General features: G+C 48.8%; 485 protein-coding genes, 12 tRNA genes, 4 pseudogenes, 5 riboswitches and 1 other annotated feature (2 of these 507 cut by a window edge). Of the genes and pseudogenes, 119 read left to right on the forward strand and 382 right to left on the reverse strand.

What is annotated here, in order from left to right:
* From B9A14_RS09360 to B9A14_RS17990, 8 genes are all read left to right on the forward strand, one after another.
* Nucleotides 1-599, forward strand: the 3' portion of a protein-coding gene (locus tag B9A14_RS09360) for an SIS domain-containing protein (RefSeq protein WP_084665443.1). It extends 142 nt beyond the left edge of the window; 599 of the gene's 741 nt are visible here — the last part of the coding sequence; its start codon lies beyond the left edge, outside the window; the stop codon is at nt 597-599.
* A 27-nt stretch (nt 600-626) separates the two neighbouring features.
* Complete coding sequence (gene nagA, locus B9A14_RS09365) at nt 627-1796, forward strand: N-acetylglucosamine-6-phosphate deacetylase (protein WP_084665444.1); 1170 nt, start codon at nt 627-629, stop codon at nt 1794-1796.
* A 28-nt stretch (nt 1797-1824) separates the two neighbouring features.
* Entirely contained in the window at nt 1825-2562 is a 738-nt protein-coding gene (gene nagB, locus B9A14_RS09370) for a glucosamine-6-phosphate deaminase (RefSeq protein WP_084665445.1), read from the forward strand.
* 38 nt (nt 2563-2600) lie between these two features.
* Nucleotides 2601-3668 (forward strand): SIS domain-containing protein, encoded by a 1068-nt coding sequence (locus tag B9A14_RS09375; protein WP_172839125.1) that lies wholly within the window; start codon nt 2601-2603, stop codon nt 3666-3668.
* 14 nt (nt 3669-3682) lie between these two features.
* Nucleotides 3683-4780, forward strand: coding sequence for an ABC transporter ATP-binding protein (locus B9A14_RS09380; RefSeq protein WP_084665447.1), 1098 nt, complete (start codon nt 3683-3685; stop codon nt 4778-4780).
* Nucleotides 4781-4819: 39 nt separating this feature from the next.
* Nucleotides 4820-5812 carry an ROK family protein gene (locus tag B9A14_RS09385; RefSeq protein WP_084665448.1) on the forward strand — a complete coding sequence of 331 codons (993 nt, stop codon included), beginning with the start codon at nt 4820-4822 and terminating at the stop codon, nt 5810-5812.
* Nucleotides 5800-6648, forward strand: a complete 849-nt coding sequence (locus tag B9A14_RS09390) for a class II fructose-bisphosphate aldolase (RefSeq protein ID WP_084665449.1) — start codon at nt 5800-5802, stop codon at nt 6646-6648. Before B9A14_RS09385 ends, B9A14_RS09390 begins: the two co-directional genes overlap by 13 nt.
* A 170-nt stretch (nt 6649-6818) precedes the next feature.
* On the forward strand, nt 6819-6941 hold the full coding sequence (locus B9A14_RS17990; protein ID WP_269456734.1) for a hypothetical protein: 123 nt from the start codon (nt 6819-6821) through the stop codon (nt 6939-6941).
* 180 nt (nt 6942-7121) lie between these two features.
* On the opposite strand, the gene B9A14_RS09395 is transcribed toward B9A14_RS17990, so the two are convergent.
* Nucleotides 7122-8366, reverse strand: coding sequence for an ISL3 family transposase (locus B9A14_RS09395; protein ID WP_172839126.1), 1245 nt, complete (start codon nt 8364-8366; stop codon nt 7122-7124).
* Nucleotides 8367-8853: 487 nt separating this feature from the next.
* Between B9A14_RS09395 and B9A14_RS09400 the strand changes: the two genes are divergently transcribed.
* The 40 genes from B9A14_RS09400 to B9A14_RS09585 all read left to right on the forward strand — a co-directional run bounded on the left by B9A14_RS09400 (nt 8854) and on the right by B9A14_RS09585 (nt 50117).
* Nucleotides 8854-9216, forward strand: coding sequence for a DUF3870 domain-containing protein (locus B9A14_RS09400; RefSeq protein WP_084665451.1), 363 nt, complete (start codon nt 8854-8856; stop codon nt 9214-9216).
* A 169-nt stretch (nt 9217-9385) separates the two neighbouring features.
* A complete protein-coding gene (gene scpC / locus B9A14_RS09405) occupies nt 9386-10921 on the forward strand; it encodes a succinyl-CoA:acetate CoA-transferase ScpC (RefSeq protein ID WP_084665452.1) in 1536 nt (511 codons plus the stop codon).
* A 2-nt stretch (nt 10922-10923) separates the two neighbouring features.
* Nucleotides 10924-12603 (forward strand): acyl-CoA mutase large subunit family protein, encoded by a 1680-nt coding sequence (locus tag B9A14_RS09410; protein WP_084665453.1) that lies wholly within the window; start codon nt 10924-10926, stop codon nt 12601-12603.
* Between the two features lie 28 nt (nt 12604-12631).
* Nucleotides 12632-13051: a cobalamin B12-binding domain-containing protein gene (locus B9A14_RS09415; RefSeq protein WP_172839127.1), complete on the forward strand. Its 420-nt coding sequence runs from the start codon at nt 12632-12634 to the stop codon at nt 13049-13051.
* Nucleotides 13052-13136: 85 nt separating this feature from the next.
* Nucleotides 13137-14138, forward strand: a complete 1002-nt coding sequence (gene meaB / locus B9A14_RS09420) for a methylmalonyl Co-A mutase-associated GTPase MeaB (protein WP_084665454.1) — start codon at nt 13137-13139, stop codon at nt 14136-14138.
* Complete coding sequence (gene mce / locus B9A14_RS09425) at nt 14119-14529, forward strand: methylmalonyl-CoA epimerase (protein ID WP_084665455.1); 411 nt, start codon at nt 14119-14121, stop codon at nt 14527-14529. Before meaB ends, mce begins: the two co-directional genes overlap by 20 nt.
* 12 nt (nt 14530-14541) lie before the next feature.
* Entirely contained in the window at nt 14542-16092 is a 1551-nt protein-coding gene (locus B9A14_RS09430; protein WP_084665456.1) for an acyl-CoA carboxylase subunit beta, read from the forward strand.
* A gap of 9 nt (nt 16093-16101) precedes the next feature.
* The gene (locus B9A14_RS09435; protein WP_084665457.1) at nt 16102-16452 is read left to right on the forward strand and encodes a hypothetical protein; all 351 of its coding nucleotides are present in this window, start codon (nt 16102-16104) and stop codon (nt 16450-16452) included.
* A complete protein-coding gene (locus B9A14_RS09440; protein ID WP_084665458.1) occupies nt 16449-16871 on the forward strand; it encodes a biotin/lipoyl-containing protein in 423 nt (140 codons plus the stop codon). The genes B9A14_RS09435 and B9A14_RS09440 overlap by 4 nt, the downstream gene beginning before the upstream one ends.
* An 87-nt stretch (nt 16872-16958) precedes the next feature.
* Nucleotides 16959-18164, forward strand: a complete 1206-nt coding sequence (locus tag B9A14_RS09445) for a CaiB/BaiF CoA transferase family protein (protein WP_084665459.1) — start codon at nt 16959-16961, stop codon at nt 18162-18164.
* Between the two features lie 67 nt (nt 18165-18231).
* Complete coding sequence (locus tag B9A14_RS09450; RefSeq protein ID WP_084665460.1) at nt 18232-19596, forward strand: SLC13 family permease; 1365 nt, start codon at nt 18232-18234, stop codon at nt 19594-19596.
* Between the two features lie 91 nt (nt 19597-19687).
* Entirely contained in the window at nt 19688-20803 is a 1116-nt protein-coding gene (locus B9A14_RS09455) for a sodium ion-translocating decarboxylase subunit beta (protein ID WP_084665461.1), read from the forward strand.
* 62 nt (nt 20804-20865) lie between these two features.
* Nucleotides 20866-21000 carry a hypothetical protein gene (locus B9A14_RS17995; RefSeq protein WP_269456735.1) on the forward strand — a complete coding sequence of 45 codons (135 nt, stop codon included), beginning with the start codon at nt 20866-20868 and terminating at the stop codon, nt 20998-21000.
* Between the two features lie 156 nt (nt 21001-21156).
* Nucleotides 21157-21666 (forward strand): pantetheine-phosphate adenylyltransferase, encoded by a 510-nt coding sequence (coaD, locus tag B9A14_RS09460; protein WP_084665462.1) that lies wholly within the window; start codon nt 21157-21159, stop codon nt 21664-21666.
* Between the two features lie 121 nt (nt 21667-21787).
* The gene (locus tag B9A14_RS09465) at nt 21788-22426 is read left to right on the forward strand and encodes a flavodoxin family protein (protein ID WP_084665463.1); all 639 of its coding nucleotides are present in this window, start codon (nt 21788-21790) and stop codon (nt 22424-22426) included.
* Between the two features lie 98 nt (nt 22427-22524).
* Nucleotides 22525-23445: an MBL fold metallo-hydrolase gene (locus tag B9A14_RS09470; RefSeq protein ID WP_084665464.1), complete on the forward strand. Its 921-nt coding sequence runs from the start codon at nt 22525-22527 to the stop codon at nt 23443-23445.
* Nucleotides 23446-23502: 57 nt separating this feature from the next.
* Entirely contained in the window at nt 23503-24024 is a 522-nt protein-coding gene (cobO, locus tag B9A14_RS09475; RefSeq protein ID WP_084665465.1) for a cob(I)yrinic acid a,c-diamide adenosyltransferase, read from the forward strand.
* Between the two features lie 77 nt (nt 24025-24101).
* Nucleotides 24102-26081: a methyl-accepting chemotaxis protein gene (locus tag B9A14_RS09480; RefSeq protein ID WP_084665466.1), complete on the forward strand. Its 1980-nt coding sequence runs from the start codon at nt 24102-24104 to the stop codon at nt 26079-26081.
* A gap of 24 nt (nt 26082-26105) precedes the next feature.
* Nucleotides 26106-27512 carry a sodium:solute symporter family protein gene (locus tag B9A14_RS09485; protein ID WP_084665467.1) on the forward strand — a complete coding sequence of 469 codons (1407 nt, stop codon included), beginning with the start codon at nt 26106-26108 and terminating at the stop codon, nt 27510-27512.
* A gap of 358 nt (nt 27513-27870) precedes the next feature.
* Nucleotides 27871-29586 (forward strand): succinate dehydrogenase/fumarate reductase flavoprotein subunit, encoded by a 1716-nt coding sequence (locus B9A14_RS09490; protein ID WP_084665468.1) that lies wholly within the window; start codon nt 27871-27873, stop codon nt 29584-29586.
* A gap of 90 nt (nt 29587-29676) precedes the next feature.
* Nucleotides 29677-30102, forward strand: coding sequence for a succinate dehydrogenase, cytochrome b556 subunit (gene sdhC, locus B9A14_RS09495; RefSeq protein WP_084665469.1), 426 nt, complete (start codon nt 29677-29679; stop codon nt 30100-30102).
* A gap of 69 nt (nt 30103-30171) precedes the next feature.
* Nucleotides 30172-30540 carry a succinate dehydrogenase/fumarate reductase transmembrane subunit gene (locus B9A14_RS09500; RefSeq protein ID WP_084665470.1) on the forward strand — a complete coding sequence of 123 codons (369 nt, stop codon included), beginning with the start codon at nt 30172-30174 and terminating at the stop codon, nt 30538-30540.
* Entirely contained in the window at nt 30540-31355 is an 816-nt protein-coding gene (locus tag B9A14_RS09505) for a succinate dehydrogenase/fumarate reductase iron-sulfur subunit (protein ID WP_084665471.1), read from the forward strand. The genes B9A14_RS09500 and B9A14_RS09505 overlap by 1 nt, the downstream gene beginning before the upstream one ends.
* Nucleotides 31356-31480: 125 nt before the next feature.
* On the forward strand, nt 31481-32323 hold the full coding sequence (locus tag B9A14_RS09510) for a fumarate hydratase (RefSeq protein ID WP_084665472.1): 843 nt from the start codon (nt 31481-31483) through the stop codon (nt 32321-32323).
* Between the two features lie 15 nt (nt 32324-32338).
* Nucleotides 32339-32893, forward strand: a complete 555-nt coding sequence (locus B9A14_RS09515) for a Fe-S-containing hydro-lyase (RefSeq protein ID WP_084665473.1) — start codon at nt 32339-32341, stop codon at nt 32891-32893.
* Nucleotides 32894-32958: 65 nt separating this feature from the next.
* Nucleotides 32959-34182 (forward strand): NAD(P)-dependent malic enzyme, encoded by a 1224-nt coding sequence (locus B9A14_RS09520; RefSeq protein ID WP_084665474.1) that lies wholly within the window; start codon nt 32959-32961, stop codon nt 34180-34182.
* Between the two features lie 338 nt (nt 34183-34520).
* A complete protein-coding gene (gene guaB / locus B9A14_RS09525; RefSeq protein ID WP_084665475.1) occupies nt 34521-35975 on the forward strand; it encodes an IMP dehydrogenase in 1455 nt (484 codons plus the stop codon).
* Between the two features lie 50 nt (nt 35976-36025).
* Nucleotides 36026-37123 (forward strand): DUF362 domain-containing protein, encoded by a 1098-nt coding sequence (locus B9A14_RS09530; protein ID WP_084665476.1) that lies wholly within the window; start codon nt 36026-36028, stop codon nt 37121-37123.
* 29 nt (nt 37124-37152) lie between these two features.
* Nucleotides 37153-37596, forward strand: a complete 444-nt coding sequence (locus B9A14_RS09535) for a PPC domain-containing DNA-binding protein (RefSeq protein WP_084665477.1) — start codon at nt 37153-37155, stop codon at nt 37594-37596.
* Between the two features lie 26 nt (nt 37597-37622).
* The gene (locus B9A14_RS09540; RefSeq protein ID WP_084665478.1) at nt 37623-38102 is read left to right on the forward strand and encodes a bifunctional nuclease family protein; all 480 of its coding nucleotides are present in this window, start codon (nt 37623-37625) and stop codon (nt 38100-38102) included.
* Nucleotides 38103-38239: 137 nt separating this feature from the next.
* A complete protein-coding gene (miaB, locus tag B9A14_RS09545; RefSeq protein WP_084665479.1) occupies nt 38240-39598 on the forward strand; it encodes a tRNA (N6-isopentenyl adenosine(37)-C2)-methylthiotransferase MiaB in 1359 nt (452 codons plus the stop codon).
* Complete coding sequence (gene mutS / locus B9A14_RS09550; protein WP_084665480.1) at nt 39595-42303, forward strand: DNA mismatch repair protein MutS; 2709 nt, start codon at nt 39595-39597, stop codon at nt 42301-42303. The genes miaB and mutS overlap by 4 nt, the downstream gene beginning before the upstream one ends.
* Nucleotides 42304-42313: 10 nt before the next feature.
* Nucleotides 42314-44116 carry a DNA mismatch repair endonuclease MutL gene (gene mutL, locus B9A14_RS09555; protein WP_084665481.1) on the forward strand — a complete coding sequence of 601 codons (1803 nt, stop codon included), beginning with the start codon at nt 42314-42316 and terminating at the stop codon, nt 44114-44116.
* Nucleotides 44097-45074, forward strand: a complete 978-nt coding sequence (gene miaA, locus B9A14_RS09560; protein ID WP_231967681.1) for a tRNA (adenosine(37)-N6)-dimethylallyltransferase MiaA — start codon at nt 44097-44099, stop codon at nt 45072-45074. The genes mutL and miaA overlap by 20 nt, the downstream gene beginning before the upstream one ends.
* Nucleotides 45075-45117: 43 nt before the next feature.
* On the forward strand, nt 45118-45369 hold the full coding sequence (hfq, locus tag B9A14_RS09565) for an RNA chaperone Hfq (protein ID WP_084665482.1): 252 nt from the start codon (nt 45118-45120) through the stop codon (nt 45367-45369).
* Between the two features lie 145 nt (nt 45370-45514).
* Nucleotides 45515-45901, forward strand: coding sequence for a DUF1540 domain-containing protein (locus tag B9A14_RS09570; protein WP_084665483.1), 387 nt, complete (start codon nt 45515-45517; stop codon nt 45899-45901).
* Between the two features lie 57 nt (nt 45902-45958).
* Nucleotides 45959-46933, forward strand: a complete 975-nt coding sequence (locus B9A14_RS09575; RefSeq protein ID WP_231967683.1) for an AAA family ATPase — start codon at nt 45959-45961, stop codon at nt 46931-46933.
* A gap of 35 nt (nt 46934-46968) precedes the next feature.
* Nucleotides 46969-48246 carry a methionine gamma-lyase family protein gene (locus B9A14_RS09580; RefSeq protein WP_231967684.1) on the forward strand — a complete coding sequence of 426 codons (1278 nt, stop codon included), beginning with the start codon at nt 46969-46971 and terminating at the stop codon, nt 48244-48246.
* A gap of 534 nt (nt 48247-48780) precedes the next feature.
* On the forward strand, nt 48781-48936 hold the full coding sequence (locus B9A14_RS17185) for a hypothetical protein (RefSeq protein WP_157109901.1): 156 nt from the start codon (nt 48781-48783) through the stop codon (nt 48934-48936).
* Nucleotides 48937-49142: 206 nt separating this feature from the next.
* Nucleotides 49143-50117 (forward strand): hypothetical protein, encoded by a 975-nt coding sequence (locus tag B9A14_RS09585; protein WP_084665485.1) that lies wholly within the window; start codon nt 49143-49145, stop codon nt 50115-50117.
* Here the strand turns inward: B9A14_RS09585 and B9A14_RS18290 are convergent.
* Nucleotides 50081-50281 (reverse strand): hypothetical protein, encoded by a 201-nt coding sequence (locus B9A14_RS18290; RefSeq protein WP_422938451.1) that lies wholly within the window; start codon nt 50279-50281, stop codon nt 50081-50083. The genes B9A14_RS09585 and B9A14_RS18290 overlap by 37 nt on opposite strands.
* A gap of 260 nt (nt 50282-50541) precedes the next feature.
* On the opposite strand from B9A14_RS18290, the gene B9A14_RS09595 reads away from it, so the two are divergent.
* Nucleotides 50542-50617, forward strand: a tRNA-Glu gene (locus B9A14_RS09595).
* 201 nt (nt 50618-50818) lie between these two features.
* Here B9A14_RS09595 and B9A14_RS09600 read toward each other — a convergent pair.
* The 5 genes from B9A14_RS09600 to B9A14_RS09620 form a co-directional block, all read right to left on the reverse strand.
* Nucleotides 50819-52231, reverse strand: a complete 1413-nt coding sequence (locus B9A14_RS09600; protein ID WP_157109902.1) for a sensor domain-containing diguanylate cyclase — start codon at nt 52229-52231, stop codon at nt 50819-50821.
* A 13-nt stretch (nt 52232-52244) separates the two neighbouring features.
* Entirely contained in the window at nt 52245-53648 is a 1404-nt protein-coding gene (locus B9A14_RS09605) for a DUF7125 family protein (RefSeq protein ID WP_084665486.1), read from the reverse strand.
* Nucleotides 53649-53670: 22 nt separating this feature from the next.
* On the reverse strand, nt 53671-54018 hold the full coding sequence (locus B9A14_RS09610; protein WP_231967685.1) for a hypothetical protein: 348 nt from the start codon (nt 54016-54018) through the stop codon (nt 53671-53673).
* Nucleotides 54019-54282: 264 nt separating this feature from the next.
* Complete coding sequence (locus B9A14_RS09615) at nt 54283-55137, reverse strand: deoxyribonuclease IV (RefSeq protein ID WP_084665487.1); 855 nt, start codon at nt 55135-55137, stop codon at nt 54283-54285.
* 107 nt (nt 55138-55244) lie between these two features.
* Nucleotides 55245-55520: a heavy-metal-associated domain-containing protein gene (locus tag B9A14_RS09620; protein ID WP_084665488.1), complete on the reverse strand. Its 276-nt coding sequence runs from the start codon at nt 55518-55520 to the stop codon at nt 55245-55247.
* 120 nt (nt 55521-55640) lie between these two features.
* Here B9A14_RS09620 and B9A14_RS09625 point away from each other — a divergent pair, with 120 nt between their 5' ends.
* Entirely contained in the window at nt 55641-56711 is a 1071-nt protein-coding gene (locus B9A14_RS09625) for a hypothetical protein (protein WP_157109903.1), read from the forward strand.
* A 42-nt stretch (nt 56712-56753) separates the two neighbouring features.
* On the opposite strand, the gene B9A14_RS09630 is transcribed toward B9A14_RS09625, so the two are convergent.
* On the reverse strand, nt 56754-57386 hold the full coding sequence (locus B9A14_RS09630) for a hypothetical protein (RefSeq protein ID WP_084665490.1): 633 nt from the start codon (nt 57384-57386) through the stop codon (nt 56754-56756).
* A 263-nt stretch (nt 57387-57649) separates the two neighbouring features.
* Between B9A14_RS09630 and B9A14_RS09635 the strand changes: the two genes are divergently transcribed.
* Nucleotides 57650-57723 (forward strand) — tRNA-Gln (locus B9A14_RS09635).
* 127 nt (nt 57724-57850) lie between these two features.
* Here the strand turns inward: B9A14_RS09635 and B9A14_RS09640 are convergent.
* Together B9A14_RS09640 and B9A14_RS09645 are read right to left on the reverse strand one after the other, a co-directional pair.
* Nucleotides 57851-58324, reverse strand: a complete 474-nt coding sequence (locus tag B9A14_RS09640; protein ID WP_084665491.1) for a site-specific integrase — start codon at nt 58322-58324, stop codon at nt 57851-57853.
* A 95-nt stretch (nt 58325-58419) separates the two neighbouring features.
* On the reverse strand, nt 58420-58563 hold the full coding sequence (locus B9A14_RS09645) for a hypothetical protein (RefSeq protein ID WP_172839128.1): 144 nt from the start codon (nt 58561-58563) through the stop codon (nt 58420-58422).
* A gap of 190 nt (nt 58564-58753) precedes the next feature.
* On the opposite strand from B9A14_RS09645, the gene B9A14_RS09650 reads away from it, so the two are divergent.
* Genes B9A14_RS09650 through ytvI form a run of 3 tightly spaced genes read left to right on the forward strand, consistent with a single transcriptional unit; the run spans nt 58754 to nt 62616 of the window.
* The gene (locus B9A14_RS09650) at nt 58754-59785 is read left to right on the forward strand and encodes a lysylphosphatidylglycerol synthase transmembrane domain-containing protein (protein WP_084665493.1); all 1032 of its coding nucleotides are present in this window, start codon (nt 58754-58756) and stop codon (nt 59783-59785) included.
* Nucleotides 59782-61467 (forward strand): phosphatidylglycerol lysyltransferase domain-containing protein, encoded by a 1686-nt coding sequence (locus B9A14_RS09655; RefSeq protein ID WP_084665494.1) that lies wholly within the window; start codon nt 59782-59784, stop codon nt 61465-61467. Before B9A14_RS09650 ends, B9A14_RS09655 begins: the two co-directional genes overlap by 4 nt.
* Before the next feature lie 42 nt (nt 61468-61509).
* Entirely contained in the window at nt 61510-62616 is a 1107-nt protein-coding gene (gene ytvI, locus B9A14_RS09660) for a sporulation integral membrane protein YtvI (RefSeq protein ID WP_084665495.1), read from the forward strand.
* Here ytvI and B9A14_RS09665 read toward each other — a convergent pair.
* Nucleotides 62613-63857: an LCP family protein gene (locus tag B9A14_RS09665; RefSeq protein WP_084665496.1), complete on the reverse strand. Its 1245-nt coding sequence runs from the start codon at nt 63855-63857 to the stop codon at nt 62613-62615. The two genes, ytvI and B9A14_RS09665, sit on opposite strands and share 4 nt — an antisense overlap.
* A gap of 201 nt (nt 63858-64058) precedes the next feature.
* Between B9A14_RS09665 and B9A14_RS09670 the strand changes: the two genes are divergently transcribed.
* Entirely contained in the window at nt 64059-64280 is a 222-nt protein-coding gene (locus B9A14_RS09670; protein ID WP_084667105.1) for a Sec-independent protein translocase subunit TatA/TatB, read from the forward strand.
* A gap of 24 nt (nt 64281-64304) precedes the next feature.
* Here B9A14_RS09670 and B9A14_RS09675 read toward each other — a convergent pair whose 3' ends face one another.
* On the reverse strand, nt 64305-65030 hold the full coding sequence (locus tag B9A14_RS09675) for a polysaccharide deacetylase family protein (protein WP_084665497.1): 726 nt from the start codon (nt 65028-65030) through the stop codon (nt 64305-64307).
* A gap of 147 nt (nt 65031-65177) precedes the next feature.
* Here B9A14_RS09675 and B9A14_RS17190 point away from each other — a divergent pair, with 147 nt between their 5' ends.
* The 4 genes from B9A14_RS17190 (at nt 65178) to B9A14_RS09690 (ending at nt 67218) form a co-directional block, all read left to right on the forward strand.
* Nucleotides 65178-65327 carry a hypothetical protein gene (locus B9A14_RS17190; RefSeq protein ID WP_157109905.1) on the forward strand — a complete coding sequence of 50 codons (150 nt, stop codon included), beginning with the start codon at nt 65178-65180 and terminating at the stop codon, nt 65325-65327.
* Between the two features lie 43 nt (nt 65328-65370).
* Complete coding sequence (locus tag B9A14_RS09680; RefSeq protein WP_084665498.1) at nt 65371-65613, forward strand: hypothetical protein; 243 nt, start codon at nt 65371-65373, stop codon at nt 65611-65613.
* Nucleotides 65610-65987, forward strand: a complete 378-nt coding sequence (locus tag B9A14_RS09685; RefSeq protein ID WP_084665499.1) for a type II toxin-antitoxin system PemK/MazF family toxin — start codon at nt 65610-65612, stop codon at nt 65985-65987. The genes B9A14_RS09680 and B9A14_RS09685 overlap by 4 nt, the downstream gene beginning before the upstream one ends.
* A 400-nt stretch (nt 65988-66387) precedes the next feature.
* On the forward strand, nt 66388-67218 hold the full coding sequence (locus tag B9A14_RS09690) for an SPL family radical SAM protein (RefSeq protein WP_084665500.1): 831 nt from the start codon (nt 66388-66390) through the stop codon (nt 67216-67218).
* Nucleotides 67219-67306: 88 nt separating this feature from the next.
* Here B9A14_RS09690 and gltX read toward each other — a convergent pair whose 3' ends face one another.
* The 7 genes from gltX to B9A14_RS09725 form a co-directional block, all read right to left on the reverse strand.
* A complete protein-coding gene (gene gltX, locus B9A14_RS09695; RefSeq protein ID WP_084665501.1) occupies nt 67307-68758 on the reverse strand; it encodes a glutamate--tRNA ligase in 1452 nt (483 codons plus the stop codon).
* 50 nt (nt 68759-68808) lie between these two features.
* Nucleotides 68809-69957 carry a glycosyltransferase family 4 protein gene (locus tag B9A14_RS09700; protein WP_157109906.1) on the reverse strand — a complete coding sequence of 383 codons (1149 nt, stop codon included), beginning with the start codon at nt 69955-69957 and terminating at the stop codon, nt 68809-68811.
* A 16-nt stretch (nt 69958-69973) separates the two neighbouring features.
* Nucleotides 69974-72253: a vitamin B12-dependent ribonucleotide reductase gene (locus B9A14_RS09705; RefSeq protein ID WP_084665503.1), complete on the reverse strand. Its 2280-nt coding sequence runs from the start codon at nt 72251-72253 to the stop codon at nt 69974-69976.
* 49 nt (nt 72254-72302) lie between these two features.
* Entirely contained in the window at nt 72303-73007 is a 705-nt protein-coding gene (locus tag B9A14_RS09710; RefSeq protein WP_084665504.1) for a two-component system sensor histidine kinase NtrB, read from the reverse strand.
* 61 nt (nt 73008-73068) lie between these two features.
* The gene (locus B9A14_RS09715) at nt 73069-74787 is read right to left on the reverse strand and encodes an ABC-ATPase domain-containing protein (protein ID WP_084665505.1); all 1719 of its coding nucleotides are present in this window, start codon (nt 74785-74787) and stop codon (nt 73069-73071) included.
* Nucleotides 74788-74824: 37 nt separating this feature from the next.
* On the reverse strand, nt 74825-75016 hold the full coding sequence (locus B9A14_RS09720; protein ID WP_084665506.1) for a hypothetical protein: 192 nt from the start codon (nt 75014-75016) through the stop codon (nt 74825-74827).
* Nucleotides 75017-75109: 93 nt separating this feature from the next.
* Nucleotides 75110-76042, reverse strand: coding sequence for a D-alanine--D-alanine ligase (locus B9A14_RS09725; RefSeq protein WP_084665507.1), 933 nt, complete (start codon nt 76040-76042; stop codon nt 75110-75112).
* Between the two features lie 195 nt (nt 76043-76237).
* Here B9A14_RS09725 and B9A14_RS09730 point away from each other — a divergent pair.
* Nucleotides 76238-76314 (forward strand) — tRNA-Trp (locus B9A14_RS09730).
* 73 nt (nt 76315-76387) lie between these two features.
* Nucleotides 76388-77335: a tyrosine-type recombinase/integrase gene (locus B9A14_RS09735; protein WP_084665508.1), complete on the forward strand. Its 948-nt coding sequence runs from the start codon at nt 76388-76390 to the stop codon at nt 77333-77335.
* Between the two features lie 58 nt (nt 77336-77393).
* Here B9A14_RS09735 and B9A14_RS09740 read toward each other — a convergent pair whose 3' ends face one another.
* The 8 genes from B9A14_RS09740 to B9A14_RS09770 form a co-directional block, all read right to left on the reverse strand.
* On the reverse strand, nt 77394-77678 hold the full coding sequence (locus B9A14_RS09740; protein WP_084665509.1) for a hypothetical protein: 285 nt from the start codon (nt 77676-77678) through the stop codon (nt 77394-77396).
* Nucleotides 77679-77688: 10 nt separating this feature from the next.
* A complete protein-coding gene (locus B9A14_RS09745) occupies nt 77689-78384 on the reverse strand; it encodes an N-acetylmuramoyl-L-alanine amidase (RefSeq protein WP_084665510.1) in 696 nt (231 codons plus the stop codon).
* Nucleotides 78365-79048: an HNH endonuclease gene (locus B9A14_RS09750; RefSeq protein WP_084665511.1), complete on the reverse strand. Its 684-nt coding sequence runs from the start codon at nt 79046-79048 to the stop codon at nt 78365-78367. Before B9A14_RS09750 ends, B9A14_RS09745 begins: the two co-directional genes overlap by 20 nt.
* Complete coding sequence (locus B9A14_RS09755; RefSeq protein WP_084665512.1) at nt 79020-79454, reverse strand: phage holin family protein; 435 nt, start codon at nt 79452-79454, stop codon at nt 79020-79022. The genes B9A14_RS09750 and B9A14_RS09755 overlap by 29 nt, the downstream gene beginning before the upstream one ends.
* 16 nt (nt 79455-79470) lie before the next feature.
* Nucleotides 79471-80196 (reverse strand): trypsin-like peptidase domain-containing protein, encoded by a 726-nt coding sequence (locus tag B9A14_RS09760; RefSeq protein ID WP_084665513.1) that lies wholly within the window; start codon nt 80194-80196, stop codon nt 79471-79473.
* A gap of 115 nt (nt 80197-80311) precedes the next feature.
* On the reverse strand, nt 80312-80824 hold the full coding sequence (locus B9A14_RS17195) for a hypothetical protein (protein ID WP_084665606.1): 513 nt from the start codon (nt 80822-80824) through the stop codon (nt 80312-80314).
* Nucleotides 80811-81458, reverse strand: coding sequence for a hypothetical protein (locus tag B9A14_RS09765; protein WP_084665514.1), 648 nt, complete (start codon nt 81456-81458; stop codon nt 80811-80813). Before B9A14_RS09765 ends, B9A14_RS17195 begins: the two co-directional genes overlap by 14 nt.
* Nucleotides 81459-83330 (reverse strand): hypothetical protein, encoded by a 1872-nt coding sequence (locus tag B9A14_RS09770; protein WP_172839129.1) that lies wholly within the window; start codon nt 83328-83330, stop codon nt 81459-81461.
* 89 nt (nt 83331-83419) lie between these two features.
* Between B9A14_RS09770 and B9A14_RS09775 the strand changes: the two genes are divergently transcribed.
* Nucleotides 83420-83704: a hypothetical protein gene (locus B9A14_RS09775; protein ID WP_084665516.1), complete on the forward strand. Its 285-nt coding sequence runs from the start codon at nt 83420-83422 to the stop codon at nt 83702-83704.
* Here the strand turns inward: B9A14_RS09775 and B9A14_RS17200 are convergent.
* Genes B9A14_RS17200 through B9A14_RS09785 form a run of 3 tightly spaced genes read right to left on the reverse strand, consistent with a single transcriptional unit; the run spans nt 83688 to nt 87355 of the window.
* Entirely contained in the window at nt 83688-83861 is a 174-nt protein-coding gene (locus B9A14_RS17200; RefSeq protein ID WP_157109909.1) for a hypothetical protein, read from the reverse strand. The genes B9A14_RS09775 and B9A14_RS17200 overlap by 17 nt on opposite strands.
* 40 nt (nt 83862-83901) lie before the next feature.
* Nucleotides 83902-84252: a DUF6711 family protein gene (locus B9A14_RS09780; RefSeq protein WP_084665517.1), complete on the reverse strand. Its 351-nt coding sequence runs from the start codon at nt 84250-84252 to the stop codon at nt 83902-83904.
* 1 nt (nt 84253) lies between these two features.
* Nucleotides 84254-87355 (reverse strand): tape measure protein, encoded by a 3102-nt coding sequence (locus B9A14_RS09785; protein WP_084665518.1) that lies wholly within the window; start codon nt 87353-87355, stop codon nt 84254-84256.
* Between the two features lie 76 nt (nt 87356-87431).
* Here B9A14_RS09785 and B9A14_RS09790 point away from each other — a divergent pair, with 76 nt between their 5' ends.
* Complete coding sequence (locus B9A14_RS09790; RefSeq protein WP_231967686.1) at nt 87432-88115, forward strand: stalk domain-containing protein; 684 nt, start codon at nt 87432-87434, stop codon at nt 88113-88115.
* Between the two features lie 4 nt (nt 88116-88119).
* Here B9A14_RS09790 and B9A14_RS09795 read toward each other — a convergent pair whose 3' ends face one another.
* From B9A14_RS09795 to B9A14_RS09860, 17 genes are all read right to left on the reverse strand, one after another.
* Nucleotides 88120-88467 carry a hypothetical protein gene (locus B9A14_RS09795; RefSeq protein WP_084665520.1) on the reverse strand — a complete coding sequence of 116 codons (348 nt, stop codon included), beginning with the start codon at nt 88465-88467 and terminating at the stop codon, nt 88120-88122.
* 2 nt (nt 88468-88469) lie between these two features.
* The gene (locus B9A14_RS09800) at nt 88470-88808 is read right to left on the reverse strand and encodes a hypothetical protein (RefSeq protein WP_084665521.1); all 339 of its coding nucleotides are present in this window, start codon (nt 88806-88808) and stop codon (nt 88470-88472) included.
* A 10-nt stretch (nt 88809-88818) separates the two neighbouring features.
* Complete coding sequence (locus B9A14_RS09805) at nt 88819-89433, reverse strand: phage tail protein (RefSeq protein WP_084665522.1); 615 nt, start codon at nt 89431-89433, stop codon at nt 88819-88821.
* Nucleotides 89434-89447: 14 nt separating this feature from the next.
* Nucleotides 89448-89834, reverse strand: coding sequence for a phage tail tube protein (locus B9A14_RS09810; RefSeq protein WP_084665523.1), 387 nt, complete (start codon nt 89832-89834; stop codon nt 89448-89450).
* Between the two features lies 1 nt (nt 89835).
* The gene (locus B9A14_RS09815) at nt 89836-90213 is read right to left on the reverse strand and encodes a minor capsid protein (RefSeq protein WP_084665524.1); all 378 of its coding nucleotides are present in this window, start codon (nt 90211-90213) and stop codon (nt 89836-89838) included.
* A 4-nt stretch (nt 90214-90217) separates the two neighbouring features.
* A complete protein-coding gene (locus tag B9A14_RS09820; protein ID WP_084665525.1) occupies nt 90218-90574 on the reverse strand; it encodes a hypothetical protein in 357 nt (118 codons plus the stop codon).
* Nucleotides 90574-90867 carry a hypothetical protein gene (locus tag B9A14_RS09825; protein ID WP_084665526.1) on the reverse strand — a complete coding sequence of 98 codons (294 nt, stop codon included), beginning with the start codon at nt 90865-90867 and terminating at the stop codon, nt 90574-90576. The genes B9A14_RS09820 and B9A14_RS09825 overlap by 1 nt, the downstream gene beginning before the upstream one ends.
* Nucleotides 90864-91334 (reverse strand): DnaT-like ssDNA-binding protein, encoded by a 471-nt coding sequence (locus B9A14_RS09830; RefSeq protein WP_084665527.1) that lies wholly within the window; start codon nt 91332-91334, stop codon nt 90864-90866. Before B9A14_RS09830 ends, B9A14_RS09825 begins: the two co-directional genes overlap by 4 nt.
* Before the next feature lie 11 nt (nt 91335-91345).
* On the reverse strand, nt 91346-91513 hold the full coding sequence (locus B9A14_RS17205; RefSeq protein WP_157109910.1) for a hypothetical protein: 168 nt from the start codon (nt 91511-91513) through the stop codon (nt 91346-91348).
* 54 nt (nt 91514-91567) lie between these two features.
* Complete coding sequence (locus B9A14_RS09835; protein ID WP_084665528.1) at nt 91568-91846, reverse strand: hypothetical protein; 279 nt, start codon at nt 91844-91846, stop codon at nt 91568-91570.
* 14 nt (nt 91847-91860) lie between these two features.
* Entirely contained in the window at nt 91861-92790 is a 930-nt protein-coding gene (locus B9A14_RS09840) for an SU10 major capsid protein (protein WP_084665529.1), read from the reverse strand.
* Nucleotides 92791-92805: 15 nt separating this feature from the next.
* Nucleotides 92806-93399: a capsid assembly scaffolding protein Gp46 family protein gene (locus B9A14_RS09845; RefSeq protein ID WP_084665530.1), complete on the reverse strand. Its 594-nt coding sequence runs from the start codon at nt 93397-93399 to the stop codon at nt 92806-92808.
* A gap of 23 nt (nt 93400-93422) precedes the next feature.
* Nucleotides 93423-93560 (reverse strand): hypothetical protein, encoded by a 138-nt coding sequence (locus B9A14_RS17210; protein ID WP_157109911.1) that lies wholly within the window; start codon nt 93558-93560, stop codon nt 93423-93425.
* Nucleotides 93561-93604: 44 nt separating this feature from the next.
* A complete protein-coding gene (locus B9A14_RS09850; protein ID WP_084665531.1) occupies nt 93605-93829 on the reverse strand; it encodes a hypothetical protein in 225 nt (74 codons plus the stop codon).
* Entirely contained in the window at nt 93829-94164 is a 336-nt protein-coding gene (locus tag B9A14_RS09855) for a hypothetical protein (RefSeq protein ID WP_084665532.1), read from the reverse strand. Before B9A14_RS09855 ends, B9A14_RS09850 begins: the two co-directional genes overlap by 1 nt.
* 196 nt (nt 94165-94360) lie before the next feature.
* A complete protein-coding gene (locus B9A14_RS17215) occupies nt 94361-94537 on the reverse strand; it encodes a hypothetical protein (RefSeq protein ID WP_157109912.1) in 177 nt (58 codons plus the stop codon).
* Nucleotides 94527-95231: a hypothetical protein gene (locus B9A14_RS09860; RefSeq protein WP_084665533.1), complete on the reverse strand. Its 705-nt coding sequence runs from the start codon at nt 95229-95231 to the stop codon at nt 94527-94529. The genes B9A14_RS17215 and B9A14_RS09860 overlap by 11 nt, the downstream gene beginning before the upstream one ends.
* 247 nt (nt 95232-95478) lie before the next feature.
* Between B9A14_RS09860 and B9A14_RS09865 the strand changes: the two genes are divergently transcribed.
* The gene (locus B9A14_RS09865) at nt 95479-95763 is read left to right on the forward strand and encodes a hypothetical protein (protein WP_084665534.1); all 285 of its coding nucleotides are present in this window, start codon (nt 95479-95481) and stop codon (nt 95761-95763) included.
* Nucleotides 95760-96536: an IS21-like element helper ATPase IstB gene (istB, locus tag B9A14_RS09870; protein WP_084665535.1), complete on the forward strand. Its 777-nt coding sequence runs from the start codon at nt 95760-95762 to the stop codon at nt 96534-96536. The genes B9A14_RS09865 and istB overlap by 4 nt, the downstream gene beginning before the upstream one ends.
* A 186-nt stretch (nt 96537-96722) precedes the next feature.
* On the opposite strand, the gene B9A14_RS09875 is transcribed toward istB, so the two are convergent.
* The 23 genes from B9A14_RS09875 to B9A14_RS09975 all read right to left on the reverse strand — a co-directional run bounded on the left by B9A14_RS09875 (nt 96723) and on the right by B9A14_RS09975 (nt 110438).
* Complete coding sequence (locus B9A14_RS09875; protein ID WP_084665536.1) at nt 96723-97673, reverse strand: phage minor capsid protein; 951 nt, start codon at nt 97671-97673, stop codon at nt 96723-96725.
* A complete protein-coding gene (locus B9A14_RS09880; protein ID WP_084665537.1) occupies nt 97673-99097 on the reverse strand; it encodes a phage portal protein in 1425 nt (474 codons plus the stop codon). Before B9A14_RS09880 ends, B9A14_RS09875 begins: the two co-directional genes overlap by 1 nt.
* Nucleotides 99098-99103: 6 nt before the next feature.
* Nucleotides 99104-100330 carry a PBSX family phage terminase large subunit gene (locus B9A14_RS09885; protein WP_084665538.1) on the reverse strand — a complete coding sequence of 409 codons (1227 nt, stop codon included), beginning with the start codon at nt 100328-100330 and terminating at the stop codon, nt 99104-99106.
* Complete coding sequence (locus B9A14_RS09890) at nt 100327-100827, reverse strand: hypothetical protein (RefSeq protein ID WP_157109913.1); 501 nt, start codon at nt 100825-100827, stop codon at nt 100327-100329. Before B9A14_RS09890 ends, B9A14_RS09885 begins: the two co-directional genes overlap by 4 nt.
* Nucleotides 100828-101180: 353 nt before the next feature.
* Nucleotides 101181-101582, reverse strand: a complete 402-nt coding sequence (locus tag B9A14_RS09900; RefSeq protein WP_231967687.1) for a hypothetical protein — start codon at nt 101580-101582, stop codon at nt 101181-101183.
* Nucleotides 101583-101619: 37 nt separating this feature from the next.
* Entirely contained in the window at nt 101620-101745 is a 126-nt protein-coding gene (locus tag B9A14_RS18000; RefSeq protein ID WP_269456736.1) for a hypothetical protein, read from the reverse strand.
* Nucleotides 101746-101869: 124 nt separating this feature from the next.
* Nucleotides 101870-102103 carry a hypothetical protein gene (locus B9A14_RS09910; protein WP_084665543.1) on the reverse strand — a complete coding sequence of 78 codons (234 nt, stop codon included), beginning with the start codon at nt 102101-102103 and terminating at the stop codon, nt 101870-101872.
* A 130-nt stretch (nt 102104-102233) separates the two neighbouring features.
* Nucleotides 102234-102866 (reverse strand): ATP-grasp domain-containing protein, encoded by a 633-nt coding sequence (locus B9A14_RS09915; protein ID WP_157109915.1) that lies wholly within the window; start codon nt 102864-102866, stop codon nt 102234-102236.
* Between the two features lie 109 nt (nt 102867-102975).
* Complete coding sequence (locus B9A14_RS09920; RefSeq protein ID WP_172839130.1) at nt 102976-103413, reverse strand: RusA family crossover junction endodeoxyribonuclease; 438 nt, start codon at nt 103411-103413, stop codon at nt 102976-102978.
* Entirely contained in the window at nt 103356-103664 is a 309-nt protein-coding gene (locus B9A14_RS17455) for a hypothetical protein (RefSeq protein WP_172839131.1), read from the reverse strand. The genes B9A14_RS09920 and B9A14_RS17455 overlap by 58 nt, the downstream gene beginning before the upstream one ends.
* Entirely contained in the window at nt 103661-103885 is a 225-nt protein-coding gene (locus tag B9A14_RS09925; protein ID WP_084665546.1) for a hypothetical protein, read from the reverse strand. The genes B9A14_RS17455 and B9A14_RS09925 overlap by 4 nt, the downstream gene beginning before the upstream one ends.
* 12 nt (nt 103886-103897) lie before the next feature.
* Nucleotides 103898-104290 (reverse strand): hypothetical protein, encoded by a 393-nt coding sequence (locus B9A14_RS09930; protein ID WP_084665547.1) that lies wholly within the window; start codon nt 104288-104290, stop codon nt 103898-103900.
* Nucleotides 104290-104838, reverse strand: a complete 549-nt coding sequence (locus B9A14_RS09935) for a replicative helicase loader/inhibitor (protein ID WP_084665548.1) — start codon at nt 104836-104838, stop codon at nt 104290-104292. The genes B9A14_RS09930 and B9A14_RS09935 overlap by 1 nt, the downstream gene beginning before the upstream one ends.
* On the reverse strand, nt 104835-105758 hold the full coding sequence (locus B9A14_RS09940) for a helix-turn-helix domain-containing protein (protein WP_084665549.1): 924 nt from the start codon (nt 105756-105758) through the stop codon (nt 104835-104837). The genes B9A14_RS09935 and B9A14_RS09940 overlap by 4 nt, the downstream gene beginning before the upstream one ends.
* 115 nt (nt 105759-105873) lie before the next feature.
* The gene (locus tag B9A14_RS09945) at nt 105874-106251 is read right to left on the reverse strand and encodes a hypothetical protein (RefSeq protein WP_084665550.1); all 378 of its coding nucleotides are present in this window, start codon (nt 106249-106251) and stop codon (nt 105874-105876) included.
* Nucleotides 106252-106263: 12 nt separating this feature from the next.
* Entirely contained in the window at nt 106264-106608 is a 345-nt protein-coding gene (locus B9A14_RS09950) for a hypothetical protein (RefSeq protein ID WP_084665551.1), read from the reverse strand.
* A 189-nt stretch (nt 106609-106797) separates the two neighbouring features.
* Complete coding sequence (locus B9A14_RS09955; protein WP_084665552.1) at nt 106798-107124, reverse strand: hypothetical protein; 327 nt, start codon at nt 107122-107124, stop codon at nt 106798-106800.
* Between the two features lie 246 nt (nt 107125-107370).
* Nucleotides 107371-108228, reverse strand: coding sequence for a hypothetical protein (locus tag B9A14_RS17585; protein ID WP_197686504.1), 858 nt, complete (start codon nt 108226-108228; stop codon nt 107371-107373).
* A 12-nt stretch (nt 108229-108240) separates the two neighbouring features.
* Nucleotides 108241-109179, reverse strand: a complete 939-nt coding sequence (locus B9A14_RS09965; RefSeq protein ID WP_084665553.1) for a YqaJ viral recombinase family protein — start codon at nt 109177-109179, stop codon at nt 108241-108243.
* 60 nt (nt 109180-109239) lie between these two features.
* Nucleotides 109240-109389 carry a hypothetical protein gene (locus B9A14_RS17220; RefSeq protein WP_157109916.1) on the reverse strand — a complete coding sequence of 50 codons (150 nt, stop codon included), beginning with the start codon at nt 109387-109389 and terminating at the stop codon, nt 109240-109242.
* A 56-nt stretch (nt 109390-109445) separates the two neighbouring features.
* A complete protein-coding gene (locus B9A14_RS17225; RefSeq protein WP_157109917.1) occupies nt 109446-109610 on the reverse strand; it encodes a hypothetical protein in 165 nt (54 codons plus the stop codon).
* 122 nt (nt 109611-109732) lie between these two features.
* Nucleotides 109733-110041 carry a hypothetical protein gene (locus B9A14_RS09970; protein WP_084665554.1) on the reverse strand — a complete coding sequence of 103 codons (309 nt, stop codon included), beginning with the start codon at nt 110039-110041 and terminating at the stop codon, nt 109733-109735.
* Nucleotides 110042-110198: 157 nt separating this feature from the next.
* Entirely contained in the window at nt 110199-110438 is a 240-nt protein-coding gene (locus tag B9A14_RS09975) for a helix-turn-helix transcriptional regulator (protein WP_084665555.1), read from the reverse strand.
* Nucleotides 110439-110606: 168 nt separating this feature from the next.
* Between B9A14_RS09975 and B9A14_RS09980 the strand changes: the two genes are divergently transcribed.
* Together B9A14_RS09980 and B9A14_RS09990 are read left to right on the forward strand one after the other, a co-directional pair.
* Nucleotides 110607-111056 (forward strand): helix-turn-helix domain-containing protein, encoded by a 450-nt coding sequence (locus B9A14_RS09980; RefSeq protein ID WP_231967688.1) that lies wholly within the window; start codon nt 110607-110609, stop codon nt 111054-111056.
* 256 nt (nt 111057-111312) lie between these two features.
* Nucleotides 111313-111525, forward strand: coding sequence for a hypothetical protein (locus B9A14_RS09990; RefSeq protein ID WP_084665557.1), 213 nt, complete (start codon nt 111313-111315; stop codon nt 111523-111525).
* Here B9A14_RS09990 and B9A14_RS09995 read toward each other — a convergent pair whose 3' ends face one another.
* Nucleotides 111526-111807: a hypothetical protein gene (locus B9A14_RS09995; RefSeq protein WP_084665558.1), complete on the reverse strand. Its 282-nt coding sequence runs from the start codon at nt 111805-111807 to the stop codon at nt 111526-111528.
* Between the two features lie 29 nt (nt 111808-111836).
* On the opposite strand from B9A14_RS09995, the gene B9A14_RS10000 reads away from it, so the two are divergent.
* The 3 genes from B9A14_RS10000 to B9A14_RS10010 all read left to right on the forward strand — a co-directional run bounded on the left by B9A14_RS10000 (nt 111837) and on the right by B9A14_RS10010 (nt 112610).
* A complete protein-coding gene (locus tag B9A14_RS10000; RefSeq protein ID WP_084665559.1) occupies nt 111837-112031 on the forward strand; it encodes a YjzC family protein in 195 nt (64 codons plus the stop codon).
* A 5-nt stretch (nt 112032-112036) separates the two neighbouring features.
* Complete coding sequence (locus B9A14_RS10005) at nt 112037-112468, forward strand: ImmA/IrrE family metallo-endopeptidase (RefSeq protein ID WP_084665560.1); 432 nt, start codon at nt 112037-112039, stop codon at nt 112466-112468.
* Between the two features lie 65 nt (nt 112469-112533).
* A tRNA-Trp gene (locus B9A14_RS10010) sits at nt 112534-112610 on the forward strand.
* A gap of 103 nt (nt 112611-112713) precedes the next feature.
* Here B9A14_RS10010 and B9A14_RS17230 read toward each other — a convergent pair.
* The 16 genes from B9A14_RS17230 to B9A14_RS10085 form a co-directional block, all read right to left on the reverse strand.
* Nucleotides 112714-112857 (reverse strand): hypothetical protein, encoded by a 144-nt coding sequence (locus B9A14_RS17230; protein ID WP_157109918.1) that lies wholly within the window; start codon nt 112855-112857, stop codon nt 112714-112716.
* A 13-nt stretch (nt 112858-112870) separates the two neighbouring features.
* Nucleotides 112871-113764 (reverse strand): Hpt domain-containing protein, encoded by an 894-nt coding sequence (locus B9A14_RS10015; RefSeq protein ID WP_084665561.1) that lies wholly within the window; start codon nt 113762-113764, stop codon nt 112871-112873.
* 125 nt (nt 113765-113889) lie between these two features.
* Nucleotides 113890-115323 (reverse strand): chemotaxis protein CheA, encoded by a 1434-nt coding sequence (locus B9A14_RS10020; protein ID WP_084665562.1) that lies wholly within the window; start codon nt 115321-115323, stop codon nt 113890-113892.
* A 23-nt stretch (nt 115324-115346) separates the two neighbouring features.
* On the reverse strand, nt 115347-115721 hold the full coding sequence (locus B9A14_RS10025) for a response regulator (protein WP_084665563.1): 375 nt from the start codon (nt 115719-115721) through the stop codon (nt 115347-115349).
* 36 nt (nt 115722-115757) lie between these two features.
* Entirely contained in the window at nt 115758-116561 is an 804-nt protein-coding gene (locus B9A14_RS10030; RefSeq protein WP_084665564.1) for a CheR family methyltransferase, read from the reverse strand.
* An 18-nt stretch (nt 116562-116579) separates the two neighbouring features.
* The gene (locus B9A14_RS10035; protein WP_084665565.1) at nt 116580-117173 is read right to left on the reverse strand and encodes a HEAT repeat domain-containing protein; all 594 of its coding nucleotides are present in this window, start codon (nt 117171-117173) and stop codon (nt 116580-116582) included.
* 3 nt (nt 117174-117176) lie between these two features.
* Nucleotides 117177-118226 carry a protein-glutamate methylesterase/protein-glutamine glutaminase gene (locus B9A14_RS10040; RefSeq protein ID WP_084665566.1) on the reverse strand — a complete coding sequence of 350 codons (1050 nt, stop codon included), beginning with the start codon at nt 118224-118226 and terminating at the stop codon, nt 117177-117179.
* Nucleotides 118144-119730 (reverse strand): chemotaxis protein CheW, encoded by a 1587-nt coding sequence (locus tag B9A14_RS10045; RefSeq protein WP_084665567.1) that lies wholly within the window; start codon nt 119728-119730, stop codon nt 118144-118146. Before B9A14_RS10045 ends, B9A14_RS10040 begins: the two co-directional genes overlap by 83 nt.
* A 30-nt stretch (nt 119731-119760) precedes the next feature.
* Entirely contained in the window at nt 119761-121704 is a 1944-nt protein-coding gene (locus B9A14_RS10050) for a methyl-accepting chemotaxis protein (RefSeq protein WP_084665568.1), read from the reverse strand.
* 136 nt (nt 121705-121840) lie between these two features.
* Nucleotides 121841-121928: riboswitch (cyclic di-GMP riboswitch) on the reverse strand.
* Nucleotides 121929-122123: 195 nt separating this feature from the next.
* The gene (locus B9A14_RS10055) at nt 122124-123896 is read right to left on the reverse strand and encodes a FapA family protein (RefSeq protein ID WP_084665569.1); all 1773 of its coding nucleotides are present in this window, start codon (nt 123894-123896) and stop codon (nt 122124-122126) included.
* Between the two features lie 100 nt (nt 123897-123996).
* A riboswitch (cyclic di-GMP riboswitch) is annotated at nt 123997-124083 on the reverse strand.
* Nucleotides 124084-124232: 149 nt separating this feature from the next.
* The gene (locus B9A14_RS10060; protein ID WP_084665570.1) at nt 124233-125915 is read right to left on the reverse strand and encodes a bifunctional diguanylate cyclase/phosphodiesterase; all 1683 of its coding nucleotides are present in this window, start codon (nt 125913-125915) and stop codon (nt 124233-124235) included.
* Nucleotides 125887-126696 (reverse strand): GGDEF domain-containing protein, encoded by an 810-nt coding sequence (locus tag B9A14_RS10065; RefSeq protein WP_084665571.1) that lies wholly within the window; start codon nt 126694-126696, stop codon nt 125887-125889. Before B9A14_RS10065 ends, B9A14_RS10060 begins: the two co-directional genes overlap by 29 nt.
* Nucleotides 126693-127208: a PP2C family serine/threonine-protein phosphatase gene (locus B9A14_RS10070; protein ID WP_172839132.1), complete on the reverse strand. Its 516-nt coding sequence runs from the start codon at nt 127206-127208 to the stop codon at nt 126693-126695. Before B9A14_RS10070 ends, B9A14_RS10065 begins: the two co-directional genes overlap by 4 nt.
* A 95-nt stretch (nt 127209-127303) precedes the next feature.
* Complete coding sequence (locus tag B9A14_RS10075) at nt 127304-127765, reverse strand: anti-sigma regulatory factor (protein WP_084665573.1); 462 nt, start codon at nt 127763-127765, stop codon at nt 127304-127306.
* 13 nt (nt 127766-127778) lie between these two features.
* The gene (locus B9A14_RS10080) at nt 127779-128132 is read right to left on the reverse strand and encodes an STAS domain-containing protein (RefSeq protein WP_231967692.1); all 354 of its coding nucleotides are present in this window, start codon (nt 128130-128132) and stop codon (nt 127779-127781) included.
* Nucleotide 128133: 1 nt separating this feature from the next.
* Nucleotides 128134-128886, reverse strand: a complete 753-nt coding sequence (locus B9A14_RS10085) for an STAS domain-containing protein (protein WP_084665575.1) — start codon at nt 128884-128886, stop codon at nt 128134-128136.
* A gap of 242 nt (nt 128887-129128) precedes the next feature.
* Nucleotides 129129-129215, forward strand: a riboswitch (cyclic di-GMP riboswitch).
* 166 nt (nt 129216-129381) lie between these two features.
* Between B9A14_RS10085 and B9A14_RS17745 the strand changes: the two genes are divergently transcribed.
* The 6 genes from B9A14_RS17745 (at nt 129382) to B9A14_RS10115 (ending at nt 134793) form a co-directional block, all read left to right on the forward strand.
* Nucleotides 129382-130734, forward strand: coding sequence for an HD domain-containing protein (locus tag B9A14_RS17745; RefSeq protein ID WP_231967695.1), 1353 nt, complete (start codon nt 129382-129384; stop codon nt 130732-130734).
* 483 nt (nt 130735-131217) lie between these two features.
* Nucleotides 131218-131580: a helix-turn-helix domain-containing protein gene (locus B9A14_RS10095; RefSeq protein ID WP_084665576.1), complete on the forward strand. Its 363-nt coding sequence runs from the start codon at nt 131218-131220 to the stop codon at nt 131578-131580.
* Nucleotides 131581-131728: 148 nt separating this feature from the next.
* Nucleotides 131729-132529, forward strand: a complete 801-nt coding sequence (locus tag B9A14_RS10100) for a flagellar motor protein (protein WP_084665577.1) — start codon at nt 131729-131731, stop codon at nt 132527-132529.
* Nucleotides 132519-133307, forward strand: a complete 789-nt coding sequence (locus B9A14_RS10105) for a flagellar motor protein MotB (RefSeq protein WP_084665578.1) — start codon at nt 132519-132521, stop codon at nt 133305-133307. The genes B9A14_RS10100 and B9A14_RS10105 overlap by 11 nt, the downstream gene beginning before the upstream one ends.
* A gap of 42 nt (nt 133308-133349) precedes the next feature.
* Nucleotides 133350-133979, forward strand: a complete 630-nt coding sequence (locus B9A14_RS10110) for a DNA-3-methyladenine glycosylase (RefSeq protein WP_084665579.1) — start codon at nt 133350-133352, stop codon at nt 133977-133979.
* 34 nt (nt 133980-134013) lie between these two features.
* A complete protein-coding gene (locus tag B9A14_RS10115; protein ID WP_084665580.1) occupies nt 134014-134793 on the forward strand; it encodes a hypothetical protein in 780 nt (259 codons plus the stop codon).
* Here the strand turns inward: B9A14_RS10115 and B9A14_RS10120 are convergent.
* The 6 genes from B9A14_RS10120 to fusA all read right to left on the reverse strand — a co-directional run bounded on the left by B9A14_RS10120 (nt 134780) and on the right by fusA (nt 146542).
* Nucleotides 134780-135994 (reverse strand): DNA recombination protein RmuC, encoded by a 1215-nt coding sequence (locus tag B9A14_RS10120; RefSeq protein WP_084665581.1) that lies wholly within the window; start codon nt 135992-135994, stop codon nt 134780-134782. The two genes, B9A14_RS10115 and B9A14_RS10120, sit on opposite strands and share 14 nt — an antisense overlap.
* Nucleotides 135995-136007: 13 nt before the next feature.
* Nucleotides 136008-136901 (reverse strand): CBS domain-containing protein, encoded by an 894-nt coding sequence (locus B9A14_RS10125; protein WP_084665582.1) that lies wholly within the window; start codon nt 136899-136901, stop codon nt 136008-136010.
* Nucleotides 136901-137266, reverse strand: a complete 366-nt coding sequence (locus B9A14_RS10130; RefSeq protein WP_084665583.1) for a hypothetical protein — start codon at nt 137264-137266, stop codon at nt 136901-136903. The genes B9A14_RS10125 and B9A14_RS10130 overlap by 1 nt, the downstream gene beginning before the upstream one ends.
* A gap of 106 nt (nt 137267-137372) precedes the next feature.
* Nucleotides 137373-141038, reverse strand: a complete 3666-nt coding sequence (gene addA / locus B9A14_RS10135; RefSeq protein WP_084665584.1) for a helicase-exonuclease AddAB subunit AddA — start codon at nt 141036-141038, stop codon at nt 137373-137375.
* A gap of 6 nt (nt 141039-141044) precedes the next feature.
* Nucleotides 141045-144503 (reverse strand): helicase-exonuclease AddAB subunit AddB, encoded by a 3459-nt coding sequence (gene addB / locus B9A14_RS10140; protein WP_084665585.1) that lies wholly within the window; start codon nt 144501-144503, stop codon nt 141045-141047.
* A complete protein-coding gene (gene fusA / locus B9A14_RS10145; protein ID WP_084665586.1) occupies nt 144500-146542 on the reverse strand; it encodes an elongation factor G in 2043 nt (680 codons plus the stop codon). Before fusA ends, addB begins: the two co-directional genes overlap by 4 nt.
* Nucleotides 146543-146673: 131 nt before the next feature.
* On the opposite strand from fusA, the gene B9A14_RS10150 reads away from it, so the two are divergent.
* The gene (locus B9A14_RS10150) at nt 146674-148215 is read left to right on the forward strand and encodes a putative polysaccharide biosynthesis protein (RefSeq protein WP_084665587.1); all 1542 of its coding nucleotides are present in this window, start codon (nt 146674-146676) and stop codon (nt 148213-148215) included.
* Here the strand turns inward: B9A14_RS10150 and surE are convergent.
* The 4 genes from surE to B9A14_RS10170 all read right to left on the reverse strand — a co-directional run bounded on the left by surE (nt 148123) and on the right by B9A14_RS10170 (nt 151400).
* The gene (gene surE / locus B9A14_RS10155; protein ID WP_084665588.1) at nt 148123-148977 is read right to left on the reverse strand and encodes a 5'/3'-nucleotidase SurE; all 855 of its coding nucleotides are present in this window, start codon (nt 148975-148977) and stop codon (nt 148123-148125) included. The two genes, B9A14_RS10150 and surE, sit on opposite strands and share 93 nt — an antisense overlap.
* A gap of 13 nt (nt 148978-148990) precedes the next feature.
* On the reverse strand, nt 148991-149878 hold the full coding sequence (locus tag B9A14_RS10160; RefSeq protein ID WP_084665589.1) for a tetratricopeptide repeat protein: 888 nt from the start codon (nt 149876-149878) through the stop codon (nt 148991-148993).
* Between the two features lie 109 nt (nt 149879-149987).
* Entirely contained in the window at nt 149988-150440 is a 453-nt protein-coding gene (locus B9A14_RS10165; protein ID WP_084665590.1) for a Fur family transcriptional regulator, read from the reverse strand.
* 6 nt (nt 150441-150446) lie between these two features.
* Nucleotides 150447-151400, reverse strand: a complete 954-nt coding sequence (locus tag B9A14_RS10170; protein ID WP_084665591.1) for a hypothetical protein — start codon at nt 151398-151400, stop codon at nt 150447-150449.
* A gap of 162 nt (nt 151401-151562) precedes the next feature.
* Here B9A14_RS10170 and B9A14_RS10175 point away from each other — a divergent pair, with 162 nt between their 5' ends.
* Entirely contained in the window at nt 151563-151913 is a 351-nt protein-coding gene (locus B9A14_RS10175) for a TIGR04086 family membrane protein (RefSeq protein WP_084665592.1), read from the forward strand.
* 2 nt (nt 151914-151915) lie between these two features.
* Here the strand turns inward: B9A14_RS10175 and B9A14_RS10180 are convergent, their stop codons facing one another.
* From B9A14_RS10180 to B9A14_RS18005, 7 genes are all read right to left on the reverse strand, one after another.
* On the reverse strand, nt 151916-152734 hold the full coding sequence (locus B9A14_RS10180; protein WP_084665593.1) for a hypothetical protein: 819 nt from the start codon (nt 152732-152734) through the stop codon (nt 151916-151918).
* Between the two features lie 199 nt (nt 152735-152933).
* Nucleotides 152934-155702, reverse strand: coding sequence for a helicase C-terminal domain-containing protein (locus B9A14_RS10185; protein ID WP_084665594.1), 2769 nt, complete (start codon nt 155700-155702; stop codon nt 152934-152936).
* Between the two features lie 27 nt (nt 155703-155729).
* Entirely contained in the window at nt 155730-156737 is a 1008-nt protein-coding gene (gene thiL, locus B9A14_RS10190) for a thiamine-phosphate kinase (protein WP_084665595.1), read from the reverse strand.
* 103 nt (nt 156738-156840) lie between these two features.
* Entirely contained in the window at nt 156841-157116 is a 276-nt protein-coding gene (locus B9A14_RS10195) for a hypothetical protein (protein ID WP_084665596.1), read from the reverse strand.
* Between the two features lie 59 nt (nt 157117-157175).
* Nucleotides 157176-158102: a quinate 5-dehydrogenase gene (locus B9A14_RS10200; protein WP_172839133.1), complete on the reverse strand. Its 927-nt coding sequence runs from the start codon at nt 158100-158102 to the stop codon at nt 157176-157178.
* Nucleotides 158103-158191: 89 nt separating this feature from the next.
* Nucleotides 158192-158812: a DUF3786 domain-containing protein gene (locus B9A14_RS10205; RefSeq protein ID WP_084665598.1), complete on the reverse strand. Its 621-nt coding sequence runs from the start codon at nt 158810-158812 to the stop codon at nt 158192-158194.
* Between the two features lie 42 nt (nt 158813-158854).
* The gene (locus B9A14_RS18005) at nt 158855-158980 is read right to left on the reverse strand and encodes a hypothetical protein (protein ID WP_269456737.1); all 126 of its coding nucleotides are present in this window, start codon (nt 158978-158980) and stop codon (nt 158855-158857) included.
* Nucleotides 158981-159197: 217 nt separating this feature from the next.
* On the opposite strand from B9A14_RS18005, the gene B9A14_RS10210 reads away from it, so the two are divergent.
* The 3 genes from B9A14_RS10210 (at nt 159198) to B9A14_RS10220 (ending at nt 160665) form a co-directional block, all read left to right on the forward strand.
* Complete coding sequence (locus B9A14_RS10210; RefSeq protein ID WP_084665599.1) at nt 159198-160442, forward strand: ISL3 family transposase; 1245 nt, start codon at nt 159198-159200, stop codon at nt 160440-160442.
* Nucleotides 160443-160502: 60 nt separating this feature from the next.
* Nucleotides 160503-160579: transfer RNA gene (locus tag B9A14_RS10215), tRNA-Arg, on the forward strand.
* Nucleotides 160580-160589: 10 nt separating this feature from the next.
* Nucleotides 160590-160665 (forward strand) — tRNA-Lys (locus tag B9A14_RS10220).
* 669 nt (nt 160666-161334) lie between these two features.
* Here the strand turns inward: B9A14_RS10220 and B9A14_RS10225 are convergent.
* Nucleotides 161335-162105, reverse strand: coding sequence for a DUF5343 domain-containing protein (locus B9A14_RS10225; RefSeq protein WP_084665600.1), 771 nt, complete (start codon nt 162103-162105; stop codon nt 161335-161337).
* 173 nt (nt 162106-162278) lie between these two features.
* On the opposite strand from B9A14_RS10225, the gene B9A14_RS10230 reads away from it, so the two are divergent.
* Complete coding sequence (locus B9A14_RS10230) at nt 162279-162485, forward strand: hypothetical protein (RefSeq protein ID WP_084665601.1); 207 nt, start codon at nt 162279-162281, stop codon at nt 162483-162485.
* A 66-nt stretch (nt 162486-162551) separates the two neighbouring features.
* On the opposite strand, the gene B9A14_RS10235 is transcribed toward B9A14_RS10230, so the two are convergent.
* From B9A14_RS10235 to B9A14_RS10495, 55 genes are all read right to left on the reverse strand, one after another.
* Nucleotides 162552-162689 (reverse strand): hypothetical protein, encoded by a 138-nt coding sequence (locus B9A14_RS10235; RefSeq protein ID WP_157109919.1) that lies wholly within the window; start codon nt 162687-162689, stop codon nt 162552-162554.
* Nucleotides 162690-162844: 155 nt separating this feature from the next.
* On the reverse strand, nt 162845-163480 hold the full coding sequence (locus B9A14_RS17750; protein WP_084665603.1) for an N-acetylmuramoyl-L-alanine amidase: 636 nt from the start codon (nt 163478-163480) through the stop codon (nt 162845-162847).
* Nucleotides 163458-163886, reverse strand: coding sequence for a phage holin family protein (locus B9A14_RS10245; RefSeq protein WP_084665604.1), 429 nt, complete (start codon nt 163884-163886; stop codon nt 163458-163460). The genes B9A14_RS17750 and B9A14_RS10245 overlap by 23 nt, the downstream gene beginning before the upstream one ends.
* 16 nt (nt 163887-163902) lie before the next feature.
* Nucleotides 163903-164628, reverse strand: a complete 726-nt coding sequence (locus B9A14_RS10250) for a trypsin-like peptidase domain-containing protein (protein ID WP_084665605.1) — start codon at nt 164626-164628, stop codon at nt 163903-163905.
* A gap of 439 nt (nt 164629-165067) precedes the next feature.
* Nucleotides 165068-165580 (reverse strand): hypothetical protein, encoded by a 513-nt coding sequence (locus tag B9A14_RS10255; RefSeq protein WP_084665606.1) that lies wholly within the window; start codon nt 165578-165580, stop codon nt 165068-165070.
* The gene (locus tag B9A14_RS10260; RefSeq protein ID WP_084665607.1) at nt 165567-166400 is read right to left on the reverse strand and encodes a hypothetical protein; all 834 of its coding nucleotides are present in this window, start codon (nt 166398-166400) and stop codon (nt 165567-165569) included. The genes B9A14_RS10255 and B9A14_RS10260 overlap by 14 nt, the downstream gene beginning before the upstream one ends.
* Nucleotides 166401-166976, reverse strand: coding sequence for a YmfQ family protein (locus B9A14_RS10265; RefSeq protein WP_084665608.1), 576 nt, complete (start codon nt 166974-166976; stop codon nt 166401-166403).
* Nucleotides 166977-166988: 12 nt separating this feature from the next.
* Nucleotides 166989-168563, reverse strand: a complete 1575-nt coding sequence (locus tag B9A14_RS10270) for a baseplate J/gp47 family protein (RefSeq protein WP_084665609.1) — start codon at nt 168561-168563, stop codon at nt 166989-166991.
* Entirely contained in the window at nt 168563-168970 is a 408-nt protein-coding gene (locus B9A14_RS10275) for a DUF2634 domain-containing protein (RefSeq protein WP_231967697.1), read from the reverse strand. Before B9A14_RS10275 ends, B9A14_RS10270 begins: the two co-directional genes overlap by 1 nt.
* Nucleotides 168971-169013: 43 nt before the next feature.
* The gene (locus B9A14_RS10280) at nt 169014-169430 is read right to left on the reverse strand and encodes a hypothetical protein (RefSeq protein ID WP_084665611.1); all 417 of its coding nucleotides are present in this window, start codon (nt 169428-169430) and stop codon (nt 169014-169016) included.
* The gene (locus tag B9A14_RS10285; RefSeq protein WP_084665612.1) at nt 169423-170493 is read right to left on the reverse strand and encodes an XkdQ/YqbQ family protein; all 1071 of its coding nucleotides are present in this window, start codon (nt 170491-170493) and stop codon (nt 169423-169425) included. Before B9A14_RS10285 ends, B9A14_RS10280 begins: the two co-directional genes overlap by 8 nt.
* Nucleotides 170490-171029, reverse strand: a complete 540-nt coding sequence (locus B9A14_RS10290) for a LysM peptidoglycan-binding domain-containing protein (protein WP_084665613.1) — start codon at nt 171027-171029, stop codon at nt 170490-170492. Before B9A14_RS10290 ends, B9A14_RS10285 begins: the two co-directional genes overlap by 4 nt.
* 123 nt (nt 171030-171152) lie before the next feature.
* On the reverse strand, nt 171153-171791 hold the full coding sequence (locus tag B9A14_RS10295) for a hypothetical protein (protein WP_084665614.1): 639 nt from the start codon (nt 171789-171791) through the stop codon (nt 171153-171155).
* 67 nt (nt 171792-171858) lie between these two features.
* Nucleotides 171859-173694, reverse strand: a complete 1836-nt coding sequence (locus tag B9A14_RS10300) for a tape measure protein (RefSeq protein ID WP_084665615.1) — start codon at nt 173692-173694, stop codon at nt 171859-171861.
* 177 nt (nt 173695-173871) lie between these two features.
* Nucleotides 173872-174261 (reverse strand): phage tail assembly chaperone, encoded by a 390-nt coding sequence (locus tag B9A14_RS10305; RefSeq protein WP_084665616.1) that lies wholly within the window; start codon nt 174259-174261, stop codon nt 173872-173874.
* 17 nt (nt 174262-174278) lie between these two features.
* Nucleotides 174279-174707, reverse strand: coding sequence for a phage tail tube protein (locus tag B9A14_RS10310; protein ID WP_084665617.1), 429 nt, complete (start codon nt 174705-174707; stop codon nt 174279-174281).
* A gap of 15 nt (nt 174708-174722) precedes the next feature.
* Nucleotides 174723-176192, reverse strand: a complete 1470-nt coding sequence (locus B9A14_RS10315; protein WP_084665618.1) for a phage tail sheath subtilisin-like domain-containing protein — start codon at nt 176190-176192, stop codon at nt 174723-174725.
* Entirely contained in the window at nt 176192-176377 is a 186-nt protein-coding gene (locus B9A14_RS10320) for a YqzN/YkzM domain-containing protein (protein WP_084665619.1), read from the reverse strand. Before B9A14_RS10320 ends, B9A14_RS10315 begins: the two co-directional genes overlap by 1 nt.
* Before the next feature lie 16 nt (nt 176378-176393).
* Entirely contained in the window at nt 176394-176882 is a 489-nt protein-coding gene (locus B9A14_RS10325; protein WP_157109920.1) for a hypothetical protein, read from the reverse strand.
* Nucleotides 176883-177374: an HK97-gp10 family putative phage morphogenesis protein gene (locus tag B9A14_RS10330; protein WP_084665621.1), complete on the reverse strand. Its 492-nt coding sequence runs from the start codon at nt 177372-177374 to the stop codon at nt 176883-176885.
* Complete coding sequence (locus B9A14_RS10335; RefSeq protein ID WP_084665622.1) at nt 177371-177961, reverse strand: hypothetical protein; 591 nt, start codon at nt 177959-177961, stop codon at nt 177371-177373. Before B9A14_RS10335 ends, B9A14_RS10330 begins: the two co-directional genes overlap by 4 nt.
* A gap of 7 nt (nt 177962-177968) precedes the next feature.
* Nucleotides 177969-178166, reverse strand: coding sequence for a hypothetical protein (locus B9A14_RS10340; protein ID WP_084665623.1), 198 nt, complete (start codon nt 178164-178166; stop codon nt 177969-177971).
* A 16-nt stretch (nt 178167-178182) separates the two neighbouring features.
* Nucleotides 178183-178581: a hypothetical protein gene (locus B9A14_RS10345; protein WP_084665624.1), complete on the reverse strand. Its 399-nt coding sequence runs from the start codon at nt 178579-178581 to the stop codon at nt 178183-178185.
* 74 nt (nt 178582-178655) lie between these two features.
* Entirely contained in the window at nt 178656-179816 is a 1161-nt protein-coding gene (locus tag B9A14_RS10350) for a phage major capsid protein (RefSeq protein WP_084665625.1), read from the reverse strand.
* A gap of 24 nt (nt 179817-179840) precedes the next feature.
* Nucleotides 179841-181307, reverse strand: a complete 1467-nt coding sequence (locus tag B9A14_RS10355; RefSeq protein ID WP_084665626.1) for an HK97 family phage prohead protease — start codon at nt 181305-181307, stop codon at nt 179841-179843.
* Nucleotides 181308-181311: 4 nt separating this feature from the next.
* On the reverse strand, nt 181312-183318 hold the full coding sequence (locus tag B9A14_RS10360) for a phage portal protein (RefSeq protein ID WP_084665627.1): 2007 nt from the start codon (nt 183316-183318) through the stop codon (nt 181312-181314).
* 12 nt (nt 183319-183330) lie between these two features.
* On the reverse strand, nt 183331-184629 hold the full coding sequence (locus B9A14_RS10365) for a terminase large subunit domain-containing protein (RefSeq protein ID WP_084665628.1): 1299 nt from the start codon (nt 184627-184629) through the stop codon (nt 183331-183333).
* A complete protein-coding gene (locus tag B9A14_RS10370) occupies nt 184577-185122 on the reverse strand; it encodes a hypothetical protein (protein ID WP_157109922.1) in 546 nt (181 codons plus the stop codon). Before B9A14_RS10370 ends, B9A14_RS10365 begins: the two co-directional genes overlap by 53 nt.
* 138 nt (nt 185123-185260) lie before the next feature.
* A tRNA-Trp gene (locus B9A14_RS10375) sits at nt 185261-185338 on the reverse strand.
* Between the two features lie 41 nt (nt 185339-185379).
* Nucleotides 185380-185580 (reverse strand): sigma factor-like helix-turn-helix DNA-binding protein, encoded by a 201-nt coding sequence (locus tag B9A14_RS17465; RefSeq protein ID WP_172839134.1) that lies wholly within the window; start codon nt 185578-185580, stop codon nt 185380-185382.
* Nucleotides 185581-185804: 224 nt separating this feature from the next.
* Nucleotides 185805-186269: a hypothetical protein gene (locus tag B9A14_RS10385; protein WP_084665630.1), complete on the reverse strand. Its 465-nt coding sequence runs from the start codon at nt 186267-186269 to the stop codon at nt 185805-185807.
* A 118-nt stretch (nt 186270-186387) separates the two neighbouring features.
* Nucleotides 186388-186609 (reverse strand): hypothetical protein, encoded by a 222-nt coding sequence (locus B9A14_RS10390; RefSeq protein ID WP_084665631.1) that lies wholly within the window; start codon nt 186607-186609, stop codon nt 186388-186390.
* Nucleotides 186610-186627: 18 nt separating this feature from the next.
* On the reverse strand, nt 186628-186867 hold the full coding sequence (locus tag B9A14_RS10395; RefSeq protein WP_084665632.1) for a hypothetical protein: 240 nt from the start codon (nt 186865-186867) through the stop codon (nt 186628-186630).
* On the reverse strand, nt 186867-187055 hold the full coding sequence (locus B9A14_RS17470; RefSeq protein ID WP_084665633.1) for a hypothetical protein: 189 nt from the start codon (nt 187053-187055) through the stop codon (nt 186867-186869). Before B9A14_RS17470 ends, B9A14_RS10395 begins: the two co-directional genes overlap by 1 nt.
* Nucleotides 187056-187154: 99 nt before the next feature.
* On the reverse strand, nt 187155-187346 hold the full coding sequence (locus B9A14_RS10405; RefSeq protein ID WP_084665634.1) for a zf-TFIIB domain-containing protein: 192 nt from the start codon (nt 187344-187346) through the stop codon (nt 187155-187157).
* On the reverse strand, nt 187340-187618 hold the full coding sequence (locus B9A14_RS10410; protein ID WP_084665635.1) for a hypothetical protein: 279 nt from the start codon (nt 187616-187618) through the stop codon (nt 187340-187342). Before B9A14_RS10410 ends, B9A14_RS10405 begins: the two co-directional genes overlap by 7 nt.
* Before the next feature lie 285 nt (nt 187619-187903).
* Nucleotides 187904-188032, reverse strand: coding sequence for a hypothetical protein (locus tag B9A14_RS18010; protein ID WP_269456738.1), 129 nt, complete (start codon nt 188030-188032; stop codon nt 187904-187906).
* 11 nt (nt 188033-188043) lie between these two features.
* The gene (locus tag B9A14_RS10420; protein ID WP_084665637.1) at nt 188044-188373 is read right to left on the reverse strand and encodes a hypothetical protein; all 330 of its coding nucleotides are present in this window, start codon (nt 188371-188373) and stop codon (nt 188044-188046) included.
* A 26-nt stretch (nt 188374-188399) separates the two neighbouring features.
* Nucleotides 188400-188473, reverse strand: a tRNA-OTHER gene (locus B9A14_RS17235).
* Nucleotides 188474-188475: 2 nt separating this feature from the next.
* Complete coding sequence (locus tag B9A14_RS10425) at nt 188476-188841, reverse strand: RusA family crossover junction endodeoxyribonuclease (RefSeq protein ID WP_084665638.1); 366 nt, start codon at nt 188839-188841, stop codon at nt 188476-188478.
* Nucleotides 188842-188845: 4 nt separating this feature from the next.
* On the reverse strand, nt 188846-189811 hold the full coding sequence (locus tag B9A14_RS10430; RefSeq protein ID WP_084665639.1) for an ADP-ribosylglycohydrolase family protein: 966 nt from the start codon (nt 189809-189811) through the stop codon (nt 188846-188848).
* Complete coding sequence (locus tag B9A14_RS10435) at nt 189798-190679, reverse strand: ATP-binding protein (RefSeq protein ID WP_084665640.1); 882 nt, start codon at nt 190677-190679, stop codon at nt 189798-189800. Before B9A14_RS10435 ends, B9A14_RS10430 begins: the two co-directional genes overlap by 14 nt.
* Complete coding sequence (locus tag B9A14_RS10440) at nt 190603-191607, reverse strand: hypothetical protein (RefSeq protein ID WP_084665641.1); 1005 nt, start codon at nt 191605-191607, stop codon at nt 190603-190605. The genes B9A14_RS10435 and B9A14_RS10440 overlap by 77 nt, the downstream gene beginning before the upstream one ends.
* A gap of 11 nt (nt 191608-191618) precedes the next feature.
* Entirely contained in the window at nt 191619-191750 is a 132-nt protein-coding gene (locus B9A14_RS18015; RefSeq protein WP_269456739.1) for a hypothetical protein, read from the reverse strand.
* A 171-nt stretch (nt 191751-191921) separates the two neighbouring features.
* Complete coding sequence (locus B9A14_RS10445) at nt 191922-192143, reverse strand: hypothetical protein (RefSeq protein WP_084665642.1); 222 nt, start codon at nt 192141-192143, stop codon at nt 191922-191924.
* A 139-nt stretch (nt 192144-192282) separates the two neighbouring features.
* Nucleotides 192283-192981 carry an MBL fold metallo-hydrolase gene (locus tag B9A14_RS10450; RefSeq protein ID WP_084667108.1) on the reverse strand — a complete coding sequence of 233 codons (699 nt, stop codon included), beginning with the start codon at nt 192979-192981 and terminating at the stop codon, nt 192283-192285.
* A gap of 1 nt (nt 192982) precedes the next feature.
* Nucleotides 192983-193945, reverse strand: coding sequence for a RecT family recombinase (locus B9A14_RS10455; RefSeq protein WP_197686505.1), 963 nt, complete (start codon nt 193943-193945; stop codon nt 192983-192985).
* Between the two features lies 1 nt (nt 193946).
* On the reverse strand, nt 193947-195920 hold the full coding sequence (locus B9A14_RS10460; protein ID WP_084665643.1) for an AAA family ATPase: 1974 nt from the start codon (nt 195918-195920) through the stop codon (nt 193947-193949).
* The gene (locus tag B9A14_RS10465) at nt 195895-196104 is read right to left on the reverse strand and encodes an early set domain-containing protein (protein ID WP_084665644.1); all 210 of its coding nucleotides are present in this window, start codon (nt 196102-196104) and stop codon (nt 195895-195897) included. The genes B9A14_RS10460 and B9A14_RS10465 overlap by 26 nt, the downstream gene beginning before the upstream one ends.
* Before the next feature lie 167 nt (nt 196105-196271).
* Nucleotides 196272-196673, reverse strand: coding sequence for a hypothetical protein (locus tag B9A14_RS10470; protein WP_084665645.1), 402 nt, complete (start codon nt 196671-196673; stop codon nt 196272-196274).
* Nucleotides 196670-197110, reverse strand: coding sequence for a DUF6011 domain-containing protein (locus B9A14_RS10475; RefSeq protein WP_084665646.1), 441 nt, complete (start codon nt 197108-197110; stop codon nt 196670-196672). The genes B9A14_RS10470 and B9A14_RS10475 overlap by 4 nt, the downstream gene beginning before the upstream one ends.
* Nucleotides 197111-197177: 67 nt before the next feature.
* On the reverse strand, nt 197178-197663 hold the full coding sequence (locus B9A14_RS10480) for a helix-turn-helix domain-containing protein (RefSeq protein WP_084665647.1): 486 nt from the start codon (nt 197661-197663) through the stop codon (nt 197178-197180).
* Between the two features lie 104 nt (nt 197664-197767).
* Nucleotides 197768-197962: a hypothetical protein gene (locus tag B9A14_RS10485; protein ID WP_084665648.1), complete on the reverse strand. Its 195-nt coding sequence runs from the start codon at nt 197960-197962 to the stop codon at nt 197768-197770.
* 137 nt (nt 197963-198099) lie between these two features.
* Nucleotides 198100-198279, reverse strand: a complete 180-nt coding sequence (locus B9A14_RS10490) for a hypothetical protein (protein WP_084665649.1) — start codon at nt 198277-198279, stop codon at nt 198100-198102.
* Nucleotides 198280-198292: 13 nt separating this feature from the next.
* On the reverse strand, nt 198293-198538 hold the full coding sequence (locus B9A14_RS10495) for a helix-turn-helix domain-containing protein (RefSeq protein WP_084665650.1): 246 nt from the start codon (nt 198536-198538) through the stop codon (nt 198293-198295).
* 166 nt (nt 198539-198704) lie between these two features.
* Here B9A14_RS10495 and B9A14_RS10500 point away from each other — a divergent pair, with 166 nt between their 5' ends.
* The 9 genes from B9A14_RS10500 to B9A14_RS10540 all read left to right on the forward strand — a co-directional run bounded on the left by B9A14_RS10500 (nt 198705) and on the right by B9A14_RS10540 (nt 204286).
* Nucleotides 198705-199061, forward strand: a complete 357-nt coding sequence (locus B9A14_RS10500; protein WP_084665651.1) for a helix-turn-helix domain-containing protein — start codon at nt 198705-198707, stop codon at nt 199059-199061.
* A 21-nt stretch (nt 199062-199082) separates the two neighbouring features.
* The gene (locus tag B9A14_RS10505; RefSeq protein ID WP_084665652.1) at nt 199083-199427 is read left to right on the forward strand and encodes a hypothetical protein; all 345 of its coding nucleotides are present in this window, start codon (nt 199083-199085) and stop codon (nt 199425-199427) included.
* Nucleotides 199420-199887, forward strand: a complete 468-nt coding sequence (locus tag B9A14_RS17590; protein WP_197686506.1) for a type II toxin-antitoxin system HicB family antitoxin — start codon at nt 199420-199422, stop codon at nt 199885-199887. Before B9A14_RS10505 ends, B9A14_RS17590 begins: the two co-directional genes overlap by 8 nt.
* A 6-nt stretch (nt 199888-199893) precedes the next feature.
* Nucleotides 199894-200103 carry a type II toxin-antitoxin system HicA family toxin gene (locus B9A14_RS10515; RefSeq protein WP_084665653.1) on the forward strand — a complete coding sequence of 70 codons (210 nt, stop codon included), beginning with the start codon at nt 199894-199896 and terminating at the stop codon, nt 200101-200103.
* A gap of 113 nt (nt 200104-200216) precedes the next feature.
* The gene (locus B9A14_RS10520) at nt 200217-200663 is read left to right on the forward strand and encodes an ImmA/IrrE family metallo-endopeptidase (RefSeq protein WP_084665654.1); all 447 of its coding nucleotides are present in this window, start codon (nt 200217-200219) and stop codon (nt 200661-200663) included.
* A 42-nt stretch (nt 200664-200705) separates the two neighbouring features.
* Nucleotides 200706-202031 (forward strand): SNIPE associated domain-containing protein, encoded by a 1326-nt coding sequence (locus B9A14_RS10525; RefSeq protein WP_084665655.1) that lies wholly within the window; start codon nt 200706-200708, stop codon nt 202029-202031.
* Between the two features lie 92 nt (nt 202032-202123).
* Nucleotides 202124-202462, forward strand: coding sequence for a hypothetical protein (locus tag B9A14_RS10530; protein ID WP_084665656.1), 339 nt, complete (start codon nt 202124-202126; stop codon nt 202460-202462).
* Between the two features lie 24 nt (nt 202463-202486).
* Nucleotides 202487-203095 (forward strand): DUF1515 domain-containing protein, encoded by a 609-nt coding sequence (locus tag B9A14_RS10535; RefSeq protein ID WP_084665657.1) that lies wholly within the window; start codon nt 202487-202489, stop codon nt 203093-203095.
* 30 nt (nt 203096-203125) lie between these two features.
* Entirely contained in the window at nt 203126-204286 is a 1161-nt protein-coding gene (locus B9A14_RS10540) for a site-specific integrase (RefSeq protein WP_084665658.1), read from the forward strand.
* A 512-nt stretch (nt 204287-204798) separates the two neighbouring features.
* Here the strand turns inward: B9A14_RS10540 and B9A14_RS10545 are convergent.
* Together B9A14_RS10545 and B9A14_RS17240 are read right to left on the reverse strand one after the other, a co-directional pair.
* Entirely contained in the window at nt 204799-205209 is a 411-nt protein-coding gene (locus B9A14_RS10545) for a tyrosine-type recombinase/integrase (RefSeq protein WP_084665659.1), read from the reverse strand.
* Entirely contained in the window at nt 205206-205361 is a 156-nt protein-coding gene (locus B9A14_RS17240; RefSeq protein WP_157109926.1) for a hypothetical protein, read from the reverse strand. Before B9A14_RS17240 ends, B9A14_RS10545 begins: the two co-directional genes overlap by 4 nt.
* A gap of 202 nt (nt 205362-205563) precedes the next feature.
* Between B9A14_RS17240 and B9A14_RS10550 the strand changes: the two genes are divergently transcribed.
* Together B9A14_RS10550 and B9A14_RS10555 are read left to right on the forward strand one after the other, a co-directional pair.
* The gene (locus tag B9A14_RS10550; protein ID WP_084665660.1) at nt 205564-207549 is read left to right on the forward strand and encodes a CoB--CoM heterodisulfide reductase iron-sulfur subunit A family protein; all 1986 of its coding nucleotides are present in this window, start codon (nt 205564-205566) and stop codon (nt 207547-207549) included.
* The gene (locus tag B9A14_RS10555) at nt 207540-207974 is read left to right on the forward strand and encodes a hydrogenase iron-sulfur subunit (protein WP_084665661.1); all 435 of its coding nucleotides are present in this window, start codon (nt 207540-207542) and stop codon (nt 207972-207974) included. The genes B9A14_RS10550 and B9A14_RS10555 overlap by 10 nt, the downstream gene beginning before the upstream one ends.
* Nucleotides 207975-208048: 74 nt before the next feature.
* Here the strand turns inward: B9A14_RS10555 and B9A14_RS10560 are convergent, their stop codons facing one another.
* Nucleotides 208049-208258 carry a 2-oxoisovalerate dehydrogenase gene (locus tag B9A14_RS10560; RefSeq protein WP_084667111.1) on the reverse strand — a complete coding sequence of 70 codons (210 nt, stop codon included), beginning with the start codon at nt 208256-208258 and terminating at the stop codon, nt 208049-208051.
* Between the two features lie 174 nt (nt 208259-208432).
* Here B9A14_RS10560 and B9A14_RS17245 point away from each other — a divergent pair, with 174 nt between their 5' ends.
* On the forward strand, nt 208433-208642 hold the full coding sequence (locus B9A14_RS17245) for a UPF0236 family transposase-like protein (RefSeq protein WP_157109927.1): 210 nt from the start codon (nt 208433-208435) through the stop codon (nt 208640-208642).
* A gap of 223 nt (nt 208643-208865) precedes the next feature.
* Nucleotides 208866-209231, forward strand: a complete 366-nt coding sequence (locus B9A14_RS10565) for an ArsR/SmtB family transcription factor (RefSeq protein WP_084665662.1) — start codon at nt 208866-208868, stop codon at nt 209229-209231.
* A gap of 22 nt (nt 209232-209253) precedes the next feature.
* Here B9A14_RS10565 and hflX read toward each other — a convergent pair whose 3' ends face one another.
* The 16 genes from hflX to B9A14_RS10640 form a co-directional block, all read right to left on the reverse strand.
* Nucleotides 209254-210477, reverse strand: coding sequence for a GTPase HflX (gene hflX, locus B9A14_RS10570; protein WP_084665663.1), 1224 nt, complete (start codon nt 210475-210477; stop codon nt 209254-209256).
* Nucleotides 210478-210631: 154 nt separating this feature from the next.
* Nucleotides 210632-210805, reverse strand: a complete 174-nt coding sequence (locus B9A14_RS17250) for a hypothetical protein (protein ID WP_157109928.1) — start codon at nt 210803-210805, stop codon at nt 210632-210634.
* A gap of 31 nt (nt 210806-210836) precedes the next feature.
* Nucleotides 210837-211019, reverse strand: coding sequence for a hypothetical protein (locus tag B9A14_RS10575; RefSeq protein ID WP_084665664.1), 183 nt, complete (start codon nt 211017-211019; stop codon nt 210837-210839).
* 234 nt (nt 211020-211253) lie between these two features.
* On the reverse strand, nt 211254-212552 hold the full coding sequence (nrfD, locus tag B9A14_RS10580) for an NrfD/PsrC family molybdoenzyme membrane anchor subunit (RefSeq protein WP_084665665.1): 1299 nt from the start codon (nt 212550-212552) through the stop codon (nt 211254-211256).
* A 96-nt stretch (nt 212553-212648) separates the two neighbouring features.
* The gene (locus B9A14_RS10585) at nt 212649-213335 is read right to left on the reverse strand and encodes a 4Fe-4S dicluster domain-containing protein (protein ID WP_084665666.1); all 687 of its coding nucleotides are present in this window, start codon (nt 213333-213335) and stop codon (nt 212649-212651) included.
* Entirely contained in the window at nt 213332-215896 is a 2565-nt protein-coding gene (locus B9A14_RS10590) for a molybdopterin-dependent oxidoreductase (protein ID WP_084665667.1), read from the reverse strand. The genes B9A14_RS10585 and B9A14_RS10590 overlap by 4 nt, the downstream gene beginning before the upstream one ends.
* A 311-nt stretch (nt 215897-216207) precedes the next feature.
* A complete protein-coding gene (locus B9A14_RS10595; RefSeq protein WP_084665668.1) occupies nt 216208-218439 on the reverse strand; it encodes a molybdopterin oxidoreductase family protein in 2232 nt (743 codons plus the stop codon).
* A gap of 42 nt (nt 218440-218481) precedes the next feature.
* Nucleotides 218482-220167: a sigma 54-interacting transcriptional regulator gene (locus B9A14_RS10600; RefSeq protein ID WP_157109929.1), complete on the reverse strand. Its 1686-nt coding sequence runs from the start codon at nt 220165-220167 to the stop codon at nt 218482-218484.
* 64 nt (nt 220168-220231) lie between these two features.
* Nucleotides 220232-221056: an IclR family transcriptional regulator gene (locus B9A14_RS10605; protein WP_084665669.1), complete on the reverse strand. Its 825-nt coding sequence runs from the start codon at nt 221054-221056 to the stop codon at nt 220232-220234.
* 144 nt (nt 221057-221200) lie between these two features.
* Complete coding sequence (locus tag B9A14_RS10610) at nt 221201-222784, reverse strand: FMN-binding glutamate synthase family protein (protein ID WP_084665670.1); 1584 nt, start codon at nt 222782-222784, stop codon at nt 221201-221203.
* A 165-nt stretch (nt 222785-222949) separates the two neighbouring features.
* Nucleotides 222950-223147, reverse strand: coding sequence for a hypothetical protein (locus B9A14_RS10615; RefSeq protein ID WP_084665671.1), 198 nt, complete (start codon nt 223145-223147; stop codon nt 222950-222952).
* Between the two features lie 138 nt (nt 223148-223285).
* Nucleotides 223286-223912, reverse strand: coding sequence for a phosphate propanoyltransferase (gene pduL, locus B9A14_RS10620; RefSeq protein WP_084665672.1), 627 nt, complete (start codon nt 223910-223912; stop codon nt 223286-223288).
* Nucleotides 223913-224202: 290 nt separating this feature from the next.
* The gene (gene feoB / locus B9A14_RS10625; RefSeq protein WP_084665673.1) at nt 224203-226044 is read right to left on the reverse strand and encodes a ferrous iron transport protein B; all 1842 of its coding nucleotides are present in this window, start codon (nt 226042-226044) and stop codon (nt 224203-224205) included.
* The gene (locus B9A14_RS10630; RefSeq protein WP_084665674.1) at nt 226031-226303 is read right to left on the reverse strand and encodes a FeoA family protein; all 273 of its coding nucleotides are present in this window, start codon (nt 226301-226303) and stop codon (nt 226031-226033) included. Before B9A14_RS10630 ends, feoB begins: the two co-directional genes overlap by 14 nt.
* Before the next feature lie 84 nt (nt 226304-226387).
* Nucleotides 226388-227221, reverse strand: a complete 834-nt coding sequence (locus B9A14_RS10635; RefSeq protein WP_084665675.1) for an ATP-binding protein — start codon at nt 227219-227221, stop codon at nt 226388-226390.
* A 29-nt stretch (nt 227222-227250) separates the two neighbouring features.
* On the reverse strand, nt 227251-227997 hold the full coding sequence (locus tag B9A14_RS10640) for a DnaD domain-containing protein (protein ID WP_084665676.1): 747 nt from the start codon (nt 227995-227997) through the stop codon (nt 227251-227253).
* Between the two features lie 130 nt (nt 227998-228127).
* On the opposite strand from B9A14_RS10640, the gene B9A14_RS10645 reads away from it, so the two are divergent.
* Nucleotides 228128-228946 (forward strand): Asp23/Gls24 family envelope stress response protein, encoded by an 819-nt coding sequence (locus tag B9A14_RS10645; protein ID WP_084665677.1) that lies wholly within the window; start codon nt 228128-228130, stop codon nt 228944-228946.
* 4 nt (nt 228947-228950) lie between these two features.
* Here B9A14_RS10645 and B9A14_RS10650 read toward each other — a convergent pair whose 3' ends face one another.
* From B9A14_RS10650 to B9A14_RS10730, 17 genes are all read right to left on the reverse strand, one after another.
* The gene (locus B9A14_RS10650; RefSeq protein ID WP_084665678.1) at nt 228951-230162 is read right to left on the reverse strand and encodes an aminotransferase class I/II-fold pyridoxal phosphate-dependent enzyme; all 1212 of its coding nucleotides are present in this window, start codon (nt 230160-230162) and stop codon (nt 228951-228953) included.
* Nucleotides 230159-230641, reverse strand: a complete 483-nt coding sequence (locus B9A14_RS10655) for an Lrp/AsnC family transcriptional regulator (protein ID WP_084665679.1) — start codon at nt 230639-230641, stop codon at nt 230159-230161. Before B9A14_RS10655 ends, B9A14_RS10650 begins: the two co-directional genes overlap by 4 nt.
* A 37-nt stretch (nt 230642-230678) precedes the next feature.
* Nucleotides 230679-230919: a binding site (T-box leader), on the reverse strand.
* Nucleotides 230920-230990: 71 nt separating this feature from the next.
* Complete coding sequence (locus B9A14_RS10660; protein WP_084665680.1) at nt 230991-231749, reverse strand: hypothetical protein; 759 nt, start codon at nt 231747-231749, stop codon at nt 230991-230993.
* 90 nt (nt 231750-231839) lie between these two features.
* Entirely contained in the window at nt 231840-232769 is a 930-nt protein-coding gene (locus B9A14_RS10665) for a methylenetetrahydrofolate reductase (protein WP_084665681.1), read from the reverse strand.
* The gene (locus B9A14_RS10670; RefSeq protein WP_084665682.1) at nt 232766-233437 is read right to left on the reverse strand and encodes a methylenetetrahydrofolate reductase C-terminal domain-containing protein; all 672 of its coding nucleotides are present in this window, start codon (nt 233435-233437) and stop codon (nt 232766-232768) included. Before B9A14_RS10670 ends, B9A14_RS10665 begins: the two co-directional genes overlap by 4 nt.
* Nucleotides 233438-233473: 36 nt before the next feature.
* Nucleotides 233474-233941 carry a hydrogenase iron-sulfur subunit gene (locus tag B9A14_RS10675; protein ID WP_084665683.1) on the reverse strand — a complete coding sequence of 156 codons (468 nt, stop codon included), beginning with the start codon at nt 233939-233941 and terminating at the stop codon, nt 233474-233476.
* A 9-nt stretch (nt 233942-233950) separates the two neighbouring features.
* Nucleotides 233951-238411 carry an FAD-dependent oxidoreductase gene (locus B9A14_RS10680; RefSeq protein WP_231967704.1) on the reverse strand — a complete coding sequence of 1487 codons (4461 nt, stop codon included), beginning with the start codon at nt 238409-238411 and terminating at the stop codon, nt 233951-233953.
* Nucleotides 238412-238459: 48 nt separating this feature from the next.
* Nucleotides 238460-239326, reverse strand: a complete 867-nt coding sequence (locus B9A14_RS10685) for a CoB--CoM heterodisulfide reductase iron-sulfur subunit B family protein (RefSeq protein WP_084665684.1) — start codon at nt 239324-239326, stop codon at nt 238460-238462.
* A complete protein-coding gene (locus B9A14_RS10690; protein ID WP_157109930.1) occupies nt 239326-239877 on the reverse strand; it encodes a 4Fe-4S dicluster domain-containing protein in 552 nt (183 codons plus the stop codon). The genes B9A14_RS10685 and B9A14_RS10690 overlap by 1 nt, the downstream gene beginning before the upstream one ends.
* Before the next feature lie 32 nt (nt 239878-239909).
* Nucleotides 239910-240698 (reverse strand): methyltetrahydrofolate cobalamin methyltransferase, encoded by a 789-nt coding sequence (locus B9A14_RS10695; protein WP_084665686.1) that lies wholly within the window; start codon nt 240696-240698, stop codon nt 239910-239912.
* Nucleotides 240699-240725: 27 nt separating this feature from the next.
* Entirely contained in the window at nt 240726-241697 is a 972-nt protein-coding gene (cdhD, locus tag B9A14_RS10700) for a CO dehydrogenase/acetyl-CoA synthase subunit delta (RefSeq protein ID WP_084665687.1), read from the reverse strand.
* A gap of 105 nt (nt 241698-241802) precedes the next feature.
* A complete protein-coding gene (locus B9A14_RS10705; protein ID WP_084665688.1) occupies nt 241803-242552 on the reverse strand; it encodes an ATP-binding protein in 750 nt (249 codons plus the stop codon).
* On the reverse strand, nt 242552-244465 hold the full coding sequence (locus B9A14_RS10710; RefSeq protein ID WP_084665689.1) for an ASKHA domain-containing protein: 1914 nt from the start codon (nt 244463-244465) through the stop codon (nt 242552-242554). The genes B9A14_RS10705 and B9A14_RS10710 overlap by 1 nt, the downstream gene beginning before the upstream one ends.
* 37 nt (nt 244466-244502) lie before the next feature.
* Nucleotides 244503-245840, reverse strand: a complete 1338-nt coding sequence (gene acsC, locus B9A14_RS10715; RefSeq protein WP_084665690.1) for an acetyl-CoA decarbonylase/synthase complex subunit gamma — start codon at nt 245838-245840, stop codon at nt 244503-244505.
* A gap of 96 nt (nt 245841-245936) precedes the next feature.
* Nucleotides 245937-248129, reverse strand: a complete 2193-nt coding sequence (acsB, locus tag B9A14_RS10720) for an acetyl-CoA decarbonylase/synthase complex subunit alpha/beta (RefSeq protein WP_084665691.1) — start codon at nt 248127-248129, stop codon at nt 245937-245939.
* Between the two features lie 14 nt (nt 248130-248143).
* Nucleotides 248144-250168 (reverse strand): anaerobic carbon-monoxide dehydrogenase catalytic subunit, encoded by a 2025-nt coding sequence (cooS, locus tag B9A14_RS10725; protein WP_084665692.1) that lies wholly within the window; start codon nt 250166-250168, stop codon nt 248144-248146.
* Between the two features lie 25 nt (nt 250169-250193).
* A complete protein-coding gene (locus tag B9A14_RS10730; RefSeq protein ID WP_084665693.1) occupies nt 250194-250964 on the reverse strand; it encodes an ATP-binding protein in 771 nt (256 codons plus the stop codon).
* Nucleotides 250965-251826: 862 nt separating this feature from the next.
* On the opposite strand from B9A14_RS10730, the gene ltrA reads away from it, so the two are divergent.
* Nucleotides 251827-253233: a group II intron reverse transcriptase/maturase gene (gene ltrA / locus B9A14_RS10735; RefSeq protein ID WP_084665694.1), complete on the forward strand. Its 1407-nt coding sequence runs from the start codon at nt 251827-251829 to the stop codon at nt 253231-253233.
* Between the two features lie 74 nt (nt 253234-253307).
* Here ltrA and B9A14_RS10740 read toward each other — a convergent pair whose 3' ends face one another.
* The 7 genes from B9A14_RS10740 to B9A14_RS10770 form a co-directional block, all read right to left on the reverse strand.
* Entirely contained in the window at nt 253308-253529 is a 222-nt protein-coding gene (locus B9A14_RS10740; protein ID WP_084665695.1) for a hypothetical protein, read from the reverse strand.
* Between the two features lie 12 nt (nt 253530-253541).
* On the reverse strand, nt 253542-255296 hold the full coding sequence (locus B9A14_RS10745; protein WP_084665696.1) for a hypothetical protein: 1755 nt from the start codon (nt 255294-255296) through the stop codon (nt 253542-253544).
* 250 nt (nt 255297-255546) lie between these two features.
* Nucleotides 255547-255912, reverse strand: a complete 366-nt coding sequence (locus tag B9A14_RS10750) for a Na-translocating system protein MpsC family protein (protein ID WP_084665697.1) — start codon at nt 255910-255912, stop codon at nt 255547-255549.
* Nucleotides 255913-256028: 116 nt separating this feature from the next.
* A tRNA-Thr gene (locus B9A14_RS10755) sits at nt 256029-256104 on the reverse strand.
* Between the two features lie 7 nt (nt 256105-256111).
* Nucleotides 256112-256188: transfer RNA gene (locus B9A14_RS10760), tRNA-Pro, on the reverse strand.
* Nucleotides 256189-256310: 122 nt separating this feature from the next.
* On the reverse strand, nt 256311-257219 hold the full coding sequence (locus B9A14_RS10765; protein WP_084665698.1) for a TIGR00269 family protein: 909 nt from the start codon (nt 257217-257219) through the stop codon (nt 256311-256313).
* A 3-nt stretch (nt 257220-257222) separates the two neighbouring features.
* Entirely contained in the window at nt 257223-257420 is a 198-nt protein-coding gene (locus B9A14_RS10770; RefSeq protein WP_084665699.1) for a MoaD/ThiS family protein, read from the reverse strand.
* A 145-nt stretch (nt 257421-257565) separates the two neighbouring features.
* Between B9A14_RS10770 and B9A14_RS18145 the strand changes: the two genes are divergently transcribed.
* A complete protein-coding gene (locus B9A14_RS18145; RefSeq protein WP_084665700.1) occupies nt 257566-257676 on the forward strand; it encodes an RCKP-type rubredoxin-like domain-containing protein in 111 nt (36 codons plus the stop codon).
* A 109-nt stretch (nt 257677-257785) separates the two neighbouring features.
* On the opposite strand, the gene B9A14_RS10780 is transcribed toward B9A14_RS18145, so the two are convergent.
* From B9A14_RS10780 to B9A14_RS10810, 7 genes are all read right to left on the reverse strand, one after another.
* Nucleotides 257786-258586, reverse strand: coding sequence for a HesA/MoeB/ThiF family protein (locus B9A14_RS10780; RefSeq protein ID WP_084667114.1), 801 nt, complete (start codon nt 258584-258586; stop codon nt 257786-257788).
* Between the two features lie 21 nt (nt 258587-258607).
* The gene (locus B9A14_RS10785; protein WP_084665701.1) at nt 258608-259489 is read right to left on the reverse strand and encodes a UbiA-like polyprenyltransferase; all 882 of its coding nucleotides are present in this window, start codon (nt 259487-259489) and stop codon (nt 258608-258610) included.
* Complete coding sequence (locus tag B9A14_RS10790) at nt 259434-260909, reverse strand: menaquinone biosynthesis decarboxylase (RefSeq protein ID WP_084665702.1); 1476 nt, start codon at nt 260907-260909, stop codon at nt 259434-259436. Before B9A14_RS10790 ends, B9A14_RS10785 begins: the two co-directional genes overlap by 56 nt.
* Before the next feature lie 66 nt (nt 260910-260975).
* Nucleotides 260976-261695: a demethylmenaquinone methyltransferase gene (locus B9A14_RS10795; protein WP_084665703.1), complete on the reverse strand. Its 720-nt coding sequence runs from the start codon at nt 261693-261695 to the stop codon at nt 260976-260978.
* Nucleotides 261696-261703: 8 nt separating this feature from the next.
* Nucleotides 261704-262168 (reverse strand): QueT transporter family protein, encoded by a 465-nt coding sequence (locus B9A14_RS10800; RefSeq protein WP_231967705.1) that lies wholly within the window; start codon nt 262166-262168, stop codon nt 261704-261706.
* Between the two features lie 138 nt (nt 262169-262306).
* Nucleotides 262307-262394, reverse strand: a tRNA-Leu gene (locus tag B9A14_RS10805).
* A 75-nt stretch (nt 262395-262469) separates the two neighbouring features.
* Entirely contained in the window at nt 262470-263693 is a 1224-nt protein-coding gene (locus B9A14_RS10810; protein WP_084665705.1) for an ISL3 family transposase, read from the reverse strand.
* 323 nt (nt 263694-264016) lie between these two features.
* Between B9A14_RS10810 and B9A14_RS10815 the strand changes: the two genes are divergently transcribed.
* Nucleotides 264017-264670 (forward strand): phosphatase PAP2 family protein, encoded by a 654-nt coding sequence (locus B9A14_RS10815; protein ID WP_084665706.1) that lies wholly within the window; start codon nt 264017-264019, stop codon nt 264668-264670.
* A 103-nt stretch (nt 264671-264773) separates the two neighbouring features.
* On the opposite strand, the gene B9A14_RS10820 is transcribed toward B9A14_RS10815, so the two are convergent.
* The 17 genes and pseudogenes from B9A14_RS10820 to B9A14_RS10895 form a co-directional block, all read right to left on the reverse strand.
* The gene (locus B9A14_RS10820) at nt 264774-266741 is read right to left on the reverse strand and encodes a cell division FtsA domain-containing protein (RefSeq protein WP_084665707.1); all 1968 of its coding nucleotides are present in this window, start codon (nt 266739-266741) and stop codon (nt 264774-264776) included.
* Between the two features lie 135 nt (nt 266742-266876).
* Nucleotides 266877-267092: a hypothetical protein gene (locus B9A14_RS10825; RefSeq protein ID WP_084665708.1), complete on the reverse strand. Its 216-nt coding sequence runs from the start codon at nt 267090-267092 to the stop codon at nt 266877-266879.
* A gap of 330 nt (nt 267093-267422) precedes the next feature.
* Nucleotides 267423-268701 (reverse strand): annotated as a pseudogene (locus B9A14_RS10830) (IS110 family RNA-guided transposase).
* Nucleotides 268702-268857: 156 nt separating this feature from the next.
* Nucleotides 268858-269127, reverse strand: coding sequence for a hypothetical protein (locus tag B9A14_RS17255; RefSeq protein WP_157109931.1), 270 nt, complete (start codon nt 269125-269127; stop codon nt 268858-268860).
* A 177-nt stretch (nt 269128-269304) separates the two neighbouring features.
* Nucleotides 269305-270600, reverse strand: a complete 1296-nt coding sequence (hemL, locus tag B9A14_RS10840) for a glutamate-1-semialdehyde 2,1-aminomutase (RefSeq protein ID WP_084665710.1) — start codon at nt 270598-270600, stop codon at nt 269305-269307.
* Between the two features lie 93 nt (nt 270601-270693).
* Nucleotides 270694-271158, reverse strand: coding sequence for a siroheme decarboxylase subunit beta (gene ahbB, locus B9A14_RS10845; RefSeq protein ID WP_231967706.1), 465 nt, complete (start codon nt 271156-271158; stop codon nt 270694-270696).
* Between the two features lies 1 nt (nt 271159).
* Nucleotides 271160-271639: a siroheme decarboxylase subunit alpha gene (gene ahbA / locus B9A14_RS10850; protein ID WP_231967707.1), complete on the reverse strand. Its 480-nt coding sequence runs from the start codon at nt 271637-271639 to the stop codon at nt 271160-271162.
* Nucleotides 271632-272660: a putative heme d1 biosynthesis radical SAM protein NirJ2 gene (nirJ2, locus tag B9A14_RS10855; RefSeq protein ID WP_084665713.1), complete on the reverse strand. Its 1029-nt coding sequence runs from the start codon at nt 272658-272660 to the stop codon at nt 271632-271634. Before nirJ2 ends, ahbA begins: the two co-directional genes overlap by 8 nt.
* Nucleotides 272661-272663: 3 nt before the next feature.
* The gene (gene hemB / locus B9A14_RS10860) at nt 272664-273641 is read right to left on the reverse strand and encodes a porphobilinogen synthase (RefSeq protein ID WP_084665714.1); all 978 of its coding nucleotides are present in this window, start codon (nt 273639-273641) and stop codon (nt 272664-272666) included.
* Between the two features lie 15 nt (nt 273642-273656).
* Entirely contained in the window at nt 273657-274835 is a 1179-nt protein-coding gene (locus B9A14_RS10865) for a radical SAM/SPASM domain-containing protein (protein ID WP_084665715.1), read from the reverse strand.
* Nucleotides 274836-274865: 30 nt separating this feature from the next.
* On the reverse strand, nt 274866-276437 hold the full coding sequence (gene cobA, locus B9A14_RS10870; RefSeq protein ID WP_084665716.1) for a uroporphyrinogen-III C-methyltransferase: 1572 nt from the start codon (nt 276435-276437) through the stop codon (nt 274866-274868).
* Nucleotides 276418-277362 carry a hydroxymethylbilane synthase gene (gene hemC / locus B9A14_RS10875; protein ID WP_084665717.1) on the reverse strand — a complete coding sequence of 315 codons (945 nt, stop codon included), beginning with the start codon at nt 277360-277362 and terminating at the stop codon, nt 276418-276420. The genes cobA and hemC overlap by 20 nt, the downstream gene beginning before the upstream one ends.
* A complete protein-coding gene (locus B9A14_RS18020; RefSeq protein WP_269456740.1) occupies nt 277344-277466 on the reverse strand; it encodes a hypothetical protein in 123 nt (40 codons plus the stop codon). Before B9A14_RS18020 ends, hemC begins: the two co-directional genes overlap by 19 nt.
* The gene (gene hemA / locus B9A14_RS10880; protein WP_084665718.1) at nt 277456-278772 is read right to left on the reverse strand and encodes a glutamyl-tRNA reductase; all 1317 of its coding nucleotides are present in this window, start codon (nt 278770-278772) and stop codon (nt 277456-277458) included. Before hemA ends, B9A14_RS18020 begins: the two co-directional genes overlap by 11 nt.
* Nucleotides 278754-279392, reverse strand: a complete 639-nt coding sequence (locus B9A14_RS10885) for a precorrin-2 dehydrogenase/sirohydrochlorin ferrochelatase family protein (RefSeq protein WP_157109932.1) — start codon at nt 279390-279392, stop codon at nt 278754-278756. The genes hemA and B9A14_RS10885 overlap by 19 nt, the downstream gene beginning before the upstream one ends.
* A complete protein-coding gene (locus B9A14_RS10890; protein WP_084665720.1) occupies nt 279392-280360 on the reverse strand; it encodes a polyprenyl synthetase family protein in 969 nt (322 codons plus the stop codon). The genes B9A14_RS10885 and B9A14_RS10890 overlap by 1 nt, the downstream gene beginning before the upstream one ends.
* Nucleotides 280361-280385: 25 nt before the next feature.
* Entirely contained in the window at nt 280386-282905 is a 2520-nt protein-coding gene (locus B9A14_RS10895; protein ID WP_084665721.1) for an O-antigen ligase family protein, read from the reverse strand.
* A gap of 136 nt (nt 282906-283041) precedes the next feature.
* On the opposite strand from B9A14_RS10895, the gene B9A14_RS10900 reads away from it, so the two are divergent.
* Nucleotides 283042-283239, forward strand: a complete 198-nt coding sequence (locus B9A14_RS10900) for a DUF3006 domain-containing protein (RefSeq protein ID WP_084665722.1) — start codon at nt 283042-283044, stop codon at nt 283237-283239.
* Here the strand turns inward: B9A14_RS10900 and B9A14_RS10905 are convergent.
* The 10 genes from B9A14_RS10905 to B9A14_RS10950 form a co-directional block, all read right to left on the reverse strand.
* The gene (locus B9A14_RS10905; protein WP_157109933.1) at nt 283226-284041 is read right to left on the reverse strand and encodes a M55 family metallopeptidase; all 816 of its coding nucleotides are present in this window, start codon (nt 284039-284041) and stop codon (nt 283226-283228) included. The genes B9A14_RS10900 and B9A14_RS10905 overlap by 14 nt on opposite strands.
* 103 nt (nt 284042-284144) lie before the next feature.
* Nucleotides 284145-284861 (reverse strand): LysM peptidoglycan-binding domain-containing protein, encoded by a 717-nt coding sequence (locus tag B9A14_RS10910; RefSeq protein WP_084665724.1) that lies wholly within the window; start codon nt 284859-284861, stop codon nt 284145-284147.
* 331 nt (nt 284862-285192) lie between these two features.
* Nucleotides 285193-286473: an IS110 family RNA-guided transposase gene (locus B9A14_RS10915; protein WP_084664592.1), complete on the reverse strand. Its 1281-nt coding sequence runs from the start codon at nt 286471-286473 to the stop codon at nt 285193-285195.
* A 203-nt stretch (nt 286474-286676) separates the two neighbouring features.
* A complete protein-coding gene (locus tag B9A14_RS10920; protein WP_084665725.1) occupies nt 286677-288116 on the reverse strand; it encodes an aspartate ammonia-lyase in 1440 nt (479 codons plus the stop codon).
* The gene (locus B9A14_RS10925) at nt 288116-288577 is read right to left on the reverse strand and encodes a methylglyoxal synthase (RefSeq protein WP_084665726.1); all 462 of its coding nucleotides are present in this window, start codon (nt 288575-288577) and stop codon (nt 288116-288118) included. The genes B9A14_RS10920 and B9A14_RS10925 overlap by 1 nt, the downstream gene beginning before the upstream one ends.
* Nucleotides 288532-289206, reverse strand: a complete 675-nt coding sequence (locus tag B9A14_RS10930) for a YkgJ family cysteine cluster protein (protein WP_172839135.1) — start codon at nt 289204-289206, stop codon at nt 288532-288534. Before B9A14_RS10930 ends, B9A14_RS10925 begins: the two co-directional genes overlap by 46 nt.
* A 59-nt stretch (nt 289207-289265) precedes the next feature.
* Nucleotides 289266-290486 (reverse strand): [FeFe] hydrogenase H-cluster maturation GTPase HydF, encoded by a 1221-nt coding sequence (gene hydF / locus B9A14_RS10935; RefSeq protein WP_084665728.1) that lies wholly within the window; start codon nt 290484-290486, stop codon nt 289266-289268.
* A gap of 118 nt (nt 290487-290604) precedes the next feature.
* Complete coding sequence (tatB, locus tag B9A14_RS10940) at nt 290605-290841, reverse strand: Sec-independent protein translocase protein TatB (RefSeq protein ID WP_084665729.1); 237 nt, start codon at nt 290839-290841, stop codon at nt 290605-290607.
* Nucleotides 290842-290899: 58 nt separating this feature from the next.
* Nucleotides 290900-291625, reverse strand: a complete 726-nt coding sequence (gene tatC, locus B9A14_RS10945; protein WP_231967714.1) for a twin-arginine translocase subunit TatC — start codon at nt 291623-291625, stop codon at nt 290900-290902.
* Between the two features lie 122 nt (nt 291626-291747).
* A complete protein-coding gene (locus B9A14_RS10950) occupies nt 291748-292440 on the reverse strand; it encodes a polyprenyl synthetase family protein (protein ID WP_084665731.1) in 693 nt (230 codons plus the stop codon).
* A 207-nt stretch (nt 292441-292647) separates the two neighbouring features.
* Here B9A14_RS10950 and B9A14_RS10955 point away from each other — a divergent pair, with 207 nt between their 5' ends.
* The 4 genes from B9A14_RS10955 (at nt 292648) to B9A14_RS10970 (ending at nt 295697) form a co-directional block, all read left to right on the forward strand.
* The gene (locus B9A14_RS10955) at nt 292648-293130 is read left to right on the forward strand and encodes a hypothetical protein (RefSeq protein WP_084665732.1); all 483 of its coding nucleotides are present in this window, start codon (nt 292648-292650) and stop codon (nt 293128-293130) included.
* A 2-nt stretch (nt 293131-293132) separates the two neighbouring features.
* A complete protein-coding gene (locus B9A14_RS10960) occupies nt 293133-293450 on the forward strand; it encodes a hypothetical protein (protein WP_084665733.1) in 318 nt (105 codons plus the stop codon).
* Nucleotides 293451-293602: 152 nt separating this feature from the next.
* Complete coding sequence (locus tag B9A14_RS10965; protein ID WP_084665734.1) at nt 293603-295066, forward strand: sensor histidine kinase; 1464 nt, start codon at nt 293603-293605, stop codon at nt 295064-295066.
* Nucleotides 295044-295697, forward strand: a complete 654-nt coding sequence (locus B9A14_RS10970; RefSeq protein ID WP_084665735.1) for a response regulator — start codon at nt 295044-295046, stop codon at nt 295695-295697. Before B9A14_RS10965 ends, B9A14_RS10970 begins: the two co-directional genes overlap by 23 nt.
* Before the next feature lie 96 nt (nt 295698-295793).
* Here B9A14_RS10970 and speD read toward each other — a convergent pair whose 3' ends face one another.
* The 4 genes from speD to B9A14_RS10990 all read right to left on the reverse strand — a co-directional run bounded on the left by speD (nt 295794) and on the right by B9A14_RS10990 (nt 299499).
* A complete protein-coding gene (speD, locus tag B9A14_RS10975; protein ID WP_084665736.1) occupies nt 295794-296171 on the reverse strand; it encodes an adenosylmethionine decarboxylase in 378 nt (125 codons plus the stop codon).
* A 97-nt stretch (nt 296172-296268) separates the two neighbouring features.
* On the reverse strand, nt 296269-298191 hold the full coding sequence (locus B9A14_RS10980; RefSeq protein WP_231967716.1) for an FAD-dependent oxidoreductase: 1923 nt from the start codon (nt 298189-298191) through the stop codon (nt 296269-296271).
* 51 nt (nt 298192-298242) lie between these two features.
* Nucleotides 298243-298320 (reverse strand) — tRNA-Pro (locus B9A14_RS10985).
* A gap of 81 nt (nt 298321-298401) precedes the next feature.
* A complete protein-coding gene (locus tag B9A14_RS10990; RefSeq protein ID WP_084665737.1) occupies nt 298402-299499 on the reverse strand; it encodes an ABC transporter ATP-binding protein in 1098 nt (365 codons plus the stop codon).
* Nucleotides 299500-299933: 434 nt separating this feature from the next.
* Here B9A14_RS10990 and fliD point away from each other — a divergent pair, with 434 nt between their 5' ends.
* Entirely contained in the window at nt 299934-301217 is a 1284-nt protein-coding gene (gene fliD, locus B9A14_RS10995) for a flagellar filament capping protein FliD (RefSeq protein ID WP_084665738.1), read from the forward strand.
* A gap of 230 nt (nt 301218-301447) precedes the next feature.
* On the opposite strand, the gene B9A14_RS11000 is transcribed toward fliD, so the two are convergent.
* From B9A14_RS11000 to B9A14_RS17475, 19 genes are all read right to left on the reverse strand, one after another.
* Complete coding sequence (locus B9A14_RS11000; RefSeq protein WP_084665739.1) at nt 301448-303055, reverse strand: Na/Pi cotransporter family protein; 1608 nt, start codon at nt 303053-303055, stop codon at nt 301448-301450.
* Nucleotides 303056-303098: 43 nt separating this feature from the next.
* The gene (locus B9A14_RS11005; RefSeq protein WP_084665740.1) at nt 303099-304286 is read right to left on the reverse strand and encodes an anaerobic glycerol-3-phosphate dehydrogenase subunit C; all 1188 of its coding nucleotides are present in this window, start codon (nt 304284-304286) and stop codon (nt 303099-303101) included.
* Nucleotides 304283-305509, reverse strand: a complete 1227-nt coding sequence (gene glpB / locus B9A14_RS11010) for an anaerobic glycerol-3-phosphate dehydrogenase subunit GlpB (RefSeq protein WP_084665741.1) — start codon at nt 305507-305509, stop codon at nt 304283-304285. The genes B9A14_RS11005 and glpB overlap by 4 nt, the downstream gene beginning before the upstream one ends.
* A gap of 2 nt (nt 305510-305511) precedes the next feature.
* Nucleotides 305512-305727 (reverse strand): hypothetical protein, encoded by a 216-nt coding sequence (locus B9A14_RS17260; RefSeq protein WP_157109934.1) that lies wholly within the window; start codon nt 305725-305727, stop codon nt 305512-305514.
* A 20-nt stretch (nt 305728-305747) separates the two neighbouring features.
* Nucleotides 305748-307019 carry an FAD-dependent oxidoreductase gene (locus B9A14_RS11015; RefSeq protein ID WP_084665742.1) on the reverse strand — a complete coding sequence of 424 codons (1272 nt, stop codon included), beginning with the start codon at nt 307017-307019 and terminating at the stop codon, nt 305748-305750.
* Nucleotides 307020-307103: 84 nt separating this feature from the next.
* Nucleotides 307104-307889, reverse strand: a complete 786-nt coding sequence (locus B9A14_RS11020; protein ID WP_084665743.1) for an ABC transporter permease — start codon at nt 307887-307889, stop codon at nt 307104-307106.
* Nucleotides 307889-308749: an ABC transporter permease gene (locus B9A14_RS11025; protein WP_084665744.1), complete on the reverse strand. Its 861-nt coding sequence runs from the start codon at nt 308747-308749 to the stop codon at nt 307889-307891. Before B9A14_RS11025 ends, B9A14_RS11020 begins: the two co-directional genes overlap by 1 nt.
* A gap of 90 nt (nt 308750-308839) precedes the next feature.
* On the reverse strand, nt 308840-309973 hold the full coding sequence (locus B9A14_RS11030; RefSeq protein ID WP_084665745.1) for an ABC transporter substrate-binding protein: 1134 nt from the start codon (nt 309971-309973) through the stop codon (nt 308840-308842).
* A gap of 91 nt (nt 309974-310064) precedes the next feature.
* The gene (locus B9A14_RS11035; protein WP_157109935.1) at nt 310065-310949 is read right to left on the reverse strand and encodes a sugar phosphate isomerase/epimerase family protein; all 885 of its coding nucleotides are present in this window, start codon (nt 310947-310949) and stop codon (nt 310065-310067) included.
* A 36-nt stretch (nt 310950-310985) separates the two neighbouring features.
* Nucleotides 310986-312056: an ABC transporter ATP-binding protein gene (locus B9A14_RS11040; protein ID WP_084665746.1), complete on the reverse strand. Its 1071-nt coding sequence runs from the start codon at nt 312054-312056 to the stop codon at nt 310986-310988.
* Nucleotides 312057-312062: 6 nt separating this feature from the next.
* Nucleotides 312063-312878, reverse strand: a complete 816-nt coding sequence (locus B9A14_RS11045) for a BtpA/SgcQ family protein (RefSeq protein ID WP_084665747.1) — start codon at nt 312876-312878, stop codon at nt 312063-312065.
* 98 nt (nt 312879-312976) lie between these two features.
* On the reverse strand, nt 312977-313765 hold the full coding sequence (locus tag B9A14_RS11050) for an SDR family NAD(P)-dependent oxidoreductase (RefSeq protein WP_084665748.1): 789 nt from the start codon (nt 313763-313765) through the stop codon (nt 312977-312979).
* A 25-nt stretch (nt 313766-313790) separates the two neighbouring features.
* Entirely contained in the window at nt 313791-315308 is a 1518-nt protein-coding gene (locus B9A14_RS11055; protein ID WP_084667117.1) for an FGGY-family carbohydrate kinase, read from the reverse strand.
* 14 nt (nt 315309-315322) lie between these two features.
* Nucleotides 315323-316102, reverse strand: coding sequence for a DeoR/GlpR family DNA-binding transcription regulator (locus B9A14_RS11060; RefSeq protein WP_084665749.1), 780 nt, complete (start codon nt 316100-316102; stop codon nt 315323-315325).
* A gap of 262 nt (nt 316103-316364) precedes the next feature.
* Nucleotides 316365-316889 (reverse strand): HD domain-containing phosphohydrolase, encoded by a 525-nt coding sequence (locus B9A14_RS11065; RefSeq protein WP_084665750.1) that lies wholly within the window; start codon nt 316887-316889, stop codon nt 316365-316367.
* 62 nt (nt 316890-316951) lie between these two features.
* Nucleotides 316952-318754 (reverse strand): glycoside hydrolase family 15 protein, encoded by a 1803-nt coding sequence (locus B9A14_RS11070; RefSeq protein ID WP_084665751.1) that lies wholly within the window; start codon nt 318752-318754, stop codon nt 316952-316954.
* Nucleotides 318755-318759: 5 nt separating this feature from the next.
* Nucleotides 318760-319761 (reverse strand): hypothetical protein, encoded by a 1002-nt coding sequence (locus tag B9A14_RS11075; RefSeq protein WP_084665752.1) that lies wholly within the window; start codon nt 319759-319761, stop codon nt 318760-318762.
* A 141-nt stretch (nt 319762-319902) separates the two neighbouring features.
* Nucleotides 319903-320247 (reverse strand): methyltransferase family protein, encoded by a 345-nt coding sequence (locus B9A14_RS18295; RefSeq protein WP_172839137.1) that lies wholly within the window; start codon nt 320245-320247, stop codon nt 319903-319905.
* Nucleotides 320169-320648, reverse strand: a complete 480-nt coding sequence (locus tag B9A14_RS17475; RefSeq protein ID WP_172838997.1) for a hypothetical protein — start codon at nt 320646-320648, stop codon at nt 320169-320171. Before B9A14_RS17475 ends, B9A14_RS18295 begins: the two co-directional genes overlap by 79 nt.
* A gap of 321 nt (nt 320649-320969) precedes the next feature.
* On the opposite strand from B9A14_RS17475, the gene B9A14_RS11085 reads away from it, so the two are divergent.
* Complete coding sequence (locus B9A14_RS11085; RefSeq protein ID WP_084665754.1) at nt 320970-321800, forward strand: FTR1 family iron permease; 831 nt, start codon at nt 320970-320972, stop codon at nt 321798-321800.
* Between the two features lie 118 nt (nt 321801-321918).
* On the opposite strand, the gene B9A14_RS11090 is transcribed toward B9A14_RS11085, so the two are convergent.
* From B9A14_RS11090 to B9A14_RS11255, 32 genes and pseudogenes are all read right to left on the reverse strand, one after another.
* The gene (locus B9A14_RS11090; protein ID WP_084665755.1) at nt 321919-323601 is read right to left on the reverse strand and encodes a bifunctional diguanylate cyclase/phosphohydrolase; all 1683 of its coding nucleotides are present in this window, start codon (nt 323599-323601) and stop codon (nt 321919-321921) included.
* A gap of 58 nt (nt 323602-323659) precedes the next feature.
* Entirely contained in the window at nt 323660-323791 is a 132-nt protein-coding gene (locus B9A14_RS11095; RefSeq protein ID WP_157109936.1) for a cyclic lactone autoinducer peptide, read from the reverse strand.
* On the reverse strand, nt 323788-324396 hold the full coding sequence (locus B9A14_RS11100) for an accessory gene regulator ArgB-like protein (protein WP_084665757.1): 609 nt from the start codon (nt 324394-324396) through the stop codon (nt 323788-323790). The genes B9A14_RS11095 and B9A14_RS11100 overlap by 4 nt, the downstream gene beginning before the upstream one ends.
* A 3-nt stretch (nt 324397-324399) precedes the next feature.
* The gene (locus B9A14_RS11105) at nt 324400-324867 is read right to left on the reverse strand and encodes a hypothetical protein (RefSeq protein WP_084665758.1); all 468 of its coding nucleotides are present in this window, start codon (nt 324865-324867) and stop codon (nt 324400-324402) included.
* Nucleotides 324868-325123: 256 nt separating this feature from the next.
* Nucleotides 325124-326479 carry a sugar transferase gene (locus B9A14_RS11110; protein WP_084665759.1) on the reverse strand — a complete coding sequence of 452 codons (1356 nt, stop codon included), beginning with the start codon at nt 326477-326479 and terminating at the stop codon, nt 325124-325126.
* A gap of 155 nt (nt 326480-326634) precedes the next feature.
* Nucleotides 326635-327594 (reverse strand): NAD-dependent epimerase/dehydratase family protein, encoded by a 960-nt coding sequence (locus B9A14_RS11115; protein WP_084665760.1) that lies wholly within the window; start codon nt 327592-327594, stop codon nt 326635-326637.
* 99 nt (nt 327595-327693) lie between these two features.
* Entirely contained in the window at nt 327694-328074 is a 381-nt protein-coding gene (locus tag B9A14_RS11120; RefSeq protein WP_084665761.1) for a ribonuclease toxin HepT-like protein, read from the reverse strand.
* On the reverse strand, nt 328071-328436 hold the full coding sequence (locus B9A14_RS11125) for a nucleotidyltransferase family protein (protein WP_084665762.1): 366 nt from the start codon (nt 328434-328436) through the stop codon (nt 328071-328073). Before B9A14_RS11125 ends, B9A14_RS11120 begins: the two co-directional genes overlap by 4 nt.
* 113 nt (nt 328437-328549) lie before the next feature.
* Nucleotides 328550-329689, reverse strand: coding sequence for a glycosyltransferase family 4 protein (locus B9A14_RS11130; RefSeq protein WP_157109937.1), 1140 nt, complete (start codon nt 329687-329689; stop codon nt 328550-328552).
* A 66-nt stretch (nt 329690-329755) separates the two neighbouring features.
* A complete protein-coding gene (locus tag B9A14_RS11135; protein WP_084665764.1) occupies nt 329756-330034 on the reverse strand; it encodes a type II toxin-antitoxin system RelE family toxin in 279 nt (92 codons plus the stop codon).
* Nucleotides 330027-330311 carry a type II toxin-antitoxin system Phd/YefM family antitoxin gene (locus tag B9A14_RS11140; RefSeq protein ID WP_084665765.1) on the reverse strand — a complete coding sequence of 95 codons (285 nt, stop codon included), beginning with the start codon at nt 330309-330311 and terminating at the stop codon, nt 330027-330029. The genes B9A14_RS11135 and B9A14_RS11140 overlap by 8 nt, the downstream gene beginning before the upstream one ends.
* A gap of 290 nt (nt 330312-330601) precedes the next feature.
* Complete coding sequence (locus tag B9A14_RS11145) at nt 330602-331057, reverse strand: type II toxin-antitoxin system VapC family toxin (RefSeq protein WP_084665766.1); 456 nt, start codon at nt 331055-331057, stop codon at nt 330602-330604.
* A complete protein-coding gene (locus B9A14_RS11150) occupies nt 331050-331346 on the reverse strand; it encodes a type II toxin-antitoxin system Phd/YefM family antitoxin (RefSeq protein WP_231968016.1) in 297 nt (98 codons plus the stop codon). Before B9A14_RS11150 ends, B9A14_RS11145 begins: the two co-directional genes overlap by 8 nt.
* Nucleotides 331347-331420: 74 nt before the next feature.
* Nucleotides 331421-332809: a phosphomannomutase/phosphoglucomutase gene (locus B9A14_RS11155; protein WP_084665768.1), complete on the reverse strand. Its 1389-nt coding sequence runs from the start codon at nt 332807-332809 to the stop codon at nt 331421-331423.
* Between the two features lie 7 nt (nt 332810-332816).
* Nucleotides 332817-334313: a mannose-1-phosphate guanylyltransferase gene (locus B9A14_RS11160; RefSeq protein ID WP_084665769.1), complete on the reverse strand. Its 1497-nt coding sequence runs from the start codon at nt 334311-334313 to the stop codon at nt 332817-332819.
* Between the two features lie 435 nt (nt 334314-334748).
* Nucleotides 334749-335858, reverse strand: coding sequence for a glycosyltransferase family 4 protein (locus B9A14_RS11170; RefSeq protein WP_084665771.1), 1110 nt, complete (start codon nt 335856-335858; stop codon nt 334749-334751).
* A 12-nt stretch (nt 335859-335870) separates the two neighbouring features.
* A complete protein-coding gene (locus tag B9A14_RS11175; protein WP_172839138.1) occupies nt 335871-337049 on the reverse strand; it encodes a glycosyltransferase family 4 protein in 1179 nt (392 codons plus the stop codon).
* 218 nt (nt 337050-337267) lie between these two features.
* Nucleotides 337268-337843 (reverse strand): annotated as a pseudogene (locus B9A14_RS17755) (glycosyltransferase).
* Nucleotides 337844-338934: 1091 nt separating this feature from the next.
* The gene (locus B9A14_RS11190; RefSeq protein ID WP_084665775.1) at nt 338935-342594 is read right to left on the reverse strand and encodes a glycosyltransferase; all 3660 of its coding nucleotides are present in this window, start codon (nt 342592-342594) and stop codon (nt 338935-338937) included.
* 4 nt (nt 342595-342598) lie between these two features.
* Nucleotides 342599-343882, reverse strand: a complete 1284-nt coding sequence (locus B9A14_RS11195; RefSeq protein WP_084665776.1) for an FkbM family methyltransferase — start codon at nt 343880-343882, stop codon at nt 342599-342601.
* 90 nt (nt 343883-343972) lie between these two features.
* Entirely contained in the window at nt 343973-344929 is a 957-nt protein-coding gene (locus B9A14_RS11200; protein ID WP_084665777.1) for a GDP-mannose 4,6-dehydratase, read from the reverse strand.
* The gene (gmd, locus tag B9A14_RS11205; RefSeq protein WP_084667118.1) at nt 344917-345897 is read right to left on the reverse strand and encodes a GDP-mannose 4,6-dehydratase; all 981 of its coding nucleotides are present in this window, start codon (nt 345895-345897) and stop codon (nt 344917-344919) included. Before gmd ends, B9A14_RS11200 begins: the two co-directional genes overlap by 13 nt.
* 115 nt (nt 345898-346012) lie before the next feature.
* Nucleotides 346013-346768 carry an ABC transporter ATP-binding protein gene (locus B9A14_RS11210; protein ID WP_084665778.1) on the reverse strand — a complete coding sequence of 252 codons (756 nt, stop codon included), beginning with the start codon at nt 346766-346768 and terminating at the stop codon, nt 346013-346015.
* 23 nt (nt 346769-346791) lie between these two features.
* Nucleotides 346792-347568 carry an ABC transporter permease gene (locus B9A14_RS11215; RefSeq protein WP_084667119.1) on the reverse strand — a complete coding sequence of 259 codons (777 nt, stop codon included), beginning with the start codon at nt 347566-347568 and terminating at the stop codon, nt 346792-346794.
* A gap of 487 nt (nt 347569-348055) precedes the next feature.
* Complete coding sequence (locus B9A14_RS11220) at nt 348056-348475, reverse strand: nucleotidyltransferase domain-containing protein (protein ID WP_084665779.1); 420 nt, start codon at nt 348473-348475, stop codon at nt 348056-348058.
* A complete protein-coding gene (gene hepT / locus B9A14_RS11225; RefSeq protein WP_172839139.1) occupies nt 348462-348929 on the reverse strand; it encodes a type VII toxin-antitoxin system HepT family RNase toxin in 468 nt (155 codons plus the stop codon). Before hepT ends, B9A14_RS11220 begins: the two co-directional genes overlap by 14 nt.
* A gap of 835 nt (nt 348930-349764) precedes the next feature.
* Nucleotides 349765-349878: pseudogene (locus B9A14_RS18300) on the reverse strand (SEC-C metal-binding domain-containing protein); the annotation flags it as partial.
* 365 nt (nt 349879-350243) lie between these two features.
* A complete protein-coding gene (locus tag B9A14_RS11235; RefSeq protein WP_084665781.1) occupies nt 350244-351233 on the reverse strand; it encodes a hypothetical protein in 990 nt (329 codons plus the stop codon).
* The gene (gene recA, locus B9A14_RS11240; RefSeq protein WP_084665782.1) at nt 351217-352272 is read right to left on the reverse strand and encodes a recombinase RecA; all 1056 of its coding nucleotides are present in this window, start codon (nt 352270-352272) and stop codon (nt 351217-351219) included. The genes B9A14_RS11235 and recA overlap by 17 nt, the downstream gene beginning before the upstream one ends.
* A gap of 28 nt (nt 352273-352300) precedes the next feature.
* The gene (locus tag B9A14_RS11245) at nt 352301-352891 is read right to left on the reverse strand and encodes a hypothetical protein (RefSeq protein WP_084665783.1); all 591 of its coding nucleotides are present in this window, start codon (nt 352889-352891) and stop codon (nt 352301-352303) included.
* A gap of 2 nt (nt 352892-352893) precedes the next feature.
* Complete coding sequence (locus B9A14_RS11250) at nt 352894-353412, reverse strand: hypothetical protein (protein ID WP_084665784.1); 519 nt, start codon at nt 353410-353412, stop codon at nt 352894-352896.
* Nucleotides 353413-353893: 481 nt separating this feature from the next.
* Nucleotides 353894-354412 (reverse strand): hypothetical protein, encoded by a 519-nt coding sequence (locus B9A14_RS11255; protein WP_084665785.1) that lies wholly within the window; start codon nt 354410-354412, stop codon nt 353894-353896.
* 354 nt (nt 354413-354766) lie between these two features.
* On the opposite strand from B9A14_RS11255, the gene nadE reads away from it, so the two are divergent.
* From nadE to mqnC, 5 genes are all read left to right on the forward strand, one after another.
* Nucleotides 354767-355489, forward strand: a complete 723-nt coding sequence (gene nadE, locus B9A14_RS11260) for an NAD(+) synthase (protein WP_084665786.1) — start codon at nt 354767-354769, stop codon at nt 355487-355489.
* Nucleotides 355490-355555: 66 nt separating this feature from the next.
* Complete coding sequence (locus B9A14_RS11265; protein ID WP_084665787.1) at nt 355556-356419, forward strand: MTAP family purine nucleoside phosphorylase; 864 nt, start codon at nt 355556-355558, stop codon at nt 356417-356419.
* A 31-nt stretch (nt 356420-356450) separates the two neighbouring features.
* Nucleotides 356451-357548: an aminofutalosine synthase MqnE gene (gene mqnE / locus B9A14_RS11270; RefSeq protein ID WP_084665788.1), complete on the forward strand. Its 1098-nt coding sequence runs from the start codon at nt 356451-356453 to the stop codon at nt 357546-357548.
* A 36-nt stretch (nt 357549-357584) separates the two neighbouring features.
* Nucleotides 357585-358448, forward strand: a complete 864-nt coding sequence (locus tag B9A14_RS11275) for a menaquinone biosynthetic enzyme MqnA/MqnD family protein (protein WP_084665789.1) — start codon at nt 357585-357587, stop codon at nt 358446-358448.
* 18 nt (nt 358449-358466) lie between these two features.
* Nucleotides 358467-359525: a cyclic dehypoxanthinyl futalosine synthase gene (gene mqnC / locus B9A14_RS11280; protein ID WP_084665790.1), complete on the forward strand. Its 1059-nt coding sequence runs from the start codon at nt 358467-358469 to the stop codon at nt 359523-359525.
* Between the two features lie 41 nt (nt 359526-359566).
* On the opposite strand, the gene B9A14_RS11285 is transcribed toward mqnC, so the two are convergent.
* From B9A14_RS11285 to cobK, 7 genes are all read right to left on the reverse strand, one after another.
* A complete protein-coding gene (locus B9A14_RS11285) occupies nt 359567-359851 on the reverse strand; it encodes a putative Se/S carrier protein (RefSeq protein ID WP_084665791.1) in 285 nt (94 codons plus the stop codon).
* On the reverse strand, nt 359803-360999 hold the full coding sequence (locus B9A14_RS11290) for an aminotransferase class V-fold PLP-dependent enzyme (protein ID WP_084665792.1): 1197 nt from the start codon (nt 360997-360999) through the stop codon (nt 359803-359805). The genes B9A14_RS11285 and B9A14_RS11290 overlap by 49 nt, the downstream gene beginning before the upstream one ends.
* 128 nt (nt 361000-361127) lie before the next feature.
* Nucleotides 361128-362003, reverse strand: a complete 876-nt coding sequence (locus B9A14_RS11295; protein WP_084665793.1) for an energy-coupling factor ABC transporter ATP-binding protein — start codon at nt 362001-362003, stop codon at nt 361128-361130.
* Between the two features lie 4 nt (nt 362004-362007).
* Entirely contained in the window at nt 362008-362787 is a 780-nt protein-coding gene (gene cbiQ, locus B9A14_RS11300) for a cobalt ECF transporter T component CbiQ (RefSeq protein ID WP_084665794.1), read from the reverse strand.
* Nucleotides 362774-363073, reverse strand: a complete 300-nt coding sequence (locus B9A14_RS11305) for an energy-coupling factor ABC transporter substrate-binding protein (protein WP_084665795.1) — start codon at nt 363071-363073, stop codon at nt 362774-362776. Before B9A14_RS11305 ends, cbiQ begins: the two co-directional genes overlap by 14 nt.
* A gap of 1 nt (nt 363074) precedes the next feature.
* The gene (locus tag B9A14_RS11310; protein ID WP_231967719.1) at nt 363075-363833 is read right to left on the reverse strand and encodes an energy-coupling factor ABC transporter permease; all 759 of its coding nucleotides are present in this window, start codon (nt 363831-363833) and stop codon (nt 363075-363077) included.
* Nucleotides 363834-363878: 45 nt separating this feature from the next.
* Nucleotides 363879-364670, reverse strand: a complete 792-nt coding sequence (gene cobK, locus B9A14_RS11315; protein WP_084665796.1) for a precorrin-6A reductase — start codon at nt 364668-364670, stop codon at nt 363879-363881.
* Nucleotides 364671-365008: 338 nt separating this feature from the next.
* A riboswitch (cobalamin riboswitch) is annotated at nt 365009-365201 on the reverse strand.
* Nucleotides 365202-365301: 100 nt separating this feature from the next.
* Between cobK and B9A14_RS11320 the strand changes: the two genes are divergently transcribed.
* Nucleotides 365302-365745, forward strand: coding sequence for a hypothetical protein (locus tag B9A14_RS11320; RefSeq protein WP_084665797.1), 444 nt, complete (start codon nt 365302-365304; stop codon nt 365743-365745).
* A 40-nt stretch (nt 365746-365785) separates the two neighbouring features.
* Here B9A14_RS11320 and B9A14_RS11325 read toward each other — a convergent pair whose 3' ends face one another.
* Genes B9A14_RS11325 through B9A14_RS11340 form a run of 4 tightly spaced genes read right to left on the reverse strand, consistent with a single transcriptional unit; the run spans nt 365786 to nt 370326 of the window.
* On the reverse strand, nt 365786-367006 hold the full coding sequence (locus tag B9A14_RS11325) for an aspartate kinase (protein WP_084665798.1): 1221 nt from the start codon (nt 367004-367006) through the stop codon (nt 365786-365788).
* A 57-nt stretch (nt 367007-367063) separates the two neighbouring features.
* Nucleotides 367064-367954 carry a homoserine kinase gene (gene thrB / locus B9A14_RS11330; protein WP_084665799.1) on the reverse strand — a complete coding sequence of 297 codons (891 nt, stop codon included), beginning with the start codon at nt 367952-367954 and terminating at the stop codon, nt 367064-367066.
* 30 nt (nt 367955-367984) lie between these two features.
* Nucleotides 367985-369031 carry a threonine synthase gene (gene thrC, locus B9A14_RS11335; RefSeq protein ID WP_084665800.1) on the reverse strand — a complete coding sequence of 349 codons (1047 nt, stop codon included), beginning with the start codon at nt 369029-369031 and terminating at the stop codon, nt 367985-367987.
* Nucleotides 369028-370326 carry a homoserine dehydrogenase gene (locus B9A14_RS11340; protein ID WP_084665801.1) on the reverse strand — a complete coding sequence of 433 codons (1299 nt, stop codon included), beginning with the start codon at nt 370324-370326 and terminating at the stop codon, nt 369028-369030. Before B9A14_RS11340 ends, thrC begins: the two co-directional genes overlap by 4 nt.
* Before the next feature lie 166 nt (nt 370327-370492).
* Here B9A14_RS11340 and B9A14_RS11345 point away from each other — a divergent pair, with 166 nt between their 5' ends.
* Nucleotides 370493-370714 (forward strand): Rpn family recombination-promoting nuclease/putative transposase, encoded by a 222-nt coding sequence (locus B9A14_RS11345; RefSeq protein ID WP_084665802.1) that lies wholly within the window; start codon nt 370493-370495, stop codon nt 370712-370714.
* Nucleotides 370715-370725: 11 nt separating this feature from the next.
* Complete coding sequence (locus B9A14_RS11350) at nt 370726-370908, forward strand: hypothetical protein (protein WP_084665803.1); 183 nt, start codon at nt 370726-370728, stop codon at nt 370906-370908.
* 262 nt (nt 370909-371170) lie between these two features.
* Here B9A14_RS11350 and B9A14_RS11355 read toward each other — a convergent pair whose 3' ends face one another.
* The 12 genes from B9A14_RS11355 to B9A14_RS11410 all read right to left on the reverse strand — a co-directional run bounded on the left by B9A14_RS11355 (nt 371171) and on the right by B9A14_RS11410 (nt 384812).
* Nucleotides 371171-372097, reverse strand: coding sequence for a DUF4351 domain-containing protein (locus tag B9A14_RS11355; RefSeq protein WP_084665804.1), 927 nt, complete (start codon nt 372095-372097; stop codon nt 371171-371173).
* 191 nt (nt 372098-372288) lie between these two features.
* Nucleotides 372289-373236 (reverse strand): aminopeptidase, encoded by a 948-nt coding sequence (locus tag B9A14_RS11360; protein ID WP_157109939.1) that lies wholly within the window; start codon nt 373234-373236, stop codon nt 372289-372291.
* Between the two features lie 15 nt (nt 373237-373251).
* Nucleotides 373252-373923: an AroM family protein gene (locus B9A14_RS11365; protein ID WP_084665805.1), complete on the reverse strand. Its 672-nt coding sequence runs from the start codon at nt 373921-373923 to the stop codon at nt 373252-373254.
* Complete coding sequence (locus B9A14_RS11370) at nt 373908-374753, reverse strand: DeoR/GlpR family DNA-binding transcription regulator (protein ID WP_197686508.1); 846 nt, start codon at nt 374751-374753, stop codon at nt 373908-373910. Before B9A14_RS11370 ends, B9A14_RS11365 begins: the two co-directional genes overlap by 16 nt.
* The gene (locus B9A14_RS11375) at nt 374722-375693 is read right to left on the reverse strand and encodes a DUF1177 domain-containing protein (protein WP_084665806.1); all 972 of its coding nucleotides are present in this window, start codon (nt 375691-375693) and stop codon (nt 374722-374724) included. The genes B9A14_RS11370 and B9A14_RS11375 overlap by 32 nt, the downstream gene beginning before the upstream one ends.
* On the reverse strand, nt 375683-376816 hold the full coding sequence (locus B9A14_RS11380) for an S-methyl thiohydantoin desulfurase family protein (protein WP_084665807.1): 1134 nt from the start codon (nt 376814-376816) through the stop codon (nt 375683-375685). The genes B9A14_RS11375 and B9A14_RS11380 overlap by 11 nt, the downstream gene beginning before the upstream one ends.
* Before the next feature lie 18 nt (nt 376817-376834).
* Nucleotides 376835-378436, reverse strand: coding sequence for an OPT/YSL family transporter (locus B9A14_RS11385; RefSeq protein ID WP_084665808.1), 1602 nt, complete (start codon nt 378434-378436; stop codon nt 376835-376837).
* A 22-nt stretch (nt 378437-378458) separates the two neighbouring features.
* Complete coding sequence (locus B9A14_RS11390; RefSeq protein ID WP_084667122.1) at nt 378459-379094, reverse strand: aspartate/glutamate racemase family protein; 636 nt, start codon at nt 379092-379094, stop codon at nt 378459-378461.
* A 116-nt stretch (nt 379095-379210) separates the two neighbouring features.
* Nucleotides 379211-380881, reverse strand: a complete 1671-nt coding sequence (locus tag B9A14_RS11395) for a PucR family transcriptional regulator (RefSeq protein WP_084665809.1) — start codon at nt 380879-380881, stop codon at nt 379211-379213.
* A gap of 65 nt (nt 380882-380946) precedes the next feature.
* The gene (locus B9A14_RS11400) at nt 380947-382314 is read right to left on the reverse strand and encodes a PFL family protein (protein WP_277995810.1); all 1368 of its coding nucleotides are present in this window, start codon (nt 382312-382314) and stop codon (nt 380947-380949) included.
* A 38-nt stretch (nt 382315-382352) separates the two neighbouring features.
* The gene (gene metX, locus B9A14_RS11405; RefSeq protein ID WP_157109940.1) at nt 382353-383477 is read right to left on the reverse strand and encodes a homoserine O-acetyltransferase MetX; all 1125 of its coding nucleotides are present in this window, start codon (nt 383475-383477) and stop codon (nt 382353-382355) included.
* 51 nt (nt 383478-383528) lie between these two features.
* Nucleotides 383529-384812, reverse strand: a complete 1284-nt coding sequence (locus tag B9A14_RS11410; protein WP_084667123.1) for a homocysteine synthase — start codon at nt 384810-384812, stop codon at nt 383529-383531.
* An 82-nt stretch (nt 384813-384894) separates the two neighbouring features.
* Nucleotides 384895-385025, reverse strand: a riboswitch (SAM riboswitch).
* 159 nt (nt 385026-385184) lie between these two features.
* Between B9A14_RS11410 and B9A14_RS11415 the strand changes: the two genes are divergently transcribed.
* Both B9A14_RS11415 and B9A14_RS11420 read left to right on the forward strand, forming a co-directional pair.
* On the forward strand, nt 385185-385424 hold the full coding sequence (locus tag B9A14_RS11415; protein WP_084665812.1) for a DUF6364 family protein: 240 nt from the start codon (nt 385185-385187) through the stop codon (nt 385422-385424).
* Entirely contained in the window at nt 385414-385848 is a 435-nt protein-coding gene (locus B9A14_RS11420) for a PIN domain-containing protein (RefSeq protein ID WP_084665813.1), read from the forward strand. Before B9A14_RS11415 ends, B9A14_RS11420 begins: the two co-directional genes overlap by 11 nt.
* Before the next feature lie 266 nt (nt 385849-386114).
* On the opposite strand, the gene B9A14_RS11425 is transcribed toward B9A14_RS11420, so the two are convergent.
* The 30 genes from B9A14_RS11425 to B9A14_RS11575 all read right to left on the reverse strand — a co-directional run bounded on the left by B9A14_RS11425 (nt 386115) and on the right by B9A14_RS11575 (nt 415904).
* The gene (locus B9A14_RS11425; RefSeq protein WP_157109941.1) at nt 386115-386402 is read right to left on the reverse strand and encodes a nucleotidyltransferase family protein; all 288 of its coding nucleotides are present in this window, start codon (nt 386400-386402) and stop codon (nt 386115-386117) included.
* 159 nt (nt 386403-386561) lie between these two features.
* Nucleotides 386562-386795, reverse strand: coding sequence for a hypothetical protein (locus tag B9A14_RS11430; protein ID WP_084665814.1), 234 nt, complete (start codon nt 386793-386795; stop codon nt 386562-386564).
* 300 nt (nt 386796-387095) lie between these two features.
* A complete protein-coding gene (spoIVA, locus tag B9A14_RS11440; RefSeq protein ID WP_084665816.1) occupies nt 387096-388571 on the reverse strand; it encodes a stage IV sporulation protein A in 1476 nt (491 codons plus the stop codon).
* Between the two features lie 81 nt (nt 388572-388652).
* Nucleotides 388653-389669: an NAD(P)H-dependent glycerol-3-phosphate dehydrogenase gene (locus tag B9A14_RS11445; RefSeq protein WP_084665817.1), complete on the reverse strand. Its 1017-nt coding sequence runs from the start codon at nt 389667-389669 to the stop codon at nt 388653-388655.
* A 1-nt stretch (nt 389670) separates the two neighbouring features.
* On the reverse strand, nt 389671-390255 hold the full coding sequence (gene plsY / locus B9A14_RS11450; protein WP_084665818.1) for a glycerol-3-phosphate 1-O-acyltransferase PlsY: 585 nt from the start codon (nt 390253-390255) through the stop codon (nt 389671-389673).
* On the reverse strand, nt 390252-391556 hold the full coding sequence (der, locus tag B9A14_RS11455; RefSeq protein WP_084665819.1) for a ribosome biogenesis GTPase Der: 1305 nt from the start codon (nt 391554-391556) through the stop codon (nt 390252-390254). Before der ends, plsY begins: the two co-directional genes overlap by 4 nt.
* On the reverse strand, nt 391549-392904 hold the full coding sequence (locus B9A14_RS11460; RefSeq protein ID WP_172839141.1) for a DUF512 domain-containing protein: 1356 nt from the start codon (nt 392902-392904) through the stop codon (nt 391549-391551). Before B9A14_RS11460 ends, der begins: the two co-directional genes overlap by 8 nt.
* 13 nt (nt 392905-392917) lie before the next feature.
* Complete coding sequence (locus B9A14_RS11465; protein ID WP_157109942.1) at nt 392918-393898, reverse strand: DUF3189 family protein; 981 nt, start codon at nt 393896-393898, stop codon at nt 392918-392920.
* Nucleotides 393885-394052 carry a capping complex subunit for YIEGIA gene (locus tag B9A14_RS11470; RefSeq protein WP_422938475.1) on the reverse strand — a complete coding sequence of 56 codons (168 nt, stop codon included), beginning with the start codon at nt 394050-394052 and terminating at the stop codon, nt 393885-393887. The genes B9A14_RS11465 and B9A14_RS11470 overlap by 14 nt, the downstream gene beginning before the upstream one ends.
* Before the next feature lie 365 nt (nt 394053-394417).
* Entirely contained in the window at nt 394418-395698 is a 1281-nt protein-coding gene (locus B9A14_RS11475; RefSeq protein WP_084663962.1) for an IS110 family RNA-guided transposase, read from the reverse strand.
* Between the two features lie 122 nt (nt 395699-395820).
* Nucleotides 395821-396711 (reverse strand): YIEGIA family protein, encoded by an 891-nt coding sequence (locus B9A14_RS11480; protein ID WP_084665823.1) that lies wholly within the window; start codon nt 396709-396711, stop codon nt 395821-395823.
* Between the two features lie 2 nt (nt 396712-396713).
* On the reverse strand, nt 396714-397970 hold the full coding sequence (gene spoIIP, locus B9A14_RS11485; RefSeq protein ID WP_084665824.1) for a stage II sporulation protein P: 1257 nt from the start codon (nt 397968-397970) through the stop codon (nt 396714-396716).
* A complete protein-coding gene (locus B9A14_RS11490) occupies nt 397963-398697 on the reverse strand; it encodes a DUF1614 domain-containing protein (RefSeq protein ID WP_084665825.1) in 735 nt (244 codons plus the stop codon). The genes spoIIP and B9A14_RS11490 overlap by 8 nt, the downstream gene beginning before the upstream one ends.
* Nucleotides 398698-398769: 72 nt before the next feature.
* Complete coding sequence (locus B9A14_RS11495) at nt 398770-400929, reverse strand: bifunctional 4-hydroxy-3-methylbut-2-enyl diphosphate reductase/30S ribosomal protein S1 (RefSeq protein WP_084665826.1); 2160 nt, start codon at nt 400927-400929, stop codon at nt 398770-398772.
* A 79-nt stretch (nt 400930-401008) separates the two neighbouring features.
* Nucleotides 401009-401620: a lysophospholipid acyltransferase family protein gene (locus B9A14_RS11500; RefSeq protein WP_231967720.1), complete on the reverse strand. Its 612-nt coding sequence runs from the start codon at nt 401618-401620 to the stop codon at nt 401009-401011.
* Complete coding sequence (cmk, locus tag B9A14_RS11505) at nt 401620-402288, reverse strand: (d)CMP kinase (RefSeq protein ID WP_084665827.1); 669 nt, start codon at nt 402286-402288, stop codon at nt 401620-401622. The genes B9A14_RS11500 and cmk overlap by 1 nt, the downstream gene beginning before the upstream one ends.
* Nucleotides 402285-403568: a 3-phosphoshikimate 1-carboxyvinyltransferase gene (gene aroA, locus B9A14_RS11510; protein ID WP_084665828.1), complete on the reverse strand. Its 1284-nt coding sequence runs from the start codon at nt 403566-403568 to the stop codon at nt 402285-402287. The genes cmk and aroA overlap by 4 nt, the downstream gene beginning before the upstream one ends.
* A 63-nt stretch (nt 403569-403631) precedes the next feature.
* Nucleotides 403632-404876: an ISL3 family transposase gene (locus tag B9A14_RS11515; RefSeq protein ID WP_084665599.1), complete on the reverse strand. Its 1245-nt coding sequence runs from the start codon at nt 404874-404876 to the stop codon at nt 403632-403634.
* Between the two features lie 166 nt (nt 404877-405042).
* Nucleotides 405043-406143: a prephenate dehydrogenase gene (locus B9A14_RS11520; protein ID WP_084665829.1), complete on the reverse strand. Its 1101-nt coding sequence runs from the start codon at nt 406141-406143 to the stop codon at nt 405043-405045.
* Nucleotides 406136-406999 (reverse strand): prephenate dehydratase, encoded by an 864-nt coding sequence (pheA, locus tag B9A14_RS11525; protein WP_084665830.1) that lies wholly within the window; start codon nt 406997-406999, stop codon nt 406136-406138. The genes B9A14_RS11520 and pheA overlap by 8 nt, the downstream gene beginning before the upstream one ends.
* Nucleotides 406996-408024 (reverse strand): 3-deoxy-7-phosphoheptulonate synthase, encoded by a 1029-nt coding sequence (gene aroF, locus B9A14_RS11530; RefSeq protein ID WP_084665831.1) that lies wholly within the window; start codon nt 408022-408024, stop codon nt 406996-406998. Before aroF ends, pheA begins: the two co-directional genes overlap by 4 nt.
* A gap of 268 nt (nt 408025-408292) precedes the next feature.
* Nucleotides 408293-409099: a tryptophan synthase subunit alpha gene (trpA, locus tag B9A14_RS11535; protein ID WP_231967722.1), complete on the reverse strand. Its 807-nt coding sequence runs from the start codon at nt 409097-409099 to the stop codon at nt 408293-408295.
* Nucleotides 409096-410289, reverse strand: coding sequence for a tryptophan synthase subunit beta (trpB, locus tag B9A14_RS11540; RefSeq protein WP_084665832.1), 1194 nt, complete (start codon nt 410287-410289; stop codon nt 409096-409098). Before trpB ends, trpA begins: the two co-directional genes overlap by 4 nt.
* A 32-nt stretch (nt 410290-410321) precedes the next feature.
* Entirely contained in the window at nt 410322-410966 is a 645-nt protein-coding gene (locus tag B9A14_RS11545) for a phosphoribosylanthranilate isomerase (RefSeq protein ID WP_084665833.1), read from the reverse strand.
* A complete protein-coding gene (gene trpC, locus B9A14_RS11550; RefSeq protein WP_084665834.1) occupies nt 410953-411753 on the reverse strand; it encodes an indole-3-glycerol phosphate synthase TrpC in 801 nt (266 codons plus the stop codon). The genes B9A14_RS11545 and trpC overlap by 14 nt, the downstream gene beginning before the upstream one ends.
* Nucleotides 411753-412769 carry an anthranilate phosphoribosyltransferase gene (gene trpD, locus B9A14_RS11555; protein WP_084665835.1) on the reverse strand — a complete coding sequence of 339 codons (1017 nt, stop codon included), beginning with the start codon at nt 412767-412769 and terminating at the stop codon, nt 411753-411755. The genes trpC and trpD overlap by 1 nt, the downstream gene beginning before the upstream one ends.
* A 51-nt stretch (nt 412770-412820) precedes the next feature.
* On the reverse strand, nt 412821-413387 hold the full coding sequence (pabA, locus tag B9A14_RS11560) for an aminodeoxychorismate/anthranilate synthase component II (RefSeq protein WP_084665836.1): 567 nt from the start codon (nt 413385-413387) through the stop codon (nt 412821-412823).
* Nucleotides 413368-414900, reverse strand: coding sequence for an anthranilate synthase component I (trpE, locus tag B9A14_RS11565; protein WP_084665837.1), 1533 nt, complete (start codon nt 414898-414900; stop codon nt 413368-413370). Before trpE ends, pabA begins: the two co-directional genes overlap by 20 nt.
* 150 nt (nt 414901-415050) lie before the next feature.
* A complete protein-coding gene (aroH, locus tag B9A14_RS11570; RefSeq protein ID WP_084665838.1) occupies nt 415051-415410 on the reverse strand; it encodes a chorismate mutase in 360 nt (119 codons plus the stop codon).
* Nucleotides 415411-415490: 80 nt separating this feature from the next.
* Nucleotides 415491-415904 carry a HutP family protein gene (locus B9A14_RS11575; protein WP_084665839.1) on the reverse strand — a complete coding sequence of 138 codons (414 nt, stop codon included), beginning with the start codon at nt 415902-415904 and terminating at the stop codon, nt 415491-415493.
* A gap of 124 nt (nt 415905-416028) precedes the next feature.
* Between B9A14_RS11575 and B9A14_RS11580 the strand changes: the two genes are divergently transcribed.
* Nucleotides 416029-416565: a hydrolase gene (locus B9A14_RS11580; protein ID WP_157109944.1), complete on the forward strand. Its 537-nt coding sequence runs from the start codon at nt 416029-416031 to the stop codon at nt 416563-416565.
* Nucleotides 416566-416666: 101 nt separating this feature from the next.
* Here the strand turns inward: B9A14_RS11580 and ilvC are convergent, their stop codons facing one another.
* From ilvC to B9A14_RS11595, 3 genes are all read right to left on the reverse strand, one after another.
* On the reverse strand, nt 416667-417665 hold the full coding sequence (ilvC, locus tag B9A14_RS11585; protein WP_084667127.1) for a ketol-acid reductoisomerase: 999 nt from the start codon (nt 417663-417665) through the stop codon (nt 416667-416669).
* Between the two features lie 123 nt (nt 417666-417788).
* Complete coding sequence (gene cobO, locus B9A14_RS11590) at nt 417789-418319, reverse strand: cob(I)yrinic acid a,c-diamide adenosyltransferase (RefSeq protein WP_084667128.1); 531 nt, start codon at nt 418317-418319, stop codon at nt 417789-417791.
* Nucleotides 418320-418436: 117 nt separating this feature from the next.
* Entirely contained in the window at nt 418437-419165 is a 729-nt protein-coding gene (locus tag B9A14_RS11595) for a pseudouridine synthase (RefSeq protein WP_084665841.1), read from the reverse strand.
* A gap of 235 nt (nt 419166-419400) precedes the next feature.
* Here B9A14_RS11595 and B9A14_RS11600 point away from each other — a divergent pair, with 235 nt between their 5' ends.
* Entirely contained in the window at nt 419401-419931 is a 531-nt protein-coding gene (locus B9A14_RS11600) for a methylated-DNA--[protein]-cysteine S-methyltransferase (RefSeq protein WP_084665842.1), read from the forward strand.
* A gap of 15 nt (nt 419932-419946) precedes the next feature.
* On the opposite strand, the gene B9A14_RS17480 is transcribed toward B9A14_RS11600, so the two are convergent.
* The 34 genes and pseudogenes from B9A14_RS17480 to B9A14_RS11770 form a co-directional block, all read right to left on the reverse strand.
* On the reverse strand, nt 419947-420192 hold the full coding sequence (locus tag B9A14_RS17480; RefSeq protein ID WP_172839142.1) for a MoaD/ThiS family protein: 246 nt from the start codon (nt 420190-420192) through the stop codon (nt 419947-419949).
* Between the two features lie 70 nt (nt 420193-420262).
* Entirely contained in the window at nt 420263-421984 is a 1722-nt protein-coding gene (locus B9A14_RS11610) for an aldehyde ferredoxin oxidoreductase family protein (protein WP_084665844.1), read from the reverse strand.
* 787 nt (nt 421985-422771) lie between these two features.
* Nucleotides 422772-423134 carry a hypothetical protein gene (locus tag B9A14_RS11615; RefSeq protein ID WP_084665845.1) on the reverse strand — a complete coding sequence of 121 codons (363 nt, stop codon included), beginning with the start codon at nt 423132-423134 and terminating at the stop codon, nt 422772-422774.
* Between the two features lie 76 nt (nt 423135-423210).
* Entirely contained in the window at nt 423211-424188 is a 978-nt protein-coding gene (locus tag B9A14_RS11620) for a radical SAM protein (protein ID WP_084665846.1), read from the reverse strand.
* A 72-nt stretch (nt 424189-424260) separates the two neighbouring features.
* Entirely contained in the window at nt 424261-425289 is a 1029-nt protein-coding gene (locus tag B9A14_RS11625; protein WP_157109945.1) for a radical SAM protein, read from the reverse strand.
* Nucleotides 425290-425328: 39 nt separating this feature from the next.
* A complete protein-coding gene (locus B9A14_RS11630; protein WP_084665848.1) occupies nt 425329-426366 on the reverse strand; it encodes a geranylgeranyl reductase family protein in 1038 nt (345 codons plus the stop codon).
* A complete protein-coding gene (locus B9A14_RS11635; protein ID WP_084665849.1) occupies nt 426367-427953 on the reverse strand; it encodes a lipoyl protein ligase domain-containing protein in 1587 nt (528 codons plus the stop codon). It lies immediately after the preceding gene.
* Nucleotides 427954-427955: 2 nt separating this feature from the next.
* The gene (locus B9A14_RS11640; protein WP_084665850.1) at nt 427956-430748 is read right to left on the reverse strand and encodes a hydrogenase iron-sulfur subunit; all 2793 of its coding nucleotides are present in this window, start codon (nt 430746-430748) and stop codon (nt 427956-427958) included.
* Between the two features lie 5 nt (nt 430749-430753).
* A complete protein-coding gene (locus B9A14_RS11645) occupies nt 430754-431611 on the reverse strand; it encodes a CoB--CoM heterodisulfide reductase iron-sulfur subunit B family protein (RefSeq protein WP_084665851.1) in 858 nt (285 codons plus the stop codon).
* The gene (locus tag B9A14_RS11650; RefSeq protein ID WP_172839143.1) at nt 431608-432039 is read right to left on the reverse strand and encodes a 4Fe-4S dicluster domain-containing protein; all 432 of its coding nucleotides are present in this window, start codon (nt 432037-432039) and stop codon (nt 431608-431610) included. The genes B9A14_RS11645 and B9A14_RS11650 overlap by 4 nt, the downstream gene beginning before the upstream one ends.
* Nucleotides 432040-432085: 46 nt before the next feature.
* Nucleotides 432086-432502, reverse strand: a complete 417-nt coding sequence (gene gcvH / locus B9A14_RS11655; protein ID WP_084665853.1) for a glycine cleavage system protein GcvH — start codon at nt 432500-432502, stop codon at nt 432086-432088.
* A 33-nt stretch (nt 432503-432535) separates the two neighbouring features.
* Nucleotides 432536-432838 (reverse strand): DUF6506 family protein, encoded by a 303-nt coding sequence (locus tag B9A14_RS11660; RefSeq protein ID WP_084665854.1) that lies wholly within the window; start codon nt 432836-432838, stop codon nt 432536-432538.
* A gap of 20 nt (nt 432839-432858) precedes the next feature.
* On the reverse strand, nt 432859-433206 hold the full coding sequence (locus tag B9A14_RS11665) for a carboxymuconolactone decarboxylase family protein (protein WP_172839144.1): 348 nt from the start codon (nt 433204-433206) through the stop codon (nt 432859-432861).
* 40 nt (nt 433207-433246) lie between these two features.
* A complete protein-coding gene (locus B9A14_RS11670) occupies nt 433247-434365 on the reverse strand; it encodes a dihydrolipoamide acetyltransferase family protein (protein ID WP_231967726.1) in 1119 nt (372 codons plus the stop codon).
* On the reverse strand, nt 434313-435377 hold the full coding sequence (locus tag B9A14_RS11675) for an ATP-NAD kinase family protein (protein ID WP_084665856.1): 1065 nt from the start codon (nt 435375-435377) through the stop codon (nt 434313-434315). The genes B9A14_RS11670 and B9A14_RS11675 overlap by 53 nt, the downstream gene beginning before the upstream one ends.
* A gap of 22 nt (nt 435378-435399) precedes the next feature.
* A complete protein-coding gene (locus tag B9A14_RS11680; RefSeq protein WP_084665857.1) occupies nt 435400-436374 on the reverse strand; it encodes an alpha-ketoacid dehydrogenase subunit beta in 975 nt (324 codons plus the stop codon).
* A gap of 20 nt (nt 436375-436394) precedes the next feature.
* Nucleotides 436395-437354 (reverse strand): thiamine pyrophosphate-dependent dehydrogenase E1 component subunit alpha, encoded by a 960-nt coding sequence (locus B9A14_RS11685; protein ID WP_084665858.1) that lies wholly within the window; start codon nt 437352-437354, stop codon nt 436395-436397.
* Between the two features lie 189 nt (nt 437355-437543).
* Complete coding sequence (locus B9A14_RS11690) at nt 437544-439514, reverse strand: sigma-54-dependent Fis family transcriptional regulator (RefSeq protein ID WP_084665859.1); 1971 nt, start codon at nt 439512-439514, stop codon at nt 437544-437546.
* Between the two features lie 159 nt (nt 439515-439673).
* The gene (locus B9A14_RS11695) at nt 439674-441137 is read right to left on the reverse strand and encodes a rhamnulokinase (RefSeq protein WP_084665860.1); all 1464 of its coding nucleotides are present in this window, start codon (nt 441135-441137) and stop codon (nt 439674-439676) included.
* Nucleotides 441138-441178: 41 nt separating this feature from the next.
* Nucleotides 441179-441775, reverse strand: coding sequence for an aldolase (locus B9A14_RS11700; RefSeq protein ID WP_084665861.1), 597 nt, complete (start codon nt 441773-441775; stop codon nt 441179-441181).
* A complete protein-coding gene (locus B9A14_RS11705) occupies nt 441759-443540 on the reverse strand; it encodes an aldehyde ferredoxin oxidoreductase family protein (protein ID WP_231967727.1) in 1782 nt (593 codons plus the stop codon). The genes B9A14_RS11700 and B9A14_RS11705 overlap by 17 nt, the downstream gene beginning before the upstream one ends.
* Nucleotides 443541-443584: 44 nt before the next feature.
* Complete coding sequence (locus B9A14_RS11710) at nt 443585-443824, reverse strand: MoaD/ThiS family protein (RefSeq protein ID WP_084665863.1); 240 nt, start codon at nt 443822-443824, stop codon at nt 443585-443587.
* A 99-nt stretch (nt 443825-443923) separates the two neighbouring features.
* The gene (locus tag B9A14_RS11715; RefSeq protein WP_084665864.1) at nt 443924-444934 is read right to left on the reverse strand and encodes an ABC transporter substrate-binding protein; all 1011 of its coding nucleotides are present in this window, start codon (nt 444932-444934) and stop codon (nt 443924-443926) included.
* A gap of 141 nt (nt 444935-445075) precedes the next feature.
* Nucleotides 445076-446065: an ABC transporter permease gene (locus B9A14_RS11720; protein ID WP_084665865.1), complete on the reverse strand. Its 990-nt coding sequence runs from the start codon at nt 446063-446065 to the stop codon at nt 445076-445078.
* 45 nt (nt 446066-446110) lie between these two features.
* Entirely contained in the window at nt 446111-447592 is a 1482-nt protein-coding gene (locus tag B9A14_RS11725; RefSeq protein ID WP_084667130.1) for a sugar ABC transporter ATP-binding protein, read from the reverse strand.
* 80 nt (nt 447593-447672) lie between these two features.
* On the reverse strand, nt 447673-449475 hold the full coding sequence (locus tag B9A14_RS11730) for an L-fucose isomerase (protein WP_084665866.1): 1803 nt from the start codon (nt 449473-449475) through the stop codon (nt 447673-447675).
* 51 nt (nt 449476-449526) lie between these two features.
* The gene (gene rbsD, locus B9A14_RS11735; RefSeq protein WP_084665867.1) at nt 449527-449955 is read right to left on the reverse strand and encodes a D-ribose pyranase; all 429 of its coding nucleotides are present in this window, start codon (nt 449953-449955) and stop codon (nt 449527-449529) included.
* A 28-nt stretch (nt 449956-449983) separates the two neighbouring features.
* The gene (locus tag B9A14_RS11740) at nt 449984-451654 is read right to left on the reverse strand and encodes a ribulokinase (RefSeq protein ID WP_084665868.1); all 1671 of its coding nucleotides are present in this window, start codon (nt 451652-451654) and stop codon (nt 449984-449986) included.
* 15 nt (nt 451655-451669) lie between these two features.
* Nucleotides 451670-452713, reverse strand: coding sequence for a LacI family DNA-binding transcriptional regulator (locus tag B9A14_RS11745; RefSeq protein WP_084665869.1), 1044 nt, complete (start codon nt 452711-452713; stop codon nt 451670-451672).
* Between the two features lie 538 nt (nt 452714-453251).
* Nucleotides 453252-453476: pseudogene (locus B9A14_RS18305) on the reverse strand (homoserine dehydrogenase); the annotation flags it as partial.
* 97 nt (nt 453477-453573) lie between these two features.
* Nucleotides 453574-453825 carry a DUF2283 domain-containing protein gene (locus B9A14_RS11755; RefSeq protein ID WP_084665871.1) on the reverse strand — a complete coding sequence of 84 codons (252 nt, stop codon included), beginning with the start codon at nt 453823-453825 and terminating at the stop codon, nt 453574-453576.
* A complete protein-coding gene (locus tag B9A14_RS11760; protein ID WP_084665872.1) occupies nt 453810-454130 on the reverse strand; it encodes a hypothetical protein in 321 nt (106 codons plus the stop codon). Before B9A14_RS11760 ends, B9A14_RS11755 begins: the two co-directional genes overlap by 16 nt.
* A 29-nt stretch (nt 454131-454159) precedes the next feature.
* A complete protein-coding gene (locus tag B9A14_RS11765) occupies nt 454160-454528 on the reverse strand; it encodes a hypothetical protein (RefSeq protein WP_084665873.1) in 369 nt (122 codons plus the stop codon).
* A 14-nt stretch (nt 454529-454542) separates the two neighbouring features.
* Entirely contained in the window at nt 454543-454788 is a 246-nt protein-coding gene (locus B9A14_RS11770; RefSeq protein WP_157109946.1) for a hypothetical protein, read from the reverse strand.
* A 91-nt stretch (nt 454789-454879) separates the two neighbouring features.
* Here B9A14_RS11770 and B9A14_RS11775 point away from each other — a divergent pair, with 91 nt between their 5' ends.
* Nucleotides 454880-455070: the beginning of an RpnC/YadD family protein gene (locus tag B9A14_RS11775; RefSeq protein WP_231967728.1), read on the forward strand. Its footprint extends 382 nt past the window's final position; 191 of the gene's 573 nt are visible here — the first part of the coding sequence; its start codon is at nt 454880-454882; its stop codon lies beyond the right edge, outside the window.

The raw sequence follows: 455070 nt of genomic DNA on the forward strand, positions 1-455070 counted from the left end.
GCGGCCACTCCCATATACTAGCTGAAGAAATATTTTACCGGGCAGGCGGGCTAGCCTGCGTCAACCCTATACTGGACAGCGGAATTATGTTACACGAAGGTGCCGTAAAAGCTTCACAACTAGAAAGGCTCAAAGGTTACGGCAAGATAGTGCTTTCCCGCTACCATTTGCAGCCTGGGGAAATCATCATAGTCGTCTCCCATTCCGGCAGAAACCCAGTCCCTATAGAAGTAGCCTTAGAGGCCAAAGGGCTGGGCCTCAAAGTAATAGCCATTACGGCTTTAGCTTATTACCACCAGCACATAAAATCCCGCCATTCTAGCGGTAAGCACCTAGCCGAGGTAGCTGATCTAGTCATAGATAACTGCGGGGAAATAGGAGACGCAAGCCTAAGTTTGCCTGGTAGCGAGATCAAAATTGGGCCCTTATCCACTATCTTAGGGGCAGCCATAATAAATGCCATAATAGTCGAAGCAGCTCAAGAGCTTCACCAGAAGGGGATAACGCCGCCCATATTTTTAAGCGGGAACCTGGACGGCTCTAAAGAACATAACCTTAAGCTAATCCAAAGATACAAAGGGCGCATATGGCAACTCTAGCTTTAGCCTAAAAAAGGGAGAGGGAAGATGAAAAAGGTACTAATAACAGCGGGCCGGGTATACACACCCCACCAAACTATAGAAGAAGGGGCGGTATTAATAGAAGGCGAGAAAATAAAAGCCGTAGGGGAAGTAAAAGAGCTGCCCCCAGAAATAAAAGAGGGAGCAGAAGAAATAGAAGCAAGAGAAGACATAGTAGCGCCGGGGTTCATAGACCTACACATACATGGCGGAGGGGGAGCGGAAGTAATGGACAGCACCCCTGAAGCCCTAGAAAAACTAGCCCTCTTTTTAGCCCGGCATGGCACCACAGGATTTCTTCCCACCATACTAGCTGCCCCACCCCTCAAGATGCTAAAAGCCATAGAAGCTGCTCTAAGTGCCCTAGAACGAGGGATAAGAGGGGCTAAAGTTTTGGGCCTTAACCTAGAAGGTCCCTTTCTAAACCCCCGGCAAAGAGGGGCCCAAAGAGAAGACGGGTTACGTTTACCTGACGCGGGGCTTTTGCGGGAACTTATAACTTGTGGCAAGGGCTTTATAAAAATAATGACCCTAGCGCCTGAACTAAAAGGAGCCCTAAAGCTTATAGAACTGCTAGCCAGGGAAAGCATAACACCTGCTGCAGGCCACACAGAAGCAAGCTTTAAAGAAATAGAAGAAGCAGCCCAAAGGGGACTAAAACACATAACCCACACCTTCAACGCCATGCGAGGCCTACACCACCGCGAACCCGGGGCAGCGGGGGCAGCTCTAACCTTAGATACCTTAAGCGCCGAACTCATAGCTGATGGGGTACACGTACACCCAGCCATAATGAAACTAATGCTAAAGGCCAAGGGGGAAGAAAAGATAGCCCTAATCACTGACGCCATGCGGGCCGCGGGTCTGCCCGAAGGGGAATACGACCTAGGGGGGCAGAAGGTGAGGGTAAGGGGAGGGGAGGCCCGGCTAGCCGATGGCACCTTAGCCGGTAGCCTTCTTACCCTAGAGAAAGCAGTAAAAAACATGATCCAAAGGATAGGGCTAACCCCTAATGAAGCCCTAAGCCTAGCCACCACCACACCCGCAAGCATAATAAACCTTAGCCAGCACAAAGGGAGACTAGCGCCGGGTTTTGATGCTGACCTAATAATCTTGAACCCCAACTGGGAAGTAAAACTCACCATGATAAAAGGGGAGATAATATACCATACCTGAAAAGAAGCCTAAGGAGGGAAGATAAAGAGTGCATCCTGAGCTAATAATAGCAGAAGACTACCAAGACCTAAGTAGGAAGGCAGCCTTAAGAGTAGCAGAACAAATAAAGAAAAAACCCACCACCGTACTAGGACTAGCCACAGGCAAAACCCCCTTAGGGCTATACCGCGAACTAATAAGGCTACACCAAGAAGAAGGGCTTGATTTTTCCCGGGTAAAAACCTTCAACCTAGACGAATACTATGGTATTTCTTCCGAAGACAAGCGGAGCTTTCACTACTACATGTGGGAAAACCTTTTTAAACACCTAAACATACCCCGGGGAAACATACATCTTCCTGATGGGGGAGCCCAAGACATAGAGGAAGAATGCCGAAGATACGAAGAAGCCATAAGGGAAGCAGGGGGTATAGACCTGCAAGTTTTAGGGATAGGTAGTAACGGCCACATAGGTTTTAACGAACCGGGTACCGAATGGGGGAGCCTAACCCATCTGGCCCAGCTTACCCCGGAGACCATAAAAGACAACGAAGAAGAAGGAGGGGAAGGTATACCGGGATTTGCCCTTACCATGGGCATAAAGACCATAATGAGGGCTAACCGGATACTTCTTTTAGCCTATGGGGAGAGCAAAGCTAACATAATAGCTAGGGCTTTAAAAGGTCCGGTAGATAAAAGTGTACCTGCCTCTATACTCCAGCTCCATCCAGGGCTAGTGGTAATTGTAGATAAAGAGGCGGCTAAGTTTTTGGGAAGCCTTACTTGAATTTAAATCCTAGAAGAAGCTTAAGGAGGGTAAAAACCTTGCTTCCAGGAACAAATACATTAAAGGAAATATTAAGCCAGCCTGAGATCTGGGAAAAAACTATTGCCCAAGTATTAGACTGCTCTTTTGACATTACTGCTTTTTTTAAGGAGAGCCCTGTAAGCGAAATAATCCTTACCGGTTGCGGTTCTTCTTATTACTTAAGTTTATCAGCTGCGCATACTTTAAGCCATGTATTAGGTATACCGTGTAGAGGGATTCCTGCTTCAGAGCTTATCTATTATCCTCACTTATTTTTCTCTAGAAGTCGACTAAGGGGAGGAAATATTATAGTTATAGGTATTTCGCGTTCGGGATCTACAACAGAAACCTGGATGGCTCTTAAGAGAGCTAAAGGAGATTATAACGCTCGAACCATGGCTGTAACCTGTAAAGCTTCTTCAGAAATAGAGAGGGTCGCTGATTATTACCTAGGTTTACCCTTTAGTGACGAAAAAAGCGTAGTTATGACTAGATCTTTTACCTCTATGCTTCTGGCGCTAGAGCTTATGGGGGGTATACTAGGCGAAAACTCTAATATGGTAGACCAACTCAAACGCTTACCTGATCTTTTAAGAAGTGTTTTAAAGGGTAATACCGAGCTAGTCGAATATTTAGCTAGAAATGGGGATATAACAAGAATTATTATCTTAGGAAATGGTCCTGCTTATGGAGTTGCCTGCGAAGCAGCCTTGAAAATGACAGAGATGGTTTTAGAACTATCTCAAGCCTATCATCTCTTAGAGTTTAGACACGGCCCCCGGGCTATTACTGATCCTAAGACTGCGATAATCTGTATCCCTTCAGATGCGGCCGAGGAGGAGGAAGAAATACTCCTTAGCGAGTTAAAAGAGTTGGGAGCCAAGATAATAACTGTTGGTAAGCTATGGCCTAGAGCTGATTTTAGCCTGGGTATTCCTGTTAAAGAGCTTGAAGAAACAGTACGGCTTCCCTTAGTAATGGTGCCACTTCAGTTGCTGGCTTATAAGAGAGCCATGGCAAGAGGTCTAGATCCTGACAACCCAAGATACTTAACTCAAGTAGTAAAATTACAACATGCGCAGTAGGAGGAAGGATATTAATGGCTTCTGTAACTCTAAGGAACGTCTGGAAGAAATTTGGGCAAGTGATAGCCGTAAGGGACTTTAACCTAGAAATAAAGGACGGCGAATTTATAGTCTTAGTAGGGCCTTCAGGCTGCGGCAAGACCACCACTTTACGCATGGTAGCAGGATTAGAAGATATCACCCAAGGAGAGATATACATTGGCGACCGGCTAGTAAACGACGTACCGCCCAAAGACCGGGACATAGCCATGGTCTTTCAGAACTACGCACTTTACCCCCACATGAACGTATATGACAACATGGCCTTTGGGCTAAAAATGAGGAAAGTGCCCAAACAAGAGATAAAAAGAAGAGTAGAGGAAGCGGCTAAACTTTTAGGGATAGAACATTTACTTACCAGGAAACCCAAGGAGCTATCTGGTGGGCAGAGGCAGCGGGTAGCCTTGGGGAGGGCCATAGTGCGGGAACCCAAAGTATTTTTAATGGACGAACCTCTATCCAACCTAGACGCAAAGCTTCGGGTACAGATGCGGGCGGAGCTAACGAAACTACAGCAGAAACTAGGGGTAACGACCATTTATGTCACTCACGACCAAGTAGAGGCCATGACCATGGGTCACCGGATAGTAGTAATGAGGGACGGTATTATTCAACAGATAGACACACCATTAGGGTTATATGAGAGGCCGGCCAATTTATTTGTAGCGGGGTTTATAGGCTCACCGCCCATGAATTTTTTGCCGGTTATGCTGGAGGAGGAGCAGGGGGTTTTAAGAGTTAAGGGAGAGGGTTTTAGCTTTCCGCTTGCGGAAGATATGGGGAGGAGGCTTAAGGCTCCTAGGAAGGAAGTAGTTTTGGGCTTACGGCCAGAGGATATAACGGTGGAGCACAGGTTAAGGGAAGCACATCCTGAGTGGGTATACAGGGTGAAGGTGGAAGTAGTGGAGCCTTTAGGGGCGGAGGGGCTAGTATACTTTAGCCTAGGGGGGCAGCAAGTAGTGGCCAGGCTTTCGGGTTCTAGCCTGCCTAAGGTAGGGGAGGAAGTGGCGCTGGTATTCAACTTAAACCGTGCCCATTTCTTTGATAAGGAATCGGGAAAGGCGGTGGCTTAAAACCTTAAAGCTCAAAAAAGAAATGGGGGTAAGCTAGATATGAGCAAAATTGTTGTTGGAGTAGACCTGGGTGGCACTAACATAGCAGGTGTCCTAATAGATGAGAAAGGCGAGCTTAAAGGTTCAAAGGTTTGGCCAACAGAAGCAGAATATGGTCCAGAGCATATACTTCGGAGGATAATAGAATTAATCAGGACTTTGTTGGAGGAGAATGGTTTTACTCTCAATCAATTGCAAGGGGTAGGTGTAGGAGTACCAGGTTTGGTAAATACTCGGGAAGGTAGGTCTATAATATCTCATAATTTACCTGGTTGGAAAGATATTGCAGTAGCTCAGAAGATACACGAAGAAATTAATGCTCCGGTATTTATAGAAAATGATGTGCGCATGGCTGCTTGGGGAGAGAAGTTATTAGGTGCTGGACAAGATAAAGAAGATATAGTTTGCCTTACCCTTGGTACGGGTATTGGGTCTGGTATTTTTATCCAGGGAAAAATGTTTAAAGGAAGAAAGGAAAGCGCAGGAGAAATAGGCCATATGACAGTAGAGAAGGACGGACTACGCTGTAACTGTGGCAATTATGGATGTTTGGAATTATATGCTTCAGGGCGAGGCATTGCCCGCAGGGCAAAAGAAGCCTTGGCTAACCATACTTCAAGTTTAATTTTGAAACTAGTAAACGGAGATATTAACCAAATTACAGCTGCTACAGTCTGCACAGCAGCTAAGCAAGGTGACGAATTAGCCTTAAAAGTTATTAAAGAGACAGCTCTATATTTAGGTATAGGGTTAGCCAATGTGGCTAATCTCTTAAATCCCCAGCGCATTATATTAGGCGGAGGAGTTATGCAGGCAGGTGAACTCCTTTTAGAGCCTACTCGAGAAGTCGTTTATTCTCGAGCCCTTCCTCTAAACCGGGAAGTAGAAATAGTACCCGCGAAGTTGGGTGAATGGGCAGGAGCCATAGGTGGTGCAATGCTTGCTAAAATGCAGTTTATAGAAGGGAGAAGTAGTTTAGAGTGGGTCTGGTAAATCCACGAGAATTATTACAAGATGCCAGGCGCAGGGGATATGCGTTGGGCGCCTTTAATATCCATAACGTAGAGACTATCCAAGCGGTGGTAGAGGCAGCCCAGGAAGTTGGGACACCGGTGATTCTACAAGCTACTCCTAATACTATAAAACATCTAGGTATAGATTTTCTAGTGACTCTAGCCCAAGCAGCAGCTAGAAAAGTTAGTATACCCGTAGCTTTACATTTAGACCATGCTTCAGAGATAGATATTATTAAAGAGTGTATTGGAGCTGGCTTTACTTCTGTTATGTTTGATGGGTCACTTCTGCCAGGGGAATTGAATCTTAACTTAACTCGCCAGGTAGTGGAAATAGCCCATTCCTATGGTGTGGCAGTTGAGGCAGAGCTGGGTCGAATAGGAGGAGAAGAGGAAATGAGGGTTAGGGAAGAAAGTTTTACGGATCCCGACGAGGCAGCTCATTTTGTCGCTGTCACCAAGGTGGACTTTCTAGCTATAGCTATTGGTACAGTACATGGTGTTTACCGTGGAGAGCCGCGTTTAGATTTTGCACGTCTGAAAGCCATTGCCCAAAAAGTAGATATTCCTCTGGTGCTGCATGGTGCTTCTGGCGTTCCAGAGGAAGCTATTTTTCAGTGTATAAGGCTAGGGATAAGTAAAATCAATATTGCTACAGAACTAAAACTAGCCTTTACTCAAGCCTTGCGAGAAGCTCTTTGTAGTAGTCCTCAGGAGAGCGATCCCCGGCAATACATGGGTTTGGCCCGGCAAAAAGTTAAAGAACTAGTAAAAAGTAAACTACAACTTTTTAAGTTATCCACCAATATAACTTAAGGGGGAAAATAAAAGTCGGCAATCGAAGCAAGGTGCTTAGTGTCTACTAAGGAGCCTATCGGTAGCTTGTTAGGTCCTGAGCAAAAGTCCTACTCGTGGGACTTTTGGGAACGAGTAGGAGTCAAACCAGGTGGGGATTAAAAAGTCGCGCGAGGAAAGAGGCGGAAGGTTTGCCTTACAAAGAACCTGGTAATTGGTGTCGGGCTTCTGTCTCTTTAGCTCCTGGGGATAGCGAATTAGCTCAAAAACTAGCCGAAGTGGTGAGTCTGATGAGCTACAGGCAGCTGTTTTAACAGAGGGTGTTTTTACCAAATGCTGTATGCTTCTGCTATACCAATTACTAACATACCATACATAAATACCCATAATAATAACCCTGGGATACCCACCCTTTTCAATACCTGTTTTACTTTACTAAAGTACTGTGAACGAAACTCTGGCCTATCTACAACATGGAGCCAAATTATACGGCTCTATGTCAATAGTTGTGGGATCAGATTTTGGGGGCAACATCCTAGGAAGATTTTTTTGATGAAATGAATGCGATTTCTGAAGCCGAAACTTAAGCGTTTAAGCATTTTGCTTAAGGTATTTTTACCTTCTATATAGCCATTAGTGTACCGGCGACCTTGCTGGGTATATCTTACCAGGTTTAATATTTCTGACCTCCAAGACTTGATAGTACGGGCCCATATCCGTCCCTCTGCATTTTCAGCGCATTCTGCATTTATAAACCAACGGCTCAAAGCAGCTTCTGCCTCTTCTACCCGGTCCATCCTTAGAATTTGCCTTAAGTCTTCCTTTAGCTGGTATAATTCATAGAGGGACGGGTATTTATCTTTAATTTTTTCTAATGCCTCTTGCTGTCTGGGAGTAAGTCTCTCTTTAGCTTTAATCAGAGGAAACCGGGGTATCTTCTCTTTGCTCGCTTCTTGCTCTATCCTTCTTGCCTCATCTAAACGACGGTTAGCATCCTGGATCACATGAAAAGGGTCTACTATTATCTTGGCTGAAGGAAATATTGCTTTGATTAACTTACGCCAAGAGTCTTTCATGTCAATTACTACCGCCTCTACTTTGACCCCAGCTTTCTTGAGCTCTTCTAGGTAAGCCTTTATAGTTGCCGTTCTCACATCCTCTAAAATAGTCAAAGGCCTCTTGTCCGGTTCCAACCTCCCTACCATGCATACAAAATCGTTCCCAGTAAAGGATAGCTCATCTAAGGTTAACACTATAGGTTCTTGAGTATCATCAAAAGGAAGATTAGGCTGGACATACTTGTCCACTAATCTTATAACCCTAGTGGGGGTAAGGTTTAACATTTGAGCCGCATAAGTAAAGCTCATCCTCTGGGCATAATAAACTACTGTCTGCACCCCTAATTTTGTAAATCTGGCCCAGGGGCTGGTACCCGGAGGACGAAGGGTATAAGTCTTGCCACAACGGTAACACTTATACCGTACGGGAACCCACAATAGAATGACCCATCTACTGTATAAGAAGGCATGGCGAATTCTTCTTTCTTTCGGCTTCTGGTTCTCCTTTAAGAAGCCATGCCTGTGTAATTTGCCTTCGTTGCATACAGGACATACCTCTGGAGGGTCTACGGTTACCTTTAACACAATATCTCCTGGGTCTTGGGGTTCTTCTAAAATGGGCTGTAGTATTTTCTCAAAATTCTCTTGCTCTTCGAGGGTGAACGTGCTAATCTTGTGCATGGGGGCACTCCTCTCTTGAAAGGGTTTTGGATTGCTAATATTCATTTGGATGTGCCCCCGTCCTTTTCCTCCTACAACCAAAATCTACCTTCCCACTCGCTTAATCCCATCTACCCCTATCCCACACTTTTTATTATAGAGCCAAATTATACTTGACAACGAAATTGGACAATGCTATTCTATAATTGAAATGTGAAGATGGTAGCAGATGATATTTTAAAAATTTAAGGAAAGCTAACGCGAGAACTTTAAGAGTGCCAAAAGAAAAAAGAAAGCCATTTTGTTTGCAGGTGAGTAAGGAGGGTCTTACTCACAAAGCGCAAGCAAGACCTGGCTTAGAGAGTAAGGTTATTGCTCTAAGTACAGGTCTTTTGTGTTATTAGAGTATCAGAGTATTCGTATACAGTGAGGAGAAGCAAATATAGCAAATATAGAGAGGTGAGGTGAGTATTGAGTATTATAGTGTAATTAATTAGTTTAGAGGGGGGTGGCACCCACGAGTGAGAATCAAGAGGAAACCCTCCTAATAACAGGTTATGCTAAGTTGCCTTCTACTATTACAGCTTATAGACTTTACGAAGTCGTAGCAATAGCCGTGGAAGTTAACCCCAGAGATGGAAAAATAGTGGATGTAGATTGTACTTTAGCTACCAGTGTAGCAAGAAAAATTGTAAGAGAAATAGCATGGGGTTATAAGCTAAGTGACGGTATCGAAGAATTAGTACAAAGGATCGAACGGCGTTATTGGGGTAGTGCACGTAAGGCAATTATTATGGCTTTTAAAGTTATTTATGAAAAATTTGTAGCCTACAAACAGGGAAGGTCCTTTGAACAAACAGAAAAAAAATAAAAACAGAGAGAGTAAGAAACCGATTAAAAAATATAAAAAGGCCATTTTGTTTGCAAGTGAGTAAGCTGACCTTACTCACAAAAGCGCAAGCAAGACCTGGCTCAGGGAATTGATATGAGTTCGTGAGCCAGGTTTTTGTTTTGTATAGGAAAGGACTGGGGGGAGGTACATGGAGGAGAATCGCATTCGACGGCCGGAACTACTCAAAAAAGTCATGTCAGCGGCTGAAGCAGCAGAATTAGTCAAAGATGGTATGACCATCGGGACCAGCGGTTTTACTCCTGCGGGCTATCCGAAAGCTGTACCTTTGGCTTTGGCAGAGAGGGGTAAGAAAGAAAAGATAAAGATTACTCTTTGGACTGGAGCCTCTGTGGGAGACGAATTAGATGGCGCTTTAACTCGGGCAGGAGTGGTGGCTAAGAGATTGCCGTATCAGACCAATAACTCTATACGTGATGCCATCAATAAACGGGAAGTAGAATATATCGATATACATTTAAGCCAGGTAGCTCAACAGGCTCGCTACGGTTTTTTAGGGTACTTAGATATGGCTATAGTAGAAGCGGTAGCTATAACGCCAGAAGGTCACTTAATCCCTAGCACTTCTGTAGGCAATACCCCCACCTTTGTAAAACTAGCAGAAAAAGTTATTGTGGAGATTAATACTAGCCAGCCTCTGGAACTGGAAGGTATGCACGACATCTATATTCCTGCCGACCCTCCCAAACGCCAACCTATTCCCTTGACGAGAGTTGACGACCGTATTGGCACTCCGTATATTCCATGTGACCCGGATAAAATTGTGGCTATTGTCTTCACTGATATTCAGGATAACGTTCGCCCTTTGGCCCCCGTGGATGCCATCAGCAAGCAGATGGCGGAGAACCTTATTGAGTTTTTTAAACAAGAAATTAGAGCCGGGCGCTTACCTAGTAACCTCTTACCTCTACAGTCAGGTGTAGGTAGTGTAGCTAATGCAGTTCTGGCAGGTTTAGCCCAATCAGACTTTACTAATCTCGAATTCTATTCTGAGGTTATCCAAGATTCTGTGTTCGATCTCCTTGATTTGGGTAAAATGCGTTTTGTTTCCGGCACTTCCATCACTCCTTCTGAAACTGGGTTGAAGCGTTTCTATGAAAACATAAAGAGTTACCGCCAGAAAATCATCCTACGGCCTCAGGAGATTAGCAATAATCCAGAAGTAATTCGCCGTTTAGGGATTATTGCCATGAACACGGCTATTGAAGTGGACATCTATGGTAATGTTAATTCCACCCATATTATGGGTACCCGCATGATGAACGGCATTGGGGGTTCGGGCGATTTTTCCCGCTCTGCTTATTTATCCATTTTTGCGACACCTTCTACAGCGAAGAATGGAGCCATTTCCTGCATCGTACCTATGGTTTCCCATGTTGATCATACTGAGCATGAGGTCCATGTAATTGTTACAGAATGGGGAGTGGCAGATCTGCGCAACAAGTGTCCGGTAGAGCGGGCCCAGGAAATAATTAACAAGTGTGCCCATCCCAACTACAGACCTTGGCTTAAGGAGTATCTCGATAAGGCTCTTAAAAAAGGTGGACATACGCCTCATTATTTACCGGAGGCTTTGTCCTGGCATATCCGATTTGAAACAAGCGGTCATATGATACCGACACTCAAGGAGGAAGCAGCATTGATGAAGGAGGAAAGGGTGGGTTAAACATGCTAAAGGAAGAAGCCATACAAGCTATACGTGCGGCCAAGGAAGCCTGGGAAAGGCAAAAGGTGCAGAAGACTTTAGCTAAGCAGCCTGAACGACACGAGGAGTTTATCACCGGCTCCGGGTATCCAGTAGAGCGCCTGTATACGCCGGTAGAGATAGAGGATTTCGATTACCTGAGGGATTTGGGCTTTCCGGGTGAATATCCTTTTACCCGTGGGGTCCAGCCTACTATGTACCGGGGCCGCCTATGGACCATGCGCCAGTATGCGGGTTTTGGTACAGCAGAAGAATCTAATCAACGCTACAAGTTTTTGCTTTCTCAAGGTCAGACAGGGTTGAGTGTCGCTTTTGATCTTCCCACCCAGATAGGTTACGACTCGGATCACCCTATGGCTGAAGGGGAAGTGGGGAAAGTAGGGGTAGCCATTGACTCCTTGGCCGATATGGAGGTTCTCTTTAACGAGATACCCCTAGACAAAGTAAGCACCTCCATGACCATCAACGCTCCGGCAGCCATTCTATTATGCATGTACATGGCTGTAGCCGAAAAACAAGGGGTACCCTTCAATAAACTGCGCGGCACTATTCAAAACGACATTCTAAAGGAATATGCTGCCCGGGGTACCTACATCTTTCCGCCTGAACCCTCCATGAGGTTGATCACAGATATTTTCGCTTTCTGCTCCAAAGAACTTCCTGAATGGAACACTATCAGCATTAGCGGCTATCATATTCGGGAAGCAGGTTCTACTGCAGCACAGGAGATAGCCTTCACTTTGGCTGACGGTATCGCTTATGTAGAAGCCGCCCTTAGAGCAGGCTTACAGGTAGACGAATTTGCCCCACGGCTCTCTTTCTTCTTCAATGCCCATAATGACTTCTTCGAGGAGATAGCCAAATTCCGCGCTGCTCGCCGCCTGTGGGCAAAGATTATGAAAGAACGTTTTGGGGCCAAAGACCCGCGCTCCATGATGCTACGTTTCCACACCCAGACAGCTGGCTGCACCTTAACAGCACAGCAACCTATGAATAACATTGTGCGAGTGGCCATTCAGGCTCTGGCGGCCGTACTGGGCGGCACCCAGTCCCTGCACACCAATTCATACGACGAGGCCTTGGCCCTACCTTGTGAAGAGGCGGTACGTATAGCCCTGCGCACACAGCAGATTATCGCCTATGAGAGCGGCGTAGCCGATACTATAGATCCCCTGGGGGGCTCCTATTATATTGAGGCCCTCACTAACCGCCTAGAGAAAGAAGCCCAAGATTACATCGCTAAAATCGACGCTATGGGAGGAGCGGTAAAAGCCATCGAACAGGGTTACATCCAGCGTGAAATCCAGGACAGTGCCTACCGTTATCAGAAAGAAATAGAAAGCGGTAGGCGGACTGTAGTAGGCGTCAACAAATTCCAGATGGAAGAAGAACCGCCTAAAAACCTCCTGAAGGTGGATCCTGCAGTAGGTGAAGCTCAGAAAAAGAGGCTTAAAGAGCTCAAAGCCCAGCGGGATAACCGCCAGGTGACCCGCTGCCTGGAAGAACTGCGACGGGTGGCCTCTAGCAAGGAAAATGTTATACCCGCCATATATGAAGCAGTCAAAGCCTATGCTACTTTAGGCGAGATCTGCGATGTTTTGCGGGACGTCTTTGGTGAATACCGACCGCCGGACATTGTTTAAAGCCTGCGACACAAGGGGGGAAGATATAATGAAGAAAATACGAGTACTCATTGCCAAACCGGGGCTAGACGGCCATGACCGCGGGGCCAAGGTTATAGCTCGGGCACTGCGGGATGCCGGCATGGAAGTAATCTATACAGGCATACGGCAAACACCAGAACAAATAGTAGCGGCAGCCATCCAAGAAGACGTAGATGTAGTAGGATTGAGCCTTCTCTCAGGGGCCCATCTGCATCTATTCCCTAAAGTAGTCAAACTCTTACGCGAACAAGTAGGAGATAAGGTGTTAGTGATCGGAGGTGGGATCATACCCGAGGAAGATATTCCAGTATTACAAGAACAGGGTGTAGCAGCCATCTTTGGCCCAGGTACACCTACCAACGTTATCGTGGATTTCATCAAGGGAAAGGTGGGGGCTAGGGCGGAGGAAGAGATAGAAAAGGCTTAAGATTGATGTAGTTTGTTGGCTGGTGGGGAGAGGTAAAGGAGTCTATCAAGACCGCTGGCGCAGTTAACAAAGGAGATGGATAGTAGTGATTGAGGAACTGCTGCAGGAATTCGGGCAGGGAAGCAAAAGGGCAGTCGCCAGGATCATCAGCCTTATAGAAAATGAAGATCCGACAGGTAGAGAACTTCTAAAAATACTTTACAAGCAGAGCGGCAAGAGCTACATCGTAGGCATAACTGGGCCAGCCGGCAGCGGCAAGAGCACTCTAACAGATTCTTTAGTAAAGCTCATGCGGCGTCGGGAGTACAAGGTCGGGGTGGTGGCGGTGGACCCCAGCAGCCCCTTCACCGGCGGTGCCCTCCTAGGGGACAGGGTGCGTATGAGTGACCTAGCCCTGGATCCGGGGGTGTTCATCCGGAGCATGGCCACTAGAGGTCACCTGGGGGGTCTTTCTTGGGCGGTACGGGATGCCGTGGTGGTCCTGGACGCCTTCGGTTGTGACTATATTTTGGTAGAGACGGTGGGAGCTGGACAATCCCAGGTGGATATAGTAGGAGTAGCGGAAACCATCGTTTTGGTAACCGTTCCTGGATTGGGAGACGATATTCAGGCGGCCAAGGCCGGCATTATGGAGATCGGCGACATCTTTGTGGTGAACAAGGCCGACCGTGGTGATGCTGACCAGGTGGCGCGTTATCTTCAGACTGCCTTAGAGCAGGGAGCCAAAACAGAAGGGTGGTTACCGCCGGTCTTAAAGACCATAGCCTGGCGAGGAGAAGGAGTAGAAGAGTTGTTGCAAGCCATTGAACAACATCGCTCATTTCTGGAGCAGTCAGGCCGCCTGGAACCTTTACGCAAGTTGCGGGTAAAAGAGGAGGTCATGGAGCGGGCGGAAAGGCTGATTTTAGCCCGGTTAAAGAGAGAGGTCAGGATGGAAGAATTGATAGAACAGGTTTACAGCCGCCAATTGGACCCTTGTAGCGCGGCGGAGATGCTGGTGGAAGAGATACTTCCGCAGGGAGAACCTGCAGAGAGAAAAGTGATACTAAAGGGGAGGGTATGTGCTAATGAAAGTATTAAATGTTGATCATATTGGCATAGCGGTACCTAACCTACAAGAAGCCCTAAAATTTTACGAAGAGGTGCTAGGCCTCAAGTGCGAAGGAGTAGAGGAAGTAGCGGAGCAAAAGGTACGGGTAGCCTTTTTGCCAGTGGGGGACAGCGAAATTGAACTGCTGGAATCCACTGATCCTGAGGGGCCAGTGGCCAAATTCATAGAGAGCCGGGGGCCAGGTATTCAGCATATAGCTTTAAGGGTTGATGATATCGAAAAAGCCCTGGCTGAACTGAAAGAAAAAGGTATTCGGTTGATCGATGAAAAACCTCGCTATGGTGCGGGTGGAGCAAAAATAGCTTTTATACATCCCAAAGCTACTAACGGGGTGTTACTAGAGATTTCCCAGCGCGAAAAGAAGTGAGGTTGGAGATTCATGGCTATGGAGGAGCTTCTACAAGAACTAGAACAACGCTTAACCAAGGTTAAAGCTGGTGGTGGCGAAAAACGCATCGCCAAACAGCATGAGCAGGGCAAGAAGACGGCCCGGGAGCGCATCGAGACCCTTCTGGATCCAGGTAGTTTCCACGAGGTAGACGCCTTTGTGACACACCGCTGTACCCTTTTTGGTATGGACAAGACCGAGGCGCCTGGTGAAGGCGTGGTTACTGGTGTGGGTACTATCGACGGCCGGCCAGTAGCTATATTTGCCCAGGATTTCACCGTACTGGGCGGCTCTTTAGGGGAAATGCACGCCAAGAAGATATGTAAAATTATGGACCTCGCCATGAAAGTAGGCATACCCATAATCGGTTTGAATGACTCCGGTGGGGCTCGTATTCAAGAAGGGGTAGACGCTTTAAGCGGTTACGGTCAGATTTTCTACCGTAATACCTTAGCTTCGGGTGTAGTACCTCAGATCGCGGCCATAATGGGGCCCTGCGCTGGAGGTGCGGTCTACTCGCCGGCGCTTATGGATTTTATCTTTATGGTCCAAGGTACCAGCGAAATGTTTATCACTGGGCCGCAGGTCATCAAAGCAGTAACTGGAGAAGAAGTAAGCGGTCAGCAATTGGGTGGAGCTCTGACTCATAACCAGGTGAGCGGGGTAGCCCATTTCGCAGCTGAGGACGAAGAACATTGCTTTATGCTCATCCGTACCCTCTTAAGCTATCTTCCCAGTAATAACATGGAAGATCCACCTATCCAAGATACCGGGGATGATCCAGCCCGGGAAGAAGAAGAACTGCTTAATATTGTGCCGGCCGATCCTAACAAAGCTTATGATATGCGGGAGATTATCGTGCGGGCTGTGGACCAGGGTACCTTTTTTGAAGTCCAGCCCCTTTATGCGCCCAATATCATTACTGCCTTTGCTCGCTTAAATGGCCGAGCCATAGGTATCATAGCCAACCAGCCCAGGGTCATGGCCGGTTGCTTAGATATCAACTGTTCCGACAAGGCGGCCCGCTTCATACGCTTCTGCGATGCTTTTAATATACCCATTGTCAACTTTGTGGATGTTCCAGGTTTCTTGCCGGGGACCAACCAGGAGTATGGAGGCATTATACGACATGGGGCCAAAATGCTCCATGCTTATTCTGAGGCTACCGTACCCAAGATAACCTTAATAATACGCAAGGCATATGGTGGGGCCTATTTAGCCATGTGCAGCCGGGACCTAGGGGCGGATATAGTATATGCGTGGCCGTGCGCGGAGATAGCGGTGATGGGGCCGGAAGGCGCGGCCAATATAATCTTCCGTAAGGAAATTGAAGCGGCGGCAGATCCGCAAAAAGCTCGGCAGGAAAAAATAGAAGAATACCGTCGGCTCTTTGCCAACCCCTATGTAGCTGCCGAACGTGGTTACATTGATGCTGTTATCGATCCTCGCCAGACCAGAGGATATCTGATCCAAGCCCTGGAACTTCTAACAACTAAACGGGAGAGCCGGCCGGCGAAGAAGCACGGGAACATCCCCCTGTGAGGTGGTAACATGCCCTATGCAGGATTGCTTACCTTGGCTGCTCTAGTGGTCATGGGCATCCTTGTTGGAATGTGGAGCCAGCGGCGGGAACGCCAAAAAGGAGAGCAGGTGGAAGGGGGAGAAGAAGAACAAAAATTTGCACCCGCTGGAGAGGGTACAGTTGGAGGGAGCAGAACGGTTCCAAGTTTAGATCCCCAAATTGCAGCTGTAATAGCGGCTGCTGTAACAGCGGCTTCTGAAACTAGCGCTTTTACAGTTTGGACTCGCCCCGTGACTGCATCCAACCCCTGGGTCTTAAGCGGACGCCAGGAACTCCAAGCTACTCTACCACTTAACCTGAGATGGAGGTCAGTAAGATGAGGAAAACGTACATCATCCATGTAAACGGCCAGCGTTTCGAAGTAACTGTAGAAGAAAAGAAGGAGGGAGGAGGTGGCCTTCAGGCGGTAACAATTCCGGTTGTAACTGGAAGTTCTTCTTCGGCAACCCCTAGTCCTACGGTACCTGTTTCGCCGGCGGTCTCTGGTACAGCAGCTTCATCTCCTTCTACTCCTACGGCGGCTAGTGGTAATGTTATTACTGCTCCTCTACCCGGGAAAGTAGTGGCTGTAAAGGTAAAGGCGGGAACCCCAGTAAAGAAGGGACAAGTCCTATTGGTACTGGAGGCCATGAAGATGGAAAACGAAATTGTGGCTCCTGCTGATGGTACAGTACAAGAGGTCTATGTGAGTGAAGGTGCGAGTGTCAACGTGGGCGAACCCCTGCTGTCCTTAAGTTAAAGAGACTAGGCGTTGCCCCTAACGACGCAGGCGAATGAAACGAAGGATAAAGGGCGGTAATTAGATCCTCAAAAGGAGAGAGGATTCATGGAAAAAGCCTTGCTTGGTGTAAGGGTCATAGATCTCACCCGTGTACTTGCAGGGCCCTTCTGCACTATGATTTTAGGGGATCTAGGAGCCGATGTAATCAAGATTGAGGCGCCGGAGGGAGACGAATCTAGGAACTATGGTCCCTTTGTCAAGGGTGAGAGCGCCTATTTTATGAGTATCAACCGCAACAAGCGGAGCGTGGTACTCAATCTTAAGGAACCTAAAGGAGTAGAGATATTCAAGAAGCTAGTTCAGAAGGCGGACGTACTGGTAGAGAACTTTCGGCCAGGCACCACAGCTAAACTTGGCATTAGCTATGAAGACCTTCAGCCGCTTAATCCACGGCTAATCTATGCTTCCTGTTCTGGTTTTGGCCAGACCGGTCCCTACCGGCTGCGTCCGGCTTACGATATTATCATACAAGCGATGGGGGGGATCATGAGCATAACTGGCCATCCAGGGGGAGAGCCCACGAGGGTAGGGGCATCCATAGCGGATATAACAGCAGCTCTTTTTACTGTTATTGGAATTTTAGCTGCTTTAGCGGAGCGGGAACGGAGTGGAAGAGGGCAATATATAGACATAAGCATGTTAGATTGTCAAGTAGCGATTCTAGAAAATGCCATTGTACGTTACAGCACAGGAGGTGAAGTACCGAAACCTATAGGAAACCGACATCCGTCCATTACACCCTTTACAGCTTTAAGAACCCAGGATGGATATGTGATCATCGCTGTAGGAAATGATAACTTGTGGCGTAGGTTCTGCCAGGCTATCAAACGTGAAGATCTTATTGACGATCCACGGTTTAAAACCAATCCTTTACGCACGCAAAACTGGGAAGAACTCTATGCTATTTTACGTTCTGTATTCAGCCAGTATACCACTGCTGAGGCGCTAGCTATTATTGAAGCTGCTGGAGTACCCTGTGGTCCGTTACAGGATATAAGCCAGGTCTTCCACGATCCCCAAATACGTCACCGAGATATGATAGTCCCGGTAGAACACCCAGTGGCGGGGGTCGTATGGATGGCTGGCACACCCCTTAAGCTTTCCAGAACACCAGGAAATATAACTAAGCCGGCTCCTACATTAGGGCAGCACACATACGAGGTACTCCAGGAGATTGGCTATAGCGAAGCTGAACTTCAAGAACTAGAGGCGCAAGGGGTGATCACGCCAGCACAGAAGAAATCTAAATAATTTACGATTAACAGGATATTCATAGCAAGATAAGATACCAGATATTTCAAAAAGGAGGGTGTTTTAGGTGACCATAGCAGCTTTGTTATCTTTGGTAGCCCTAGCGATAGTTATTATTGTCAGTTGTTTTCGGGAGGAGTGGAATCCGGGGCTGCTTGCTATTGCCGCTGCCCTTATTGTAGGTGCAGGTTGGGGTGGATTAAAGGGCGGTGATATATTAAAATACTGGCCTACATCTTTGTTCATGATACTGTTAGGCGTAACCTTCATGTTTAGTTTGGCGCAGGAAAATGGAACCTTAGAGAAGCTGACTGCCTACGCCGTACGCCTGGCTAGAGGTAACACTGCTTTGATTCCGTGGATTATCTTTGTGATAGTGGTTATTCTTACCACCATCGGTCCTGGCAATATCGCTGCGACGGCCTTAGTGGCTCCTTTAGCTATGGCCATTGCTGGTCGCATCGGAATAAGTGCGTTTTTAATGACGCTTCTGGTAGTCGGTGCAGCTAACGCTGCTTGCTTTTCACCCTTTGCCCCGACTGGTATTATTTCCATGGGGCTTATTTCCAAAATGGCTCCCCAGCTAGGTATCAATCCCCAGGATATACTAGGAATAGAGTGGAAGGTTTACTGGAACTCCATGGTAGCCCAGGGCATCACCAATATCGGAGGTTTCCTGCTTCTAGGCGGGCTTGCCTGGATGCGAAGGCAGCGGGGCGCTTCTTTAAACATCGATGAGATTGCTCCACGACCCGAACCTTTTAACCGTCAGCAGTGGATTACACTTATTGCTATTATTCTCTTCATTGTTCTAGTTTTAGCACCTGGGTTTCCAGGGGCCAAAGCTGTTTTACCCAAATGGGCCCTCAACATGTTCTCAGATGTTGGCGCTATAGCTTTTATACTGTCGGGTATTTTGATCCTGTGCAACGTAGCTAGTGTTAAGGAAGCAGTGAAACGCGTCCCATGGTTCGTCCTACTTCTAGTATGCGGGGTTACAGTCCTTATTGAGGTTATGGACAAAACAGGAGGCTTAAACGTACTAGTTAATTTAATTGGTGCTATTTCTACGCCTCTTACTGTGCATTTCTGGGTTGCTTTGATAGATGGAGTTATTTCTGCTTATTCTAGCTCTTCTGGTGTTGTCATGCCCATGTTCTTACCCCTTGTTCCTGGTTTGCTGCAAAAGCTTGGTTTGATGGGTATACCTGAGCAGGTACACCATGCAGTAGCCTTGATTTCTAGCGTTAACGTTGGTGCTCATCTAGTAGATACCTCACCGTTATCTACTTTAGGGGCTCTTTGTATAGCCTGTGCTGGTGAACACGAAAATAAGGCTAAATTGTTCCGTAATCTTCTGATTTGGGGTTTGTCCATGTCAGTAGTGGGCGGTATTGTCTGCCTGTTATTCTTTGGTATTTTAGGTCTATAGCTTAGAAAAAGAAGGAGTTAGACGGGGCGGGCGGACCGCCCCGCAAGACTTAAAAATATAGCAGTTCATCTAAAGAGATTGAGGTGATACTATGCAAGAGCTTTTGATGGGCATAACTGGACTTACGCCCCAGCAAGTTATCATGTTTGTGATTGGCGGTATACTGATCTACCTTGCTATAGCTAAAGACTATGAACCCTTGCTGCTGTTACCCATAGGCTTTGGCGCCATTCTAACCAACATTCCTTTTTCTTCAGCAGTAGGTGAGGAAGGGTTTCTGACCGTTCTACTTCATGGAGGTATTCTAAACGAGCTGTTTCCTATTTTAATCTTCATAGCTGTAGGAGCCATGTGCGATTTTACCCCTCTTTTGCGTAATCCCCTCATGATGGTCTTTGGGGCGGCAGCCCAATTTGGTATTTTTGCTACGATAGTAATAGCAGCTCTTTTAGGATTTGACCTAAAGGAGGCAGCTTCCATAGGTATTATAGGAGCGGCGGACGGGCCTACCACTATTTATGTGGCCACCAAATTTGCTCAGCACCTCTTGGGTCCCCTTTCTGTAGCTGCCTATTCCTACATGTCCCTGGTGCCCATCATTCAGCCGCCGGTGATAAAGCTTTTAACTACCAAGAAAGAACGTATGATCCGTATGCCCTATCGAGAAGGGAAACCGGTGTCTAAAACAGTCCGGATTTTATTTCCCATTGTTGTTACCGTTGTGGCTGGGATCATCGCTCCCATCTCAGTAGCCCTTATTGGCTCCCTCATGTTTGGTAATCTTTTACGGGAAGCTGGGGTAGTGGAGCGGCTGGCTAAAGCAGCTGAAAACGAGTTAGCCAACCTAGTGACCTTGCTCTTAGGTATAACTATTGGCTCTACTATGGAAGCTAGCGCTTTCTTAAACCTAAAAACCCTCATGGTTATGGGTTTAGGGTTAGTAGCCTTTATTTTTGATACTGCTGGTGGAGTGCTTTTAGCCAAGTTTCTTAACCTTTTCTTAAAAGAGAAGATCAATCCCGCTATAGGTGCGTGTGGTATTTCTGCTTTTCCTATGTCTGCTAGAGTAATATCTAAGCTAGTATTAAAGGATGATCCTCATAATTTTGTTATCATGCATGCTATAGGAGCTAACACATCTGGGCAGATTGGGTCCATTATAGCTGGTGGATTGGTTTTGGCCTTAGTGCCTGCACTGCTGGGATAGAATTAAAGGGCACTGGCAATTTGTACACGCTTTAGGGATGGAACTAGGGGGGAGCGACATAAATGGGAACTGTGGCACTTGCACTGGAACTTATGGGTATAGCTCTGCCTACTATGTTTGGGGTTATCCTCATCTTCATAGCTTTAATCAATTTGCTAACTCGGCTTTTCCCTGCGAGAGAAGAGCCGGAGAAGTAAAAAAGAGAAGTAAAAAAATCAGAAGAAATAATGAATAAATCTTGGCTGTTGTGGTTAGAGTATCTAGCTTCGGGATAAGATAGCTGGGAGGAAGTCTAAAGAGGAAGGCTTCCTCCGGCTATACTTATCCAAAAAGCCCTGGGGAGCTGGAGGACAATGCGGATAGCGATATACCCGGGGGTTTTTGATCCCATAACCCTAGGTCATTTAGATGTAATTCAACGGTCATGCAAATTATTTGATAAAGTAATCGTAGCCGTGGCTCAGGATCCTTCCAAAGAACGCCTTTTCACCCTAGGTGAACGGGTCGAATTAGTGCGAACCTCCATTAAAGATCTTCCCCGGGTAGAGGTCAAAACCTTTGATGGAATGTTGGTTGAATTTGCACGGCAGCAAGGGGCCTGTGCTATTGTTCGCGGGTTGCGAGTGGTTTCGGACTTTGAACAGGAGTTTCAAATGTCGATGATGAACAAGAAACTGGCAGGAGAATTAGAAACTATATTTCTTATGGCGGCTACAGAATATTGCTTCTTAAGTTCCCGGGTGGTACGACAGGTAGCTTCTGTAGGAGGATGTGTTAAGGGGCTGGTTCCTCCCGTGGTGGAATCAGCACTTAAGGCCAAGTTTAATAGGCTAAAGCACATACGGGCGGCCATAAAATCATAAAAAAATATAACCATAGTATAAACTACCGGAAAGTTTGACAGAGTAAGAAGCCGGCGGCTGTAGGTGGTATGGCCAGAAGGTACTGACCAGGAGCAACAATATTAAAAAGGAGTAGTGGGGTATGAAGATTTTGGCTATCAATGGTAGCCATCGCAGAGGACGTAATACCGCTAAGATGTTAGAGACGGTTTTGGAAGAGGCACGTAGCCTGGGAGCGGAGACAGAGCTCTTGGAGTTGAGCGATTATAATATAAAACCTTGCCGTGCCTGCAACCATTGCTTACGGGTAATAGAGTGTTCTATCCAGGATGATGACATTAAACTGATCACGGATAAGATGTTAGCAGCCGATGCCATTGTATTGGGTTCTCCGGTATATATTTCTAATGTAACGGGACTAATGAAAAATTTCATGGACCGGACCCGTTGGTTGCATATGTGCCGCAACACTCTTCATGGTAAGGTGGGTGCAGCAGTTACCCATGCGGGGCTAAGAAATGGTGGACAGGAATTAACCCAAATAATAATGGAACGTTATTTGGCCAGCCATGGCATGATAGTAGTAGATAGCCGAGACCAAGAGGGTAGGATCTATAACCATGGGCCCATGGGCACTCTATTTGAACGGCTGGAAGATGGCAGGGTAATATGGAAAAAAGATGTAGAAGAAGATTCTCTGGCCCTACATGAGTGCCGTACGTTGGGAAGGAACATTGTAAGACAACTGCAGCTCTTGAAGGCTGCGCGTCAAGAGGTCTGAGGTTAGATTTTTGCCGCAGGAGACCGCGTGGCGTTAATTTATTTCTCGAGCACCCTTAATGGGAGAGCAGTAAAGAATCAACGACAGGATGAACGGTTATGGCGGAGTTGGTGAGCACTTTTTCCGACGGCGAGCTCTACCTTATTGAATTGCCCCTAAAGCGGGAGGGTTTCCGGAAATTCATTGGCTCTTGGCTGCTAAAGAGCGAGGATGGGCAATTTCTAATAGATGTGGGACCAGCCGTTGCTTTGCCACAACTACTAGCTGCCCTCCAGGATTTGAGCGTTTCCCAATTAGATTATATTCTTCTGACTCATATTCATCTGGACCATGCTGGTGGTGTAGGGGAGTTATTGCAGTATTTCCCTGAGGCCCTTGTGCTTACCCATCCCAAGGCCCGGCAGCACTTGCAAAATCCTACTAGTCTATGGGAGGCCAGTGTTAGGGTTTTAGGTGATTTGGCATACTTCTATGGGCCGATTAAACCGGTACCTACCCAAAACTTTGTCGACCAAGTACCTCAAATAAATACTATAGAAACCCCTGGCCATGCTCCCCACCATTTAAGCTTCCTCTGGCGAAATTTTTTGTTTGTAGGGGAGGCAGCAGGGGTTTATTTAGATTTAGGACAAGGTTTTTATCTACGACCGGCTACCCCTCCTAAATTTTTCCTAGAAACTGCAATCGGCTCTTTGGATGCTCTTTTGAAGTTAGTGGACGATGGGACTAGCATTTGTTTTGGTCACTTTGGTTGGGCACCGGGAGCCAAGAGGATTCTTAAGCTCGCTCGCCAGCAGTTATACCGCTGGAGAGAAATTATCACCGCTGCTTGTAGGGGCTTCCAGCGTCAAGAAGAGAAGGAGCTATTAGTTGTTCTTATGGATGAATTGACGACAAGAGATCCCTTATTGGAGAGCTTTTATCGGTTAGATCCCGCTATTCAGCAGAGGGAAAGATATTTCTTAGAGAATAGCCTTAGGGGGTATTTGGAGTACTTAAGGTCTCGGTTGTTTTGTTAATGGGTTAGATACCACGGGACTGCATCAAATACTTAAGGTATAGGAGGGGGAACTCAGATGAGGAAGGGATTGACTTTAGTCTATACTGGCAATGGTAAAGGGAAAACTACAGCCGCTTTGGGGTTGGCCTTGAGGGCTATAGGGCATGGGCAAAGGGTTTTTATGATTCAATTTATGAAAGGGAGCGCAGAATATGGAGAAATTCAAGCGGCCCAATATCTCCCTCATTTTACCCTGGTGCAAAAGGGCCTTCCTACTTTTGTGAAAAAAGGAGACCCTGGCCGGGAAGATTTGAGACTGGCCAGGGAAGGGTTAGAATTGGCCAGGCAGGTGATCCAGGCCGGAGAGCATGAACTTGTTATTCTTGATGAAGTTAATGTGGCGGTTGATTATGGACTATTAAAAGCGGAGGATGTTTTAGAATTAATAGAGATTAAGCCTGAAGGAGTTACCTTAGTCCTCACTGGCCGTTATGCCTCGGATAAAATTATGGAAAAAGCGGATATGGTTAGCGAAGTTAAAGATATTAAACACCACTACCGACAAGGGATACCCTCTCAACCAGGTATCGAGTACTAGAAGTATAACTTTGGGGTCTTTGTTTGAGGTAAACAGGGTGAGGGAAATAGGTGGCGTAAAGGAGGTTTATAACACGGGTGAAGCTAAGATTTACCCAGACCATGTTCGGGCGCTTGCTGATATGGTTTTTAGTTGTATCCTTTGTACCCCTCGTAGGGGTTAGCTTTATTAATTATTATATTACCCGCAGTCAAATTGTTGCCCAATGTAAACAGAATATGATACATAGTGTTACCTTGACTTCAGGAGCAATCGAAGCTTGGTTAAATGAGAAAATTGTCTGCTTACAAGAGTTAGGTAAAAATCCAGTCTTCCAATCAGGCGATAAAGAACAGATTATGGCTTTTTTAAAAAGCATGAAACAGGCTGTCCCTGAAGCAGAACTCATTTTATGGGCCGGTAGCGATGGACAATCGGTTAATTCTATGGGTGCCACTCCTAGTATAAAAGATCGCGAATACTTTCAGGAGGCCATTCAAGGTAAGATAAGCGTATCTAACCTTTTAATTGCCAAAACAACAGGTAACAAGATCATTATAATAGCGATACCAGTTAGAGTACCTGGTGGTAATTCGGTGCTGGCTATGTCAATTAGGACTGATGTCTTAACTGATATGGTAGCCCGCACTAAGTATGGGAACAAGGGATACGCCTATATGATCGATCGAACCGGTGTGGTCATGGCCCATCCTGATGAGAAGATGGTCATGAACGAGAACTTGACCCAGAGCAATTCCGAAAGCCTAAAATCTATTGCTGAGAAGATGGTGCAGGGTGAAGAAGGGATAGGTGAGTACACCTGGGAAGGTGTAGAGAAACTAGTGGCCTATGCGCCGGTGAAGATAAGCGGTTGGTCTATAGCCCTGGCAGCCGAGACCAGCGAGGTTTATGGGCCGGTGTACAACATGGTGCATTTTAGTCAACGTGCTGCTCTTCTTATGGCCCTCCTAGCTGTATTGTTAGCCTTCGCGGTGAGTCGGCAGTTCTCTGGGCCTATCTTGAAGATAGCCGAGCAGGCCAATACACTGGCCACAGGCGACTTGAGGGTGGCTATTGCTACTAGCTTTTCTGGGGAACTCGGTATTTTAGGCCGTGCACTAAAGAAGATGATCGATAATAGTAAAACTATCTTGACTTATATTAACCAAGCTGCAGAGGACCTAGAGGTAGCCATCCAGGAAATTTCTCAGGCTGCTACCGATACAGCTAGGGCAACGGAGCAGGTAACAGAAAATATAAATCAAATTTCAGCAGGTGCCCAGGAAATGGTTAAGAGCACCAGCCATATAAGCAGTGCAGCAGAAGAAACAGCCGAACAGATAGCTGCTCTGGCAAGAAATGTGGAACGGATAGCTGGGCAGACAGGGCAAACCCTTCAACGTACTGAGGAGGGCAAAAATATAATGCAGGCCCTGGACCAGAAGAATGAGGAGACCCTAAGAAAAGCGGGTATGGTTCAGGAAGCCATGGCGCGCCTAGCAGACCAAGCCCAAAGAATAAGAGGCATAACGGATATTATCACTGGTATAGCAGAACAAACTAATTTGCTAGCTTTAAATGCGGCTATTGAGGCAGCCAGAGCCGGCGAGGCTGGCCGAGGCTTTGCTGTGGTAGCCGAAGAAGTAAGAAAGTTAGCTGAAGCCTCTAGCCAACAGGCTGCGGAAATAGCCAGGGTTGTGGTAGAAGTAACTGGGGATGTGGAAAGAGCTGTCCAGGCAACGCAGGAAGCTACTCGCCTGGTGAAGGAACAAGCGTGTATAGCTGAAGAGGCGCTACGTTATTTTGAAAGTATCGCAAGGGGGTCACAGGAGGTAGCCGAGCTGTTACAGGAAGTGGAAGGCCAGGCCAAGACCGTAATGGAACAAGCCCAGAAAGTAAGTTCGGCCATAAATGATATCGTAGCCACGTCTGAAGAAAGCGCAGCCTCCACAGAAGAAATAGCGGCTTCAGCTCAGCAGATGAGCGCTGCAGCTCAAAATATAAGTGCTAGGACAAAGGATTTAGTTAAGCTTATGGAAAAACTCAAAGAACAAAGCCAAAGGTTTATTCTTACATAAGAATATGGAGATACTCTTCTGGCCATGGGATACGATCTTACAGCAAAGCATGTGGTTGCTGCTGTTTTGACTTTGATCGGTGTTGCCTTGGTAGGAAAGTATGCAGGAAGACACATCCGGGGCTCGGCGGACTTTTTGGTAGGGGGACATAAAGCAAACGCCCTTATTGTGGCTGGTACCATTGTGGGCACCCTAGTGGGAGGTGCCTCCACTATTGGTACTGCCCAGATGGCTTACCTTTACGGTTTTGCCGCCTGGTGGTTTACTCTAGGGGCAGGCATCGGTTGTCTATTTTTGGCTCTTTTTTTTGTAAAACCGCTCTATCAAGGCCAGAAAGACACAGTACCAGAGATATTGATGGCTGAATTTGGCCCCGTTTCTGGTACTGTATCTACCATATTTGTTTCTTTGGGCATATTTTTGAATATTGTAGCCCAGGTCCTTTCGGCTATTGCCCTGTTAACCACCATGTTTAAAATCTCGCCCTTACCTGCTGCTTTTTTGTCTCTTTTACTTATGGCCTTCTATGTTGCTTTTGGGGGTATATGGGGAACAGGCCTGGTAGGTATAGTTAAGCTATTTCTTATATATATAGCCATGCTCAGTGCGGGGCTTATGGCTTGGATGTGGGGCGGAGGTTGGGCCGGATACCAGGCCTCGTTTCCAGCTTATCCATATTTTAGCTTTTTCGGCCGGGGTTTCTGGCAGGATTTTGCCAGCGGTTTTTCCCTGATCATCGGCGTTTTGTCTACCCAAACCTATATTCAGGCTGTGGTTGCAGGAAAGAGCCTAAACCACGCTAGGTTAGGGGCGATACTAAGTGCGATGCTTATCCCACCTATTGGTTTAGCAGGTATTTTTGTTGGTCTATATATGAGAATACATTTTCCCGCTATCGATTCTGCAGCGGCTTTTCCTCTTTTCATCTTAACCCATATAAATCCGTGGCTAGGTGGGGTTATTCTGGCTACGCTCTTGATAGCGGTAGTAGGTACAGGAGCTGGTCTGACGCTGGGTATCAGTACCATTCTGGTAAAGGATATCTATAAGCTTTACTTAGATAAAAAAGCCAGCGATGTTACCCTTTTAAAGGCTTGTAGATTTATGATTTTGGTTATCTTGGCCCTTACACTTTTATTTATCACTGGCAATATCAAATCGCTGGTACTTAAATGGAGCTTCATGTCCATGGGATTAAGAGGGGTAACAGTTTTTCTACCCCTATGTGTGGCACTTTTTGCTAAGGGCAAAGTGGATAGGAAAGCAGCAGTTATATCTATGGTTTTGGCCCCCCTATCTATGTTGGCAGGGAAATTCTTTTTACGGGTTGATTTAGATCCCCTTTTCTTGGGGGTATTAGTAAGCTTTCTTATTATTAGCTGTGGTTATGTAATACACCGTATATCCTACCTTTCTAAAAGGAACACCTAAAAGGAACACTGCTAGCTTGAGGCAGGAGTTGTCTCTTGTTATCGCATAGACTATAGTTTCTAATTCGTTTTAGTGAATAGGATAACATGATTTTTAGAATTTTTTTGGGTAAACATAGGAGGATTTTGCACTAATAAGGCGAATAATATATATCCAAATCTTGATTAGGATGGCAAAAAGGAAGAAGCCACTTTACTTGTGAGAGGATAAATGGGCTTTATCCTCTAGTAAAACAGGTAAAGCCTGGCGTAGAGGATCTGATTAGTTCATGGTCCTGTATGCCAGGTTTTTTATTTACAGTAAGAACGCTAGAAGGGTGGGTTAAGCTTAAGTTAAGAGGAGGTCGCCAACACATCTTATGGAAATTCTTACCCACGATCTCATCATCCTTGGCGCAGGACTTGCTGGGCTTAGGGCAGCCATTGAAGCAGCCAGGGTAAGCCAGGGCCAACTCGACATAGCAATAGTAGCTAAGACTCAGCTTGTACGGCCCCATTCTGTCTGCGCCGAAGGTGGTACAGGAGCAGTAATAAGGCCCGAGGAGGGAGATAGCCCAGAACTTCACGCCTGGGATACAGTAAAGGGGAGTGATTTCTTAGCCGACCAGGATGCTGTAGAGTTGTTTGTCCAGACCATTCCCCAAGAAATCCTGCAGCTTGAACACTGGGGTATACCCTGGTCTAGGCGAAAGGATGGAAGGATCGACCAGCGCCCCTTTGGCGGCCATAGCTTCCCGCGGGCGGTTTTCGCCGCAGATAAGACAGGTTTCTTTGAAGTCCACACCCTCTATGACACATTACTTAAATACCCTAGGGTTACCAAATATGAAGAATGCATGGCCACCTCACTACTAGTGGAGGAAGGCAAGTACTGTGGTCTTACCGCCATAGATCTAAAGAGCGGAGAGTTTTTAGCCTTTCGTTCTAAAGCCCTAATCATTGCCACAGGCGGGGCCTGCCGGATATATGGCTTTACCACTTACAGCCACACCGTAACTGGGGACGGCATGGCCATAGCCTACCGAGCGGGACTACCCTTAAAAGACATGGAATTTGTTCAATTTCACCCTACGGGGCTTGTCCCTTCGGGCATTCTCATTACAGAAGCGGCCCGTGGGGAAGGAGGATACCTCATCAACAACCTAGGTGAACGGTTTATGCAAAGGTATGCCGAGAAGATGATGGAGCTTGCCCCACGGGATATTGTGTCCCGTTCAGAGATGTTAGAGATCGAGGCGGGCAGGGGCTTTCCAGGACCCCAAGGATTAGACTACGTACACTTAGATTTAAGGCACTTGGGTCGAGAGAAAATAAACGAAAGGCTTCCCCTCATAAGGGAAGTAGCCATAAAATTTGCTGGGCTAGACCCTGTAGACAAACCTATTCCTGTAAGGCCAGTAGCCCACTATTCCATGGGGGGCATCCACGTAAATAAGGAAGGCGCCACACCAATAGAAGGTATCTGGGCAGCAGGTGAAGTAGCCTGCGTATCCATCCATGGAGCAAACCGGCTAGGCACTAACTCTACAGCCGAATGCCTGGTCTGGGGAGCTATTACTGGTAAGAAAGCGGCTTTACATGCTATGAAGGTATCATCCTTACCTGAAGTACCCAAAGAAAAAGCCCGTACTGAAGAACACCGGGTCATGGAAGAAATATTCCAGCGCAAGGGTACCGAAGACCTCTACACTATAAGGAAAGAACTCCGTGAAACCATGGATACGCATGTAGGAGTATTTCGCACTAAACAAGGATTAGAAAAGGCGTTAACACAGATAAAAGAACTAAAAGAACGGCTAAAAAAGTGCAGTCTGAAAGACCAGAGCAGAATATACAACACTGATCTAGTATCTTATCTCGAAATGGAAAACATGGTTGAACTAGCTGAAGTCATAGTCGCAGGCGCCCTAGCCAGAGAAGAATCCCGGGGAGGCCATGCAAGGCGCGACTTTCCCCAGAGGGATGACCAGAACTGGCTAAAACACACCCTAGCTTACCATACCCCTTCAGGTCCAAGACTAGAATACATCCCCGTAAACATAACCATCTGGAAACCTACCGAGAGAAAATACTAAAGAAAACCCAAGGAGCCCTAAGCTCATGAAAATGAGTAAAGTTCCAAAACAGAAAAAAGCCCACAAAACGTAAACGAGAAGGTGAAGATTATGCAACGTTACCATAACCGTCTGGGGATAAAAGGATGGATTTATGGAGGCCGCTATAGCCTAGAACGTTACCTTTACACCCTGCACCGTATAACCGGCCTAGGCCTCATCCTCTACCTCTTTTTGCATATCTACGTAACTGCGGCACGTCTTTATGGAGCCAGTGCCTGGGAGAAGACCATGGCTCTCCTTTCAGGGCCAGCCTTTAAACTGGGCGAATATATACTCATGGCAGGGGCCATATTCCATGCGGCCAATGGCCTGCGCCTTATTATCATCGAACTAGGGATGTGTATAGGCAAACCCCAGCGCCAGGAATATCCCTATGTTTCTTCTATAAAAAGACAACGCCCTCTTATGATTTTACTTATGCTTATCACGATCCTCCTTCTACTAATAAGCGGACTCGACTTCTTTATAATTTAACGAAGCTACTCTTACCGAGCCCCAAGATAATCTTTAAGCCCCAAAATTGAGAGTAGGAGGCAAAAAACCTTGCGGGAAGCACATTACTGGCTACTCTCCCTTATAGCTGCCGCCTGCCTTCTAATTCTTTTAGGCTTACACCTTTTCCTTATGCATCTTAACACCCTGGCAGCTTACCTAGGCCTAGCTCCTCAGGATCCACTGGAGTACACCGCGGTTATGGCTAGGGGGAAAAGCTTAGGTTGGGTAGTAGGTTACCTAGCCCTGCTGGGTTTAGCTCTCTATCATGGTCTCTACGGGTTACGTTCTATACTTAGTGAGATTATATATCCTAGGATAGACCACCTGCTCACTCTAACTATAACGGCCTTGGGCCTTATAGCCTTTACCTTAGGAACTTACGTCGTCATTATCACCTACATTATGGAGGGAATATAATGTCTACCTTTAAAATCCAGAGGTACAATCCTGAAAAAGGCGCTAAACCCTACATGCAGACCTATCAAGTACCTATAAAGCCTGGCATGAGCGTTTTAGACTGCCTTTTTTACATTAAAGAAAACCTTGATGCTACTTTAAGCTTTCGAGCTTCCTGCCGTATGGGTATTTGTGGTTCATGCGCCATGTACATCAACGGCCTACCGAGGCTGGCCTGCGAAACCCAAGTTAGGTCTTTACACACAGACACCATAGAGATAAAACCTCTGCCCAACTACGAGATTATAAAGGACCTAGTAGTAGACCTAACACCTTTATTCTATAAACACCAGAAAGTAAAACCGTGGATCATTACCTCTGATCCCTTGGAGCTCGACCGTCCTACCAAGGAATACTATCAATCTCCGGCCCAGCTTGAGAGCTACTTACAATTCGCCTACTGCTTAAAATGCGGTATATGCCTTTCTGCCTGTCCAACAGTAGCCACCGACGAGGAATTTTTAGGGCCACAAGCCCTGGCCCAAGCCTTCCGGTACAGCTCCGACAACAGGGATAACGGCTTTAAGGAACGTATCTCCGTAGTGGATACCCTACATGGCCTCTGGCGTTGCCATATGGCTGGCGCCTGCGCCGAAGTTTGCCCCAAAGGAGTAGACCCTGCCCTAGCTATACAACTTATGAAACGCCAGGCTATTTTCGGTCAGAAAAAAGAGCAGACCAGGCTATTAGAAGCTCCACTGGAAGCAACCACTAAACCCGGTATACCTAAAGCCCCAGAACCCACTGTAAAAAAGAAGACTGTAAAAAAGAAGTAAAAACCTAAAGATAAACAAGGTAAAATCGAGAGGAAGACGAATTAGAAAGAAGGGATTAAAATAAGGAAAAACCCTAAGGCAAACTTTTAAAAGAAAAAGCCACTAACTAAAGAGGGTGATAATCAATGAAAGAGATACACGTAAGCCAGATAGCCGACACAGTAGAGCGCCTCTGTATAGAAGCTTGCACCGTTTTAAGCGAAGACTGGTGGCAGGCTATGGACAAGGCAATAGCTAAAGAAGAGTCACCTTTGGGCCGAGAGATTTTGGAGCTTCTTAAGGAGAACGCTAGGCTGGCAGCTTCTACTAGTGAGGCCATTTGCCAGGACACGGGTATAGCCGTAGTCTTTCTAGAGATAGGGCAAGATGTACACATAACCGGGGGAAGCCTATATGAAGCCATAAACGAAGGAGTACGTAAGGGGTACACCCGTGGCTACCTCCGGAAGTCAGTGGTGAAAGACCCCTTAATCCGGCAAAATACAGGTGACAACACCCCTGCCATAATCCACACAGAAATAGTTCCTGGCTCTAATCTAAAAATAACTGTAGCCCCCAAGGGCATCGGCTCCGAAAACACCTCAGCCCTAAAAATGCTAAAGCCGGCCGACGGCAAAGAAGGTATTATCCGCTATGTACTAGAAGTAGTAGAACAAGCAGGGCCTAACCCTTGCCCGCCTATAATAGTAGGGATAGGGTTGGGAGGCAACTTTGAAAAAGCAGCCCTCTTAGCTAAAAAGGCCTTATTACGCCCTTTAGGGGAAAGACATCCTGCTCCCCATATATCTGAACTAGAAGAGGAACTCCTAAAGCGCATCAACGCTACAGGCATTGGCCCCCAAGGGCTAGGCGGCCGTATCACTGCTTTAGATGTACACATAGAGACCTATCCTACCCATATAGGGGGATTGCCGGTAGCTGTAAACATCCAATGCCATGCTGCCCGGCATGCGGAAGCTATCCTTTAGCGAGGTGAACCTGGCATGAAAAGGATTACCACGCCTCTTAACCCTGAGATTATACAAGAACTTAAAGCTGGGGAAAGGGTAAGCCTAAGTGGCGTAATCTATACAGCCCGGGACGCGGCCCACAAAAGACTAGTGGAGGCCTATCTGGCAGGAGAGAAGCTGCCTATAAACTTAGAAAACCAAATTATCTACTACGTAGGACCCTGCCCAGCTAAACCGGGGAAAGTGATCGGTTCAGCGGGTCCCACCACCAGCGGCCGGATGGACCCCTATACCCCTCTCTTAATCCGGGAACTGGGCCTAAAGGGCATGATAGGTAAGGGCAGCCGCAGCCAGGAAGTTATTGAAGCCATGGAAGAAAAAGGGGCAGTATATTTCTTAGCTATAGGGGGTGCCGGAGCCCTTCTCGCGCAAAAAATTAAAAAAGCCGAGGTAGTGGCTTACGAAGACTTAGGCCCAGAAGCCATCTACCGGCTAGAAGTGGAAGATTTTCCCCTGATAGTCGGTATCGACTGCCGTGGTAACAACGCTTATCTTGAGGGGAAGGCACGATACAGACTAGACACCTAAAAACAAGGAAGGGAAAGGATTGCTCCTTCAAAATTATTTTCGAGATTTTAGGAGGGAATACATAAATGGACCTTCGCACTAAAGCCCTAACCCTGCACAAGGAAAACAAAGGGAAAATCGCCATCCAGAGCAAAGTAGCGGTCAAAAACCGGGAAGACCTAAGCCTGGCCTACACCCCCGGAGTGGCCGAACCCTGCAAAGAGATCCACCAGAACAAAGAACTCGTATGGGAATACACCTCCCGGGGCAACCTCATAGCCGTAGTCACCGATGGAAGCGCTGTACTAGGCCTAGGAGACATAGGCCCAGAAGCCGCTTTACCTGTCATGGAAGGAAAATGCGTGCTCTTTAAAACCTTTGCTGGCGTAGACGCCTTCCCCTTGTGTCTTGCCACCAAAGACGTAGACAAAATAGTAGAGACCGTAAAGCTAATTTCCCCCACCATAGGTGGAGTTAACCTGGAAGACATATCCGCCCCCCGCTGTTTCGCCATAGAAGAGCGCCTTAAAAAAGAGACGGACATACCCATCTTCCACGACGACCAGCACGGTACAGCCATAGTAGTAGCTGCTGCCTTAATCAATGCCCTTAAAGTAGTAGAAAAAAAGATGGCTGAGGTAAAGGTTGTCATCAATGGTGCCGGCGCAGCCGGCATTGCGGTGACCAAGCTTCTTTTAGACATGGGAGCAGGGGATATAATTCTTTGCGACAGCAAGGGGGCCCTTTATAGAGGCCGACTAGAAGGGATGAACCCTTACAAAGAAGAGATAGCCCATAAGACTAACCGGGAAGGAGCCAAGACTTTGCCTGAAGCCCTAAAGGGCGCCGATGTTTTCATAGGATTATCGGTAGGTGGAGCGGTAACCCAGGATATGGTAAGGAGCATGGCCAAAGACGCTATAGTGCTGGCCATGGCCAATCCTGTTCCTGAGATATATCCTGAGGAAGCCAAGTTAGCGGGGGCCAAGGTAGTGGGGACTGGCCGTTCGGACTTTCCCAATCAGATAAACAACGTTTTAGCTTTTCCTGGGGTTTTAAGGGGGGCGCTAGATGTACGGGCACGGGACATAAATGAGAAGATGAAGATAGCTGCGGCCCATGCCCTGGCAGCCCTGGTGGACGAAGAGAGGTTGGGTCCTGATTTTATCATCACGGATGTATTTGATTCCAGGGTAGCTCCTGCTGTAGCTGCGGCGGTGGCTCGCGCGGCCATGGAGAGCGGGGTAGCACGGGTAAAGAGGGACCCCAAGGAAGTGGAAGAGAATACTAGGAAGATTGTAGGAGTTTAGTAGGACGGGAGGGGAAGATGGAAGAACAACAGACATAGGAACAGCAAATAGCTAGGTCCTCGGGTTACCCGAGGATTTTTATTAGCCCTTCGAGGCAGGAGTTTTTCTTTTTCAAGGCGAATTCCCTAGAAAGGATTTGAGATGCGGTTGGAGTAGAGTATGCGAGCTATTTAGGCGTTATTAAACTAATTGGGGGTTTATGGTATTTTGTTCGAAAAAGGGAGATGAAGTGGAGATGAAGTAGAGATGAAGTGGAGGTACAGGTTGCCTTGTCTTCCTTCCCAGAGTGATCTATAATAGGCAATAACTATTTTAGGCTTTGGGGAGGAGGGGATGGTTTGTCAGAAGATAAGATTATCGGAGAGGGCCTTACCTTTGATGATGTCCTTTTGGTACCAGCTTTTTCGGCTGTACTCCCGCGGGAAGTGGATGTGAGCTCTTACTTCACCCGCGGGGTTAGACTCAATATTCCCATCGCTAGCGCTGGCATGGATACAGTAACGGAAGCCAGGATGGCTATTGCCATGGCCCGGGAAGGCGGGATCGGGGTTATTCATAAGAACATGTCCATTGAACGCCAGGCCAAAGAAGTGGACCGGGTTAAGAGATCCGAACATGGGGTTATAACTGACCCTATTTCCTTAAGCCCAGACCATACCATTGGCGAAGCAGTAAAGATTATGGAGCATTATCATATATCTGGTGTTCCTATTACTGAAAAGGGTAAATTAGTAGGTATTATCACTAATCGCGATATCCGGTTTGAAGAGGATTATAGCCGGCCTATAAGGGAAGTGATGACCAAAGAGAATCTGGTTACGGCACCAGTGGGGACAACCTTAGAACAGGCTAAAGAGATTTTGCGACGTTATAAGATCGAAAAATTGCCCCTGGTGGATGAAAACTTCAATCTCAAGGGGCTTATTACCATAAAGGATATTGAGAAGGCCCGCAAATACCCCAATTCGGCCAAGGATAGCAAGGGTAGGCTTCTGGTAGCTGCGGCCGTAGGGGTAAGTAAAGAAACCATGGAACGGGTAGAAGCTTTGGTGGCCGCCGGTGTAGATGTGATAGTGGTGGATACAGCCCATGGTCATTCCGAGAATGTGCTACGTACGGTGGCAGCCATAAAGCAAAAATACCCTGACTTACAAGTGGTAGGGGGAAATGTGGCTACAAAAGAAGGGGCTTTGGCCCTCATTGAAGCTGGGGTGGACGCCGTGAAGGTGGGCGTAGGGCCTGGTTCCATATGTACTACCAGAGTTATAGCGGGTATAGGTGTTCCCCAGCTTACAGCCATTTTAGATTGCGCCCAGGTGGCGCGGAAGAAAGGGGTACCCATTATCGCCGATGGTGGGATTAAGTACTCGGGTGATATTACTAAAGCCTTAGCTGCTGGGGCAAGCACAGTAATGATCGGTAGCCTTTTGGCTGGTACCGAAGAAAGCCCTGGCGAGATCGAAATTTACCAAGGCAGGAGTTTTAAAACCTACCGTGGCATGGGTTCTCTAGGAGCTATGAAGGAGGGTAGTAAGGATCGGTATTTCCAAGAGGAAGCGGATAAACTGGTGCCGGAAGGTATCGAGGGCCGGGTTCCCTATAAGGGCCCGGTAGCTGAAACTCTTTTCCAGCTTGTTGGGGGACTTAAAGCGGGTATGGGGTATTTAGGGACCCGCTCCATCCCTGAACTGCAGGAAAAGGCGCGTTTTATCCGTATAACCCAAGCTGGGCTTAGGGAAAGCCATCCACATGATGTTATAATTACTAAAGAAGCCCCTAACTACCGGATATAGAAACCGGAAATAGGGCAGCTTTTAAGAAGAGAGGAGAAGGAGAGGGAGAGATGGTAGCTGAAGTTTTCTGGGCGGATATGCGTACTGAAAAGGGCAAGAACCTAGCAGATAAAGTGGAGAGGCTTTGGCGTAGGGCGGGTTTTGATAAAATTATATCCAACGGAGATCTGGTAGCCATAAAGATCCATTTTGGGGAGAGGGGCAATCTAGCCTATATCCATCCTGCCTTGGTCCGCAGGGTAGTGGAATTAATACGCCAGCAGGGGGGCAAGCCCTTTTTAACCGATACTAATACCCTATATGTGGGTTCACGTTCCAACGCAGTTGATCATTTAGAGACAGCTATAGAACACGGTTTCGTTTATGCCGTGGTAGGCGCACCGGTCATTATTGCCGATGGACTAAGGGGAAAAGATTATATAAATGTACCTATAAACCTCAAGCGGTTTAAAGAAGTAAAGATCGCTAGCGCTATATATCATGCCGATGCTCTCGTGGTTTTAACCCATTTTAAGGGCCATGAGCTGGCTAGCTTTGGGGGGACATTAAAAAATTTAGCTATGGGGTGTGCAAGCCCCAGCGGCAAGCAGATGATGCATTCGGATGTCCTCCCTGTGGTAACGGAAGAAAAGTGCACGGGCTGTGGACGTTGCCAGGAATGGTGCCCTGCCGGGGCGATTACTGTACAGCATAAGGCTTCAATTGATCCGGAAAAGTGTATAGGTTGCGGAGAATGTACAGTAACTTGTCCCCGCAAGGCCATAAAACCAAACTTTAAGTCCGAGCCGGAAGTTTTGCAAGAGAAGATGGTGGAGTACGCTTACGGTGCCCTTAAGAATAAAATTAATAAAGTAGCTTTCTTTAATTTCGTAATGCATGTATCACCTGATTGTGACTGTAATTCCTGGAACGATGCCCCTATAGTGCCTGATGTAGGGATTTTAGCTTCCTACGATCCTGTAGCTTTAGATCAAGCTAGCCTAGACCTGGTGAACGCCCAGCCGGTTTTACCAGGAAGCATCCTAGAAGAGAAGGGAAAAGCAGGGGACAAGTTTTTGGCCCTCACTGGATATGATGGGACGAGGTTGCTTGCTTATGCAGAGGAGATAGGAATGGGGAGCAAGAAATATAATTTAACCCGTGTTTAAATGTGAGGTAAGCAGGAGGTTAGAGAGAAATGGAGAATCTATATGTTAAGAAGTGGGAAGCTAAGCCGGGACGTGTTTTGGCCTTCCGTTTAGCGTATGGGTGTGATCTGCTAAAGGCTTTGCAGGCGATGGTAGAAGAAAATGATATCCGCTTTGGATGGTTACATTTCCTAGGGGGTGTCCAGAAAGCCAGGGTAGCTTACTACTTGCAGGATCGTAAAGAATTTGTTACTCTGAGTTTAGAGGAACCTATGGAGATCTTATCTGGATCGGGTAATATAAGTTTGCGTGATGGTAAACCTTTTGTTCATGCGCATGTAACTTTTATGGATAAAGAGGGGAAAGCGTGGGGAGGCCACCTGGTAGAGGGTACGGTGGTCTTCGCCGGTGAAGTGTTCATCCAGGAGTTGCTTTTACCGGCACCGCCCGAGAGGGTGTATGATGAGGTTACGGGCCTATCCCTTTGGGTGTAAGGTGAAGGGGCAGGGAGGTGGGTTGTATGCTTATACCTGTCAAGGTAAAGCAGATTGTCCTGGACCAAAGCATGAGCCCAGTGGTGTTACTGGTGGACCAGGAGGAATCCCAAGTCCTCCCCATCTGGGTAGGTCCCTTTGAGGCCCAGGCTATTGCCATGGCCTTGCAGGGGATCCTAACCCCACGGCCCATGACCCACGACCTGCTGCGGTCCCTCTGCGAGAGCCTGGGAGCCAAGGTGGAACGTGTGCTAGTCCAGGACATAAGGGATGGGACTTATTATGCTGAGCTCTACCTAAACCACCAGGGTAAAGAAGTAGTGGTAGATGCCCGGCCTAGCGATGCCATTGCCCTGGCTCTCCGGACAAACGCACCGTTATACATTACTGAAAAGGTAGCTGCTTATACTTTATCTATAGAAGACCTCATGGGGGACGAACAAAGTGAAGGTATGCAAGACCTGTTCCAGCCCAAGCCGGATATAGACAAGAAATCCTTACATTAAAAATCTTGCCTTAACCTAAAGGGTAGCCATCAAACTAGGATAGCTAGTTCGGTTAAGGACTTGGAGATATAAGGCTTCTTCCAAATTGAAGAAGCCTTTTTCTTTGGCAGGAGGAAAAAGCACGTTATAATTATGGTATGGTAAATTTAAAAAATCTAGTAGGAGGAAACTCTCCAGTGAAAAGCTACTGGATTAAGGTCTACGGTTGTCAAATGAATGAGAGGGATGGCGAGATTATCGCTGGCCTTTTGGAAGAGGCTGGCTACTACAAGGCACCGGCCATGGAAGAGGCTGATGTTATTGTTTTGCATACATGCTGTGTACGCGAGAAGGCCGAAAACAAGGTATATGGTCGCTTGGGGCAGCTGGCCCGCCTTAAAAGTAAAAAGCCAGATTTGGTTATTGCGGTAGGAGGGTGTATGACCCAGCAACCCGGTGCCGCTGAAAAAATGAGGGAAAAGGCACCCCATGTAGATTTAATATATGGTACCCATAACCTCCATGAGCTACCCCAGCTTCTTAAGAAAGTAGAAGAAGAGCGAAGGCCTGTGGCCGTTATATGGGAAAAAGAAGGGCCTGTAGTAGAAGGGTTACCCCTTCGTCGCGCTCACGGGGCCAAGGCCCTGGTGACCATTAGTTACGGCTGTAACAATTTTTGCACTTATTGTATTGTGCCTTATGTGCGGGGGCGGGAGCGTAGCCGGAGGCCAGAAGATATAATAGAAGAGATTAAAGCCTTGGTAGCCGACGGGGTCTTGGAGGTAATGCTCCTGGGCCAGAACGTTAACTCCTATGGTAAGGATCTGGAAGACGGTGTTGACTTCGGTAATCTTTTAGAAAGAGTCAATGCTATTCCAGGCCTCCAGAGGATACGTTATATGACTTCTCATCCCCGCGATTTTACCCTTAAGTTGGTGGAAACCATTAGCCGGCTGGACAAGGTTTGTGAACATGTTCATCTCCCTGTCCAAGCCGGGAGCAATCGAGTCTTGGAACTTATGAATCGCGGGTATACCCGGGAGTATTACCTGGAATTGGTAAAGACCTTACGCCAGTATATACCTGGAATAAGCATAACCACGGATCTCATCGTAGGCTTCCCTGGGGAAACAGAAGACGATTTTCAGGACACCTTAGACCTGGTGGAACAAGTACAGTTTGATAACGCCTTTACCTTTATGTTTTCTCCCCGGAAGGGAACAGTAGCTGCTACTTTACCTGGGCAGTTGCCCCTAGAAGTAAAGAAGGAGCGCCTCTATAGGCTGATGGAGGTCCAGAACAGGATAAGCCGGGTCAAAAATGAAGCTTTGGTAGGCCAAGAGTTGGAAGTTTTAGTGGAAGGCCCCAGCGAAACGGATCCCGAGAAGTTAAGCGGGCGTACCCGGACTAACAAGTTGGTGATTTTTCCAGGGCCAGAAGATCTGGTGGGGAAACTCGTCAAGGTAAAAATCACCCAAGCCCAAACCTTCCTCCTTAAAGGGGAAGTTGCGTCATGAAGCGAAATGAGGGACAATCCCTTACCCCTATGATGCAGCAATATAGAGAGCTTAAAGAACAGCATAAAGAGGCCATTTTGTTTTTTCGCTTAGGCGATTTTTATGAGATGTTTTTTGAGGATGCCATAGTAGCCTCCCAAGAGCTGGGCTTGGTTCTAACTTCCAGGGAATCCGGGGAAAATGCGCCGCCCATGTGCGGGGTACCCTACCACGCTGCCGATGGTTACATTGCCAGGTTGGTGGCCAAAGGGTACAAGGTGGCCATCTGTGAGCAGATGGAGGATCCCCGCTTGGCTAAAGGCCTAGTAAGGCGGGAAGTGGTACGGATAATAACCCCCGGTACCATTACAGATGATAAAGTGTTACCGGAGAAGGGTAACAACTTCTTGGCTGCAGTGGTACCCCAAGGGGAATGTTATGGCTTAGCCTGGGCTGATGTCTCTACCGGCGAATTTCATGTGAAATATTGCGCTTCTTTTTTAGAGTTAGCTGACGAACTAGCGCGCCTTAATCCAGCAGAGTGCCTTTTGCCTTCCTATTGGTTAGGGAAAACTGATATAGTTAAAAGACTTCAAACCTGGTATTCTGGTGTTTTTACACCCTGGGATGAGGGTTTAGAGCCTGACGTAGGGTTACAACTTTTAAGGGAACGTTTCGGCTCCCAATGGCAACTAGAAGCTAAGGGGGAAGCTTTGGCTGCCTGTAGCCTACTTTTGAGCTACCTTTTGGCCACCCAGAAAAATACCCTCCCCCATTTAAAGCCCCCTTCTTTGGTGGAAGATATAGCTTATATGGCCCTTGATCAGGCCACGCGGAGGAATTTGGAGCTTTTTTTAGCTGGCCGGGAGGCGGGCCGCCGGGGCTCCCTTCTTTGGGTACTGGATCGGACGGCTACGGCCATGGGCGGCCGGACCTTAAAGCGATGGCTGGAACGGCCCTTAGTTAAACTGGAGGCCATCCGGGAAAGGCAGGAAGCAGTTAAGGAGTTGGTAGATAATTTTATCCTACGCCAGAAGGTGGAAGGTTTTCTTAAGAAGGTAAAGGATCTGGAAAGGCTTGCCGGACGCGTGGCCTATGGTACGGCAGGAGGTAGGGAATTACAGGCCCTGCGCCATTCCCTGGAGGTTGTTACCCCCCTTAAGGAAGCTCTAAAGGAAGCGAAGGCGCCCCTCCTTAAGGATGTAACTAAAGAGCTAGATGCCATACCTGAAATCACCGATCTTATAGCCCGGGCTTTGGTGGAGGAACCGCCAGCGGGTGTAAAGGAAGGGGGGCTCATCCGGCCTGGCTACCATCCCGAGGTAGACCGCCTACGGGAAGCGATTACCCATGGCCGGGAGTGGATAGCTGAACTGGAAAACGAGGAAAGGGAGCGTACGGGTATCAAATCCCTGAAAGTAGGTTTTAATCGGGTCTTCGGGTATTACATAGAGGTTACTCGCCCTAATTTATCCTTAGTCCCGGCAGATTACGAAAGGAAACAAACCCTAGCTAATGCCGAGCGTTTTATTACCCCTCGTTTAAAGGAACTCGAACAGCAGGTCCTGGGAGCCGAGGAAAGGCTGGTAGAACTGGAATATGAACTGTTTCAGGAACTCCGTTCCCAGGTGTTGGCTGTATTACCTCGGATTCAGGCTACAGCCAAAGCCCTAGGAGTCCTAGATGCCCTTTACTCCTTAGCCTCTGTAGCCGCCGAGTACAACTATACTTGTCCAGTGGTAGATGAGGGGGAAGTGATCGAAATTCGCCAGGGCCGCCACCCGATGTTAGAAAGGGTAGGGGAGGGGGGAAACTTCGTCCCCAACGATACTTTTCTAGATTGCGGAAGGCAGCGTCTGCACATTATTACTGGGCCTAACATGGCCGGCAAATCCACTTATATCCGCCAGGTAGCCTTGATAGTGTTGCTCGCTCAGGTGGGGAGTTTTGTACCAGCTAGCTGGGCCCGGATAGGTTTAGTAGACGGGATTTTTACCCGGGTGGGTGCTGCTGATGATCTTTTTGCCGGCCAGAGTACCTTCATGGTGGAGATGCGGGAGGTGGCCTATATCTTGAGCCGGGCCACCCGCCGTAGCCTCATTATACTAGATGAAGTAGGACGGGGGACTAGCACCACCGACGGTTTGAGCATAGCCCGGGCTGTAGTAGAATATATCCATGACCGTATAGGTGCCCGTACTCTTTTTGCTACTCATTACCATGAGTTGGTAGAACTAGAACAGTACCTACCTGGGGTTAAGAACTATAGTGTGGCTGTTCGAGAGCAGGGGAAAGATATCCTATTTCTCCACACCATAATACCCGGGGGAACGGATAAAAGCTACGGGATCCATGTGGCTAGGCTAGCCGGGTTGCCCGAAGATCTAATCCGGCGGGCAGAAGAACTCCTTAAAGGTATTTATCAAGAAGGAGAAAAGGGGAGTGGGAAGAAGGTTCAGGAAGGTCTGCAAGAGGACTATAGGATTTTGCTTAGGGCTCAAGGAGAAGTGTTGGAACCGGAGCCGGTGACCCGGAGCCCAGAAGAGCAGCCTCCTAAGTCCAGGAGGACGGCTATCGAGGCAGAGGTATTAAAGGAACTGGAAAATTACAATCTCTTTAACAAAACACCCTTAGAAGCTATGCAGGCTATTTTTAACTGGCAAAAGAAGCTTGCCGCCCGGAAGAAAGTGGTTCGCGATGAGCAACAACTAAGGTGGTGGGGGTGAAGGCTAGCTCATGTCCCGGCCACGTATTGCTATTTTAGATCCAGAGACTGCCTCGAAGATTGCGGCGGGAGAAGTAGTAGAGAGCCCGTCTTCTGTAGTTAAAGAGTTAATAGAAAATGCTCTGGATGCCCAGGCTAAACGTATAGTGGTAGAAATTAAAGAGGGAGGGAAAAAATACATTCGAGTCCAAGATGATGGGTGGGGGATGGAGGCGGAGGAAGCCAGGCTAGCCTTTGCCCGTCATGCCACGAGCAAAATACGGCATGTAGAAGACCTATTTTCCTTAAAGACCTTAGGCTTTCGGGGCGAGGCCCTTCCTAGTATTGCGGCTGTAGCCCGGGTAGAAATGGTAACCCGGGCTCGGGGATTGCCCTGGGGAAGTAAAATCCGGATAGAAGGCGGTCATGAGCAGGGAATAGAGGAAGCCGGTTGCCCCGAAGGTACCACAGTTACTGTCACTGATCTATTTTTTAATACCCCTGCTAGGAGGCGTTTTTTAAAGGGGCCGGCCAGGGAGGCAGCCAAGGTAGTGGCGGTAGTGGAACGTCTAGCCTTGGCTCATCCAGAGGTTGCTTTCCAGCTTTTAGTAGATGGACGCCGTGTCCTAGCCACCCCTGGTAATAACGACCTGCGTTCTACAATAACTGCTGTCTGGGGCCTGGAACTGGGCCAGAACTTGCTATTTGTTCAGGGACAATTAGAAGGAGCTTCTTACCAAGGTTTCCTTTCGCCTCCTTGGTTGCACCGCTCCAGCCGGCATTATCAGATATTGATTGTAAATGGCCGGTATATAATGAGCAAAGTTCTAACACGTGAAATTGAAGGGATCTATACCAGCCTTATCCCGACTGATCGGTACCCGATTTTTATCTTACACTTATCTTTGCCCCCCAGTTGGCTAGATGTAAACGTACATCCAGCCAAGTTGATCATACGCATAAAGGAGGAAGAGATATTGGCCAGGAACTTGGGGCAATCTTTGCGCCAAGCTTTGGACAATCCTCAAGCCGTGGCGCCGGCTGTACATACCAATTTATCTACTGATTCTAGCCGTTCCCGTATTATTGCCGATATTTGGCAGATAGCGGAGCAGGAAAGCCTCGGTTTTTATCCATATAAGTTAGAATCTCAGGAAGTTCAGGGATGTAAACCCCAGGAGGATATAATAGAAGAGCATAGAAAGGAGCCAGCAGAAACTTTACCTCCTTTGCATCTTGTCGGCCAGGTGTTTAATACCTATATACTGGCTGAGGGGCCAGATGGGTTATACATAATAGATCAGCATGCTGCCCATGAAAGGATAAGGTTTCAAAAGCTAAAAGAGCGATGGAGTAAGTTGGAAAGGCCGGGCCAGATTCTAGAGCCACCCCGCATCTTAAGGTTCAATGCCTCTATTGCTTTAGAATTACTATCTGGGCGTTCTATATGGGAACACTTAGGCTTTAAGATAGAACCCTTCGGTACTAATACTTTTTTATTGAGGGAGGTTCCCTACGGTACTCCACCGGGTAAAGAAGTAGAGGTACTAGAGGAGCTTTTAAGTAAAGGATGGAGCGAGGCTTCCCCCGAGATGGAGGAGACCTTGCTTAAAGTTATAGCCTGCCATGGAGCTATAAAGGCTGGCCAGGGCTTATCAAAACAAGAAATGGAAAACTTGATAAAGGAGCTAGCCCAAAGCTTTCATCCTTACACCTGCCCCCATGGTCGTCCAGCTATTGTAAAAATTAAAGCTGAAGAGCTAGATAAGTATTTTAGTCGGTCGGCTACCATAGGACAAGGAGGAGCTATTATCTTTGGAAAAAGGGGTGGATAAGAGGCCACCTGTAGGCGCTATAGTAGGTCCTACCGCTGTAGGTAAATCAGAAATAGCTTTAGAAGTAGCCGCAAGGCTCAAAGCAGAGATAGTTTCTGTGGATTCTACCCAGGTTTACAGGGGCCTCGATATTGGTACAGCTAAACTTCTTCCACATCAGCGTATAAGTAAAACAGGGGTTTCTATCCCTCATCACCTTATAGATATAGTAGATCCCGATGAACCCTTTAGCGTGGCTGATTACCAGAAATTAGCTAGAAAGGTAATTGCAGACATTCATGCCCGGGGTCGGTTACCCCTTTTAGTGGGAGGCACGGGCCTTTATTTTCAGGCTGTAATTGATCCTTATGTGTTTATTCCCGGTGCTAGGGATAGTTCTTTGCGGGCTAGGTTAAAAGAGGAGGCTAAAGAGCGCGGTCTTGGTTACCTCTACCGTCTTTTACAAGAGGTAGATAAAGAGGCAGCGCAGCGTATCCACCCCCATGACCAACGCCGGATTATCCGTGCTTTGGAATTTTATGAGTTAACTGGACAGCCTTTATCTATTACTTGGAAAAGGGGAAAGCAGGAATCCCCTTATAGGTTGGCTTTGGCAGGCTTGAAGATGGACCGGGAGCTACTTTATGAGCGCATAAACCGAAGGGTAGATCAAATGTTGGAAGCTGGGCTAGTGGAGGAAGTAAGGGGACTATTGCTTAAAGGTTATAGTCCCGATCTTCCTGCCTTACAGGCTTTGGGTTACAAGGAGATAATAGCTTACCTTCAAGGGGAAATACCCTTAGAGGAGGCTATATATCTTTTAAAGCGCAATACCCGGCGATATGCGAAAAGGCAACTTACCTGGTTTAGGCGGGACCCGCGTATAAAGTGGTGGGAGGTTGAACCAGGGAAGCTTGAGGAAATTTCTAGCTCCATAAGTACATGGATGGCAGGACAATTGGGTACTGACGTAGAATAAGCTTTATGTTAGAGATAAAATACTAAAATCTGGAGGGAAAAAAATGAGCAAAACCCAAGGAAACTTGCAGGATGTTTTTTTAAACCAGATTAGGAAGGAAAATGTACCCGTGACTGTCTACCTTGTTAACGGGTTCCAGCTGCGGGGGACAGTACGGGGTTTCGATAATTTTACTGTTCTACTAGATTCTGAAGGCAAACAGCAGATGGTGTATAAGCACGCCATCTCCACTATAATGCCCCACCGGCCAGTGAGCTTAACGTTTAGAACGGAAAGTGAGTCGGCGAATACCTAAAAACTTTTAAAGTAAAATGGCTCCCCAACAAGGGGGGCTTAAAATTTTTTATAGACCTGACAGGGAGCATAAGCTAGCGCTCAAAGGACCACACTAGCATAAAGACTTTTTGGAAGTACATTTTAAGGAGGTAGGGTAGGGAAGTATGGCTGGTCCCCAAGTGAAATGTGTGGTAAACACTTGTACCCATTGGCTTAAGGGCGATCTATGTGGAGCCCAAAATATCGATATTACCCATGAAGAAGAAGGGAGAATGGCCCAGAATGTTGAGCACACCCAATGCAAAACTTTTCATCAGCGACGGGGATTAGCGAATACCTTAGGATCCCTGGATAATGTGAACTGGGGGGGCGTTTTGGCCAACACCTTTTTGCCAGGGACAGAACCTTATCCTTCAGTAACCTGTATAGTAAATAGTTGTCAATATTGGAAAGAAGGCAATAAATGTTCAGCAGAAAAAATTGATATCGTGGGGATGAATGCCGATGAGTGCCAGGACACCAATTGCTATACCTTTAAGCTAAAAGGTTAAGGTCGACGTTAGCCTGGGGTACCCCCAGCATATATTTTTTGTATGGGGGTGGGCAGGATGCAGGTTAAGATAGGGTTTGCACCAGGCAAGGTAGGTAATCGAGGAGGCTTGCGTGCCACAGGAACTTCGTCACAAAAACTAGAGGCTCTTTTACAAGAGCTAGACAGACTAGTGGGGCTATTACCTGTTAAGGAATTGATCAAAGAAATAGGAGCATATGTAGAGATACAAAAGAGGAGGCAGGAGGAAGGGCTTGTCTCTTCTCCTATGGCCCTGCATATGATTTTCAAGGGTAACCCAGGGACGGGCAAAAGTACAGTAGCGCGTCTTTTAGGTCGCATTTTTAAAGAAATGGGGATCTTATCCCAGGGGCACTTGGTGGAGGTAGAACGTGCTGACTTGGTGGGCGAATATATTGGCCACACTGCCCATAAGACCCGAGAACAAATGCGCAAGGCCTTAGGAGGTATACTTTTCATCGATGAGGCTTATTCCTTGGCCAGGGGAGGGGAAAGGGATTTTGGCCGCGAGGCTATAGATGTACTCGTAAAGGGTATGGAGGATCACCGAGATAATCTCATTTTGATTCTGGCCGGCTATAAAGAAGAGATGGAATACTTTTTAGAGACTAATCCAGGCCTACGTTCCCGTTTCCCCATTCACCTAGAATTTCCTGATTATTCAGTGCCCGAACTTATCAGCATAGCTGAGCTGATGTTCCAGGATAGGCAGTATTATCTAACAGTAGAGGCTAGGCTAGAATTAGAACGTATCTTACGACGGGAGGCTATTTTTGGTCATCGCTACAACGGTAATGCTCGGCTAGTAAGGAATATTGTGGAAAAGGCTATGCGCAAACAAGCTTTAAGATTATTGCAGAAAACGCACCTTACGCGGGAAGAACTCATGACTATCACAAAGGAAGATCTGGTAGGGGTCCTAGGTAACTACAGAAACCTGGATTGGCTAGAGACTTTAGACAAACCCCATCTTAAGGAGCGCTTCCAGATCTGCTATAATAATGCTTCGTAATCCTTGTGTGATTGTTAAGGGAGTGAAGGGAGTAGGTGAAAGGAAGGGAACATATCCTGGCTTACTTTACAGTAGAGCCCTGGCTAGTGGAGGAAATGTTCAAGGCCGAAAGGGAAGCTAGGGAGCGTGGGCTATTTCGCCGGATAGAAGAAATAAGTGCTTTAAATCATTATAGGGTTCTTAAAGCCTTTCAAGAGGTAGGTATTAGCGATTTTCACTTCCAGGATTCTACAGGTTATGGATATGGAGATCTAGGGCGGGATGTTCTAGAAAAGCTTTTTGCAATTATTTTTCAAGGAGAAGAAGCGTTAGTTAGACCCCAGATTGTGTCAGGTACCCATGCCTTAAGCCTTTGCCTCCATGCCCTTTTACGTCCTGGGGATACGCTGCTTGCGGCGTGTGGCAGACCTTATGATACTTTGGCTACAGTGATTGGCTTAAACCGGCCTGTAAGGGGTAGTCTGGTGGACCGTGGGGTACGTTACGCTGAAGTTCAGTTAACTCCTGAAGGCCAGCCAGATCTAGAAACTCTGGCGCAACAAGTGGAACGCCTGAAACCACGGATATGTTTCATCCAGCGTTCCCGGGGATATTATAATCGGCCTGCTCTGGGTGTGAATACCATAAGGCAAGTGATAAGGGTTATCAAAGAAGCTTACCCCCGTACCCTATGTTTGGTAGATAATTGCTATGGAGAATTGGTGGAAGTAGAGGAACCTTGTGCAGCAGGTGCGGACCTGGTGGCGGGATCCCTTATAAAAAATCCAGGTGGGACTCTGGCACCAGGCGGAGGGTATATAGTGGGAAGGAAGGAACTTGTGGAGGAGGTTTCATATTATCTTACAGCTCCTGGCCTGGGACGGGAAATAGGGGCTTTTTCTGGAAAACGTCTTTTTTTCCAGGGCCTTTTCTTGGCCCCGCTAGCCGTAGAGCAAGCCCTTAAAGGTGCTGTCTTGGCGGCCCTTTTTTTCCAGAGGCTTGGATATCCCGTAGATCCTTTGCCAGAAGAGGAACGCCATGATATAGTTCAGGCCATCACTTTAGGTAATGAACAGGCGTTGTTAGCCTTTTGCCGGGGATTGCAAAAAGGGTCTCCTGTGGAGACCTATAACATCCCTGAACCCGCTCTTTTACCAGGATATGAGGATCCTATAATTATGGCCGGTGGAACTTTTATACAAGGAGCTTCCCTCGAATTAAGTGCTGATGCTCCCCTCCGACCGCCATACACTGTGTTTCTCCAGGGTGGTATATCCCTACCTTATACTAAGATAGGCCTTCTCTTAGCAGCGCAAGAGGTAACGCACCTTTAAAGCGGTTTTAAAAAAGGGGGAAGAAGGGGGTTCTTAAGTGCTAAAAAAGACCTCTCCTCTTTTTTAATAACTTCCGATAATAAGTATTATGTTAACAAAGGAAGATAAAAATAAAAGCCCCTTATTTGTTTTCTGGGCCCCTTTCTGGATCAACTATAATTTGATTACCGCGGATATTATGCCATTCCCGAGCATGTATCTTACTACGCCTATCTTGATTTGGTCCCTCACGGCTTAACCGGAATCTTTTTCTCATAAAGTTAAACTATGCTCCTTTTGTTATAGTTTGCGTTGGTTTATAATACAATACATTGGCTTATAATAATTGCATGCTTTAGCTTGTAAGTTATATGGCTTTTTTATCTAATTTGCTCTTTTAGTTGTCCAGGTTTGGTGTTTACGTTCAACTACCTTGTTATAGTATGGGCATCTTTTAAAAATTTAATCGCTGTAACCTTAATTGTTGTAGCCTGGAAATTGATTCCTAAATAGAAGGAATTATGTTGACAAATACTATAAGCGGGAGGGATAACTGTGTTCCGAGCTCGTGCAGCAATGATGACTCCTAAACCCCAGAGAGGTTGGTTGCGCTGGCTCGCATGGTTAGCTTACCCCATGGGCTTGTTACACGGTGCTCTGCTAGCCCGTTTCTTCTTCCAACCCAAGGAGCAGGCGAGCCCTCAGGGGTAAGCCCCTCCTTTTTTCGTCAATTTTATGTTTTCCTGTTATATATCTCCTATATTTTCCTGTCCTTATGCAAGAATATAAAAACTCAAAGGTAGAAGGCCTCTTCTTTGTAATTGATATCTTAAAACTTATTATCCTTTTAGCATATACTCTAGTTTCCCTGATTATTTTTTTATTAGGTTAGGCAGGTGAATATTAAATATAAACCCATGTTTCTATTTACGACCCCAGATGGTGATATATGGAAGATATATTCCTGGGGAGGGACACTTGCTTATACTTATACCCTAGTAGGTCGTCCCTTGGAAGGTATTTCCTCTTTTCTAGGGGCTATAGATAAGAAAGGCTACTTGCACTTATTGCTTAAATCAATAGGTAACCAGTACATTTACTCTTATTGGGAGGGACAACGCTGGTGTAGCTTACCTCTCCCTGTTCAGGGTTGCGGAAATTTATACGGTTTAGTGGTGGATAATACTGGAAAGAGACATATTTTATTGGGCTTACTAGGGGAAGTGGTACACCTTATCCGTTACCATAAACAATGGTTTATGAAAAACCTTCCTTTTAGATTGTATGGGGAACCTTTACGTATTCAACTGTGGGGAGAAGAATATCTCTTTCTCTGCTGGGAGGAGATAAAACAAAACGTAAAGAAAATATTTTATGCCTTTTATCAGGGAGGAGATTGGTCCTCCCCTGCCCTTTTGCTCGAGGGACCCCAGGAAGTTAAGTGTTATGTTTACTTTACAAATAGTTCCAAGAGCAGTTTTGAGATTCACTCTTTTGTTTGGGAACCCCAGGGAGAAGAATACCAACTATACTGGTACATAACAGCCAATAGTAGGTCTCAAGTAACAACCCATGTCGTAGGGGATACTTTAGGGATACCAGATAGCTATCCCCTTCTCTTAAGTAGTAGGGCTAATCATCTCCTCTGCTGGACAGTGCACGGCCAATTTACTTTCTCCATTAAAGGGGAAGAGGGCTCTTGGACCCGGCCTCAAGGAGATTATCTTTTCTTTCCTACAAGCATAAGGCCGCTTCTTAGCTGGAACGGTTGGAACCGAGATAAGGTTGCCTTTACTCGGGTGGGTGGACTACATCTTGACTGGCCTTTAATTGTGGGGGTAGATCAGATTTTACCCTACTGCAAGGGTGCTTTAGCTGTCTCCAAAAGATGAAAAAATGAATTACAAAGGCTTAAAAGCTGAGAAGTTGACACCCACCCCCAATATTTAGTTTGAGCGAGTGGGACCACTTGTTGGCGGATAACTTCTGGAATAGTGTGGGCCGGCTTACGAACTCGATTTCCGTGGGCCAAGGAAGCGGGCCCGTGCTCTCGCAACCTGGCCTTGAGCCTATAGAGGTGCCGCTCACTTAGGCCAAGAACTAAGGCCGCATAACTAAGTGGTAATCAACCCTCCCAAAGTTTATTCTAAGACTTGAATGCGATTTAGTTCCGGCTGTGACAAAGTAATCCTCTCCCTGCTCATACTGGCATTTTCACAGATGGATTTCACCCTGACAATATCACAGTCCGGTGACACTCAGGCCCGCCGAGGATTGACGAAATAGGGTAAACATGATATAATTAACCCCGCATGGGGCCCTATCGTCTAGTGGACTAGGACGCCGCCCTCTCACGGCGGAAACCGGGGTTCGAATCCCCGTAGGGCTACCAGCCTTTAAAAAATACTAGGGTTTAGCCGTTCTAACCCCCTTAGCGAGGGCGGTGGCCCTGAGGAGGGGGTTTTATATTGGATATCCAGACCGCTGCCGCATATTTTTCTCTTATGATTTTTGAGTTTTTTCGTAGCTTCAACAAGCAGGTCTAGGCCCTCCAGGAGAGACCTGTCCAGCAGGAAAATTATTCTTCCGGACTTCACGTACTGTTGTAGACCCGGTTCTTGCCCAACTTTTTAGCCATATAGCAAGCTTCATCGGACCTTCGTAGAAGAGAGTCAATCGTATCATCTTCTCTTAAGGTGGCGACACCTATACTTGCTGTAATCCGCCGGTGAGGGAAAGGATGGTTTTGCAAGGAATTCAGTATCCTTTTAGCTACCTTCAAAGCGTTTTCATTGTCCGTACCCGGGAGAATAATCACGAATTCTTCACCACCATGGCGACAGGCGATATCTGTAACCCTTATACAGCTCTTTATTATTTCTGCTACCTTTTGGAGGACAACGTCGCCCGCTAGGTGACCAAAGGTATCATTGTAAGACTTGAAGTCGTCGAGATCTATAAATATGACAGACACCGGATAGCCATATGTAGCTGCTCGCTGAAGTTCCTCAACTAAGGCAAACCCGAGGGCCCGCTTGTTTAAGAAACCGGTTAGAAAATCAGTCTTAGCCGCTTCTTCCAGCCGGCTAATAAGGGTCGCATTAGCCAGTGCTATAGCAGCAAAATTAGCGTAGATTTGCAAGTTTCTTTTCCCATTTTCCCCTAACGACATAGGTACCACTATACCCAGGAGCCCCACTATTCCCAGAGCAGTCCATAGAGGGTACAAGATAATTTCGCTGTGCGAGGAAACTTCCAAGTGGGAGACGCCAGTTAGTGTTCTTAGTTCATCTGCCGTCAGCATGGAGGGCTCTATTTGAGAAAATACGCGCTCGATAACTGGGTGGAGTAAAGTCCACTCTTTTCCTCCCAATAGGTGTCCGGACTCACCCTTAGCTTGAGCAATCCTTATTTTGTCCCCCATCCTTAGGCCCACGAAGCACAGGTCCGCCTGATAGATTATCACGAGGGAGTTGGTGATGAGGTCTAATACTTTATCTAGTTCGGTAATAGAGGTCATCAAGCGGCTGATTTCATAAATGCTGTTGAGCTCGAGACGCTGCAAACCTAACAAATTCTTTTCTAAAAGGGCACTAAGAACTTCGTTAACGGCGCGGTAAGTGTTATAGGCCTTGGCATTTAATATCATTTCCTTTTCCCGGTCGAAAGGTGCTGTCCCCGTGTCAAGGGTCACGATCATGTATCCCAGGTGTTGCATGTAGTTACCCAGACGGTATACGCACAGCTTAATACCTCGGGAGCAGGTAAGAAGTTCTCGGTCCTTTAATTGATTAAAAGTTGTCCTATAAAAATCTAGACAAGTGCTGTCTGTAACCGTTTTCCCTTTGTTTATCTCTCGGCACAACTTAATAGGCAGGCTAAATTGAGAAAAAGGGTTACCCTGGGCATCAAAGATATAAATATTAGCATCCATGACTTTGGACAGAGTATCTTGAAATTCCTGCCAGTATCTTACTGAAAGAGTGAGCAACAGGTTATTGGCCAATTGGACTACCACCTTACCTCAGCATATCAGGTTTGTCCAGCTTGCCCAGGATATTTATGCCGCTTGACGTTATTTCATACTCTCTTAAGTCCTTATCGTGGTTGCTACCGCGAGCCTTTAATATTCCAAGTACTTTCCTTATGCCCGCGCGGTCTTCTACGTAACGTAAGAAAATAATATTGTCCGCGATAAGAGATATTTGAGATTTCGACACGATAAGAGAAGAAAACGGGTTCTCATTTAGCGAAGTGAATATAGAAGTAACATGCTGCTTACGCAGAAGTTGTCCGATTGCCCAGAGATAGTCTTTATACTTCTTTAAGTCAGAGACGCTGTTCTCAAAAGAGGAAATGCTGTCTATAACAAACCTTTCTACGCTTTTTTCTTTTATCATTTCCATTATCTCGAAGGCGTGTTTATCTACGTCTAGCTCCACCGGAGAAATAAACCTGATATCTAATTGACCACTGTGTAAGAACTTGCTTATATCCCACCCCAGTTGGCTAGCAGTACTTTGTAACTGTCCCGCTGATTCCTCGAAGGACACAAATACACCTTGTTCCCCGCGATAAGCCCCTTCTATCAAAAACTTTAAGGCCAAAAGGGTCTTGCCAGAGCCCGTTGCGCCGGAAACCAAGGTAATTGTACCCTCTCGCAGGCCACCCCCCAGCATTTCATCCAGCTGTAGAATACCAAACTTTTTTCTCCCGTGCTTGATTTCATAATGAAGCTCTTCTCCTTCCGGTTTCATTCGGGGAAAAACTTCTATCCCGTTTGAACTAATCTGAAAGAGGTGTTCGCCTTGTTGGTAACTAGTGCCCCTCATTTTTAAGATACGCATATACCGTTTCTGGAAACGTTTTTCTTCCTGGCCATACAAGTGAAAAATCCCATCAGCGATAGCAAACTCGCTAAGACGCGTAAGCTCCTGCTCTTCGTATTCTCCAATGAGGAAAGAGGTTATCTCCCATACGGATAGGGTAGCGGCCAAGTCAAATAGGAACATGCGAAAATTCTTCTCATCCGGAAATAAATCCCTAATAACCTTTATACTATCGATGACGACTATATTTGGTAGGTATTTTTTAATCAAGTCGCCTAAATACTGGAGAGCCTGACTGGCACCTTGTGTGCGTAGTATCATGCCCAGATCGTCGTATACGATCTTATCACCCAGTAATTCGTCTTGGAAGAAACGAAAGTTTTCCAGGTTCCGCACCATCTTAAATTGAGATTCCGATATAGTAGTTAAATACAGGGTCTTCATTCCCTGCCTGGCACAGTTGAATATAATGTTTTGGACGAAAATCGTTTTACCGCTACCGGGGGCACCGGAAACAATATTTATAGAATAGGCCGGGATTCCTCCCTCAAGGATATGGTCGAGATTTTTTATCCCCGTGACCAGCCTGACCATAATTTTTTCGCCCCTCCCTAAATCAGCAAGTACCACCGGACACTGTGACTATCTTTTTCCTGATCTCCTCTGCCCTCTCGTGACCCAATAACTTTGCCAGGATGGAAACATATCTGGTAATAAACCTCATAAACATCTCCTCAACATCATTAAAGTCCTTCTCTACGCTTGTCAATATTTGAGCGCAAGATATACCATCTGGACCGTACTTGAGAAGTTGGACAGCCGGGTACTCTTGAGACAGTTCCCAAACTACTCGTTCTACCAGTAGATTAGTGGAAAGTATTCCCAGGTATTTTGCCGACTCCGACCACATCTCCTTAAGGAGTGTCTCGTACCGGACGATAACATACTTGGCGTCTTCTCCCAAAATCAATCCCTCCGGCCCTTAAAAGTCGCGACTACCAGTCTTAAATATCGTTGACGGCAGTCCGAAATAATAACCCTGGCAAAGATTTACCCCGAGTCGCTGATGCTGTCAAGTAGAGTTTAGGTTGATTGGGTAGTGTCAACTCCAAGTGGGAACTAGCAATGCCGCTGGTCTTCTTTAAAGTACCAAGGGCTCTCACGCCAGGGCCGGTGAGCCTCTTTCAAAAGCCGCTGTCAATAGGATTCCTTTGCTGCCCTTGAAGGCTTATATCTCTTCGGCCCTTTGCCTACAAAGACTGAGAACCCTAGCTATTTCCTTTCCATAGTCCTCGTATTTTTCTACTGTAGTCTCTAAAATCATAGGGAGGGAGCCCAGGAAAGGATGATTTATGATGGCGCTGATGCCCTCTTCTCCCAATTCTCCTTCACCGATACAGGCATGACGGTCGCGGTTACTCCCTAAAGGGGCTAAGGAGTCGTTTAGGTGGAACACTTTGATCCGTTCTAGCCCAAATTTATCCTCCAGGGCAGCTACTAGGTCATCACAGCCTGCAGAGCTTTTCAAATTCCAGCCAGCGGCGAAGAGATGTGCAGAATCCAGGCATATCCCTACTTGAGGAGGCCAATCCAGGAGATCCAAAACCTGACGGAGTTCGTCGAGGCTTCCCAATTCACCTGTTTGCCCGGCCATGGTTTCCAAAAGCAACATGGGACCATGCTCCTGGCCTTCCAGGACATTTTCCTGTATAATGGCCGCCAAACGTGTTAAGGCTTCTGCTGCATCTCCCTTATGCCTACCCGGGTGGGTTACGATATACTCTCCGCCTATTAGTTTTACTCGTTCTAGGTCTTCCTGGAGAACCGAAGCTGCAAAGTCCCGCAGTTTTCCAGGAGGGGCAGCCAAGTTAACTGTATAAGGAAGATGGGCTACTACTGGGTATATATCGTTTCTGGCTCTTTCTTCCAGCCATTCCTTTATTTCTGTTTCCCCTATTTGTCGAGCACGGCCACCCCGGGGATTACGGGTGAAGTACTGGAAGGTGTTGGCACCGATCCGTTTAGCCATCAATACAGCTTGAGGTAGCCCCTGCGCAATAGATAAGTGAGCTCCTAAACGCATGTCAGCCTCCTAAGGTCAAATTTTCAACTTTACCTTACATTACTTTAGCTATCCTGTCAATTTTTTTAAGAAGAAGGGCCCCCCGGGCCCTTCCGCTAACAAGTCTTTCATATCTTATGAATGTAGTGGTAACCTAGCTTGGTGATATGGTAACCTATAGTTTCTAGGGTTATTTGCGAGGAATTATAGGTAATCATAAGGCGCCGGTGGCTGAGGAAAGGTACCACGCTACTTACACCCGGAAGGGTTTGCAAAGTATTTACTAATTTTCGGGTATCTTCGTCACTTTTCATGTTGGTAATGATAAGGGTAACAGTAGCCTCCTGGCTACCCCACTTCCCAGAACCCATCAAAGCCTTAATCTCGTTTATATAAAAGCTCACGAACCCGTCACCTCCGGATGGATTTGCTCTCTTTATTTTATGCCGTTATTTGTTCACATTCCCCTTCCCCTGTTCAATATGCTATTAATGGTCAATCTTCATAGCTAGGAGGGAAAAGAATTGAACATGACTATTATTCTTAGAGCGCTAGGCGCACCTGATCCATCTCTCCAAGGTTTTCTAGAAAGGTTAGGTGTAGCTTTAGATAAGCGTAGCTTCCGGGTACTAGGATTGCCTCCTAAGTCCAGCGATGGTAAGCTTTTCCGTCTATGGCAGGCTAATTTACTTTTAATCATAGCGGATCGTTCTTTAGATAAAACATATCTGGAACCCACTTTAAGGTTTTTCCATTCTTTTAAAAAAGCAGAGGAGAGCCTGGGGATTATCGCCGCTATCGTTCAAGAAATGCTCCTAAATAGAGATAGGATTAATTATTCCCTGGCCAGGAAATGGGAACATATAATCCGGCCTACCTACTTTAGGCTTTTACAGGATAGCGATGTACCTGCTATATTGCTAGAATTACATGGCTCTCGGATTTTGGAGGTTGTAGGCAATGGCCTGGAAAACAGGATTGTCGAAGGGATAACTCGTTACTTCAAGGGTTTATACCAAGGAGCTGGAGATGATTCCATATGTAGCTGTTCGGCTAGAAGAGAAGGTGTAGGACAGTTATTACCTAGCAGGAAGGAAGAGCCTACTGAAGTTAACCAGGACATAAATGGTATGGTAGAAAATAACCAAGAAGCCATAGTATCGTTAGCGTTAGAAACGGGAGAGAGGGCATCTCCTTTGGAAAGGCAAAAAAGCCAGGATTTTGAGGAGGTGCAGGAGGAAGGTCAAGAATATGCAGCAGAAATGAAATCTAACGAAAAAGAGCCCCAGGAAGAGGAGGTGAAAGAAGTTAGCCATAACGGAGAAAAACAACTTGATAAGGAAACGCCTAGGCTGGAGTTGCCTTTAACCGAAGCTAAACTTAAGCGCCGGCCTAGGCATTGGGGTAGCAATCCTTTAGCTCCTCCAGGTGACGGGCCCATCTATTATTTCGAGCCTTATAGCCCGGCAGAATTACCCCCCTCTATTCTATCTAGCAATACTTTCCCTGCCCTTCGTGTACCTGATCCTTTAAGTAGCTTAAAGGAGCTTGCGTTGAGCCTTAAGCGTGTAACCAGGAATGAAAAACCCAAATAGAGACTAAAAAAGCACCGTCAAGGAGACGGTGCTTTTTTAGTCTTAGAAGCATTGGGGTGGTGGAGAAGGCGGGCACACGCCAGGAGCCACCACACAAGGTGCCGGTACACAGAAACCATAGCTAGGGACCAGGAGTTGTACAGTGAGCAAGGTTTTAATTACTACACAAACTTGGAAGTCACAAGTTACAGTTATGGTGCCAACACCCACGGCGGATACTACGCAATTGCAAAAGAGCAAGGTGCTTTCGCTGCAGTCTACCGTGACCCCATCGGGTGCGCAGAGGGTAACAATCTTCGTAAAGGTAAATACTCTATTGGCGGTTTCGGTAGGTGCGTTGGGATTAGTCAGGGTAATAGGTACAGAAACTACCAGAGTAAGATTTGCGAACCCGCCTGTAGTAGGTTGCTTATTTATGACGTTACAGGAGATAGATTGATTGGGCGTAAGGCTACAAGGTATGGCCTGGCCCACGGTAAAAGTACCTGTGGCAAATTCACCGCCGATCCCAGTAGTTACTGTGGTATCCCGGGTCCGGCTTTCCACTTGGAAGCAACTATCGTAAACTTTATCTACTACAATGCATTCAATGCGTGTAGGTGGTGGACATCCTTCTGGCGGGCACTGGCCTGGTCTGATTACCTGTTGCTGTTGGGTTACAGCTTCTTCCGACATAATTAATTACTACCCCCTCCTGACAAGATTTTTACTTGTTGTCTGGTATATAATATTGCGTGCCCGTAGTGGATGTGCCACCGTATTTTGGGAGATTCACGTTTATCTCTGAGCTTTTTACTATTACCGCAAAAAACTTTATGTTACTGCCCTCTACGTAAAGTTACCCGGGATTGCCTGGTTTCCTTTGACGGTAGCGAAATTAAACTTAACCTGCTTGACGCTCGCAAATACACGTGCTATTATAAATAATGCAGTTTTGCTGCGGGATGGTGTAACGGTAGCACACATGACTCTGGATCATGTTGTCCTGGTTCGAATCCAGGTCCCGCAGCCAACAATGACAAGCTCTCCGGGGCTCAGGGGGTAGCTTAAAAGGTTGTGTTGCTGCAACCGCCTCCGGGGTTCTGGTGATAATAAAATGACCGCCAGGGAAGACCCTGCCGGTCATGGTGGTGGATGTGTTACTTCCCTCCCGGAGCGGAGGGGATTTTCTTTTTAACGAATAGGGTATTCAGCTTTGCTACGGCTTTCGGATGCTCATTAGCCTCCAGTAACCTTGTTGCATAGGTATGACGCAGAGAATGGAGAGTAACTCCGTTCAAACCGAGGTTTGCCGCTAGCTCAGTGAAGCGCTTACTGAAACTAGAAGGGTCAAGAGGGCGGCCATCCTCAGCACAGAATACTAGGCCACTATCTTCGTAAGCCTGGCCTAGGAGTAGTTTTTCTTCATTCTGCCGAGCTTTATGGGCTTTTAACGCTGGTAGCAGGGCCTCAGGAATGGGAACGATTCGCCTACTTTGCTTGGACTTCGGCTCATGGTATCTCAAAGTTGTTTTACCAGAGCCACTGTCATTTGTCACCCGCACCAGGGTCCGTCTCACATGGATCATGCCCTCTTTCAGGTCTACATCTTGCCAGCGCAGAGCTAGTCCCATTCATTAGTTCCCCCATAATATCCCTAACACACCATCATAGATAGTGGGAAACAATTTCTCGGGATTATAGTACCTCCTGCTTTTGTCTGAGCTATTTATTCGGATAAGCCCGGGGCTGACCCTATAAGTGCACTTATCAGCCGGTCTAATTCGAGCGGGTAGCCCTGGGTGTACACGGTAGTCTCTATAGCGGCCACATCCAGGCTTTGCTTGCCCTGGCAGTGCACAACATTAGGCAACTGATCAAGGCGATGGAAAAGGAGAGGAAAGAAATTGTACAGGTTCATTGGTTTGGTATGGAAATCAAAGGTAGCGAGCCCCTTTCTACTATGGTATAACATAAGGAGTGGATAAATCAAAAAGCTAGAGCAAAATGATTATGGTTTATATCATGGTTTACATCATTGAACCGTAAGAGGTATTCCATCTATGATGCAGGGTAAAGAGCCTATCTTTGTCATTTCTCGGTTTAGACTATTATACATAGTCATCCTCTTTCTTGCCGCTGTTCTTATAGCTATTCGCTTAGGCCAGGCGCAAGAGATCTGGCGGGTGTTCCAGCGCGCCAATTGGGCTTGGATTGCTGTTGCCGCTCTCTTGCAAATAGCACTATTAGTAAACCAAACCGATCTGTATAAAAGTGCTTATCGAATGGTTCAATTACCACTTAACTTTAAAGAACTTTTCCTTTTAGTGACATCCGCTGCCTTTGTTTCTGCGGTCGTTCCGGGAGGTACCATTTCCGGAGCAAGCCTGATGATTTACGACGGCCTACGTCAAGGCTGGGAGGTTTCCCGGATACTGATGGCCAATTTCATCTTCTACCTCTTTGACTATTCGGCCTTCCTGGCCCTGTTGGTGGCGGCTTTACTTTATCTTTTCTGGCGGGGCAGTTTACAACAATACGAAATCATGGCTACTGCTTTCCTTTTAGCCCTAGTGGGCGGGTTATTTGCGGTACTCTTTTTTACTGGTGCCCGACCAGCAACTGTTTTAAACCTGATCCGACGGTTGAGTCGTCTGGTCAGCCGCCTCTTTCCCAAAGTTGACCAGCATCTCCCGCCTTGGGAAAGTAAGGCGGAGGAGTTCGTTGGGCAGTTATCCAAGGCCTTGAAAGCTGCCGGTTATAGCCGGCCGGCTCTATTTCAAGCGGTGTTTCATGCTCTCTTGATGGATGGTATCTCGCTATTACAGGTACAAGCCCTATTCCTTGCCTTTGGCCAGGCTCCGGGCCTGGGTCGTCTCATTGCCGGCTACGCCATCGGAGTCCTGTTCATGATCGTCTCCATCACCCCGCAGGGGGTGGGTGTTGTGGAGGGAGCCATGACCACGGTTTACATCTCGCTAGGGGTCCCGCCCGAGCAAGCCGTCCTGGTCACCTTTAGTTACCGGGCGCTTAGCTTTTGGCTACCCGTCCTTCTGGGCTTTATGTTCTTGAAAAAGGTGGTGGTAAGGGAATGAGCGACAGCTTTCCTAAGGTTTCCAGACCCCACCTGGCTGCTTTCCTGGTGGGCTTGTTAGGGCTGGGTAACATTCTTTCCGCCTGGCTTGTACATCACCCGGCTCGCCTTTTCTGGCTCAAGCAACACCTCCCCTGGACGGTCCTGCGGGTGAGCTGGCTAGGTAACGTTTTTGCGGGCAGTGCAGAGCTTTTCCTTTCCTGGAGCCTGGTACGCCGCAAGACCCAGGCCTGGCGCATTGCCGTGTTCATGCTCCTGATATCCGCTATAACCAGTCTCCTGCGCGGGCTAAACTACGTCCAGGCAGGGGTTAACTCTGCTATCCTGGCGATCCTGCTTGCTCTCAAGTCCGAGTTTACCGCGGCCAGTGACCCGCCTTCGGTGCGCTACGGCCTGGCCGTCCTGGCCGGCACCGTACTTTTCACTTACCTTTACGGGCTCTTCGGCTTTTACCTGCTGGATAGGCACTTTCATCAGCGCTTTGACCTTACCGAAGCCTCCCGCCAGACCGTGGCTTTTTTGACCTGGTCAAGCACACCGGCCCTGGAAAGGCCCAACCGGCTGGCCCGCTGGTTTCTGGATTCCCTGGCCGCCATTCAGGCACTGGGCATAATCTATGGATTGACCATGGTCCTGCGCCCGGTAATCTACCGCCATACCGTGCTGCCGGCGGAAAGGGAAAGGGCGGCCGAGATTGTGCAAAAATACGGCCGCTCTTCCCTGGCTCACTTAACTCTATTACCTGATAAGGTATACTACTTCAGCCGTTCCGGAAACAGCTTTGTAGCTTATGCCCTGGTGGGCAACGTGGCCCTGGTGCTGGGTGACCCCATCGGGCCGGAGGAAGAGATACCCCAGATTATTGCTGAATTCACCGCTTACTGCGGCAGGAACGATTGGTACCCGGCCTTTTACCAGGTCCTTCCGGATTACCTACCTGCTTACGAAGCTTGTGGCTATAAAGTCCTCAAAATTGGGGAAGAAGCAGTGGTAGACCTGCACCACTTTACTTTGAGCGGTAACAGGCAAAAAAGCCTTCGTCAGGCGGTGAACCGCATGGTGCGCAAGGGTTATACTACAGAACTTATTCTTCCTCCTTTGAGTGACGAGATTTTAAGGCAGCTAAAAGAGGTCTCCGACCAGTGGCTAAGGAGGCAAAAGGGTGGGGAAAAAAGGTTCTCTCTGGGTTGGTTTGACCCGTCTTACCTAAGGGGGTGCCAGGTCATGGTGGTTAGGGATGCCGAGGGTCACATTCTGGCTTTTGCCAACATCATCCCGGAGTATCAAAAAAGGGAGGGAACCATTGACCTCATGCGCCGCAAGGATGGAGAAAATGGCCTGATGGATTTGATGTTTGTGCGCTTAATCGAGCACTTTAAAAAACAGGGGTACGACACCTTCAACTTGGGTCTCTGTCCTTTGGCCGGCGTAGGCGAGGCCCCTGGGGCCAGCCTGCAGGAAAGAACCGCCCACTTTTTCTACCAGCACTTTAATAAACTTTACGCCTTCAAGGGACTACGCCGCTTTAAAGAGAAATTTGCTCCCCGCTGGGAGCCGCGCTACCTTGTATATCCCCACCACCTGCTGCTACCCAAAATCGCCCTGGCCGTGGTTACAGCTAACGCGGGAGGTAGTCTATTGAGCTACGCCAAAGCCTGGTGGGAAAAACGCAAGTCAACCTGAGACGAACCCCAACCTTTTGCCTTAAGGAGGCCATGGTGAAAAGTGTCAGGGCCATCAAATCATTATACTCGCCTCTTATACATGCTTTTAGTAATTTTAATAACAGCAGTAGTATTTATCTTAACCTTTTACTACCTTTTTCCTGCTGTAGCCACAATAGTAAAAAGCTTAGTTTCTGTCTTATTGCCTTTTGTTGGGGGTGCCTTGTTAGCAGCTATAATTGACCCTATAGTTAATTTTTTGCAGCTGCGCTTCCATTTTCCTCGCACCTTGGCTACCCTAGCAACCCTTTTGCTCCTTCTTTTTTTGGTAACCTGGGGAATCTTTATTCTTATATCCAGTTTGGTTGCTGAAATCCAGTCGCTAGTATCGAACTTGCCCTTACAGGCACAAAACTTTGCCTTTATCTTTCAGGAGTTTTTAAATCGCTTGCAGCAGCTATACCCTTTTAAAGATAGCTCGCCCCCTGGCTTCTATGAGACTTTCCAATCTGCTCTTAACAACACAGCATTAACTGCTAGGGAAGTTTTAGTAAGAGCTTTAAAGGCTCTTTCCGTTTTCTTAAGTTCCTTACCCGAAATGTTTATTATGCTGCTCATAACTTTAGTATCTGCCTTCTTTTTCAGCCGGGATAAAAATCTGGTATTGGAGAACTTCTATCTAATTATCCCACGCCGCTATCGGGAACGCGCACTAAAAATACTAGAGACCTTTAGCCGTGCTGTTATAGGATTTCTTAGGGCAGAAATATTTTTAATAAGCCTCCAGACAGCCCAATGCATCATTGGGCTGTTGCTGCTTAGAGTTAACTATGCCCTTGTCTTTGCTTTCCTTATTGGCTTATCAGATTTCTTGCCTATAATAGGGCCCGGGGCCGTGTTTATACCTTGGATTGCTATAGAATTGATCACAGGACATTATAGTTTAGGAATAGCCCTGCTAGTGCTATATGGTTCTGTAATTACCCTGCGCCAGATATTGCAGCCCAAGCTTGTAGCTGTTAACCTGGGCCTATACCCTCTTACTACTTTGATCGCCCTTTATACTGGATTAAAACTACTAGGAGTAGTGGGCCTAGCCCTGGGCCCCCTTACCGTGGTAATCTTCAAGACGATCTTAGCTTCCCAAAGTACCTCTAGAGATGATTAATTATGTTTCTCTAAAATCGGGGTCGCCTTACCTTTATCTTCTTCAACCTGTTTCGGGCTATTGCCATTATTAGGTTTACTAGTTGTGCTACTACTGCTGTTTTGGGGAGGAGAAACTTGCGGCTTGGAAACTGCCTTTTTGTTAATAGGCGCTTCTAGCTGGGATAGATTTTCTTTAAGAGGTTTATTGGCTTCTCCGGTACTAACTGGAGTAACGGCAGGTGCTTTCTGGGCTACCTTGGTTTTTAAGGTACCTTTATAAGCTGGGGTTAGAGGCTGGTTAGCAGGTGCCGGAGCAGCCAGCACAATTTCCTTCGTTGTTTCCCCGTACTCGAATAAAGCGTGGGCTACTTGGCGGGCTAGTTCGGGCTTGACTCCCCAATAACTTATACCGTTTATAGTCAAAAAATAGCCCGGTAAGGTTTGGCTAACTACAGTTATGTTTTTAAGATCTATCATTGTCTTGGCTATAGCCAATAATTCCTGAAGGCTTATATTGGTCTCTACGTTTTTATAGATTTCAGGCAAGAGCCAGGGTAATTTAAGTAAAGTTGCCGGTTGCATGGCTTGCTGGACCAGCGCCTTAAGAAGTTCTTGCTGTTGCCTAGTACGGTCAATATCGCCCAGTGCTTCCTCCCGGAAGCGGACAAAGGCTAGGGCTTGGTGGCCATTTAGGTGGTGGACCCCTTTGGAAAGTCCAATTTTGTACTCCGGCCCATCGGTGGGGTCATAATAATACATATCGCGGGGTATGTTTATAGTTACTCCACCCAACAGGTCGATAATATTGATAAAGCCTGTCCACCGCACCAGTACATATTTAGATACCGGCACGCCTATAAGCTCAGACACTATTCTAGCTGTTAATTCAGGGCCACCGAAGCTCAAAGCGGCGTTAATCTTGTCCTTTCCATGTCCAGGGATAGTAACTAAAGTATCGCGCGGGATCGATAAGAGAGCTAATCTGTTCCCTTCCATATGAGCTACGATTATAGTATCCGTATTTCCCCCTGTTTCACCTGGGCGGGCATCACTTCCCAAAAGCAAGATATTAAAATAAAGAGACTTGTTCTCTCCTGAATTCCCCGCTTTAGCTCCTATTTCCTCATTGGGTGGATTGGGGGGCTGGAAGAAAGTTTTTGCGGCCAGGAAGAATCCCGCGCCTACACTTACGATACTAGCTGCTATAAGAGCAATTATTAGTTTTTTTAAACGCTCGATCCCCATTATTAAATTTATCATCCCTACCCTAATTTTTCCCTTTTCCACCTTTTAGTTAACACTTTAAATGGAGTATGGTCAACCTAATCTGATCCTGCTCTTTCCCTTAATTTCATCTTTTATGTTATGTTCCCTTTGCTTTTTGTAGGAGTTATACTTTTTAGGAGGGAAACTCAAGCTTTTTTTAAACTAAAACCCGAAAAGGAAAGGTGGGAGTTAAAAATGTTTGATATAGGGTTTCCTGAATTGATGCTTATCCTCACTTTGGTTTTAATATTTTACGGTCCCGGTAAACTGCCAGAGATAGCGCGTTCTTTGGGTAGAGCCATCAGTGAATTTAAAAAGGCTGCCTCAAATCTTGCTAGTGAAATAGACACAGCTACAGATAAAGAAAGGGTGGCTAGCGCTGACGCACAAGGTAGTGATTCTGTCAAGGGCCGATAGGAATAGCAGGAAATTGGAACGGTACTAGAGGCGTTTTGCCTTTCTGGTGTCCGTCGCTACGGAGGTATGGGGTTGGGGCGATGTTGGCTGCTCCTTCAGGGAAGCGCTTGTCCCGGCTGCAGCTCGAATGAGGGCGTCTAACTCAGCTGGCGTAATTGCTGGGGAACCTGCGTTAACCCTGGGCAGGGCATGGGGGTTGCTCTTGCGGGTAACGACCCCATAATGGGTAGTAAAGATAAGTTTAAAACCAGCGTCGGCAGCAGCTTGGATGGCTGTCTGTCCGCCGGAACCAAAGGGAAGGGCCAGGGCATACACCGGCTGCTGTAAATGGTTTTCTATTTCTTCTCGGGAACGCTTCAGGTCTTGGTAGACCATATTTCTATAATTGGTTATACTTTGACCCTTCAGAGGGCTCTCGAGGAGGGGACCGTTTTTACCGTTGGCCAAGAGACCGAAGCTATGGAGATTGTAAGTGTGGGATTGGGTAGTAATGCCAGCGGAGGCCATCTCCTTAGCCCCGTCCCAGCTATAGTGCTGGAGGTTGCCCAATTTCTGGCCCACGTATTTAACAATGGCGAAGGCTACGGCCGGCATATGTCTTTTGGCTAATTCCGGGAAGGCATACTGGTGGACACTCTCATACCCATCATCAAAGGTAATGAGTACGGCGTTGTCGGGTATGGGGCTTCCTTCCAGAAAATCGAGCAGCTGTTTCAGGGTGATAACATGGTAACCCCGAGAGGCAAGCATATCCAGGTGGTGTGAGGCACTCTTCTGGCCGGGTGAGAAGCAGGAGAGGATTTGCCCTCAATGCCGACAGAAAAGTAAGGAGCGGAGGCGGGAGAAGGAACGGCAGCGCAAAAGGTATATCACCCCCAAGGTCGCTTTTTCAACACGGTGAATCAGGCCAAAAAACGAGGCAACATAGGCCCGGAGAAGGCAGAGAGGCTGAAACAAATATGCCGGGAAAAGGGAGTGGAGGTCGCTCGGCAGGAATATGACCGCCTGAAGAGGATTAAAGACAATCTTCGTAGAATAATACTATAAGCATACGGCAGGGTTGCCGATAACCAGAAGGAGGTACTTAACCTTGAGCGTACCCAAAGATGAGCTACACCGCTTAGTAGAGGCCCTGCCCGAACAGGAAACCCGTGTCGTAAAGAGATTCCTGGAGTTTATACTGAGCAGAGCCCAGGCCGAAGATAGGGCCTGGCTGGAGGCCGATCTAGGGGAACTGCCTCCGTATGATTGGGGACCAGAGGGGCCGCCCAAAGGAAAACCCGTGCAGTATAAGCCAGGGGTTGGCTTGATAGTTGAGGGGGGCAAGCAGTGACGGGCGAGGCGGTAGTACCAGGGGATGTGTTATTAGTTGCCCTTCCCTCCCATGAACCGAGAGGACATGAGCAAGAAGGGCTCAGACCTGCTATTGTGGTAGGTATTCCCTGGGGGCCTGTCCGCTACCCCGTGGTTATTGTGGTACCTCTCACAACGCAGAGCGGTATTTGGGCCAGGGAAAACCCAACCCTGTATTTCCCCTTGCCCGCTGGTGTTGGGGGGATCCCCAAGGCTTCCATAGTCTTAATTGACCAGGTGCGGGCAGTCGATGTCCGGCGGGTACGGGCTTACCTTGGTACTCTGGAAGAAGCAGTATTCGAACCCATTCTTAACGCCCTGCTCAGGCTCTTCCGCAAGGAAGGTTCGCCATAGGGTATATTTGAGACTGTCCAGCCCGAGGGATAGGGGGTTAAAAGAGGCTGCTGCAACCGTGCTGCAACCCGGCTGGAAAAACCCGAAATTAACGGGTACTAATTGGAAAGTCGAAAGGCCGGAAACCTAATAAAATGAACCGTTCCGGGAGGTAGTGAGACGTGGTGGAAAGGCTAGCTTACAACTCTGGATCATGTTGTCCTGGTTCGAATCCAGGTCCCGCAGCCAATCTTAGAATCAAAGCTTCTAGCCTCCGAAGGGTGCCCAAGAATTCAGGGGGCACTGGAGTAAGGGAGGCTAATTTTATTATATACTGAGCCCTTAAATTTTGGACTTGGTATAACAATAAGAATGGCAAGTAAAATCACTTAAAGAGACAAAGGATCGGGGTAACTGAAAGATGTCCAAGGTGGCACTACGCACAACTTATTGTCGAACGGCCCTAAACAGGACCGGTATCCCAGGTTACTGTTATTGCCTTAACCCCTATTTTGGTTGTTCCCATAGTTGCCGTTATTGCTATGCGGACACGGTGCTTCATTTCTCTGCTCATGCGGAGAAATGGGGTGAATTTGTAGCCGCTAAAGTGAACTTCCCGGAAGTCCTGAGGAGCGAGCTACGGCGGAGGCGGAGGCCCCTGGGTAAGATTATCTTAGGTACCGTTACCGATGCCTACCAGCCTGCGGAAGCGGAGTTCGGCCTTACCAGGGCCTCCTTGGAAGTTTTTGCGGAGAGACAACCGGATATAGAAATTGACCTCCTCACTAAGTCCGACCTTGTGGTACGGGACGTGGATTTGCTTAGGAAGCTAAAAAATTGTTCTGTCGGCTTTACGGTAACCACTTCTGACGATACCGCTGCGTGTGTGCTGGAGCCTGGCGCCGCTCTACCATCGGCGCGCCTTAGGGCCGCGGGACGCCTTGTTGCTCAAGGTATAAACGTATGGGCTTTTATAGCACCCATACTTCCCGGGGTGAGCGATGCCCCAGGGGCTCTGGAAGATCTTATAGCTACGCTTAAAGATACTGGAATTAAGGAGGTTTTTCTAGATCCTTTGAACCCGTACCCGGTATCGATAGAACGTCTCAGAGCCGCCTATCAAAAAAGGCTCCCCTGGGCGTTAAAATATTTGGAACAGTATCTTTCTGACCCCCACAGGTACTTGCAAATACTGAGAGAAAGGCTAAGGTCTCTTTCGCGAAAGTACAGCTATGACTTAAAGCTTGGGTAACCAGGGACGACCAGCCCGTAGCAGAAGACTACTACGGGCTGGGTTGTTGGTCAGGTTAATGAATATACCCGGATAATCGGTGGGGTTGTTAAGCTGATTGTAAATTATATCTTATCCAGGCGATGGCCTGTTCAAGGCGAGCGATCACCTTATCTTTCCCCAGAAGCTCTAGAATATCGAAGAGCCCTGGTCCCATGGTACGGCCCGATACAGCCAGACGAGTAGGATGGATAAGTTGGCCCGCGGGGATGCCTAATTCCTCTGCTAGATCGCGGTACGCCTTTTCTGTGGTTTCCTTGGTAAAGGGCTCAAGAGCCTTAAGCCGTTCCTTGGCCCGTTCCAGAAGATCTGCCGTACCAGGAGCAGCGAAGAACTTACGCACCCCTTTTTCTTCGTACTCCGTAATGTTGGCAAAGAAGTAAGAGGCCGCATCAGCTACTTCGGCTAAAGTTTTCACCCGGTCGCGGACGGCAGCTACCACCGCGCGAACATAAGGATAGTTGCCCTCGGGTAAAGGATCGGGTATAAACCCTTTAGCTTGCAAGAAAGGAATGGCCAAACGGGTTATTTTATCTAGGTCTAGGGTACGTAAGTAATGACCGTTTATCCAGGTGAGTTTTTTTGTATCATAAATGGCAGCGTTTTTAGACACCTTCTCTAATGAGAACTGCCGTATAATCTCTTCTAAGGGGAGGATTTCCTGGTCCCCTTCCGGTGACCATCCTAAAAGAGAGAGATAGTTAATTAGGGCTTCCGGGAGGTATCCAGCTGTTCGGTATTCTTCTACGGAAGTAGCACCATGTCGTTTACTAAGCTTTGTACGGTCGGGAGCTAAAATCATAGGCACATGGGCGTATACCGGCAAATCGTATCCCAAGGCCTGGGCCACCAGGATCTGCTTAGGAGTATTGGAAAGGTGTTCTTCGGCTCTAATAACATGGGTAATACTCAGGTCGTGATCATCTACCACCGTAGCGAAATTATAGGTGGGTATACCGTTAGATTTAATAATGATAAAATCATCCAGAGTCGAATTATCAAATACTACCTCTCCCCTGACCACATCTCGTACTACCGTGGTCCCTACGGTAGGTACCTTAAGCCGTATAGCGGGTCGTCTACCCTCATCTTCTAAACGACAACGTTCCTCAGGGGTAAGGTCACGGCAACGACCATCATATGCTGGTGCCCGACCTTCTGCTTGGGCTTGTTGACGGCGGGCGGCTAGCTCTTCTGGGGTACAATAGCACAAGTAGGCCTTACCTTCTGCTAGCAAGGTTTCCGCTGCCTCGCGGTATAGCTCTAGACGTTCTGATTGGAGGTAGGGCCCTTCATCCCATTCCAATCCCAGCCACTGTAATGAGCTTAAGATTTCCCGGTAGGATTCTTCTGACGACCGTTCCAGGTCGGTATCATCAATGCGCAGGATGAAACTTCCGCCATGTTTGCGGGCAAAGAGCCAGTTAAAGAGGGCTGTACGGGCACCCCCAATATGGAGGCTCCCGGTAGGGCTGGGAGCAAACCGTACACGTACGCTCAATCTACATTCACTCCTCTCGAAGTGCGCTCAAGGTGACGAAAACCTCATACTTAGTCAGTTTTACTTCTGCTTATTAACTCTTTATAAAAGCCCAACAATCGTTGGGCCATCACTGCAGAAGAAAACTGGCAGACATTTTCCCGGGCTCGGACGCCCATGCTTTGGCGCAAGGGCTCATTACAGATTATATCCTTAACGGCCTTAGCAAAGACTTCTTCCCTTGGGGGAACTAAGAACCCATCTACGCCGTCCTGTACCATATCTTTTACACCATAGGCGGATATAGCAACTACGGGCAGCCCGGCCGCTTTGGCTTCTGCGATTGCTAAGCCTTGGGTTTCGGTCATAGAAGAAAATACAAAAAGATCGGCGCCCCGGTAGATATTGGGCATTTCTTCAAAGGGAAAAGCTCCTAGAAAATGAACTGCTTTTTCTATACCAAGTCTCGCCACTTCCAAACGTAATACCTTTTCCCAAGGCCCGCTTCCTACTAAGACCAAATGGGCCTGGGGAATGGATTGCCATACGAGGGCGAAACTTCGCAAAAGGAATTCCAAGTTTTTTTCCTTACCCAAACGTCCTACATGAAGAAGGATTATAGCTTCTTCCCCCAGCCTCGTATATCTACGTAACCACGTAGGGTCTGCCTTCTCAAAAGCAGATAAATCAACGCCTGTGGGAAGGACCTCTACCCGGGTACGGACGCCGGAACTCTGCAAAAAAGAGGCGATCTCCCTGGAGGGAGCAATAACTAGATGGCAGCGATTACAAAACCATATGGTGTAGCGGCGTACTAAAGAGCGCGCAGAGGCCGGGGCTAAAGGAAAGTAATGGATATATTGGTCATAAAGGGTGTGATAAGTACATACTAGTGGTAATCCTAATCTTAAAGCGGCCCGCGCCCCTAGCTGGCCCAGAAGAAAAGGAGAATGAACGTGCACTAGTTCCACTCCTAGACGCCTTAGAGTATTTTTTAACCCAGGTGCCCAGGGAAGGGCTATAGCGAATTCCTTAAAATTGGGAGCCCGGAAGGAGGGAAAACGAAAGATATATTCCTCCGTCTCTTTTTCCCCGTAACTTGGGGCAAAAATATAGATCTTATGGCCAGCTTCTCTAAGTTCTTGGGCGAAAGTATCGATGGAACGGACAACCCCGCTACGATAGGGCCGATAACTATCGGAGAAAATAGCTATATGCAAATTTACAGAGCCTCCACTATCCACACTTACTAAAACCGCAGGTACAGGTAACGCACCCCTCTTGGTACCGTAGGGGCGAGCCACATTCCGGACAAATACCCTTCTTAATTAGTTCTTCTTCCCTATTTTGTCCCCTATTCTCCTTATCACAATTCTCTTTAGTAGCGCTAACCTCTTCTAGAGCTGCTGCGATACTGCTTGCGAGATGGGGTCCATATTCTTGCCAATTTTTAAGTTCTTGGGCCAGGACCCGGCCGATGATGTCAGGGCAGGATTTGCCAATTATGTCTTTATCAGTAGCCCGTCGGCGCATGTAATTGGGACAGCTTACAGAAGTAAGCTGGTCGATAATAGCCTCGGGAGCTATGTTAGCCCGGAGGGCTAAGGAGATGAGCCGGCTTACTCCCTCGGTAAAGCCGCTACACCCGCCCGAAGAACCGGTAGTGATAAAGGTTTCGATGAGCCCCTCCTGGTCGTAGTTTACAGTAATATACATCTTACCGCAGCCGGTTTTAACCTGTTCCGTCACCCCTATAGTACGCTTGGGACGGGGTCGTGGATAAGTTTTAGAAGGCTGCTTCGGGTGGTTTTCCTGGGATTGGGTACCCGTGACATATACCTGGCTTTCCCGGCTACCCGAACGGTATACTGTAACCCCTTTGCATCCCAGCTCATAAGCTAGTTCAAAAACTCGACGCACGTCTTCTTTAGTAGCAGTAGGCGGGAAATTGACGGTTTTAGATACGGCGTTATCTGTGGCCCGCTGGAAAGCTGCTTGCATTCGGATATGCCATTCCGGTGCAATCTCCAGGGCGGTTACGAAAACCCGCTTTACTTCCGGAGGGATTTCGGCTATATCCCGAACATTACCTGTGATAGCCACCCGGGCGATGATTTGCTCCGCCTCTTTAGGGGAGAAATTTGAGCGGACATATTCTTCAAAGACCGGGTTCACCTCGGTTAAGCTTGTACCATCTAGTACGTTCTTAGTGTAGGCTAAAGCGAACACAGGTTCAATGCCCGAAGTGGTTCCGGCAATCATACTTATAGTACCTGTAGGGGCTATAGTTGTACAGGTGGCATTTCGCCGTTTTTTGCCCCGGTAGATACTTTTTTCAATGTTAGGGAAGCTCCCTCGCTCTTCAGCTAAGCTTTCCGAAGCCTTGACCGCTTCCTTTTGAATGAAAGACATCAATTTATACCCTAGATCCACCGCTTCTTCGGAGTCGTAGGGGACCTTAAGTTTAAAGAGCATGTCCGCCCAACCCATGACTCCTAAGCCTATCTTGCGGTTGCCCCGCACCATCTCGGTGATTTTTTCGATGGGGAACTGGTTCACCTCGATTACGTTGTCTAAAAAGCGGACCGACCAGTAAACGGTATCGGCCAGCTTGTCCCATAAAATTCTCCCATCCTCCACCATGTGGGAGAGGTTAATGGAGCCTAAGTTACAGGCTTCGTAAGGTAGGAGAGGTTGCTCACCGCAAGGGTTAGTGGCTTCGATCTCTCCAAGCTCAGGGGTAGGATTGCCTTCATTTAAACGGTCCAGGAAAATTATACCCGGCTCACCGTTGGCCCAGGCATGGCTTACAATTTCATCGAAAACTTCCCGGGCCTTAAGTTTCTGATATACTTTACCCCCAAACTTGAGTTCGTAGTAATCATCCCGAGCCAAAGCTTCCATAAATTCCTTGGTCAAGGCTACTGAAATGTTAAAGTTGGTGAGCTCGTTGTTGTCCTCCTTGCAACGTATAAATTCCAATATATCAGGATGATCTACCCTCAAGATCCCCATATTGGCGCCTCGACGGGTACCACCCTGTTTTATGGCTTCGGTGGCGGCGTTAAATACCTTCATAAAGGAAACAGGACCTGAGGCTATACCGCCGGTAGAACGTACAGGGCTATTTTTGGGGCGCAAGCGAGAAAAAGAAAAACCGGTGCCACCGCCGCTCTTGTGGATAAGGGCAGCATCTTTGAGAGCAGTAAAGATAGCTTCCATACTGTCTTCTACAGGTAGAACAAAACAGGCCGAAAGTTGCCCCAACTCGCGGCCCGCATTCATTAAAGTAGGGCTGTTAGGTAAGAAATCTAGACTGGTCATGAGGGTATAGAAACGCTCTATATATTCTTCTAGCTTGTCCTCTGATAGATTAGGATTAAGCTTTTTTTCTGCAAAAGCTACTGCCCTAGCTACCCTCATGAACATTTCTTCCGGCGTTTCTACAGGGACGCCGTTTTCTTTCCGGAGGTATCTTTTTTCTAAAATTAACCTCGCGTTTCGAGTTAGCTTCATGGTCTCCCTCCGAGTTATCTACAAATTTATCCACATTATCCACTAACTGTCAGGGCAATGGTAAATAAATACCGAAGCAACTTCCTTCTCCTACTCGGCTCGAAACCTTGATCTTCCCTCCATGTCCTTCTATTATGCGTTGGCTCAAAGTAAGGCCCAGACCGGTACCATGTTCCTTTGTGGTATAAAAGGGATCAAAAATTTTAGGTAACTGCTCTGGTGGGATACCAGGGCCATTATCCTTGATGCTCACTACTAACATCCTTTCCTCTGGATCTACATGACTTATCACTTGGACTCGGCCACCTGGGCCGGTTGCTTGAATAGCGTTGGATATTATGTTAAGGATCACCTGCTTGATCTGAGCTGGATCTAGGAAAACGAGGGGCAAATTCTCTCCTTTAATAAATTCTAACATAACTTCGTTCATTAAAGCTTCTTGTTCGGCTAAAAGAAGAGCTTCACATATCAACTCATTTATATCGGTTATCTTAAGCTGCGGTTGAGATGGTTTAGCTAAAGATAAAAACTCTTTGATTATATTGTTGATCCGGTCAAGCTCTTCTAGCATTATCTGGAAGTATTCCCGCTCCGGACCTTCTGGATTGTACCTATGTTGAAGAAGCTGGAGAAATCCTCGGATAGAAGTTAAGGGATTCCGGATCTCATGGGCCATCCCCGCAGCTAGTTCACCTACTATAGCCAGTTTTTCCCTTAAATAAAGTTTTTCATCTAGTTCAAAGGTCTCGGCCATGGCGATCACCTCTTTTTAATATCTTCCACGGCCAACAAGATTTTCCTTCAAAAAACTTGAATTATCTCTGAACCACTTTAAGAGTTCGCAATCGGTTGATGGCAGCGGCTATCTCCTGGGGTCGGGGTAGGGCATAATCCCCAGGATGCTGGCCATAGAAGGGGGAGATTATATCTAGGCCTTTTTGGTTGATATCTTCTAGCACAAGTTGTATGAGCTCCCGCAAGGTCCGACGGTTATCGCAGTAGCGCTCCGCTAAGTAGCGGATGATATCGCCAATGGCCCTGGTCTGGGAAGGATCAACCAATTGCTCGACATAGGAGAGGTCGATGTCCTCATAGCCGAAAGTAATCTCCTCCACCCCATGAGCTCGGATTTTAGTTTTTCCTCGCCGCCTGGGGTCGAAGCTTTCTTTTAGAGGAATGCGGGGTCGTAAGCGTCCAAAGGGGCCACCCTCTTGCTGTCGGTGGGTTACAAATTTAACTGCAATCTCTTTGGCCTGGGCTGTCACATCTCGTGGGACATAAGCATCCATCATTATAACAGTATCGGCTACATCGAAGTAGTCCCCGGAACCACCTACTACCATAATAGTAGAAATACCCAGTTCTTTCAACTGTTTAACCCGATCGATGAAAGGGGTTATGGGCTCCTTTTCCTTAGCTACCAGCTGCTGCATTCTATGGTCTCGGATCATGAAATTAGTGGCACTGGTATCTTCATCCAGAAGAAGGAGACTGGTACCTATCTCTAAAGCCTCCATGATATTGGCTGCCTGCGAGGTGCTCCCACTGGCTTCTTCAGTGGAAAAGGCTTCTGTGTTTTGCCCATAGGGTAGATTGTTAATAAAAGGGCTAATATCTACTTTTTCCACTCGGCGACCGTCTTCGGCTCGGATTTTCACCGCATCGGGCACCGTTACCACTAATTCGCGGCCATCTCCAGGGATATGATTGTAGACTCCTCGCTCCAGAGCCCTGAGCAAGGTAGATTTACCGTGAAACCCCCCACCCACGATGAGGGTGATGCCCTGAGGAATCCCCATTCCCCTGACACGTCCGGCATTAGGCGCTTGAAGTTCCACTTCCAGGGTGGGTGGAGAAACAAAAGGGATAGCTTTGTCCGCTGGAAGCGGTAGTTGGCTGATGCCACTTCTACGAGGTAAAATAGAACCATTGCCCACAAAGGCCACCAGGCCTGCTGGTCTTAGCTGCTCCCGCAGGGCTTCCTGGTCTTCAGCTACAGCCACATGGTGCCGCGCTTCCTCTAGATCTCGAGCATGGCGGCAGAGGAGGCCTTCCTCTATAATCCGGGGAACATCACTGAGGAACATCTCAGCTGCTTCGCGGCCTAGGATAGTCCGTCCCCTAGCGGGTAACCCTAGAGACAAGCGAATCTCAATATATTCAGGGGAGATAACCATAGCCGTACGCGGGAGTATCTCCTGACCACCGCTATCGATGTAGAGCAAACCGCTTTTTCCGGTACCCCGGTGTCGGGGACCCAAAGCACGTATAGCCCTAGCTACCCGACGAGCAAGGAAATCTTCTAGGGCTATCCGGCGTACCTTTACAGACCAAAGTTCAGCGGGCCAAGCAGCTTTCTTGTGTTCTACCCGTATCCTCACCCGAGAAGGGCTGGCAAAAGGATCCCCCTGAATATAATCGCAATACAGGGTAAAATAGTCTAGCCGGTAAGCACCGTAGAGCTCTTTATATGCTTTATAACCCTTACCGTCTATAGAATTAAGTACCCGTAGAAGTTGCTCTTTGCTCTTCATTTACCCATCCCTCAAAGCAAAATTAAAGCCAGGCTCTCTAACCTGGTAGCTCTATCCGGGCAGCCGGGGGAGTTATTTCGGCTGGATCCGGTGTTAATTTATATTCTATACTGATCAGCCCCTTGGTGTGAATATGGATATAACGCTTGCAATGCCGACATTTTATTATGATAGTATTCCCTTCTATCTGGCATACTATTTTTTTACACTGGCAGCGGAAATCTTCCACCTGGCCCGCCCCCTAGTTTGGTTTTATGCTCCAACCTTCACAAACTGGTTCATATTTCATTTTATATTTTCGGTACAAGTACTTGCATTCCTTCTATGTTTCCAGGGCCAGGTCTACTATTTTTTGAACCAAGTCGGGGAAACTATAGCCGGCCGCTTGGGCCGCATCAGGCAAGAGACTAGTGGAGGTTAGGCCCGGTATGCTGTTTATTTCCAGAACATAAGGTTCGCAACCACCAGCTACTATAAAATCTACCCGTCCAAAACCTCGGCAGCCTATAAAAGTGTAAGCTTCCTTAGCTATGCGCCGGACTTCGTCCTGGACATCCTGGGGCAATCGGGGCGGAATGAGGTGTTCGCTTAATCCTGGTGTATATTTAGCTTTATAATCGTAGAAACCAGTATGAGAGACGATTTCAATAAGTGGCAGTACTTCGGGTTCCCCGTTACCTAAGATGGCCGCAGTGATTTCTGGACCCTCCAGAAATTTTTCCACCAGGACTCGGTTGTCGTATTGTAAGGCCTTGAAAAGGGCTGGGGCAATTTCTTCCGGTGAGCGGACGACGTAAGTACCTATGGTAGAGCCCTGGGTTGGTGCCTTGACTATAACGGGTAATCCCAATTTTTGCTGGATTTCTTCTAAGGTTTGGGGAAGTTTCTCTCCCTGACACTGGTGGCGAGGAAACATTAAAAAAGGTGCTGTCGGCAGCCCGGCTTGTTGTAATAACTGTTTAGTAACTATTTTATCTATAGTAATGGCGCTGGCCAAGACACCGCTACCAGTGTACGGGATACCTAGAAGTTCTAACATACCCTGTACAGAACCATCCTCTCCAGGCTTACCATGAAGGGCGATAAACACCAAGTCCGGCCGAGAACTTAAAAGATCCAGAGGGGTGCTAGGAGAAAGATCAAGTTTATATACCTCATGCCCTTTACTTAGCAGAGCTTGATAAACCGCTTCACCGCTTTTTAAGGAGACCTCCCTTTCGCTGGATGGACCGCCCATGAGGACTGCTATTTTCATAACCGGGTTTAAGTCCTCCTTCGTTCTATGGTACTAAAATGGATTTATAATACCTATAATACTTAAAGAGGATTTTTACTACAATCTATATTCCATTTTCCCTCGAAGGAAACCTGCTTAGAGCTATAAAATTTCAATGGTTTAGAGCGGAGCCTTGACTATAATAACGAGTAAGGTTTATAATAAACCTAGCGCAGGGGCGTAGCTCAATTTGGCAGAGTAGCGGACTCCAAATCCGTTGGTTGCAGGTTCGAGTCCTGTCGCCCCTGCCAAGCCAAGAGAATCAATGCATTGCAGTTTAGGAAGGCCTCCCCAGAGTCCGTTGGCTCTGAGGAGGTTAATTTTATGCCTAGAAAATGCCACTCCAACACTCGTTCATCCACCCAAAATATTTCCTGGGAAAGCCTTCTTCAAGAATTTTTGCTGTGGAAAAGTGCCCAAGGCGCGTCCCCCAGAACGTTACATGATTACTCTGCCCACATAAATCTTTTCTTTTCTCGCTTTCCCGAAGCCCAGAACGATTACTCTTCTTTGCGCCGGTGTCTACTATCTTACCTTGGAGAACCCATCGCTCCTGCCACTAAAAATCTGCGAATAACCTACTTGAAAGCTTTTTTCGCTTGGTGTGTAAAGGAAGGCTACTTGCCCGAGAACCCTGCTACAGGAATAAAGAAAATCAGGGATGACGGTAGGATTAGGCATATATCGCTAGAAGACGTAGAAAGACTGTTAAAACAACCTAATAGGAAAACTTATACCGGAATGCGGGATTACTGCATGATGCTACTTCAGCTGGACACCGGCATCCGCCCAAGCGAAATGGTGGAGTTGCTGCCCGGCGATGTAAATCTAGAAGCTAGGGAAATTTACATCCGGCCTGAGACAGCTAAGGCAAGAATAGCTAGAACCCTGCCTATTTCTCCTTTTACTGCTCAGGTCATAGCCCAGTTTCTAAAGCTTAGGCCTTCATGGTGGAGTAAAGAAGTGCCGTTGTTTGCCAGCGAAAATGGCCGCAAGCTAAGCTCGTGGTGGTGGTGCAAGCGGTTCCAAAAATACAGGGATATGGCAGGTATTGACGCTACTCCTTATTCCCTGCGCCATACCGCTGCCATAGAGCTTTTGCGGAACGGTGCTGATGCATTTGCGGTGCAGCGCATTCTGGGGCATTCTACCCTGGATATGACCCGCCGGTATATAAAGTTATCCCAGGAGGATATTAAGGAAGCTCACGAAAAGGCTTCTCCCGTCTACAAGCTTTCTATGCCCCGGCGAGCTAGGAGGAAGCTGGAATAACTGTTTGGTGAATAAAAATAAAAAATAGCCCTTGGCCTTTTCTCCTCGGCCAAGGGCTTTATTCTTTCCAATACCTTGTTCCGCAATCTCGGCAGTGGAAAGCGCAACACGTTTCCCGGAGCTCTTTTCCGCAATCAGGACAGGTTACTGGCTCGGCAATGCTTTCTTTTATAAGCATCCTAGCGCTTTCTTCATCCAGTTCTCCCACTTCTCCCGCATAGTATAGGTCTTTCCCCTTCTCATCCGCACAAACATCGGCAGCCACCTCTGCAAGGGCTATGTCTAGCAGGCAGTCCAGGCAGGGCCCTTCCCCTTCCCATTCCGAGAAGCATACCGGGCACACCCCATTTAGGTCATCCTTTCAGCTTTTGGTATAGATTGAGCAAGGCCGCCGCCAACTCTGCCCTGGTAGCGGGCTGGTCGGGGCGAAAACTTCCATCCGGATAGCCGTGCATGAAGCCTAAGTCTAGTATCTCTTTTATGGCCTCCTCGGCCCAGTGGCCCGTTATATCGTTCTTTGCGAAGTATCGCTTGAGGCCAATCAACAGGGCCAGCGATATACTCTTCCGTGTTTGCTCTTGCGCTAACGCATCCGCCTGGGCAGGGTTAGAGATGAAACCTATTTCTGCAAGCACCGCTGGAGCGATAGTCTCACGAAGGATATAGAAATTGGCCTTCCTTATTCCTCCATCAGGCCAACCCAAGGTGTTTACTAAAGCCTGCTGAATATATTGTGCTGCCACCTCTGCCCTGCCGCCTCGTTTCCATATCCAGGTACTGACGTAGTTAGCGGAAGGGCTACTAGCAGAGTTAATATGGAGGCTTAGCACTAAATCCGCCTGGGCTTTATTTAGCCTAGCGGCTCGTTCCTCTAGCTCCACGTCTGTATCAGCATCCCTGGTCATGACCACCTCGAAACCGCTATTTTGGAGCCGATATGCCAAGTCTCGTGCTATGGCTAGCACTACATCTTTTTCCCTCAAACCGTTTGGCCCGATAGCCCCAGGGTCAGAGCCACCATGGCCCGCATCAAGCCCTATCCTCGGCATTTTCACCACCTTCTCCCTTTTGTTTTAGCTGCTCTAGGGCTGCCTTAAGGGGTGCAGGAACGGGTACTCCAGCCCGGGAGAGGTTTTCTAATTCTTTTATTGCATTAATAAATGAACCAAAACGTCTATAGTAAGTAACTAGTGATGGTAATTCACCTTTGTGAGCTCTTATGTCATATGTCCTAGGCAATCTACCTAACTTAACTGCTAGCTGTGCTAAAAGAATAAGCAAGTCTGCTTTACTGTATTTGGTCTGGTGGAGCCGCATATGATCTGCTCTTTTAATGACAACCAGATTTTCTAGCCGATTATCATCACGCCTTTCGTTCACGTGGTGGACAATTTCATCAGATTGCAATTTACGTCCAAGATGTTGTTCAATTATAATCCGGTGCTCTGGCAGATAGCGTTTAGAATTTGGCACGTTAACTACTATATAACCATCTTTTCTGGATCTGCCGCCCTTCCACTGAGGATTTCTTTCTCTAGCCATTACGCCAGGGCGAGCATGGTTAGGCCGTCTTTTAATACCGTATTTAACCAACCACCGATAGACAGTAATCCGATCAATACCCAAAGCATCCCCGACTTCGGTTAGTGTATAACCATTTTGGTACAAAGAAATAGCCATGTCCCTAATCTCCTTCGGAAGCGGCACTGGCATCTCCACCACCCTTTTCTACCTTATCCTTCAATTGTTCCAGTGCGTCTTTAAGGGGTTTAGGTATGGGCACTCCTGCTCGACTTACATTTTCCAAGCATGACAAAGCTTCATTGCTAATGTAGAAGAATATCGCTAAACTTCGGAGCACTTCGGTTCCCAGGGCTATATCCAGCCAGTAGCCCACAGCCACCGGCACAAAAAGAAGTATCTTTTTCGCAATCCCTTTTAACCCTACGTCCGAGTTCAACTTCTTCTCCACCCAGGCTGCCGTGAGGCCGGTAATGTAGTCCAGCACAACAAATAGCACTAGCACCTTCAATGCCACGTCCCAGCCCCCCAGCAGACCCGTGAGCAGGCCGCCTATTGTTGCAATAGTCCATTTAACGTAACTCCCTATGTTCTCCATTTCTGCTACCTCCTTCTCATCGAATTTTATCTGATACACGTGCCAAGAAATCTTTTACGACCTGCAGTTTGATGGCATAACCCAGCCCCTCAAAAGCTTCTCCTACGATTTTAGCTACTGCAATGCCGACTATTTCTCCACGCTCGTTTATCACCGGGCCTCCACTGTTGCCGGGGTTTATGGGGGCATCTAATTGCAGCCACTTTCCTCCCTGGCGACTTAGGTTGCTTATTATCCCTACGGTTACGCTCTCTATCAGGCCAGCAGGGGCACCGATAACAGCTACAGGCTCACCCAAGGCCGGGTCTTGTTCTGCCAGCTTCAGCGGAGGCAAGGTTTTGGCAGTTTTGATGAGGGCTAAATCATTATGCTGGTCAGCGACGACTATCTCCCCAGGAAAGTTCTCGCTATTTTCTTTCATAAGGGTAAACGTGGTATTCAGTCCTACTACATGGTTATTGGTGATGATATAGCTTCCCTCTTGGTCATTAGCGATACAGGCCCCACTGCCTAAGTTGGTTCCGGTGTGCACCATTACTATGGAAGGCATTACGGCAGGAAGAATATCATCAAAAAGGCCATTGCGAAACATCCAGCGATGAAGAATGGAAGCCATTTCCTCACGGGTGAGGGGCTTCTCTGGTTGAAAAGTGCCGTCAGGGTAGCCGGACATTAAGCCCGCCTTGCTCACGGCTTCGATGCTCACTCGACTCCAGCGGTCGGGGGTTACGTCTTTATACATGTAGCATTCCTCCTTCAAAAATAATAAAGCCGCTCACCGGCGGCAAATGAAGCCCGTTAGTTATTCTGCAATATAAACAATTTAGTAGAGTGGCCTTGCTGCGCTTTAAGTCTACCTATACAAGAGTTACTACTTCCCACGCAAAATCGTAAGCATTAGTTGAGTCGCTTCTAGAAATGAGGAGGTTTGTGCTACTAGTAAGGTAAGCGTAACCCATATATTGTGAACCATAATAAGAACTGCCAGCATAAACTAGTTTACCTGATAGTGTCACGAAGGATTTAGTAGGATCTACAGCTGCTATCGCAATGTTTGCAGACGTAGCACCGGCCGGAATCTGTCCAGTACCCCTTTGGACACTGATACCGCTAGCGAACTCTAGAATATATACATAAGCTGATTGATAAGAGAAACCTTCATATACTAAAGTAGTTGAATTGCTTAAATATACTCTTATGCCATAGTATCCTTCCGAAGCCACCTTAAGGTATGGATGAATAACTAAAAATGTTTTTCCTAAATCGACGGCAGTAATGGATGCAGTATAACTTCCCGACGACGTAATTTGAACGTTTACTCGTTGTATAGATTTAATCTGTGCCCCGCCTAAAAGGTCAAACCCAGCCACTCCCTGTGTATCCTTTAAACTTACCCTCACCAGTATGGAAGATTATTCTCCCTTGGTAACCAGTCGGGTAAGCCGATACTACCTCCACCCTTAGCTCCTTGGTAGTATCAGTACGTATAGCAGTTGCGCTCATATTATCAACTTGATCCAGCCCAACATCGGCTTTGGTAAGGACTACGTTACCCGTCTTACCGGCTACGCTAAGAACATTCGCACTCAACACACCATTGGAATCTATATTTACTCCATCACCCTGCTTCACGTGCCCAAGTACCGTAGATGACGCTTTTTCGGCCAAATGCGCATCTAATGCGCTCTGGCTAGCTGCTCCTATATCGGCAGGGGTCAGGGCATCTGCGCCGCCGATGGCATGGCGGCTTTTATGTTGGGCCAGGCTTGCAAGGGTTATATCCGGCGCATCATACCAGTTGGTCTTGCCCGTTATAGCTTTTAAAAGGGCCGCAAAAAAGTTCAAAATGGCTTGTAGCGGCCCCGAAGCTGCTGGCGTGGCCGTCTGGTCAGGGGTACGGCTTTCCTGCTCAATGTAATTTATGTTTCCTTCTATCCGGTTGAAGTCAGCTGCCGTGGGCACATTTCCGGCGGCCCAGTTAGTCTTCGGTGTCTGCCAAGGCAATTAGCTCGCCCTCCTTCCCGAAAGTTTAGCCCGGAGTGCGCCAGCATACTCCAATTCCTGCCTGACTACGTAATAGTCGTTTCGCTCAAGCTGGTCGACAACCGTGATTCTGTCAGCCAAAAGCAGGGCCGGATTGCCCCGCCACTCTACTTCCACGTCCCGGCGAGGGTTCTTGAAGCTCGCCAGCAACTTATCCGCTATGGTCTGGGCCATGCTCAAAGTCTGCACTAGCGGGTTGGTGGGGAAAGTATAGCGGATAAGTCCGTTGTCGGTGATGCTAGCGTCGTCTTTGGCGATGGCTCTCTCCTTGTTCTGCACCTTCAGTGGCTTGGCGTTTATGACCACCGTCACACTTTCATCGGAGGTGCCGCTGTTTGAAAGGGTAAGATCGGCTCCCCAGGCGTAGTATGATACACTGCTTATTGTTGCGTTGGTTGCACCTTCCAAGTAGGCCGAAGCCTCTATACAGGGCACCTCGTTGTAGTAAACGGTTAACGACTTCTGCCCGCCAGCCGGGACGGTAACTGGCTCATTGCTCCGATAAACTTCCTGAGCTGTAGCAACTGGCCGTAGCGGCTGCGTCTCGACTTCGATGTAATTGGCAATCTCGTTCCACTTCACTGGATTATCCTTCTGAAAGTAATCATCTGCAGTCAAGGTAAGCACGCTCTGCGTCTGGCTGGCAAGGAAGCTTGGGCCTTCTACCCTAATTATGCCGTTTCTATCAACGTAGACCTGTCCCAAACAAGCCTCAGCGATAAGGCGTAGAGCCTCCTGGTGGCTCATTGGTTCAAAGTAGGCATAAGGCACAGTATACTGCTGAAGTTCTGTATCGACCCAGTATTCTTCGGGTTTTAGCCCGGCATCCTGGAGTATGGCTATAGCCAGGTCATAGAGGGTCTTATTCTGCTGGACGGTGCTAATAGCATAATTGCTTTTTCGCAAATGCTCCAGTATATCCCGCCCAGTTGTTTCGGCGTAGACCCTTGTCTCTGGTATATTCCAATCACCACTCCAAAAAACACCAAGCGGTACCCATTCTCGCCCCACTGCCGTATCCACGCCAAGCCAGGCCCTAATAAGCCGATTAGGCTTAAGTAACCCGTACAGCGGGCTAGAAGTATTCCCAGGATCAAACTTGCGGCTGGAATTGTTCAGCCGCACCGTTATTTCATTAGCCGAGATGTTTCCTATTGGTAAGCTACCTTGGCTAACTTCTCGCTCTTCGAGTAGGTGGATAAGGATTACATCGTCACCTTCATAAGTTTCCTGGATAGAAGTAAAGAATTCTAGTATCTTTACCTGCCGCCCAGGGTGGCTCCACTTTCGCACCTCTAGGACAGCTTTAGTGACCTGAGTAACAGGAACTATATCTTTCGCCCAGCTAATTAGGGTATTCCCTGCCACGCTTTCGGTATAAAGTAGTGTGTTGTTAGCATCATACAGTCTGATTTCAAAGTCCACAGGGTACTCTCCCCGCCTGGCATCCCCGACTACTTTTAAACTGTGTACAGGTCTCTCAAAAAATGTAACTGTTAGAGTGGGGTATGGGATAGCAAAGTTCCCATTTACATCGGCCAATTGGCTACCCCACCACCCCATTTGGTACTGAAAATCACCCGGCCCCGGTGCGAGCGCATAGTTTTCTCCCAGCACCCAACTGCCATCGAGAGCAGCATATTTGAAAGCGGCTTCGGCAATCCCGTCAGCTACTTGCTCAGGGTAACTCACGTTAGCTTGTTCGTTAGCGGACACTTGTATGGATTTATCCAAGAAGAACTCCGCATAGGTTATCGTTACCCTGCCGTAAACACGCCGCTCGTCGGCACGGATTTTATCGAGGAAGTCCTGCGTAACGGGGTACACTAGCACCACCCACTCCTTGCAGGTAAAACATCCCTTCTTATAGAAGTTTGGAGTCGCTCACTCCACTAAATTCGTACAGAAGGGAGGGTAGGTTAATGAAGATGACCGAAAAACAGCTTATGAAGTTTTTTGAGATGCTAGATAAAGAGGCTTTACTATTACACCTGCAAGATACCCGTGAAAAAGCCAAAGACTACTATACTCACCTTTTAAGCCAGGGAATGTCGAGCGAAGCTGCCATGCTTGAAACGATCTCGATGGCATGTTACCAGACCCTTAAAATTGCTACTTTCTTGGCATTGGCTTTCACTTCATACGAAGCTTACGACCCCGAAACCATCGGCAAAGAAATTGAGACTTTGCTTAAGTCTCTGCATTGAGCCATGCTTTATTTGTTATTTGTGCTATGCCCTGCTTAAGAAACTCGATAAACTCTTCTGCCTTTACCTTTTTTGCCCTTGCTGGCTGGACTACTTTCTTAAGTTCAGCCACTTCTTTTTCTAAGGCAACAATCCTTTGCTCTAACAACTTGCTCATCTTCTCACCTCTTTCATATCACAAGTGCACCAGCACCACCTCATTGCTCAATTAGCGCCAGCGATACATCTTTCCAGTAGCGAGTTCCAGCTATCTTCTGCCAGGCCGCTTGATTTATATCCCCTACGTATGCGGTAATGGTAGCTGTCTCACCATTCTGTGGGTCGGGGTACTGTACGGTGTGGAAAACCCTGCTCTCCAGGATGTCCAGGATAGTACGCAGGTCGCTATCGGCAATAATCTCCCAGCGCATGTCCAGCCTCCGCTTGATAGCTATAATCTCCATAGCCATCTTGCCAGAGGCGAGGCGTTCGGCCTTGCTTAAACGAAAGACCCCAACCTTCAACTCGGTTGGGGTCTTAATTTGGGTTCCGTTGATCAGTACCGCCATACTAGACACTCCTCAGTACCACAGGAATGCCAGTACGCTGAGCTTCGGCAATAATGCCGGGCAGTATGGCTCTGCCCAAACGTTTGCCGTCTATCTCAAGAATTATTTCTCGCTGCGTGGCTCCTTCGGCCTGGACAACCCGCATAGCATCTCTTATCGCTGAATACGCCGCTTGATATATCGCACTCGCCAGATCATCCGCAAATCCGCTGCGGCTAAGAGGGATTACCGCCTCTGGGCCACGTTCACCTAACATAGTCAGCGTAGGAGCGGTCACGAGGCCGCCTTCGGCCAAATATGGTATTTCCGGTATCTGTGGCATTCGGATAGACCAACCGCCTACAGTACCTATAAAAGGTATTTCTATCCTAGGTATACGGATTTCGATGCGGTTAAAGGCCCGAATGAACTTGTTAATAATCGCAATTATCCCATTGATAGCCCCCTTGATAACGTCCTTTACGCCTTCCCACTTCTCCCATGCCGCAGTTCTAATCGTTCCCCATACGCCTACCAGCTTATCTCGTATCCAAGCCCATGCCGCATCTAAAGCACCTTTGAGGTAGTTAATTGGGGTCAATATAGCTGCCTTAATGGCCTCCCAAGTCGCAACAGCCGAGGCTTTTAAGATATCCCACACCATAAGGATATTGGCTTTGATTAGTTCCCATGCTTGCGCTGTAGCCTCTCGGATAGTAGCCCATGTTTCCGCCAAAAATGTTGTTATCGCCGTCCATATAGTAGTAGTTAGTTGGCTTATAAGGGCCCATTGTGTAGTGATAAACTGCGCTATTGCCGTCCAAATAGTGGTAGCAAGCGTCTTAAGAGCACTCCAATTGCCCGCCAAGAAGCCCTGAATAGCCACCCATATTGTGCTTACCGCCGTCCGCAGGTCTATTTTGCCAAGAATTAAATCCCTTATGGCTTGCCAGATGATAGAAGCTAGCATTAGGGTGTTATTCCATATTGTGTTCAAGAATGTTCCTATTGCATTCCAAATGGTAATAGCTGTTAGCTGGATGTTATTCCAGGTGCTAATGATGTAGTTTTTTACAGCCTCCCATATTGTTTGCGCCGTAATTTGGATAGCGTTCCATATCTGGCCCAAAGCTCCGCTGAATATTTGCCATAGCCCAATACCAATATTTGCAATAGCTTGCCACGTGGTACTTAATACATTACCTAAACTATTCCACGTTACAATGGCAGCATTCTTTATAGCCTGCCAGATATCAGAAAGTGCGCTGCTGAGCCCCTCCCAAGCTAGAATAGCTACCGCTTTAATGCCATCCCATAGCCCTTTGAAAAAGTTCGACACTGGTTCCCATATGGGCCTTGTTTTGTTGACAATCCACTGCCAAGCTCCAACTACAGCATTTTTGATGCTTTCCCAAGCATTATAAAAGCCTTGCTTAATCCACTCCCAGAACCCTGCTAGCGTAGGTTTTACCTGTTCTAAAGCACTGGTGTCTATCCCCGGCAAGGCCATAGCTCCAGGGGTCTCCAAAGTGGGCATGGTCATCTCGCCAAGTCCAGCAGCTACATCCTTTGCCGCATCTGCGGTATCTTCGATAATCTGGTGAACTTCATCAAAGGATTGGATGTTTTTCCCCGCTTCTTTACCAGCCTTTTTTGTGGCATCTGCCTGGTCTTTCAACGCATCAGCAGCTTCCCCGCTACTCTGAGCAACCTGCTGTCCGGTATCGGCTAGTTCATTTTGCTGCCCTTGTACCGCCGCTAAAATACGCTGCAGATTGGCCCTTTCTACACTTGCAGCATATTTCCCCCACAAGATTATCCCGGCGGTTACGACAGCGGATATACCTAAAATTGCCCATCCAAGAGGCCCTAAAGCCGACCAGACGGAATACAACGCAATCCGTAGGGCCTGAAGTATCCCTATATGCTGCACTCCAGCCATAGATGCTAAGTGTAGTTGTAGACGGTATATCTGTACTGCTCTGGCAAGAAAGTTTAAGATGCCGGAAGTCGCTACGGCTTCCCCACGCATGACGGCGGTAATAAAGGTAAACTGTGCCACTGCTTTAGCTGCTAATCCGAACACCCAATTGACTAGGCGGAAGGAGAGGAAAGCTGCTAAAGCACCAAGGACAATTGGTTTAATTACTGCCCAATATCTTGCAATTGTGCCCAAGACAGCTTTAGCCGTATTCCAAAATCCTTGCAAGGCAGCTACGGCCATGTTCACGGTTGCCGTAAACTCCGGGCCGAATGACTTTGCTAAGGCCGCCTGAAGGCCGAACTGCCGGAAGGTATTGTAGAACTCGGTGGCGAAGTCTCGCACTTTCTGGAGCCAGGAGACTATCCCTTTAAATAAATTGCTGGTCAAGGCCCCAATAGTCATGCGCCAAACGTCTTTGATGGTGGAAGTAACGCCTTCCCAAGTATCCTGCATATTCTCCATCATCTTGGGAAAGCGTTTCTCCATGCCCTCAATGAGTATCTGGATAGCCTGGCTTGCCGGGATAAAGCCTTTCTCGGAGAGCTTCATCACTTCGGCGGTGGATTTGCCCATAGCTTCAGCTAAAATTTCCCATGCAGGAATCCCCGCCTCAGTCAGTTGCATCATTTCTTCTGCGCTTACCTTGGCCTTGGCCCGCATCTGGCCCAGGGCAATAGTAATCCTGTTAATGCCTTCTTTGCCTAGGCCAAGACCGGCAGCAGCATCACCAACAGCCTGCAAAGTTGGCAGCACTTCATGAGCGGCAAACCCCATAGCCATCATGCGTTTGGCCGCTTCAAGCAAATCGGGGTACTCAAACGGCGTCTTGGCGGCAAAATCGGCCATTTCCTGTAGAAATGCCTGGGCCTTCTCGGCACTTCCAAGCATGGTAGTGAAGCCAATCTGGGCTTGCTCCATCATGGCGTTGAAGTTTACCGCTTCGCCTACTATGGATTGAAAGCCTCGGCGTATGGCTTCAAATAAGCCTATGCCTAGGGTGAAGGAAAGTGCATTCCTGAATATATCGCCAATCCTTAGCCCAGCAGCCTTGGCCTGCTTTTCGGCTTGAGCCAAGTCTTTATTGTACTGGGAGAAGTCAGCCCCAAGCTTGACTAAAAGTTCGCCTACAGTCATTTTCATCCCTCTGTTAGCAGGATTTTACTACCGCATGACGAATAATTTTCCAAAAACTACTTCCGTTAGGAGGTATTGGCTTATGCGGAAACCTCTCTTGGTAAGCGTTGCTGTTTTTCTCTTGCTCGGGCTATTAGCTGGTACGGTCTGGGCTTCCATGTGGGGCACCTACATGGGTTACCCAGTGGCCCGAATACAGGTAAACGGCCAAATCGTAACACCCTCTAGCCCGGCAATAATCATTGAGGGCCGTACCTACGTCCCGTTAAGATTTGTCAGCGAAGCATTAGGTGCCCAGGTTGGTTGGGATGAGAAAACTTATACCGTTATGATAAAAACAAACACAGTTCCACCTTCTTCACAAAGCCCTGCTACTAGCAACAACGAATATGTTGTCAGGGATGCTAATGGCAAAGCTCTTTACAGCTTTAGGATAAACAAGGTTACCAGCATGAGCGAGCGCAATCCATATTCGGATAAAAACCCAGCTCAGGTCATCATGATTGATTACACGTATACCAATATAGCGAGCGAAGAGGACGTTTTTCTGAGTGATATTCATTTTAAGGTTGTCGATTCGGCCGGGAAGGTAGGATATACTTATCCCAATGCGCCCAAGAACTACCCCCAAAGAATTCCTGTAGGTGTTACGTGTAATGCTCAAATGATATTTGGCCTCGATAACAAGAGCGATGTTGTAAAGATTTATTTCTACAAAGACCTATTTGGCCCAGTAACCGCCACCTTCGAGATGCCTGTTGAGTAACTTACTACCACGGCCCTTTTAATCCCTTCGCCTTCGCCTCCTGGATAAGAGCGGCCCAGCGGTCTTCTTCCTGCTGGGCCTTTCCCGTCAGTCTCTCCACCGCCTTCTTTATTTCCTTGCTGATAAACGCATCAGGCTCCACCTGCTTCGGCTTTTTCTTGCCGAACATGCCAGCCAGGGCGCTTATCCCGTTGGTAAACACAGCGGCCAGGAAGGCCCATTTGTTCCGCATCTCGTGGTATTCCTGAATAGTTTTTTGCCGTTGCAATTCCTGTAGGATTGCCACCAGCTCGCTGGGCTTGAGCTGCCGCATCTCGTCCAGCGTCCAGCCGAACTCCCGAGCTAGCAGCACTACTACCTCTGCGGTAAGCCACTCTGAGCCAAGGTCAGCATCGGCTTGAACAGCTTCTTCAGCCCGAGAAAATTTACGTCAACGAAAGCCTCGATTAACGCTTCTATTTCGCTCATGTAGGCATTCTTTATGTCGTCTTTAGTAAGTTCCGGAAAGATGACAGGAAGCTTCTTGTAGAGAATATCGAAGTCCAGAGCCCCCAGCTCTTTCGCCAGGTCTATGTTGGCTATCTTCCCCTTGCTGGTCGGGAAAAGCTCGATTATCAGCTTCTCAAGGTCGCCAATCCGCTTTTCTTCTACCCGGATTTCTTTCCCGCCAAACGATACAACCTTATTCCGCATCTAATCACCTCTATAGCCTGAAGTAGAGCGGGCCTACGCCCTCAAAGTCAATGCTTTCCTTCACCAGCTCATCAACGGCGGCCTCTATGCCTTCACCATTTATGATGGCAAAGCCCTCAAGACACTTCTGGGAGGCCCCGCTGTCAACGAAAAGTTTCACCACGATAATCTCGCCCAGGCTCTTGAAAAATCTATCGTCGCCCCAGTAAGCTTCGGCACTACCGCTCCAGCCTTTAACCGTTCGTACAAACTCCTTCCAACCTCCGCTGGCGAATGTGGTGGCTTCCACGTCCTCAGCATCGGTTTCCACACTCCAATTGAAGAAGCCGCCGCACTGCACCAGAGTTAAGGCCTGGCCGGAGACGGTTACCGTGTCGGTATCCAACAGGGGGGTATCAAATACCACAAAACCGCCAGCCCTCTCAAGCGTAAAGCCGCTAGTAATAACGCTGCCGTTCTTTTTAACCGTGATGGCAGCATCCAGCGGCCAGTAGCGGTAGGCCGAGTCGGTTACCTGGTAGCGTGTTCTGGTAGCATCAGGCGTAGTGGCCTGGTCTGTAAAAGAAACAGGGGCGGTATTTATATCGCTAACATAAACCGCCCCTACCTTGCCAGCTATTGCCATATTAAATCACCCCATTAAGTGAGGGTAACGGTGAGCTGCCCAGTGCCCTGGAAGTCGAAACTTATGCTACCCTTATCATCCACAGGCATCTCAATACTAGGCTTCACAAGAGCACTACCAGATAGCTTTTTGGTGGCATCAATACGCAGTTCTAAATTAACAGTGGTACCATTTAGCCAAGCATTGATTAGCGCTACTTGGCCGTTTGTATCATTGGGGTTGAGGTTTCCTTCAAAACTGCCGCTCCACTCCTTCAAACCTGCGATAAACTCTTTCCAGCCGTTAGAATCAAAGCTGGTAACATCGATGTCGTCGGCTTCGCAGTCGATGCTCCATTGGGAAATTTCGGCTACCTTGTTGGCCCCAATATAGACACTTCCGCCCTTACCTGCAATTGCCATGTTAATCGACCTCCTTAATCACTCTAAAGTTGCACACAAAAATAGCCCTGCCGTTTTCATCTCTTGGCAAGGCTTCTGGGCTTTGTCTAGCCCGAATAAGTAAATACCTTCTTCCGTTGACTATCGTTTCGGTTAGCCCGTGCAACACATTTCGGATTTGCTCTATTTTCTGCCTTCCAGCAGCATAATTTTTGTTTCGCACCAGGACTTGCAACCCCGGATACTCGACATTACTGTGCAAATCCGGGGGCTCCCCAGCATACTCAAATAGGGCAGCGACATTATCGGGGGTTGCAGGTAACTGCCCTAAAAAAATATCGGTGCCAACCGTGCCGACACCGTTTGCCTGGAGATAGGCTGCTATATCGTTTAGCAGCATCTATCTACCCCCTTTCGAGGGCCTTGCCTACCTCGTTAGCGATGTACCGCTCGTACTTGCGAGCATTGTCGTTGAAAGGGTCTTCGAGATATTTGGCTTTCCCACCTTTGGGATGATTGAAATCCAGCCGCTCATGCTGGACTATTGAGTAGGGCAGGTCGTAGCCCACCTTCACCCATACCTGATTACCTTCCCGCTGGAGTGGGCTTACCGAACAATTAGCCCGCAGGTCGCCGGTATCAATCGGGGCCTGCATGGCCGATTTCCCCTGTAGGTCGGCGGCGCAGGTCTGGATGGCCTGGATAGCAGCCTGCATCGCCCTTGATACTGCTTTATTGCCGTACCACCTTAGCTCCGCCATCAGCAGGCCACCTCACGGTAGATTATATTGCCGTCCAAGTCGGGAATTTCAGTTACAGCGATAATGGGCCACTCCCTGCCGCCATACTCCACTATATCTCCTGGTTGCACTTCCTCTAGGCAAAAGAAACGGGCCTCGGAGACTACCTCCTGGCCCTGTCTATCCCTCACCAGCCTCCGCTTGCCTTCCCAGCGCACTTTGATGGTCTGGCTGGTGGTGATTGGCTCCCCGTATTCATTGAGGCCTACCGTTCGCTTCCAGGTAGCAGTTTGATTGAGGTAATCAGCAATCATTTAATGCTCACCACACCCGCTAGATAGGGCTTAAGCAACTCCAAGGCCTCCTTAGAAAGCAGTTTCAAGCTGGCCCGGTACTCCTCGCTCACCTCACCAAAGTTAACCCGGACAACATTTTGCTCCTGGGCCTTGGTGCGGGCCGAATTGCCATACTTGAGCAAAGCCAGAGCTTCTTCACATTGCGCATCTTTTACCTCCTGCGGTACCATAGCCCCCTCGGTAAAGCCAATCACACCGACACGATTAAACACAGGCATAATGCGGGGGAAAGCAAGAAGCTGTGCTTCATCTGCTTTAACTCCTTTAAATGCCAGACGGTTTATCCGTTTGCACGCCTGAATGAGGGCCTTTTCCTTAGTTGGCGTATTTGCGGCCTGCCATTCATCCGCATAAATCCTCTCCGTAAAGTACGCATCAGCCTCGGAAACCGTAACGTAACTATTAACTCCCACCTGGAGGGCCATATCTATGCCCCCTATTTCTTGGTTTTACTAGACTCTTCTACCTTTACTTCCGGAATCCTCTTGAGTATCTCAATTACGCCCCCATCTTCCGTTTCAAAAATGCCCTCTTTAAACTCGGCTACAATTTTCGTACCATCCCATACCTTTAGAAATGGGTAGCGCTCACAAAGAAATTTCAATCTACATCACCTCCGCATTAGGGTTAAGAGGAGCGAGAGAAAGTCTCGCCCCTCTTAAATCGTCACGTCAGATATGGTGCATTGTGCAGCATCCGCTGAGGTAGTAGTATTAACCGTATCCGTAGTGGAAGCCGTACCCGTATAATGCATATTCGCCGCTGCTAAATGGGCATTGTGGTCGGCTTTTAATTCGTTGAGGAGTGTTACAGCAGCGTTGTATTTCGCTTTGAGGTCATTAGCCAGGGCAGCTAAAGCTGCCACTTTATCTTGCAGTTCCTTTAATATCTCCCGTTCTTTCGGGGACAGCCCGATACCTACCTCTTTAAGCGCCATCAGCTACCGCCCCCTTAAGCCGCCAGGCCGATAATCTTGCCGTGGTAAATCTCCGGGCCGTGCTGCAAGCCAATCTCGCCGTAAATCTGGTACTTGGTGCTGGCCCCGGTCTTGGCAAGCTCTTCACGGAAGAGGAAGCCCTTGCCAGGAATCTCCAGAATCACGGGAGCGCAAACCTTCAAATCCACTATAGCAATGACATCGGTGGGCATGTAACGATTGAGCATAATCGGAAAGGCCCCGAAGTTAGTGAAAATCTGCTTTAACTGCAGGCCTCCAACGTTGCGGTCAGCAGGAGCATAGCCATAAATCTCAGCCAGCTTATTGAGCTGATTACCGTTGAGAAGGATAACACATTTATCGCTGAAAGGTGCCCCGTTCTGGTACATCGTCCAGAGCAGTTGCTCAAACAGAGCCTTGGAGATGGCTGCACCCGCTGCGTTGACCACGTTAGTAGTAATAGCAGTCAAAATGCCCCTTGTCTTGCGAGCCGTGGTGTTATCGGTTGGGTCATTGAATACCCCCTGGAGGAAAGTATACTCCACATCCCGCGCAATTTTCTCTAGTGCCCGCTCCGTCTGCCATGTAAGCTCGTCTTTCACGGGCTGGTTACCCAGGATAGAAACGCCAGATATGTTGCCAATAGCAGCCTGCTTGGTGTAGCTCACTTCGATGGTCTCATGGAAGATCTGCACTACGTTGTAGACCTGGCTGCGCACTCTGGCAGATGCAGTAGGTGCCGTCTGGCCTTCCAGGTGTGCGGGCTGGCTGGGGGCCGGCAAGTCATATGTCTCGATAGCAAATTTGGTCGCGTTAGTCTTTACCCCGCCGGTTAGACCACCAATTGCACTCAAGAAAGGGGTTTCAGTTGGAGTAATAGAGAAAAGCTCGCCTACGAAGTTAGGTAGGTTATAAGTAGTGCCCTGTCCGGTAATGCCTGCCATGTGAAATCACCCTCCTTAAATCGTCTGTCCAAACTTCTTGCCTTTAAGATAGATTGCAGTTGCCCAATCGCCTTTAGCTTCGGCTTCAGCAATTTGAGTATCAATGTCTTTGGGCACGTTTCCGCCGCCCGGTGGGTTAGTCCCGCTCCCCACCGTCTTACCGGCAGCACCAAGCATCTTTTTTAGCTCCTCGGCGTCCTGCCGTATCTCCTCTTCCGTTGTACCGAAGATGCGGCTGGCCCATGCCTTGGGAAGACCCATCTCGTCCAGCACCTTCAGCTTCAGGCTTTCCAGCCGGGCCTCCTGGAGCTGGAGTTCCAGCTCTAGACGTTCCCGCTCTAGTTCGGCCAGCTTAGCCTGGAGCTTTTCTGTTTCACTCATCTGGGCCTCCTTCAGCTTTTTGAGCTCCTCCGCTGCCTTCTTCAAGTCTTCGTAGTCCTTGTACTTCTCCCGTTCACGCTTCAGGCGCTCGGCTAAGATGCGCTCTAGCTCCTCCTGCGTGAACGTTTTTGCCGGCGGATTGCCTTGGTCATTGCCCTGGCCGCCGTCGCCAGGGTTCGGTTCAGGATTAGGGTTGGTCGGGTTCAGGTTTTTGTTATCGTCTGCCATAAGCGGTTCTCCTCCTCCCGTGCTTAACCGACGCACGTTACCGTAGTTTTGCGACGTTTTATTCTTACAAAGGGTGTCCAACGCCACCCATTGATGTAAATGCGCTCGTAGATAAACCTACCTGCTGCACTTGACCAGCGTCCAAAATTTAGCCATATCATGAGTTATCCTCCTTCCGGGTTTTTGCCGGATTCCCGTGCCCGTTTTATTGGCAAAAGGCACACATAGCTTTATAGTGGCAGTCAGCCTTTGCAGCTTCTAATAGACCAAGTCTCTCAATGTAGCTAAGTGTTTCAGTCCAGGCTACCTCAAAAGTTTTATCATGATTTTTTACGCATATAAGAATGCCTTCTATCTCGCCAGCATCAAATTTTTGGGCCAAGTAATCAATCATTTCGCCAATATCGCCAAACCTCACTACTTTTGCCATTACTTTTCGCCTGCCAGTTGTTTTAGGCTCTCAGGAGGCTCCATTTTAGCCATTCGGTAGAGACGGACTAGCTTGCGGGCGGCCCTACGCTTCTCTTCTGCTGGTGCATCTACTCCGCCTCTTGCCCCTGCTAAAGCTGCCGCTGCTGCCGGCAGAGCGTTCTTGTTATACTTACCGTTCGGTTCTTTCACCGGCAGCTTGCACTTAGAAGCCACTTTTTCCTCTCCTGGCGGGTTCAAGTCGATAAGGCAGGCAGCGCAAAATTTCTCCACGCTCCCGTAAGCCTCAACGGTTTTATCAATGTCGCTCCAGGGCCGGTCGCTGAATTCGGCCATGCGGTTTCACCTCACTTCCTCTTGGATTTTTGCTTTCTCGTGGGCAGTAACCGATAGGGCATACTCTCATGGGCACACTTTCTTGCCCAGGGCATCTTGTTGGCAAACGCCCAGCGCCACTGCTTCTTACTCTTGAAGCCCATGCTCCCACCACCAGGGCATAAGAAAACCGCCCTTGCCATTCGGCTCAGGCGGTTTACGCATTCATTTCCTGCTTAGCTTCTTCGTAAGTTGGCAGCCATATTCCGTACACTTCATAATAACGCTTACGGTACTCTTCCCAGTTCTCTTCTGGCGTTTTTTTGTAGTCCGGCATACCATCTACCAAATCTACGCCAAGCACTCTTACCTTTCTATTCTCCTCAGATTTCATTAGGCATCACTCTCCTGTATTCCCACCCATACATTTCCGCCAGGTCTTGCATTATCAGGTGGCTATGCTCCTTCCATGCTTGCTCTTCTGTCATCCGGCCTGCTATAACTTCTTGGGCAAACTGGTTGTAGTATTTATCCCTTAGCTTCAGCCACTGCAACGAAATTTCCCTTTGGTCAGGCTTCTGCCCATTTCCACGGCTAAAAATATACCTCGTGCCGTCATGCCCGATTACTACAATGTGGCTAATAGATTCGTGGGCCATAGTAACTATAATGTCTGCATCCGAAAAGCTCGAACTCCGGGGATGGTTATGCACTTGTATTATGCTTCTTTCCTCAGCACGGCTCAAAAAATCTCTAAGGGTCGACGATATAATTACCTGGTCTTTCTCGCCCTCTATTGTAGCATAAACTTTTTCCCCGGTTCTAGCGTCTATGTGTATCAAACATTCTCTTCCGGTATTCCTGCCAAATTCTACTGCTTCTTTCAGGGCATGAGCTAACCCCTCTTTAGCTTTATCAGGCAACCCTGCTACTTCAACGTAATGCTCCGGAGGCGGCTTCTTCCCTGGCTCAATCCATTCTTCGTACTCTTTTATCAAGTTGGCATCAACGCCCTTAGGTTTTTGCCCAGTTAGCTCATACGACCTCTTTAGCCTTTTTGCCGCTTCCACCTTCTTATCTAGCGGCACTACTGGGCTTAGCAGTTCCCTTCTGTATTTGATACTCTAAAAGTTGACCAGTTGATCAGCGAAAAATTGACCACCCGGATCAAATTCCCTGTTATGCTGAAGGGGACAAACCTTCGGCAACAGGGGGAAAGAGGATGATCGACGTGGTCGACAAGGAGATGATCCGCAGGCTCCATTACGTAGTAGGGCTTTAGAGGATGCTAAGCCCTTTCATCGTGCAGACCTTCCGCCAGTATATCACCGGTACTTGGCGGCCTTAAAAGAATATCATGCCCAACCAGAAAAGGAATTTGTCCAGATCCTTATGTACCACCGGGAAGTGGGATGGGACGCTCTAACCTCGGCCTTAAATAAAGCTTTAGACGAAAGAGTTTACCATGCCCCTGGAGTTAAAAGTATCCTTGAGCAGTTAACCGGTAAATGCCTCATTTCCCAAGGAACCCAAGACCTATCAGCTTACCGGGTATCTAGGCCGAACCTAAAACAGTTCGACCTCCTGGGAAGCTGTAATAACGGGAGGATAGTCCATTGAGCACAGAACTTCTTCTTAAAGAGTATTTACACAAACTAAAACTTCCAGCGGTGGCCCGGCACTACAAAAGTCTTGCCCGCACAGCCGCAGAAAACAACCGCACTTATGAAGAATACCTATGTGCTCTTTTGGAACAAGAGGTATTGAGCAGGGAAGAAAGCGCCCTTAAGAACCGGATCCGCCGGGCCAACTTCCCCTACTTCAAAACCCTAGAAGAATTCGACTTTACTGCCTTACCAAGCTTGAGCAAACCTAAGGTGTTAACTTTAAGCCGGGGAGAATACATCAAAGCCAAGGAAAATGTCATCTTCCTTGGTAACAGTGGAACCGGTAAAACCCATTTGGCCATTGCCCTGGCTTTATGTGCCTGCCGGCAGGGTTACCGTGTACGCTTTTATACTGCCCCTGGCCTGGTTACAGAACTCTTAGCAGCTGCCCGGGAACATAAATTACTTTCCTTGGAAAAGCAGTGGCTAAAGCAAGACCTGGTAGTGGTAGACGAGCTGGGCTATGTACCCTACACCACTGAAGGAGCCCAGCTTCTCTTCCGCTTCTTGGCTGGCCGGTATGAAAGGGGGAGTGTGCTCATTACTTCCAATCTCGAATTTAGCGAATGGGTACAAGTATTTGGAGATGAAAGGATGACTGCTGCCCTCCTGGACAGGCTCACCCATCATGCCCATATCCTGGTCATGAACGGGGAAAGCTATCGCTTCCGCCAGAGTTTAAGGCGACGCCAAGAGGAAGGATTGGTTAGTTCTGCCTCTGCATAGTAGCTAAAAGTATTTCACGTAAGCTAGACGGCCTCCCGAGCCAGTCCGGCCAACCTTGATTAACATTATGCGAGTAACAAATATTAATTAAGCAAAACCAGGAGGTGGTTGCTATTCTAAAATAAGTAAACATAGTCCTAGCGAAACTAAACTATACAGGTGGTCAACTTTCAAGAGATCAAGTGGTCAATTTTTCGATTGACAAATACACCTTCTAGCTCGCTGCCTTGTGGTGGCTATGGTAACTTTATCCCGCATTTCCGCATAAGTCTGCTTCTCGGCTTCGCTGCGGGGGTCTACGTCCAACGGCTGATTGCTGAACCGCTCGGTCTCCTCGGCGTTGTCATCAAGCTCTCGAACATAAGGCACTAAAACATGCCTGCAATTAGGGTGCCGGGGAATTCGTGCCCCGTTTTCTCCGTATTTTGGGTACCGCTTATCTTTCCCGCTAAGGCTAAACACCTTCCCTTGGAGCGGAGCGCATAAATGGCAGGTAGGGTAATGCGTAGTCACCCGCACCAAATCCAGCCCAAATTCCCGGCAAGTGTTTATCGTTGCCACTGTAGCAGCTTCCCTGGTAGTGGTGCGGGCCACCATCTCTGCATAGGTGTCCAGCCTCCACTTGCGGCCCAGCCTATCCACAAAAGCCGTCTGGCCCTTATCAAGGAGCTGCTGCACTACCTTTTGCTTCATGTCGTACCAGGTCTGCCCGGCTGCCAGCTTCCTCCCCGTCTGCTCTAGCCCCACCCTACGGAAAACGTCGTTTATCCTCCGCCCGATGAACTGCGTAGCGTCACGTAGGTTATCTGCCATATTCTGGGCTACCACATCTATCGCCCTTTGGTGCACCTGGGCAAACTCTGGCCGGGTCTGCTTCTCTATGCCCAACTGCGAAAGAAAAACCGCCGTCTGCGCGGCGGCCTGGGAGTAAACCTGACCTATCGTCTGCTCTATCCACTGGTCGGCGTACCGGTCAAGCTGCTGGAGTATCGCTCTAACCTCCAGCAGCAAATCCCGCCAGTATTGCGTCCACTGGCCCTTGGCTTCTTTCTCAACGATGATGCGAAGTATTTCCTCAAATCCCCGGCGGTACATCTCAATGAGCTGCTGGATGTGTTTTTCCTCGTCGAAGGGCATCAGCTACCACCGCCGCCCTGGGCCTCACCGCCCTGCTGCTGGAGGTTAGGCCGGAAGATTAGTGGTATCTCGGTATTGGCCTCGGCGGTAATCCGCATCAACTCTTCCCGCAAAGTGTCGGCTTCAAACTGGAACAGGTGTTTGAGTGCCGTTTCCCGGCTCACCAGGCCGTTCTGCACCAGCAAGCTATAGATTTCGGCCTGCTCCTTATCGTCCTGCGGCAGACCGTCATTCCAGGTGATCTCGATATTCTCCAGCTTCACCGCTCCCGGCATTCCCTGGGCTACCTCAAGGGCAGAAGCAAGCCGGATGGCTTTTTTCAGGGCCGGGTCGAACCTCATCCTGATGCGGTTTACCTTCGCCAAAGGTGTCATCATAAGCCGCCGCAGAGCCGTGCCGCTTTCGGCAAGGCCGCTCTTAAGCTGCCCGAAAGCCGCTGCCGAAGTTTCGCTAAGCACATAAAGTTGCTCCATCAGTAGTTCAATCTGCTTAAAAGCCGCCTCAAGCTGGCCGTCCCACGTCACATACCCGGGGGGCTTATCGTCCGGGCCCACCGGGAAGTACTTGCCCCCACCCCGGAATGTCCACTCGCCAGTTTTGGGGTCTTGTTCCAATGCGCTATCCGGCCCGTACATATTCGGGTCGGCGTGCTTGTCCAGGATACGGCTTATCTGTGCTATGCGAATTTCTAGCTCCTGGATGATGCTATCAAGGTCGGAGTAGTCGTCAAGGCCGATAATACGGTCAGAAGTCAGGATGTTATTTACCGGGATTATCAGGAAGTCATCAACGCCAGTAACCTGCTCCTCCCGCTTCTGTTCGGTGGCTATAAGCCCATCCCGGAGTAGGTAGGTGACGATGGTTATCCTGCCCGGCTCGTGGATTTCGGCCTTCAGATAGCGGTTTTCCCTAGTGCCAAAAAGCCCCTTCTCTTCCACTTCGTAGTCATAAGCCAACACATGGGCCACAATCTCTTTCACGTTATCCGGCTTCACCACTGGAAACCACACCGCCGGCTGCTGGGCCTCGATGATGCCCCGCCTGTCATAGCGCACCTTGAAAAGCCCGGTGCCATACCTGCTCACGTCCAGTGCCACCTCATAGGCCACATTGATGAGGTTATTGTCCCGGATAATCCGTTCTAAAGCCTGCTGCTCCGGGCTATTCCTGTTGCCCGCCGATATGCGTGGCGGCTCGCCCAGGAGCAAATCAGCCCACAAAGTGCTAAGCCGCTTGTGCCAGTTCAGGATTATCTCTAGTGTGGCCTTCTGGTCGTCCCGAAGGAGCTTTATCCACTGGTCGAATACCAGCTCGTGCTTGCCCTCGAAGAGCAATCGGTTCTGATTGTATCTTGTAAGCCGTTCCACCTCGGAGGGTGGCGGCCAGGCTTTGCCTATGCTGAGAAAATCAAGCGAAGTGAGCAACCGTAATCACCAGCCTTTGGGTTTGGGGAGCACTCCAGGTGCTAATCTGCCAAATATTGTATGTAGCACATAGCGCAAACTGTCGAGCGCATGGTCGTTCTGCTTCAGGGGCCTATCCTCGCCACGCTTCTGCGCCTGGGTATCCCAAACGTAGGTGGTAAACTCACGCAATAAATTCGGGCACTTCTTCCGGTAAACGAAAAGCCGCTTCTGCGATAAGAAAGCGGCTACCGTCCTGATACCGTCCACCACCGCATTATCGGCCTGCCTTATCAGCCTCACCCCGTCCCGCCGGAGCTGGGTAATGAAGCTCGTGGCGGACGGATCTATGACTATCGCTTGCGGGTAGCGGCCTTTGATGAACTCCTGCAGGTCACGGCTGTACTCCGCATCCGTCTTCTGCCGCCCCCGCTCGGAGCTATCCCAGTAATACTCGTCAATAACGTAGAGCTTGTCTTCGTGCTGGCCTATCAGCAAGAATACCGTCGGGTTGTTGGTGCCGTAGTCCACGCCTACGTAATAGCGGATAAATTGCTGCGGTATTTCATCCACCGCATGCACCGTGTCGTCAAACATATCGTAAACGGCTCCCTCGGCCTGCACCCATTCACCGAGGATGTAGCGCCGATACCATAAGCCGGTGTACTCCTTCTTCAGCGCCTCCACGTAAGCTGGGTCAAGGTTCAGGTTATCATCAAGCTGAAACTGCCAGCGTTTCAGGTTTAACTCCCCGGCCCGCTTCAGGTAGTTTTTCATCAGCCAGTGGTAAGGGCTATCCGGGTTCGTTGTGCCGATAAACTTTGCTCCTGACACCGACAGCCGGGAGAGCAGCATTGTGAAAAAGCTTTCGGGCCAGAGCGTGATTTCATCGCCGTAGGCCCCGACCAGCGTCATGCCCCGGATTTTGCCCTCGGCCCGTTCGTCATTCGCTCCCGCTAGGTAAATCCGGCGGCCAAACAGCGTCGCTTCGCCAGCACCCCGGTTGAGCTTGAAATACTTGCTCCCCACCATCTGCTCCAGCGGGTCAAGCACGTTCCGCTTCAGGGTGCGCTCCGTCTTACCCACCATGAGCAGTTCGCCCGGCGGGGCCTCCGCAACGAACATTATCCACGCCACCAAGCTAGCGATTGTTTTGCCGGAGCGAACCGAGCCATCGAGAATGTTCAAGCGGGCCGTGGTGTTGGCAATAACGTCAAGCTGCTTCCGGCTGAATTTGCCCCAGGCAAAGCTCATTCGCCATCACCCAGGGCCTTGAGGCTTCCCCTGATCGCCTCGGCCAGTTCCTTCAAGCTGCCGTCGTCTTTCTCGGTTTTTTCGTCCAGCCCCAATGCTTTCCGCTGGCCTTCCTGGGCCATTTTCAACACATTGGCCGCTTTCTCCAGGGCATAAGGGTTAAGGCGTCCGGTTTTCTCGCTAACAAAATGCTTCCGGAACTCCTTCAATGCCCAGCGAACTATATTTAAAAACTCACCCCATGCTTCGAGGTGAGCTAGGTTCCAGTCAATTTCCTGCTTGATTTGCTTTTCGAGCAGACCCTCCGCAATTTTGCGCTCCTTTTGCGCCCGCAGTTGGCTCTTTTCTTCAAGCCAACCCTTAGCTTTTCTACGTAAGTGTGCATACCCCAATCCTTTTACTTTCGCAAACTGGCGGAGGGATTCGTAGTTCCCTAGTAAAAACTCCCGTTTCAATGCCTCCCAATCGTACCGGGCCATCACCTCCCACCTCGCCATAACCAAACACGAAAGCCGCCCCTCATTGGGACGGCTCCTTACTAGCATTATATATCAGCTATCTCCTCATGTTGTCGCAAAAAAGTCGCAGTTTCTTTGTTATACGCAATTACCTAACTTCGTGGGCTTATTTCCCAATATGCGTCATAGTCTTCGCATCCGATTATTGTTTTCCAGGCTGTACGAAGGCGATCATCGTGAGGTAACTTAAACGGATAATAACCTCCCCAAGAGTTATTAAGGAACTCCACATAGTTGCCTTCATACTCCGCTAAAACCTTACCTGTCCTTCTATCTACCAATCTAAAAGCCATTAGTATCACCCTCTTTTCATCACACTTTAAACATACTGTTCAATACCACCCCAGCCGCTCCGCTATACCGTAGACAAACCCGCTCCGGTAGCGGTGAAAAGTCGCCCTGTCCATTGAGGCTATATCCGCCATCTGGTCTGCAGTAAGGTCAAAGCGGTTTCGGCCCTCCATCTGCGCCTTTATTTCCGGTGGTGGCTCCCAATCTATTGCAAGACCGTACTTTATCCAAATTACTTTACGGCCTTCCTCTCTGGCCCTAGCGTAGGTATCGGCAATGGCTTTAGTAATCCGCTCCATTTCCCTCAAGAGAATACTATCCGCCAGCCGTGTTCCCCGCCTTTCTACCCTACTTTCGGCATAACCTTCCTGCCCTGCAGCCACCGCTACTGGTGATTCGCCAGACAGAATAATCTCCCGCCGCAGCTCCTCTATCCGCTTCAAGGTGTCCCAATAAGCATATATCTCCGCCTCAATATGCCTAAACGTTGCCCGCTTGAGCCTCAATCCTTTCCACCTCCCACAGCAACAGCCCGGCTCGTCCGGGACGGGGTGGCTCCTCCATAATCTTCTTCCAATACCAGAATGGTAGCGTGAGCACCTTCATTCTTTCAACCCACCGCCACAATAATTGCGCTACCTCTGGCTGTTTCCAGCTTACATATTCGCCTATCGTTATCACGCCTTCACCTTCTCTCTAGGCACATCATCCCGTGCTTTATGCCATATCCCTAGCGTTTCCCCACTTCTTTCCGCCTCCCGAGGTCGTACTCCTCCCACCTCTTCCGGGCTTCCGCACGGGCCCGCTCGCACTTCCGAATTGTCCACTCCGTATCAGTCACGCCTGGGCAAAATCTCTCGAAGAATGGATGATTGGCCTTGCAACCCCAGCAGAACTCATGAACGCCGGGGTACGTCTTTGCCAGCGCCTCCCGCAAGTTCTCCCTCAGCATCGTCAGCGCCATTATTCCTTGCCCCCTCCTGCACGGGAATTTTCGCTCCGCAGCGAGGGCAAGTCCATACTTGCCCCACTGCGGCTGAATACCACGGCAGGCCGTATACTACGCATACCCGTTTCTGCATTTCTATGCCCTCCTAAGGCTCATGGTCTGGGTGCCAAGACTGCTCGCCTTCAGCCATATCGATGAAATACCATACGCCGTCCTGGCCTTTTGCAAAGTCCACGCTCCAATAACCTTCTCCTATTGCCCGTCCAATCTCCTCGGCATAAGCAGTCAAAAGCTCAACCTCTTCCGGTGTCTCTCTGTTCAACTCAGCCAGAATACTAGGCCAATTCTCCGGCAATAGGCCTATCTTGTCTGGATACTTCACGGCCAGATCGTTAACTCTATACCACCATTCGCCTATCGCCTCCGCCACCCAATACGGGTGATGACATTCAACCTTACCATCCCGGACGAAATACCTTCTTTCTTTAGCCACAGGCATTCTACCGTAGAAGGCTTTAAAGGCCGCTTCAAGAGGAATATATTTGCGAAACACTAGAGCTTCCGGCTGAAGGCCTAGTATATCCGCAATCTCATTGAACTCCACCACCCGGTAAATATTACTCCAAAGCTTGGCTGACGAGGCCACGTAGCAGGAGTTCTGCCAGTCATGCTTACCCGAGGCCATATCAGTACGGACAAATAGGGGATAACCAAGCTGTTCGGTTGCGTCTATGATTCTTGCCTTTATATCTTCCGGTAAGGGTTCTCCGTCTAGCATTTTCAGTAGCGGTCTATAGCCGGTCTCGACGATAATTGTTTCAGGTTTGGGCACCCGTGTATCCTTCACCCTCGGCCACCAGTAGAGCATACTGTTCTTGTCCATGTTTTCACCCCGCTTTAGCTAAGCCTAATAATATGTCGACCAACTCCTCCATGCGCCTTATTGTTACCTCTGTCCTCTCCTCCCCCTTTTTGCACTCCAACTTTATACCCACCACGGCTTTAACCTGCCTATCGTCCTCCCAAGCTACCCCATTGAGGCCATCGAGCAAACTCTTAAGCAAGTTGTCCACATCCCCAGGGCCGTTGGTGTAGAAAGTAACGATTACTGCCAATTCGCCGTCCTGCTTTTTTATCCGATGCTTGAGCGCATATACCCTTACGGCCTTCTCAAACTCCCTCGTTTTAGCAGGCGTATACGTTATCACCCCGCCCCGGTAAAGCCTAACCTGGTGCCGGGCCTTGGGTACGGGCTTGCCAGGGATTACTAAGCATTGTGCCTCTCTCTCCACTTGCGAGCGTAGTAGCGCATCCTTTCTAGACATGCTTCGCACCTCGCTCTTCCAAAGGGTGCCGGTTTGCCACAGTCCACGCATAAGCCTTTGCCCCGTCTAGCGCTGTAGTATACCCTGTCATATTTATCAAGTTCTATGATGCAGCCATACCGCTGGCATTTATTGGCCCATGCCAATACCACCGTAAATGCTTCGTCCCAAGGAATTCCATATTTCTGCGCTCTATCTGCAAGCTTTAGTACCAGCCTCAAAACCTCCTCCGGCCTGCCCAATGGCTTCATAGCCGCTTCACCACCGCCGCCCCGCTCCACCATGCTCCCTTTAGCACCGTTACCCGGTATTTTCCGGTGTCCACTACCAGCATGGCGGGGGTTATTGCCGTAATCTTTCCCTTGTACCGCTGAATTTTGCTATCCCGGCCCACCCTCTCAGCCACTTCTATCCGGTCTCCTACTTGGAAGGGCCACTCCGGCATTGGTGCGGGAGCATATTTCTTAGCCATGCGCTTTCCCCCTTACAGCCATTCTTCTGGAATGTCCTCCGGCGATACTTCTGTACCTAAATCGGACAACCGCACCTTTTTCTGGGCTGTGCCTGCCTTCTGTTTCTTTCCCTGGATTTCTTCCCACTCCCTCCGGTAGCAGCACATCCGCCACCGGAAGTACGGCCAGCCGTATATCCGTGAGGCCTCCGGGTCGTAAACTGGTACCCACCCCCTAGACCACAGGCCACAGTCTTCAAATCGCTGGCACTTCTGGCAGGCCTCGAAGCTCCGGTGCAGTATGATAATTGGCACTGCATTTTGGCGGAGCACCTCCGGAGGAAACCCCCGCAGGTCTATGCCCCTAGTGGCTAAAAAGAGGACTATTCCTTCTACCTCCTCCAGCTTCTCAGCCGCCGCCTGCATCACTTCTCACCCGCCTTTGGTAGGGCCACCACTTTCCCGCCGCCCAGGGCCTTTTGTTGGGCTATCTTGGCCGTGAGTTCTCTTACCTCACGGGGCGTAACTACACTCTCACGCTGGCGGCCTATCACCTGCTCGTACACTTTCATGAACTGCGCTCGGACTACCTCAGGTTGCTCGGAAAGGCATATTTCTCTCCAGCCCAAATACCTGACTGCCCTGGCTACGTCTTCCGGCAATGCTGCAAGGGCCTCCGCCTCCCTGTAGGAGCCGTACCGCTTCACAGCTTGCAACACCAGTGCCCAAGCTTCCCCAGGCGATAAGGTCTCTGGCTGCATTATCTCAGCGGCTGCCTGGCGAATCTCGGCTACAGTTGGGAAATACCGAACCTCCGAAAGTACCTTCAGAAGGGCTTTCTCCACCACCTGGTACGGCAGGTCTTGGAGCAACCTGTACCACAGCTCTACGGTCGGCCCTAAATCCTTCTCCTGTAGCGCAGGAAAATTAGCCGCAGCAAGGGCTACCAGGTAAGCAGCTTCTTGTTCTGTCATCCGGGGCTAGCCTCCTTTCGAGTTCTCCGTTCTACCCATTCCTGTAGGCTGGCAAAAGCACGGGGTATATTCTTTTGCGGCGGGGAGTTACCGTTATAGTGCGGCTGTTTCTTCGGCTTTAAGAGCAACGAGCGAAGGTAGATTAGGGGTTTTTCGGGGTTGAAACCGCTTTCTATGGCGTATCCCAGGTCGTTTATGGCGGTCAGCACAGCATCATAGCCGTGTTCGTTGTATAAACGGCCAATGAAGGGATAATCGCCCTTTTGGTGCTTGTCTTGGGGTATTACTTCCCTGTAAGCTCTGACCAGTTCAGCAATTAGGGCAGCATTGGTAATTTTCTCCTGCCCCTCTTGGCCGTTAGGCGTCTCTTCTACGTAAGTAGAAGAGACTATATTATTTTCATCTTTTTTTGTTTTAGTTTTAGTTTCTGTTTTAGTTTTAGGGGGTGCTGGAGCCGTTGCGCCGCAACGGTTTGCCGACTTTTCGGTATCAGTTTCGGTATCAGATTGGGTATCAGGTTGGGTATCAACTTGGGTATCAAATTTTGATACCAATTCTGTTTTGGTATCAACTTCGGTATCAATTTTTGATACCGAAAATTGTTTGGTATCAGATTGGGTATCAAATTTTGATACCTTATCGAAGGGTATAATCCTGTAAGCAGTCCTCTCGTTGCGCTTAAACGACGGCTTAAATTCGATTAGCCCCTTCTGCTTTAGCTCGTTTCTGGCCCGTTTCAACGTATTCTCAGACACGTCCATGAGGCCGCATAAGGCCTGATTGGTTATCTGGAACCACTCAGTCCATCCGGCCCTGTTGTTTACCATTAGCAAGGTGTGGTAAAGCAACTGCGCGGATGAAGACAAGCGGTTGCACTGTAACCAATCGTAGAACGTGTTGAGCTGGTGGATATAATTCATGCTTATTACCACCTATTTCGGCTGGATATAACCCGCAGCAGCCGGGGAGTTGAACCCCGGACGCCCGGCCTGTGCCCGGCCTGCTGCTTCCTGAGCCTGCTGCGGGGAAGCCCTCTTAGGCTACTAGCTCTACGCTGTTAATCCACTTTGTTATCCGTTCCATCCCGGGCACTGGCTCAAAGTATTTCGCACTAACGTAGTATTGCTCGCCCTCTCCGAAGTTCCGTAGCACCGCCTTTTTCTTAAACTCCTCCAGCTTTATCCGGTACATCTGCCCTGCCTGTTTATCGTATTGGTAAATCCATTTCACCCCGTCCGCTTCTAACACTGGTAAGAGGCTAGCCTGGATTGACCAAGCGTCGAAGGTCTTAAAGGCGTGACGGCTCTTGCTTACCTCACGGTAGAAGCACCATTCGCCGTTGATGGTGAGAAGCTTTCCGGCAATTTTTTCGCCGCTGGGCGTTTTTATCATAAGGGCTCGCTCCCGGGGCATGGCTAAACCTCCCTATGTGTTTTCCGTTCCACGGTTCACAATGGCAAAAAGCAAGTCATAAAGTCTCCTGAGAATGTCTACAAGTTCATCAACATCTTTTTCCGTAAAACCTAGTCGTTCAAAGTCAGCATTGATGTATACACTGTTCAATATGCTTAAAGCTGTTTTCAGTTGCTCTAAACCATTTGGGAATGGCAGTTTACATTTGGCCATTTCAGGTACCTCCTTTAACATATTGGAAGCGGCCCGGAATCGAACCGGGGTCTCTGACAGCGAGCAGCGGCCAACTGCTCCGATGTCAGCGCATGTCACCGCTATGGTCGGTATTCTTCTAGGCGCCCCGCCATAGTCTCCCATGCTGCCGCCTCCATAATGGAGTTAGCGATAAGAAACAATCGCAAATGCTAAAAACCATAAACCCAAAAGGAACATTGCGGTAAATATCTCCACTCGGTTTAATTGATACCATCCTGCCAAATACCCGAATGCCTTATAGAGGTAAAAGCACCCTAGAAAACCATTAGCAATTCTTATTAACACTACTACCTACTCCCCTCCAGCTTTACGGAGGATCTTTCTGATAGGTATAACAGCCGGATCAGGATCATATACTTCTAATACTTTTTTTAGTGCCTCATACATTTCAGGTGCTGCAGAAATTAGCTTTTGGTTTGCCCTTACCTCATCATCGCTTCGCTCTATATAAGCCCTGTTTGGCGCTTCAGCCCAATGAGTTATACCTAATTGTTGCCAACCACTTTTGATACAAATTGAGTGAACGCTTGCTATCGGAAAACCATGAGCATCGATAATTTCAAAGTCATTCGAGCATTCCCATGGCCCTGGAGTAAATTTGCCCTTAAATTTGCCCATACATCTTTCCTCCTTCTTATCCCCGCCGTCTCCGGCTGCCCCCTCGCGCCTGTTCATCACGGCCGCCGGCGCAAGGCCGTTCCCCGACGCATCCGACCTGCACACGGGTAGGTGGGCAACGGCAAGGCACCTATTCCGTGGCCCGGAGCCAGCGGGGTTAGGTTAGAAGGACACGGAGGTGTGGATAATGTGGACGCCAGCCCACGTAGATAACCCGGAGGATTACACCTCCTTGCCTTGGATTTTTTATTGTGGCTGGCTGGCTAGGCTCATTTGTTCCGCTTCTGTTTCACTAGACTGTTCCATATCAAGAACGCTTTTTGCACCCTTCAAGAACTCGAATAGTTGGTTTAGTTCCTGTTGCGTCCTAATACGTGTTGATAGCTTAGCCACCTTAACTTCTGTCCCAAAGTATTGGCTTGCTAACTCCTCCACATCTTTTTCTTTCAGCTTTAGCTCACCCTTAACGGCTTTCCAGAAAGCCGTCCAGTCTGGCCTACCACCCTGACCGTTCGACTTTTCTCTGTTTCTTGGTGCCGCCATAGATGGTTGTGACTGCGTTTGCACATACCCCGTGGCTTCTAGTTCCTCTAGCTCGTCTTCTAGATCTTGCGTGAATATTTCGCTCAGGCTGGCTACGGTGAGAACGGCATCTACTTGTGCCCTCTTTTTGGCCATTTTGAGAACAGTGTTGGCCAGAGTGTAGGGGTCTTGTTGTTTGCCGCTGGTGTAACGCTTTTCTCTAGTATTGGCGTGGCCCATGCCCTCCGTTATTTTCTGGCCGTTGCGGTAAATCACGCACTTAACGGTGAAGGCAAAGAAGCCTTTTTCGTAGTCGGTTATCTTCTCAATCAGTTCATATTCACTCGTTAGCCCAAGGAGCATTAGTATCTTTTCCGCTCCGGGTTTAAGGAGCGTCGGCTTTGAGCCTGTTCCGGGGATAACCCCGTAGTCATGTCCTTCCCGGAGCGTGCTTTTAACTACGGCTTGGAATGAAGCGATTTTCTGCATCGTCTGTTGCACTAACTGGACGTTTATGTTATCTATAATGCTGAGGCTGGTATTTACGCTGCTCGGAAGGGCAGCGTTTTTCTTTTCTTCCATGCTAGCACCTCCTTAAACAGCTTCTTTAATCTCTAGTACCTTGTAAGTACTAACTTTTAATAGCTTAGCTAGCACCTCCGCAGGTAGTTCCTTCCTAGCTAATTTGGTGTCAAATCTTTCCTGGCGTCTTTCAATCCACTGAACTAGCCACCTGCCAGCTTGGATTGGCGTTTCTCCCGCTTCTTCCTGGAGTTTGGCCTTTAGCTCTTCTTTGAGTTCTTCTAATGCCTTGATTTCCTCGCAGACTTCCTGGTACATTTCCACCACTGTAGCCAAGTCGCTTCTATCCTGTACTTCATAAGATTGCTTTTTCCAACCCGGCCAACAATGCTGAGTATATACGCACCAAGGATACCGACATTGCCAGTCCCGGTCTGGATGGTACGGCGGCGGAACTTCTTTTTTCTGCTCTATTGCCTCGGCAAGCTTTTCTAGCTCTTGTATCTTGGAGCAAACAAATTCTGGATTATAAGGGATGTACTCATAGTGGTGTTCCCACCACTGCGTAGGTGGAGTCTCTTTGTTGCGTGCTACTAAGTAGGCCCGTCCAATATCCCATCCTGCCCGCTTGAGACCATGGAGATACAATTGGACTTGGGTGTAGTATTGGGGGTGGGATTCCTTTACGCCGTTTTGGCGAAACTCTTGGAAGGCCCTTCTCTTCAAGCACTTGGCCTCAAGTAGCACGGGCTTATTGCCCATGCTGCTCAGCCCAATTGCGTCAACGTGGCCTACGAGGAAATCTGTTGCTTTGACTTCTAGTTGCTGGTTGCTCAGGGTATAAGGGGCATTAGGTAAGTTATTGGCAGCCCAGGCTAGGATAGATGGTTCATGTAGGTGTCCCTCTTCAAAGGCCCGCAGGGTAGATTCGGCCTGCGGTAACCCTTCTATCCCCTGGGCCTCAAGCCATATCCTTCTCGGACATGCCCCAGCTTGGCTTATACGTATCATGCTACTCCCCTACCTTTACCTTCCATTTGCGCCCGCACTTGGGGCGGATGCTTTCTTTTCTCATGCTTTTCCTCCTGTCCATATCAGCGCTAACCCTATTAACGTCCCTACCACCGCCACCCATCCGGCCCAGCCCTGACTGTCCAGGGCCGAGCCGAAGAGGGCAAAGAGGAATAAACCTGGAAAAAACAATTTGACGTTCTCGCTCATTTGATGTACACTCTCCTTAGACCACTTTCTAATCGGCTGCTTCTTTGCAGCTCTTTTTATTTGCCCGCTTCTTTCCGGCACACATCCACGTATGCCAGACGGGCTAAACAAAGGATGGCGCATTCTTCCGCCATTTTGAGATACCAGGCGCAGTTTTCCTCCAGGCAATCACACACATCGACAAAACCATGATCGCTATCAAAGCTCAATGGGCACTTCACTTATTTCACCTCCTCCACCGGCTCCCACCCCGGCCTATCCGGGTGCACCCAGCACCAAAAACATCTGGGAGCAGCCTCGTGGTCGTCGGCGTACCTCCATTTACAGTTAAAGCAGGTCTTTATCACTGCTTCGCTCCCCCTTTGAACACCTTAAATGTTTGCCGTTTTGCCTCCCGTTCGGCTTTCCGGTGTACATTAGCCACCAGGATTCCGATAGCATCTAAGCACCCGAATATGCTTGCCACTACGCTGTAGCCGTCTAGTGCATCCAGTATCGTCTCACATGCTTCGGAGGCTTCTTCTGCTAGGGAAGGGTCTTTTAGTGCAGCTTCAGCGGCTAGTATCATGACCGGGTGGTGGAATAGGTGCTCCAGTTCCTCTGGGGTCAGGCTTATGCGGGTGTCCACATCGAATTGCTGACTAGGCTTCATTTTGGCTTTCCTCCTGCTTATTAAGCCTTTCATGGTAGCACCGACATTTTCCGCTAGGGCTCAAGCTGATTGTTACTCTCTGGCACTCGCCGTAGTAGTTGTACATGCAGTTTTGGCACTCACAGTAAATTGTCACGTCCACCGCTTCACCTCCTTCCTACCCCGCCCGCTCGTCGGGGGTGGGGTCTGTTGTCATTTCGCAACCTTCACGGCCAAAAATAATATTGTCTACACGGGTGCCTAAGACCTTGGCTATTTTTTGGGCTATATGAAGGCGGGGGATCCGCCTTCCCATCTCATAGTTGGCAATTGTACTTTGCGCCAGACCAACCGCCCGAGCAAGCTCTGCTTGGGTTAACTTCTTCCTTATCCGGACTTCTTTTAGCGGCTTAGGCATATCTGTTTACCTCCTGTTCGGTTGCGGTATGGCCTTTCTGTCTCTTATTATAGATTGCACTTCGCAACCTGTCAAGCAAAAAATTTCATTTTGACGCCAAAAGTTTTCGCTCTGCAATTCTACGGCTATAATAGAAGCTAGAAACTACCAGGAAGGGAGGGATATGCAATGGAGGATATGCAATATATCGCCACTAAGCTTAGAAAGTTGAGGGAAGAAAAAGGTCTAACCCAGGAAGAAGTTGCAAAGGCACTAAACATCGCTAAAAGCACTTTGGGAAACTACGAAATAGGCCGCAGGACGCCAGATTTGCCTATGCTAACCAAGCTAGCAGAATTCTATGGTGTCTCTTTGGACTACTTTAGGCCAAACGGCCATTCCCCCACTCCCTGGTGGGAGAGGGATGAGCCACCGAGCGACATAGAATTGTGGGAGTTCGTGCAGAAACATTCAAACTTGAAGCTCATGGGCGACCCGCTCGATGAGGATGCGAAACACGATATTCTCCTCTTCCTTCGAGCAGCACACGAACACATAAAGCAAGAGAGAAAGAAAAAGGCCGCCGAAGCGGCCAAGAGAGAGGGGATATCACAAGACCACAGCGAAGGGAGTGAGTAAGGGGAACATCCCCGCCGTGGCCTATGACCGTTAGGAGTTGGGAGCAATTTGGAGTATAGTAGCAATTGCATTCGAAATATGAGCTATCTTTTCTGCATTATCTAGTGGGAACCGAGCTAGCTCTTTATTAACATCGGTGAGTACCTTGAGCGTTTCAAGAGCATACAGTTTTCTAGTGAAATCGTAACACTCGATTAAGTCCTCGTCTTTGTACTGGAGCATGTGCTTTTCACCTCCCATAGAAAGGAGCTTAAGTATGGCTGATAAGTTTGAGGTTGCCAGGGATTTAGTGATTGCGCTAATTCAAAATAATGCTTTACGGCCAACTAATACGGCAACCAGTGAAGCTTTAAATGCTAGCTTGGTAGCTGAAGTGGCTAAGGCTTACACGACAATCTTCCAAGCCCTAAGCGAATTAGAAGAAGCAGAAAAAGCTAGAAAGCCGCAAAAGCCCGTTAAACTCACATAGTTAAAACACCAGCTTATTATCCCTTAACACCTGGTGCAGGATGAACCCTAGCACCTGGATTTGCTGGTGTTCCAGTCCAAGCTGGCAGTGATTATTGATAGCTTCAATGATTTCATGCAAGAGGCTTTCCCCGGCCTGTTCCGGGGGCTGTCCTTCGGCCAGAACTATCTCCTGGGTAAAGGGGTGATGCTCGGCAAAGCTACGGCGCTGCGTGCCTAATAAGGGGTCAAACCTTACTGTATAAGTGATGCCTCCAATTTTTACGGTTTGCGGTATTTCCATAACATTATCCTCCTGAGGGAGTGATAGACGTGAGCAAGAAGCAAAACCTGTTTAAACCTGGCGAAAAAGCTCCAGAGTCCGGCCAGTATGAAATTGTTGGGCCACGGGGCGGCAAAACACCTTATGGTGAAAGAACCGTAGTAGAGGGTGAGCCTTTCCCACCAACCCCGGAGCCGGGCCTGAAATATAAGGAGGTAGACCCCACCAAGCACGGGAAGAAGTAACCGTTATGGAAGTACCCTATTACGTCCGTGCCGCCTGGGAACTGGCCCGGGAATATGCCACTAGGAACCCTGCTCGTATCGCCCAGGAGAGGGGAATTAAGCTCTTGTATCTCCCCTTCCGAAGCATATACGGTGTTGGTGCTTACTTGGCTGATTGCAAGCTCATAGCGGTCAATAGCAACCTCGAAGAAGAGGAGCAAAATCTAGTCATCGCTCATGAGCTTGCTCATTTTGAACTGCACCCAGAATTTAGCGTTTACTTTGTACTCTCTCATTCCCTATTTTACACCCGGTGGGAATACGAAGCAAATATGTTTGCTGCGGCATTAAGAATAGGCGAAGACCTGGCCCGGTATGAGCCAGCCATTAGAGAGCTGGCTGCCGGGAGGGTGGACAAGTTTATAAAAGCATTGGGAGCGAGAATAGAGGATAACTGAATCCGTTGGCTCTGAGGGAGGTCGCCTAAACCGGTCTCGGGAAAGCTTGATTTTTCAAGGGCTGCAGGGGCGTAGCTCAATTTGGCAGAGTAGCGGACTCCAAATCCGTTGGTTGCAGGTTCGAGTCCTGTCGCCCCTGCCATTCTTGTGAATCAAAGGCTTTACGGATTTACCCCGTTTAAAAAAACGTGGTGTGGACGCTGATTTAACTAATATTTAACATGAGGATTAAACTCATCTCCATATTATCTCCACTTTTGCTCCACTTTTTGGACAAATATCCCATGAAAGTAGTTTTCAGGTTCCCACTTTAATCTCTCTAGTACTTGGGAAGGCAACAGAATAGTCCCATCATCCTCTAGACGACTTATATATCTTATTTCGGCCATAGCGAAACCCTCCTTAGAGTAGCTTCTTTAAGGTTATACGGCTCAAAACTTTGTAGGTTAGGTCGTCGACAGAATACAGGATCCATCCTTGCCTCATAGCATCGCCCAAGAGTCTTAAACTGCCATTGTCAAGCTTCAGTACTCCGGGTGCAAAGTCAAGGACAACGCGCTTCCCTTGGGCTTGTAAGGTATATCCATATTCTCGATACTTTGACCAATTATCCTCCCTAACCTCTACTATATATCCCACGTCCACACCCTTTACGTCAGGATAACCTTCTATACACTCATAAAGATGGGGCTCATCAATGTTACCTTCCATAACTGCCGTTATAACAGTAGGAAGTACTCGACCAGAGAGCAGTTCGTTTTCTGTGGGCTTTGAAAACTTTAGCTCACCTATCTCCTCCAAACGTTTTAGTATCACGAAAGCCCGGGCGCCACGCATATCTGAAGCTTCGTCGAGGGTAACCCGTATTAATACTTTTTTACTTTCACTGTTTTTTTCACCCTTTTGTGGAGCTATAAGATTCCCTAGAGAAGCGCTCTCAAGCTCTTTAGCGATACTGCTAAACACAGAAGGGATACAGCTACCCACTCCTTCCTCAACTCCACGTACCAGCGATCTCAATACATCACCAGCTTGAAGTAAAAGGTTACATACGCTTTCACTTATTACTACTTCTCCCTTCCGGATACTGTCCAATAATGTTTCCATCTTATGGGCGAATTCTGCTATATCCTTAAGCCCCACACAAGCGGCTGAGCCTTTTAGGGTATGGGCAACCCTAAAGATGGCATCAATGGTCCTACTATCTTTCTTTTCTAGTTCCAAAAAAAGGTGCTCCAGGATATCTAGTTGTTCGTAAGCCTCATTTAAGAATTCACGCATAAGGTCAAGAGCCATAAGATATCACACCATCCTCCCTCAACTATCTATCATTCATTATCACTACCTACCTGTTTTGGGCCATATCCGTTTCATTTGGAACTCATCCCTATATTTGCTTGTTCGGGTTTTTCATTACTGTTCTATGCCATCCTTCCTATCACCTCAGCATCCAAAATTAAGGCGATATCACCGTTCCCTAGGATCGCTACTCCGGCAAACATTCTCAAATGAGAGAACTGGGAAGGGAGATTTTTAAGCACGACATCCTGTTCTCCTAGTATCTTTGGTACAGCTATGGCGGTTCCAGACAAGAGCACTATAAGGGTTAACTCTTCACCTTCCCATGCTTCCATCTCGGTTTTAAGTGTGCGAGAAAGTCGTACAACAGGGTATATGGTATCACGTAAGGTTACTACTTCTCTATCCTTAACAGAGTGTATCCTATGGGCTTCTATTCTTACGATTTCCTTGACTTGACCCACCGGTATACCGAAGAGACCACCACACCTTACCAGTACTACTTTGGTTATACTCATAGATACGGGCAGTTCTAACGATACCTCTGTTCCTTGGCCATATTCGCTATATACTAATACTCTGCCCCCCAGCCGCTCTACCGTTTCCCGTACTACATCCATGCCTACACCTCGACCGGACACTGAAGTTGCCTCATCCTTTGTGCTGAAGCCAGGTAAAAAGATTAACTCTATAGCCTCCTCAAGACTCAGCTCCTTCGCTTGTTGTTCTGTTATTAAGCCTCGGCTGACGGCCTTACTCTTTACCGCCTCGGCATCTATACCTGCTCCGTCGTCCTTTACTACAATAACCACGCGCTCTCCTTTACGCTCTGCTCGCAATATGAGTTCCCCTTCTTCCGGCTTTCCTGCTCTAATTCTTTCTTCGGGTGCTTCTAGACCATGATCTATAGCATTACGGATGAGATGAAGGAGAGGTTCATATATGGAGGCTGCTATGTTACGGTCTATGGTAACCTCTTCGCCAAACATCCTAAACTGTACCTTTTTTCCCAGCTCTTGCCCAAGATCGCGAACCACTCGGCGAAACCGTTCAAATACAAAACCTACAGGCATAAGACGCATTTCCATGACTATGTCCTGGATCCCCCAGCTCGTCCGGCTAAGTAATGCTTGGTATTCCTTAAATTCCCTTATTACTTCTATCGGTAATCCAAGCTCTTCTAAACGTTTTATTAAATGAGTAAGCCCGTTTGTGCTCACTATAAGCTCGCCCGCTAAGGCTAGAAGTCTGTCTATCTTGCTCTGATCTACTTTGATTGTCTGCGTGTCACTGATTTCTCGTCCCACTTCCCGCACTATCCGGGAGTCTTCAGCTAATGCCACCTTACCTTCCAGATAATCTCTAGCCAACCGTTCACATGCCTCTATATAATCTTCTGCCCCTACTTCGATTTCGAGGCCGTACTCCCCTCCATAATCCAGGAGATTTACCTGGCCGAGCCATCCCCTTTCCTCCATCTCTTTAAGTAGAGGCCACACGTCGTATCTAGCCAGTTCCTGGGCAGCGATCCTTAAAGTCTTACCTTCCCTTTGCATGCGATGCTCCCCCGTTGTTACCTTTATCTAGCTCCGTGGCCACCGAACATTGTACATACTCGCTCTAAGTCTTCAGGTTTCACGGGTTTAACTAAGTAAAGGTCGGCACCAGCTTTATATGCTTCGACCATATCATTTTGCCCTGCCTCGGTTGAAATAACAACCACGGCTACATTTTTGCCCTGCTCAGCCTTGCGAATTTCACGTATCAAGTCGTATCCATGCATCTTAGGCATATTTATATCTACGAGCACCACATCATACTCAGCCATAAAGAATTTTTCCAAGCCCTCATATCCGTTATCTGCAAAGTCGACTTGATGCCCAGCTTTTAGGAGAATATTGGCATGGTATGCTCGCACGGCGCTCGAATCATCGACAATTAGTACTCGGGCCATAGGGGTCCCCTTTCGCTGGAAGTATGTTATTTTATGTTACTTTTGATATATAATGGCGTTCTTGAACTTTACGGGTTTGAATAACGTAGTTATTCGGCTCATGGATTCCGAGTGTCCTAAAAATACATATCCTCCAGGTTCCAGGGCCTGGTAAAAGTGGAGAGCTACGCGACGCCGCGATAGATCGTCAAAATATATTAAGACGTTACGGCAGAATATGGCATGGAAGTTACGCATGGTGCGCATGGCACCATCATCTACCAGGTTTAACGGATAAAAACGTATCCTCCTTTTTAATATGGAAGAGATAGCATAATTTTCACCTACAGGGGTGAAATAACGCTTGAGGTAGGCTTCCGGAACATAACGGATGGCATAATAACTGTAGATTCCTCTCTGGGCCTTTTCCAGAACCTCCGTGTTTATATCCGTGGCGTGTATCTGCCAGGGTATGTCACCGGCCATCTCTTGCATTATGATGGCTAGGGTATAGGCTTCTTCGCCAGATGAACATCCAGCACACCATATGTTAATCCCTGTACGTCTATTACCATTCTTATACCAGAGAGGAACAACCTCCTCAGCCAAACATTTCAATTGGTCGTACTCACGGAAGAAATATGTTTCGTTGACAGTTAAACTGTTCAGCAATTCTTGGCGCATTTGACCATTCCTATCAAACCTCAGCGCCCCTAGGTAGGCAGTGAAATCTTTAAAGCCGTACTTATACATTTGCTCTTCGACGCGCTTTTGTACATAGTAGACTTTGGTGTCCTCAAAATAGATACCCGCCTCACGATAAACATATTCTCGAAGGCGTTCAAATTCTGCTTTAGTCATTTACTCTTTCTGGCCTCCTTAACTTGCGGCTTCGGTGGGTTCTCCACATAGCCGAGTTGTAGCCCTCTGTACTATAAAGTGGATATAGGGATGGGTAAATCTTCTTGCGCATCCCTCAATCAACTGGACATCCTCAGTACTTCCCATTTCACCTATATATTCCATGGCAGCTCCAACTACATTTATGTCCTCGTCTTCGGCTATCACCTTCCGCAAAAGGCTTAAACTTTCAGGACACCTGCTCCGGCCCAAGATGTGAACTGTCATCACCCTTACATCGCGGTCAGGGTCTTTAAGAAGGACCTCGATAACATTCGAAACCTTGTCGTCCAATTTCTGGGTGAGGACTTCTACAGCTAAGCTCCGTTCATCTGCCTGCTGGCTCTTTAGAAGACAGGCCATCTCTCTTACCACTTCCTGGGAGTCACCTATAAGTAGCGAACATATGATTGCTTCCCGCACCATGGGATCCTTTTCTTTGGTATATGCCTGGACTAGCACCTTGGCCGCACCCGGGATTCCTGATGTTCCGATTCTACACACAACATCAAGCCTTGAGGCTGGGTCCTTAGCTTCTTTGAGCTCCTGCACAATGGCCTCAAGTTGATTCATCCTTTACCTTCCTCCTACCTTCTGGCATATAATGTTTGGTATTCTATAGCTTGGGGCTACTACATCGGCACCTCCGCGTTCTATGGCGGCCCGGGGCATGCCCCAGACTACTGCTGTTTCCTCGCTTTCGGCTATAGTCCATCCCCCACGCTTTCTTAATTCTACCATCGCATCTGCTCCATCATCCCCCATTCCGGTAAGGAGGATACCGATGGTACGCCGCGGGTCAAAAATGTCTATCAATGAGCGCAGGGTTATATCTACTGAGGGTCGGAAGTCGGTGTCTTCCGGTTTTAAAGAAAGATGGCAGACCAAAGCGCCTCCATGACGTCTGAAAAGCAGATGGTAACCACCAGGGGCGATTACGGCTAGGCCATTGCTCAATCTCATTCCTTCTTGAGCCTCACAAACGTGTAACCTGCTATACTGATTGAGGCGTTGGGCGAGGCTCGATGTGAAGCGTGGGGGCATATGCTGTACTATTACCAGTCCAGCCGGCAGTTCCCCAGGCAGATGGGGCAGTATATCTTCCAGGGTCCTCGGTCCCCCTGTGGATACGCCTATCATTACCACCCAATCTAAGCCTTGAGCCGATGCTGGAGCCAGTTTTTCTCTCTGGAGATTCCTTCTTACAGGGGACCTTTTCCGTACCCTGGCTCTGGCTGCTGCCCTCACTTTACGGACGATCTCCTCTGCTAGCTTACTTATGCCTAAGGAGATAGTGCCATCTGGCTTAGCTACAAAATCGACTGCACCCAGCTCCAGGGCCTCAAAGGTTATCAGAGCATCCTCCTGGGTAAGGGATGAGATCATCACTACTTTAGCGCGTGTTTTCGAGGTTATATAGTGAAGAGCGGTAAGGCCGTCCATGCGAGGCATATTGATATCCAAAGTTACTACGTCAGGTTGGAGAACTACCGCCTTCTCTACGCCCTCCAATCCATCACGTGCTACATCCACTACCTCGATATCAGGCGCTTCCGCCAGTATCTGTTTCAGAGCCCTCCTCATGAACGCAGAATCGTCTACTATCAGCACCCGTATATTGCCCATCTTCTAGCCTCTGCCCCTCCATAGGTTCTTCTAAAGAATAGCCTTCTTCCCATGATAGTACCCGTACAGGGTCTAACAGTAATACATTTCGCTTGTCGCTGAACTTAGCTATTCCGGCTACGAATGAACGGATACTGTCTTTAGTCAAAACTTGAGGGGTAGCTTCAATATTATTTGCGCTTATCTTAGCCACTTCTTTTACCCCATCGACCATTAGACCTACTAGAGAGGCATCCCCTTCGCAGATGAGAATCCGAACTTGTTCATCTATTTCCCTTTCAGCATAGTCAAACTTACGCCTAAGGTCGATAATGGGGATTATGCTTCCCCGGAGGTTTAATATTCCCTTTACGAAATCTGGTGTCCTGGGGACTGCAGTTATATATCCCGCGCGGATTATCTCGCGCACACTCTCTATAGGTAGAGCGAACTCCTCCTCTCCCAATACAAAGGTAACAAGCTGTCTCTCCTCTTCCAGTAGTTTCCGGTTAACTGCCCGGATATCTTCTTTCTTCCCTTCTTCCCATCTCCTTAAGAAATACGCATCCTGAAGCAATTTAGAGGCATCAAGCACAAACAGCATTCGGTCGTCGGATAGGCGACATATAGCAGTAAACTCGTCTCCAGCATGGCGTACTATATCAGGAACAGGCTCCAATAGCTCTTCGGTTACCCTCAAGACTTCAGCCACACTATCTACTACTAGTCCAACCGCCACACTTTTTCCCTTACCTACATATACAACTACAATTCTCCCGCCTGTAGCCTCACCGTTCTTAAGACCAAAGAGCTGCCTCATACTGATGAGGGGCAAGACCCGGTCCCGGAGGGATACTAGTCCAAGTACATAAGGAGGGGCATCAGGGATTACGTTCCAGGTTTCTGATAGGTGTACTATCTCTTGAACATCAGCGATATCTAAGGCGTATTCTTCTTTCCCTACCCGGAAGGTCAGAAACTGTTGCTCCTTTTCTTGGCTTTTACTTCCTTCTTCCTTCGAGCTTTGGTTCCTATGTCCTTTAGCTTCGTTAAGGAGCGCTACTCCTTCTTCATCAAGGCCTATATCTTTTAGCATTTGGTCCATCTCTAAGAGGAGGACGAGTTTACCCTCGCCCATACGTGCTGCTCTGGTAACATATCCTGCAGTATCTCCTTTTTCTCGAAATTCCTCTATAGCTTCCCTCGGTATATCTACTACCCCGTCTACTCGATCAACGATGTACCCTGCTTGCTTTCCACCTATATTAACCACTATAACACGGTTGGTTTCCATATCATCTCTTCCGCTTATGCCTAAACGCAAGCGGGTGTCATAAATTGGAAGAATATTGCCCCTTAGGTTAGCGAGCCCCCGCATATACGGGGGCGTCAGAGGTACCTTTACTACTTGGGGAACGCGGATGATCTCTTGAAGGTACTCTATACCTATCCCGAAGCTTTCCTCGCCTAAACGAAATATTACATATTGGTCAAGGCTTGTGGCTGACCCCCTGATCGCTGCCATATACCTTCCTCCTCGCTCGCCTATCCTTCGTTAACCTTGCTGGAGCTCATCCGCCAAAGCCGCAATCTCTTCTATGGCCTGGGCGAGTTCCTTCATACCTTCCGCCTGCTGCCGGCTAGCTGTGGCTGCTTCTTGGGCAGCTTTACTGGCCTCTTGAGCAGACGTGGCTATCTGCTCTACCCCTTTGGCTGTTTCTTCCACCCTTAACAGGCTTTCGTCGGCCTGCTTCTTGACTATCTGTACTCCTTCAAGCACTACTCGCATGTCAGCTTCAATGGCATCGAGGTCAGCGACTGTTTTCTGGGCTTTTTCAGCTTCTTTCTGAACAACTTCTCCGATGGTAGTAATGTCCCGGAGGACATTCATTATCTGCTCCTGGATACCTTTTACCATTTCTTTAATCTGTTCAGCGTTACGGGCACTCTCTTGGGCAAGGTTGCGGATATCTGAGGCCACCACGGCAAACCCTTTACCGTACTCTCCTGCCCTCGCCGCTTCTATAGCTCCGCTTACAGCCAGCATGTTGGTCTGGATACTTACGCTGGCAATTGTATCCACTATTTTATCTATCATCCGGGCGTTTCGCTCAAGTTGGTTGACCTTCTGTACGTTCTCAAGGTTAGTCGATGCCGCCCGTCTTATGCCTTCAATAAGCTCATTCACCCTTACTTTATTAGCAGCCAGCAGGTCATTAAGCTCCTGTGTTGCTACTTTAGACTCTTCTGCTTCCTTGGCAATTACCCCCATGGATCTTTCTATTTGTTTGATAGCACTAGAGGCTTCTTCGGAAGCCGAAGCCTGTTGCTCTGCCGACTTCGCTATTTGATTTAGAGCTGCGTTGATCTCTTCTGCTGAACGGCTGGCCTCTTCAATTGCTGAGGATAATTCTTCCGCTGCTGCTGCAAGAGACTCGGCTGATTTAACGATATCAGTTGAATGCTTAAGCGTATCAGCTAGATCTGCTAAATTATTGGTACTAGCACTTATCTCGGCCAGCGCATGGGCCTGCTGCTCAACCCCTTGTAAAGCTTGCTCAGTTGCGCTGGCTTGCTCTTCAGCAGTAGCTGCTATTTGCTCGCTTCCCTTTTGGAATTCAGCCACTGCCTTTTCTACTTCAGTAATTAGCTGTTCGATCCTAGTTGCACTCTCTACTACGTTGACTACGGAGCTAGCTATCTTCTTAAGCTCATCAGTTATAACTTTGCCCTTTTCTGTTTCACCTCTAGCTACCTCGGCTGCTTTATTAATAGCTTCCGCCACTATCCGTACATCTTCTTGCACGCTATCCACTATCTTCCGTATATCACTGGCTGCTTTCTCGGAAGTTTCTGCCAGGGTCCTTACTTCGTCGGCTACTACGGCAAAACCACGGCCGTGTTCCCCAGCCCGTGCGGCCTCAATCGCAGCATTTAGAGCCAAAAGGTTAGTTTGGTCAGCGATCCTTACGACAGTCCTAACAATCTCACCAATCTTGGCCGCTTCTTCTTCCAGCCTTGCCACCAGTCTGGCCGATTCTTCGCTTCTAGCAGCGCTATCGTCTACACCTTGGATCAGTTCTTCGATGTCTTGAGATGTGCGGTTTACTAAATCCCTTATGGCTTCACAACGGGACAGCGACTCCCGTGCCTGCTTTACAGAGATTTTCGCCGCCTCGCCAATAACCTGTATGGCAGCCAAAGACTGCTCGGTAGCACTGCTAGCCTCCTGAGCTCCGCTGGCTATTTGTTCCATAGCGCTGCGCAATTCTTCTACAGCACTTGAAGCCTGTTCAACTCCAGAAGAAAGTTGTTCTGTTGCACTAGCTATCCGCTCAGCTATCTGTTGCTGCTTGGCAAAGGTTCGAGCCTGCCTCCTGCGCGCTTCTATCTCTTTCTTATCTCCCTCCTTTACTAGTTCAGTCTTAGAAGTATCCCTATATACCCCTCGGCTGCCCGTAGGTAAAGGTTCTAATGTTTTGGTAGAGGTAATAGCCATAGGTGTTGCCTCCTTCTTAATTTTTGGTAGTTATGACTTATCTTGCTTTAAGTTAAATAAACTTAAATCTAAAATTAGGCTTAAAATAAGCTTAAAATAAAAGGGAGCACGTTTCTGCTCCCTCCTACCTCGATGCACCGGCAGCCTGGCAGCCTTAGCTTAGATCCCGCCTTAGGCCCATGACTTTGCGCCCCGCCCTTTCGAACGGTTTGCCCTTCTCGGTGCAGATAACGTACCTTTCCTGTAGCCTTCTAACTTACTCAGCCCTTATCTCTTATTTTATTTTGCTGTTATTTTATTCGACATTATGTCTAAAAATCCTCTTTTTAAGTTAAAATTATCCCTTGCATTGTTTGAAGATCAAGGAGAAATTTGTCGAAAAACCGCAGGTATTTTGGCCGCCCTGAATCCAAGCTCTTTTACCTCCAAGGTATAACATCTATTTCACCTTCCGCGTTAAGGCGAAGCCTTATTTTTCTTTCTTCCCTGGTGAAGGGATAGATTCGGACACCTATTTTTACAAAACTATTTTCATAGGCATGTTCGATAGTGACTACGCCTTTTTCCTGTACCGTGACTGTACTTTTGGCTCCGCCCCGGGTGCCCAGTTCCCTTACGTACACATCCTCTCCTGCCTTTATTTCCCCGCCTCTAAAGGCGCCATGGATTATAACCTTTTTTCCTGCTTCGATATAAGAATTGTCACAACCTATACGGCTTACAGTTACGCTTCCTGAGGCGATAATTTTGGAGTTAAGCACATAGCCCACAGTCACGTTGCCGTTTTCTGTTTTGTCCTGGATTTGAATATGGCCTAGCAATTCCATAGCCTCATTGTACAGTTCCTCTATCTCTTCGATGCTGACTATGGCAAGGGGTAGGCGTACTAACTTATACTCCATGTTATTTAAAAACCGGGTGAGGGGAGGATACTCAAAGGGGAGCTTCTTGACGTACTCTCTAAGGACCTGAATAGATGCTGGAATACCAGGATACTTCCGTTCAAGCAACAATTTGACTAAAGGGCCGATGGTGCTTCCTGTGTACTTCTCTTTAAGCTGGTTGAGGGCCAGAAATAGCTCTTCTATCTGAGATGATATCCTCTTTAGGAGGGGAAGACCGTTCCTTAGGAGAGCGAACTTCTCTCCAGCGATTATAGTTGAAGCGTGGACGTTGCCCTTGATCACTACAGAATCCTGGGCTTTGATACTGGCTCCAGAAACCGTGCCCTCTATGACGGCGCTTTCTCCCGCTTCGACCCGCATCCCCTCTAGTACATTACCCTTGACTATAATATCGCCTGCAAATATGATGTGACCAGAGGACTTATCGACGTCTTCATCGTGATGCAATACATTAATGATCTTTATCTCCATTCCTCTAGGTATATGGATGGCTACCGGCCTACCTGGTTTGGCAGCTACAACTTCTAATCCTTCCTTTGTTAATGTAGTGCCCTCCCCAGCTTTCAAGGCTACATCTTGGGGTTCGGGGGGAAGGATTATATTTCCTTTTAGATCCCGGCCAGGTTTTCCAGGTTGAGCAGGATGCTTGCGGGCGAGAACCTGGCCTGGTACGGCAGAAGTATAAACAAAACGCTGGAGCAAGTCTACTTTCTCTTCCGTAGAGCCCTCTATCTTTATTTTTTCCTCTAAACTGAAAAGGAGTTCAATTTTGGCATCTTGACCAGGTTCTGGAGGGGTACCTCTAGCTATAATTACTTCTTTCTCTTCTGGGTTGACAAACAGGCTCCTTATAGTTTCCCAATCGATACCATGTACGACACCTAGTTGTCTCAGTTTATCGGTTAATTCACCCAACGTTACCGGTGATAGAACTTCCTCAATAGGTATTCCTTCTAACCTTAAGATTCGGGCCGGAGGGGAATCTTTAAGAACATATCTGATACGGCGATAGGGTTTTAATTTTAATATCGCCACCATGTTATCCGGAGTTACTTCTAGAGACCAGCTCCCTTCACTCTCTTCTGTCAAGGTAGTAACCACCACATGGTCGTGGACAGTAACAGGGATGGGCTGGTTAATCTCGAGATATTCCCGCTCGTTTACTTGTAGTTTTACTCCCGGCCCCAGGACAACAACAGGATAAGGGCCGTCAGGGGGATGGTGTACTAGAAGCTTTCCCCCTTGCAAAGCCGCATATACCGAAAGATTATCATAATAAGTGTTCATAGAATCTTTTACCCCTCCTGGCCGTCTTTAGCCGGCTGGGCCAAAAACAAAACACCAGGAGCACCCGCCTTGCACCTGGTGTGGTCGCTTTAAGGCCCCCACCGGCAACCCGGCTGCCATAGCCCTTAAAAGCCTTAGGCCCGTGGCTTTGCGCCCCCGCCTTTCGGCGGGTTTGCCCTTAAACGGTAGGTTATAAGACCCCATGATGTTTAAGTAAGCTCTCGACAGGCTCTTCTATTTAGAAGATAGCATAGTTATTGCTTGCTAATCAAGCATAATTCTACCTTAGAGTAAAGCTCCCTCTAGGATCGTCAGGCTATTTAGGGATTGGCGTCTCTAGCAGATAATCTCTGGAGAAGGCTTTCCAAAATAGTATCCCTGGCAAAGGTTTACTCCGAATCTCTTGAGTATATTACAGGCTTCTCCTGTCTCCACCCATTCAGCAATGGGTTCTATAGCTAGGCTACGCAAAAGCGCTGCAATATGTTCGACTATCAATTTACATCTGGCACTCCGTGTAATATCTCTTATCAAGGAGCCTTCTATCTTTACAAAGTAACAGTCAAACTGACGTAGGTAGAGGAAGGAAGAAAAGCCGCTGCCAAAATCGTCTAAAGCGAGCCTCATGCCTGCATTCTGCAAATGGGTAGCAAATATGTGCACCCTGCTGACATCCCTTATAGCCTGTCTTTCGGTTAACTCAGCCACTAGCCTGTCTGGTCTGATTTTATGAGACTTAAGCAGGGATAACAGTTTAGGTACAAGGTCTTCGCGCTCAACCTCCTGCAGGGCAAAGTTGACAAAGATCAAATATTCGGTATCTGTCTGGGTAACTTTCCAAAGGGCTTTTTCTAAGCACCTCTCCGTGAGGCTGTGTATAATATTTATGTCTTCGGCAAGTTCCGCAAAGGCTGCTGCCGGGAATATGCGGCCTTGATACTGGATTCTGGCTAGCACCTCGTAGCCTATGATATTTCCAGTTTCTATATCCACAATGGGTTGAAAATAAGGGATTACTCCTTCCGGTTTCTGGATAGCTTCCCTTAAGATAAGGCTTTTTTCGTGAAGCAACGTCAGATCTGTTGTTCCTGCATTTACATCTAGTATTACCGTCCGATTCTTTCCTAAGCGCTTAGCTTTTAGAGTAGCCATCTCCGCAGCGGCTAAGAGGTCGTTGGCAGCCGTCCCATGTAGAGGGTAGCAAGATATACCGATGCTCACCGTGACCCCAAACTCTTCCTCGATAGGTCGTTGCTGCTCTACAATTTGCCGAAAACTTTCAGCCATAGATAGAATCTCAGGGGTGTCTCTGCCTAGGACTATTACTCCAAAAGAATTACTCCCTGTCCTTGCCAATATACTCCCAACAGGAGCAAAGACTTCCTTCAAAACCTCAGCTACTACTCGTAGAACAGCATCACCTACTGCATATCCATAAAGATCATTGATTACCTTCAAGTCATCTACATCAGCCCAAATAAGAATGAGATTTTCTTTGTGATGTTTGGCGTATTCTAGGGCCGTATCCAATTCTCTTTGAAAGTGTTCGCGGCTTAGAAGGCCGGTCAAGGGGTCTGTTTCGGAAAAGATTTTTAACATCTTTAGCGCCTCATCGTGATATCCTAAAGATACACATCCTAGTTCTAGCATGGCCCCTACAAGGAGGTCCTTTATGTCCTGCCCGTTTCCTAACGAACGATGAGTACGAATATAGTCGTTAATAAAGGTATCGGCTAAAGCTATCAATTCCCGCAATACTTGCTCATTGGGTATCTCCTGGGTATACAAGAGACGTCCAATGTCTACAGCCTGTTGACAGGCATCCAGAAAGCAGGAAATATCACGTACGGACTGGTGGATTTTCTCAAGCAAAACCCTGAGGTTCGAACTCAATTCGGGATTTAAAGGGGTACCTTCATATTTTCCTTGAATTATACCTAAAAGTTCAGCGAGGAAATTCTTAGAAAGCATAAATTTGTACCTACAAACCTCACTTTCCACCTTCAAGTTTATTTTCATCGGCACAAACTACTTTATTTTTACCCTCCCTTTTAGCCCTGTACATAGCTTCGTCAGCACGGGCGATAAGCTCGTTTACAGATATAGCCCCTTTACCCTGGTATTCTACTGCACCTATACTTACAGTTATGGTAGTCTCAACCTCTGGGACTAAGGCGGTAGTGGCGATCTGGGTTCGTATCCTTTCTAAAGCGATCTGGGCTTTGTCTAGGTTTGTTCCTGGCAAAATAACCAGGAATTCTTCTCCACCGTAGCGGATGACTTTATCGCCGCCCCGCAAGCTTTTCTTTATAATTTTTGCTGCCGTACGCAGAGCTTCGTCGCCTACGTAGTGACCGTATCTATCATTTAATGCTTTAAAGTTGTCTAAATCTACCATGGCTATTACTAGAGGGGTATTTTTTTCTTGAGATTCCTTTAGTAGCTGATTGAGTAATGGATAAAGCGCTAGCCGGTTGTAAAGCCCTGTTAAGGGATCATGCTCAATACGGTCTTTAAGCTGGAGAAGAAATGTATCTATGACTACAAGGATCTGAGCCAGAAATTCCGTAGCCCTGTCGATGTAGATCCATTGGATAGAATCGCTATCCCGGCGGATACCCATAATCTCGCGCAAGGCTCTAGTGTGAATATCTAGGATATTCGCTGCTTGTACATGATTATCGTCGAGCTCGTGGGTAAGATCCTGGTAGGCTTCCAGAAGGACCCCTTCTGTCCCTCCTTCACAAACATACCGCTCTAAGTAGTTTTTATAGGTGTTATAAAAATCTTGTGATATCAAGATTGTCCCCACCTCCTCCCAATAAGGATACTGGCGTCATCTTCCTCAATACCGTAATCTTTTAGGATACCCTTAGCTAATTCCATTCCTTCGTTAGAGATGAGCAGGTGTTCCTTCGAAGGAACAAAGCTTCGCCTTATTCCATCCGAACATATCCAAAGGGTAGAATTAGGCCGCACTCTTATTTCCCGGGTTATCGGCAAAAGCTTTCGAGCTCCCACGACACCTGGCTGGGCATATAATACTTCTATTTTTCCTGGTTCTTGGAAAACCCAGCCGCGCATGTTTCCTACCATAATATAAGTTACCACTGGACCTGAAAAAGAGCCAAGAAAAAGAGCACAGCCCCTGTGGCGGGCTGCAGTAGTTTCTAACTTTGCAAATAGTATCCTTAAGTTTTCCTCATGTTTGCGCATCACATTTAAAAGCTCGAGGGCACATCGGTGAGCTTCCTCCCCGTGGCCGAGGACATCTATAACCGAGGTAATAAGAGTATTTTGCGCTGCAAACATATAGCAGAGGTCGCCCCCGACTTTATAACCTGCCTTTGGTCTCCAAGAGCTCCATAAGCTCCATCCATGGGCGTGCAGATCTTGGGAAGATAATTTCAAAACTTGCGCCTCCTTTTTGCTGTGATAACTACTGTGCCCTTGCCCACTTTAGAATAGATAGTAAAGGAATCCATGAGGCGCTTTACACCTGAAAGTCCTATGCCTAGGCTGCGCTCATAGGTAGTGTATTCTCGGGTAAGAACTACCTCCACATCAGGGATGCCCGGGCCGCGATCAGCAGCGATGACTTCTATGCAGGGGCCCTCCTTCTCTTCTTTTTTCCTTATCATTATTCGTCCTTGGCTAGCGTAGCGATATATATTGCGGGCCAGCTCGGAGACAGCGGTAGCGATTTTAGTAACATCAGCTAGCGAAAATCCCGTTTCCTGGGCTAGTTGTTTTGCCATCTGCCTGGCTATCGCTATATCCTCTTCGCGGGTTATACGGACCACCACATCAAATTCATGTCCAGGATTATCCAGGATGGCTTCTATTTTGTCTACCTTATCTGAAGCCACTTCTTATCCACTCCTATAGGGAACTAGCCAACACTAAAGCATGTTCCAGATCTCGAGCTACTGTGAGCTCCTCCAATACTATACCCATTTGGGCTAGGGTTAGGGCTACTGGAGGCTGGATGCCGCACAAGATGGTGCGGCATCCCATAAGTCTAGCCATGGCAGCGGTCTCAGAGAGGGTATAGGAAATATAACTATCTATCACTTCAACCATACGGACATCAAGAATTATAGCTTTGGCCCTGGTGCGCTCAATTTCATCCATGAGCTGCTGCTGTAGTTTCCCTACTGTCCGGTCATCTAGATCTATCTGGATAGGCACTAATAAGAAATCAGCTATTCTAAGGACGGGTACTACTTTTTCCAAGCTAGGAGACCTCCTCCTCGCTATTCTCATAGACCTTACTTCCAGCCAAGGTTAAAGCGAGGTGGCGTCGTTTTCTAGCTTCTTCCATGGTAATGGCAATACCACGCCGTAGGGCATCCTCTAGGTCACGAGCGATAGAGACCATCCGGAAATCGACGCCTAGCTTGACCAGGGTATGAGCAACCTCCGGCTTAATACCGGTAAGTATCACTTCTGCCCCCAGTAGTCTTATGGCATTAAACATTTCTATTAAGAATCCACCTACTACTGTATCGATCATGGGTACACCAGTAACATCTACTATAACAACTTTAGCACGAGCCGAGCTTACTCGATTTAACAATTTTTCCGCTATATCTTGGGCCCTCTGGCTATCGATGTTCCCAATCATGGCTACCAGCAGCATATCTGTCCATATCCGGATTATGGGGGTGGCGAGTTCAGAAAGCATCTGTCTTAACTGGGAGAGTGTTTCTCTTTGTTCCTGGCGTAAGCTTGCTGAAACTTTGATAGCCTGCTGCATTACCTCAAGCACAGGATATTCTGGTATCTCTTGGGTTATATGTATAAGCTTTTCGGTTACCTGCTCTTCGCCTAATTCCTCTATCAACTCCCGGAGTGCTCGCGAGAGACTAGTTTCCTTTTCTTTTTCCTTTAAATTAGAAAGGGGTATCTCTACTAATTGTCTCCATAGTGCCACGTCACCTGTATTGGCGAGTTTCTTAATTAGTTCTTCGGCCTTATTCATACCCATTTTTTTCTTCCCTCCATATTAAGCAAGGTCATCATAAAAAATTAAAAAAATGTTTGGAGACCAATTTTAGACTTAATTCTACACCAAACTCTTTATTCCTCCTCAAGTTATTGCCTTGAAACCCGTTTGCTTTTAGGCCCGACTAGGCTTTCGCTAGGAAAAACTAGGGATTTGTTAGGAGGAAAGGTTATTGCTATACAGTGGATTGTATGATATGTTAAAGATGAACCTAAATACCGCCCCTCTGTTAAGGGCAAACCCGCCGAAAGGCGGGGGCGCAAAGCCACGGGCCTAAGGCTTTTAAGGGCTATGGCAGCCGGGTTGCCGGTGGGGAGGAGTTTATACTTTTACTAAAGCTTCTAGTAAGTTAGGCTGTTAAGTTAAATATATTAAATATATTCGTTCTGGCTCCCCACCAGGGTTGGTATTTATGCCTGGTGTATTTTTTTCATTAACCTAAACTATTTTAGGGTTTGGGGTGATAGGAGTAAATTTATGGAAAGAAGGAAATATGTGCCCATGCCTAAAGTTAAAGAGGAGAGCCTCCTATCCGAAATAGCGAACATAATGATCAGCACAGGAAGCTATATAGTTCAAGTAGAAACCCAAACGGGGGAGCCGATAGGATGGATCGACGTCTTAGATCTGCTTAGAAGTTATGTTGATATTCCTCAACGTGAGGGTCTGAAAGCCAGGGACATCTGTAGACCCATAGAGGCCTCCGACCATTTAGATGTAGAAACTGCTGGTGAAGAATTGAGCCAATGGCTTATACGAGATGGCCGTGTTCTCCCTTACTTTATCTCTCCAGATAAAAGTACAAGCGGCCTGCTTCTTGCCAGTGAAATTATGGCTGAGTTATTGGGCTTAAAGGAGCAAGAAACCCAAAAACGCCAAGCAGCAGAAAGGGCGTATCAAGAACTGGGTGAGCAAGTACCTCTAGGGATAGCCTTAGTAGATAGCGAAGGACATCTTTTCTATGCTAATGCTTTAGCCCAAAGGGTTATAAATGGTGCAGGAATGGTACCCCAGGATCTGCGCGAGTTAGCCTCTTCAGGTAGATCCAAGATAGTTAAATTAGATAATCGCCATTACCGCATAGGTACCCGTAAAATGAAAATGGAACCCACCAGGGCTCCAGAAGATTACTCTTTCTTGGTCATTTTTACAGACGTTACCACAGAATATAATCTGGTAGAACAGTTAAGGAGTGCCAGAGAGGAAGCGGAACTAGCCCTAGCTGTGATGTTACCAGACCAGCGCATCACCTTAAGACTCCAGTCTATTGTGGAATATACAGATACATATGATCCTCAGACGGGTAAAATCAAAATCACAGGTGTAATTTCTCAAGGGGTATACCGGCACGTCATAAACATATTGAGACTCATTGCTGATACCTTTCGGCAAGGGTTAATGGAGTTACCTGGGATGGAAAAGAATACCCTGGTCACCGCAGCTATATTCCATGATCTCGCCAAGGTGCAGCCAGAGCTTAAAATAGGAGATTTGGTTGTCCCTCAGGAAACCTTTGAACAAGGATATCTCCATGCTTTTAGGGGGGCAGCTTTAGCAGAAGGAATCTATCGCTTGAGCCCAGAAATAGTGGAGATAATAAAATATCACCATCATAATGAAGAAGATTTGCCTTCAACTTTTCCAAATCATCTTCTGCCTATGTACCGCTTTTTTAGGCTTATCGATGGACTCTCTGCCGCCATAACCCGGCGAAACGCTACAGTAAAGATAACTGTAAACGGGAGCAGGCTTTCAGTGATTGAGAATAATCCTGTGCCTTGTTACAATCGCTCTTTTGTTTTTGACCTTTATAGTGGAAAGACATACTAGAAAAACCGCTAAGGTAAGGCTAGAAGCTTAAGCCCAAGGACCAGTTACCAGTGGTATATGCTCCCTTCAGCTACTCCTCCACGTTCGCCTCCTACCTAGTTACCTGCCTTTCCTTTCTCCTTCTCTTATCCCTAACACCATCCCTAACCATCGAAGAGGAGAAGCAGAAAAGTTACTGCCTTTGAAACTCGAGCTAGGCCATAAAAATGATTGCCCAAGGAGGAAAAGACTGTTATTTCAGGTAATGTTCTAAAAGGGGAGGCATCGAATTTAAGGTTCCTAGGTGCCCTGCTCGTTTTTTTATAATGTGAGGTACATAAGCCATTTCCCCTTATCGATAGTAACTACTTCCGCTAATCCCTGTCAAGGGCAGAAAAAGGGGGATTAAGGGAAGTTTAAGTGTTTATTTTGGCATTTTAGACATAATTTCTATTTATTACAAACTAAAACGACAAAAAATATAACAGGAGGTTTATAATCATTATGATAGGTAAGCGTTTGCGGTTTTATCGACAAAAAAAGCGATTAACTTTGAAGGATGTAGAAGAGATAACTGGATTGCATGCCACTACCATCTCTGGATACGAACGTGGGATACGTGAACCCTCGTATAAAGTTTTGCGCACTTTGGCTAAGGTCTATGACATCCCGGTAGCTTATTTGCTTTTAGAGGAAGAAGAAATAATGGAAGTAATACCTTCGGAGATAAAAGAGCTTGTAGCTCTTATAGAGAAGCGGCCCGAGATTGGAGAGTTTATAGAGGAAATAAAAAATTACCCCCAGTCTCTGGTCAGGGAGCTGCGGCATGTTCTCCAGAGGATAAGGCGCCTTTCCTTACCTAAATAAAAATTGCTTCGTTAATGCCTGGTTTTTTTGGTTATTGAGTTTCCGATAAAGTTCCTTCCTTTTGTGCAGGAAGTGTGAGGCAAAATGTCGAAAAAGATGGCCTAAAACATTTAATTAAAGGATTTTAAGTAAGGGGGTAGGTTTTGCCTTGGACATTCTGGTTCCAGTCGGTATGCTCATAGGCTTTGGTTCGTTGCTTATGGCTTTCCTCCTGGAGGGAGGGCACTTAACTTCCCTAGTGGGTGTCTCCCCTTTTCTTATTGTGTTTGGAGGGACCATCGGGGCCACCCTTATAGGTTTGGGGTTAGAGGAAGTACGTTCTCTTCCTGGGCTCCTCAAGGCCGTCCTAGCCAATAAAAAATATGATCTCATGGAGACCATTGAACGCTTAGCAGAGTATGCAGTTATAGCCCGTAGGGAAGGATTCCCAGGGTTAGAGAAGCAACTGGAGGACACAACCGAGCCTTTTTTGCGCACGGCTTTACAGCTTGTGGTGGACGGCACGGATCCCGAATATACTAGAGCCATATTAGAGCAGTACATATACACTACCTCGGAACGCCACGCTAAAGGGGTAAAAATATTTGAAGCCGCTGGCGGATATGCCCCTACTATGGGGATCATAGGTACGGTGATGGGGCTGATACACGTGCTTAGCAATATCAGCACTCCTGACAAACTCGGGCCTTCGATAGCTTTAGCTTTTGTGGCCACCCTTTACGGTGTTTCTACTGCCAACCTTATATGGTTGCCTATAGCAGCTAAGCTTAAGGCCAAGTCTGACAAAGAAAGGATTTACCAAGAGTTGGTAGTTGAGGGTGTACTGGCCATCCAGGCCGGGAAGAGCCCCACTGCTCTGCGAACTGCATTGTTAGCCTTCCTGTCTCCTGGCAAGCAGCAACAGATGCAAAGGCAGCCTGTAAAGGAGGCTCAGATGGGTGAGGTATAAGAGGGCAACAGAAGAAGGCCACGACAATAAAGAGAGATGGCTTCTGACCTATTCAGATCTTATAACCTTGCTTATGATCTTCTTTGTGGTGATGTACGCCATAAGCGACACTAATACCAAGAAACTTGCTGCCCTCGCCCATTCTTTAACCCGAGCTTTGATAGGAACACAGGCTTCAGGGATCTTCCAGGGAGAAGGTGCCAGTGTGGTCCCTGGGATCCCGGAGATCGGCCCAGCCCAGGGTTCTACAGAGGCAGCTCCAAATGAAGGAGAGAAGGGGGCTGCTTCCCCCAGTTTGGACCAAGTAGCCCAAGATTTGGGGAAATTGGTGAGCGCTTCTGGACTGGGCCAGCAGATCACCATCACTCAGGAGGAGCGGGGCGTAATTGTGAGGATGGCCGAGACTGTACTGTTTCCTAAAGGTTCTGCCGAGCTTACTCCCCAAGCGCGGGAACTTATAAGTAAGGTAGGGAAAATGCTCGCACCGTTACCTAATTACTTGCGTATAGAGGGTCACACAGATAATCTCCCCATTTATAACGTTAATTTTAGAACCAATTGGGAGCTGGCTGCTGCCCGAGCCCTGACTGTGTTGCATGTGCTAGTCAACGAGAGTGGTATCAGTCCTGAGCGGCTTTCTGCTACAAGCTATGGTGAGTTCCGCCCTTTGGTACCTAACGATAGCGAAGAGAATATGGCCAGGAATCGGCGGGTGGATATAGTAATACTTAAAGAGAACTTCAACGCTGTAGAACCTCACCAAGAGGCTAAACAGTGAGTATAACTCAGGAAAGGCCTTCTAGGGAGGGAAAATCCCTAAATGCCGCTTAAGAAGGATGAAGTCAATGTGGGGCTAAAGCCTTGGGAGCAAGCTCCCTTAGGCTATGATTTCTTCGCCCGCGACACCCGAAAGGTAGCCCTTGAGCTTTTGGGTACCTATATGGTCCATTTTTCTCCGGAAGGGGTTACTGCCGGCAGGGTTGTGGAGACGGAAGCTTATCTTGGACCCTCTGATCCGGCCTGCCATTCGGCCCGCGGGCGGACGGAACGGAATGCTGTTATGTTCGGTCCAGCAGGTTTCGTCTATGTATACTTGATTTACGGTGTCCATTACTGTATTAATATAACTACAGATAAGCCAGAAATCCCTGCCGCGGTACTTATAAGGGCCCTTGAGCCTGTGGCTGGTCTTGAGCTTATGCAGCGCCGGCGGGGAACCCATAAACTTAAAGAGCTGTGCCGGGGGCCGGGGAGGTTGGCTCAAGCCATGGGGATTACCCGCGACCTTAACGGGACCAGCGCCATAGAAGGTCCTATACGTTTTTACCCTCCCCTACCAGGGGACCCCCGAGCTGATATAGTTGTAGCTCCCAGGATAGGTATCCGTGAAGCTACAGATTGGCTCTTAAGGTATTACGTCCGTGGGAGTCCTTTCGTATCTTATAAGTAAAAAACCCTTCTTTTCTTTAAGGGGGAAGGCCTTAATGGAGCCGCAAGACCTTGATTTTTTGGTACGCGCGGTGGTTGATAAAAGGAACGACCATGAAAAAGTTAAAGAAATAATCCGGGATAAAGAAGACTTTATTGAAATCATGCTAGAAGATCCTAAACTGTTCCGCAAGCTTTGGGAAAAACAAGAGGAGCTGATTTTTATTTCCCCTTACTTTCTTTTTAATATTCTCCTCCGTCAGGTACGCCGCGACTTAAAAAATATAACTTATATGTATGAAGGCCATGGCCACATGCGGCTTCCAGTTTTTGATGCCCCAAAGGTAAAGAAAATTTTGGATGATGATTCTATCCTCTCCTATCTTGCTGAGCTTTTAAGTTCTTTTACCCGTACGCAAACTTTTACTTTAATTTATCGCCTAGGCCCTAAGTTATATCGCCGGGCCTTAAGCAGTATAGACTTAGACGATCTTATTTTTCTTGCGGGAATAGTGGACGAAAGATACCGCTTTGAGTTGAACCGGCGCGTAGGTGACCTGGCTTTATTTATAGCAGGCATGTTTCCAGAATATATAAAAGAGGCCGGGCGGCCAGTGCCCTGGTCAAAGAAGATACCGCGGAGCCTAGAAAATTACCTGGAAGTAGGCCGGTATTACTATACCCTAGCCAGTGAACATCCGTATGCCTCGGAATTGGGCTTGCGCGATGTCTTAAGCGTTTTAGCGGAAAACGTATCTTCTGTCCAAAAAGCTTTGAGTTGGCTATCAGAGAAATACATCGGACCCAAGCGGTCCCTCTGGTTTAATACATTTTAGGCAGGTCGCGGGGAACGGTATCTACTTCGGTTAATTCCTTTATCTCCCGCTGGAGACGGGCTAGGCCCAATTCCTTTAACCGACGGGCGCTGGGGAGTAGTCTACTCTGCCAGGAACCTACTGCCGCATTATATGCATTTACTGCCAGCTTAAGGCCGCGGTGGATTTCTTCCAAATGTTCAGCAAAGGCAGAGGCGCGCTCGAAGAGCTCCTGGCCAGTCTGGATCACCTTCTCCGCGTTTTCTGTAGCCTGGCGTTGTTGCCATCCTAAAGCCACAGCCTTAAGAAGGGCTACCAGGGTTATAGGTGTGGCCATTAACACACGTTTTTGTAGGGCTTCTTCAATAAGCCCTGGTACCTGTTCTACCGCAGCCGCAAAATACGATTCTCCCGGTAAAAATAGAATTACAAAATCTAGACTATTGAACTGGCTTTGATATTCTTTAGAGCTTAACTGGGAGATAGAAGATTTTACTGCTTGAGCGTAGCGAGCTAAGGCCTCCTTCCGGCTACTTTCCTCTTCGGCTTCTATAGCCTCTAAGTACGCATCGAGGGGAGTCTTAGCATCGACTATTATTACGCGGTTATTTGGTAGATAAATTATCAGATCGGGCCTAAGCCGGGAATCATTTGATGTGGTCTGGACAGCAAAATCGCAGTAAGGAGATAACCCGGCCAGCTCTATTACGCGCTGCAAGGTTATTTCTCCCCAGCGGCCCCGCACCTTGGGAGTGCGGAGAGCGCTTACTAGCCGCTGGGTTTCCTTTTGCAACGCTTCTTGAGCTTTCCCCAGCTCTTCGAGCTGCCGGCTTAAGTTCCCATAAGCCTGTTGACGGGCGTTCTCTAATTCTTGAAGTCCTTTTTGATAGCGTTCCAAGGTTTCCCGTAAGGGGGTGAGCAGAGCCTCTATGGCTTGTTGGCGATGGGAAAGCTCCCCTTGGGCGGCAAGGATCTCTTTATCGAGGATTTGCTTAGCTAGGGTTATAAAAGATTCACTATTGTTCTTTAAGGCTTCAGCGGCTAGGGATTTAAAGTAAGCAGTAAACCTTTCTTCTAATTTTTGCGTCTGGGCAAGTAAAGTTTCCGCCTGCACCCGTGCTACCCGTTCCTTTTCTAGCCTCTTAAGGCTAGTAATAAGAGCGAACAATCCTCCTACTAGGAAACCTAGTACAAAGCTCAGCCCAAACTCGCCGATTTCCATACACTATTATCCTTTACCCCAATATTCGTTCACAACAATTAAAGGGTGTTGCCCTAAGTTCAATGGTGTCAGCCACAAAAATCGGCGTGTTAAGTTTTTTGGCTTTAGCTGAGGCCAGGCTGGCCATGTTGACCAGATGCTTGATAATATATCCCGGATTTTCGGTAAGGTTACGTAGGCCGGAACGCCGGCCTCCTGAAATTCCAGCTGAAAGAGTAATGGTCACCGGGCAGGGCCATTTTTCCTGGGCTACTGCGCTTATTATTGTTTCCGCTAATTCTTTGGCTTTGGCCAAGGAGCGGGTCGTAACGATAGCAAACTCATCCCCCGCGTAACGGCATAGTGTATCTTGCTTAATATCGATTACAGTGTTTAAAATTTCTGCTGTACGGCGGAGTATAATGTCACCGTAGACATGGCCGTATTCTTTATTTATTAGGCCGAAGTTGTCAATGTCTAAGAAGATTATGGCTATCTCATAGCCGCCTTCTAAAAGTTCCACTGCCTTTTGGTAAAATATTTCTGCTTTGTATAGAGTAGTAAGAGGATCTACATATTTTCCGACTTCTCCCATCACTTGGGCTTTAGTGATGACCCCTAGAACAGTTTTTCCATCAGTCACTACTAGTCGCTCGATTTGATGCTGCAGAAGAAGATTATAAGCCTCCCACAGGGAGGCAGATGGCCGGATAGTGATTACTTTTTTAGTCATAGCATCGGCCACAAGCCTATTGGGGTGGGAGCGCCGGATATCCCGGGAAGTGATGATCCCGACCAGTTTACCTTCATCTACTACAGGAAGGCAACCAATATGATGTTGCTCCATAATGGCAGCAGCCAAACGGACACTGGCCGAAGAAGGGATAGTGTAGAGCTTTTCGCTGAGGAGGTGCCTTATGGATAGCACTAAAAGGTCACCGCCCTCCGGACATGAATAGAGATTTTTACCTGGGCCTTCATTACCATCTGTTCATCGGCTATACGGCTACCTTCCTCCATAATCAGGGGGAGGAGTTTTTCCTTAGGGATAAGCTTTAGGAGAGACTTTTTTATTACTATGGCTTCGAAGATGTCGTCCTCTACCTCTACTACTTCATATTGCTCCGGAGATACAGCATCCACCATGCGCCTTACAGCTTCCGGTCCTACAGGAGCCTTTTTTCCTACCAGGAGCACATCTTGGACTGGTGGTATTTCGAATTCCGAGATCTTGATAATGATTTCAGCCCTACGGTCGAAGTCGAGGGAGCCACTGTTTTCTCGCGGAAGCAATTACGAAAGCCCCTTTCCCTAATCTTTCCCTTGTAGAATAGTTTGACACAAATTTACTAGCTCGACAAGTTATTTTTCCTCTATAGATTATGCTTTATTATGCTTTTTATGGGCAACGTACAGCGATTCCTCCCTCAAAGAAGTAAAGGTATTTATCTTTGACCTTCTGGCCATAAATTGCTTCCACTGCTAACGCATAGAACTCAAGCTGCTTTTTATATTTGGTTACTGCTATTTCAATGGGAGCACCTTCTAGCCTTTCTGCCTTATAATCGATAAGAAGCCACCCCTCGTCTTCATAAGCCAGGCAGTCTATTATCCCTTGAAGCACAACTTTTTCTTTAAAACCTTCTTCCCCCAGTTCTGGGTAAAGCTTATTAGCTGGCAACCCCAAGGTAAAGGGGACCTCGCGCTCAATTATTTTGGCGGCCAAGACGCGCTTACCCAGCTGGCTTTGGAAGAATTTAGCTATACTTTCTAAGGAGACAGAGGCAGCCTGCTCAGGGGTTAGGATTTCACGTTCTACCATGGCTTGTATCTGTTTAGATAATCCTAAAGGGGTAAGGTCACCCCGCAAATCCAGGTGCTGCATTACAAGGTGGAAGGCGCTACCTACTTCTAAAGGAGAAAGGTCTTTGCTTTGAGAGATAAATCGAGGCTTACGTTTTACAAAAGGACGCGGAAAGGGTTCTTCAGGCAATTTTTTTAGGTCGCTCACTGTCACCTTAGAAGGTAGGCTACAGGCTTTATAGTAGGGATATACCCAACTTAACGCCCCGGCAACCTCCTCCTTACAGGATGAAGACGTAGGGATAGGCGTAAGGTTCTGTAAGGAGGTAAGGAGAATGGAGTTGGAATTAGAATATGTTTCTTGTTCTAGAGATCTGGTAAGATCCTGGGGACACCATATCGATATTTGCCAGGAAGAAGGATCTTTCGCCAAGGGAGAAGAGGCTAAACTTATTCCTCCTGCTTCTTTCCTTAAAGGTTCCCCGTCTCGGTGGCGGGCCACGGCAGGTACTATCCAGTCAAGATAGTTCTTAGCTTCGAGAAGCATGGTGCCGGGGAACCGGATATCACTAAAAGTAGCCCAGCGGCACCAGGTACGGATCTTTCCTTCCCACCCGCGTACAGAACCCACCAGGATAAGCTTTTCTTTGGCGCGGGTAAGGGCTACATAAAGTATCCGGAGCTCTTCGGCCAGGGCTTCTCTATGTAGCCGGTTGCGCGTAGCTAAATACATTAAAGTAGGATAAACTAGGCGTTTTTCCGGTTCAACGATCTCGATACCTACTCCTAAGTCCTTATGGATAAGGATATTTCGATACAAGTCTTTAAAATTAAATTGGCTCCCCAGTCCCGCTACTATAACCACCGGGAATTCCAAACCTTTACTTTTATGGATGCTCATTAGACGTACCACGTTTTCTTTTTCACTTAAAGGCTGAGCCTCAACCATATCTTCCCCTTTTTCTTGTAAACGCTCTACAAAGCGTAGAAACCCTCCAAGGCCTCGCCAGGAAGTTTTTTCATATTGCTCGGCCCTAATTATCAAGGCTTGAAGGTTGGCTTGCCGCTCTTCACCCCCGGGTAACGCACCTACGAAGTCGTAATAGCCCGTCTCGCGAAAGACCCTCCAGAGAAGGTCCGCAAGTCTTCCACGTCTAGCCAGGGTGCGCCAGTGTTCTAGTTTATGCCAAAACTCGGTTAAGCGCCGGGCCAGTTCATCCTGTCCAGAATGTATCATGGTAAGTACTGCGCTGACAAAGTCGCCATTTGGCTTTAAGAGCCGGATACGGGCTAGATCCTTAGCATTTAAGCCCACTATAGGGGAGCGCAGGACAGAAGCTAAAGGGATATCTTGAAGGGGGTTATCTATTAGTTTTAGGAGGGAAAGTATGGTGGCTACCTCTGGGGTAGAAAAATACCCTTCCCCTGTGTCAGTATGAACTGGAATGCCCGCCAGCATTAGTTCCTCAAGAAAAATATTGCTTTTCCCTTGGGGGGAGCGCAAAAGAAGGGCTATATCCCGGTAACTTAAAGGCCGGAAGGTGCAAGTTTTTTCGTCCCACACCCAAGAATCTTTTATAAGCTCCTTTATGCGCTGCGCAATAAGTCTGGCCTCACCTTGGAGATGGTCGATTTCTTCTTCCGCTTCTTGAGAACTTTCGCCTTTTATAAGGTGTAACTCTACTGGTCCAGCCAGGCAGCCTCGGCTTTGGGGGTAGCTTGCCCCAGGCCTTAATTCGGCTGAAGCGTCATACTCGATCTCTCCTAAGGGTTGTGTCATAATCTGGCGGAAAAGAAAGTTAATAGCGTGAAGGATCTCTGGCCTGCTCCGGAAGTTGGTGGTTAGGTTTACCTTATGGTTAGGAGAACCAGGATCAGTAGAGTAGGTCAAAAGCTTCTCCCCGAATAGGGCCGGTTCTGCCCACCGGAAGCGATAGATGCTTTGCTTAATATCACCTATGAGTACAAGATTTCCGTGGCCGCTACCCTGGCGGGAAACTAACTGTAAGATGATCTCTTGTAAAGGATTAATATCTTGATATTCGTCTACCAATACTTCCACGAAGTTTTCCTTAAGCTCCCAAGCCAGGGTAGAAGGTATGAGGTTTTTGGGGGTAGATGAAGGAGCTAAGAGAAGATTTAAGGTATAATGTTCCAGGTCTTGGAAATCAACCAGACCTTGAGTTTCCTTGGCTTCTTGATAAGCTTTTCCAAAGGTTCGTACTAAGTGTACTAGTGTTTCTACCAAGGGCTTAAGCTGGTGGAGAGCTCTTAAGGTAAAGGACGTATTATGATTAAAGTAGCTTTTCTGCCAGCGCTTAAATTTTTCTCGGTATTCCTGGCGGAGCCAAAGGATCGTTTCTTTGCTTTCTTTAGAGCCCTTTTTAGGAGAATGCCTTAGCTGGGGAAAGCAGATTTTTTGGCCTGTAAGGCAAAACTCCTCCCAGGAACATTGGCTTGCGCGGAGCAACCTGTTTAACTCGTTTAAATCTTGTTCTAAGGTTTCTATGTAGGAACTTAAGCCTGGGGAGGTACATGCGAGATTCAAGGCTTCTTCGGCCATCCTGATTAGATCCTTTATCTCCTGGGCAAGGGTTTCTTTTAAGGAACGCACCCAGGGGAGTTCATCAAGCTTTTGGGTTTGCTCGTTTACAGTGAAACTGGACAAGAGTTCCTCCAGCCAATGATCTGGCCAGGGATGGGTACGGGAGAAGATATACAGCCTAAGGATTAAGTCTTGGAGGAGGGAATCGTCCTTTTCCCCTCCAAAGTCATCTACTAGCTCTGCGAAGATATCAGCTCCTTCTCCTACTTGTGCATACTCTTTTTCCAGCACCCGTTCTAATATCTCCTGCCGGAACAAGGAAGCTTCTGCCTCCCCCATTACCCGGAAGGAAGGGGGTAACGGGAGAAGATAAAAATACTGGCGTAGAAGATCAAGACAAAAAGAGTGAAGGGTGGTGATGTTAGCCTTTTCTAATAAAAATAGCTGGCGGCGCAAGTGCCTAGAGGAAGGATTTTGAGTTAAAGCTTGGCTTAGGGCCTGAGCGAGCCGCTCACGCATTTCCGATGCGGCCGCCTGGGTAAAGGTGACTACTAGAAGCCGGTCAATATCTACTTTCTCTCCAGGGTTTAACAGGCGATTAATTATTCGTTGTATCAGTACAGAGGTTTTTCCAGTTCCTGCTGCAGCGGATATGAGAAGATTACAGCCCTTTATATGGATCGCTTCTAGTTGTTCTTTAGTCCAGCGGCTGTTCATACAATCTCACCTTTTTAAGGCCTTATCACTTTCAAGGTGATAAGAGATGGCCTCCCAGAGTTCTGGAATCTTTAGCTCGGGTAAAAAGCGATACCTATTCCCTGGTAACAAAGGGTCAAAGCCACAAACGGGCTGATAAGGGCAGTACTTACATGGTATATAGCTTCCCTTGCGGTAAGGGGAGAGCTCTATATTACCTTCTAAAATTTCTTGGGCAATCTCCCCTAAAAGTTTCCGTAAGTATTGGCGCAGCAAGGTAAATTGTTCTAAAGAAAGGACCGGGGAACGGGAATTGAAAGAGCCATCTTTATTAAAGGCAACAGGCAAAAAAGGGGAAGGACCTGGAAGATGGTGATCCATAAGTTTTAGGGCCTTAAGGTCTGCCACTAGTAACCCTTTCATTTTAAACTTTTTTATAAGCTCTTCTTCTAATTCTGCCACCACTTCTTCCTTCCCTTCCCATGTTGTTGGTGGTTCATCGAGTTTAATGAGGGGATTAATTACTGGGAAATATAAAACCGCTGCCGGTAGGCAAGGACCGCCCAGCAAGAGATGGCCATAGGTTAATACTACCTCCAGATAGGTCAGAAGCTGGAGTTCTAGCCCCCAGTAAAAATCGACTAGCTTAAAATTAACAGGTCTGGACTTATAATCTATAATCCGTATCCAGAAATTATCTCCTTCCTGGACTGCATCTAGGCGGTCTATGCGCCCGTAGATTTCTAAAAGCTCTCCCTGGGGTAAGACCAGTCGAAGACCGGGTAAGGTCTCTCCAGAACCGAAGGTTACTTCACTACCGACTGTGCGGAAGGAAGTCCACTTGGCCTGCTCCACCAAGACCGCTGCGGTCCTTTGGATTATCCCTATAAGTTTATGGGTTAAATAGCGGTAGCGCGCGGTGCTAAAGAATATTTCGTTTTGAAACTTAGGTAGCAGTTTTTCTACTACATCCTGGCAGAGCTTTTGGCAGGAGGCAAGCTCCAAATCTTTCCAGTCTTTGTGTTGCTTCCTTAGGGCAACGGCTAATTCTTTAAGGGCGGTGTGAAAAAATTCCCCTAGATCTGGAGGTAGAAGTTGGTAGCGCTGGCGTTCTTTAAGCTTTAAGCCATACTTTAAGAAATGGGAGAAAGGACATTTTTTAAACTCCTCCAAACGGGATACAGTAGTCTTAAGGGGGTCCCCATATAAGGCATAGGCTATATCCTTTGGTAAAGGGGGTTCCTGGTTAGAATAAAAGAGTCCCCTAATGATCTTGGCCAGGATTTCCTTATATAGGGGATGCGATCTTGCCCAGTTGTATACCTCTAGCCATACAGGTTCTAGGTCAGCACCTGATTTAAGTTTGCTTAAGTTTATAGCAAGTTGAGATAATAACGGCCTGGGATGGGTAATAGGCTCGGGGATAGAGGGAATCTCTTTTAACTGCGGCAGTAAAGCCTTTAAGCGGGCAATTATAGGTGAAGGTCTTAAAGCGTTGCCTTCTTCATCAGCCAGGGCGTAACTTATCCCTAAAAACTCACGTGAACGGGTAAGGGCAAGATAAACTAAGTGTTGCTCCTCCAGTAAACGCCTGCGGCTACTAGGCCCCACTTCCCATCCTTTCTCCAAAAGGTATTCCCTTTCCTCATCCTTTAGAAAGCCTAAGGCTAAAGGCCTGGCAGGGAAAATACCTTCGTTCACTCCCAGAAGGAAGGCAGCCCGCACTTCAGGCAGCCGCGAGCGGTCAAGGGATATTACCAATACTTGGTCTAGCCCTTGGGGTATAAGGCCCAGGAGCTCTCCTTCCAGAGCAGCCATTATAATTTGCTGGTATTCTTGGAGGTCTATCCTTTCCTCTCCCAAAATGTCCACTAATTGCTCAAGGATTTCTATTATCGTTTCCCAGATCTGGGCATGTTCTTGAGCTTCTTCCCACTGGCCATTTTCCATAGCTTTAAGGCGCCATTCCTCAAGCTTTTCCGGTACCTTAAGCTTAAGGAGAAGTTCGTAGAGGGCTAAAGTAATCTCCTGCACGGATTGGGCTTGGCGTAACGCCCTATGGAAATCCCCTAGTAGAGCTACGACTTTGTTTTTTAAGAGATTGATCTCCAGGGTCTCCTTTTCGTTCTCCAAGGCCCAGCGTGGCTGATAGGTCCAGGGCTGGCTATCTAACCATCGGGAACCCTGTATGCCGCAAGCAAGTACATAATTTTCAAGGACATCTACTTCTTCCCGGGAAAGGGGTAGAAGATCGGTCTTCAATAGCCGAAAGAGGGGCTCATAGGCCCAGTTTTGGCTTACAGTTTCCAAGGCGGTACATATCAGTTTTACGAGGGGATGATGGGTTATAGGGCGTTTAACATCTAGAAAAAAAGGAATTTCATAATCCCTTAACACGTTAACCAAGAGGCTCTGGTATAGTTCTAAGTTACGAACCATTATGGCTATATCCCGCCAGCGGTAGCCTTTCGTCCGGGAAAGATAAAGGATCTCCCGGGCTACCGTTTCTACTTCTGCTCGGCGATTCGAAGAACTAAAGATTTTTAAATTGACTACTTCTTGGGGCCAAGGGGAAGCAAAAGGAGTAAAAAAATTCTTTTCTACCCAGGCAAGAATAGGAACTTCCGCAAACCGCGGGGGTATTCCTTGATCTAAAACAGTCATCGGTTCTACAGGCACATTTAAGCGGACCGCTAGGTTTTGAAGCTTTTTAAAGGTTTCCTTGGGGGGATAGAAGGGATCTCCTTCCGACAAGGAAGCTTCCAAATCTTGAGCGTTCATACAAAGGGTTATATGTACCCGCCGGGCGGCTTTAAGTAATCCTTCTAATACTTTATATTCTTGGGGAGTAAAACTGCTAAAGCCATCTAGCCAAATTTCAGCTTCCTTAAGGCTGGGGGCTTTAAGGAGATTAGAGGCTAATATTTCCAAGTAATCTTCCGCAAAATGGGTATTCCCTTCTAAAGTTTTCTCCATATCTTCCCAAATAAGGGCAAGATCATGTAGTTTAACCGCCAGGAGTTCATGAGTGCCTTTTAAATCAAGGGAGGCGGCTGCCTCCCGGAGTTTAGAGGGGCTAAGGCAGTAATATTTAAACTCTTTGAGGGTGGAAGCAAGTTCGTGTATAAAGCCGGGCTGGTGCCAGGCTCCCAGGTGCAGGATCTTTAGATGCTTTGCCCGGCGTTTAAGCAGGCGGCGCAAGAGCATATGCTTAGCTAGGTCACTTAAGGAAGGCCGGGCCGCTCCCCCAACTTCTTGGCTTACCCGCCAGGCTAGGCGCTGAAAACTTAAAACTTGGCAGCGTATAGAGCCCTGCAAGCCTGGTAAGTTCACCAGGGCCTTTTCCATTTGAAAAGTGGCCTGTTCGGGAACGAGTAAGATTATGGCAGGCCCTTGGGGAGCGGCCAACAATTCCTTACGTATCTCTTGTAGGCAATACCGTGTTTTTCCACTACCTGCCCGGCCAAGAATAAAGTGTAAACTCATTCTTGCTTAGCTTGTCTAGCCTCCTGGATGATTTTTTCGGCCAGGTTAGCCGGTACTTCCTCGTACTGAGCGAATTCCATGCGGAAGTGGCCGCGGCCTTGGGTTAAGGATTTAAGATCGATAGCGTAACGGTACATTTCAGCTAAGGGCACCTGGGCCCGGATTATCTGGTTTTTGCCTTCAGCTTCCATACCCAAGATCCGGCCTCTTCTCCCGTTGAGATCGCCTATGATATCGCCCATAAACTGTTCGGGGACGGTGATCTCTACATTCATGATGGGTTCCAGGAGCACAGGCTTAGCCTGTTCCATGGCCTTCCGGAAGGCCATGCCCGCGGCGATTTTGAAGGCCAACTCGGAGGAATCCACCGTATGGTAGGATCCATCGGCCAGGTTCACTTTAATATTGGTTACCGGATACCCCGCCAAGATACCCTCCTGCATGGCCTCACGGATACCCTTTTCAACTGCTGGAATGTATTGCCTGGGGACCGCTCCACCGAAGATGGTTTCTGTAAACTCGAATTCCTTATCCGGGAGGGGAGACATATCGATAAACACATGCCCATACTGGCCGCGCCCGCCGGTCTGTTTTTTGTACTTGCCCTCGACCCTGGTGACCGAAGCCCGTATGGTTTCCCGGTAGGGTACCTTCGGGGTGGACATCTCTACCTCTACCCCGAACTTAGAATGGAGGCGTTCCAGGGTAATATCCAGGTGCAGTTCCCCCATACCGGTCAAAATGGTCTCCCGGGTTTCGGTATTCTTACTAAGGCGTAGAGTAGGATCTTCTTCTAATAGGCGGGCCAGGGCGTTGCTGAGTTTATCTTCATCGCCCTTGCTTTTAGGTCTTATGGCCACGGGCAAAGTGGGCTCAGGGAAGTTTATACCCGGTAATTGCTTAGGGTTAGTCTTGGTAGTCAGGGTGTCCCCGGTACCGGATACGGTAAGCTTGGTTACCGCTCCTATATCCCCGGGTTTAAGCTCAGTTACTGGTATTTGAGTTTTTCCCTGGAGGGTAAACAGCCCACTTATTTTTTCTTCTGTTTCTTTATTGGCGTTATACACGGTTATATCAGGTCTTAAATTCCCGGAGTACACCTTAAAAAGACTGATCTTACCCACATAGGGATCGGCTAAAGTTTTAAAGATAAGCGTGGCCAAGGGTTCCTTTTCTAGTTCTACACCGGGCTTGCCTATCCTGTCTGCTGGTGAAGGTAGAAAGTCTACAAGATAATGGAGAAGCTCTTCCACGCCCATATTCTTTAAGGCTGAACCACAAAGGACAGGGATAACTTTGCTGGTAGCTACCGCTTGCTTTAAGCCTTGACGTATTTCTTCTGGCGCAAGTTTCCCCCCTTCTAAGTATTTCATAAGGAGTTCATCATCGCCTTCAGCAGCTGCTTCCACAAGAAGCTCCCGGAAGCTTTCGGCTTCTGCCCTATACTCTTCTGGTATGGGTATCTCCTTACGCTGGCCGTTCTGATAGGAATATGCTTTAAATTCCAGCAGGTCTATTATCCCGCTAAAGGTTTCGGCGGCTCCTATAGGAAGCTCTACGGGTACTATATTACCGCTTAAAAGCTTTTTCATGGACTCTAAAGCCCGCTGGAAGTTAGCGTTTTCACGGTCCATTTTATTAATAAAGGCTAAGCGAGGCAAGCTAAATTTGTCGGCTTGTTCCCATATGATCTCGGTTTGCACTTCTACTCCTGCTACAGCGCTTATGACCACAACTAAACCATCAGCTACGCGTAGGGCAGCCACTACATCCCCAAAAAAGTCGGCATAGCCGGGCGTATCTAACAGATTTATCTTGTGACCTGCCCATTCGCAGAAGGCTAAGGAAGTATTGATACTTACCTTCCTCTTGATTTCTTCAGGATGGAAATCGGTTACTGTGTTGCCTTCCTCTACCCGGCCTAGGCGTTTTGTGGCTCCAGCCTGGAAAAGCATCGCTTCCGTCAGGCTGGTCTTTCCTGCCCCCCCGTGAGCTACGAGGGCTACGTTGCGAAGGCTTTCTGTAGGATAAACTTTCATTAAGTTAAGACCTCCCCGCAGTTCCTTTGAGAATAACCTTCTAAAGAATATAATTGGCTTTCATTTAAAAAAAATCCTTTTTCGCAAACAAGATTTTTTGCTGGGATAAACTTTAGGAGGTGAGCATAAGGATGGGAAATAGAGGTGAAGGGCTAATGCTAGGGACGAGCCTTTGGCAGGGGGCGGCTATCCTCACCCTGGCCAATTTTTTAAATAAAATTTTAAGCTTTGTCTACCGTATTCTGATTATACGCCTTATCGGACCGGAAAGCATGGGGCTTTACGAGATGGTCTTTCCTTTTTATACTTTTGTTCTAGTCGTGGCTACTGCCGGCCTTCCAGTGGCCTTGGCTAAACTTGTTGCCGAGCGTGCAGCCCGGGGAGAATGGGGGCTAGTACGTAATATCTTTCATCTATCCTTGATTTTCCTCATAATAAGCGGTCTAGTCTTCACCGTTATCCTCTACTTCGGAGCTCCCTTCTTAGGCCGTCTCTTTGCTGATAGCCGCGTATACCCTGCCTTTATGGTTATGCTGGTAGCTTTGCCTCTGGTGTGTACTTGTTCCGCCTTCCGGGGGTATTTTCAAGGATTAAAACTAATGGGCCCCTTGGCCCTGGCCCAGGTGGTAGAGCAGGTAATCAGGGTAACCAGCGGTTTAAGTTTGGCCCTTTATTTTTTACCAAGGGGTATAGAATGGGCTGCGGCAGGCCTAGCTTGGGGTATGGTTTTGGGCGAAGGGGTAGGGTTAATAATAAGCCTTTTGATTTTCCGCCAGGCTAGCCCTTACTATCTAGCGGGAGAGGCACACCCTCTTTTTTTAAAGGATTTTTTAACCCTTGCCCGCTTGGCCATTCCGGCCACCTTAGCCCGGGCTGCTACTGGCTTTACTCTTACCTTGGAAGCCCTTTTAATACCTCATAGGCTTCAGGCTTGGGGGGCCAGCCTACGGGAAGCCACAGCTTTGTACGGCCAGTACTCGGGGATAGCCTTAACCCTGGTTTACCTCCCTATGACCATTACAGTAGCTGTGGCCATGGCCATGGTACCAGGTATGGCAGAGGCCCAAGCTTTAGAGAACTACAGCCTCCTCCAAAGGCGTTCCTTCCAAGCCCTGCGGATCACAGTCTTAAGCGGGCTACCCTTTGCTATTTCCTTTCTTTTTCTGGCCACGGAAATATCTGACATAATATTTAGGACGCCGGAAGCCGGCGTCCCTCTTAAGGTTTTAGCCTGGGGCTGCCTTTTCTTATACTTGCAACAAACTACTAGCGGTATTTTACAGGGTTTAGGGGCCATGAAAACTGCCCTTTATACCACCCTGGTGGATGGTGCTGTGGACCTACTGGTGATATACTTTTTAACCCCCTTATGGGGTATAAAGGGGGCAGCTTGGGGAGTGAATTTAGGAGCTTTACTAAGTACTTCTTTAAATTTGAAGGCCATCAACCGCTTGATCAATCTACGTTTTAATCTTCTCGAGCTATTCGGACGACCCTGCCTGGCTGCCCTCATGATGGGCTTAAGCATTAAACTGTTACAAAAGATAACCTGGGGTATAGGATGGAGGGAACTAACCGGGCTACTCCTTATGGGAGGTATGATCTATATGGTCACCCTCCTCTTGACTCGGGCCCTCCCCTCCCGCCTCCTGGTGTTTTGGAAAAGGATTTAGACCTTGGAGCAAAGGGAACTCGCCCCGCAGTTGCTCAAGGAAGCGGTGATCAGTTAAGTCCAGGTGCAAAGGGGTGATGGAGATAAACTTACGGAGGAGAGCCCCTATGTCCGTATCCGGATCTGCATCTAGATCCTTTACTTCACCAGCTAACCAGAAGTAGGCCTTTCCCCGGGGATCGATGCGCCTTTCGATAGTATTAATGTAGCGCCTCTGGCCTAGACGGGTTAGGGCGATACCACTTATGTCTTCGGGGGGTAAATTAGGAATGTTCACGTTTAAAAAGGTCCCCGGGGGTAGCCCCCGCTGGGCTATATATTGGCAGAGGGAAGCAGTAAAAGCGGCCGCGAAACTATAATCAGATTCCTTTTCACCTGCTAGGGAGACGGCGAGGGAAGGAATACCATTAATACACCCTTCTATAGCTCCAGAAACAGTCCCCGAGTACAGGACATCGGTTCCTAAATTTTCTCCCCGATTAATCCCAGAGACTACTACATCAGGAGGCTGAGGTAGAAGAGCTTCCAAGGCCAGTTTAACACAATCTGCTGGCGTCCCGTTAACAGCAAACCCTTTAAGATCAGGGGCGAGTTCCACTTCAGTAACACGTAAAGGTTTATGCATAGTAATACCATGACCTATGGCGCTTCTTTCTCTTTCCGGAGCGACAATGAACACCTGTCCCCGGGAAGCTAGCTTACGGCCGAGAACTCGTAATCCTTCAGCAGCAATACCATCATCGTTGGTTAATAAGAAAAGCAAAGTAAATTACACCTCATGGTGATTTTATACTTAGAGTTTGAGGTAACCCCAGAGCTTTATTATAACAGTAAACGGCTACCTCCTCTAGGTTTAATTTAGCATAAATATCTCCTTTTATCTCCCAAGCCCGGCTACTTTGGGGGAAGCGCTCGAGGAATTTTTCCAGGAATAGGAGAGCCTCCTCGTAACGTCCTAGCCGGGCTAAAGAATGGGCGTAGGCTAGGGAAGCTTCCTCATCATGGGGAGCAAGACTAATAGCCTTCTCCCAGTAAACTAGGGCTAAGGCTTCCTTACCTAGCTTCATAAGGAACTGAGCTACTCCCTGCAAACAGAAGGGATCCTGGGGACGAAGGCGCAAGGCCTGTTCATAACAGGATACAGCTTCTAACCAGCTATTGGTAACAGCTAGGGTTTGTCCTAGGTTAAGCCAGAATTCCACTTCTTGGGGTTCTAAGGTTAAAGCCTGGCGGTAGCATTGTATAGCTTCTTCCCGCTTTCCTAAATGGAATAGGCATACCCCCAGATTATTCCAAAGGCAGGCATCGTTTTCACCATAACGGAGGGCGCGGGCAAAGTAGGTATAAGCTTCCGACCACTGATTTAACCGCTGGGCCGCTACACCTGCATTGAAAGCCACAGCCGGGTCCCGGGGACAAAGCCGTAAAGCCTGCCGGTAAGCACTCAAGGCTTCCTTATTATATCCAAGCTTAAGGTAACAATAACCGAGATCATGCCAGGCAGCAGCATCCCGGGGCTTAAGCTTTAAATACTCTTGATAGCAGGCGGCTGCCTCTAAATAAAGTTCCCTTTGCAAGTATTCTTTAGCCCTTTCCTTAAGATGTTTATCTTGGCTAACCGCCCAAGGTTTGTCTAAAGAATACCGCGAGGCAGGAACAGGCATGCTTCATCTCTCCTTTATCCGGTTTCCTATTCCTGCCTCTAATTTTTCTCTCCTTCATATGTTAATTCCTACCACATATGCCAAGAAATTTCCGTCAAAATACAAGCCTTTAAGGCTTTTCCTGCCCTTTTTCCCTACATTCTCGACAATAACCGAAGAATTTTAGTTGGTGATCTGTGATCTGGAAATCCGTCTTTTTCGTAATAAAGTTTTCTAGGGATTCTAATAAATCATGGTCAAACTCCAGTACTTTTCCGCAAGCAAGACAAATAAGGTGATGATGGTGGTGTTCCGCGCGGGAGCTGAACTCATACCTTGCCCGGCCATCCCCAAAATTTATCCGTTGGAGTATATCTAAATCTACTAGGAGGTCTAAAGTGCGATATACAGTGGCCAGGCCTATGTCAGGGTACTGCCCCTTAACAATGTTGTACACTTCTTCTGCGCTCAAATGTTCTTTAGCGTTGTTTAAAAAAGCCTTAAGTATCACTTGGCGCTGGGGGGTTATTTTATAATCTTGTTCATGGAGCTTTTTATAGATTTCCTCTAGCTGGTTTTCCATGTTTCCTCACCCTATAATGAAGGTTTCTAGTACGCCCCATCCTTGACTTTCTTCTTCCGGGGTTGTAGCTAGCCGAAGGAATCCTGAGCCGCGCTCTACCCGGAAGGAACCTTTTTCCCCTAGGAGGTGGGTGGTATTAAGTTTAAAAGTTACCATAGGGTCTGTACCAGTTCGGAGTTCAAGGGAAGAAGAACCTTGTGTATCGACCAGATTGCTTTCTACCTTAGAAGTACTAAGCTTCATTTCTGAACCTTTAGCCAGATAGAGAGCTTGAATATGACGTCGGCTATATAGTAGGTTGCCCCAAAAATCGGCAGCTAAAAGGGTGTATTCGTCGGTATAGAAACGAATTATGCGCGCACCTTCCAGGGCTTCCGGAAGGGGGAAGTTGCACCGGCGGTGGTCGTGGTAACCGATACCTTCAATCTTATACCTTTTCCCTTCTAGACTTACCTCGCCTTGGACACTAGCCCGGGGAACGGGGACCTGCCAGTAGATATAGCGCAAACCTTGATCACCGTAAGCCACTCGGCCTATACCTGGCTGCCAGCCAGCAAGAAGCGGGAAAAATTCTAGCTCTCCTGTAACTCTGGTGCTTTCCAGATAAAGGGAATACTTATTCCCCGTATATTCGGCCCTGCTCGGTCCAATCTTTAATTGGCATCGCTCGGTAGAAGCAGTAAAATCTTGGGGACCCACCTCTATACTTTCGGTGTTTTTTTCACCCCCTACCCACCAGGCAAGCTTATGGTATGCTGGCGGGCTGGATGACATATTGCTTAGGGTAAAGGCAACGCGGAAATAAAGGTGGTCAGGAGTTAAAATTTCGAAAAGCCAGCTTTCCTCCAGGGTTTCCCCCTCCCGGGGCGGGTGATAAGCATCATCTTCTACAGTCAAAGGTTTATCGATTAGGGCGTTAAACTCGGCATCCTGCCAGAAGGAGAAGGTGCTCTCCCGCAACCGGATTTCACCCCTTTTTAAGGCTTATGCTCTTAACCTTACCCGCTTTAAATTCGACATGGGCAATAAAAAACCTCCTAATCTCCTTGGTTCTTTTATCTTTAACGGTTGCATAAGGTTAGAATAAAAAACTTCCCATAAATTTTCAAGGAGGGAGGAGGCATGATCCGTCCCCTTTTGTTAGGGCTGCTCCATACTTTAATGGCGGCTTTAATCCAAGCAGCCATTCTCGGTGTGCTCTTCTACGCCACTCCTCTATCCGAAGCTTGGTTGCCCCTTCTGGCTATGGTGGTTCTTGCTTTGGCGATTTTCTGGGGCGCCTTACAGGCTGCTCGCCTAGCTGGTTCCCGGGGACTTTTCCAAGGCTTAGGAGTGGCTCTCCTTTTTATTTTAGTCCTTGTAGCCTTAAGCTGGACAGGCGGCACCTTAACTGTTAAAGCATTAGCTCAAAAATTGGGGCTCTCTCTTTTGGCCGGTGCTATGGGTGGTATCGCTGGCGTGACCGGGCGCTAAGACTATTTTCTAATTTCCCAGTGGCCAGCGATATGGGTGATAATCCAGCCTTTACGCGTCTTGCGGAGGCTTAAAGTGGCGGGTGTTTCAAAGCTTTTTGTGGTCAAGGGATGCCATATTACATCGCCCTGGACCCAGGCTGTATCCTTGTCTACGAGCCCATAATCGTTAATATAGAAAACCAAGTAAACGCCGGCTGAACTCGCCTGGCGATCTTTTTTTAAAGCAGAAATGATACCAGCAGAACTGAGGCGCCTCCAGTAATCCGGGTCCACCAGGGAACGGACGCGATTCCAATCCCCCCGCTGGATGGCCCTATAGAATTCATCAGCTGTATATACCGGGGATTCGCTTTCGATAGCAGCTATCTTCCATGTATTTCCGAACCGTAGAAGCCTTATAGTTTCTTCTGAAGAGATTATACCCTTTCGCGGGGAATCCCATTCGGCTTGTCCCCGGGCCCATGCTCGCCCGGCTTCTTCATCTACGTTTTGTTCCGCAACCAGGAAAAGGACAAAGCGCAGGCCAGGCTCCATATTTTTTCTAGCCTGCCATTGCTGTAAGAAACCTTCTTCCTTAAGATGGGACCATAGTTCAGGAGTCACCAGCTCCCTTACTTTTTCTTCATTTCCCTCCTCTACAGCTTTATAGAAATAATATATGGTATCAAAAGGCGAAGGTGAAGTAGAAGTAATGGGGGATAAAGCCGGCAGAGCTGGAGAAACTATGAAATCCCTGTCATTCCCTTTTACATAACCCCATAAATGGGATAAAAGCCAACCCACCAAGATACCTATAAGGATATGCACGGCCGGCCGCATGTACCACCGCCCCTTTCTATTTAATTCTTAAGGGGCGGAGGTAGGGATTTATGCTATTATTGGTGGAGTATTTTTTTTAAGAGCCGTTTTAAGAATAAAGGTAAAGGGATAAAATAAACCCGCATTTTTCCACCTCGCTCCCCGGGGCGCCCCCATTTCCCTTGCTATATATACTATTAATCCCTCCTAAGGTAAGTGATTAAAAAGAAAACCAAAACTTAAGCTGGGAGAGTATATCCTTTACAGGGTTAGATGTAAAATTTACCTCTGGTAAGGAGGCCAGAAAATAGGAACCGTAACGCTTTGAGGTTAGCCGGCAGTCTAAAATTACAACTGCCCCCCTATCAGTAGAACGGCGGATTAGGCGACCAAAGCCCTGCCGGAAACGGATGATAGCTAAGGGCAAGCTTAAGTTCATAAAGGGATCTTGACCCTGCTCAGCTAAACTTTCTAAGCGTGCGGCTAGGACCGGGACGTTAGGAGAAGGGAAGGGCAACCGGGGAATTATAAGACAACGCAATAAGTCACCGGGCAGATCTATTCCTTCCCAAAAGGTACCGGTTCCCAGCAGGATGGCTTGAGGGTAACGGCAGAATTCTTCTATTAATTGAAAACGGTGGCCGTCTATACCTTGCCCTAATAGTACTTCTGTAGGTGAAAGGGAGCTTAAACTTTCGTATATGGCGCGGAGGAACCGATGAGAGTTACAAAGGACTAAGGTGCGTCCTCCCGCGGCGCGGGAGATGTCTAATATAGCTTTTGCTGTGGCCTTAGCGTATTCCTCATCACTTAGATGGCTAGGATTAGGCAGGTCAGTGGCAATCAAAAGCTTAGCTTGGGTAGAGTAATCAAAGGGTGCTTCTACCGAACAAGTAATGACCCGCTCCCCAGGTAGTAGCTCCAGGCCAGTACGACGGCAGAAGAAAGAAAAACTCTTATTTACCTGTAAGGTGGCCGAAGTAAAAACTATACATTCTTTAGTTTGAAAAAGCATGTCCATAAGCCAAGGCCCTACTTCCAGAGGTGCACTATATAGAGTAAACCACCCGTTAGGGCCCCTTTCCATCCAGGCCACTTCTTTATCCTCGTCGCTATCCAAAATCTGTTGTAGACTATTTAAATAAAACTTGAGAGCGGCGGCCATCCTTTCGGCTTCCCGGGCCTGAAGGGTGGCCCCCATATCCTCAAGTAAAGGAACCAGCTTCTCTAACTCGTCCCTTAACCTTTCCCAAGTTTCTTCTAGAACACCGGCAGTCTCCAATACAAGTTCCCAGGCGGGCAGTTCCTTGACTTTACCGGCCAGGCGTAAAGCGAAATCTTGACGGTTATTTTTTTCGCTTGCTTCCCATAAAGACTTAAGGGCTGCAAAAAAGCTATCCGTAGCCTCTTCTGCTTTAGCTAAAGCTAGAAGGCTTTTTTCTACCTGGGAAAGGAAAAAGGCTTGATTAGGAGGAGGCAATTTCTCGGCCAAGGAGCTGAGGTTAGGTAGATATCCCAGGAGGCGAGGCTTTGCTTGTAAGCGATGAAAGAAATAATGGAGGGTACTCTGGCTTAAAGAGATGGCTAGATGCTCCGTAGCTGTATCCTCCAGATGATGGGCTTCATCGACGATAAGGTAAGAGAAAGGAGGCAGTACCTGATTCCCCCACCGGAGGTCGCTAAGAAGCAAGGAGTGATTGATAATAAAGATATCAGCTTCTTCTGCCCGGCGCCGGGCGGCGGTAACAAAGCAGCCTGCAGTGTGGAAGGGGCAATGGGAACCGAGGCAAGTTTCGTTATCGGAGGAAAGGAGGCTTTTCCATCCTTCCTCTTCAGGTAAGGTTTTAAATTCGCTCCAATCGCCAGTCAAAGTGAAAGCTAGCCAACGCCAGATCCGCAGAGTGAAAATTCTTTCCGGGGTGTCATGGGAAGGTAGGCTCTCTTCCCATTCTAACAGCCTTCGTCTACAGATATAATTAGAGCGCCCTTTGAGTAAAGCGGCTCGAAAAGGGAAAGGCAAAGACCTTTGCAACAAGGGTATATCTTTATACCAAAGCTGTTCCTGCAAGCTTATGGTATGGGTAGCAATGGCTACCCGGCATCCCTTCTTACAGGCCCAGAATATAGCGGGAAGAAGATAAGCCAGGGATTTGCCAGTACCTGTACCTGCTTCCACTAGAGCGTGTTTGCTTTCTTCCAAGGCCTGGGATATAACTCTTAAGACTTGTTCCTGTTGGGGGCGATATTCATATCCGGGTAAGGCTTGGGCCAGTACACCTCCAGGTTTTAAAAGCTCAACTATAGCTTCCGGGGAAAATGCTCCCTCTTCTTCCGGAACTTTTTCTTCCCTTTCCGGAAACTTAATTTCCCCGGAAGCAGCTACTTCAGCGAAGGAGCTGGGTGGGTGTGCAGAAAGGGCTGTAGCAAACCATAAGGTTAACCGGGAGGGGACGAGCTCCTTAAAACGCTTAAGGAGGGTGGGATTTAGTTTTAAGGTTTCCTTCCAGAGGATTTCTAAAAGTTGAGCCGTAGCTTTGGCATCCGATAAGGCACGATGTTGTTCCGCTAGATCTATATTAAAGTGGCGGGCTAAAACGTGGAGTTTGTGGGAAGGAAACCAAGGGAATAGAATACGGCTTAATTCTAAAGTGTCTAAGATAGGCCCCTCCCATAGAGAACCTGAGGCTTTAGCGAGGAAGGCCATGTCAAAAGGAGCGTTATGGGCGATTACAGTAGCCCCTTGGAGCAAAGATAGAAAATTTGGTAAAACTTCTTCTAAAAAAGGAGCCTCACTTACCATATCCTCCTTAATACCGGTGAGGCGCTGGATATGGGGCGGGATAGGTTTTCTTGGATTTACTAGGGTACTGAATTGCTGTACCAGGCGGCCTTCCTCGAAACGAAGGGCTGCCATTTCCAGGATAGTGTCCTGTGAAGGATCAAGACCGGTGGTTTCTAGATCCACCACCACATAGGGGTTATTTAACATTAGGTATCACCAAGTAGGTTTTAATTTTTAGGGTTTAAAATGGTTATAACCCCCTGCAGGCAAGGGTATTTTTTGTCCTTGATATAAAAGCTTTAGCCCTTCCTCAGGAGGGACTATTTCCCCTATCACAGTAACTGGGGTACCGCAGACCCTTTTTACTTCCTGGCTTATCCTTTCAGCAGCTTCGGGTCGGCAGGTCCAGAGGAGCTCAAAATCTTCACCTCCGAAGAGGGCATAGTCCAAAGGGGATTTTCCATAAACTTCGGCTACTTCCTTAAGACCAGGAGAGAGGGGTATTCTTTCGGCATATATGAGGGCTCCCACATTGGAGGCCTTAGCCACTTCCCTTATCTCGGTGGCTAGGCCGTCGCTTATATCGTCGGCAGCCGTTAACCCTGGGATTTCTGTGGCTACTCTAGCCTCTTTAACGCGAGGTAGGGGCCTAAGGTGTCTCTTCTTTAGTTGGTTGGCCAGCTCAGCATTCAGGGGGCGCGGATCTAGGAGCAAGTCAAGGCCGGCTGCTGAACCTCCTAGATCACCGGTAACCAGGAGGAGATCCCCTGGACGGGCGGTGGAACGATACAGAACTTTTTCGGTTTCTACTTTACCTAGGATGGTGATATTGATAACTATAGCTTTCGGGGAGGCCACCGTGTCCCCTCCGATGATATTGATACCAAAGCTGCGGCAGCATTCTTTTATCCCCTGGTAAAGCTCATCTACAAATTCTACTTTCGCCTGAGGAGGAAGCCCTATAGATATCACAATTTCTCCGGGTACTCCAGCCATGGCCGCGATATCGCTTACATTCACTGCCACTGCCTTATACCCTATTTCCCAAGGGGTCGCGGTTTCACAGGTAAAATGTATATTTTCTACGAGCATATCGGTGGAGACGAGGAGGAGATACCCAGGATGGTAAGGGAGGACTGCAGCATCATCACCTATACCCTTGATCACCCTTTTTGGCTCTACTAAACAGCCTTCCTGTATCCGCTCAATAAGCCCGAATTCCCCTAATTCTGTTATATACAAGGACAAAAAACCCCTTCCATATTAATTAAGTTTCTACTTTCCTGCTTGTCTTAAATAAATATTGCCATAATAAAAAGGCTGGAGCAAGATTTTCCTGCCCAGCCTAAAGGAGCTTGCCAGGAAGGGATTGGGAAAGGAGGCTTAGCAATTCCCTAAGACGTTGTTGTATATATTCATCATGGGGATCTAGCTGATAGGCAGACCAATAGTAGCCTATAGCTTGGGCTGGTTGTCCCCTGTACTCATGGATAACACCTAGAGCCAGATGGGCTTCTAGATCATAAGGGTTGCATCTAACCCGCCGCAAGTAGGCTAGAAAGTTTGCTTCATCCTCTAAGAACTTCTGTTCAAAGAATACCTCCCCTATTTTAACCTTCATTTTTTCTTCCCCTCCCGTCCTAAGTTATTTTATGGACGAGAAAGGGAGAAAATTCCTTATCAATATCCCTCAATTAATCGTGGGAGCCATTTTAGCTCCTGGGCCAAGCTCATATAGGTACTAAGATCCCCCTTTCCTGCGCCTAAAGCTACCAGGGCTGCCTCCACTGCGTTGGCAGACGGACAGCCTACTTTCCAAAGGGGCGTGGTACTTACTACCCACTTAATACCTTGCTGCTTTAAAAAGCGGAGGTCTTCCCCATTGGTTCCGCTGGTGATGAGGATCTTATCTTTAGAAAGACAAGGTAGAAGGTAACGGCGGATAAAATGCCAATTTCCTGCAATAATGTCTACATGGCGGGCGAAGGAATTCCAGGTCCGGCCAGCTTTTTCCTGGGCAGGGCCTAAAGGGTAAAGGAAACTTAAAGGGAGATGAGACAACGCGGGCATGGTCCAACGGGCTATCCTGGCAAATAGAGATAAAGGCAAAACGAGGGGCAATTTAAGGCCGAAGAGCGGATCCCCGGCTAAAACTTTACATCCTGCACGGGAAAGGGCTTCGGCTAGCCAATAGCGGTCCAGGACAGATACCACCAAGGCTGTTTTTCCAGCAAGAGTTATACCCTGGTTTTGAAGCACTTCTACTGCTAAGGGTTCTACAGCTTGTTTCCAACCGGAGCCATCCACTAGGGGTGTCTTTAAAACCTGGGAAGCCAGGCGCCTTCCAGCCGGGCAGGGGATACGGTGGTCTCCTATGTAATAATCTAGATTAGCTCCTGCTAACCCTAAGGCTGCTACCTTGCCGTCGAGGGAACTTAAAACTTGTGCTGCCCGGGTAAAACTGCCATGGCAACCCACACGCTCCACAACGACCTTACCTAAGGGAAGCTCTAATTCCTCCTGGAAGTCGCGCCGGGTAGTCCCTAAACTTACACTTACCACTCGAAGCATTACCGTGGGGCTTCTTCTTACCCCCCTATCTTTCATTCGCCTTACCAGGGCCTTAAAGCTTATCTAAACTTTTGCTTTTGCTTTTCCTTAAGGCTCATGTATCCAACTCCAAGTGTCTTGCTTCGTTATTCCTTTAAGCTTAAAGCCAATTTTAACCGACGAACTAAGTATTCGGCCAGCACTGCGCAATCTTCAGTGGATAAATGCTCAGGAACAGAGGCATCAAAAAGAATAGTGCCTCCCGAAGGCACTTCTTCATCTCCTGCCCATAAACTTAAGCATACAGGGACCAAAGGGAAGGGATACAGGATAATGCTAGCGTGGCCTATTTTAGTCCTCTCCCCTCCCAGGGAACTCCCTGCTAAAATTAGGCTATCCAGGTGGGGGGTAAAGGTGCGGATTAAGGGTAAAATGGCGCGGTAATAAAAGGGTGTTGAATAAAGCATTCCTCCAGGCAGTTCTTTAAAAGTAATCCATTGGCCGTGTAGGGAAGATCCTGGGCTAGTTAGATAATGGAGGAATAGAATCTTAAGATGCGGGTCTATTTCTTCTTCTTTTTCACCATGGATCTCTCCAGAAGGGTAGCTGATCCGATAAACTTGGCTTAGAAAGGGGCAAAAAAACTGGCTACTTTCCTTATCCCAGCCCACCCTTTTCTTCTGGGCTATATTTGCTGGGGAGGCAGCTTTAAGCTTGTCCCTGGCAAGTTTTAAGGGAACGTTCAGATTATAGGGTAGTCCTTTCATGATATCACCTACGAAAAAAGCCAGCTCCTAAGCTGGCCTATTTTACGCTAAAGGAACAGTTATACAATGTTTTTCTACTTCTTCCTCTAGTAATACCGGCAGCTCCTCTTCCTGGAGGATACGGTATCCAACCTCTTCCCCTTCGATCCAGGTTAGCAGGTATTCCACCGGGCTCGCCCCCTGAATTTTGTATACACTATTCTACATATAGAATACCACGGAGTAAGGGCAGATTTCAAGCGGCTCTATAATAAAAAGTGTGGGATAGGGGTAGATGGGATTAAGCGAGTGGGAAGGTAGATTTTGGTTGTAGGAGGAAAAGGACGGGGGCACATCCAAATTGAATGTTAGCAAACACAAACCCCTTCAAGAAAGGAGTGCCCCCATGCACAAGATTAACACGTTCACCCTCGAAGAGCAAGAGAATTTTGAGAAAATACTACAGCCCATTTTAGAAGAACCCCAAGACCCAGGAGATATTGTGTTAAAGGTAACCGTAGACCCTCCAGAGGTATGTCCTGTATGCAACGAAGGCAAATTACACAGGCATGGCTTCTTAAAGGAAAACCAGAAGCCAAAAGAAAGAAGAATTCATCATGCTTTCTTATATGGGAGATGGGTTATTCTGTCCTGGGTTCCCGTACGGTATAAGTGTTACCGTTGTGGTAAGACTTATACCCTTCGTCCTCCGGGTACCAACCCCTGGGCCAGATTTACAAAATTAGGGGTGCAGACAGTAGTTTATTATGCCCAGAGGATGAGCTTTACTTATGCGGCTCAAATGTTAAACCTTACCCCCACTAGGGTTATAAGATTAGTGGACAAGTATGTCCAGCCTAATCTTCCTTTTGATGATACTCAAGAACCTATAGTGTTAACCTTAGATGAGCTATCCTTTACTGGGAACGATTTTGTATGCATGGTAGGGAGGTTGGAACCGGACAAGAGGCCTTTGACTATTTTAGAGGATGTGAGGACGGCAACTATAAAGGCTTACCTAGAAGAGCTCAAGAAAGCTGGGGTCAAAGTAGAGGCGGTAGTAATTGACATGAAAGACTCTTGGCGTAAGTTAATCAAAGCAATATTTCCTTCAGCCAAGATAATAGTAGACCCTTTTCATGTGATCCAGGATGCTAACCGTCGTTTAGATGAGGCAAGAAGGATAGAGCAAGAAGCGAGCAAAGAGAAGATACCCCGGTTTCCTTTGATTAAAGCTAAAGAGAGACTTACTCCCAGACAGCAAGAGGCATTAGAAAAAATTAAAGATAAATACCCGTCCCTCTATGAATTATACCAGCTAAAGGAAGACTTAAGGCAAATTCTAAGGATGGACCGGGTAGAAGAGGCAAAAGCTGCTTTGAGCCGTTGGTTTATAAATGCAGAATGCGCTGAAAATGCAGAGGGACGGATATGGGCCCGTACTATCAAGTCTTGGAGGTCAGAAATATTAAACCTGGTAAGATATACCCAGCAAGGTCGCCGGTACACTAATGGCTATATAGAAGGTAAAAATACCTTAAGCAAAATGCTTAAACGCTTAAGTTTCGGCTTCAGAAATCGCATTCATTTCATCAAAAAAATCTTCCTAGGATGTTGCCCCCAAAATCTGATCCCACAACTATTGACATAGAGCCATTTCAAGCTTGACTCTCAAAAATTATTCAGATATAATCTTTAATGCGTTGAAGGAGCGCCCGTAGCTCAGGCGGATAGAGTAACGGAATCCGAGTCCGGAGGTCGCAGGTTCGAATCCTGCCGGGCGCGCCACGTTTTACGTGCGCCAGTAGCTCAGCTGGTAGAGCAGCTGACTCTTAATCAGTTGGTCGTGGGTTCGAATCCTACCTGGCGCACCAAGAAAACTAGGAGTCGCAAGAGTTTGCGGCTCCTAGTTTTTTATTGCCGTGGTCCTATCAGGGAAAACCGTTGCCCAATCGTTGCCTAAATCCATAGTACACAAACAGATAAAGCAAAAAGCCCAGCGACGAGCCGGGCAGCTAGTGGATAATGTGGACGGTGGTTATATTCGACGGCTAATTAAATATTCCTGCTACCCAAAATAGAACCCGCAACATAACACCTAATCAAGCACCACAACATTCTTCCGAAAACTATACCCCGCATTGGTCGGCACAATGCGGGGTATATCTTCTCATTTAGCGGGTTAAACTAATTAATGGGAATTTTAATTGGCCACGCCTTGTACCCGTAATCGTGCGCCCAGATTTTTCGCCCATTTACGGTAATCCAAGCGCGAAAAATAATGTAGTACTTGGCGTAAGCCCCATTTTTGCCTTTTGGCATGGCGGAATTACCCCCCTTCAGGGGTTTTACCACCTTGCCAAAGGCGCCAACAACGTGTTATGATACTCGTGGTAGGTTGTCTTCTTTCTCCGAGTACCATAGCCGACACACGATGTTAGCTGCCTTTGAGGCCACCCCTAGGCCTCCTAGGGCAAAGCGGCCAGGCATTTTAAGTGCCTGGTAATTTTTTGCCCGCCCTAAACATGGATATCTGCCTCCCTTCAGAACATAGTGTTTTTACTAAACTGGCTCATTTGCTGCTGCTCTGGCTCTGCAGTTAGCTTCCTTTCATATTCCTGTAATTTATCGATTAGGCTAAAAACAAACTCTCTGTCTTCTTTTGTCATCTCAAAAACATTCAAAGAAGCTATTAAGGTTAACTTGCCTCCACTTTTTAGTTCAATGGTTTTAGAAGTACCTTGTCCGAATACTTCGTCGTTAGCGATTTGGTAGCTTTTCATGCTCTTATCCGAAATAACCACGTCCGAATTTGATATATTCTCACGAACCTTAAACGTTTTCTTGCGCCGAGAACTACTGCTAATTGAACGTGTTTTGTTATTGAGTAACGGGCCAAGCGCTATTCCAGAATACTGGCAAGCTTGCAATAGGAAGCTAATTGCTTTTTGAAGGGTAGAACCCTTGACGCCATATTTCCGAATAGTCTCCTCTAGTTGCATAGGTGATACTTTCATCAAGTCAATTGCTTTAAGAACTTCCGAATAAGAATTCATAAGCAATTCCTTTAAAATAGTTTTTCTGTTTTCTTTATCTTCCACGAGTTTTTCAAGAATAGGTTGAGTATAACCGTCTTTGTCGATTAGTCCCAGGAATCTAAAGGCATGCAAAAGCTGATTCTGAGTAGCTCCGGAAAAGCTAGGCCATACAGAACGGTCAATTCTACTAGGTAAGCCTTGTTCAAGACTTTCAATTGCAGTTAGAAAGGTTCGGAAGGGAACATAAGGTACTGTAATTTGTTCGTCATGCTTCATTAGTATTCACCTCCCCATAACTATAGCATCAATGCTATTATTTTCTTGCTTTGGTTACAGTATAAGGCATCGAACCGTATTTTGTCAATACGGTATGCGATACTCTCGGATTGTTTGAGACTATTTTTTGTAAATGCGTTTGCCGTAGATAAAATATGGTTGGAGGTGATACAATGCAGCCAGGAGATTTTGTTTTAGTCCGGGTTTTTGGTAACAAAGAATTAATACGCCGTGTTGTAGCACTAAAAAAAGATTGTGTCCTTATATGTACAAATGAAGAATATGAACGAGCTATTAGTGAAGGACGTGAACCCATTTCAGTTGGTTTTAAATATGAAGATATATTAGGGAAAATGCAGCCTAAAACTCAAGAAAAGTAGATTGTTAGTATTATAAAACACCAAAGCCCCCGGACCCGCGGTCAACCCGCAGGCCAGGGGCTTTGTCTACTTCCAACGCCGCAACCCGCACTCTGGACAATACACCGCGCACCCCGCATCCTCCAGCTGGCCGCCGCACTCTTCGCACCTGGCTGGCTCGGCCAGGCCGACAGAGTTCCACTCCTGGGCGGTGTTCTCATCCACGGTGACGAGCTCGCCGGCATAATAGAGGTCGCGGCTAACCTTCATCCGCACTAGCACCTACCGCCACCTCCGCTAGGGCCTGGTCTAGCAGGCAGTCTAGACAGGCCCCTTCCCCTTCCCACTCCGATAAGCATACCGGGCATACCCCATTTAGCTCATCCTTTCAGCTTTTGGTATAGATTGAGCAAGGCCGCCGCCAACTCTGCCCTGGTAGCGGGCTGGTCGGGGCGAAAACTTCCATCCGGGTAGCCGTGTATGAGGCCGAGTTCTAGCACTTTTTTGATTGTTGCCTCCGCCCAATGCCCTTCATAGTCCTTCGGGAACTTCCCTTGCGCTATAGTGCTACGTATGGTCGCTACATCCAAGCACCCAGGGCAGGCAGTGGCATTCACTTCGTTATGGCCTAATATCCGTTCCGGCGTGATAGGGTACTGCCGCATTAGAGACTTTATCAAGCCGTACAAAGAGAGAATCTGTGCAGAAGTGGGCTTGGTCTTAGTAAAGTCACCCACGAGGCAGATACCTACACTATCCTGATTTCTACCAGGAGCATGAGCACCTGTTTTGAGAATATCCCGCCCCGTTTGTACTTCTCCATCTGCCCCACCACGCCCATTGCAGATTACAAAATGGTACCCTATGTCGGCCCAACCGTTTACTTCAACGTGCTCTCGGCGGAAGATCTCAACATTGCCCTCTTCGGTAGCAGAATGGTGCAATACGATATAGCGTATGCTCTCTGGAGTGCGGGAGGCCATAGCTACGGGTTCAGGCCCCAGTGCTACCGTCATCTTGGGCGGCACCCCCCTGCTTTTCCTTTAGCTGCTCCAAGGCTGCCTTTAGGGGGGCAGGGACAGCCACTCCAGCCCTAGAGAGGTTTTCTAATATTGAGAGTCCTTCGTTAGCGATATAGAAGAAAATGGCTAGACTTCGGAGCACTTCTGTCCCCAAAGCAATATCCAGCCAGTAACCTACAGCCACCGGCACAAAAAGGAGTATTTTCTTCGCAATGCCCTTCAAGCCTACGTCGGAGTTTAGCCTTTTCTCATACCAGGCCGCCGTCAGGCCGGTAATGTAGTCCAGCACAACGAAAAGTACCAGCACCTTTAATGCCACGTCCCAGCCCCCCAGCAGACCCGTGAGCAGGCCGCCTATTGTTGCAATAGTCCATTTAACGTAACTCCCTATGTTCTCCATTTCTGCTACCTCCTTCTCATCGAATTTTATCTGCTACACGTGCCAAGAAATCTTTTACGACTTGCAGTTTGATGGCATAACCCAGCCCCTCAAAAGCTTCTCCTACGATTTTAGCTACTGCAATGCCGACTATTTCTCCACGCTCGTTTATCACCGGGCCTCCACTGTTGCCGGGGTTTATGGGGGCATCTAATTGCAGCCACTTTCCTCCCTGGCGACTTAGGTTGCTTATTATCCCTACGGTTACGCTCTCTATCAGGCCAGCAGGAGCACCGATAACAGCTACAGGCTCACCCAAGGCCGGGTCTTGTTCTGCCAGCTTCAGCGGAGGCAAGGTTTTGGCAGTTTTGATGAGGGCTAAATCATTATGCTGGTCAGCGACGACTATCTCCCCAGGAAAGTTCTCGCTATTTTCTTTCATAAGGGTAAACGTGGTATTCAGTCCTACTACATGGTTATTGGTGATGATATAGCTTCCCTCTTGGTCATTAGCGATACAGGCCCCACTGCCTAAGTTGGTTCCGGTGTGCACCATTACTATGGAAGGCATTACGGCAGGAAGAATATCATCAAAAAGGCCATTGCGAAACATCCAGCGATGAAGAATGGAAGCCATTTCCTCTCGGGTGAGGGGCTTCTCTGGTTGAAAAGTGCCGTCAGGGTAGCCGGACATTAAGCCCGCCTTGCTCACGGCTTCGATGCTCACTCGACTCCAGCGGTCGGGGGTTACGTCTTTATACATGTGGCATTCCTCCTTCAAAAATAATAAAGCCGCTCACCGGCGGCAAATGAAGCCCGTTAGTTATTCTGCAATATAAACAATAACGAGCAGCAGTTGCTGCTCGCCGTATCTGTGGCAATTCTGCCGAGTGGGGGTGCCACAAGCCCCATCGCCCCTTTACCCCTGTTTAAGCCAGATGCATAAGTGAGGCTCGGCCCTCACTAAATAGGCCGTCTGGCACCGCCGTTGGCTCATTTTTCGCTTTGCACCACAACGCTCTTGGGGCGCTGTACTCTCAATTTATTAAGCGCGGCCGGGTCGGCGGTGGTTCATAAGGAGCTTGCCTAAGAGCTCCACTTTGACCACCTCCTGAGGGCTTCTAGCAAATTTATACTTTACCCTTCCAGCGGTTGTCAATCCTCTTATTAGTAGAGGTGGCCTTGCTGCGCTTTAAGTCTACCTATACAAGAGTTACTACTTCCCACGCAAAATCGTAAGCATTAGTTGAGTCGCTTCTAGAAATGAGGAGGTTTGTGCTACTAGTAAGGTAAGCGTAACCCATATATTGTGAACCATAATAAGAACTGCCAGCATAAACTAGTTTACCTGATAGTGTCACGAAGGATTTAGTAGGATCTACAGCTGCTATCGCAATGTTTGCAGACGTAGCACCGGCCGGAATCTGTCCAGTACCCCTTTGGACACTGATACCGCTAGCGAACTCTAGAATATATACATAAGCTGATTGATAAGAGAAACCTTCATATACTAAAGTAGTTGAATTGCTTAAATATACTCTTATGCCATAGTATCCTTCCGAAGCCACCTTAAGGTATGGATGAATAACTAAAAATGTTTTTCCTAAATCGACGGCAGTAATGGATGCAGTATAACTTCCCGACGACGTAATTTGAACGTTTACTCGTTGTATAGATTTAATCTGTGCCCCGCCTAAAAGGTCAAACCCAGCCACTCCCTGTGTATCCTTTAAACTTACCCTCACCAGTATGGAAGATTATTCTCCCTTGGTAACCAGTCGGGTAAGCCGATACTACCTCCACCCTTAGCTCCTTGGTAGTATCAGTACGTATAGCAGTTGCGCTCATATTATCAACTTGATCCAGCCCAACATCGGCTTTGGTAAGGACTACGTTACCCGTCTTACCGGCTACGCTAAGAACATTCGCACTCAACACACCATTGGAATCTATATTTACTCCATCACCCTGCTTCACGTGCCCAAGTACCGTAGATGACGCTTTTTCGGCCAAATGCGCATCATGCTCCGCTACCAGATTCCGGCCACGGAGCAGATCCGCATTTACTTTTCCTATTCCTGGCACCAAGGGCCTTTTATCGGCCACCGTGGCAATATTGCCAGCCGAATCGGTAGTAACCTCCGCAATGGGTAGGTAACCCGTTTGGGTAGAGTGAGCCGTGCCCCAGGAATAGGTACCGTCCGGCTGGAAGTCAAGATAATAAGTCGTACTGGCGAGAGAAGTGGTGAAGCTCGCCGCTGCCGGGGTGAAGCGCCGTAAGCCGCCATCAGGCTGCTGGACGTAGCAGGCCCCAGCGGTCACATCCAATTGGTTTGCTACGGTGGCGTTCTTGGAGGGCACCATGCCGCTTACAACGAAGCCGGAGGCGAAAATATCCTGCGCTAGAACCTCTGGCTCCTTGCGGGTGGCAGCGTTAGCGTCGATGGTGTCGTAGATGGTGTTAAACGCCGCTCGGCTTACCGTTTCGTTGCCCAGCGGTTTGGGGATATTAAGTCTTGGGGAATAAGTAGGCATTTACGACCTCACCTCCAATTGATCCCAAGTGAGAGCAAGGCTATCGAACGCGTCCCAGGTCTCGTTCTTGGCATCCCACTCGTCCCAAATAAAGTAGTTGAACTCGTATTTCAAATCCAGGTGTGCCGGGACCACTGCCCGTACCGCTGCCTTCAAATCCTCCAGGTTAGGCGGCACTCCCGTAGTATCCACGAAACGAATCGTTACGGTATAACCCTCAAAGTCTTCAATTACATCAACAGCTCCCTTGTCATAGCTTTCTGCCACTTTTTTGACCACGTAAATAGTAGCCGTACCGTACCCGCGTAGCCTGGAGATAATTCTATCCCGCCGCTCGGACTCAGGTTGGTCTTCCGCAGGAGGCAAGCCTAGCTCCTTTTCCCACCTTTCTAGCCCCCACGTGGCAGTGCTAACGAAAAACTGGTTGAGAACTTCGTCTAAGGCCTGCCTTAACTTGTCGAACTCACTACCCTGGGCCTGTAGGATGGCTTTCATTACTCGGCTTGTTTCGTAATATCGGGGAAGGTACGTCAGCATTTCTTTGCCTCGCGTGCTGGTTATTTCATAATCTGCCATTTAATCATCCTCCTACGTCAGGGTCACAGTTCCGAGAACAGCCACTTCCTGCGGGCCAATAGCTATGTTGGACGTACCGCCGTTCACGAGTAAGTTTGAGTAGTCTAATACGCCAGGAGTGTCGAGGATTACCGTTCCTATCCTGGCATAGCGCACGTCGTTATCATCTGCAAAAGCCAGACTGCGGATATATGATTTCAGGTTTTCCACCACTGCACTCTTAACGCTGTCGGCATTATAGCCTGGAGCTATCGTAAGCGTAGCCGAAATGTTTATCAGTACCGCCGTGGCTGGTTCTACAGTCACTCTTGCCCCAATAGGAGCCTTACCCTCGCCGGTGTCCTTAGAAAAAGTACTGCGGTAAACCGCTCGATCCACCCAAACTATTGTCGTGGTATCCGTGGTAAGGCGGGTTATTCGCAGTTCTAATTGATCTTGGCCGTTCCAGTAGAACTCTACAATTTTGTCATCGAAGGCAGTAGCTAAGTCACTGGCCTTAAGAGTTATCACGGCGTCTATTGTTCCACCTGGTCTGGTCTTCGCCCAGGCCGCTGCTGAGACGTTCCATATTCCCACCTGAAGGAGATCCGCTGTTCCAGCATTATTGTCCACCTTTATTCGTACCCGGGCCTGCCAGATGCCGGGCTGTTGGAGGAGAGTGTGCAAACTAGAGTGCGTAATAGTCCCGGGCCCGGAAGCGTCATAGACCATTTTTACGCTGTCGCCGGTGTCGTCGGTCAGCGTAGTATCTATGCTGGTACCGTAGCCGCCCAGGGTCATGTTTTCTGCTTCGATTTCGTTCACCCAGGGCGGGGCTATATAATTCTGGACTGCGTCCACCAAGGCCTGGTCGGCCGGTTCTTTATTCGTGTTTATAACCGCTATGCTCACTGTACCAGGGCCGTCCCGTACCGGTACTACTGAAACACCTCCCACTCCTGTTACCTCCATAGCCCAGTTCACGTAATCGGCCTTATTTCCTCCAGCTGATGGAGACCGCACCCGCTGCAGAAAGCGAGCCAGGAGTGAAGCATCATCCTCCTGGTCTAAGCCTCCTGAGGTAGCGGAAGGGTTAGTTACTGCCGAAACCCCGCTTACTGGTGTGACCAAAATGCTAATAGCGCCAGCTGCTACGTTGCCAGAAGCGCCAGCTTTTACTGCCTCTATAGGCGCATATCCCGTTCCAGTACTGTCCAGTGTAACTGAGGCCGTGGTGACAAATTCTATCGAAGGAGTTCCAGTAGTCGGATCTGCCGGTGTAGCTACTCTAGTTCCAGCCGGAACCACTGTTCCCGCCAGGCCAGTAAACTTTACTTGCCCGGTGGCCTTTACCGCTGGCTTCCGTGTAATCCCATGTTCTTCACAGCGCAAGTCTAGGTACTGGCCGAAGGTAGTAGAAGCAAAACCCCGCCGCAAAACCTCCTGGGCCCAGATAGCTGCTTGAGCTAACTCCATAGCAGCCGGAGCTAATGCATCCCAGAGGTAAGATCCTTCTGCCTTGTCCAGATCCGCCGGGAGACTATCCAGCATCCGCTTGAGGATATTTTCCTCCGTTTGCTCTGTAAGGTACTCTGGCAAGGTAGCCATCAGCCTATCACCACGCTTCCGCTAATCTGTCCTATTTCTCCTCTCACGTTCGATACTTCACAGGTAAAATAGACTGCACCATTGTCCCAGGTAAATGTAAAATTTTTAACCCCAGCTGTTCTGGGGTCTACCTTGAGCGTTTCCTCGGTTATCCTTTTTATCTCGCTCTCAATCGCTGCCCGTGTTAGACCCTTGCCTATAAGCTCCTCATATTCTTGACCGTAATTGCGGCTGTAAACTAAATACTTATAACGAGCCGTCCTTAATGCCTTGCTGCACCACTCCAGCCAGGCCTCTACATCCTGGGTTTCTGTCACTTTACCATTGGGAGTAAGGACAAATTCGCCAGCCTCGAAATCAAATTTAAACGAGCGGCCAAACCGCACGGCAGTTTTATCTCTGCTCAAAAGCGGATCTGGCGTTGATTCTAACTGTTGTGTAGGGAAAAGATTAGGCACCAGCCATCACCCTCGCTATAACTATTGCCTCTTGGCCCCTGTTTATAGGGACTACTAATACCCGCTCACCAGGCTTAAGACCGGCTTTAAGATTGACCCGCACATCCTTTATTTGAGCTGCCCGGAAGTCGTACCTGGTAAGCTGGGACGTAGAAGCCCCGGCTAATGGGTTGCCCTGCTCGTCGACAGGGCTGGTAGCTGTTCCTATGAGCGAGAATGCTGGCAAATGTAACTGCACCAACCAATCTGCCACGTAATAATGCTGGATTTCATGCTTGAAATTATCCAGCTTCAACCCGGTAGCCGTAATTGTGCCGAGTTCGCAGGGTAGCCCGGAAATAACCCTAGCTGTACGCTCAGATATGCGCATATCAATAAGGGAGGCCAGTTGCTTAAAGGGGTCAGTCATAATAGTACCGCCTCCGAACGTAATCTTCGCTGGCAAGTTCTAAAGTCATGTGCCCTGGAGAGCCCAAGTCATGTTTAACGCTTGTGACTAATAACTCCCACCCATCTAAGCTTACCTTATCCCCTGCTCGAATGGTATTTATATCAATTGCAGTAACAGTTAGCGTTTCTTGCATACCAGTTAGTGCTTTTCTGGCCGCTTCTATGGCTTGAGCTACTGTTTCTATTTTGCTGTCCTGGATTACCTTCTGCAGAGTACCGTATTTATCATTTTCCCCGTACTCTATAGCCAGCACTGGAGACGGGAGATCTTCTCTATCCTCTTCACTCCCGTACAATCGGCCTATCTCTTCTAGGGTCATACCGCTAGTATCTATTTCCGTTCTCGCCTTTTTTGCTGTCCCCAAAACCTTAACTGCGGTTACTGTTCCCTCCAGTGTCCGTCGTTGTACTAGACTTTCCACATTCTGACCACTCTCCAGCACCCATACCGTCTCATTGCTACCAAGCTGCACCAGTTCCAGTCCGTAAGGCGTCATACGTGGCCGATAAAGGCCTCCCCCTTTGGTGGCTGTTTCTTTGAGATCAGCCATCATCATCGAGTAAATTGACTGCGCCCGGTAAACGGCCCTTACTAAGGGTATCCCAGTATCCGCAATATTCCCAAGCGGTATGTTCCAGTCCGCAGCGTAACGCTCAATCCGCTGGCTTGCCGTCTGGCCTGCCGGGAGAATATATTCGTCTTCACTTTTTGCCAGGTATATCGTTTTATCGTAAATCGTTACCGTAATATGTTTTTGACCATGGCTTTCGCTTTCTACTTCCCATACCACACCCGGATGCAGAAGATATACCATCTCAGTACCACCAAATGGGATACCGGACACTCTTATCTCCTGGCCTGGTGTTATCCCAGGGAAGTCGGGTGTTACTACCAGCCTGACCGTTGCCCGGTATGCTATTTCGTCCAAGCTTTCCTCCAGCGTTATGCTCTCTACCAGGTCCCGAAGAAAATACTTGTTGTCAAGTACCACCTCATACCGGCTTAGCCCGGGATTAATCATACTGGCATCACCAGCTTCATGCCTGGATAAATCAAATTGGGATCCGGGCCTATCGTCTCCTTGTTGGCCTCATATATTTCCCTCCACCTGGCCCCGCTGCCTAGCTCCAGCTTGGCTATCTTCCAGAGACTGTCGCCAGGTCTGACTTCGTACACTTTGGGTACTGGCTTCAGATCCGGTCTGACCTCCATTGCAAAACTAGCCGCTGGAGTAGTGACTTCAGCCGCCGTCCTTACCTTCACTTCACGCCAGGTTCTCAAGGTCAGGTCAAAGTAAACATCTCCGGGTTCACCGCCCTTAAATGTGGTAACATGAGCCGTTACCAATACTGGCACGTTGATAATGGTATCGGTTATAAGAAAACGCACTGGCTTTCTACTCATAGTCCAGGCCGTGAGCTGATTCATGGCCTCTTGTGGATCTGGCAAGTCAGGGTAACGGCAGTATCCTGGGTCGTAGTGCTTGGGGAAAAAAGAAGAGAAGCTGATTTCTTTCAGCTTCTCTCCTGTAGGAAAATCCACTTCTCCGAGGTTCATGATGTTCACTGTTTCGTACTGTTTTTCCCTACGGATAGTAACTTCGCTAGGGTTAACCGGTAAGTGTAATACTGGCCCAGCTGGGTCAATTAAAAAAAATCCATAAGATCACCAGCCTCGTGTTTAATCGGGGTTTAACTCCATAGCCAAAGGCAGCCCATTTTTATCATCCACTTCTGCCCTATATAACTTAACCTTATCGTTTGACAAAATCACTCTAGCTATAAAAACGGCTAGTCTCTTTCCTTCTTCATCGTGATAAATAGGCGTTTTAACAACTGCCCATCGCTGTTTCCCATCAGAGTATACCTGGACATCGGATATCAAATCATACCAGGAAGTCTTATACTTTGGATTGCCATTGCCGCCAAAGTTTTCATAAAGATACTGCTTTAGCGCCTCGGTACTTTCCTTGTCTGCTGTTACACTCCCTCGCACATTTTCCAGGCTTTGTCTTTGTTGCTCTAGAGAGCCTGAGTTAACTCTTGTCTCTTGGCTTCCATTCGATATAGCGCTCTCGCTAGCTTGTTGCGGTGATGCTATATTACCAGATTTTGCAGCTTGGCTCTTTTGGGACTGTCCTGCAACTATCAACATCAGGCCTATTAATCCTAAAGCTAATAGCCCATAATATGTTTTTCTCCTTTCTTCTTCAGTAACACGTTTTGTTCTTATCTTTAGCCAGCCACGTCCTTCCGCAAAAATGTACGCCCCGAAACACATCGCAAAAAGGATAAGCCATATACCCCACCAAGTTGCCATATAGAAGCCCCCTCTAAATTTAGATTACAGAGGGAAACTTCTATGAGCCTTCCCAAAATCCTGCTACTTACCCACTATTTTCTAATACCCTCTTTATTCTAGCTACAATTTGTCTACCAATCTGTAGAGCCAATTCATCGGTATTAATCTCGGCACTAGTCAAATTAACTGTTATTCCGCCCACCGATACATTAACATTGCTACCTGCACTAACTACCCCTGGTAAACCCACGATCCCACCATAAGCGTAAGGTTTGACCCCTAAAAATCTCCCTGCTTCTTCCCATAAAGCTAGCGCCCTTCTTCGATGTCGTCCAGAGAGAGGAATGATAACTTCTGGACCTTCTTCCCCTACAACGGCTATATGTGGCGTACGCACAAGTGCACCCTTTGCATATCCTGCGGGCCATTCAGCTTCTGGATATAAAACTTCAGGAGGCTCCCCAAACAACTTGGAGGCAAAATACGTTAAAATTCCGGCTCCACCGCCAATAAGCCCTCCCAATCCAGTACCTATACCAGGAACTATACTGCCTATAGCAGCCCCGCCCAGCGCTCCCATAATCAACGCACCAAAGGGACTACTTTTAAGCCTATTCCCGAACTCGGCTAATATACCAGTAGCTATCTTACTTCCTATCTTAACTGCCGCCTCACTAATACGCGGTGCCATTATTTCTAAGCCCCTAGCAATAATTTCCACCATCATTTGTCCGGCAGTACTCAACAGCTGGCCACCTGGGCCCGCCAACCACTCATTAAGCTTGGCTGTGGCCTCATCCAAAACAAACTTGAGCTTGCCCCAAAAATCGAGCTGCCTAAAAGTTTCATCACTTGCCAGTCGTTCAAGCCAAGAATAGAAGTTACTAAAGCTATTGATAATCCAATTGCCAAGAGTAGTGCCTACTTGCATAAGAGCCCCCTGCACTCTCTTGAGCCCGCTTTCATTCTGCGTTAGCATATCGACGAACCGCTGCATTGCTGGCACTACTGCTTGGCGTAAACCCTCTCCAAAGGCCCAGAAAAATTTTAGGTTCGCGTAATCTTTCAGGGTGGACAGCAGTCCGAAAAGTGAGCGCGACTGCTTCTCCATCATGTTAGGGAACCGCTCTTCCATTCCTTTAACTAGCGCTTCTATAGCCTGTTCTGCGGGGATCAGCCCTTTTTCCGACAGCTTCATAGCTTGGGCAGTAGTAACGCCCATAGCTTTCGCCAGAATATCCCAAGCCGGAACTCCTGCTTCTGTAAGCTGCATCATTTCTTCAGCGGATACTTTAGCCTTGGCCTTCATCTGCCCTAAAGCGATAATAATCCTGTTAATCCCTTCAGCCCCAAGTCCCAGCCCAGCAGCAGCATTACCTGCTGCATTAAGCATCGGAATTATCTTCTCTGCACCAAAACCGAAGGCCAGCAATCTTCGGGAAGCTTCTAAAAGCTGAGGCATTTCAAAGGGAGTTTTTGCAGCAAAATCTGCTAGGTTCCCGATAAACTCCTGGGCTTTCTCACTGCTGCCGAGCAAGGTTTCCATAGCAATATTAGCCTGTTCTATCTCGCCAGCAAGCTTTAAAGGGTATCCAATAAGACCGGCAAAACCGGCTCCAGCTCCTAGTAGGGCCAGCGGCGAAGTGAGCAAGTCTACAGTCTTTTTAACTGGGGCCATTACCCGGTCAACTGCACGAAACATTATGGTGTGAACTCCGCTGAGCCTATTGAGCTTATCCCCTATCGTCCTTAATGGACCGCTTACCCTATCTACCAGCTTAGCGGTCATTACGATGTTTTTGTGCCGCTCCATCTGCTGGACTACCTGGTCTACCCTCTTTTTAGTAGCCGCCATCGCATTTCTTAACTGCTCATCGTCCGCCCTGATGACTACTACGACCTCTCCTGCTTGTTCAGCCATTAGGTTATCACCCTCTTTCCAGGCTCTTCCTAATCTTCTCCTCTTGCTCTAATTCCAATTCGACAGCCGCTAGTAGAAACAACTGTTCTATTCTTGACAGATTACTAAAGTCCGAAGGCTTTACTCCGTGCCTAACGAAAAGGTGGTATAGCAGGGCGGCAAAACCGCCGCCCTTAATCAGTTTTTTACATCTTCAAGCGACGTGTTAAAGCCGCTGAGATCCAGAACTACATCTGCTAAAGCCGAGAGTTCTCCTGCCAGCAATATGCGCTTTAAGACCTCCTCGGGGCCGGACGCTTTATACTTAGCTAGCAACCTCGGATCTGCCCAGTTGGGTGTAACTGTAGCCGCAGCTATAAGGGAGCAATAGAACTTCTCATTATCCAGTTCAGTGACTACCTGGCCCCGCTGAACATACCTTTCCGTACATTGCTCACGTATCATCGATACCTGCTTGCTAGTAAGACCTCGCAAGGTAACCGGTATGCCCAGCCTAGCTAGCTTTACTGTCTTTTCTGGTACCACATCAGCATTAAGCAGGCGCTGGAGGATTTCTTCTTCTGTCATGCCTTGTTAAACCTCCTTTACGGCGCCACTATCGGGTCTAGAAGTTCCGGCTCACCGTCATAGACAAATTCCCATTCTTCTTCCACCACTTCGCCGGTCCTCCAGTTAGCGAGCTGGTTGCGGTTAAATTTAACCTGGGGTACTCGTATGCGCTCCATCCCATAGCTTTCCGGGTCGGCCAGCTTGCTTATTATCTCAAAGGTTCGGGTTGGATTGTCCAGCAAGGCTTTTATCAAATCACTGGTAACCTTAAATCCTGCTATCGTGCCGCTACCTTTAACGCCTACCATCTTATGCTTTGTTCTCCTGTCGCCGGAAAGTTTCAGCTCGGCGAAGTCATACTCGTCCCTTATTTCGCACCTAGTGAAGTTAGTAAGCCACCTACCGTCAAGGTATACGGCACCGTACGTGCCGTTAATAACCCTGCTAGCATCTATTCCGGCCATCTAGCCACCCCTCCCTCACTTAACAATAAACGTACCGAGAATAATCTCCATGGCATCAGTGAGCCTAGCCTGCCACTTTAGGTAGACCTGGTCCGGAGCAGGCGTATAAATCGCGTTTGGCCCGTAGTAGTCCGGATCCAAGTAAACATCCCAGCCAGTCGGTTCTATCACTCCACCCTGCGCCAGCGTCTGCATATATTGCTTACACGCACCCACCAGGGCCAGCCTGCCCTCTTCAGTATTGTTTACCTTTCCAATATAGGCATCTTCGGCAGTGCGGACCAGATCCATATTAATAGCGTCCATAACCCTTATGGCTCGAATCTTCTTCCATACTTCACTCTGCCCCTGGCGTAGAGTAACTAGGCTGTTTATCCCTCGTAAGGCCTTTACCTGGCGGCCATCATGGAAGAGTAAAAATACGCCGTTCTTTACCGCAGTTTCCATCTCTGACTTAGTCCAGCGCCTGGTAACATCATCGAAGGGAGTTACCACATACGTAGGCGATTCGCTTAACTTCTGCCCTGCGATAAGCCCAGCTACGTAAGCCGCTATTTGAGCTGAACTATAGCTTACTCCATCGAGAACGGCTCCCACACCTACGTTTACAACTCCCTCATGGTTCCAACTGGCGCTCCTGTTGACAGCTCTACTTACCGCATCCGAGGCCGTATCGTCGGCGTTGGAACCGCCCATTACTGCAATTATTCCCTTGCCCTCGCTCCTCACCCTGGAGACCCAGGAAACAACACTGGATTGAATACTGGCATCGGTAAGACCGTCAAGCGTAAGCAGATTAAATTCCTGAGTTTCAAAAGCCGTTAAAGCGTTGGTATAGTCTGCCGCTGCAATGGCCGCAATTCCTGAGTTACCTCCGGCCATCGCCACGCCGGAGACATCAGCTAGAGTACCGTTGCCATCAGCTAGCTTGGTAGCTACAATCCACTTATTGCCAGTATCGTTGTTGATTGCGTTTACTGCCGCATCAATGGTACCGCTGGTAAAAGTAAAGGTTCTAAGGAGCGTAGTCCCTTCGTAAAGCAGGATATCCTTCTTAGTGCTGTCTACGGGGTTGACCCGCACGGTCACCTTGAAGTTGTTGCCCCTGGCACCGGGATATTTTGCATCAAGCCGCAGTACTGCTACAGGAGTGGCCGAGGTATCGTTCAGAGTTACAGTAGCTGCCGCAGCGTTAGCGTCCGCTATGCGATAGGCCAGAACCTTCTTTGCTCCACCTAAGAGTGCCAGGCGTAGGGTGGTATAAGCAGTAGCTCCGCCTGATTCATCTGCAGTGTAAACATCAATTATACCTGCTTCACTTGTTATCTCCACGAATTGCCGCACTGGGCCCCAATGCGCCTTAACCGGAGCTATAACTACTCCTCGTGCCCCGGCTCGTATAGAAGCCAAAGCCGCCGAGACAAAGTTGATGTACAACCCTGGAAGCACGGGTACTTCAGTAGGGCTCCAAGTACCTCCTGCCATTAGCTAACCCTCCTTTCAAGGAAAGCCTTTATAAGCTGCCTCATTTCGTCTATAGTAAACTCTTTCCGGTCATTCCCATATAGGGCTCCCGCTAAGACCTCCGGTTTCACGCCAAAGAGGACTTCAGCGTTAGATATTAACTCCTCTCGGGAATATTTGGGATTAGTTTCTGTTGCCTTAGGCATCACCGTTCACTCTCCCCTACTCAAGCGTTCCAGTAGTATGCACACCGGCAATCAGCGGCTCTGCCTGGCTCAATTTAGTAGCCAACACATTGATAGCGCCAACTTTCCATACCGATATGTTTAGCGTGTGTCCGATGTACTGAATATCTCCGGTAGAAATAACGGGCTCCCCAGCTTCTACCGCTAGCCCGTGGCAGAGCCCTCCCAAGTCAGCCTTATTCCGTAACGCCGCTAAAATAGAAGGGACCAGACTTTTCATCTGGTCCCACGATCTCTGCACAGTCTTTGTGTCCAGCGGCCAGACCACTGTGGCCTTCCACTTGAGCGTTATCCTGCCAATTTCGTTGTTTAGTAGCCGCTGGTCGAACCCATCATACACAAGAAAAACCGCTGGCAGATCCCGGCCCACTTCGTTAACGGGGTAATTCACCACTCTCTTGATCCCCGTTACCCCGGCCAAGATCTGCGCCAATGCACCTTCTATCTCCTGAATCATGGTAGCCACCTACTTTTTCAGTTCAGCCCGCCTAACATAATACGCCAGCACCTTCGCTATCCTCGGTTTCACTTCTTCTAGGGCATCACGCAAGTACCTGCGCGGGGCCGTACCCCTCTTGGCAATCTTCGCTCGTACCAGAAAAGTTACCCGGTCGACCTCTTTGTTTGCCTTCTTCCCCCGGCCAGTGATGCCAAACTTACCCCTGTTCCTCCATACCCATTCCCGGATGGGCTCTACAGGCGGCCAGTGAGGTCTGGTACCAAATTCGACATAAGGAGCATAATGCAAATTGCTACCGACCTTTTCTGTAAGGCCTTCCCTTTGCGCCGTTATGCTGCGCCTTAATGCTCCTGTATCCGTTGGGGCTTTCCGCTTGGCCCTTCTCTCTATCTGCCCGCCTATGTCTTCCAAACCTTTCTCCAACTGCTCCGTAATGGCATCTACCATAGCCTTAAACATTTCTTCCGGGTTTACCTGGACCAAGACCCTGATATTCATACCGCGCTCACCCACACCTTTTTATATTTCTCCAGCAGCGCCTTGACTTGGGCCGGTATATCTTCAGGCCTTACCCAGTAGCCACGCTCCAGAAGAAGATTAGTCAGGTTAGCTGGGCCAGTATTCCATACCGCATCGCACCAGAGCAGGGCTGCCTGCTTGATATCCCACGGTACAGCATCAACCGTTCCAGCATACCCAGCCTTATAGGTAATGCTGACCCCCTGTGGCTTGCTGGAAAACCGGCCATACGCCTTACGGATATACCCCTCCTGGGGATAAAGGTAATAGTCCACATCCTGCGCTAAGGTCCTACCTTCTTCCAACAGCTGGACAACTTCAACTACCGGCCTATAGCGCAGAAAAATGATTTCCTCCCCGCCGTCAAGTTTTTCCGCAACCTCTTTGATAATCACCGGCCCGCCGATATAGGTTTCTATCGCACTGCTGACGCCGTTAATTATTCGGCATAGAACGTCTAACTCCTCGTCGGTGTGGGCCCCGGTAGAAGTATCTTTGAAGACAAATTGCTGGGCCTCAATCTCTGTAACCACAGCATTAGGCGCTGGCGTAACAGTACGGGCCATGGTCTATCTACCTGCCCCTCTTTGCCTTCGCTTCCTTTACCGCCCTGTCCTGGGGCGGTTCCTTCACCGCTTCTGCCAATACCTCCGGCTTATAAAGTTCGGCAGTACCCTTACGTATAAGGTCATTGGCAACTTCATCGTCAAATCCAGCTACTTCTCCGGCGTTGTATGGTGGGTATCCGCGTAAAAATCTTATAACCACCAAGCTATTTCACCGTCCTTTATACCGGCTGCTTCACTGCATCGCCCAGAATCCAAGTGGCACCTATCTCCACCGTGGGACTTGTACCACCAGTAAAAGCAACCGCGGCTACGCACCTGGTATACCTTGCTCGGTTTATTAGCGGGAGATTGTATTCCGCTCTAGAATCATTTGCTAGGTTAGCGATATGCGGCCCTCCAGGTACATCAACCCAGGTAGTGCCATCAGCAGACTCTTGCACCGTTATATCCACGTCAACAGCCGTAGGAGCTCCTGCAGCAGCTCCGGTTTCCACCACTAACACTGCATAGTTATAGCCGTCACGATTTACCGTCAATCCAGTTATCGTACCCGCTGCTGCTGCCTGCGGGGCTATGGCCTTTTCCGTCTTAATAGCTTCACCGAGCACTCCAGGCATTTCAGCTCCTCCTTTCGACTAATTGAGTAAGCAGGAGGGGCCGGGACTCATGCCGACCCCTCTAATCAATCAGACTACGCGCCCCAAGTGACTGCCTGGATCACCGCAAAGCTCTTCTCGTGCCGCAAAGCAAAGTCATGCCGTGCGATAGCCCGTATCACGGTCTGGTCCGTCGAGAAGGCAGATACCAGGTTGGTGCCATCGAAGTAAGCAGCCTCGGTGGAAACGTCAATGAGAAGCTCTTCGTTTTCACCAATCACTGCATCCATGAAGTCACCGAAGTAAATCTCAGTTTCGTTCCCGTTTACGCCCAGGTTCTCCGGTATCTGCGTAGTTACGAAGTACGGATATCCGAGGACCTTGCCCTGGATCATTTCATCACGGAACACAAACTTGCCAGCGCTATCGCGCAGCGTCATCAAGTAGTACTCCGTCCTAGGTGAGAAGACCCAGGCGCAGCGCACCATACGGGAGTTAGAGGCACGCACCAACCGCACGGCCTTGCCAAGATCAGCAATAGGATCGGTACCAGCATTAAACTTATTCGCCGCATCGGTCCAGTAGAGAATGCCCTTCGGCTTGTTGTTGGTACCGTCATCCCGCAGGAAGGCCAGGTCTTCCCGTAGGGCCATGGCATTTACCAAGTCATCCCGGACAACTGCATCAGCCTTGGGGTTGGAATCCCGGATTAAGTCGTTGCTGATGGGCACCAGCGCTGCCAGCTTCTTAGCAGTAAGAGTGAGCTGGGCAAAGCTGGGCTGGGTTGCCGGAATGTTGGTGTTCTCACCGATATAGTTTGCCTGAGCACCGCTCGCCAGCTTGGGCACGTTGAGCACGTTGCTGGTCATGGGCAGCACCCTGGCCCCGGCCTTCCTTACCACAGCTTGTGCGTAGAGGAGTTCAATTATCTCCCGGCTAAACTCCGGCGGCACCAGGTAGCCACCGCTAGAGCCAGTGCCCTCCGAAAGAGCTTTTGCTACTACGGAATCCTTGTAGACGTTCTCGGCGATATAAGCAGCCTGGCGAGGATCGCCTTTAGCAGCGGCTAAAGCCCGCACCGCACGGGCCAAACGGATACCCTTCTCAGGCTTGATAGGCTGCTCGTCTTCATAAGAAAATACTCGCAACACTCGCCGTTCGGTAACCTCTTTAAGCGGGGCAACAGCCTTTTCTACGGCTTCCTTCACAGCAACCTCAATGGTCTCCTTTATTTCAGGGGTCAAAACAGTGCTCATTCTACTCCACCCTCCTCCAAAGTCTTAGTGTTTATAAAACCTACCCAGAAGCCTCTCTACTTCGGCCATTGCAACTTGGGCAGCGTATTCAGCTATGGCTTGCTGCAATTCTTTTGTTTCGGCTAGGTTCGGCTTTTGCTCCGTGTTGGATTCTGGCGCAGGCATAGAAGAAGCCGCCTCGTTTGAAGCGGCTTTCCCTTCTTCGTTTTCTTGTGCAGGCTCGGCACTGTCCAGAACCTCCTGGATCAGGTCCCGGGCCTGAGTAAGCTTCTCCTTGTTCCTGCGGTTCAGCACCGCTCCTGCTTTTTGCTCAAGTCCTCCAAAGAACCACTCTTTGAACCCCTCATTCACTGTCACTTTGCCCAGCGGTTTCAAATCGGGTGTAGCTACCGTTATTGTCTGATTTCGCCTGTCAATAATCAGAGCAAATTCCCTTTCTGCTTTCTCTGCTGACACCAATTCACCAGAAACATAAGCCCATATCACATCATCAACAGAATTGAACTGAACATTTCCTGTTGGCACTAGCTTGCCAACTGCCAATTCAAACAAGATTTCTTCCACCGACTTGTACTCCGGCGGCTCCTTATCGAACTGCTCATAGTGCTTAACCAAGTGATTGTACATGGCCTTCTTAGCGCTAGCCCATACCGGCTCCCTATCGTAAGTCTTGAGCAGGTAGGCCATCGCCGCCCGCACGCCGTTCCACACCACACAGAACTGGCCGTCAACTATATCGTGGTGCGGGAAGTAGTAGGCTCCGAAGTTCTCCTTGTCACTGGTGTCCACAAAGAGGAAGCCCCTGGCATACTTACCCCAGTCGATGGTCTCTTTTTCACCGGAACCGTCCTTGCTGGCCCACTTGCGGAGCCTTTGCTCGGCGGCGTCACCATCCCAGGGCCTATCCTCCGGAGCCTTCGGGGTAGCCTCAAATTTGACTGCCCCTTTTTCTACCACGTCCAGCCACTCCATGCCAGTTTCACCTCCTTCCTCAAGCAACCTGTAGAATTCTCCCAGGTCTGCAGCCTTCGTCAAAGCCATCTGCAAAGCATCTGGATTGGCCGGGACCGGCACGGCAGAAAGTTCCAGTAACTCCCACTTCTTGTAAATGCGGCCCCTGCCCTGGCTATCCTCAAAGTCCTGCCACTCTAACGGAATAAAACCTATGGACGTGGCCCGGAGAAAACCGTCCTTGTATTTGCGGTAGACTTGCTGAGCAAAAGGGTCCGCCAAGTCGAATTTGATGTCGAACTCTATTCCCTGCGGCGTAACCCTCTCGGCCAAGCTCTTGCCTATAGGGAGCACCTGGTAGTTGTGCGCCCACAGAAAAACCGGGTTCTTGCGATAGTTGTCCAGCACCACACCCTGCGGATCTACTATCTCACCCCATCTATCACGGGTTGGCGTAGTGCCCAAAAAAGTTATGACGCCGTTCTCGGCGTCAACCCCTTTCACTGCTACCTCCATGATCTTGCGCACAAGCTTGCCCATTGGCTTACTCCTCCTCCGTCTCCGTAATCGGAGCTACTGTACATCGGCAGTTTATAACGTTGCCAGCGCTGCCCATCGGATCCCCGGGGAAGCGCAGCATCTCACCGCCTACCTTAAACTTGCTCCCCAGCGGTACCCTCTGCCCGTCCGCTGCCGCGTGTGCTGGCCTCGTCCTCTCGTCTAGTGCAGCCACCCATTCCAGTTCCCTTACTACCCCGCTCTGGTGGTAGGCCTCCACCGCACCTAGGGAGGCTGCTCCGTTGGTCTCCGTCCGGGCTATCGTTTGCGCTCTATAACCTTTCGCCTCAGCAAAGACCTTACTTACCCGCTCAGCCAGCTGAGCTATTCCCTCCCCGGCTTCCAAGCCAGCTAGCAGTTCTTCCCGCAAGGCCTCCCGCGTGGTGTCATCTATACCCTTAATGCGCTGCAGCTGTTCCTTTAAGCCCCTCCTTACCGCTGGGTGGTTAACGTCAAAACTTATACCTACGTCCAGCTCGGATAAAACGCTTTGGCCCGCTTTTTTCGCTATCTCCAGCAATAGCGGCTCTATTAATTCCTCCAGCTTCTGCTTAAACTCATCTTCGTCCCACAGAAAGATATCCACGTCTATAGCCTTTTTCTTGGCTAGCAAGTGAAAGGCCCCGAGTTCTTCCGGGGCCAGCTGCTTTAGCCTTTTCATCACTTCATCCTGCTGTTTTTGAAAATATTTCTTAAGGGACGTGACCATGCGCCTCTCAAGTGGCTCCGTCATGGTCACCCAGGCCTTCCACTTCACTTCTTTTTCTGTTTCGCTCAAAGCCTTCCGCTTAACCTGCTTCTTTTCTTCTTGCGCTGGCTTGCCTGCCGGGAATAGGTTGCCTGGCAGCCAGGGCACGTCAAAATCGCTCCCCAAAGGCTCAAGCCCTATCTCCTGCCTCGCCTCGTTTATCGTAAGCCAGCCGTTTTTGACACCAGCCTCAATTTCCTTTATCTTGCGCTCCCAATCCTCGGGCACGGGATTGTCAAATTCCAGCACCAAATCCGGCTCAAACTGCGGAAGCAGGAATTCGTTTAACTGCTGCTCAAGCCGCTTAAGCCTCGGGAGTATAACTCGCTTGGCAAAGGTATATTCGGCGGCTTCGGCGTTGGCCCGGTTTACATCTTCTGTGATCCCTAGGATATGCTTCGGTACACCGTATATCGCCAGGATGTCGTCACGCAACAACCGTAATTCTTCCGTAAACTGAAGCTCTTTAAGGCTCCTCTGGATTTCCTGGAACTTAAGTCCTGCCCCCAAGACTGCTATCCGGTGTGCCTTAGCAACTCCCTTATGTCCAGCCTCCCACTGCGCTCTTAACCTGTTTGCGTCACTTTCCTCAATAGGTTGATCCGTAGTGAGTATCCCTGCCGGAGTAGCATCATTGAAGAAGAAATTCCGCACCCATTCCTGCGCATACTGGTGTATATCCAGCGGCAAAGCAGCGGCTCTGGTAGCCGACCAGCCGCGGTAGTAATCGTAAGGATGAGTGCAGCGTAGCCTTATCACGTCTTCGGGAGGAAACCGCACTATACTTCCTCCAGGCGGCCTGTACTCGACATAGCTCAAAAACTTTTCTGGGTCCTTCTGCAGGTACACCCACGCCGGGACCAGCGGCCAGATCTCTGCCGGTTGCCCCAAGCGGTTTCTCTCCAGTACCCACCACGCCTCGCCCACAAGCTCAAGGTGGATCTGCGTCAGTTCCCGCAGTTCAAATTCCGTCATCCAGGGGTTAACCTGACCAAGCAAATCCAAAACCGGATGTTGCTCAACTGGTTCCCAATCCCCATTCTTCGTTTTACGGTAAAGCCTGTACGGAACGCTAGCCACGTTTTCCGCTATCACCCGGACGCAGGCATAAGTCCAGTAGGTATAAGCACGGAGAAAGTCTATAGTCTTCTTCTCAGGAGGTAAAAACTTCTGCCACGTCCAGGTGACGAAACGCCCTATGGATCTGGCTATGATTTTATCCATGAAGCGGCTTAACACCGACACTCGTACCAGCTCCTAAAGCCAGAAAATTTGGGGTTGTTTAGTAGCCTTTACCGCCCAACATGCCAGGGCTAAGCTCATTACACAGTCATCATGTCTTCCCTCGGGTGCCTCTGCTTTAACTGTTGTTCCTCTCCGCACCCTCTGAAAGCACCGGAGTTCGTCACGCAACATCGTATTACCCGCTGGGAGGAGAAGTTTTTTCTGTTCCACCTGTACCACCAAGTTAGAAATCAACTCTTCCCTGCTCCGGACAGTAAACACGAACGGTTCGCAGTTCCTTACCTGCTCTGCTACCGGGTCGCCTACGCCCGTGGCATCAAGATATACCTTAGCACTATACTTCGCCTGCAACTCGTTCACGTGGGCCACTATATCCCCGTAAAGCCTCCCCCGGTAACGGTACCATTCAGCTATTTTGTAGGGTGGCTCGCTGATATCAAGCACGGTTATAACCGTGTAGTCCTGGTATTTTGCTAAATCAACACCAATGGAATAGCGGTGGCCTGGCTCTGGTTTTCCCAAGGGAGTATAATCCTCAAAAACATCCTGTAGTACCGCCCAAGGGAAAACCGCCGTATCATCATCAACGAATTCAGCTAAGTATTCTATCCTGAAAGCCACCTCTGGTATCTCACGTCTTATGCGCTCTATTTCATCCCTTGGTATCCGGGGGTTGTCATATATCGTAGCGTGAAAACTTTTGTAGTACCCGCTTTCATCTCTGAGCCCTTGTCCAAAAAGCTGGTAGACGTAACCCTGGGTACCATTAGGCGTGGTTTCTATGCGCACCTTACCCCCACGGTCTAACACCATAGCTCGGATTACGTCATAATAAACCTTATCTTTCACAAAGGCTGCTTCCGTAATTGCCACGCCATCCGCACCTTTGCCCCGCAAATAAACACCATCCCGTGAAGTAGACCGGGCCATGATCTTGCTGCCGTTTACTAGCAATATCTCGGGGAAAGGAGACCATTTGATATCCTTAACCCATACATCCAGCAACGGGTTTTCCAAACGTTGTTCAAACTCCTGAAAGTATATCCTCGCCTGGTCAATCGAAGGTGCAACCACGTACCACTTCTGGCGAGGTTTCTGGAAACAATGCCAGAATACCTCTAGCAGGGTTATCAGTGATTTTCCGACGCGTCTTCCCGCCACTTTCGTTGTAATGCGTGGCGCAAGAGAAAACATCTCCCGCTGTTTAGGTGTAAGCTCTACTCCAAACAAAGAAGCGGTGAACCCTGCTGGATCACCGCTATGCTTCCTCGCCTTTTCTAGCCATATCTCCCGCACCTTCTCCGGCAACATGCTTTGCTAAGTCCTCCATTAGAGCCGAAAGCGCATCAGCCATTTTCGACGCCCCGTCCTCGCCCAGTAGTTCCAACTTCGTCTTCATCGCCTGTCTCATTTCGCTCTGCAATTTTTCCCGTAGTTGCACTAGTGCTAGCGGCGGTTTCTTACGCTCTTCAAGAAGCTCTTTAAGCCAGGCCGTGGTAGCTTGGCTGAGTTCAAAGTTGTCGGCTATAGTGGCGTCGAGCATTTCAATGTCTGACAGCCGTTTCTTAACCTCCAGATCAAACTGCTTTTGGCTTTTCCGATACTGCTCTCTAGCTTCAGCGGCAACATCAAAATGCTCTAGCATATGTCGCCGGATCGCCTCATGGCTGATTTTCTCTCCCATTTCGGCCAACCGGCGAGCAACTTCCCTAGCACTTACGCCTCCTTCTTTGATCCATTTTTCTATTTCGGCCCGGTGCGGTGAGTTACAGACTTTACACCGGGCACTGTACCCAACCGGCATCCGGGCCACCTCCTGTCAAGGTTGTCAACGTCAAGGTTGCCATTGACACGGTTGTCAAGCTTGTACACCCCCGGCCCCCGCCCCTGGCCGCTATACTGGGGTGTACTGACCCGCCCGCGGTGGGCCACCTATTCACTCTGGCAGGGGAAGCGGGATTTGAACCCGCAGCAGACCGGGATTTGGAGTCCCGCGCTCTCCCACTTGAACTATTCCCCTACGCAGAACAAATTAAGCCGCCCTTCGCGGACGGCTCCTCGCTAAGTGTCATATTTAGCCGCATAATTGGCTACCAACTTCTTCTTAGCCCTCTCTAACAACACCTCAACAGGAGTTCTATTAACACCTAATTCGCCAGCGATCTCTGAAATCGTTTTGCCTTCACCATAATACTTACAGACTATAGCTAACTCCCTATCCGTTAGTCCTTCCACCAGTTCTTCTTTCAATGCGATGTTCACACATGTTTCGACCAAGGCATTTCTTACTCTTCTTTCGCTTTCCCCACGAAACACGATCATTCCGTGCTCGGAACATTTTATAAAGGTGCCATCTCTAGAATATCTAATAACGTGTTTTGCTTCCTTGCCACACAAAGGACAAAACATTATCTACCAACCCCACTCCAAATAGCATTGTAGCACATGTAGCCTTTGTAGAAGTCGCAAAAAAGTCGCATCTTTTTTCAGTACCACCCTAACCTTTCGGCTATGCCGTAGATAAAGCCGTTCTTGTACCTGTAAAAAGTTGCCCTGTCCATGTTCAATATCGCTGCCATATCATCCGGCCTCATATCAAACCTGCTTTTCCCTGCCATAGCAGCCTGAAGCCAATCTGGAGGCTCCCAAAGTATAGCCAGACCGTACTTCACCCATATAACCCTTCTGGCTTCTTCCTTACACCGAATGTAAGTGTCTCTTATTGCCCCCGTAATCCTCTCCATCTCCCGCAGAAGAATATAGTCCGCCAGCTTAGTGGCCCTTCTCTCTACACTTGAGCTCCTCCATCCCTCGTTCACAGCCGTCGGCCTTATCTCCGCATTCCCGGCCAAAATAATGTCCTGCCTCAGCTGTTCTATCTGCTTTACCGTTTCCTCATACGCATATATCTCCGCTTCAATATGCCTGTACGTAGCCCTTTTCAGCTTCAACCCAGTTGCCACCCCCACCGGAGTATGGTAATATGTCTATAGCAAAGCCGCTTCTTAAGCCCCGGTGGGGGTTGTTTTTTTTATGCTTTTTGCGGCACATCTTCTTTGAAATGTGTCCTTACTGGTACATCCTCCACTCTGCTATGTTTCTGCGAATTTCTCTATCCAATTCTTTACATAGTTTCTTTGCCTCTTCTTCTGTTAGCCCATCAGCCACTTTTAATACTTCTTCTCTTCTCCACCAAGGAATCCAGCCATTTTCAGCGGTTGCTTTAAGACTTTCTACCCATGTACACGCTATATAATCGCCTGCTGGATTTTTTCTAAAATGTCTACCCATAATTACCTCCTTCGCATTTTAAACAAACCGCGATAAAATAAACTTTGCCACCTCATACGTTGCCCACCAGCAGTTGGTTGGCGAGCATTCCCGCGCCGCGGCAATAACTCTATCCCGTTCTACTTGGGGTAACCCTTGCAACCTCCGCTCTATTTCCTGCAATGCTGCCACCTTATTACGGCTTCTCCAATAAAACTCCGCGTAAGGCTCTAGTACTTTAGAGAACCAAGGTGGCTCGGTATAGCTCTTTCCGCCCATTATATCGCCTCCCTCTCTCCCGGCAATAGTCCCGCCCTTCCGGGTAGTGGTCTTTCCTCCATAATCGTCTTCCACTGCCGGAATGGAAGAGCTAATATCTTTGCCCGCTCTATCCATTGCCGAAGTCTAGCGGCCACTTCAGGTTGCTTCCACTCGACGTATTCCGCCACTGTTATAATTCCGTTCAACTCGCCACCTTCTTCCCATATCTACGGCCAGGCCATATTTCTAATAGCCATCCCGTTCTATAATCTAGCCTGACCAACCTGCCGCAGCTGGTGCAGAGCCTACCCCACCACTTCCCTTTCCACCTGGCCCGCACCATCTTTTTCCCGCACCTGCATATCATGCTCTCGCCTCCAAGTGCGGTATTCCCAAAGCACATAAATCCTCTCGCAGTTCATACAGCGCCAGCGACGCAATTTATCACCGAAAAATACCTCATGCATCTCCTGGCTACAGCGCGGGCATCTCAACATTTCCCCATAGCCACCCGTTTCCCCCTTTCATACTCCTCATAATTTGCCTGCGCCTTCCTACGAGCCTCCTCACACTTGCGTATGGTGTATACCCCTTCTATGCCGGGGCAGAATTTCCAGAAGAAAGGGATCCGGTTCTTGCAATCCGTGCAAATCTTATTAGCCTCCGGCGGCGGAGGCACCTCGGCCCCACACCTGGGGCATGTCCAGGTAGAAGCTGCCGCCGCCGAGTACATGAGAAAACCGCATACCTGGCATATCCTTTCCTGCATTACTGCCGCCTCCCTACCCAGAGTTGAAGTTCATCATTCCACTCCGCTCTAAACCTAGTTGGAAGACTAATACCTAGCTCCTTAAGCTTTTCCGCCAGAGCTCTACAGCATACTCTTTTAGCTTGTGTCTTCTTCCCCTTCGGTCGTTCCATTCTAAATCGCAAACCGGTAGGAGCAGGGCGCAACACCAAGATCGTTCCCTTTTTGTTGAGTAAGAGCTCTATTCTTTCCCCGTCTTGGAAATTGGCTCCCAGCAGCGAAGAAAGCCGTACATCGCCCCGTGGACTAATAGTAATCCAGTGCGCGGAACTGCTCTTTTGTAACACCCTTGCGCTTCCGCCTGCGGTAATTCTCAGCATCTAGAAACGCTGCCCGGGCGTAACCCACATCCCGGGCCCGCCATGCTTTTTTCATCAGAACCACCTCTACTTGTCGAATAATGGCACGCAGTTACTTTTTATTGCGTGCTCTGCCTTTTTAGCGATTGCTTCCACCACACCGTCCAAAATCTTCTCTATCGCCTCATATGTTTTTCTTCGCAGGGCCTCCTGTATTTCTGGCCGCTTAACATACTCTGCCGCCAAAGTCATGGCCTGTTCAGTAAGCAGTTTTCCTATTTCCCAATCCAGATGTAAATCTGTCAATAGCATCCGTGTGAGGCTTTTTGCAATAATCTCCTGCTTCTGCTCTTCTGGGAGAGCTGCTACAACCTTGGCAGCTATCTCTTGTTGCAAGAATTTTTCCAGAGTATCCATTTGGCTTATCCCCCTTCATCCTAATCTGGACCCGGCGCCGGGATTTGAACCCGGCCTCCTTTCCCTGTGCCCGGGAAGGTGCGTCCCCAGCGCCGCCGGGTCTTAGGACACTTCCTCCACCCGCCACACCTTTACTTCCACCCGCTCCAGATCACTCTTATTCCGCCGGGCTCTTATCTCCACGACCTGGCTATCATCGTGCCAGGCCACACCGTTCAGGCCATCCATTACCGCCTTTACTATGTTGTCTAGGTCCCCTATCCGCCCCTTGCCGGTACCGTAAACCTCTACCTCTATCCCTATCGGCCCCTCCAGCGGCTCTAATATGACCTGAAATGCCGTCCAGCTCACCAAGTTCTTATAAGCCAGGTAGCGCTGGGCCCGTGTTTTTACCCACTTTCCCCGCTGCGTCATTCGCACAGCCGGCACCGGGCGGCCGGGAACGGTGAAGCTATACGGCTGAGCCATTTCACTAGCCCCTCTCCTCACAGCCTTTTCGGACCTTTAATAGCCCCTCCGCCGCCCGGTCCAGCCTGGCCTTCTGCTCCGACGTGAACTTCTCCAGCCACCTGGAGGGTATAGCATCAAATCCCCAATAAACTCCCGCTAGGCCACCGGCAATGGCCCCGATGGTGTCCGCATCTCCACCAAGGTTTACGGCCCTGACCACCGCATCCTCAAAGCCCTCAGCCTCTATAAACGCCCATATTGCGCAGCGAAAACTGTCCACCGTATATCCCGTTGGCTTAAGGTTGCTACCGTCTCTATTGATAGGCGCATCTATGATCTCGCTCAAACTTCCCTGGTAAACTTCCTTTGTCAACTCTCTTGCAGCTTTAGCAGCTTCAGCTAAGGCAATATACTTGTCCAAGGCCCCGTCTAGAATGTTCCGCACCGCCAGGGAATAAACTGCGCAGGTCAACCCAGCCCTGATATCCCAATGGGTCATCCTGGCTATAATGATGGCCCACCGGTAAACGTTACGGGGCTCCGTGTAGGCTATCCCCACCGGTAACGTCCTCATCAGTGCCCCATTACCGGCGCTCATACCACCCAATTCCCGGTGAGCCCGTTCGGCCGCTATGTGCCACTGGTTCAAATTATCTCTGTCCAAAATACGAAAGACTGTACTGACTGTGTTCCCTATATCCGGCGGATTAGTAGCCCTCCACCGCAGGAAGGCCTGTCCGATATGTGGGACCGGGTCCTCTGGATCGGCTATAATTCCCTCGGCCACGGCCAGGGTCATTTCGGTATCGTCTGTCCATTCGCCGGGGCGGAGGTTAAGCCACCCGCCACCCACGATGTCCCGCAAAACCCCGTAATACCGCCGGATTTCATCCCGGTTTATAAACTCTACCGTGGCACCCAGGGCGTCCCCGACTGCCACGCCGTAGAGGCCTCCTCTAACCCTATCTTCCAGACTAAGTAGATTCACCGGCCTTTACCTCCTTTGTCTTTCTTTCCTGGATCCTTTCCAAAGCCCTCTTCCTCCGAAAGCTCGCGCCTGTATTCTCTACCACCACGCACATCTCCAGTATGCGGTCGAAAGCCCTCTCCCCTACAGCCTCCTCTAGCTCCCTTAAGTTGCAGTTGGTAGTAATAATCATAGGCTTTTGCTGCCTGTATCGGTCGTCCACTATGGTGTAAAGAGTAGTTTCAACCCATTCCGTCCATTTCTCTGCGCCTGCGTCGTCTAACACCACCAGATCGGCCAGCGATAATGCCTGCAAAATATCCGCTTCCGTTTCCCCGCGTTTATCGGAGTATGTCTTTCTAATTCTGCCTAGAAGGTTTGGCACATTAGCGAATATAGCGGGGATGCCGCACTTTATTAGCTCATTAACTACAGCAGCTGCCAGATGGCTTTTCCCATTCCCAGGCCTGCCGTAGATTAAGAGACCTTCCCCGGTTTCCAATTTCTCTTGGAAGTTCAAGACAAAGTTACGTGCTTCTTCATAAGCCCTTTCAGTGCCGGGCATAGGAACCCACGTTTCAAAAGTGCATTGCTGGAACCTCGGCCCCAGCATACTTTCGTCAAATAGCTGCTTAATCCGCCGCTTCCGTTCATTCTCTCGTAACCGTCGCTCTGCTTCCTCCCAGCTTTTAAACCTGCACTCGCATGTTTTGGGGATAACTATTACACCGGATTGAAAAGGATGCCTGAATACGTGCGGCTCATTAACTTTTCCGCAGAACTCACACTTATAAGTTTTGGCCTCTATCTCTTCACCTAAGGACGAAAGATTCGTAGTCTTGAATCCCAGTCTTTCCAGGACTTGTCCTGCTCTTTCCAGGTCTGCCATTGAATTCACCCCGTTCCGCTTCACGTTTTAACCGGCGCATAATCCCCCGGGTATACGCCTCTTCCTTTGTGGGGTACCGTGCCAGATGTATTCTCAGAGCTTCCATCACGATTTCCGGCGGATACCTGCTCCAGTACTCCAGCTCGCGAATTTTAATGCTGTCGGCTATCTTGGCATTCTTCCTGGTAAAGCGTATAGTTTCCCAGTAGTCCTCAATTAGCTGCCGTTGTTCAGGAGAATATCTGGATAACAAGCCTTCAATAAGCGAAGGCGTAGACGGCGAAGCCGTCGAGCCTGACAAGTTTTTTGACCCCTCCTCCCCCACACCCCCTCCTTCGCTTTCAGTTCTTTTTTCTTTCTCTTCTTTTAACTTCTCTTCTTTTCTATTCTCTTCTGTCGTGGTCTGCTCGTCGTCTGTTCGACGACTATTCGTCGAATATTCGTCGAATAGGTATGTCTCTGTTACACTACTACTCTCCGAATGTTCGGCAATTAGTGATGACTTGGGGTCTCGATTAGGTATGTACTCAGGCAGGACTTCATAATGCCACTTGTGTTTTTCCTTCCCGTACTCTTGTTCCCCGTGCCATACGACCCACGGGGGAAGAGGAAGAGAAGGCGGCGAAGGCCTGTCCAGCTTCTGGTGCTTGTGAAAGTTCTTAAGCCAGGCGTAGGTGCGGCCATTGACCTCAAATTCTACCACTTTGTTAAGTCTGACCAGGGTTTGATAGTAACCTTGAATAGTGGCTATATCGATATTGTCGCCCGGGAAGATCTTCATCTTAAGCCCGAGTGGATTCGGATCAAATACCCCGCTATCCTCGGCTACGCACCACAGGCCCTGGTAAAAGAGCCTGCCGCCAAAGTCAAGATTAGCGATAATATCAGGGTCTACGAAAAATTCCGGGTTCAGTATCCTTCGCCGCATGTTTGGGCCTCCTAAAAGGTGCTTTCAGCTGGGTATTCATTCCATTCCCGGCCGTCTAGTTCACGGCCAGCCAACTTTCTGCCAAACCTGTACATTACAGTTCCAATTTCTTCTAGGAACGACTTATCTTCAATTGGCCGCATCCGTCCGTCAACATTCCCTAATTAATGGGCTCCCCACCGTCTCCGGCTGCCCCCTCGCGCCCTAGGTGGATAGAGCAGTCTCCTGCTATTTCGCGCCTTTCCCCGGTCTAGGACGCATCCGACCGCCGGAGTGTCCCTCCACACACTTCCGGCCCGGAGCCAGCGGGGAAGTTATGACTGTTTCTTTATAACGGTGCTTGCAACTGCAATTTTATCGGCCAATTCCTTCAGAATACTTTCGGCCTCATCATGCGACGCAGTATAGTAAATTTTATATCTTTGTTTCATCCCCACAGCCACTATCCACCATCCTCCGATACCCGGGTCATCTTCTATAACTAACGTCTCACAATGGTCAAGATTGACCAGAATAGTCTCAGTCTGTATCCACATAACGTGTTCCCCTTTCTTTTTACCGCCGCCCCAGCCCGGCGCAACTGGAGCGGCGGACAGTGGATAATGTGGATAGCCAGCCCCCGATAACTCGGAGGATGCCTCCTTTCCTTTGGATTTTTAAGTTTGAGGCTGGCGGTTAAGCAATAAACACCATCTTGCCCGTTAGAGCCTGGATTTCCCGTTTAAAGCGCTCTGCGTCCGCATTGTTGTCGCTCATGTGCAAAAGGTATATTGACTCAACTTTGCTCAGGTCGTTAGCCAGAAGGAAGTTTTTCGCTGTTTCTAGGCTCATATGGGTTTTTAACAGCCTCTTTTTTTGCTCTACCGATACAGTTCCCGCTGATATTTGCTCATTTAAAATATCCAGGCTGTAGTTAACCTCTATTAGCACATGAGTTAAACCCCTAAACCTGTACTTGCAATAGGCGGTATCGCTAATGTAGACCGCCTTAACCCTGCTTTTGTGGGCTAGCAGAAAGTTAAGGGGTTCGGCGGCGTCATGCACCGCATCGAAGGGCTTCACGGTCCATTCTCCTATTGTCAATTGCTCAAGGGCCCGGATAATGTGTACTCTATGCCCGCTAACTCCTAAAGCTCGGGCCGTGCCTTCGCTCATGTAGCAGTCCACGCCCATCTTAAGGAGGTCTTTAACGGCCCGGGAGTGGTCCTGGTGCTCATGGCTGACCAAACACCCTACCAGTTCGTTAAGGCGAAATCCACACAACCGCTGTATTTCTCTTGCGGGTATTCCCGCCTCCAGGAGGAGGGGGGAGCCACCGGCGATAAGCCGGTAGCAGTTCCCCTTTGAGCCGGACCCGAATATCTGGACTTCCATATTAGAACCCCGGATCATCCCCGAAAAATACCTGCTGCCCTTCTTGGGGTTCACGCCTTTGTGAATTGGTCGTTTGCGGTTTGCCGTTGCCGGGCTTTTCGGCTTCCTCGGGTACGTAATTTTCCTCGGGTTCCTCGATTGGTTCAATATCGATTACCTGCTGGTTTGCGTTCTCAGCTATTTCCTGTTCAGCTTCTACCTCCGCCGCAATTTCCTCCGACCGCCTTACTGCCCGGAGAAGCTGGGCGTCATTGGAGGAGTTAATAATTGGCTTACAGACCTTATTGATAACTGTTCGGATACACATCTCTGCGGTAAACTTATCATGGGTAGTACCAGGCTTGATATTGCCCTTCTCATCAACCGGATGGATCGGGCTCTGCCTCCATGCCTGCTTAATCTGATCGATGGTCATAATTTCGGTAGCTATAACCTCGTCGTTGTGATTGATTACCATGGCATAGGCCGCCTTGATCTTTTTGGGGTTTATGTTTTCCAACTTCTGCTCGTGGTTGGTCACTATCTTTTTACCCCGGTCTAGCTTGTAGGTAAATACGTCCCCTTCATAAACCACTTCAGCCACAATATCCGCTATGTCCGGGTTCACCATCTTAGCTACGGCCATGGTGCCGAAATAGCTCCTCTGGCATACAAGCTGATTTCCATAGGCAATAAAGTAGCATTGCTGTTTAGCTGGATTAAGCCCTTGAATGACCATGTCCATGAGGGCGTTCACTATTGATGCCTTCGTGCAGGTCTGCAGTACCGGCCTTTTTTCCCGGTCAACGGTATTCTGGAGTATCAGCCAGGCGCTCTTAAGGGCGTTTACCGGGGAGTAGTCGGGCGGCAGGTTGATTTCTCCGCGCCGCAGATACTCCTGTACCTTTGCAGCCACTAAATCAACGGTATCTTTTTTCAAAAGGGCCAACGAGCCTTTTGTTTGTTGTTCCGCCGTCATCGCCATATTAGATGGCCTCCTTTAGTAAAGTGTCTTCCTCGATTTCTACCCGTAGGGTCTTATCCCGCGGGCTCACCACCAGGCTGATTACCTGGCTATTGACGGGGATTAAGTTGGTCACACTCTCCCGCTCGTCTATGAAAATCGGGGCGTAGAACCCGTAATGCTCTGCTAGCGTGTTGATTATGTCCAGGCCGATATTTATTTTTGCGGCCCCGTTCAGGTCGGGATAAGGGACCCCTTTATACAGGGTCACGCAGGTTTCAGCTATGCCGCCGTTAACCTGCTGCTCGAAGAGCTTAAACCGGGCATAGCGGAATTTGGAATTTATCCGCTCCTCCAATAAATTGACTTTGGTCCGGACAAACTGCTCGCACAGGTACAACTCCTTTTCCAGCCGCTCGTATTCGGCTGCCAGAGCCTTCTCCTGGGCCTTAAGCTCTTCTATCCTTGCCAGGCCGGCCTTGCGGGCTTGGATACGGGCCAGGGTTTGGCTCAGGTCCTTGATCTGACCGTTGATGGCGTCAATTTCCCGGCGGACCTTTTCTATAGCTTCCCGGTTATCCGCCTGGAGCCGTTCGATTTCGGCCTCCAGTTCAGCCTTGCGCTCCATAGCGGCTTTTATTGCGTTGTCCAGGGCTATATCAGTATCGTTATTGGCCGCTTCCAGTTCGGCTTTAAGACGGTCAACTTCCGCTTGCCTTTTTACGAGCTCGGCCTCCATTTCTGCTAGTTTGGCGGAAAGCCAGTTATATTCGCCCATTATCTCCTCGTATTCGGCCCTGCGGCGCTTGCCAAGATTGCTAATCTCTTCAAGGTCCCGAGCCTTGGCTAGGTTAAACTCGGCCAAGGCCTTTTCCCTAGCCTCAGTTAGCTTTTCTTGCGGCAACGGTTGGCCGCAGGTGGGGCAGATGGTATCTTGCTCAAAGACAAACTCCTGCTTATTACGTTCATGCCATTGTATCCGCAAGCTATTTATCTCCCGTTCTACGGCCTGTGCATCGTCCAGAAGCTGGACCATGCGGCGTTTAGCTACTGCAATTTCTGTGGTCAGAACATCCACTTGGCCTTTTGCTTCGATTAATTTCCGTCGCAGTTCTCCCGTTCGCTCGGCCTGCCTAGCAGCCTGCTCGTTTCGCAGACGCTGAATTTCGGCCTCGCATTCCCGCAAGGCCACCTTGGCCTCGGCTATGGCTCCGCCGGAAGATACCTGGGCTAAGGCAGCCTGTTTTTCCGCTAGCACGTCATACAATGCCTTAATTTGACTCTGCAATTCGGCCTCGTCAATGTCGGGAACGTCAGGTAGTGCCCTGGTTGCCTCATCAATACGTGTGGGGATCTCTCTTAGTTCCTGATTGATTTTTGACATGCGGGCTTGAACAATCTTGCGATGATCATCTATGGATCTGTTGCCCAAAATGGAGGGAAGCTCAGAAAGGGACGGATCGGAAACAATAACCTCCTGGTCGGTTATGTCTCCGCAGATTTCCATTAGAATGCGGCGCCTTTCTTGCCAGGATAGGTTACGGTTAAAATGATAGGGGTCGGTAAGCAACCTAAATACAGTCTCATCCGCTAAGGCCGCAACCCGGGCCTGGTACTCTTTCTCCTTTACTGGTACACCGTCCACGTAATAGAGCGTTTCGTGTCCGGAAAAGATTGTAGTAGCGCTCCCCCGCTTCTTTGTCCATTTCTCGCGGAACACTCGCCGCAAGGTGAGTTTGCGGCCGTCGAGGTCAAATACCCCTTCAACTTCATGCTCCAGACCAGGGATGACCTGGCCGTTTTGGTCAAGCGTCTTTATTGCGAAATCGGCTCTGTTTTGGCTGTCCCGACCGAACAGTAACCATAAGTAAGCGTCCACTAAGCTAGTCTTGCCAGCCTCATTAGCACCGTACACGGTACAATTTGCTCCGTTAGGTTCCAAGGTGAACCTGCGGATGCCCTTGAAGTTTTTAAGGGTTAGCCTCAGTAACTTCATCTAGAGTTTCCTCCTTCAACAATACTTTGGAAATCTTGTCAATAAGTTGCCTCGCATTCTCTTTTGTGAGGTAAGCCGCTTGGATATCGCCTCTTCCAGTCTCAAATCTGATTACCACGTGTTCTTTGCCACCTGGAAATGCAGCAACTTTCAAGGGTTCGTCAAGAACAATTGTGAAGAACACTCTTCCCCACCTCAGTTTTTGCGGGTCTGCCGCCCTGCCGTCTAGCGAGGAATTATCCTTGCACCGTCACGGACAGGGCAGCCAGTCCTTAATTTAGCGCCCTTTTCATTCTTTTGAGGTAAACCCTAAACCCGCTTACAGGTCCCACATAAACTGCTATAAGCTTCTTAGGCCTGCTCAGCATCTCGCTCCTCCACCTTCCAGCCGAATTTGCGGTAAAAGCACCCACAGTCTAGGCAAAAGGCGGTAATTATGTCGTACCTGCTGAAGGGAAGCTCCCTTTCCGTATGGATGTAGCGCCAGGCACTGCTACCGCAGGCGGGGCAAGCCTCGCTAACCCTTTCCCTACCATGAATGTGGATTATCGGAAGATCCCCGAAGTCGCATGTGTAAACTACCTCGTAACGCCCTAGTGGGAGCCGCTTTATTCCGTGAAGTTTTAAAACCGTTGCTACGGCCCGCATCATGGTGTTATGCCGTATTAGTCCCCAGGCGAAATTTTTAACCCACCTGTCCACCAGGTCCCGGACCTCCTGGGGGACTATTTCATACACCTTTGCCCCGCTCATACGGCCATCCGCCCCTTCCGCGCCTGGCGTTTGGCTTCTTTCATGGATTGGTAGGCCATCGCTGTATAGGTTGGCCCCGTGGCAATTGCCTCACGATATATCGCCTTCAAGTCTTCGCTCCTTGCGAACACAATTTCACGCTCGCCACGGGGGTCAAAAACAACTCCATAAGCTTCAAAAGCACCATCTCTATACCGAACGCTTATGCGCATATTAACGCTAAAGCCATTTTCGAGAGGGTATCTCCAGTTCGTGCCGAAGTCGATTTCCCCGCCTCTACGCAAGTGTTCTTCCCGGCGGGCCCACTCTTTTTCATCTGCCTGTAGGTCGCTGTCGAATATCCCGCCATCGGCCAGCTTGTAGCATTTTGGCCCTAACTGGCGGGCGATCGAGTGCGGATTAGTAAGCTTCCTATTGCATCTTGCACAGGTAGGCATCTCATTCCCTCCATTGACAGCCCCATCTAGGCGTGCTAGAATGGAGCCAGGTAGTTGGCTGTTATTCTTACAGTGCGGCTCGCAAAGCCGCTTTTTCTTTTTGTTTGGGCATTAAACTCGTTAGGCTTATGCCTATCCTCGCCGCAAACTGCTTAAGTTCTCCGATTTCCCGTTCTAACTCCACCACTTCCTTAACGATTTGCTGAAATTCCGGCCGCTCGTTCTCATCTACTTGCCCATCAGCCGCAATCGATATAAGCCTGGATTTGACCTTTTCAACGTCCTCTAGCTCCTTTAACAACCCTAAAACCATAGTGGCCACGTTGGTCTTCTCAAAGTGATGCGCAATTAGCTGCCCAATCGGGCACATCTTTGCGCAGTAATTTGCAGGAAGGTCTGGCCTGTTATATACCTCGGCCATCTTTAGCACTATCTCTGGTGGCACCACCGATTGCCCACTTTCATAGGCAAAGAGCGTTCTGGTGCCTATGTGCAGTCTTGCGGCTGCCTCTTCTCGGCTCAAGCCCGCTTGTTTTCGTGCCTCTCGAAACATTGCTTGCACCTACCTTCTGTGGTGTAATTTACTTAGAAGCTCCTGCCACCCCGGCATCAGGGCCCGGTGCCGGGGAACTAAGCCTACCTAGTGTCGTAGAGGAACTATCCCCTCTCTACCCTCAACACATCTGCCATTTCGCTGGCTTCAGCATACTCCCGAGATATTTCAGCCAGCTCCTGCCGCAGCTTGCGGAGTCTCTTCTCCGCTGCTTCGGCAGCCTTGATTATTTGCTTGCATTCGGCTATTTGGGCTAATACTGCTGCAAGATGTTTCTCTACCTGTTCGCGGGTCCGCAATCTTTATCACCTCCTCCTCTTTTGGGGGTTGGTACTCTAGAAGGATCCGCAGTGCTTTTACCATGCGCTCCATGTCGGGCTCAAACATGGGGACGTACTCTATGTCTCGGGGGGCTTCAGCCGGTCGGCGTGCCACATCAGGAAGCCTCCTCAATAGGCATCCAGCATTCCTTGTTGTCGGGGTTACCGTTCCATTTCTCCTGGAGCGCCTTGCTGTAGTCTTCATCGCTGGGGTACGGGCAGTTGGGGTTGCCGCAAACCCAGCATTTCTTGTGCTTCACGGCAGTCTGGTAAAGTGGGTCAACAAGGGTGGGCATGGAAGTCACCTCCTTATTGGTTGATGGCAGGGTTAGCTACCACACTGGTAGGTTCATCTGCATATAACTCATCAACTGTAACACCTAAGATAGCGGCAATATCTGCAAGCCTTTCGGCAGTGATGCGACGCTTCCCAGTTTCTAAGTAATGGTAGCCAATAGCAGTCTCATATCCCAAGGCTTGCGCCATGTCTTCTTGGGTTAATCCTTTTTGCTTCCGCAGAGCTTTGATCTTCGCGAGGTCTATATAGCGCTTCATGGCTTTCAGCCTCCTTTCCTACCAATTCGGTAGCCTTCGCTTATGATTATAGACTACCAATGTGGTAGTGTCAAGGGGTAACTTGCCAGTTTGGTAGAAAATATTTTAAAAACATTTGGGTCGTGGTAAAATACAATTACCAAGATGGTAAATCGGTGGTGTCAAAATGGACGTGCAGGAGCAAAACGTTACAAAGAAACTTGGGGAACGCCTGAGGAAAGCGCGAGAAGCAAAAGGACTTACCCAAGCTCAATTAGGAGCACTATTAAATGTATCCGACGCTACGATAAATAGATACGAAAAGGGGCAAAGAAGCCCAGATCCCGAAATGTTGGTCAAACTGGCAGAGGCATTAAACGTCTCTACCGATTATTTGTTGACCGGCAAACAGGCATCAATACTTGAATACGAAGCCGCCCACCGCACGGATGATTCCACGGATGAGCTTCCCGAGGAGGCTCGACGTAGCTTAGAGGAGTTCAAAGAATTTATGCTGCGAAAGTATGGGAAGAAACGAGATTAATACCGGAAGGAGGGCCCTGCTTTGGAAAATCCTGCGAATACCCCGAAGAGCAGTCCTCAACTAGAGAGCAGATTAATTGCTACAGAACCGTCAGCGTTACAGATCCAGTTCGCTGACCTTGTCCAAGCTAATGTTAACCCAGAAAGAGTTGTCCTAACATTTATTCAAAACTTACCTGGCAATGCTCCACCGGAAGCGATAAATACTGGCAATGTTATCGATGGTCGTGTTATCGCTCAGATTGCCGTTAGCTGGCCTCATTTGGTCAGGATCAGGGACTTACTTACTCGTATTATTGAACACTATCGCCAGGAAGTAATACGCTCAGTTAATTCTGCTTTAGGGGAGGCCGAAGAAAGTGAGTGAAGAGTTTATTACTTCCTCGGGTATTACCAGGAGAACTCTTTTTGATATATTAGGAGTAGAAAGACGGCAACAGACACAGATGCCCCAAATAGTACCTGGCACGATAATCGTCAATGTTAATATTGAAAACTCTACTATTAATGTTCCTTCCCTCGAGCCTTCAACTAAAAAAGGAGTGAGGGCCAAAATGGGAGGCGGTGTTTTTACCTCCTTTATTGATGCGGCGATGAAAGAAGCCATAGTAGAAAAATTGTCCGATGGTACATTTTACGCCGAAATACCCTCCTGTCCTGGAGTTTGGGCAGATGGGAAAACCAAGAAAGAATGTTTAGAAACCCTCCAGGAAGTTCTTGAAGAATGGTTATTGTTCAAGCTCCGGGAGGGCGATAGGGATTTTCCTGTATTAGGTGGCGTGGATTTGAATAGGGAATGGACCGAAGACCGCTCCTGGGCAGGTTGATATACGATGAAGCCTCTCAAAAGAAGAGAATTAATTGCGAAATTGAAGCACTTTGGCTTTGAAGGTCCCTTTCCCGGTGGTAAGCATTCATATATGAAACGAGGAAGTCTAAAAATAAGGATACCCAATGAACACGGCACAGATATTAGTGAAGATTTACTGCAAAGGATTTTAAAGCAGGCCGGCATAAGCAAGGAAGAATGGGACAGAACATAGGTAGAACATAATATGCAGGCCTATCATTTCCCTGCTGCTCTGTCTAGGTAGCAGGCTTTTGTTTTATAATGGGCATTTGACACGTTTCGACATAATCCGCAGGGGTGTTGGACATGCCCATGAAACTATTCGCTTTAGCGGAAAAAGAGGGAATCAAAATTGAGTGGTGGGACTTCAAACCGCCGCTGGAGGCTGTCTATTGGTACCGCCCGGGCCTTCCTCCTATTATAGGCTTATCGCATACTTTACAAAGCGCCCCCCGCTCCTACTTCAGATGTGTTCTTGCCGAGGAAATAGGGCATTTCTATACCACCATTGGGGCGATACATATTCCACGGACGCTACCCCGCTATCACCAGCGTACTAACATAGGAATTTACGAATATAGGGCCCGCAGGTGGGCAGCGGAGCATCTTATTCCGCTACCGGATCTGATACGAGCCTTTAAGGAAGGGGTGACCTATCGCTGGGAGTTGGCGGAGTACTTCGATGTAACTGAAGAGATGGTAGACTTCAGGTTGCGGTTGCCGGACCTAGTCACAGTTCGGTATGCTTGTTAGAATAAAAGCTCAAGCATTGATTGCGGGGGAGGGTTTCTAAGGATGGAAAATATAGTTCAAAAACGGTGGTATCTGAGCACATGGGTTATAGCGATTTTGATAGCACTTTGGCCTATAAGTTGGATTCCGACAATTATAGGCTTAATACTGATAATAATGCAGCAAAAGGTATACGGCTCCGCAGTAGACATACTAAATAAGGCTACCCAGGAAGCAGAAAACCTTATTAATGAAGCCACCCAGCAAGTTGAGCAACTTAACAGGGAAAAAGAATCTCTTGAGAAACGTTTAGCCGAAATGAACAAAGAATATGCACAACTTCAGGATGAATTGAAAAGCCTTACTAAAGAAGTTATAACGGCCACTGTTGATATTTCGGCCTATGACCAATTTACTTCAGAAGAAATAAAAAATAAGCTTCAGATGTTAAGGCTCAATCAGCAGGACCTGATAAAAAAAGATAAAGCCCTGATAATCACAGCGACAGATAAAAAGAAAATAGTGGAGAATAATGCAAAGCAAATTCTTAGATGCTTTAATGCTGAATGCGAAAACATCATTTCCCAGGTAAATGCTCGTAATGTGGATACAGCTAGGGGTAAGATTATAAAGTCTTTTGAAACTCTCAACAGGATTTTTGCTACAGATGGCATTGCTATATCTAAAGAGTACTTGGAAGCCAAGTTGGAAGAGTTAAATCTTGTATATGCATATGCCATTAAGAAAGAACAAGAGCGGGAGTTACAAAAGGCTATTCGTGAACAACTTCTAGAGGAGGAAAAAGCCCGTAGAGAACTCGAAAGAGAACGATTGAGACTAGAAAAAGAAGAGACCCACTTTAGGAACGAAATTAAAAAGCTTATGGCCCACATGCAAAAGGCAACTACTGAAGTAGAAAAGAGCTTCTATATAGAGCAAATTAAATCGCTGGAAGAAAAATTAGAGCAGATCGTTAAAGATAAAGAGGACATTATTAACCGTGAACAAAATACGAGAGCTGGCTTTGTTTATATCATATCCAATATAGGCGCATTTGGCGAAGATGTTTACAAAATAGGTATGACCCGTCGGCTAGATCCGTTAGACAGAATTTATGAATTAGGAGATGCCTCAGTACCCTTCAAATTTGACGTACACGCAATTATCTTTAGTGAAGATGCTCCAGCCTTAGAAGCAGCGCTACATGAGCGTTTCAGGGAATATGAACTAAATAAACTTAACCCACGAAAAGAATTTTTTAAGGTACCTCTAAGCGAAATTCAGAAAGCCGTTAGCGAGCTTCATAGCGGTCCTGTTAGTTGGACAATAGAACCACCAGCGGAGGAATACAGAGAAAGCCTTAGAAGGGCTGGTAAGCTGGCTAGTTAGTTTAAGACCTAGGTATAGTATAGCAGAAAGGCCGACGTTGGTCATGGTGGCTTTAGTGTATAGATAAAATACAACAAAGGAGGAGGAACTTGATGAATGGTAAACCTGTAATCTACAATTACGAAGTAAGTCCCCGCTATACGGAATTTCGGGTAGATAGCGTGTGGGGTGTAGTATCTTCGGCGGGAGAGCTGGAGGTTTACCTTTGTGAAGATGTCTTCCCTTTACCAAACAGCATTAAGGTTATTCCATCTACGGACCCTAATACCCCGCCTAGACAAGAACAGGACCCCGATTATAACCAGCTATCGGAAATTAATATCCGCCGTGTCTGCCATGCGCGAGTCATAATACCGATCAAGGTGTTGCCTAGCATTATCGAGTGGCTACAGTCTAAGGTTGAAGAATATAAAAAGATGGAACCACGTTAACGGCCACTATTAGGGGGGCTCAAGATGGCGGTTCTCGAAAATAATATAGCCCCGCAATTTGCAAGGAAGACACCACCTTCGCTTTCCCAAGCTTCCGGATTTGCCTCTAAGGGAATGGCCTCATTGAACAAAATTAGGCGAGGTCGTGCAAATGTTAGTAGGGATTGGTGGGAAGGATTTGGACCTACTTCCGCAGTGCCCACCGTGGTACATTCTGCTTTGCCAATATTGGAGGAAGAAAAACCAATAGACTATAATAAAGGTATGAAAGCCCAGAGTAGCCCTGCGAAGGTTTTTGGTGGAATTGTAAGGGCTAGGGAGATGATAGATATGGACTGGCAAGAAAAATACCTTGATAAGCTTAACCAGGATATAGGAGATATAAAAGCCTCTTTGAAGTCTACTGAGGACCGAATCGCCCATATGATTAATCAAACTCTATCTGAAATGAGAGACAGAGATAATCAAAGGCATGCTGAAATTTTGGCACTTAGAAGCGATATTCAAGCCATCAGGACCGATAACGCAGAAACTAGGCGCTGGATAATCGCCATGGTAATTAGTGCTATTGGGGTAGCTTTGGCTGCTATTATTGGGATTGCTTCTATCGTATATCAGGCATTAATAAAGTAAAAAGCATCTCAACTACAAGAGGTGCCTATGATGCCCACCGGCCATCTCGAAAAGCGCTACAAAAGTTCCTGGACCATAGTTATAGAACTCGACCGTGACCCAGTAACCGGCAAACGCAAGCGTATCACCAAAAGCGTTAAAGGTACCAAAAAAGAAGCCGAAAAAGAAATGGTCCGGATGCTAAACGAGCTTGAACGGGGTACATACGTGGAGCCTTCTGGAATGACTGTAGGTGAGTATCTGCTTCACTGGCTGGAGGCCTATTGCAAGCCCAACTTGGCACCCAAGACGCTGCAAAGCTACAGTTACATCATCCACCAGCATCTAATTCCGGCTTTGGGGCACATAAAACTTGACAAGCTACAGCCCCTCCATTTGCAAGAATACTACAGTAAAGCCCTTCAGTCAGGCCGTAAGGACGGTAAAGGCGGCCTCTCTCTCCGCTCCGTCCAGTACCATCACCGCATTTTACATGAGGCCTTGGGCCATGCGCTCAAGTGGCAGCTAGTACATAGGAATGTGGCCGAAGCCGTAGAAGCCCCACGTTATAAACGGCCTGACGTGAAAGCGTTATCCCCTGAAGAAGTAAATAAGCTCTTGGCCAAGGCTAAGGAGATTAATCATCCTGATTATGCCCTGCTAGTCACGGCAGTTTACACGGGGATGCGCCAGGGCGAGCTTCTGGGGCTACGCTGGCAGGACATCGACATGACTGCTGGCGTGGCCTATGTGAGGCAAATACTCCAGAAGCTTCCTGGCCAGCCGGTAATGTTCAAGGAACCCAAAACGCAGGCCGGGAAGCGACAAGTAGTGTTATCCCCTGCCGTAATAGACATTTTGAAGGCTGCAAAAAAGCAGCAGGCTGAAAATCGACTACGCTTAGGGCAGGCATATCAGGACTATGGGCTTGTATTCTGCCGCGAAAATGGCTTGCCTCTTGATCCTTTTACTGTTACTCACCGCTTCAAGAAGCTGGCTAAGCTGGCTGGCTTCCCCGAGTTACGTTTCCACGATCTGCGGCATACTCATGCTACCCTATTGCTGGCCCAGGGGGTACATCCAAAGGTGGTCCAGGAACGCCTCGGGCACCGGAGCATTACTCTGACGCTCGATACTTATAGCCACGTTTTACCCACGTTGCAAAAAGAGGCAGCTGCTAAAGTCGAAGAGGCCTTAAAGCACAGTAAATAGCGTTGCCGACCGTTGCCCAACCGTTGCCCAAATTCATAGTCCATAGCAGGATTCCAACGGATGATGTCGTATATAAAAATAACCGGAAGCTAGAATTTATAATACTTTGACGTACCGAACCGGATGAGGCCGGATAGACTTTATCGGACTCTTAATCAGCGGGTCGTGGGTTCAAATCCTACCTGGCGCACCAACAGAATCAAGGCCTCCCGGGATCGGGAGGCCTAAAAATTTGCTGCTTTGACAGCAATTTGACAGCAAAACGATGTATCTGCCTCCCCCTTCTCCAGCGCCCTGGCGAGGTCGGCCGCCGAGGGCCTGGTGTATACTGCCGTACTGTCGAGTCTAGCGTGCCCGAGCACGGTACTTCAATAAGATTGGCCCCGGACCGGAGCATGTTCGTGGGCGCAGGTGTGCCTTAAGGTGTGGGAGTGCAGAACCGGTATCCTGGCCCTCCAGGCGTACTTCTTCACCACCCGCCACGCGGCGCTGGTGGTCAGGGGCTTTTCGTCCTAGGCCTCAGGGAAGAGCCAGGGCGAGCGGGGGTACTTCTTCTTCCTCGCGGCCAGCCACTCCCGGAGGCCCTCCATGGCCTCAGGCGGCACGGGCACCTCCCTGTACTTGCCGCCCTTGCCGCCCCGGACCACGATTACCCCGCGCCTCTCGCCTATGTCTACGTCCTCCAACCTTAGCGACACGGCCTCCGATACCCTCAGCCCGCAGGAGAGCATCAGCCTTATTATTAAGCCCGCGTCCCTGGGGTCGCCTTCCCTCTCGACCTCCTGAAGGAGCCTGTTGACCTTGGCCCTCTTCAGAGCCTGGGGTACCTGCCTGGCCTCCGGGACGCCCTTCGGAAAGTACGGCAGCCCGGGGGCCAGGCCCTCGTTCACGCACCAAGAGAGCCAGGACTTCAGGGCCTTCATGCGGTGGTGACGGTGTTGGGCTTTAACCCCTTCACGTTCCGCATCCAGCCCTGGTACTCCCGGAGGTCTATGCTGATGGTCTTCTCCGGTTCCGGCTCCTCACCGCAGGTTTCCAAGTACCACCGCCCGAAGGCCAGGAGGTCCTTGCCCAAGTTTTTGATACCACCAAAGGAGTTAAGCTTACCGGTAGTATGTTCGTAAGCAAGCGGAAAGTTTTGGAACTCTTGTCTCCCTCCTAAACTCTTTTTGTAGGGAGAAGGATTTCGGTTTCTTATGGAGAACTATTTGTTATAGTTTACAGAAGCAAAAGTTATATTTTTAGGAAAAACCTCATCAGTCAAGGGGTAAGATAGCATGAAAAAGGTAGGAGTCTTTGTCTGCCATTGTGGCAGCAACATTGCAGGGGTGGTGGATGTAAAACGGGTCGCAGAAGCAGCGGAAAGTTTTCCAGCGGTAGTATTTTCTACGGACTATCAATATATGTGTTCTGACCTCGGTCAGGAACTTATCCGTAAGGCTATCAAGGAACAAGGCTTAAACCGGGTGGTAGTAGCTTCTTGTTCACCCCGCTTGCACGAACCCACGTTTCGTAAAACTGTAGAGAGCGCAGGGCTTAACCCATATCTTTTGGAGATGGTCAATATTCGAGAACAGTGTTCCTGGGTGCATATCCAGGATAAAGAAGGGGCTACGACCAAAGCTATTGAGCTGGTCCGCATGGCCGTGGCTAAAGCTGTGCACAACTTTCCCTTAGAATCGAACACGGCCATTAAGATTACTAAACGGGCTCTGGTTATTGGAGCCGGCATTGCCGGTATTCAGGCGGCCTTAGATATTGCCGATACTGGGTATGAAGTTGTCCTGCTGGACCGACAGCCGAGTATCGGTGGAAACATGGTCCGGCTGGATAAAACCTTCCCTACCCTGGACTGCTCTGCTTGCATTTGTACTCCCAAAATGGTGGCTGCTGCCCAGCACCCTAAAATCAAGCTAATGACCTATTCTGAAGTGGAGAAAGTAGCAGGTTTCGTGGGCAACTTTGAGGTGACCATCAGAAAGAAGGCCCGCTCAGTAGATGAGAACAAGTGTACCGGATGTGGCACTTGTTGGGAGAAATGTCCCACCAAGGTGGATAACGAATTCGAACTCGGATTGGGTAAAAGGAAAGCCATATACGTACCGTTTCCGCAAGCTGTCCCCGCTGTTCCGGTGATCGACCGCGAGCATTGTCTTCGGTTTACCAGGGGAAAATGCGGTGTGTGCCAGAAAGCGTGTCCCAGACGGGCTATTGATTATGAGCAGCAAGATGAAATCGTAACCGAGCGATTTGGAGCCATAATAGTAGCTACCGGCTATGAACTCTTCCCCTGGGAAAAGGTATACGGCGAATATGGGTACGGGTTGTATCCCGATGTAATTACCAGCATGCATTTTGAGCGGTTGGTCAATGCTTCCGGACCTACAGGAGGGAAAATTTTAAGGCCCTCAGATGGGAAAGAGCCTAAGGTAGTAGTATTTATTAAATGTATAGGCTCGCGAGATGAGGCAAAAGGCAAAAGCTATTGTTCCCGAGTTTGTTGCATGTACACCGCCAAGCATGCCCATCAAGTTCTGGAGAAGATACCCGATGCCCAGGTTATTGTCTTCTACATGGATGTGCGTACACCGGGCAAAGGTTATGAGGAATTCTACCAGCGGACAGTCCACGAGGGAACTATATACATAAGAGGCCGCGTAAGCCGTATTTACCAGGAAGGGGACAGACTTATAGTGAGTGGCGAAGATACGCTCTTGGGACGGCAGGTGATGGTAGCCGCCGATCTAGTGGTATTAGCTACGGCCATGGTACCCAGCCAGGGGTGGGAAAACCTTGCTAAGATGTTGGGTATCAGTACCGACAAGGATGGTTTCTTCCAGGAAGCCCATCCCAAATTGCGCCCGGTGGAAACTTTTACGGCAGGAATTTTTCTGGCTGGGGCCTGCCAAGGGCCCAAGGATATTCCTGATACTGTGGCCCAGGCCGGTTTTGCCGCTGCAAAAGCTTGCCAGCTCCTCGCACGAGACGAGCTGGTCACCGATCCCATGATTGCGGAGGTAGATGAGCGCCTTTGCTCTGGTTGCGCTACCTGCCAGTCTATCTGTCCTTACAAGGCTATAGAGATGAAGACTATTACTGAGAAGGTGGCTGGTAAAATAGTTACCCGCCAGGTAGCCACCGTTAATAGCGGATTGTGCCAAGGGTGCGGTGCTTGTACAGTGGCCTGTCGTTCTAGCGCTCTGAATTTGCGAGGCTTTACCAATGAGCAGATTTTGGCGGAGGTGAAGGCAATATGTCTGTAAATCAGGAGGCTCGTTCTTGGGAACCGAAAATTATAGCTTTTTGTTGCAACTGGTGCTCTTATGCAGGTGCCGATTTTGCCGGCTTAAGCCGAATACAGTACCCAGCTAATGTCAGAATAATACGGGTTCCCTGTTCGGGGCGCGTTAATCCTCAGTTCGTATTACGGGCTTTCCAGTGGGGCGCTGACGGGGTTTTAGTAGCAGGTTGCCATCCCGGTGACTGCCATTATGTCAGCGGCAACTACTTTACCCGGCGCCGTTTTCTTCTTATGAAGAGACTGTTTGAATATGTGGGGCTGGAACGCGAACGCTTGCAAATACATTGGATCTCTGGCTCAGAAGGCGCCAGATTTGCTGAAGTCGTTACCGCTATGGCAGAAAAAATCCGAACCTTGGGCCCCAATAGAAAACTAGTGCAAGGGTAAATTTCGGTTTATGTGGTAGCCATACCTGGTCAAGAGTTTCGCCAATTCTGCTCCACTCACGTCCCTGGGTAGCCTCACACCGCCATAACCTCGTCTTTCACGATGTGTAGCCGGATCACCCGCGGCATGTCTTTATCCTCAAAATGGCAGCGTACGGCGTCCCGGACGTTGCTCCTTATTTCGTCCAGATCCTCGCCTTCAGTGAATATGGAGTGACCGAGGGCGCGTGCCGTGTACCCGCCCTCCGGGGCCTCCTCGACCAAGAAGATTATCTCCTGATCCAATCGAGTTCCCTCCCCGATTTGGAGTTTTCTCTGTGCCAAGGAGATTTACTTCCTCGCATTCCCCGCTGGGCACTTGAAGGCCTTACGGCCAATATACCATACGTTGATGCAGGTTTCAATTGATCCCCTATATAGTGTGAGCAAAGGGAGAGGATAGAGGAAACGCGTAAGTAGCTGCAAGATAACTGGGAGGGGTTAAGGGACTGGCGGCAGACAGAAGTGGCTAAGAAAGTAACTATTGCGGAGCCTCACGGTTTGGGGGCCAGTGAAGCGGAAATAAACCATGTTTTGGCGGTCAGGATGAAGAAGCGGGGCATGAGCTGGAGCGAATGCGGAGGGGGTTTTTTCTTTAGGCATATTCTACGTCAACGTTACTTTGGTTAGAGCGGAGTTGAAGTGGAGTTGAAGCGGAGGGAAAGCGGAAGTGCGCAAGTTTTGCTTGCGACGGAGACTTTGCGGAGCGAAAATAAAGACAGGACTAGGTTCATAAAGTAGGGCAACTTGACAGGGAGCAAAAGGGTAAAATAATATATAAGCAAGTATTTATATATTAAGATAATACGCTATAAGGAATTAGGGCCAATCGCTTTAGGAGGTTGATCAATGCTTGAAAATAAAAGAAGCTGAAAAAATATTTAAGGCCCTGGGCCAAAGCCTACGCTTAAAAATCATTGCCCTCTTGGCCGAGCAGGAGTTTTGTGTGTGCGAACTGGAGGAAATCTTTGGCGTTTCCCAGCCGGCCATTTCCCAGCATTTGCGCGTTCTAAAAGAAGCCGGCCTGGTGGAGGAGGAAAAAATAGGTCAGTGGGTATTTTATTCCTTGAAAAAGAAATTCCTAGAAAATTTCCTGCAAGATTTCTCCTCCTATCTTTTCTCTCCTTTAGAAGACAAAAAGGGTTTGGAGCAGGAAAAGCTACAGGTTGAAAAGTTAAAGCAGAATCCCAAAGTCAGTTGCCGGCCAGTTAAAAGGTAAAATGCGTATGATTAGGAAGCGCCTATTCTCCCCTTATACGGGCTTCCAAAAGCTTAAGGTCTTGGGGACGACCTCGCAAGAGTACCTCCACCCCCTGGGGTAAATATTTTTCCTTAACCACTTCCACACGATCCCTTACCCGGGCCAATTCTCCTAGCCGGGTGAAGGGTATCCACAAGGCAATTTCCTTTACAGGAAAAAGTTCCTCTTCCAAGCGCCTTAAGAGGATAGGGAGGTTGATACCATGGAGGGCCGAGATGGCTAAGCCGTCCACTGGAGGGATCCCGGTAAACTTGTCTACTTTGTTATACACTTTAAGAAGAGGGCGATGGGCCAAACCTAGTTCCTTTAAGATGTCCTCTACCGCGGCTACCTGTCGTTCCATGTAAGGGCTGGTCAGATCAATAACATGGAGCAAGAGATCAGCAGAAGCTAGTTCTTCTAAAGTAGCTTTAAAAGCCTCCTTTAGCTTAGCAGGCATATGCTGGATAAAACCCACAGTATCGGTAAGTAATACCTGGCGCCCCGAGGGCAGCCGGACGCGCCTGCTTACAGGGTCGAGGGTGGCAAAAAGGCGATCTTCAGCCAATACCTTGTTCTCGCTTAAGGACAGGGCATTAAGGAGGGTAGACTTACCTGCGTTGGTATAACCTACTAGAGCGACTACAGGAATAGCGTTTTGGGTTCGCCGCTGACGGAGAACCTCACGGTTCCGGTGTATTTCTTCTAGTTCCTGGCGTAGATGATATATACGCCGGCGGACAGAACGGCGGAGTACCTCTAGTTTTGTTTCTCCGGGGCCCCGAGTCCCGATCCCTCCTCCAAGCCGGGAAAGCATCTCTCCCAGGCCCATCATACGTGGATAAAGATAAGTAAGGCGGGCAAGCTCTACTTGGATCTTCCCTTCTCTGGAATGGGCACGCCGGCGGAAGATCTCTAAGATTACCTGGGTACGGTCCCATATCTCCACTTTATCTAGTCTTTCTTCAAGCCTTAAGATCTGGCGGGGGGAAAGTTCTAGGTTAAAAATAACAGCTTCTATGTTTTCTTTTTCTACTTTTTCCTTTAGTTCCCGAACTTTACCTTCTCCCAAAAGATAGTTGGGGTCTGGGCGTCGGCGTTGAAGCAGATGATCTATAATTTCTATGTCGATATTTCGAGCGAGTTCCTTTAGCTCCTCTACGTTGTAAGTGATCTCCTCATCCTTTTCCTCTTGGGCAAGATAGCAGAGAACACCTATCTTCACCCTGGACCCTCCTTTGGGTTATGGGTCCATAAGAGATTATTACACCTGGTTCTATAAATGCTGGTTAGACGAATTTTGGATATTTCCTTCTTAAAAAAGAAGAAAAGGGGGTCCTTTACCCCCTTTGAAAAAGTAGTTTAGGAGAAAAAGTTTTTTAGCGGATCTGCTGAGCAGCGAACTCGCATTCTTTGATGCACATTTCTAAATGATGTACTGATTCGTTTAGAGTAGATCTAGCCACTCCGGAAGCCTGCCCAGCTAGGGAACGTAGCTGATTAGCCATTTTTTGGCAATCCTGAATAAACATTTGAAGATCCTGGGCTGACATTTACCTTACCTCCTGTTATTTCTTAGAGCTCTTATCCTTTTACAAACTCTTTAGCATCCAGGCAGCCATGTATGCACATTTCCATATACCGCGAAGCTTCGGCCAAAGCATACCGGGCTCGGTGATCCACCAGCCCATTGGAGAGGTTGCGTATCCTTTGGGCCAGGCTTGTACACTGGTCTATACACCGCTGGATATCCTGATCAAGGGGCACTTTATATCACCTCTTTTAAACCGATATGTTTGTCTCCCTAATAGTTTGCATCTCTAAAGAAGCCAGTATACAAAAAGTAAGTTAACTACCAGAACAGGTTTACTTAAGGCTTACCTCAGGGCTATATTCCATATCCTTAAAAAACTAGAGTTACCTAGAAAGAGGTAACTCTAGGAGAAAGGCTAGATACTGATGATACTAGATGGGTATACTTTATTTATAAAGTCTTAGGTCTTATAGATTAAGGCTTTGGGTTGTGGAGAAAGGTATGGTTCTAGTTTTTCCCTCCCAGGTAGTGGGCAGCAGGTTATAAGAGCTAATCATCCAGGAGCAAGTTATAAGAGCTAAAGCAAAGGGCAATAGATCAATAATTATTTCCCATGCACTGGGTACATAGGGCCATGTGCTAACGAATATAGGATTTCCAGGCTGGAATTGGCCTACAGCTACGGGATAACTCCAGAGCTCACTTTCTGTTCCCGGGAGAGTTAGGGCCAAGGGGAAGTGGTTGAAGGCCGGGAAAAGGAGGTTAAGGCGATGGATAAAGACACCGGCCAGTAAAATAAGGCATCCACCAAGGAGGGCGCGGGGCGAACTTATACCCCGGGAAGTTAAGAAATACACCATGCTGAAGACGGTCAAGACTACTTCTAAGCCGTAAAGGGCTCCGTAGCGGCGGAAGAGAAGGGATAAGAGCTCAAGTTCTTCCGGGTTACCCCACCACCAATGTATCACCAGATCCGTGGCTACCAAGAATAAATGTACCAATAGGGACCCAGCTGCAATCCGGCTTAAGATAGTAAAGGCAGCAGCATAGTGGGGGAACCCTTCCTCTCCTATTCCTAAGAGGGCAATTAAAAGGCATAAAGCTGCACCAGAGGATACTGCTACGGCGATAAAATCAGCAGGCAGGATTGTCGTATACCACCACTCGCGGGAAACCTGGGTGGCAAAAATAAGGGCGGTGATGGTGTGGATCAGTATAGCTACGGGCAGACCAACGAAGGCTATGCGTTTGCTCCAAGTAGTAGATATCTTTTTTACTTCCTCTTGGGAAAGTTTTCTAGTCCAATGGTTAAGAAAACCCCGGCCTTCCCTTTTCCAGTCGGGGAGGAGCTGGAAGTACACGCTCAAAAAGGTGAGAACAATGTAAGAGGAAACTACAATAACATCCCATATCAGGGGTGAACGGAAATTGGGGTGTAGCAACAAAAAGTAGATTCTATCCACCCTTCCTAGATCAGGGAGTATAATAACAGCAGCAGCCAAGATACTGGCGAAGGCGGATAAAGAAGCTATGCGGGTGAAGGGTTTTAAGGCTTCTAGACTAAATAAATAGACCGCCGAAGAAACTATTAATCCGCCCGCAGCTATGCCCACAAAAAAGGCAAAAGTAGCGATATATAAACCCCAGCTAAAGGGGTTACGCATATGGGTGATAATAAGGCCTGCTCTTACTTGATAGACCCAGGCTGATAAGCTGGCCAAAAGGAGAAAAAGGGCTAAAATTAAAGCTCGATTTCTTCTACGCATCCCTAATTCACCTCTAGTTACCTTAATAGTTAACTTGATACTCTTTATTCTTAACCTGCTAGGTTGGGCTTTGGAATTAAAGCTAAAGCTTCCCCCTCACTTGCGAGGTGTTGTAGGGGGCAGATAGAATACTTTGGGTCGGGTACCCAGCTCCTCTTTAAGGCGGAAAGCCTGGCGCTGACGGAGCACTTGATTTACTTCTGAACTGGAATCCTCCAGATCCCCGAAGAAGCGAGCTCTAGCAGGGCAGGCCTGAACGCAGATGGGTTTTTCGCCGTTATCTGTATATTGGACGCAGAAAGTACATTTTTCCACCACACCTTTAGGCCGGTTAGGCGTATAAACTAGGCGCCCATTTTTATCTCTGTGGGGGAAGGGATAACCGTACTCATATCCCTCCATGTACCCTGCTTTTCTTTTGGCTTTTTTAGGGTTTTCCCAGTTAAACTGACGGACTTGATAAGGACAGGCGGCCAGGCAATAACGGCACCCTATGCAACGCTCTAAATCCACCTGTACCCTACCCCAGTCATCGGTATAGGTTGCCCCTACCGGGCATACCTTTTGACAGGGAGGGTTATCGCACATCTGGCAGGCTACAGGCAAGAAATACATTTGAGGCTGTCCCTTTTGAAGGGTGGGTACTTGGTGCTCCCTACTTCCAGGAGTAAATACTCGGTTCCACCAGGTACCTGGGGGCTGGGCGTTATGGGATTTGCAGACCACCATGCAGGTGCGGCATCCCACACAACGGTCCAGATCGATGACCATCCCTAGCTTCATTTTTCTTCCGCCACCTTTCTTACATCGCACAGAGTTTCGTTCCAGGCCGTATTGGGTGCCCATATGCCAGGGACAAAATAGATCTCATGGGTAGGCTTAATAAAGGGGTAAGTAAGGGAGTTATAGGAATCTCCTTGGAGATACCGGCTCCACCAGCCCTGCTCAAAGACTACTACTTTTCTGCTTAAGCCGGGGTCTAGGACGGCCCATCCCCTTACCCGTCCCCGGTCATTATAGGCTTCTATCAGGTCTCCCTCCTTAATCCCTTTGGGGGCGGCATCTTCCGGGTTAAGGAATATCTTAGGCCTGTTATCCTGTAGTTCGTTCATCCATATATTGTTAGAGTGGGTGGAATGGACCCGGTACAGGGAATTGCGGGTAAGGAATACGAACTGGTACTTTCCTTTGGCCCCGGGGTTTAAAGCGTATTCGCTCTCTTCAAAGGGCGGTTTATGGACAGGCAAAGCTTCCCCGCGGGCTAAAAACCCTTCTTCCTCCCTGTAAAATTCGATCCGGCCGCTTTTTACGAATTTGGCAGTAGCCTCCAAGGGCGCTGGACGGCTTAAGGGAGGGAAGGGCTTACGGAAGTGGATTTGCTCGTAGAAGGGTATTTGCCGGTTACCTGGAACTTCCGATTTAAGACGGACCGGTCCCTTTTTAAGCTGTTCGATAGTGATACCTTCCACAGGAGGGCCGCCCGTCTTAAGGAGTAGCTCAATAACCTTTTCCGCTGCTTCCTTCTCCTCTAAACCCGGGAAAAAGTGGGCTTCAAACTGGGGATTAAGCCTTTTGGCTATCTCCCGAGCGATCCACAATTCAGACCGGGATTCAAATAAGGGTTCAATGGCGGGCTGCTGGAGTTGCATATAGGGGTGCAAGGGGGTGGTAACCAGTTCAATCTTTTCATACCAGGTGGCTACCGGGAATACCACGTCGCTATAACGGCAACTCGTAGTCATCTGATAATCCAGGGCTACAATTAATTCCAGTTCCCCCTTTTCGGCCATATCCCTTAAACGGTTAGCCATATTATGCTGGTCGAAGGGGTTCCCCCACCCAAAGATGAGGGCTTTAAAGCCGTTTTGGGGATAGGGGGCGGTCATGGTTTTAGTGGGCCCATGGAGGAAATAAAGCCACGGGGTCCAACGGGGTGGCTTGGGGAACCACCATTCTTTCACATTGAACCGTATCCTGTACTGGCCGGCATAAGTGGAAATACCCGCGCCAGGTTGGCCGAGATTCCCCGTGAGCACAGGTATCAGGGCTAGGGCCCTCCCCTTTAGATCTCCGTGGTACCATTGGTAGTTGCTAGCTCCATAGATTACATGTAAGGGCTTGATAGTGGCCATCTCCCGGGCGAGCCTCTGTACAACTTCCTTACCTACTCCGGTTTCCTGCTCCACGTATTCTAACGTGTAGGTTTTAAGGTGCTCTTTTAACAGCTGGAAGATGGGTTTAACCTTCACCCTTTGGCCGTCTTTTAACTCCACTTCCCTTTCGCCTTCCAGTATTACGTCCGGGGGGAGGTTTAAGTCTTCTGGATGCACAGCAAGGAAATTTCCGTTATAGGCCACAAAAGCTTCTCGGTAAGGCGGGAGATCTTTAGGCCGATCCAAACCCTTGACTTCTTCTGCCTTTAGCCGGCGTTTGGTGTCTAGCCGCACCAGCAGAGGTAGATCGGTAAAGGTTTTGATAAATTGTTCATCATATAATTTCTCTTCAATAATAATCCGCGCTATCCCCAAGGCCAAGGCTGCATCGCTGCTCGGCTTAAGGCTTACCCACTCATCAGCTTTAGCCGCTGTAGGGCAGTAATTGGGGTCAAAGACTACTAGCTTAGCTCCTTGGTTTCTGGCCTGGATGAGAAGGTCAGAATCGACCAGCCTGGTAACAAGGAGATTGGAGCCAAATACAGCGATATACCTGGAGTTCAGCCACTCCAAGGGTTCTAGCTCTTCTGTTTGTACACCGAAGGTCTGGGGCCAAAACATAGGTAGATCGCCGTTTTTATCATAGGGATGGAAGAGGGTCCAGCCTGCCAGGGTAGAAAGGGCGATCCAGGCCCCTTTCTGGACGTGCCCCGTTCCTCCTACCTGGAAGCTAAAACTTATGCTTTCCGGACCGTACTTGCTAGCTATCTCCTTAAGGCGAGCTGCTGTATAATCCAACGCTTCTTCCCAGGAGACTTCCTTAAACTGACCGCTTCCCCGCGGTCCGGTTCTGATTAAAGGGCGCTTTAAGCGATCAGGTCCGTAAATGAGATTGATGTAGCTTAGACCCCTCAGGCAACCTCGTGGTCCATATAGCGGCTCTGGATAATCATCGGTAGGAAACAGGGTTTTGATCTGACCGTCCACTACCATAGCTTTGATACCACAGGCACCCGTACAGTTGGGCGAACAAACGGAGCGCACAAACTTGAACTGGGAGTTCTTTTCTTCCTTAGCTCCAGATGAGGGTATAAAATAGGCAGGTGAGGCTGCAGCACCGGCCAGAGCCGCAGCTACTGCCGAAGCTTTTAAAAATTGGCGCCGTGTAAGTTTAAGACCTTGTTTTTTCATCGTTACCAGTCACCCCACTCCTTCCTTGACAAGCAATTGTCTTCCTGAACACTAATCAAATCAAGCGAGCTTGGCCCAGGCTATTCAATATTTCTGGATGATGAGCCCCTATTTGTGAAGTTGTACTCATGTTTTCCGGAAAATCTTCTCTAGCAAATTTCGTGCCAAACACAAAAAGCCCTAGAATAAGATTTCTAGAGCTTCGAAAATAGGTGTTTTTAGAGCTTTGAAGATAGTATTTTAGAGCTTGTGAGAAGCCCTTTTAAGACCATCTCTCTAAAATCCTAGAAAGGGTCTCTAAATTTTTAGAATCAGAGTCCAGAATTAGGCAGCAATGATAGCTCCTTTCCAGATTCTATTTTTTCTAGGCGGCAGGTACCTACTTTGGTCAAAGGCTGGCGTGAGATAGGATCCGTTATCCGCGATGTTAAATGATTAGCTGCCTGGGGTTGCTGCCTTTCTCCTGGGTCGAGGTCCCCGAAATGGAAGGGTAAAAATACTTCTCCTTTGGATACTACTGGGGTAACGCGGGCCCGTACCTTCACCCAGCCCTGGCGGGAAACCACCTTAACCCAATCCCCTTCCTTAATCCCAAGGGCCGCCGCATCCTGGGGATTTATTTCCACGAAGGGTTGGGGGATCAAAACATTTAACTCTAGGATACGCTTAGTTTTAGTACGAGTATGGTAATGCTCAATAACCCGGCCAGTGTTCAACCAGAAGGGGTAATCCGGATCCTTAAAAGGGGACGGGGGGTGGTAAGGTACGGCCCAGAGCTTAGCTCGGCCCGGGTTAGCGTTAAATTCGCCATAGGCTTGGGAAACTGCAGGATCGGTAGGGAAAAAGCCATCGGTATATAACCGGGCTGTACCGGTTTTAGCACCTTCGGGGCAGGGCCACTGGATACCCCCTTCAGCTTTAAGGCGGTTATAGGTTATACCTGTCAAATCGTTAGGACGGTGACGCGTCAACTCTTTAAGCTCGTTAAATACTTCTTCTGGTCCTGGCCAGGGGAAAAGCCTTCCTGCTCCCAAATTACGGGCTACCTGGCATATAATAGTTAGGTCATCTTGAGCCTTTCCTGGTGGCTGGGTAACTTTCTGTACTAGGTTAACCCGGCGTTCAGAATTGGTTATGGTCCCTGTTTTTTCTCCCCATTGGGCAGCGGGGAGGAAAAGATCGGCATAGTAAGCAGTCTCCAGGGGATAAAATATATCCTGTACCACCAGGAATACTCGTTCCAACTGCCTCCGTACGTACTGCTGGTCTGGCAAAGACACAGCAGGGTTAGTACCGATCACCCAAAGCACCCGCAGGCGCCCGGCGTCGATAAGTTCTAACATAGTGTGGATATCATTGGTGTGCTGGGGCAATATTTTCTCCTCTACACCCCAGAACCGGGCTACTTCGTGGCGGTGCCTAGGATTCTTGGGATTGCGCAACCCTGGTAGACTTCCTGCTCCTCCTATCTCCCTCATGCTTAAAGACGAAGATTGGCCAGTTAAAGAAAGAGGTGCACACCCTGGGCGGCCTATCTTGCCAGTTATAAGGTGTAGGGAATTGATGAGGGTGACCGTATCCACCGCTTGGAGGCTTTGGTTTACCCCCTGGCAGAAGAGGGTGACGGCTGTAGCTGCTCTTCCAAATAGATGAGCAGCCTGGATAATATCCCTGGCTGGTACCCCGGTCAACTCCTGAGCTACTTCCGGAGGGAAATCCTGTGCTGCTACCTTTAGATCCTCGAATCCTGCTGTAGCCTTGGTAATGAATCCCCAGTCCAGCAAGTTTTCTCGGATAAGCACATAAATAATGGAGTAAACCAGGGGTATGTTGGAGCCACACCGTAGCCGAAGGTGCAAGTCAGCCACACTGGCCGGCAAGGTGAGACGGGGGTCAGCCACTATGAGTTTAGTACCTTTGCGCTGGCGGTTGCGTAAGATACGCTGCCAAACTTGGGGATGCATTTCCGCAGGGTTGGCGCCCAGGATAAAGATAACCTCAGCCGTATCCAGATCTTCATAACACCCCGGGGGAGCATCGATACCGAAGGAACGGATATATCCCATGGACGTAGAAGCCATGCAGAGGCGGGTATTAGCATCTATATTAGGAGTACCGAGGACACCTTTGGCTAGCTTATGCAAGGCATAATATTCTTCTAGGGTGAGCTGTCCTCCATGATAAATACCTATAGCTTCTGGGCCGCCCTGTTCCAAGGCTTCCCGTATTTTCCGGGCCAGAGTTTCATGAGCTTCCTCCCACGTTATAGGGACCATTTTCTCTCCTACCCGCCGGAGAGGACGGGTGGCCCTTTCGGGATGTTCTAATGTTTTCCAGGCATATATACCTTTAAGGCATAATTGCCCTTGGTTTACGGAAGAAGAGGGGTTAGGTTTCACGGCCACTGCCCGGCCCTTTTTAACCCCCAGATATAACCCGCACCCGGTTCCACAATAACCGCAGGTTGTGTATATCCAGCTGTCCACCGTTTCCTCGTTATGGAGCAACTCTTCTAGAGAACGCCTGAATTCTAAATTATACATATCCCTTTAACTACCTTTCCATCCTTGATGAAAATTGGGGGATTACCCCTCATTAAGGTTATATTTCTTAAGTTTTTGGTAAAGGCCAGAAGGATGTATCCCCAGTAGCCGCGCAGCTTCCTGTTTATTACCTTTGGCTGCCAGGAGGGCTTTCTTGATAGCTTCTTGCTCAGCTAGGGCAACTGCCTTTTTTAACTCAAACCCACCCGAAGAAATAGATTGAGGAAAGGTAGGAGGTAGATGCTCGGGTAATATCAATTTATCCTCGGGATCTAGGAAATTAAACGCGTATTCCAGCACATTTTCCAGCTCCCGCACATTGCCCGGCCAGGAATATTCTTCAAAAAGTTCCTTAACTTTAGGGCTTAAGCCTTGGACTTCTAGCATGTACTTGATATTAAATTTCTGGATAAGACTGCGGCAAATGGGTTCGATATCCATGGGGCGTTCCCGGAGGGGAGGGATATGAAGGGTGATAACGGCCAGGCGATAATAAAGGTCTAAACGGAATTTACCTTCTTTCACGAGGGACACCAGATCCTTATTGGTGGCTGCTATGATCCTAACATCAACGTTTAGGGTTTTTCTGCCCCCTATCCGCTCGAAGGAGCGTTCTTGCAGAACACGCAGTAACTTGGGTTGCATACTTAAAGGTAGATCGCCTATTTCGTCCAAGAACACGGTACCCCCATCGGCAAGTTCAAATTTACCTGGCTTCCCACCACGAGCTGCTCCAGTAAAAGCCCCCTCTTCATACCCAAAAAGTTCCGCCTCCAGGAGATTTTCTGGTATGGCTGCACAATTAATTTTTATAAAAGGCTCTTTCCTCCTTCGGCTGGCCTGGTGGATAGCCCGGGCGAAGAGATCTTTTCCGGTACCGCTCTCACCTAAAAGAAGAACATTGGCTTCTCCTTGGGCTACCCGGGCAGCTAATTTTTTAAGCTCCTTTATTTGAGGGCTAATCCCTTGTATGGCTACCCAGGGGGATAGGTTTTCCTGTAGGAATTCTAGTTCATCTTTATATAAAAGGAGCCTATTTTCCATTATTTTGAACTGATGGTAAAAATCTTTAAAGTTATCTTGTAGTATAGCCTCCTGGGGAAGCACCCGGCTTATTCCTCCTAATATCTCACCGCTTTTATTCTTTAACGGTATCTCCGCCAGACAAAGCCGCTGACCTTTAAACTGTACTTCAGGATTTAAGTAAGACCGACCTGTAGTAACAACTTCGAACAATCTAGAAAAGGGAAGTACCTGTGCCACGGGCAATCCTACAGCTGACTCCTCCCTCCAGCCGACCAGCGAAGCACAGTATTTATTGATAAATACTAGTTTCCCTTCTTTGTCCACGACCGCCAGACCTAGGGGTAACTCTGCCAGGAGGGCTTCATAAATTTCAGCGAGGTCATGCCCCGTGTCCCATTGTTCTAAAACAATTACAGTGTTACCTTCCCCCTCCGGTAGCGGAAAATAGCTAACTCGTATAGCACCCTTTATCCCTTGAACCTTGGTACCTACTAAAGGCTGTCTAGTAGTCAGGACCTCAGAAAGGCGGGAGGCTGGGAAAACCTCAGTCAACTTTCGCCCGCGTACATCCTGACCAGGTACCCCCAGGATAACCAAGGCTTGGGGGTTAAACTCGGTAATAATACCTGATTTGTTTACCCATATCAGGCCATGGTTAAGAAGAGTTAAAATATAAGTTACCAAGTTATCTAGGCTAGGCACTTCTCAAGTTTTCACCATCCTTAATCCTTGAAGACCTTGAAGAAAGACTTGGGCTTAAAAACCTTTACGAGCGTAACTGCCTGCTTGTATCAGAACCCAAAGCTTCCGAAATGGCTTGGGCTGCCCGACATACCGCTTCCACTAGCTTAGTCTGGATAAGCTCTTCGGTTATACGGCTGCTAGGGCCAGAAACGCTTAAGGCAGCCACGACCCGTTGCTCGTGGTTTTTAATGGGAGCTGCCACACACCGGACGCCTTCTTCCAGTTCTCCCCTATCTATGGCGAACCCCTGTTGTCGAATTTGCTCCAACTCTCTTTTCAAACGTTCTATACTAGTAATGGTTGCCGGAGTGTAAGGATATAAGTTAAGGTTGCTCAACACCCTTTCCAGCTGAAAAGGAGGTAAGCCTGCCAGCAACACCTTACCGGCTCCGGTACAATAGGCTGGCCCTCTGGTACCAGGCCTAGCTAGCATTTTTACCATGTTTCTGGATTCTACTTGATCTATATATACTACTTCCGTACCATCTAGGACGGCTAAATTGGCTGTTTCATTAAATTCTTCCACCAGCTGTCGGAGGAAGGGCCGGGCTACTGCCCTTATGTCTAGGGAATATAAGGCCCGGTGACCGATTTCGAAGAGCTTTAACCCTAATCGGTACCTACCCTGATAAGGCTCCTGCTCTACAAACCCCCTCCGGGCGAGGGTATTTAACAAGCGATGGACGGTACTAATGTGTAATCCTACTTCTGCGCTTAAAGAAGAAAGCGTTACCGGACCTTCGGCCCGGGCCAAGGCTTCAAGAATAATAAGGGCCCGATCTACTGCCTGAACACCTTTTATTTTTTTGGTATTCGGATTTCCTTGGGTTCCCTTTTTTTGTACCACGGTTTTATAGCCCCATTTCTTTTATTTTTAGCCTCGGATTATAAGGATTAAGGAGGGCTTTTCACAAAAAAGAAGATGTTTTTAAGCCCTCCTTAACCTATAATACAATTATTTTATGCAATTTTCTAGAGTAAGTTTAAACCTTTAGGATTCCAGGATGCGCTCCGCTTCCTCGGCATCCAGGTCCATTACATAAGGGATACCGCTTAGTCTTGCAGCCTCCGGAGTTAAGGCTACCAGATCATCCCGCGTTATATACTGTAAAGCAAATTTACGTGCACCGCACATGAGCTGCTTAAGCCCCACACTGAGACGCTCAAAGAATGTATATACGCCGATGGCCCCTGGGGGTATTTCAGCAAAGGCTTCGCCGTACTTGGCCTTAAGCTCAGACGCAGCTACAAAGATTTGTTCCAGCGTGGTACCGTACTTATTAGAGATCTCTGCTGGTACTTTCCCGTTCTTTATAGCCTCCCCTAAGGTCTTACCCACCATGGCAGCGGTTAACGGTGCTCGGGCCATGCCTACCGCCTTGATGTAGGGTGCACCCAAAGCCAAGCCTTTAAAGACTTGATCTTCTAGGGCAAAGCCTCCAGCTATAGCTACGCTGGGAATGAACTTGCCGCGCTCAGCTAGCTTATTCAGGTATTTATAGAGCAAGCATTCCAAATAAACTGTGGGTATACCCCATTCGTTCATCATACGCCAGGGACTCATTCCGGTACCTCCACCGGCTCCGTCTACTGTCAAGAGATCGATCCTGGCATCAGAGGCATATTTCACAGCCCGGGCTAGATCAGCCGGCCGGTAGGCGCCTGTCTTAAGAAAAACATATTTAGCTCCATGGCGGCGGAGCTGTTCTACCCTAGCTAGGAAGGAGTCATATTCTACCATTCCCAGGCGGGAGTGGCGCTCAAACTCCTTAAAAGCACCCTGCCGGAAGGCTTCTTGGACCGTGGGATCTTCGGGATCAGGGTGGACAATATATCCCCGGCTTTTAAGTTGCAACGCCCGTTCTAAGGAATTTAGCTTTACCTCTCCTCCAATATCTTTAGCTCCCTGCCCCCACTTAAGCTCAACAGCCTCTACCCCCAGCTTATCGATAACATATTCTAGTACTCCCAGTTTAGTATCTTCAACATTGCTTTGGACTACGATGGTACCATAACCATTATACCATTTTTGGAAAAGCTTTACCCTCCGTTCCATATCCGGGGAACGGACCACCCGACCGGAAGAGAACTCAGCGTCTGGATCCATACCACAGACGTTTTCACCTATAGTAGCTATTACACCACTAATAGCGGCACCAATGGCTAGGCCTTCCCAGTTCTGTGAAGCTACATTAGTGGAACCTAATCCTGAGATAACTACAGGGAGTTTTAACTTAATTTGCCCATTAGCTCCTACTGCGCTTTCGATATTTACAGCAGGGAAAATGGCTTTATCGCTGTCAGGCTCGATACCTTGGGCCCCTACGGTGGTACCCATTATGTTGAAGTGCGACAAGTCGATAGGATAATCCTTTTCCGCAGCTGCTGTTATAGGCCCAAAGGGCTGGGGATAGATTACCTCCCGTCCCCGGTAGGCTGAACGGCCTACCTCACATAAACCGGTACACCCTTCCTGGCAAGTGGCACACATGCCGCTCGTGGGGCAGACGCTGCCGGGTGTACGGTTTCTGGTAAGGGTGGCAGCGCTAGCATTAATACCTTTGCTGAAACTCATCCCTGGTCCCCCCTGAAAAAAGTTTTTCTATTACCCTTAGGGTAAGAGAACCCTAAGGACAAACCGTAACCCCAGCTTTATTCTAATGGCCCCTTCCCGGCATGTCAATGAAATTTAATTTCATGATATGAAAAAGATATGGTCTTAAAAAAGACCCTAAAAAACTTAGGGCCTTTTTTTTAAATCACATTCGATAAGTCCTTCATAGCATTCATCACAGAGGAATTGCCCGCATACTGGGCAAATACGCATATCAGGAGGATTTATATCTAGGCATTCATAGCAATAGGCTGTATCACAATGGCGGCAAATCACACCTTCTACCTTCTGGGCCTTGCACCGGTCACAGACCGGTATTTTCATGTTCACCCTCTCCTTGTTTGTTTTTACGGTTTTTAAAATTATTCTTCTTCTAGGCTCATCCTTCCTCCTTAAATTTTAAATAGAAAATGCTCCCTTTTAAGGGAGCACCATAAAGCTTTACATTATACTTTTAGTTTTTTATCCTGTTAACCCTAAGGCTAAGGGTTGTCTTATTAATAACTGTTCGGATGAGATTTGTACCTTGGCTCCACTTGTTAGTAAGCAGGCATTGGCTTCGTCAGTATCTACATGGAATTCCAAAGCAGCATCGGATTGTACCCGGACCAGCACGTTTTGGAATATTATTCCTCGTTCCCCGTTTACTTCCACAGCAACTACATCTTTATCTTTAAAGCCATATCTCTTAGCTTCTTCTAGGGGCATGTGGATATGACGGAGGGCCAAGATAACTCCGCGCTCCAAAGTTACAATGCCAGCTGGTCCTATCAAGACACACCCGGGAGTACCCTCCAGATCACCTGAGTCTCGTACAGGAGGATTAACTCCTAGTTTAAAACAGTCCGTCCGGGATACCTCTACTTGGGTATAATCCCGCAACGGTCCGATGATACGGACGTTTTCTAGCACTCCTTTGGGTCCCACTACTGTTACAGTTTCCCGCGCCGCAAATTGACCAGGTTGGACCAGATCTCGTAATTTAGTCAAAGACGCGTCCGGCCCAAAAAGTTTATGAAAATGTTCTGGTGTAAGGTGAACATGCCGCCCGGATACTCCCACCGGGATTTCCAGCAGGCGTTTGTACATTAACTGGCCCCCCTCCCCTTGCTATTCGGCATTGAAAACCTACCATTAAGGATTAATTTTCTACCATTCACCCTTATTATATTACCGTTTACCCTATAAAGCAAGGGGAGGAAGTTGTTTTTTGAATTTTAAGTTCTTGTTTTCACTTTTTTGTTTTTACATCCCCTGCAACTGCTACAAGGGAAGTACAGCAGCGCATTACAGCGAGGACACCGGAAAGCTTGTGGGGAAGAAAGGGGGTAGCTGCACCTGGGGCAACTTAAAAGACACCGCTCCATAAGCCTTACCTCCTAAATCAGGATATGGGCGAGGATTCCTCCAATAAGAAAGGCTAGCACTAAGATGGTGGGCCAGATTACCAGAGCTTCTCGTATCCCCCGTTCTTTTAAAATCACCAGGGCAGAAGCAATGCAAGGGACAAAAATGGTAATAGTGACCAACGCTACCAAGGTTTGTTCAGGTGTAAGGGGTAGGGAGTATAAGCCGGCGGCCCCGAAGTCCCGGCGGATAAAGCCCATGATGAAGGCCGTAGCTGCTTCTTTGGGAAGCTTGAGCCAGCTGACTGTAAGGGGGGAGAGTAAAGCCTGAATAACCTCCAGCAGCCCTGTTACCTGTAGAAGGCCGATAAGCAGGGCGCCTCCAGCAAAGAGGGGTGTGGCCTCGCGGAGGAATAAAGCTACCTTGGTATAGGTTTTTTTAAGGACGTTCTGGGCTTGGGGCCAACGTAAGGGAGGTAAATCGATAAAAAGGTCACTAGGTTCCCCAGGGAGAATCCGGTTTACTACAGTACCAGCTAGTACGAATATGGTGAAAATCAAAGCTACATAGGCTACTACATAGCGCGGTCCTAGGGGTGCTAGCATACTGGCGATCACTCCTAGCTGTGCTGAACAAGGTATGGTCATAGCTAGGAGGAAAGTAGCTATAGTCCTTTCCCGGGGGGTGCTGAGCAGGCGGGTAGTGATGGTGGCAGCGGTAACACAGCCGGTACCTAAGATAAGGGGTATGACCCCCCTTCCATTCATCCCCAGCTTCATAAGTATACGGTCCACTAGAACAGCTATGCGGGGGAGGTACCCGGAATCTTCTAGTATGGAAAGGCTCAAATAAAAACCTACTACCAGGGGTAATAAAAGGCCTAAGATATAGGTTACAGTCATAGTTAAAAGCCCGAATTCACCTATTAACAGCGTGCCCAAAGGGCCTTGCCCAAGCCACGGGTCCAGTAGTTCTTGGATAAAGGGTTGGTAATAACCTTGCATTATCCTTTCCTCAGTAATCTCTACTACTGTCTGGGCTATAAAAACCCCGATAAACTGGTAGAGTAGGTACAGAACGCCCAATAATATAGGAATACCGGTCAGAGGCTTAAGCATCCATTTGCTTAAAATGCTCCTAAAAGAAGCCCGACTCATATCCTCCTGAACAACAGCATTAACCAACTCATCCACCCGGCGGCGGCGTAAAAGATAAATCTCTTCCCGCTTATCCATAGGTTTTAAGCGGTGACGAGCTGCGATCCAGGGATCTCCTTCTAAGATGAGTAAGGTTTCTGCCCGTCTGTGCACTTTAGGCAAGAGTGGCGCCAGCATCTCTTCTAACTCAGGTATAGGATGGCCTGGCCGGGCATAGGCCACGGCCTTCTTTAACTCCTCTATCCCTTGCCCTTTTACGGCTATAGTAGGAACTACGGGTACCCCCAGGAGCTGGGCGAGCTTATCATGGTCTACCTTTATCCCTTCCCGGGCGGCCTCGTCCACCATATTGAGGGCTACTACCACAGGTAAGCCCATATCGATCAATTGTTGGGTAAGAAATAAGTCGCGGTCCAAGTGGACAGCGTCCACCACGTTTATAACTATGTCAGCAGCTAAAATGATATCCCGCGCCACCCTTTCTTCATCATTAAAAGAGGAAACCCCATATATGCCGGGGGTGTCAATAATGCAGTCGTTCCCTACCTGGCCGTGGTTTATTTCTAAGGTGGTGCCGGGAAAGTTAGATACATCTACATAAAGACCAGTTAAAGCATTAAAAAAGACCGATTTACCTACATTGGGATTACCTACCAAGACTATCTTACGCAAGTGGGAAGGGAAAGGTAGGCGCAAACGGGGCTCATGACAGGCCATAATTTAACCACCTTTTCCCTTCCCGTCTTTCCAGTTGCGTAGATATAGGTTCTATTTCTATTTTCCTCGCCAGCCCCCGGCCTATGGCGATCTCTTGATGATTGCGTCCTATGATTACAGGCCCCTTAGGGATGACTCCTTTACACTTTATAACTGCCCCTTCCCACAGCCCAAACCGGATAGCCTGGCTACGGATCTCCTTTCCTGGGAGTTTAAGGATGCGATAAAACTCTCCTTCTTTTCCTTGTTCAAGGGTCATGATTGTTTTACCTCCTACCGGGATAACACATTGAGAAAAATTATCATTACCCACCTACCATTATAGAGCAATTGAAAATGGTTGTCAATAGCGACGTTCTTCCCGGCTTAAGATCAGACGGATATCCTGTTCTACAGGAAGGTGATAAGACCGGCAGAGCTGCAGAAGGCGAGAAGTAGTCCGCTCTCCTAGATATTCTTCTAACTGCTTTAGATCTAGATTACTGGTGACCACGGTGGGTAGTTCATAAATTAACCGGTAATTTATGAGGGAATAGATTTTATTGCGGGTCCATTCTGTGTAGTTGTGGGCCCCCAAATCATCTAAGATTAAAACTTTAGCATCCCGGGCTGTGGTCAGCAATTCTAGCTCGGTAGGGCTTTCTTCTTCCGGCCGTCGGTCATAAGTAGCTCGGATTTGGTCTAGGAGATCGGGGACTACTACGAAAAGCACATTTATGTTTAAAGAGGCCAGGGCATTGGCGATAGCGGCAGCAAGGAAGGTTTTACCGCTTCCCACTGGTCCAAAGATAAACAGCCCTTTAGTAGGTTGTTGCTGTGCACACTGCGCTACAAAGTTTTTGCACGCCTCCAAGCACCGGCGAGCGCTCTCGTAATAACTTGTCCCCGTTAGCTCATCATAGGCCTGGCGTGAGTAAAACCTTAAGTCAAAATTGGCAAAGGTATGCCGGCTGAGTTGGGGAGCAAGATGGGCGGAACGGAGGCGGTTCTGCCACGCTCGAGCCTCCATACACTTGCAGCGGTAAGCTCGTCCTTCGCGTAAAATTACGCCCCGGTCTTGGCAGTAAGGGCAATTTATGGTAGGGGCTTCGGGTTCGGGCGAAGTAGCCTCCCTTCCTTGTCCCCCTTCTAACGTGGGCTGTTTTAAAAAAATAGGTGGTATCTGGATGCGTTCCATAATCTTCCCCCCTCGTGGGGCCTAGGCTTTTAGGGTTCCGGGTCTAAACGGTAAAGGTCTCGGTACTTATCATCACCGGAAGCCTCACTAGATTTCTTTTTTCCTGCTTTTTTACTCAGGAGGCGGTCGTCATAATTAATGGCCTCTTGTACTGTGCGGATATTATGCCGGATCCAATCCCGCAGGATGGAGTCTATGTAGCGAAAATTCAAGGCTCCCCGCAGGACTGCCCGTTTTAATGCTTCGATTATGAGCTCCGGGCTTAAATTAGTATTATGATACCAATCAGCGAGCTGGCTGCTTTCTATAGGAGACAAAGGGCGGCCGAACTCCTTCTCAAATATACGATATAGCTCTCCCAAGCCGGGGTCTACAGTTGCCGCCTGCTCACTAGGAGCTGTTTGTAGCAAGGATTCCCTGGTTAAGATATGGGCTAGCTTCTCCCACAAATTATACAAGGAGAAGGCATTGAGCCACCGTCCGGTTACCGGGCTATAGTAAGGTTCTACGCTTAGGAGCTTTTTTTCAATTAGACCAGCTAATATATTTTTAACCTCTTCACTATCCATGGATAGATACTGGCTGAGCTTTTCTGGGGAAGGGAAACGGTCATGTTCTATTTGGCGCCAGCGGAGCAAATGAATAATGATCATTACCTCTGTTTCTGTAAGGCCCAGGCGATTATAATATTTAAGTAAAGGTTCGGGAACTACCACGGTACTATCTTCCAATAGTGAGCTTATTATAGCCGAGGGCCAATTGTCATTTGCTGGCATGAGAGGTCCCTCCCTGATACTTTAAATTATAGCATTGTACCAGGAGGCCTCCAAGGTGTTACTCTACTGACCGGCTTATGTTTAAAATTGGGGTCATCCAAGCTAATTTAATAGGGGAAGGAATAAATATATGGAAGTAATAGCCTTTATAGGGCCCAGCGGGAGCGGAAAAAGCCACCGCGCCCAGGCAGTGGCTTATGACTACCAAGCTGAGGCTATAATCGATGATGGTCTTCTAATTAAGGGAAGCCGTATATTGGCTGGCGTTTCGGCTAAAGAGCAGCCGACCCGAGTGGGTGCCATTAAGACTGCCCTTTTTACAGATCCCCAACATGCAGCTGAAGTTAAAGCCCAGATAGCTGCTTTGGCTCCTTCCCGGCTTCTGCTTATCAGCACCTCCCGAGAGATGGCGTGCCGTATTGCTAAACAACTGGATCTTCCACTGCCTAGTTTATTTATTGATATTACGGAAGTAGCTACACCCCAAGAGATCGCCAGGGCCAAGCAGATCCGGAAACAGTTAGGGAAACATGTTATTCCCGTACCTACAGTAGAGGTAAAATCCCGTTTTAAGGGGAACTTTATTGAGCCCTTAAAGACCTTTTTGCGCCGGCGTTCAGCTCCTTTGGGGAGGCCCAAAAGTCTATGGATAGAACAAACTTTGGTCCGCCCCACTTTTAACCTTTTAGGCCACTTTTATATTTCTGAGAAGGTTATAGAGCAATTGGCTACTTATTTAGTAAGGGATGGGGTAATAAGCCATCCCAAGGTAGAGGTAGAAGATACTTCTGGGGGGCTATCCCTTAATATAGAAGTTATGGCTCGCTATGGTATTCCCTGGAGGCCCCACCTTCAAGCTGCCCAGGCTAGGGTTAAGGAGGGGGTAGAAAACCTAACCGGACTTACGGTTAAAGCCGTTAATATTATTGTCCGGCAGGTTTTCTTTTGATTTCTTATCCATGGGCTACTGCCTTAGCTACTCTTAGCTGGCGGGCCACAAAGCGTTCAATTCTGTTTAGAGCTTCCATAAGCTCCTGGAGGGAGGTTGCATAAGAGCAACGGATAAAACCCTCACCGCTAGGACCGAAGGCGTTCCCTGGCACAACAGCTACCCGTTCTTCCTTAAGCAACCGTGCAGCAAATTCCTCTGAGCTTAGTCCTGTGGCAGCAATGGAAGGAAATACGTAAAAAGCTCCCCCTGGCTCAAAACAATCTAGTCCCATCTCCCGGAGTCGGCTTACCACTAACCGGCGCCGTTGGTCATATTGTTCTACCATATAAGCCACATCTTTAAGTCCCTGTTGTAAGGCTTCCAGCGCAGCCATCTGGCTCATGATGGGTGCACAGAGGATAGTATATTGGTGAATCTTGACCATAGCTGCTAGGAGCTCAGGATGGGCAGCCACATACCCTATGCGCCATCCTGTCATGGCAAAGGCTTTGGAAAAGCCACTTACAAGTATGGTGCGCTCCTGCATACCTGGCAAAGCGGCAAAAGATATGGGAGGTCCGTCGTAGCGGAGCTCGGCATATATCTCATCTGCCAGTACAAGGAGATTGTGTTTCTCCACCAACCGGGCTATAGCTGCCATGGTTTCCCGAGCTAAAACTGCTCCAGTGGGATTGTTTGGATAGCAGAGGATAAGTAATTTGGTTTTAGAGCTGATACGCTTTTCTATTTCTAAAGGACTGGGCTGGAAATCCCGCGCACGGGTAGTAGGTACCTCTACTGGTACCCCGCCGCATAGCAGAGTTATGGGTTTATAGGAGACATAACAGGGTTCGGGAATGAGAACTTCATCCCCAGGATTAAGCACAGTACGCAGAGCCAAATCCACGGCTTCACTTGCTCCAATGGTAACAAGTATTTGCTTATCAGGGTGGTAGGAGAGGCCAAAGCGTTCCTCCAAGTATTTGGCAATAGCCCTTCTAAGTTCAGGCATTCCTAGGTTAGAAGTATACATGGTGTATCCTTTTTCCAGAGCCTGGACGCAGGCTTCCCGGATGTGCCAGGGGGTAACAAAATCTGGCTCCCCTACCCCCAGGGAAATAACCCCTTTTGTGTTAGCTACAAGGTCGAAAAAACGACGAATCCCTGAGGGTTGCAAATTTTTAACTACAGGGGAAATAAACTTATGGGCCTCAAAGGTAGGGTTGGGATTCATGGCTGCACCACCTGCCGGCGTTCGATTACCTCTTCTTCAAAGATGACCCCATCTTGCTTATATTTCTTAAGGATAAAATGGGTAACGGTGCTTTGTACATGTTCTAGGGTGGCCAGTTTCTGGGCCACGAAGGAGGCGACTTCTTTTAAACTTTTACCTTGCACCAACACGGATAAGTCATAGCTTCCGGACATAAGGAATACTGATTTGACCTCCGGGTACTGGTAGATACGGGCGGCCACTTCGTCAAAGCCTACATCCCTTTGGGGAGTTACCTTAACATCGATCAAGGCTGCCACTTCTTCTTCTCCCACTTTCTCCCAGTTGATGAGGGTGGTATAGCGTAGGATTATTTTCTCTTTTTCCATTTCCGCAATTTCCTGGGCCACCTGATCTGGCGAAAGGCCTAGCATTAGAGCTATTTCCTTAGGAGTCAATTTACTATTGCTTTCTAGAAGCTTAAGTATCCTTTTCCGCATCCTGCCCCTCCCCTATAAATAATTTAGCCTCCTGTCCCTAAGGGACGGGAGGCTTTCCCGCGGTACCACCCTTATTGGCCATAAAATGGCCCACCTCATTTAGCGCCTAAAGCAGGCGCGACCGATAACGGGGTCTTCCGTCCTGGCCTACTTAGGTTTACCCTTTCGGCTGGAAGCTCCAGGGTGGCTTTCAGTAGGAGATGGTTACCGGGCTTCCACCTTATTCCCGGCTCGCTGGAAACCTTCTACCTACCTACTTTCCCTTTCCTAGCCTTTGGCTTTAAGTAGATTTTTATACTTATACGCTTATCCTTTGTAGCGTCATTTTAGCACTAGTAGGTGCGCCCTGTCAACAAGGGTTTGAGGCTGCCTGTAAGCTTCCTGGCCGGCGTAAACGTCTGGCTAGAGCTAGCGGATTCCGAAGCTCTCCTTCGGTCACCTTTATAACCCTGATCCCTGCCTGGCGCAGGAAAAATTCTTTTCGCCAGTTGGGGGCCGCGGAATTAAGCTCAAACCCCAAATTCAAACGCGGTAAAAAGTAATCTAGCTTCCCTCCCCGGGTAACAAAATTTTCAAGGAGTTCTTCTCCAGGAAAAGCTTGCTCCAAGGCGAGGCGCAACCCCTTTAATTTGGCTACCAAAGATTTGGACTCACCCTGTTCCTTTTTCTGTTCTAGCCTGGCTTGGGCGCTGGTGGGAACTTCGACTGCTCCACCAGTGAGTGTACCTTCGTCTGGCTGTTCGCTTACGTTAAGAGACGGGTATTCTAAACTTGCACTTTCTCCTGCATCGGAACCCTTGCTTTTAAGGTAGCTACTTACTCCTCGCTCGATAATCTCCTGCAGGTCACGAGAGAAATGCCCAAAGCTCTGCAGTACCCGGCGGTCAGGTAAGCGCTGGGCAGCGAGCTGCTCTACTAAGGATTTCAGGTGCTCTTCCCTGCCCTCCAGAGCCTCTACTAATAAATGGCCTATTTCTTGGATAATGGCTGCGCCACGCTCTATTTCTTCTTCCCGCGCTTCTCCCTCTTTAAGACCAGCAGAAATGGCACACTGTACTAACTCATCAATAGAACTCAAAATCTGGGCTTCTAATCTATTGTTACGCAATCCCTACCCCTCCCTGATGGGGGATCTCCTCCCCATCAGTATATTCATAGGGGAACGGGAATAGAACACTATCTTGCATTTTTTAAGCTGTCAATCTACCTGGGGGCGCGGGTAAAGTCCGGCTTCTTTGACAATGGTGGGAATAATATCTTCCCACATTATGGCCATGATGTGAATACCGGCTACTCCTTCTATGGTGCGTAAATGCTTGATTTGTTCTACACATATGGCTACACCTTCGGCCTTGGGGTCTTTAGCCTTTTCCATCCGAGCCACGATCTCTTCGGGTACTATCATACCTGCCACTGATTGTTGCATGTATCTTGCTGCGCGAGCAGATTTTAAAGGGGTTACCCCGGCTAGGATATACGCTTTTTTGTGCAGCCCCCGCTCCCTTACCATGGCCATGAATCGCTCGAACCGTTCCATATCAAAGATACACTGCGTTTGGATGAAATCTGCACCTGCATTGATTTTCTTTTCTAGCCTCAAGATCCGAAATTCAAAGGGATCTGCAAAGGGGTTAGCAGCTGCTCCGATGAAGAAACGAGGCTCATGCTCTTTGATTTCTTCACCACAGGCGAACCTTTTTTCATCCCGCAGATCCTTGACTATACGTATAAGCTGAATGGAATCAATGTCATGCACATTTTTGGCTGTAGGATGATTCCCAAAGGACTGGTGGTCCCCTGAAAGGCAGAGTACATTACGTATCCCTAAGCTGTAGGCTCCCAGGAGATCGCTTTGTAAGGCTATCCGGTTACGGTCACGTACGGTCATCTGTATTATGGGCTCACACCCAGCCCTTAGCACATGGACTCCCGCCGCTATGCTAGACATACGCACTATAGCTGTCTGGTTATCGGTCAAGTTTATGGCATCCACGTAATCCTTAAGGAGTTCAGCGTGGTGGAGGATACCGTCTGGAGAGGCGTGCTTAGGTGGACCTACCTCACCTGTTACTACAAAATGTCCCTGGGAAAGGAGTTTTTCCAATTTGCTACCTGACTTCCAGCTCATTCTATCCTCACATCCTCCCGTACCACTTTGCGCGGGCCGCCGTCCCTGGCTTTAGACCAGTCTTTGGGCGGCTGGATTTCTAGCAGCAGTTCTAACTTGTTTAAAGCCTTGAGGCGATCATATATTAATTGCCAGGCGCAAGGTATATCTTTATTGACTTCACATCGCCCGTTTTGGGAGCCTCCACAGGGGCCGTTGAGGATGCTTTTGGAACATCTGATTATAGGGCAAATACCCCCTGTCTTGTGCAGGATACATTCTCCACATAGGCCACAGCGCTCTTCCCATACCCCGTGTTCTATCGTTCCACCGGCGAATTTGGTATTAAGGGCAGGTATTACCCATTTGTTGTAATGCTCGGCTAGGAATTGCACCCCTACACCACAGGCCAGGGAAAGTATGCAATCGATATCTTCCGTAATATATTTTTCTAGCATCTGCACATATTCGGGATCACATTGCCGGGTAAGGGTAACTTCTATAGTTTCCAGCTCTTTACCATTTTTTTTGTACATCATACGCAGGGCTGCAGCCAGTATCCCCACCTCTTTTTCACCGCCGGCCAAGCAGACGGTAACACATCCGCCGCAGCCAACCACCAAAATTTTACGTACCTCTCCTAAAAGCCCTGCTATCTCGGTCAGGGGTTTAGCTTCGGCCACAATCACTTTTTTCACCTACCTAACATGACTTGTAATAAATCCTTACGACACATTTTTTTCTTTGGCTTCTTCCTGGGAACAGGTGTTATGTTTCTTAAGGGGGTTAGGCCCTAACTGCCTTATTTTTTCTGTAAATTCCCGGGCTATTTCAGCGAAGCGGGGGCCCATGGAACTTGCGAGATTGAACATCTCTAGACGCTCACCCCCGATACCAATTTCATCTAGGAGTTTTTTAGCATACTGCACACGCTTTTTAGCCCGGAGGTTTCCCTTAAGGAAATGGCAATCTCCTTCCAGACAGCCAGCCACATACACACCATCAGCTCCATTTTCAAAGGCCTCTAGCAGCACTCGAACATCGGTTTTACCTGTGCAAGGCATCTCGATTAAGCGTACGTTGGCTGGATATTGCAAGCGCATGGAGCCGGCGAGATCAGCTGCAGAATAAGCGCAATAGTAACAACAAAAGGCGATTATTTTAGGCTCAAATTGGGTAGAGGAATTGCTCATATTTGCCTTTTACACCTCCCTAAATAGGCCGGCCACCTTGGCCAGGAGTTGCTCATCTTTATAATGCTGCAGCTGGATAGCCTTGGCCGGGCACTCACCAGCGCAGGTACCACAACCTTGGCACTGGACAGCATTTATTTCTGCCACATTACGTTCATTGATGCGCGGAACGCTATAGGGGCATACCCGTACACAGGTGAGGCAGGCAGCGCACTTGGTCTCATCCACTACCGCCACAACCCCGCCTACTAAGAGGTGTTCTTTAGCTAGGATAGTACAAGCCCGAGCCGCAGCGCCTTGGGCCTGGGCTATGGCCTCGGCTAGGGATTTGGGCGAGTGGGCGGCGCCACATAGGAATATACCTGCCGAGGGGAAGTCGATGGGCGCCAGTTTAGCATGGGTTTCTACAAAGAAGCCATCTTCATTTAAGGGGAGCTTAAATAAGGTGGCTAACCTTTCAATGCCTTCGGGAGCTACAGCACCCGTGGCCAGGACTACTTGATCAGGCCATAAAACGAGGGTTTTACCAGAAGATGGGTCCTTTACTTCTATTTCTAGCAACCCGATCTCCCTCTGCCGGATTACCGGTTTAGCCGTAAGATCATATTGGATAAATATAACCCCCATTTCCCTGGCTTTCCGGTAATAATCCTCCATGAACCCATAGGTGCGCATATCCCTATACAGGATGTAGACTTTGGCCTCCGGATTAAGCTCCTTTATTTTCAAGGCATTTTTGAGGGACTGGCCACAACAGGTCCGGCTACAATACAGGCGCTCCCCTTCGCGGGAACCCACACACTGGATAAATACCACCTGTTTATTAGCCTGTACATTAAAGCGGCCTTCGGCTAGCTCCTGTTCCAGGTGGGTGTTGGTGATTACCCTGGGATCCTGGCCTAATCCATATTCGGAAGTAGAAGCTTCCTTAATACCTGTAGCTATAATGATAACTCCGTGTTCTAGCTTAATGGTCCGGCGGATATGTTCGCGACCTGGGGCCCCTTGGGAAATGGTGGTAAGGAAATGCCCCTGGTGGCCGCCGAACTCCTCTACCTGGGCAGAAGTATAAACTTGGATACGCGGATGGGCTCGCACTTGGGATATAAGATCCTTAAGGAAGGACTGGACATCGCTGCCTTCTAAGGTGAAACGTAAGTAGCGAGCATATCCGCCCAATTCTTCTTCTTTCTCTACCACGTAAACATCATAGCCTTGATCAGCTATAGTCAGCGCGGCGGTTAATCCTGCTACTCCACCGCCAACAATCAAAGCCCGGCGTACTACAGGCACTGGTTGGAGATGCAGAGCTTCATGCTTTATAACCTTTGCTACAGCCATACGCACGAGATCTTTAGCCTTTTCTGTGGCCATATCGGGTTCTTGGCGGTGGACCCAAGAACACTGGTCACGGATGTTAGCCATCTCAAAGTAGAAGGGGTTTAGGCCAGCTTCCCTTAAGGTTTCCCGGAAAAGGGGTTGGTGCGTACGGATGGTACAAGAGGCTACCACTACCCGGTTTAACCGGTGCTCCTGGATTATCTCTTTTATCTTTTTCAAAGTATCTTGGGAACAGGTATAAAGGTTATTTTCTGCATATACCACATGGGGAAGCTGCCGAGCGAACTCTACCACGGCCGGTACATCCACTACCCCAGCAATGTTTATCCCGCAATGGCAAATGAAGACCCCCACTCGGGGCTCCTCTAAGCTTACATCCCTCTCTGGCGGGTATTCTTTAGGCCGTACTAGAGTATTACGTGCAGGGGCCAGATCCCTTCCAGCGCACGCTGCGGCCGCGCTGGCATTAACAACTGTTTCCGGGATATCCCGGGGGCCTTGGAAGGCGCCGGCTACATAGATACCTTCTCGGGTGGTGGCCACCGGTTGCCATTCTGGAGTTTTAGCGAAGCCGTAAGGGTTAAGCTCAATACCACATATCTCGGCGAGTTTTGTTGCCTCTTTCGGCGGGCGCACGCCTAAAGCTAAAACCACCAGCTCAAACTCTTCCCGGATTATTTTTTCGCCGTTAAAGTATTGGATGATCAAGTTCTTGGTTAAGGGATCTTCTTCTACCCGGGAGATCATGGCCCGCACATAACGGACTCCGGCTTGTTTAGCAGCCTCTACGTATTTATCGAAATTTTTACCATACGAGCGCATATCAAGATAGAAGATAGTGGGCTTTATACGGGAGTCATGCTCCCGGGCAATAATGGCTTCCTTAGTGGAATACATGCAGCAGATACCAGAACAGTAGGGGCTACCTTCTCCCTCGCAGTCTCGGGAGCCCACGCATTGGATAAAGGCTATCCTTTCCGGCACCTTACCATCAGAAGGCCGTTCCACATGGCCTTGGGTAGGGCCGGTGGAGCTTAAGAAACGCTCGAATTCCATACTGGTGATGACGTTGTCGTAATATCCGTAGCCATACTCGCCAGCTAAGGAGGCATCGAAAAGCTCGTAACCAGGGGCAAGTATTATGCTCCCCACAGTTAATTCTTCGTATTTTTCCTTCTGCCAGTGTTCCACCGCCTTTTTCTGGCAGACAGCTTCGCACTGGAGACATTCAGAGCATATACCGCAGTTTAAGCAGCGGCGGGCCTCTTCCTGGGCCATCTCTGGAGTGTAGCCCAAGTAAACCTCCCGGAAGTCCCGCACCCTTTCTTCTGGGGGGGTCATCCGTTGCCTGAGGCGCCTTGCCGGAAAGGGTATAATGTTTTCCGGCGGGCCTAGTTTCTCCTGGCGCGGGGTTTCTCGGCCTTCGGCCAGGTCTTGCCCGTTTAGGTATCGTTTGACGGTTTCAGCAACCTCATGCCCAGAAGCTACGGCCTCCACTACTGAACTGGGGCCCCGGACCACATCCCCGCAGGCAAAAACACCTGGGACATCTGTAGCTAAGGTTACTGGGTCAACCGCTATAAGGCCTTTAGCGGTCCGAATGCTGCTTTGCTCACCTAAGAAACTTAAATCAGCAGCTTGGCCAATGGCCACGATAACTGTGTCTGCGGGGATGGTAGTGGTTACTTCAGGGTTATATTGGGGATTAAACCGGCCTTCTTCATCGAAGACGCGAGTACATTGCATCAATTCTATAGACTTGACTTCGCCTTCCCCTAGGAATCTCTTGGGTCCCCAGGAGTTGTGCAGGATAATACCTTCCTCTAAAGCTTCTTCTATTTCCCAGGAGTGGGCAGGCATCTCCTTACGGGATTCCAGGCAAGCTACATGGACTTCCTCTGCCCCGAGTCGCCGGGCCGTACGTGCCACATCCATGGCTACGTTTCCGCCGCCTATAACTACTACGCGACGGCCTACTTCCACCTTCTCGCCTTGGGCCACCTGGCGGAGGAAATCCAGGCCAGGGAGGATCCCTTTAAGTTCTGCACCAGGGATGTTAAGGAGCCGGCTCTTTTGTAAACCGACAGCCAAAATAACAGCTTGGTACTGGGAGCGTAGTTCCTCTAAAGTTATATCTTCCCCTAGCCGAGTATTGGGGACAAACCGTATCCCCAAGTTCAAAATACGTTGGGTTTCGCGTTCTACTACTTCTAGGGGCAACCGGTAGCGAGGAATACCTGCCCTGAGCATCCCTCCAGGCGAGGCTAGGGCATCGTATACGGTAACCTGGTAGCCTTCCAGGGCTAAATCTTGGGCAGCGGTTAAGCCCGCTGGGCCTGCACCTACAATAGCCACCTTTTCTGGACGAACTTGGCGTGGCCGGTAAGTTTCTTTTTCTTTTTCCTGAGCCTCTTCCCAGCCATAATCATAAGCTGCCCGTTTAAGCCAAGCTATGGCCACCGGCTCGTCATACTGCCCTCGGTTGCACTCGGTTTCACACGGATGGTGGCAAATACGACCGCATATACCGGCAAAAGGCATACGGCGGCGTACAACCTCCAGGGCCTCGGCAAACTTACCCTGGGAAATTAGAGCCACATACCCCTGGGCATTGGTTCCTGCCGGGCAAGTACTGCGGCATGGAGGTATACCCCGTTTCTCTATCAGGTACTTATTAGGCACGGCCTGGGGGAAGAGTTTATAAACCGCCTTGCGCTCTCCTCGCCCCTGGTTAAATTCATTGGGCACTCGAACAGGGCAAACCTGTTCGCAGTCACCACAAGCTGTACATTCATCCAGGTTTATATATCGCGGCCTTTGGCGAATCCCAACTCGGAAATTACCTTTCTCTCCTTCTACTTTTTCCAGGGACGAACAAGTATACAGGCGTATATTGGGGTGGTTTAAAGTATCTGTCATACGCGGGCCCAATAAGCACATGGCGCACTCGTTGGTGGGGAAAGTCTTGTCCAATTGGGCCATTTTACCGCCTATGGAAGGCGACTCTGTCACCAAGTGCACCAGGTAACCCGCGTTAGCTAAATCTAAAGAAGCCTGCATACCAGCGATACCGCCGCCGACCACCAAAACCGAACCTGTCACTTCCGGCCTTTCCCTTTGCTCCCTCACGACTTTTGCTCACCAACCTTTCCCTCAGGAAGGGTAACCTTAAAGAAATCAGGCAGTAAGGCTTAGGTTACAGCTTTTTAATACCGGGGAAGGATCGATTATGTGCTTGTTCAACCAGGGTGCTGAGATACCTAGGGCTAGCCCCAATATTTCGCTTATATAGAGCACCGGGAGGTTATAGCCTTCCGGCTGCCTAGTGTCCAGGTTAGTTTGACATAAGGGGCAGGCGGTCACCAGAACATTGGCTCCTGCCCTCACGGCGGCTTGCACAATCTTCTTTACCAACTCATATACTATTTCCGCAGCAGGAATAGATAAGCTAGCTCCGCAACATTCAGTTTTGTGACTCCAAGATACAGGTTCGGCCCCTAAAGCTTTAAGCAAGCGGTCCATAAGCTGGGGTTGCTCAGCATTAGCTTCAAAGTTTACTATTTTTGGTGGCCGTGTTAAAAGGCAACCATAATAGGCGGCCGGTTTAAGTCCTGCCAAGGACACTTTTTGCTTTTCCTTAAGCAAAGATAAGACCTCGGGCGCTCCCAAAACCTCCAGGAGGTGGTGTACCTTTAGAACGCCCTTATACTCCCGGCCCATAAAGGAATTTATATCCTCCTTAAGTTTCTTTGCTTCTTTTTCCCCGCTCTCCAGGAAGGCCTGGGTGGAACGTAAGGCATTGTAACATGCGGCACAAGGTACAACCAGATGAGGAGCTACTCCTTCAGCTAGCACCAGGTTGCGCAAGGCTAGGGAGTGGGATAAATAGGTGTTGAGGGAGTGCCCAGAAGTAGCGCCACAACAGTTCCAATCAGGGACCTCTTTAAGGGGTATATTTAAAGCCTGAAATACAGCGCGGGTAGAAGCATCATATTCTGCCGCCGTGGAATGAAGGGAACACCCTGGATAGTAACCGAAAAGCACTAGGCCTCTCCCCTTGCCCTTTTAAAAATAGCTTGAAGTTCTTCTTTTTTTTGTACGCGATGGGGCCAAAGTCTAAATTTACCTTTGCGGAACATTTTTAGCCCTAGGGATAGATCCTTCCAGTAATCGCGGCTCTTTAATTTATAAGCCATAACCAAGCCTAATTCATGGACCCGCCCATACCTTTCTACGGAAGCCAGGAACTCTTGATGGAAGGCCGCAACCATCGGGGAAGCAGGAGGTACTCCCCGGGATAGGACTCGGGCCTTTAAAGCATCGTTCACACCGGCAATATCTATACCGTTAGGGCACCTGGCCTTGCACGTGTGGCAACTGGCGCAAAGCCATATGGCTTTACTTTTTAAAAGTTCCTCCTCCAGCCCTAAGTTTAGATACCGGATTATTTGGTGGGGTAAAATGTCCATAAAAGCTGCCACAGGACAACCGCCGGTACATTTATAACATTGATAACACCGGGTGACCGGCTGACCAGAGGTTTCTTGTACCCAACTCAGAAGGTGGGGTTGCGGCAGCACCCTATTTTCTAGCAACCCCATCCCTCCTTTCTTTGTTTATAGTGGTTTTATTGGCTCTTAAACACCTTCACAAAGGAATCACAGTATACTGTACGGTTGCGAAGAACTTCGGCTGCAGCTGCGGTAGCCATGAGCTCTTCATCGCATGCATCTACAATGGCAGCGTCCAGACCGCAGGCCATGGCCATGGCCAAGAAGGTACGGTTGAGGAGCGGCCGGTCCTGACAGTTTTGGGAAACATTGCTTATACCTAATACCGTCTTGGGGGCCGGATTGGCGAGCAGCTTCACTTGGTAAAGAGTTTTCAGAACCTCCGGGGCATGATCCTGGGCCACATTGGCTGGCAAGATAAGGGGATCAATGTATAGATCTTCCATAGGTAGACCGAACTCATCTGCAGCAGCCACCAATTCCATAGCCAAAGCCAGACGCGTATCAGCATCCTTGGGGATGCCATTCTTATTCATGGTAAGTCCGATAAGGGAAGCCCCATGCTCTACAGCCAAGGGAAAGAGCTTCTCTATTTTTTCCCTATCTGCGCTGGTGGAGTTTATAATGGCGGGTTTTTTGCAGAGTTTAAGCCCCTCTTCGATGGCCTTGATATTGGTGGTATCTAAACAGAGGGTAAGGTCGCTCACCTCCTGAACCACTTCTATCAGCCATTTCATGGCTCCTACCTTATCCTCTACTGCCGGGCCCACGTTAAGATCCAGGGCCCGGGCCCCGGCTTGTTCCTGCCGCCGGGCCCATTCCTGGACGGGAGCCGGATCGCGCTCTTGGATGGCCCGCTTGATGTCATTGAACATCCCGTTAATACGTTCGCCTATAATAAGCATACCATTGCCCCCTTATTAGGTTATGGATTAATAGGCATTACTTTCCATTAACTTTTCAATATTGTCCTTAACCAAGGCCACAGCCTTGGGATGGCGCATAAGAAGAAGGTGGGCTCCCGCCTGAAGTAAAGCAGCTGCGGTAACTGCTTCCCATAAGATCCCCCGTTCCTCGGTATCTCCCCAGCCGGGAAAGTCAGTGACTGGAGCTACAGCTTCTTTAGTGCGCCAGGCCTCATACCCTACTGTACATAACACTGGCATGGATAGCATCCGGTCCCCTTGAAGGGCCCCTAGGCGTGTACGCTCCATGATGGAGTAGGCATATTCAATACCGTAGCCTAGACTACCAATGGAAGGATCGATTACTATCCGATTAGGAGGCATGTTCATTTCTGTAATTAAAATATTGAGCTGCTTGCAGATGTTAATATCTAAAGGTGATCTAGCGATTATATTGTGCTTGTGCACAAGGCAAGCAGCGGTCAAAGATTTATAGTTATCTTGCTCAGCGTTCCCCAGCAGAAGGTTTTCTCCCGCGGCAGCCTCGGCCACCGCTTCCAGGACCTCTTTATCCTTTTCTACTTCCCCACAACCTACCACGATAAGGGGGACTCCCACAGCTTGCAAAACTTCTTTTACCGCAGCAACACACTGCTCCACAGAGCGGTTGGCACCTTCGGGGTCAGCCCCATCCAGTTTAAGATAGATAAGGTCAGCACCATATTCCTTGACACATTTTTCTGCCCAACGCCCGGGCTCCTTCATCACGTCCGCAAAGCATTTTTTCAAAGCGTCCGGCCAGTCCGGCTCTATATCTTGTACCTCCATGGCAACCACCGGCCGGTGGGGTATTTCTCCCTCAAAATGATGAAAAGGTAATGCTGCGTCCCCACCAATGGTTATGGTATGGGTACGGGTACCTCCTTCCTCTTTAGTAGCTCCTAAAGTCACTTTCTGGACACTCGCCCGGCTTTTTTCTTTAAGGAGTTGTACAGGCATAAGGTTTAAACCCTCCTTTTTGGTGTTTTGGGGGGCCAGGGTTACCCGCGTTTTAAGCCCTAAGGCTATCCTGTAAAGAGTAGGTCCTGTGGACCATTCTATTCTTTACAAAGCGAGCCCTTCTAAGATCCGCTGGGTTTCACGCACAGCCAAAGAACTAGAAGGCAAGTCAAAAAGGGGCCTTCCTAGTGCGTCATACTCCACTACTAGCGGATCGAAGGAAATAGTACCTGCTAAGGGTAACCCGGTGCGCTCTATCTCCGGCACCAGGCCATTTAGGGAACCTTGCACCCTGGTAACTACTAGCAGCATATGTGGGATGGGGAGCTGCAACTCCTCCACCAACTGGCGCACCCGGCCTGCTGAGCGTATTCCCCGGATGGTAGCATCGCTCAATACGAAGAGAAACTCCACACCTTGGATTATGCGGCGGCTTATGTGCTCCAGCCCTGCTTCGCTATCAATGACTACGTATTGGTAGTTTCGCGATAAGGTCTCCAAATGTTTGCGCAAAATATCGTTGGGGTAGCAGTAACAACCTGGGCCTTGAGGCCGCCCCATGACCAGAAGATCTAGCCTTTCTGTCTCTACTAGAGCCTGGGCCAGCTTGTATTCTATAAACATATCTTTAGTCATTCCAGGGGGTACACCTTTGCTATCTTTAGCTTCTTCTAAGATGTCGGCGACAAAATTACTTACTGGAATACCTAAGGCTTCATTTAAATTGGCATTGGGGTCTGCATCGACGGCTAAAATGCTCTTTTTCCCTTTTTCTAGTAAGTAGCGGATAAGGAGGGCGGCGAAAGTAGTTTTCCCCGTACCACCCTTACCTGCCACAGCTATGTTCCTGGCCATTATCCTGCCACCCTCTCCCCCGGCGCATATTTAGGTGCATAGCTAGCTACCGAGGGGAAGAGGTTTAAATCCGTATGGGGTAGGAAGAGGGCGGAGACAAACTCTTCCATAAAGAGATTTCCAACCGAAAGCTCAAGGTAAGTCAGCTTGCGCCCTATTTCCCGGGCCTCTTCCCACTTATCGCGACACAGCAAGACCTCTATGGCTCCCTTAAGGGAAGTGTTACCGGCAAAAATGTAGCGGTCTAAGGGGAGATCTGGAAGTAGTCCGATTTCTATAGCGTTAGGGATATTCAAGTAATTACCGAAGCCGCCAGCGATGATGATTTTATCTATAGTATCTAGTTTAAGCTGAACTGTTTTTAGTAAGCTCATGATCCCAGCAAAAACAGCTCCTTTAGAACGGATGAGAGTTTTGATATCACCTTCAGTAAGTACTATATCTTGGCCGTTGCCGCTCTCTTCCTTCCAGGCCAGGACAAACTCGCATCCTTCATCAGTACGCCGTAGGCGGGGCGTGGGTACCTCCTGAAAATTCCCTGTGCGGTCGATGATCCCGGCCCTTCTGAGCTTGGCTAAAGCGTCGATAAGACCAGAACCGCAGATACCCATCGGCTTAGTACGTCCGATCACCCGCCATTTAACTTCCAAAGTAGCGGGATCTATTTCTACTCCTTCGATAGCCCCCTTCATGGCCCGCATGCCAAAGGTGATACCACCGCCTTCAAAGGCTGGGCCTGCCGAACAGGCGCAAGAGATTAGCCAATCGCTGTTACCTAGTACCATCTCACCGTTAGTACCGATATCCACGAACAACACTAGCTCTTGGCTCTTGGCTATACCGGTGAATAAAGCCCCAGAAACTATATCTCCTCCCACATAGCTGGCTACGGAAGGGAATACTAACACAGGAGCCGAGGGGTGTATATTTAGCCCTGTTTCCCCTGCTCTAACCAGCGGGAATTCGGTGGCGGTGGGTATATAGGGCTGGAGGCGTACATACTTAGGGGTAAGCCCCAGGAACAAATGGGTCATGGTAGTATTTCCGGCTAAGGAAGCCGCCACCACTTGCTGGTAGGAAATCCCTTTTTCTTTAAGGAGCTCACTTATTACCTCGTTAATGCTCGCTAGAGCGGCTTCTTGTAATTCCTTTAGCCCCTGCTCTGTAGTAGTAGCATAGATAATACGAGAAATAACATCATCGCCAAAGCGCGACTGGCGGTTGTAAGTACCTCCCTGAGCGATAATGCGCCCCTTTATCAGGTCTACTAGGGCCACGGCTACAGTGGTGGTACCTAGATCTATGGCAACTCCATAAATGTCCTTTTCGTTGGCCGAAGTTACTCGGATAACCTCTGCTTGGCCGTTAAGCCGGGCCAGGCTTACAGCCACCCGCCAGTCAGCCTGACGCAGGGCTTCGGCTAGTTCCTGCAAAGTAGATAGGCTGACTTTAATGCTAGTTTCTGGGAAATAACGCCGCAGGGCTGTCTGGACTCGGCTCCAATCGCTAGCATTTTCGGTTAGAGTAGGCGGTTCTAATTCTAGGGATACTACTTCACATAAAGGCTGGAGGGTACAGGGGCTTTCTACACTCGCTCCCTGCTTATCATCGAGTAAGACCTGATGCTCATCCAGGCGTGAATCCTTGGGTACTTCCACCTGGACATCGCCCAGCACTTTGGTGCGGCAAGCCAGGACATACCCTTCACCAGGTAGGGACAACTTCCGACGAGCGGGTTCACTGGCTACATGACCTTCTTTGACGCGTACTACACATCGGCCACAGCTTCCCTGACCGCCACAGGTACTTTTTAGAGCGATACCTGCCTCGGCTGCGGCTTCCAGCAAAGTAGTTCCTGCAGGCACGCTAATTTCTATTCCTTCTGGCCAAAATGTAACCCTGTACTCCTCCATACAGCAGCTCTTACCCCCTTACAGGCTCTAAAGGCCTTTAAGCAAAGTTATTACGGGCAAAGGAGGGGATACCAGAGGATTCCCGCGGTCCTACTAATACTTTCCAACCAGTCAAGTCTTCCAACTTCCCTTTAAGAACTGCTACTACTCCTGGAATAACTAGGGTACGGTGCTTAACTTTGTTTTCAATACCTAACTTCTTTATAACACTAGCAATTTTTTCTGCATCGAATTTGCCGTCAGCGTAGGCCGTCAGCACAGAAAGGCCATTGGTATCTACGGGAATAATATAGCCAGGGATCCTGCTGCTTTCCACTTCACCTTCCACCGAATAATAGGTAAGGGAGAAGTTAGTAGTGATATACACAGGAGAGTTTTCGTTGACCTCGCCCACCTCGTAGATCTTTTCCTCCACCCGGATGGGAACCTGGGGATCAGTATAGAGGTTCTGCCTCCAGGAAAGGAGAGGTAAGAGATGAGCCTTGGCTATGGTATTGAGCACTATCAAGCTGGCATACTTAGCAATATAGTTTACTGCTTCTAGGACTTCGGCCAAAGGATCGCTAGAAGTGGTTAACGCTATAATGGGATAGCCAAAGGGGCGGAAGCGTTTCTTTATGGCCAGCCGCCGGATCTGGGTGAAGTCTGCCACCGCCCGGGAAAGGCTCCGGGCTCCTGGATCTAGGACCAATTGCTTATACCCTAAACCCGCAATCTTTTCCACCAGCCCTGCGAGTTCCTCTAGATCAGAGCCTCTAACGGCCAAGGGGCAGCCGTGCTCCTTAGCTAGGGAAACCATGGCTTCATAATTGCTGGCGTTAGCCGCATAGAGCAAAGGTTTGCGGGCCGCAACTTTCGGTAGCACTGGGCTTAATACAGCCGGGTCCTCGACCATCAAAACCAGATTTAGGTCGGTGTTAGCTGCTATCAGTTCCACTGCTCGTGCAAAGCTCCCCGGTTCTGGAGCCTCATGGGTGATGGCTATAGCCTGGACCGTGTAATGCTGGCCGACACGATCAAAGGAAAGATCGTTGATGGCCTGCACCCGGGAGAGGATCTCCTCCTCAGATAAGGCATCGCTCACCCGCAAGGCTATGGCCGGTTCATGGTAAAAACGCTTATCATGACGGAAGAGTTCCGTTTCATCCCCCATCTCTACCGCTTTATCCCCAGTGCCTAAGATAACTTTGGCTATAGGGGGAGCAGCAGCAGACTCCAGCGCTTCTCGCGCTTCAGGAGAAACATAGGGGCAGGCATCTAAGCTCGCTTTACCTGCAGCCAGGTTCATGGCAAAGGCCAGGCAGGTAGGGGTACCGCACTCCCCGCAGTTCTTTTTGGGTAGTTGTTTGTAGATTTCTAACCCCGTCAAAGCCATGCTCGATAACCCCTTTCTCCTAACGTGGTCTTCTGAAAAAGCCGAACCCTTTCCCGGGGGAAGGGGGCTCCCCTTCCCCGGAAAGGTAAGACCTACCTACATCAGCGGGTCCATAGTTAAAGCAGGATGTCCTTTCTCCTCTAAGAAGGGAAGGATTTCTTCTACTGTGGTCCCTATGGTCTCATCGGCTATTTTATCTATGAAGTCCTCGCCCAAACCCTCTTCAATGCTACGTTGGATGAAGTCTTCTCGGAGGTATTCCTTTAAGGACTTTGGCATCCAGACGATACGGGCAATACCACCATCGGCGGCTATGAATTTCTTACTAACAATGTACCGGCGGCCTATACCCATAAAGCCCGGCGTCTGTACACCACCACCTATCATACCTGCTAAAGTGGAGAAAGTCATCCCCGACGGTGTCATACCCGGATGATCGCGGGTAGTAATCATGATGCCGTTACATTCTGGTATCACAGCCATAATAGCTTCAAAACACCCACAGGAAGTCATAGGATTCTCCATAAGGGTGTAAAGGCAGACCTGCTCCAAGTTACGGTTAGAGGCGATGTAGAGGTAATCATTAACGCTCTTCCAGATACCCTTAATGGGATCAATTTCACCTTCTTTAGGAATGGGCTGGTTAGGCCCTGCGGGGTTGATTTCATGGGAAGCCTTAGCGTCCAACCAAGTTACCGCTCCACATAGGCCCAGCCTTTCTGGAGTAATTATGCATACATGGTTAGGAGCAAAGGACTGGCAGAGGACGCAGGAATAGAAAGTATCTACCGCTTCGTCCGTCAGGCCCCGCATACGGTCGTCACGCTGCTTATATTTCTCCAAAGCCTGGGCCATTTCCTTTTTTACCACTTCTTCGTCGGTAATAATGGTCACTTGTACCCGGTCTACTATGGCCGGGAACTCTTCCTTCATCTTAGCAATGAGGATGTCACCATAATGCTTGAAGCGGAAGCCTTTGGCCACAGCTTCTTTACTTACTCGCAGCCAGTTGATGGCGCGCTGGCCAGTATGCCACAGGCCCTCACCATAGTTAATAAAGTCGTGAATACGGCGTTCCAGCACTCCTTCAAAGTCTTCCTGCATTTTACGCCCATAAATATCCACTATTATCCCTAAGGGGAGGACGCTTCCCTCAGGGACATCGGTAATGTCTGGACCTATAAGTTCAATCTTGCCGTCGGTAATTTGATCTTCAGGTACACTTCGCACGAGTTCAAACGCTGGACTGCGGGTGCCACCCATTTCCACATACATATCATGCTTACGGATGCTTTCGCCCTCGAAGGCCGGGCCGAAGTTGATGGGAAGATCAAGCTTAATTTTAGTAAGCTTGATACCCCGGACCTCCATGGCTATCTGGATCATCTTGTCATAATCCTGGACGCTGAAGAACCAATCTGGTATTGTCTCATCCTCGTCCAGGGGTTGATCGGTTATAACCGGGAAGCCGGTGAAGATGGCACCAAAGGCTGCCGCCGTTTTGACCATATCCCGCTCCCCTAGGTACAGGACAAAGGCGCGGATGCGGCGGCGCTGGTAATCACGCTGCTCGTCCCGGGCTCCAGGGGGCACGTTACCAAACATCATACCAGCCCGCAGGGCATAATTGGCCGCGTGGACTATCTGGGTAAAGTTGCCTAAGGGATAGGCTATATAGTCTATGCCTAATTTTACGTTCTCCTCCAGGAGCTGTTCCACAGCCTCATCGCAGATGAAAAGCATAAAGCCCATGCCCATGAGTTCTTGAACCATCTTGGCCAAGGCTTTAGAATCCCTTGCTCGACCCAGAATAATAGCCTCACCGGGGATGGTCCAGTCCACCATCTTGATGCCATAACGCCGGACCACAGGATCACCGATGAACCCTGTCCAAGGTTCGGGTGCCAGGGGTTCTTCTGGCTTGTATTTAAGGTAACGGAGGGCTTCTATAATTTCCGCCGCATACCAGGTGGCTTCCCCGGCCAGGCGGGCATTTTCGAAGGTTAACTCAGATTTAATTTGGGCCCGCTTACGATTGAGGATAGGCGGAAGATCACCTAGCTTGGTCACCTCTTCGCCGCTAAAACAGCGGATGACCGGTAGATAATATGCTGTATCCGGATAACCCACTGGATGGTCCGGTCCATATTCCTTTATGGCCCGATTAAGCAGGATTTCCGCATAACTTACAGCCGTGATGGCGCCGTGATATACCTCTCGGAATAGTTTGACTGGGTTTTTCCCCTCCGGGATGGCCCCTTCGTAAATTTTATCGAAATCCACCGCCATTTTCCTCTCCCCCCTTAGTAACCCTGGTAAAGCTTAGTGCCGTAGCGCTCAGCCACCGCCCGGTGAACGCCCATTTTCCAAGTACGGTATTCCAAAGCGTTTAAAATCTTGCGCGCTGCTACCCGGGGATCCATCTCGAAAATAAAGTACCCGCCGTAGACATCGCTAGCTATTTGGGTAAGGAGGCTATAGATTAAGTCGCTGCCCTCTACTGGCGGCATGCATCCTACGTGGGTGGGGAGCCCTAAGGCCACACACCAGGTTCCTATGCTAGTAGCTTTGCCGCTCATAGCTTCCGGTGCTGAAGCGGCAAAGGGGACCTTAGGGGTATCTACGCCCAGGTCGTTGGCCATGGCCATAAGAAGATCCGAGGCCCTAGTATTGTCCACACAGGAACCCAGGTGGAAGACCGGCGGGAGGCCTATGCTTATGTCAGCCTTTTCAGCAACTCTATAAAGGAAGCGCTTGAGACCTTCACCACACAGCTCATCGACTTTAGCTGGGTCCATAAGCCCTAGCTTAGCTGCTGACTGGGCCGAGCAGCCCGTAGCTATGACAAAAACATTGTTCTTGAGAAGCTCCTGCATGATGGTCAAGTGGGAGGCGTCCTGGTAAACCTTAAGGTTATTGCAGCCGGCCATAAGGCAAACGCCGGCCAGTTCTCCTGAGAGAATGGCTTCGTTTAACACCCGTACAGGATTTTCAGGATTTATAGTAGCGAAGAGCTTAAAGAGGGCTTCCAGGCTCCAGCCTGCTACCACTGTATTTTTGATGGAGGGGATGTAGACCTCGCGTCCGCTCTCCTTTCTTTCTTTAAAGGCTTCGATCCCCAAACGCAGGGCTTGTTTGGCTTTCTCCAGGGCATTATGGGTATCAAATTCTAGGTGGTAGGATCCAGGAATTTTGGCGATATCCGAGGTGGTAATTATACGAGTATGGAAGCATTCGGCCACTGCCTGGAGACCAGGCATGATACATTGCACATCCACGCACATGGCGTCTACCGCTCCAGTGCAGATGGCTAGCTCTTGGGAGGCGTAGGAGGTTACCAGGGGAATACCCTGCCGCATAAGCACCTCGTTACCTGTACAGCATATACCTACCAAGTTAATGCCCTTGGCTCCTACAGCTTTAGCTTCCCCTTCTATCTCCTGGGCGGCTTGGACAATCATTTCGCTTAATAGAGGGTTATGCCCATGGACCACAAAATTAACCTTGTCCGGGTCCAGGACCCCCATGTTAGATTGACTAACGATGGGAGACGGGGTACCGAAGAGAATATCGGAAATATCGGTGGCAATATGCATACCTGCGTAATCAGCCAGCCCTACACGGATGGCGCTAAAGACCAGGTTGACAGGATCATCATCATTACCTATATGGGCCTGGCTGGCGAGATCAGAGATGGTGGCATGGATACCGTGGGGCATTACATTGTGGGTACGGAATTTTTCTACCCGGCCAGGAGTAACAGTGGTAGTGACCCAGGTGGAATCACCCATGCCCTTTAACCGGCTGAAATCTTCTAGGGCTTTCCAGGCGAGCTCCCGGACTAGCTCTTTTTCTGATTTTCCTTCTACAGTGATACCCACCCGGCGGCATACCTGGTAAAGCTTTTCCTTATCTTTGATGGTATAGTCCGACGCCTGGCCTTCGGCCACTTCCAGCAAAGTATGAGCTAAATGGTTACCGTGTTCAGAATGGGCAGCTGCACCAGTTAGGATCATGAGACCTACGCTCCGGGCCACCACAGTCCAGGGAGAGGCTCCGCATATACCCCGGCTTCCGGGACCCGAATCGCTTTTTATACGGCAGGGACCAGCCATACAGAAGCGGCAGCAGACCCCTTCATATCCGAATTTGCACTGGGGTTGTTGGGCCACAAAACGGTCAAAGGCAGTTATAACATTGGTCTTTTTGCTGTATTCCAGCACCTCCAGCGCTGCGGGATCAATGGTCCGTTCCCGCTTTTTAGGATCGGGTACCCGGGGAGCACCTGAAGGTCGGCTGGTGTGGGTGACATCGCGAAACCTAGGCATTTTTTCTTACCTCCTCGGTAGGAGTTTAATAAGTATGGTTCAACTCTGTCTTCTGGACCATGGCCAGCAAATGGTGACCTACGGCTTCCAAGGCAAGGCTAAAGGCGGAGGGTTTTTCCAGATTTCCACCACTCCAGACTTGTTCTTCGAAGGGAAGTATCCCTAACAAATCTTCCTGGAACTCCTGACGGAAGAGTTCCTCTTCCTGGGGATACCGTACCTTATTGGCTATGAATTTTATCCGAGAGATGCCCAGCTCCCTGGCTAGTCCTTCTACTACCCGAGCCGTCCGCAAACTTACTGGGGAAGGCTCGGTTACAACTAACATAACATCTACCCCTCGGGCTGTTCCCCGGGTAAGATGTTCGATACCCGCACTCATATCCAAAACCACCATTTCTTGGCGCCGAAGCAAAAGGGAGTTTATAAGAGCATTTAAGACTGCGTTTTCCCGGCAGTAACACGTGGTCCCTGCCTGCTTCACAGTTCCCATCTTAAAAAACAAGATGTTACCGTGTTCGAGGGTATAATCGGCAAGAAGATCATCTACGTTAGGGTTTAAGGAGAAAAAAGCGCCTTCTCCCCCTGTACGCTTAGCGATTACCTCCCGCATATCCACAATAGGCTTAAGAGATTCCACCTGTTCTTCGGGCAACCCCAAAACTATTCCAAGGCTTGCGTCCGGGTCTGCATCTACGGCGTAAACGCGTAAACCCTGGGAAGCGAAGAACTTAATTAACCCAGCAGCTATGGTGGTCTTACCTACCCCACCTTTACCAGAGATGGCTAGCTTCACCTTTAATATCCTCCAGCTAATTGTATAATCCGTTTAGATTTCCGAATACTATAAGCCGACACTTAGTGAAATTCGTCACAACATCCGATTTTCCTGCTGCCCTAGGTTGAATTTCTGTTTAAGAATTTGCCTATTGTTCCAAAGGAAGCAAAACATTCAACCCCGCCTTTCATCCTTTCAGCCTAATTATACTACATTTCAGGAAAAAGGGGATATAAATTTCGTTAATTGTTTAAATGGTGAAATGAATTGCAAACTAGTTACTCTGCTTTGACGACTTTGTTACCAGGAAGTACAGGTCCTGGAAGCCAGCTTGGCATTAATCATACCGTGCGGAATAGACTTTTGTCAATAGAAACTCGATTTGACCCATAAATAAGTACTGACGTAGAGCCAGCAGTACCTATCTCCCCCTTAACAGATTAGCCCGGCAATACAACCGGGCTCATGTTTTGTGTGCCCGGCATGGGCGTTGGCTATAGGGTGGAAGTCCCGAACGACGAAGGTAGCAGTAGTCGTTAGCTTAAGGCAAGGGTGTCCGCCGTGAGGCGGAATCCGAAGGAAGCCGGCGGCAAACCTCCGGTCCGACGAACAGGAACCGCATAGGAGGCTAACAGCAGTTGGATGAGCTTGCGAACCAAAGCGAAGTCCTTGCTACCGAAGGCTGCTGAGAGTATATGCGGCGGATGGATGGAGGGAAAGTCAACGCTCTTACCCGGGGAGGCCTGCCAGGTATGCCAGGTAACCTGGTAACCTGCACTGGAAGGTGCGGTTGAACTGGCAGGAGTCAGCAGAGGTCATAGTACCTCTCTCAGACGTCAGAGGGAGGGAAGGACCGAACATAAGGACAGGGAGGCACTTTATGAGTTCGAGAGAAGGGCGAAGACAGCCGAAAATCCTGGAAGGGAGCTACCCACGGGAGGAAGCGGTGAATCTGCGGGGGACCGTGGGAGTGCCTAGTCCTTCTCCGGCACGAGTAGGGGAGCCACCCTGCGGGGACGGTACCGACCTGATGGAGAAGGTGGTAGAGCGGAGCAACATGCTTCGCGCCCTGCGCCGGGTAGAGAGCAACAAAGGAGCGGCTGGTGTAGACGGCATGGAGATAAAATCCCTTCGACCATACCTCAAGGAGCACTGGCTGAGGATAAGGGAAGAGTTGCTCAAGGGAACCTATAGGCCGCAGCCGGTACGGAGGGTCGAAATCCCGAAACCCGACGGAGGCGTAAGGCTATTAGGGATACCCACGGTGCTGGACCGCCTGATCCAACAGGCCCTTTTACAAGCGTTAACGCCGATTTTTGACCCGGGTTTCTCAGAACATAGTTTTGGCTTTAGGCCGGGCAGGAACGCCCACCAGGCGGTAAAAGAAGCCCAGGGGTATATTCGAGAGGGATACAGGTATGTGGTGGACCTGGACTTAGAGAAATTCTTTGACCGGGTAAACCACGACATTCTCATGGCCAGGGTAGCCCGGAAAGTTAAGGACAAGAGAGTACTGAAGCTTATCCGTGCTTACCTTAAGGCAGGGGTCATGGTGGGTGGTATCTGTATAACCTCAGAGGAAGGAACGCCGCAAGGAGGGCCGTTAAGCCCACTTTTAGCCAACATAATCCTTGACGATCTGGACAAGGAGTTAGAGAGACGGGGTCACAAATTTGTCCGTTATGCGGATGACTGCAACATATACGTAAAGAGCCAAAGGGCAGGACTTCGCGTAATAGAGAGCGTGAAAAGGTTTGTAGAGGGGCGACTAAAGCTCAAAGTCAATATGGAGAAGAGTGCAGTAGACCGGCCATGGAGAAGGAAATTTTTAGGCTTCTCCTTCACCTGGGAACGGGAACCGAGGATAAGGCTAGCGCCCAAGACGATAAAGCGGTTTAAGGATAGGATACGGCAGATAACGAGGCGGAACTGGAGTATAGAGCTTAAGCAGCGCATAGAGCTTTTGAACACTTATCTTAAGGGATGGATAGGGTACTTTCGGCTAATAGACACGAGAAGCACTCTGGAAGCGTTGGATGAATGGATAAGGCGACGGCTCAGGATGTGTCTGTTAAAACAATGGAGGAAACCCCGCACCAGGAGACGTAACTTAGTAGCGCTAGGGATACCTGAAGACTGGGCGAGCCTTATAAGCGAGTCCCGGAAAGGGTACTGGCGGCTGGCGAACACTCCCCAAGTGAATAAGGCCCTTGGCCTTAAATATTGGAAAGACCAAGGGCTGACGAGCTTAGTTGAACGGTACTTAGAACTTCGTAGCGCCTTATGAACCGCCGTATACCGAACGGTACGTACGGTGGTGTGGGGGGACGGGGGTTAGCCACCCCCTCCTACCCGATAAGATTAATCTACAATATCTTCAGCCACCATTTCGTAATACATTCGTTTTTGAAACTGATCATCATCAAAATCATTTATGCTACTTTGGTTTCCAGTTAAGCCGTATATTACTTTTACCAAATCAGCTTTATTTAATCTCCTACCTACTTCTTGTAACTCGCTTACTTTAGCTTCCTTTAATATTTGTAATAACAATTCAACTTTGTTTATCATATAAAGCTTCATTTTGTTACCTCCCTACTTGCGAGTAATGAACTCAAACAGAGCTCTAGCAGCAGCTTCCGGACCTTTAAGTTCATATCCTCGCAATCCTAGCTGCGTTCTAATTTGACCGATTCTTACATTTGTAGCTAGCATTTGGCTAAAGTATTTCCTTGCTAACGCATCGTGCTGCTCGCGTTTTTGAGGAGCGCCAAAGGGATTCGCAAAGTACGTATGAGTTAGTCCTTCTTCGTCTGTGGTACCTTTGGATAGTCTTGCCCCCTCGCTGAAGATTTCCAGAGCAGTTTCTATATCATTAAACAACTCGATATAAGGATGCTGTTCATCAACGGGTTCATAGTTATTTGCATAAAGGAAAAAGTCTACAGGATAACCCGCCACGATTTCTTGGTATTTTGTTATAGGTATTACTAACCGGGCGTTCTTCTTATGAGGATTCATGAATATACTTCTATCTATCTCTTCATAGGCAAAGCCTGGAGATAGATCATCCAAGCGAACAAATGCTCCTATTTCTGTTCCGATTGCTATTACTTGACCTTGGTCATTTAACCTGAGCGATCCCATATCATCGAAAATTATGGTTAACTTTCGCATATAAATGTCAGCCAGAACTCGGAAGGCTTCCAGAGTTTCTGATTTCCCAGCTCCGCTATCTCCAACTAGGATTATGTTAGCGCTTTCGCCTGTACGCATAACAATTCGGGCCATAGCGCCGTGGACAGGAAGATATCCGCGGTCTATAGCAATAATGTTGTGTAAGGTTAAAGCCATTTTCTTAAAATAACCAAAGTAGTCTACGTCATCGGTACGCCCAATAAACCCAAGCACTATACCCGATTTTTTGTCTTCAAAATAACACGTTTGTTTCTTGCCTAAAGCTTCAGGTTCTACCCCGAAAACTAAAATACCATCTGGTCTCCGCCTAAAGATTTCCCCAGGTTCAGCTAGTTCAAAAAGGTTCGATAAACTAGACCCTAAGGGTAGGTAACGCTTATGGAAATAGATAAATATAACAAGATCTCCAACTTTAGCAGGATAACAGAGCCAATCGTTAGGTTTAAGGGTTACACGAAACAGCGGATTCTCGGGTACTGGGAGGAAAACTCCTTTACGATAATTGCGCTTAGGGTAATAGACGAGTGGAGGTTCGATCACTACGAGCCGTATAAAAGGTATTTCTTGTAAGGGTTCGTATTCTGGAGCCGGAACGTCCCAAACAATCTTTTCAGCTAAGATCTCCACCCCTGCCCCGCAAGGTAGCTGGCGGTAGACTCGGGGAAGTTTATCCATTAGGTTGGCGCAGATTTGTCGGTATGTTTCCAACACTAGATTCTTAAACCTCTCGCTTAACTTGATAAACTTTCTGTGGTCGGTTCTCGTTTCGCCCATTTGGTATTGACCGCCGTCTAAAATTAAGAAACGAGCATGTTTTCTCCAGAAGTTGTAAAGTCCTTCAATAAAATCATAAAGAAGGACAGGGTTCGCCAGCACCAGAGCATATTTAGGGTACCTTCTTACGATTTCGGTAGGGCGGTACTCCGTTAGCAACAACAGCAGATCAGAAAAGGAGTCTATGTCATAGTTATCTTGTACTGTACATTGAAAGGATTTAAGGATTTCCAACTCAGGTGCCTTGCGTTCTTCCAGTTGGCTTAAGAATTTACGTAGAAGGCATTTAAAAGGCTGACTTTTTAACATATCGGCTGCTGTCTCACATGGAACTGGCCCCAGGATTATAATGTTACTTTCTTTTGCTTCCTCTCCCATTGATAACCCCTCCTTATGGAATAAAAAAAGGTCAACATGCCCGCCTTCTGTAGCTAAAGGCAAAGCTGTTGACCCGCTATCCGGTAGTTCTTCTGTTTCCAGACCAACTACCGGCAAGCAGACCTTTATGCTTGACGTTGCACCATCTCGGCGAACACCGAAAATGGTTCCCCGTCCCGGTGTTATTATAACCGCTACATAGCAAAGGGGCAATATGTATAAGTTTTCTCCACAGCTGGGGTAGAAAATCTTAGCTAAACCTTGCCTCCAGGTTATCCGCTAAGGTGAAGACTATTATTCTTTCTCCAGTAATAGTACTGATATCGGTATGCAAACTTATTACTTTTTGACCAGTAATTTCTTCAATCATATCCTCTAATACGGACCTTAAGTTTTCTAATAACTGGGTCCTTACCCTTTTCACTAGAAGCTTACCTTCATGGGTTTGGGCAAGATGCTGTTCCGCTAGAGTTAATACTCCTTTTAGACGTACGTATATTTGATCTTCGAGAATAAAAGTCTTAACTTCTTGTGGACCTCTACCTAGATATTCCTTTTCAAATTTCATTAAAGCTTTGCTGATTTCATCTTCCAATTGGCCTTTCTTGAGAACCATCCCTATATGCTCCTGACCGGAATTTACTCTAATGAAACAAAAGCCCCCTCTTAACCATGTAATAATTACTTGGGGGCAGAGTGGTAAGTAAGAAACCTATAGAATTTATTTTTTGCTGGAGCCGGCGACCGGACTCGAACCGGTGACCTGCTGATTACAAGTCAGCTGCTCTACCAGCTGAGCTACGCCGGCAAAGCCTTGGTCGGGATGACAGGATTCGAACCTGCGACCCCCTGCTCCCAAAGCAGGTGCTCTCCCAAGCTGAGCTACATCCCGGACTGCCTTAATTTTAGCACGGCTTCTCGCTTATGGCAAGAACCAGGTTATCTATAATACTTTGTTGTGTTGCTCCAGCCTTCAAACTAAATGGACCACGGTAGCGTCCCTTAAGCCTCTAGTTATCCTTGAACCACAGCCCCTGCCCTCTCCCGTAGACGGCATATAGCGCATATACCTTCAGTAGTCACCTGGCCGCAGAGGGTGCACTCTCTAAGTTTTACATCCTCTTCAACAACCCGGAAAATATCTTTATGCTTTAAAAATCCCTTCATAAAGGCTAGCTTAGTACCGGGAGAGGCTTCCTCGATATGGTTTAGGGCCTCCTTATATAAGATCGTGGTAGCTCCCTCAGCATGAGGGCATTCCTCAGCCAGGAAAGGTATTCGCTGGATAAGGGCATACGCTAAGCATTCTCGCTCAGTCAAGGTATATAAAGGCTTAACCCTCTTGGCTAGTTTAGGATGGGTAGAGGGAAGATGCGGGTGCTGACGGGCGAGATATCCTGTCTGCCAGTGGAGGAGGTTGCCCAAGAGGGCTGCTACCTCATCGTCTAAATTATGGCCGGTAACTACGGTTGTGAAGCCACCTTCCACAGCGTAACGGTTAAAAAGATATCGTTTTACGCGGCCACATACCGCGCAGGGTACTCGCCTAGTTCTTTTCGCCAGCTCAGGAATACTTACTCCGAACTCTTCCTTTACAGAGATGATACGCAGATCCGCACCTTTTTCGGTGGCAAAGGCACTGCAAGCATCCCGGGAACGGTCGGAATACCCCGGAATACCCAAGTCCAAGTGCAGGGCTGTAACATTATACCCCAGGTGCAAGAGGGCATCCCACAGGCTCAAACTATCCTTGCCCCCAGAGACTACCAGGAGCAGCGGCTCGCTAGAAGAGAACATCTTATGGGCCTGGATATTACGCTTTACCTGCTTTAGAAAGTACTGCACAAAACAAAGAGGACAAAAGGCTGCATGGTGCTGGCGAACCTCTACAGAAGCCTTACCCCGGCAAATTTGGCAGCGCATACCTTACCCTCCTGAAACAGCCGGAAAAACCTCGATAACTTCATCATCCCGAATAAATTCGTCCCGAGTGAGGATAGTATTATTACGCACTACCAGATGGGACTCTAAGTTAATGTTAAGTTCCCTAGCGATTTCTATAAGTTTTCTTCCCCCTGGTATTTCAATCTCCTTCCTCTGCGGGCGGTGGAGTATAACCTTCATACTTACTTAATCTCCTTCCTTCGTAATCTGCTTTAGATATTTTGCCCCTGGAATAAGAACTGTAAAACCTTGACGCTGGAACCTTTAGCCTACTAAAATAGTAACAGCTATGGTTTAAATTTTGAGAGAACAGGGGGCGTACTTAATGGCCGTTTGGAAATGTAGCCATTGCGGGTATGAAAAAGAAACCAGATGTAAACCTCGGAAATGCCCCGAATGTGGCCAGAAAGATACCTTTACCAAAAAAGAAAGCTAACTTTATCCCCAAGCTAAATGTGGCTATAAGGCCTTCTTAAGGGAAGGCCTTCCTTCTTTAAAGTATAAAGGCTTTCTTTCTGGCCTGTCTCTGTTGCTCTTTTTTATTACTACCTTGTTTCGCAAGCGAAGGTATATTCCTCAAGGGTACGGATACGGGGATTCTCCCCACACACTGGGCAAGCCGGGTTGCGCTCTGCTCGCACTTCCCGGAACCGCATCTCCAGGCCGTTATAAATCAGCAGGCGACCGATAAGCCCTTCCCCTATTCCTAGCAGAAGCTTAAGAACTTCTGTAGCCTGGATAGCCCCGATAACCCCCGGTACCACTCCTATGATGCCCGCTTCCCGGCAAGTAGGCACTGCCCCCGGTGGAGGCGGTTCAGGGAAGATGCAGCGATAGCAAGGGCCTTCCCGGGGCTTGATGGTCATCACCAGGCCATCCCATTGAAGCACCCCCGCTTCTACTAAGGGCTTTCCAGCCATGACGCAGGCATCGTTTAAAAGATAACGGGCTGGGAAATTATCGACTGCATCTACAATAACTTCATACCCGGTAATAAGTTCCAAGACATTATCTTTACTCAGGCGTAGTTGGTGCACATTTACAGTTATATGGGGATTTAAAGCAAGCAAAGTTTCCCGGGCCGATTCAGCTTTGGGTAGGCCCACCCGCTTAGTGTTATGAAGGATCTGTCGTTGTAAATTGGATAATTCCACCGCGTCCCCGTCAACAATACCGATAGTGCCCACCCCGGCCGCTGCGAGATAATAGGCTGCTGGCGAGCCCAATCCCCCGGCGCCTACCACCAGTACTTTACTCTGTTTCAATTTTTTTTGTCCTTTCCCGCCTATGTTAGGCAGGATGATCTGCCGGCTGTAACGTTCAATTTCCACGTTGGATAGCTCCACCAAAGGAGCCCCCTCCTCTTATTAAAATCTTATTCCTATGCCTAAATCTAGGGCTGTAAAAATAAACATAAGAACGCTTAAATACCCGTTCATTTGTAAAAAAGCCATATCTAGTCGGGAAAGGTCTTCTGGTGATACCAGACGATGTTCGTGAATTAAAATTAGGCCGGCTACAACAACCCCTACAAAATAAAGGATACCTAGTTGCAGAAGGAAGCCCAGGCTGGCCAAGAACCCCAAAGAGGCAGCGTGCAGAATCTTGGCTATCAGTAGTCCCTTCTCCTTGCCAAACCGGGCAGGAATAGAATGTATTCCATACTTCCGGTCGAAGTCATAATCCTGGCAGGCATAGATAATGTCGAAGCCAGCTACCCACAAACCCATTCCTATGCCCAAGACCCAGGCTGGAAGATCAAAACTAGCCCTTACCGCGACCCAGGCACCCATGGGTGCAAGAGAATCGGCCAGGCCGAGTACGAAGTGGCAGGCCCAGGTCCAGCGCTTAGTGTAGGAGTAGATTACCAGGATAAAAACGGCTAAGGGTAAAAGCTTTACGCAGAGCTCGTTTAACTGCCAAGCAGAGATAAAGAGAAGCCCAAAGGAAAAAAGGGTATAAATCCACACCTCCGCAATAGAAATCAACCCCCGGGGTATAGCCCGGTTGGCCGTCCTAGGATTTAAGGCATCGATATGCCTGTCTATCAAACGGTTTAAGGACATGGCAGCCGTCCGGGCGCCGACCATGGCCAGGGTGATCCAGAATAGATGGTGAGGAGTAGGTACCCCTCCTGCTGCTAGCCACGCACCTAAATAAGCAAAGGGGAGCGCAAAGATTGTATGCTCGAATTTAATCATCTCCAAAAAGATGCCTAGTTTCCTTAAGAAGGCTTGGGGATAACCCATACTCTTCCCACCTTTTTACTATTAGACGGCTTATCTCCGGGCTCGTTCGCACCTCTTCCGGCCAGGGACGAGGATGTCCTTCTTCTGGAAATTTGCGGGTCGCATCTATTCCCATTTTACTACCGTATCCCACCTGGGGGGAAGCATGATCTAAGATATCGACGGGCCCTTCTACTATAACTGTATCCCGGCGGGGATCCACGTTTCCCAGCACCCGCCAGAGTACCTCACTCAGATCATGTACATTGACCTCGGCATCCACTACAATCAAGAATTTGGTGAACATCATTTGCCCCATACCCCACAGGCCGTACATGACTTTCCGCGCCTGGCCAGGGTAGCGTTTTTCTATAGCTACAATAGCGCAGTTATGGAAGACCCCCTCTACTGGAAAGTGGATATCCCGCACCTCCGGGAGCTGTAGCTGGATGAGGGGTAGGAAAAGCCGTTCAGTTAACTTACCCAGAAAGGCGTCCTCCATGGGCGGCCTTCCTACTACCGCAGCCGGGTATATAGCATCGCGGCGCCGGGTGAGACACGTAAGATGGAAGACCGGGTAATAATCCACAGGAGAATAGTAGCCTGTATGGTCACCGAAGGGTCCTTCTAGCCGCCTTTCTTTCAGATCCACGTACCCTTCTAGAATGATTTCGGCTTGGGCTGGGACCTCCAGGTCCACCGTCAGGGCCGGGACCAGCTCCACCGGCTCCCTCCTTAAGAAACCGGCTAGGATCACTTCATCTACCCCGCGCGGAAGGGGTGCTGTGGCTGCATAAATGAGAGCCGGATCTCCTCCTAGGGCCACAGCCACTTCTAATCGTTGGCTAGATCGCCGGAAATGTTCGGCGGCATCTTTATGGAGATGCCAATGCATACCAGTAGTTTTCTCATCAAAGATCTGCATCCGGTACATACCCACATTCCGCTGGCCGGTTAAGGGATCCCGTGTAAAAATTAGGGGGAGAGTAATAAAAGGCCCGCCGTCGCCCGGCCATAGCTTAAGCACCGGTAGCTCTTTTAAGGAAGGGGGTTCCACCACTACCTCCTGGCAGGGTGCTTTCTTGACCCGCCGGGGGAAATACTTCTTGAGTTCTAAGAGGCGGGGTATATTTTCTAGCTTGGCTCGCCAGCTAGATACGTCAGGCAATTTTAGTAGCTCGGCTAAACGCCGCGCCGGCTCATCCAAATCTGTAACTTCAAAGGCGGTTTTAAGCAGCTCTTCGCTACCGAAAAGGTTAGTAACTACAGGAATAGAATAGCCCTTAACTCGCTCAAATAAAAGGGCCGGACCTCTGGCTTTGACCACCCGTTCGGTTATGGCCGCAATCTCCAGTACCGGGTCTACCTCAGCTCTAATACGTTGGAGAAGGCCTTTCCTTTCCAACGCCTCAAGGTAAGCCCGTAGATCTTTATAAGCCAAGGTACGGTCACCACTTTCTCTTACGTGGCACTGTCAATTTACCTCGTCTTAATTTATGCCTTAGGCCTATATTTTAACTCCGACATGGATGGCCACAATACCACCGGTGAGCTCACGGTAGTTAACCTGTTTTAGGCCTATCCTGGTAAAAAGCTTAAGGATTTCTTCTTGATGGGGGAAATCCTTAAGCGAGCGCGGTAAGTAGCTGTAAGGATCCTTATCTCCTACCGCCAGGCGTCCAATTAAGGGTACCAGGTAATTAAAGTAAAGGTAATAAAGCTGTTTGAAAAAGCGACCCGAAGGTTTGGCCAGTTCTAAAGAAATTACTCGCCCCCCTGGCCGGACCACCCGCTGCATCTCCCGCAAGGTTTTTTCGATATCGGGTACGTTCCGCAGGGCGAAGGCTATGGTAGCGCAGTCGAAGGTGTTATCCTCAAAGGGCAGCGCTACAGCATTACCTTCCACTAGCTCTATTATCCGGCCGTAAGGGCTGCGGGCCAAATTGACCTTCGCTACTTCCAGCATTTCCGGGCAGAAGTCCAGCCCTACCACCTTGCCGTGGGGATAAACAGCCTGCGCCAGGCCTAAGGTTAGCATGCCGGTACCGCAGCAGACATCCAGGGCCTGGTCTCCTTTTTTTAGCCTCGCTTCCTCCACAGCCACCCGACGCCAGTACTTGTCCAGGTTAAAGCTTAAAAGGGTATTCATAAGGTCGTAGCGACGGGCAATTCTGCTAAATAGCCGCCGCACATATACTTCTTTTTCAGTAACCATTTTAGTAGCCATACCAGCTTCTAATAATTAACTTTTAATTTACGCAACTGGCGCAGCAAGGGTATCCCTAATACTAAAACGGCTATCGCTTCCCCAGCGGCTACGCTGAAGATGGAAAGAAGGATGTTAACTTTAAGCAAAAAGGAAAGATAAGTCCCCACAATTAAACCATTAAGTATTATGGGTGGCATATAAGCCAAAGGAGAATGGCGGAGCCTATAGGTCAGCCAGGCAGCTACTAAAGTAGTAAGGCTTCCTAGAAAAATATCAATGGGGCCCAGCCCACCGTAAATGTTGCTAACTAGACACCCTACAAACAGGCCCCATATAGCTTCCGGGAAGAGGATGGGCAAAAGGGTCAGGGCTTCAGCGACCCGGATTTGAAATACCCCGAAGCTTATTGGCGCCAGTATAATGGTAACTATCGCATAGATCGCAGCAATGAAAGCACCCCGCGCTATCTGGGGTGTGACTAGCCTCGCCAAAAAGAACCCTCCTCGCATTTTTTAAAGTATAATCCCAGGTAACAGGAATATTATATCCAATCACCCCGCCAAATGAAAGATACATAATAAAACCTCCCTCGCCGCTGGCCGGTAAGACCACGGCTTGGGAGGCCACGCTGGTGCGGCAGAAGGGATTTGAACCCCCACGGTCGCAGTGACCACTAGACCCTGAATCTAGCGCGTCTGCCAGTTCCGCCACTGCCGCACGTCTGAGTATAAGTTTAGCACTTGAAATCTAAGGAGTCAAGGGGATTTCGGCTCTATGTCAATAGTTGTGGGATCAGATTTTGGGGGAACATCCTAGGAAGATTTTTTTGATGAAATGAATGCGATTTCTGAAGCCGAAACTTAAGCGTTTAAGCATTTTGCTTAAGGTATTTTTACCTTCTATATAGCCATTAGTGTACCGGCGACCTTGCTGGGTATATCTTACCAGGTTTAATATTTCTGACCTCCAAGACTTGATAGTACGGGCCCATATCCGTCCCTCTGCATTTTCAGCGCATTCTGCATTTATAAACCAACGGCTCAAAGCAGCTTTTGCCTCTTCTACCCGGTCCATCCTTAGAATTTGCCTTAAGTCTTCCTTTAGCTGGTATAATTCATAGAGGGACGGGTATTTATCTTTAATTTTTTCTAATGCCTCTTGCTGTCTGGGAGTAAGTCTCTCTTTAGCTTTAATCAAAGGAAACCGGGGTATCTTCTCTTTGCTCGCTTCTTGCTCTATCCTTCTTGCCTCATCTAAACGACGGTTAGCATCCTGGATCACATGAAAAGGGTCTACTATTATCTTGGCTGAAGGAAATATTGCTTTGATTAACTTACGCCAAGAGTCTTTCATGTCAATTACTACCGCCTCTACTTTGACCCCAGCTTTCTTGAGCTCTTCTAGGTAAGCCTTTATAGTTGCCGTCCTCACATCCTCTAAAATAGTCAAAGGCCTCTTGTCCGGTTCCAACCTCCCTACCACGCATACAAAATCGTTCCCAGTAAAGGATAGCTCATCTAAGGTTAACACTATAGGTTCTTGAGTATCATCAAAAGGAAGATTAGGCTGGACATACTTGTCCACTAATCTTATAACCCTAGTGGGGGTAAGGTTTAACATTTGAGCCGCATAAGTAAAGCTCATCCTCTGGGCATAATAAACTACTGTCTGCACCCCTAATTTTGTAAATCTGGCCCAGGGGTTGGTACCCGGAGGACGAAGGGTATAAGTCTTACCACAACGGTAACACTTATACCGTACGGGAACCCAGGACAGAATAACCCATCTCCCATATAAGAAAGCATGATGAATTCTTCTTTCTTTTGGCTTCTGGTTTTCCTTTAAGAAGCCATGCCTGTGTAATTTGCCTTCGTTGCATACAGGACATACCTCTGGAGGGTCTACGGTTACCTTTAACACAATATCTCCTGGGTCTTGGGGTTCTTCTAAAATGGGCTGTAGTATTTTCTCAAAATTCTCTTGCTCTTCGAGGGTGAACGTGTTAATCTTGTGCATGGGGGCACTCCTTTCTTGAAGGGGTTTGTGTTTGCTAACATTCAATTTGGATGTGCCCCCGTCCTTTTCCTCCTACAACCAAAATCTACCTTCCCACTCGCTTAATCCCATCTACCCTATCCCACACTTTTTATTATAGAGCCGGGGATTTCCTGCTTCTGTTACCGGACTGTGATATTGTCATAGTGTAAGCGGACTAAAGAATGTCAGTATCAATATAAGAGGGGGAAACTTTTTTGAGGAAAAAGAAGCTAAAAGAGTTTTACATGATAAAATATCATACGATCAAGAACTCATAAGAAAACCTCTCCGGGGAGGATAATATGCCCAAGAGATTCCATATAACTTGGACCTCAGTCGCTATCTTAGCTTTACTTTTTACTTTGTTGGGCATTTATTACGCCAGGCTTAACCTTTGGGATCAAGCCATTATTAATTTTGTGGGCAAAGCTACTCTGCAACAAGGGAATAGCTTTTATTTCATCTTTGTCTTCCTTAATTGGTGGGGCACAAAGGGAGGTATGTTTTTTACCTCAGCCGCCGGAGTTGTGGTCTTAACTATCCTTTATCGGCGCGTCCATGAGGGCTTATCTTTAGCAGGGGGGATGTTCAGTGGATGGGGATTCCTTGAGTTAAGCAAGATTTTCTTCCGGCGGGGGCGGCCAGAGGGAGTCTATCTCTTTCCTGCCTCCGGGTATAGTTTCCCCAGCGGCCACGCCTTTATAACTCTTCTGTTTACAGCATTATTTATTTCTCTGTCCCTGCCTATGCTAAACCGCTTCGGACATAGCCAAAGGCTGGGCTGGCTCAAGGTTACTTTCCTCATACTTTATGTGGTTCTAGGCGCCCTTACCCTAGCTACTGGGTGGAGCCGGATCTATTTTGGGATGCATTATCCTACTGATGTGCTAGGTGGCTGGTTGGCTGGTGCCTTCTGGGCCACCTTATGGCGTTTAACTACTTCTTCTGCTAATTAGCCTACTCTAAAGTACGGGCCAGGCACCTTCTTCAGGGCTCACGTGTTTAAAGAAAAAGCTACCTTCCTTACGGCCGTTCGCTCCTTTTAAAAGGCCGCGGGCGTCATACCCATTCTAGAATTACTCGGTCTCCTTCTTTCAAGGGGGTGGTGAACTCTGCCGGCTGGCCGTTCACTTCCATCTTTAGGCTCTTCTTACCAGGGGGCGGGGTGGGTTCCATATCTAAATAAGTGAACAGATCCGCAAAAATTACTTGGCTGGTTTCCACTACTAATTCTACTTCCCGGCCATTTAAATTTATCCTCACCCTATGCTTAGTAATTTGCGGTCCAGTTTCTAAGACATCTCCGTCTTTAATGGGAGCCTCTGGTCGTACTCGTGCGCCGTTTAAAAGCACTGGTTGGTCGACAGGTTCTCCTAAGTACCTAAGAACATCGGCTACTGTTTCCAAGGGATTAAATTCGATCTTGGCCTGATCGGGTACCTCAGCCTCGTGGGATACTGCACACCCGTTTAAAAGGATTAAAGGTTCCAGGGTAATTTTTTTCCCGTTATAGATTATGGTTTTGCGGGTTAGAGCAGGGATCAGGTCTCCCACTACAGCCCGGGCATCTTCTCCCTTTTCTCCTGGGATAAACTCTATCTTATCCCCCCTTTGCACAATAGTATCTAGGGAGGCGGGTTTCCCGTTTACTAGGATCTGCCCTGGCTTACCCGGTTGGCCCTTTACAAAATAAAGTCGACCGTTGATCTCTACCCCTATACCCCTGCCTGGCCGTCCGTAAAGTTCTCGTATCGGAAGCCCGGCTGCCAGTAAAGCCTGCGTTACGGTTAACTTACGGGAAATCAGGGTCTGGATGGGCCGGCCATTAACCTCAATTTGTGACAAAACTAAACCCTCCTGGCGCCAGGCTGTTACTGCTATCCCCAGAGGTGTGATGGCTTGGGGACCGGTAAAGCTAGGACTACCCACGATATCTGGTAAAACTTCCCGCCCCCGTACAGCTACCCTTTCTTCTGGTAGCTCTAGGCAACGGGCTAGGGCGGCAACAAGGCCAGGGGTTAAACTACCACCTCCGATAAGGAGTACGGCCTGGGGTGGACGGCCATTGAGGAGTAAGATTTGTTCTGCGATTTGACGGGCTAGCTCCATGACTGCCGGTTGTAAGAGCCCTATAAGATCCTCTGCAGGCAGGGTCCTCTGCTGGCCTACAATATCCACAAAAGAAACCTTTCCTCCATTAATTAACTGTCGCTTTACTTTTTCTGCTGTGGTAAAATCTAACAACAACTGATTGGCGAGGCTTTCAGTGATCTCATCTCCTGCTGAGGGAACCATGGCATATCCTACAATGCTACCCTCGCGCGCCAGGGCTATGTCCGAAGTACCTGCGCCGATGTCTACTAGGGCTAGGTTCAAACCGCGCATGGCCGGAGGTACAGCTACAGCCGCAGCGGCAATGGGCTCTAGGGTGAGGGAGCTTATTTCCAACCCTGCCCGCCAGAGAGCCGAAACTAAGGAATCTACTACTACCCGAGGCAGAAAAGTGGCAACGATTTCCACCCCCATCCTGTAACCACGCTGGCCTACCAGAGAACCTATACTGGAACCATCCAAAAGGTACTTGAGCACGCTATAACCCACACAATGATATTCCCTGGCTGCTTTGTCTCGGCTGCTTAGTAAGAGGGTTTCCGCTTCTTGTACAGCATCGGCCTCCAGGGCTAGGACTTCTTCCCTTTCGATCTCTTTAGCAGGGGAAATTTCCTTTTCGGCAGTTGCCCTTTGGGTTTTTAAAGCCCTCCCTGCTGCAGCTACCGCTACTTTAGTGAGGGTAGTCCGGGCTTTACGTTCGAGCTTTTCCTTTACCTCGCGTATTATGTTAGCTACTTGTGGTATGTTGTGGATCTGGCCGTCCAGCATAGCCCGCTCCCTGTGTTCCTGGACGACAGCCGCCTTTACCCGAAATTTCGATCCTTCCGGAGCCAGGATTACACCAGCAACCTTCCGCGTGCCTACATCTAGGGCGAAGATAGCTTCCTCCACATCAACACCTCCAAAAAGCGCCATTTTTCTGGAATTCGCCCTAGAAGTAAAAATTCCTCCCTATTTCCCGGTAATAAGCGTTAAGCCCCTCCCTAAGCGGGAAGGGCTTTCTATGCAGACTACCTAGAGCATTCTTTATATATGTGGTTAAATATCTACCTAGGCTCCTCTAGGTTCTCTAATACGTGGGGTCCATATAACCGTGCTTACGGAGAAGTTCGCGGAGCTCTTCCCTATCTTTTTTTGGTTCTCCATCATAGCCTGCATAAGGTTGCGCATACTCTCACGCGGTTCTGCCGCCGCAATCTTAGACCATAAGGCCAGTTCCTCTTCATCAAGCTCCAGTACTTTGCGTACTTTTTCCATCCAGTGCATAAGATCCCTCCTATCTCAATTTTTTGCTTAAATCTCCCTCTATCTCTCGCTCTCTTAGATTTTCAAGTTTTTCATCCTCCATCTAAGAAACGAGAGAGAAGGGTTAAAAATTACCATGGGTATTTTTGAGTATTTTTTATCCTAAGGTTTTGGGTGGACCCTCACCTTAAAATTCGCCCCCAGGCTACCCTATCATTTCTCGCAGGGTCTTGCCCTTTCATTCCTTCGTCCTGCCTTAAGGGGGCGGGTGGGGCCTGCCTTTACTTAATTACAGGGTCTATGCCCTTATGGAGGGATTTGGCTTCCCCCACCCAAAACCTCCCTAGCTCTTTAAGCTACTTTCTTTAGTTGTTCTTCCCGGTATTTCCCTAATACTTTGCTGGCATCATATTCCTTCTTCTGGGTAATAAGGGTAAACATCACCCGCACTAGCTTTAAAGCCACAGCTACTAGAGCCTGCTTCCTCGTTAAAGGATTTTCCGGCCTCTTTAGGAATAGTGATATAGCGCTTTAAATTCTTTGTTCTTAGCCACTAGAATAAGGCTCACCTGGTAAAGTAGATTCCTTAGCCCCGGCCGACCCCTCTTGGATATGGTGGTCTTGGCCTTCTGTTTCTTCCCCGATTTCTGGGCCGTTAGGTTATAACCAGCTAGTTTCCGTATCTGTCTCCAGTGCTGGTATTTCGCTGGGTCACCTATCTCCCCTAAAAAGCCTGCCGCTGTTACTACCCCTACCCCAGGAATGCTTAAAAGATAATTCGCTAAACCTGTCTCCTCTAGGTATCGCCCCATGGCTTCCTCTGTCTTCCTTATTTGACCTTGGTAAAACTCGATTTCTTCCAAGCAGGCTTGAAGTTTGACTTTAGCCCCTTCTAGCCCTTCTTTAACACCTATGCTCTTTTCTGCTGCTTGCCTTAGAGCAAGAGCCCTCTTTATCCCTACTCTACTGTTCGAGGCCTGTTTTAGCCCTTCTTCTAGTTCTTCTAACTTTAGGCTTAATATGTCCTTAGGAAAGGGACAGTTCCTTAAGACCCACTGGGCTGCCTTGCCTAAAAGACTCTTAAATACTTCCATTAGCTCGGGAAAATATTCATCTACTATGGCTTTAAGCTGGCAGAGGGCAGCGTTAAGTTTTTGTGTTCCTGCTGCCGGGTAATATAAAGGGTCCTCAGTTCTGCATATATCCCTTCCGGTAAGATGCAGTGCAAGAATTTGCCCTCTTTTACCAGTTGGGCTATAAGGCCTGCATCCTTGCGGTCGTTCTTGTCTTGGCTATTGTCTTCCATCTCTTTGCTGTTTTTAACGTGATAAGGATTTACAATTACTACAGTGTAACCTGCCTCTTTTAGGAAATAGGCTAGAGGTTTCCAGTAGTGTCCTGTGGGTTCCATGCCTATAATGATACGTTCCGCCTTCTCTTTCTCCTTGGCTTCGCTTATTTTCCCTAGTAGACGGCAGAAACCTTCTCTGCTATTATGAAAGTAGAACGGTTTTACTACGTCGATACCCATGCTGTTATATATCCGGGCGTAATGGTTTTTCTTAGCTACATCCACTCCCACGATCAGCACGTTGCCATAAACTAAGGCTTTCTTTTCGGCCTTTTGCATCGCTTGCTCGCCTCCTGGTATCTGAGGTTTTGTCGTTCAATTCCTTTCTACCAGGAGGCTTTCTTATTGGCAACGGCTATCCTAAATCATTACAGGAATGCTTTTTCTAAAGTTCCTTTGTTCTTAGGCAACTTCACCCTCTTAATGTTAAAGCGCTTACTTTCCGTCTCCAGGTTTTTCCTGCATAGTGAACGGGTCGCCATAGGGCGGGTGGTAAGGAGGCGAATAAGGGGGTGGCATATGGTCCATATGAGCTAAGTGATGATTCCAGAACATAGCTTCGTGTACCTCACTGCATATATGTTTAAGAAGTGTATGGCGTATACCAGGGGAGTTAACCATACCTGCCGCTTCGGCAAGATACTTTATTTGTTCCAGGTCGATCTGCAAAGCCCTTCGTACCTCATGATGTAAACTACCGTTCACCCGTACTTCCCTCCTCAAACAAACTTAACTATAAATTTCAATATAGCTTATGCCAAAATTTACTATGGGTGACATAATAAAAAATTTAAAGGGGTCAAGGTTTTAAAACCTTAACCCCTTCCTTATCAGTGTATGAGCAGCACCCTTCAAAAGCCACTTTCTATGTAGTATAAAAATCTATAACACAGCCTTAAAGGCCAAAGCTGCGGCTGCGATGGTTTTTTCTACATCTTGGGTAGTATGGGCTAAAGAAATAAAGGCGGCTTCAAATTGGGAGGGCGGGAGGTAGATACCCTGTTCTAGCATGGAACGGAAGTATCTGGCGAAGCGATCCACATCCGAGGTCAGGGCGGTTTCGTAGTCTACAACTTCGCAAGAAGTAAAGAACACAGTAAACATGGACCCTACCCTGTTGATACTTACCTTCAGGCCGACATCATAGGCTTTTTCCCTTAAGCCCTTTTCTAAGAGAGCACCTTTTTCCTCCAAAGCCTCGTATACGCCAGGATGCTGCAAGATTTTTAAGGTGATGAGCCCAGCTGTAACGGCTAAAGGATTACCTGACAAAGTACCAGCTTGGTACACCGGGCCAGAAGGAGCTACCTGTTCCATTATATCTCTTCTTCCGCCATAAGCGCCTACGGGCAAACCACCGCCGATAATCTTTCCCAGACAAGTAAGGTCGGGCTGTACCCTATAAACTTCTTGCGCACCTCCATAGGCTACACGGAACCCGGTCATAACCTCATCAAAAATGAGAAGGGCGCCGTACTTACGAGTAATCTCGCGTAAGCCCTCTAAAAAGCCAGGACGGGGAGGTACACACCCCATGTTTCCGGCCACCGGCTCCACTATTACAGCAGCGATCTCTTCTCCCACCTGCTGGAAAATTTTTTCTACGCTCTCCAGATCGTTATACCTGGCCACCAGGGAATTGCTGGCCGTACCAGCCGGTACACCGGGGCTGGTAGGGACGCCGAAGGTGAGAGCCCCTGAGCCAGCTTGGATCAAAAAATAATCGGCGTGGCCGTGATAACACCCAGCGAATTTAACGATCTTCTCTCTCCCGGTGAAGGCCCGGGCTACCCTGATGGCGCTCATGGTCGCCTCCGTACCGGAATTTACTAACCGTACCATCTCTATAGAAGGTACTGCTTGCGTAATCATCTTAGCCAGCTCATTTTCTAGTTCTGTAGGTGCACCGAAACTGGTACCCATTTCTTTTAAGGTTTTTTCTAGGGCAGCCACTACCTCTGGGTGGCGATGTCCCAGGATGAGGGGACCCCAGGAACCCACATAATCTATGTACTCGTACCCATCGATATCATAGATCCGTGAACCGTCCCCTCTCGCTATAAAGGGCGGGGTCATACCTACTGCCCGGAAGGCACGCACAGGGCTATTCACGCCACCCGGCATAAGCTGCACTGCCTCGGTATACGCCTGGGCGGAACGTGGCCATTGTTTGGGCAAGGGTTCTTTCCTCCTCTCTTTTTCTTCTGATTACAACATTTTCCAATTATTTCTAAGAAAACTCCTGTAGAACAACTACGGTTATGGCCCTCGTTATTCCTCCTCAGCAAAGTAGCGCATACTTTCTTTTTTTAACTCCGCAGTGCTGAAAATAACCCGGTACTCATAATGCCCGATGGCCTGGGCTAGCTTAAAGGCTAAAGCCTCACACTCCCCACGGGTTCGCCCGTGGATCATGGCAAAGAGATTATAAGGCCAGCCTGGCTTGGTCTTCCGCTGGTAACAATGGGTTACCTCTCTAAAAGAAGCCAGCTTACGACCGGCGGCTTCTACCTCCTCTTCTGGCACCCGCCACACCACCATGGCATTGGCCGTAATCCCAGCCTGCCAGTGGCGTATAGCTGCTCCAAAACGCCGGATAAGGCCTTCCTGCTGGAAGGTCTTAAGATAGGCCAGGATCTCTTCCTCATCTAGCCCCAATGCTTCTGCTGCTTTCTTAAAAGGGCGAGGTTCCAAGGGAAGATCTCCCTGAAAGAAACGCACTATATTTTTTTCCACTTCAGATAACTGGCGAGCCACTATCTTCCCCATCCTTAAACTCAAAGTTTACGCGTATCTTGAAGGGGCGTTCTGCGGGAAGCTCTAAAAGATCCGTCAAGCCTGTTCTTATCTTAATCTCATTCATCACCTGTTCTAGGTGTTGCCGACTAGGCCCGATCAAGGTAAACCACATATTGTATTCATCCTCCCGCAGGTAATTATGGGTTATTCCCGGGAAGGAATTCACGATTCTGGCTACCTCCTCCAGGCGTTCAAGCGGTACTTTAAGGGCGCATAAAGTACTAACATACCCTAGTTTCCGGAGATTGAAGACAGCTCCGATACGCCGGATTATACCCTTTTTCTTAAGTTCCTTTAGCCTAGCAATTACTTCGCCTTCGCTTATACCCAAGCGCTGGGCTATTTCCAGGTAAGGCCTCGGGGTTAGAGGGAATTGTTCCTGGATTATATTAAGAAGCTGGCGATCAAGCTCATCCAACTTTTTCTTCCTCCCGCGGTATCCCATCTACTTGTTCTGTGCCCCGGTTGTAACGGCACCAAGGGTCTTCCGCCATATAATCCCCCAAGAAGCAGTAAGCCCTGGCCCGACAGCCGCCGCAGAGGGTTCGGTACCGGCAGCGGCCGCAAACACCTGTGTAGCTTTGGCTCCGTAACCTTTTTAAAACCTCACTTTCGCGCCACAGATGGTCTAGGGGAACTTCCCGTATATTACCCACTTTGAGATTAAGGTAGGCACAGGGTTGGAGATCCCCCCGCGGTCCCACCAGACAGTAAGCTATACCCGCTAGACACCCCCGCTGATAAGGCAACTTAAGGCCCATCTCCTGCCCTAAACGCATAAATTGGGGAGCGCAGGTAGGCTTAAGCTCAATGGAGACTTGCTGCTGTTTAACTAATATAGTTCTGATAGTTTCTTCATACTGTGCCGCCCGGAAGGCCTCTTCCTCTAAGGTGGCTGCCCGTCCTGTAGGGACCAGGAAGAAGAAATGATGGGCCTTGGCTCCTACGGATACGGCAAGATCAGTGAGCTTTGTCAACTCTTCTCTATTCCAATCGAAGACGGTGGTATGCACCTGGAAGGGAAGCCCCGCGCTTCGGCAGGCCTCCATTCCGGCCAGGGCCTTCTCCCAGGCCCCTTCCTTCCGGCGGAGCCGGTCATGCTTAATAGGCTCGCAGCTATCCAGCGAAATGCCTACTGCCGCCACCCCGGCTTTTTTTAGCTCCCGGGCCAGTTCCGGCGTAAGAAGCGTCCCGTTGCTACCCAACACTACCCGCAAGCCTTGACTTACAGCATAAGCTACCACATCCAAGAGGTCGGGGCGTAGCAAAGGTTCACCGCCGCTAAAGATAAAAAGACGGAAACCGGCTCGCACTGCTCCCTTTATAAGTTCCTTGGCTTCACCATAAGAAAGCTCCTCTTCCAACTTAGCACCGGAATCCCGGTAGCAGTGGTCGCAGTATAAATTGCATTGATTGGTAGTATTCCACGAGATAAGCATCCCTCATAACCACCTGGCTACATCCTTAGCGAAATAAGTTATGATAAGATCGGCACCGGCTCGCTTAATGGCAGTTAACACTTCCAACACCACTGGGCGCTCTGCCAGCCACCCTTTTTCGGCTGCTGCCTTTATCATAGCATACTCCCCGCTCACATTGTAGGCAGCCACGGGGCAGTTAAAATTTTCTTTAACCAGACGAATGACGTCCAGGTAAGCCAGGGCAGGTTTCACCATAATAATATCTGCCCCTTCTTCCAGGTCTTGGGCCACTTCCCGCAGGGCTTCGCGGCTGTTGGCCGGGTCCATCTGGTAGCTTCGCCTGTCCCCGAATTGGGGAGCAGAACCTGCTGCTTCCCGGAAGGGACCATAGAAGGAAGAAGCGTATTTGGCTGCATAGGAAAGGATGGGAATGTAAGTGAAACCGTGGGCGTCAAGCTTCCCTCGTATGGCCGCTACCCTGCCGTCCATCATATCCGAAGGAGCTACCATGTCCGCCCCGGCCTCCACATGGGAAAGGGCAGTCCGGGCTAAAAGCTCCAAGGTGGGATCGTTAAGGATTATCCCGTTATCTACTACCCCGCAGTGGCCATGGCTAGTGTACTCGCATAGGCAGACATCGGTGATGACCAAAAGATGGGGAAATTCCTTCTTTAAAGCCCGGACAGCTTTCTGGACTATTCCATCGGGGGCATAGGCGGGGGAACCCACTTCATCTTTCTCCCCTGGCTCTGGGATACCGAAAAGGAGGACGGCTGGGATCCCTAACTTTACTACCTCCTCCGCTTCCCTAACCAAGTTATCTACCGAAACCTGGTAAACCCCGGGCATGGAGGCCACCGGGTTTTTTATCCCCTTTCCGGCTATTACAAAAAGAGGATATATCAAGTCTTTAAGCGATAGCTCCGTCTCTCGGACCATTTCCCTTAGGACCGGGTTCTCCCGCAACCTGCGCGGTCGTACCACAGGAAAACCAGACATTGACCAAACCTCCTTTTAAGCTTTTTCCCTAATTTCCTCCTCCGTCAAATAACAGGCAGGGTCGGCCTCCCAGAAATCCCCTGTGACCGCTTCGGCCCGGGCCCGACAATTACCGTTACAGATATCTAGCCAAGAGCACTGCTGGCAGCGGCCCTTAAGGAGCGGCTTCCGGTCTCGCAGTCCCGAAAGAATTGGGTGTTTGGCCTCTGACCAGATCCGGCTGAAGGGTTCTTCCCGGATATGACCCACTGTGTGGTGGAGGGTAAACTGGTCCGGATGTACCCCGCCCTCCCAATCGATGGCTGCTATGGCCATACCGCTCCGGTTTCCTCCATTTAGACGTAAGAGTTCTAAAGCTTGAGCTGCCCGTTCTGGGTTTTCCTTCTTAAGGTACAGGTATAGATAAGGTCCATCGGCATGGTTGTCTACAGTTAACATCTCTACTTTCTTACCTTTCCTTTGCCACCGGTATACCCTTTCTATAAGAAGATCCATTACTTCCCTAGTTTCTTCGTGGCTCAGATCCCGCTCGGCCAGGCGGCTTCCCCGCCCAGTGTATACTAGGTGATAGAAGCAGACCCGGGGTATGCCTTCCTCTTCTACCAGGTACAGAATATCGGGGACCTGTTTTACGGTATCCTTACTTAAGGTAAACCGCAGTCCTACCCTCTGACCAGCTGTCAGGCAGTGCCGGATTCCCTCCAGGGCTTGAACGAAGGCGCCCTTTTGTCCCCGGAAACTGTCGTGGGCGCTGTCCACACCATCTAGGCTTATCCCTACGTAGCTTACCCCTAAGATCTTTAACTTGCGGGCTGTGCTGGCATCGATCAGGGTACCGTTGGTGGAAAGGACTACCCTTATATCCCGGTTGGCGGCATAAGCTATAAGGTCAAAAATATCCCGCCTGAGCAGTGGTTCACCCCCGGAAAGGAGCAGCACCGGGACACGGAAAGAGGCCAGATCATCTACCAGAGCCTTAGCTTCCGCTGTAGTGAGCTCCCCAGGTTCAGGTTCCCTGGTGGCCTCCGCATAGCAGTGACGGCATTTCAAATTGCAGGCCCGCGTGCAGTTCCAGACTACCACAGGCCCGCTATCTTCCCGGGCTCCGGCTCGGGCGGTGTGGCTAGAAGGAGCATAACGCAAGGTATCGCCGTAAAAGCTGTCTCCGCAAAGAAGCTTGGTTAGACTAATCAAGGGTTCCCTTTCACCTGCCTTAAGGTATATTTAATCATGGAGCTCCCCAGAATCAACCTCGGGCTTCTTTTCCGGTTTCGTTCTCCCAGTGAAATATTCCACCAGGGCTTGGATAAGGCCCTCTTCAGTATACTCCCTAGCCTCTATAATTACTTCTAGGCCTGCCTCCTGGGCGGCAGAGCTGGTTACCGGACCTAGACACGCTACAACCGTTTGTTTTAAAAGCTCTACTGCCCTAATTCCCAGTATTTCTAAGAAAAAGCGTACTGTGGAGGCACTGGTGAAGGTGATGGCATCTATCCTCCCTTGGGATAACCACTCCTGCAACATACTGGCCTCACCATCTGCCTTTCCCGTCTTATAAGCAGCTACTTCCACTACTTCAGCGCCCCACCGCCTTAGTTCCTCGGCTAAGACCGGCCTGGCTATATCAGCCCGGGGAAGGAGTATCCTTTTTCCCTTTACTTGAGGGCCTAAGCCTGAAGCAACCGCCTCCGCTATATACTCTGCTGGTTGATAATCCACCAAGATACCTCGTTCCGCGAGGGCTTGAGAGGTAGCTGGCCCTATGGCTGCTATTTTTACCTTGGCCAGGCTCCTTACATCAAGGCCCTGGGCCTTAAGGCGCCGCCAAAACCAATCTACCCCATTTACGCTGGTAAATATAATCCAGTCAAAACTTGGAGCTTCTCTTACTAATCTGTCCAGGGCTTTAAGATCAGCAGGAGGGCTAATTTTTATGGCCGGGAACTGGAGGATTTCGGCCCCTAATTCCGAAAGCTTCTTAGCCATTCTTTCTCCTTGGGGCCACGGCCGGGTGATCACAATCCTCCGGCCGGCCAGGGGTTTATTATCCCACCAGGCTAACTTCTCCCGCAGGCGAACTACCTCTCCTACCACTATAACGGCCGGGTTGCGGAAGGAAGCTGCTTGGGCTTTAGCCTCAATATCTAGCAAGGTCCCCACCAGGGTTTCTTGCTCCGCGCGGCTCCCCCAGCGGATGAGGGCTACAGGAGTAGAGGGAGAGCGTCCGTGGAGGAGTAGCTGCCCTACGATGTGGGAGAGATTACCTACTCCCATCAAGAAGACCAGGGTATCAGCGCTACGGGCCAGTTCCCGCCAGTTTATTCGGCTGCCTTCTTTGCCAGGATCTTCGTTGCCAGTCACCATGGCTACCGTAGAGGCCAACCCCCGATGGGTAACCGGGATACCGGCGTAAGCCGGTACGGCTACAGCCGAAGTTACTCCTGGGACTATTTCGAAGGGGATTCCTGCCTCTTTAAGGGCCAGGGCTTCCTCCCCACCCCGGCCGAAGAGGAAGGGGTCTCCACCCTTAAGGCGCACCACTTTCTTGCCTTCCCTGGCTAGCCTTATGAGGAGATTATTTATCTCTTCCTGGGATAAAGCGTGCTGTCCTGGAGCTTTACCCACATAGATTTTTTCGCAGTCCTCACGGGTAAAATGGAGGAGCTCAGGGTTTATAAGCCGATCATAAACTACAACATCTGCTTCCGCTAAGCAATCTTTCCCCCTTAAAGTTAAAAGCCCCACATCCCCCGGCCCAGCACCTACCAGATATACTTTACCTTTGCCTTCCACCATGGCTCTTCCGCACCCCTTCCAGGATGGCCCCGGCCCCTCGTTTAAGAAGTTTAGCTGCCAGACGCTTACCTGCCTCTTCCGGCTGGCTTACCGAGCCAGTTTCCAAATCCCGCAGGAGCTCTTGGCCGTCCAGGCTGGCCACCATCCCCTCCAGGATAAGGCAATTCCCTTCCGCCCGCCCCAAAGCGGCTATAGGCACCTGGCATCCGCCTTCCAATTCTCTAAGGAAAGCCCTTTCTGCCTGCACACAAGCGAAGGAGGGTAAGTGATTCAAAGGCTTAATGATCTCCAGCACCCGGCCATCGTCCTTCCTGGCCTCTACCCCTATCGCTCCCTGACCTACGGCAGGAAGACAAATATCATAAGGTAGCTCCTCACTCACCCAGTGGCTCATCCGGAGACGTTTAAGTCCTGCAGCGGCAAGAATAACACCATCCAGCCCTTCCTTCTCCATCTTGGCCAGCCGTGTGGGTACGTTCCCCCTCAGATCTACTAGTTCCAGGTCGGGACGCCAGTGCCAGAGCTGGGCCTTCCTCCGCAGGCTGCTGGTGCCCAAACGGGCCTTGGCCGGAAGACTGCTTAAAGTGTGGCCGCGGCGGGAAACGAGGACATCCCGGGGGTCCTCCCGGCGCCCTATGGCTGCTATAGTTAAACTGGGAGGCAGTACCGTAGGGACATCCTTCATACTATGTACAGCTATATCTATGCGGCCTTCTTCCAAAGCCAGCTCCAATTCCTTAGTAAAAAGGCCCTTGTCGCCGATGCGGGCCAGGGCCACATCCAGTATCTTATCTCCCTTGGTCTTTAAGGTAACCAGCTCACATTTAAGCTCGGGATAAGCTCGCTTTAAGGTAGCTATAACCCACTGGGCCTGCCACCTGGCCAACTCACTCTCACGGGACCCTACTACCAGTTTAAGCTCCATCCCTTAAGCCTCCCCGGTACATCCTGCTTTTCTACCTTAGCCTGCTCAGGTTCCCGCTCGCTTTCAATCCTTAAGGTTCTCTCTTCGGTTACTCTACCTTCCATCTGCCTGGCGGCTCAAGGTAGACCCAACATCAGAAGTTTCTTTTACCTTAAGCCCAAAAAGCTCCTGTAGAGCTTCTACATATAAATGACCCTGTGGCTTTACAGCAGCCTGCTTAAGATTCACCACCACATCATGTAACAACTGGTTTACAATGGAATTAGCCAAGGTGCCGATAACCTTCTTTTCCCGGGGTGAAGGCGAACCCAAGCGGTTAAAGGCTTTCTTTAACTCGGCTTCTTTTATAGCTTCCGCCTTTTCTTTAAGAGCCACAATGGTGGGTATCACAGAGAGGGAACCCAACCACTGGAAAAAGCTTTCCACCTCTTCGGCGATAATATCTTCCGCTTTCTGGGCTGCCTTTTGTCGCTCTTCTAAATTATTTAATACTACCTGTTGCAGGTCATCGATATCGAATAGTTTAACCCCTGGGAGTTCCCCCACCGCGGGATCGATATCCCGGGGTACAGCGATATCAATGAGCATAAGGGGTATATCCTCCCGGCCCTTTCTGGCCCGGGCTACTTGCTCGGGATGCAAAATATAATGGCTGGCCGCAGTGCAACTTATAACTATATCCGCCTGGGGTAAAATATCCTCTAGATAATCCAAACGTACAGCTTGACCGCCAATAGCCTGGGCTAGAGCTGCCGCCCGCTCATATGACCTGTTGGAGACCAGAATAGTAGTAACCCCGTTATCCCTTAAATAACGGGCAGCCAGGGTACTCATTTTCCCTGCCCCGATAACCAGTACTGTACGGCCGGCGAGGCTCCCGAAGATCTGCCTGGCCAGCTCTACCGCTGCGTAGCTTACAGATACTGTATTATGATTGATACGGGTTTCTGTCCGTACCCGTTTCCCAGTAGAGATGGCCTGCTGGAAAAGATTATTCAATACAGGATGGGTCGCCCCATTTGACCTGGCTATTTCATAGGCTTCGGCTACTTGACCTAGGACTTGGGCCTCTCCTAGGATCATAGAATCAAGGCCTGCCGCCACCCGAAAGAGATGCCTTACAGCTTCATATACGCTATACGTATATAGATATTTTTCTAAAAGGGAAGGGGTCAATTCACAACGCTTGCTTAAAAAACCTTTGGTTTCCGCGAGAGCCTGTTCAGGTTCTGGGGTGGCCAAGTATACTTCTGTGCGGTTACAGGTACTCAAGATAACAACCCCGGCGATGCCTGGCAGTTCCTTTAAAGCCTTTAAAGCTCCTGGTAGGACATACCGGGGAAAAGCCAACTTTTCCCTGATCTCCACTGGAGCTGTGCGGTGATTTAAGCCTACCACCCAGATAACCACTGGTCAACCCGCTCCCTCGCGGCCTTTTTTTCTCCTCGGGCAATTAAATTTAAGAGCTTCGTGTCCCTAGCCAGCTTACGGAGGATCCGGGCCCTTTTTTTCTGATCCTCCGGGAATTTTTGTTTTAGAATCGGCCGCAGTTCTCCTAAAAACTGGACAAAAGCGCTATACTCTTTCCTTAAGATTTTTTCCAAACGCTTTTTAAGCAGGGCGGCCAAAGCCGGGCTCTGCCCGCCTGTAGAGACAGCCACCTGCAGACTACCTTTGCGTACTACAGCTGGTACCAGGAAAGTGCTCTCTTTAGGTGCATCTGCCACATTGACCCAGATACCTACGGCCTGGCAATCCCGGGCCACCTGGGCATTGAGGAGCCTATCCTGGGTAGCCACAAAGACTAACACTTTTCCCTTCAGGTCAGCCGGCTCATACTTCCGCGGCTGCCACTCGATACAACCCTCCTGGGCCAGGCCAGCCAGGTGAGGGGTTACTTCTGGGCTGACCACTGTGACCCGGGCCCCTACTTTAAGTAGCCCCTCTACCTTGCGCTCTCCCACCTGGCCACCACCAACTACCAAGCAGGGCTGATCCTTTAGCTGTAGAAATATAGGGTAATAGACCACTAAAATTCCCGCACCCTTATAAAGGTAGTTAATTCCTCCAGGATATCCCGGGGTCGTCCGGGAGGAAGGAAACGGAGTTGGGTTCTGGCCTTGTTGAGATACTTCTCGGCCAGCTCCAAAGTAAAATCGATGCCCCCAGAGTTACGAATAAGTTCCAAAGCTTCGGCTACCTCAGCTTCGCTCTTACGGGGTTTAGCCAAAAGGAGGCTTAAGCGCCGCTGTTGGGGGGAGCTTCTTAAAGCATAAATAGCTGGCAAAGTTATAACCCCTTGGCGTAGGTCGCTGCCTATCGGTTTACCCAGGCTACGGGGATCAGCTATCATATCCAGCACATCATCCGTCAACTGGAAAGCCATGCCCAAATAGCGGCCGTAGAGGCGTAGCGCCCTTATATTTTCCAGCGCTCCCCCTGCTGCCACAGCTCCCAGCTCACAACTTGCAGAAATAAGAAGCGCGGTCTTTCGGCGAATACGTTCCAGGTACTCCCGGGCAGTTATTTCCAAAGCGAAGGCGGAATCTAATTGCTCCAGCTCTCCCTGGACCATTTTTACGCTGACCCGCGCAAGTAAAGAAGGTATACGCGGGTCATCATAGGTGGCCACCAGCAATAAAGCCCGAGCGAAAAGATAATCACCAGCGTGGAGGGATACTTTTTCCCCCCACCTGGCCCATACTGTGGGCTTTCCCCGCCTCAAAGGGGAGGCATCGATTACGTCGTCATGGATGAGGGTAGCCATATGGATCATTTCCAGGGCCACAGCTAAAGGCAAGAGCTGCTCTAAAGACCCGCCACAGCACCTACCAGCCAAAAGGGCAAAAGCAGGGCGTAGGCGCTTTCCTCCGGCCATAACCATCTGACGCGCCGCCTGAGCTAGAACTGGATCGGGGGCCTCGGCCTGTCTTAGCAGCTCTTCTTCCACCGCTTCTAAATCTTGGCGTACTTCGGTCAAACAAGTGAGGTCAATCATATTTTTATTATACCACGTTAATATGTTAATATCGTACAGTTTGCAATCCAGGGAGCCTCTGTATCTGGGTAAACTGGGCCGCAAGTTCTGGATTACTTTTTTGAAGTTCCTCTAATAACCGGTTTGCTGTCGCACTTTGACCCTGCTGGGTTAATACCAAGGCCTTCCATAACTTAACTTCAGGTTCTAGATCCTTCCTTTGAGCAGCTAGCGTGAGATTCTCCATGGCCTCCTTCCCTTGCCCTAAGAAATACTGGGCCTTGCCCACTTCTAAGTGTAAGGCGGGCGTAAAGTTTAAACCTCCCGGTTTTTCGTTATGTAGCTTTTCTAGATCACCCAGGAGCTTAAGACGCTGTTCGATTTCTGGCGGCATAGCTAAAACCTCAGAGAAGAATTCCTTGGCCTTCCCTAGTTGGTTTTGCTGCAGAAACCATATCCCGCCAGCTACGTATCCCCGGGCCAGATTTTCCCAGGTGCTAGCTACCCAGGGAGCCAGGTCCCGAGCCTTCTTTAGGGCGGCCACCGCTTCCTCCACTTCGCCTAAAGCCCAGTAAACTTCAGCCAACCGCATCCTTAAGAGGTAATTGTAGGGCTCCTGCTTGATGGCCTGTAAGGCGAGCTTTAAAGCCTCTGCGTTTCTTCCTTCTCTTAAATATATAGAGGCCAGATCGGCTGCATAGGAGGCCATAAAGGGGTCGTACTTTAAAGCCTCTTCCAGCTTGGATGCCGCTACCCGAAGGTTGCCCCTTTGATAGGCCTGTAATCCTTCCTGGGCAGAAGCAGTACCCGCCAGGAAGGAGGCACTAAAAACAAGGATAAAAAGGGCGGCCAAGGCTACTGCGCTAATATATTTTACTTGTACCCGGGAGAACTCGCGCGGGGAAAGTAAGGTTTCTTCTTGGCGCCTCCAGCGTTCTAGGCTCCGCATTAAGCCCCAGAAGGACCATAACAAGATAGATACTGCCCCCAGGGCGAGATCAAAATCTAACGCTGCGTGCAATCCAAGGCTTAAAGCTCCTGCCAGGAGGGAGGCGATCAAAAGGCGGTGTTCGCCTTGATAGAAGAGATAATTTTTTACGGCCGTGAACAAGAAAAATAACCATAAAGCTGCTATAACCGTTATCCCCACCAGGCCGGTTTCCACAGCCAGCTGGGCGTAATAATTATGCACCTGGGTAGAATTGTAAAAGTAGCGCTGGTATTGGCGGTAGGCCGCCTCCCAACCCCCACCACCATAACCTAAGAGGGGGCGTTCCTTTAGCATACGGAGGGCGTCCAAGGTCCATTCCATCCTTTCCCGGCTGCTTTTGGTCTCCAGGTTAATATCCTTTATCCGTTGGGTTATCTGGGAAGGAAGGAACTTTTCCCATACTACTACCTGGCTCCCTCCTTGGACGGAGGCGGCTGGGGTTAAGACGGTAGAATAGGCGTAAATCCCGGCTACAAGCACTAATATAGATAGGGCTGCAAGCTTTACTAAATAGGCCCGGGTCGAGGAAAGCACCCTTACTGCTCCCAGGCCAAGCACCTGGAGGCCTACGGCTAGGGCTAACCCTAAGAAAAACCACTTCCAGGCTCCAGTAAATTTTTGGGCTACAGCTAAACTTAAGAAGCGATTACCAACTAAAGCGCAAACCGAAGTAGCCACAAGATGGGCCAGAAAACCTAAACGGGAACCTTTGGGGGTGAGGAGGAAATAAAGGGTGAGGGTTGAAGGATATACTAAATAGGCGCCCCGGGAGCCCGTCCCTAAGAAAACCATAAGGAGAAGATAATTTCCGGCAGCATAAAAGAGGCGCGGTAAGTTCCCCGCCCTGCCCCAGAGGTAAAATCCCAGGAAGCTTATTCCCATTAAATAAGCCGCTAGGGCATTAGGATATTGGAGGGTGGAATATATCCGGCCCCCCACAAACCCATCTTTAATGTATATTATCCCAGTGGCTGTGAGGAGTCCTGCTAGAGATACCCCTATCCCTGCTCCATAAAGACTATGGAGGATCCAGGATGTGGTGAGCTGATTGCGGTTTAGCTGGACTATTAACCAAAAAACCAGGAAATAAAGGGTTACTTTACTTACCTCAGCCAGGGCGAGATGGCGGCTAGCCGGTTGAAGGCTGCTTAATATATATACCATGACCATGGCTAGGGTCGCATAATCTAGGGGGGATTTGAGGAACCCCACTTCCCGGCGAGAAAATTTCCAAAGCCAGGTTAGTACAAAAGCTAAAGTAGCGAGGATGAGCGTCCAGCGCTGCTCTACCGGGAAGAAAAGACCGCGGAAAAAGGGTGGGTAAAAAAGCAAAAGCAAAAGGGCACTAAAACTTAAATACCATAGGAGGCTATTACCCTCGAAGACTAGCCCATGATACCCAGCACCTCGGTTTTCTTTTTTGGGCGTTCGGCCTCCTTTAGTTAAAACTCGACTTTCTTTCCCTCGAGGTTGTTTTTCTTTGGCCCGTTGGGTCCACTCTTCTTTACCGGTAAGCTTTATTATTACTTTTCTGGTTCCTGCCTTACCCGACATAGTTTCTTTTTTATCCGGCATATTTCCTTTTATTCCCTCCCACCTGGGGTAACCCCGTAAACATTCGCCACTTCCTACTTTTTTTCCTGCTACTTGGAAGCTAGATTTTTTCGGGGTTTAAAGGGTATAATCAAACAGGAGGGATAACAAAGTAGAAATGCTAAAAAAACAACCGCCCTTGATCATAGAGCGGCTAGATGAAGACCAGGCTTTTATAAGATTTAACGGCCAAACCTTTTCCCTTCCCCGTGTTCTTCTTCCCCGGGCGGCCCGGGAAGGCGATGCCTTAAAAATAGCCATCGCCCTTTTATCTCCCCACCACCTTCCCACCAGGAAGGGTTCTACCCGTTCTTAGCCAAGGCAGCCATGGCGCGGAAGGCGCGGTAGGCTTCTAAATAATCTTTTGTTTCATAGATAACCGTCCGGGGCCCCCGGCGCTTGCTCCGGGGTAGTAGAGAGGCTGCTTCGGCCTGGGACACCTCCTTAAATTCCATCTCCAAAGTCACTGGAGAGGGGGGCTTAAAGGGGGTATAAGATTTTAAATCTCCCAGGGCCTCCACCACAGCGGCTCTTATTTTCTCCCTGGCCACCATCGGATTAAGACTATAAGCTGAATGGTAGCCACGCGCTTCCTTTACCACCACTGTTTTTATTTTACCCAAAAGCTCCCGGGCCTCGGTACAAGCCACGTTATCCCCAGATAATACTACCACAGGTACCCCATAGAACCCGGCCACCCAGGCGTTAAGCCCTATCTCTCCTACCTCTTGGCCATTAACCCGGCAGGATAATATGGCTGCCGTGTAGGTGTGGGCAAGATTGCCTGGGCTACCAGCCCGGGCATGATACCCTAGGAAAAAGGCAGCACTAAAGCCTGGGCCTATCCCTTCCATCATTCCTAGAGGCTTGGGGGCGCCCGTGATCAGACAAGCCCTAAAGGATAGGGCTTCACCTTCGAGGTTATGCATCCGGTTATGGGCATCATTCACCACAATACGTATAGCCCCGGCGGCTAAGGCCCCGCGTATAGCCGCGTTAACCTCTCCGGTAAATAAGCGACAGGCCCGCTGGTACGCGGTACCTCCGGATGATTCCACTTCTTCCCAGGTTGTTACTCCCGCTACACCTTCCATGTCGGCCGAAATATAAATGCGCAAAATTTTCTCCTCCCCTACCATTCCTCCTTCATTACTCTTTTTATGCTCTTTAACCTAAGATATTACCCTCTATATTAGGCAAAGGTAGTAGCCCCACACAGCTTTACCACCATACGGGTAGGAGCCCACCCAGGACTACGGGACCGAAAAACAAAGGTAACCGGACTCCCACTACTAGGAAGGGGAGGACTCCCCAAGGGCTGGGATCTGGTCTTAAACGATGATGGCAGATGAGCATACCATGTCCGACAGTATGCATGTCTTCCGTAACAAAATCATCTTCCTCTCTATAACGCACCCACAACATATATTTATCCATACCTAAGGTATGAGGATCAGGTAAGTCCCAGGCTACCACAGTGACCATCCTTTGGTCCCCATCCAGTAGTCCCATGCCCTTAGCCTGGGGCGCGTGCTCTGTTCCGAATAAGGCGAAGGCTAACCGTCGTAAAAGTAAGGGGCGGAACACGGGTATACACAGGCGCTGGCCAGGATAAATGAGGTTGGGATCCGTTATCTGGGGATTGGCTTCTACTATTCTTTCTACTGTGGTACCGAAGCGGCGGGCAATTTCAAAGAGGGTATCTCCGCGCCTAACCACGTAAATAAAGCCCCCAGGGCAGAAAAACCTTTCCTTAAAAGGAACACATATTACCTGCCCGGGAAATATATGATCGGGATCGGCTATATGGGGGTTAGCTGCTATCAGTTCATCTAAAGGGATATTGAAACGCTGGGCGATCAGGAACATGGTATCGCCACGCTGGACTATATAGGGAAAGCCGCCAGGGCAGAATGGTATATGTTGACTTTTAGCCATGGGTAACCCTCCTATCTCAATTTTTTGCTTAAATCTCCCTCTATCTCTCGCTCTCTTAGATTTTCAAGTTTTTCATCCTCCATCTAAGAAACGAGAGAGAAGGGTTAAAAATTACCATGGGTATTTTTGAGTATTTTTTATCCTAAGGTTTTGGGTGGACCCTCACCTTAAAATTCGCCCCCAGGCTACCCTATCATTTCTCGCAGGGTCTTGCCCTTTCATTCCTTCGTCCTGCCTTAAGGGGGCGGGTGGGGCCTGCCTTTACTTAATTACAGGGTCTATGCCCTTATGGAGGGATTTGGCTTCCCCCACCCAAAACCTCCCTAGCTCTTTAAGCTACTTTCTTTAGTTGTTCTTCCCGGTATTTCCCTAATACTTTGCTGGCATCATATTCCTTCTTCTGGGTAATAAGGGTAAACATCACCCGCACTAGCTTTAAAGCCACAGCTACTAGAGCCTGCTTCCTCGTTAAAGGATTTTCCGGCCTCTTTAGGAAATAGTGATATAGCGCTTTAAATTCTTTGTTCTTAGCCACTAGAATAAGGCTCGCCTGGTAAAGTAGATTCCTTAGCCCCGGCCGACCCCTCTTGGATATGGTGGTCTTGGCCTTCTGTTTCTTCCCCGATTTCTGGGCCGTTAGGTTATAACCAGCTAGTTTCCGTATCTGTCTCCAGTGCTGGTATTTCGCTGGGTCACCTATCTCCCCTAAAAAGCCTGCCGCTGTTACTACCCCTACCCCAGGAATGCTTAAAAGATAATTCGCTAAACCTGTCTCCTCTAGGTATCGCCCCATGGCTTCCTCTGTCTTCCTTATTTGACCTTGGTAAAACTCGATTTCTTCCAAGCAGGCTTGAAGTTTGACTTTAGCCCCTTCTAGCCCTTCTTTAACACCTATGCTCTTTTCTGCTGCTTGCCTTAGAGCAAGAGCCCTCTTTATCCCTACTCTACTGTTCGAGGCCTGTTTTAGCCCTTCTTCTAGTTCTTCTAACTTTAGGCTTAATATGTCCTTAGGAAAGGGACAGTTCCTTAAGACCCACTGGGCTGCCTTGCCTAAAAGACTCTTAAATACTTCCATTAGCTCGGGAAAATATTCATCTACTATGGCTTTAAGCTGGCAGAGGGCAGCGTTAAGTTTTTTGTGTTCCTGCTGCCGGGTAATATAAAGGGTCCTCAGTTCTGCATATATCCCTTCCGGTAAGATGCAGTGCAAGAATTTGCCCTCTTTTACCAGTTGGGCTATAAGGCCTGCATCCTTGCGGTCGTTCTTGTCTTGGCTATTGTCTTCCATCTCTTTGCTGTTTTTAACGTGATAAGGATTTACAATTACTACAGTGTAACCTGCCTCTTTTAGGAAATAGGCTAGAGGTTTCCAGTAGTGTCCTGTGGGTTCCATGCCTATAATGATACGTTCCGCCTTCTCTTTCTCCTTGGCTTCGCTTATTTTCCCTAGTAGACGGCAGAAACCTTCTCTGCTATTATGAAAGTAGAACGGTTTTACTACGTCGATACCCATGCTGTTATATATCCGGGCGTAATGGTTTTTCTTAGCTACATCCACTCCCACGATCAGCACGTTGCCATAAACTAAGGCTTTCTTTTCGGCCTTTTGCATCGCTTGCTCGCCTCCTGGTATCTGAGGTTTTGTCGTTCAATTCCTTTCTACCAGGAGGCTTTCTTATTGGCAACGGCTATCCTAAATCATTACAGGAATGCTTTATTTTTATTAGGAAGAATTTGCTATTTTAAAATATGCAGGGTTACCCTGGCTGGTGAAGAAAACCATAAAAGAATAAATGCCCGGGATATAAAGGCCTATTAGGCTTCAAATTGTTGTCTACCTTTAAGCCTTTTCTTAAGGATTTTTTCTCCCGCTATCCCAGGTTTTACCATTTCCTCGGGCGAAAGGATAATATTTAGCTCCTCTGGGGACAGGAGGCCGCGGCTTAAGACCACCTCGCGAATGCTCATACCCTTAGCCGCTGCCTCTTGGGCTACTTGGGTAGCCTGGTCGTAACCCAGGTAAGGTACCAAGGCGGTGACCAGTACCGAGCTCTTCTCCAGGAGCTCCCGGCAGCGCTCCGGCCGAGCAGAAATTCCACTGATGCAGCGCTCACGGAAAATAAGGGCGGCCTGGGCCAGTATCTCCATAGATTCTAGAAGAGCGTGGGCGATAAGGGGAGCGAAGGGGTTAAGTTCCAGCTGTCCCCGGCTGGCAGCCATGGTTATTATCAGGTCATTGCCCATTACTTGCAGGGCCACCTGGTTCACCATTTCCGGGATCACCGGATTGATTTTACCTGGCATAATGGAGGAACCTGCCTGCACCTCAGGTAAACGTATCTCTGCTGGTCCTCCGTAAGGGCCGGAAGATAAAAAACGCAGATCGTCAGCTATCTTGCTTAAAGTGACCGCCGCGGCTTTAACCAGGCCTGAAACCTCTACGAAGACATCCATATTTTGCGTGACATCCATCATATTCTCCGCCCGGGCTAAACCAAAGCCCGTCAGCCGGCGCAAGTGCTCTACTACCAGGTAAATATACTTTAAAGGCGCATTTAGCCCTGTCCCTACGGCCGTACCTCCCAGGTTTACTTGGCGGAGCCGCTCCTCCACCTTATAAAGCCGCCACCGGTCTCGAGCTACAGCCTGGGCGTAAGCGCTGAATTCCTGCCCCAGGGTAACGGGAACCGCATCCTGGAGCTCCGTCCTCCCTATCTTTAAGATACCAGCAAACTCCCGCTCCTTTTCCTGTAGGGCTTCCTGTAGCTCGGCTAGCCGGGTGGCCAGGGGTTCAAGTAACCTTAGGGCCGCCACGCGCATGGCTGTAGGGTAAACATCGTTGGTGGATTGGTGAAGATTTACATGGTCGTTAGGATGAATATAAGCGTAATCTCCCCGGGGCCGGCCCAGGATCTCTAGAGCCCGGTTAGCGATTACCTCGTTCACGTTCATGTTGGTTGAGGTACCAGCCCCTCCTTGGAAGGCGTCCAGGATGAATTCTCCCTCTAGCTCGCCTTGCGCCACCTCCCGACAGGCGGCGATAATGGCCTGGGCGCGTTCGGCGTCCAGGTATCCCAACTCCCAGTTAGCCCGGGCCGCTGCCTCTTTTACCGTGGCCAGGGCCTTGATCAATTCCGGGTGCACCCGATGGCGGCTTACCCGGAAGTTTTCCGCCGCCCTTAAGGTATGGATACCGTAATAGGCCGTAGCCGGTACCTCCCGTTCTCCCAGGAGGTCGTGTTCCACCCGTACCATTACTTGCGCTCCTCCCCATTAACACTATCGAGGAAGCCTAATGAAGCCCGACGGCTCCAGGATGAAGGATCGCACTCCTTCCCAGTATCCTCCTCGAGGCGCCGCAGATGTTTAAGAAAAATAGAAGCCGTAGCGAGATTGGTAGCCGCAGGGATGTTATGTACATCACATATACGCAGGAGAGCATTGATGTCCGGCTCGTGGGGCTGGGGGGTCAAAGGGTCGCGTAAGAAAATTACCATATCCAGGCGGCCCTTAGCTACTAGGGCCCCCATCTGCTGGTCTCCACCTAGAGGCCCGGACAACAAGCGGTGTACTTTTAAACCCGTACGGGCCATGATTTGCGCTCCAGTGGTTCCTGTGGCGATAAGCCGGTGCCGGGCAAAGATATCGCGGTGCTGGTACACGAATTCCACTAGCTCCTCCTTCTTACGGTCATGGGCGATAAGGGCGATACGCATGAAGCCTTCCTCCTAGTTAATTTTTTCCATAATGCGGGCGAGCATATATCTCGCAAATATAAACTGGGCAGCCGGAGCTTCCCCCGTTCCCAATAGAAACCAAGCTCATCTTGCCCCCGGTTTACAATGGCCGAGCGCAGAGCCAGGCTCCGGTAAGTGGCTGGACAACAATAATAGGTGCGGCATACCAAAGGGCGATAAGGATAAAGACGGCAGAGGTGGCTGCCGGGGGTAAGGAATATACAATATCCTTCGGCATCAGTACTTAGGGTGATATCCCAGGCTGGTCCTATTTTGCGTACCTGGCAATATTTGGATAGCACTTCCCGGAGGGGCATATCCCGGCCGGTAAGGGCCTTAAGGCCCTGACGCAGGAGAAACACATCGGCCAGGGTTAAGGGTAGGCGGTCCCGGCAACAATGGGGGCACCCATAGCAACTTCCACCGGGCCGGAAAGCCCTGTAGAGTTCAAAACCTTCTACCTTCTTTAGGGCTTGCAAGTAATCCTCTACCGTAGCTTCAGGTGAAGCAACTGCTAAATCGTATCCTCCTTTTCCGTTTACATACCATGGCCTTACCACAATCGGCTCCATATCCATCTTCCCCATAACTTTATTGTTATCCTTCACCCAGGCCAACGCTAACCCCTAGGTCCCTTCCCTCCTCTAGCCTTCTTCTTTCACCTTCATCAAGAATCTTCCTCCCACTCCATTTTGGCCAAGGGGAAAGGTTCTAAGGCGCGATCCAGTATACCGTGGACATAAGCCAGGAAAATGCCGTAGTTCACTATGGGTACCCCGGCCGCTTTGGCGGCCTGGATGCGGTAGAGCATCTCTCGGCGGGTGATCATGCATCCCCCGCAATGGATAATAAGCTGATAAGGGGATAAATCTTCCGGGAAGCTCCCGCCGGAGACCCACTGGAAGTTAAGCTCTCCTCCTACATACTGGCGGAGCCAGCGGGGTATCTGTACCTTTCCTATATCATCGGGCTGGCGGTGGTGGGTGCAGGCTTCGGCTATGAGTACCCGGTCGCCGGGTTTTAAATGCTTTATGGCCTTGGCCCCCCTCACCAGCTCCAGGAGATCTCCTTTATACCGGGCCATAAGAATGGAAAAAGAGGTCATCCAGACCTCCCGGGGTGTATCGGCAGCTACCTTTAAAAAAGCCTGGGAATCCGTGATCACTATCTTAGGCCGCGGGATCTTAGCCAAAGCGGCCTTAAGTTCCCTCTCCTTTACCACCAAGCCCATAGCATCATTGTCCAGGAGGTCGCGCAGGACCTGCACTTGAGGTAGGATCAAACGGCCCTTCGGGGCGGCCGTATCGATGGGCACCACCAGCACAGCTAGATCCCCTGGTTCCACCAGGTCGCCCACCAGGTAAGGAGCCTCGAAATCCGCGGGTGCCGCCTTTATCAGCTCTCTTTTTAGCTCCTCTATGCCCTGGCGGGTCTTAGCGCTTACCGGGAGTACCTTTTGCCCCAGGGATTGCTCTAGTTCAGCAAGGTTTGCCCTCCCGGCTACATCGATCTTGTTAAGCACAGCTACTACCGGAATCCTTGCCTCAGCCAAGCGGGCCTTAAGCTCAAGCTCATAGTCTCCTACTCCGTACCCGGGATCCAGGACCAAAATAGCTAGATCAGTCTTACGGAGCACCTCCAACGTCTTCTTGATCCTCAGCGCACCCAGCTCACCGATATCATCGATGCCGGCCGTATCTATGAGGACCACCGGGCCTAAGGGGAGAATTTCCATGGATTTAAATACGGGGTCTGTAGTAGTACCTGGTATGCTGGAGACCACAGCCAGCTCTTGGTTGGTCAGAGCGTTTATCAGGCTAGACTTACCCGCATTACGCCGGCCAAAAAGGGCTATGTGGAGCCGGTTACCCCTGGGAGTATCTAACATATCCCTTCACCTCCTTTCCCCATCCGCAGAAAAAGGAGCCGCTTAAATTTCTAGCGACTCCCTTCCCCGTGAACTACTCCTCCCTTACAGAAGGGCTTCCTGTTTCCCTACGGGAAAATTAAACCTTCCCTTCTTTTTCCCTAACCTCCGCCTTACCTTCCATCTTACTTTGCGTTTTGATTTCCTCCAACTTTGCAGCCTCTTCTAGCTCCTCAGTTAAGGAAGAGGTGGCTTTCTTGAATTCCCGTATCCCCTTGCCCAGAGCCCGGCCTACCTCTGGAAGTTTACCTGGTCCAAAGAGGATCAAGGCCAGGACCAAAATAAGGAGGAGCTCAGGGACTCCCAAGTTAAACATAATTTTTTCCTCCTCTCTCTACTAAAAAAGTTTTACTAAAAACCTCCTAAACCTCCTTTTATACTTCCTCGCTCTCCACCTTTTCCTGCCGCCGGCGTACCAGGTAAGAGAGCCAAACACTGCTTTCATAAAGGAGTACCATAGGCAATCCCAGAAGAAGCTGGGAAACAACATCCGGCGTGGGGGTTATCACCCCAGCTATGACCATGATAACCAGCACCGCTAGTTTACGATTCCTGGCCAGGAACTGAGGCGAAACCAAGCCCAGCCTGGTCAAGAGCATGATTACCAGAGGTAGCTGGAAAACCAGCCCGAAGGGCAGCACGAAGGTGGTAAGAAACCCCAAATACTTGGATATGGTGATCAACGGCTGGAACCCCTCGCTCGCTGTGACTAGGAAGAACCGCAAGGCAACAGGAAAGACTACCAAATAACCGAAGATTATCCCGCTAAAAAAGAGTAAAAGAGAAAATGGCATCACTATATAAACCCAGCGACGCTCATGGGGGTGCAGCGCTGGAAGGATAAAACTCCAAACTTCCCACAGAATAACAGGCAAGGCCAGGAAAATAGCAGCTAAAAAAGATATCTTTATAGATGTAAAAAATGCCTCTCCCGGCGTAATATATACCAGGGTAACCCCCAGGTCCCTTACCGGCCGCGTAAGCAAAGCTAGAAGCTGGCTCCGGAACCCGAAATAAGTTATCACCGTAGCCACGGCCAGGGCGGCTAAGGAGACAAGCAAAACCTTCCGTAATTCTTCTAGATGCTCAGTAATGGTCATGGACTTGTCCTCCACCGCTCCCACCCCCAACCTATTATATCGCTAATTTGTGTGTTGCGGCAACCTCGGGAATCCCTTGGGGGTAAAAGCCCCTTGCCCGTCCAACACCTACGCTTTTGCCCTTAGGTGGCTAGCTTCCGGGCTTCCATGGGTGCACACATCGCCCGGAATATCTCCCAGGCCCGGCTTCTTTCAGGGTTATCCGGGATTCTTTTAAGGGTTGCCTCGGCTTCCCGGAGCAGGACGGTTGGGACTGACTGCCCCGCAGACCGTTCCCACCAGATAGCCCCCAAGGTACGACCAACTTCATACCAAAGGGACGCCTCTTCCAGGTCGGCCCCACCCAGGAGTGCCCCGAGCTTAGCTGCGTTGCCCCCTAGGAGGGCCCTTACCTCCCGGATGATCTCGTCAGTGTCTTTAGCTTCTTGGGCTTCCCGCATCTTGATCAGGAGGAGGTGTATTTGGCATATCATGTTCGCCAAGGTGGGCAGAAATTCAAGATTGCCATCCCGGCAGAGAAGTTCGAAAAACTTGGTGTAGAAATAGTCCCCCCATAAGGTAGGCCGGGCGGCCTCTTTACCAGCGCTGGTATGGATGAAAGAAGCCAGGAAGATAAACTGAAAAACCGCAGCCAGTGATATTAGGCGTGGACCCTGAAACCTGTAAAATTGCCCGCTTATAATAACCATGGCAGGTAAAAATTCCCAATCCAACCTGCTTAAAGCCGGCCAGGTTACCCTTCCCTTTTCCCTTTCTAAATGCTGCTGAACAGCCGAAAGCTCCCTAGTTAGTTCCGGACATAAACATATGGTCATTTTCGAGTACTCCTTGAGGAATACTGGAGTCATAATTCGCCTTAAGAAGCGCCTTTCCTGCCTCTTTTCTTCATTTAAGTCTTAAAACATTGTTTGCGAAGGGACATTTATCCCTTGTTTTTGGGACAAATGCCTCCTGCAATGTTCTGTGATTAATGAAAAAATTATAGTGTAAACAAGTACAATACCTAGAAGGAGGGAATGTGTGTGCTACAACAGTTTATCGGCACCAGTCCTTGGCACTGGAAAGCCGCCTTTCATGGTTTATTTGCATTTATTTTGTTGATTTCTTTTGTCTGGTCTTTTGAAGCTATTATTGGGATCAGTCCTGCTTCCATCCGCCGTTTAAAGATAGGTACCATAGTGATGTCCGCGGCTTCGTTTTTAACTATTGTATGGGGTACCTGGCTTTACATCGGCTATCGCTTGCCGGATAATGCGCGGGCCTGGCTAATTAAGAATGCGCCTTATGTCCATAAGTTTGGTATGGAATTTAAGGAATTTATAGCCTTGTTTTCCTTACCTCTAGCAGTGACAGCTGCCTACATTGTCTGGACCATGGGAGAAGAACTGATAGAAAATAAGTACGCCAGATATGCCCTGTTGGTGTGTGTGACCTTAGGTTTTATCTATATCGCCGCAGCCTTCGGCCTCGGGGCCGCTATTACTAAAGTAAAGGCGGTGAGCTAGGTATGGGAACTGCAAAAGAAACTAAGATCGCGGCTGCCCTCGTTGGCACCGGGCTGGGGATGCTAGCCCTGGCTTTAGCCCATATGATATCGGAGCTGAATAAAGCTTTTAGCGACGCCATTACGTTGCACAAAGGAATTGGACCCTATTCGGGCAAAATGTTAATTGCAGCGGTAGTCTGGCTGGTTAGCTGGGCTATTTTGTCGGCAACCTTAAAACCCACCTTCTCCTTAAGGAACGCCCTGATCACTTTACTGGTACTGGCGGCGTTGGCCACCCTTATCCTCTATCCACCTTTCCTGTGGCTTCTGGAGGGATAATTAAAAAGAGCAATTTTCCCCCAAACCAAAGGGTATCGCAGAAGAGCGATACCCTTTCTTGACTTTTCCTAGAGGGAAAAGCAATTTATCCGCCGAAGTATTAAGTATAATTTGAAGTATATCTTACCAAGGTATTCCGGGTTGCTAGTGAGGTGTTTTTTCTGAATCTGGCCCTTTACGGTTTTTTCCGCGATAACTACATCCAGCTTTATTTTGTTTATGGCTTGTCTTTTTTCCTGATGGGCTTCGGTATAGCCCTGCAGGCCCACGCTTTTCGGTCCAGCCAATTTACCCTGGCGGGGAGCCTTTGGCTTCTGGCCGCCTTTGGATTAACCCATGGGCTGGTGGAGTGGGGGTTTATCTTTATACCTTTACATGCCCAAAAATTGTCTGAAGGGATTATATTGTATTTAAGAGCCTGGCAGATGTTTTTGACGGCCCTTTCTTATTACTTTCTTTTCCTATTTGGCTCTCGCCTCCTAGAACGGGCTAAAGGAAATTTGTTATGGTTGAGGTGGATTCCCACAGTAATTTTCGGGGTTTGGTTTATTAACTTTATTCTCTTCCGCTTGATTATAGCTAGAACAGATGGTGAGTGGTGGTTGACAGCCAGCGATATTTGGGCGAGGTACCTGCTGGCTTTACCCGGTTCTGTTTTAAGTTCTTATGCCCTTTTCCAGCAAATACGCGAGGTGGAGAAGCTGCGGATGCCTCATGTGGTTAAAAATCTGGTGCTGGCGGCAACCTCCTTTGCCATTTATGCCTTAGCAGGCGGACTTATAGTTCCCCGCGCTAGCTTCTTGCCCGCCGCCGTTGTCAATATGGAGAATTTCTTCCGGATCACTGGCATACCTGTCCAGGTTTTCCGGGCGGTTTCCGGCTCTATCATGGCCTATTCCATTATACGTACCCTGGAGATTTTTGACTTAGAAAACCGCCGTCGCTTGGAAGAAGCCGAAAAATACCAAGCTGTTTTGCAAGAAAGGACCAGGATAGCCCAGGACCTTCACGATACTATTATCCAATCCATTTACGCCATAGGTCTTAATCTGGAAAACTGCCTCTACTTGGTGGACGAAGATAAGGGCCGGGCAAAACAGTATATTAGAGAGACCCTGGGCAGGCTCAACGCGATAATTGCTGAATTACGGAACTATATCATGAATTTGAAGCCTGTTAAGGCCGGCGGAGTGGATATCGTGGATGAGATTTCCCAACTAGTGAATCATTTTATCAGCTCATCTTCCCTGGCGGTAACTCTAAACTTTACCGGTATTCCCCCTGTTAGTTTCGATCCCTCTTATGCCCAGAATTTGTGCCAAATTATTCGCGAGGCGCTAAACAATACTCTGCGCCATGCCCAGGCCACAGAGGTACGGGTTCACGTGCAATTTCAGGAGCGGGGAATTTGTGTTATCATAAATGATAACGGCATCGGTTTTGATCCGGTCAAGGTACGACTGGCCCAACAAACCGGAACCAAGCATGGACTGCTCAACATGACGGAGCGGGCCGCCTGGTGCGGCGGTAGCTTGCACATTAACAGCCGGCCGGGTAGGGGCACCATGGTCACGGTGACTATTCCTTACGGGGCTGAGGAAAATGGAACGGATTAAAGTTTTGATAGTGGACGATCACGAGGTGGTGCGCCTGGGGCTCTCTACGCTTTTGTCCCGGCAACAAGAACTGGAGATCGTGGGGGAAGCCGGGACGGCCAGAGAGGCTGTAGAAAAGGCCCGGCTGCTTTTGCCCCATGTAGTGATTATGGATATAAGAATGCCGGACAAAAGCGGCATCGAGGCGTGCCGGGAGATTAGGGAAATTGACCCCCAGATTAAAGTTATCATGCTTACCTCCTATGCCGACGAGGAGGCGCTATTCGCTTCCATTTTGGCTGGAGCCTCGGGTTATGTTTTGAAAGAGATAGGTTGCCGGGCTTTGGTCGAGGCTATCATAACAGTGGGCCGGGGTGGATCGCTTCTGGACCCGGCAGTCACAGGCAAAGTCCTCGATAAGATGAGGGCGCTAGCCAAGGGCACGGTGTCCCACGAGAGATTAAATGAGCAAGAAAAAAAGATCCTGGCCCTTATAGGTGAAGGCAAGACCAACCGGGAGATCGCTAAAGAACTCTACCTTAGCGAGAAAACAGTAAGGAATTATGTTAGCAGCATCCTGGCTAAGCTAAACTTAAGCAACCGGGCCCAGGCTGCGGCTTATGCGGCCAAGCAACGCTTTATGGGGTTATGATTTCAATATAAAGCTAACAGGCCTTGCCGTTTCTTTTTTATCGGCAAGGCCTGTTAGCCAAATTGCACTATAGGTACTAAAATAAAAATCCCCCTCCTAGAAATTCACCGCCGCCGCCCGCCGGGGTTCAATTATGCCCCGCTGTATTTCGGTAGCATGAACCTCCTCAGCTTGAAATTTGTCGGTGAGGTATTTACAGGCCTCCCAGGGGTTAACCCTTTCCCCACAAGTAAAGACATCTACGGCGGCATAACCTAATTCTGGCCAGGTATGGATTGCCAGATGTGATTCGGAGATGACCACCACTCCGCTCACGCCTTGGGGGCTGAACTTATGGAAGCAGACTTCGCGTATTTCGGCTCCAGCCGCTAGGGCTGCGTTAACCATGATCTCTTCTACCTTTTTAATATCATTGAGAAGCTCGAAGCTGCAACCATAAATTTCAGCCAGTATATGGCGACCCAATGCGCGCAATTATCATTCCCCCTTTACCTTTATGTTTTTTAAAAGAGGCCTTCAATCAAATCCAATTGTACCCTGAGACCCCCCCCTTGTCAACAAAATTCTTCACCTATTTCCTTTCTCCAAGATATGCACATAGCCTCTCAGTAGCATAATAGGCTTCTGCATAAGTTAAGTTAGCGCTGGGTTCACGCCCTGTATACTGGAGGGGTAAAAGCCCCTCCTGCCCAGCCCGCAAGACAGCCGTTTGAGGGTCCAGGCGGGAGATATCCTCTCCTAAATAGGCCAGGAGAAGCTTAGCCGCTTCCCCGCGGGTTAGCGGCCGAGCTTCCAGATAGGGCTTAAGTATTTCTGCTCTAGCCTGGACAAGAACGGCCTTCTCCGGCACAGCCCGTTTTATGGCGTTGGCCGTCATGTAGTAAAAGCTCATCCTCGAGATGGGCTCTTCCAGCCTCCAGTTATTGTCGTACCCGGCTACCACCAGCCCCCAATGGTTTACGAACTTAAGAGCAGGGTAAGCCCAGTGGCCTTCAAGGGGATTAGGAATCTCAAAGGCTTTAAGATAAGCCCCCTGCTGAAGCAAGATCTCCTGGATTTTTTGTACATCCGGTAAGCTTCTGGCGATTTCCCGGAAGCTCTTACCTGTATGTAAGGAATAGGCGGCCGCCACCCCGGCCGCATCACCGGTGGCCATCCCCACAGGTACTACCCGGGTGCTCCCAGAGGCCAGATGGGTATAACCTGCTGAGCGACCTACTACTAAGAGATTTTCTACTTTAAGAGGTACTAACGAACGGAAAGGTATGCTATACATGACCGGCCGGCCATAAACATACCCTGTATCCTGAGGTGAGGTAGCTTGGACATCCACTGGATAAGAGCCGTGGGCGATGCGATCGGGAAAATCCCGGTTAAACACTACATCGTTAATATCTAACTGGTATTCGGCTTTTATGTGCCGGGTTTCCCGGACGTAAAGCTCCGGAGCCCACCCGTCTAGCTCCGCCGTTTTAAAGCCAGGAAGTTTTTCCTGCAAAAAAGCCACAATAGCAGGCAACTCCTTCCGGGCGAGCTCCATACCTTCCCTTTTAGAAGCCTCATTTAGCCCGTCCACCCCGAATATCTGCAGGGCATTGATAAGTACTGTACCGTCCTTCTGGCGGCCTATATTTAAACCCCGAAGCCTTAAGCGAGGCGTGGAGGGCTGGTACTGTTTGGTCACCGAGCTAAACCCCCAGGCAGCCCGGCTGGATATTTTAGCATCCTTGATCTGACCTTTTTTTACAGCTTGCCCCAGGGCCTCCCAATCCACCCCCTTAATACGGAAGATAAGGGTCACCGATTGCCGCCGTTCCTTTTCCCCTATATCCTCTGCCCCAACGGTGTAAGGAACCCCAGCTGCGGCAGCCACGTCAGCATCTTGGGTGGCATCGATCACCCGCTGGCCGTAAAACTTGATTACCTCTCCTCCTTTAACGGCCTCTATCCCTACTATTTTGTTTCCTTCCATCAAGGGAGCGCGAAAGATGGTATTTAAACTCACGGCCAGGTTAGGATACCGTCCTACCATACGGCTGAAGATCTCCTTAGCCTCTTCTACATCAAAAACTTCTCCCTTTACTTGTTGGTAAAACTCCTGAAAAGTCCCCCGGGTTAAAAGCTCCCAGCGCGGGCCAAAGTTCATATCAATAAAATTAAGCCACCCATATGTAAACAGCCCTCCCAAACCGTCCCTTTTATCTACCAAAAGGACTTTAACGCCCTGCCGGGCGGCAGATACAGCAGCAGCTATCCCTTCCGGTTCCCCACCCACTACCAACACATCATAGCTGCTACCGGTAACTGGTGCAGGCGCTGGTGGGAAAGTAGAAGGATCTGGGTTGGCCAGCTTAAACTTGCTTAAACCCATCCTGGCCAGTAGAAGATTATGATACCCCAACCAATAGAGGGTTCCCAACAGTAGTAATAAAAGAACCCCTATTAGTACACCATATAGCCTTCTACCTTTGCTCACTATTTCTTTAGCCCCCATTATCGTTACTAAAAAAGAAAACCTACCCGGCAATCCCGGGCAGGCCGTCTTTGGTCGGAGCGACTGGACTCGAACCAGCGACCCCTACCACCCCAAGGTAGTGCTCTAGCCAAACTGAGCTACGCCCCGACACTTGTTGTTGCAAGATAAAGTATAACACCAGCCAACAACCCTTGTCAAGGCCATGGAGTAAAACCTTTCCACTTGTCCCTAGGCTACCGCTTTTCCGGATTCCTTCTCAAAGAAGTGGGCCCGATCTAGATTAAAAACTAGAGGGACTGTATCTCCTACCCTAGGGAGGCTTGCTCCTGGTAGCCTGGCGGTGACGGATTGCTGGCCTACACTAAAGTAGAGCAGCCCTTCCGCCCCTAAAGGTTCCACTACTTCGGCCTTGACTGTAAAGACCCACTCGGGCTTTTTCTCCCGTAAAGCCTGATCTACCGTTATATCCTCTGGCCGTAGGCCTAAAATCAATTCCTTTCCAGGAGCCTTAAGCTTCTTTTCTATACCTTGCGGGAGGGGGAAGCTGAAACCGTCTCCCTTAACTTTTAGAGTCCCCTGATCCTGCTCGACCACTACAGGTAAGAAATTCATGGGCGGAGAGCCAATAAATCCAGCTACAAACATGTTAGCTGGCCGCTCGTATAAGCCCATGGGTGTGTCTATTTGCTGGATGACACCGTCCTTCATGACAACTATCCGGTGGCCCATGGTCATGGCTTCTACCTGGTCATGGGTAACATATATAGTTGTTACCCCCAACCTCTGCTGGAGCCGGGTGAGCTCCGCCCTCATCTGCACCCGGAGTTTGGCATCCAAGTTGGAAAGGGGCTCATCCATCAAGAACACTTTGGGCTCCCGTACTATAGCCCGGCCTAAAGCCACCCTCTGCCGCTGACCACCAGACAACTCCTTAGGCTTACGGTGCAAGAGGTGTTCTATTCCTAAAAGCTTGGCTACTTCTTCCACCCTTCTCTTTATCTCCGGTTTGGGAACCTTCCTCATCTTGAGGCCGAAGGCCATATTATCAAACACGTTCATATGGGGATATAAAGCGTAATTCTGGAAGACCATGGCGATATCCCGGTCTTTAGGTGGGACATCATTTACTAACCGTTCTCCAATGTATATCTCGCCTTGGGTTATATCTTCCAGGCCAGCCACCATGCGCAAAGTGGTAGTCTTACCGCATCCTGAAGGACCTACCAAGACCACAAACTCGCCGTCCTGAATCTCGAGATTAAAATCCTTGACGGCTACCACTTGGCCAAATTTCTTCCAGACATTCTTAAGCACTACATTAGCCATTCTTAACTCTTCCCTCCGCAAAATCTTTATTCGACAAAACCCTAAAAAATCCTTTATATTCCTTTAACCTATTTCGTTTTTAGACTTTGGACCGTGTATTTAAGACCTTCTTCAAGGTTCACCTCCGCCCGCCAGCCCAGCTCCCGCCAGGCTTTACTACAATCGCACCTGCGCGAAACAGTAAAGATAGTAACTTCATGCCCCTGGGCAACTAAAGTATACTATATTGGGATCCGATAAACCCGGCACCACCAGTAACAAGAATACGCAAAACAATATCCTTCCTTTCTTAGTCTGATTTTGATATGATTCTCCTTCTTTTGCTATTCTCCTTCCAAACTTAAAAGCACCCAAGGAAAATCTTTACTTTAGATGTTTATAGGCGATATAATAATCTTGAAGCAATTCTTTAATAAATTTAAGGAGAAATCCGTATGGTAAACCCAATATATGGCAGCTATTGGTATCCTAATTATTGGCTAGCAGGTTATCTTTTAAATCCGCTGGCTCCCTCTTATCCTTACCAGGCAATAAACCCTATCCCTGTAGGCCAAGAAGCCTTATGGGTAAATAACTGGACCCGGCAGCAGTCTTCCCTTTTAGCTAGTACTCTAACTTCTCTAAGCAACTATGCCCGCCAACTTTGGGAGGCTTCCCAACCCTTGCAGCTTAGCACCAACAATAATGTCTTCTTGCAGAGAGCTGCCACCTCATCCGCTCCCAATGCCGTTACCGCCCAGGCTGAACCGGGCGCCACTCTAGCTACCTATGCTATAAGTATAAGCCAGATCGCCACCGCCCAGCAAAACTTAGGCCTAAGTTTATCCAGCACGTCGGCTGCTGGGCTGGCGGCAGGCACCTATACCTTTACCCTTCAGGTAGGTGGGAAGACCTACACCATATCCTTTACCGTTAACGCAGGGGATACCAACCAGACTGTCCTCAACAATATGGCCCAGGCCATAAATGCCTCGGGCGCTCCAGTTACCGCCCAAGTAGCTACCGATATTGTAGCTGGTACCAGCCGCCTGGTTTTAACCGCTAATAATACTGGTACTAGTAATGCCTTTACCTTAACCGATGTGACCGGCAACGCAGTAGCTTATACCGGGGCTAACACGGTTTCCGTTGCCGCCGCCAATGCCAGCTACACTCTTAATGGTGTACCCTATACCTCTCAAAGCAACACCATATACCTGGACAATCGAAAACTGCGCTTAAATCTCTTGGGCACGGTAACTAACGCCACTATTACAGTTACTCCTAATATCCAAGCCATAAGCAACGCCATTAATAATTTCGTGACAGCCTATAACAACTTGGTAACCTTTACAGCGCAAAATTCGCAGTATATAAATCCTGAGCTTCTTTTTAGCTTAAAACAAAGCTACAGCTATCAGGCCGCGAACCTCACTGCCATAGGCATTACCCAGAATCCGGACGGCACTCTAGCTGTAAACCAGACTGCCCTTACCAGCGCCCTCCAGAATAACTTGGGACTGGTAGAAACTGCCTTCAGTGGTATCAACGGCTTAGCTGTGACAGCTGGACTTAAAGCCCACCAGGTCTTCACCAGCCCTTTAAGTAGCTTTGCTAATCCTTTGCCGCAGCTTAATACCACCTATCTTTCCTCTTACAATTGGTGGGGCCTCTTAAACACTACCAGCCTCTGGGCTCTCCTACTACCGCCAGGTCAACTCTTAAACCGGTTGGTTTAACGATTTAGTTAAGCTAAGAAAAAAGCCGAAGCGGTAAGGCATAGGGCCTCACCGCTTCCTTATTGAACCTTCCAGGCGGTTTTTTTTAACTACTTTTCCGGGGAAAGGTAACCCAAGCCCTTTTAAAAAGTTATCCTGCTAACGCCTCCAACTATTTTCTTCCGTGTCAGTGTCAGGTTCACAAAAAGCCAAACGTTATGGAACATCTACACTAAGGAGCCCGAGATCCCTTAAATAATACCCATCACTGCCTCGGCAATACTTACACTATGCATGTTGAGGCGTAAAAACTGATTAATGAGCTCCATATGGACAGAAGTAGTCTCCAAGCTAAAGCGATTTTCTTGTTGCAACCTCTGAAAATGGGAACATCGCAAGTCTTTTTCTAGTCGTAAGATCTCAGGACGGCGGCGAATAATCTGCGCTGCCGCCACCTCGTCATTAGCGGCAAAAGCTTCCATTGCCCCAACAAAATTTTCCTGGACCTTTTTAAACATCTCTTGTAGTTCCGCCTGGCCCTCCGGTGAAAATTCCACTCCACTGGCCTCTATTTTCTGCCACTGGTGCGCCATCTCTACCAGCACATCCCCTATGTGTTCCAGGTCGTTAGCTATATAAAGCAGTTTAATTTTGGATATTAATTGGTCTTCCCCCAGGTTCTCCTCGGGTATGCGCACCAAGTACCGGGCTATCGCTTGGTATAAGTAATCCAAAATATTGTCCAGCCGTTTAAGTTTCAATAATAAATCAACTTCTCGCTCAGCTAAAGGCCGCATGACACGAGGAAACATTTCTTGCTTTATAATATTAGCCATGCGTAAAAGTTCCCGGGAAACGTTGGCTAACGCTATTTCTGGTACCTCTACAACTGAAGGATCAAGATATTTAGCTACTTTCTCTTCTTCTGGCGCGTCAGGTAGTAGCTTTATTGTCAGTTGCCCTACCCAGGTAGTAAAAGGAAGGAAGATAAGCATATTAATCACGTTAAACAAAGTATGGCCATTGGCAACTTGCCGGGCTATGTCCGGCGAGGTTGCTTGCGCCAGCCAGGTATAAAGTCTTAAAAAGGTCAGAAAAATAATTACTCCCCCTAGCTTAAATAGGAAATGGGCTACTGCTACACGCTTTGCTTCCCGCGATAGGGCCAAGCTAGATATAAGGGCAGTGGCAGTAGTCCCCAGATTAGCGCCCAGTACTACGGCTAATGCTCCATATAGGGGCAAAACCCCTTGGGCCGCCAGCGTCATAGCTACTACTACAGTAGCCGCACTTACTTGTACAAAAGCGGTAAAAAGGGTAGCAACTATAGTCATGAGCCAGGGATGAGAAGCTAAATGGTCTAAAAGGTGGATAAAGCCTGGCATAGAACGCAATGGTATAGCAGCCTCGCCCATAACTGCTGCCCCGTAAAAGATAAGGCCGAAGCCTATCAGAGCTTCTCCCAAATGTCTCCACCGAAAACGCTGGGAAAAGAGATAAGGTATAAGTCCAACAACTACAGCCCATAAAGCATAGTCACTCAACCGAAAGGCTATAAGTTGGGCTGTTAAAGTAGAACCTATAGCTGCCCCTAATATCACTCCCAGTGCCTGGCCCAAGCTCATGAGGCCGGCATTGACAAAGCTAACTAAGAGTACTGTAGTAACAGCACTGGTCTGCAGAAAAATGGTAACCAGTAGCCCTGCCAGCATACCATAAACTCGATTTTTAGTTACCCTCCCCAGGATATACTGTACTTGGCGGGATGCTGCTTTCTGAAGGCCCCCACTAATCATGTGCATACCAAAGAGGAAAAGGGCCAGTCCCCCTGTTAAACTGGTGACCGCATTAAATAACATACTCTGACCTCCCAAAATTTTTCTGCCTTTTAAGCCATTAGGGTTAATTCTTCTTTTGGACTGAACCCCAAATGATCATCAGGGGATGTTGCACTCTCTGGCCAGTTCCAAAACTGATTTGCATAGCACAGGAGCCACAATCAGTAACCACTCCCTCAGGTGCCAGTTGACCAATGGCGTTAAATAGAGAATTGCCAATGGCCATTGAAAGATAATGTTTCTCTTTCTTAAAGCCAAAGGTACCAGAAAGGCCACAGCACCCGCTATCTATCAGCTTTACCTTAAGTCCCGGAATAAGGCTTACTAAAGAATAACTGGGAGTCCCTATACCCTGAGCCATAGTGTGGCAAGGTGTATGGTAAGCTAATCTTTGAGGTAAAGGATGTAAGAAATGGTGTAACCGTGAGCTATACGCTTCCAGATATTCCGCATAATCATAAGTTGCCTTAGCTACCAGTTCAGCTTCTTGGGTTCCTAATTCGTCCAAATAGACTTTTTTAAAGGCCAGACCGCACGTAGGACAGGTGCAGATGACTTTAAATCCAGCCTGCACTAAAGGTAAAAGGTTTTCTATATTCTTTCTAAACAGCCTGTGAGCCTGTGCGCGGAAACCGTTAGTCAAAAGTGGTATGCCACAGCACACCTGTTGAGGAACTATGACACTTATTCCGAGAAGCTCCATCAAATTAACCAGGGCTTTACCAATACTAGGCTCATAATAATTCGCATAGCAACCTACAAAATATGCCACTTTTTCCTTGTTTAGTGACTTGAGTGAACGGCTCCAGTGTAAAAAGGACTGGCGGGAGTAGTGTGGAAATGGGCGTTCAGGCGAAATTGCTAGTACCTTATCTAAAAGCTTTTTCCCTAATCTACTTGTCAACAAGGTATTAGCTAGTCCTGCAAAAGCAGTACCCCAAAAACCTGAAAGGTGGGGATAGCCTAATATTAGGTCGCGCCAGTAATGGTTTTTGGCTTTTACGCTTGCTTCTTTGACTTTTATTATTAGCTGGGTTATCTCTACTCCGTTAGGGCACTTTAGCTCGCATCTTTTACAATTAAGACACCAGTCCACTGTATCTTCGACCATTCCTGGCCTTAATAACCGAGCTACCTCAGGGCCAGCATATTTGGGCCCTGGAAAGATCTTTGTGTGCTGTACGACCGGACAGACTTCTAAGCATGCGCTGCATTTAAGGCACCGGTCAATTAGATTAACTAAATAACTCATCTTTTATTCGCCCTTCCAGCTTCTAAGGCTGCTTTGTATCCTGTAGCAATGGCTACTCCTCCACCATTTGCTTCAACAAAGGGGTCGTACCCCGCCAGTATTCTGCCAGCACAAAAAACGTTTCTTAGAAGCACTTCTCCGTTCGAGCTTAAAGGTTGTAACTTATTATTTACCCTTATCCCACATTTAGCAAACCCGTGACTTGTATATCCTAGACACCGCTCGTTAGTCCAATTACCTGGGTTTTGAGTAACTGGAAATCCAAAGATCACCTCTTTTACCCTGGTTTGTTCTAATAAAAGACCACCACCTGCAATACCTCCAGTAGCTAGAACATAACTTTCTCCCTGTATGAGCCGCGGCCTACCGGGAGTATTAACCAACACGCCATAGCAATAATCTCCTGCCACTTTAGCTTCTTCTACAGGAAAGCCTAAAAGAATTTCTCCCCCCAGTTGGCGCAATCGCGTAAAAAGGGCCTCTCTCAAGCGGACTCCGGGGACAGACGGCGGAAGGGTGGGAACTTCGAATATTGGAACCCTAAGAATTTCTTCCATTTTACGTTTTATAAATAGGTGGTGACGCAACCCTAATACTGCAGGGAAAGCAACGCTGGTAATTTTATTATTAATAAATGGTTTTACCTGCTTTAGTAGCTCTGGCCATTCTTTGTCCAGATATACAGCCAGGTCGAGACTGCTAAAATTGTTTTTGCCATAGCCTATTTCTACTTCGGCTACTTGCCATTGATAACCCCTCGTATTTATTCCTGTTACCATTAGCTGAGCACTAAAATCCCGAAAACCTTTAAAATCTATTGCCAGTACCCGGTAATCTCTTTTAGCTCCTACCTCTTGACTTTCAGGTAATAGGTAAGTAGGACGGAAATCTCCTGTAGCAGTAGGTACCCAGGAGTTTCGGCTGCCCGAAGGGTTATTATATGGGCACTCATTCCTAATCTCCTGAACAAAAAATTTAAGTGCCTCGCGTATATCTTCCTCGCTTACTAAAGAATAGGGATGATCTGGTCTTTCTTGGACTAGTCTTTTTATTGCTTTCCATGGGTCATCATCTAGCCCGCAAAGATCAATACAACCTGTCTGCCAAAAAAGGGCACTTTCTCCCGCAGAAATAACTATTGTTTTTTTACCTTGACGTAAGCTCCATAGGGCAGCCGTCATACCCGCTAGGCCACTACCAATTACAACTATGTCGTATCTCATTACTACTCTCCACCCAATCTAAAATTACCCCCGTAAATACCCCGCATTATTTCTATTTGCCTAGCTTGGTCACCCCATAGCACATATTTGTTCCCCTTCCAGCGCTCTTCTATCGTTCTTTCGATAAAATTCAAGCATGCCTCATAATTGACTACTTGTTGACGGTAAAGATGAAGTGCCCCACGCCAGATGCAAAATGTTCCTTGACAGGGCCCCATCCCTAACCGTGTCCTTTTTCTTACGTTACCAGGCGTAATATCGATCTCTTTAATAGCTTTTTGGAAGTTTTCTTCCGTAACTGTTCACACTCACAGATTAAGGAAGAATCCCCCATTGGAAGGTGTGGTAAAGTAATTACTGGTTCTGGTAATGGCTCTTCCATTGTAGTACAAGGCTTGGAAATCCCTAGTTCACGCGCTATCAAATCGACCGCCTGTTCTGCCATAAGCCTGTAAGTAGTTAATTTCCCCCCCACTATGGAGAAAAAGCCCTTCAGATGGTCAATTCTCCCGTGATCCAGCACTGCAAATTCCCGAGGAACTTCTCTTCCTGAAATGTCGCTATTTATACCACTATATAGTGGCCGTATACCAGCATAGGCCCGCAAAATTCTTCTTTGCGTTAAGCCAGGTATCAGGTCGTCCCCCAGAGCGAGGAGATATTTTATTTCTTCTGCAGTAGGACACAGATCGTCAGGATCGCTCGTGGGAACATCAGTAGTACCAAATAAGCTAATAGAACCTGCCGGGACCAAGATGTCCCCGTCTCCTGGATAGCGCAAACGGTTAATCACTCTCGCAGTTAATCGCTGGGCGAATACCAATATGGTCCCTCTACCATAAGCCATATTAAGGTGAATACCTGCCATAGCAGCAATCTTGGCAGCCCAGCTTCCAGCTGCATTTACAACAATTTGAGCTTCAACCTTGTATTTCTCGCCAGTTTGTGTATTTTCAAGTATGGCACCTCTAACCCTTTCGCCTTCGATAACTAACTGAATGACCCGGGTTTGATTGAGTACTCTGGCCCCTCTTTGCACAGCACCTCGGATATTCATCCATACTAGTTCGAAAGGATCAACAACCGCATCGGGGACCCAGAACACTCTACTGATGCGTTCCGAAAGTAAAGGCTCCTTCTGCCTGGCTTCATGAACCCCTATCTCTTCAACGGGTATTTTAAGGCGTCTGGCAACTTTTACCCACTGTTTTAGGTATTCATAATCGTCACCGGGAAGATATACAAAATAGCCCCCGGTATTTTCAATCGCCTTCCCCGCAATCCGCCGTAAAATTTGGTTCTCACGGTAACACTCTAAGGCTACGTCACTATCCTGAATCAGATAGCGGCACCCGCTATGTAAGAGGCCATGACACCGGCCAGTTGCTCCATAGGCAGGATCATACTGCTCGACTAAAATTGCATCTATACCTCTAAGAGAGAGATCCCATAAGATGCCAGCACCAGTAATGCCACTTCCAATTACCAGCACTTCAGTCGTAAGTTTCATGTTTTCTAGTTCCACTCCTTACATCTTTTGCTAATTACTTTTTATAGGGACGTTATGTAAAAGAGAGGGGTTACTTAATTTTATTTAAGTCGAGCTTTTAATCTTGCTGCTAATGTAGTTAATCAACAAAAATGAGGCCACTGAAATATAAACTAGGATTGCTGAAACAGCACTAGCTATTCTCATATCATTGCGGAGCTGTTGGAATAAGACTAGAGGAAAGGTTTGGGCTTTAAACCCCGCTACCATACTGGTTACTTCAAATTCTCCCATCGATATAGCAAATACTAATAGGGAACCACTCAGAATACCGGGCATCACATTAGGAATCACCACATACCATAATCGCTGCCAAAGTGAAGCGCCCAAACTGGCAGCTGCTTCCGACAAAATGCGCTCATCTATAGTCCTGAAGCTAGCAAGAACACTTCGAAACATAAATGGAAACCCTAAAAGCGTATGAGCTATAATTACTATATAAACTGTACCCGTAAGGGCTAAAGGTTCTCTAGTGAAAGACTGGAGCAAAGCTAACCCAACAATTAACGGTGGAATCACTAATGGAAGAACCTGAAAAGTGGTATCGATAAAATTACCTAAGAACCCTTTAAGGCGGGTAACAGTATAAGCAGCTGGAACTGAAATAAATATATTAAGAAGAACAGCAGAACTAGCTACAATCAAAGAAACTATTGCTGCTGGTTTATATTTAGGATCACTCAATATCAATTGATACCATTTTAGAGTAAATCCTTCTGGCCAGAGCCCCTGCCAAAAGAGACTAAATGAATATATTACTGGGACTACCAAAGGGATAATAATAAATGCTAGGAGAAGAAAGAAAATGGCTTGGTTTAATCGTCTTTGCATTAAGATTTACCCCTCCCTGGCTGCAAACGACGTTCTAAACTCGAAATAAGAATTAGAATAACGGCTATAAATATTGCTAACACTACAGCTAAAGCATCTGCCTGGGGAATATTAAAATTACTTTCCGAAGTATGGGAATAAATTTGTAAAGATAATAGGTTTTTTTCCATCCCTGTTAAAGCTAAGGCAGTACCGAAAGCCCCCATCATTCCTGCAAAGAGAATAGAAATACCACCAAGAAATCCTGGTAATAATACTGGAATGATAATGTATCTCCATAATTGCCACCCCTTGGCCCCCAAGCTTCTCCCTGCTTCTATAAGACTAACATCAAGGTTCTCCATGGCAGCTGACATCACTAAAGTCATCAATGGTACTTCAAAAAACGAATAAACTACTACAAGACCTACCCAAGTATAAAGGTCAAATTGCCAACCACCGGGTAACCTAAGTAGTTTTAAAATTATATTAAAAATCCCATTGCGCCCCAATAATACAATAAAAGCGAAGGCAACCACTAATCCAGAAAGAGTCATGGGAATAGAGAAAAGGGACATTATAATACTCTTCATCCTTTGGGGAAATTTGGTGATAACAAAAGCAATAAAGGTCCCGGCCACTGCTCCTACTAATGTGGTAGCAATAGAAAAAAGAAGGCTATTTTTAATCGCATTTAGGTATTGGGGTGAAGTAAGTATATTGTAGTAATTAACTAGAGTAAGGCTCCCTGTATTATTATCTATGAAGCTACGTACAAGGACATTTCCCAGCGGGAAAAGTATAAAAAGCCCTAAGAAAACGCCTATAGGAAGAAGAAAAATATGCTCAATTAAGTTTAGCCCTTGTAAGGTAACTCTCATAAGTTTTGGTAACCTCCTTGCGGGGGCCAGTTTTTAAATGAACTGGCCCCCCTATTTATGCAGCTCCTTAACGGTTACAGTTGAGCAGGCCTATTGCCCTACAGCCGTAGCCCAAGCCTGAGGAATTTGATCGGACACAGAGCTTTCTTTTTGGTAATCAATAAATATTGCCTTACTGTAGGCTTCTTTAGGAGGGAACTTCTTAGCTAGTTCAGGAGGAAGTTCTACATCTGGCCTTATAGGAGTAACATAGCCCCCTGCATAAAGTTGCTGCCCATATTTGGAGAAGAGAAATTCCATGAATAGTTTAGCTGTATTAGGATGCGGGGCATTGCGAGCCATTATAACCGAGCCACCGCTGGTAACAGTGCCATCCGATGGGATTACAATTTCACTAGGGACTCCTAATTCATCCCGCCATTTTAAAAGATTGTAATCAAAATTAATCAGGATTCCTACTTCTCCACGCTGAAATTTAGAAACAGTAACTTTGGGATCTACAGAAGCCACCACACCGCGTTTATGAAGCCGAGCAAGAAACTCTATACCAGCCTTGTAATTGTATGGATTTCCACTCATAGCCAGGGAAGCAGCTTCAACAGTATTAATACCTGTTCCTGTAGCGCGAGGATCGAGATAAGCTAAAAGTCCTTTATACTCATCACTATCCAGCTCTCTCCAAGTTCTTGGTATTTTCTTGACAAGTTTCGTATTCACAATCCAACCAATGGTCCCTTTATAAGCAGCCTGCCAAACACTGCCATCTCTTCCAACTCCCTTTTGCCCTTCAGGTATTTTGTCCCATCCTGCTGGCTTATACTCAGATGTCAAACCCCGCTTGGCTAATTCCTCGGCTAGCGAAGGCTTTAGATCTGCTACATCATTCTTAGAAGCATTCTCTTCCGTCATACGGGACAGGACAACTGTACTCCCCATATCAATATCTTGATGTTTAATCCCAAATAACCGTTCAAACTCTTTATAAATCTCTCCATAGTTGGCCCATGTATCAGGCATTCCATAACTATTAATTACTCCTCCTTCGGCCTTAGCTTTCTGGGCTAATTCTTTAATGATTGGTGTGTCAAGTTCTGGAGGAAGTTTCAACTGTTCTTTTTTTCCTTCAACCTTAGATTGCTGCCCGCCACAACCATTTATCAAAATACCTATCAGCAAAACTATTACAACCAAATAGATACGTTTACCAAAGAAAACCTTAAACATTTAAATACCTCCTTTAATCCTAATTTTAGTCTTTACCGTCTTACTACACCCAAAATAATCGAATAAAACCCTTATTTTTTTAATCACCTCCCTAGTTCCTTAAGCATTCTTCTTCCCACCACTTTCTTAAGGTAGTTAAGCTACTAAGGTATTCTTCTGTATTACTCCTAGGAAGTTCTAACAAGAAGACTGTATTAGGGTTCATTAACCATAATTTCTTTAGGGCTTCGCGGTATTCTCGGGATAATTTGATTAACGGGAGGTGCAAATCATATTTGCCATCATTAGTGTGAAGATGGGTATGCCAAATTAACCCCTCTAATTTTTCAATAAAAGCTTGGGGATCTTCTCCTGCCAATAAACTGTGGCCAAAGTCCAAAGTAACTCCTACGTTGGGATTATTTAGATCTTTGAGGAAAGCCATTATCTCATCTGAAGAGTTCATTAACTCCCAAGGACGATATAAATTTTCTATCGTTAGCTTAATGCCTAGATTAATAGCAAAATTTGCCAATTCGTCTATGCTTTCTAATGCAGCTTGTTTATGATCAGTTCTAACCTTTTGTAATTCTCCTTGTAAGAGGGATATATATGGATAATCCGGCGATGGAAAGTCAGACCAGTCAATAGTACCCAAGTGAAGTACTACTAATTTTGCTCCTATATTGGCGGCAAATTCTAAATCATGGTTCAATGCTTTTATAGTTGCACGTCGGACAACTTTATTAGGGGAGGAGAGATTAAGCCCAACAAAACGGCAATGTACTGAAATATCAAAGTTATATTGGGAGGATAATTCTCGGAGTAAATTTTCAATATAATCTACAGCAGCTTTACCTAAGGGATCCGTTACTTCATCTATTTCTTCTGGCGACTTGATCTCCAACCATGAAAAACCTTTTTTCATTAAAGAAGGGATCCATCCCTCTAAAATTTCTTTTTCGCTAGGTACTGAAAAACCCCATCGTATCGCCATAAGTAATGTTTTCTCCTTTTAACCTGTTAACTAATTTTAATCTGTAATTAAAGTAGCCACATCTGGTGGAAAGAAAGCAGTTACCCTTTCCCCTGGGAAAAAATCCGTTCCTAATTGAGAAGGGAGGTCGACCTTAAGTTCTATCCCGTTATCTATAGTAAGAATAATTCGTACTTGAGAACCTAAAAAAGTAGTCAATTGCACCTGTCCCTCAATAACATTCACTCCCGCTGGTACTTCTTTTTTATCCTTACAAATACTAATTCGCTCAGGACGTACGGCTAAGAGAGCCTTTTCCCCAGTAACTACTGACACTCTTTCATTAAGAATAAGCTTTCGCCCTTGCCAAAGGAATATATTACCAGCTACCACCTCTCCTTCTAAGAGATTGATGTTTCCAACAAAATTGGCTACAAATCTAGTCTTGGGCATGAAATAAATTTCTGAGGGAGAACCAACTTGTTGAATCACTCCATTTTGCATTACTACCACTCTATCAGAGATGGCCAACACTTCTTCCTGATCATGGGAAACATAAATAGTTGTAATCCCCAATTCTCTTTGAATCCGTCTAATTTCTAACCGCAGCTCCTCCCTGATTTTGGCATCTAAAGCTGAAAGAGGTTCATCAAGCAGTAGTACTTTGGGTTCCCGTGCCAAGGCTCTAGCCAAGGCCACTCTTTGTCGTTCACCACCAGAAAGTTGCCAAATATAGCGATGCCCTTTTTCTTCTAATTTGACCATGGACAAAAGTTGTTTTATCTTGCGTTCTATTTCAGAACGAGGTTTGCGGGCAATAATCATGGGGAAAGCTATATTTCTCCAAACATTCATGTTAGGGAAAAGGGCATAATTTTGAAAAACCAGACCTATGTTACGTTTTTCTGGAGGGATCTTGCTAACATCTTTTCCATTTATTAAAACAGTCCCCTCCTCGGGTTGTTCAAAACCGGCGATTATTCGTAATACTGTAGTCTTTCCACATCCCGAAGGGCCAAGAAGAGAGACAAACTCCCCTTCTCTAACATCAAGAGTAAAATTACGTAACACCTGAAGGGAGCCAAAACTTTTATTGATATTCTGCAGAGAAACAGCAATCTCTGCCATCAGCTCTTAAGCCTCCCCACGTACTCGCCGCACAACCTCCATTAACTCCTTTACCCGGCGGGGATCAACTGGATTCCAGGTAATACCATCCACCTTAAGTCCTGAACCTACTATCGCACCGTCTGCTTGCTTAAGTAGCTCTTCTGCATTTTCCTTGCGCAGGCCGGTATTTAAAAATACCGGTATATCCCTTACAGTAGACTTAACCTCGCGGAGTAGCCTCTCTTCTACCGCAGATCCAGTCATGGGACCGGAAACGCAAATAACATCGGGTAAGCAGGCAAAGGCTACTGAGCGTGCTACCTCTACAACGCTACGTCCTACACCCAAGGGAGCCGCAAACTCTGCATTGATATTGAAGAAAAGTTTAATGTGTTCGGCACCAATAAGCCTGCGGTAACGGAAGAATTCACCCACCCGGTTATCCCAAAATCCCATATCGCTGGCGTAAACTCCGGTAAACACCTCCCGTATGAAGTAGGCACCCACAGCATTAGCTACAGCTAGCGCACCAGCAGGATCCCACAATACATCTACCCCATAGGGAACGCATATCTTTTTCTTTAATTCAGTAACCACCCTTACCATAGCGCTGATAGTAGCGGCATCTCCCCTTAAAATGTAAGGCCTGTCGTTTTCATTGCAGAACATTACACCATCAATTCCGCCTTCCTGGAGGGCTTCTAGATCTGCTTCGGCAGCTTCTATAATCTCCTGTAAGCCGCCTTGTTCATTGTACAGGGGGCTGCCCGGCAGGGGTTTAAGATGGATCATGCCAATTATGGGCTTAAGAGTGCCAAAAGTTGATTCTAACCAGTTCATCTCTAGCCTCCTTTACGTTCTTATAGTTGAATTTTAAACTTAGACTTAATAGATTGTAGTATTTTTGTATTTTATATGAAGCAGCTTTTTGAATAAGTCTAAATAAGATCTGCCCCGCCTGTAACATCTATGGCTTCACCCGTAATAAAATCAGCCGCGGGCGAAGCTAAAAACAGTACCACTTTCGCCACATCTTCCGGTTCCTCTAGCCTTCCCAGCGGAGTATTGCGAATATATTCAGCCTTCACCTCCTCCACTGTCATTCCCCTAAGGCGCGCTTCCCATACTAGTTCCCTTTCTTGCATGGAAGTGCGTACGTAACCCGGGCACACAGCATTGCAAGTAATGCCATACTTAGCTACTTCCAAAGCCAGGCTTTTAGTAAACCCGATCACCGCCCATTTGGAAGCTGCATAATGAGCTAGCAAAGGTACACCACGTTTGCCAGCCATAGAGGCTATGTTGATGATTTTTCCCTGTTTTCTCTTTATCATTTGTGGCAACGCTGCCTGGGAGACCAGGAACACCCCCTTGGCGTTTACTTTGAAGTTAAAGTCCCATTCTTCTTCGCTCATGTCCTTGACCCAATTCATAGTAGAAACCCCGGCATTGTTAACGACTATATCGAGCCGTCCATACTCATTTACCAAGCTTTCTACTGCCTTACTGCACGCTTCTTTTATAGTGACATCCAGTGCCAAGGGTAGGGCTTCGCCCCCTGCCTGCCTAATCTGGGCTGCCACCTCCTCTACGGCTTCCCATTCTATATCACCTAACCCCACACGGGCACCTGCCCTGGCTAGGGCTTCAGCAATTGCCCGGCCTATACCTTTACCAGCACCGGTGACTAAAGCCACCTGGCCCTCTAAGAATTTGCTATCCAACATTAGCTTTACCTCCTGATTTTTTAAGCTAATTTTTTACTTCTATATGCTGAAGGGGTTGTAGAAGAGGGAAATCTGATTTTAAGTCTTCATATAGTTTGCGATAAACGCTATAAGCATTCTGGTATAACTTGACTTGTGTCTCATCAGGAATAAAACAGCGGCTGTGGCGGAGGAAAAGTTCAATTTCTTCCCAGGTCTTAAAAAGGCCTGCACTTTTGCCGGCCAGAAATGCTACCCCTAGAGCTGAACCTGGATGTCCAGGAAAGCTCCTAACCTCCCTCCCCAATATATCCGCCGCAATTTGAGTCCAGAGCTGGCTTTTAACCCCTCCATTGGTAGCAAATACCCGTCTTATATTGCATCCCATCTCTTCCAAGACTTCCACGTGATGCCGGAAGCCAAAGATGACCGCCTCTAAGATAGCGCGAAAAATATGACCCCGGCCATGATGAAGGCTTAGTCCAAAGAAAACTCCTCGCGCTAGGGGATCCAAGATGGGAGTCTTTTCTCCTAAAAAGTAGGGTAATACTATTAATCCACCCGCCCCAGGAGGAACTCTTTTTGCCTCCCGGTCAAGTTGCGTTAATATTTCAGGAGTAGCGTCCTGCCCTAACACGTTAACCACAAACCACTTCACCAGCGAGCCGCTGGAAGCCATACAACCGTTAAGCAAAAATTTACCGGGTATAACATGAAAATCAATATATAATCGAGGATTAGTTTTAAGCTCGTCTATACAGTATAAGATATCCCCTGCTCCACCGAACTTAATCAGAAGATCCCCTTCTTCCCGGACTCCAGCTGCCAGCGCAGAAGCCACGTGGTCAGCACTACCAGCGATTACCGGTGTTCCAGCCCGGAGGCCAGACTCTTTAGCAAAGGAAGGGCTCACTTCCCCTACTATCTCCAAAGATCTCCTAACAGGTGGGAAAAATTCCCTTAGAACCTCAGCCGCTTCCAAAAATTCAGGGATCCACTCCTGTTCCCAGATGTCAAAAAGACCGCTCTCCACTGCCCAGTTTATTTCAAGTGACAACTTGCCAGTTATCCGATAAACGAGGTAATCATAAGAACCACAGACAGCGCGTAAACGCCTCCATACGTCAGGTTCATTTCTTTTAACCCAGAGAAGCCGGGGACCTACATGTTGCTGGTTTATAAAGCTACCCGTTCGACGGTATACTTCCTGTGGATCTAATCTTTGCTGTAAGAGCTTGATCTCCTCTACTGCCCGGGCATCATTCTGCTGGATAGAGTAACGTAAGACTTCCCCTTTTTCATTAAGGAGGACCAAGGCAGGAACCATGCCGCTTATGCCAAGGCTTTTAATTTGGTTACTTTCTATGCCACTAGCCAGGAGCTCCTTAATAGCAGTTACTACATTCTTATACCAAGCTGCCGTATCTTCTTCCGCCCAACTAGATTTAAGGGAAATCAGGTCATGGGGTTTATTAACTTCCCGTATTAGATTCCCTTCTTTATCGATCAAAACTGCTTTAACACCTGTAGTCCCTATATCGATACCTAGGGCAAGCTCAGACATACTTTTCACCTCGCCTAGTCCCCCAGGGGAGCTAATTCTATCCTTACTCCTGCCTTCGACCAGCTCGTGATTAGCTCCTGTTCTGCTCCCTCATCAGTAATAAGCAAGTGTGCTGCTTGCAGGGGAGCTATGGGAACTACTGAAGACCGTCCTAATTTGGTGTGATCAACAAGGGCTATCACTTCTCGCGCCCGGCTTATAAAGGCTTTTTTAATTTCTACTTCTTCTAAATTGAAATCGCTAAATCCCTCTTTGAGGGTGACCCCCGCAGCGCTTAAGAAAAAACGATCAAAGCGCAAAGTTTCTATGGCTTGCCTGGTCAGCGCTCCCACAAGGGACATCTCACTGTCTCTTAGCTGGCCACCCAAAAGATAAACTGATACGCTAGAGCCTGCCAGAGCCTCTGCTATGGGGATGCCGTTAGTAAATACGGTTAAATGGGGGATCTTCCTAATTTCCTCGGCTAGGGCTAAGGTGGTAGTCCCCACATCTAAAGCTATAGCTTCTCCCGGCTTGATAAGCCGCATAGCCAAGCGTGCAATGGCCTTCTTTTCTTCCCTATTGAGCCCCTGGCGGCTAGTAAAAGAAGGCTCCCACTCTTCTAGCTTAGAGGCGAGAGAGGCACCGCCCCTTATACGATCGATTTTCTTTTCTTTCGAAAGGACTACTAAATCGCGTCTCACTGTAGCCTCTGATACCCCAAGCCGTCTAGCTAGCTCTTCTACCCTAAGGTAAGGAGATTCTTTAAGAAGTTCTAATATTGCTTCTCGACGTGCCAAAGAATTAATACTCATCTGAGCCTACCTCAAACATTATTCTTTAATTCCGCCTATAGTTTTAATACATATATTCGCACTTTCTTTTCAGATTCCTGCCAACCAATAAAAATTTTTTTGAGTGAATTTTGATCATATATTGCGCAGAAGTTGCTTAAATAAGCTAAACTTAAAGCTTCCTGTTATAACAGGAGGCTTTAAGTTTAGCTTATTTTATACAATAGATAACCTTTCCCTTCTTACTATTTAAGGTTGTTTTGTCATGCCAACCTGCTAACTTTTACGGCGCAGAATTTGCAGTATGTAAACTTAGTACTCTTAGCGAAATCTCAACAAGGTATGGATCAAATTGGCTTCCTGCACATCTCTTAAGTTCTTGTAAGGCCTCCTCGTGGGTTAAGGGAAGGCGGTAAGGCCTTTTTAACGTCATGGCATCATAAGCATCAGCTATAGCCAGGATGCGGCTCAAAAGGTGAATTTGCTCTCCCCGCAAGCCTTGGGGATAACCCCGCCCATCCCACCGCTCATGGTGCTGAAGAATATAAGGAGCTACTCTGGCCAGCTCCCCGGAAGAGAGGGCAATACGGTACCCCACCTCAGGATGCCGCCGGACTTCTTCCCATTCTTCTTCTGTAAGAGGACCAGGCTTTAATAAGATACTGGCTGGCACTACCAGCTTGCCGATGTCGTGCACGTCCACCAGGAGGCGGAGATTATCTATTTCTTCGTGTGATAAACCCATCGCTTCTCCCAATAAGCAAACTATCTCTTTCATACGTTCCGTATTGTGGAAATGTGTGCACATAAAGTGAAGCCCAGGATTTAAACCCTGGGCTCCTTACCCTCCCTTGTCATCCTTTGTCTCATTTACTTTTGAGTTACCCCATAATGCCAATCGGCTCCACCATTGTTGTCCCATGTCCCTGCATTATTGACAAAGCAAAAATCAAATTTATATCTATCCGTAGGCATGGTAAGGGTAACTTCCCAGAAACCATCTGCTCTTTTACTCATAGCAACATCGTTAATAGTACCTGCTGCCCATCCATCAAACCCGTAATGCAAAGTAATACTTCTGGTAGCCGGGTCGCTAGCCAGGAAACCTTTATAGTAAATCGTAACAGGCTGACCTTTTACTGGTGGATTAGGGAACATGTCTACAGGAGTAATATAAGGACTGTAGCTGCGAGCAGTAATCGTGATGTGATAGTCTGCGCCTCCGTTATTATCCCAGTTAGTGCCATCTGTGAAGGCCATATCGATTTGGGTAGCATTAGTCGGTACGCTTATAGTAACCTCCCATATACCATCACTGCGCTTAATCATCTTTTTATCCGCAATGGTTCCCGCTGCCCAATTGTTAATGCCCCAATGCATGATTACTTGAGCGCTATTTTTAAGGCTACCATTGTAGTAAATTGTAAGAGCCTTGCCCTGGGTTGCCTTCGCTGGATCCCAGTCTATAACCTTAAGGGGGTCGGGCTGGAAGGCATAGGTTACATACCGGTCCCTTACAATATCTAGCTGGTCAGCGATCTTACCGTAATATTTGGAAATGGCCAGGGTAACGTATTCTGCCATTGACCAGCCCAGCGGTGTCATAGATTTTGTAGGTGTACCTGGTGTATACCCTGCCGGTGCATTTAAATCCCAAACTTGTTCTGGGATCATATAACCACTGTTAGCAGCATTTCGCATGGCATCCAAATACGGGGTGGCATCGCCCCCGCTGGCAATAACATAATGGCCGCGTTCACCAGTAAAGATAGGCCACAGGCGACCAATACCTGCTCCATCATAGTTAGAGCCATCTGCATTTTCGCCGTACCCATCGTGCGGATAGCGGAACCAATAATCCCCTTTGCCGGGAATGGTCTGTTTAATAGCCCCATCGGTTTCTGCAAAGGATTGCTGGATATAAGGATCGTTATAAGGCTTTACTCCATGGCGCACTAACTCAGTAAAACTAGTATCCACAATGGAGCGCTCGTCCCAAGAGCCTCCCCCATTAGCTATGTTAATGGTATGGCCATCATTAGGGTCTCCCCAATCATCTATCCGTTCGAAGTACCACCCGTCACCTAAGGGGCCACTGGTGGTGAAAGTCCAGTTAGCTACAAGGCCTTGCAAATAATCAGCCCGTTCATAATACCGGTCGCGGTCAGCAGTATAACCATTAAGATCAGCGATTTTTCCAGCTGCCACCAGACCTGCCACTACAGCAGCGATGGTGGCAGGGGAATATCCTGCATTTTCCTCCCATCTCTCCTGGCCAGTGTAGGGTGCGTACTTGAGGAGATAATCCGCTGCTGGCTTGATTTCGTTTAGATAAAAAGTAGCATCAGTCTTACCCACTTTATAAGCTAACATGATGGGGAAGGCCGTCTCATCGAGCTGTTGCCCAGTCCAGTAAGGTGTACCATCTACCCAGGAGTTTTGCGGGAAACTCCCGTCTGATTTTTGTTGTTTAGTGAATAACCATTCCACTGCTTCAGTAGGGGTAACTGTATCTCCTGCAGCTAGCAATGCGCTAGCTTTCTTATATAGATCCCGAGCCCACACAAGATGATACCCGCCATTACTACTATCCCCTTGGGTGTCACCCCAGGGGTTACCAAGGCCAGCTACAATAGCGCCGCTAGCTTTATCTTTGCTAGCCCTTATTACCATAGCCGCTATACATAGTACTGCTGATCAGCTGTACCTCCAAGGGAATCGAGTGAATTACACCAAGTATTCCATTCTTGAATGTAAGTAGACTTTAGGGTAGCAAAATCAGATCCCAAGGTACCTATAGTTGCATTTTGAGCGTCTGTAGCAGTGGCTCCAAAGCCTAATACTACTTTAAAAGATACTGAAGTAGCAGCTGGCTCCCCTAGATCAAGTAAAGCCATCTGGGCTACATTTCCATTAGTCGCGCTGTCATAGGTCCAATTCATAGTATAATCTGGAGCAGTGCCACCCTTAAGATCAGTCCAGCCATCGCTCACGCCGACAAAACCGTTCGACTGCATTCCACTCTGGAAGGGGATGGAAGTACCTAATACGGATGTCCTGCCGTTAGGATCGGAGGCTTGGAGGTATGTTTTCCCATTCACTACAACTGTTTGCCCTGTATCATTGTCTCCACTATTGGAAATAGTTGGATTATAAAGTACATAAACAAGATAATCTCCCACTGTCCCCGTAAGGGCGGTAAAAGTTACCTCTTGAATTAGACTATCCCGTGTAGGATCGGTATAGATTATCTTCTCTATCTTATACTTGCCATCTTTATCGGTGTTGGTTACCTTCCAAATTAAAGCCCTGGGATCTACAAGGGTAACAACGTGGTCAGTATCTACTTTTTCTTCATCCACCCACGTATGCGCTGCATCGCCCACCATGAACTGCAAGTCAGTAGTATTGGGTGTATCAGGCGTGGGCCAGAAAACTGCCCCTATAATTCCTTGAAACCCTGTAAAATACACTTTAGAAGTAGAATTATTAGCTGTACCAACAAAATAGTTAGTAGTCGGAGCCCACCATGATGGGTTACCAGGTGCTCCCGGGGCCTCGCCCGAAGTAAGAGCCCCAGCATAGCCAATAGTTGTAGATAATAGAATGAAAAATATACATAAAAGGCCTGCTAGCTTGGATAATCGCTTCTGTTTAATAGTGAAAATAGAGAAACCCAAATAAGTCGCCTCCTTCCTTTAGCTTTAATACGTGCTACAATTTACAATATCTTATATAAAGTCTAATATTATCTCCTCTCTTCCCCCCTTTCACCTCCTTATAGAGGTACTTTTAGACAATTAAGTATTTAATACGAACTGTTAAATTAATTTCGCAATAGAATTGGAAATTCCTCTGTATTTTTTAGCTAGCAATATGGGATTATTTTGGCTTCTTACCTTGTGAAAGTATATTAATGACAATAAAAAATCGATTATTTGGGTACAAAAAAATACGGGGTGGCCCCCTAAACTAAAAATAAGCATCAAATTTTTCGTTTGCGAATCTTTCCAATGAGCCCGAGGTGACCGATGTGTCTGGTTCCTACGTGGTCCCATCACTAAGGTAATTAAGGTAGGCCACTGGATCAAAAAGGAAACAATGATAAGCATAAATCCTGCATATTGAGGATGGCGGACATATCTATATATTCCGTCGGTAACCAATTCTCCCCGTGCTTTATGGATCTTTTTCCATCCAGCATATATAGTAACGCTATGAGCAATAAAATGTCGGTGCCTGGATGAATAATGAAAGAAACAACAGGAGAGTTACCCAAGAAAACCTTTAGCAGGTGGCCGTTGGAATGTGAAAACGGGTCTGCCACAGGGTATCTCTCACCCAACCAAGAAGACAATAAATATATAGTTAAAGGAAAACCATACATTTCCGTAAACAGAGCAACAAAAAAGGCACTTAAAGCCCCCATATTCTTCCAATCTGTTTTGGTTTTGGGCTTAAATGCTATAAGTACGAGAAACGTCATAAATAAAACGCTTCCAATCACAATCGGCCAATATCCATAGGCATATGCATTTGCGTAGGCATATACATTTGCGTGGTCCATACTAAAGCCTCCTTGCTCGATGGGGACCCAATGAAAATGCGTTAATGCTTTGGCTCAAGTAGGACCCTAGGCCTGGCTTGTAACTATTCTGTTTTTTGCTTCTGTGTACCGGCCCCTTCCTGATGGTGACTATGAGCATCCGCTACTTCGCCGTGCCTGCGGTATCCGCCGTGTCCGTGACCTCCGCAACACCCACCCCCATAGCGCATCATTAAAAGGAACAAGCGTTTTTATACTACAACAAATAGGTATTGACTCTATACCCCCGATGGGTATATTGTAGAGATGAAAATAATTATCATACTCAGGGAGGGTTTACTGGTGCTGGCAGGGATGTTGATTACTATCCGGGAGGGTTTAGAGGCTTTTTTAATCGTTGGGATTCTATTAGGTTACTTAAAAAAGATTGGCCAGGAACGGTTTGCCAAACATATCTGGTTAGGCTTTTTTGCTGCGTTAACATCCAGCGTGACACTGGCGTGGGTTTTTCAGTTGCTGGCTGTGCAATTCGAAGGGACCAGTGCGCTGGTGTTTGAAATGGTTATCTCCCTCGTGGCGGTAGGAGTATTGACATATATGGTCCTCTGGATGCAACAGCAGAGCCTTACCATCAAATCAGACTTGGAAAACCAGGTAAACGCCGCCTTGTCGGCCAATAACGTCCTGGCCCTGGCCGGACTGGCTTTCGTATCGGTATTGCGGGAGGGACTGGAGACAGCGCTATTCCTCACCGCCCTGGCGGGCAGTTCCGAAACCGGCAGCCTCCTCCCGGGAGCGCTTTTAGGGTTGGCTGTTGCTGCACTGGTCGCCTTCGCTTTCTTCAGGGCAGCCGTTCGCCTGAACCTGCGCAAGTTTTTCCTGGTGACCGGGTTTCTCTTGATCTTCATTGCCGCAGGCCTGGTAGGGCACGCAATATTGGCCTCCCATGAACTTGGTCTTGTCCCTCCTATTATCAGTGAAGTATGGAACACCAACGGCATTATTGATGAAGAAGGCCTCCTGGGACGGGTTCTGCATGCCTTTATCGGTTACGACGGGAATCCTTCGTTGATGTGGGTCCTGGGGTATTTCGGTTACGTTTTGGTTTTCGGGCGGAAGTTCCTGCAACAGATCGGCAGAGCCCGGTCAGCCCCCACCAGTTCCCAGAGGTGAGAAATAACATGGGTCAGAAGTAATATGTACCGGTGATACACCTGGCGTAACTTCCGAAGTGTCCAGGCAAGGGCTCCCGAATGCAAGCGCGCAATCCCAGACGAGCCACCCAAAACAATTAAACCGCAGCCAGGTAAATAATTTGTTTAGAAACATTCAAAAAGGCCGCTACAACATCTGGATCATATAAGGTGCCAGCTCCTCGCTTCAATTCCTCTAAAGCCTCGTTAATAGTTAGGGCTCGGCGATACGGTCTGTTCGTTGTCATAGCATCAAAGCTATCGACCACTCGCAGAATCCTAGCGCCAAGAGGTATTAACTCACCTTTCCGCCTGAAGGGATAACCCGAACCATCAAAATTCTCATGATGAGCGATAATTATAGGAGCACATTTTGCTAAAGGCGGTACACAGCGAACTATTTCAGCTCCCCATATGGGGTGCTGCTTAAAAATAGAACGTTCTTCTTCGCTTAAAGGAGTTGCCTTGTTTAAAAGCTCTCGCTCTATCTCTATCTTACCTATATCATGGAGAAAGGCGCTGAGCTTTATAGTTTGGAGGTCTTCTTGGGGCAGACCTAGATACTCCCCGACAATGACCGCATACTTTGTAACCCGTTCTGAATGCCCACGAGTATATCGATCCTTGGCATGAATCACACTTAGAAGGGTTTTTAGAGTATGGAGCAGGTCTTCATCGGTGCTGGTATGGGAATTACATAGCTCGTCGAGTACAGAAAAATAAATTTCTGTTCTGTTTTTACGACCCAGTTTGGCACGGAAAAGTGCATCATCGGCACGGCTAATAAGCTCCTTAGGCGTGTTGGCGTGAACAGGGTAAGTAGCAATGCCAAGGGATAAAGTAACCTTTTGGGCAGGCTGATATTCTTTACCGAAGAAAGGATAATTTTCCACTTCCTTACGTATTTGTTCAGCCACAGCCAGCGCCTCTTGGCTGGAGTATCCGGGTAAAATTATGGCAAACTCTTCTCCGCCATAACGCACAGCTACGGCTCCGGGAGGACTTTTACGGCATATTATCTCACCAATTTTCTTTAAAGCCTCGTCCCCTTGAAGGTGCCCCAAAGCGTCATTGTACGTTTTAAAGTAGTCAACATCGGCAAAAATCAAAGAGAGGTTGGCATTTTCCTTTATAGCCCAAGCAAACAGTTCCTCTAACACCTGGTAAAAATAACGTTTATTCCATAACCCTGTAAGGTCGTCTTTATTAGCCAGTTCTGCTAGTTTCTTTATGGTTTCCCTTTCTATATCGATAAAACCCCCGATAAGCCAGGCCGCGATAAACATAATTAGACTAAGGATTAAGTCAGCTTCAAAAGTCTTATTGATCTCTGTAAAAAAAGCATGTAACAAGTCAATAACTAATATGGGGGCAAGGCATAAACAAGAAAATATGATACCCCATTTCCGCCCGTGATTTATAGCCGCGTATATTACTGGTACAAAGTAAAGTATTTTAAAAGAGCTTCCCTTTAGATCTAAAATAAACACAATAACTGCGGTAAAAATTAAAAGGAGAAAACTCAATATCACGCTAATAATATTTGGGGATTCGCTAGAAGTGAATACAGTTAAACTATTTTTGGCAAAATATAGCATTCCACTTAAAGCAAAAGTACCTAAAATAATACCCAATATCGACCAATAACGATATATTATATATAGCCTGAAAGGTACTCCCAAGGTGCTCATTATAGCTATAGCCATAACGGTCAAGGCGCACAGGTGAAAGAACAGTATATATTCCGCTAGTCGCTTGCTACGTTCTTCCTTCCAGTCCATAATAAACCTTCCCTAAAAATTTTCTAGAGAGGTGATCCCACCTCTCTAGACTCTCAATTTACTTTCTTAACATTCGTGGTACTTCAGGCTCATAGGCTAGATAGTAGCACGCTGAAGCAGCATTTATGTAGGCCAAAAAAGTGGCCGCAAAGGCAAGTGCCGCCAGTAACAGCACGGTTAAACGCCTCATCCCCATCTCACCTCCTTATTGTAAAGGATACTGGCAAGAAAAATTATAGCGCCCTGCCAGGCCAGGCCTACAGCCCCGGCCAGGGCCAGGGAAGGCCACCGACTACTAATAAGAAGCAAAAGGAGGGGAACTACTATAGAAACTCCCACGGCGGTTCTGCGTAACCTGCGCCGTATAACAGGTGAATTTATCGGCTTGGTAGGACTCGTTACAGGGGCCTGCCAGAAGCTGGCAGCTAAACTTAACAGGCCACTAAAAAGGATCGCAAACGCTATGTAGGGCTTATCAAGCGAATATCCTGTTATCCCGCGGCTTAGAAACCCCATAATACTGAAGATTACCGCGGTAAAAGATAAGCACTTAACCGGTGAACTTAGATGTATTCCTCCACCAGGAAGCCTCAATAAGCTGGCCGAAATTAGAGCTGCCAAGGTCTCGGCCGGAGCCCCCACCAGGTAACCCGCGAGGGCTACAGCCAGTAGCCCGATGGCTCCCAGGAAAATCAACTCCAAACCATACGCTAAGACTTCTTCCTGTGCCTTTGTGGTTTTTAGTTCCGTGCTCAAATACCTGGCCAAGCTGTGGGCCGCTTTATTGATACTCATCTCTTAAACGCCTGGCTCCTTTTTAAGCCGCTTATTATGGATTTTGGTAGCCAATGTTGCTACCAGCAAGAGCAGTAACACATTAGGCCAGCCTGACAGCGCCCTCAGCCAGATATTTCCGTAAATCTCCTCAAACGTTAGTCCCGAAGCCCAGACAAAGAGCGGGAGAAATACCGTATCCGCTATGACCACAGTGACTAATGCTGCCAATCCACTTCTTATAGCTAGGGCTAAACTGCAGGAGGTGGCTTTTCTAAAGACCACTATAGTAAATAAAAAGTTTAGTAAAGTATGAATGCCAAAAGATATAGGAAGCCAACGTATCAAGTAAAAGGTTACACCAAAAAGAACACCAACAGGTAAGATGGAACGCCACGGGAAACCCAGACCGGCAACGGAGTACATAAGGGCTGCTATTCCGATAGCCTCAGGCAACCCCTGCAACAGCCAAACTACAAACGGGATTTTCATCTTCTCTTCACCTGGAATGATTTATTCGACATATACCGTAATTTTCCTTCAGTGAAGGCAACTTACCCTGCACGATTTTCTAGCCCTTATTTGCCTGAGGGAAAAGCCTGACGTAAGGATTTTCGTCTACCGCCCATCATCCCAGCAGTTTTGTATAATGGGGCCTAAAAAATATTCTAAAGCCCAAAAGCATTTTCGTAGATAATATCTTGCTGCCCCTATAATGACCCCCCTATCATGACCCAATACGCCACAGTTAGCTCGCCTTATCCCGCAGCATAATGACGCTCAAAGTGCGCAAGATTATGCGCAGGTCAGTAAGGAGGGAAGCGCTCTTGCCATACATCAGATCATACCTTAGCTTGTCCTCTGGCGGGGTGCTATACCTTCCTTCCACCTGGGCTAAGCCCGTAATGCCTGCTGGGAGATGATGCCGCAGGTGGTAGCCCGGTATCTCTTTTTTAAGCTGCTCTACAAAATAAGGCCTCTCCGGCCGTGGCCCCACAAAACTCATCTCCCCTTTAAGCACGTTCCAGAGCTGGGGAAGCTCATCAATCCGGGTAGCCCGTAAGAATCGCCCCACTCTGGTAAGCCGGGGGTCATCTGGGGTGGCTAAGGTGGGCCCTGTCTCTTCCTCCGCTCCTGGAATCATAGTCCTAAGCTTAATAAGGCGGAACACCCGTCCACCTTTACCCACCCTCTCCTGCATATAAAACACAGGCCAGTGGGGGTTTTCCAGTTTTAAAGCTAGGGCCGCCAAAAGCATTACCGGCAGCGCTGGCCCAAGCAAAAGTAACCCCATCACTATATCCAGTAACCTCTTCCACCCTAAAGCGGCCTCCTCCTGTATCCTAGGAATCCTAAAGACCGGGATGCCGTCGATCTGTTCCAGGGAAGCACCAGCGAGGAAGATATCCTCTAGATCCGGTATGAGAAAAATGGCTAGATCTTCTTCCACAGCTTTTTTAAGAATCTTAGCTCTCTCTTCCCGGGGTAAACCTGAACATAGGAGAACCCCCTTGGGCCCTGCATGTTTAAGGCTTGCAACTAGCTCGGCATAGGTACCCAGCCAAGGGATGTCGGGTTGCCCCTCCCCCCCTTTATCAAGGGTAACATCCGTTACTACTCCCGCCACCTGGAAAAGGTACGGCTCCTGGCTTTGCAAAAGCTTAGCCCGCATCAACGCCTCCTCTTTAGGCCCCACCACTAAAAGGGTAAGGGGACCTTGCCTGGCCAGGGACCAGGCCCACACAAAGCGCCGCCACAAAATAAGGAAAAACAAATGAAAAGGAGCAGCCAAGAGGAAAATAGACCGGGGAAAAGCGTAGGTCTGGAAGAGGTAAGAAGTACTTAAACCTATCGGCAAAAGAAGGGTTACTACACATACCAAGGAAGAGAAAACTTCCGCCCAGCGCCGCCTCTGGCTGGAGAACAAACCATAACTGTGAAGGAGAATAAGGGCTGCTAAAGAAAGATAGGGTGCAACCGCAAGATAGGCTTTAAAATTGGCCTCCGGTAGGCTCCCATGGAAACGGATAAGAAAGGCTGCTATGTACCCGCAATGCACACAGGCTAAATCGCCTAAAACTTTGCCCACCTTAGTCCAGCGCATCTAAGATTAGCCTCCATTTTACACCCGTTCCCTCATCCCCTTTCCTTTTTCGACATACAGGTTAATTTTTCCTCCTTTATGAGGCCCTTTTCTAGAAGAGATAGCAGTTGTAGATGGCCTCCATCTTGGCAAGGAATTAAGCGAACTACTTGGCATTAGCGGATTTCCGGTGTTAAACTTTGCACAGTGTGTTTAAGCCCTTCCTCAAGCTTTACTTCTGCCCTCCAGCCGAGCTCCTGCCAGGCTTTGCTGCAGTCTAAATATATTCTTTTTAGCTCTCCAGCGCGCGTAGGCCCATATATTGCCTCGCCTTGATAACCTATAACCTTCTTAAGTAGGTGGAAAAGCTCATTTACCGACGTACCTTTACCCGTACCTATGTTATAGGCCAGGCCATCTATACCCTTTCCTAAGGAAGGATAGGACTTTTTAGCGAGTTTTTCCATAGCCAAGAGATTTGCCTTTACCACATCCTGCACGTAGACATAGTCGCGTAACTGTTCTCCATCTCCATAGATAGTAGGAGTTTCACCTTTAAGCATCTTGTTGCCAAATATGGCCACCACTCCTGCTTCACCGTGAGGGTCCTGCCGGGGACCGTACACATTCCCATAGCGCAAGGTAATATAGGGTAGCCCGTGTACCTGAGCAAAACAGTAAAGATAGTATTCTGAAGCCAGCTTGCTAACCCCGTAAGGGGAGAGCGGCCCCTTGGGGTACCCTTCCTTTACGGGGAGTTCGGTCGGCTCTCCATACACCACCCCGCCTGAGGAAGCGAAAATAAACCCCTTCACACCATAACGCACACAGTTCTTAAGAAGGTTTAAAAGCCCTACTATGTTTACCCTGGCATCCTCATGAGGGTCAGCTACCGAACGCCTCACATCTATTTGGGCTGCGTGATGATTCACCAGCTCAGGCTTTTCCTTTCTGAAGACCTCCTCCATCTCTGGAGAGCATATATCCATAAAGTAGAAGCGCGCTGCCGGGTTAATATTTTCTTTACGGCCAGAAGTTAAATTATCCACCACTATAACCTCATGACCTTGGGTAATTAAAGCATCTACTATGTGGGAACCTATAAATCCAGCACCACCGGTGACTAAAATCCGCAAAAACTATCCTTCCTTTCTTTACCCTTTCCTGCTACCTTACATGCTTTTTCGACGTACAGGTTAATTTTTCCTTCTTAGTGGCTTCTTTAAAGCACAACTTTAGCCATCTGCCTCAAGGAACTCGAGAAAACCCTCTAGTTCCACCTGAAGACGCCGAAAAAGTTCTGGCAAACTCTCCACAAGTGGAGCTATCTTCGCTGGAGAAAGATGGAATGCATATACGTTTCTCACAACATGGCGAAACCCTCTATAGTCATCCAGTTCATCTCTTGTTGTCTTTGATATAACCGGAGGACGTATTAACTTAATCTCCGAAGCCATTTGCTGCAGCAAGGCCTGGTGCCAGTTTTCTCCCAATGGCTTGCTCTGGTCAACAGCATCGGCAATCATCTCAAAAATTTTTTCAATAGCAGTATAGAAGCTGTGCAAGTTGAGAGCTACACTATCCAGGTAGAAATCATCACCAGTCTTCTTCTTCATACTTCAATCCCTTCACTTTCGATGCCCCTGCGTATGCGCTCCGGGCACTCCATGGCGTCTACCAGGTCCACCTTAAACTCCGCGCTCAACCCGGTTACGGCTCCGACTGCCGCATAGAAACGTTCGTCTGGGATGCCCCACGCGGCGAGGTCAATATCCGATGACCGCTTGAACCTGGAACGGTCCGTAAGAGAACCAAATACAACAACTTTCCTCGCTCCAAACCGCTCCTTCAAGAGAGCCGCTGCCTCACCTGCCAGTTTCCAGGCCTTCTTATATCGCAACGTTAGATCATCATCGTCCCTGGCAAATGACAAAGGATATTTCTCCTTGTAATAATGAGCCCATTCCTCGGCCTTCATGCGTAACACCCTTCTTTTTGTTACCTGCCACTCACTTCCATTCTACCCGTCTGGCACACTCCCGGTCAAGGAATATATTCCTCACGATACGCAAGCGGATGGTCCTAGGTAGCTCATTTAAACAAGAGGTACCGACTGTAGATGGCCTCCATCTCAGTGAGGGCTTTTTCCAAGGAGTAATCTTTTATCTTCTCCCGGCCTGCTGCCCCAAAGCTTAAACGTAAACTTTCATCCCGTGCCAGCATCTCTAAATACCCTGCCAGCCCTTCCACATCCCCTAGCTCTACCAGGAAGCCCGTCCTGCCATGCTCTATTAAATCCCTGTTGCCCCTCACGTTGCTCGCCACTACAGGTTTTCCCGCGGCCATGGCTTCCATAACGGCCCGGGGAAGCCCCTCGCGGCACGAAACCAGCACAAAGATATCTGTATCTTGTAACACTTTAGGTATGTCTTGCCGGAAGCCTAAAAAATAAACTCTAGGTATCCCCAGAGTTTGCACTTTATGCTCCAGCCTCTTTCTAAGCTTTCCCTCCCCCACAAGGCACAGGTGGACCCCTGTTATCGAGGAAGCTACTTTTTCCCACGCCTTTAATAAAAATGCATGGTTTTTAACCGGGGAAAACTCCGCTATGCAGGTTATAACTATTTCCTCTTGGCTTATCCCTAGCTCCTTCCTTAAAGCGCCGGATCCCGGGGGCCCCGTATACTTTTCCAAATCTACCCCCACCCCGGGCACATAAAAAAGGTTTTTCCCCGGTTTAAAGCCCATCCTTCGGGCGACCTGGTAGTCTTCATCGTTTATCACTATAAGCCCGTCCGTTAGCGGGGCCGCCAGGCGCTCCAGGGGATAATAAAGAAGCCAGTTTTTTAAAGGCGCACCATGGTAAAAGTGAAATCCATGGGCGGTATAAAGCACTGGGCCCTGGCCTTGGGCTCTGGCCAGGTACCTCCCTAGAAAAGCGGCCACGGGGGTATGGACATGGATAAGATCAAAGCGATAAACCTCAAACAGGCGGGATAATTCCTTAAAAGCGCGCCAATTTTTAAGGCTATAGGGTGAGCGGGAAAAGGGAATATCCCAACACCTTACCCCTATAGCCTCTACCTCCTCTTTTCTTCCCTCATCAGGGGAAGCTGCTACGTGTACTTCATAGCCTTTGTTTTGCAAAAGCTGCATGAATGGTATATGAAAAGAAGCCAGGTGGGTGTAGACTGTGGCTAAGAAAAGAACCCTACCTCGAAAGCCAGGCAAGTTTATTCCCTGCTTTCTCTTATAACCTTTTAACCCCTATACAAGGGGCACTTGGTCGGGTATAGCTTACTTGAAATATTGCTTCCAGTCCTTATAAGTCTTTTCGTTACGCCTGCTAACCGCGCCTATAAGAACTAGTTTTTCAGCGTCAAATATTTGGTAAAGGATGCGGATATCCCCGACTCGCAGCCTGTAATAATTCTTTTCCAAGCAGATGCATCCCGGCGGCCGAGGGTTTTCAGCCAATTCCTCTAAGGCACATCGGACCCTCTCACGTTCCTTGGGAGAGAGCCTTGCGTAGTCGTGGCGGAAGCGGTTAACATTCTTGGGCTTAACGCTATACATCCTTCTGCTCTTCGATTTCCCGCATTATCTCAAACACGTCTTTATCTTCAGGGTTGTCGGTGGGCTGCTCGAAGATCTCGCGGGCCAGCTTCATATCCTGCACGAGTTCATAAGCTTCTAGCAGTTCTCTATAAGCCTCTGTGCTGAGCAGCACCCCCTCCACTTCGTTGTTTTTAAGTATCAACAGGGGCTTCTCCTTGCACTTGGCCAGGTATTTCCCCGGCGACCTGGACAGCGCGGTTGCGCTTACCAGGCTATCGAGGTCGAATTGCAGCATGGGTTGCACCTCCTTTTAGGTTTATCATACGCAAAATAATACGTAAAATCAATGCAATATCCTGCTAAGCTATCCCCACTCTTTAGCCTGCCGCATCTGAAACAAGCGCGGCTCCTCGTTTCCTAGCTGCCGCGCCCGCATCAAAGCCTCGCTTGAGGCCCTACAACCAGAAGGGTAAGGGGACCCTGCTTTGCCAAGGGCCACGTCCACACAAGCCATCCCTCGCTCGGGCCTAGGTATCAAATATCACTGTTTACAAGTCCTAGCTTCGCTAGAAAGAAGACCGACACTCAATGAAACTCCTCCAAATACTTCACGTATTTTTTCTTACCTGCGATGGCGCTGACAAGCTTTTCATCAGCCGTCCAATACTCGCACTCCTCACCCGTCTTCTCCGCCACCACTTCCGCAACAGCCAGGAAAGCCGCATCATACAGCGTGGGTAGGTCGAGTTCGCAGCTTAACTTCCATGCTCGTTCGCCAATCTCTTCGTCGTTCACGTACTCCACGCCCGGGAACTGCCGAAATTCCATCCAAAGGCCGTCTGCTTCCTCTAAAGATAGCTCGTCCCGCCTGTATTTTTTCCGCAGTACACTTCCCACCTCGGCCCATGCAAACGCAGGAAGAACCACAAGTGCATCTTCTCTGATTATCCTATCTATAAGCAAAGTAGCTTTATCACTTCCCTGTTCTTCAATAAGGAACTTGATGACCACGGAAGTATCCAGGCACATATACTTACTCATTTCGCCCCTGCCCTTCTCTTAACCTGCGGAGAAGCAAAACAGAATCTTCCTGTCTAGTAGCCTTACCAGCCATCTTGGTCCTCAGCGAGAGTACTCTGTCGTAAATCTCCCGTCTCCTTTCTCTAAGCGAAACACGCCCGTCCGCATGCCACAGCTTTTCAAAAGTTTCGGGATCGACCAAGTAAGCCACCGGTCTGGAACGCTGGAGGACAACGATAGGTTCCCTGGTCTTGGCCAGTTCAGAAAGAACTTCCCGGATGCCGGTTCTTATCTCAGTTACGTTTACCATCCGCACGGTCATCAACTCCCAATCGTAATGTTAATGATACGTTTAATGATACAGTTTGTTATAATTTTAACATATCAGTTTTCTAGCGTCAAATATTCCCACTCAAACGCTCCTACAGCAGGAAACTTAAGAAGCGCCTCCTGCATAATCGCACAAATCTCCTTTAGCCCCCCTATTGTCTTAGCCTCGCATCTGGCTACCAGGACCGGCTGGGTATTGGAGGCCCGCACCAGGCCCCAGCCACTAGGGAATATAACCCTTGCGCCATCCACATCTATAACCTCGTAGTCCCTTTCTTTAAAATGCTTAACTATCCCCGCCACAACTTCTGCTTTTTGCTCATCCGGGCAGGGTATGCGGGTCTCGGGGGTGGCGTAATACTTGGGCACATCTTCCAAGAGGCAAGATAAGGGCCTTTCTTCCCGCGATAGAAGTCGAAGGAGCCTCGCTGCCGCATAAAGGGCGTCATCGTACCCGTAATACTCATCAGCAAAGAAGAAATGACCGGACATTTCACCGGTGAAGAGGGCGCCTATCTCCCGCATCTTGGCCTTGATTAAGGAGTGGCCGGTTTTATAGAAAAAGGGCCGGCCTCCTAACCTTTCTATCTCTTCTACCAGTGCTTGCGAGCATTTGACTTCTACAATAGCCGGAGCCCCGGGATGACGGGGCAGTATCTCCCGCCAGAAAAGGATCTGCAGCATATCTCCCCAGAGGATGTTTCCTTTCTCATCTATTACCCCCAGCCGGTCGCCGTCCCCGTCCAGGGCCAGGCCTACGTCGGCCCTCTCGGCAAGGACCACCTCTTTTAAATCTTTTAGGTTGGCGGGGATGGTGGGGTCGGGATGGTGGTGGGGGTAGGTGCTGTCAGGCTCGCAGTATAGGGGTATCACCTCGCAGCCCAGGGCTTTAAGGAGCTCTACCGCCAGGGGCCCGGCTACTCCGTTGCCTGCATCCACTGCTACCTTAAGGGGCCTAGCCAGCTTTATCCTCTCTTTTATAGAGCTTATGTAGGCTTCCCTGGGGTCTTTCTCCTCTAGATAGCCTTCTCCCCCCACAAATTCTTTTTGTTCCAGGAGGCGGCGTATTTTTTGGATTTCCTCTCCATGTATGGTTGTTCCCCCGGAGGATATTTTAAACCCGTTATCTTCCGGAGGGTTATGGCTGGCGGTGATCATGACCCCGGCTGTCAAGCCGTAATAGTGATGGGAAAAATAAAAGACAGGGGTGGGGTTCTCCCCTATATCCACCACCCGGCAGCCACCGGCTATAAGACCTTCTATTAAGCTTTGGCGGAGAAGGGGGGAGTGCTTCCGGTTGTCCCGGGCTACTATTACCTCCTTTTCTCCCCGGCTTTTAAAGTAAGTGGCCAGCGCCCGGCCCAAAAGTTTTACTTCTTCTGGGGGAAAGTCTACCTCAGCCTTGCCCCTTATATCATAAGCGCGGAAAACTAAAGGATTCATCTTTTTTCTACCCTACCCTTCCGTATTCATCTTGCAGCCGCACTACGTCATCTAGTTCGGGTGTGGATACCTCTAGGAAAGTAATATCGGTAATGGCCGAAACTCTATGTATAGTGCCCGGTAAAATATCTACAATTAATCCGGGGTAAATGGACATCTTCTCTTCCCCTAGTTCTAAAATACCCTCACCAGAGAGGAACATCATGGTTTCTTGCTTCAGGCGGTGGTACTGACGGCTTAAAGAATGCCCTCCCCGGACGTATATCACCTTGCCTACATATTTTTCAGTGACGCTCCACCATACCTCCCGCCCCCAGGGTTTTTCTTGTATATGGCAATGGGGGAAAGCTCCGCCTCTCAAGAAGGCCAGCCCGAAAGCCTGGGGCCTGCCCCCTTCCCCGCTGCTTGCGGTTTTGGAGGTTAAATACTGTTCTAGACCCCGGCGTTTAAGCTCTAAAATAACTTCTTTAAGCTGGGGGGCGCGGGATTTATCGGCTACCAGTAACACATCTTCGGTGTCAATGATGAGGGTGTTTTTTACCCCGAAGGCGACAACTAGTTTGTCTTCTTTCTGGGCCCGTATGACGCTACCTTCGGTGTCCATAAGCACAGCCTGGGCTTGCAAGAGGTTGCCTTGCCCGTCAAGCTCGCACACCCTTTCCAGGGCCGTCCAGGTCCCCAGGTCGTCCCAGGCAAAATCCCCGGGGATCACCAAAACTCTATCTGCCTTCTCCATCACGCCGTAATCGATGGATATGCGGGGGAGCCCAGGGAACTCTTGGGCCAGTATCTCGGCTTCCCTCTCGCTTCCCAGGTGAGCTTCTATACGCTTTAAACCCTGGAAAAGCTCGGGCAGGTAGCGCTCGATGGCTTTAAGTATCACCTTTACCTTCCAGATAAACATCCCGCTGTTCCACAGGTATTGATTGGTGCTTAAAAAGAGAAGGGCTCTTTCGAGGTTCGGCTTTTCGGTGAATTCCTTTGCCCAGAACACAGGCTTGCCCCATTCTCCCGGGTAGGGCTCGCCCAGGCGGATATAGCCGTAACCTGTCTCCGGCCTGGTGGGGCGGATGCCTACAGTGATTAAAAAGTCTGTGCTACCGGCCAGCTCTTTGGCCACGTGCAGGGTATCGGCGAAACGATCTTCATCGGGTATAAAGTGGTCTGCTGGCAGCACTATCATGACCTGCTCGGAGTCCTTATGGGCAAGGTAGAGGGCCGCCAGGCCAATGCAAGGCGCTGTATCCCGGCCCACAGGCTCTAGGATAATGTTTTTGGGATTTATCTCGGGTACCTGCTGCCTTACGGCATCTACCAGTTCCTCGCTGGTAACTATGTACAGCTCTTCCCAAGGTACCAGCCTTAGCGCCCGCCGAACTGCTTGCTGCAGGAGGGTACCTTCCCCCACTACTTGTAGGAACTGCTTGGGGTAGTCAGTACGGCTGTAAGGCCAGAACCTCTCCCCCCGGCCACCGGCCATGATCACTACTGAGGCTTTGTGCAAAGGAGATCCTCCCCTTTAGACTTTAGGCTTAATTTAAGTCTATCTATTAAGAAAATATCGGCGTAAACTTTACTACTCTGCCTGTTACTACAAAAATAAAGCCCGCCCTGATAGGCAAAAGAAAGGGCTAGCCCCTGGGTTTTGAGTACTCCCAAGGGGGCCAGGGCCAGCCAAAAGGCTGTCTGCATTGCACCCAGAGCGTCTGGCGAGGAAGGCACGAGCAGCCCAGGTTTTGACGTCTGCAACGATCAAAATCTTTTAAAACTGTGAAGTATCTTGCCCAGGTCGACGCGACCAAGATATAGCAGGTAAAACCTTCCCCTAATGTCTGGAGAGATTCCCGCTTCGACCTTTTTTAAGCATTTTTACTCCGACGAGTATTGATAAACCCTTGCACACTACGACGCAAATTCCTACATACAAGGTTTTTCCCCCTCAGTCAGAACTGAGAACAAGGTCCTTCGCCTTGACGCAAGAGTGGTAGACTCGTTCCGCTACAATATCCCAATTCCACTCCTCCATTGCTTTTTGGTAGCCTGCCGTGCCCATCTCACGTGCGAGCGCCTCATCTTCGAGCAACCTTATGCAAGCTTCGGCCAGGGCATCCGGTTCAGAAGGTGGCACGAGGTATCCAGTGTTCCCGTGAATAACCTGCTCTCCGAGACCCCCTGTCTTGGTAGCGACGACGGGGAGGCCAAAAGAATACGCTATAGGGATAACACCAGATTGGGTAGCTTCCTTATAAGGAAGCACTACTAGACTCGCTCGCTCAAAAAAGCCAGCAACCTCCTCCTCTGCAATCCACCTGTTTACTACTTCTATGTTGTTCAAACCTTCCAGGAGTTGCGCGTAGGGCTTTAATTCGCCGCTTCCCGCTATAATCAACCTTGCCTCCGGCACCTTTTCTTTTATTTTAGGAAAAGCCCGCAGGAGTACATCCAGCCCTTTATACGGAATAATACGCCCGAAAAATAAGATTGTTTTTTCCCTAGAAGAGGGCTTGACCCCCTTTTTCCACCGCAAGTAATAAGAAAACACACCATGATGGATAATATCTATCTTGTTGCGCGGTATCCCCTTACCTACTAGATTATTCTCAAATACCCTACTCAAGATTATTAGTCGCGTGGCCTGGCGAATACTCGCAATTTGCACAAGTCGTCTGAAAAGGTCCCTTTCCCCAAGGTGCAAAACCGGGTCATGGAGTGTAACAACCTTTGGGATGCGAGGGAAAAAACTGTTAATTAAAGGTGTCCACAAATGGATCATTGGGTAGTAAAGGACTTCCGGCTTCAGTTGCTTAATTTTTAAGGCTATCCTCCACCAGCGGTAGAAAAATAAAGTAGAAAGGAAGAACTCTCCCATATTCCTGTACGTTGGGACGGTAATAACCTTAATCCCTGACTCTTCCCATGCATTTAGATTTTCTACCTGCTCTGAAATGAAGGCAGTTAAATCACACTTCTTGGCAAGGACTCTTGCTACCTCGAGGCTGTATACTGCACCTCCGCCAAGCCTGCCTAGGTAGATTAGCGCAACTCTCACGGCTCGTTTACCTCATCTCTCAACCAACGTATAAAAGAGATTAAGATGGTCAGTAGCAGTTTTTTCCCAATTAAAGAAGGCGGCTCTTTCCTTCCCTTTTTTGACCAGCTTGCTTCTTAAATCAGCTTGTTCTATAAGCAAGGTCATCTTTGAGGCTATCTCCTCCACATCTAAAGGATCCGCATAGAGGGCAGCATCGGAAAGTATCTCCCTGAATACCGGTATATCTGAGACCAGCACAGGTATCCCACAAGCCATCGCTTCGAGCGGCGGGAGGCCAAATCCCTCGTACAGTGACATGTAGACAAAAAAGGAAGCTAAATTGTAATAATACGGCAAGTCCTGGGCAGAAACGTACCCAATGTATAGCACGTTTTCTGTAGAAGCGATAGCCTCCATTACCTCACGGTTTTTCCAACCCTTAAAGCCAACCAATACAAGTTTATACTCTCGTTTTATATGGGGAGGAAGAAGTGAGTACGCTTTTATCACTTTTAACAGGTTCTTCCTGGGTTCTATATTGCCGACGTAAAGAATAAAGTTTGACGGTAGTCTATTTAAATATGCCCAATCCATAAGCATATCTCTGGGATATTCTCTAAAACGGTTATGGTCAACCCCGTTGTAAATGCTTACAACCCTATCCTCAGGTAAATTAAGGGTATTGCACACCTCTTCTTTCACTGTTCTGGAACCGGTAATTACCCTGTCCGCATATCCGAGTTTTTTTATGAATACTTCTTTAAACTGAAGCACACCCTCAACAAACCACTCGGGATGGAGGTAAAAAGATAGGTCATGAACTGTTACAACTTTTTTTTTCGCAGGCAGGTCTAAAAGTATAAAATTAGGTTCAAAGTATACATCTATACCTTGGTATACGTCTAAAGGACGCCCCAATGCTTTTTTTATCGTTTTGAGCAGGTTCCAGCTCCGTCTGGCCACCTGTTCGACAAAAGGGATGGTGGAGAGACAGCTTTTTGCTACTTCTTTGAGCCGGTAAAACTGCTGTAATGGCTTTGACGTTTCGTAGGTTATAAGCCTGCGACTCACCCTGCCATTGTAAAAATAAAGATACTCATTTTCGGGAGCCAGGAGGTTAAATTGCTCTGCTAAATTTAAGATGTAATTTCCTATCCCTGTTAAAGGGTGCAATAGAGGGGTCGTGTTTAGGAGGAGCTTTAGGCTCATTGAATAATACCTCCGGCAATTTTTATACCATACCATTTAAACTTGCTTTCCCTGGCCAAAATTGTATAATCAGCGAAACGGCGCCAGGATATCTTGCTTGGAAGAAACTTGATACCTAAAAAGGTGGTCACCTATTTACATTGAAAGGGATCAAAGAAGCTGGATAACAGAAGCTGAAAATATAAAATGGGTGACTTTGTTCATTTTTTAGCCCTTAACTATTCTTTTTTAACCGGTTCCCATGCTTTGTACCACTGTCCACTCAAGATTACATCTACCAACCTGCGGGTACTTTCCTCCCAGGTCAGCCATGGCATGTCCTTCAATTTCAGCGCTTTACCTGCTTTGTAAAGGGCAAACCATTCTTTTAAAGCGCTTGCCAGGACTTCAGGCGACCTGCTGTTTTCAAAGTAAAAGGCATGTTCCCCCGCTACCTCACGGAATACTGGAATATCGCGGACAATAATGGGGAGCCCGTGCTGGGCAGCTTCAACAAGAGGAAACCCAAATCCCTCTCCTTCTCAAGCAGCAAGAAACGCGGTACAGGAACCATATAGCCTTAGCAGCACCTCATCGCTTGCTCCCTTCAGCCAGAAGAGCCTACGGTTAAGTTCGGGATGAATTCGCAGGCGTTCAATAAACTGTTCCACCATCCAGCCCTGCTTGCCAACGATCACGAGGTTAACCTGAAGACCCTCCTGCCAGAGCTTTTCAAAGGCGGAGAGCGCCTGGGTGTAGCCTTTTCTGGGCTCAATGGTGCCGACCATAAGGATGGCTGGACAGGTGCGCACCATTTCCAGTACCCGCTCGCTTTCCGGGGCCAGGCCAGTGGTGGGAAGGCTGTTTGGGATATCGGCACCCAGGTGGAAGTACCAATCTTGAGTGCGCCCTTCCGCACCGGCGGGTTCTCTTCCAGCCAGTCTATCACCTCATCCGCCACCTAGCGGAAAATGCATACAAGGCCATCCGCCTGCTGCGCAATAGGGTGAGCCGGTTGTTAAACAGCATTTTAGCCACTTCAGGGAAGCCGCCAGTTTTTTCGCAGGCCATAGCGGGCGTCAATATCAATGTATATATTTTTATTACGCTTCATAATTTAGGCTTAAAAGGCTTTACCTCCTGCTCAAGAGGGTTGATAAAATGATAGCAAAACAAAATTATTTTTCAATCCCCGACCCATACAGTGACGCACGACCAGTGGCAGCGGCACCTGCCCCCAGTAGCACAGATTAAGTATAGAAAGTACCCGGATAGTAAAGAGTTGCTGGAATTTCTCCATATCATTTCTGGATCCTTCTACCGTCTGCGTAGAGTTTGAACTCCAACCTTGGCGGCCTATCCAACGGAACTTGGACTTCCTGAATAAAGAAGGATAGGCAGGATCTCCTAAGTTGTCATGCGATAACGATGTATAGCGTGTCGAGGTCTACAACCCCGAGGAAGTAGTAGCAGTCTTGCCCTGTACAATTGGTACCGTATAACCTTCTGCTCGGTTCAAAGTATTGGCCCTCCAGGATTGAGATTAATTTGGGAGACAATCTCTTAACCGCCATGGTTTGTGACCCCCTATCTTTTATCCGCCCATAGTTAAAACTACAGGTTACCCAACAGGCTCCAAGACTGACTAACTGACGAGTGGCTAAGCCTTATAAGGTGAGCTGCCTACCCATTATAGCCCATAAAATTGCTCAGACCACAATCCCATTAGCAAGATACGAATTTAAATTTTTAGGTGTGGAAACATAAAGTTAATGTGAATATTACATTTGATACGATTTTGGTAATCGATTTTTCTTTTTTACACTTAATTTTAGTCTTAGTATTAAGCTCGGCTGTATATCACTTCATAGTACCATGTTTACGTTTGGATCCCTATTTTTCGTGTCTAAATTTCTGGGTCTATTATAGCCCCTCCCTGCCGCAGCGCACACAACATTCCATACAGCCTATTACCTAAACGAGAATATTGATGTTCCTTAACCCACCGTTTGGCCACCTCTTTTTTTGCCCTTATTGGCTCTGTATCAGCAGCTATATCAAGAAGTAGTTGTTTGATCCCTTGAGCTATCTCCTTGGGGGTAAATCCTGGTAGATAGAAGACCGCCGGAGATACGTCATCAAAGATCGCCAGGGGTGTCACTGCCACCGGCCGTCCCGTGGCGAGACCGTAACGTACGGCACCACTTGCGGACTCGCTAGTGTGTTGGTAGGGGAAAACGATTAGATCCGCATCAGCGAGAAGAGATAGGCTATCTTCGTCAGATAGGAAATTTGTTGTCAGTTTGACAAAATCTGAAATGCCAAATTCGCGAATTTTCTTTTTGGCCTCTTGAATTAGGTACGCCGATTCGGGTATCGGATACTCAGCATTGACCATCTTTAGGGAGACATCAAAGCCCTCGAGACGTAGCATCGCAACGGCTTCAATGAGCTCGAGCAGTCCCTTATGCGGGAGGAAAAAGCCATAGGAAGCAATCGTAAATCTAGTGGTTGATCCCGGATGAGACACAGGGGTATAGTCGATTATTCCATGAGGAAACAGAGTGACATTTTCAACTAATCCCAATGCTTTCAGTCGATTTAGATCACTAACGCTGTGAACAAGGATACGATGACAACGTTTGAGCGGTTCTTGTAGCTTGCTAAGCTTCTTGTGTGGAACGTGTTCCGGATCTATTGTAGAGTGAAGCGTCAGAACAACCGTTCTCCCTGCATCGAGCTGTACCCTCAGAAAGCGGGCAAAGTAGTCGAAGTTGAAAAATCCATAATTGAACTGCACCACAACCGTGTCGATATCTTTCTCTTCGATCCGTCGGCTCAATTCTTCCAATGAATCCTCGTCACCTGCTTTCCAGCAACGAAAAACGTTGGGCCCGTCGGTTGCAGTAGGTGCCTTGGTATAAGACGCCAGAATAGTCACTTCGGCGGGCATGTTGCTAATTAGATGAGCCGAATAAGAAGCTATACCACATCGCGTATTCCATGTTGTCACCCATCCAATACGGGGTTTTGGTGGAGGCGGCATAAGGGACCATGAGCGCGCTGAGGCAACAACACGCTCGGCAACATTTCTCCAGCGAAAACTGTTCAAGAGAAGCTCACGCCCACGTGCTGAACGTTTGCTTCTTTCCGAAGGAGGCATTTCATACACCTGACGCATTGTCCGTGCTAGGTGGTCAACATCAGGTTCGGCCCAGACAGAATCAAATAATCCAAAATGGGTTTGGGCGTACTTGAAGGTATAATCAATAAGCCATGCTGTCTCTTCTGTGCAAAAGTCAAGCTGTCCACCCCATGCTGTCGTAATAACAGCAAGCCCTGAAAGCATAGCCTCAGCCAACGGCAACCCGAAGCCTTCAGCCCGGCTTGGAGCCACAAGTACGTGACAGGACTCATATAAGGCCTTGAGTGTCCCGGCGTCCAGATCATCCTCGATTAGTACTACGTCTGGGTAATCTTCGTGAGTAGCACGAAACTTGGCCAACAACTGGCGCACATTGTTATGTGGGTTAGGAAAGGTTTTAATAATCAATGTTACATCATCTTTATCACTAAAGGCTTTTCCGTAAGCTTCAAGTAAAACGTCCACCCCTTTACGTGGAAAGCACGAAGAGACATGCAAAAACCGAAACCGCTTCCACAATACCGGTGGGGGCGAAGTAGCGGTAATGCGTTCCCAGTGATCCACGCCACAGCCGGATGTAGCCATTGGAATATGGACGCCTGCATCAGTAAGGATTTTCTGGACATGACGAGACAGGCATGTGATACCCTGCAAATGTTCATTGAAGGACTCAGCCCACTCAAGAGGAAAGCCGGATTCTTCCCAGGCATAGAGATGCAGCAGGTTGAAACGTCCTGTCATATCTGCCACGCGAGGCGGATACAAATTGCGACTGACGATATCCGCCTCCTCCGGAGGTAGATTATGACTCGCAGTGTAAAGGGAAGCGATGTCCGGATTAGACTCCAGAAAAGATGGGGAAGGCTCAAAATCACCGGGTCCTTCTGTTGAATGCAAAACCACCTTATGGCCGAGCTGAGATAATGCACGGGCAATCTCACGGTTAAGAAGTGCAAGGCTATAGCTACTATCAAACGGTCCCTCGATACGCCAATTAAGGCGCTCGGGTAATACGCGTCTTCGATCAATATCGTCTGTAACCTTGAGGTTATGGGCAATACAGATAGCTGTTTGACGAAGGTCAGTTTCAGTAGGTGCGCTCGGGTTATGAGGGATCCTTGCCACAGCATCCACAAGCTTTCTATAGTTTTTTTCGCGTTCTCGCTTCAAATCGACCCAAGCAGTAGCCACACGACGAGTGTTTTCTCCAATTTTTTGCTCAAAGACATCCAACACGCGACGGGCGGATTCATCCCATGAAAACTTCCTCGCTTGTTTTATCCCATGCTCGCGCAAGCGGGCGCGAAATTCTTCATCACTAAGGGCTTGAGTTATTTTGGCAGCTATGGAGTCAATGTTTAACGGATCGAAAAGTGCCTCCTTCCACCCGATGACCTCCGGAATGCTGGTGCAATTACTACCCAAAGTAGGAACCCCGCAAGCCATCGCTTCTAACGCCGGCAGACCAAAGCCCTCATACCAGGAGGGTAACACAAATAGTGTTGCCATATTGTACAAGGCCAATAAATCTTCATCGGGGATATAGCCAGTCAACACTACATCATCCGCAGCCAACCTTACTTTATTTTTTACCTGCTGTAGACGTACCTTGTCTACTTCAGAAACCCTGCCTATCAATACCAATTGGTACTCTCGCCGCAAGGTGTCAGGCAAGCGGGCATAGGCAGTAATCAGTCTTTCAAGATTCTTGCGATGGTCAAAGCCGCCGGTGTACATTATAAAAGGCCGCGAAAGACCATAACGTGCCCGCAACGTAATCTGCTGTTCGGTAGATATGTTAACAGGACGAAATCGGTCGTCAACGCCAGTGGAAATATTTACCACCCGATCTTGAGGTAGGTTAAGAGCCTCTATAGCCTCACGGCGACTGTAGTCGGAAATAGCCAACAGTAACCCGGCATTTTTTAGGAAGTGAAGCTTGCGATAATACCAATGTCGTATCTGTTCGTTTTGTAGATAGGTTTCGGCGTTGAGTAAGGGTATGAGGTCATATAGTATCACTGCTGTACTTTTTCCAGTTGTCAGCAATCCTATAGAAGTTACGCCATCATCGACAAACCCTTCAAACAAGCTGGAAACAAACACAAAGTCTGGCTTAAGGCTTAACAGAAAGTGCTCACGCACTACCTCTGCCGCACGTGCACGCCAGAAGTTATGTGGATCTTGCTCTGCCACTGGGCCCGGCACTTCAAAAACCCGGATGCGGTCGGTGGGAATCAGTCCCTGGAAGGCCTGAAGGATATCCAATACATTGTCCGTAAATAGTCCATTTAGAGCCAGCCAGATCTCATGCGCACCGGCATTGCGCGCTATCGCCTGTGCTAGGGCGAGCGAATAGCGCCCGATTCCCCGAAAGCGACTTTCCGTCTGGGCACCTTGTAGGTCAATAATAATACGCATCAGGCTACCTCCACTCTCTCTCAATCGCTTGTTTCAGGTCGTTATACACGCGTTCTGCAATGGTAGATATTAAATGATGCCTAGAAGTATACCTAGTATTGTGATAACAATATGGAGCTTGACAAACGTTATATAGTTTGGACTCTGAGGTTTCGGTATCTAGCATTATCCCGGGTATCGCGCACGATATCCAGCACTTTAGGCGGGCCTTGAAAGTCGGAAACCGGTTCAGTACCTGAAGCGCTATGGATTTCAACGTGGTCGTCTTAATTACAAACAGTACGAAACGCTTCAAGAAACCTTTGGCAAGGCGTTTAGGTAAGGACGAGACCCTAATAAGGTATATGCGTAGATGTTGGCGCACATCTCTGACTATACATCCCACCCATCGTAACGGTTTGGTTATCTGCCATGACCGGCTGGCGTAGACAGCCCTGAGTTCTTCTTCCACCCGGGCGGCATGTTGCCGGGAATTACTCAACTCCTCTTCTAGTCTGGCAGCGCGCTGGCGGAAACTCTCCAGTTCCTTCTGTAACTGGCTGGCTTGTTGACGAGAATTGCTTATTTCTTTTTCTAGCTGGACAGCTCGCTGGCGAGCCAACCACTCGCTATATCGTATAAAGCCATCAAAAACATTAGGAGGGGCGTTAAAGGCACTCTTAAGTTCCTGGCGTTCCTTTGCAATATAGAAACGATTTACTCCGTCAAAATAAACAAAGTCATACCTATGCTCCGTAAGGTAAGATTCCCATCCCTTAAAATTCTCTATTGTAGAATTCGGCTCTGTCGCCTCAACCAGTATAATCCAGGGCCGAAACCGTTCAAGGTCTACACTTGCGAGCACAGCACCCTCGGCTCCTTCAACGTCGATCTTTAAAAAATGGATCTCGCTGACCGAATAACTATTGCATATCGAATTTAAGGTGAGGGCAGGGACAAAATACTCTTGTATTTGAAAGCCAGCTTGGCGATGTTTTTCAGCCACCTCCGGCACCAAAGTGGACAGCCCGGTGTCAATCACTTCGTACAGGCGCACCAACCCTGGCTCATTGCTTATAGCAATCTGAAGGTTTATATCCTCAGGCCTATCCTCCACAAGACGTTCAAACCACTTTTTTACCGGCTCAATATTAATACCGCGCCATCCCCGCTCATAAAACGCCTTGGTAACAGAATCGACAACCGGGTCACAAGCACCTACATCAATATAAAAACCTTTACCTACATCCTTTAGAGCACGGTAAAGCATAACATCCTCATAATTTTGCGCGTAGGAAATAAATGTCATAGCTGGTCAGGCCTCCGGTTGAACTAACTCTCTTTATAGCTAGAGCTTTTTAGAGTGCTCCGTTTTAGAAACAAAGCAGCTAATTTTAGTTCAGTTACTAGGCTTCTTTACCTGGACTAGCGTTTCCTGCCACCAGAGTAAGACATCAGTCAGGGTTTGGTGAAAAGGTATGTCTGGGGTCCACCCTGTTTCTCGATATACTTTTGCTATAGAGCCAAGTAATATTGATATGTCGGTCTTACGCTGGAGCCCAGGATCAGAGCATAGTTCTACTTTCACGCCCGCAACTTCAGCCAGAAGAGTAGCAATTTCTCTCACCGTATAAGCCCTGCCGCTACAGACGTTATAGGCCTCGCCGGGGCGGCCTTTCTGCAAAAGCAACCAGTAGGCGCGCACCACATCCCGGACATCAGTGAAGTCCCGGGCGGCATCCAGGTTCCCAGCGGTGATCACCGGTTCGGTACGTCCTAAAGCGACTTCTGCCACCTGTTTAGCCAGCCGGGAGCAAACGTAATCGGTAGTCTGGCCGGGCCCGGTATGGTTGAAGGGGCGCGCCCGTACGATATGTAGCCCCTGGGCGGCGTAGGCGCAGGCCGCCATCTCAGCAGCGGCTTTGCTGGCCGCATAGTGATTGATTGGCATAAGAGGCATCTCTTCCCGGATAGGCTGCTTTTCCGGGGGTACCGGGCCGTAGGCGGCCGCCGAACCGACATAGAGCACCCGGGCCTGCGGCGCGGCTTCGCGCACCGCCTCGAAGAGGTTCAGGGTGCCATAGAAGTTGACCCGGTAATATTCCGCGGGTTTTTCGCCAATTGTGACGGCAAGGCCCGCCAGGTGGTATATCTCATCGGGAACAAATTCATAGATAAGAGAGCGTAAAGCCTCCTTGTCGGTTATATCTACTCGTTTTATATCGGTTTTTTGAAAGAGCGGGTCCTGGGGCTTTTGCCTGTGGTAAGTGGCGCACACGGTATAACCTTTTTCCAAGAGGAACTTTACAAGATAATGGCCCACAAAACCGGCGGCGCCGGTAACTAACGCCCGCATCGGTCTCCTACCCTCTTTAAGTCGGCTTCGACCATCAAGCGCACTAACTCCTTAAAAGTGGTACGCGGCCGCCAGCCAAGTTTTTGTTGCGCCTTGGTGGCGTCACCTACTAAGAGCTCCACATCGGCTGGACGGTAAAAGGCAGGATCCTCCACCACGTAGTCCCGCCAGTCCAGGCCAACGCAGGCAAAGGCTTCTTGTGCGAACTCCTTTACACTATGGGTTTCGCCGGTAGCGATGACATAGTCATCCGGTTCGTCCTGCTGGAGCATCAGCCACATGGCTTCTACATACTCGGGAGCGTAGCCCCAGTCCCTCCTGGCTTCGAGGTTCCCCAGGCGCAGTTCTCTGGCCAGCCCGTGCTTGATTTGGGCAACCGTGTAAGTTATCTTCCGGGTTACGAATTCTAGCCCCCGTAAGGGCGATTCGTGGTTAAAGAGGATACCCGAGCAGGCAAAAATACCGTAGGCTTCCCGGTAGTTTACGGTCATCCAGTGGGCGTAAAGTTTGGCCGCCGCGTAAGGGCTGCGGGGGTAAAAGGGCGTGTTTTCATTCTGCGGCACAGCCTGCACTTTGCCGAACATTTCGCTGGAGGAGGCCTGGTAGAACTTTATTTGGGGATTAACGATCCGGACGGCTTCTAGCATCCTGGCCGCGCCTAGCCCTGTTATCTCCCCTGTTACTACCGGCTGTTCAAATGATACAGCAACAAAACTCTGCGCAGCCAGGTTATACACCTCGTCAGGCTGTACTTTCTCTAATACCCGGATGATATTCCCGAGGTCCAGGAGATCTAAAGGAACAAGCTCTACTTTATCGCGAATGCCCAAGTACTCCAGGCGCTCTAAGTTTACGGTGCTGGAGCGGCGGAAAGCCCCCCAAACACGGTATCCTTTCTCCAGCAAAAATTGAGCCAGATAAGCCCCGTCCTGACCGGTAATGCCGGTAATTAAAGCTGTTTTGGCCAAGTTTTTTCCTCCGTTTCCTTTTTTCACTGTATTTATTTTTATTTCCTTCTATCTATATGATTTCGTAATTTCATTTTCACTTTTAAACCTTATAAAGCTAGCGCGGCAAATTTTTTTACCCCGCCGCGCCAACCATAAATTCCCCATATGCCCTTGCCACTTCCCTGGCCGGGCCCTGCATCCTTATCTCTCCCTTGTCAAGCCAAACAGCCAGGTCGCATAGCTCCTCCACTTGCTGGGGTGAGTGGGTGACAAAGATAATGGTAGTACCGTTTTTTTGCAATTCCTTTATCCTCCCCAAGCATTTCTCTTGAAAAGCTAAGTCGCCCACAGCTAGGACTTCATCTATAAGGAGGATCTCCGGGTCTACGTGCACGGCCACCGCAAAGCCCAGCCGCATGTACATCCCGGAAGAATAGTTGCGCACAGGATTATCAATGAAGTCGCCGAGTTCGGCAAAGGAAATAATGTCGTTAAGGCGCTCTTTTACTTCCTTGCGGCTAAGCCCCAGGATGGAGGCGTTTAAGAAAATATTTTCCCGGCCGGTGAAATCCGGATGGAAGCCAGCCCCAAGCTCCAAAAGAGTGGAAACCCGGCCGTTTACTTTTACTTCCCCTCTGGTAGGGTAAAGGATGCGGCTTATTATTTTTAAAAGGGTGCTTTTGCCTGAGCCATTGCGGCCTATAAGCCCTACGGTGCTGCCTTTGGGTACGCTTAAGTTTATGCCTTTTAAGGCCCAGAAGTCCTCGGCCCTACTTCGTCCCCAAAAGAGAACCCTTTCCTTCAGGCTATAAGCCTTGTCGTGATAAAGGCGAAATTTTTTCCATACATTTTTTACTTCTATAGCCACTTCTTTAGCTTCTTTGGCCAAGCTAGACCATTCCCTTATCTTTCCTATACTTCTTCAGCTACGGCCCGCTGCCAGCGCTCAAAGGCTAAAAGGCTTATACAGAAAAATAAGAGGTAGCCTAAAGCGAGGTAAAGAAGCATCCCCCAGTCAGGCCAGGTGCCCTCAAAAAATATGTCCCGGTAAGCCTCGATAAGAGGGGCTGCCGGGTTTAGGGCGAAAAATTTTCTTACGTTACTAGGCACTATTTCGGCCGGGTAGAGGACCGGGGTGAGGAAAAACCATATGGTCATGAAGACCCCGGTTATGTGTTCCAGGTCCCGGAAATAGACATTACCCACTGAGACTAAAAGGGCCAAGGAAGCCACTAAAAGAGTTTCTGTAAAAAGAACTAAAGGAAAGGCTAGAAGGGCGCTGGTCAGCCGCACTTTAAAGAGCAGAAGGGCCGGTATAAGTATAAGTAGGCTTAAAAGGTAGTTCACCAGGTTAGCCAGCACCACCGAGAGGGGTAACACCTCCCGGGGGAAGTATACTTTTTTTATCAGCCCTGCGTTCTGCACGAGGCTGGCCGCCCCCTGGAGGATAGAGTTAGATAAGTAATTCCAGGGAAGGAGCGCTACAAACAAGAACATGGCGTAGTTTTTTATGTTCGACCGCATAATAAAGGAAAAAACAATGCTGTACACTATTAGCATAAGAAGGGGATTAAAAAAGGTCCAGAAGAAGCCTAGGACTGAACCTTTGTATCTCGCCCGCAGCTCTTTGGCTACTAGGTTTAGTAGCATCTCACGGTAAGCATATATTTCTTTAAGGCGACCCCACATGGCAGTTGCTCCTACCTCTATTTCCCTGCTCTTTATTCGTTCCCACCAGGTTGTGTTTGTTTTACCTCCACTTGGCAAATTGAGTGCCTTATAATTTCTTTTGATCCTTTTATTTCCCTCTTCCTTTTTATCCTTTTTCGGTCCGGGCCTCCCAAATTTAACCTTTACATTATTCGTCAAAAAGAGCGTGATTCCTCCATTTAATCCAAGTAGCTTCTTTATAATTTTACGTCCCAAAATTAAAGGGCGGTGTCCCTCCCCGTATACATTTCTCTAAATACGTTTTAAGTTATGCTCAAAGCCCTGTCTAGATCCTTGTCAAGTCGCGGCGCATTATTTCGATCTCCGGCCGTTGTTAGAAAAGCGCAGGCGGCAAATGATAGTCAGGACCTTGGGAGGCGGCTCAAATAGCGCCTCCTGAATGAAGGACTCGTCGTTCAGCCCCTTCGGGGTTGGTACAAAAGCTAGAGCTAGATATTGGCTACATCTAGAATAAGAGGTCGTGGAAAAAGGCCCTGAATAGTGGCTGGCAGTCAAAATACTCACGCCAGGTTTCCTCCAGGAAGGTATACCGAGCCAATTCGTCTTTGCTTACCAGCACATCGCCGCGGGTAGCGTGGTAGCGCAGGGCAACGGAAGCGTGGTTCAGCACTAGCACATCTATGGGCATACCTACCAGGGGCTCCAGAGCCCCACTTAAGCTTGCCTCGTATTCCCAGACTCTCACCTTGAGCGCGCTTTCCTCCACATATACAGCAATATCTACGTCGCCACAGGGGACCGGCAAAAGGAAAGAGCCATGTAGATAGGCAAAAACGATTTCTCCCCGGCGGGACAATGCCCTTTTCAAGATCCTTTTAATTTTTCTTTTTTCTGCAGGTGTAAGAAGACGCTTATCCTTGGTCATGTTCTTGTTCCTTTTCCACTGCCTTTAAGAAGGACTTTATTTCACCTATATACCGGAGAAGATTACCAAGATCTTTTCTTAATACGTCGAAGACAATGTAGTCATTAATTTTCCCATACTGGTGTACCAGCAGGTTTCGAAATTTAGCCGCAGAAGCCATTTTCTGGGCTATTTCTTCGGAAATAACGCTGTTTTTCCTAAGAATGTAAAAACAATCTGCATAGCTTGCGGGAGCTTCTTTGGCCACCCGAGCGGCCAAATGATTACATATACTCTGGGCTGCTTCAATGGCCACTATGAGCTGGTATTTGGCTCCCGAAATAAGCATTTCATCGCTTAGGAATTCTTCGAGTGATTTTGAGGCTATCTTTTCTAAAAGAGCAACTGCCTTTTCAATATCGGCCATCTTTTCTCGAAGCAAATCGTAGTTGAGATAGAGTTCTTTTTTGGCCAATGGATCTTTCCTCCAGTTCATACTATCCCTGTCACTGTTATTTTCATTGTAACACCTATTTATGGAAAAAACAACAAACTAAGAAGCCCGTACTCTTTTCAGCGCAAGATTTCGTCTCTCCCCCTCAGCCTGCTGCTTGTCTTGGGCACGATGCATCCAGTTCTGCCTTATGGCATCCCAAGTACAACCATCTTTACCGTTGGGGATGGTATTATTTCCTCGGCCTGCCCTTTTCCCAAGCTTGTAGGGCCTCACGAGCAAGCTGGTACGTTTCACGATCTATTTTCCCTTTAGCTGCCACTAATTCCCGTAACACACCTATAGCTTCTTCTTTTTTGCCCTTCTCTTCTAAAAAAAGGGCATAGCGGTACCGTCCAAAATGCCAATTAGGTAGTGTAGCAAACAAATTCTGGTACTCTTTCTCGGCCTCCTCCACCCTGCCTATCTGGGCTAGCAAATCTGCTTTATCACACCAATAATTCCCTTTTTCCTCCTCATTTTTAGCCAGGGCCATTAACCTTTCGGTTACCTGGAGACCTTTCTTTTTTAAGGAACGGTGATTCATACACAAGAGCTGTAGATCTTGAAGGGCATTGCCCAACAACTTTCCTCCCCGGACAGTCTCAGCTAAAGCAACATTTTCTTCTAGGGCCTGCCTGGCGCCTTGAATATCTCCTTGCTCTTCTAGGAAGCGAGCAATATGAGCCCGGTTTTCTAATTGCAGAAGGGGGTCTAAAGGATCTTGGATAATAGTTTCCAAACGGCCAATTATGTATGCTCCCTGCCCGAGGCAAAGGCTTCCTGCTAATTTGGAGATTTCGAACGCATCTTTCTTGGTAGCACAGCAGTGCTTAAATTTGCGTCCGCTACCGCAAGGGCAGGGATCGTTTCTCCCCACTCCTTTTATATCAGTTCCTAGTAGGCGAAGCTGGCGTTTATATCTTTCTTTATCAAAGGGTTTCTTATGATAAAATGCTTCATAAAAAAATTCAATAAATACCCTGGTAACGCAGCCTCGCGCGGCATGTCTGGTCAGACCCTCACTTTCTAGCCTCTCGATGGTTTCTTTAACTTCTGGAAGTTCAGGCTCCTGTAGCTGGTTTTCCACTATTCCTTCTAAGAGCACATGGAGTATAGGGTTAACTCCGTTAATTTCTATTGGAGTGGGCAATTTATGCCGCCTTTGAAAAAGTATTTTAACTTCAGGGTGTTCATTTAAAATCGTTTTAACTCCTGCGTCATACTCTTCCAAGAAAGACACATACGAATCTTTGGCCACTGGCAAAGCACTCCTTTGCTTTAATATATAGGTCCTTATTTAAGCCCGGCGTTTTTAAGCGGCAGCCGGGGAAAGAGATTAAACCAAAAGAAGGAAGTAGCCAGCCATTCGCGTGCCCCAGGGGTATGGCGCCATACCTCTAAAGCCAGGTCAGCGTAAACTATAGCCTCACTTTCTTCACCCAATACATAAGCCTCCGGCAAGTGACGGGGTAATTTTTTCTTTCCTAACAAATAGGAAGGCACAAAGTCATTTTCCTCCATGGCTTCCTTTAAGGCCCGGTTAGCTCTATTGCTAGGCCCTTCATGCCGGAATAGCCATAATGCTTCAGAATAAAGCCAAAAGGCTGTCGGATCCCCTTTGTAACTATTTAAAAGAGCCCTGGCCTCCTTGTCCCTCCCTTCGTACAATAGCCAGTTAATAAGTTCGTATCGCAATCCTTGATTGTCGCCGGGATTAAGGCGGAGCATATCCTGTAGGTGGTCGATGGCTTCGCTCCTTTGACCTAACTTCCATAAGCACCTGGCCAAACCCGCTCTAGCCCTCATGTAAGGCCGCGTCTTTATAATTCCCCAAAAATGGCCGGCCTGCTTTTCAAAGGTTTCTGGTCCCAAGCTCCTTTCCCCTGCTCTAACCCCACGTTCATAAAATTCCTTGGCTTCTTCTAGGCTCTTAGCTTTATCTTCAGCTAAAATCACGTAAGCATCTGCACAGTCTGGCCAAAGCTCTAAAGCTTGCTCGGCTAAACGGATGCGTGATTTTTTATCCTCCATTTCCCAGGCATCATATATCAAATCTTGTGCCTTCTCTTCCGGCGTGCGCTCCCTGGATAAGGGTATCTTCCCCTCAGGCGTCATCACTTGCTCCAAGAATTTATTCATTTCCTCTACAGATGAGAACTCGCGGCCCTCTAATACCCTGCCCACCTCTGCCATTACTTTCTCTGTAAGCCTTTTCCCTGAACTGCCTGCACTCATAAATTGGATTATGGGCAGCCTTTCTTTATCCTTATCCTTGCGTTTCATAAAGTTTACCCCCCATTGTTTTACTTGCCCCTTCTCCTCTTAATTTTTCTTGTATAGCGCTTCCTAAAGCCTGCAATAAACCAGGATTCTCTTTTAGGTAGTGGCAAGCATTTTCTCTGCCCTGGCCCAGACGTTCTTCACCCCATATATACCACGTACCTCTTTTTTCTACAATCCCCGCCTCCACAGCCATATCCAGTAGGGCGCCTTCTACCGATACACCTTGGCCGTAGATCATATCCACTTTGCAGCTCCGGAAAGGAGGGGCCACTTTATTTTTTACCACCCGCAGCACCAGTTCGTGCCCGTATATGGAGGTGCCGCTTTTAAGCTTGTCTCCTTGACGGGCTTCAATCCGTACAGAAGCATAAAATTTAAGGGCCCTACCGCCGGGTGTAGTTACCGGTGGCCCACCCTGAAAACCCCCGCCAGCTATCTTTTCCCGTAGCTGGTTTATAAAAATAACCACTGTTTTGGATCTGGCCACTAACCCGGCGAGTTTCCGCATGGCCTGGGACATCAAGCGAGCCTGTAGCCCCACCTGCTGGTCACCCATAGCACCTTCTAACTCACTTTTAGGCAGGAGGGCAGCCACGGAATCTATTACTACCACGTCCACCGCTGCCGACTGGATAAGCTGGGTAGCTATGTCTAAAGCCTGTTCCCCGTAATCCGGCTGCGATACTAAAAGGTTTTCGATGTCTACTCCTAGGTTTGCAGCATATCTAGGATCCAAGGCGTGCTCGGCATCAATGAAGACCGCGTTTCCGCCCATCTTTTGGGCCGAGGCAATGGCATGTAGCGCTACTGTGGTTTTGCCCGAACCTTCTTCACCGAAGACTTCCACTATGCGACCCCGAGGAAGCCCCCCTACTCCCAAGGCGAGATCCAAGGGGAGTATACCTGTGGGGATCACCTCTACTTCCAAAGACGGCCTCTGGCCCAGGCGCATAATGGAGCCCTTGCCGAACTTCCGCTCGATCTCCATAAGGGCTTTTTCTAAAACTTTACTCCGTTCTTCTCTGCGTTCTTCTGTCATTATCTATCCCCCCGGAAGGATATTTGACCTAAAACACAAGTATTTCGCCTGTGTCCTTGTTCACCCGTATAGTCATGTAAGTTCCCGGTTTCTCCATCAGCGGTTCTCTTGCTAACCCTTCGTGTAGTTTTTGGCTCTGCTGCCTGACATTCTGTCCTTCCTGTATGCGTGGGGCGAGCCGCTCAAATTTGATGAGGCAGAACAGCTTTTGTCCTCCTTCAAACTGAATAACGCTTTGAAAACCCTTGGGGGCCTCTTCTTTTTGCACCCTGCTACAGGAATAAACCTTTTGGACTACCACATAACCCGTAGCCCCTTCATCCCGCGTACGGGGGCGACGTACAGGCACTGGTACTAGGGTCATGTAGGGTCCTAAAGCTAAAGGGCGGACATATTTACGCCCTTCTACAGCCCAAGCGGCATACACTTGCCGGATATCAACGCCCAGGAAAGAGGCTACGTTTTTTAACACTGTCTTGATTTTCTTCTTGACAAGGTACTTTCTACCATCTTCCATCCACACTTCCGTAAAGTTTCCCCCACCCACACCTTCTACATAAACAGGGACAAAGCAGATCACTTTTGTGAGTTCCTTAAGCCAGGCGTATTCACTTACCATCTTTAAGCCCCCTTGCTTAATGTGGAAGAACCCAGCATCTGTTGGATTTTTTGAAGGCCTGTAGAGGTTATGCGCCATCTTTTACCTTCCTGGGCTACCCAGCCTTGTCTTTTAGCCCTCTGTAGGTAGGTAGTCATGCTGTTCAGCACTACGTCCTTCTCTCTAAGCTCCTCCCGCAAAAGCCGCCGGATTTCCTCGTTGCTTGGCGGGTTTTTCTGGCAATAATCAGCATAATAAATCACCAGGGTAACTAGTTCCTTATTATTAGCCACATTAGCTTGAGCTCGTAGCTCAGGTAAGGTTAGCAACGGTTCTGCTTGCTCAACAGGCACAGCAGTAGGAGCAGAAGTAGGGGTAGCAGGTGTATCTTCTTCTACAGGTTTCCATTCACATATCCCGCTCATCAAGCAGCCTTCTAAAAACTTTTTCAGTGTGTCACCCAGTACCTCCTTTAGAAAAGCTTGTTCAACTTTAAGATCCACTCGTACGCCTTTGGCCATAAACCTAAAATATCCCCTCATAGGAAGTACCTCCCTCATACGGTAAATCCTGCTATATACTATAACACAACTGTCAGTTTAAAGCAATAGAGGATACAAAAAATTCTCTCGAACATTTTAAGCAAGGCACCAGCGGAACATAAAGTTCTGTAAGCCTAACTACATAGTGTTCACCCTTAGTGAACACGAGCATTGAGGGTATTGTAGGTGTAGATGCTTAGTCGATGTCCTACTGTGTAGGGTTTCTGCCTGTACTGTGAATTTGACTTAATTTTGGTATATAGGGTACTAGGGTATAGTACACATTCAGCGTTCACTTATGGTGTACATAGTAAAGACCTTTCCCACTTCACCAGTGATATTAATGTATTCGCGGGCAAAAACTATGGAATGGCTTCAAGGTAAGCGGGGGTTTATCCGTTAAAAAAGCCCTCCTTAGCTAAACTAGGAGGGCTTACCTTTTGGAGGTTAGGTTTTTTGATTTCTGTCTTTAAAGGTTTGTTTAAGGTATCTCTTCCTGGCCTAAAAGCTGGGCATAAAGTTTTTGGCTACGTTGGGTTACCTTATCTGCCTCAGCCAAGCGCATAAGAAGGCTTAAAGGATTTAGCAAACAGAATAGCCTCTGACCCCCAGCAAGCCATAGACAAGTGCGGAACTCTCCTTCTTCTACTTTCTCCCAAGAGAGGATCTTCTGCCTTACTACATAACCTGTCCCGCCAGCATCCTTAAAAGGTGGGCGCCTTACCGGGATAGGAACTAGGGTAAAGTTAGGGCCTAATACAAGGGGTAAGGCGTGGCGCCTAGCTTCAGTTGCCCAAGCCGCTAACTCCTGCTTAATATTTACCCCTAGATAACAAGCAATGTACTGGATAACAGTCTTTAGCCTATTTTGGGCTAGATACTTTTTCCCACTGGAAAACCATAGCTCAGTGTAATTTCCCCCATCTTCCAGGTGATGAATGGGAATTAGGCAATTAAGATGGGCTAGTTCTTGTTCTTTAAGCCAGGGATAAAACCGCATTTTAGTGCCTCCTTTTTTATAACGTCAATTAAGGATTTTTGTTATAACAATTATTTTCCAGGTAGCCCCTAAAAGACAAATAAAGGTAGGTATGTTTTTACCTACATTATTTTTAAAATCCTGGATACTTTCGGTTAACCCTTCTACGGAAAATGTAATATTTCGCCTTTATCTTACCTGTCCCATGTAAAAAGGCTATTCTTATTTAAAAAGGGGAGGAAAAAGGAATAAAGCCTTGAGGTAAAAGGATAAGCGGGGTATAATAAAAAAGGGCGAAGGAGCCCGGGGTTAAAACCTGCGGGCTTTTTCTTTTATTTAAGGATAGAGGCTTTATATCAAAAGGGGGCCTATTTTATGGAAGAATTAGCCCAAAAACTTGTTTCCTGGATCCAGGAGAAAGTAAAGGAAGGCGGGTGCCGGGGTGTGGTATTTGGTTTAAGCGGAGGGGTGGATTCTGCTACGGTAGCAGCCCTCTGCCATCGCGCCTTTCCTAAAGCTTGCTTGGGGCTTATCATGCCCTGTCATAGCCATCCCCGTGATGCGGAGGATGCCCGCCGGGTAGCGGAAATTTTCTCTATCCCCGTTAAAACTGTGCTCTTAGATCCGGTGTACGATACCCTGGTGGAAGCCTTGACTGGCCATCCCTATGATCCGGAGAAGCGCTCCCTGGCCCTGGCCAATTTGAAGCCGCGCTTACGCATGACTGTTCTTTATTATTGGGCCAACGAGCTTAATTATCTGGTGGTAGGCACTGGTAACCGGAGCGAGCTAGCTGTCGGTTATTTTACTAAATATGGCGACGGAGGTGTAGATATTTTACCTTTAGGCAACCTCGTTAAAACTCAGGTTAGGGAGCTAGCGAGTTATCTCGGGGTGCCTAAAGAGATCATCAACAAACCTCCCAGCGCTGGTCTATGGGAGGGCCAGACGGATGAAGGGGAGATGGGGTTAACTTATGCTGAGCTTGATCACTACCTTTTAACAGGAGAGGCTCCTCCTAAAGTAGCTGAGCGGATTAAGGCCTTGGCCACGGGAAGCGAACATAAAAGGCGCCTACCGGCTATACCACCTTTTTAAATTTACTGTTCTTGACGCTAACGGAGTAAAGAGGTAGAGTAAGTAGAGAGAGAAAGGGGGATTTCTATGCTTAAAGAACAGGAGATCCCCCAGGTACCTTTAGCCTTTATCGGGGGTTCGGGGACCTTTTCCCTAGACTTGCCGGAGGATCTGGGCTTGCCGGGGGTTGAAGTTTTAGGCCGGGAACTAGTCTATTCTACGCCCTTTGGCCCTAGCCCGCCTTTTAAACTTTTTTCCCTTCCTACTACTCCCCCGCGGCTGGTCCTGACTGTCAAAATGCACGGCCGGATGCCAGGGATCCCTTGGGGGGAAGCCTCCCGGCGGCTCTTCTGGGTCTTAAACAAGGCTGGAGTAAAGAAGGTGATCGCCGAAGGCGGTGTGGGGAGCATTAATCCTTTACTCGACCCCCTAGATATCGTAATCCCTACAGATTATATAGATTTTTCCTTAAGGCGCCACATAACTTTAAGCGAAGATTATCTTCTTATCATGCGGCAGCCCTTGTGCCCTTCCTTACGCTTTACACTTTTACGGGTAGCTAAAGAAATGCCCCTTAACCGCGTGTTCGGGCGGGGGGTCTATCTGGTTACCGAAGGGCGCCACTTTGAGAGCGAAGCGGAGATCCGTGTCTTTAGGCAGTGGGGGGCAGACATAGTCGGGCAAACCCTGTGCCCTGAGGTATACCTGGCCCGGGAGATAGGGGCCTGCTATGCAGGCATATATCTAGTGGTGAACTACGCTGAAGGGGTGGTAAAGCCCTGGGAGCATAAAGTTTTAAAAGATATTTTCTTTAAGCAAGCGGAGCCCTTCGCCCGGATTATTTTCCGGGCTTTAGCGGAAGCCCCTTTAGAGGATACCTGCGAATGCCAAAACTTGCGTAAAGAGACTCTACTGCGGCCAGAAAACATAGGACGCGGCCGGCCAAAATAGTTCTTTAAGTAAATTTAAGGGGAAAAGGAGAATGCTTAAGGAAGCTGTTCTTAAGGGCCCCCTGGGGGATATAGCTGAAAAGGTGTTCCAGGGGGAAAGGCTAAGCAGGGAAGACGGGATACGCCTGATGGAGAGCAATGATCTCCTGGCCTTGGGTTTTTTGGCCGATTTTGTACGCCGGCGAAAGGTGGGTGATGAAGTCTATTTTATCAACAACGCCCACATTAATTATACTAACATATGCCGGAATCTTTGCCGTTTCTGCGCCTTTGGCCGGCCCGCCGGGGCAGAAGGGGCTTATACGTTGACCTTAGAGGAGATCGCCCAAAAGGCCCGGCGTTACCGGGAGTATAATCCCACTGAGATCCATATTGTGGGCGGCCTTAATCCCGCCCTTCCTTTCAGTTACTACGAAGATATGCTGCGCACTATAAAGGAAATCCTGCCCAACGCCCATTTGCAGGCCTTCGATGCGGTGGAAATCGATTTTTTAAGTGAGATCTCGGGCTTTAGCGTGGAAGAAGTGCTGCTCCGGCTAAAAAAAGCAGGGTTAGGTTCCTTACCTGGAGGTGGGGCCGAGATCTTTAACCCGGCCATACGTAAAGAGATCTGCCCCCGCAAGATTAGCGGGGAGCGCTGGCTTAAGGTGCACGCCACCGCCCATAAGTTAGGCCTGCGTTCCAATGCCACTATGCTGTATGGGCACATCGAAAGCCTTGCAGACCGGGTGGATCACCTTCTAGCCTTGCGCAAACAGCAGGACGAGACGGGAGGGTTCATGGCCTTTATCCCCCTGCCCTTTCACCCTGCCAACACCCAATTAGCCCACCTACCCCCCACCACGGGATATGACGATTTAAAAACTTTAGCTGTCTCGCGGCTTCTTCTAGATAATTTTGATCATATCAAGGCCTTTTGGATAATGCTTACCCCCAAGGTGGCCCAGATAGCCCTGCATTTCGGGGTAGATGATCTAGATGGGACAGTGCGAGAAGAGCACATCGCCCATGATGCTGGCGCCGAGACCCCCCAGTACCACCCAGCGGAAGAATTCTTACGCCTTATCCGGGAGGCCGGCCGGATTCCAGTGGAACGGGATACTCTGTATAATGTTGTTCGGAGATACTAGTAAAGTATGGCAAAGATAAGATAGATGGGATGAGCGATGGGTAATGAAAAAGCAGAAGCTATTTTTCCCCGCATAGGCAGGGTGGCCTATTTAAACTGCCTGCCTGTTTTTTATGCCCTGGAACAGGGGTGGATAAGTATCCCTGGCCACGTGGTAGCCGGGCATCCTGCGGAGTTGAACCGGGCCTTGGCGGAAGGAGAGCTGGAGATCACGGCGGTATCTTCCCTGGCTTATGCTTACCACTTTGAGCAATGCCTTATACTGCCTGATCTTTCCATCTCCTCCTTGGGCCAGGTTAAAAGCGTGGCTCTGCTCAGTAAATTGCCGGTAAAAGAGTTAGAAGGCAAATATATTTCCCTTACTCCTTATTCCTCCACTAGCGTGGCTCTGCTTTCTATTTTGCTTAAAAGTTTCTATGGTGTAAAGGCGCACTTTTTTACCCGGCCGGCAGGCGTCTCATTATGGTGGGCAAAGCCAGGCTGTAAAGAACCAGCAGCGGCTTTGGCCATAGGAGATGAAGCTCTGCTTTGGGTAAACAAAAGCCAAGGCCTGTTTGTTTATGATCTAGGGGAAGAGTGGCACAGGTTCACTGGCCAGCCTATGGTATTCGCCCTGTGGGTGGTAAAGAGAAGCTTTGCCCGGGAGTACCCTGAAAAGGTGGAAGTTATATGGCGGGGGTTGGTGGATTCTAAAAAATGGGGGAAAGAGCATCTTAAGGAATTAGCCTTGCAAGCTTCCAGGCTCTCAGGGTTACCCTTCTCCCTTCTCCTTGAGTATTTCCATGTTTTACAGCACGACCTTACCCCTAAGTATCTAGAAGGCTTAAGAACTTTTTACCAGTATGCTTATAGGGAAGGCTGGCTTCCCACCTTCCCCCAGATAGAGATCTGGCAGCCCTAGGGGGTGAAGGAACTATAAATGCAGGAGATTATAGAAAAGGTCCTCGCTGGGGAAAGGATCACCTTTGAGGAAGGGCTTAAGCTCTGGGAAAGGGCCGATACCCTTCTTCTGGGGTATCTGGCGGATACGGTACGGCGACGCCTTCATCCGGAAGGCGTGGTTACCTTTGTAGTGGACCGGAACATAAATTACACGAACATTTGTATTTGCGGCTGTCGCTTTTGTGCCTTTTTTAGGCCCCCTGGCCACCCTGAAGGGTTTGTATTAACGAGGGAGGAAATTTATGAGAAGATCGAGGAAACCTTAAAAGCCGGGGGGACGCAAATATTAATGCAGGGGGGGCTTAACCCGAATTTAAGGCTTTCCTATTTTGAAGAGTTGTTCCGCGACATTAAGGCTCGCTATCCTATCACCCTGCACTCCCTTTCTCCTGTAGAGATAGACTTTCTTTCCCAGCAGGAAGGCTTATCCCTAGAAGAAGTGCTCCGCCGGCTAAAGGAAAGCGGGCTCGATTCTTTGCCTGGCGGGGGCGCTGAAATATTAGTGGATAGGGTGCGGGAAAACTTAAGCCCCCGTAAGACCCCTGCTTCCCGCTGGCTTGAGGTTATGCGGGTAGCCCACCGCTTAAAGATAAGATCTACAGCTACTATGATGTTCGGAAGTATAGAAACCCTCGAGGATCGCCTAAAGCACCTGGAAGCAATACGAAAGCTCCAGGATGAGACAGGGGGCTTTACCGCCTTCATACCCTGGAGTTACCAGCCAGGAAACACTAGTTTAGGAGGCCAGCCGGCCACAGCTGTAGATTACCTGCGTACCTTAGCCATAAGCCGGATTTATCTCGATAACATTCCCCATATACAGGTTTCCTGGGTAACCCAGGGACCAAAAGTGGCCCAGATCGCCCTTTCCTTCGGCGCCGACGATTTCGGCTCCACCATGCTAGAAGAAAACGTGGTGAGGGCCGCCGGAGCTGTCCACCGCTGCTCTAAGGAAGAGATCATAAGGGTGATCAAAAGGGCCGGTTTTCTCCCCGCCCAGCGCGACAACCTATATAATATCCTACGGCACTTTTAAACCTGCGCAAAACCCACGCCGGCGCCCTTGCCGCCACTTTTTTATCCAGCCCCCTGACCTTCTAGTTCTATCACTTCCTCAATATCTTTAAGTAAGCCCTGCTCTTTCCGGATCCTTACCTTTTTTTCGAGCTTTACTACCCCCTTAAGAACCTCCAAAGCCTTCCCTTCTTCCTCCCTATCTACTTCTAGGACCAGGCCGCATAACGAGCTTATCTCCCGGGGCATGGGCAAAAGCCTCCCTTCTAATCCTGCGGCCTGTAGCACCCTTTCGGCCTTTAAGGCCTGGTGGGTGGAGGGAAAGGTAAAAAGGGTAAACTCCTGCATTCGCCCCTCACCTCCTTGACCAGTTCCCTTAAACCGGCGAGGGCCTTCTCTATCTCCTCTTCGGTGTTGAAGAAACCGGGGCTTAAACGTAAAGTGCCTGTAGCTAGGGTGCCTATGGTCTGGTGGGCGAGAGGGGCGCAGTGCAGGCCAGAGCGGGTTATAATACCGTAACGTTCGGCCAGCCAAGCGCAGGCCTCCCCAGGGGAGATGCCTTCAATATTGAGGGAGACTACAGGGATCATGGAATCACTTTTACCGGGGCCGTAAAGGGTGAGGCCGGGTATCTCCTTTAGGCCCTCTAAAAGAAATTCTAAGAGCCTTAGGTTGTGGGCACGGATGCGCTCTAGCCCGGTCTTAAGGATAAATTTCACTCCTGCCCCCAAGGCTGCGATACCAGGAGCATTGGGGGTGCCGCTTTCAAACTTATCGGGCATTATCTCGGGCTGGGTAAAGGCTTCTGAGTGGCTACCCGTTCCTCCTTCTATAAGGGGATAAAGTTTTTCCGGATGGCGGATATACAGGCCGCCCGTGCCCGGGGGTCCGAAAAGGGCTTTATGGCCGGTGAAGGCCAAAAAATCTATATGGGCTTCTTCCACGTCAATAGAAAGCTCCCCAGCGGTCTGGGCAGCATCCACTAGGAAGTATACACCATGGCGCCGGGCTATCTCCCCCACTTCAGCTATGGGTAGGATAGCGCCCGTCACGTTGGAAGCGTGGGTTAAGCAGATAAGTTTGGTGCGGGGAGAGATAAGGGCTTCTACTTCCCGGGGATCTAAAGTTCCCTCCGGGGAACACTGAGCTATGCTAACCTCCACCCCGGAGGCCCGGAGGGAGAAGAGGGGCCGCGCCACCGAATTATGCTCCATGCTGCTTATGATTACATGATCTCCGGGGTTAAGGAAGCCTTTAAGGGCTAAGTTTAAAGACATAGTGGCGCCAGAGGTGAAGATTATATGCTCTGGTTCCTGGATATTAAAGAGGGTAGCTAAAAGCTCCCGGGTTTCCACCAAGGTCTGGCCAGTCTCCAGGCTCCAGGAGCTATGGCCCCGGCCAGGGCTTCCTGCTAGATGGCGTAAGGTATAATCAGCGGCTCGATACACATCTTCGGGCTTGGGCCAGGAAGTGGCTGCATTGTTTAGATATATCATGCTTTATGTAAGCCTTTCCCTCGCTGAGTTTTATTTTGCCCTAAAATTTGGCTTAAAATTTTATTTCTCCCCTCACTTTGAACTTACCTGCATGGATTATATGACTTTTTGTTATTATATTCAACTGCTTAAAGGGAAGAACTGGCTACTACCCGCAAAGGCACCCGGGTTTCCGGCGGGCAGGGGAGCCTTTTTAAAAGCTCTTCTTTGCTCCGGGGAGGGGGGAACTCCAGGGGCCAGCCCAACTCTTTAAGCTTCTGGTAGACTTCCCATATCCAGGGGAGGGCCAAACCCGCCCCTTCTACCAGTTCCTGGTCGGCAAACACTTCTTCAGGCCGACCTTTAGCAGCTAGCTCACCTGCCTTAAGAATAAAAATCTGATCAGCCCAGGTGTAAGCTAGATCCACGTCGTGGGTAGAAAGGATCACTGTCTGGCCTGCCCGGTGAAGCTCCTCTAGGAAATCCACAAGCTGCTTTACCAGCTTGGGATCCAAGTAAGCTGTGGGCTCATCAAGGATAAGGACCTCAGGTTCCATAGCCAGGACTGCGGCCAGGCATACCCGTTTCTTTTGCCCATAACTTAAAAAATGAGTAGGTTTATCAGCTAGATCCTCTATTCCCGTAAGGGCCAGAGCCTTTTCCACCCTTTTTTTGACTTCCGTGGACGACAAGCCCAGGTTAAAGGGACCGAAGGATACTTCTTGTACCACGCTGGCCGCAAAAAGCTGGGTATCGGGATCCTGGAACACAATACCCACTTTTTGACGCAAGTTTAAAAGGGAAGCCCGATCATACCGCAGCTCCTTCCCCTCATATATTACTTTTCCCCGCTGGGGTTTTAAAATCCCATTAAAGTGTAAAAATAGGGTGGATTTTCCAGCTCCGTTAGGGCCTAAGATAGCCGTCTTACTACCCTTTACTATCTTTAAAGAAACTCCCCTTAAAGCCTGGGTACCATTGGGATAGGTGTATTCCAGGCTTTCTGTAGCCAATATGTAAGACAAACCCTTAAGCACCTCCCCCGAGCCAGGCTAGGGCTCCTAGCCCTATTAACCATAGCCCAATCAAAATTAAATTGCGCTGGGAAAGGCGGAAGGAGGGTTCCAGGACGCGGAATTCTCCCTGATAACCCCGGGAACTTAAAGTTATATTTAACATTCTAGCCTGTTCATAGGTTTTAAGAAATAGGTTGCTTATAAGATACCCCAAGGAACGAAAGGAACGGGATAGGGAGCTGTAACCTAGCCTAGAAGACTGGGAGATATGCATCTTTGTAGCTGTATCCAAAAGAACAGAACTAAAACGGTAGACCAGAGTCAAGAGATCGATCCATAATCCTGGAACCCGGAGACGGCAAAGTACATTAGTGATCTCCACCATAGGAGTGGTCAGGGCCAGGAAATAAAGGCAAGAGACGCTGGCCAAGGCCTTAAGACAGATCTGAAAAGCAGCCAACAGGCCCGCCTGGGTCACCCCTAGAGTTAATTTTCCCAGGGACAAGCTAAAGAGGAATTCTTTAGAGGAACTAAGGGTAACCGTAAGGGCTATACCGGCTCCACTGGTTATTAAAAACGAAAGGGGTAAAAGAAGGAGCCGCAAGTAAAAAGCTATAGGGATGCCCGCCATACCTATTAAAAGGCCGCTCATCACAACCAGTACAAGTAGATATACCTTAGTTTGGGACGTCCCTAAAAGGAAAATCAAGGTAGCCAGGGCAAAAAGTATCTTTTCCCCTGGGTGTACAAACCGGAGGCGGTTGCTGTAAGCATACTGCTCAAGGACGCTCACGGTTTCCCTCCCTATCCTTCCGCCCCTTAAGATAGCCTAAATAGTAGCAGACAATACCGCTCCCAATGGCGGCCTGGGTAGCGAAGAGAAAACTTTCTACCTCGCTGCTGGGTGGCTCCCATAAGACGTTAAACCAAGGCTTATATTCGGGCTTAACTTCGCTTATCACCTCTTCAGCCCGGCTATCCGCCCCTCCAAACTCGGCCCCTTTTTGGATTATGAAGGGGGCTACGACAAGGATTATTACAATAAGAAGCAAAAGGGTATTTTTCCAAGCTAGGTTCAATTTAGTTTCCCTCCTCCCGCAGGACAGCTAACTCTTTAAGTTCTTCTTTGTTGTAAGCAAAGAGGTAATTAAACACCACCACAGTGAGTAGACCCTCACTGATGGCTAGAGGGATTTGGGTCACCGCAAAGATCCCTATAAACTTAACGAAGGATCCCCAGATCCCAGTATCCGGTGCTGGGAAGGCCAGGGCTAGCTGCAGGGAAGTAACGGCGTAGGTGGCCAGATCCCCTAAGGCGGCAGCTAAGAAAATGTTGATGCTTAAAGGTACCCTGGCTTTCTGCAAGAACTTATAAATACCGTAAGAAACCAGAGGGCCTACTACAGCCATAGAAAAAGTATTGGCTCCTAAAGTGGTTAACCCACCATGGGCCAGGAGAAGGGCCTGGAACAAGAGCACTATAGCGCCTAGTACGCTCATGGCTGCTGGCCCGAAGAGGATGGCCCCTAAACCTACTCCTGTAGGGTGAGAACAGCTTCCGGTCACCGAAGGAAGTTTCAAAGCAGAGAGGACAAAGGTGAAAGCCCCTGCCAGGCCCAGAAGAAGTTTAAGACTGGGTTGACCAGAAACCTTCACTTTAAGGCTCTTTAACCCCCAGGCCCAGAAGGGAAGAACTAAAAGAAACCAGAAGGCTGCCCAGCCTAGGGGTAGGAACCCTTCCATGATGTGCATGGCATAGGCTGGGGGCGGCGCTAAGAGGGAAACGAAAATAAGGTAGGAAGTTAGAGTTAAAATTAATTTGATATATCTAGAAAGCATCTTTAGCGGGTTAAAAACCCTGGCCTCCTTTCTTACTCCTTAAGGCTATTCGCCTAAAAGTTTAAATATTTCCTCCAGAGAGGTTACCGGATGCTGGTGCTTTATAGGGGGACGTTTAATAACTACTACAGGTATACGGAGATCTAAGGCGGCCTCTATTTTAGTATCTGTCCCTCCTTGAGGGCCCGAGTCCCGGGTAACCACTACTTTAGCTTTGTAGGCTCTGAATATAGCTTTATTTAATTCCCGGGAAAAGGGGCCCTGCATGGCTACTATATCCCGGGGAGTAAGCCCCAGATCCTGGCATTTTTTGATCACGCGGTGTTCGGGCAAAACCCGGACCACTACTCGCTTGCCCTTCAATTCCTGGCTGGATAGGAATACTTCCAGGTTGTAGGTACCGGTGGTAAGGAAAATGGTATTCCCCAGTTTCGCGGCCACTTGGGCTGCCTCGGCCCACCCGTAGACTTCATGGATCAAAGGGTGGCGGGGAAGCTCTGTCTCAGAACGGAAGAAACGTACACAAGGGAGGTTCCACCTGGAGCAGTAATCCTCCAGTAAAGTGGAAACTTCATTAGGATAAGGCAAGCTAAAATCTACTACCATATTAACTCCATGTTCCTGAATTACGCGCTGTAAGGCTTCTTCACTAATAGGTTCTATAAGGGTTATGTTCGCCCCATCCTCTAGGGCAAGTTTCCGCCCGTACTCGCTGCCTGTCCAGACCACCACAGTATAACCTTGATCTCCGAGCCTGCGCGTTAATTCTCGGCTTTCCCTTGTACCCCCGATTACCAGTATAGCTTTTCCTTCCCCCTCACCTGCCCTCCGTACCATGGGCTCTTATCTCGCCCCCCATGGAGAGATTACGAAAAAACCCCGGTTTGTCCACTACCGGGGATAGATAAAGGCTTAAATTTCGCCCCCGGGAGACAAACCCACCCCTCTTTCACCAGGCAGGTCTTCCCGGGCGGCAGTCATAGCCTACCTCAAGTTACCCTTCCATTAATTTTTATGAAGGGAACCTTTTTGAGGCGGCTCCTCCTCCCGTCTCAACCTTTTAGGCCTTGCCTTCTCGAGGCCAAGCCACCTGGAAAAATAAAAAACCTTCTGCCCTACCACGGTAACAGAAGGCGCTAGCTTATCATGCACCACCCCCTATCCCTCGTAGGGACATGGTACAAAGAAGACAGGCAGGTCTCCTGGCTCCAGTTCATCGCTACCCACGCCTTCCCAGGCTTAAACCTAAAGCCCAGTGGCTTTTTGATGTGGGCCTGCTCCCTGTCACAGTGGCGGGACCGCGTCAGATTCTCACTGACTTCCCTCGGCTACCTATAGAGGTAGCCATCCCGTCTTCCTTATTGACTTGTCGTTTTTATTATACTGGAGTTCTACCCCCTATAGCAAGGGGTATTTCAAAAGAATAGCATATGGTGTAAGCACTCTTTTAAGAAAGGAGCGGATAACCTTGGAAGATATTAACCGCTTCTTAACGATTATGGGGGCCATCTTTGCTGCCACCCAGGGGATAGTGGAACAGCTTAAAGCCCGCTGGCCCTGGCTAGGTAAGGAAGAGGCCGACCCTATAAAGGAAGAAAAAAGGAGAACCCGCGTGCTTTTGGTTAGCGCCGTGGTGGCTGCTCTACTAGCTGGTATGGCGGCCGTGGATGTCTTCGGGTTATTGGGTATAAATGGGCTCCTCTCCGCCCTTAAAGTTAGCCACCCTGGCCTCTATCGGCTCCTTAATATGATAGTGGTGGGGCTCCTTTCTACCTTCGGTAGCCCCTTCCTGCACGAGATCTTAGACATTCTTATTGAATTTAAGCAACATATAAGGCTTCGTAACCAGGATGCGGAGCTTCGTTTGCTAAAGATATCTTCTGGGGATACCAGCCAACCTCCCAAAGTTTAAAGAAACACAGGCGGCCTACTTTCAGGGCCGCCTACATGATCTAAGCTTCCTGATCTAACCTAAACCATTTGTGTAGGGCCTGCATGGCCCTGGTAAGGTGTTCTTCATCGATAATGCAGGATACCTTTATCTCGGAGGTGCTTATCATGTGGATGTTGATACCTTCCTCAGCTAGGCAGGCGAACATACCCGCTGCCACCCCAGGATTGGTGATCATTCCCGCACCCACGATGGAAACCTTGGCTACCTTGTCATCATAAGCTACGGCGCTGGCCCCGATCTGTTCTTTGACCCTTTCCGTCACTTCCACGGCTTTAGCCAGGTCATCGCGGGCTACCGTAAAGGCTATATCATTTATACCGTCCCGCATGGCGCTCTGCACGATCATATCTACATTGATGTTTTCCTTAGCCAGGGCTTCAAAAAGGGCCCGGGCGATGCCCGGCCGGTCAGGAACATCATAGATAGCTATCCTGGCTACATTGCGGTCACCGGCTACGCCGGTTACTACCATGGCTTTTTCCATATCCTGCACCTCTTTCACTATGGTGCCTTCATTATTGTTAAAGCTTGAGCGGACTTCTAAGACTACCTTATGGAGCTTGGCGAACTCCACCGAGCGAGCCTGAAGGACTTTGGCCCCTAGACTGGCCAGTTCCAGCATTTCATCGTAAGAAATACAAGAGAGTTTGCGGGCTTCAGGAACCACCCGGGGATCAGCTGTATAGACCCCGTCTACGTCGGTATAAATCTGGCAGAGGTCTGCCTTTAAAGCCGCGGCCAGGGCTACAGCGGTAGTATCCGAACCCCCCCGTCCTAAAGTGGTAATTTCGTTATCGGGTGTGGCACCCTGGAACCCAGCCACAATCACGATTTTGCCCGCTTCCAGCTCGCGTCTTAGCCTTGTGCAGTTAACCTCCAGGATGCGGGCTTTGGTATGCACTCCATCAGTCAAGATGCCCACTTGGGGTCCGGTAAGGGAGATCACCGGCTCTCCCAGATCCTGTATGGCCATGGCCAGAAGAGCTATGGACATCTGCTCTCCTGTAGCTAGCAACATGTCCAGCTCCCGGGCAGGGGGATTGGGGCTTATTTCCTTGGCCATGGCTATAAGCCGGTCGGTAGTATCGCCAGGCGCTGAAACTACCACCACTACTTGGTGTCCAGCCCGCCGGGTCTCCACTACCCTGCGGGCTACATTCTTTACCCTCTCTGGGCCATCCACAGATGTACCCCCGTACTTTTGTACAATCAAGGCCATAGTTAACCCTTCTCCTCCTCGGTACGGTGAAGTTTCATCCCGCCTGATATGCCTGCATTAACAAAGAATAGCGCCCTGGCTTGCAGGTTTAAGTTCTTTGACCTCACATTTCACGCCGTGCTCCTCAAAGGCCTCCTTCATAGCCTTTCCTACTTTAGGTAAGCTTCCACGACAGAAGGCTATAACGGCAGGTCCTGATCCGCTTAAAGTCACCGCCAGGGCTCCAGCCTTAAGGGCCGCTTCAAATACGTAAGGCATTCCAGGGATGAGGCGCAGGCGATAGGGTTGGTGCAAGCGGTCTTCCATAGCCTTGCCCATGAGCTCTAGATCCCCTGCTTGCGCTGCCGCAATAAGCAAAGCCGTTCGGCTTAAGTTAAATACAGCATCTTCCACCGGTACCATGGCTGGTAAGACACCCCGGGAAACCCTAGTAGATAAGGTAAAATGGGGTATGGCTACCTGCAGGCTTAAGCCCGGCGGCGGGTCCAGGCGCTGGTAGTACACTTGTTGGCCGTTTAAGACCACTACTACCAGGCCCCCTAAGAGGGCAGGGGCCACATTATCTGGATGGCCTTCAAGCCTTGCAGCCAAGGATACTAACTCTTCCTGGGGCAAGGGATAGCCCAGGAGCGCGTTAGCTCCCACCAGCCCCGCCACCACGGCTGCCGCGCTGGAACCTAAGCCCCTGGCCACCGGAATATGGTTTTCAAAGGCGATTTTAAATCCAGGCACCTTCCGCCCTACCCGGGCGTATACGGCAGCAGCCGCCCGGTAAGCTATATTATCCGGTCCCCGGGGAATGGAGTTTTCGCCTTCTCCCTGTACGGTTATCTCGAGTTCAGGAGCTTCTTCTATAGAGACATAGTCATATAATTCTAAGGCCAGCCCTAGGGCATCAAAACCAGGGCCTAGATTGGCTGTAGTGGCTGGGACCCGCACTCGGGGCATACAGCTTCCTCGCCTTCCTCCTGCCTTAAGTTACAATACAACCTCCAGGACCGCCTCCTCATCCGGTGGTAGGGATAAGGGCTGGCCGGCCTGTCTTATAGCTATGTCGGGATCCTTAAGACCATTACCGGTCAATACGCATACGATTACATCTTCAGGCTTAAATAGCCCTTTCTGAACATATTTGATGACCCCGGCCAGGGAAGCGGCCGAAGCCGGTTCGGCAAATATCCCTTCAGCGGTGGCGAGCAAGCGCTGAGCAGCTAGGATCTCCTCATCGGTAACGCTATCGATAAATCCCCCAGATTCCCGGGCTGCCTCTACCGCTGGGCGCCAGCTAGCCGGGTTACCTATACGGATGGCGGTGGCCACCGTCTGGGGATTAGGGATTATCTGGCCTTTCACAATGGGAGCCGCACCTTCCGCCTGAAAGCCTATCATCCGGGGAAGTTTCCTACTTCTCCCTGCCACCTTATATTCTTTAAACCCTTTCCAATAAGCCGTTATGTTCCCGGCATTGCCCACGGGTATAGCCAGATAATCCGGAGCCTCACCTAAAGCATCGCATACTTCAAAGGCCGCTGTCTTCTGCCCTTCTATACGGTGGGGATTAAGGGAGTTCACCAAGGTTATGGGGTGCTCGGAGGTGATTTTGCGCACCAGGGCTAGGGCCGCATCAAAGTTTCCCTGGATGGCTATGACCTGGGCTCCATAAAAAAGGGCCTGGGCGAGTTTCCCCAGGGCGATATGACCTTCAGGTATAAGTACACTACACTTAAGGCCGCAGTGGGCAGCATAGGCGGCCGCAGAGGCTGAAGTATTCCCAGTTGATGCGCACATGATGGCCCGCGATCCAGACTCCAGGGCCTTGGCCACAGCCATGACCATACCCCGGTCTTTGAAAGAACCAGTGGGATTAAGCCCTTCATATTTAAAATATAACCTTAGGCCTAGCTCGCGGGAAAGCCTACCTGCCGGGATAAGGGGTGTATTGCCTTCCAAAAGGGTGATGAGGGGGGTTTTTTCGGTGACCGGCAGGAATTCCTTATAAGCTGTAAGGACTCCGGGCCACCTCATTGTTCCGGCCCCCCTTCTACCCGGATAACGCTAGCTACTTGGTTTACCACCGGAAGACCGGAGATGATTTCCACCGCTTCCCGTAAGTTTTGCTCCCGTACCTTATGGGTTATAAATACCAGCTCGGCCTGTTCTCCTACCATCCCTACCTGGATTACGGAAGCCAGGCTCACCTGCCGGTCGCCGAAAACTTTAGCGATGGCGGCCAAAACCCCCGGCCGGTCCTTGACGATCATACGGAGGTAATACCGCGTTTCAATATCCCATATGGGTTTTACCGGTTTATGGGCTAGGCAAGTGCAGGACAAGCGTCCTGTCGTACCGTGGATAAGATTCCGGGCGGCCTCCATAATATCCCCTACTACGGCGCTGGCCGTGGGCATCTCCCCGGCTCCTTGGCCGTAAAACATAGCTTGCCCTACAGCGTCGCCCTCAACAAAAATAGCATTGAAGGCCCCTTGGACTATAGCCAAAGGGTGCTCGAGGGGTACCAGGGCCGGGTGAACCCGGACCTCCACCATCCCCTCTTCTTCCCGGGCTATACCTAAAAGTTTTATGGCGTACCCCAACCGGGCAGCATACTTTATATCCTGGGGATGAAGCTGGGAGATGCCTTCGTGGTATACCTGGGGATAAGTAATACGGGTGCCAAAAGCAATGGAGGCGAGGATGGCCATTTTACGGGCCGCATCATCCCCTTCGATATCTGAGGTTGGATCGGGTTCAGCATAACCTAAACGCTGGGCTTCCGCTAAAACCTCAGCGAAGGGCCGGCCTTCCTGGCTCATTTTAGTGAGGATGTAATTAGTAGTGCCGTTCACGATCCCCATAACCTGGCTGATGCGGTTTCCCGCCAGGCACTCTTTGAGAGAATGGATAATGGGGATGCCTCCACCTACACTCGCTTCAAAGAGGAGATCCCGGCCTGTAGCCTCGGCAGCGGCGAAAAGCTCCTTACCATGGAGGGCCAGGAGGTCCTTGTTAGCGGTAACTACGCTTTTACCTTGCCGGAGGGCCTCCAGTACATATTCCCGGGCCGGCTCAAGCCCCCCCATTACTTCCACTACAATATCTATTTCCGGATCTTTTAGGATGGCCAAGGGATCAGTAGTAAGGAGTTCAGGGTTTACGTTAACAGAACGGGGCCGTGTTACGTCCCGTACCAGGATTCTTTTTATCTCTAAAGGCCTCCCCAGTTTAAGGGCTATCTCCTGGCCGTTGCTCTGGAGGAGTTTAAAGACCCCCCCTCCCACCGTACCCAAGCCTAGGAGGCCGATCTGGATGGGTTCTTCCACTTTCCGGTTCCTCCTCGCTCCCGTCTGATTAATTGTAGCACTATTTCCCCAGTAGTAGCAATACCTTATTAGGCTCTATGCAGGTTTCTCCTTATACCTCTTGCGGCTGGCTCGCCACCCATTGCCCAATGGCCAGAAGCCCTAGCATAACCGTACCTTTAAAGAAATGCAGGCCAGTTACGAAGAATTTGGTGAGTACATTCTCGACTTCCGCTATCTTCTTTTCGATGTAAACCGTTACAGCGAAGAAGAGCTTCTTAAAGCGGCAAATTTGATAGCCAGTGTATTTCTGCTAGACCAAAGAATTAGCTCCCAAGAGCTGGTGAAGCGCCTTCGGAAGCTAGCCAGGGTAGCAAAAAGGCTTACCCTGATGAGTTTCGTTACCTAAAGGCGTGGCTATTGAACATTATAAGACCCAAGCTACCTGTGGATGTGCAGGTTAAACTTGAGAATATCTTAGCAGTAAGTTATCCCTGGGAGATGGAAAAGATGATAAGCAAACTGGAATTGGTGCTAGAAGAAATGCAGCGGGAGGCTTGGTTAAAAGGATTAAAAGAAGGTAAAGAAAAAGGCAGACTTTAAGGCAAACTTGAGGGTAAACTGGAGGATAAGATCGAAACTAGACTGGAAGTAGTAAGAAACTTCGTCTCTTCACGCGCCCCGCCCGGCCAAATCTCTTATCATCGCCCGCTTCGCCATCTCATACGCTTCTAGGTCCCTGGTAAGTTTGAAACCCACTCCCAGTCTCTCTGCTACAACCTTAAGCATCCCTACTACTTCTCAAAGATTTTTTCAAAAGTAAACCCCTAGAACCGGACCGCGTATATGTGGATGTAGAGCTTCTTCAATGCTCTATACCCAGGAATTTCCTTAGATCACTTTCACTGGTCACCTCAAATATCTTTTCCGCCAGCTCATCAAGCTCCTTCAAGGAAAGAGCATTTATCTTCTCCTCTACCTCAGAAGAAAGACAACCTAAACGCTTCTTTAACTGCTTTAACAGAATTTCCCTTCGGCCTTCCTCCAGACCTTGCTGTAACCCTTCTTGCCATCCCTTTATATGCCACGAAGTCCTAAGTTCCATTACCTTCTTTACCTCCTCCGCGCTTAATTCCCTATGTAGCATCTCCTCTACTTCCCTCTCCTCTTCCGGGCTTAAACCTAAATAGGTCTCAAATATCGCTGTTATAAGCCCTAGCTTAGCCGGATCCAGCTGCATCCGCGTTATCATTCTCAAAAATTCTATCTTTAGCTGCCGTCTCTCCTTAGGGCTGTAGTCCATTTTACTGAGAAGCGCTGCCGCAACCGGATTGTCGCTATTTATGTACTTCCTCCAAGGTAGTTTCTTTAGCTGCACCTTGTAAAAGTTAAACTCTAGCACCTTAAAGAAGGGGAAAGCTACTTCGTGCTTGTCTGGCTCTTCTACTTTGCTGTCGTAGGAGAATACAGCTATGGGTAATACCTTCTTCTTATGCTTCTCGTAAAGCCGGCTAAAGTATATGAACATGCGCCGGGCAAAGTCTGCTTCTTTATAAGCCTGAGGTTCTATGTGAATAAGGACATAGCCCTCTTCTCCTTTTATTTTAACACTGGCCAGTATATCTACGTAGTGTTTTTCTCCGGCGGTGATGTCGGTGATGATCTCTTGGGATAAGAAGGTTAACTCGGAATAATCGATTAAGGCGTGGGCTTCGGGGAAGAAGAGCTCCATGAATTCTTTGAAGAAGTTAGTGATGAGCTCCTTAAATATGGCGTCGTGGTCTATGGGCATGTCCGGTTTCTCCTATTTTTTCTTGAGTTTAGTCTATTTTACTTTATATGCAGGGCTAGGGCAAGAGGCAAGACCGCCTAGCCTGAAAGCTTCGGGGTCAAAGCTGCCGCCCACCCAGATGTGAAAAAGGAGATAACTCTCAGCAAACGCCATTGAGTTTTCAGTGGTGCGGCGAGCGCTATGAGGCTTGGTTACAGTATTATCTTTCCCCGCGACACCACTAGTTTCCCGTCCAGGTACAGATCAGGGGTTAGGATAACTCCGTCAATGTGCACACCCGCCCGCACTCTACCTCCAAAAGTGGCGTTGTCTCCAAAGGCGAGATGTACCGTCCCGTATACTTTCTCATCTTCCAGGATGATACCCGAAACCTTTGCCCGGTCGTTGGTACCTATCCCCAGTTCCGCAAGATTTCTGGCTTCCGGAGAATCTCCTAGAAGCTCTAGCAGTTGCTGGCCTTCAGGACCTTGAGCTTCTACTAGAACTCCTTCTTTGATTACTACTCTTATAGGGCCGCTCAACCGCCCAATACCCGCTATAGAGCCGTCAATAATCGTTTCACCTTCCGCGCTCCCCTCTACGGGCGCAATGTAAGCCTCACCTGAAGGCAGATTCCCCGCTTCTCCGGGGCGTCGATAAAGGCCGGTGCTAGCTATTCCCCGCCGCCCTTCAAGGGAAAGCTTCAATTCCAAGCCGTCCTTGACTAGAACAGCTGTCTTGGCTTCGGAAAGAAGTCTGGCTAGTTCAGTGGTCCTCCGGGCTACCTCTTCGTAGTCGGCCGCCACAGCCCCTTCAAAAAACATCTCTTCGGTGATGCCCGGCATGGTAGCCACCCGCGCGCCGGCTTCACAGGCCTTAAGTCTTGCCTGGGTGTGCGTTAAAGAATACTTGGTGGGGCAAATGACTACGTCAGACTTTTCCATGGCTGCCGCCACGGGTAGGGGAGGCTCCGCCCCGTGCCGTCCGGTGGGAGAGATCTTAATTAGCACCGGTAAAGCGCCTAACTCTTCTCCGGCTTGGAAAAGGGCTTCGCCAATGGTAACAGTCGAGGTATCAGTTACTACCAGTAATCTTTCGCCTTTCTCTAAACCCATACAGCTCAGCAAAAGTCTCTGGGCTACCGCTTTTAAATCCCTCAAGCTATTTACCCTCCTTTAGGATAGCAATTCCTGGAGAGTACGAGCCAGAACTGTCCGCGGCAATATCACCGGTACACCAGTATGCTGATTCACTTCCCTCTTCATTTGCAAGTTAAATCCGATACAGTCAAGCACTATTACCTCTGCCTGCCATTCCTTAAGGGAAGAGGCTGCGCGCCATATTTCTTCCCTTGGCCCATAGGGCGAGGCAGCTTCCACCCTAAGTACCTCTCCTACTCCAGCCCAGCGCGCCCTTGCTTGCTCTACCTGATCTTTATCCGGAACTATAACCCCTAGTCGCCTTCCTGTAGCTATACCTGAAGTGAAGTGATGTAAGATAACCTGGGGCTTTAAGATTAACTTAGAAGAAGAAAAGTTAGGAAACTCACCGGTGCACAGCAATACTATTATTTCTGCTCCTTCAGCAACGAGCTTATCGATTTGGGTTTGCATTCTCGGTACAATATACCGCTCGGCAATCCTTACTGAACTTCCGTCCCTCAACCTGGTAACTAACACATAGTCTTCAGGGCCTGGCGCTAGCGCCGCGATTTCTTCCTGGGTCAACCCATCCAAGGCTCCGCCTTCGATTATCTCTATATTTTCTCCAAGAATTTCCTTCATTTCTGGCACCACATCCACGCGCGGTGACTGACCGATGGTAATAGCGCCTACCTTACGTACCACTCGAGCACCCCTTTCTTTCCATGTTTCCAAGCACAGGCCTGGTGTACCCGGCAACCTTCGCTTCCGGCCTCGCACTCTAAAAGGCTTGCCGGGCTACCACTGGTCCCTGTACCCTTAACAGCCAAAACAGCCAGCACGGCCTTTTCTACCTCTTCTGGCTCTCCCTCAACGACCATAGTCGTCGATCCTTCCGCTCCATCTATACCGCCTTTGCCTATAACAACGCATTTTACCCTGGCTATAATCTCCAGGGCTTCTTTTTCTGTTACTATCTTCCCTACCAGCGGTACGAGCCCTACGGCCATGCCCATGGACCAATCTGTACCCCTGATCCCGGAGCACCGGACAGCCTCATCTACGCTACCAGGAATTAGTTTCTCTAGGCCGCAGGCTATAATAACTTTACAGCCCTGGGCCATGAGGCCAGCCAGCCCCTTGCCAGGTTCGCCTCCTAAAGTCCGCCCCAGCATTATGGCCGCCCGGCCGCTAGCGTCAATGGCGTTAGCGCCGATGATAGCCACATCCGAGGGTCCCAAGGTACTGACCGCTTCCGCAAAACAATCATCGATATTGCGAGGCACGCCCTTTTCCAGGAGGATACTGTGGGCTGCCCCATCGCCCCGGCCCGTCTTCGTTCCCCTCGGGCTAACACGTCCTGAGATACGCAAAGTGATTCCCGCTAGCTCCTCGGCCACAGCGGAAACCGTAGTCCCTCCCTTTAGGAGGATACGACCATTTTGTAAGGCTTGCTTAACCTCCGGTAGGGCGGCAATGGCCCTGGCGATAATACGCTTGGCTTCAGCTACGGTCACTGTTACCTGCGCCCGCATATTCTTTTTTTCTCCCCAAAGTCTGCAAGTGATTCATAGGCCCATAAAGCTCTTTCAACCGCTCAAACTCTTCCTCATCGTAGAAGCGACACTTGCCTTGCCCGAAGGCTTTGGCCACCTCCAGGCAGAAGCGAACTGCAGCTTCAATGTCTATAAGGTGGCTTGCTCCGGTAGCACATCCCGGTACCGGTACTTCGGCCGTAATGGCCACACCCACCACCGGGGCCGCTGTAGCTGTGGAGGGCTGTAAGATGCTATTCAAGTGGTAAATGCCGTTGCCATAAGGTGTAATATCCTGGGTAGTAATGGGAAAAACAACAGGCAACTTGCCGGTAACAATTTGCATTAAATCGAGCAGATCTTCGCTCACACGTAAGATATACCCTTCTTTAACGGTAGGGGAGATAGCAAAACCGCGGTGGTTGATCACCCTGTTCCCTTTAGTAGTATCGACAGAAAGAATAGCATCCATAGCCGGGTCTACTTCGTTCCGGTTCATCTCAGCAATATCCACTGGCGAATCCATGAAGGGTACCGGGTCATGGGGCTGAGTAGGTGCATCGGGACATATGTGAGTAGCAATAATTACGTCACCCTCCAGTACGTCCCCTTTGTGCTGCATGTTAGCCAATTTCAACGCGGCTGCAACTGCCGCCAAGGCACCATCTCCGTCGGACACAAAACCTATCCTCTCCGGTCTTGCCCCTAACCCCCCCAGTCGCCCTATTATCCCTAAAGTAGGTGCACTGCCGCCTTGGGACTTGCCGTTCCTTCCCTTTACCACCGCCTTAATAAAATCGGTGGTGCCTTTAGACCCCTTAATGCGTGTCACGGTTACCTCTTCTAGGCCGGCCCTTTTGAGCAGATCTGCCACTTCATAGCCATTGACGTAAGCGCTGTCCAGGAGTTCGTAAACTTCTAGAACCTGCTTAAGAGCCATAGCCCTGCACCTCTCCCTCCGAAAGTATATGGTCTGGAAAGACATATTTGATTACTTCTTTACCTGTAGCTTTTTCCAAGGCCAAGAAAAGCTCAGGATACTTCATTCCGCTTCCCAGAATAAGCTCATTACGGGAAACATGCAAAATAGCTACCTCCTGCCCCTCCCTTACCTCTGCCGAAGATACAGGTAGGCCAGTGTTAACATCTAGTGTAGCCAACAGGTCTGGAAAAGTTCCTATTCTCTGGTCATCAACTTCCAAGGTAATATACTCGTTCCAGAAGGTGAGCTCCGCCAGCTTATTATTCCTCTGGACTATTACCTTTCCTACGTCGAATCCCCCAGCAGTTTCGAGGCTGACAGAAGCTACCCTACCCATAAACACTACTTTCCCCCGCAAGACTTCGGCAGCAGCTTCAATTACCTGCCCAGCGCCTTTCCCCTGGGCTGCCAGCATAGCCCTGCCCACGGTGATACACTGGCTTAGGGCACCTTTAGCAGCGTTTTCCCTAGCGTACCTCACAGTGACCGGGTTTCTAGCTACAGCTACCAGCCCGCCGGCCTGAACTGAAGCCTGCCTCACTATACTGGCGGATACATCCAGTGAACCGCTCACAAATACTTCAACATAGCTTTCTGTTTGGGGATTTCCGCCGACAGCCACCTGCTTGGAAATGTATCCGGCCACCCGATGAAGACCCATGGAACCCATAAGTCCGGTAGGATGGGCTCTACCATTGCAGGGGGCATCCACTAGAGGAATACCTAGAGCTGCCGCTTGTATCCACCCGTTGATACTTGCCAGACCACCGCATTCGTTGCTGATTAAGCCCCTGATCTGCTCCCCCGTAAATTTCATAAATAGCTCAACGGCACGAATATAGTGTACTGGCCGGACGTAAGCCGTCTGGGCAGCAGGCGCTCCTACAGCTGAAACTGTAAGAAGAGTAGCTTCCTCGGGAAGATCTTCCAGTTCTATTAGTTCGGGGGTGCCAAGTTCCAAGGCTAGACGGCCAAGCTTACGCCCCCATTCCATGGATCCTCCCCCGCCGCCGCCCAGGACAGCTCCGCCCAATACAGCTGCTTCCAAAGCCTCGTGATCAAGCACCATCCTTGAAGCCATACCTCTTTCTCCTTTACCCTACTTCCATTTGGCCTTGAGTACGGAGTTAAAGAAGCCATAAAGAGCGTCCCCAGCAATAAAACCGGCAGCTAGAATGGTCATAGGAGTTTCCGCATCCTTGCCTACTAGCTTAAGGACCAAAATGCGAATGATGATGCCAGCCAGGACAGCGTAACCTGCTAGGGGATTAAGAATTAGAAGACCTGTGGCTAGCATTATACCCAACTGCCTTTCGGAACCCCCCAAGGCTTGTATCAAAGCTCCGGGGATGGCCCATAATACTAGGTTTTTTACGATAGTAGCATCAACCCCTGCCTTAATGGTGGCCACATAAACCCGGTCCACAGGCGGGAACAGATCCTGGCGGAAATAAACATCGTGGAAGAAAGTAACCATTATCCAGGCTACGGCTAGCCCCACGAGACCGGCCAGAATTTGTTGCCAGCGCCCTTCCAGCTCAAATTGACGGTTGCGTCCCCCGCCCCTTAAGATCCAGCCTGCCTTTAGGTCGTAACCTGCGTCAGCAAAAGCCGGGCCACCAGAGGCGACAAATCCTACCAGAAGGGCCAGGGCAGGCGCCGGGAACCCGAAAGCAATGCCTAAGACAAGGAAGATAAGGGCTGTGGCAAAAGCAGGAAACCACCCAGCATGCATAGCCGAAAGTCCAACAATAAATTCGGCCAAGATACAGGAAACTGCACCAAAAACTGCCCAAAACAGAAGTTGCCAGGCCGGCATTTCCGCATATAGGCCACCCACCATGGCTAAAATAAGGGCCGCAGCTATATAAAGGCCAAAACCGCGAAGTAAGCCCCTAGTAACTTCCTTTTCGTCTCTTGTGTAATCGCTAGAGGAAAGAGCGTCAGCAGATTCCGAGGCACCCTTTCTCCCTTTAAGGAGTATAGCGATTATCTGAATACCAGCCACCAAGCCGGCACCGATCATCATTCCATGCGGAATGTAAAGCTTATTAATATCCAGACCAAAAAGAACCTTAGAATAACCCCTAAGTAGTAGGCCTACTCCAAACATGGCCAGGGCCCAAACATTGCCGATAAAAGCTACGCCAAGGGCAGACATGGAAACCTTAAAATATGACCCAATAATACCGATGATAGTACCCAATACCAGAAATTTGGCCCTTTTACCACCTTCATCGCCAGCATAGATGGCTTCGGCTGCAGCCACCCCCGGTGGCCAGGCTGCTTTTCCTGGAAAAACGCGGGAATCGAAGAACCAGTAAAGCATAGCCAGGTCAATAAGCATACCCATAGTCGCGCCGATAAGCATAGGAATAACTAAGTCCGGCCGACCTAAAAGGTAGGGAATACCGATAGGGAGAAGCAAAGAATTTGCCGCCCCAAAGGTAGCGCTAGAAATATTCGACTGGACGAGGTTCTGGCGGTGAATGGAACGATATTTAGCAAACCACTGCCCGGGAATGCGAGAAAGAGCAATAGCCACCAGTACACCGATAATGGAGGTGTTGGGAGTTACCCCAAGGGTTGTAAGTATCTGCAGCCCAATGATAGCTCCAATGATAGAAAGAATAATATTAACAATAAGGACCGCAGGTTCGAAGGCTTTGGGATGTGCTTCTTCTAGAAAATTTTTATCCATAGAATCATTCCTCCTTTTACCATTATTTTTGCAAAGCATACCACGCCATAAGTCCCCCAGCCTCAACAGCATCGACAACTTTTACAGCCAAATGTCTTCTTATTTCCCTAGCCAGCCCAATGGTAGAATACCCCGTGCAGGCCAGGACAATGACATCTGCTCCTCCTTGTACTAGCCTTTCGGCTGCCTTCATAGCTTTCTCTTTACCGGCAGGGTTCATAAGATCGGTAGTATTTTCTATGCCCTCAGGTTTAGCTTCAGCAACTAAACGCTGGCCAAGAATCGAGGTTAAAGCGAGGGGAGTAGTCTCGGTAAGGTTCAGTACACCGATGTTGTTCCCGAGGGCCAAGGCCACGGCGGCTGCCGCCGAACCCGCACCAATAACAGGAACTCTACACTCCGCCCTCACCTCCTTCAAAGCAGGATCGGCAGCGCAACTTATAAATATTGCCTTAGCCCCTTCGCTCTCTGCTTGGCGGGCTAGGCGCACTATCTTGGGTACCGCTATTTTCTCGGTTTCCTCGTTATAAATACCCTTGGGCTGGTCGGGAATGCAGTAACTCCTCGTGGGAAGCCCGAATTTCTCGGTGATTATACGCCCGTGGGCATGAAGAATATTTTCATCGTTTATAGTGAGCACACGAATGACCGCCAGCACACTTAAAGCCTCCCTAACGAAAACTCCTTGGTCCAAATAATAAAAAGAAAACCGCCAACCTTCTACGGCCAAGCGGCATAAAAAAACGGGTTGTAATTTGTACAACCTGTACAAAATCATTGACCAGCTCTTACCAAAACCCGGGCCTTTAAAGCCAGCCAAAGAGAAAGTCTTTCATCCGGCGACTTGAGATCGCGCCCGAGAATTTCCTCAATACGTTTTAAACGATAACGTAAGGTGTTGCGATGAATATAAAGCTTCTCTGCTGTAGCCAGCACATTCCCCTGGCACTCGAGGTAGACCCGTAGAGTTTCTAGAAGCATCTCGCGATTTTTAACCTCTGGGCGGTCCAGCGGCCCAAGGACCGACTGGCAAAACCTTTCCAGGGCTTCACCTGACTGCCCTAAAACGGAATAAATTTCTACATCCTCCCAAAAAGCAATCGTACCTTTACCCTTGAGGCGCCGTGCAAGGCGAATAGCATTTCTTGCCTCCTGATACCTGACCCCGATTTCCATGGGCTCCGCAGCTATGGAACTTATACCAATAGAGACAGTTACACCTTTTAGTTCCTGGGCAATCTTTCCTTGGATACTTAAAGCCACCTCTTGTAGCTCTCTACGGAACTTTACCCAATTATCTCTTTTATAGGGTTCCTTTCCAGTAACCGGCAAAATGGCTACAACGCTATCGCTACGCTGTACCGTCAAGGCTCGCCGGTCGAAGGCCATAAGACAAGAATTCACTATCCGATGAAAATTTCGTTTTAGCCTTTCAGCGCTTATTTCATATTCAACTGGGGATCTAGATTTAAATAGATAGTCAGCAAAATTATCAATATCTATGGCCATGATAACTTTAGGTTCTTCCAGGCAAATGCCTAGAGCCTCAGCCCGGCTTATGGCCAATTCGCGATGACGGAATGCCCCCGCTATTAGGTCTTCCAAAAAGTCCCGGCGGAGACTCCTCTGCGCTTCCGCAACAGCCTCTTCCTTTACCATTTGGAGAGCAGTTACTGTTACTGCGTGCTCCAGAGCAATATAGTTTAATTCGCTTAAGGGAGTCTGCATATCTACCAGTATATATCCATAGCGCCGCCCCCTGACCTCCACGGGAGTAGCAAAGTACCGTTGCCGGGTTCCCTTGTGCCAAACAGCAACTTCTATACCTTTAGGAGACAAGCTAACCTGCCTGGCTGCTTCAGGTGACAACTGGAATGGCTCTGAGGAGGGTCCTTTACCAGCCTCAGCCAGAGGCTTCAATTCCTCATTACAGATAACTACTTCTCGTTCTATTAGTGCTGCTAGAGCCTGAGCTACGGCCTGAAGGTTGCTTGCTTCCAAAGCCACCTGCGTAAGTTTACGGTGAACCTTTTCGGAGTACTCAAGGTGCTTCGATTGCTCAAAGATTATGGCCGCCATTACCGGATGAGTAATGTCAATAAATGGTACGTCATTAGGCACGCTTATAAGGGGAAGCTGTAGCCGGTCGGCCAGCCGGCACATTTCCTCTGGAATAGTGCCTATAAACCGCCCAAACTTGATAGCTAAGGCCGCCCCCTCTACCCGCGCCAGTTCTTGCAGGAGATTTAACTGGGCTTGTAGATCATTTTGGATCGCATAACACGTGGTAACAAGGAGCTCGTTGGGCCTGAGCCACCCCCGGGGGTCAGGCACCTCAAGGATATCCACGTATTTGATTACACGGTCTAGGCCTGCCTTACCAGCTACCAAAGTAGCCCTTTGCAATCCTCCCAATTTTAAAGCTTCTCTAACTGTTATTCCCATTTGCTTCCACTCCACATTTTGGGAGTAATCCGGACCTCTAACGGCTGCTCAACGTCAAGTTTGCCTCAGTTGGTCAAGCCTTGGACAGGAGGCGGGATCCGACCTTTTCGCCGGACAAACTTGTCAGAGGAAAACGGGTGTACCGGGAGTATAGGACAACCACCTAAAAGTCCTCCGAAATTTACATAATCTCCCACTTGTTTCCCCGGTACAGGTATAATCCTCACAGCGGTAGTCTTATTGTTGATGACACCGATGGCTACCTCATCTGCTATAATAGCAGCCAGGGTCTCCGCACTGGTGTCGCCTGGAACTGCGATCATATCTAAGCCTACCGAGCAGACGCTGGTCATAGCTTCTAGCTTATCCAGGGAAACAGCACCCTCACTTGCCGCCCTAGCCATACCAGCGTCTTCACTGACAGAAATAAACGTTCCGGACAACCCACCTGCATACGTAGAAGCCATAAGTCCTCCCTTTTTAATTGCATCGTTTAACAAGGCCAAGGCGGCTGTAGTCCCGTGAGTGCCACACCGTTCCAAGCCCATGGCTTCCAAGATCTCCGCAACACTGTCTCCTGGTGAAGGACTGGATGCTAGGGATAAGTCAACGATTCCAAAAGGCACCCCTAAACGTTCAGCCACCACTCGACCTACTACTTCCGCCAGCCGCGTGATTTGAAAGGCTGTTTTCTTAAGTATTTCTACTAATTCCCCGAAATCCGCTTCGCCTGCCTGGGACACTGCCCTCCTAATTACTCCTGCTCCCGCTACTCCTACATTAATCGTACATTCCGGTTCCCCTACCCCATGGAGCGCCCCAGCCATGAAGGGATTATCCTCGGGCACATTGCTGAAAACTACTAACTTAGTGCAGCCTAAACCCTCCTGTTCCGCCGTAAGGGTAGCGGTTTCTTTAATTATTTTACCCATTAAGTATACAGCATCCATGTTAATCCCGGTTTTAGTGGAAGCTACATTTACTGAGGCGCAAACCTTTTCTGTGGTAGCCAAAGCCTCAGGGATAGAATGGAGCAGGATCTCGTCTCCATGGGTAAAGCCTTTGTGTACTAAAGCGGAAAACCCCCCTATAAAATCAACTCCTACCGCTGTCGCCGCTCTATCCAGGGTGTGCGCATATTTTACATAATTTTCCTCACGGGAAGATTGGGCAACAAAGGCAATAGGAGTAACCGAAATGCGTTTTTGGGCAATGGGAAGGCCATATTCTTGTCCAACTCTCTCCACCTCATCCACTAACCTACTGGCATAGCGCGTAATCTTATCATAAATCTTCTTTCGGGCCAGCTGGGGGTCGGAGTCGATGCAGTCCCATAGGCTTATTCCCATAGTGATAGTACGAATAGTAGGATTGACTTCCTGGGGTATTTTGAAAGCCTCCCGAACGTCGCTGAGCATAGACTTCACCCCCATTTTCGCAGTGATATCTTAAACCTTCTCCCCTGAAACCTTTAGGGCCCCATCTCCTTTAAAAACTCAGCTACCATCATCCCTAACTTAGTGAATTCGATAAGAAAGGCGTCGTGACCATAGGGGGATACAAGCTCCTTATATATGGCCCGTCCCCCGGTTTTGTTTATTATTTCCGCAATCTCCTTTACTTGGTAAGGAGGGTATAATATATCGCTGGAGATACCTATCACCAGGCAGGGACATATGATCCGGCTCAAAGCTTCTTCATAGGAGCTAAAGCCCCTGCCCACATCATGCAGATCCATGGCTTTGGTAAGGTAAAGGTAGCAGTTAGCATCAAAGCGCTCTACCAGCTTACGTCCTTGATAGTAAAGATAGTTTTCCACTTCAAAACGGCTCTCCAGCCGGAAAAAGTCTTCCGGCTGCCCGTTCATAACCCGCCCGAATTTAAAGGACCACGACTCATCGCTTTTGTAAGTAATGGTACCGATCATGCGGGCTAAGGCTAAGCCCCGTTCCGGCCCCGGGGTACCGTAATAATCCCCGCCGCGCCAGGCCGGATCCATATAGATGGCTTCCCGCTGTACTGTATTAAAGGCTATATTCATGGCCGAGGTACGGCCCGGTGCCGCAATGACTATAAGGGAAGAAAGAAGCTCCGGGTACAGCACTCCCCATTCCAGGGCCTGCATCCCACCTAAAGACCCGCCGATGGCGGTGACCAGCCGTTTAACTCCGAGTTCCTCAAGTAGCACCCTTTGTACTCTAACCATGTCCCGGACGGTGATTACAGGAAAGTCCAAGCCGTAGGGTTTTCCAGTGGATGGGTTGGGGGAAGAAGGGCCTGTGGTCCCATAGCAACTCCCCAACACGTTAGAACATATAACGAAATAGCGATCGGTGTCTAGGGGACGGCCAGGCCCCACCATAGGGTCCCACCAACCGGGCTTCCTTTCATCTGCCCTATGCCATCCAGCAGCATGGGCGCTGCCTGTAAGGGCATGGAGGATAAGGATAGCGTTATCCCCCGAAGAATTTAGTCGTCCGTAAGTTTCATAGGCCACAGTGATGGGACCCAGTTTCTCCCCGCATTCTAGGACAAACTCATGGGGCGGGCTAGCGAAGGTATGATACTGTGTCTTAACTATCCCTACATCTCCCACTGCTTCTTCCCTCTTTGACAACTATTTCTTTATCACTCTGAGCTTTCAAGGCTAACTGCACGCTTTTTTTAGAGCCTGGTCCAGATCCTCCACGAGATCCTCCGGGTCCTCTAACCCTATAGAAAGCCTTACCATATCTTCGGTTACCCCTGTGGCCAGCTGTTCTTCCTCTGTGAGCTGCTGGTGGGTGGTGCTAGCCGGATGGATAACTAAGGATTTAGCATCCCCTACATTAGCCAAGAGGGAGAAAAGTTTTAGGCTATCGATGAAACGCCGGCCAGCCTCTTTACCTCCTTTGATCCCAAAAGTTACAATGGCTCCTGCGCCGCGAGGTAGATATTTCTTGGCCAGCGGGTAGCTGGGATGATCCGGTAGCCCAGGATAGTTTACCCAGCTTACATAAGGATGTTCCTTTAACCACTGGGCAATGTACAAGGCATTACTGCTATGGCGCTCCATACGCAAGTGTAAGGTTTCCAGCCCCTGGAGAAAGAGGAAAGAGTTAAAGGGGCTTAAGGCTGGCCCTAGATCCCTTAAAAGTTGCGTCCGCGCTTTTACAATATAAGCTGCTGGACCGAAGGCTTCTACATAGCTTACTCCGTGATAGCTGGGATCCGGTTCTACCAGTTCGGGGAATTTGCCGTTCTTCCAATTGAATTTACCGGAATCCACGATTATGCCACCAATGCTTGTACCGTGGCCGCCGATGAACTTGGTGGCTGAGTGTACCACTATATCTGCGCCATGTTCAAAGGGGCGGCAAAGGTAGGGGGTAGCGAAGGTGTTATCCACTATTAAGGGGATTCCAGCTTCATGGGCTATCCCCGCAATGGCCTCTAGGTCTGGTACATCTAGCTTAGGATTGCCAATAGTTTCTACATACAGGGCCCGGGTTTTATCTGTAATTGCACGCCGGAAGTTTTCGGGATCGCTGGGGTCTACGAAGCGAACTTTAATGCCTATTTTAGGGAAAGTTATATTGAAGAGATTGTAAGTCCCGCCGTAAAGGCTGGTGGCGGAAACAATCTCCTGGCCTGCCGAGGTAATGTTAAGTATAGCTAGGGTTATGGCTGCTTGCCCGGAAGCAGTAGCTAGGGCTCCTACCCCTCCCTCCAGGGAAGCAACCCGTTGCTCGAAAACATCGGTAGTGGGATTCATCATCCGGGTGTAAATGTTGCCAGGTTCTCGTAAGGCGAAGAGGGCAGCCGCGTGATCCGCATTTTTAAATACATAGGAAGTGGTTTGGTAGATGGGTACTGCCCGCGCTCCAGTAGTGGGGTCCGGCGTCTGCCCCGCATGGACAGCTAGGGTGGCAAAACGGTACTGCTTATTCATGGTTTTCTCCTCTCCTAAGTAGGATTTATTTTTAAGTATAAAAAAGCCTCTTCGATAAGAAGAGGCAAAATTTCTTTCGCCCCTCTTATCTCTCAGAGCAATAATGCCCTGCAGGAATTGGCACCTTTGCCTTTAAGAGCAAGCCTTATACGTGCTCCAAGGCGAGGTTGCCGGGCTTCATCGGGCCAGTCCCTCCGCCACTCTCGATAAGAGTTGCAGCGCCGGTATTCCGTTGTGTAAGTCTGGTACCTACTATACCCTTTTATTTAACATTTGTCAAGGACGAAAAGGGCGCGGTCCAGGAACTTGTGCCGGACGACTTGATTTATAACGCAAATAAGTGATACACTTAGTTACGTGGAGGTGGAGCATGTGGACTACCAGAATGTTACCCTTTCCCTACCTAAGGAAGTGCTGCGCCGGGCAAAACATATCGCTATTGAGCGGGGGACCTCGCTCTCCGGTCTTCTCACCCAGTTACTCGAGGACCTCACGCGCAGGGAAGACGAGTACCGCAAGGCAAAGGAGTGCCACCTGGCCATGCTGGACGAGTTTGACCTGGCGACGAAGGGAAACATCACGTGGACCAGGAGCGATCTCTATGAGCGGTAAAAATAGCGAGCGGCAATTTGTGGATACCAACGTGCTGGTTTATGCCCACGATACCTCAGCCGGGGAAAAGCACGCCCGGGCTAAAGCGCTGGTCACCGAACTCTGGCAATCGGGCAACGGCTGCCTCAGCGTGCAGGTATTGCAGGAGTTCTACGTGACGGTAACCCAAAAAGTCCGGAAGCCGCTTTCGCCGGAAACGGCATCACGGATCATTGAATATCTATCGAACTGGCGCGTGCACACGCCGGATGCCGATGACGTGCTGGAGGCCATCAGGATTCACCAGCGGTACGCTATATCATTTTGGGACGCGATGATTATTCGTAGCGCTGAGGCACTGGATTGCAGAGTGGTCTGGTCTGAAGACCTGAACCCCGGGCAGTATTATGGCGAAGTGAAGGTCGTAAATCCCTTTTCTTGTTAAGAAATCATCTTCTATCCTGCCGCCTGCGCACTCCGCCCTCCAGGAGCGGCAGCGCCCGGATAACTGCGGCAGCGAGTTCCTCCCAGGTAACCGAGTCGTCCGGTCGGAACGTTCCTGTTCCGTCATTACCTCAAGCCGCCTAATAACCGCTTCCTGGAGCATTATGTCTTCAAAGAAACGCTCTTTCGTTACGCCTCTGATCCAGTCCGAAATTAGCCTGGCACTCTCCAGGATATGGCTTAGTCGGACCCTGTCTCCTTCCACCTTCATAGAATCGCTCTTCTCTCACGCAACACTTTTTCCCGGAAGTACGGAGATAAAGATGCTTCTGTCACCACGTCCACATCCTTCTGCAGAGCCTCCCTAAGCTCGTTTATCAGCTTTGCATGGGTAAGAAGGGATTTTCTCGCGCCCGGAGCATATTCAATCAGGATATCTATGTCGCTGTCCTCACCCTGCTTTCCTTTCGCGTAAGAACCAAAAACAAACGCTTTCGCTACGCCGTGCCGCTGCAGAATCGGGACCGCTATTTCTCTTATTTTCTCCATATCCATTGTAGTCCCCCCGAAAAACATTATATCCTGGAAAACAAACAATTTCCAGTCCCCGCGATCACTCAGTTAAAATATTACCGAAGAGGTAGTGGCTCACTCACGGCGAAATCTTGACCTGTGGGATGTGCTATTTAGCCCGGCACCTTTTTAGGCACCTCTCTAATGCAGGTGAAGGGATCTAATTTCTTGGAGTAATTTTTCTCCATCTCTAATGTGTTCTTGCAAATGCCTGATACGACTCGGATCAGCATTTATTTGTTGCAGCTCTTCCAGTTCCAAACGATGTGCGGCCAGAGAGCCTTCTACTTCCCGGTACATTTCCATGGCCCGCTCGAACGTTAGGCCCTCTTTTATCTCTTCTTCAAAGCGACGTTTAATACTGGAACAACTCATTTACTTCCCCCCTTAGGGTTTGTTATCCATTTTCATGTTGCTCCATTCCGTAGAAAATAATACACCTCGTTCTGGCTTTTTAGGCCGCAAGGCACATTGCTTTGAGGGGTTGCCTTCAATGCGAAGCGGCCCGGAAAACCAGGCCGCTCCAAGAAGCTCGCTTAGTTTTTTGATTTTTTTCTTCCAGCTCCAGGTACCCCGAAGCGCCGTACTTTCCCTTTTTTCCTTTAGAGATCTAATGAGGCCGGACCATCTCCACTTCATCTCCGCTTCTTCTCCGCTTTTTGAACATATGTGTTATTATATTATTATACAAATCAAGCCGCTTCCCTCATTTACTATTTTCTCGACTGTCTCCTGCAGCTTTATCTGGGCGTTTTCGGGCATGCGATATAGTTTGCCCTGGATACCTTCTTTAACGAGTTCACTTAAGGATTTACCAAAAATATTAGTCTGCCAGATCTTCTGGGGATTCTCTTCAAATTCTTCCATAAGGTATTTCACCAGATCTTCGCATTGCTTCTCCGTACCTATAAGGGGAGTAACCTCGATGGTAATATTTGCCCGGATGAAATGATAGGAAGGGGCGGTAGCTTTAAGTTTTACTCCGAAGCGCCCACCTTGCCTAATTAGTTCCGGTTCCGCAAGCTCCATTTCATCCTCAGTAGGGGTAACCACGCCATAGCCGGTACTGCGTACCTCTTGGATACCATAGGCAATTTTATCCCATTCCCGTTTAATGGCGGCTAATTCCCGCATCCAGCGGAGCACTTCTTTATCGTTGCTGATATCTAAACCCGTAACTTCTTTTAGTATCTGGTGGAAGAGGCCTTCCCGTACGGACATATCGATATGGGCAGTCCCACTTCCCAGATCCATATCCCTTAAAACTACCCGTGAGGCGTAAACGAAGGACTGAAGCTTCTGCAAGGCAGTGTCGATATCTCGCAGGCGTTTTACTTGCTCTACCGCTTCCCGGATGGCTTCCTCTAGCTGCTGGCGTAGCCAGTGGGAGGTCTCCAGTTCCTCTACCCAAGGTGGTAGATTCACGCTAACCTCGGTAACGGGAAATTCGTAAAGGGCTTCTTCTAAAATACTTAAAAGGTCCTCTTCTTCTAGATGCAGGCAGTCTACGGGTAAGACCGGAACGCCGTAATCTCCTTCTAGCTGGCTAGCCAACTTTAAGGTTTCTTCGTCAGTAGGATGGATAGAATTAAGGAGGACTACAAAGGGCTTGCCTAACTCTTTAAGTTCCCAGATTACACGCTCTTCCGCATCTACGTAATTTTCCCGGGGGATCTCAGTAATGCTTCCGTCTGTGGTCACTACTATGCCTAAGATAGCGTGGTCAGTTATAACTTTACGGGTACCAAGCTCTGCGGCCTGCTGAAAGGGTATCTCGTTTTCAAACCAAGGTGTACGTACCATGCGGGGGCCTTCGGGCCCTTCGTACCCTTGGGCGCCCTGGACGGTATACCCTACACAATCTACCAGCCGTACCCGGAGCTTTAATCCTTCCCGGACAGTGATTTCCACTGCTTCCTGGGGGATAAATTTAGGCTCTGTAGTCATGATCATCCGGCCCGCACCGCTCTGGGGTAGTTCATCTTTGGCCCGGTCGCGCTCGTTAGGGTTTTTGATATGAGGCAAGACCAGTTTATCCATAAACCTGGTAATAAAGGTAGATTTCCCCGTCCGCACCGGCCCCACCACACCGATGTATATGTCGCCACCGGTACGCTCAGCTATATCCCGGAAAATATCCCTGTTCTCCACCCTTCTCCCTCCCCAAGCCTTGAGAGTCTCCGGCCCGCTTGGCATGTTTTAACATTACATATATATGCCGCGGCTTGGGGATTATGACCAAGTCACCCCTAAAAACCCAGTCTCCACTGTACGTTTACGTTCCATGAGGGCGGATACGCATTCCCTAACAGGCTTACCTTTATAAAGGACTTGGTAAACTTCTTCAGTTATGGGCATGGGAATACCTAGTTCTTGGGCTAATTTCCGGGCGGCGGCGGTGGTGGGTACTCCTTCCACTACCATACCCATCCCAGCTAATACTTCTTCTAAGGGTCGGCCACGGCCCAGTTCTATCCCCGCCCTCCGGTTACGGCTGTACATACTGCAACAGGTTACAATGAGGTCACCCAGTCCTGCCAGACCAGCGAAGGTTAGAGGATTGGCACCTAGGGCCATGCCCAGCCTGGTTATTTCTGCCAGGCCTCGCGTCATAAGGGCTGCCCGGGCGTTATCCCCCAAGCTTAAGCCGTCGGACATCCCTGTAGCCAGGGCTATAATATTCTTAAGGGCTCCTCCTAGTTCCACTCCGATAAGATCAGGATTAGTGTATACACGGAAGGAAGGGCCCATGAACACCTCCTGCACGTATTCAGCTACCACTTTTTTCTTGGCCGTTACCACTACAGAAGTGGGCAAGCCCCGGCCTACTTCTTCAGCATGGCTGGGGCCAGAGAGGACAGCAGGGGTAGAGATCCCTTCTTGCTCTAACACCTGGGAGAGGCGAAGACCGCTATCCAGTTCTAGCCCTTTGGCGGTGTTAACTACGGTTGTTTCTTCCTCAAGGAGGGGCTTAAGGAGTCTAGCTGTATGCCGTACAGCATGGGAGGGAACGCTTAAAACGACTAGGTTTGCTCCCTGGACCACCTGGGACATATTGTTTTTTACCTCTATATTTTCTGGAAGAAAAACTCCGGGAAGGTAAGTCGAATTTTCTCTATTTTTTTGCAACATTTCCGCAAACTCTGGTCGGCGGGCCCATAAGCTCACTTTAAATCCCTTACGGGCCAACAACACCGCCAGAGCAGTACCCCAGCTTCCCGCTCCCACTACAGCAATTTTCTCCGGCACTCTAGCCCCTCTCCCCTATTTTAGGCTCTGTCCCTGCTAAAAGGCGCTTAATGTTGGGCCTATGGCGGTAAATTATAAGGGCAGCTGCTACCAGAGCAAAGACAAAATGGCTCCAGGGTAGACGAAGTAGCAGTACGAGGAAGGGAGCTGAACCGGCAGCCACGATGGAGCTTAAAGAAACATACCTGGTGGTGAAGAGCACAATAAGCCATATAAGAAAAGCCCAAAATAGAGCCCCTGGTGCCAGGGCCAACAATACTCCTGCCGCCGTGGCCACTCCCCGACCGCCCTGGAAGGATAAAAATACCGACCAGCTATGGCCAGCCATGGCCACAAGCCCTGCGAAGCCTGCGAGCCAATTTCCGCCTACAGCCCGGCCCACAAGGACGGGTATTACACCTTTAAGGACATCCACGGCTAATACCAGAAGGCCTGGACCTGTCCCCATAGTCCGGAAGGCGTTAGTAGTTCCAATATTTCCACTACCTCGGCGGCGGATATCGAAACCCTTATAGCGCGCCACCACATAGGCAGTAGGTAGGGAACCTAAAAGATAGGCAAAGAAGAGAACCAGCAAAGATTTCATGTAGCCCTTCCTCCTTTGCTTTCACGGAAGATAAGCCTTAGGGGCGTCCCTTTAAACCCGAAGGCCCGGCGCAGTTGGTTTTCTAAATAGCGCCTGTAGGATAGAGGTATAGCCTCCGGGTCGCTGGTAAAGAACACCACGGTTGGCGGCTGTATCCCCACCTGGGTAGCATAATATATCTTGGCTGGAGGAGGCGTAAGGAAAACGGATTCTTGAACTACTGTATTTAAGGTGGAGGTGGGCACCCGCCGTTTAGCTTCCATAGCTACTTCATCTACCAAGGGCAAAACCTGGTGAATACGTTGGCCTGTTAAGGCAGAAACAAAAAGTACAGGTGCATAATCCATAAAGGCCAATTCATAAAGGACCGCCTTCCGGTAGCGTTCTAAGGTTTTATCGTCTTTAGGAATTAGATCCCATTTGTTTACTATTATTATGGAAGCTTTACCCTTTTCGTGACTGTACCCAGCGATTCTTTTGTCTTGGTTGGTAACCCCCTCGGTAGCGTCCAGGACCACTAAAACCACGTCCGCCCGGTCCACGGCCCGGAAAGCGCGCTGGACGCTATAACGTTCTGTGGAGGTAGTAATGCGTGCCTTACGCCGTATGCCAGCCGTATCTATAAGGATATATTCCTTATCATTCTTTTTAAAGTGAGTATCCACCGCGTCCCTGGTGGTGCCAGGTATTTCGCTCACGATAACGCGTTCTTCGCCTAACAGCCGATTTACCAGGGAAGATTTACCTACATTAGGCCGGCCCACAATAGCTACCCGGATACCCCCCCTTCCTTCCCCTTCTACCCGACGCGGTAAAAGTTCTACCACCCTATCCAGCAAGTCCCCCACGTTCATCCCGTGGGCGGCTGAGATAGGTAAGGGATCTCCTAAGCCTAATTGGTAAAAATCGGCCAAGGAGGAGAGGTCAGTGAAATTTTCTACTTTGTTGGCTACTAAAATTACCGGCCGGCCAGAGCGCCGCAAAATCTCAGCCACAGCTAGATCATTAGCTGTAAGGCCTTCCCGGGCATCTACCAAGAACAGCACTACATCAGCCTCATTTACAGCTTGCTCAGCTTGACGGCGTACAGCTGCCTCCAAGCCTCCTGGCCCTTCGGTTATTCCCCCTGTATCTACTAAAGTAAATTCATATCCCCGCCACTCGGAATCGCGGTATAAGCGGTCCCTGGTGACGCCCGGGATATCCTCTACGATGGCCACTTGTCCTCCTACCAGGCGATTGAATAGGGTGGATTTACCCACGTTGGGCCGGCCTACTATGGCCACCAAGGGTTTAGCCACTGGGGCACCTCCCCAGAAGGGCCCTGACCAACTCCCGGCCGGAAGTAGGTATTACTTCTATTTCTATACCTAGACGCTCCCTAAGATCAGCTATGCTCCAGCCATCTAGAAACACATCTTCTCCTTTTTTTAGCATAATGCTAGGGATAAAAACGATCTCACCTTCCTTTACCTTACTTTCTTTAAGACCGCGGAATATGTCTTGCCCGCTCAAAAGCCCAGCTACAGTTACTTCTGCGCCTAAAAAATGATTAGTGATGGCCATCACTCGTATTTCTAAATCCTGTATTTTCCTTGAAAGTTCGCCCACCAATTCCTTTAGCAGTGGAGCAGCTAGTTCTCCCGTTACTATCAGTATCCGGCGAGGTAGAGAACCGGGTATCCTTCCTTTAGCAAAGAGATTGCGCATTTCCTGCCGGAAAGAGTCAAGGAAGCGGCGGGTAAGGCCCACGCCATTTTCTTCCTGGGGAAAGCCTTCATAACACCTGGCGGGGGGAAGTTCTAAACCCGCCAGGAGGTAAAACTCATCGGCAGCGTATACCAGCCGGGAACCTACTAGGCGTTTAAAATAGCGCTGCCACCTTTCTATTTGCTCCACCACCTGTAAGGCCCCTTCCCGGGTATAGCGCTGTAAAGGGAACAGGCCTTCCCGGTGGCTGGTCAACCCTACCGGAACTACGGCTATGGAACGGAGGGCGGGGAAGAAAAAAGAAAGATCTTCTAGGGTTTTATCCAGTTCAGGCCCATCGTTAAGGCCAGGACAGAGGACGATCTGGGTATGAAACTCTATCCCCGCTTCTTTGAGCCGCTTAAGTTGGTCTAAAATATAGGCCCCTCGTTTGTTTCCTAAGATATAGGCGCGCAAGTCAGGGTTAGTAGTATGCACAGATATATACAAGGGGCTTAAGCGAAAGCGGCATATATGCTCCCAATCCCGGGGCTTTAGATTAGTAAGGGTGATAAAGTTCCCGGTCAAAAAGGAATATCGGTAATCATCATCCTTTACATAGAGGCTAGGCCGCAAACCCGGGGGGAGCTGATCCACGAAGCAAAAAAGGCACCTGTTCCGGCACTGCCGCAGGCCATCGGAGGTGGCTTCAGCAAACTCCAGGCCTAGGTCTTCATGGTAATCCTTTTCTATCTCTAGGATTAAGCGCTGGCCATCTGGCTTAGCTATTTCTACCTCGATCTCCTCTGCGGCTGTTAAATACCGGTAAGCGATGATATCTGGTACAGGCTCACCATTTATGCTTATTAGCTCATCGCCAGGCTCCACCCCTAAACTTGCGGCGATGCTTTCCGGGCGCACACTACTTATTTTTAAGTATTTCACTTCTTGAGTCGACAAGATTCTCCTTTCTTTATTTTTCGCTCCCATTATCTGATATTTTGCTCCCAGCGTCAAGTTTAACCTCAGATATAAGCTTACTAAAATGGGAATAACTTCTCCTTAAACCCCAGTGGAAAACCCAGGGCAGGTGTAGCAGGGAACCTAAATGGGTTAAAGGGGAAGCGTATCTATCTACTTTTATAAGCCGGACAGAATCCTTATCTAGGCCCCAAAGGGAAAGAAATCCTTCTACAATTTGGTGAAGCAAATTGAAATAGGGTCCTATGGCTGTTGCATAAACTTTAAGACCATAGGGGTCTTCGCCTACAAATAAGAGCTGGCCCGGTTTCTTCTTCCAAAAAGTATTTTCCCTAGGATATTCATCAAGATATTCTAGAGGGGAACCTGCACTGACGCGTAGGTATAAAGTAGCCGCAGCCAGGGCCAATGCGAGGGTGCGGGAAGAAGTGAAAATAAGGAGGCGGGAAGGTTTTTCCCTAGGTGAAAGTTCAACTGGAAAAGAGGAGACCCGGAGAGGACTTAAAGTTTCTACTAGGCTTACTAGGCTAGGGTAAGCCCGCTTTACCCCCCAGGTTACCAAGGGCCTTCCCAAGAAAGTAAGGCCCAAGCGACGGGAAAGGAAGCCTCCTAGGGCCATCCAACAATTCACCAAGGGCGTAGTATCTAAAAGGAGGAGCTCTCCCCGGGGTAACTTAAGGGCCTCGGCTAAGTCATAAAGAAAATTTTCCAAAAGTGTACCCATGCCCCGTTTACCTACGGCGTAGATTTCATGGCCGTAAGAGTCGCGACCCAGGAATTTAATTTCCCCTTCCTCGCCCCGGCGCCTTTGGTCGAAGTAAGGTATAGCTTGTATTTCGGCCGCACTGGGAAGGTGTTCTCGCGGAAGCCAACCCAAGTGGAGGGCGGCAGCAACTATAGAAGAGTGGGTTCCGCCGAAGCAGTGATAGATGATCTTCATGATTTCCCTTATAATTAGTCTAATGTCGAACAATAATCAAAAGGCCGTTTTCTAAATCGTGGGCTACAGCATCTAAGGTACGGCTTAAAATAAGCCCTAGTTTCTGCTGTTCTTCTTCGTCCTCAGCTAGAAAAATAGGAGAACCACCACCGCCTACCTTGTCGCTTGCCTGGCGGGTAGCCACCACGGCCAAGATCTGTCCTTTAAGTTCTATAGCTATTATTTATCCCTCCTATCTCAATTTTTTGCTTAAATCTCCCTCTATCTCTCGCTCTCTTAGATTTTCAAGTTTTTCATCCTCCATCTAAGAAACGAGAGAGAAGGGTTAAAAATTACCATGGGTATTTTTGAGTATTTTTTATCCTAAGGTTTTGGGTGGACCCTCACCTTAAAATTCGCCCCCAGGCTACCCTATCATTTCTCGCAGGGTCTTGCCCTTTCATTCCTTCGTCCTGCCTTAAGGGGGCGGGTGGGGCCTGCCTTTACTTAATTACAGGGTCTATGCCCTTATGGAGGGATTTGGCTTCCCCCACCCAAAACCTCCCTAGCTCTTTAAGCTACTTTCTTTAGTTGTTCTTCCCGGTATTTCCCTAATACTTTGCTGGCATCATATTCCTTCTTCTGGGTAATAAGGGTAAACATCACCCGCACTAGCTTTAAAGCCACAGCTACTAGAGCCTGCTTCCTCGTTAAAGGATTTTCCGGCCTCTTTAGGAAATAGTGATATAGCGCTTTAAATTCTTTGTTCTTAGCCACTAGAATAAGGCTCACCTGGTAAAGTAGATTCCTTAGCCCCGGCCGACCCCTCTTGGATATGGTGGTCTTGGCCTTCTGTTTCTTCCCCGATTTCTGGGCCGTTAGGTTATAACCAGCTAGTTTCCGTATCTGTCTCCAGTGCTGGTATTTCGCTGGGTCACCTATCTCCCCTAAAAAGCCTGCCGCTGTTACTACCCCTACCCCAGGAATGCTTAAAAGATAATTCGCTAAACCTGTCTCCTCTAGGTATCGCCCCATGGCTTCCTCTGTCTTCCTTATTTGACCTTGGTAAAACTCGATTTCTTCCAAGCAGGCTTGAAGTTTGACTTTAGCCCCTTCTAGCCCTTCTTTAACACCTATGCTCTTTTCTGCTGCTTGCCTTAGAGCAAGAGCCCTCTTTATCCCTACTCTACTGTTCGAGGCCTGTTTTAGCCCTTCTTCTAGTTCTTCTAACTTTAGGCTTAATATGTCCTTAGGAAAGGGACAGTTCCTTAAGACCCACTGGGCTGCCTTGCCTAAAAGACTCTTAAATACTTCCATTAGCTCGGGAAAATATTCATCTACTATGGCTTTAAGCTGGCAGAGGGCAGCGTTAAGTTTTTTGTGTTCCTGCTGCCGGGTAATATAAAGGGTCCTCAGTTCTGCATATATCCCTTCCGGTAAGATGCAGTGCAAGAATTTGCCCTCTTTTACCAGTTGGGCTATAAGGCCTGCATCCTTGCGGTCGTTCTTGTCTTGGCTATTGTCTTCCATCTCTTTGCTGTTTTTAACGTGATAAGGATTTACAATTACTACAGTGTAACCTGCCTCTTTTAGGAAATAGGCTAGAGGTTTCCAGTAGTGTCCTGTGGGTTCCATGCCTATAATGATACGTTCCGCCTTCTCTTTCTCCTTGGCTTCGCTTATTTTCCCTAGTAGACGGCAGAAACCTTCTCTGCTATTATGAAAGTAGAACGGTTTTACTACGTCGATACCCATGCTGTTATATATCCGGGCGTAATGGTTTTTCTTAGCTACATCCACTCCCACGATCAGCACGTTGCCATAAACTAAGGCTTTCTTTTCGGCCTTTTGCATCGCTTGCTCGCCTCCTGGTATCTGAGGTTTTGTCGTTCAATTCCTTTCTACCAGGAGGCTTTCTTATTGGCAACGGCTATCCTAAATCATTACAGGAATGCTTAACTTGTTTGGGTTTATCTTTAATCTGCGGCCGCCCGGCCAATACGGCTTTTTAAAGGACGGGTGACGGCGCTCTCTAGTACTGGTGTCATACGGACCGCCTGAAGGAGGCATTCCATATCGGGTTCATTGGGAAGGATATAGAGGACTACTTCGCCTGTATCAATGTTTTTGCAGGCCAAGGGTTTCCAATCTCGTTCGCTGATATCTACTTTGGTCCCCAAGAGGCTCGCCACTGTATGGAGTATGGCTTGCCTCTGCCCCGCATCGTGTAAGATGGCCCTGGCATCGTCGTTTTTGGGCTTTATAATTACTGCCCGGCCCTCCCGCAAGATCTTTTCCCGGGCTTTTTTTAGACCTATATTGGTAAGGACCACTCCCTGAATGGTTAAAAAAGGTCCTTTGAAGGTTATGCTGGCCGGTTCTACGGTGGCTATTTCCCCTAAGTATTTCCCCCGCCTTAAATGGCCACTAATATAGATTAACACTAAACCTAAGGCTACCCCTACGCCCCAGTGAAAGTAAAAGGTGGCTAGGCTACTTCCCAGGGAAGTAAGCATGACCAGGTAGTTGCGGGACTCAAAAACCCGGGCGATGCCTTCGATGTAGTCCCGTCCCCGGGGAACAAGTTCTAATTCTTCCAGCTCAGCTAAAGATTTACGTTCTAAGTTACGGATCTCCCTGAACTGTTGGGCTGCCAGCGCCAGGAAAGTCACCGCTGTGTATTCCCGGGCCGCCAAAGCTGGAACAGCCACAGCTCCAATTAAGGAAGCTATGGCTGCCAAGGAGAGATGGGTTATTACACTATGAGGATAACCGGGATAACGGCGATAATCGGTACGGAGAAGGTATATCCTACAGGCCAGGCCGGAAGCCATTCCCACTACTAAGGTTAAAGCCAGGGAATCCATGGCTAATCCTTCTGCCAGTCTTTCCTTTCATCATTGGGAGCTAGTTTTTCCGCTGGTACTTTTTTGTATTGGAGTACTTGACCTGCGTCTCTCCTTTGGGTGTTTAAGGGACGGCGCAAGCGCTGGCCTAGAAGGTTAGCCCATTCGATGGAGGTATATTGTTTAAGCCTGGCCAGAGCTTTATCCCAACCACCCGAGCTTAAAATAAGGAAAGCTCCGCCGCCTAAGACAAAAGCCAACACTACGAAGAGCACCCCTTTCCAGTCACCAGCTGTGCTGGGGGCTGCCGGGCCAGGTTGAGGAGTTATTCCAAGTACAGTGGGGATCACTTCGGCGATAAGCCCCGCCCCGCGTTGGGCTTCTTCCCTAGTATTGGTATGGGTGCCGATCTCTAAAAGAATGGCCCGGGGGGAAAGATCTTGGTTATAGCTCCCTGCTCCAATAAATATCCCGCGGATAAGGCCAGGATATTTGGCATCCGCCGCTGCCTTGATCCTTTTGGCAAAGTCTAGATTGGCATTCATGTTTTGGTTCTCCCGGCCTATCACCAGGCGAACTTTCGTAACTTGTTTATCAGCCACCACTTGCCGGTAAAAATCAGGATCAGGGACACCATCCCGATGGATATCGAAAATAGCGGCCGGCCCTTTACTTACCAGTTGAGCAGCTGTACGGCGTGAGCGTTTATAGGAATTATTGTCATGGGGTTCGTGGGCCGAAAGATCATGGTCTACATTTACGCCCATGCTCCGTAATTTAGCCGCGAAGACTTCGCCTACTTTGAATATACCCCCGTGTCCAGGGATACTTTCTGTACCATCAGTGGGTACATAGGATTCGTCGCTATGGGTATGGTACACAGCTACCAGGTTTTTAGCCCCACCAGCCTGGACAGGCTGGGTACTTAAGCCAGAGCTGGAAGTTAAAGGAGGCCTTTCTAGAGAGATATTCTCTTTACCTATAGGAGTACATATGGCCTTATTACTTTCAATGCGAGTCACCCGGTACCGCCTATTATCTTGTGCTATAAATTCATCACCTTTATAAACTATACGGGCCATTTTATCTAACACCTGGTCCTGCTCGTCCACCAGGATAGTGTAATCGCCTACAGTATGCTCTTTCAGTTCCCAGGGTCTAAAACTAAACGCCGGGACTAAGGTAGGCCTCTGGGGCCACCAGAGCTTATAGGTAACGGCTAGGCTTAAAAGAGCAGCCAGAAGAAGGCTTAAGGTTAAGTAGGACGATCTTTTAAGCACGGCCTTCACCGTCCTTCTTGTCTAATGTAAGGGCCTTCTTAGCTGGAGAAAGCCGCAGCCTTTCTAAGAGGGATTTAGGTCGGCCTTCTACCTCCGGGCCTCCCTGGAGCCGCTCCCGGCCTTCACCTATTAGTTCCGCCAGGAGTACAGCTACCACACCGGAAAGAAGGCTTACGTCCATGGCCCCAGCCCCACCTATGGCTACGGTGCCCCGGGTGCCGGAAAAAGCCAGGACCAAGTAATCGATGATGTCTAGAATAAGAATCCCTAGAATAGCGGCTACGAAGGCTGCGCGGCGTGAGCGGCCCACTAAATACGCCATGCCGCCTGCTACCAAGGGGTAGTAATAGAGGGGATCGAGTACGTTCCAGGCAAAATCCCAGGGCTCGCGGCCCCGCATGAGCCAGCTGTTGAGTCCGAAGATAGCTCCTGCGGTGACAACTGCTGCAAGTAAAGCGCGGGCCACCTCTTTCCGGGTGCCTGCCCGGTATAAGACGTAAAGGGCTAAGCCTAAGGGAATAAGTCCGCCCCCTACATTAAAGGAAACCGCTATAGGTCCCCGGGATAAAGGGATGTTAATAAAGCTTCCTAAGGCTGAGGCAGCCACCAAGGCCAAGGCAGCCTTGTCGCTTAAATATAACCGATCTAGAACCCTTTGGGCCAACCCAAAATAAATTAAGAGAAATACAATTACAAGGGCGAGAACCCCTAAAGGATATCCAGCCATAAAAAAATCTCCCCTTTCCGGCTATAGGGTGTCCTGGAAAGGGGAGAAATATACAGGCTCTTTAATTTAAACCTAATCTTGGTTATTAGCCCCGAAGAGGTCCCCGAAAAGTTCGCCCAATTTTACCCCGCTTCCGTCTTCTTTAGACGGCTTTTCACTAGAATCGGGATTGCCCTTGGGTTTATCCTGTAGGGCCTGGCGCAGGCTTAAGCTCATGCGCTGGGCTTCCTGGTCCACTTTTAATACTTTGACAGGGATCACCTGGCCGACAGCCACCACTTCCTCTGGTTTTTCCACCCGGTGATCAGCCAGTTGCGAAATGTGCACCAACCCTTCGATCCCCGGCTCTACTTCTACAAAGGCCCCAAAGGGAGCAAGTCGTAAAACTTTACCCTGGACAACAGTACCCACAGGGTAACGTTCGCGGGCAGTATTCCAGGGATTAGGCAGGAGCTGCTTACGGCCTAGGGAGACTCTGCCTTCTTCCCGGTCCACCCCTAGCACCTTAACCTCGATCTCTTGGCCTTCCTGTAGCACATCCTGGGGATGTTCTACGCGGCCCCAAGAGATCTCGGAGACGTGGAGCAATCCATCCACGCCACCCAAGTCAATAAAGGCACCGAAATTAGTTAAACGTCGTACAATACCTTTACGCACCTGGCCAGGTTCTAAGCTCTCCCAGGTGGCCTGGCGCTGCTTCTCAAACTCTTCATCTAAAATAGCCCTTTGGGAAAGGACAAGTTTATTCTTGGCCCGATCTAGTTCTATAACCTTTAAGCGTAAAGTTTTACCTAAATAAGCATGGAGATCTTCTACAAAACCTCGCTCGATAAGGGAAGCCGGGACAAACCCGCGTACACCGACATCCACTAAAAGTCCACCTTTAACTACTCCCACCACTTCACCGCGTAGCTCCTCACCATTGGTAAAGGCGGCTTCTAGCCTGTCCCAGGCTATCCGGCGGTCTGCCCTTTTCTTGGAGAGCAAGGGATGGCCATCTTCATTTTCTGGCCGCAAGACCATGACATGTATCTCCTGGCCGACAGCTACCACTTCTGAGGGGTGATTAAAGGGACGATAGGAGAGTTCAGTTAAGGGTATAACCCCTTCTGACTTGCCTCCCACATCCACCAGGACTTCATTATCCCTCACTTGAACTACGGTGCCGACTATAACGCTACCCCGGCGGAGCCTGAATATACGCTCTGCCTCCTCAGGATGACTCGACATCTCTATTCCAGGCTGTTCTCCGGCAGTCGGAACCTCATCTTGTCTAAATTCTCCATCATACTGGGAAATCTCGTGGGCCACAGCCGGCGTTGTATCTCTTGCCTCTCCGTTAGGTTTGGATAGCAGAGCTTCCGCCCTTTCTACGCCGACTTCCGGGGTTTTGGGTTCCTTAATACTTTCTGAAAGATGTTGTAGCATTTTCACTACCTCCTCAATGATCCACGCCGGGGTGGAAGCGCCACCGGTAACGCCTACTTTTTGGGCCCCCGCAAACCACTCGGAGCGCAACTCCCCAGCCTTTTCCACATGGTAGGTGGGCGTACCCGTATTCCGGCAAAGTTCAGCCAGATGCCGGGTGTTGGCGCTGTTCCGGCCCCCCACTACCACCATGATATCCACCTGGCGGGCTAACCTTACCGCTGCCTCTTGCCGGCGACGGGTGGCCTCGCAGATGGTATTGTATACCCATAATTCAGCCGTTTTGGGCAGGAGGGCCGCAACTACCGCTTGCAAAGTTTCTTGCGGCTGGGTGGTTTGGACGATAACCGCCCTCCGCGAGCTTTGAGGTAGGTTTTCAACCTCAGCCGCACTGGATATTACTTTTGCCTTACCTTGGGCCCACTCTACCAGCCCTCTGACCTCGGCATGTTCCGGGTCGCCGACTATAATAATTTCTAATCCTTGGGAAGCGAGCTCCTGGGCCAGCTCTTGCGCCCGCCGTACAAAAGGACAAGTGGCATCTATTATTTCCAGCCCTTTGGCCCGGGCTTGTTCCAACACTTGGGGAGGAACACCGTGGGAGCGTATCAGTATTCTCCCCTCTTCCACTTCTTCTAAGCTGGCCACTGGCCGGACACCCTGGGCAGCCAATTTTTCCACAACTTGGGGATTATGGATTAAGGGGCCCAGGGAAGCCACCGGCTTAGGAGCTATTTCGGCTTTTTTTACGGCCCGCGCGACACCGGAACAAAACCCCGCATAGTCGGCGACGAACACATCCACCGGGTCATCTTCTCCTTAAGAACTTTAATAAGAGTTCGCGAAAAATCGTCTAATTCCTGCCTGTAAGGCAAAAAAGGCCTTAGGCTTCCTTTAGCAATTTAGATATAGCCTCCCGGGCTTTTTGGGAGAGCTCCTCCACCTCCAAAGGGGTGTAACTCTCCTTTGATCCGGGATAAATGGGATTCCCAATTAAAACTTGGAAGGTATGGAACCATCCCCGACGAAAAATCTGTTCTGTTCCCTTGACTGCCACCGGGACCAGTGGAGCTCCTGTTTTAAGGCTAAGTAGAGCTGCTCCACCGTGAAAGGCACCCAGTTCCCCTGTTCTAACCCGGGTCCCTTCTGGGAACATGCCCAGCACCTGGCCAGAACGGAGGATCTCTAGGCTCTCTTTTAGAGCCTGGCGATCAGATCTGCCTCGCCGAACTGGAAAAGCCCCTAAGGCCCGAAGAAGCTGGGCAAGAAAAGGGATCCGGAAGAGCTCCTCCTTAGCCATAAAACGGACAGGCCGGGGGATAGCTACCCCGACGGCCACCGGATCCCATAGGGATACGTGATTGGATACCACCACTGCTGGGCCCTCAAGGGGGAAATTCTCCTGCCCTTTAACTTCCCAGCGGCATATATACTGAAAAAAAATGTAGCATATAAATTTAGCTAGACGATAAAACAAGGCGGGGCTATCCCCCATTAACAATTCTTCCTAATTGTTTTCAGAATATGCTCCGTTACCTCTTCCGGCGTAAGGTTACTTGTGTCTATAATAACGGCATCTGGGGCTGGCCGTAAAGGAGCCACAATCCTCTGGCTGTCTCGCCGGTCCCGCTCTTCGATCTCCCGTTTTATTTCTTCTAAAGAAAACTTATTCCCCTGGGCTATCAATTCCTGCCAACGCCTTCTAGCCCGCTCCTCCAGGGAAGCGGTGAGGAAAAACTTATGGTTTGCTTCCGGAAGAACATGAGTACCGATATCCCGGCCATCCATAACTACTTTTCTTCTTGCCGCCAGATCCCGCTGTAACTTTACCATTTCCTCCCGCACCCTGGGCCAGGCTGCTACTGTAGAGACATGTCGGGATACCTCGGGAGACCTAATAAGACGGGTTACATCCTCCCCATCACAGTAAACAGATACTTCTCCTGGAGCAACTTCTTTAAATTCCAAGGAAGTGTTTCGAGCAAGATCTACTAGGGCAGCCTCGTCAGTAACCTTTGTTCCCTCCTTTAGAGCTTTCCAGGTAAGGGCGCGATACATAGCCCCTGTGTCAATATACAAATAGCCCAGCCGCTTAGCTAGTTGCCGGGCTACTGTGCTCTTTCCAGCCCCCGCCGGTCCATCTATAGCTATGTTATCCCTCACTTGGTTAATGCCTCCAGGTCGGCCAGGAAACCGGGATAAGAGATACTCATGCACTCGGCTCCGCGGATAACCGTTTCCCCTTCGGCAATCAAACCGGCTACCGCCAGAGCCATGGCCAGGCGGTGATCACCGTGGCTATCTACCACTGCCCCCTTTAAGCTCCCGCCCTCCAACACCATGCCATCGGGCAAGGTTTCGATTTTAGCTCCCATCTTACGAAGTTCCACAGCTAAGGTGGTTATCCGGTCGCTCTCTTTAACTTTAAGTTCTGCTGCATCTCTAATTACAGTAGAACCCTGGGCTACAGCTGCTGCCACGGCCAGCACCGGTATTTCATCGATAAGGCGAGGGATTAATGCGCCACCGATCTTAGTACCTTTAAGGGAACTACTGCGCGCCCTTACCACCCCGTAGGGCTCTCCAGCGCTAACCCCCTCCTGGATAACCTCTAGTTCAGCCCCCATCTCTTGCAGGACGGTGAGTAAACCGGTTCGGGTGGGATTAAGCCCCACATTGCGAACCACTACTTCGGCTCGCGGATGAATACAAGCAGCAACTAAAAAGAAAGCGGCGGCGGAAAAATCACCGGGAATGCAAATCTTAAAGGGCTGTATCCTTTGGCGGCCGTAAATGGTTATCTCCAGATCTTCCTTTTTTATTTTTACTCCGCAATATTCCAACATTCGCTCTGTATGATCCCGCGCTGGAACAGGTTCCCGTACCACTGTTTCTCCCTCGGTGTGAAGGCCAGCTAAGAGGAGGGCCGATTTTACTTGAGCGCTGGCTACAGGAAGATTATACTCTATAGGACGGAGATTACCTCCTTTAATACTTAAGGGGGCTAGGTTCCCTCCTTCGCGGCCCCAAATATGGGCCCCCATCTGCCTTAAAGGTTCGGCTACCCGGGCCATAGGGCGGCGACGTAAAGAATGATCACCTGTTATTACCGAATAGAAGGGTTGGGCCGCAAGCACCCCCAAAAGAAACCGCATAGTAGTTCCTGAATTCCCGGCATCCAGGACATCCTCAGGCTCTTTTAAACCTTCCGGCCCCTGAGCGCGGATTTTAAGCTTGCCTTCCCGGGGACCTTCTATTTCTACCCCTAAAGCCTGTAAACAACGCAGGGTACTGAGGCAATCACCTGCTTCCAAAAAATTGCTGATTTCTGATGTGCCATCGGCCAAGGCAGCAAAAATAGCAGCCCGGTGCGAAATGGATTTATCCCCCGGGGGGGAAAATTCTCCTCGTAAAAACGGCGTCCGCTTGATAGTCAGATCCAACCTGTTTTCCTCCCGCCACCAAAGTTACCAAGAAAGCTACTGCCTGTCAAGGTGGAGACGGCTCTATGTCAATAGTTGTGGGATCAGATTTTGGGGGCAACATCCTAGGAAGATTTTTTTGATGAAATGAATGCGATTTCTGAAGCCGAAACTTAAGCGTTTAAGCATTTTGCTTAAGGTATTTTTACCTTCTATATAGCCATTAGTGTACCGGCGACCTTGCTGGGTATATCTTACCAGGTTTAATATTTCTGACCTCCAAGACTTGATAGTACGGGCCCATATCCGTCCCTCTGCATTTTCAGCGCATTCTGCATTTATAAACCAACGGCTCAAAGCAGCTTTTGCCTCTTCTACCCGGTCCATCCTTAGAATTTGCCTTAAGTCTTCCTTTAGCTGGTATAATTCATAGAGGGACGGGTATTTATCTTTAATTTTTTCTAATGCCTCTTGCTGTCTGGGAGTAAGTCTCTCTTTAGCTTTAATCAAAGGAAACCGGGGTATCTTCTCTTTGCTCGCTTCTTGCTCTATCCTTCTTGCCTCATCTAAACGACGGTTAGCATCCTGGATCACATGAAAAGGGTCTACTATTATCTTGGCTGAAGGAAATATTGCTTTGATTAACTTACGCCAAGAGTCTTTCATGTCAATTACTACCGCCTCTACTTTGACCCCAGCTTTCTTGAGCTCTTCTAGGTAAGCCTTTATAGTTGCCGTCCTCACATCCTCTAAAATAGTCAAAGGCCTCTTGTCCGGTTCCAACCTCCCTACCATGCATACAAAATCGTTCCCAGTAAAGGATAGCTCATCTAAGGTTAACACTATAGGTTCTTGAGTATCATCAAAAGGAAGATTAGGCTGGACATACTTGTCCACTAATCTTATAACCCTAGTGGGGGTAAGGTTTAACATTTGAGCCGCATAAGTAAAGCTCATCCTCTGGGCATAATAAACTACTGTCTGCACCCCTAATTTTGTAAATCTGGCCCAGGGGTTGGTACCCGGAGGACGAAGGGTATAAGTCTTACCACAACGGTAACACTTATACCGTACGGGAACCCAGGACAGAATAACCCATCTCCCATATAAGAAAGCATGATGAATTCTTCTTTCTTTTGGCTTCTGGTTTTCCTTTAAGAAGCCATGCCTGTGTAATTTGCCTTCGTTGCATACAGGACATACCTCTGGAGGGTCTACGGTTACCTTTAACACAATATCTCCTGGGTCTTGGGGTTCTTCTAAAATGGGCTGTAGTATTTTCTCAAAATTCTCTTGCTCTTCGAGGGTGAACGTGTTAATCTTGTGCATGGGGGCACTCCTTTCTTGAAGGGGTTTGTGTTTGCTAACATTCAATTTGGATGTGCCCCCGTCCTTTTCCTCCTACAACCAAAATCTACCTTCCCACTCGCTTAATCCCATCTACCCCTATCCCACACTTTTTATTATAGAGCCGGTGGAGACGGCAACCTCTTAGCTATTCTCGCCAGCGGGCAGTAATGCCATGACGGCGCAAAACCTGGAGAGCCTGTTCGGCTGCGGAAGAACTCGTGAAGCCCAGGCGTATACTTCCACCCTCCCCTTCCCGGACGCGTAAAATTTCGATATCGCTTATATTAATCCCTTCCTGACCTAAAATTTGGCCCACGAAGCCGATAACTCCCGGCCGGTCAGGTACGGTAATAACTATTTCGTGGAGAGTAGGGAGCAAGCCTTTCTGGCGGGCCGGGATTTGGTTTCGCCAGCTCCGGGCATATTCTAAGGCCTCCAGCAACCCTTGGCCATCGTGCTCTCTAATTAGGGTTGCTAACCGCCTAATTTCCTGCTCCCAAGCCTCTAGGATATTTAAAAGAACCTGGGCGTTGCTTAAATATATATCCCGCCACATTATAGGGTGGCCGGAAGCGATGCGGGTGGTATCGCGAAAACCACCGGCTGCTAGCATCAAAAGCTCCCGGTGTTCTAAAGAATACCTGGCTACCATATGCATAAGGGATACGGCTAGGAAATGGGGGAGGTGGCTTACCACCCCTACCACCCAATCATGCTTTTCAGGAGGGAGGCATATTACCCGGGCCCCCAAGGCCGTAAGTATGGTTTTAAGGCGGCTTAGGGCCTCTTCCGAAGTTCTTGTAGTGGGGGTGAGGATATAAACGGCATTTTCTAGAAGATAACGATCAGCAGCGCTGATACCCGCCCGCTCCGAACCTGTCATGGGATGGCCGCCAATATAAGTAATAGAAGAGGGGAAAATCGTTTCTAACTCATGTACTACTTTAGCCTTAGTACTACCCGTGTCAGTAACAATAGCCTGGGGGGAAAGATAAGGAGCTATCTCCCGGGCCACAGAAGGAAGCACCCCTACTGGTACAGCCAAAATAACCAGTTCCGCCCCCTGTACAGCTTCTTGTGAGCTGGTGGCCAAGTGGTTGATGGCGCCCATCTCTAATGCCTTTTCCAGAGCTTTTCTTTCGCGGTCGTAACCCGCCACTTCCTGGGCTATTTTGCCTTGTAGGAGGGCCATACCCAAGGAACCACCTATTAAGCCCAGGCCTATGATAGCTGCCCTCTTAATCATCTTCCTTCCCCCCTTCCCTGTAGCAAGGATAAGAACCAAGTACCCTTAAAAAACTGGTGCGGGGACGCAAGGCGGCCAGCACCCCAGCTAATGGCTCACGCTCTGCATGGCCTTCGCAATCTAAGAAAAAAAGATACTCGCCCAGTTCCTTTTTGGTAGGGCGAGATTCAATACGGGTAAGATTTATCCCTGCCTCAGCGAAGTCCCGCAGGATGTTGTAGAGGCCGCCGGGCCGATTCTCTGGCAGGGCCAAGACCAGGGAGGTTTTATAAGGTCCTCGGCCAGGTACCCTTTCCCGGCTTACAATTACAAAACGCGTTTTGTTGCCCGGATAATCTTCAATCCCTTGGTATAGCACCGGAAGTCCATAAAGCCGAGCTGCAAAGGAGGAACCTATAGCTGCACTTCCCTTTCGGGAGGTCGCCAAAACGAAGGCCCCCGCTGTGCTGGTGGCGGGACAGAGGCGTGCCTTAGGTAAACGGCTGGCTAAGAACCTGCGGCACTGGGCCAGGGCGTGGGGATGGGACCACACTTCGGTAATGTTTTGAGGATCCGTTTCTTTAGAGGCCAGGCAGTGGCGAACTTCCAATACTACCTCACCAACAATTTGTAAAGCAGGTTCTTCCAGAAGTAAATCCTGTGTTAGGTTGACGCTACCTTCGATAGAATTCTCTAAAGGTAGGATAGCGGCCTGGCACCGGCCTTCCAGCACTGCTTGAACCACTTCTAGAAGGTTTTCAACAGGAAAGAAAGAGGCCACCCCTATCGCAGAACCCCATATTACAGCAGCTTCATGGGAAAAGGTCCCTTCTGGGCCTAAGTAAGCTACCTGATCTATCTTACAACTAGAGTTCACGCTGGGATCCGCCCTAGGCTCCGTCCCAGGACTTTAGCTATCCCTACCACTTCCTTAACTAAAGAAAAGAACTCTTCCGGCCGCAGGCTCTGGGGCCCATCCGAGAGGGCATTTTCCGGTTTAGGATGTACTTCAATCAAAAGGCCATCTGCGCCGGCAGCTATGGCAGCCCGGGCCAGGGGAATTACTAACTCCTTTTTGCCGGTACCATGGCTGGGATCGGCAAGGACCGGGAGATGGGAAAGCTGTTTTACAGCAACCAGGGCGCTAAGATCGAGGGTGTTACGGGTATATGTCTCAAAAGTGCGGATACCCCGTTCGCAAAGGATAACCTTGAAATTCCCTTCGGCCAGGATATATTCCGCTGCCAGTAGCCATTCTTCAATGGTAGCTGAGAGCCCCCTTTTTAAAAGCACAGGCTTCCCCAGACAGGCTATAGTCTTAAGCAGGGCAAAGTTTTGCATATTACGGGAACCGATCTGGAGAACATCCGCCACTTGGGCTACAGCCTCGGCTTTAGTCTGGTCGGTAACTTCTGTAACAATAGCTAGCCCTGTCTCTTCTCGTGCCTCAGCCAAAAGCTTAAGCCCGCGCTCAGCTAAACCTTGGAAAGAATAAGGCGAAGTACGCGGCTTAAAAGCACCGCCACGTAACATGGTAGCACCAGCCTCGCGCACGGCATGGGCTGTCTCCAGAAGTTGCTCCCGACTTTCTACAGCGCAGGGCCCGGCGATAATGTGTATCTCTGGCCCACCTACTTTAAACTTGCCTACTTCTACTATAGTATTTTCTGGCTTAAATTCTCGCGCAGCCAGCTTGTAGGGCTTAAGTATGGGGATCACTTTTTCTACCCCCGGCATGGCTTCCAAGGCTTGATGCTCTAAGCGTGTCTTATCTCCTATGGCTCCAATTACCGTGCGGAGGGTTCCCCGCGATAGGTGAACCTTAAACCCCTCCTTCTCTAGCCTGGCCACTACCCCTTGAATCTCCTTTTCTTCAGCACCAGCTTGCATAACCACAATCATATATAGCCCCCCTAAATGCAAAAGAAAAAACCACCCCGCCAGGAGTGGTGCCTTCTTTTTTGGCTTTTCCTACCTCCTGCCGTCCTACCATCCTACCTTAAGCTAATTAAGAATATAGAGCTAAACATTAACTACTGCTAATACACGTAATACACGCTTAAAATTAATCCTACCTGCTCCTACCATGCTACTATTTTTTATTAAGCTCACTCTAAACTATAGCATAAGGTATTTCTTCCTGGCAAGGGTTTTTAGCGGTTCTTAAGTTTTAATCAGCGTTATCAAGGGCTTTACGCATGGCCTGTACCAGGCTAGTGGCCTCTTTTATACCCCCCTTGGCTAAGGTCTCTACTATAACGCTACCTACCACAATACCATCCCCTAAAGGGGCCAGCAATTGGGCCTGCTTAGGAGTGCTTATCCCGAAGCCGATGGCTAAAGGTAAGGAAGTAGCCTTCCTAACCCGGGCTAAGTATTCCGGTAGATCGGGTGGTAACTCCTCCCGGGGCCCCGTAACACCAGTAAGGGATACACAATAGATGAAACCTGACGCGTGGCGGGCAATCTCACGCAAACGCTCATCTGGAGTGGTAGGAGCTACCAAAGGTATAAGGGCTAATCCCTTTTCTTTAAGGGAAGTTTTCAAAGGACCGGATTCCTCGTAAGGGAGATCGGGAACGATCACCCCGTCCCCTCCAGCTCCTGCTAGGTCCTGGGCGAACCTGGCCAGGCCATAACGCAGGAGGGGATTGTAATAGCTCATCAATATTAGAGGCACCTGTACTTTCCGCCGCAAGTTATAAGTCAGCTCCAGGACACGGGCCAGGGTGGTCCCGCGGGCAAGGGCCCGTTGGCTGGCCGCCTGGATTACGGGTCCGTCAGCCAAAGGATCCGAAAAGGGCACCCCTAGCTCTACGATATCTGCTCCTGCTCGGGCTATGGCACAAACCGCCTCCAAGGTGGCTTCCAGGGAAGGATCCCCGGCACAGACATAGACAATTAAAGCTTTCTTACCCTGGCGGAAAGAACCGTACAATCTGTCCCCTCCCATATCTTTTCCCCCATTTTCTGTCATGCCACCAAACCACCTAAAAGGTTGGCAACCTGCTGCACGTCTTTGTCCCCGCGGCCCGAAAGGTTTATCACCATAATTTCATTAGGGTTTAATCTAGGTGCCAGCTTGCCCGCCAGGGCGATGGCGTGGGCGCTCTCTAGAGCTGGTAAAATCCCCTCAGTACGGCATAAAAGCTTAAAGGCTTCCAGGGCTTCTTGGTCTGTTATAGCCTGGTAAGTAGCCCGGCCGGTTTCCTTAAGGTAACTGTGCTCAGGTCCTACGCCGGGATGGTCCAGGCCGGCAGCTATCGAATAAGCAGGAAGCACTTGACCTGCCTCATCCTGTAATAGATAGCTATAGGATCCCTGGAGGACTCCAGGCACCCCCGCTGTCAAGGTGGCAGCGTGCTGTCCTGTTTCTAAGCCTTTGCCGCCTGCTTCAGCACCCCAAAGTTTAACTTTTTCTTCCTCTAAAAAGGGGTAGAAAAGTCCCATGGCATTGCTACCGCCACCTACACAAGCCACCAGGTGATCGGGGAGTCTCCCGCATTCAAGGATAATCTGTTCCCGTACTTCCCGGCCGATGACGGCCTGGAAGTCGCGGACCATCATGGGGTATGGGTGAGGCCCCACTACCGAGCCCAGTAAGTAATATGTGTTCCGCACATTGGTGACCCAATCACGTAGAGCCTCATTAATGGCGTCCTTTAAGGTGGCCGTGCCGCTGTGTACCGGATGTACCTTGGCACCTAGAAGCTCCATCCGGAAAACATTTAAAGCCTGGCGCTGGCAGTCTTCTGCCCCCATATATATCTCGCATTCTAGCCCCAGGAGGGCCGCCACAGTAGCAGTGGCTACTCCATGTTGCCCAGCTCCTGTCTCGGCGATTATACGCTTTTTTCCCATTCTGAGGGCCAACAAGGCCTGGCCCAAGGCGTTATTGAGCTTGTGGGAACCGGTGTGGTTTAAATCTTCGCGTTTAAGATAGATTTGAGCCCCGCCCCAATAGCGGGTAAGATTACGGGCAAAATACAAGGGAGTAGGGCGACCAGCGTATTGTTTTAGGTAATGGCTTAACTGTTCCTGAAAGGCTTTATCCTCCCGGGCTTTAAGATAAGCTTCTTCTAATTCTTTAAGGGCCGGCACTAGGGTTTCCGGGACAAACCGGCCACCAAAGGGGCCAAAACGTCCCCTAGCATCAGGCCAATTCACCGTTTTACCTCCTCCGTAAACCTCCAACCAACCTAAAATTTCCTTTGCGGGCAGAATTTTTGCCCTTGGCTCGCCTTGACCACAGCTTCTATAAAACGAGCAATTTTCATAGGGTCCTTTCGCCCATCCGTTTCTACACCACTACTTACATCTACAGCATAGGGCCGGACCTTCTGTATAGCTTCTCCCACATTCTCTGGGGTCAATCCTCCGGCTAAGATAAGGGGGCGCCCCATGCCCACCGCTTCTTGAGCGATCTCCCAGTTGAATGTTTGCCCGGTACCCCCGGGACAGCCAGGTACATAAGTATCCAGCAAGATAGCTTCTACAGGGTACCTGGGGATAAGTTCTAGAACCCGGATATCCCTCACTCTTATAGCCTTAATTAGAGGATAAGCCAAACTACGGCAGTAGTCTGGTGACTCCTCTCCATGGAGCTGCAAAACATGAAGACGGCAAAAGCTAGCTATTTCCAAAAGCCTCGAGCGGGGTTCGTTTACAAATACACCTACGGCAGTGATAAAAGGGGGTAGCTTCTTTATAATTTCCCGGGCCGTTTCAGGCTCGATGCGCCGCTTACTGGGGGCGAAAACAAAACCCAGGGCATGGGCACCGGCATCTAAAGCGGCCCATGCTTCCTCTAGGCTGCGAATGCCGCAGATCTTAACCCTTACCAAAGTACGCATCTCCCCCTATACCGAAAAGCTCCTTGACCTTCCCTTCTATGTCTTCAGCTACCATAAAAGCTTCGCCTACTAAAAGAGCATCCACGCCGGCTCGCCTTAAGGTTAAGACGTCTTCCCGGGTTCTTATGCCGCTTTCGCTTACTACTAGGATGCCCCGAGGTATCAAGGGGCGAAGTTCTAAAGTAGTCCGCAGCTCGACTCTCAAAGTCCTTAAATTCCGGTTGTTTATCCCTATAATTTTAGCCCCAGCCATAAGGGCCCGTTCAATTTCTTCCCCAGTATGGGTTTCTACTAGGGCAGAAAGACCCAACCGGGAGGCTAACTTTAAGTATTCTTTCAGCTGTTCTTGTTCCAAGGCACCTACAATTAAAAGAATAGCATCAGCTCCGAGGACACGGGAAACCCATACCTGATATGCATCAATAATAAAATCCTTTCTTAAAACTGGAAGAGGGCTGGCCTGGCGGACTAGCCGAATATATTGGGGATGGCCCTGGAAAAATCTTTCATCGGTTAATACTGAAAGGGCAGCGGCACCAGCACGAGTATAAATTTGGGCTAATTCCTGAGGATGGAAATTAGCTCTAAGGATACCGCGAGAAGGGGAGGCTTTTTTAAGCTCAGCGATGAGGGCAGGAGGCTTAAAAACCCGCAAGGCACCAGCGAAATCCCTGGTGGCGGGTAAGCTCTGGCACAACTTTTCTACTTCGGCCAGGGGCCAGGCTTCCCGGGCGGCTTCTACTTCTCGGCGTTTATGTTCCAAAATTTTGTCCAGCATCAGGCTGCCCAGCTTTGGGTGAAATTAGCTAGTGCCTCAAGTTTCCTGGCCGCCGCCCCGGAATCTACGCTTTCCGCCGCCCGCTTTAATCCCTCTTGTACCGAATTTGCCCTCCCGGCAGCCATCAGGGCAAAGGCTGCATTAAGAAGTACTATATCCCGTGCCGGGCCGGATTGGCCCTTTAACACCTTCCGGATAATCTGCGCGTTATCTTCCGCAGTACCTCCTATCAATTCAGTCAGGGGTACAGGGTGAATACCCACTTCTTGGGGAGAAAACTCGAAGGTTTCCAGGGTCCCATTTTCTACCCGGGTAATCCTGGTAGGCCCAGTAATGGTTACTTCATCTAAGCCATCGCTGCCATGGACTACGAAGGCTCGGCGGCAGCCCAAACGGCTGAGCACGGCAGCTAACGTTTCGGTAAGATGGGGTGCATATACTCCAACCAGCTGATAATGGGCACCGGCCGGGTTGGTAAGGGGGCCTAGCAAGTTGAAGACTGTGCGGATGCCAATTTCTCGCCGGGGCCCGGCAGCATGTTTCATAGCCTGGTGGAAGGTGGGAGCAAAAAGAAAACCTATGCCTACCTCTTTAAGGCAGGCCTCCACCCCAGCTGGAGGCAAATCTATGCGGACCCCCAAGGCTTCTAACACATCGGCACTGCCAGCCCGGCTGGATACAGACCGGTTTCCATGCTTGGCCACCGGGACTCCGGCACCGGCTACCACAAAAGCCGCCGCAGTTGATATGTTAAAAGTATGCCGGCCATCTCCACCTGTACCGCAGGTATCCACCGCCTCCTCCCTCCCCTTAAGGGGTACGGCGAATCGGCGCATGGTGCGTGCAAAACCCGTGATCTCTTCTACTGTCTCGCCCTTTAAACGCAAGGCTGTTAAAAAAGATCCTATTTGAGCTGGAGTAGCCTGGCCGCTCATAATTATTTCCATGGCCTGGGCGGCTTCAGATTCTGATAAAGAAAAACCATTTACCACTTTTTGAATATATTCCTTTAACATGCTGGGTACCTTTTCTCCCCTTTCTAGATCTTTTCACCCGCCTCTGGCTTTTTAAGCCAAAGCCAGGAAGTTGGCTAACAGCCTTTTCCCTTCCTCGGTAAGTATAGATTCCGGGTGAAACTGTACACCTTCTACTGGTAATTCCCGGTGCCTGATGGCCATTACTTCACCCTGATCGCTTCGGGCACTAATTTCCAAGCAATCAGGAAGGGATTCTTCCTCTACAATCAGTGAATGGTAGCGAGTGGCGATAAAGGGATTTTTTAGCCCTCGAAAAATGGTATGGCCGTCGTGGAAAATAGGGGAAGTCTTCCCATGCATAAGACGTTTCGCCCTCACCACCCTTCCTCCAAAGGCCTGGCCGATGCACTGGTGTCCTAAGCAGACACCTAAAATAGGTATCCGGCCAGCAAAGCGCTGAATGGCCGCTAAAGAAATTCCTGCTTCATTAGGTGTACAAGGCCCTGGGGAAATAACAAGGTATCTTGGTTTAAGCTCCTCGATCTCTTCCAAAGTAACGGCATCGTTACGTTTTACAATAACCTCTTGACCCAGCTCGCCAAAGTACTGGACCAGGTTATAAGTGAAGGAATCGTAGTTATCGATCATAAGCAGCATCTTTATTCTCTCCTTTAAGCCTGGCAGTTTCCTTGTTCTCAAGGGCTTTGAGCAGGGCCCGGGCCTTGTTTAAGGTTTCCTGGTATTCGGCTTCAGGTACCGAATCAGCTACGATCCCTGCTCCGGTTTGAACAAAGGCTTTGCCCCCTGTAAAGATGATGGTACGGATGGCGATACAAGTATCCAGGTTCCCGTTCAACCCCAAGTAGCCTACGGCACCGGCATAAGGTCCCCTTAAGGTGGGTTCTAGCTCTGCAATTATCTCCATAGCCCTTACCTTGGGAGCCCCTGATACAGTCCCCGCCGGGAAACAGGCTAGGAAAGCATCTAAAGCTGTCTTCCCAGGAGCAAGCCGCCCGGTAACGCTAGATACCAGATGCATCACGTGGGAATAATACTCTACTGTCATAAATTGGGGAACTTGTACGCTTCCCGGAACTGCTACCCTACCAATATCGTTGCGCCCTAGATCAAGGAGCATCAGATGCTCGGCGCGTTCCTTTTCATTAGCTTGGAGTTCCTGAGCTAATTTTTGATCTTCTAAAAGATCCCTTCCCCGCCGCCGGGTCCCAGCTATAGGACGAGTTTCTACTAATCCATCTTCCACTCTGACCAGCATTTCAGGAGAAGAACCCACGAGCTTAACCTCCGGAAAATGGAGGTAAAACATGTACGGGGAGGGATTGATGGATCGTAAACGACGGTACACCCCAAAAGGGTTACCCTGGAAAGGAAGCTCTAATCGTTGAGAAAGCACTACCTGGATGCAGTCACCAGCGGCAATATAGTCTTTAATTTTCCCTACCTTGGTCATAAACTCCTGGGGAGTCATATTAGAAATAAGGTTACTTTGCCTACTCCAGCGATAGGTAACTTCTTCCTCAAGATGAAGTTTGGGAGGAGCGTTTAAGAAGCGCAAAATTTTATTTAAGCGCTCTTGAGCTATGCTTCTATCCTTGGGATCGTCATGCCGAGCCAAGCAAACCACCTTTACGGTGCGCTGGACATGGTCATAAATAAGAAGAACGCGGTTTAACACCAAATATGCTTCGGGGAGTTGAAGATCATTTTTACCTGTTATTGGAATTCTCTCCAGATAGCGAACAAAGTCATAACTGAAATAACCTACCAGTCCTCCGAAAAAGCGCGGTAAATCAGACGGATAATGGGAGATTTGTAGCTCCTGCAACAATTCCTTTAAAGTTCCTAAGGGATCAGTAAAGGTCTCCTCCTTGCCCTCTTGCCAGATTGTACAGGTAAACCCGCGGCATCGGAAAACTAAAAGGGGATCCAAACCTATGAAGGAGTAGCGGCCTAACTTTTCTCCTCCTTCTACACTTTCCAGGAGATAGCTGTAAGGGGCGACACCCAGCTTAAGGTATAAAGAAACAGGGGTTTCGGTATCCGCTAGGACTTCCTCCCAGAGCGGGATAATATACCGCCACCCCCGAAGACCAAAAAAGCCAGCGCTCGAATGAGCACCGGCTTGCTGCCCGTACCTAGCCTGGCTCATCTCCAGCTCCCCTCTCCTCTACTTAAGCTCGTCTCAGCTAAGCTTAATATGGTTTTCCCTTAATAGCTTGCCCCTCTAAAGGAAGCCATTTCTTGCCTTTACCTTAACATATAAGCTTAGTTAGTGTCAATAATTTTTTGCTAACCAGTTTTACTCTAGATCGGGCCTTAAGAGGGCCGCCCGGCCCAAATACACATGTTGAGGTGGAGTTTTACAATAGGCATGGATTAACACTCTGACTATACCTGGGAGACTTCCCGGTACCGGTATCTCTGTAGCACATAGTAAAGCTACTTCCTTCCAACCTAGCCGCCGGGCGGCTTCTGCAGGAAAGGCAGCGTTTAAATCAGGAGTCACGGTGAAAAAGGCACTTATTATATCGCTTTCTTCTAACTGATTAATCTTCATTATTTCCTGCAAAAGCTGCCCCGTACTACGAAGTATTTCCCCAGCCTCATTTTTTTCTACTGAAATAGCACCCCTAATACCTCTAACCCTTAGTTCCTCCATAGTAACTCACCTTCCTACCGTACTACCTTTTTACCAAAAGATTTCATTTACTTCCCCCAGGCGCAATAATTGCTGATGCTTCAGGAAACCGCACGGTGCCCTAAGCCAATGCCTACTTCATCCAAGTGTAAAAGCCCAATACCGAGGAAGACAGCTACGCTAATATGGTCTTGGTAACGGGCAATACCTATTTTCCCTCCCACGTTAAGGCCTAAAGCCTTAGGCATGAGCTGGGACAAGGCTTCCCGGGTAGCACCGGCTACCGCCCCTTCCTCCGCATGTACCTCGCGGATAACGCCTTCCCTCTTGGCCGCCACCACAGCCCGCTCCACTATCTTTTGAACAGAGCTGATAAATTCACCACCGCAATCTACTGCCGCCGCACGTATACCCTTGGCGGCAAACTCTGTTTTTAGCCTGTGCTCTTCTTCCCTGCTTTCCGAGAGGGCCATGCGTATGGCTACAGCCGCTACCTGCCTGCTTCCATACCCCATAAGCTACACCGCCTTTTGAGTCCTGTAGCTTTAAGTAAGAATATATCATAGGTTACGCTTGGGATCTAGCGTTTTATAATGCCACCCCTAAAGTATTGGCGAGCTTTAGAAAATATGCTATTGTATGGATAGGTTGGATTTGAACAGAGCACCCTGCACGTGGGGAGGGGAAGCCTTGGAAGAGATTCTTAAACAAATTTTAAACGAGCTGCAGATGCTTAATGGGCGAGTCGAAAGCCTAGAACAGGGGCAGAAAAGTATAGCCTCCCGGCTCACGGTCTTAGAACAGGGACAGGAAACTATCACCTCCCAGCTCACAGCTGTACAACAAGATCAAGAGGCTATGACCTCCAGGCTTGTAGCCTTAGAACAGGGACAAGAAACTATGACCTCCAGGCTCACAGCTTTAGAACAGGGACAAGAAACTATGACCTCTAGGCTTGTAGCCTTAGAACAGGGACAAGAAACTATTGCCTCCAGGCTCACGAGTTTAGAACAAGGTATCCATAAATTAGAAAAAGTAGTAGCTAATGTTAAAAAAGATACTAAAAAAATCAGGACCGAACTGCATTTTGTCTGGGAAGACATTAAAAAGCTTGATGATCGCTTAACCACCCAAGAAGGAGAAATCGTCCTATTAAAACGGTTAAATAGGGCTTGAGGGCTGCTTTGCAACTTCTGTAAGGCAGAGATAATTTATAAAGCGGAAATAAAATTGGGGGCTTAATGCCCCCTTCTATTTGGATATCTTAATACCCCTTCTTACTTCTCCTTCTTAAGCCAAGGCATCATCTCCCGTAAACGGTCGCCTACCCTTTCGATCAAATGCTCACGCTCCCGCTGGCGTAAAGCATTGAATACAGGCCGGCCAGCTTGATTTTCCAGGATCCACTCCCTGGCAAAGGTGCCGTCCTGGATTTCCTTCAAAAGTTGTTTCATGGTGGCCCTCACGTGGTCGTCGATTATCCGCGGGCCCCGGGTGAGGTCGCCATACTCTGCGGTATCGCTTATGGAGAAGCGCATGTACTTTATGCCGCCTTCATACATCATGTCTACTATAAGTTTGAGTTCATTAAGACATTCAAAATAAGCTATTTCAGGCTGGTAACCTGCTTCCACCAGGGTTTCAAACCCGGCTTTGATAAGGGCCGTACATCCACCACAAAGGACAGCCTGCTCGCCAAAAAGATCGGTTTCCGTCTCCTCCTTAAAAGTAGTTTCGATAACGCCAGCCCTAGTAGCCCCTATAGCTTTGGCATAAGCTAAACCAATCTCCTTGGCCTTACCTGAGGCATCCTGGTGGATAGCCAAAAGGGCCGGTACGCCTTTACCCTCCACGTACATACGCCGTACCAGATGACCCGGGCCTTTAGGAGCCACCATAAGTACATCTACATACTCTGGGGGCACTATCTGATGGTAATGAATGTTAAAACCATGGGAAAACATAATAGCTTTTCCAGGACGCAAAGAAGGAGCTATTTCTTCCCGGTAAACTCGAGGCTGTACTTCATCAGGTAAAAGGATCTGGATGATATCTGCTTCCTCTGCCGCCTCACTCACTGTCTTGACGGTTAACCCCGCTTCTTCGGCCGCAGCCCAGGACTTACTACCTTTACGCAATCCTACTACTACATCTATCCCGCTATCTTTTAAATTCTGGGCCTGGGCATGTCCCTGGCTACCATAACCCATGACAGCAATCTTTTTACCTTTAAGTACGTTCAAATCAGCATCCTTGTCGTAATAAATTACTGCCACTTCTTCCCTGGTCACTTGCAAAGGAGTGCCAGGATTTCACCTCCTGCTACCAAGAATTTACGGGTTTAAACTTAGTTATTCGCACTGGAAAGCTAAACTCCTTCTAAATGTGGAAAAAAGCCTTTAAAATTCTATACCTTGCCTAGCAGGTATCCCTTTTTCATAGGGATGCTTTATGGGGCGCATCTCGGTAACGAGATCAGCTGCTTCTATAATAGAAGGAGGCGCATGGCGTCCCGTAAGCACAACTTCTACTTGGGGCGGGCGTTCCTTTAGAAAATTTAGGACCTCCTGTTCCTCTAAGAGGCCGAAATAAAGGGCATTGTTAATTTCATCTAAAATAAGCACATCAGCTTCTCCTTTAAGCATAATCTCCCGAGCGAAAGAGAGGGCTTGATGAGCTTGTTCAAAATCCTCCGGCTGTACTCCGCCCCGGTGGATAAAGCCCGGACGACCAAAGGCTTTCACCAGCACATATGGTGCTAGATATTGTAAAGCCTTATGTTCTCCATAACGGGCTGTCTTCATGAACTGGACAATAACTACCTTTAGACCGTGACCTGCAGCCCGCAAAGCCAAGCCAAAGGCAGCTGTAGTCTTTCCTTTTCCCTCTCCAGTATAGACTTGTACTAGCCCCTGTTTGAGCCCCGGCAACACTACCACCTGCTTCCCCTAAGATTCTCTCTTCTTTCCTGTAGAAGCTTCTCTTTTCCTGTAGGTTCTTCACTGGCAAAGCCAATCGCTAACTATCTTGCAAACTCACAGGCCAGACTAGCTTTCCTTCAAACCCGTTAACCTGTAAAGATGCTCCACCTCCTCTTTTGTCAGCTCCCGGTATTCCCCGGGTTTCAATCCTTCCAGAGTTAAAAAAGCTATTTTGGTCCTTTTAAGTTTTATAACCGGATGCCCCACTGCTGCACACATACGGCGCACCTCGCGTTTGCGTCCTTCCCGTAAAGTTAGCTCCAGTAACGCTTTACCCCTGCGGGCCCACAAAAGCTTAACTTCAGCCGGCGAAGTCCACCCGTCTTCCAATTTAACACCTTTAGTGAGGCGGCATAAGTCTTGGACATCTGGTATTCCCTCTACCAGAGCCTCATAGGTTTTGGGAACTCCATAACGGGGGTGAGTTAACCTTAGGGTAAGATCTCCATCGTTGGTTAACAGAAGCAATCCTTCGGTGGCGTAATCCAGGCGACCTACCGGGTATACCCTTTCTTTTACACCGTGCAGCAGGTCAATAACCTTAGGGCGTCCTTGGGGATCACGGGCAGTACTAACATAACCAGCCGGCTTGTAAAGGAGATAGTAAACCTTTTGGGGCCTCAGCTCAACCTTTTTCCCATCTACTTCCACCACGTCCCGGCCTGGCTCTACTTTGAACCCCATAGCAATGACCGTCTCTCCGTTTACTTTCACCCGGCCAGCCCGTATAAGCTCTTCAGCCCGGCGTCTGGAGGCTACTCCCGCCTGGGCCAGATATTTCTGCAATCTCACCAATTTACCGCCCCTAGGAACTACTTGGGTTAAGTTCCTGCATTAGTGCTTACATTATACCGACCCCAATCAATGCCCGTCAACGCTTCTTCTTCCTCTTTCTCTTTATTTTTCCCTTCCTCTTCGCTTGAAACTAGGAATCATTCATCTCTATTCCACTCTGACTACAAAACTAGTTCTTCACCAGAAGAGGTAGTATACTAAAAGCGGGTACTCCATAAGAGAGGATGAGCAGCCTATGTCTTCCAGCGCTGGCCCTGTACTCTACTGGGAAAGGGGTGCTTCTCCCCTAGGCCCTCTTACAGCGGTAATAAGCCCGGCAGGCTTATGCCGCCTCGCCTTCCCTAATGAACCTATAGAAGAGATTATCGGCTCCCTTAAAACTACTTTTCCTGGGGCTACTATAAAAGAAAAGCCTGGTGTGGCACGGGAAGTATTCCAGCAGCTACAGGAATACTTCTCCCGCCGGCGCCAGGCCTTCGACTTGCCCTTGGACTTGCAGGGAACACCCTTCCAGCTCGCAGTATGGCAAGCCCTATGCCAAATTCCTTACGGTACCACTAAAAGCTACGGAGAATTAGCTAAAGCCCTAGGCCGGCCCCGGGCCGCCCGGGCGGTAGGTAGGGCAGTAGGAAGCAATCCGGTGGGTATAATCGTTCCCTGCCACCGCGTAATTGGCTCCCGGGGTGATTTGCGGGGCTTCGGTGGGGGGCTGGATATAAAAGAAAAACTTCTTACCCTGGAAGGAGCCCTTGTCCTCCAACCCTAGGACAATCCTCCACTTTCAACCCCCGGCTATAGGAGGGAAAATACCTATTTCATCATTGTCCTTTAATATATACTCAGGTTCCACCCTTCTGCCGTTTACAAAGGCCTGCTTTATTTCCTCCGGAGGTATTCCCAGTATTTCGTATACCTTAAATAGGCTGGTGCCGGGTTCAATTTTTAAAGCAAATTCTTGAGTATTAGGTCCGGTAGGATTGTACTTATTGAGGGTGGCATAAAGGCGTACTTTAATATTGATGCTCACCTTTAGAGGCCTCCTTAAGAATAGCAGGGCTGCCCTTAGCAGCCCTGCTATTCTTTTATGTTGTCCTATCTTAGAGTTCAGCAAATACTTTGTCCAGCTCTTCATCGGGTACATCGTAAACATGATTGTGGGGCGGCAAGGGCTCATACCGCATAAACTCGGGCGGCCGGTCATGGGCTTTTGTGAAACCTGCAGCTTCGTTGAAGGCCCGCTCTATCTTTAGGATCTCTTTGCCTATGGAAGCTACATCATCTGCTGTCCATTTACTACCCAAAACCCCGTTGCAGGTCTCTATCATGCCTTCGAATCCTGTGGGAATGTCCAGGATGGCAAAGGAGATAAAGAGGCAGTAACCCGTGCTGTCTAGGAAGGCTGTGGTAGCTTGGAAGTTCCTGGATAGCTCTGCTTTACCCCCCGATGTTAACGGGTCAACCTTCCCGCCTACAGAGAGAATTTCTGGAGCTACGGTGTAACCCGCAGTATGGTCAGCGCCCATAGTAGAGGTCATGTAAGTAATACCTACGCCTTTAACGGCCCGCGGTTCATAAGCCGGCATCCCTTGCCCTTTTACTGTAGGAACCCGGGTTACGCCAAAGGCTTTGCCGGTAAAGGCAGCACCGTTGCCGATTATGTGTCCTAGTGGTGTGCCCTTGGCGCATTCTTTCAACAGGTTTATGGCGCCCTGGGCATCTCCAAATTTTATTAGTCCTGCCTCCATAGCTACTCCTAGGGTTACGCCGGCTTCAATGGTGTCTAAGCCGCTATCGTTACATATCCATACCAGCTCAGCTACGGCATCTATATCATCTATGCCGCAGTTAGCTCCTAAAGCCCAGACGGATTCATATTCCAAGCAGGATACGTGTTCTGATCCATCGGGCCTGGCCCAAACATTACCGCACTGGATGATGCAGCCGGGATGGCAGGGATGTCCCGTGGTGCCACTACCATTTCTTTGTTTGATAATCTCCGCAATTGTTTCGCCTGCAATCTTGTTTGCTCCTTCAAAACGACCTGCGCTAAAATTGCGGGTGGGTAGCCCCCCGGCTTCGTTTAAAACGTTGATGAGGGCTGCCGTGCCATAGCTGTTGAGGGTACCGCCAGGTTTGGTTACTCCGTGTTCCTTTAAGGCTTCCACTAGTTTCCGCTGCCCAGTCTTGAAAAGATCCGGGTCGGCAATATTTACTCCTGGGGCACCAGTGTCATCAATTATAATCGCTTTAAGTCCTTTCGCTCCCATCACCGCCCCCAGGCCCCCGCGACCAGCATAACGGCAGGGACGGCCGTCTTTATCGTTAAAGCATACGCCGGACATGGCCATGCGCTTCTCCCCGGTGGGGCCTGTGGCAACGAAGTCTACCTTGCCAAACCTTTCCTTTATGCGTCTGGCGAATTCATAAAGCCCTATGCCCACCAGATCCCCGGCCGGCTCAAGGCTCCCACCGTCCTTGGTAAGGCGCAAGATAAAGAAGCTATCTTTCTCCTTGGGCTGCCCCTCCACTATTATGGCTTTGATGCCCATCTTGGCTAAACTTTGGGCCGCAGGTGTCCCCGCATTGGCTTCTTTAATACCGCTGGTCAAGGGAGATTTGCCACCAACAGATATGCGCCCGGAACAGGGTGCAGCAGTACCTGTTACTATGCCCGGAGCAAAGATCAATTTGTTATTGGGGCCTAGAGGGTGACAGGTGGCCGGTACTTCGTCTGAGATGAGGCTAGAGGTCAACCAGCGTCCGCCCATGTTTTTATACTTTTCCGGCACTTCTTCAAACTTTACTGTTCCCTCGGTCATTTTACCCGCACAAAAAATTTCATGCCCTGTTTTACCTCCCTACCTTCCTTTGCCCAATGGCAGGCCTAGGGATTGCTCCCCGACCCTATCGTTTGCCCCTCCCCGTGGGAGAAGACAACTCGGAAGTATTATGTGTATTTTAAATTTTTTACGGGTGCTATTATACTAATTCGACGAGCAAAGGAGAAATCCTCCTGGTAAAAAGATTTTTGTAAGCAAAAGGCCTTCCTGGCTGTACATGGTAGACTGGTATGGGCTTTTGAGAGAGGTAGATCCAAGAGTAACCATTTAGAGGATTATAGCATAGCCTAGAACTAGAAAAGGGCTAATGCCCTGAAAGATTAATATTTAAGGGGGTCTACTAATTTATGACTCAAAGCCCTGACTTTTTCTGGTGGATCTTCTTCCTCTTAATTATTATCTTCATCCCCTTTATTTTCCTATTCTTCATTTTCCCGCTCAATGCAGTAAAATAAGGAAGTCTAAAGAGGATAGCCCCGAGCCATTGGGGCTATCCTCTTTTAGTGATTAGCCATCCTCACTGGAAGCTTTGTTTTTCTGGGGCCGGCACCGGTACAGGAACGAAGAAGGCTAAAATTGCAGATACTAAAAAAAGCAAGGCTCCTAACAAGTCTAAAATGTTAATTATAAATTGTAAAGAACGAATATCAGGCACGGTATTTTTAAGGTACACAAAACCTCACCTACCTCTCCTCCCTTTAGCTAAAAGAAACCTTTTATAGGAAGCTGGCTTCCCTGCAAAAACCCTTTTAGAGGAACCCTAAATTTAACTGGAGCCTTCCGTTTTAGGTGGTTGCAAAAGCTGGGCTAACAGGCGACCAAAAAACTGTTGAAATTCAGGTGTGCGGATGAGGTCCCAGAAAAGTTTAAAGGAAGAGGCAGGTAGGGTTAAGGATACTGCTGCATTGCCCCCTGGGGTCAATGGTAAACCTACTGCGTGGGCTAGATTTTCCCTAGTCACGTTAACAATATTATTTAACGTTTCTACGCCGGCATCAGCATAATTAAGAAAAACACGTATTTTATCGACCCAGAGGTGTAAATTGTTACACAAGTTATTGGCCGAACCGCTTAAAATAGCTTCTCTAAGGAGGCCTTGGGTGTAAGTTGCAAGGTTAATAGAATCCATTAAACTACATCTCCCTTCGCAGTTCAATCGCCTGTTGCATTATATGTATTTATTCCACTCTGGGCTCCTCCTATCTTTAGGCCAGACAGCAGCAGATATCGCGATAGACAACTTTAAGCCCCCTTCTTTCGGCTAATCGCAAAACTGGTGCTGAAGGGTAGGCCACGGCGTTAACTCCGGCCAAAAGTGCATAAGTCTCCACGCGCTCTGCATACAATCCACCGGGCCTGGCGCAACCCAGACGCAAATTAGCTTCCGGTGCGGTAATCCTGGCAGCGGCCACTACCTTTATGGCGGAAGCCGGTTCTGGGGGAGTAACCTCCTCCATGGGAGTTCCAGGAAGGGGTTTGAGCACCACAAAAACTAGATCCTTGAGGCCTCGGTTCAAAACCCCGCATACCGCCTCTAACTCTCCCTTTAGCCTTCCAAAGTACAGGCCCAGGATCACGTGGGGAATAACCTTGAGCCCCTGCTCAAGAAGGACATCTAAGGTGTTCCAGTAGGGAGCTGCTCCCTGGGCGACCCCACAGACACTACGGGCAGTCTCGTCATCACCGATGATATCTACCAGAACCCGATCGATACCAGAAGATTTCAGGGCCGCTGCAGTTGCTGGGTCGACAAACCCAGTATGGACTACAACCGTTAACCCCATATCTTTTAATTTAGAGAAGGCCTCCAAAAACGCTGTAAGCGGAACCCTTCCTCCAAGGTCGGACCCGCCGCTCACCAGTAAACCCATACATCCCCGTTCGGTTAACCGCTCCCCCAGTTCGACAAGCTCTCCGGGAGAGGATACATGGTACATATCCTCCAGGATCTTCCCCCGGCAGTGGAGACACTGGAGTTCACACTTAGTACCGGTGAGGCTGATCGCTGGAAACATATACCTGTTATTCCGGAAAAAGCCGTTATCGAAGTATTTGGCCCCAGGAACGGCTACCACTAGTTCTGGGGGGAAATTCGTCTCGCGGACACGCCAAGCAGCGGCAAGGATCTCTTTAAGGGGCAGGTAAATAAGCTCGGCCAAAAGTTGGCGTAGTTCAGATCCCACTGTCAGCTCGCTTTTCCCCTTTCCGCGTTTTTCTTACGAAGTTATAAGCTGTAGCCTTTAGGGCCAAGGCCTCTACGCCCACAATTGTCTACGGATGAGGAACAGATCCCGTTCCTCGGGTGGGAAGGGGAAATTGCGTATGAATCCGGACGGCCGCTCGTTACCGTAAGGACGGTTGCAGGCGACGGTACGTCCATCCTTACCGGGACAACCTGAGGTCATGAAGGGTACGCCTGTACTTATAACCTCCTCCAGCAGCCCTTCCCCTATCCCGAAGTCCACAAGGCGCCCCGCAGAATTAAAGCGCATGCCTTCGAGCCTCGCCAGGCCCTCGTTGATGAGGTAACGGGCGAGCTGAATTCGGCGGTACCGCCCCAGAGAAGGCGGCCTGTGTCCTTGCATAAGGCTCCCCGGTTCGGGGAAAAAGCTGAAAAGATGGGTACGGGCGCCCAGGTCCTGGGCTCGCTGGATGGCGCCTACCAGCTCATATTCTGTTTCCCCCAGCCCTACAATCAGGTGAATCCCTACGCGCCCTGGACCGAAAACAGCAACTGCCTCTTCCACACCTACCCAGTACCGCTCCCAGCGGTGCGGACCCCTTACTCCCCTTCCCCGGAAAGCCTCAAAAAGCTCCTTTGTGGCACAGTCTATGGCGATGCCTACCATATCTACACCGGCGGCCTTGAGATCTTCAAGCTCTTTCCTTCCCACACAAGTAGGAGTTATGAGGGCGCTGACCAAAAGGTTAGTCTCTTCTCTCATGCGGCCGGCAATATACAGTAGGTCCGGTAAGGCGCGCCGGTGGGTCTGCATGGCCACGCACACCCTTTCCAACCCCCGACCGTCGGCTTTAACCCGGGCAATTACCTGCTCCAGGGAAACAACAGGCCAATCGACCCGGATGAATGATGGGTCCGTAACCGACTGCCTATTGCCGGCCAGACCGCAATAGGCGCAGCGACCGGCGCAACGCTCATTGTAAGTCAAAAGAAGGTTTAGGCCCCGAAGCCTGGCCTCACGGTGAAAAGACCCTTTAGCAAATCCCAAGGTGATGGCAGCAGCGGTACTGATCCTGACCCAGTAGGGGCTCGTACGGCTCACGTGCAATTTCTCCTTTCGCTTTATTTTCTGGAGCTTCCCTTACAACTGCCATACCTCCCTCAAGAGAGAGGTAAGCGCCTGCGCATCTTCAGTCCATACGGCCTCCATGCGCCTGCGGTGCCTTACAGCCCGGAGCAACGGGGGCCCCAGGAATTTTCGCCACTCCTCATCGTAGATTGACAGCGGGGTTGCCTCGCAGAAATACCGCACCATTGCCCGGCCCGCGAGCTCTCCGCTCTGCACGGCAAAAAGTATCCCCGCGCCGGTTACCGGGTGCGTAAACCCACCGGCATCGCCGCACAGGATAACCCTGCCCGAACAGCATCTCCAGTACGGCCCGTTTACGGGTATGAAACCTCCCGTGCGCCTGATAATCCTCCTCTTCTCCCACCCTAGAAATACGAGAAACTTACCCAGAAGCCCATGAAGGTCCGGCCGGCGCCCGTCCACTCCGCCCCCGGTCACCCCTACCCCAACATTAGCCGTAGACCCTTTAGGGAACACCCAGGCGTAGCCACCGAAAAAGGTGGGGTCAAAATACACCCGGGTTACCCTCAGCGGCTCCGGCACCTCTACCTCAACCTGGTAGGCCACCGCAAGCCTATGGGGTCGGTAACCCACGGCCCTGGCCACAATCGACCGCGGGCCGTCGGCCCCCACGACTACCCGCGTCTTTACAGTCAAAATCCTGCCTTCCTTTCTTACTATAACTTCATCTTCCGCTAAAGCCAGGGCGCAAGCATCCGTCCACAGCTCCGCCCCAGCCTCTACGGCCTGCTGGGCCAGGGTAGCATCAAACACTTCACGGCGGAGGAGATATCCCGGGGCGCGCACAGTAAAAGTCGTGCCATCGGGAAAAAGGGCTTCCATCCCTTCTACCCTCTGGGCCACCGCTTTCTCCGGGATTTCGACCTCTAGATCTATAAGAGCCGGGACGTATTCGGCACATTGGACCGGGAGACCCGGCCTTCTTTTTCGTTCGACAATGAGGACCTTAAGACCTACATTGGCTGCTATCCGCGCGGCAGTGCTGCCTGCCGGTCCCGCTCCCACTACTATAACATCGTACTCCCGCATCTAAACTCTCGCCTTCATATTCTTGCCCGGATGCGGCGCAAGCCTCGCCATAAGAAGCTCAAGGAGGTCCAGCTTAAGTGCCGTCTGGTTCTCAAAGCGCCCGGCATGGGCAGCGCCTTCCTGTTTCAATTCGTAGCAGGTAGAACTATCCAGGTCTACCAGAACGCCGGGTAGCCCTATGCGCTCGAAGTCGCGCCTGTGCTTAGTGAGGAAGGCCTCGCAGCAGCTCCCGAGGAAGGCGGGAACGCCTTCACTTTTTAGGCGCCGCAGGACCCGGGAAAGCATCTCGTAGTTCTGGATGGTCACCGGTTTTAGGCCGTATTCAAGGGCCAAGCGGTAGGCCTCGCCCACATCACATTGACCGCAGAGGCTGCACCCCTGGCGAAAGCGGTAACGGCAGGTGAAAAGCTTGGCGCAGTATGGAAGGAGCACTACCGGCGCGGTGGTGATGCCCGCAAGGGGCCCTACCACGGTGCTCACGTCATTTACCCGGTCGGCCGGGATCCCCCAGGCAGGATAATCCTTCTTGCTTAATGCATCACAGAGTACGGAGGTAAAGTCGGCAACGGTTATGCCTGGAAGGCGCGCCCGGCTCCTGTGAAAAAACTCCCGCACTGCACTAGCCGCCGCATCCGCAGAGGCCTCTATCCCTCTGAGACTTGCTTCCAGATCGTAGATCGCCCGGCGGGGGTGGGCGAAGAAATCGCCGGTGAAATAGACAGCCTCGACCCGCCCCTTATCAGCAGTCAATACCAGGGAGCAACGTAAGAAACCGCCACGGGTCTTGCGTCCTGCTTTAAGTACCAGCTTGTCCCCCGGCGTCCTCACCGCGTTGATCCAATCGTCGGATTTAAAATAGGGCAGGCGATGGGCTAGCAGCGTTTCCTCGTAGTCAGTCAGCCCCGCGGGGACCAGGTTCATCTTGAGCTCCCTGGCTAATTCCTCCGCGATGGCTTCCTTTATGGTGTTCAAGGGTGGTACCCGGCCCAGCTCCCATTTGAGGCAGGTAACCCGCTCCTTAAGGGAATTTATCTCCTTGGCCTTGAGCTTCTCGGTAGGGATCTTGAGAACCTTAAGCATGGTTTCCACATCGAAATCCACCAGGAGTGTTCCCTGGTAAAGAAGAGCGCCGTGCAGTTCGGTCCCACCGGTCCCTGAGATCTTCCGTCCCCTCACCTCGATGTCGTTTCGTGGACGATAGGCGGCCGGTACCCCCAGTTTCACCAAGGCCCTGGCCACCGCACCGCAAACCTGCGCGTACAGGCGCTCTATCTTACGCTCAAGGCGGGGGTTATCGCAGGTGGTAACTATCTCCCATCCGAGCTGAAGCGAATCCCAGTAAAGGGCGCCACCTCCCGTCAGGCGCCGGTTTACCTCTATGCCATGGCGCTCGCAGAACCCAAGCCTTACTTCCTGCTCTACTACCTGGTGATAACCGACCAGGACACAAGGCGGGTCGAACTGCAAGAAGCGGAGGGTATCCGGGATGGCACCCTCGGACCTGGCAATGAGCAAAACCTCGTCCAAGGCCATATTCTCGGCCGCCGTCCTCACACCTGTGTCCAGAAGCCTCCATTCCGAATGCATGATCACCGACCTGCCTTATCCACCGTCTTTAAGCTAGCCAGAAAACCCTGCACCTCTTGGACAAGCTCTCCTGGATTGCAGGGACCGGCGGTGGCAAACTTTATCTTGTGCGCATCAAGCCCAGCTTCGGCAAGTCTCTGGCGTAACCCTTCCACCCTTTGAGCTGTCCGCTCAGTTCCGTACACATGTTGGCAGGCGCGGCGGCGGCAGCCCACTACCATAACGCCGGACGCTCCCCGCTCTAGCATAGCCAGCACCGTCTCCATATCCACAGAGCCAGCGCAGGGAACCGGCACCCAGGCAACATTTTCGGGTAAACCTAAGGCCCTTTCTTTCGCTTCTTTGAGGGAACGCCAGGCTGAGTGACGGCACAGAAAGGCCACTACACCTTTCCCGTCAACCCCGATGATCTCCATAAGGCTCGCGGGTGTCATATGGCCAGAGGCCTCCAAACCCCTGGCGGGGCATTCGGCTGCGCAAAGGCCGCAGCCCCAGCAGGACTTCTGGTATACCCGAACCTTACCCTCCACCGTTACTGCTCCGTGGGGGCAGGTACGTACGCAGGTAAGACAGGCGGCGCAGTAACCAGCCTCACGCTGGCTTGCGGTGTCCTTAAAATCACTCTGCGCTCCATACACTGTACCCACGGCAACCATGAGTGCAGCCCGCGCAGCCAGCAGAGCCTGCTCCCGGGCGACCTCCGGGTTCTCGGGAGCAAGGGCAGCTCCCGCCAGGAAGACCCCACGACGGGAAGTAACAACACCTCCTTGGAAGATCCCATCGTCCACGTTCGCCGAAACGCGCAAAGCCACTGCCTGCCAGATTTGCTGGGCTTCCGGAGGCAAGGATAACTCTTCCCCCACAATAAGCGCTGAAGGAAAAAGCTTAACCTCCTCTGGCCGGCCTTCCACAGAGGTGGTGGGGTCGACAAAAATGAGGTTTTTCCCATCCCAGGCGGGATGACCTGCGGGCTTAACGAAAATCACTCCTGCCTCCCGTAGTCTCCCATACAGGGCTTCCAGGTGAGGGGCGGCCCCTACCTTCACCTGCTGGGCGAGGTAGTAGATTTTCACCTTTGATCCCAGGTTATCCCGTACAGCACGGACGTTTTCCAGGGCCAGAGCGTGTACCGCCGGAGGAGAACTGCTATTTACATCCAGCCAAAATACCACCGGCCCGCCCGTCTCCGGAACGGAAAATGACCCAGTGACAAGGTCCCTGGCGATCTCAGCCTGGGTCGTTGCCGGTACCGGCGCGCAGCTTACAAACCGCGGGGCTAGGATAACGGCCTTAAGTTTAACCACCCTAACTCCCTGGCCCAGTACCCTAACCCAGGCCTCAAAGTCCCCCGGCTCTCCGTTAAGCTTAATTAACTCCGCGCCCTCCCACAGTATAAAGCCTCTTCGCCCCCCCACTTCCCGCCAAAGCTCCTTGAGTATAAGGCTTGTAGGGTCGACTGGGTCCCAATTGCCACTGTCGGCGAGCATGAGGACGGAACAACCCGCGGCGAGCACCTCACGGGCAATGAGCAACCCTGAAGGTCCGCTTCCCCAGATCAGCACGTCAGCAGCATGCTCCTGGGAGTGGGCAATTCTACCACTTGCCCCGGACCGAAGGATGCTTTCAGCTGCCTGCTCACCCGCCGCGCGCCCGTCCAGTACCGCTGTCTTGATGTCCATGGGGCAGCGGCAAGAGCCGGCTAGGAAAACCCCTTCCCGCTCCTGCTGCCAGAAACCGCTAATTTGGCGCGCCTTTAGAATGCCAGGAAGGGGATTGTCTAGGGACGGAGCCAGGCCCACACTGAGCACTATATGATCAAACTCACTAGTCTCAAGCCTTCCGACCTCGAGGTCCTCAAAGCGGAGGAGAAGGCCGGCCTCCCCTTTTCTCACCTCTGCAGGAAGGCCGCGCACAAAGCGGAGGCCATAAGTTCTAAGCTCCTCGCACACCTCCTCATCCCGCCGGTTTCTAAGCTGCAGGTCCATATAAAAGATCGCGGCCTCATCTACCAGCCCTAGGGTATACAGGCGCAAGAGTAGGCGAAGGCTTACCCCGCAACAGAAGCGCGAACAGTAGTCCCGCTTGAGCTTTCGCGAGCGCGAACCAGCACACTGGACAAAGGCCCACCGCCTACCCGTGAGAGCTTGCCAATCCTCGGCGGCAAGAAGCCGTTCTAGCTCCAGGGTGGTCAGGACCTCTGGATAACGACCCCAGCCGTACTCGGGAAGAAGGTCAGGCTCAGGTGAGATAGCGCCGGTCGCCACTACAATGGCCTTCGCTTCCGCGGTTCCGACTTCATCTGCCCCCACCTTTACGGCACCCTGAGGGCACACTTCAGCACAGACCCGGCAGCCTCCATTGTATGCTCTGCACCTGTGGCGTCGGATAATGAGGCCCTGCCGGGTACGGCGTGGGAGCACACTGATAGCCTTCTCCGGGCAGGCTTCAATGCACCTGCCGCAGAAGGTACAGAGACGGGAGTCTATGGAAGGAGAGGTTCCTATTAGGCGGATCTTAAAGTCGCCCACCGTACCACGTACCTCACCGGCATAAGAACCGGTCAGCACCTGGATAAGGCTTAGAGACTCAAGCTCATCAATAAGCTCGAATCCCAGACATATATTGCAGGAACTGCACTCCTCGCCTGCCTTGCAGGCATATTCAGCCCAACGGCCGCCGATAAAAGCCTCTTTTTCCACCAAAAGGACTCTAAGACCATAAGAGGCGGCGCTTACTGCCGCGGCCATACCGGCTGGCCCTCCGCCGAGCACCAGGACATCGCAGGTATAACGCAAGGGCTTTACACCCCCAATTTTTCAAGCACGCTGTCCACAGGGACCTGGTTTAGCTCCAGGCCCAGCTCATCGGGGCTAAGTCCCAAACTTAAGCCCATGAGCTGGGGCAAATAGAGCACGGGCAATTCAGCTTCGCCCTGCCCAGCGCAGAGCGCTATCCCGCAGGCCGGACAGGCCACCACTATGCAGTCCGCTCCTGCACATAAGGCCTGTTCCACCTTGGCCGCTGACATCTTGGCCATTAGGTCTGGCCTTAGAGCCATTAATCCTCCTCCGCAGCAGTCCTCTTTCCCCTCATAATCAATACTCTCCGCTCCGGTGGCCTCCACCAGCCGGTCCAGGACCCCTTGGCGGCCAGACCACCCGTAGCCCTCCAACCCGTAGGCGCGATATGTTTCCGAAGGCCGGGCGAAGTGGCAGCCCTCATGTACGGCCACCTTAAGCCCTGCCAAGGGCCGACGCACCAGCTTCCCGAAATCAAGCCCCGCCAGGACCCGCAACAAATGCAGTACGCGGATCCCCCCTTGGTAGCTAAAACCTGCCATTTCTAACTTCTGCCGTAGCTTACGCCCAAGACTCCCATTACCCGCCAGTAACAGGTCCGCCTCCATGAGGTTAGAAGCGCAAGCGTTGCACAGGGTCATGATAGGGATGTCCTTATCTTTAACCTGAACAAGGTTATAGGCCGCAATTAAGAGGGCCGCGTTCCTGTCTAAGCTTTTAATGGGATAACCACAACAACGAAAACCAGGTACTTCTATGAGCTCTACCCCCAAGAAATCCATGAGTTTCCTGGCCGCCAGCTCATACCCCAGGGTCCTGACCGGGGCACTGCAGCCGGGAAAAAAGGCGAAGCGCCTCATCCCTCCTCACTCCCCGCCAGGCCCGCGGCCCTTATGATGCCGGCAAGTCTTCCCACTTCCTCATCCAGGGGCGGTAGCCCCAGCTCTTGGCGGTACTCGTTATGAAACTCATCCACCGGGTAGATCCGACCCTCATCAACTAGTACCTGAATAACCTGTTCCAGACCCTCCGGAGCGAACCCTCTTCTAAAGGCCCGGTTTTTAAGCTCCAGGATAACCTCGGCCGTCTTGACCTCCTCCGGGCACCTTTCCTGGCAGGTCAAGCACTCCAAGCAGTACCAGAGCTTAGGCTCCTGCGCGGCTTCCTCCTCCCGCCCCAATTGTATCAGCCTTATATACCGCCGCGGATTGTAATCTGCGTCCAGGGCGGCTACCGGACAGCCGGAGGTACACTTGGCACACTGATAGCAAACCATTTTACTTTTCATCCCCATACCCTTTGCTTATATTTCGAAAAATAACGACCCCCAGAGCCTATTTTTTATGCTTGGCCGCCTCCTTCTCAATGAAAGTAACAAGCGTTTCCCCCTGCATGAGCGTTTTAAGCTCCAAAGGGTTATCCATTTTGAGCCTCACCATCCAGCCGGACCCATACGGGTCTTCATTCAACAGGCGAGGGGCGGTTTTTAAGGCCTCGTTCACGGCCACCACCTCACCGCCCACCGGGGCGTAAAGCCTGCCGACCCACTTGGCCGATTCCACCGAAGCCAGGGGTTGCCCCTTTTTAACCTTCTTGCCTACCTTGGGCAACATCACATGCAAGAAGTTGCCGGCAAGCTTCTGGGTAAAATCTGTCAGTCCCACTACGACCTCCTGCCCCTCGACTTTAGCCCAGCCGTGCTTCTCGTCGTAGTACAGTTCATCTGGGAAATAAAATTCGCCTATCTGCATTTTTTGATGCCTCCAAAGTATATTTACAGTTTACTAAAAGAAGGCGTCACCGCTTTTGCCGCCCAGTCCTGGATGGACGTCGAACCGGACTGCTCCTACGGCGGCCTTACCTTCTACCGCCCGGACCACCCGGGCTACTCCTTCGTGTCCGAACCCGCCGCAGAGCTCAATGGCCGCTACTCCTTCTGCTACCAGCTCCCTGGCCACCTTCTCGGCCGCGGCGTAATCTGCAACACCTACCACCAGGAGCTCAACTTCAGGGGTATCCACCTTGGCCCGGTGGACCGTAGGGTCAGCACCAGATGCCACAAACATGAAAGCAGCTTTGAGGGCCATGCGCCCAACCTCCTTTTTACTCATTCTTCTTCAAAGGCATCCAAACACTCACGGACAAGGGTAGCGCAATAGGCCGTGGCTGGAGAGCCTCCGAAGGCTATGGCCTCTGCAGCCGCCTCCAGAATCTCCTCACGGCTGGCTCCTTCTTCTAGAGCTTTTTTCACATGATAGGCGATGCAGTACTCACAACGAGCGTACACACCGATGGCGATGGCTATGAGTTCCTTATATTTAGCTGGGATAGCGCCTTCAGCAAAGCACCAATTGGTAAGGCGCACAAAGGACTCCGCTATCTCTGGTAGTTCATCTCCTAGTCGGCCCAAACCCGTGTTGAATTCTTCTAGAAGTTTATGGGGATCCAAAGCCATGGGGTTCCTCTCCTCCTTAAATAAAAACTCAATTTAGTTCCTAGATGAAAATCTTATGGGGATGTTCTAAGAGGTCTTTCAAGTAGGTTAAAAAGGCCGCAGCCGGAGCCCCATCTACCAGCCGATGATCAAAGGACAAGGATAAGTGCATTATAGGCCGGATGCAGATCTGTCCTTGGAAAACTACAGGGGTGTCTACTGTCCTGCCAGCTCCTAAAATCGCTGTCTCCGGAGGGTTAATAATAGGGGTAAAAATATCTACTGCATACATACCCAGGTTGGAGATAGTAAAGGTACCTCCTTCGAGATCATCTGGTAAAAGTTTATTCCGCCGGGCTTTTTGCACCAATTTTTTTAATTCCGCACTTATCTGGCCAAGTGTTTTACGATTAGCCTCCCGTATGACAGGAACAAAAAGCCCTTTTTCTGTAGCTACAGCAACGCCAATATTTATTTCCTCCAGCTCTTTTATACCTTCCTGGCATAAAGTAGCGTTCATGTAAGGATAACGCTCCAAAGCACAGGCCGTAGCCTTGATCAAAAAGTCAGTAACGGATAGGCGCTCCCTCTCTAGAAGATTTTCGTTTGCTTTCCGGCGATACTCCATGAGCTCGCCCATATCTACGGCTACGGTTAACGTTACCTGGGCAGCTGTCAAATGGCTTTTCACCATGTTCTCCGCTATAATACGACGTATACCTTCAAAGGGTACCACGTTACGCGCTTTTCTTTCATCAACTGGTAGTTCTCCCTTTCCAGCTTGCTCCAGCCTTGCCCGCTCTACATCTTCTTTAGTAATACGGCCTCCTGGTCCTGTGCCTTGGATATTGGCTAGATCTAGCCCATATTCTTGAGCCAGCTTGCGCGCTACAGGGGAAGCTTTTATGCGTTCCTCAGCTTCACTGGCCTCTTCAGCTAATAAATGCTCTATATTTTCCCCGGGAGCAGCAATTATCCCTAAGGTAGCACCTACAGGAACAGTGGTCCCGGAGGGTACCAGGATGCGGGTTAAGATCCCTTCAGCTGGAGACTCTACCTTAGCCGTGATTTTATCCGTGAGTACTTCAAACAATACTTCACCTTTTTTTACCTCTTCTCCCTCTTTTTTAAACCATTTCCCTACACTCCCTTTCTTCATAGTTAAACCCAACTTGGGCATTATGATTTTGTGAGCCATCGCTTAAATTTCCCCCTTGCGCTAAAACAGGCTTAACTTCTAACACTTTTTCGATGTCTACTACCCAAGGGCCACAAGGATCTAGAATAGCCACGTATTCGCCCTTAGTAATTTCGATCTCCCGCTCTCCATCCAGGGCCAATATACCGCCTTCACCCTGTACTTCTACAGCCTCCCCTACTTTTAGAAGGCACCAATTTTCTACGGTGATCGGTAAAATTAAGCCGGGGGCTATAGGAGCAATTACCCTTTTCCCTTTGACCCCTAATTTGATATCCAGCCCCCAAGGTTCAAAAGCCCCTAGGGAGCAAAGCCTAGCCCCTATGGAGGATAGCCCTATGCTGCAAGGTTCCGCCCGGGTAAGAAGCAACCTTTTTATCTTTTCTGGCTCCCATATAGCCCTGCTGCCTATAAACTTCTCCTCTACCACCGCTATATCCACTAAAGCCATATCTATTACCTGGCCCTGGTGGAAAAGGAGCAAGCGCTTGCAGCGCTTTAAGATTTTAGCCATTTCTACCTGGCTGGTAGCCACCAGTCCCGCTGCTAGCCCGGCAATAGTCCCTTCTAGCATCCGGGGAAAAACATTATTAGTTCCCGTAGAAAGGGGGATGAGCGGCACTTCCCCGCACCCCTTGGCCACGGCGCGATTAGTACCGTCTCCCCCTAAAGTTACAATGCACTTTACCCCCAAGCACGCCATTTCATAAGCAGCACGTGTGGAATCTTCTGCCCCGCAGGTCAAAGGTATTTCGACTTCCCTTACCTTTAACCGCAGGGAGTGTTTAAAGCCAATACTTTCCTTTGCCCGGGGTACAATACCGAAATATTCGGGCATGTACCATACTTCTTCTACTCCAGCAGCTTCTAAACCTAGGAGAAGGCGTTTTACAATATTTACCTTCTCCATATTATCAAATACAGTACCATAAGCTACTAAACGACGAATATCTTTACCGGCAGCCGGGTTAGCTATAATGCCTACTGAGCCCACTTGGGAACACCTTTTAAATAAGCTAAGCTAATAAAGACTTAACAGCATCTATAATTTTGGCTTCATTGGGTAAGTAAGCATCTTCCAAGCGCGGGCTAAAGGGAACTGGGGTGTCAGGCGCTGTAACCCTTCTGATAGGTGCATCCAGGTAGTCAAAGGCTTCCTCGGCCACCAGCGCTGCTATTTCCGCTCCAAAACCTGCAGTACGTACAGCCTCATGTACTATAACTAAGCGGTTGGTCTTTTGGACCGAATTGATAATGGTGTTTTTGTCTAAGGGGATAAGGGTACGCAGATCAATAACTTCAGCCTCAATACCTTCCTTGGCCAGGGCTTCTGCAGCTGCCAGGGATTTGTGCAGCATCCAGCTCCAGCTCACAATGGTTACATCTTTACCTTCCCGTACTACAGCTGCCTCTCCCAAGGGTACTACATATTCCCCTTCTGGGCAGTCGCCTACCAATCCATAAAGCTGCTTATGCTCGATATAAATGACAGGGTTATCATCCCTTATAGCGGAAATTAATAATCCTTTAGCATCCTTAGGAGTAGCTGGCATGACCACTTTTAGCCCTGGAATATGCGCGAAAATAGCCTCTAGAGACTGGGAATGCTGAGCTGCTGCCCTTAAACCTGCCCCAGCGGGTGTGCGTATAACCAAAGGAAGTTTAGCCTTTCCGCCAAACATATAGCGCATCTTAGCCGCTTGATTTAAAATCTCATCCATACATACACCCATGAAGTCCATAAACATGATCTCCACGCAAGGCCTCAGTCCAGCCGCTGCTGCCCCCACAGCATGGCCCACAATAGCCGTTTCGCTAATAGGGGTATCTTTTACCCTTTCCGGACCAAATTCCTGGTAAAGTCCCTGGGTTACTCCAAAGCAGCCACCAAAAATACCCACATCCTCTCCGGCAATGTATACGGTAGGGTCCCTCCGCATCTCCAAGGCTAGGGCTTCGCGGATAGCCTCCGCATAGGTAATCTGCCGCATATTCTTTCCCCTCCTAAATCTTAGGCATATACATCCTCTAACAATTCGCTTTCCTCAGGCTCGGGGCTATTTTCAGCGAAAGCTACTGCCTCTTCTATACGGGTTCGAGCATGAGCTTCGATGCTGTTTAGCTCTTCTGGGGTAGCATAATTCATCTCCAAAAGCTTCTGGGCTAAACGGGAGATGGGATCCTTCTTTAACCAATCTTCTTGTTCCTTGGGATCCTTGTAAACTTGAGGATCGCCTTCAAAATGCCCTCGGTGGCGCCATGTCTTAGCTTCAATCAGGCTAGGCCCCTCTCCCCGCCTAGCTCGGGCTATAGCTTCCGCTGCTGCCTCGTACACAGCCACCACGTCGTTGCCATCAATGCTTACTCCTGGTATGCCGTAGCTGGTAGCCCGATCAGCAATATCAGCTATGTTCATACTGTTACGCTGGTAGTTGGAAATACCGTACATATTATTCTCGCACACATAAACTACAGGCAGTTTCCATATAGAAGCCAGGTTTAAAGCCTCGTGGAAAGTCCCACGATTGGCCGCTCCATCCCCAAAGAAGCATACGGCTACTGCACCTTCACCCCTTACTTTACAGGCCAAAGCAGCGCCAGCAGCTATAGGCTGGCCAGCCCCAACAATGCCATTAGCGCCTAGAATACCTAGGGATACGTCAGCTATATGCATGGAGCCCCCTTTACCTTTACAATACCCTGTTTTTTTCCCAAAAAGCTCAGCCATCATGAGTTTAATATCCCCGCCCTTAGCGATGAGATGGGCATGCCCGCGGTGGGTGCTGGTTATATAATCCCTGGGTGTAAGATTAGCACATACCCCCGTAGCTACCGCTTCTTCGCCCACATATAGATGGACAAAGCCGGGGATCCGCCCCGCGGCAAAGAGCTCTGCCGCTTTAAGCTCAAATTGGCGGATCAAAACCATGGTGCGATAAAAATCAAGGAGAAGTTCCTTCTTAAGTTCCATAAATACCCTATCCCTCCTTAAAGTTGAATTCTCTGTCTTGACTCCTTTTAATTAGCAAAAAATATGCCAGCGCACCCCTTTTAAGCGCTGGCTCGCTCATCCCTTTAGTTTAGCTAAAGTTCTGGGGGATTAATAACCTATCCACTTGTTACCTGTGTTCCTCTTTTTAGCGTTAGATTTTGGAACACCCTAACGCGTCCGCAGCCCATATTTATCTAGTTTCCGGTACAAGGTGTTCCGGGCTATGCCTAAGGTCTTCGCCACTTTAGTTATATTTCCACTGTAATATTCAAGAAGGCGCCTAATCTCCTGTTTTTCCAGCTCGGCCAAAGTTGCCGGAGAAAAAGAAGAAGGTCTATCCTCTTGGGTAGTACGGGACTCCCATAAATAAGGGGGTAAATGAGAAGGTAAAAGAATATCCCCTTGCGCTAAATTTACTGCCCATTCGGCCACGTTGCGCAGCTCCCTTACATTTCCTGGCCAATCATATCTCTCTAATAAAGGCCAGATACTTGGATCTATCCGGATGGTATTTCTACCTAACTTTTGTGAAACTTGACAGACAAAATGCTCGAAGAGAAGAGGTATATCGCTTTTACGCTCGCGTAAAGGGCAAAGACGAATAATAAAGACCCCCAGGCGGAAGTAGAGATCCTCTCGAAATTTTTTCTCCTTAACTAGCTTCGATAAATCAGAGTTAGTAGCCGCAATAACCCGGACGTCTAGCGGGATCTCTTTCTGTCCCCCTAGACGTACCACCTTCTTTTCTTCTAGCACCCGTAAAAGATACACCTGCATCTCCCAAGGCATCTCGCCAATCTCATCTAAAAACAGAGTACCCCCTTGGGCTTGCTCAAATTTGCCTGGCTTACCCTCTGGCCGCGCACCAGTAAAGGCTCCACCCACATAACCAAAAAGCTCGCTACCTACTAGTTCCCGTGGTAAGGCACCGCAATTTACAGCTACAAAGGGGCCCTTACGACCGCTAGCCTCATGTATAGCCCGGGCGAACATCTCTTTCCCTGTTCCTGTTTCACCCATAATAAGCACCGGAGAATCACTGCGGGCCGCAATATAAGCCAAGCGTATGCTTTCCCGGAAATGAGGATTATGCCCTAAAATTTTCTCAAATCCTGGTAGACCGGGAGGTAGATGTATATAAAACTGCCTGTTATTAAGCAATTTAAAGGCTATCACAGCGCCTATAGTTTCATTATAATCACCAGTTATAGGGGAAAGATCCGCCCTGCAACGCAAGATCTCTTTCCTACCCTGTACAACTATTTCCTTGTCCTTTATACTTTGTCGCGCCCCTATAAGGGATAAAATTTCCTGGAAATTGTCAAATATTTCTTCCGCTTTTCGCCCCCTTAACTCTTCTGGCTTCCATCCCAAAACCTTCTCACAGGCGTAATTAGCTCTGATTAGTTTTCCCGTCCTATCTACCACTAATAGGGGTTCGCTATTATTTTCTAAAAAGTGTTTAAGAATTTGCTGGTAGGTCAGGGCTTCCTTTTGGGCCCTGCTCTGTCTTAGACTATTTTCAATAGCCATGGCTGCAGCTACCACCGTAGCTAGCGCCTGTTTATTCTCGCGGTGCCAGGGGCCAGAAATATCTATTACTCCTATAACTTGGCCTTCGGGGCTAAAAATGGGGGAACCAGCGCATGTCCAGGAATGATGGCCAGAGCAGAAATGCTCTGCTGCTGTAACCTGCAAAGCTTGGCCTAAAGCGAGGGCGGTACCTATACCATTAGTACCCACCTTATCTTCTCGCCAGCAAGCACCAGGAATAAAATTGATCTTTCGAGCCATATCTATAGTTTCCTGATAGTTCCCTAACATTTCCAATATGTATCCGTCCTCTCCTACTAAGACTACCAGGAAACCTAAGTTACCGCACAACCCTAAAAGCTTCTTCATCACCGGCCGGGCAGCCCGGATCAGCTCTTCCTGCCTTTCCTTGGCCTCTTTCAAGGCAGGACCCTCAATAATTTCCTGCCCTCGCCCATCATAAGGATTAACGCCTATATTCTTACACCTTTCCCAAGACGTAAGTATTTCTGGTCTTATAGCCTGTCCTGAAATGGTATTGGTATTAAGGTAGTTATTCCACTCTTGCCACACTTTTTGATATACTCCATAAAAATTTTCTGCCATGCACCTCGCCCCCCGCACCAATTTAATCTATTATTTCTTCACGGGGGGCGAGACTCCTTTCACCTTTGGAAAATAATTTTAAATATTCACCCCAAATACCACCGTTCGCCAGGGTCTACCTCCCTTGCAAGGTTCAAGGAAAGGTTACTTTTATGTTCACTATAGAAAACCAACAAATTTCCTATAAGCCTCCTCCCAAGCTGAAGTATCTTGGGGCTCATACACTTTAAGTTCGCAAGAATTACGCACTATCTCCCGTAGCTCGGCTAAAGAATTAACCTGTTTTAAAGCCATGGCCTGGATTAATAAATTACCCATGGCCGTAGCTTCTACTGGTCCAGCTAACACCGGACGGTTTGTGGCATCAGCTGTAAATTGGCAAAGGAGCTCATTCTTGGTACCTCCGCCTACTATATGGATAACGTGCAAGCGTTTCCTTAAAATCTCTTCTAATTTATCAAGTACCCACCTGTATTTTAAAGCCAAGCTTTCCAGGGCACACCTTATAATCTCCCCCTTGCTTTGGGGTACAGGCTGGCCTGTTTCCTGGCAGAATTTCTGGATGGCCGCTGGCATATCTTCGGGATTTAAGAAAGAAGGATGGTCAGGATCCACTAAAGAAACAAGGGGCCTAGCTTCCCGGGCCATCTGGGTTAAAGTAGTATAATCTAGAATCTCTCCCTGGCGCTCGAAAGCGCGCCGGCATTCTTGCACCAGCCATAGACCCACTACGTTCTTAAGCAGGCGGAAAGTTCCCGCCACACCGCCTTCATTGGTAAAGTTCAACCTTAAGGTATCTTGGTTAATTACCGGCTCCGGTACTTCCACCCCCACCAGGGACCAGGTTCCGGAGCTAATATACAAGTAATCCGGCATCTGGGCCGGTACAGCGGCTACAGCGCTAGCAGTATCATGACTTGCAGGAGCAATGACCGGTACTTCCCTGGCGCCTGTCTCTTTGGCCACCTGGGGAAGTAGGGTTCCCAAGATAGTACCAGGTGGGTGTATCTCAGGTAAGATAGAAGAAGGAAGTTCCAAGGAGGTCAACAATTCTCTAGCCCAATCTCCGGATCTAGGATCATACATCTGGGTAGTGGTAGCAATGGTGAACTCACTAGCCTTTTGTCCTGTAAGAAAGAAATTAAAGAGATCGGGCATCATGAGAAAAGCCTTAGCTTGGGCCAGTAAGGAGGGCTGTTGCAACCTATAGGCTAATAACTGGTATAGAGAATTTATAGGCATGAACTGGATACCTGTCCGGTAAAATATTTTATCCTGCGGCACCCTTTTAAAGGCTTCCTCCATCACGCCTTGGGTACGGCTATCCCGGTAATGATAGGGATTACTTAAGAGGATATCCTTCTCCCCTAAAAGGGCAAAATCTACTCCCCACGTATCTATCCCTATACTTTGGATATCCCTTCCATAACGGGCTACAGCCAGCAGCAAACCCTTCTTTATTTCATGAAAAAGACGTAAGGCATCCCAATAAAGGTTATCTAATACCCGTACAGGCTCATTGGGAAAGCGATAAACTTCGTCTAAAGTAACACGACCATCTCTTAATGTGCCTACTATAGCCCGACCGCTCTCTGCTCCCAAGTCAAAGGCTAGAAAGCGCATGAAACCCGAACCCCCCTTTCAACCTTCAGCCGCTAAAGTTATTACCAAGTGTGATACCTATCGGTACCCTTCCGGTACTCTTTAATATCCTTCTGCAAGGCTTCAGTGAAGTAAATGATCTGGCTAGAGATTTCTAAAGAAGAGGTCCACTGGTAAGCTTCCTCCAAAAACTGGCCAATGGCAAAAGTACCGTGCCCGCGTAACACTACAATCTTATACTTCTGCAAAGCCTCCGACACAATAGTAGCTACTTCTTCTGCTCCCACTGTATACTCTGAGCTTAAGACCGGTACCCGGTGAAGTAGATATGAGCCTTCAGAATCAAGAGGGATTATCTCATCCCGCGTAAGGGAGAGGGCTACAGTAATCGGGGGATGGGCATGGATTATGGCCAGAGCTGAAGTTTTTTTATAAATAGCCCGGTGGACGCCTATTTCTGTAGAAGCCAAAGCTATATGGCTGTCGTCCTTTTCCAATCCCGTTTCTATAAGATCATGCTCTTTCAAGCGGCCTATCATGGAACCTCGCCGGGTAATAAGTATACGGTCTCCTAGCCTGACACTCATATTACCTCCATGGGAACTGACGAGCCCAGCTAAAAAAAGATCACGGCCAATATCTCTAAATTCCTGGTACATTTTGATCCTCCTCAAGCAAGCCCAGCTCGGCTAATTTTTTAGCAGTAGGTTTCCCGTCAGCATCCCAGCCCCGAAAACGGTAATACTCCTCTAGCATCTTTTGAAGCTCTACTTTCTGGCCGGATGAGGGCCCTTTAACATGGGGTTGTTCAAGGATACGCGAAGGTAAAGTATCGTCTTTCTTAGTGAATCCCGCCCGCAGGTTATAAAGGCGCTCTAAGTTATAAATGCGTTCACCAATGCGCTGCAAATCTTGCGCTTTATATTCCTTGCCCAGAGCAGCCGTTAAAAGCCGGGCAAAATATTCATCGGAAATGGCAAAGGTGGCAAAAACGCATACTACCAACGAATCTGCTGCTGCCCAAGAATTTTGTATAACTATCACTATTCCCGCTTTACCCGAGGTGGCAAATCGGTCTACCAACTTGGGGGCGCCTAATACTTCCGGTCCCAACATGTTAGCCCGCAAGTGACATCCACCACGATTGGAAGTAGCATAAGCTAGTCCTTGGCCTTTCATTCCACGAGGATCATAGGCAGGGAGCTCTAACCCTTTGACCTGCATGGCAACTTCCGGTGCTCCACATCTTTCGGCTAGCCTTTTAGAGCCCTCCGCCAAAAGATCGCCTATGCCTTGCCGATAAGCTATTTTTTTAATGATCTCGGGGAGCAAGGCTGCATCGCCAAAGGAAAGCCGCTCATTTAAGAGACCTTGCTGGCTTAACTCCATGGCGCAGGCTATAGTAGCACCCGTGGAAATAGTGTCTAGTCCCAGCTCGTTGCAGAGAAGATTTGCTTTAATTATAGCCTCTAAATTATCAATACCGCAGTCGGCACCCAAAGCCCACACCGTTTCATACTCTGGCCCGTGGACTACTTCCTCGCCTATCTTTATCTCGCGCCCACACCCAATGGGGCATCCCCAGCAAGCAGTTCTCTTAAACAAGAGCCTCTCCAGAGCCTCTCCCGAAATATTCTCAGCTCCTTCAAAATAGGGTTCCTGGTAGTTTCTCGTAGGAAAGGCACCTATTTCATTTAAAATATTAACGAGCATGGAAGTACCAAACTGGGGCAGCCCTTTAGACGTAATGGGGTTAGCCTTAATTTGTTTTCGGGCTTCATATACTACAAAATCAAACTGTTCCGGGTCGGCAATTTGAGGCTTTTGTGTTCCGTTAACTACAATAGCTTTCAAATTTTTAGAGCCCATTACCGCCCCCACGCCGCCCCGTCCGAAAGCCCGCCTGCCGTCGGCTATTATGGCAGCAAACCGGACCAAATTCTCTCCTGCCGGCCCTATACAGAGAACCGCAGAATTTTCCCCCTGCTTAAGGGCTTGCAAAGTAGAAAGCGTATCTTTACCCCAAAGCTCTGGTACCTCAATTATCTTCGCCCCTTTTTCGCTTAAACTTAAATATACCGGCTTATGCGCCTTACCCCTTATGATCAGGGCGTCATAGCCGGCCTGCTTTAACTTAACCCCAAAGCTCCCCCCTACATTGGAATCATGGATCGTACCAGTAAGAGGAGATTTGGTAGAAAAGGTAGCTCGCCCCGCAGCAGGGGCCTTCGTACCCGTAAGGGGACCCGTAGCAAACACCATCACATTTTCAGGACTTAAGGGTTCTGTTGCAGGGGGTACATTATCCCATACTAGCCTCGCCCCTAGACCCCTTCCGCCCAAATATTTTTGGGCTAAATCAAGTGGCAGCTCTTTGACCTCTATACTATGGGTAGTAAGATCGATATCTAAGATTTTCCCCATCCAGCCGTACATAGAAGTTAACCCCGCCTTCGCTAAGATGTTTCTTAGCCGCCTCCCAACGGTGGAAAAACACTTACCACGTCGCCAGGTGAAAGCTCTTTCTCCAAGGTGGCATGTACACCGTTTACTAAGATCAACATCGGTTCTTCTAGGGTAACGTTAAGCTTTTCTAGCACGTCAGCTACCTGAGCAGGGGTTTCTATTTCTAGCTTTAATGTACCGTTTCCTTTTTCCTTAGGAAGATACCGGCGCAGATGCCCAAACAGGCGGACTTCGATTATCATGGGTCTTGATTCACACCTTGTATGCTTGATCGTTGTCAGGCTAAAGTTTCCAGCCCAACCGGCTCTAGGGCCGGTTGAGCTGGGCTTAGTTGGTACACACTACTCGTACAGCAGCGGCTTAATTTGCGGGGAATCTATATTCGACTTATCGTACCAGTGGAAGCCTGTATCGATCTGTTTTGGTAGCTTTTCACCCTTTATAGCCTTCACAGCCGCCTCAACAGCCTTGTACCCTATGTTGATGGGGTCCTGGGTTATAGCACCAGCCATTATACCGCTACGGATAGCATCCATCTGCAGCTTACCAGAATCGTAACCTACAATAACAATTTTACCTTCTTTCTTCAGCTCTTTTACAGCATTTATGATCCCCACTGCAGAACCTTCATTGGCACCAAAGAAGCCTTTGAGGTTAGGATGAGCTTGAATAATGGCCTTCGCCAGGTCGGTAGATTTGAGATGGTCGCCGCCACCGTACTGGATATCGACAATCTTGATTTTAGGATATTTCTCCTTAATGCGGTTAACGAAACCATCGCGGCGGTCGATACCGGTACGGCTAGTCTGGTCGTGCACGATTAGAGCGATCTCTCCTTCTCCACCGATAAGCTCCGCCATTTTATCAGCAGCAAAAGCAGCAGCAGCGACATTGTTAGTGGCAACGGTTGTAACGGGGATATCGCTGTCTACACCCGAGTCAAACCCGATAACTGGAATGTTTGCTGCTTTAGCTTTCTCCAAGAGAGGTATAACCGCTTTGCTGTCTAGGGCAGCTAAACAGATGGCGCTGGGGTTTTTGCTCAACGCAGCTTGGAGCATATCGATCTGTTTGTCAACCTGGGATTCACTTTCTGGCCCTTCAAAAGTGATGTCCACATTATAGTCTTTCGCAGCTTTCTCCGCACCCAATTTTACAGCTTGCCAGAACTGGTGCTGGAAACCTTTAGAAATGAGAGGGATATAGGGTTTCTTACCGGATTCCGTCTGTTTTGTCTCCCCTTGCTGGGGCGCGGCTTGCTTCGTTTCCGTCTTCTGGCCACAACCGGCCACTAGCGCGAGGGCAAGCAATAGACTCACAAAAAGGGTAAAGAATTTAATGTTCTTCCGCATAATAGTGACCTCCTTTGGAGACATCCTTATTTAGTGTTATAATTTGAATGGTTATAAACTGTTAAAGGTTACAAAATACCTACATACTTCATTCCCCCTCCCTATGGTCAAAAACGCTTATCACAAAGCAGCAATAAAGTATTACTGCTTACGTCGCCGGATTATATCCGCATACACAGCCATTATGACTATAGCGCCAATCACTACCATCTGCCACTCTTGAGGAACAGAAAGGATACGTAACCCATTGGTCAGCACGCTCATTATAAACGCGCCTATGACCGTTCCTAATATACTGCCCTCACCACCACTAAGGGAAGTGCCCCCGATAACAGCTGCCGCTATGGCTTCTAATTCATACCCCATACCCAAGGATGGTTGGGCAGAGTCAAGGCGAGATGCCATTATAACCCCAGCTAATCCGCTGAACATTCCGCAGAGGGTATAAATAGCTATCTTCCAGGCGTCAACATTTATTCCCGAAAGGCGAGTAGCTTCTTCATTGCTGCCGAGGGCAAAATTATACCTCCCTAATACTGTCTTTGTGAGAATAACGCTGGCGATCACGGCTACACCTAAGAAAATGACTACTGCATTGGGAACACCCAAGATAGAACCCATGGCGATCTCGCGGAAGACCGGGGTATTGGTAAAGTAAATGGGCTTAGAGTGGGAAATAACAAGGGAAAGCCCACGCGCGATCATCATCATGCCTAAAGTGGCAACGAACGGTGGTATTTTTAACTTCGCTGTAACCGAGCCATTAATAAAACCGCATAGCGCTCCTGTAACCAGCCCACCCAGTACGCCAAGTGCAACGGGTAGCTTCCAAAAGGTAATGAATACACCGCTCATAACTGAGGATAAGGTCATGACCGTACCGATGGATAGGTCGATTCCACCGCTGATGATGACAAAGGTTACCCCTACTGCCAGTACACCGTCAACGGCAGTGGAGAGCAAAATACCCACTATATTGTCAAACGTGGCAAAATTTGGTGAAGCCAAAGAAAATACTATCAGCATTACAATCAAGCTAGCGAAAGCAGCTAGCTTCTGCACAGCATCTGCGCGGAGCAGAGATCTTTTGCGAGGCGTCTCTAATTCCACGGTTAAGGGTTTATTTTCCATATTACAAAACCTCCGAAACCGATATTTAACACAAAAGCCCCACTTTCATTTTGTATGCATAGTAGCATATTTCATAATGAGTTCTTCCGTAGCCTCCCCGGCATTTAATTCGCCTGTAATACGGCCCTCACACATTACAAGGATACGGTGGCTCATGCGTAAGATCTCCGGGAGTTCTGAGGAGATCATGATAATCGATTTCCCGCTTTCAGCTAAATCGTTGAGTAGCCTGTAGATTTCGCTTTTGGCTCCAACATCGATACCCCGGGTGGGTTCATCAAATATCAAGATATCGCAGTTGCGCGTCAGCCATTTTCCTATAACTACTTTCTGCTGATTCCCGCCGGAAAGATATTTAACCTTTTGTTGCAGGTTAGGCGTTTTGATTTTAAGTTCGATTACCCGCCGTTGGGCTTCAGCCCTGGCCCTAGCCCTCTTAACCCAGCCGAGAAAACCCCGGAACTTTTCTAGGCTAGCCAGGACAATATTGGTTTCCACATCCATATCTAGCACTAAACCGTAACGCTTGCGGTCCTCGGAGAGATAACCGATCCCGTGCTTGACGGCGTCTTTAGGGCTCCTGATCTTTACCTTTCGACCCCGTACGTAGATTTCCCCCGCATCGATAGGATCTGCACCGAAAATAGCCCTGGCTACTTCTGTCCGGCCAGCACCCATCAGCCCAGCAAAACCGAGTATTTCGCCTTTTTTCAGAGTGAAGCTTACGTCTTTAATAATACGACCACGTCTAAGATTCTTTACTTCTAGTACAACTTCTTGACTCCGTACTTCCGGGTTCAGACGAGAGCTCTCATAAATTTCTCGCCCCACCATCATACTGATGATATGATCAATAGTAGCATCGGAGGTAACGACGGTGTTGATGTAACGACCGTCGCGCATTACTGTGATACGATCCGAAATTTGCTTAACTTCCCCCAGGCGATGGGATATAAAAACTATCCCCACCCCTCTATCCCGAAGCTGGCGGATGATGCGGAAAAGCTCTTTGACTTCCGCCTCCGTCAGTGCTGCCGTTGGTTCATCCATAATCAATACCTCGGAATTGAAGGAAAGGGCTTTGGCTATCTCCACCATTTGCTGCTTGGCCACGGTAAGGTCGGAAACCTTGGCCCGTGGATCCAGGTCTAGGTGTAGCATATCAAGCAAGTATTTTGTCTTTTCGTTTATGGCTTTTTCATCTAGGATAAACCTCAAACCTTGGCGGGGCTCACGGCCAATAAAGATATTCTGGGCCACCGTCAAGTGGGGCATGAGGTTAAATTCCTGGTGGATCATGCTGATCCCTAATTCTTGTGCGGCCCTGGGGTTGGCGATCTCTACTTCCTTCCCCTTGTACAAGATGCGTCCAGCATCTTTTGTATACACGCCAGCCAGTATCTTCATCAGAGTGGACTTGCCTGCACCATTCTCGCCAACCAAAGCGTGTACCTCGCCCGACCGTAACTCAAAACGACATTCTTTTAGTGCGTGCACACCAGGAAAAGACTTCTCTATCCCTTCCATTACCACTAAAGTTCCACCCAACTGGTACCACCCCAGATCCGGATATCCCCCGGTAGAGTCGCCTTCAGGTTTCAAAAAAATCACATCCCTCTACCATACAGCGGGCCCAAATTCTGGCAGGCCCTGTAGTCGGTATCCACGGAATCTACAGGTCCAAAGGCGCCCCACGCGCTGGGACGGAAGATCCTCTCCTCCGGAACATTATGCATGCATACAGGGATGCGCAATATCGAAGCTAAGGTGATGAGTTCGGCTCCTATATGGCCATAGCTTACTGCAGCATGATTGGCTCCCCAATTGTTCATAACTGAATAAACGTCCTTGAAGGGGCCCTTCCCAGTCAGAATAGGTACGAACCACGTTGTGGGCCAGGTGGGATTGGTCCGTTCATTAAGGAAGTAATGAATATCCTCAGGTAAATCTACAGTATACCCTTCTGCAATCTGCAGCACTGGACCCAATCCCTTAACGATATTTATCCTCGACATCGTTACCGGCATGCCGCCTTTGGTAAGGAAGCTAACCGAGAACCCACCACCTCTGAAATATTCCCTGATAGCAGGATGCCAAGTGGCAGCATCAAGACATTTCTTTACTTCCTCTGGAGTAATCTCCCAGAAAGGTTTTATTGCCGGTTGCCCATCGATGGACTGCTGTCCTGTACCATCCAGTGCGGCTGAGCCTGAATTAATTAGATGTATTATACCGTTTGAGGCCAGTCCAGTAAGCTTCCTACCTGTAACCCGTTCTACTGCTTCAGGGCTCCAGTATGTCCTGACATCTGCAAAAACTTGGGCTGTATTGGTCAATAGGTGGCCGAACAACATCGCTACAGCATTCAGGCTGTCATTTTCTGTAGCTAGAATAAAAGGCTCACGCAGGCCATTCCAGTCGAAGGATGAGTTAAGAATAGCCTCTGTAAAATCGCCATTGGGGAAATGATCAGTCCACTGCCTCTGGCCCTGGAATCCCGCGGCAATGGCGTTATGCCCTTCCGCTTCTTCAAGATACCCTAATTCAGCCAATTTGGGATTTCCCACCATAAGATCCCTTATGATTAGGGTCATTTTAACCACAGTTTCCCACTCTCTATCTTTTCTCTCCTTTGATGCCTGCCGTGCCGGAGGATTGGGATCTCTGCCCTCTTTACAATTCTGTTTTACCCAGGCGAGCGCCTTCTCATATTCTTCCTCGTCGTAAATCTTTTCTTCTATCCTCCGCACGAGCTCTGACATGTCCACATATTCGACCCTCATCCCCAGGTAGCTCTCAAAGAAATCAGGGTCTACTATAGAGCCAGCTATCCCCATGGAAACGCCGCCTATGGCGAGATAGGATTTCCCCCTCATAATGGCCACAGCTAAACCCGCTCGGGCGAATTGGAGGAGTTTTTGTTTCACGTCTTCTGGAATAGTGGTGTCCCCGGCATCTTGAACATCTCTTCCATATATGCCGAAAGCAGGCAGGCCCTTCTGGTTATGTGCCGCCAACGCCGCTGCAAGATATACAGCCCCTGGCCGTTCAGTGCCGTTAAATCCCCAGATGGCTTTGGGTATATAGGGGTCCATATCTATGGTTTCTGACCCATAACACCAGCAAGGCGTAACTGTAATGGAAACCCCTACTCCTTCCCTGGCAAACTTCTCGGCGGTTCTGGCGGCCTCAGCTACACCTCCAATCGTGGTATCAGCAATAACACATTCGACTGGCTTACCATTGGGGTATCTTAGATTTTTTGTCAACAGCTCAGCAACGGCTTTAGCCATCCCCATCGTCTGTCCCTCTAGCGATTCCCTTACGCCGCCTCGCCGGCCATCAATCACCGGGCGAATGCCTATTTTGGGTAAGCTTCCAATCAACCTGTAATCCCCTTGTGCTGCCATGTTTTTCTTACTCTCCTTTTCTGAAATTGGAATTATTCATTAGCTTAAGTGTTAAAACTCTACATCGAAGTTTTTCTTAAATTCATCTGCCTGTGAGGCTGCCACAAGAAGAACATTGGCATAAGGGGTAAACTCTCCCGTCCTTACAATGAACTTCACGTTCCGTGAGCGTTCCTTAAATTGAGAATGGGGAAGCATTTCAAATTCCTGATACCTAAAGAGATTTTTTAGCTCCTTATATAGCTCCGGGCTCACTTTTTCAGTCTCATGAGCCATCACTACTTTTTCTACAACGATCTCTTTCAAAACGGCCTTCAGGGTGTCCATAAAGCTGGGTATCCCTTTTATTAAGGCCAAATCGATTCTTTTAGTTCCCTTAGGGATGGGAAAACCGGCATCGCAGATTATAAATTCATCCATATGGCCTAAACCAGCTAGTTCTCCTGATAGCTCTTTGTTTAATATACCAGCTTTTTTCAATCTAGATTCTCCTTTCTATGTTTAGTATTTAGAAACAGTTTAGGGTGTGGCGTAACTGTTTCAGGACCTTCATTACTTCCTTGTTGGTTTCCCCGAAATATCTGTGAAGAATCCGGTAGGCTTTATAGAGCTCAGCATATTGCTTCTTCACGGCAGGTCGTGGTTCAAAAACTCTTCCCTCAACCTTGCCCATCCTTTCAGAAGCCTCGATTACTGAATCGTAACCCCCCTTGCTACTACCTGCAGCAACAGCTCCTAAGACAGCAGCTCCCACTGCGGAAGCATGGGGAGTTTTTGTTCTCTTAAACGGTAAGCCTGTAACATCTGCAAAGGTTTGGGCTACCAAGTCATTAGCAGCCAGGCTCCCACAGCCATATAGTTCCTTTACAGGTATCCCGTTTTCCGTGATATTATCGATAATCATCTTAGTGCCGAAAGCCAAACTCTCTATCAAAGCGAGGTATATATGTTCGCATTTGGTTTTTAGGGTACACCCTACAATCAGCCCGCTTAAATCTGCTGTCCCCAAGAATCGGCTACCATTCCACCAATCTAAAGCTACCAAGCCATGCCCTCCAGGCTCTATCCTTAATGCTCGCTCAGCCAGGACCTGATGGATGCTCATACCCCTGGCCTCTGCCTCCTGCTGCATCTCATTGGATACCAGGTTATCAATAAACCACGCTAACATGTCGCCACCCGCAGCCTGTCCAGCTTCATACCCAAAAAATCCCGGTAGGATACCATCTTCCACTACTCCGGCTACCCCAGGAATGAACCTTTCTTCTGGAGATAAGAACATGTGACAAATGGAGGTTCCCATCACTAATACTATTTTCCCTGGAGCAGTTACCCCTAACCCCAACACCGAAGCATGGGCATCTATTATAGCTGTAGCTACTGGGGTGCCTGGCTCAAGCCCTATCCTTTGGGCAATCTCCTTAGATAATGTCCCTGCCCGGATGCCGCTGGGATAAACCTTACCCTTTAATTTTTCATCCACAAGGTTTTCTAGCCTGGGATCCACAGAGGCCAGAAATTCTTTGCTGGGATACCCCTCTCTCTTGTTCCATATAGCTTTATAACCCGCACAGCATGAGTTGCGGCATAGGTTACCTGTAAGCTGCCATACTATCCAATCCGCAGCTTCCACAAATTGATCCGCTGCTTCGTATATCTCGGGAGCCTCTCTTAATATTTGCAAAATCTTAGGCAACATCCACTCGGAGGAGATTTTACCCCCATAGCGCTTTAAAAATTTTTCTTTTCTTTTTTCGGCTATATCGTTAATGAGATCAGCTTCCCTCTGGGCTGCATGATGCTTCCATAGTTTTACCCAGCTATGCGGATTACTACGGTACCGCTCATCCCTGCACAAGGGCTGGCCATACTTGTCAACCGGGAGCATAGTGCAAGAAGTAAAATCTATCCCTATGCCTATAACCTGTTCGGGGAGAATACAGGCTCTTTGGATAACTTCAGGTATACCTTGGGTCAATACCTCCCAATAATCTCCTGGATCCTGTAACGCCCAATCAGGACCCAGTTTGATAGTACTATCTGGTAATGTAGAATCGAGCACACCGTGCGGATATTTAACCACCGCCGTTGAAGCTATTTCTCCGTCTGAAGTCCGCGCAAGAATAAATCTGGCTGATTCTGTGCCAAAATCGATCCCTAAGCTGTATTTATCCTTCAACTAATGATACCTCCCTTATAAGGCCACCTTGTTCACGGTAACTTCACTAGATGCCTCTAACCTTCCAGGAGGCACAGATGAACCTCGAACCACCAGTTCGGGTTTCAACCGATACATCTGGGGAAAATCGCTATTGTCTCCACTAACTCGCTTATATATCAAACGCGCAGCTGTCTTACCTATTTCCTCCATGGGTTGCACCACTACCGTCAAAGGTGGGGTGGCTATCCTGTATAGCTCCATATCATCAAAAGCCACGATAGCCAGATCTTCTGGTACTCTAATCCCTAGTTCGCTTATAGCTAACATGGCCCCCATGGTCATGTAGCAGTTGGCAATGAATACTGCCTGGGGGGGATGAGGTAAAGCCATCAATTCTTTTATTAAAATATAGCCGCTTTGGCTGGAAAAATCTCCCGTACGGATAAGCTCTTCTGCTATAGGTAGATTATAATCTTCAAAGACTCGCAAATAACCGCGATATCTCTCTTCTCCAGTGGTCACCTCTAACCGCCCATTTATAACCCCGATACGCCGGTAACCCATAGTTACCAGATGTTCTACTGCCTGGTAAGCCCCATTAACGTTATCAACCAAGACGCTATCTACCTGCATGCCCTTCACTAATCGGTCGACTAAAACCACAGGAATACCCTTTTTCTGCGCTTCTAGTAAATGCTTTGAAGAACTGCTAGTAGGGACCACTAAGAGGCCGTCCACTTGCCTTTCCACCAGCATCTGTACCTGTTCTATTTCTCGGGTCAAATCCTCATTGCTGTTACATACAATCAGACTATATCCATAGCTGTTCAATATCTCCTCCACAGCCTCCGCTACCCGCATAAAGAAGGAACCAAAATCAGGAACTACAAAACCTATAATCTGAGTCTTTTGCGTCTTAAGGCTACGGGCTACCAGATTGGGCCTGTATCCCAAAGCTTCGATAGCAGCCAGTACCCTTTCTTTTGTTTCTTGTTTTACCCGTTCGCCATTTAAGACTCGCGAAACAGTAGCAGTCGATACACCCGCCTTTGCTGCCACGTCCTTTATTGTTGCCATCTTTAGTTTCCCTTTCGCAGTTTTCCTTGTTAATTTCTCAATTATTGTTAATACTTGGTCTAGTACATTAAACGTTACCTCACTGTTAGCGCATAGTTTGTGTAATCGTTTACTTACTTAATATATATTCGAGCCTCCCTTTAAAATTCCTGCTGGGTTAAATAAAAAATTTTAGCGTTAATACTGGGTATATACTTCCATATAAAGACAATCTATCCTCTTTTCCCCATATACTTTGTGTTAACGTTTACATTAACTATAACCACGGTAAATTGGAATATAGCAAAATTAACTGCAAATATTTCTTTGATGATTTTAAATTATACTTAACCCCACCTTCTCCACACCACCTCCACTCTTCCTCCGCTTCTTCTCCGCTTTATGAACAAATGGGACATAAAATAATATCTAATTGAGTTATCCTAAACTGGTGTATTTGTCAATAGACCTGTTGCCAAACTCGTTGTAAACCATTAAGGCAATAAGACCTGGTACAGGTTAACCTTAATAATGGTCCAGGCATTTTTACTTCAAAAACCATCACCTGGCTTATGCGGTTCCCCGCCAGGCACTCTTTGAGGGAATGGATGATGGGGGGTACTTCCGCCTACACTCGCTTCAAAGAGGAGATCCCGGCCTGTAGCCTCGGCAGCGGCAAAAAGCTCCTTGCCGTGGAGGGCCAGGAGGTCCTTTTGTTAGCAGTGACCACGCTTTTGCCTTGCTGGAGGGCCTCCAGTACATATTCCCGGGCCGGCTCAAGCCCCCTATTACTTCTACCACTTGGCAACAGGTCCTTTATCACTACCACCAAGATAAGGGTACGCTACCCCTTACTTAAAAACAGCTGCGGTACCCTGTCTTCATTCCTTCCCCTTCTTTAACCTGCTCGCGTTCAGTATGGTCACCCCGACCACTTCGCCGTCCCGGTAGCGAACCACAGTGTTGTCCCCGACAAATTCGCTGTCGTCGGCGGCGATCGGTTGTTCTGTGAAGTGCACGTACAGGACGTCGCCCTCCGGGTCGTAAGATACCCGCAGGATGGGAAGGCCGGAACCGACGACCACCTGCGAGACCGCTTCGGCTAACCTGACGTAGCTCATTGCTTCGGCCATACGACCACCCTCTTTCCTAACTGCCCGACCCTCCGGGTCAGGAACGCTGTTATGATGAAGCCATCATCAGAGCTTGTTTCCTTATACACTACCACCAAGAATTTTCCGGGCCTCATTTCCCGGACAGCCAGCAGCTCACCGCGGCTTCCTGCCAAAACTTTGAGGGGTCTCTCGACGGTGAGGAGCACTTCCTGGCGCAGGTCTTCAAGTTCCGGATGTTCCTCGACTATATGCTGCCACCGTTCTTCCGGTAGTCTGATCCAAATACCGGAAACGGCATATGACCCTGTCTTCTTTCTGTCCACTGTTTCCTCCAGCTCCTGTTCTACTGGTTTCAGTCTATCAGAAACCGGTCACCCCAGCAATACCGAGGCAATTTCACTTGCCTGGCAGCAGCCACTCCCTTTATGGCGAGCGATTTGGGTAATGGATTTTTCTTCCTTGAGAATTTACTACTTGTGTAATTATTAAAGCGTTCCCCGGCCAGCCACCCCGCCGGAAAACCTGCCGCAAACAGAGAAACAAGCACGCCCAGCAAAACCGCAACGGCCGACCTCTCGTTCGCGATGGCCGCTTTTACGGCTTTCAGGTCGGCCAGCCAAAGACCGCCACCCATGAAAGTTAATCCTACTACCATCATCATACCTAATAAATTGTTCCCTTTTCCCGCCAGAATTCGGCCATATAATGTGCCTCCTCGCATTATTTTCTTCTCTGCTAGCCCATAAACGCCTCTTCGTAATATTCGCACGCCGGGAAGCAGCAGGGCTTCTTTCGGCCGTGAACGTCAAACCGGACAAAATCGCCCCTACAGTCTTCCGCCAGCCCAAGGCGCCGGTACGTATACGCACCTACGCCCACCACCGCACCAGCACTCTTCACCAGGTAGGCGCCCACTGCCAGCATCAGGACCAGTTCCTCTTGCGAAGGACAATATCCAAATAGATATTGCGCGAAGTTCAAGCTCTACTAGACCCCGGCTAGGCCCCAGAAACACCCCTTAGCATATCATAATCCGCACAGTATCTTTCCTCTTCCCTCAAAACAATGCTAAATGCAGGCCGGTTACGAAGAATTTGCTAAATATCTTCTCGACTTCCACTATCTTCTCTTCGATGTAAACCGTTACAGCGAAGAAGAGCTTCTCAAAGCGGCCAATTTGATAGCCAGTGTATTTCTGTTAGACCAAAAGATTAGTCATCAAGAGCTGGTGAAGCGCCTGTGGAAGCTGGCCGGGGTAGTAAA

This window comes from Thermanaeromonas toyohensis ToBE (assembly GCF_900176005.1).
Lineage (GTDB): Bacteria > Bacillota > DSM-521 > Neomoorellales > Neomoorellaceae > Thermanaeromonas > Thermanaeromonas toyohensis.

Excerpts from the sequence above, each read along its gene's own strand:
- nagA (WP_084665444.1), top strand. The coding sequence starts at position 627 with ATGAAAAAGGTACTAATAACAGCGGGCCGGGTATACACACCCCACCAA.
- B9A14_RS09380 (WP_084665447.1), top strand. The coding sequence starts at position 3,683 with ATGGCTTCTGTAACTCTAAGGAACGTCTGGAAGAAATTTGGGCAAGTG.
- B9A14_RS09385 (WP_084665448.1), top strand. The coding sequence starts at position 4,820 with ATGAGCAAAATTGTTGTTGGAGTAGACCTGGGTGGCACTAACATAGCA.
- B9A14_RS09395 (WP_172839126.1), bottom strand. The coding sequence starts at position 8,366 with ATGCACAAGATTAGCACGTTCACCCTCGAAGAGCAAGAGAATTTTGAG.
- scpC (WP_084665452.1), top strand. The coding sequence starts at position 9,386 with ATGGAGGAGAATCGCATTCGACGGCCGGAACTACTCAAAAAAGTCATG.
- B9A14_RS09410 (WP_084665453.1), top strand. The coding sequence starts at position 10,924 with ATGCTAAAGGAAGAAGCCATACAAGCTATACGTGCGGCCAAGGAAGCC.
- B9A14_RS09415 (WP_172839127.1), top strand. The coding sequence starts at position 12,632 with ATGAAGAAAATACGAGTACTCATTGCCAAACCGGGGCTAGACGGCCAT.
- mce (WP_084665455.1), top strand. The coding sequence starts at position 14,119 with ATGAAAGTATTAAATGTTGATCATATTGGCATAGCGGTACCTAACCTA.
- B9A14_RS09430 (WP_084665456.1), top strand. The coding sequence starts at position 14,542 with ATGGCTATGGAGGAGCTTCTACAAGAACTAGAACAACGCTTAACCAAG.
- B9A14_RS09435 (WP_084665457.1), top strand. The coding sequence starts at position 16,102 with ATGCCCTATGCAGGATTGCTTACCTTGGCTGCTCTAGTGGTCATGGGC.
- B9A14_RS09440 (WP_084665458.1), top strand. The coding sequence starts at position 16,449 with ATGAGGAAAACGTACATCATCCATGTAAACGGCCAGCGTTTCGAAGTA.
- B9A14_RS09445 (WP_084665459.1), top strand. The coding sequence starts at position 16,959 with ATGGAAAAAGCCTTGCTTGGTGTAAGGGTCATAGATCTCACCCGTGTA.
- B9A14_RS09455 (WP_084665461.1), top strand. The coding sequence starts at position 19,688 with ATGCAAGAGCTTTTGATGGGCATAACTGGACTTACGCCCCAGCAAGTT.
- B9A14_RS17995 (WP_269456735.1), top strand. The coding sequence starts at position 20,866 with ATGGGAACTGTGGCACTTGCACTGGAACTTATGGGTATAGCTCTGCCT.
- coaD (WP_084665462.1), top strand. The coding sequence starts at position 21,157 with ATGCGGATAGCGATATACCCGGGGGTTTTTGATCCCATAACCCTAGGT.
- B9A14_RS09465 (WP_084665463.1), top strand. The coding sequence starts at position 21,788 with ATGAAGATTTTGGCTATCAATGGTAGCCATCGCAGAGGACGTAATACC.
- B9A14_RS09470 (WP_084665464.1), top strand. The coding sequence starts at position 22,525 with ATGGCGGAGTTGGTGAGCACTTTTTCCGACGGCGAGCTCTACCTTATT.
- cobO (WP_084665465.1), top strand. The coding sequence starts at position 23,503 with ATGAGGAAGGGATTGACTTTAGTCTATACTGGCAATGGTAAAGGGAAA.
- B9A14_RS09485 (WP_084665467.1), top strand. The coding sequence starts at position 26,106 with ATGGGATACGATCTTACAGCAAAGCATGTGGTTGCTGCTGTTTTGACT.
- B9A14_RS09490 (WP_084665468.1), top strand. The coding sequence starts at position 27,871 with ATGGAAATTCTTACCCACGATCTCATCATCCTTGGCGCAGGACTTGCT.
- sdhC (WP_084665469.1), top strand. The coding sequence starts at position 29,677 with ATGCAACGTTACCATAACCGTCTGGGGATAAAAGGATGGATTTATGGA.
- B9A14_RS09505 (WP_084665471.1), top strand. The coding sequence starts at position 30,540 with ATGTCTACCTTTAAAATCCAGAGGTACAATCCTGAAAAAGGCGCTAAA.
- B9A14_RS09510 (WP_084665472.1), top strand. The coding sequence starts at position 31,481 with ATGAAAGAGATACACGTAAGCCAGATAGCCGACACAGTAGAGCGCCTC.
- B9A14_RS09515 (WP_084665473.1), top strand. The coding sequence starts at position 32,339 with ATGAAAAGGATTACCACGCCTCTTAACCCTGAGATTATACAAGAACTT.
- B9A14_RS09520 (WP_084665474.1), top strand. The coding sequence starts at position 32,959 with ATGGACCTTCGCACTAAAGCCCTAACCCTGCACAAGGAAAACAAAGGG.
- B9A14_RS09530 (WP_084665476.1), top strand. The coding sequence starts at position 36,026 with ATGGTAGCTGAAGTTTTCTGGGCGGATATGCGTACTGAAAAGGGCAAG.
- B9A14_RS09535 (WP_084665477.1), top strand. The coding sequence starts at position 37,153 with ATGGAGAATCTATATGTTAAGAAGTGGGAAGCTAAGCCGGGACGTGTT.
- B9A14_RS09540 (WP_084665478.1), top strand. The coding sequence starts at position 37,623 with ATGCTTATACCTGTCAAGGTAAAGCAGATTGTCCTGGACCAAAGCATG.
- miaB (WP_084665479.1), top strand. The coding sequence starts at position 38,240 with ATGGTAAATTTAAAAAATCTAGTAGGAGGAAACTCTCCAGTGAAAAGC.
- mutS (WP_084665480.1), top strand. The coding sequence starts at position 39,595 with ATGAAGCGAAATGAGGGACAATCCCTTACCCCTATGATGCAGCAATAT.
- mutL (WP_084665481.1), top strand. The coding sequence starts at position 42,314 with ATGTCCCGGCCACGTATTGCTATTTTAGATCCAGAGACTGCCTCGAAG.
- hfq (WP_084665482.1), top strand. The coding sequence starts at position 45,118 with ATGAGCAAAACCCAAGGAAACTTGCAGGATGTTTTTTTAAACCAGATT.
- B9A14_RS09570 (WP_084665483.1), top strand. The coding sequence starts at position 45,515 with ATGGCTGGTCCCCAAGTGAAATGTGTGGTAAACACTTGTACCCATTGG.
- B9A14_RS09575 (WP_231967683.1), top strand. The coding sequence starts at position 45,959 with ATGCAGGTTAAGATAGGGTTTGCACCAGGCAAGGTAGGTAATCGAGGA.
- B9A14_RS09585 (WP_084665485.1), top strand. The coding sequence starts at position 49,143 with ATGTTTCTATTTACGACCCCAGATGGTGATATATGGAAGATATATTCC.
- B9A14_RS09605 (WP_084665486.1), bottom strand. The coding sequence starts at position 53,648 with ATGGTCAGGCTGGTCACGGGGATAAAAAATCTCGACCATATCCTTGAG.
- B9A14_RS09615 (WP_084665487.1), bottom strand. The coding sequence starts at position 55,137 with ATGCGTTTAGGAGCTCACTTATCTATTGCGCAGGGGCTACCTCAAGCT.
- B9A14_RS09630 (WP_084665490.1), bottom strand. The coding sequence starts at position 57,386 with ATGTCGGAAGAAGCTGTAACCCAACAGCAACAGGTAATCAGACCAGGC.
- B9A14_RS09640 (WP_084665491.1), bottom strand. The coding sequence starts at position 58,324 with ATGGGACTAGCTCTGCGCTGGCAAGATGTAGACCTGAAAGAGGGCATG.
- B9A14_RS09650 (WP_084665493.1), top strand. The coding sequence starts at position 58,754 with ATGATGCAGGGTAAAGAGCCTATCTTTGTCATTTCTCGGTTTAGACTA.
- B9A14_RS09655 (WP_084665494.1), top strand. The coding sequence starts at position 59,782 with ATGAGCGACAGCTTTCCTAAGGTTTCCAGACCCCACCTGGCTGCTTTC.
- B9A14_RS09665 (WP_084665496.1), bottom strand. The coding sequence starts at position 63,857 with ATGATAAATTTAATAATGGGGATCGAGCGTTTAAAAAAACTAATAATT.
- B9A14_RS09670 (WP_084667105.1), top strand. The coding sequence starts at position 64,059 with ATGTTTGATATAGGGTTTCCTGAATTGATGCTTATCCTCACTTTGGTT.
- B9A14_RS09675 (WP_084665497.1), bottom strand. The coding sequence starts at position 65,030 with ATGCTTGCCTCTCGGGGTTACCATGTTATCACCCTGAAACAGCTGCTC.
- B9A14_RS09690 (WP_084665500.1), top strand. The coding sequence starts at position 66,388 with ATGTCCAAGGTGGCACTACGCACAACTTATTGTCGAACGGCCCTAAAC.
- B9A14_RS09705 (WP_084665503.1), bottom strand. The coding sequence starts at position 72,253 with ATGAAGCTAACTCGAAACGCGAGGTTAATTTTAGAAAAAAGATACCTC.
- B9A14_RS09710 (WP_084665504.1), bottom strand. The coding sequence starts at position 73,007 with ATGGCCGAGACCTTTGAACTAGATGAAAAACTTTATTTAAGGGAAAAA.
- B9A14_RS09715 (WP_084665505.1), bottom strand. The coding sequence starts at position 74,787 with ATGAAGAGCAAAGAGCAACTTCTACGGGTACTTAATTCTATAGACGGT.
- B9A14_RS09725 (WP_084665507.1), bottom strand. The coding sequence starts at position 76,042 with ATGAAAATAGCAGTCCTCATGGGCGGTCCATCCAGCGAAAGGGAGGTC.
- B9A14_RS09735 (WP_084665508.1), top strand. The coding sequence starts at position 76,388 with ATGCCTAGAAAATGCCACTCCAACACTCGTTCATCCACCCAAAATATT.
- B9A14_RS09745 (WP_084665510.1), bottom strand. The coding sequence starts at position 78,384 with ATGCCGAGGATAGGGCTTGATGCGGGCCATGGTGGCTCTGACCCTGGG.
- B9A14_RS09750 (WP_084665511.1), bottom strand. The coding sequence starts at position 79,048 with ATGCCAGTGCCGCTTCCGAAGGAGATTAGGGACATGGCTATTTCTTTG.
- B9A14_RS09755 (WP_084665512.1), bottom strand. The coding sequence starts at position 79,454 with ATGGAGAACATAGGGAGTTACGTTAAATGGACTATTGCAACAATAGGC.
- B9A14_RS09760 (WP_084665513.1), bottom strand. The coding sequence starts at position 80,196 with ATGTATAAAGACGTAACCCCCGACCGCTGGAGTCGAGTGAGCATCGAA.
- B9A14_RS09775 (WP_084665516.1), top strand. The coding sequence starts at position 83,420 with ATGAAGATGACCGAAAAACAGCTTATGAAGTTTTTTGAGATGCTAGAT.
- B9A14_RS17200 (WP_157109909.1), bottom strand. The coding sequence starts at position 83,861 with ATGAGCAAGTTGTTAGAGCAAAGGATTGTTGCCTTAGAAAAAGAAGTG.
- B9A14_RS09780 (WP_084665517.1), bottom strand. The coding sequence starts at position 84,252 with ATGGCGGTACTGATCAACGGAACCCAAATTAAGACCCCAACCGAGTTG.
- B9A14_RS09785 (WP_084665518.1), bottom strand. The coding sequence starts at position 87,355 with ATGAAAATGACTGTAGGCGAACTTTTAGTCAAGCTTGGGGCTGACTTC.
- B9A14_RS09790 (WP_231967686.1), top strand. The coding sequence starts at position 87,432 with ATGCGGAAACCTCTCTTGGTAAGCGTTGCTGTTTTTCTCTTGCTCGGG.
- B9A14_RS09800 (WP_084665521.1), bottom strand. The coding sequence starts at position 88,808 with ATGCGGAATAAGGTTGTATCGTTTGGCGGGAAAGAAATCCGGGTAGAA.
- B9A14_RS09805 (WP_084665522.1), bottom strand. The coding sequence starts at position 89,433 with ATGGCAATAGCTGGCAAGGTAGGGGCGGTTTATGTTAGCGATATAAAT.
- B9A14_RS09810 (WP_084665523.1), bottom strand. The coding sequence starts at position 89,834 with ATGGCAATTGCAGGTAAGGGCGGAAGTGTCTATATTGGGGCCAACAAG.
- B9A14_RS09815 (WP_084665524.1), bottom strand. The coding sequence starts at position 90,213 with ATGCTGCTAAACGATATAGCAGCCTATCTCCAGGCAAACGGTGTCGGC.
- B9A14_RS09820 (WP_084665525.1), bottom strand. The coding sequence starts at position 90,574 with ATGGCGGAGCTAAGGTGGTACGGCAATAAAGCAGTATCAAGGGCGATG.
- B9A14_RS09825 (WP_084665526.1), bottom strand. The coding sequence starts at position 90,867 with ATGATTGCTGATTACCTCAATCAAACTGCTACCTGGAAGCGAACGGTA.
- B9A14_RS09830 (WP_084665527.1), bottom strand. The coding sequence starts at position 91,334 with ATGGCCCTCCAGGTGGGAGTTAATAGTTACGTTACGGTTTCCGAGGCT.
- B9A14_RS09835 (WP_084665528.1), bottom strand. The coding sequence starts at position 91,846 with ATGGCGCTTAAAGAGGTAGGTATCGGGCTGTCCCCGAAAGAACGGGAG.
- B9A14_RS09840 (WP_084665529.1), bottom strand. The coding sequence starts at position 92,790 with ATGGCAGGCATTACCGGACAGGGCACTACTTATAACCTACCTAACTTC.
- B9A14_RS09845 (WP_084665530.1), bottom strand. The coding sequence starts at position 93,399 with ATGGCAGACGATAACAAAAACCTGAACCCGACCAACCCTAATCCTGAA.
- B9A14_RS17210 (WP_157109911.1), bottom strand. The coding sequence starts at position 93,560 with ATGATATGGCTAAATTTTGGACGCTGGTCAAGTGCAGCAGGTAGGTTT.
- B9A14_RS09850 (WP_084665531.1), bottom strand. The coding sequence starts at position 93,829 with ATGGCAAAAGTAGTGAGGTTTGGCGATATTGGCGAAATGATTGATTAC.
- B9A14_RS09855 (WP_084665532.1), bottom strand. The coding sequence starts at position 94,164 with ATGGCCGAATTCAGCGACCGGCCCTGGAGCGACATTGATAAAACCGTT.
- B9A14_RS17215 (WP_157109912.1), bottom strand. The coding sequence starts at position 94,537 with ATGAAATCTGAGGAGAATAGAAAGGTAAGAGTGCTTGGCGTAGATTTG.
- B9A14_RS09875 (WP_084665536.1), bottom strand. The coding sequence starts at position 97,673 with ATGCCCTTCGACGAGGAAAAACACATCCAGCAGCTCATTGAGATGTAC.
- B9A14_RS09885 (WP_084665538.1), bottom strand. The coding sequence starts at position 100,330 with ATGAGCTTTGCCTGGGGCAAATTCAGCCGGAAGCAGCTTGACGTTATT.
- B9A14_RS09890 (WP_157109913.1), bottom strand. The coding sequence starts at position 100,827 with ATGGCGAGGTGGGAGGTGATGGCCCGGTACGATTGGGAGGCATTGAAA.
- B9A14_RS18000 (WP_269456736.1), bottom strand. The coding sequence starts at position 101,745 with ATGAAGGTGCTCACGCTACCATTCTGGTATTGGAAGAAGATTATGGAG.
- B9A14_RS09910 (WP_084665543.1), bottom strand. The coding sequence starts at position 102,103 with ATGGCGCTGACGATGCTGAGGGAGAACTTGCGGGAGGCGCTGGCAAAG.
- B9A14_RS09915 (WP_157109915.1), bottom strand. The coding sequence starts at position 102,866 with ATGCTAGACGGAGAACCCTTACCGGAAGATATAAAGGCAAGAATCATA.
- B9A14_RS09920 (WP_172839130.1), bottom strand. The coding sequence starts at position 103,413 with ATGTCTAGAAAGGATGCGCTACTACGCTCGCAAGTGGAGAGAGAGGCA.
- B9A14_RS17455 (WP_172839131.1), bottom strand. The coding sequence starts at position 103,664 with ATGAAGCCATTGGGCAGGCCGGAGGAGGTTTTGAGGCTGGTACTAAAG.
- B9A14_RS09925 (WP_084665546.1), bottom strand. The coding sequence starts at position 103,885 with ATGGCTAAGAAATATGCTCCCGCACCAATGCCGGAGTGGCCCTTCCAA.
- B9A14_RS09930 (WP_084665547.1), bottom strand. The coding sequence starts at position 104,290 with ATGCAGGCGGCGGCTGAGAAGCTGGAGGAGGTAGAAGGAATAGTCCTC.
- B9A14_RS09935 (WP_084665548.1), bottom strand. The coding sequence starts at position 104,838 with ATGACAGAACAAGAAGCTGCTTACCTGGTAGCCCTTGCTGCGGCTAAT.
- B9A14_RS09940 (WP_084665549.1), bottom strand. The coding sequence starts at position 105,758 with ATGAATTATATCCACCAGCTCAACACGTTCTACGATTGGTTACAGTGC.
- B9A14_RS09945 (WP_084665550.1), bottom strand. The coding sequence starts at position 106,251 with ATGCCCCGGGAGCGAGCCCTTATGATAAAAACGCCCAGCGGCGAAAAA.
- B9A14_RS09950 (WP_084665551.1), bottom strand. The coding sequence starts at position 106,608 with ATGGGAGACTATGGCGGGGCGCCTAGAAGAATACCGACCATAGCGGTG.
- B9A14_RS09955 (WP_084665552.1), bottom strand. The coding sequence starts at position 107,124 with ATGGGCAAATTTAAGGGCAAATTTACTCCAGGGCCATGGGAATGCTCG.
- B9A14_RS17585 (WP_197686504.1), bottom strand. The coding sequence starts at position 108,228 with ATGGAAGAAAAGAAAAACGCTGCCCTTCCGAGCAGCGTAAATACCAGC.
- B9A14_RS09965 (WP_084665553.1), bottom strand. The coding sequence starts at position 109,179 with ATGATACGTATAAGCCAAGCTGGGGCATGTCCGAGAAGGATATGGCTT.
- B9A14_RS17220 (WP_157109916.1), bottom strand. The coding sequence starts at position 109,389 with ATGAGCGAGAACGTCAAATTGTTTTTTCCAGGTTTATTCCTCTTTGCC.
- B9A14_RS09970 (WP_084665554.1), bottom strand. The coding sequence starts at position 110,041 with ATGAAGCCTAGTCAGCAATTCGATGTGGACACCCGCATAAGCCTGACC.
- B9A14_RS09975 (WP_084665555.1), bottom strand. The coding sequence starts at position 110,438 with ATGCCTAAGCCGCTAAAAGAAGTCCGGATAAGGAAGAAGTTAACCCAA.
- B9A14_RS09980 (WP_231967688.1), top strand. The coding sequence starts at position 110,607 with ATGGAGGATATGCAATATATCGCCACTAAGCTTAGAAAGTTGAGGGAA.
- B9A14_RS09990 (WP_084665557.1), top strand. The coding sequence starts at position 111,313 with ATGGCTGATAAGTTTGAGGTTGCCAGGGATTTAGTGATTGCGCTAATT.
- B9A14_RS09995 (WP_084665558.1), bottom strand. The coding sequence starts at position 111,807 with ATGGAAATACCGCAAACCGTAAAAATTGGAGGCATCACTTATACAGTA.
- B9A14_RS10005 (WP_084665560.1), top strand. The coding sequence starts at position 112,037 with ATGGAAGTACCCTATTACGTCCGTGCCGCCTGGGAACTGGCCCGGGAA.
- B9A14_RS17230 (WP_157109918.1), bottom strand. The coding sequence starts at position 112,857 with ATGGCCGAAATAAGATATATAAGTCGTCTAGAGGATGATGGGACTATT.
- B9A14_RS10015 (WP_084665561.1), bottom strand. The coding sequence starts at position 113,764 with ATGGCTCTTGACCTTATGCGTGAATTCTTAAATGAGGCTTACGAACAA.
- B9A14_RS10020 (WP_084665562.1), bottom strand. The coding sequence starts at position 115,323 with ATGCAAAGGGAAGGTAAGACTTTAAGGATCGCTGCCCAGGAACTGGCT.
- B9A14_RS10025 (WP_084665563.1), bottom strand. The coding sequence starts at position 115,721 with ATGGCCCGAGTACTAATTGTCGATGATTCGAGCGCCGTGCGAGCATAC.
- B9A14_RS10030 (WP_084665564.1), bottom strand. The coding sequence starts at position 116,561 with ATGACTAAAGCAGAATTTGAACGCCTTCGAGAATATGTTTATCGTGAG.
- B9A14_RS10035 (WP_084665565.1), bottom strand. The coding sequence starts at position 117,173 with ATGAATCAACTTGAGGCCATTGTGCAGGAGCTCAAAGAAGCTAAGGAC.
- B9A14_RS10040 (WP_084665566.1), bottom strand. The coding sequence starts at position 118,226 with ATGGGCAATATACGGGTGCTGATAGTAGACGATTCTGCGTTCATGAGG.
- B9A14_RS10045 (WP_084665567.1), bottom strand. The coding sequence starts at position 119,730 with ATGGCAGCGATCAGGGGGTCAGCCACAAGCCTTGACCAATATGTAATA.
- B9A14_RS10050 (WP_084665568.1), bottom strand. The coding sequence starts at position 121,704 with ATGGCTATTACCTCTACCAAAACATTAGAACCTTTACCTACGGGCAGC.
- B9A14_RS10055 (WP_084665569.1), bottom strand. The coding sequence starts at position 123,896 with ATGAACACTTATTATGATAATCTTTCGGTATATGCGGCTTTGCAAGGG.
- B9A14_RS10060 (WP_084665570.1), bottom strand. The coding sequence starts at position 125,915 with ATGAAAATAAACTTGAAGGTGGAAAGTGAGGTTTGTAGGTACAAATTT.
- B9A14_RS10070 (WP_172839132.1), bottom strand. The coding sequence starts at position 127,208 with ATGTTTGCAGCGCAAAATACTCTTATTACCTCGGTTATAGATGTCCTC.
- B9A14_RS10085 (WP_084665575.1), bottom strand. The coding sequence starts at position 128,886 with ATGGGTATGAATAAGGCCGAAGAACTAATTAAGAAACTCGCCAATACA.
- B9A14_RS17745 (WP_231967695.1), top strand. The coding sequence starts at position 129,382 with ATGGAAAGAAGGAAATATGTGCCCATGCCTAAAGTTAAAGAGGAGAGC.
- B9A14_RS10095 (WP_084665576.1), top strand. The coding sequence starts at position 131,218 with ATGATAGGTAAGCGTTTGCGGTTTTATCGACAAAAAAAGCGATTAACT.
- B9A14_RS10110 (WP_084665579.1), top strand. The coding sequence starts at position 133,350 with ATGCCGCTTAAGAAGGATGAAGTCAATGTGGGGCTAAAGCCTTGGGAG.
- B9A14_RS10115 (WP_084665580.1), top strand. The coding sequence starts at position 134,014 with ATGGAGCCGCAAGACCTTGATTTTTTGGTACGCGCGGTGGTTGATAAA.
- B9A14_RS10120 (WP_084665581.1), bottom strand. The coding sequence starts at position 135,994 with ATGGAAATCGGCGAGTTTGGGCTGAGCTTTGTACTAGGTTTCCTAGTA.
- addA (WP_084665584.1), bottom strand. The coding sequence starts at position 141,038 with ATGAACAGCCGCTGGACTAAAGAACAACTAGAAGCGATCCATATAAAG.
- addB (WP_084665585.1), bottom strand. The coding sequence starts at position 144,503 with ATGAGTTTACACTTTATTCTTGGCCGGGCAGGTAGTGGAAAAACACGG.
- fusA (WP_084665586.1), bottom strand. The coding sequence starts at position 146,542 with ATGAAAGTTTATCCTACAGAAAGCCTTCGCAACGTAGCCCTCGTAGCT.
- B9A14_RS10150 (WP_084665587.1), top strand. The coding sequence starts at position 146,674 with ATGGGAAATAGAGGTGAAGGGCTAATGCTAGGGACGAGCCTTTGGCAG.
- B9A14_RS10160 (WP_084665589.1), bottom strand. The coding sequence starts at position 149,878 with ATGCCTGTTCCTGCCTCGCGGTATTCTTTAGACAAACCTTGGGCGGTT.
- B9A14_RS10165 (WP_084665590.1), bottom strand. The coding sequence starts at position 150,440 with ATGGAAAACCAGCTAGAGGAAATCTATAAAAAGCTCCATGAACAAGAT.
- B9A14_RS10175 (WP_084665592.1), top strand. The coding sequence starts at position 151,563 with ATGATCCGTCCCCTTTTGTTAGGGCTGCTCCATACTTTAATGGCGGCT.
- B9A14_RS10180 (WP_084665593.1), bottom strand. The coding sequence starts at position 152,734 with ATGCGGCCGGCCGTGCATATCCTTATAGGTATCTTGGTGGGTTGGCTT.
- B9A14_RS10185 (WP_084665594.1), bottom strand. The coding sequence starts at position 155,702 with ATGTTAAATAACCCCTATGTGGTGGTGGATCTAGAAACCACCGGTCTT.
- B9A14_RS10195 (WP_084665596.1), bottom strand. The coding sequence starts at position 157,116 with ATGAAGGTTAAAATAGGGGAGGTATTCTTTGAACAGAAGTTCTTAGAG.
- B9A14_RS10200 (WP_172839133.1), bottom strand. The coding sequence starts at position 158,102 with ATGAAAGATAGGGGGGTAAGAAGAAGCCCCACGGTAATGCTTCGAGTG.
- B9A14_RS10205 (WP_084665598.1), bottom strand. The coding sequence starts at position 158,812 with ATGAAAGGACTACCCTATAATCTGAACGTTCCCTTAAAACTTGCCAGG.
- B9A14_RS10210 (WP_084665599.1), top strand. The coding sequence starts at position 159,198 with ATGCACAAGATTAACACGTTCACCCTCGAAGAGCAAGAGAATTTTGAG.
- B9A14_RS10225 (WP_084665600.1), bottom strand. The coding sequence starts at position 162,105 with ATGAAGCATGACGAACAAATTACAGTACCTTATGTTCCCTTCCGAACC.
- B9A14_RS10230 (WP_084665601.1), top strand. The coding sequence starts at position 162,279 with ATGCAGCCAGGAGATTTTGTTTTAGTCCGGGTTTTTGGTAACAAAGAA.
- B9A14_RS17750 (WP_084665603.1), bottom strand. The coding sequence starts at position 163,480 with ATGACGGTAGCACTGGGGCCTGAACCCGTAGCTATGGCCTCCCGCACT.
- B9A14_RS10245 (WP_084665604.1), bottom strand. The coding sequence starts at position 163,886 with ATGGAGAACATAGGGAGTTACGTTAAATGGACTATTGCAACAATAGGC.
- B9A14_RS10250 (WP_084665605.1), bottom strand. The coding sequence starts at position 164,628 with ATGTATAAAGACGTAACCCCCGACCGCTGGAGTCGAGTGAGCATCGAA.
- B9A14_RS10260 (WP_084665607.1), bottom strand. The coding sequence starts at position 166,400 with ATGCCTACTTATTCCCCAAGACTTAATATCCCCAAACCGCTGGGCAAC.
- B9A14_RS10265 (WP_084665608.1), bottom strand. The coding sequence starts at position 166,976 with ATGGCAGATTATGAAATAACCAGCACGCGAGGCAAAGAAATGCTGACG.
- B9A14_RS10270 (WP_084665609.1), bottom strand. The coding sequence starts at position 168,563 with ATGGCTACCTTGCCAGAGTACCTTACAGAGCAAACGGAGGAAAATATC.
- B9A14_RS10280 (WP_084665611.1), bottom strand. The coding sequence starts at position 169,430 with ATGACTGACCCCTTTAAGCAACTGGCCTCCCTTATTGATATGCGCATA.
- B9A14_RS10285 (WP_084665612.1), bottom strand. The coding sequence starts at position 170,493 with ATGATTAATCCCGGGCTAAGCCGGTATGAGGTGGTACTTGACAACAAG.
- B9A14_RS10290 (WP_084665613.1), bottom strand. The coding sequence starts at position 171,029 with ATGAACCTCGGAGAAGTGGATTTTCCTACAGGAGAGAAGCTGAAAGAA.
- B9A14_RS10295 (WP_084665614.1), bottom strand. The coding sequence starts at position 171,791 with ATGGCAACTTGGTGGGGTATATGGCTTATCCTTTTTGCGATGTGTTTC.
- B9A14_RS10300 (WP_084665615.1), bottom strand. The coding sequence starts at position 173,694 with ATGGCTGAACAAGCAGGAGAGGTCGTAGTAGTCATCAGGGCGGACGAT.
- B9A14_RS10305 (WP_084665616.1), bottom strand. The coding sequence starts at position 174,261 with ATGACAGAAGAAGAAATCCTCCAGCGCCTGCTTAATGCTGATGTGGTA.
- B9A14_RS10310 (WP_084665617.1), bottom strand. The coding sequence starts at position 174,707 with ATGGCCGGAATAGATGCTAGCAGGGTTATTAACGGCACGTACGGTGCC.
- B9A14_RS10315 (WP_084665618.1), bottom strand. The coding sequence starts at position 176,192 with ATGGCAGGAGGTACTTGGAGCCCTACTGAAGTACCCGTGCTTCCAGGG.
- B9A14_RS10320 (WP_084665619.1), bottom strand. The coding sequence starts at position 176,377 with ATGCCTAAGGCAACAGAAACTAATCCCAAATATTCCCGAGAGGAGTTA.
- B9A14_RS10330 (WP_084665621.1), bottom strand. The coding sequence starts at position 177,374 with ATGAATATCAGGGTCTTGGTCCAGGTAAACCCGGAAGAAATGTTTAAG.
- B9A14_RS10335 (WP_084665622.1), bottom strand. The coding sequence starts at position 177,961 with ATGGCCCGTACTGTTACGCCAGCGCCTAATGCTGTGGTTACAGAGATT.
- B9A14_RS10345 (WP_084665624.1), bottom strand. The coding sequence starts at position 178,581 with ATGCCTGGAGTGCTCGGTGAAGCTATTAAGACGGAAAAGGCCATAGCC.
- B9A14_RS10350 (WP_084665625.1), bottom strand. The coding sequence starts at position 179,816 with ATGAGCACTGTTTTGACCCCTGAAATAAAGGAGACCATTGAGGTTGCT.
- B9A14_RS10355 (WP_084665626.1), bottom strand. The coding sequence starts at position 181,307 with ATGGGCAAGCTTGTGCGCAAGATCATGGAGGTAGCAGTGAAAGGGGTT.
- B9A14_RS10365 (WP_084665628.1), bottom strand. The coding sequence starts at position 184,629 with ATGTTGCCGGAGAAGGTGCGGGAGATATGGCTAGAAAAGGCGAGGAAG.
- B9A14_RS10370 (WP_157109922.1), bottom strand. The coding sequence starts at position 185,122 with ATGCCGGTTGGGTACAGTGCCCGGTGTAAAGTCTGTAACTCACCGCAC.
- B9A14_RS10390 (WP_084665631.1), bottom strand. The coding sequence starts at position 186,609 with ATGGGTAGACATTTTAGAAAAAATCCAGCAGGCGATTATATAGCGTGT.
- B9A14_RS10395 (WP_084665632.1), bottom strand. The coding sequence starts at position 186,867 with ATGGGCGGAAAGAGCTATACCGAGCCACCTTGGTTCTCTAAAGTACTA.
- B9A14_RS10405 (WP_084665634.1), bottom strand. The coding sequence starts at position 187,346 with ATGTTGAGATGCCCGCGCTGTAGCCAGGAGATGCATGAGGTATTTTTC.
- B9A14_RS10410 (WP_084665635.1), bottom strand. The coding sequence starts at position 187,618 with ATGCAGGAAAGGATATGCCAGGTATGCGGTTTTCTCATGTACTCGGCG.
- B9A14_RS18010 (WP_269456738.1), bottom strand. The coding sequence starts at position 188,032 with ATGAAAAAAGCATGGCGGGCCCGGGATGTGGGTTACGCCCGGGCAGCG.
- B9A14_RS10420 (WP_084665637.1), bottom strand. The coding sequence starts at position 188,373 with ATGGATACTCTGGAAAAATTCTTGCAACAAGAGATAGCTGCCAAGGTT.
- B9A14_RS10425 (WP_084665638.1), bottom strand. The coding sequence starts at position 188,841 with ATGGCTCAGCCGTATAGCTTCACCGTTCCCGGCCGCCCGGTGCCGGCT.
- B9A14_RS10435 (WP_084665640.1), bottom strand. The coding sequence starts at position 190,679 with ATGGCAGACCTGGAAAGAGCAGGACAAGTCCTGGAAAGACTGGGATTC.
- B9A14_RS10440 (WP_084665641.1), bottom strand. The coding sequence starts at position 191,607 with ATGCGGCGAAGGATACTGAACCCGGAATTTTTCGTAGACCCTGATATT.
- B9A14_RS18015 (WP_269456739.1), bottom strand. The coding sequence starts at position 191,750 with ATGCGGCCAATTGAAGATAAGTCGTTCCTAGAAGAAATTGGAACTGTA.
- B9A14_RS10445 (WP_084665642.1), bottom strand. The coding sequence starts at position 192,143 with ATGTGGATACAGACTGAGACTATTCTGGTCAATCTTGACCATTGTGAG.
- B9A14_RS10450 (WP_084667108.1), bottom strand. The coding sequence starts at position 192,981 with ATGGAAGTCCAGATATTCGGGTCCGGCTCAAAGGGGAACTGCTACCGG.
- B9A14_RS10455 (WP_197686505.1), bottom strand. The coding sequence starts at position 193,945 with ATGGCGATGACGGCGGAACAACAAACAAAAGGCTCGTTGGCCCTTTTG.
- B9A14_RS10460 (WP_084665643.1), bottom strand. The coding sequence starts at position 195,920 with ATGAAGTTACTGAGGCTAACCCTTAAAAACTTCAAGGGCATCCGCAGG.
- B9A14_RS10470 (WP_084665645.1), bottom strand. The coding sequence starts at position 196,673 with ATGAGCGGGGCAAAGGTGTATGAAATAGTCCCCCAGGAGGTCCGGGAC.
- B9A14_RS10475 (WP_084665646.1), bottom strand. The coding sequence starts at position 197,110 with ATGCCTACCTGTGCAAGATGCAATAGGAAGCTTACTAATCCGCACTCG.
- B9A14_RS10480 (WP_084665647.1), bottom strand. The coding sequence starts at position 197,663 with ATGTTTCGAGAGGCACGAAAACAAGCGGGCTTGAGCCGAGAAGAGGCA.
- B9A14_RS10490 (WP_084665649.1), bottom strand. The coding sequence starts at position 198,279 with ATGCCCACCCTTGTTGACCCACTTTACCAGACTGCCGTGAAGCACAAG.
- B9A14_RS10495 (WP_084665650.1), bottom strand. The coding sequence starts at position 198,538 with ATGAAGCGCTATATAGACCTCGCGAAGATCAAAGCTCTGCGGAAGCAA.
- B9A14_RS10500 (WP_084665651.1), top strand. The coding sequence starts at position 198,705 with ATGGACGTGCAGGAGCAAAACGTTACAAAGAAACTTGGGGAACGCCTG.
- B9A14_RS10515 (WP_084665653.1), top strand. The coding sequence starts at position 199,894 with ATGAAGCCTCTCAAAAGAAGAGAATTAATTGCGAAATTGAAGCACTTT.
- B9A14_RS10520 (WP_084665654.1), top strand. The coding sequence starts at position 200,217 with ATGCCCATGAAACTATTCGCTTTAGCGGAAAAAGAGGGAATCAAAATT.
- B9A14_RS10525 (WP_084665655.1), top strand. The coding sequence starts at position 200,706 with ATGGAAAATATAGTTCAAAAACGGTGGTATCTGAGCACATGGGTTATA.
- B9A14_RS10530 (WP_084665656.1), top strand. The coding sequence starts at position 202,124 with ATGAATGGTAAACCTGTAATCTACAATTACGAAGTAAGTCCCCGCTAT.
- B9A14_RS10535 (WP_084665657.1), top strand. The coding sequence starts at position 202,487 with ATGGCGGTTCTCGAAAATAATATAGCCCCGCAATTTGCAAGGAAGACA.
- B9A14_RS10540 (WP_084665658.1), top strand. The coding sequence starts at position 203,126 with ATGCCCACCGGCCATCTCGAAAAGCGCTACAAAAGTTCCTGGACCATA.
- B9A14_RS10545 (WP_084665659.1), bottom strand. The coding sequence starts at position 205,209 with ATGAAGGCCCTGAAGTCCTGGCTCTCTTGGTGCGTGAACGAGGGCCTG.
- B9A14_RS10550 (WP_084665660.1), top strand. The coding sequence starts at position 205,564 with ATGAAAAAGGTAGGAGTCTTTGTCTGCCATTGTGGCAGCAACATTGCA.
- B9A14_RS10555 (WP_084665661.1), top strand. The coding sequence starts at position 207,540 with ATGTCTGTAAATCAGGAGGCTCGTTCTTGGGAACCGAAAATTATAGCT.
- B9A14_RS17250 (WP_157109928.1), bottom strand. The coding sequence starts at position 210,805 with ATGTCAGCCCAGGATCTTCAAATGTTTATTCAGGATTGCCAAAAAATG.
- nrfD (WP_084665665.1), bottom strand. The coding sequence starts at position 212,552 with ATGCGTAGAAGAAATCGAGCTTTAATTTTAGCCCTTTTTCTCCTTTTG.
- B9A14_RS10585 (WP_084665666.1), bottom strand. The coding sequence starts at position 213,335 with ATGAAGCTAGGGATGGTCATCGATCTGGACCGTTGTGTGGGATGCCGC.
- B9A14_RS10590 (WP_084665667.1), bottom strand. The coding sequence starts at position 215,896 with ATGAAAAAACAAGGTCTTAAACTTACACGGCGCCAATTTTTAAAAGCT.
- B9A14_RS10595 (WP_084665668.1), bottom strand. The coding sequence starts at position 218,439 with ATGTATAATTTAGAATTCAGGCGTTCTCTAGAAGAGTTGCTCCATAAC.
- B9A14_RS10610 (WP_084665670.1), bottom strand. The coding sequence starts at position 222,784 with ATGAGTTTCAGCAAAGGTATTAATGCTAGCGCTGCCACCCTTACCAGA.
- B9A14_RS10615 (WP_084665671.1), bottom strand. The coding sequence starts at position 223,147 with ATGAAAATACCGGTCTGTGACCGGTGCAAGGCCCAGAAGGTAGAAGGT.
- pduL (WP_084665672.1), bottom strand. The coding sequence starts at position 223,912 with ATGTACAAACGCCTGCTGGAAATCCCGGTGGGAGTATCCGGGCGGCAT.
- feoB (WP_084665673.1), bottom strand. The coding sequence starts at position 226,044 with ATGGCCTGTCATGAGCCCCGTTTGCGCCTACCTTTCCCTTCCCACTTG.
- B9A14_RS10630 (WP_084665674.1), bottom strand. The coding sequence starts at position 226,303 with ATGACCCTTGAACAAGGAAAAGAAGGAGAGTTTTATCGCATCCTTAAA.
- B9A14_RS10635 (WP_084665675.1), bottom strand. The coding sequence starts at position 227,221 with ATGGAACGCATCCAGATACCACCTATTTTTTTAAAACAGCCCACGTTA.
- B9A14_RS10640 (WP_084665676.1), bottom strand. The coding sequence starts at position 227,997 with ATGCCAGCAAATGACAATTGGCCCTCGGCTATAATAAGCTCACTATTG.
- B9A14_RS10645 (WP_084665677.1), top strand. The coding sequence starts at position 228,128 with ATGGAAGTAATAGCCTTTATAGGGCCCAGCGGGAGCGGAAAAAGCCAC.
- B9A14_RS10650 (WP_084665678.1), bottom strand. The coding sequence starts at position 230,162 with ATGAATCCCAACCCTACCTTTGAGGCCCATAAGTTTATTTCCCCTGTA.
- B9A14_RS10655 (WP_084665679.1), bottom strand. The coding sequence starts at position 230,641 with ATGCGGAAAAGGATACTTAAGCTTCTAGAAAGCAATAGTAAATTGACT.
- B9A14_RS10665 (WP_084665681.1), bottom strand. The coding sequence starts at position 232,769 with ATGAGCTGGAAGTCAGGTAGCAAATTGGAAAAACTCCTTTCCCAGGGA.
- B9A14_RS10675 (WP_084665683.1), bottom strand. The coding sequence starts at position 233,941 with ATGAGCAATTCCTCTACCCAATTTGAGCCTAAAATAATCGCCTTTTGT.
- B9A14_RS10695 (WP_084665686.1), bottom strand. The coding sequence starts at position 240,698 with ATGCTTATTATAGGCGAACGTATTAACGGGATGTTCAATGACATCAAG.
- cdhD (WP_084665687.1), bottom strand. The coding sequence starts at position 241,697 with ATGCCTGTACAACTCCTTAAAGAAAAAAGCCGGGCGAGTGTCCAGAAA.
- B9A14_RS10705 (WP_084665688.1), bottom strand. The coding sequence starts at position 242,552 with ATGGCCAGGAACATAGCTGTGGCAGGTAAGGGTGGTACGGGGAAAACT.
- B9A14_RS10710 (WP_084665689.1), bottom strand. The coding sequence starts at position 244,465 with ATGGAGGAGTACAGGGTTACATTTTGGCCAGAAGGAATAGAAATTAGC.
- acsC (WP_084665690.1), bottom strand. The coding sequence starts at position 245,840 with ATGGCTTTGACGGGGTTAGAAATCTACAAACAACTACCCAAAAAGAAC.
- acsB (WP_084665691.1), bottom strand. The coding sequence starts at position 248,129 with ATGGCGGTGGATTTCGATAAAATTTACGAAGGGGCCATCCCGGAGGGG.
- cooS (WP_084665692.1), bottom strand. The coding sequence starts at position 250,168 with ATGCCTAGGTTTCGCGATGTCACCCACACCAGCCGACCTTCAGGTGCT.
- ltrA (WP_084665694.1), top strand. The coding sequence starts at position 251,827 with ATGAGTTCGAGAGAAGGGCGAAGACAGCCGAAAATCCTGGAAGGGAGC.
- B9A14_RS10740 (WP_084665695.1), bottom strand. The coding sequence starts at position 253,529 with ATGAAGCTTTATATGATAAACAAAGTTGAATTGTTATTACAAATATTA.
- B9A14_RS10745 (WP_084665696.1), bottom strand. The coding sequence starts at position 255,296 with ATGGGAGAGGAAGCAAAAGAAAGTAACATTATAATCCTGGGGCCAGTT.
- B9A14_RS10750 (WP_084665697.1), bottom strand. The coding sequence starts at position 255,912 with ATGGTTCTCAAGAAAGGCCAATTGGAAGATGAAATCAGCAAAGCTTTA.
- B9A14_RS10765 (WP_084665698.1), bottom strand. The coding sequence starts at position 257,219 with ATGCGCTGCCAAATTTGCCGGGGTAAGGCTTCTGTAGAGGTTCGCCAG.
- B9A14_RS10770 (WP_084665699.1), bottom strand. The coding sequence starts at position 257,420 with ATGAAGGTTATACTCCACCGCCCGCAGAGGAAGGAGATTGAAATACCA.
- B9A14_RS18145 (WP_084665700.1), top strand. The coding sequence starts at position 257,566 with ATGGCCGTTTGGAAATGTAGCCATTGCGGGTATGAAAAAGAAACCAGA.
- B9A14_RS10785 (WP_084665701.1), bottom strand. The coding sequence starts at position 259,489 with ATGGGTTATCCCCAAGCCTTCTTAAGGAAACTAGGCATCTTTTTGGAG.
- B9A14_RS10795 (WP_084665703.1), bottom strand. The coding sequence starts at position 261,695 with ATGGCTACTAAAATGGTTACTGAAAAAGAAGTATATGTGCGGCGGCTA.
- B9A14_RS10810 (WP_084665705.1), bottom strand. The coding sequence starts at position 263,693 with ATGCACAAGATTAACACGTTCACCCTCGAAGAGCAAGAGAATTTTGAG.
- B9A14_RS10815 (WP_084665706.1), top strand. The coding sequence starts at position 264,017 with ATGCCCAAGAGATTCCATATAACTTGGACCTCAGTCGCTATCTTAGCT.
- B9A14_RS10820 (WP_084665707.1), bottom strand. The coding sequence starts at position 266,741 with ATGGCGCTTTTTGGAGGTGTTGATGTGGAGGAAGCTATCTTCGCCCTA.
- B9A14_RS10825 (WP_084665708.1), bottom strand. The coding sequence starts at position 267,092 with ATGCACTGGATGGAAAAAGTACGCAAAGTACTGGAGCTTGATGAAGAG.
- nirJ2 (WP_084665713.1), bottom strand. The coding sequence starts at position 272,660 with ATGCTTATCTCGTGGAATACTACCAATCAATGCAATTTATACTGCGAC.
- hemB (WP_084665714.1), bottom strand. The coding sequence starts at position 273,641 with ATGTCTGGTTTTCCTGTGGTACGACCGCGCAGGTTGCGGGAGAACCCG.
- cobA (WP_084665716.1), bottom strand. The coding sequence starts at position 276,437 with ATGGTGGAAGGCAAAGGTAAAGTATATCTGGTAGGTGCTGGGCCGGGG.
- hemC (WP_084665717.1), bottom strand. The coding sequence starts at position 277,362 with ATGGAGCTTAAACTGGTAGTAGGGTCCCGTGAGAGTGAGTTGGCCAGG.
- B9A14_RS18020 (WP_269456740.1), bottom strand. The coding sequence starts at position 277,466 with ATGGAAGGTAGAGTAACCGAAGAGAGAACCTTAAGGATTGAAAGCGAG.
- B9A14_RS10890 (WP_084665720.1), bottom strand. The coding sequence starts at position 280,360 with ATGATTGACCTCACTTGTTTGACCGAAGTACGCCAAGATTTAGAAGCG.
- B9A14_RS10895 (WP_084665721.1), bottom strand. The coding sequence starts at position 282,905 with ATGCCGGATAAAAAAGAAACTATGTCGGGTAAGGCAGGAACCAGAAAA.
- B9A14_RS10900 (WP_084665722.1), top strand. The coding sequence starts at position 283,042 with ATGCTAAAAAAACAACCGCCCTTGATCATAGAGCGGCTAGATGAAGAC.
- B9A14_RS10910 (WP_084665724.1), bottom strand. The coding sequence starts at position 284,861 with ATGGCTAAAAGTCAACATATACCATTCTGCCCTGGCGGCTTTCCCTAT.
- B9A14_RS10915 (WP_084664592.1), bottom strand. The coding sequence starts at position 286,473 with ATGCAAAAGGCCGAAAAGAAAGCCTTAGTTTATGGCAACGTGCTGATC.
- B9A14_RS10920 (WP_084665725.1), bottom strand. The coding sequence starts at position 288,116 with ATGGTACGGGTGGAACACGACCTCCTGGGAGAACGGGAGGTACCGGCT.
- B9A14_RS10925 (WP_084665726.1), bottom strand. The coding sequence starts at position 288,577 with ATGCGTATCGCCCTTATCGCCCATGACCGTAAGAAGGAGGAGCTAGTG.
- hydF (WP_084665728.1), bottom strand. The coding sequence starts at position 290,486 with ATGTTAGATACTCCCAGGGGTAACCGGCTCCACATAGCCCTTTTTGGC.
- tatB (WP_084665729.1), bottom strand. The coding sequence starts at position 290,841 with ATGTTTAACTTGGGAGTCCCTGAGCTCCTCCTTATTTTGGTCCTGGCC.
- tatC (WP_231967714.1), bottom strand. The coding sequence starts at position 291,625 with ATGACCATTACTGAGCATCTAGAAGAATTACGGAAGGTTTTGCTTGTC.
- B9A14_RS10950 (WP_084665731.1), bottom strand. The coding sequence starts at position 292,440 with ATGACCATATGTTTATGTCCGGAACTAACTAGGGAGCTTTCGGCTGTT.
- B9A14_RS10960 (WP_084665733.1), top strand. The coding sequence starts at position 293,133 with ATGGGAACTGCAAAAGAAACTAAGATCGCGGCTGCCCTCGTTGGCACC.
- B9A14_RS10980 (WP_231967716.1), bottom strand. The coding sequence starts at position 298,191 with ATGGGGGCTAAAGAAATAGTGAGCAAAGGTAGAAGGCTATATGGTGTA.
- B9A14_RS10990 (WP_084665737.1), bottom strand. The coding sequence starts at position 299,499 with ATGGCTAATGTAGTGCTTAAGAATGTCTGGAAGAAATTTGGCCAAGTG.
- fliD (WP_084665738.1), top strand. The coding sequence starts at position 299,934 with ATGGTAAACCCAATATATGGCAGCTATTGGTATCCTAATTATTGGCTA.
- B9A14_RS11000 (WP_084665739.1), bottom strand. The coding sequence starts at position 303,055 with ATGTTATTTAATGCGGTCACCAGTTTAACAGGGGGACTGGCCCTTTTC.
- B9A14_RS11005 (WP_084665740.1), bottom strand. The coding sequence starts at position 304,286 with ATGAGTTATTTAGTTAATCTAATTGACCGGTGCCTTAAATGCAGCGCA.
- glpB (WP_084665741.1), bottom strand. The coding sequence starts at position 305,509 with ATGAGATACGACATAGTTGTAATTGGTAGTGGCCTAGCGGGTATGACG.
- B9A14_RS17260 (WP_157109934.1), bottom strand. The coding sequence starts at position 305,727 with ATGGGGCCCTGTCAAGGAACATTTTGCATCTGGCGTGGGGCACTTCAT.
- B9A14_RS11015 (WP_084665742.1), bottom strand. The coding sequence starts at position 307,019 with ATGAAACTTACGACTGAAGTGCTGGTAATTGGAAGTGGCATTACTGGT.
- B9A14_RS11020 (WP_084665743.1), bottom strand. The coding sequence starts at position 307,889 with ATGCAAAGACGATTAAACCAAGCCATTTTCTTTCTTCTCCTAGCATTT.
- B9A14_RS11025 (WP_084665744.1), bottom strand. The coding sequence starts at position 308,749 with ATGAGAGTTACCTTACAAGGGCTAAACTTAATTGAGCATATTTTTCTT.
- B9A14_RS11030 (WP_084665745.1), bottom strand. The coding sequence starts at position 309,973 with ATGTTTAAGGTTTTCTTTGGTAAACGTATCTATTTGGTTGTAATAGTT.
- B9A14_RS11035 (WP_157109935.1), bottom strand. The coding sequence starts at position 310,949 with ATGGCGATACGATGGGGTTTTTCAGTACCTAGCGAAAAAGAAATTTTA.
- B9A14_RS11040 (WP_084665746.1), bottom strand. The coding sequence starts at position 312,056 with ATGGCAGAGATTGCTGTTTCTCTGCAGAATATCAATAAAAGTTTTGGC.
- B9A14_RS11045 (WP_084665747.1), bottom strand. The coding sequence starts at position 312,878 with ATGAACTGGTTAGAATCAACTTTTGGCACTCTTAAGCCCATAATTGGC.
- B9A14_RS11050 (WP_084665748.1), bottom strand. The coding sequence starts at position 313,765 with ATGTTGGATAGCAAATTCTTAGAGGGCCAGGTGGCTTTAGTCACCGGT.
- B9A14_RS11055 (WP_084667117.1), bottom strand. The coding sequence starts at position 315,308 with ATGTCTGAGCTTGCCCTAGGTATCGATATAGGGACTACAGGTGTTAAA.
- B9A14_RS11060 (WP_084665749.1), bottom strand. The coding sequence starts at position 316,102 with ATGAGTATTAATTCTTTGGCACGTCGAGAAGCAATATTAGAACTTCTT.
- B9A14_RS11065 (WP_084665750.1), bottom strand. The coding sequence starts at position 316,889 with ATGTGCACACATTTCCACAATACGGAACGTATGAAAGAGATAGTTTGC.
- B9A14_RS11070 (WP_084665751.1), bottom strand. The coding sequence starts at position 318,754 with ATGGTAATAAGGGCTAGCAAAGATAAAGCTAGCGGCGCTATTGTAGCT.
- B9A14_RS17475 (WP_172838997.1), bottom strand. The coding sequence starts at position 320,648 with ATGGACCACGCAAATGTATATGCCTACGCAAATGCATATGCCTATGGA.
- B9A14_RS11090 (WP_084665755.1), bottom strand. The coding sequence starts at position 323,601 with ATGGACTGGAAGGAAGAACGTAGCAAGCGACTAGCGGAATATATACTG.
- B9A14_RS11095 (WP_157109936.1), bottom strand. The coding sequence starts at position 323,791 with ATGAGGCGTTTAACCGTGCTGTTACTGGCGGCACTTGCCTTTGCGGCC.
- B9A14_RS11100 (WP_084665757.1), bottom strand. The coding sequence starts at position 324,396 with ATGAGTATCAATAAAGCGGCCCACAGCTTGGCCAGGTATTTGAGCACG.
- B9A14_RS11105 (WP_084665758.1), bottom strand. The coding sequence starts at position 324,867 with ATGAAAATCCCGTTTGTAGTTTGGCTGTTGCAGGGGTTGCCTGAGGCT.
- B9A14_RS11110 (WP_084665759.1), bottom strand. The coding sequence starts at position 326,479 with ATGCGCTGGACTAAGGTGGGCAAAGTTTTAGGCGATTTAGCCTGTGTG.
- B9A14_RS11120 (WP_084665761.1), bottom strand. The coding sequence starts at position 328,074 with ATGAAGAAGAAGACTGGTGATGATTTCTACCTGGATAGTGTAGCTCTC.
- B9A14_RS11125 (WP_084665762.1), bottom strand. The coding sequence starts at position 328,436 with ATGAAGGCCGAGGAATGGGCTCATTATTACAAGGAGAAATATCCTTTG.
- B9A14_RS11135 (WP_084665764.1), bottom strand. The coding sequence starts at position 330,034 with ATGTATAGCGTTAAGCCCAAGAATGTTAACCGCTTCCGCCACGACTAC.
- B9A14_RS11140 (WP_084665765.1), bottom strand. The coding sequence starts at position 330,311 with ATGCTGCAATTCGACCTCGATAGCCTGGTAAGCGCAACCGCGCTGTCC.
- B9A14_RS11145 (WP_084665766.1), bottom strand. The coding sequence starts at position 331,057 with ATGAGTAAGTATATGTGCCTGGATACTTCCGTGGTCATCAAGTTCCTT.
- B9A14_RS11150 (WP_231968016.1), bottom strand. The coding sequence starts at position 331,346 with ATGGTAAACGTAACTGAGATAAGAACCGGCATCCGGGAAGTTCTTTCT.
- B9A14_RS11155 (WP_084665768.1), bottom strand. The coding sequence starts at position 332,809 with ATGAATCCTTTAGTTTTCCGCGCTTATGATATAAGGGGCAAGGCTGAG.
- B9A14_RS11175 (WP_172839138.1), bottom strand. The coding sequence starts at position 337,049 with ATGAGCCTAAAGCTCCTCCTAAACACGACCCCTCTATTGCACCCTTTA.
- B9A14_RS11190 (WP_084665775.1), bottom strand. The coding sequence starts at position 342,594 with ATGCGTATTATTATTGACCTACAAGGTGCCCAGACGGAAAGTCGCTTT.
- B9A14_RS11195 (WP_084665776.1), bottom strand. The coding sequence starts at position 343,882 with ATGACATTTATTTCCTACGCGCAAAATTATGAGGATGTTATGCTTTAC.
- B9A14_RS11200 (WP_084665777.1), bottom strand. The coding sequence starts at position 344,929 with ATGCGGGCGTTAGTTACCGGCGCCGCCGGTTTTGTGGGCCATTATCTT.
- B9A14_RS11215 (WP_084667119.1), bottom strand. The coding sequence starts at position 347,568 with ATGTGGGGTCGCCTTAAAGAAATATATGCTTACCGTGAGATGCTACTA.
- B9A14_RS11220 (WP_084665779.1), bottom strand. The coding sequence starts at position 348,475 with ATGACCAAGGATAAGCGTCTTCTTACACCTGCAGAAAAAAGAAAAATT.
- B9A14_RS11235 (WP_084665781.1), bottom strand. The coding sequence starts at position 351,233 with ATGAAACGCAAGGATAAGGATAAAGAAAGGCTGCCCATAATCCAATTT.
- recA (WP_084665782.1), bottom strand. The coding sequence starts at position 352,272 with ATGACAGAAGAACGCAGAGAAGAACGGAGTAAAGTTTTAGAAAAAGCC.
- B9A14_RS11245 (WP_084665783.1), bottom strand. The coding sequence starts at position 352,891 with ATGGTAAGTGAATACGCCTGGCTTAAGGAACTCACAAAAGTGATCTGC.
- B9A14_RS11250 (WP_084665784.1), bottom strand. The coding sequence starts at position 353,412 with ATGAGGGGATATTTTAGGTTTATGGCCAAAGGCGTACGAGTGGATCTT.
- B9A14_RS11255 (WP_084665785.1), bottom strand. The coding sequence starts at position 354,412 with ATGCGGTTTTATCCCTGGCTTAAAGAACAAGAACTAGCCCATCTTAAT.
- nadE (WP_084665786.1), top strand. The coding sequence starts at position 354,767 with ATGGAAGAATTAGCCCAAAAACTTGTTTCCTGGATCCAGGAGAAAGTA.
- B9A14_RS11265 (WP_084665787.1), top strand. The coding sequence starts at position 355,556 with ATGCTTAAAGAACAGGAGATCCCCCAGGTACCTTTAGCCTTTATCGGG.
- mqnE (WP_084665788.1), top strand. The coding sequence starts at position 356,451 with ATGCTTAAGGAAGCTGTTCTTAAGGGCCCCCTGGGGGATATAGCTGAA.
- B9A14_RS11275 (WP_084665789.1), top strand. The coding sequence starts at position 357,585 with ATGGGTAATGAAAAAGCAGAAGCTATTTTTCCCCGCATAGGCAGGGTG.
- mqnC (WP_084665790.1), top strand. The coding sequence starts at position 358,467 with ATGCAGGAGATTATAGAAAAGGTCCTCGCTGGGGAAAGGATCACCTTT.
- B9A14_RS11285 (WP_084665791.1), bottom strand. The coding sequence starts at position 359,851 with ATGCAGGAGTTTACCCTTTTTACCTTTCCCTCCACCCACCAGGCCTTA.
- B9A14_RS11290 (WP_084665792.1), bottom strand. The coding sequence starts at position 360,999 with ATGATATATCTAAACAATGCAGCCACTTCCTGGCCCAAGCCCGAAGAT.
- B9A14_RS11310 (WP_231967719.1), bottom strand. The coding sequence starts at position 363,833 with ATGCTTTCTAGATATATCAAATTAATTTTAACTCTAACTTCCTACCTT.
- cobK (WP_084665796.1), bottom strand. The coding sequence starts at position 364,670 with ATGGTACGGAGGGCAGGTGAGGGGGAAGGAAAAGCTATACTGGTAATC.
- B9A14_RS11325 (WP_084665798.1), bottom strand. The coding sequence starts at position 367,006 with ATGGCCTTGATTGTACAAAAGTACGGGGGTACATCTGTGGATGGCCCA.
- thrB (WP_084665799.1), bottom strand. The coding sequence starts at position 367,954 with ATGCCCCGAGTGCGGGTCCCAGCCACTACAGCCAATCTAGGCCCTGGT.
- thrC (WP_084665800.1), bottom strand. The coding sequence starts at position 369,031 with ATGAGGTGGCCCGGAGTCCTTACAGCTTATAAGGAATTCCTGCCGGTC.
- B9A14_RS11345 (WP_084665802.1), top strand. The coding sequence starts at position 370,493 with ATGCAGGCCAGTTACGAAGAATTTGGTGAGTACATTCTCGACTTCCGC.
- B9A14_RS11355 (WP_084665804.1), bottom strand. The coding sequence starts at position 372,097 with ATGCCCATAGACCACGACGCCATATTTAAGGAGCTCATCACTAACTTC.
- B9A14_RS11370 (WP_197686508.1), bottom strand. The coding sequence starts at position 374,753 with ATGCGGGCGCAGGTAACAGTGACCGTAGCTGAAGCCAAGCGTATTATC.
- B9A14_RS11375 (WP_084665806.1), bottom strand. The coding sequence starts at position 375,693 with ATGGCTCTTAAGCAGGTTCTAGAAGTTTACGAACTCCTGGACAGCGCT.
- B9A14_RS11380 (WP_084665807.1), bottom strand. The coding sequence starts at position 376,816 with ATGGCTTCAAGGATGGTGCTTGATCACGAGGCTTTGGAAGCAGCTGTA.
- B9A14_RS11385 (WP_084665808.1), bottom strand. The coding sequence starts at position 378,436 with ATGGATAAAAATTTTCTAGAAGAAGCACATCCCAAAGCCTTCGAACCT.
- B9A14_RS11395 (WP_084665809.1), bottom strand. The coding sequence starts at position 380,881 with ATGGGAATAACAGTTAGAGAAGCTTTAAAATTGGGAGGATTGCAAAGG.
- B9A14_RS11400 (WP_277995810.1), bottom strand. The coding sequence starts at position 382,314 with ATGGGGGTGAAGTCTATGCTCAGCGACGTTCGGGAGGCTTTCAAAATA.
- B9A14_RS11410 (WP_084667123.1), bottom strand. The coding sequence starts at position 384,812 with ATGAATAAGCAGTACCGTTTTGCCACCCTAGCTGTCCATGCGGGGCAG.
- B9A14_RS11420 (WP_084665813.1), top strand. The coding sequence starts at position 385,414 with ATGAGCGGTAAAAATAGCGAGCGGCAATTTGTGGATACCAACGTGCTG.
- B9A14_RS11425 (WP_157109941.1), bottom strand. The coding sequence starts at position 386,402 with ATGGATATGGAGAAAATAAGAGAAATAGCGGTCCCGATTCTGCAGCGG.
- B9A14_RS11430 (WP_084665814.1), bottom strand. The coding sequence starts at position 386,795 with ATGAGTTGTTCCAGTATTAAACGTCGCTTTGAAGAAGAGATAAAAGAG.
- plsY (WP_084665818.1), bottom strand. The coding sequence starts at position 390,255 with ATGAAATCTTTGCTGGTTCTCTTCTTTGCCTATCTTTTAGGTTCCCTA.
- B9A14_RS11475 (WP_084663962.1), bottom strand. The coding sequence starts at position 395,698 with ATGCAAAAGGCCGAAAAGAAAGCCTTAGTTTATGGCAACGTGCTGATC.
- B9A14_RS11480 (WP_084665823.1), bottom strand. The coding sequence starts at position 396,711 with ATGGATTCCCTGGCTTTAACCTTAGTAGTGGGAATGGCTTCCGGCCTG.
- B9A14_RS11490 (WP_084665825.1), bottom strand. The coding sequence starts at position 398,697 with ATGGCTGGATATCCTTTAGGGGTTCTCGCCCTTGTAATTGTATTTCTC.
- B9A14_RS11500 (WP_231967720.1), bottom strand. The coding sequence starts at position 401,620 with ATGGGGGATAGCCCCGCCTTGTTTTATCGTCTAGCTAAATTTATATGC.
- B9A14_RS11515 (WP_084665599.1), bottom strand. The coding sequence starts at position 404,876 with ATGCACAAGATTAACACGTTCACCCTCGAAGAGCAAGAGAATTTTGAG.
- B9A14_RS11520 (WP_084665829.1), bottom strand. The coding sequence starts at position 406,143 with ATGATTAAGAGGGCAGCTATCATAGGCCTGGGCTTAATAGGTGGTTCC.
- aroF (WP_084665831.1), bottom strand. The coding sequence starts at position 408,024 with ATGATTGTGGTTATGCAAGCTGGTGCTGAAGAAAAGGAGATTCAAGGG.
- trpA (WP_231967722.1), bottom strand. The coding sequence starts at position 409,099 with ATGACAGAAAATGGGGGAAAAGATATGGGAGGGGACAGATTGTACGGT.
- trpC (WP_084665834.1), bottom strand. The coding sequence starts at position 411,753 with ATGCTGGACAAAATTTTGGAACATAAACGCCGAGAAGTAGAAGCCGCC.
- trpD (WP_084665835.1), bottom strand. The coding sequence starts at position 412,769 with ATGTTAAAGGAATATATTCAAAAAGTGGTAAATGGTTTTTCTTTATCA.
- pabA (WP_084665836.1), bottom strand. The coding sequence starts at position 413,387 with ATGCTGCTTATGATCGATAACTACGATTCCTTCACTTATAACCTGGTC.
- trpE (WP_084665837.1), bottom strand. The coding sequence starts at position 414,900 with ATGAGCCAGGCTAGGTACGGGCAGCAAGCCGGTGCTCATTCGAGCGCT.
- aroH (WP_084665838.1), bottom strand. The coding sequence starts at position 415,410 with ATGGAGGAACTAAGGGTTAGAGGTATTAGGGGTGCTATTTCAGTAGAA.
- B9A14_RS11575 (WP_084665839.1), bottom strand. The coding sequence starts at position 415,904 with ATGGGGTATGGAAGCAGGCAGGTAGCGGCTGTAGCCATACGCATGGCC.
- B9A14_RS11580 (WP_157109944.1), top strand. The coding sequence starts at position 416,029 with ATGGATAGGTTGGATTTGAACAGAGCACCCTGCACGTGGGGAGGGGAA.
- B9A14_RS11600 (WP_084665842.1), top strand. The coding sequence starts at position 419,401 with ATGTCTTCCAGCGCTGGCCCTGTACTCTACTGGGAAAGGGGTGCTTCT.
- B9A14_RS11610 (WP_084665844.1), bottom strand. The coding sequence starts at position 421,984 with ATGACCGAGGGAACAGTAAAGTTTGAAGAAGTGCCGGAAAAGTATAAA.
- B9A14_RS11615 (WP_084665845.1), bottom strand. The coding sequence starts at position 423,134 with ATGGATTCTATTAACCTTGCAACTTACACCCAAGGCCTCCTTAGAGAA.
- B9A14_RS11630 (WP_084665848.1), bottom strand. The coding sequence starts at position 426,366 with ATGCGGGAGTACGATGTTATAGTAGTGGGAGCGGGACCGGCAGGCAGC.
- B9A14_RS11635 (WP_084665849.1), bottom strand. The coding sequence starts at position 427,953 with ATGCATTCGGAATGGAGGCTTCTGGACACAGGTGTGAGGACGGCGGCC.
- B9A14_RS11645 (WP_084665851.1), bottom strand. The coding sequence starts at position 431,611 with ATGAGGCGCTTCGCCTTTTTTCCCGGCTGCAGTGCCCCGGTCAGGACC.
- B9A14_RS11650 (WP_172839143.1), bottom strand. The coding sequence starts at position 432,039 with ATGAAAAGTAAAATGGTTTGCTATCAGTGTGCCAAGTGTACCTCCGGC.
- gcvH (WP_084665853.1), bottom strand. The coding sequence starts at position 432,502 with ATGCAGATAGGCGAATTTTATTTCCCAGATGAACTGTACTACGACGAG.
- B9A14_RS11660 (WP_084665854.1), bottom strand. The coding sequence starts at position 432,838 with ATGGCCCTCAAAGCTGCTTTCATGTTTGTGGCATCTGGTGCTGACCCT.
- B9A14_RS11665 (WP_172839144.1), bottom strand. The coding sequence starts at position 433,206 with ATGGCTTTGGATCCCCATAAACTTCTAGAAGAATTCAACACGGGTTTG.
- B9A14_RS11670 (WP_231967726.1), bottom strand. The coding sequence starts at position 434,365 with ATGCCCAAGTTGGGTTTAACTATGAAGAAAGGGAGTGTAGGGAAATGG.
- B9A14_RS11680 (WP_084665857.1), bottom strand. The coding sequence starts at position 436,374 with ATGCGGCAGATTACCTATGCGGAGGCTATCCGCGAAGCCCTAGCCTTG.
- B9A14_RS11685 (WP_084665858.1), bottom strand. The coding sequence starts at position 437,354 with ATGGAACTTAAGAAGGAACTTCTCCTTGATTTTTATCGCACCATGGTT.
- B9A14_RS11690 (WP_084665859.1), bottom strand. The coding sequence starts at position 439,514 with ATGGCAGAAAATTTTTATGGAGTATATCAAAAAGTGTGGCAAGAGTGG.
- B9A14_RS11695 (WP_084665860.1), bottom strand. The coding sequence starts at position 441,137 with ATGCGCTTTCTAGCCTTTGACTTGGGAGCAGAGAGCGGTCGGGCTATA.
- B9A14_RS11700 (WP_084665861.1), bottom strand. The coding sequence starts at position 441,775 with ATGTACCAGGAATTTAGAGATATTGGCCGTGATCTTTTTTTAGCTGGG.
- B9A14_RS11705 (WP_231967727.1), bottom strand. The coding sequence starts at position 443,540 with ATGGGGAAAATCTTAGATATCGATCTTACTACCCATAGTATAGAGGTC.
- B9A14_RS11710 (WP_084665863.1), bottom strand. The coding sequence starts at position 443,824 with ATGATAATCGAAGTCCGCCTGTTTGGGCATCTGCGCCGGTATCTTCCT.
- B9A14_RS11715 (WP_084665864.1), bottom strand. The coding sequence starts at position 444,934 with ATGCGGAAGAACATTAAATTCTTTACCCTTTTTGTGAGTCTATTGCTT.
- B9A14_RS11720 (WP_084665865.1), bottom strand. The coding sequence starts at position 446,065 with ATGGAAAATAAACCCTTAACCGTGGAATTAGAGACGCCTCGCAAAAGA.
- B9A14_RS11725 (WP_084667130.1), bottom strand. The coding sequence starts at position 447,592 with ATGGAAGGGATAGAGAAGTCTTTTCCTGGTGTGCACGCACTAAAAGAA.
- B9A14_RS11730 (WP_084665866.1), bottom strand. The coding sequence starts at position 449,475 with ATGGCAGCACAAGGGGATTACAGGTTGATTGGAAGCTTACCCAAAATA.
- B9A14_RS11745 (WP_084665869.1), bottom strand. The coding sequence starts at position 452,713 with ATGGCAACAATAAAGGACGTGGCAGCAAAGGCGGGTGTATCGACTGCT.
- B9A14_RS11755 (WP_084665871.1), bottom strand. The coding sequence starts at position 453,825 with ATGGCCGAAGCAATGAGCTACGTCAGGTTAGCCGAAGCGGTCTCGCAG.
- B9A14_RS11765 (WP_084665873.1), bottom strand. The coding sequence starts at position 454,528 with ATGCGAGGAGGCACATTATATGGCCGAATTCTGGCGGGAAAAGGGAAC.